The organism is Natrinema sp. H-ect4 (assembly GCF_041894845.1).
Classification (GTDB): domain Archaea; phylum Halobacteriota; class Halobacteria; order Halobacteriales; family Natrialbaceae; genus Natrinema.
The window spans coordinates 1-460,184 of sequence record NZ_JBHDYC010000001.1; the positions used below are offsets into that span (position 1 = coordinate 1).

Below are 460,184 nucleotides of genomic sequence, written 5' to 3' on the forward strand. Positions count from 1 at the left end.
CTCGTGACGGGACCAACGTATTTCACCTCGGAGCGCGTACCACGGTAGCATGAGGTTTGTCATCGTTGGTTACGGTCGGGTCGGTTCGCGGACGGCGACGATCCTCGCGGAGGAGGGTCACGAGGTCCGCATCGTCGACGACGACACGGACCGGATCGAACGCGCCACTACCGACGGGTTCGAGACGGTACACGGCGACGGCGCTGACGAAGACGTCCTCGTCGACGCCGGGATCGAAACCGCGGATGCGATCGGCGCGTTCACGCCCGATCTCAACGCCAACTTCGCCGCGTGTATGGTCGGGACCCACCACGGCTGTCGGACCGTTCTCCGGATCGACGAGGACTACCGCGAGGACATCTACGAGAAGTACGCCGAGGAGGTCGACGAGATTATCTACCCCGAACGGCTCGGTGCTGCGGGCGCGAAGACCGCCCTGCTGGGCGGTGACTTCAATGTTGTCGCCGATCTCGCCGAGAACCTCCAGTTGACCGTCCTCGAGATTCGGGACGGATCGCCGGCGGTCGGCAAACGAATGAGCGAACTCGAGTTGCCAGAATCCGCACGGATCTACGCCCACGGTCGCGCTCGAGAACCGCTGACGATCCCGCTCCCGGGGACCGAACTCGAGGCCGGAGACGAGGTCGCGGTCATCACCGACGCGGATCGCGCCGAGGAGGTTCGGTCGACGTTGTCGCCCGCAAACGCCTAAGCCGGGTCGTCTCCGGGCTCGAGTCGGTCCTCGAACCAGCCGCTGTGACTCGATCAGGCTGGTCGACGCGATAAAAGGGGGAGAGAAACGGGAGCAGGCGCGCAGGCGGATGGGGGAGGGGTGGGGAGGCCGCCTCGCGCCTGTTCCTTCCGTCGCGACGGTGCCCAATAAAACCGCGTCAGACGATCGACTGACGAGGGTCAGACGGACCGCTATCAGCTGGTTTCGGTGCGCCCGAATGACGGTCGCGATCCGCCGGACACCCGGTGCGGAAATCCGTCTCAGACGGCGCTCTCGGCGGGAGCTGTAAACCGGACTCGTCAGGGTCGGCCAACGATCCCGGCTCGCTCACTGCCGGCCGACGATAGCGGCTCAGTCGTCGCTTTCGCCCTCGTCCTCGAGGCGGAAGACGAGGACGTTCTGGTGGACCATCGAGGGGACGAATGAGAACGGATAGCCGTAGACGTGGAGGTCCTTCGTGGGGTCATACCAGATCAGGTTCGCCGCGAGGGTCAGCGGTGCGGTCGACTCGATCGCCCGCGCGAGATCCGCCGAAAGGAACTCGTAGGACTGTTCGCGGTACATGTCGCCGATGAAGACGACGACGTGACCGTCCGGCGCGACGGCGTCGGTGAACTGGTCGAACTTGCCCGCCATATCGTCGAGCCACTCGGCTTTCGTCTGTCGATCGTCGGGATCCGTCTCTGAATCGGCGTCGGCGGTTGCATCGCGACCGTCGGTTTCGGCGTCTGAGGCGTCGGGAGCGCCGGTAGCGCTATCGAACGAGCCCAGTTTGCTCTCGCGCGTTTCGCGTTCGTTGCGCGTCTGCTCGAGTTCGTCCATGTGCCAGTAGGGGACATCAGTCAGCAGGAGGTCAACCGAGTCGTCGGGGACGCCGTCGATCAACTCGGCACAGTCGCCGTGTCGCATGTCCCCTTTGGCCAGCGGCGGCTCGCCGCGTGCGCGACGCTCCTCGTTCTCCCGCTCGAGGACTGTCTCGTAGATCTCGATCCATCGTCTGGTCCGCTCGAAGCCGATCGCTTCCCGAAGGCCGGTGCCCTCGTGTTCGCAGAAACTCGCGCCCAACAGGGTGCCGCCGACGCCCGCGAAGGGATCGAGGACGGTGTCGCCGGCCTTGCTGAACCGGCCGATCAGCTCCGCGCAGAGTCGCGGCGGTTTCTGGCCGCCGTGTTCGCTGCGCAGGTCGTGCTGGACGGCGGGCGGGTAGCCCTCGGGGATCACGGACTTCGTGGCGTACTTCCACTCCTTGCCCGTGAGGTCGTTCACCCGGTTGCGCTCGTCGTAGATCCCTCTGTCTTCGACGTAGCGCTGGTGATCCGCGAGGTCGTCGGTATCGATCACCTCGCCGTCCTCGACCGGGAGGGACTCCTCGCGCGCGCGATCGGCGTCGAACTCGCCGTCGTCGTCCGTGAACAGGCGGCTCTGGCGGTGTCGATCCCCGTCGTCTGCCATACCTCGAGTGCTCACTCGGATCGCTTAAACACCCGTGGCTCCGGTCGAATGGTCGGATCGATCGCCCCGTCCGCTTGCCCGCCGTTTTTCATGCTGCCCTTCGAATGGATCTGTTATCGATGGTACCCGTCGGCGATGTCGTCCTGTTCGGTCTCAGCATTCTCGCCCTGTGGATCGGAGCGCGGCTGCTCGTCACTGGTGCCTCGAGACTCGCCAGCGCGGCCGGCGTCTCCGCGCTCGTCGTCGGCCTCACGGTCGTGGCCTTCGGAACCTCCGCCCCCGAGGTCGTCGTTTCGACCGAGGCCGCACTCGAGGGTCAAGGCAACGTCTCGGTCGGGAACGTCGTCGGCTCGAACGTGTTCAACATCGGCGTGATTCTCGGCCTCGTCGCCGTCATTTCGCCGTTTCGCGTCGCGGAAACGCTGCTCCGCCGCGACGCGCTCGCGATGGCCGCATCGACGATCGTCGCGGCCGCCGTCCTCGCCAACGGCGTCGTTTCGCGGCTCGACGGCGCGATTCTGCTTGCACTGCTGGTCGGCTATCTGGGCGCGCTCGCCGTCGCGGTTCGAGGGGATACAGCTGGCAACGGTGATGAGGCCCGGCCAGAGGTGACCGGTGGAGCGACCGGTTCTCCCGACGGCCGGGACGAACGCGAGGTCCGATTCGGCCTCGAGGCCGGGCGCGTCCTCGCCGGCCTGCTCCTCGTGATTGTCGGCGGACGCGTGCTGGTCGACTCGGCGGTGGGACTCGCTCTCGCCGCCGGTATCTCGGAGTGGGCGATCGGCGCGACGGTCGTCGCGGCCGGGACCTCGATACCGGAACTCGTGACCTCCGTCGTGGCCGCCCGCGGGGACGACGTGAGCATCGCCGCGGGGAACGTCATCGGATCGAACGTCTTCAACGTCGTCGGCGTGCTGGGGATTGCCGCCGTCGTCAGACCGCTGACCGTCGACCCGGCCGTTTTCGTCGCGCTGGCGTGGCTGGCCGCACTGACTGCGTTCGCGACGGTCGTGCTCGCGACCGGGCGATGGCTGACGCGTCTCGAGGGCGTCGCTCTCGTCGTCCTCGGAGCGGGGTACTCGGTCGCGAGTTTGGTGTTCTAAGTCGCCGGCAGGACCGGATATCGGTTGATCGCGTCCCGTCGCGAGATACCGGTAACACGAGGGTTAGCGAGAGTCTTTGTCGTTCCGGGCCCTTCGTTCGCCTATGAACATGCTCGTCGACGGCGAGTGGCGAACCGACGCGTTCGAGTCGACCGACGACGACGGCTCGTTCGAGCGGCAGGAAACGACCTTCCGGAACGAGATTCGCGACGACCCGGACGCTCGATTCCAGCCCGAGGCGGGCCGGTACCACCTCTACGTCTCCTATGCCTGCCCGTGGGCCCACCGGACGCTGGTGACGCGTGCGCTGAAGGGGCTCGAGGACGCGATTTCCGTCTCGGTCGTCGACCCCTACCGCGACGAGGACGGCTGGCAGTTCACTCCCGAGAAGGCGGGCTGTACGCCGGATCACGTCCACGGCGCGGATTTCCTGCGTGAGTTGTACGTGCGCGCGGATCCGGACGCGACCTGTCGCGTGACGGTGCCGGTGCTCTGGGACAAACAGGAGGGCGCCATCGTCAACAACGAGTCCGAAGAGGTCATGCGGATGCTCGACACCGAATTTGACGAAATCGCCTCACGAGACGTGGACCTCTACCCTGAGGGGTATCGTGACGAGGTCGACCGGATTATCGACGAGATTTACGAGCCGATCAACAACGGCGTCTATCGCGCGGGCTTCGCGACGAAACAGGAGCCCTACGACGAGGCGGTCGACGACCTCTTTTCGGCGCTCGATCACTGGGACGAGGTGCTGGCGGATCAGCGCTATCTCGCCGGCGATCGGCTTACAGCGGCCGATATCGCGATGTTCACGACGCTCGTCCGATTCGACAACGTCTACCACACGCACTTCATGTGTAACGTCCAGTACGTCCGGGAGTACGACAACCTCTGGCCGTATCTGCGCGACCTCTATCAGACCGGCGTCGCCGACCGAAGGGAGGGGACGCCGAGTGAACGAACGAGCGTGGCGCAGACGGTGAACATGGACCACATCACGGAGCACTACTACACGACCCACCCCGACGTGAACCCGCACGGCATCGTCGCCCGCGGTCCCGACCTCGAGTTCGAAAAACCCCATGACCGCGACAAGCTTCCGGGCGGGCCGCCGTCCGACCTCGTCGCGGCCGCGAGCACCGACGACTAACGAGGGCTCGTCCTCGAGACGGAAACGGCGGCGTTAGGATTCGGCTGCCGTCTGGTCCGCGTCCGCGTCTGCCGGTTCGTCGTCTTCGGTCTCGGTGTCTTCAGCGGCGGCGTCTTCGGGTTCGGATTCGGCGGCTTCCTCACGGTCGGAACCGGTACGGCCGGATTCCTGTCGCCAGGTCTCGAAGCTGTGTTCGAACTCTTCCTCGGCGACGAACACTTTCCAGAGAATCCACACGGGGACGAGGACGGGGATCAACGGGAGAAGAACGATTAGGAGTACTGCGCCCATAATATAGCCGAACATGGACATCTGGGTGTTCGGCCCGTAGCCCGTCGAATCTGACACCTTAACTGACATGTGCGGTAATACGAACGTGTCGGTATTCGGTCTTTCGAATCCGTGAGTCGCCTCCGGCGACGAACGGCTCGAGGTCTCCCTTGCGACCGCCGGCGGATCAGGTCGTCTCGAGGTCGTCACGGCCGTCCGACTCGTCGCTCAGGACCGCCTCGGCGTCGTCTTGTGGCCGGTACTCGAGGGCTTGCATGGTCTCGGCGAGCGAGAGGAACCGCTCCGCGTTGTCGGAGATTCCGTGGGTGATCAGTGGTGACTCCGGAAGCGTTGCCGTCGCGGCCGCGTCGAGCAGCCGCCGACAGTCGCCGGGGCTGAGCCACATCGCGCGGGCGTAGCGCTCGCCGGCACCGTCGCGTTCGTCGCACACGTGGCGGAGTTCGTCCCGGGTGAGCAACCAGCCGATCCGGAGGTTTACCACCTCGAACCCGTGTCGCTTGGCGTAGTACGACCCCATCGCCTCGCCGAAGACCTTCGTGACGCCGTAGAAGGTGTCCGGATCGGTCGGATCGTCCGGCCGGACGATTTCGGGGCCCCCCACCGTCGACTCCGGCCGGATCGCCGAGACGGTGTTTCGCCTGTTGACCGCGTGGTTCGAACTCGCGAAGACCACCCGCCCGAGGTCGTTCTCGACTGCGGCCTCGAAGGCGTTGGCAAGGCCGTCGATGTTCGGCCCGCGCACCTCGTCCCACGACGCACGCGGCGAGGCGTTGGCCGCGAGGTGGATCAGCACGTCCTGGCCCTCGAGCGCGTCGACAAACGCCGCTCGGTCGGTGATCTCGAGCGGAGTCGTATCCAGATCCTCGGTCTCGCTGTGGGAAAAGAGCGTGAGGTCGTGATCGTGCTCCGAAAACGCGTCGATGGCTTCCCGGCCGACGTTCCCCGCCGCGCCGGTGATCGCGATGTTCGTCATACCCGAGAGACGGCAACGAGGCCAAAATAGGTCGGGCCAGCGCCTTCCGGCTAGTTGGGCGAGTCGGAACGGATTCCACGAGCATGAGGGCGCTGCGAGACGACACCACGCTGAAAGCCCCTTTCATTCCCGCCCGGCGGTGGAACGATCGGGTGGCCGAGACACGTTCGATGGCCAGTTGTTGTCCTACGGTTCGACGACGAGTTTGCCGACGCTCTCGCGATCTTGCATCGCCGCGAAGGCGTCGTCGGTGTCCTCGAGCGCGTACGTCCGATCGATTTCGGGGCGTAGTCGGCCGTCGGCGGCGAGTTCGACGAGCCGTCGGAGATCGTCCTGGGTACCCATCGTGGAGCCGACGATGCGCTTGTGGCCAAGAAAGAGGCTCGCCACGTCGATCGTGGATTCGCCGCCGGCCGTGCGGCCACAGATCGCCATCGTCCCGCCGCGGCGCATGACGGACTGGCCGAGTCCGGTGAACTCGCCGCCGAGGTGGTTGATCACCGCGTCCGGCGCGCCGATCGCCTCGACCTCGTTCCGGATCTCCTCGATATCGGTCGATCGAATTCCGTGATCGAGACCGAGTTCGCGGACCCGCTCGAGTTTCGTTGCCGACGAGGAGGTCCCAATCGTCTCTGCGCCGAAAACGTCTGCAAGCTGGATCGCGGCGACGCCGACGCCGCCCGTCGCGCCGGGGACGAAAACGAGGTCTCCGGGGCCGACCTCGGCCCGCCGGAGCATGTGGAACGCGGTCATGTACGCCGTCGGAATCGCGGCGGCCGTCGTCGCGTCCATCCCTTCGGGCAACGGAACGAGCCGATCAGCCTGCACGCTGGCGGTCTCGGCGAGGCCGCCGTGGAACAAGGAGAACCGCTCGCACATGTTCTCGGGCCCCTCGCGGCAGAATCGACAGGAGCCACAGGTCTCGTTCGGACAGAGAACGACCCTCTCGCCGGGCTCGAGACCGCGAACGCCGTCCCCGACTTCGCTCACGACGCCGGCCACGTCGAGGCCAGTGACGAACGGGAGGTCGTCGGCGTCGACCATCGCAGAATCCCCCTCGAGGATCCAGAGATCGTGACGGTTTATCGCGCAGGCCTCGACGTCCACCAGCGCCTCGTCGGGGCCGGGTTCGGAGTCGTCTCGTTCGATCACGCTCACTCCCTCGGGACCGATCAAGTCGGTGAAGGCTGCGGCTCGCATCGGTTTTCCGATCGGTCTCGAGGGCAAAGGCCCTAGGGAAGGCGGCACCGGGCCTTGCGGTCCGCCGGCCGCAGGCATTTTTCCCGGCCGGCTGTACGCGTTCCCGTGACAGCCCTCACGACGTGGGACATCGAACTTCGCGTGCCCGAAGACGCCGATCTGGACGCCGCCGGCGAATCCCGGACGATCGAGGTCCGCGAGGATCAGGCAATCCTCACGGCAGCCCGCGCTGCGGACATCTGGCTGTCGGCTGACTGCCAGCAGGGCTGGTGTATCACCTGTGGCGCGAAACTACTCTCCGGCGAGGTCGATCACAGCCAGGCCAAACGGTACTACCCGGAGGACGAGGCGGCCGGATTCGTCCTCACCTGCGTCGCGCGCCCCCGCTCGGATTGCGTCATTGAAGTCGAACGCTACGGCGAGTTGCTCAGACACCGCGCCGATCACGACAGACCGCCGGGCCGGTCGAAGCTCGGGTAAGGGGGCTCGAGTTTCGGCGGGCACTCGAGCCGTTGCGGCCGATCGAACCGCGAGTGAGACGGGGGCCGGAAACTGCCCGCCGAACGTTTTCCGCTCTGCCGCCGTAGGCACCCCCATGACGGAGCCGACGACACCGCAGTTCACCGGAATTCTGCTCTACGATGGTGATTGTCCGTTCTGTTCGGCGGCCTCGACCGCGATGCGCCAACTCGAGGCCGTCGGCGTCGTTCCATGGGCGGAGCCGGCCGCACAGGCGTTCCTCGAGAGGCAATTTGGCGAGACGCCGTTCGCACTGTTCTTCGCGGATATCGAGGCCGAGACGGTCTGGGCGGGCCGGGCGGCTGCGACCGAGTTGTGTGAGCGAGCCGGGATGCCGGTGCTCATCCGAGATATCGTCGACGAGAACTACGAGCGGGTCGCGGACGCCGTCCAGTCGGTTTCGGGGACTGACCGAGAGATCGATCCCTACCACGACGCGTATCCGCTGGCCGACGACGCCGCGGCGCTGTTCGATGAGCTCGCGGCCAGCGGCAGTCGAACGCACGTCCCGACGGGTTCGGGCTGAGTCCTCGCGAGCCGATCGTATCGTCGCCGTTCACTCCGACGACGGATTCGGCGCGGGCAGGGACCGAAGCTCCCGTGGCGGAACGAGGTAGTTCGCTCTGTTCGTGACGCTGATGTACTGGAGAATACCGCTGTTGAACATCGGGGTATCGAGATCGGTCCCGGTCATCGCTTTGCGGGTCTTCACGAAATCGTCGATCGAGCGCTGGAGCGAGAGGAAATGGGTGGCCGCCGTGTCGTCGTCAGTCGAGTCGAAGTCGCGCCGGAGGATGATCGGTTCGCCGTCTTCGCGAGCGCGAGCGGCCTTCTGGGCGTGGCCGACAGTTCCAGTGCCGGTCGAAGTCGGGTCGCCGCCGACATCGGTCACGCGACTCGAGTCGCCGAGATTGTGGCCGGCCCCCTCGACGAGATCCGCCGCGTTGTGGTTCGGCGAGAACATCTTGGAGACGCGCTGACCGCGGCTGTCCTGATTGTACCACTGATGCAGGTGCAACTGAATCTTCGAGAGGTGGATCGTCGTCCCGCCGGCGAACGGTCCCTCGTCGATCGTCACGCGGTCCTCGCTCGCCTGATTCTGCCTGAAGCCGGATTTAAACCCCATAAACATCGGCGCGTCGTCCGGAACTGGATCACCGTCGGGGATGCCGTGGACGCCGGACTGATTGTCGGCCGGGAGGCCGCGGCCGATGAACCCGGTTCTGCGGTCGCGCACCGCGAAGATCCCGTCGAACGTTCCCTCGACGTCGATCCCGTTGAGTTCCTCGAGTTCACCTTTGAGAGCCTCCTCGACGCTCAGGGTGACGTGACCGTAGTCGCTGGCTACCTGAAGCAAGGCGTCGTACTCGTCGAGTTCCGGATCGTCGAACGGCGTCAGTGACGTCGGCTCGGGCAGATCGATCCCCGCGAGGTCGGCGTCGAAGCGGTCGAAGTAGGCCGGGCCGTAGGCCATCGTGAACGCCAGTCCCTCGTTGCCGCGCTTGTACGCTTTCTCGAGCGTTCGGAACGCGGCCTCGAGTCGCTCGCGTTCGGCCGTCGCCTCGGCGGGACCGTCGCCGACGTACTCGAGGCCGAGCAGGAGGTGGTGTTCGGGTGGCCGAACGTTCCCGTCGTCGTCCGTCCCGAGGAACTCGTTCCATGCGTGCTGGCGATCCGGGAGCGCATCGGGGGCGAGCGTGGCCTGGGGCACGTCCTCGGTCTCCTCGCGCTGGAGGCAGGCGGACAGCGCGCTCGCACCGCCGATGGCGACGGCGCTGCGCACGAACGCGCGACGCGAGAGTCCGCGATCCGAACCGTTCATACACGACTCTCAGGGGTTGGCGACTAAGGATATTGCGGTCACACCGATTAGCCGGACGACGGACAGCCGACCGGTGGTTGTCGGGAGAGACCGACTGTCGACGCTACGTGGGTCGGTACGGCAGTCGCAAGCAAAGATTGATGCGTCGAGTTATGGGAGTCGATCGGTGGGATGTCCGACGAAAAACCACACGCGGCAGGGAACGTCGATGCGGGGGACACGAGCGAGCGCGTCGGAATGGCCGTGCTCCGCGAACGCGGGCTCGAGCCTGAGGAACTGCGCGAGAAATTGCTGGACGCGATCGGTGCCGAGTTCACGACGTACTACTACTACACGAACCTCCGAATGCACCTCGCTGGACACGAGGACTACAAGGAGATCACCGAGGACGCCCGCCTCGAGGACCGGGCGCACTTCGAACTCGTCGCGCCGCGAGTGTACGAACTCGGCGGCGCGCTGCCCAACGATATCAGGGAGTTCGCGGATCGCGCGTCCTGCCCGGACGCTGATATGCCGGTGGCGTACGAAACCGGGGAGTTCGACCTCGAGAACCTGACCGCCGAGAGCATCCTCGAAGTGTTGCTCGAAGCAGAGCGCTGTGCCATTCGAACGTGGTCGGAGATCTGCGACATGACCCACGGCGTCGACCCGCGGACCTACGACATGGCCCAGCGCATCCTGCAAGAAGAGATCGAACACGAGGCGTGGTTCGTCGAACTCCTTTCGATGGAGCGCGACGGCGAAATCAACCCGGCCGGCCATTTCGTCCGAGGGGAACCCGGCGACGCGCCGCTCTCGACGAACCGGCGGTTCAACGACAGCGCATAACCGCGCCGGTCGATCGGCTCGTCGAACGCCTGCGATGCGAGAGCCGATCGCGGCCGACGCGCCCATTATCGCCGTCGATATGCGTTTCCACCCTCCATCACGGAGCCGTCAGCAGGGCGACCGACGGACGGGTGACCGGTACAGCCATCCCCATGTGTGTACTACGGTATCTATGAACGTTGTCGAAGTGTTCGTCGAGATCAACGCGCCGCCCGACGTCGTCTGGGAGGCGCTGCTCGAGTTCGAATACTATCCGGAGTGGAACCCGGTCAGTCGAACCGTCGAGCGAATCGCGATCGACGGGACGGAGCGACGGGGTGAGTACCAGCCCGTCGATTCCCGTCGGTCCCTCGACGGGCCGATGATCGTCACCGTCGAGCCGTACAGACGGCTCGCCTGGCTCGAGCGGTTCGTTCTCCCGTTCGCGTTCGATCGCTACCACGAGTTTCACCTCGTGCCGATTGATGACGGGCGGCGGACGCGATTGCTACAGCGAGAGACGGTCAGAGGTGCGCTCGTCCCGCTGCTGTTCGACGAGGGGCGGGTCGAACGCGCGTTCGTCGCGATGAACGAGTCGATCGCGGCCCGTGCCGAACGACGGGCGAGTGCACCGGCGTAGCCGAGATGGGGTCTCCCGTCGGGACGGTTCATTCACGTTTTCGAGCGGCGGAGAGGAGAAAATACTTATATTCCGGTTGACAATCCGGGATCGATCCGACTGCTCCGTATGACTGGCGACCGATCGACACTCACGACTGCCGACGGCGAGTCGACGACGCTTGCGTCGCTTCGCGCGTTCGGTCGGTCGCGACTCGGGATCGATCCCCGCGCACTGGCTGCGTTCCGGATCGGACTGGGGCTCGTCGTCCTCTGTGATCTCCTCTTCCTCCGCGTTCCGGGGCTGGTACCCTTCTACACCGACGAGGGCGTCCTCCCCCGGTCCGCCCTCGCGGAGGCATCTCCGACGCTCGCGACGTGGTCCCTGCACGCCCTCTCTGGCTCGGTGTGGCTACAGGCCTTGCTGGTCGCGATCGCGGGTGGTGCCGCCGCGTGCCTTCTGGTCGGCTACCGGCACCGACTCGCGGCGGTCGTCTCGGCACTCCTCCTCGCGTCGCTGTTCGCCCGCAATCCGTATCTCGTTAACGGCGGCGATACGATCCTCCTCTCCCTGCTCGTCCTCGCAGCGACGCTCCCGCTCGAGCGGCGCTGGTCGCTTCGCCCGCGTCGCTTCGCGAACAAACGTTCAGATCCCATCGACTCGCGAGACGACCCGCGCGTCGTTTCGGCGGCGACTGCGACCGTTCTCCTCCACGTCGCGGTGATCTACCTGCTCAACGCCGTCCTCAAGTTCCGAAGCGACGCCTGGATGAGCGCCACGGCGGTCAGGCGTATCTTCCATCTTCAGGATTTCGTCTTCCTGCTCGGCCCGACCGCCGCGGAGTATCCGGCGTTGCTCACTGCGGTCAACTGGCTCTGGATCGCCGTTCTGTCGATGTCGCCGCTGCTCGTGCTCGCGACCGGCCGGCTCCGGATCGCGACCGTCGGCGCGTTCGTCGGCGCACACCTCGGGATGGCGGCGACGATGCGCTTGGGTGCCTTTCCGTTCGTAATGATCGCCGCCCTGCTGTTGTTCCTCCCCCCGCAGCTCTGGGATCCCATCGACGAGTTCGTGTCGCGGACCGCGTCGGGCCGCCGTCTCGAGGCGCTCGCAACGTCACGGGACGAAGGCGGAACTGGTCCGCGTGATTTCCTGGGCGCGCCCCGGGTCCGGCGCGGGATTCGACTCGGGACGACGGTACTGTTCGCCTGCGTTCTCCTCTCCGTGGTGAGCTGGCAGGTGACCGCGGCCGGCCTCGTCGATACCGGGCCGACCCCGGGCGGTGAGAAACTGGGTAGTGCGAGCTGGGCCTTTTTCGCACCCGATCCGCCGGACGAGTACAGCTGGTACGTCGTCGAGGCCGAGCGCGAATCGGGCGCCCCGATCGATCTCGTCGACGGCGGGACGGTCGATTTCGACCGCCCGCCGGACGCCATGGATCGGTATCCGTCGGCGCTCTGGAAGCGCTACGGAACGAAGTTGCGCGGCGGCAGTGGAGACGCCCACCTCGATCCCGCGGCGGCGTACTTCTGTGACCGCGCCCCCGACGACATCGAGTCGGTAACCATCTACCGCGTCGATCAGTCGGTCGACGCGGACGGCCCGGTCGGTGAACCGGTTCCCAACGAGCGGATCTCGGCGTCCTGCTGAGGTGTCCTGGAACGGGTCGTCCACCTTCCACAGCCCCGCCGACTGGACCACTGTCCCGACGGACCTCGAGACCGCAGACGTCCGCAGGTTCAAGTACGGACGGGCGGCCAGAGTCGCTGTGACCCGTCACACAGTTCCCCGCTCGAGCCTCGAGCGGACCGACTCGACCACGGCAAACAGGGTGGACGATGGGGCATAGGGCGCTCGTCGCCTACCGCCGACCGGATCGGCTCTACGACCTGCGGTACAGCCACTGGGGCGGCGAGACGCTGTCGCTGGTCGACGAGATCGCGTCCACAACGCCGCTGGCCGACGGCTCGGTTGCGGGGCCCCTGGTGGCGGACTCGATCAGCCGCGATCGAATCCTGACGGATCATCTCGATCCCTGCGTCCACGAGGCGCTGTATCTGGTCAATCCGGCTGCCGACTACGCGGTCGACGCCTATCGGGTCTGCTGGCTCGAGTGGGGCGACGGCCGCGACGTCGGTCGAGGTGCGATCATCGAAGCCGATTCCGAGGACTCGGTCAGGCGCTGGTTTCGAGCGACCAAGACCGCACTGGCCGACGTCATCGAGATGGGGGCGCTCTCGCGGCGAGCCGCGCAGGCCTACCTCGAGGCCCGGGTCTGCGAGGAGTACGACGGAACGCTCTACACCTACGGCGAGCCGATCGATACCGAGTCCGGAACCGGGTACGAGCCCACGCCGGACCGCTGGCTCGAGGACCAAAACTGGTCCGATACCGAAAACTGCCTCGAGGACCGATCCGACCGCGGGGAACGGACGGACGACGGTGACTGGACAGACGACGGGGACCGGAGCGGGCCGTCGTAACTCACTCGCCGGCGGTCCAGCGAGCGTCCGCGAGCGTCCGCTGGACGACCTCGTTGCCGACGGCCTCGGCTAGCGTCTCGAACCCGGAGCGTTCGCCCCGGTCGCTCGCGTTCGCGACGAGCCGCGAGACGATGAACTCCGGCGTCGACCGGCCCACCGTGCCAAAGCGGGGCTGGTAATCGACGAGCAACTCGAGGTCAGGGTTTAGCCCCTCCGCGAAGATGCCGTCGACCCGCGCTTGCGGGGGCAGCGGCTCGAGGTCGTCCGCGAGGTGGGTGACGAAGACGCCAAGCGCCTCGCGGTCGACGGAGAGCGTGACCAGTCCGTGGAGCAGGTCCGCCGCGCTGCCCGGCTCCGTGATCGCCTCGAACTCGTCGACCAGCATGAGGGTGCGACCGCCCGACGAGAGCGGGGGGACGATCGATCGAAGCGTGGACTCGAGGACGCCGGCGTTGAAACTCGCGTGCCGGCGGTGGAAGACCAGCGAGTCGACGGCCGTCACCTCGGCTCGATCCGCGGGGACCGGCAGCCCCATCGTCGCCAGCAGGACGATCTGACACAGCGTCTCGAGCAGGGTCGTCTTCCCGCCGCTGTTCGCGCCCGTCAGGACGGCGACGCGCTGTTCGCCGGGGACCGCGTTCACACCGTCTGGAACGCTCGTGATACCGTGCTCGCCGAGCCCGTAGGTGACTGGCTGGACCGACTCGCCGTCTCGCGCGGCCAGCGTGAGGTTGCGCGCGTTGACGACGGAGACGGCCGCGTCTTCCCCCGTCACGAAAATGGGGCGAGTGCAATCGTACTCGAGCGCGAAGCGAGCCAGCGAGAGGTGAAGCGCTATGTCGTCGACCGCTTCGACCGCCTGATCGACGGCATCGCGGGCGTCCGCGAGCGTTTCCCGGAACTCGCTCGCGACGGTTTCCTCCCGCTCGTCGACCGCCGCCGTGAGATCGGTCCGCAACGTGCGCAACGTGTCCCCGACGAAATCGGTCGCATCCGCCGCGTCGGTCGGCATCGCGTCCCGAACCCGATCGATCGTCACGTCGGTCTCGCTCAACAGGCGGTCCTCGAAGGCCTGGCGGAAGGCCTCGACGTCGTGGACGCCTTCCGAACGAAGGTCCTCGATCAGCGCGAGGGCGTCGGCGTCCATGTCTTCGACCGCACCCAGCGCGTCCCGGAGACGGTCGAGTTCCTCGTCGGCATCCTCGCGGACTCGGCCGCCGTCTAACGCCGCCAGCGCGTCGGCGGCCGCCCCGAGCCGGTCGCGCTCGAGGTCGGCGATCGCGGCGAACGGCCCCGAATCGACGCCGGCTGCGAGCAACGCGAGCGCGGCCTCGACGGCCGCGTGCTCGCTCCCGGCACGCTCGTCGTAGCGTTCGTAGGCCGCGAGGACGGCCTTACGGTCGTCGTCGGCGAGGCCAGCCCAGGCGTCCCGGGCTGCAAGCACGTCGTCGAGGCGGTCGTCCATCGCCGCCCGGCTATCGAGGGGTGTCAGCACCCGAATTCGGTCCGCCGCGCGCTGCGTGACGGCGTGGTCGACCGCGAGGTCCAGCAGCTCCTTGTAGGCCGACCGCGCGTCGCTGGTCGCCAGAACGTCCATTCCCGCACCACCGGTCGCTCGGCGCAAGATCCGCGTCGCTCGCCCGCGGGCGAGCCCGGCGTCGGCGAGCGCCCGTACGTCCCCGCTTTCGATCGCCTGGATCGCCCGCTCGTGACCCAGCTCCTCGATCAACGTCTCCCGCGTCTTCGGGCCGACCCCCCAGTACTCCTCGAGTCGCATACGCTGTGAACTCGAGGCAACGCTCTTGAACGCTGTGTCTCGAGCGCCGCGATACTCGAGAACGGTCGACTTCACCGCCGTCAGGTCCCGATCACGAAACCTGTATTCAGAAAACCGATTGCTGGCATGTCTCTCCAAGCGCGGTGGCGAACGTTGCTCGCACCGACTATAGCAGTCACTGAAAGTCAGTTCATACCTGAATCACGTGACGGCAGTACGATCAGCGTGTGAGTCGTTTCAGCGACTACTATAACTGGCGCGATCGAACCTCTCCGAAAAATATCACCGCTGGAGTCACCGAGCGGTCACTCGTAGATTTTCCAGTCGCCGTCTTCCGTTCTGAGCTCGATCGTCATCTCGTTGGTCGTCGATTCGCCGTCCTGTTCCATCGTTATCTCGGCCCGGACCTCGGCAATGCTGTCCGTTTCATCGACGACTTCAGTCTCCTCGACCGTCATCTCCGTGTCCTCGAGATTGGACATCTCCTCTTCCGAAATCTCGCCGGATGGTGAGTCGGAGTGAAGAAGATCGTTGACAGTCGCTCTGTCCCCGTCGTTCGCTGCCTGATAGAACTTCTCGACCACTTCGTCTGGGCTATCGTTGAGAACGCCCATACAGCCGGCGAGTCCGGCCGTTGCCACAGCGGTCGCCCCCAGGAACTGTCGTCGTTGCATCGGTCTATATCAGAAACCATGATTGTTTATCTGTTTCGGCCAACTGTATCGATCTCGCTAAAATAGATGCCCCTCACTACTGGAGTTGTGTTTTGTTCGCGCTGAGAATGGGCGAACGAACGCTCGGCGGACTGAGCTGGTGCGATCCCGTCAGTTCCGTCTCGAGACGCCGATAGCAACGATTCATCGAGCGCCGTCGGACAGAAAGACTACTGTCACGCAATTTCTCGATCAATATGCACGATTGTGGATACAATTCACATTTAGAGGGAGTCGAAGAAGCACAAACACGGGGATTTTTATCGGCTCGATGCCCTACTGACTCCTATGACTGATGGGCGGGGCGAAACTCCCCGGCGAACAGGAATGACCGAAAAGTGCGGCGTCGTCGGCGTCTCACTTGACGGTCGGGACGCGGCGCGACCGTTGTACTACGCGCTCTACGCACTCCAGCATCGCGGGCAAGAGTCCGCAGGAATCGTTACCCACGACGGCTTTCAGCAGCACAGCCATGTCGAGATGGGGCTCGTGGGCGACGCGTTCGGCGAGGACGATCTCGATGCGCTCAACGGATCGGCAGGAATCGGGCACGTTCGGTATCCGACTGCCGGCTCGGTCGACTCCTCCTGTGCACAGCCGTTCTCTGTCTCGTTCAAGAGCGGTTCGCTCGGCCTTTCGCACAACGGCAACCTCGTCAACGCCGACGAGATCCGCGACGAACTCGCCGCCGCGGGCCACGCGTTCACCAGCGACGGCGACACCGAGGTCATCGCCCACGACCTCGCGCGCAACCTCCTCGAGGAGGACCTTGTCCGCGCCGTCAAGCGGACGATGGGGCGGATCCACGGCTCGTACTCGCTGACGATCACCCACGACGACACCGTTCTCGGCGTCCGCGATCCGCAGGGGAACCGCCCGCTGTGTATCGGGAAACTCGAGGACGGCTACATTCTCGCGTCGGAGTCGGCGGCGATCGACACGTTAGACGGTGAACTCGTCCGGGATGTCCGTCCGGGTGAACTCGTCGTCCTGCAGGAAGACGGCGACGGCTTCGACTCCTACCAGCTCGTCGAACAGGAGAACACCGCCCACTGCTTTTTCGAACACGTCTACTTCGCGCGCCCCGACAGCGTCATCGACGACACGCTCGTCTACGAGGCCCGCCGCAATCTCGGCCGGAAGCTCTGGTCGGAAAGCGGCGTCGAGACCGACGTCGTGATGCCCGTCCCCGACTCCGGGCGGGCCTTTGCCTCGGGCTACGCCGACGCCGCGAGCGAGACGACCGCCGACGGCGAGCCGCGAGCCGCGGAAGACGACGGCGTCGAGTTCGCCGAGGGGCTGATGAAAAATCGATACGTCGGTCGGACGTTCATCATGCCGACCCAGGACGAGCGCGAGCGCGCGGTGCGGCTCAAGCTCAACCCGATCAAATCCACGATCGAGGGCAAGACCGTCACCGTCATTGACGACAGCATCGTCCGCGGGACCACCTCGACACAGCTCGTCCAGCTGCTCAAGGACTGCGGGGCCGAGGAAGTCCACGTCCGCATCGGCGCGCCGGCCATCGTCGCCCCCTGCTACATGGGCATCGACATGGCCACCCGCGAGGAGCTCATCGCAGCCGACAAATCGACCGCCGAAATCCGCGACGAGATCGACGCCGACAGTCTCGCCTACCTCTCGACCGACGCCGTCGCCGACGTGCTCGAGAAGGATCGACTCGACCTCTGTCTGGGCTGCGTGACCGGCGAGTACCCCTACGATATCGAGGGCGAGGAGACCGACCGCGACGTGAGCCGGCCCGATGTGGGCGGGACGCAGTTGCCCGCGGACGACTAACGAAATTTTACTCTGTCGTTCGAGAGAGCGAAGCTCTCTCGTGATGACGAAAGACGCAAAGGCGTCTTTCGAACCACGGTCTATCGGGCTGGCAGCTTTGCCGCACAGCGCGATGTCCCTCGGTAAAATTTCGATCAAAAGCACTCCTCTCTCCCCTCCATTCACTTCGTTCATTCCGGGTCGGTCGTCGGCCCGCTCGCTCACCCTTCGGGTTCACTCGCGGATGCAACTGGTGTCCGCGTTCCGCCAATCACACTGATTACCCCTGGAACGCTTCGGCGAACTCCGTCGGGAGCGTTCCGATCTCGATCCCCCAGGCAATCGGCAGCCAGCCCACCGCGACCAGGGTGATCAGGACGATCCCGATGACGTTGAGCCCGACGCCGATCTTGGCCATCTGCGGCAGCGTGATGTAGCCGCTGCCGAAAACGATCGCATTGGGTGGGGTCGCGACTGGGAGCATGAACGCGAAGGAGGCCGCGGTCGCGCCGGCGATCATGAGTCCGAATGGGTGGACGCCGATTCCGACCGCGACGCCGGCGAGAATGGGCATCAACATCGCCGTCGTCGCCGTGTTCGAGGTGACCTCCGTCAGGAAGATGGTCATCACGACCACGGCGAACAGGACGGCGATCATCGGGACGCCGCCGAGCAACTCGAGGCGCTCGCCGATCCAGGCCGCGAGCCCGGTGTCACCGAAGCCGCTGGCGATCGCGAGGCCGCCGCCGAAAAGGAGGATAACGCCCCACGGGGTGTCGACGGCGGTCGTCCAGTCGAGCAGGAAGGTGTGGTCGCCGTATTCGGTCTCCGTCGGCAGGGTGAACAGGACCATCGCGCCGCCGATGGCCACGATCGTATCGGCGTCCTCCGGCGAGTACGCTTTCCCGTCAGTCCCGACGCAACGGTCCGAACCGGGACGCCGCGAGACCGCCCTCGTCGACGAGCTACCGCAGACAGGCCGCCACGACCTCGAGCATCGCCTCGCCGCGGACCTCGTCGGCGAACAGCGGGACGCGCCGAACCTCGGTACCGCGGAAGAGATCCTGCGCCTCCGACAGGGCGTTCTGCTGGACGTCCCAGCGCCGCTGGCAAAACGCGCAGTCGTCGAGGTTCGGCTGCAGGAACTCGCCGTCGACGTCGTCGGTGACGTTCGACAGCGGCTCCATCACTCGGTTGACGACGACGGTGCCCACGGGGATCTCGAACTCCCGGAGTTGCTGGCGCAGGCGCTTCGACTCGAAGACGCTCATCTCCTCGGGGACCATAACGATCCGGAAGTCCGTCCGCGCGGGATCGCGCAGGGCCGCCCGCAGGCGCTCGATGCGTTCGCGTAACACGTCCAGATCCTCGAGGTCGCCCTCGTCAGCGTTCTCGCCCCCGCCGAACATCCCCTTGACGCCGTCGATCATCCCGCCGATTTGCTGGCGGAATTTGACGAGTCGGCCCATCATCGTGTCCATGATCTCGGGCAACTGGAGCAGTCGGAGGGTATGGCCCGTCGGTGCCGTGTCGACGATCACGCGCTCGAACCGGTCGTCGTCCATGTACTCGAGCAGGAGCTGCATCGCGGCGGCCTCGTCGGCCCCCGGCATCGCGCCGCCGAAGAGGGCGTCCATCGGCGACTCGCCGCCGAGCATCTCGCCGAGGCCGCCGAGCGGACCGCCATCGCCGCCAGCGCCACCGGGGAACGGGGAGCCGCCGGCGTCATCGCCGCCAAAGGGCGATCCCTCGTCGGATCCAGGCCCGGGTCCCGAATTCGCGTCCGTACTCGCGCTCGAGCCCCCGAAGGGAGTCTCGCCCTCCTCGATCGCGGCCTCGGGATCGATCTCGGCCGCGTAGAGGGGGATATCGTCGCGGATCCGTTCGGGGTCGGCCGGGATGTCGGTCTCGAAGGTGTCCGAGAGCGAGTGCGCCGGGTCGGTCGAGACGACCAGCGTCCGGGTGCCGCCGCGGGCGCTGTCGAGCGCCGTCGCGGCTGCCATCGTCGTCTTCCCGACGCCGCCTTTGCCGCCGTAGAGGACGTACTCGGGGCCGTCGATCGGCTCGTCCGACGGCTCGACGTCGATCGTCTCGCGTTCGTCCAGTTCCGCGTCGTCGACTGACTCCGTCGGCGTCACCTCGATGGTGTGTGCGTCATCGTCACTGTCCTGTCCCGTCGCCTCGGCTTCCTCGTCGACCGGTTCGACGTCGATGCCACTCATACGGCTCGTTTCCCCGTCCCAACACGAGTATTCGTCGGTCTCGACTCCCGATCGGTGGCGAGACCACCGCGCTCACTCCGTCGGCGTCCCCGAAACCGACGACTCGTCGCCGGTAACGGCGTCGCGGAGCGCCAGCGCGAGCGGCACGGCCCACAGCGTGGCGTATAGCGCTTGCGTAAACGGGTTCGAGAGCAACGAGTAGCGAAGCCTCGCCCAGTGGCTCTCGAAGGGCACGGCCTGCCAGGCCGCGCGAGAGGACCGGACGCTGTAGTACGCCCAGACGACGGCGTTGCAGGCGACGAGAGCCACAAGGAGCGGGGAAAGGGAGAGCCATCCGGCCACGGTCGCCAGTGCAACCACCAGCCCGACCGGGATTCCGACGACGTTCGTGACCGCGAGCAGGTGCGTCAGACCGGTTCCGGTCACGAACCGGAGTCGATCGAACGCTGACCAGTTCGGCGCTCGAAGGCGTCGATACGGCTCTGCAACCTGCCGTCGTTTCTCACCGACCCACTCGTGGATACTCGACGGACAGCGCTTCTGGACGTACCGATTCAGGACACCAAGCGAATACCCTCGCCGGAACGCCGCCGCGTCGAGCGCCATCGATCCGGTCGCGCCGTCGCGTCGCCAGTCCTCGAGGTCGGCCAGCACGTCGGCCGGCAGGAAGTATCCCTCGCCGAGCAATCGGTACGGTCCGGTGCTCGAGTTCGCGAACAGCAGGTCCGAGTGAATCGCGCTACCCGCGGACTCGAGCAGCGGAAGGAGCCCGTCGTCGACGTTCCCGGCGGTTCGTTTCGCCTGAACGATATCGTACTCCTCGAGGCCGGCGACGGCGAGTTCGAACGTGTCGACGGGGAGCTGCGTGCCCGAGTTGACGACGGTGACGATATCGTCGTCATCGACCGAGAGCGTCGCGACCGTCTCGGCTATCGTGGCTGCGACGACTCGAGTGCCGCCGCAGTCGGTCCGCGTCCGGTCGCCCGTCGTCTGATCGGCCGCACGCACTGCGTCGTCGGGCTCGACGAGCTCGACTGTCAGACCGTTCGCCCGGCCCGACTCGAGGGCGTCGGTCAGCTCGGCCACAGCGGGTTCGCCGGGCCCGGTGATGACGGAGAGAAAAACGCGGCCAGCGGGATAGCTCTGTTCCGCGATCGACGCGAGCGTCTCCTCGAGCGCTTCGTTTCGGTTACCGGAGACGGGCACGAGGACGTGAATTCGCCGCTGCGTGGTCGCTGGCAGCCGACACTGGGGCCCGGGACCGGGGTCATGGGCGGGGTCGACAGTCGACATCGGCACCGCTGCGAGACGCTGATCGCCGTTAGCCCGAGATCGCTGGGGACGGGGCGCGGAGTCGCCCCTTGATTCCGCGAGCACGCGTCCGAGCGTCCGTTCGTCGACCGCGTTGAGCGGCCGACGGGCGAACAGCCCCACGAGCCCACAACTGACGACGAAATAGCCGATCTGGCTCGCGACGAACGCGGCGACGACGGCCTCGAGCAACATGACTCACCGGCTGGACGGCCTAGCCGCGTATTTGTATTGTGGCCGGACTGCGCGTTACTCGAAGTACGCCGCCAGCCGCTCGGCCGCCTCCTCGACGCGCGGCGTGACGAGTGCGAATCGAAGCCACTCCGTCCGCGACTCGCCGAAGGCCTCGCCGGGCATGCCGGCCACGCCGGCCTCGTCGATCAGTCGCTCGACGTTCGCGACCGTCCCCGGATACCCCTCGAAGCGAGCCATCACGTAGAACGATCCCCTCGGCGTGGTGTACGCCGCGCCCGCAGCCTCGAGCGCGTCGGTGAACGTCTCGACGCGCTCGCGGAGCCGCTCTCGGTTGCGCTCGTAGTAAGCCGGTTCCGTCTCGCGCAGCGCCTGCAGGACAGCGAACTGGCCGGGACGGGTGGTGGCGACGTTGACCAGCATGTGTCGGCTCTTCGCGTTCGCGACGAGTTCCGGCGGGAAGATCGCGTAGCCGACCCGGGCTCCGGTGATCGCCATCGACTTCGAAAACGCGTTGGTGACGATCCGGTGGGCCGAATCGGTCTCGAGCGCGCTGGCGAACGCCCCCGAGAGGTCGTAGTGGTCGTACACCTCGTCGCTGATCAGGACGGCGTCGTCCGTCTCGGCGATGGCGACGAGTTCCCGCATCGTCTCCGCGGGGTAGACAGCACCAGTCGGGTTGTTCGGCGTATTGACAACGATCGCGGCCGTCTCCTCGCTCGCGGCCGCGCGGACATCATCAGGATCCAGTTGCCCCTCCTCGTCCGTCGCGACGAAGCGCTGCGTTCCGCCCAGCATCGTCGTCTTTCCCGGGTAGTAGGGGTAGACGGGGTCAGTCAGCAGGATCTCGCTCCCGCGCTCGCGCTCGAGGGCCCGCGCCATCGCGAGGTAGTTCGCCTCGCCCGCGCCGTTGGTGACGACGATCTGATCGGCATCGACGCCGCGGCGTGCTGCGATCTCCTCGCGCAACTCCAGTAGCCCCTCGCTGGGCGGGTACTGAAACCGGTCTGGCTCGAGGTCGGCGTACTCTCGAAGCCCCTCCCGGAGCGCCTCGGGGGGCTCCCAGTCGGGGTTCCCGCTCACCATGTCGATGACGTCGCGCTCCGCGGCGTCCGCGTACTCCATCACGCGGAAGAACAGCGGCGTCTCGTAGTTCATGTGCGACGGTATAGCGTCGGCTGCAGTCAGTGTGGCGATTCATCTGCCCGATCCGTATCGTCGCCTTCAGAGACAATCCGAGAGCCGCTCGATCGCGGCGGGTGCATCGATACGGCCGGCACCGAGTCCGTCGGTGTTGTCTCCCGAGAGTTCAACTGCACCCTGCGTAATCGCCTGTCGGACGCGCCGCGGGTGCAGGTCGGGCGCGAGTTCGCGGAGCAAGCAAGCGAGTCCGGCGACCTGCGGTGCCGCCATCGACGTGCCGGGTTTGTACAGATACCGCTTGCCGTAAATCGATTCCGGGACCGTCGAGAGGACGTAGTTCGTTGGATACGGATACGCGACCGCGTCGGGATCGGTCGTCCGTGTTTTCGCTTGCGTCTCGTAGCCGCCGCCGGGCGCAGCGACGTCGACCGCCCCGTTGCCGTAGTTCGAGTAGATGCTGCGTTTGTCGGTCGGGCCGGTCGACGCGACGGTGACTGTTCCGGGAGTCTCGGCGGGGAGCACGTAGTCGGATTCACGGTCGACGTTGACCCCTCTGTTGCCAGCGGCGGCCACGACCACGACCCCCTGTTGCATCGCGTGTTGCACGACGCGGCGCACCGCGGCGAACGCGCGGCTGTTGTTGGGTCGGATCCCGCGAATGCTCGCGTTGACCACGTCGACGCCGAGGTCAACGGCGTAGTCGATCGCGATGAGGATGTCCGCAAGCGTCCCGATAAGCTGGCTGTACGTGGTCTCACCGTACGAGTATACGGGGTCGAAAAACATCGTGCGAAGCGAGACGATCGACGTATCGGGAGCCATTCCGACGATCCCGGAGCTGTTGCGCGGTGCGGCGGCGATGCCGGCGACGTGGGAGCCGTGTCCATCGACGTCGTCGGCGACAGGCTGTGTGATCCGTTCGGTCGGCTTCAAGACGGGTCCGGAGTTCGTCGCCGTCCGCACCTCGCCGGTTCCGGCGTGGACGTGTGCGTTTCGAACGAGTCGGCTCCGGTCGGCGTCGACCCGCGATGCGAGATCCGGGTGGTTGAAACTGACTCCCGAGTCGATAATCGCGATCGTCGTTCCATCGCCGGTCGCCCGGTCGTGGGCCGCGTCCGCGCGGATGAGTCGCTTATCCCACTGTTTGTCGGACAACGGCTCGTCCCTGCGAACCACCTCGCCCTCACTTTGTTCGATATCGTCGAAAACGTACGTTTCGTTCGTGACGGTGTCAGTAACGGCCGCCATCGACCGAAGCTCGTCGCGCTTCGCTTTCGGCCCTTGGACGATGAAAACCGCTCCGTCGGCCAGTTCGTGTCGTACTTCGAACCCGGCCCTCGAGAGTCGGGAGCGGAGCCCGCTCCCCCCACCGAGGACGATATAGACCTTGCGGTCGTCCGCCACAGTCCGGTCGCTCCCGCTAGCGGTTCCGACCGCACCGATGATGCCACTTCCACCGATCCCTTTGATCAGCGACCGCCTCGAAACGCTTCTACACTCTTTCATGAATGTCCTATCGAATATTATTTCTACAAAATTAAAATAATTACGGGAGTATATGGTTTTATTTTTTGCGGGTAGATCGGATCGCTGCCCCCGACGACTTGACAAGCCGTCGGCTTGTTACTCAAACCGTGAACGACGACATCGACCGCGACCTGCCGATGGATGTCGCCGACGCGCTCCGCGATCGCGAGGAGACGCTGGCGGTCGCCGAATCCTGCACCGGTGGACTGATCGGCGCTGCGATCACCGCCGTTCCGGGCGCGAGCGACTATTTCGACGCCGGCCTGACGACCTACGCCTATGGTGCCAAACGCCGCCATCTCGGGGTGAATCGCGAGGCGCTGGACGAACACGGTGCCGTCTCCGAACCCGTCGCCCGCGAGATGGCACAGGGGGTTCGGGATGTCGCGGACGTAACGTGGGGTCTCTCGACGACCGGTGTCGCCGGCCCGACCGGGGGCAGCGCCGACACGCCGGTCGGCACCGTCTACATCGGGGTCTCCTACGCGGGACCGTGGGGCAGCGAGGAGTCGTACGCGACCGTCTCGAGATACGAGTTCGACGGCGACCGCGCTGACGTTCGCGCCGAGACCGTCGACCGGGCGCTCGCGGACCTGCTTTCGGAACTCGAGGCGCGGGAGATGAGTCGCTGACCGTCACTGGACGCCCGGTCGAACGACGGCCGTCCGATCGGTGTGAAAATCTTTCGATCGGTTCGATCGGGAGCGCACGAGCGACCGATTCGACTCGGTGAGACATTCGTCTGCACCTCGAATCAGTACCGAATCCGACACATGTCTGACTTGATGACAATTCCGAAAGAAAAACTATTCCTTCCACGACTTCCCAGATGCGGATAGATGAACAAGAAGGGCCACGTGCTGAACGCCGTTCTGCTGAGCATCGGGTTGGGCTATCTACTCGAGCCGGCGGGGGATATGGAGACGTTCAGAACGATCGTGATGATCGGCGTGCCTGTGACGCTCGGAGCGCTCTTTCCGGACGTCGACACCGCCTTCGGCAAACACCGGAAGACGCTGCACAACCTGCCGATTCTGATCGGCTTCGTGGCCTTCCCGTTCGTGTTCGGCAACCTCGAGTACGTCTGGATCGGCGTGTTGACCCATTACGTTCTCGATATCGCCGGGAGCAAGCGCGGGATCGCGCTGTTTTACCCGCTCTGGAAGGAAGAGTTCGGACTCCCGATCGGCGTCGCGGTCAGCAGTAAACGCGCGGATCTCATGATGGTACTCGTCACCGTCGGCGAACTGGCCCTCGCCGCCGCGCTCGTGTTCGAAGTTCCCCGGTGGGGCTTCGAGATGGGGCGACAGCTACTCGGTCTGTAGTCGACTGCCGGTTCTAGCGAGAAGTGTCCTGGTACCGACTCGTCATCCCATTCGTCATCCCATTACTTACCCGTCCGGCGGTCCGTCGAATACACGAATGCCAGCAGCAGATCGCCAGCGTCCACGGTCGGATTTCACCGATGGCCAGCCGCCCATTCGCTGTGACGAGTGCCGGTCTGCCCTTCGATCAGATCGGCAGCAGGCCGTTTCGTTTCTCCTCCTGGACCAGCTCACGATCCCCGTTCTCAGCTGTGACGACCACCTCGAGCGGTTCACCTCGATCTGTGGGCTCACCACCGAAGCGACGGCCGATCTCTTGCACCACCGACCGGCCGGTGGTATCACCTGTCCCGGCTGTCGCCTCGCACCGTCTAGTTCGACCCAACACATGATACCGGTCCAGGAGGGGATACTCGTCCCCATGGCATGTCCGGAACACCAGTCGAAAATCGTTCAGCGATTCCAGACGGGACTCCAGACGAAACAACAGCTGTCAGTCAGCCTCGGCACCACTACGAACGGCTCATTGTGAGCTACCCGTTTGTGATCACGGACGGGCACGCGTACAGCGGTAGTACAGCTGAGAAGAATGACAGCCGAGAAAACCGAGCACTGCTCTCGTTCTGAACCGCTTTCGCCTTCCGATTACTGTCGGTTCGGCGTCCACTCCTCGCAGGCGTCCATGTCGTCCATCGCCGTTTCGTGGCGGGCGCAGTAGGGGACCATCCCATCCGAGGAACGGACGTACTCGAAGTGCGTGCAGTTCCCACAGTAGCGATCCGTCGGTTCGTTCGGCTGCTCGGTCGGCGACTCGACGATCTCCGCGTCGGTGCCGTCGCCCGACTCGAGCGGCGAGGAGATGTCCGAGGCAGCGGACCCGCCGTCGCTGGTCGCAGCGCCGACGGATCGGCGGGTAGGTGAGCCGGTTCCCCTTCCGCCGGACGTCCCCGTTCGACCCGTCGACTGTCGCGACGCGGTCGTCCGCTCCGCTTGCCCGTCGGAGACCGTCGTCCGGCTCTGGTCGGCGTCGGCGTTGGTCTGCGTCTCCACGTCTCCGTCCGGCGTGCCGCCGAGGAATCCGATGCCCCCGAGACCGCCCGAGTCGCTCCCGTCGGACTCGATGACCGTCTTGTTGTGTCGGGTGACGTTCATCTGGAGGGCGCCGCCGGGATCGTTGCGCCGCTTGAACGTCGCGACGGCGGTGAACAGACACCAGACCGCGGTCAGGAGCCCGAGCAGGTAGACGACGCTCACCTCGAGCGTGAGCTGGTCACCGCCGTAGCGCCAGTGTGCCGGGTAGGCGTGCCAGAAGAGCGCGACGCCGAGCAGGCAGAGGCTCGCGCTGATCGCGGCGGCGGCCTGGACGCGCCGGCCGGCCGGTAAGACGACGAAGACGCCGACGAGGATGATCGGAACGCTGAGTCCGGCCAGAACGCCCGCGGCGCGGACGGTCGCAAACTGGGCGGCCATCTCGCCCGAGAGCTCGACCGCGTAGCCGCCGACGAAGTCGGTCGTCGCCACGAGGACCGCAACGACGGCCAGCGCCGCGCCGAGCACCACGAACGCCGTTCCCGCGTACAGCCGGCGGCTCGTCACCTCCGGTGCCGTCCCGTCGTAGACCTCCGTCAGGCTTGTCATACGCGGCCGTTGGGCTCCCCACCACAAAACGATACGTCAGACACATGTCCGACTTTCGAGGCGAACCGTGTCGGAGCCGGCTCGAGCCGACCCGCGGAAGCGAAAGCTTGAATCGCTGTCCTCGCAAACGACCGCCCATGAGTGACGAGGACGAGGAGGCGGAGCCGGCAGTCTCACTCGGAGAGTCGACCCCCGTCGAGGGTGCGCCGCTCGCCCGCGTGAGTTCGCGACTGACCTGGCCGAAAGAGAAGAGCGAAGTCGACCGACTCGAGGGCGAGAGCGTGATCCGAACCCCCGACGGACCCCGCGAACTGTCCGCCGTGCTCGAGGACATCGATGAAACGTACTTCCAGCGCCACCAGGAATTCGAAGCGAACGTCCGGGACGTGATCGGTACCGGACCGATTCCGACCGCGGACGAGTAATACCGTGGCGTCCGAGCCGGATCGCTTCGGTGGCCGCTGGCTCCGGGGTCGATTGGATCTCTCTTGGGTTCAGAAGTCGGTCGTGGTCGGAGCCGTGCTCACGCTGTTGTGGATGCGACTGGTTCCCAGCGAGTTGGATCAGCGGATCGTCGTCGACGGCGTCCTCCTGATCGGCGGCCCGCTCGCGCTCGGGCTATCCCACGGGAACCGTATCGGATGGCGCGTCGACCACGTCGCCGTCCGAAATACGGCGTTGCTCGCGCTGTTCGTCCTCCCCTTCTACGTCGTCGGCTCGACGCTACCGACGATCCGGGCGTACTATCCGATCTGGGAGACGACCGCAGCGCCGGCCGTCTTCATCCCGCACGCGATGAAACTGTTCCTCCTCGCGCTGGCCGCCGAGACCTATTACCGCGGCCTCCTCTGCGTCGGTGTCAAGGAAATCGGCATCAGCGCGGTGTTCATCAGCCCCGTCGTCTACATGCTTCACCACACCTCGAAGCCGCCAATCGAGTTCCTGTTGTCGGGGCCCACGGACGTCCTGTTCGGGGCCGTTGACTACAAATCCGACTCCATCCTCCCATCGGTCGTCGCCCACGGCGGCGGGTTGGTCCTCCTCGACTGGCTCGTCATCCACGACCCGTTGTTCGATCCGAATCGATTGATCAGATTCCTCGAGTGGGCCCCGATTCCGCTCTGAGGGCGTCTCGAGGCCGATCCGGGAACTGCCCCGCTCGGTTCGCGTGGGGCCCGAGTATGCGGATTGCTGTACCGGGTTCCCAGTGCAACTACGACCGTCCTGCGTTGTGCCGAAAACGACCGACAGTGCTGCTCGGGACCGCCCCCGACAACGAGAACTGGCAGACGATCGTCGACGAGACCAGCAAGTTGATCGACGACGCCTACGCGAACCTGTAGGCGGCCGGCTCCAGTTCGGATCGCCGGGCGGTGTTGGAGTCGGAATGCCGTTTCGTTACTGTGGTGGACAGTATGGAATATCAACATTTATGCGTCCGATCGGAGTGGCTGAACTATGGACGCTCGGACCTCGTTTCTCGCTCTCTCGGTCTGTGTCCTCGGCACGCTCGCCGCACTGATCGTGCTCCCGCTGGTGGAGTACGTACTGGCGGCCTGTTTGCTCGCGGTCGTCCTCCGACCGCTGTACGAGCGACTCGCACCGCGAGTCGGCGAGCGCACCGCCGGACTCACAGCCACCGGCCTCGCCGTGGTCGGCGGTGTCATCCCGCTGGTGCTCGTCTCGCTGGTCGTTCTCCGTACCGCCGCGTCGGTTCGCGAGACGACGTCGATCGACCACATTGCGGCGAACACGGGAGAGTTCGCGCGAGCCGAACTCAGACTGGCCGACGGGACGGTCGCGGCCCTCGAGTCGTCGGTAACGACCGAACTCGAGGGAATGATCGCGGGTGCGGCCGACGTGACCCTGGCCCGGACTGTCGGGCTCGTGACCACCGCCGCCGACATCGTTGCGGGGACTATCGTCCTCGTGTTCGTGCTGTACTATCTGCTCGTGGACGGCCCGGCAGCGGTCGACTGGATCCGACGGCACGTCCCGCTCGAGCGCCGGGTCCTCGACGACCTGTTCGAGGAGATTCACGTCGTCGTCTGGGCGGTCCTCCGCAGTCACGTGCTCGTCGCGGTCATCCAGGGGATACTCGGCGGACTGGGCCTCGCCCTCCTCGGGGTACCGTACGCGCCAGTATTGGCAGTCGTGCTGGTTCTCGTGTCCTTCCTCCCGACGATCGGGGTCTGGCTCGTCTGGGGACCGGTGACGGTCGCCCACGCGGCCTCGAGCGGCCCCCTCCGCGGCGTACTCCTGTTGGGCTACGGGATCGCGGTGCTCGCCGTCGTCGACAACTACTTCCGGGCGATCCTCGTCGACCGGCGGGCCGAACTCCATCCGGCGATCGTCCTGGTGGGCGCCATCGGTGGCGTCTTCCTGTTCGGGATCGTCGGGGTGTTCGTCGGTCCCGTCGTTCTCGCGACGTTCAAAGTCTGCGTGGCGGCCGTCGATCGGATCGACCGAACCGCACCGGACGCCGACGCTGACGCCGAGAGCGAGCGCGAGGAAGAACCACTGCTCGCGGACACGAAGCAGTAGCTATAGTAGCCACTGAAAGTCAATGCGCACCTGATCGCATGACTGCGTTGCGATCAGTGTGTAAATCGTTTCAGTGGCTACTATAGTCCGCTCGAGACGGGTAACGTCCTCAATCGGCGCTCTGGGCCCGCTCGGTGCGGCCGGTCGTCGGGACGCCGCGACCCGTCAGCGCCATCGCGAACAGCACGAGCGGCGAGAGGAACCCGAACAGGTAGAACGGCGCGTACTCGAGGGTGGGAACGCCGGTCGCCGAAGCCATGAAGACGCCGCCGGCGTGCCATGGGATGAGCGCGCCGGTAGGGGTACCGGCGGCCTCGACGGCCCGGGAGAGTTCCTCGCTGTCGAGGCCGAACTCCTCGTAGAGGTTTCGGAGCGTCAGCCCGGGGAGGACGATACTCATGTACTGCTGGGCGGTGAGCGCGTTGACGAGGATTGCGGACGCGCCGGTGCCGGCGATCAGCCCGCCGGAACTACGTACGCCCTGCGAGAGGCGGTTCGCGAGCACCGCCAGCACGCCGGTGTGCTCGAGGAGGCCGCCGAGCGAGAGTGCGGCGACGACGACGGTGATCGTCCAGGCGGAGCCGGTGAGGCCGCCGGTCACGAGGAGTTCGTTCACGAGGGCGACCCCGGTCTGGGGCTCGGTGCCGCCCATGAACACCTCCCAGGCGGCGACGAAGCCGGTGCCCTGAACCAGAATCGAGGTGAAGACACCGGCGAAGCCGCCGGCCACGAGCGTCGGAAGCGCGGGATAGCCGTAGAGGGCGAGTCCGAAAGTAACGACGAGGGGCAGGAAGACGAGTACGGAGAGATCGTACGTGCCCGCGAGCGCGGTCTGAATCTCGGCGACGCGGCCGACCGGAATCTCGCCACCTGCCTGAAGGCCGAGCGCGGCGAATCCGGTCACTGCAAGGCCGAACGCGATAGCCGTACCCGTTCGCATACGGCGGATATGGTCGTACAGCGGCGTGTTCGTCACGCCGGCCGCGAGATTGGTCGTATCGGAGAGAGGCGACTGCTTGTCACCCGCGTACGCCCCGGAGATGACCGCACCGACAGTTATGGGCCCGGAGACGCCGAGTCCGGCCCCGATTCCGACGAACGCGACCCCCAGCGTCCCGACAGTCGTCCACGAGGACCCGATGGAGAACGCGACGACGGCTGCCAGAATCGCTGTGACGGGCAGGAACACCGTCGGGGTCAGCAACTCGAGGCCGTAGTACATCATTGCCGGAATCGTTCCCGCGTCGACCCAGGTGGCGATCAGGGCATAGATCGTAAAGATGATCAGCAGCGCCTGTAACCCCATCAGGAGGCCGTTGGAGATTCCGTCCGAGAGCTCGGTCCACCGGTAGCCCAGATAGCGACCGAACGCGCCGACGAAGACGATACTCCAGAGCAACGGAATGTGAGGTGCCAGCCCGAGCAGGGCCGATCCGATACCGAGAAAGACGACGACCGCGAGTACCGGAACGAGTGCGAGGCCGACCGACGGCCGTCGGTCGGGATCGAGATCGTCGATCGTCGTCGGTGTAAAGTCGAAGGTCATTGGCCGGCTTATGCATTTAGGGCATAAAAGAAAAGTGTTTTATTACTATTAAACATGCTCTACGGTATCAGTGGTCATATTCCGGTTCGATAATCAATCTGCCCCCCAACCGTCCGAGTAGAGATGCCTCGAGACGATCTCCGAGAGGGTAGTGATTCTCGAAGCCGGGTCAAACGTACTGCTTGCCACCCGCTTTCGGGCGGGAAAGAGACTGCTTGCTCCCGGTTTCCGACGGGAAAGGAACCGCTTGCCACTGGTTTCCGGATTGGGATACGGAAACACGCGCTCGCGGATCAGTCCACACTCGAGAAGGCGCTCAGATTCGACTGCAACCCGGCTGCGAGTTCTGACTTGCGACGCAATCGCGCGTCGGAAACCGGCAACCGGGTGGCGACCTCCGACACAGCCTCGTGGAAGGTCTCGGCCTCGCCGTACTGCCCCTCGAAGGCGTTGCGGACGCTCTCGCGGACCTGCCAGACGCCGACCGGGGCCCAGTAGTCGTCGGACACTTCGCGGAGAACGAGACACTTCGCCTGCCGGCCGATCGACTCGAGGTACTCGAGAACGCCCAGTCGGGCGGCGTAATAAGCACCCGCGGTCTCCTCAACGTAGCTCGAGCGGCCTTCGTAGCCCTCGCTGGCGCTTGCGAGCCAGATGTTGTCGCCGGGATCGGGATTCCAGATGCTGCCCGGGGCCTTCATCTCGACGAGTTCGAACTCCCAGTTGCCGGGCGCGAGCACGACCCAGTAGCGGTTGCCGACGTACTCGTTGGCCCAGACCTGCACCTCGTCGATGCTGGGCGCGTTCCGGATTCGACCGCGCAGGTACTTTCCAACGGTGTCATCGACGGCCGTGATCGACCACCGCGTCGGGACGAGTCGGCGCTGCTTGGTCTGGCCGAGCGCGCCCGCCGAGAGGATCGAATTGATGTCGTAGACGTCGAAGCCGCGCCGGTAGAGGTAGGTCATCGCCCCCTCGGCCTGCCAGTCGTCGTCCTCGAGCGTCTTCTTGACCGGTCGGGGAACGTAGGGGTTTTCCTGCAGTTCCGCGTTTCGAGCGTTGGCGCGGGGGCCCCGCGGCGTCGCCACGTCAGTTCCCGTATCCAGTCCGAGATCTGGTTTGTCGTCTAATCCGATCTCGAGGTCGACTGGCCGGTCGGCGATGGCGACCTCGCGTTGGACGCCGACGAAGCCGTCCCAGACGTCGTCCACGTTCGGCGTCATCCGGCTCGCGATCGAGGGCGAGTCGACGTTCGCGCGCTTGCTTGAGTTCAAGAGCCCGGTCCGGCGCTGGAGCACGTCGTCGATAGCGTACCCCTGCTGATACCAGTCGCCGTCGGTGACGTACTCCTCGGCATCGTCCTCGTCACCGACCGGTGAGAGCAATCCGATGGGGATATCAGGATAGTTGGACCGCCCGACGAAAATCGACGGCGAGGTCGAGCCGACGAGAGTGTCGCCGCTCAGAGCGTTGTCGAACTTCCGCTCGAAGTCCTCGAGGTGGTCCGTGATCGCATAGGACTTCTCCGTGGCGAGGCGGCGGCGCTCGGCCTCCGCGTCGGGCTCGAGATCCTCGATGTAGTCGTCGAGGCGCATTCACTCGAAGGAGGTGCGGCACGGTGTTGAATGTTGAGTTTCCGGAGCGCAGTCACTGTCAGCGTGGGACCAGCAGAGATGTCAGAGGCAGAGGTTCGGCGTCCGTGTCGGGCAACCGAACCTCACTCACGACTCCGTGCCGGATCGATAAGTACCCCGCAGGGCGTTTTCAGAGTCGGAAAACGCTACGTAACGAGGGGAGCGATCGATCGCCAACCATCAATAGACCGTCGCCGGTGCGATGCTCGGATCGACGGCGGCTCGGATTCACGACGGACTCGAGAAAGACAATCGTTAAAAACGGCGGGCGGGAAAGGAGGAGTATGAGTACGACCGACGAGAGAGAGACGCGTTCCTGTGTCTCCTGCGGACTCAACATCGCAGGCACGAACGCGGCCGCGTTCAAGTGTCCCGACTGCGGCCAGCAGATCTACCGCTGTGCCAAGTGTCGCAAGCAGAGCAACCTCTACGAGTGCCCCGACTGCGGATTCACCGGCCCATAAGATCTCCCATGGGAAAAGTTGCTGCCAAAATCAAGGTCATGCCGGACAGCCCTGAAAACGATCTCGACGCGCTCCAAGAGCGCCTCGAGAGCGCCCTCCCCGAGGGTGCGAAGATCAACGGCGTCGAGCGCGAGGAAGTCGCGTTCGGTCTCGTCGCTCTCTACCCGACCGTGATCGTCCCCGACGGTGCAGGCGGGACGGAAACCGTCGAGGAGAACTTCAGCGAAGTCGACGGCGTCGAAAGCGTCGGCGTCGAGAACGTCGGTCGGATATAAACGGCCCTCGCCGATCGGTTTTCGGCCATTTCGCTATTTCTCGCGAGCCACTGGTATGCGACTCACGTACGCGTCTCTACGGCTACATCGCTCGAGTGATCCGGGAGAAACGACGTTCAGTGGCTGTAAGAGAGTCTGGTACTTACTGTTGGTCTTCCCTGTTCGCGCCGAGGTTGGCCTGCGAGACGATCTCCGCGCCGATCGAGGAGAGATCAACGGTCACGTCCTCGGTGACGGCCTTGCTGATCTCGTCTAAGTTCCCCGCGAGAACGGTCAGCACGTCGTCGGGGTTAGTGTAGACCAGCATGTTTCCGTCCTGGCCTTCCGCGACGAGTTGCGTGTCGTTCAGGACGACCTGATCGTTCTGAATCGTCGCCGAGACGACCGGTAGCGCCGCCGGCTTCCCCTGTTCGTCGTCCCTGACTTTGCGGATGTGGACCGCCTCGAGGTCGATTACCTCCTTGTGCGTCTTGATCTGTTCGGCGCAGTCGACCATGTCGTTGAGGAGGGCGGTCCGGCGCTCGTTGCCGTGATCGCCGTCGAGACAGTGCTGACAGACGCGGAGTTCGATTCGCATTAACCGTAATTCGTGTTCGATACCGATGAGAATTCCGCTTCAGTACCATGCGGGCTCGGGACGATCTGAGACGAGAACCCGTTACGGATGGACACGGTAAGACTGAGACTGCAGTCCCCGCTGGCGACCAGTCGCTGTCGCCCGCCAGTTCGGCTTCAGCCGATGACGGACGGAACGGAGCCGCGGTGTTCACTCTCGCAACTGCTCGTGGATCTCCCGGATCCGATCGCTCCCCTGATGGACGTAGCCTCCGTGATAACACAGCGTGTGTTCGACCTCGAGGGCTGCCAGGGCCCCGACGGACTCGATCGCACGATCCATATCCGGTGTGAAGTGTGGTTTCGGGCCGGCGAGCGGTTCGTCACCGTCGGTTCCCTCACCACCGTCCGCGACGAGCGCGTCGCCGGCCACGAGCAGGTTCCCCGTCGGGAAGTAAAGCGAGACGTGGCCGGGCGCGTGACCGGGCGTCGCGACGACCTCCATCGGCCCCGCGAGCGTCGGGATGCGGACCTCGTCGACCAGTTCGATATCGACGTCGACGGGCGGATAGCGGTTGCCGTCACCCTTGATCGGGTCGCGCTCGCCCGACACGTACGGCGCTTCTTCGCGGTGGGTCGCGACGACCGCATCGACGTGCTCGAGGAGTTCCGCCAGTCCACCGACGTGATCTCCGTCGTGGTGGGTGAGGACGACGAGCCAGACGTCCGCGAGTTCGTAGTCCAGCGATCGCAAGTGGGTCCTGAGACCGTCGACGGCACCGTCGGGACCGACATCGCACAACACGAGTCCGCGTTCGGTCTCGACGACCGTCGGAGTCACCGTAATCTCTCTGCCTCCGTACTCGACCGCGATCGGGAGCGCGTGAACGCCAGCGTCCTCCTGCATACGAGGGACATTGCAGTGCCACCACGATAGGTGTCGGTGGTTCGGTCGCCGTCGACGACGCCGAACGGGAGGAGATCGTCGCTCGTCACCGTGGTGTGGTTTTCAGTCGTCACTCACCGATCACCATGAATGATTTTATTACTATATAGTTGGAAATCTAATTGATGGCAGATACGGATCAACGTTTCGCCGCTGATATCGACCACGATGCCCTTACGACCGTTCGCGAACAGGACCTTCCCGAGTCGGTACTCCCGCTTCTCGACGTGTACGACGACGTCATCGGGGACAGAGACCGGTTTCTCTGGCAGTGGCTCTATCACCTCTTTCCGACGTTCAGCCTCTCGTGTCTCGACGATGCCCGCGCTCGCGAGGTGTGCAACGCGAAACTGACCGCGTCGATATTCGTCACCGTCGCGGACGACGTCGCCGAACGACACGGTGACCGAGCCACGTTCGACGAACTGACATCGATTCCGTTCGACCACCGCCGGCCGGATCCGGAGCGCTGTGACGTCGACGGCGAAGTCGTTCGATTCCTGATGGATGTCTGGGACGAGTTTTCGGCGCTGTACGATGCGAGCCCCCGTTCGAGGGAGTTCGCGGAGCTGTTGCAGTTCGATCTGCAACAGACGTTTCAGGCGATCGAATACTCGTCCCTCGCAAACCGGTATCCCGGTCTCGTCTCGGAACGCGAACTGTGGCGGTACGACGTCCACAACATGCTGGTCTTTCCCCTCGCCGGGATCGATCTCTCGAACGCACCGTCGTTCGACTCGAGCGAACTCTCGACCCTCCGGCAGGTTCTCGACCGGACCCAGCGGATGGCCCGCATCGGCAACTGGATCTCGACGTGGAAGCGCGAACTCGCCGAGGGCGACTGTAGCTCCGGCGTCGTCGTCCACGCGCTGGAAAACGACATCATCTCGCCCCAACAGGTGCAGGCGGTCCGACGGAACCCGACGGACGCGACGGTCGAGCCGGTCGTTGAAGCGATTACCGACGCGGGTGTCGAGAACTACTTTCTGGACCGGTGGGACACCGAGTACGAGACAGTTGGTCGCTACGAGTCCGAGATCGAGAGCGTCGATATCGGCGCGTACCTCGAGGGGTTCGAGACGGTGCTGAGCTATCACGTCGCGAGCGAGGGCGAGAAGTGACCGGAAGGGCCAGACAGGGCGTCGGGTGACGATCGGGACCGACGACTGCGAATTGTCAGATGACGATCGGGATCGACGACTGCGAGTCGCCGGGCTACGACGAGAGCGCCGTCTCGAACGCGTGCTCGAGGTCGCCGATCAGGTCGTCGACGTGCTCGATCCCGACGCTGACACGGATCAGGCTGTCCGAGAGTCCGGCCGCGAGGCGCTCCTCGCGGGGAATCGCGGCGTGGGTCATCGGTGCGGGCTGCTCGATCAGGCTCTCGACGCCGCCGAGGCTCTCCGCGAGCGTGAACACCTCGGTGTTCGAGACGACTGCACTGGCTTCCTCGAGGCTCGCGTCGAGTTCGAAGCTCAGCATGCCGCCGAAGTCGTCCATCTGCTCGCTGGCGATCTCGTGACCGGGGTGGGACTCGAGGCCGGGGTAGTACACCCGGTCGACGTCGGGGTGGTCGTCGAGCCACGCCGCGATGGCGCGGGCGTTCTCGCAGTGGCGGTCCATACGGACGGGCAGCGTCTTGGTGCCCCGGAGGACGAGGAACGAGTCGAAGGGGCCCGGCGTCGCGCCGACCGAGTTCTGGTAGAAGCCCAATCGCTCGTCCAGTTCCTCGTCGTCGGTCAGCAACGCGCCGCCGACGACGTCTGAGTGACCGCCGAGGTACTTCGTGAGCGAGTGCGAGACGATATCCGCGCCGAGATCCAGCGGCCGCTGGAGGTACGGCGTCGCGAACGTGTTGTCGATCGCACAGAGCGCGTCGTGCGCGTGGGCGATCTCGGCCGCCCCCTCGATATCGACGATCGACATGAGCGGGTTCGTCGGCGTCTCGAGCCACAGCAGTTCCGTCTCGTCCCGAAACGCCGCTTCGATCTCGTCGAGATCGGTCATATCGACGAACGAGAACTCGAGGTCGTAGTCCTCGTACACCTGCGTGAAGATGCGGTGCGTGCCACCGTAGACGTCGTTGCCGGTCACGACGTGGTCGCCGGCCTCGAGCAGGTTCAGGACGGTGTTGATCGAGGCCATCCCGCTGGCAAAGGCGCGGCCGTAGTCGGCACCCTCGAGGCTCGCGAGGTTCGCCTCGAGGTCGGTTCGGGTCGGGTTCCCGGTACGGGAGTACTCGTAGCCGCGATGCTCCCCGGGCGCGTCCTGCTCGTACGTCGAGTTGGCGTGGATCGGCGTCATCAGCGCGCCGGTTTCCGCGTCTGACTCCTGGCCGGCGTGGATCGAACGGGTCTCGATCTGAAACTGCTCGCTGTCGGCGCGGTCGTTTGCATCGTCGTCCATACCGACACAACGGGATCGAGCGGGGTTATTCTGCCGACTATCATTGTCGTCGTCATTCGTCGGCGCAGCACCTGCGAATCGGACGAAGACCCCACGAGTCGTCTCGACTGTTAGTCTCCGCTGACAGTCAGTTCTCGCATCGTGTAATTCTCGGAAGGATATATGTGCTCGGTTGACATGCCGTTCCGTATGCGCGTCCGACACATCAAGTCATCAACGATTCTCGTCGAGTCCGGTGACGTCTCGGTCCTCTGTGACCCCTGGATCCTCGACGGCGCGTTCTACGGTGCCTGGGCGCACTACCCGCCAGTCGAGTTCGAACCCGACGATTTCGACGAGATCGACTACATTTACGTCTCGCACATCCATCCGGATCACTGTCATCGCGAAACGCTCGAGCGGCTCGATTCGGATATCCCAGTCCTGATCCACGATTACAACTGGGACTTCCTCAGACACAACGTCGAGGCCGCCGGGTTCGAGGTCCGCGAACTCCCTCACGGCGAGCGGATCCACCTCGGCGGCGACCTGCACATGAACGTGCTCGCGTCCGACGACTGCGATCCCGCGGTCTGTGGCAACCACTTCGCCTGCCCGTGGATGGCCGAAGACGCCAGCAGCCAGGGAGTCGACGGCTCGACGCAGATCGACTCGATGGCCGTCTTCGACGACGGCGAGCGCACCGTCCTCAACCTGAACGACTGTCGGTGGCCGATGTCTCAACGCGCTGCTGGCCGCGTGAAACGGCAGTACGGCGAGATCGATCTGGCGATGCTCCAGTACACCTTCGCCGGCGGCTATCCGCAGGGCCGGATCGATTACTCCCACGAAACGTTGCTCGAAGAGCGCGAGGCCCGCCGGCTCCAGTCGCTCGACAACGCCGTCGGCTTCCTCGAGTTGCTCGAGCCGGACTACTACATGCCCTTTGCCGGCAACTACACGCTCGCGGGTGATCTCGCGGAGTTGAACGAGTACGTGGCGCGGTCGACGCGGGCGCAGGCGCGCGACTACTTCGAGAGCGAAGAGCGAATCGACGACGGCTCCGAGTGCGTCCTCCTCAACAGCGGCGAGTGGTTCGACGTCGCCGCCGGCGAGCAGTCATCCCCCTACACGCCGATCGATCCCGAGGAGCGCCAAGCGTACATCGAGACCGAACTCGCGGACCGAGAGTTTACGTACGAGTCGGATCCGATGCCGACCCTCGAGGAGTTCGGGGAGTACGTCCCGGCGGCCTACGAGAACTTCGACGCCAAGCGCCGCGGAATCGGGTTCGAATCGGAGACGGAAGTCGTCCTCTCGCTGGTCGACGACCACTACCTGCGGTTTACCGCGGACGGGAGCGGCCACGAAATCGTCGACGGAGTACCGGCGCGAACCGACCGGCGACGGGTCCGAATGGAGATGGATCCCCGACTGACGCTACGGATCCTGAAGGGGCCGCGGTACGCTCACTTCAACAACGCCTACATCGGCTCGCATCTCGGCTTTTCGATCGAGCCGGACGTCTACGAGCGCTCGCTGTTTTACTCGATGAGTTTCCTGCACGCGTGAGCGATTTGCTGGCCGAGAGCCGATATTCTCGGGGTTCCCCGCCCAAAGATGCGCCGAAAGGTGGGAAACGCTGATCCACCACGACGACAGACTGTGAGGAGTCATACCGCGCGAGCGGAGCGAGCGCGGCCTTTTTTGGTCCAGATTTTTTCGAGCGGTTCGACCGAACGCAGTGAGGGAGGACTCGAAGAAAAAAGGTGGGTGAAATACGTGTGTTTTATAACCGTCACCGGACAAAGCGCTCGTACGACTATGCCGAAATCTAATGGCCCTCGTCAGGGAACCCGGAAGAAGCTCGCGAACAGTCCTCGAGACCGCGGTACGTCGCCGCCACAGCGCGCGATTCAGGAGTACGAAGAGGGGGAGAAAGTCCACCTGAAGATCGACCCGAGCGTTGCGGACGGTCGCTACCACCCGCGCTTCGACGGTCGAACCGGTGAGGTCATCGGCAAACAGGGCAGCGCCTTCAAGGTCCAGATCGTCGACGGCAGCAAGGAGAAGACGCTGCTCGTCACCGCAGCCCACATGCGCGCACAGAACCAGGAAAAGAACCGGATCTGATCAGGAATGACGATCTTCAAAGAGATCGTCGACGAGGAGTTCCTGACGGTCTCGGAGACGAAGGAGCTGCTCGCCGACATCGAAGCCGAACGCGCGATGGACGAGGATCGTGAGCTTCGCTACGAGCTCGCGCGAGCGATCGAACACGCCAACCGGTTTGCCGTCCTCGAGACCGAGGAGGCCCAGACGCTCGTCGACGACCTGCGGGCGCTCGAGAAGGTCGACGAGGCGACGGCCTACAAGATCGCTAATCTCCTGCCCCACGACCGGGACGAACTCCGGTCGGTGTACGCACAGCAGCGCTACTCGCTGTCGGGGGACGAACTCGACGAGATTCTCAACGTCGTTGCGAAGTACGCCTGAGACGGACAGTTGTACGGCAGTTCCGGAGCTACCCCAGGACGGTTCGCGGTTGCTCCGGTACGTTGATACACCAACCCGTACGAGTCGATCGAACGCGTTCGACGATCGGTTCGTCGAACACCCGGTCGCTGACGGCCGTCCGGTAGCGAGCCGACTCTTTAAGTACGCCGTCGCCGTATCGGAACCTAATGAGCGAAGCCGATGGCGACGAGACGGACGTTCGGCGCGCGGTCGTGTTGGATTACCTCGCACACGGGCTCTCTGACGACGGCCGACCGCAGTACGCGAAGTCACCGGCAGGCTATGCCGTCAGGATCGACGATTTTCAGCTCTATCAGGTCGCGTTCGACGAGGAGGAGCGACTGACCATCGGAAGCGAGGTCGTCATCGAACCGCCCGCCGAGCGCGACGTCGTCACAGAGGCCCACCGCGTCGAGTACGAGGACCTCTCCTCGGGCGCGCAGTCGGAACTCGAGTACGTCGTCGCCGACCTCGTCGAGGAGAACGAAGAGCGGTTCGTCAATTTCTACAACGACGCTCAGCCGATCACGCTGCGGCTCCACCAGCTGAATCTGCTGCCGGGGATCGGGAAGAAACTGCGGAACGGTATCCTCGACGAGCGAAAGCGCAAGCCCTTCGAGAGCTTCGAAGAGCTGTCCGAGCGCGTCTCCGGGCTCCACGATCCGGACGAAATTCTCGTCGACCGGATCCTTGAGGAACTGCGCGACGACGATCTCAAATACCAGACGTTCGTCGGTCGGCGCGAACAGGAACAGAACCAGTAAGCTGACGGGGGTATGTAGTACTGCGAACCAGTGAATTCCTCGAGCCGTGCGAGCGGGCCTTTGGCCCGCGAGCAGAGAGCGGCTCCTCGCTTCGCGAGGAATCCCGAGGCGGAAAAAGGTACGTGTGAGACGGTGCGTTTACACGCACCCCAGCCGAAGCGCCGGCAATGAGAGATCCAGACGGACTGATCGCCCGGGCGGGCGTCCGTGGCGATCCGGACCGCGACCAGCACTTCCTCGTCGACGATCGAGTGCTGGATCGGCTGCCGAACTATCTAACCGAGATCGACGCCGATACGAGCCACCTGCTCGAGATCGGTGGCGGAACGGGCGCGCTGACCGACCGGTTGCTCACGGTCGGTGACGAAGTGACGGTCGTCGAGCGGGACCGCGAACTCGCCCAATTCTTGCGCGAGGAGTTCGCCGCGGAGATCGACGCCGGCGAACTGACCGTCATCGAGGGCGATGCCCTCGAGGTCGACCTCCCCGAGTTTACTGCATCGGTGTCGAACCTCCCCTACGGCGTCTCGAGCCAGATCGCCTTCCGACTGTTTCCGGAGAAGAAGCCGCTGGTCTTGATGTTCCAACAGGAGTTCGCCGAGCGGATGGTCGCCGAACCCGACACGTCGGAGTACGGCCGGCTTTCGGTCTCGAGCCAGCATTACGCGGATATCGAACTCGTCGAGTCGATCCCGAAAGAGGCGTTTTCACCGCCGCCGGCGGTCCAGAGCGCGGTGGTTCGAGCGATCCCGCGAGAGCCCGACTACGCGGTCGAGGACGAGGAGTTCTTCCTGCGATTCGTCAAGGCTCTGTTCACCCAGCGTCGGAAGACGATCCGGAACGCGATTCGGAACACGGGTCACATCTCCGGACTCTCGGAGCCGGAGGCGGTCGTCGACGCGGCGGACGAGGGCGTGCTTCGGAAGCGGGCCGGCGCGATGGAACCGGCTGAATTCGCCGCGCTGGCCCAGCTCGCGCGGGACGTCGGCGAACCCACCGACAACTAATCTCGGTCGGCGAGCGCTCGAGCGGCGAGATAGCCTCGACTCGCGTCGAACTACCGAACGGAGCGACCCAACCAACGGATACTCAAAGCTGCGCGGACGACAGGACGGCGAGACGAACGCATGTTCGAACTACTGACGGAGCTCGACTGGCTGTCGGAGGCGGTTCCGACAACCGAGCTCAAACTCGCGGTGTCTCTCGCGGCGGTCGGGAGCGTGGTCGCCGTGCTCTTCTCCTACCGACGGCTCCATATGTGGCTCTCCGAGCGGGCAAGGCCGCTGTACGCGGACATCGTCTCGATGTCACTGCTCATCGTCACTTGCTTGGGGAGCATCGCCGTCACGACTGGAGTCTGGGGCCGCACGAACAAGATTCAGCAGCTCTATTCCAATCTCGGTCTCGGAAGCGACGCCGTGGCGCGCGCGCTCTTTTCGTTTCTCTTGCTCGTCATAACGGTCATCGTCACCCGGTTCGTCGCCCGGCTGATCGAGGAGGTCTTCAACTCGTCGACGGCAGTGACGGCCCACCAGCGCAAGGTGACACACCGGCTCTCGCAGGTGATCATCTGGTCCGTCTCGATCGTGGTCGTCCTGGGTATCTGGATCGAGGACCTCGGCAGCCTGCTCGTCGGGGCCGGCTTCCTCGGGATCGTCCTCGGGATGGCCGCCCGCCAGACCCTCGGGACGGTGCTCTCGGGGTTCGTCCTGATGTTCGCCCGCCCCTTCGAGATCGGCGACTGGGTCGAAGTCGAGGACGACGAGGGGATCGTCACCGACATCTCGATCGTCAACACCCAGCTCCGGTCGTTCGACGGCGAGTACATCATGATCCCGAACGACGTTATCGCCTCGAGTACGGTGACGAACCGCTCGAAGCGAGGTCGCCTGCGACTCGAGGTCGAGGTCGGGGTCGACTACGGGACCGATGTCGAACGCGCCGCCGATCTCGCGGAACAGGCGATCGACGAGGTCGACGAGGCGATCGCCGCACCGTCGCCCCAGGTCGTCGGGAAGTCCTTCGGGGACTCGGCAGTCGTGCTTGGCGTCCGGTTCTGGATCGACAAGCCGAGCGCCAGACGCCACTGGAAGGCCCGGACCGCCGCGATCAACGCCATCAAGCGGGCGTTCGAGGCCGAAGACATCAAGATCCCGTACCCGCAGCGCGAACTCTCGGGGCGCGCCGAAACCGGCGGCTTCCGGATCGCCGACGAGAGCGAGGCGACGCCCGCCGCGGAGAACGCGACTGCTGACGACAACGCGCGCGGACAGCAGATGACGACACCGGAGGAGACATAGATGGGACTCGAGGACAAACGCGAGCAAGAACCGGACGTCTACCAGCCCGCCGAGGACTCGAACCTGCTGGCCGAGGCGGCCTGCGAGCGACTCGAGGCGAGCGATCTCGTGCTCGAGGTGGGAACCGGTTCGGGCTACGTTGCCCAACAGATCGCCGACGAAACTGGGGCTCGCGTGATCGCGTCGGACCTGAATCCCCACGCCGTTCGTCAGGCCCGGTCGGCGGGCGTCGAGACGGTACAGGCGGACCTCGTCTCGCCGTTTCGGGACGGTGCGTTCGACGCGGTCGTCTTCAACCCGCCGTATCTGCCGACCGATCCCGAAAACGAGTGGGACGACTGGATGGAACGCGCGCTGTCGGGCGGGGAGGACGGTCGGGCCGTCATCGACCCGTTCCTCGCGGACGTCGGTCGAGTGCTCGCGCCCGATGGTAGCGTCTCCCTGCTGGTCAGTAGTTTGACGGGGGTCGACGAGGTGGTCGAAGAAGCTGGCAAGCACGGCTTTAGCGCCGTCGCCGTCGCCGACGAGTCGTTCCCCTTCGAGACGCTGACCGTCCTCGAACTGGTCCGGTAACCCGCGGGACCCTCTCGATTCCTCGAGCCTGTCGGCTCCCGAATCAGTTCTCCCTCCGTCTGCGCTTCACGCCCTGTGTCGCCCGTTCACAATGGCCTCGAATCGAACGACGGTACCGGTGGAAATCCGGAGAAATTACTGTAGCGTATTAGATCGTATGGAAAATATTAAGCGTCGGTATACCGTAGCCGGGCGTACGATGACTGAGTACGTTTCGACCACGCCGGGGCTGTATCCGCTCCCGGACTGGGCGAAAGACGACCTTTCGAGCCTTAAAGGGCACCAAAAACACGACCTCATCAGCGGCGACGAGGGTGAAGAAATCACCGCGGTCTACGAGGAAGTCCGCGAAGAAGTGATCAAGGTCCAGCAAGAGGCCGGACTCGACCGAATCGTTGAAGGCCAACTGCGCTGGGACGACATGCTTGCCCACCCGCTGGCGGTCGCGGACGCAGTCGAGACCCGCGGGATCGTCCGCTACTACGACAACAACAACTTCTACCGAGAGCCGGTCGTGCAGGACGACCTCGAGCCCACCGGCGACATCGCAGCCGAACTCGAAGCGACCGCGGAACTAATCGACGGTGACGACCTGCAGGCCGTCCTCCCCGGCCCGTACTCGCTGGCCGACCTCGCAACCGACGAACAGTACGGCGACGATGCGGAGTTCCTCGGCGCCATTGCAGAGTTCCTCGAGGGAGAGGTCAATGCCTTCCCTGACCACGAGACGCTGTTCCTGCTCGAGCCCTCGCTCGTCGAGAACGCACCGGCGGACGGCCAGGACGAGCGTGCGAGCGAGGCGATCGATCGTGTCGCGAGCGCAACCGACGCCGACGTCGTCGTCCAGCCCTACTGGGGCGCACTCGAGGAGAAGGTCTACGCGCACCTGCTCGATGCCGATATCGATGCGGTCGGCTTCGACTTCGTCGCGAATCAGGACGACAACCTCTACAACATTCAGGAGTACGGCGCGCCCGACGACATCGCGCTCGGTCTCGCGGACGGCCAGAACACTCTCGTCGAGGACCCCGAGGCGATCCGCGAGCGGACCGAGTGGGTCGAGGGGCAACTCGGCGTCACCGAGTTCGAGACGGTCTACCTGACGACGAACACCGAGACGTTCTACCTGCCCTACGGCAAGTACGTAGAGAAACTCGAAGCCCTCGCCGAAGCCGCGGACCTCGCGGAGGTGAAAGCAGCATGACGAACGAAAACAAAGATCAGTTCCGACAGCCCGATCACGAACACGACCACTTCCTGCTGACGACCGTCGTCGGCAGCTATCCCAAGCCCAAGTGGCTCAACCGCTCGAAGGAGCTCTACGAGGACGACGACGCCGACTTCGACGAGGAGAACTGGCAGGAGGCGAAAGACGACGCCGCACGGATCATCACCGACGAGCACGAACGTGCCGGCCTCGACGTCGTCGTCGACGGCGAGATGCGGCGCACCGAGATGGTCGAGTTCTTCGCCCACCGCATCGAGGGCTACGAGTTCAACGGCCCCGTCAAGGTCTGGGGGCACAACTACTTCGACAAGCCAAGCGTCGTCAGCGAGGTCGAGTACGACGAGTCCTGGCTCGTCGACGAGTACGAGTTCACCGCGGCCGCCAGCGACCGACCGGTCAAGGTCCCGATCACTGGCCCCTACACCCTCGCGAACTGGTCGTTCAACGAGGCCTACGATGACGACGACGAGCTCACCCTCGAGCTCGCCGACCTCGTCAACGAGGAGATCGAGAAACTCGTCGACGCCGGCGCGCGCTACATCCAGATCGACGAGCCCGCGCTCGCGACGACGCCCGACGACCACGCCATCGTCGGCGAGGCCTTAGAACACATCGTCGCCGACATTCCCGAGGAGGTCCGCATCGGCCTCCACGTCTGTTACGGCGACTACTCCCGTATCTACCCCGAAATCCTCGAGTTCCCGGTCGACGAGTTCGACCTCGAGCTCGCGAACGGCGACTACGAGCAACTCGACGTGTTCAAGGACCCCGAGTTCTCCAAGGATCTCGCGCTCGGCGTCTGCGACGCTCACGTCGCCGAGGTCGAGTCCGTCGAGCAGATCGAGGCGAACATCAAGAAGGGCCTCGAGGTCGTCCCGCCGGAACAGCTGGTCGTCTCGCCGGACTGCGGCGTGAAGCTGCTACCCCGCGAGGTCGCCTACGGGAAGATGGCGAACATGGTCGAGGCGGCCCGAAACGTCGAGGCGGACCTCGACGAGGGCAATGTCGACATCGATCTCGGTGCGGCCACACCGGCCGACGACTGATTCGGTTCGATCCCGACTCCTTCCGTTCAAGCCGGTCGTCCGATTGGGTCCAGATCGTCTGATTCGGTCCCGACTGTCCGATTCGATCCTTTTTCCTTCGGTGCGCTACGCTTTCTGCCCGCGCCGAGCGAACGAGACCGATCGTGTGGCAGCCACAGTCCGGATCGGATTCGATCGCAACCGTCAGGGACGATCGATACTTGAGCGGGTTCCGTTACTTCCGATGACGATCATCCCGTCGCGGCGAACGACGATGCCATAGCCGAACAGCGCGAGTTCGAAGATCACGTCGTCGTCCGACCCGCCGTCGCTTCTGACCGACTCCCCGACTGCGAACGTCACCGACTCGATCCCGGAGGTGTCGTCCGCGATGGCCTCGAGCGTCGCCGTCGGCACGTCTCGAATCACGCCCTCGACGGTAAACGCGATCACGTCGGGCGGCGATTTGGCCGATCCGAATCCGTTATCTTCCGAGCGAAGCGCGTCGAGACTGGGAGGAACGTCGTTCGAATCCGGAGTCGCGATGCCGACGTCGGCGTTCTCGAGGCGGAGCGTCGCGGGTCCCGTCAGGTCGATTTCGACGGGGTCCGAGTCGTCGGTCGACACCGCGATACGGACGGGATCCAGGGTCGAACCCTCGAACTCGGCGAGCAGCGCCTCGGTCACGGTGAGACGTCCCTCGATGGCGAATTCGAGCCGGTCGGGCGGCCGTCTCTCGAAGGCATCAGTTAGGTGGATACTCTCGGCTTCGTCGAGATCGATCGTAACGGTCATCGGTGTTCCCGGTACGTCATCGGAGGAGCCACAGGCGTGAAACGCTATCGTATACCACGGAAGTGATCGATCCGATCGCGACCTCGCGACGACCACGCCAAAGCGCTAACTACCGGGCCGATGAACGACGGTCTATGACCCTCGAGGTCGGTGTGCTCGGCTATCGATTCATGGGTAAAGCGCACGCGAACGCGATGGCGCGGCTGCCGATGTTCTTCCCGGACGCGCCCGAGATCGAACGGCGCGTCCTCGTCGGCCGCGACGAGTCGGCGCTGTCGGACGCCGCCGAACGGCTCGGCTTCGACTCGATATCGACGGACTGGAGAGACGTTGTCGACCAGGTGGATGTCTTCTACAACCTCGGGCCGAACCACGTCCATCGCGAACCGTCGGTCGCCGCTCTCGAGGCCGGCACGCCGGTCTTCTGCGAGAAACCGCTCGCGCCGACGCTCGAGGACGCGGACGTGATGGCCGAGACGGCGCGCGAAGCGGGCGACGACGTGCCCGCGGGCTGTGCGTTCAACTACCGGTTCGTCCCCGCGATTCGGTATGCAAAGGAGTTGCTCGAGGCGGGCGAACTCGGGGAGATCCACCATGTTCGCGGGCGCTACCTGCAGGACTGGCTGGTCGATCCCGACGCGCCGTGGTCGTGGCGCAACGACAAGGAGCGTGCGGGCTCGGGTGCGCTGGGTGATCTCGGCGCACACACGGTCGATCTGCTTCGGTTCCTGGTCGGTGACGACGACCTCGCGGGCGATATCGAACGGCTCAGCGGTCACCTGAAGACGTTCGTCGACGAGCGACCGGTAGCGGGCGAATCTGGTGAGATGAGACCGGTTACGGTCGACGACGCCTACTCCGCGCAACTCGAGTTCGAAAACGGTGCTATGGGCACGATCGAAGCCTCCCGATTCGCGACGGGGCACAAGAACGACCACACGATCGAGATCCACGGCTCGAAGGGGAGTCTCCGATTCTCGCTCGAGCGGCTGAACGAACTCGAGGTGTTACGGAACGACCAGAACCGCGGCTACGAGACGATCCTGGTCACCGACGAGGACGACCCGTACGTCGATCACTGGTGGCCGCCGGGGCACGTGCTGGGCTGGGAGCACACCTTCGTCCACGAGAACTACGAGTTCCTCAGCGCCGTTGCGAGCGGGGCGTCGGAGACGCCCCGGAACGGAGGCGGTGAAACCGCCGACGGCCGCGAGTTCGAACCGAACTTCGAGGATGGACTCGCCGCCCAGCAGGTACTCGACGCGATCGAACGGAGCGATGAGCAGGGTGAGTGGGTCCGTCTCGAGTGAGTCCCGTATCCTGGTACTCAGTATAGGTGAGCTACGTATCGCTCCAGCCGACGTAGCCGACGCGCGGTGGCGCGCGCTTGCGGCCGACCGAACGGGAGTGAGGGCGGCCGCCGATGCCGTGCGAGGGATGAGTGAGGGAGCGTAGCGACCGAACGAATCGGCTGGGGAGGGCGTGGCGATTCCCTGTTGCCACGATAGCAGGACGCTTCTTTCGCTACTTCCCCGGTAGAATCGGCTGTTCCATTCATTGTCTCTATCGAACGACCGACTGAAACGGGATTAGATACCTCGAAGTGTCCTGCTACCGTGACACAGGGAGGAGCCACGTCCTCCCCAGCCGACTCGCTCGCTCCGTACGTCGCTCGCTCGCCCTCGCACGACTTCGTGGTGCGGTTCGTCAGCGACTCACCGCACCACGGCGCGCGCCACCGCGTGCCGGATGATCGGCTCGGAGTGAGACGCCGCTCAGCCGTCGGTCGCCCCATCGCCTCGATGGAGGTCGAGCACCCGAATCCGCAACGTATTCGGGGTGACTCCACCTTGAGCTAGCCATGGCGGCCTACGAGACGACGATCGACGTCAGGACCGACGACCTCGGGCGGGGCGGACACGTCAACAACTCGAAATTCGTCGCGTACACCGACCTCGCGCGGGACCGCTACTTCGCAAGTCACGGCTACGGGCCCGACGGCGGCAAGCATCTGGTCGTCACGCTCGAGGTCGAGTACGAGCGGGCGCTCGCAACGCTGGCACCGATCACCATCGCCGTCGACGTGACCGACATCGGTGAAACGAGCGTCACCCTCGAATACGAGCTCCGGGACGACGACGGCGCGGTCGCCACCGTCACGACGGTGGTCGTCACGGTCGACGAGGACGGCCCGACTGCAATCCCGGCGTCGCTGCGCGACGGACTGAAGGCGGACCTCGAGTCGTCGACGGCGTGACCGTCGTCTAACGCCGACGAGCGGATCGCGGACTGTCGAAAGCGCCGGATATTCCCGACGGGCGACCGAAGTCCGAACCGCCATGTCTTCGGAGATGACCGCCTACGTTATCGAGGAGTACGGCGACCCGGACGTCTTCACCGAGACGACCCTCGAGGTCCCCGAACCCGGACCCGACGAGATCCGCGTCGAAGTCGAAGCGTCCAGTCTCAACCCGGTCGATTACAAGATCCGACAGGGTGCGCTGCCCGACTTCGCCCCCGAACTCCCGGCGACGCTCCACTGTGACGTGTCGGGCGTCGTCGACGCTGTCGGCGAGGACGTCGGGGCCTTCGAGGAGGGCGACGAGGTGTACGGCATGCCCGGCGGCGCGGGCCGACAGGGCTCGCTCGCCGACTACGTCGTCGGCCACGCCGGAACCTTCGCGCACGCACCGGAGTCGATCCCGCTCGAGGAGGCCGCCGCCCTCCCGGTCGTCGCGCTCACCGCGTGGGAATTGCTCACCGACAAGGCGAGCGTGGATGGCGGCGAGGACGTGCTCGTCTACGGCGGCAGCGGTGGCGTCGGGCACATCGCCGTCCAACTGGCCGATGCGTTCGGCGCGACCGTGACCGCGACGGGCTCGAGCGAGGAAAAGCGCGAGTTCGCCGCGGAGCTCGGTGCCGACGCGACCGTCGACTACACGACGACCGACGTCGAGACGTACGTCGACGAGCACGCCGGGGGAGCCGGCTTCGACGTCGTCGTCGATCCGGTCGGGGACGAGCACCTCGAGACGGCGTTCGAGGCGGTCCGGCCTTACGGCAGCGTCGTGACGACCGAATCGAGCGCGGCCCAGAACCTCGACCTCGGGCCCATGCACGCCAACTCCCTCGAACTCGGCGTCGTGCTGGTTATCCTGCCGGTCCTCCTCGGTGATCGACAGGAGCGCATCGGCGAGGAACTCGCGGATATCGCGGCGCTGGTCGACGACGGCGCGGTCGCACCGCATATCGACGAGCGCTTCGCCTTCGGCGAGGCCGCCGACGCACACCGACGCGGCGAGAACGGAGACTTCCGCGGAAAGCTCTTGCTCGTCAACGAGTGAGCGTCGCGGCTCGGTCTGCCCGCTATCGCGGCCGATCGGAACCGACTCGAGACCGCTCGGTCGACGTCACCGAGACGAACCGCCGGTCGGCTACTCCGACTCGATTTTCGCGACCGACTGAATCTCCTCGTATCGGGCGCTGCCCTCGCCGAGCGGTTGGTCGTCGATCTCGAGATAGTCGGGTTCGAAGCCCGTTACCTCGCCGGTGGTGTCCATCTGGTGATCTTCCGTTCGTTCCGCGTCGCGAACCTCGACGACATCGCCGATCTCGAAGTGCTCCCGAACGAGTGCTCTGGCCTGCGCCGCGTCGGCGTCCTGGGGAATGGTCAGATCAGTCATCGTGCCTGAGACGATAGCGGGGCCACACCGGTAGTAGTTCAGCAGGTATTCGCAACTCGACCCCCCTCGTCGGACGATCGTTTTTGTACGAACCGGCCCAATGGCGACCAATGAAGGTAATCAAGGACAGCGTCCACGACCACATCCAGGTCGACGGAGTCGCTCGCGACCTGCTCGATACGCCCGCGGTACAGCGCCTCCGGAATATCAGTCAGCTCGGAACCGTCTCGCTTGTCTATCCCTCGGCCAACCACACCCGCTTCGAACACAGTCTCGGCGTCTACCACCTCGCTTGCGAAGCGCTCGAGCATCTCAACGTCGACGGGAAGCGAGCCGCGCGGGTCCACGCTGCGGCCCTGCTCCACGACGTGGGCCACGGCCCCTTCAGTCACAACCTCGAGTCGCTGACCTACCGGCGAACCGGCCGATACCACGACGACGTTCACGAACTGCTCGCGGATGGGACAGTCGGCGAGGTGTTACGGGAACACGGCCTCGAGCCGGCTACGGTGGCGGATCTGGTCGCCGGCGAGGGGCGGTTCGGCCAGGTAGTTTCGGGCGAACTCGACGTCGATCGGATGGATTACCTGGTGCGAGACGCCCACCACACGGGGGTCCCCTATGGGACGATCGATCACGGCCGTCTCGTTCGGGAGCTGACGTTTGCCGACGGCGAACTCGTCCTCGACGAGGGGAACGTCCAGACCGCCGAGAGCCTGCTGGTCGCCCGGGCGCTCATGAATCCGACCGTCTACAGTCACAGCGTCGCCCGGATCAGCAAGGCGATGTTGCGGCGGGCCGGCGAACGGCTGCTGGATACGCCCGCGGCTGACGTCGACGCCGAGAGGCTTCAGCGGATGGACGACCACGACCTGATCGCCGCGCTGCGATCGTGCGAGGCGACCGGCGAGTTCTCCCGTCGACTGGATCAACGCGACCTGTTCAAGCGGGCAGTGTGGGCCGAGATCGACGACGTTCCGGGAGGCATCATCGAAGCCGACCACGAGACGATCCGAGGGTTCGAACGCGAGGCCGCCGATCGGGCAGATATCGATCCGGCTCACGTCATCCTCGACGTGCCGAGTCGGCCCTCGATGACGGAGTCGACGACGCGCGTGATGGTCAATGGCGAGATCCGACGGCTGGGACAGCAGTCGCCGCTGGTCGAAGCCCTGCGGGCGGCGCAGTACTCCCAGTGGCGACTCGGAGTCTATTCGCCGCCCGAACTGCGCGACCGAGTCGGTCGGGCCGCCGTCGACGTGCTCGGGCTGGATATCGACGGCGCGCTGGTCAGCGAGGTCCGGGACGGCATGGACGCGACGCTGGACCAGTTCGTCGACTGATAGGGAGTCCTATCAGTCAGTTACGACGCACCCGCAACCCGCCGTGCGGGCGCGCCGGGACACGGCGACAGCAGACCGTCCGATCCTCGAGCTACCCACCCCGAACCGTTGCCGTTGAAGGCACTGGCCTCGAACTGGTCCGTATGGAACGAACGGGTACGATTCTCCGCGGCCGCGAGTTCGACCCCGTCGAGGGACGGGTGGTCATCGATGACGACGGCCGCATCGAGGCCATCGAGGAAACGTCGGTCGAGAGCGACGACATCGTCCTCCCGGCGTTCGTCAACGCCCATACCCACATCGGCGATTCGATCGCCAAGGAGGCCGGCGGCGGCCTCTCGCTCGAGGAACTCGTCGCCCCGCCGGACGGGCTGAAGCACCGGCTACTCCGGGCGGCCTCCCGCGACGACCTCGTGAACGCGATGGAGCGATCGCTGGGGTTCATGCAACGGGCCGGCACGGCGGCCTGTCTGGACTTTCGCGAGGGCGGCGTCGAGGGTGTTCGGATGCTCGAGGCGGCCGCGGACGGCCGCGAGATCGACGCGCTCTCGTTCGCGCGCGGCTCCGTCGATGCGATGCGCGCGGGGGACGGCTTCGGCGCGAGCGGGGCGAACGACGCGTCGTTCGAGACGGAACGAACCGCGACTCGGGAGGCGGGCAAACCCTTCGGCATCCACGCTGGCGAGGTCGACGAGAGCGATATCAACCCGGCGCTGGACCTCGATCCGGACTTTTTGGTCCACATGGTCCACCCGAAGCCGGTCCATCTGGACCGGATCGCGGACAGCGAGATTCCGATCGTCGTCTGCCCGCGCTCGAACCTCGTCACCGACGTGGGGCTGTCTCCCTACGAGGACCTGAACGAGCGGACGACGCTCGCACTCGGGACGGACAACGTGATGCTCAACTCGCCATCGATGTTCCGCGAGATGGAGTTCCTCGCAAAGCTCTCCGACCTGCCGGCCGCCGAGATCCTCCGGATGTCGACGATCAACGGCGCCGAGATCGCGGACCTCGAGTACGGCCTGCTCGAGCCCGGCCGAGAGGCTCGCCTGCTGGTACTCGACGGGGACTCGGACAACCTCGCTGGCGCGCGGGATCCGGTCCGGGCCGTGGTTCGGCGCGCCGGCGTCGACGACGTTCGGGAAGTCGTTTCCGGATCGAACGCTGACGGTGAGGCCGCCATAGAGTAGTAATCGACCGTCACTGAACGTCGATGAACGCCTGGACCCGCAACGATTGTGCGATTGGCTGTGACTCGTTTTCGGTGTCCCGGCGGGCCGTTAGTCGAGACGGTGGGACGTTTCCGCGTGTTCTTTCGAGAGTTCGACGTATCGGTCGGCAGTCGCCTCGAGTCCCGGATCGTCGATCTCGGTTTTCGGTTCCGCGGGCGCACCGGCGACCAGCGTCGACGACGGGATTTCGGTGTCCTCCGTGACGACGCTGCCGGCGGCGACGACCGCCCCCTCGCCGACGTGGGCGCCGTCGAGGACGACCGCGTTCATCCCGACTAGCGCTCGTTCGGCGACGGTCGCGTCGTGAACGATGGCGCTGTGCCCGACGGTCGAATAGGGCTCGAGTTCGGCCGTCTCGTGGAGGACGGCGTTATCCTGGACGTTGGCTCCCTCTCCCACGACGATCGTCCCGTGATCGCCGCGGAGGGTAGTGTTCGGCCAGACGCTGGCCTCGTCCTCGATAACGACGTCGCCGATGACGACCGCGGTCTCGTCGACGTACGCCGAGTCAGCGACCTGTGGTTCCGTCCCGTTGAACGATCGGAGCATGTCCGTTCCTGTCTCGAGAAGCGTCTTGAAGGTACCCATCGGGTCCGACAGCCGTGGTGGGATGAGCGATCGTCGAGCGACCGTGGAGTGGGCGAGAGTGCAGTACGCGATTGGGAGGCAGTCAGCCGTTCGGGGGATGATCGCGAGTGGGACGGCCGTGTGATCGTGCCAACTCACCGGCAGCGACATCTCAGATCGCTCGATTTGAATGGCAGTCCTATTCCAGAACACACATTTTGGCGAATTACCAATACACATTGGCATCACGGCTAATACGCAGCCCGTAAAATCGGATACGTGGCGTCACGGTACTATCCGTTTGGATTGCATCGTGGCGCCGAGTCATCCCCCCGAACCACCCACAGTTCGGTATCCCCTTTCGATTCCTCACGCTCGTTCCCCACGCCCGTTCCCCGTCGCCTTCACTCCTCGTCAGATAACCGCTCGGAGAGCCGATCGAATCGCTCCCGTGTCGATTCTTGTCGATCCCGTTCGACTCCCTCGCGGTACGTCGCCTCGAGCAGTTCCCCCGCGTCACGGTCTACAGTCGCGTCGAAGACCGCTCCCTCGTGCCGGCCGTCGTCGGGCAGTTCCTCGACGGCGATCGCGAGTTCGTCGACGACGATCTCGTCGTCCTCGAGCAGGAGCACTGCCGTCGTCCCGTCGACGATGCGGTCGAGGACCGCAGTGTGGGTTTCACGCATGTCGTCTCACCCGTCGTTGGTGCGCCAGCGTCATGAACCGATTGCCGGCGAGCCTCGAGCGGGAGGGTGTCGTCCGGGACGATTTCATAGCGTTGGCGCCCCAGTCCTCGCTCGTCTCGAGAGATAGCAGCCGTCGCAGGCTGCGATCGTCGGGACGCGTCCTGCGAGTGCTGCGGATCGCGGGATTCGCGGCCGATCTCAGAACGCGTTCCCCTCGAAACTCGTGTCGGCGTGCAGACTCTCCTTGAGCGCGTCGTGGACCTTGCAGAGTTCGAAGGCGCGCTCGATGATCTCCTCGCCGGTGTCGTCATCGACGTCGGCCTCGACGCTGATGTCGAACTGAATAGACTCGAGTTTGTCGTCGTCGTTGAGTTCGCCACTGGTCTCGATTTCGATCCGTCCGAGATCGTCGGCCCCGCGCTGTTGGCCGCCGACGCGCAGCGCCGGCACGTAACAGGAGCCATAGGCAGCAAGTACTGCCTCGAGCGTGTCGGGAGCGTCCTCGCCGTTGGCGTCGATCGTGGTCTCGAAGTCGCGAATCTCGTTCGTCGCACTGTACCCTTCCTCGGAGACGGTGGTGACCTGTTTCGCCATGGCACTCGAGTCGTCCACGGGCGGCGCTGTAAATATTGTTCTCGCGGGCGCGACGATCCGGCTGGCTGACGAGATCGGCGGCAATTGGTCGACGGAATCGAAGGCGAACGGTCGACGGCAAACGCGGTGGTCGGCTCGGAGAAACGGTGACCGGGTGCTGAAAAACGGGAGACGATGAACGAAAAGCGCGAGCGGTCGACCCTGGGTTCCCCGCCCGACGATCGGACCGGTCGTCGCCGCCGGCTCAGGGCTCGAGTTCGAACGGTTCGTCGGCCTCGAGGGCGTGGACTTCGGCGTCGCTGCCGGTCGCTTTGACTTCGCTAGCGAAGTCCTCCGGGTCCTGCTCGATCGGCGGGAAGGTGTCGTAGTGTTGCGGGAAGGCGTGATCGACGTCGAGCCAGTCGACGGCGACGGCTGCCTGCCAGGGTCCCATGGTGAAGTGGTCGCCGACCGGCACCGCAGCGGCGTCGGGCTCGAGGTACGGGCCGACGACCTCGCGCATCTCGGTCATGAGGCTGGTGTCGCCGGCGTGGTAGAAGGCCGTCGACTCTTCGTCGCTGACCTGCGTGGGCTTCGTATCCGAAACGACGAAGCCGGCGGGCATCCCGCCGCTCGCATCGTTTTCGGTCATGATCCCGTTCGTGTGGTCGGCGCGAACCATCGTGACGTAGGCGTCGCCACATTCGACGGTGCCGCCGAGGTTCATGCCCATCCCGCCGACCGCGTCCTCGAAGCCGAACTCCTCCTCGCAGTAAGAGACCAGTTCCGGCGTCGCGACCAGCGTCGCATCCGAAAACTCGCCGGCGTGGGCGATGTGATCCGCGTGGCCGTGCGTCAACAGCACGTAATCCGGTGTCTCCACGTCGGCCGGCTCGAGGTCCGTCTTCGGGTTATCGAAGAACGGATCGATCAGTAGCGTCGTTTCCCCAACGGTGACGTGCCACGTCGAGTGGCCGTGCCAGGTGAGTTCCATACCACTCGAGTCGTTGGTCCGATGGCGACTTAAAAGTGAGCGAGGCGGACGCTGCGTACTCCGTCGGGGCTCAATCTGCGATCGGTCGATCGATTCCCGTCCCGGAGGCCGATTCTCGGTTCGGGGAGACGACAGTCAATGACTTGTTGACCGCCCGTTACAAGGGTATACGATCACCAATGTTTATACGTCCGTTTCCGGAACGATAAAAAGCCGCACGCGAACTGACACACCACGCATGCGGTCTGGGATCGCGTTCCAACCGATCGTCTTCCACCGCGGTCGACGGTTTTGCTGCGATTTCCAGGCGATCCGCGACGATCAGCGGCCAGACCACTGTGGACGCTGCGGCAACGGTCCGGCAGCACTCCACTGCGGCAATGCCGTGTCGTTTTTTACCCTCGGCCCGTACCCCGACCATGCTCGCACTCACGCTCGAGGAGTTCATGGTAGAGCTGAACGACGGCGCGATCAAGAACGTCGGTCCGAACAACAAGGCGGCGACGGTCAAGTTGTTCGATGTCGACGACGCCGAGGCCAGGGAGTTCGGCGACAAGCGCGTCAAACTCGTCTTCGAGGACGAGGACGACAACGAGATCCAGATCTCGCTGTTTCCGGAAGACGTTCGGAAGATCGTCGACGATATCGAGGCGCTCGAGGATGAATCACCGGTTTTCGACTGACGGCGGCCCGATATCGCGGTCGCGATCGCAACTTCTGTCACGAACGCATTCCGACAACCGTTTTAGGGCGAAACTGCTTGGTTCGAGTAGATGGGTAACTGTATCATCTGCGGCACACCCGTTGACGGCGAGATCTGTCAGAGCCACGAGGAGGATGCTGTTTTCGAATTTCGCGGCACGACCGCCTCACAGCTCACCCCCGATCGCTACTATCGGGGAACCGTCGACGGCTACGCCGACTTCGGTGTCTTCGTCGACATCGGAGACCACGTCACCGGCCTGTTGCATAGAAGCGAACTCGACCAACGACTCGAAAGTCTCGACTGGGAGCCAGGGGACGACGTCTTCGTCCAGGTGCTCGACGTTCGAGACAACGGCAACGTCGACCTCGGCTGGTCGATCCGCCAGCGTGAACGCGAGTTCCGCGGCAAGTTGATCGAAACTGCTGACGACGAATACCGTCCCGAGGAGTTCGAGGACGATACCGATGCCGATGAGTCGTCCGCTGAGACGACGACCGAACCGACCGACGAGTCGTCCACCGAGACGCCTGACGAATCACCCGCCGCGACGAGCGACGAGAGCGACCAGGAGCTCACCGACGACCGAGCGGCCACGGCAGGCGAGTTGCAGGCGTCCCCCGAGGATACCGAGTCCGAATCGGAACCGGAGACGGAATCCGTCGACGACGGGCAACCCGCGGCCGCGGAAGCGGCCGGTGCCGTGGCGAGCAGCGGTTCCGTCGCAACCGAGTCCGCCGCCGCATCGACGCCGGCGACCGACGACGCCGTCGACACCGAACCCGAGTCCGAGTCGGAACCCGCGCTCACGCGAACGACCATCGAGTCCATCGAAAACAAGGTCGGCAGCGTCGTCCGCCTCGAGGGCGAGATCACCGGCGTTCGTCAGACCAGCGGTCCGACGGTCTTCGAACTGCGCGACGAGACCGGGACCGTCGAGTGTGCGGCGTTCGAGGAGGCCGGCGTTCGCGCCTACCCCGCCGTCGAACTCGAGGACGTCGTCGCACTGGAGGGCGAAGTCGAACGTCACCACGGCGACCTGCAGGTCGAGACCGAATCCCTCGAGATTCTCGAGGACGAAGCGCGCGAGACGATCGTCGACCGCCTCGAGAGCGCGATCGAGCGCGAAGCGCGACCGGCCGACGTCGCGCCGCTGGCCGACCACGAAGCGGTGGCGGCCGTCGAGGACGAGATTGCCGACGCGGCGACCGCGATCCGCCGCGCCGTCATGGAAGCGCGCCCGGTTATCGTTCGCCACGGCGCGACCGCCGACGGCTACGTCGCCGGTGCCGCCATCGAGCGGGCCGTCCTCCCGCTGATCCGCGAGAAGCACACCCGCGAGGACGCGGAGTACCACTACTTCGAGCGTCGTCCGCTTGACGGCCGTGTCTACGACATGGACGCGGCGACCAGCGACGTTACCTCGATGCTTCAGGCTCGAGACCGTCACGGCGAGCAATTCCCGCTCGTCGTCCTGGTCGACGCCGGCTCGACGATCGAGTCCACCGACGGCTACGAACTGCTTTCGCTGTACGACGCTGACTCGGTCGTCATCGACGACAGTCGAGCGGACGACGAGGTCGGCGAAGCCGTCGATATCGCCGTCGCGCCGTCGCTCGCCGGTGCCGACGTCACCGACGTGACCTCGACTGCGCTGGCAACCAACGTCGCCGCACACGTCAACGACGACGTTCGCGACGACCTCGAGCATCTCCCCGCGGTCAGCTACTGGGAGGACACGCCCGAGGAGTACCTCGAACTGGCGACCGAAGCCGGCTACGACGAAACCGGCGTCTCGGAACGGCGCGAAGCAGTCGCACTCGAGGCCTACTACCAGTCCTACAAGGACAAGCGCGAACTCGTGATCGACCTGCTGTTTGGCGACGATGACGAGTCGGACCGGCCTCGAAACGGCGATCTGGCCGCCCACGTCTCCGAGCAGTTCCGCGACAAGCTCGAGACCGAACTCGAGACGGCCCGCGAGAACCTCTCGGTTCGGGGCGTCAACGGCGTAACCGTCTCCGTGCTCGACACGGACGCGTTCACGCACCGGTATAACTTCCCGACGACGATCCTGCTGCTGGATGCGCTCCACCGCAGCGAGCGCGATCGAGTCGATCCGCCGTACGTCACGCTCGGCGTCGGCGACGACGAACTGCACGTCCGCGCGACCGACGCCGTGAACGTGCGCGATCTCGGCGAGGCAATCGCCGAGGCGGTTCCCAACGGCGGCGTCAGCGCCGTCGGCGGCCGCGACGGTCACGTCGAGTTCCTGCCCGGCGCACGCGATGCAGTGCGCGAGGCCGCCCTCGAGGCGCTCGGCGAGACGCTCGCGTAAACTCGTTCCTTCCCGTCGTCCACCGAATCGGATAGCTGCGCCGCTGTGTCGAAATCGATTCGACGATATTTCGGACCGATAACGTATTTCCCGTATCGGCGCGAAGAATGCGTATGGATGCGATCGAGGGGAGCGATCGCGAGCGCTCTGGGGACGGTCCGTGGAGCCGGATTCGGGAGAACGCGACCGGGATCGCGTCGCTGCTCGTGACGGGAATCTGGCTCGGTGGACTGCTGACGAATCAGTCGTGGTGGCTTCCCGTGTTAATCGTTGGGTACGCTGCCGTGATCCCGCTCGTCGCGATACTGTTCGGCGACGAGGAAGACCAGCGCGAGTGGGCCGACGACTACGTGGGCACAGACGAATCGGAGACGGTTTCGGAATCCGAGACGACGGCTACCGACTCCGAGACAAGCACACATGACGCCCTCGAGACCCTTCGCGAACGGTACGCCGCCGGCGAACTGACCGACGAGCAGTTCGAGCGCAAACTCGAGCGGCTACTGGATACGGAGACGCTCGAGGACGCCGAGGAGTGGACTCGAGAGCGGTCCCGAAATCGGGATCGGGACGGCGACCGAGAGCAGGACGAAAATCGAGACTTCGAGTACGAACGCTGACGGAAATTTCAGTCGTCGGTCGGTTCGGTCTCGTCCGATCGCTCGGTGCGGTCGGGCCGATCGACACGCTCGGATTCCTCGGATCGCTCCGGCCGTTCGACCGCGTTCGGGTCGGGCCAGGTGACACTCCCGAGGAACGGGATGCCGATCCGCTCGGCGGCGCGAGCGATCATGTGCGAGCCGGTCGGGACGGTCAGGAAGAGGAAACCGATCCCGATCAGCGCGGTCAGCCCCTCTCCCCCGGGGCCGAAGTGGACGAAGCCGGCCAGAAAGATCGCGGCGGTTCCGAGCGTCGTGGGCTTGCTCGTGGCGTGCATCCGGTTGTAGACGTTCGGCAGGCGGAGCAGGCCGATCGTCCCGACGGTCAGGAAGAAGACCCCGACGACGATCAGCGCGACGACGACGGCGGTGTGGATCACTCGATCACCTCGCCGTCGGTGACGAACTTGGCGACGGCGACGGTCGCGATGAAGCCGATAATCGCGAGCACGAGGCTCACGGTGATGAACAGGCCCCGGTCGGTCAGCAGTGCGAACAGGACAGCGATCGCGACGACGTTCGTCGCGATGGCGTCGAGCGCGACGACGCGGTCCGGGTTCGTCGGTCCTCGAATGACGCGATACCCACAGAGGACACAGAGCCCGCTAACGAGGATCAGCGCGCCGTTGATGGCGGTCTCGAGGACGGCCGGGGTCGCCTCAGTCATCGTCGACACCTCCGCTTTGGGTGTCCGCGGTACTGTCTCTTTCCCCGCCGGAGACGACGATGTCCGGCGGCGGATCGGACGGCGACGCGTCTTCGTCGAACAGCTCGAGGGCGTAGTCCTCCCAGGTTCGGATCGGTTCGGCGATTGCTTCGGGATCGCGGCCGTTGACGCCGTGAACGTAGAGCGAATTCGTCTCGTCGTCGTAGTCAAGCGTCACCGTTCCGGGCGTGATCGTGATACTGTTGGCGATGACGGTGATCGCGATATCGGACTCGACCCGGAGTGGCACCAGGATCACCTCGGGTTCGATCGGCATGCCGGGCGAGAGCACCCGGTAGGCGACGTCGAGGTTCGCCCGCAGGAGTTCCCAGGTAAACGCGCCGAGATAGAGCCCGGCGTAGGGAAGCACCCGGATGCCGTGTCCGAGGTCGACGTACTTCCCGTACAGTCGTCTGAAGACGAACGCAACGGGAAGTCCGACGATCAGTCCCGCGAGAAACCCTCGGAGGAGCGAGACGGGCGTGAGTGCCTGTCCGACGACGAACACCCACAGAATCGCGAAGACGACGCCAGCCGCCGGCCAGGTTCGGACTCGCATCAGTGGTCACCTCCGCCGCCGCCGCTCGAGTCGGTCAGTTCGCTCGCGTCCTGGGGATCGACGGCATCGACGTATCCCTCGGTGTCGAGCGCGGCCTCCGCGGCGGCTTCCGCGAACTCGTAGACCGGCTCGAAGCCGACGCCGACCGCGACGATGGTCGCCGCGAGTACCACGAGAACGGCCACCTGGACGGAATCGATCGTCGCCGCTTCCACGGCCGGCGTCTGCGCGCCCCAGAAGCTCTGATTCCACATTCGGGTGGCGTAGGCGATAGTCAGTAGCGACCCGACGAGCAGGAGGACGATCACGGGGCCGGCCCTCGCTCGAGCCGCGGCGTCGAAGACGAGGAACTTGCCAAAGAAGCCCGAGAGCGGCGGAATGCCGACGAGGGCGAGCGAGCCGACGAACACCGAGATCGCCAGCGGCGGCGAGCGACTCGCCAACCCGCCGAGGTCGGCGAACCGACTCGTTCTCGTCGCCGACTTGACCGTCCCGACGGCGAGGAAGAGGAGCCCCTTCGCCAGCGTGTGATTCAGCGCGTACACCAGCGCGGCGATGATGGCGAACTTCCGCAGGCCCGGAGCCGTCGTCGTCGCCGCGATCGCGACGGGGATCGCGATGAAGCCGACCTGTCCGATGCTCGAGTAGGCGAAGACACCCTCCAGCGAGTCACGGCCCACGGCTCCGATGCCGCCGAGGAGGATGCTCGCGCTGGCCATGAGGAACAGGGCCGCGCCGACGAACGGCAGCGGCGAGTCGCCCGCAATGGCGACGTCCACCAGTGGGAGCGGGAGGTTGACGGCGACCTCCGCGCCGGCGAACACGGTAAAGGAGAGGCGGATGATGGCGTAGATCCCGACCTTTTTGGTCGCGCCGGCCAGCAGCGCGGTGATCTGGGGCGGCGCGGCCCGGTAGGCTGTCGGGATCCAGAACTGGAAGGGGACGAGGCCGGCCTTGATCGCGAACACGGACAGGAGCAAGCCGAGCAGGCCGACGACCGGCACGGGCTCGAGGCCGTAGGCCGCCGGATCCGCGAGTCGCTGGGCGAGATCGGCCATGTTGAGCGTTCCCGTCGTCGCGTAGATGCCACCGACACCCAGCAGAAAGATCGCGCTGGCCAGCAGATTGAGCGAGACGTACCAGAACGCGGCGCGGGTGTGCTGGGGGCCGCCGCTGTAGGCGACGAAGACGTAACTGGCCATCAGCATGACCTCGAACCAGACGAAGAGGTTGAACAGGTCGCCGGTAAGGAAGGCCCCGGTGACGCCCAGCGCGAGGAAGTGAAAGAGCGGGAAGTAGTAGCTTCGTTCCTCGCCGCCGGGCAGGTGCCGGGTCGAGAAGACCAGCGATGCGACGCCGAGAATCGCAACCATCGTCAGCATGAACGCCGAGAGGCCGTCGGCGACGAGCGTGATGCCAAACGGTGCCGGCCAGTCGCCGACCTGATAGGTCGCGATCCCCGGCGCGTCCGGCGCGAGGATGATATACCAGTCGATCGCCGCGACTGCGATCGCGTAGCCCGCCCCGCCGGCGAGGCTGACGGCTGTTCGAGCCCGCGGGTGTCGGCCAAGTAACAGCGTCCCGACGGCCGCGACGAGGACGGCTATCATCGGCGCGATCACGAGTGTCGATTCCGTGCCGACGGGCGTCGCCGTCATCGGCGATCACCCGTCGCTGCCGTCAGCGTCCGTTTTCGATCAGTCATTATCACCGTCGTCGGCATCGTCGTCGCCATCGCCGTCGCCATCGCTGTCTCGATCGCTGTCATTCGCGATCACCGAGTTCCGTCACGTCCAGCGTGCCGTGTTCCTCGTACACCCGATACGACAGGACGAGCGCGAACGCGGTCATCCCGAACCCGATAACGATGGCGGTCAACACGAGCGCCTGGACCAGCGGATCGGCCGTCTGCGGGACGTGTTCGCCGTGGCCGGCGAGGATCGGCACCGAGTCGGCGGTCGCCGGCGCGATCCCACCCATCGACAGCAGGTAGACGTTCGCGGCCTGGCTGATGATCGCCAGTCCCCAGACGATTCTGATCAGATCCCGCCGCAAGAGCAGGAAGGTCCCGATGGCGAACAGCGCGCCGACCGTGGCTGCGAGGACGACCGCCGTCATTCCGCACCCACCACCGAGAGGATCGTGAGCAGTCCACCGACGACCACGCAGTAGACGCCGAAGTCGAAGGCGAGCGCGCTCGCGACCTCGAGGTGATCGTAGATCGGGACCCCCTCGAGCATGACGAACGTCTGCGTGAGGAACGATCGACCGAACAGCAGCGGCGCGAGGCCGCTGGCGACTGCGATCGCGAACCCGTAGGCGAACAGGCGGCGATAGGCCACGACGACGCGGTCTCGAGAGGGGCCCTTGCCGGGATCGACATCGCGGCCGAGGACTCCCCGCTCGAGGAAGTCCAGCCCGAAGGCCATGTAGACGATCGCGAAGGCCGTCACGGTGAGGACGCCGCCGATGAACCCGCCGCCGGGGAGGTTGTGCCCCTCGAAGAACAGCGAGATCGCGACGACCAGGATGATCGGCACGATCGCTCGAGCGGTCGTCCGCATGATGACCGTCGTCATTCGTCTGCACCTCCGGACGTTCCGCCGTCGCTGCGGGTTCCGGTCCGTTCATCATCCGTCAGTTCGTCGTCGGACAATTCGCCGTCGGCCGGCATATCAGTGAGTTCGTCATCGTCCCCGCGGCCGCGCATGACGATCAGCGTCAGGATCGAAATCGCGGCGAGCGCGACCACGGCGAGCTCGCCGAGGGTGTCGAAGCCGCGGAAGTCGACGAGGGTCACGTTGACGATGTTGCTGCCGCCGCCTTCGGGAACAGCCTGTTCGGCGTAATAGCGGGCGATGTCGCTCGAGCCGTCCGGACGCACACCGGTCGAGACGAGGACCGTGACAAACGCGGTCACGCCAACGGCGACCGAGAGGACGGCGTCACGGACGACGACCCCGACGTTTCCGATTCCGATCACGTCGGATTCGGGAATCTCCTCGATCACGAGCAGGAAGATCACGAGCACGAGCGTTTCGACGACGAGCTGGGTCAGCGCGAGGTCCGGCGCGCTCGCGAGGATGTAGAAGATGGCGACCATGAACCCGAGAATCGAGAGGGTGAGGACGCCCGCGATGTGCGAGTCGGAGCGCGCGACCGCGACCGCGCCGATCACCGCGACGAGCAACACGAGCGCGATGGGGACGGTGGCCTCGAGGCCGAACTCGGCCGGTGCGATGGCCCCGGCCGCGACGAATCCGGTAAGTGCGAGCGCGCAGGTCGCACCCAGCGTCCACGACGCGTAGGTTCGGAGGTGGCCGTCGTGGACGTACTCGGCGAACGACCGGCCCTCGTCGGAGAGTCCCTCGACGATCACGTCATACCACCAGTTCGGGCGGATCGGCGGTGTCGAACCCACGACTCCGCGAACGCCATCGTGGATACGTCCGTAGAACGGGTATGCGACGAGGCCGACGCCGATCGTGACGGCGCTCATCCCCACCGGGGTCGAGTACGATGTCGGGAGTCCGACGTGCATCTCCTGGGGATCGACCGCCGTCGCCTCGAGCCCGGATTGAACGATCGCGTCCACCGCGATCTGGGGGTCGACGCTGACGACCGCGGCGAGCAGTGCCAACACGGCGGGTGGAACGAGCAGGGTGACGGGCGGTCGGTGAACGTGGCCCAGCGCCTCGGGGCGGTCACCGAAGAACAGCGAGAGGAATCGCAGCGAGTAGAGCACGGTGAAGATGCTGCCGAAGACGGCGACGGCCGGATAGAGCACGCCCAGTAGCCCGATATCGTGGTGGTGGCTCGCCTCGACGGCGGCCTCGAAGAGCAGTTCCTTCGAGTAGAAGCCGTTGAACGGCGGGATGCCGGCCATGCTGAGCGCGACGACCGTGGTGATCACCGCCGTTACCGGGAGATCGTGGCGAAGCCCGCCGAGCTTATCGATCTCTCGAGTCCCAGCCTCGTGGGCGACGATACCAGCGACGAGGAAGAGTGCGGCCTTGAACAGCGCGTGATTGAATAGATGGAAGACACCGGTTTCAGCGCCGTAGACCGACGTGAAGCCGAAGCCGGCAACCATTAGCCCGAGATGGCTCGCCGTCGAGTAGGCGAGCAGTTCCTTGATGTCCGTCGACGCGACGGCCATGATCGCACAGACGGTCATCGTCGTCAGGCCGAGCGTCGCGAACAGGAAGAGCCACTCGGGGCCGACGAGCATCGGACGGACACGGCCGATGAAGTAGACGCCGACCTTGACCATCGTCGCGGAGTGGAGGAAGGCCGAGACGGGCGTGGGTGCCGCCATCGCGTTAGGCAACCAGAAGTGCAGCGGGACCTGCGCGGACTTGGTCCCCGCGCCGATCGCGAGCAATCCCAACACCGGCAGGAACAGCCCGCGTTCTCTGAGAGCTGCCGCCATCGCGTCGGGCTCCTCGAGCATTGCGGCGAGATTGAACGCGGCACCGGGACCGAGCACGTCGCCGGCGACGATCGAGAGCAAGAGGAGCCCGACGAGCAAGAAGAGGCCGCCGCCGACGGTGATGAACATGGCCATCCGGGCAGCGTACTGCGAGGAGTCGTCGGCGGTGTAGTAGCCGATCAGGACGAACGACGCGAGGCTGGTGAGTTCCCAGAAGAGGAAGATTGCGACCAGGTCGGCGGCGAGCGCGACGCCGACGATCGATCCCATGAAGGCGAGCAGGGCGGCGTAGTATCTGACGAGGCCGGACTCTCCGTGCATGTACGCCGGCGAGTAGGTAAAGATGAGCGCGCCGATCCCACACGCCAAGAGCGCGAACAGCAGCGCCCAGCCGTCAACGTAGAACCGGAGCGCGATATTGAGAGACGGGATCCACTCGAGGGAGACGCTGCCCTCGCTCCCGTACTGTGTGGCCAGCAGGCCGAACGATGACAGTGCAACGACTGTCCCCGCGAACCCGGTTCCCTCACCGAGAACGCGAAAGAACACCGGCGTCAGTGCTGCGGCGACGAACGGCAGTGCGACCGCGGCGACGACCACCGCCAGGTCGGGAGACATTCAGTACGCCGGGGATAGGGTGAGACCGCCCTTAAACGGTTACCTTTCGGTCGGCGGAACTGTTGTGGGAATCGCTGTGGGGCAGTGGGCGACGCTCACTCAGGCTCCGACCCGGCCGTTTCCGATCGGCGAGTCCGACACGCTTATTCGCGAACGGCGACGAATCACGTGTAGTGAGTACCGAGACGCCAGAACCGACCGAAACCGAAGCGTTCGAGCGGGTCTGTAAGACGCTCGTCGAGCGGATTCTCGCCGGCGAGATCGAGCGCGACGAGGTCGAGAAGGCCAAACTCGAGGCCTGTTCGGAGCACTCGGCACCCAAGGTGCCCAAAAACTCCGAACTGCTGGACTACGCGCCCGAGGAGCACCGCGAGGACCTAGAACCCGTGCTCCAGCGCAAGCCGGTCCGGACGGCGTCGGGCGTCTCGCCGGTCGCGATCATGACGTCGCCCGAGCGGTGTCCCCACGGCAAGTGTCTCTACTGCCCCGGCGGCCCCGACTCCGAGTTCTCTTCGTCACAGAGCTACACGGGCGAGGAGCCCGCCGCCGCCCGCGGGGTGCAAAACGAGTACGACCCCTACGGGCAGGTGACGCTGCGACTCGAGCAACTGCGCCAGATCGGCCACCCCGTCGACAAGGTCGAACTAATCTTGATGGGCGGGACGATGACCGCCCGCAGCCACGACTATCAGGAGTGGTTCGTCAAGCGTGCGCTCGAGGCGATGAACGATTACGACGTCGACAAGGAGCCCGAGCCGGCACAAGGGGTTAGCTTCGCCGAGGATCCCGACGAACACGAGTGGCAGTACCTCGAGGACGTCATCGCGGAAAACGAGACCGCGGACATCCGCAACATCGGGACGACGTTCGAGACGAAGCCCGACTGGTGCGATCCCGAGCAGATCGATCGAATGCTCGATCTCGGCGGAACGAAAGTCGAGGTCGGCGTCCAGACGACTTACGAGCGGATCAACAGGGATATGCACCGCGGCCACGGCGCACAGGCGTCGATCGACGCCAACCGGCGGCTGCGGGACTCGGCGTTCAAGGTCGGCTTCCATATGATGCCGGGCCAGCCCGGGATGTCGAAAGAGATGTGTCTCGAGGACTTCCGGCGGCTCTTCGAACAGGAGCAGTGGAAGCCCGATTACCTGAAGATCTATCCGACCCTCGTGGTGCGGGGCACCGCGACCTACGACTGGTGGCATAAAGACGAGTACGAGCCCCTGGGGAACGACGAGGCCGCGGATCTGATCGCGGAGATCAAGGACATGATCCCCCGATACACCCGGCTCCAGCGCGTTCAGCGCGATATTCCGGCGGACTTCATCGACGCCGGCGTCTGGAAGTCCAACCTTCGACAGCTCGCTCGCAAGCGGATGGATGAACACGGCTGGGAGTGTGAGTGTATCCGCTGTCGCGAGGCCGGAATGCACGACGACGAGCCGGACGACATCGAACTCGACGTGATGAGCTACGAGGCCTGTGGCGGCACCGAGCACTTCATTTCCTTCGAGGACTTCGAGAAGGACCTCCTCGTCGGCTTCTGTCGGCTCCGGTTCCCGAATACGCCGGTCCGGCCCGAACTCGAGAACACGGCGCTGATCCGGGAACTTCACGTCTACGGCTCGGAAGTGACGATGGGAAGCGAGAGCGAGACGGACCAGCACCAGCATCGGGGCTACGGCCGCCGTCTGATGGACCGCGCCGAGGAACTCGCCGCCGACGCCGGCTACGACAAGCTGAGCGTCATCTCCGGTATCGGCGCTCGAGAGTACTATCGGAACAAGCTCGGCTACCATCAGGACGGACCGTACGTCAGCAAACGCATCTGATTCGCGCCTCCATATTATTCCCTTCCGCACCAGGAAAATTTATGGTGGGTTAGGGTGTAGTATCGGCTGCCGACACCTGTCGGCACCGTTGTCAACTCCCCACTCCGACAGCGGCACACCGCAATTGCCTCTCGCTCGAGCGCGCCGATCCCCACCACGTCGCTCGATTCCCCTGGAGCGACCGCAGCGGCGCGCTCGTCGCCCGTCCCGTTCGTCGCGTTCGATCGGTTCGAACGCGATTCTCTCATCCGGAGCCGTCGCTCGAGAAACCGCGGTCAGTGTCTCGGGTGGCGTCAGCGATCGACTGATCGACTCCGGTATCCGTAGAACTCGTACGCGAGGAGTCCAACGATTAGGACGAAGAGGATCGCCCCGACGACCGTTCGCTCGCGGCCGGACCCAGTGATAGCGATCGGCCCGAGCAGAACGAGACTGAGCAGTACGCTCACGCGGATCCGGGTTTCGGGCGCGACCCCGTCGTCGCCGGTGGCGGCGAGATAGAGCTGCGGCCCGAGGATCGGAATCGCGACGAGGACCAGTGCACCGAAAATCGGCCCCTCGAGACCGAGGGCTGCGCCGCCAACGATGGCAGTGACGAAGCCGACGAACGCGGCGGCGATGACCTTGTTCTCTCGAGTGACCTACCCGAAGCTGGATAAATCAATCCAAAACCATTTCGGAACGGTGACGATGGGACGATACCGATCGCGCCGGTGGACAGGGAACTGTCGATTCAGACGGCGAGGACGGTATCTACCACCAGCATGATCGAGAACCCGAGCACGAAGGCCCCCGTTGCGGTGTCGGCATAGCCGTGGCCGTGACTCGAGGGGATGAGTTCTCGGAAGACGACAGCGATCATCGCGCCCGCGGCGAAGCCGGCGGCGATGGGGAAGAGGCCGGAGACGACCGCGACCAGCGAGAAACCGATGGCCGCGGCGATCGGTTCCGGCACGCCGCCCGAGATCGTCGTGTAGAGAAGCGTTCGCGGTGCCGAGACCCCGGCTCTGACCGCGGGGACGGCCATCGCGAACCCGTCGGGGACGTTCTGGACGGCGATCGCCGTCGCAATGGCGACCCCGAGTGCCGTTTCACCGCTGGCGAACGCGATCCCGACTGCCAGCCCTTCGGGAACGTTATGAATGGTGACGGCCCCGCCGACCAGCGCGGCCCGACGCAGGTCGTCGCCGCCCCCATCGCGGACGGGGGCATCGTCGGATTGGGCCTCGTCCGACGGCAGTTCGCCCGCAGGATCGCGCATCGCCGACCTGCCTTCGACCTGCTCACCGCGGAACAGGAGATGCAGGTGCGGGACGATAGCGTTGACCGCGAGCAAGAACCCGCCGCCCGCCAGGATTCCGGCGACGACCTCGAGTGGCGAGCCGAGTTCGAGGCCGGGGAGAACGAGTGCGAAGACGGCAGCGCCGACCATGATGCCGGCGGCGAGGCCGAGCGAGCCGTCGTAGACGCGGTGACTGATCCGGTCGGTGAGTAAGAGCGGAAGCGCACCGATCCCGGTCGTACAGCCCGCGATCGTGGCGACGAGGACTACCTCACCGAGCGGTGACATACGGGTTCGGTTCGCCGCCTCCTCGAAAACGTTTGCGATCGGGGGACACACTGCCGCTTGTGACTGGGACGCGGTCGGGCACTTCGCGGTCCCCGATTGCCGTGTACGGTCGGTTGTGGCGGTCGTAGGTCGTCAGTCGATCGTGACCTCGAGTTCGAGCAGGCCGAGGTGGGAGGGGGCGCCGCCGCCGTTCGTGCGGAAGTCCTCGGGCGTCGAGTTGACGACGTCGTAGAAATCGGACTGGCTGGTCGGCACGAGGGTGCTGCCGTCGTCCCGCTGGAGGAACGCCGGCGCGTCCGTGCCTTCGATCAACTCGCGTTGTTCCTCCCACTCCTCGTCGGCGTAGATGAACGTCCCGAAGGAGAACCGGCCCGCGGCGAGCGCGTCGTGTTTCGACATGAACAGCCCCGCTTCCTCGGCGTTGAACTCCTCGTCGCTCACCCAGGCGATGGCCGCGATGTCGTCCGCCTGGAGGAGGTAGAAATCCCAGGAGCGCGTCGCGTCGAATACCGCCCAGACGCTCCGTGGGCCGATAGTGTGGACCTCGACGCTGAACGCCGGGAGGACCCGCGACCCCTCGGGTTCCGGGACGAAGGTGGCGTCGTAGCCCGGCGCGCGGATGCCTCGGTCGTGGTAGGCCATCCCGTCCATGTCGATGTCGGCGTCGATCCGATCGATAATCCCCTGGACGGTGGCCCCGCCCTCCGCCTCGAGGTGCTCGAGGAAGTCGGGAAACCGGGAGACATCCGTCCACGGGACCTCGTTGCCCGCGCTCATGCGTGTCGACCTCCGCAAGGCTCGGCTGCTCGGTATCGGTGTTTGCGACGCGGAGCCGTCCCGGCCGAGTCGTGCGTGGTATCGCCGACAGCGTCGTGCATATCTCGTGATGGGGGACGACGAGGATTAGGCGTTCCGACCTCCGGCAGCGACTGCATACCGAGTCGGTACTGATGGAGTCAATTGGTCCGATATAGAGATCTGCTCTGGACGACTATCGCGGTGGAATCAGTGTACACTATGCGTGCGCAAGTACCTTTTTGCTGCGGGTCCTCGTTCGCTTCGCTCACTCGAACCGCTTGCAAAAATCTACGCTAAAAAGGCCGCCTCCACGGGCTTTGCCCGTTTCGGCGGTGAACCACTCGCTACGCTCGCGGATGCTGCTGTGGTAACGCCTTCGCCTGTACTGAACGGCAACTACAGTTTCGAATGGAACGCTGCGGAGAGGACCGAGCATCCGCGAGCGAAGCGAGCGGTTCACCGCCGGAGCGGGGTGAAACCCCGCGACGGCGGCTTTTTGGCATCATCAGAACCGCAAAGCGGTTCTGATTAGCAGTCAGAACGCGTTGCGTTCTGACAGCATCAACGGGTTTTGCCGGGGGTTGAGGCTGGCGTCGCAGACGCCAGCCGATTCCCCCGGTAAAAGAGGTTGCTGTACTTACCGATGGGGGCACGGCCACCACACTATGCGGTCGGACTGGGATCAGGCGCTGGCGTCGGAGCGACACGTCTTTTTGACCGGGACGGGCAGTGTGAGGTATGGATCCAAAGCGGGAACTCACCAGCGTCGACCTCGCCGCCCTCGTCGGGGAACTCGGGGCCTACGAGGGGGCGAAGCTGGACAAGGCCTATCTCTACGGCGACGACCTCGTCCGGCTCAAGATGCGGGACTTCGACCGCGGCCGTACGGAACTGATCATCGAGGTTGGCGAAACCAAGCGAGCCCACACGGTCGCCCCCGAGCGCGTTCCCGACGCCCCCGGCCGCCCGCCCCAGTTCGCGATGATGCTCCGCAACCGCCTCTCCGGCGCCGACTTCGCCGGCGTCGAGCAGTACGAGTTCGACCGCATCCTCGAGTTCGTCTTCGAACGCGACGACGGCACGACCCGGATCATCGTCGAACTGTTCGGGCAGGGCAACGTCGCCGTCACCGACGGCGAGTACGAAGTGATCGACTGCCTCGAGACCGTCCGGCTCAAATCCCGCACCGTCGTCCCGGGGTCGCGCTACGAGTTCCCCGACTCCCGGACGAACCCGCTGACGATTTCCCGCGAGGCGTTCGATCACGAGATGAACGACTCCGATACGGACGTCGTCCGGACGCTGGCGACGCAACTCAACTTCGGTGGCTTCTACGCCGAGGAGCTGTGTACCCGCGCCGGCGTCGAGAAGGGACTGGACATTCCGGACGCAGACGAGGACGTCTACGATCGGCTCTACGAAGCGATCGAGCGGCTCGCGCTCGACATCCGGAACGGCAACTTCGACCCGCGACTTTACCTCGAGGGCGGTGACGAAGACGACGAGGACGCCGAGAACGGACCGGACGGCAACGTCGACGACGCCGCGACCGGTGACGCCGATGCCACCGACGCACACGTCGTCGACGTGACCCCGTTCCCGCTCGAGGAGCGTTCGGGACTCGCCGCGGAACCGTATGATTCGTTCCTGAGCGCGCTGGACGACTACTTCTTCCGGCTCGAGCTGGACGACGAGGAGGAGCCGGACCCGACCGACCAACGGCCGGATTTCGGGTCGGAGATCGCCAAACACGAGCGGATCATCGAGCAACAGCAAGGGGCGATCGAGGGATTCGAGCAGGAGGCCGACTCACTGCGCGAGCAGGCCGAATTGCTCTACGCCGAGTACGGACTGGTCGACGAGATCCTCTCGACGATCCAGAACGCCCGGCAGCAGGATCGCCCGTGGGACGAGATCAGGGAGCGATTCGAGGAGGGAGCCGACCGCGGTATCGAGGCCGCCGAGGCGGTCGTTGACGTCGACGGCAGCGAGGGGACGGTCACCGTCGATATCGACGGCGAGCGTATCAGTCTCGTCACGCAGCAGGGCGTCGAACAGAACGCCGACCGGCTCTACACCGAGGCCAAGCGCGTCGAGGAGAAAAAGGAGGGCGCGCTGGCGGCTATCGAGAACACCCGCGATGACCTCGAGGACGCCAAGCGCCGCCGTGACGAGTGGGAAGCCGACGACGGCGAGAGCGCGGACGAAGACGAGTCCGACGAGGAGGGCGAGGACACCCAACGCGACTGGCTCGCGGAGCCGTCGGTCCCGATCCGCGAGAACGAACCGTGGTTCGATCGCTTCCGCTGGTTCAAGACGAGCGACGATTTCCTCGTGATCGGCGGGCGCAACGCCGACCAGAACGAGGAACTCGTCAAGAAGTATCTCGAGCCGGGCGACACAGTCTTGCACACGCAGGCCCACGGCGCCCCCGTCACCGTGTTGAAGGCGACCGATCCCAGCGAGGCCTCCTCGAGCGATATCGATCTCCCCGAGTCGAGCATCGAGGAGGCCGCCCGGTTCGCCGTCTCTTATTCGTCGGTCTGGAAGGACGGCCGCTACGCTGGCGACGTCTACGCCGTCGACTCCGATCAGGTCACGAAAACTCCCGAGAGCGGTGAGTACCTCGAGAAGGGCGGGTTCGCGATCCGCGGCGACCGGACGTACTACCGCGATACGCCGGTCGACGTGGCCGTCGGCATTCAGTGTGAGCCGTACACGCGAGTGATTGGTGGGCCGTCGTCGGCCATCGAGGACCGGGCGGTGACGACGATCGAACTCGAGCCCGGCCGGTACGCACAGGCCGACACGGCAAAGCGGCTCTACCGCACGTTCCGGGAGCGGTTCGAGGACGAGACGTTCGTCCGCAAAATCGCGAGCCCTGACCGGATCCAGCACTTCATGCCGCCGGGCGGCAGTCGGATCAGCGAGGAGTGAGTCACATCCGCGGCGATCCGCTCGGATCGACGATGGCTGCGTGACTCTCATGCCGCGTCGCTCGGGATCGGGGCGCGACCCCGACATAGACGGCTCAACACTGATTGGTGGTCCCGAACTAGCGCAGTCGATGATACCACTATTCGAGACACCCGTCCCCGCAGTGCTTGGCGGACTCGATGGGCCGGTCGTCATCGGGTGGGTTATCCTCGCCGCGATGGTAGTTGCGATCGGATTCGTGGTGTTCCTGGCGCTCGGTCCCGGCACCCAACCGTATCAGGCGGAGCAGGCCGAACCGACGCCGACGGACGACAGCGGTGTCCGCGACACGAACGCGGAGGAGCAATCGAACTCCTCGACCGAGTCTGGATCCCATTGATCGTGTAGACGCAAGTCGCTGCGACGGTTCGTGTTTCAAGCGTTTGAATGCAGGCTGCATCTGCCGGGTCCACGACTACACGACCGACCGTGAATGCACCGCCCATGGTTGACATTGATACCGACACCGACACGGAGCCGGAGCTCGGCACCGCGACGATCGTTTACGAGACGCCGGGCGAAGATGTCGAGCGAGTCACCGTCGACAACGACCGAATCGCCTACTTTCAGGATCACTGGCTGTTCGCGTACGGGACCGACGACGACGGCAACGATGTCGTCCGCCGAGTCCCCAAGGAGAGCGTCCACTACGTCGAACGCTCCGTCGAGGAGATCGAGGAGACGTTCGAATCCGGTCTCGAGAAAGCAAAGGGGAAACTCGAGGAGCTCAGGGACTGACCGTCTGTGATCCCTGCGTACTCGAGCGTGAGCGGCCGTGAGCCGTTGGATTATCGGCGATCGGACGCCGGTTCGTCCACGTGGGCCTCTCGAACCGAAATTCGGACGGTGGACCCGTCGTCGGACTCGGTTGGCTGGTGGGTTGCTTGACCCACCCCGCCACGGTTGCGTTCGCGTTCGGCGGTACGGGTCGCCCGACGCTCGGATTCGTCGAACGCCGAGCCCATTGCGATCAGGAACCCGACCATCGCAGTTACGAGCGCGACAGCACCGATCGCGACGGCACCGATCGACGCTACCGCGCCGGAGAGGACCTCTCCGGAGACCAACAGTGAGACTGCCGTCACGCCTGCAATCAACGTGAGGAGTCGGGCCAGTCGGCCGGTATCGAGCCCGCGAAAGGTTTTTTCGCCGGTGGAGTCGAGCAGTACCGCTATGATCCCGTTGTACGAATCGTCGGTCCGTGCGTTCCCGAGGGAGTGAATCGATTGTGCGATCCACACGCCGGCCGTGAAGTTGAGAAACGCGACGAACGAGACGAGCCCGAGTTGTCCGTCGATGAACAGCCCCGTCACGACCGCACCCGCAAACGTCATCGCCATGATCGCGTGGGTCAGGAGCGAACGAACGCCGAAGTCTTCTAACCGAGCCGTGTATCGCAGGTTCATACCCGAACGGAAGTCTGCAGCGAGGATAGCGTCAGTCCCTACCTATGTCAATTTATAATAACTTTCGTGAATCTCGGCTGCTGTGACTGGATTTTACACGGACACGTTAGCCCAAGAAGAGTGACGTATTCAGTTCGTTGTCGGCGACACAGTTCAATCGGTATCCGATATACTAGTATCACAAACATGTCTAGTACCCTCGAACGAGCGACGGCTCAGAGCAGGTGTTCTTCGGCCATCGAGCCGAGGAACGGAAGGCTCGTCCGCTTTCCCTGAAAGGCCGTGACCAGGAGGTAGAGCCAGACGAGCAGGAGGGCGAATCCGAGTCCCATCTGTGACAGGAACGATAGCACCGTGATCAGGAAGCCGAGGAGATCGCCGACGAGCATCGCCATGACGGTCGTCGCGACGTTGAGCACGGCGTATACCAGTATCGAGGCGACCCCGAAGACGATGCTCTGGGCGGCGTGGAAGCGCGCGAACTCGTTGTCGTCCTCGAGGAGGTAGACGAGGATGCCTGTCAGGGGCGCGAACAGGTATGATATCGCACCGAGCACGTTCTCGTCGGGACCGAGACTGGTCGCTGTCGGTTCGACGGGTTCCGTTCCGGCCACCGGATTGTTTGTCGTTGACATTAGTAACCCGCCATAGAGACGCTGACAGAGTATTTTACTGTATCGTTTATATTTCATATGAGTGGGTCAATTTACTATATGAAATAAACAGTGGGCGAATCGAGACTTCCCTCGTGCACCGGAGGAACCGACGACCAACCCGCGGCGTCGGCCACGACAGCCACACACGCGGATCGCAGGGCACTTACCGACATCCCGAGAACGAACGGCCATGCAGATCAAAGACCGGGAGCAGGTCGAGGGTGGCCGCGAGCGGGTCACCGTCGTGCCGGAGAGCGTGGACGATCTCTGGCACCTGCAGTACGTCCTCGAGCCCGGCGATCGCGTCGCGGGCGACACAACCCGGCGCATTCAGCGCAACGACGACCAGATGCGGGATACGGGCGGCGAGCGCGAGCACATGTGGGTCGCCATCGCCGTCGAGACCGTCGAGTTTCACAAGTTCGCCAACCGGTTGCGGGTCGGCGGGGAGATCGTCGCCTGCTCGCGCGAGGATCAACTCGGCTTTCACCACACGCTCAACGTCGAGGCGCGCGACGAGCTCTCGATCGAGAAGCGGTTCAAACCGGATCAGAAGGCCCGCCTCGAGGAGGCCGAGGAAGCGACGGAAAACCCCGACGTCGCCATCGCCACTGTCGAGGAGGGTCAGGCCCACGTCCACTCGGTCGCCCAGTACGGCACCGAAGAGCGAGCGACGATCACCGGGACGACCGGCAAGGGCGAGTACGCCCGCGGCCGCTCGGAGCTGTTCGAAGAGCTCGCGACGGTCCTTAAGCGCCTCGAGGTCGACGCGATCATCCTCGCCGGTCCGGGCTTCACGAAGCAAGACGCGTACAAGTACCTCGAGGAGAACGAGCCCGAGGTAGCCGAGCTGATCACGATGGTCGACACGGCGGCCGTCGGCGACCGGGGTGTCCACGAGGTGCTCAAACGCGGGGCCGTCGCGGACGTTCAGGAGGAGACCCGTATCGAGAGCGAGGCGGAGTACATCGACGAACTCACTCGGCGGATGGCCGAGGGCGCGAAGGCGGCGTACGGCCCCGAGCAGGTCCAGCAGGCCGCCGAGTTCGGCGCGATCGAACGGCTGCTCGTCCTCGACGATCGATTACAGAAAGAACGCGGTCCCGACGGCGAGTGGGCGATCAGCGTCGACGACATCGTCCGGACGACTGAACAGAAAGGCGGCGACGTAACGGTCTTCTCGAGCGAGTTCCCGCCCGGTCAGCAGCTCTCCAATCTCGGCGGGATCGCGGCATTGCTTCGGTACCGCCTCGAGTAGCGTGCGACGACGGGGCGTCTCCGTTATTCTACGTGCACTTCGTCGCTGGCCTCGATCAGCTGGATCAGTACGGAGGCGAACAGCGAGCCCGAACTCCAGAACGCGGTCTCGTTGCTGTCGCCGATCACGCTCAGGAGGATGCTATCGTCGTCGACGATAACGATTCGTCCCGACCGCTCGTCGTCCGATCGGTGTGGTGGCGGACGTTCCACGACGACGTTTTCGATGTCGGCGAAGCGGTCATGAACCGCTTTCGTTCGACTGACGACGAGTACCGCGACACCGGCCGCCGCGCGCTCCGCGATGGCCCGTTCGATCGAGTCGGTGACGAGTTCCGGGAGACGGGTCCCGAAGACGATCCGACCTTCCGCCTGCGAGAGGATATCTGCGGTTCGATCGTCGACCCGGTTGCGACCGCGAACCGTCCAGATATCCTCTTGGGTCTCCTCGCCAGTCGGCTCGTTCTTGACGGTTTCGACGTACTCGAAGGCCCGGTCCCGTTCGCGCTCGAACTGGGTCCGGAGGGTGTCCCGCGCCTCGTCGACGCTGACCGGCCGGTACCGGATCGGGTTCGACTGCTGGACCTCGAGCAGGCCCCTATTCTCTAGGCTCTCCGCGACGCTGTAGACCTGCGAGCGCGGGACGTCCGTGATCTCGGCGACGTCTCTCGCCGTCCCCGCGCCGAGCCGGTGGAGCGCGATGAACACTTTGGCCTCGTAGCTGGTAAGCCCCAACTGTTCGAAGGCGTCGACGGCCTCGTTCTGATCGCCGCTCACTCGCTGTCACCCTGCTCCGAGACTGTCCCGCCATCGCTCGCAGCCGCCGTTTCCGACTGCACACCCGACGTGTCGAACGAGACGTCCGGTCCGAAGTATCGCGTCCACACCACCAGCAGCGTCGGGAGAACGACGACGCTGGCCAGGAACGCGTAGGTGATCGTCAGCCCAGTGATGATCCCGAACTGCCGGAGCGCGGGGAGGATCGCGAAGGCGAGCGTCCCGAAGCCGCCGACGGTGGTCGCGGCACTGCCGAGCAGCGCCCCGCCGGTGCCGGTGACGGTCGTTTGTAGTGCCGACCAGACGTTCCCCTGCCGCTCGAGTTCGAGCCTGTAGCGTTCGCTGATGTGGATGCTGTAGGCGACCCCGAGCCCGACGGTGAGGCTCGTGATCATCCCCGTCAACACGTTGAAGGGCATTCCGATGAGGTACATCGTTCCCAGGATCCAGCTGACGGAGAACGCGACCGGAAGCAGGGTGATGGCACCCAGCGAGGCGCTGGCACCGGTCAGCCAGTAGGCCGCGGTGAGGAACAGGAACACCGCGACGAGCGTGATCACGAGACTCTCGAGGACGGTATCTAACAGGTCCTGTTCGACGATGTAGCTCACGATCGGATCGCCGGTGGCGATCGCACTCCAGCGACCGTCGCTTCCGTCTTCGAACTCGTCGGCCATCGTCCGCATCTCGGCGGTCGTTTCGCTGGCAGTTGCGTCCCCCTCGACACCGACGATCATCCGAGCCGATTGGTACTCCCCGCCGTCGGTCCGGTGGAGTACCTGACTCGCGGCTTCTTCATCGATCTCGTAGAGCTGGTCGTACAGCGCCGAGATGTTCTCGTCGGGGACTCCGTCGTCGTCGGTGTCGGCCGCGGTGAACGACTCGTTGAACGATTCGTTCTGTCTGGCGGTCCGTTCCATCGTCGAGAGCGGGTCCTGGATGTCGGCTTCGCCGGTCGCTAACGTGTACGCGATACCGTCGTCGTCCGCGGCGTCGGTCCGCGTCTCGTTGACCCTCGTGAGGAACTCGTCGTCGTCGACACCACCCTCGACGAGTAGCTGTGCCTGGCTGCCCTCGCGCTGGAAGTGCTGGTTGACGAACTCGAGGTCGTCCTTGGCGTGGTACTCGCCGGGGGCCATTCCGCCGGGTAGGGTTTCGGTCCACGCCGGGGGGCTCTCCGCGAGGAAGTCTTCTTGCTGGAAACTGGTGTCGACCTGCGTCGCCCCGTACGCGCCGCCCGCGGTGAGCAGGACGACGACGAGGAGGACGGCGAGGGGAATCCGACGAGCGGCGGTCGAGCCGACTGTCAGAACGTCACTGAAACGGCCGCCACCGGTCCCGAATGCCCGCTTTCGGCGGTCGAAACCGCGGGACTCGAGGAACTCGTCGATCTCGACCTTGGCGGCCGGAATCAGCGCGCCGAAGACGATCAGCGCGGCGACGATGCCGACGGAGCTGACGACTCCGAACTCGCGGATGGGGCCGATCGGACTCACGAGATTCGAGAGGAAGCCGATGACAGTCGTGGCCGTCACCCAGACGAGGGCGGCACCCACGCCGCCCAGCGCGATCGTCATCGAGCCGCGAACGGTCCCGCCGGAGCCGTCCGCTTCACGCTGCTCACGGGTCGCTTCGCTCCCCGTTTGCTGGTCCGAGACCCGCTGCGTCTCGCGTTGTTCCCGATGGCGCATGAACACGTGAATCGCGTAGTCGATCGACAGGCCGATCAGGAGGACCGGCACCGCGACGAACATCTGGTTGAACGCGATGTCCGCCCAGCCCATGAAGCCGAACGTCCAGACGAGGACGGCGACGATGCCGGCGACCCCGAGGACGATGTCCAGCGGGTCGCGGTACGCGACCAACAGCGCGACGACGACGAACAACATTGCGAGCGGGCCGACGATGGCCAGACTGTCACCCATCGATCGGTTGATCTCGTCGGTGATGACGCCGCCGCCGAAGACGAGGTAGTCCTGTTCGTGCGTCTCGGCCAACTCGCGAATCTCGAGTTGACTGTCGATGATCTCGTCGCTGATCGCGCCGCCACCCATGCCGTTTGCACCGTCGCCGGCGGTCGACTGGGTGATCGACGTCATTCGGGTGTCGGCCTGCGTACTACCCGGCTCGTAGGACGATGGCATGAACGCGATTGCGACGTTGTCATCCGCACTCTCTCCCGATAGTGTCCGATCGAGAAGTCGCTCGTACTCCTCGTCGTCCATGTTCTCGAGGGTCTCGATCTGCTCTCCGAGCGGCGGGCTCTCCTCGCTTTGCAGCGCAGCGTACTCCGCCTCGAGGACGCCGGCCGTTCCGTTTTGGTACGCCTCGTTACGCTCGGCAGTGAGCCGCTGGTACTCCGGGTCTTCGTTCGGGTTTTCGGATTGGGAGCGGATCTCGTACTGTTCCGACTCGATCTCTCGAACGCGCTCGACGCTGGCTTCGTACTGTGCGGTCTGGGTTTCGGTGAGGTTGGCTGTGGCGTTCTCGACGACTGCGTCGAACTGGCCTTCGAGTTCGGCCGACCGCGCTTGATATGTAGACTGGTTGATCGAGTCGTTCTCGTAGGACTCGTTTAACGCCTCGTACTGGCGCTGAATCCCGACCGTCTGATTGAGACCGTCCTGGAGCTGTGAACGCGTTTCGTTCAGCTCAGCGGACTGCTCGCCCCTGATCGCGCTGATCGCGACGATGTTCTCGACGCCGGTAATCGACTGGTTCTCGACGAGCGTCGAGTTGATCGACTCGTCGGCTCGTATCTCCTGTTGGAACTCGAGCGACGAAATCAGGGAGTCCTTCTCGAGAACGTTGTCGCCGCGGACGATCAACTGGACGCTGGTCGTGTTCTCTCGCTGTTCGCTCGTGAAGTTCTCGTTGATCCGCTCGAGGGCCTTTGCCTCGTCGGATTCGCTCTCGAACTGGGAGAGCGAGGAGTCGTCGTCGACCATCGGCATCCCGGCTCCGACGAGCGCCGTCAGGAGCAGGAGGACCACGAGAACGATCCGCGTGTGCCCGGTGATGGCGTCCGCGAGCCGTTCGGGAACGCTCATTCGAGTACCTCGCTGTTCGTGTGAGCGAATTGGGTGGGGACCATGCTGTTGTTACGATCCTACAAACTCGACTGTATATACGTGTTTGGAAGTTACGTCAACAGCTCTGGATATCCGGCTGACTCACGACAGGCTCGAAGAACGAGGGTGTTCCGGAGCGAAAAACTGAGTCGTCGGCGCGGTCGTAACTGCGACGATTGCTCGACAACGATTACGTGATCGAGATCGTCTGGAGGTCCTCGGCGAACCGAACGTCGCCGTCGTAGTGGCTGCCGATCGACTCGAGCATCTCGTCGTGGCGGCCCTCGGTGTGGGGATAGAGATGGGTCAGATAGACTCGGCCGATCTCCCGGCCGGCCAGTTCCCGACCGAGCGCGTCGGGCGTCGGGTGGTTCGAGACGTCGACGTCGTCGGGGAAAGAACAATCGTGGGCAAGGATCCCCGAGCCCTCGGCGAAGTTCGTCAGTCCCGCGAAGGCCTCGCTGTCGCCGCTGAACGTGAAGAGATCGCCAAAGCGGTAGGCCAGACACGGCAGCGAGTGTCGAGTCTCGTAGGCGGAGACGTCGAATCCGGCGACGGAAAATTCGCCGGCGACGACCTCGCGAACCTGTATCTCGAGTTTGTCCTGCATGTACTCGTAGACGTCGAGCAGGTCGTCGACCAGCGCCTTGGTCCCCTGCGGGCCGACGACCTCGAGGTGCTCCTCACCGGCGAGCCAGCGGGCTTTCATCAGCGGGAGCAGGTCGGCCACGTGATCGAGGTGGTGGTGCGTCAAGAGAACGGTCGAGACGTTCTCGTAGCCGACGCCGGACTGCTGGAGCCGCTGGAGCGAGCCGGCACCGCAGTCGATCAGCAGCGTCTGGCCGGCTTCCTGCACGAGAATCCCCGCCTGAAACCGATCCCCCGTAGGCATGGCGCTTCCAGTACCGAGAAAGGTGACACGCATACGAGGGTGTGGAACGCCCGAGCCGATAAGGGTACCTTTCGTCGTCCTCGTGGTACCGCTCGTCCGCCAGAGAGCGAAGCGGGAGCGTGCTACCATTTCAGATCGGATCGGAAGGATGATCGCATCCGAGCGGCGGGGCCTGAACCGGTGGAAACCGGGGTCGTAACGGTATCGCGAGCGCGCTCGAGTCGCCCGAACGGCACAAAGATTCAAGCGATTTGACTCCCCAACGTGGAGTATCGTTCGATGTATCCGATTTCGACGCGTCGCAGCCGCCAGCGCTCGAGCAGTGAGCGTCCCGCCGCTGCCGACGATATCGCCCACGCCACCGACCGGCGAGTGAGACGATGATCGGCTACCTCGATGACTCGTTCCCGCCGGCGGTCACGAAGACGACGCTGTACCGAATCGTCGGCTGGATCCTGCGGGTGTACGTCGCCAGCCTGCTGATCGTCGGCGTCTACAGCCTCCTGTGGATCCTCGAGGTCGCCGGCATGCTTCCCGGGCGCTGGCTGTCGACGGTGTGGCTCGGCGTCGCCGCGACCGGCGTCATCTTCCTCATCCTTCTCGTTCCCCTCTATTACGTGGCTCGAGCGACCGATCGCTGACCCCGAATCGGTCGTCGACCGCGTCGTCTGTGCTCGGCCGCCCGGCCGGACCGAGCTTTCGGCGGATTTATCGCCGCGTCGATCCGACCGACGAGTACGAATACCTCCATGACAGTCGTTCTCGCCGGCGTCGGCGCCGACAGCACGAACGTCGGCGCGTTGGCCCCCCTCTACGACGACGGCCGCTTCGAGTACGTTCCGATCCCGGAGAAAACTCCCGACACGGCGGAGTCGGAAACCCTCAGCTCGTGGGATCTCCGTGCCGGTGACGGGACCGCAGCGGATCTGACGACCCGTATCACGCCCCAGCCGGTCCACGACGGGACCGAATCCGTCACTGGCGACGCGCTCGCGGACTGGCCGCTCCATCGCGATCCGAACTTCGAGGCGCTGACCTACGGTGAACACCGGACCAGCGGCTACGTCTCGCGGCTCCGCGCGCTCGAGCCGGGAGATGTCGTCGGCTTCTACGCCGGACTGCGTCGACCGGGCGGGGAGCGCGCCCATCGGTACTTGATCGGGTATTTCACCGTTGAGGAGGTGGCCGTCGTCGGCCCCGAAATGTCTCCCGACGAGCGCGAGGCAATCCTCGACGCACATCCGGAGAACGCGCACGCGAAACGCGCCCAGGGCAGCGATCTCTACCTCGAGAAGCCGGTCGTCATCGTCGACGGCCGCACGCCCGGCGGCCTCTTCGAGCGGGAACCGATCCGGCTCAGCGACTACTACGTCGCGGCGGGCAACGAACGGCCGCAGTACTACCTGCGCGACGAAATCGCGTCCGAGTGGAACGTCCGCGCCGGCGGGTCGAACATGATGTTCAAGCCGGCCTATCGCTGTGCCCTCTCGGGGTCGGCGTTTCGGGAGATGGTGGGGATTCCGGGAGCTGGTCGGCATTCCGGGAGCACGAGCGATGATGACTCCAATCGTGAGTAAGGGCAGCGGCAGACGCGCATTGTCGCTCTCGGCCGACCGGGGGCAAGCGCCGAGTTTCACTCCCACTCGCCACCGTCACGGTCAGTCGAGAACCGAGACGAGCTCGTCGAAGTTTTCTCCCGGCGTTACCGCCGTTGCAGGACCACGGTAATCGACGACATCGTGCGCCTCGAGTTTCGGGAGGTGATTATGGACCAGTGCGACGGTGATCGTTCGTCGAGCGGCCAGTCCGGAACCGTCACGTTCGAAACCGCGATCAGATGTGACGATGCAGCGGGCCAGTTCTCGGGGTGTCACCTGATCGCTCGTCCGAAGTACGTCGAGAACGGACCGGCGCGTCGGGTGCGAACAGAGCGTCCGGACCGTCTCCGCCTCGAGGGTCTGCGGGTGAGACTGGGACAGACAGTATCCATTCTCGCGAACCGGCACAGCGATATCCCCTACCCAGTTAGGCACGGTTCGTCGATTCGATTCCGGTTCCGCATCGATCGGTTTCATGTAGCGATACGTCAAAGGACGGGGCAGTGACGACTTCCGACGACACGACGCGGCGACACGAGCGCGTCGAGCGCCACCCGACGCCCGGACCGCGCAACTCGCTGGCCCACTGGACCACCGCCCGCGGCCCCCTTCGAGTCGCGATCAACTACATCGTCGTCTGGCTCGTGCGGATCTCGCCCAGCCTCCGGCTCAAACGCTGGCTACTGCGGCGTATCGGCGTCACGGTCGGCGAGGGGGTCTCGTGGGGCCTCGAGGCCACGCCCGACGTCTTCTGGCCGGAGTTGATCACCGTCGAAGCGGATGCGATCGTCGGCTACGATGCGACGATCCTCTGTCACGAGTTCCTCCAGGACGAGTACCGGACCGGCGAGGTCGTCGTCGGTGAACGAGCGATGATCGGGGCCGGCGCGATAATCTTGCCCGGGGTCGAGATCGGCGAGGGAGCCCGGATCGCGGCGAACTCGCTCGTGACCCGCGACGTACCGCCCGAGACGACGGTGGCGGGTGTTCCGGCCGAGTCGATGGGCGAACCGAGTTCCGGCGGGCGGGATTGACGTTCGGTCTCGAGCGAGCGAACACGGGTCGCGCGCGAGTGGCTACTGGCGCGCGAGTATCGATCCTCAGATCGGCGATTCACTGGTCACTGGTGGGTGTGACGAAGCGGAAAAACTGGCCCAAAACTCAACCGTGGCCCCAGAACCGGGGCCTACAGCGACGACCAGGACTTGCGGGCGACGTTCCAGGAGGTGATGTCCGCGATCCAGCGGGCGGCGATCATCTTCTTCAGGTTCTTCGCCGGGTAGCCGCCGAAGGTGTCGACGGGCAGCGAGATGCCGAAGGCGGGCTTGACGCCGTGGGCGACGGCCTTCTCGCCGACGGAGATGACGGTTCCCTTGTCCTCGTGTTCCCAGGTCTTCAGTGGGCGGTTCTCGATTGCGCGGGCGATGTTCTCGCCGGCGACGTCCGCGGCCTGCCAGGCAGCCTGTGCCGTCGGCGGCGCGGGCTGGTCGCCCTGATCGATGATCGCCGAGTCGCCGATGGCGAACACGCGCTCGTCGGAGGTCTGGAAGTTCGCCCCGGTGGTCACTCGGTTGTGTTCGTTCTCGAGGTCGACATCGTCCATCGCGTCGCGACCCGTGATCCCGCCGGTCCAGACGAGCACGTCGTGATCGAGTGGTTCGCCCTCGTCGAACTCGATGTGGTCCGCGGTGGCCTCGGTGATCGGGTCGTCCGTGTGGATCTGGACGCCGGCCTGCTCGAGCAGGTCGCGCAGCGCCTGCTGGACTTCCGGATCGTTGCCGGGGAAGATCTCCTCGAGCGCTTCGACGAGGTGGATCTCGATCGGCGCGCGGTGATTGTCGCGGAACTCCGCGATTTCGCCGGCGGTCTGGATGCCCGAGAGGCCCGCACCGCCGATGACGACCTGTGCGGGATCGCCGCGCGTCGCCTCCTGGCTCGCTTCGGTGACGGTCTCGTTGATCTCGAGGGCGTCGTCGAGGCTCTTCAGCGTCAGGGAGTGCTCCTCGAGGCCGGGGATGCCGTAGTAGGCGGTCTGGCTGCCGAGACCGACAAGAACGTAGTCGTAGTCAACGTCGTCGCCGTCGGCGAGTTCGACGGTCTGTTCGTCGACATCGAGACCGGTAACTTCGTCCTGAATGAACCGGGTCGACGGATCCGCGATCCGGTTGACCGGGAACGTGATGTCCGAGCGGACGTCCGGATCCCGGATCACGCGGTGAGATTCGTGCAGAACGAGGTGATAGTCGACATCAGCGATCCATGTCAGCCGAGCGTTGCCTTCGAGCTCCGATTGGAGCTTGTTGACCGTACCGGTACCGGCGTAGCCAGCACCGAGCACGACGACGTTCTCAGTCATATGCAACACTGCGAAACACTATGATACAAAGGTGTTGAAACGGGAATCAGTGTGTCTTCGGTTCTCATGGCGGAGCGTCGCTCGTGGAGCCGGTTCGAACCCTCTCACCGAAGCCGATCAAAGAATTCGTTTTCCGAACGTGCTCGCGGTCAGTTCGGCAGCGAGTGTTGCCGTCTCGTTTGCCTCGTCTAAAATCGGGTTGACCTCGACGACGTCCATCGATCTGAGTATCCCGTCGGTCTCGTCGCGTCGCGAGATCGCCTCGAGCGCGGCGTGGGCTTCCCGGTAGGTGACGCCGCCGCGGACGGGGGTGCCGACGCCGGGGGCCGCCCTGGGGTCGAGCCAGTCGAGGTCGAGGCTGACGTGGACGCCGTCGGTCCCGTCGGTCGCGACCGCGAGCGCGTCTTCGACGACCGCGGAGACCCCCCGCTGATCGATGTCGGACATGGTGAAGGCCGTCATCTCACTCTCTTGAATCAGTTCACGCTCGCGCTCATCGATGCTCCGAAGGCCGACGTAGGCGATCGACGACTCCCGAAGTCGGGCCGCGGGCGCCCACTCGGTTTCCCCGAACGCGCCGCGGCCGAGGGCAGCGGCCAGTGGCATCCCGTGGACGTTCCCGCTGGGTGACGTTTCGGGCGTATTGAGGTCCGCGTGGGCGTCGAACCAGATCGCGCCGAGATCGGTATCCCGCGCCGAGCCGTTGAGCGACCCGATCGCGACCGAGTGGTCGCCACCCAGAACGAGGGGGAACGCGCCGTCCGCGAGCGTCGCCGCGACTCGATCGCCCACGCGCGAACAGACGTCCTCGATTTCCCGGAGGAATTTCGCGTTTCCCCGAGTGGGTTGGCCGGCGTCCGGATCGCGTTCCTCCGCGCGCGGCATCGAAATATCGCCGTCGTCGATCGCTTTGACGCCCGCTCGCTCGAGGCCCTCGGCCAGGTCCGCGTATCGAATCGCCGAGGGCCCCATATCGACACCGCGGCGGTTCGCCCCGTAGTCCATCGGTGCGCCGATGATTCTGACGGTTCGTCCCATACGTACGCTACGCCGTCGACCGGTTTGGTCGTGGCGGTGTCGACGGTGACTGTCGTGACGATCCAGTCGATGCGTTTCGCGGTGATTCGCCGGGAGCGACGATCCGGTCCGACGCTGGCGATAGCTTTAGGGTTAGACGCGTCTAATCCCGGGACAGCATGATGCTGAGCGACGTGATGGAAGACTACCTCAAAGCGATCTATCAGCTCCAGCGCGAGACGGACGATCGGATCAAGACCTCCGAAATCGCGTCCGAGCTGGACGTCACGTCGCCGACGGTCACGAGTATGCTCGACAAACTCGAGGCGCGCGAACTCGTCGACCGCGAGAAGTACCGCGGGGTGACCCTGACCGACGAGGGTGAAACCGTCGCCCTGGAGGTCGTCCGCCACCACCGGCTGCTCGAGGCCTACCTCACGGAACACCTCGATTACGACTGGTCGGAAGTCCACGCGGAAGCCGATCGGCTCGAACATCACATCAGCGAGAACTTCGAGGCCCGCGTCGCCGACGCCCTTGGCGAGCCGACGGTCGACCCTCACGGATCGCCGATCCCCGGCGCGGACCTCGAGCCGCCGGAACGACCCGACGGCGAGGCCATCACCGAGTTCGAGGCGGGGGCCGTCGTGACCGTCGCCGAAGTCGCCGACCAGGATCCCGACGTGTTGTCGTATCTCTCCGATCACGGCGTTCAACCGGGTGTCGAACTCGAGATTCTCGAAATCGCTCCGTTCGGGATGGTGACGGCTCGGTCGAGCGACGCGGACGAGCCGGTCTCGCTCCCCGAGTCCGTCGCCCATCACGTTCGCGTTGCGACGCCCGCGGAGCCCACACCGTCGTCGTAGGTGACGGGAATCACTCGAGCGGTTCGGTCAGTGTGAGCTGGTTCCAATCGAACGGATGCCAATTGCTGTGGAGCGAACGAACCGAAACTTCTTCGCAGCGCCGGCTCAACCGTCACAATACTGCCAAAGCGCTCGGCTCACCCGCCGGGTTTAAGGAATCCAAATACGAATATATCACTATGTCATCCATCGAACTCACCCCCAGCCAGAAGAAAATCCTCCGCGCGCTGACGAACCTCCACAAGGAGACCGAAGACGCCATCAAAGGGGAGGATATCGCCGAACAGGTCGACCGCAATCCGGGGACGATCCGTAACCAGATGCAGAGTCTCAAAGCGCTGCAACTTGTAGAGGGCGTACCGGGGCCGAAAGGCGGCTACAAACCAACGGCCGCCGCCTACGAGGCACTCGAGATCCAGCAGATGGACGAGCCCGCAGCGGTCCCAATGCAACACGAGGGCGAACCCGTCGATGACACCATCATCGAGGAGATCGATCTCTCGAGCGTCCACCATCCGGAACTTTGCCGCGCGGAGATTCACATCCAGGGTACCCTCAGCGACATTCACGAGAACGATGCCGTCACGGTCGGCCCGACGCCGCTTTCGAAACTGGTTATCGAAGGCACCGTCGACGGGAAAGACGATACGAACAACATTCTCATCCTGCGCATCGACGACATGGTCGCGCCCGCCGAAGAACCGGCACACTGAACGGGCGGTCGGCCGCGTTCACCACGCTTCTCCGCCGAGCGCCTGTGCTGGCGTTCGACAGTTGCGACGCGAAAACGATCGGGAGTGGGTCGGTATCGCGACGGGACCGCGAGCGGTCAGTTCTGGTCGTCCGCGTCGTCCGAGTTGTCGACTGCGTCGTCCGAGTCGGCGACCGCTGACGCCGGAATCACGTCGACGCTCGCGACCGCGTCGCCGTCCTCGACTTCCATCACGATCACGCCCATCGTGTTCCGACCGACGGTCGAGATTTCATCGACTCGCGTCCGGACGATCTGGCCGCGCTCGCTCATCATCACGAGTTGATCGTCCGTGTCGACCGCCTTCACGGCCGTGACGGGCCCGTTGCGTTCGCCCGTCTTGATGTCGATTAACCCCTTGCCGTACCGTGACTGGGTGCGGTACTCGGAGAGCAGCGTTCGTTTGCCGTAGCCGTTCTCCGTGACCGTCAGCAACGCCTGTCCGTCGTTCTCGTCCGTGGCGACCAGTCCCGCCACGGCGTCGCCGTCCTGGAGCTTGATGCCGTTGACGCCGCGGGCGTTCCGCCCCATCGCGCGGACCTCGTTCTCGTCGAAACGGATCGTCATGCCGCCCTCGGTTGCGATGACGAGGTCCCGGGAGCCGTCCGTCACGTCGACGTCGACCAGTTCGTCGCCCTCCTCGAGGTCGGCCGCGATGATCCCCGTCGAGAGGATATTGTCGAACTCCTCGCCGGCGGTGCGCTTGACGTAGCCGTGTCGGGTGACCATCGTCACGAACTCGTCGTCGTCGAAGGCGTCGGTGTCGACGATAGCCGTGATATCCTCGCCGGGATCGAGATCGAGGATGTTGATCGCCGATTTCCCGCGCGCGGTCCGGCCCATCTCCGGAATCTCGTAGGTCTTGAGCCGGTAGACTTCGCCCTGATTCGTAAAGCAAAGCAGGTAGTCGTGGGTGTTGGCCCGGAAGACCGTCGTAACCCGGTCGTCCTCCTTGACGTCGGCGCCGATGATCCCTTTGCCGCCCCGACCCTGGGGGTCGAAGCCGTCGATCGGCATCCGCTTGACGTAGTCGTCTTCCGTCATCACGACGAAGACCTCCTCCTCGGGGATGAGGTCCTCGTGGGTGACCGTCCCCTGATCCTCGACGATCGAGGTTCGGCGGTCGTCGGCGTACTCGTCTTTGATCTCGCGGAGCTCGTCTTTGATGACGGCGAGCAGTTCGGACTCGCTCTCGAGGATCGCAGTCAGGCGCTCGATTTCGACCTGCACGTCCTCGTACTCGGATTCGATCTCGGCGGCCTCCATCGAGGTGAGACTGCCGAGTTGCATCCGGACGATGTGGGTGGCCTGCTCCTCGGAGAAGTCGTAGGCCTCCCGCAGCGCCGCTTTCGCGGCCGACCGGTCTTCGCTGTTCCGGATCAGTTCGACGACGTCCTCGGCGTTTTCGACGGCCGTCATCCGGCCCTCGAGGATGTGCGCTCGGTCTTCGGCTTCCTCGAGGTCGTACTCGCTGCGCCGCCGGACGACCTCGCGTCGGTGGGAGATGTACTCCGCTAAGGTCTCCTTGAGCGAGAGTACGCGGGGCTGGCCGTCGACCAGCGCGAGGTTGATGACGCCGAAGGTCCGCTCTAAGTGGTTCTCGAGCAGTTTGTTCTCGACGACCTCTGCGTTCGCGCCGCGTTTGAGTTCGACGACGACGCGGACGCCGTTGCGGTCGGACTCGTCGCGCAGGTCGGAGATGCCCTCGATCTCGCCCTCGTTGACGTCCTCGGCGATGCGCTCGACGAGGCGGGCCTTGTTGGCCTGGAAGGGGAGTTCGGTGATGACGATCCGCTCGCGGCCCGACTTCCACTCCTCGACTTCGAACTCGGCGCGGACCCGGAGTCGCCCGCGGCCGGTCTTGTAGGCCGAGTAGATGGCGTCCCGGCCGACGATGTTCGCCCCCGTCGGGAAGTCCGGCGCCTTTACGTGGTTCATCAGGTCGTCGACGGTCGCGTCGGGGGTGTCGATCAACTCGATCGTCGCGTCGATAACCTCTCCCAGATTGTGCGGCGGGATGTTCGTCGACATCCCGACCGCGATCCCCGAGGAGCCGTTCACGAGGAGGTTGGGGAACGCCGCGGGCAACACGTCGGGTTCTTGCAGGCGGTCGTCGTAGTTCGACGAGAAGTCGACCGTGTCCTTGTCGATGTCCTCGAGCAATTCCTCGGCGAGCGGAGCCATCCGCGCCTCAGTGTATCGCGGCGCGGCGGCGGGGTCGCCGTCCATCGAGCCGAAGTTCCCCTGGCCGTCGACCAGCGGATAGCGCATCGAGAAGTCCTGGGCCAACCGGACCAGGGTGTCGTAGATCGCGCTGTCTCCGTGGGGGTGGTAGTCACCCATCGTCTCCCCAACGATCGAGGAGGACTTGCGGTGGCTGCTCCCGGAGGAGACGCCCATCTCGTGCATCGCATAGAGGATGCGCCGGTGGACGGGCTTGAGCCCGTCGCGGACGTCGGGGAGGGCGCGACCGGCGATGACGCTCATCGCGTAATCGATGTAACTCTGCTCCATCTCGTTTTCGATACGGACGTTTTCGACTGACCGTGCCTCTACGTCCGTCGGATCGGGTACGTCTGAACTCATGTGGTTACGTCAAATCGTCTCTCTCAGATGTCGATCCACTCTGCTTCCGGCGCGTGATCCTTGATGAACTGCTTGCGGGGTTCGACGGCGTCGCCCATTAGGACGGAGAACATCTTGTCCGCCGCGGCCGCGTCCTCGATCGTGATCTGTTTGAGGATGCGGTTATCGGGGTTCATCGTCGTGTCCCAGAGCTGTTCGGGGTTCATCTCGCCGAGGCCCTTGAACCGCTGGACCTGCGACGCGTTCCCGTTGCACTTCTCCTCGATGATCTCGTCGCGTTCCGCTTCAGTCATTGCATCGTAGGTTTCGCCGCGATACCGGATGCGGTACAGCGGCGGCTGGGTCGCGTAGACGTAGCCGCCCTCGAGCAGCGGGCGCATGTGCCGGTAGAAGAACGTCAACAGCAGCGTCCGGATGTGCGCGCCGTCGACGTCGGCGTCCGTTGCCATGATGATCTTCTTGTAGCGGACGTCCTCGACGTCGAACTCGTCGCCGATCCCCGCGCCGATCGCAGTGATCATATTTCGGATCTCGTCGTTCTCGAGGATCCGGTCCAGACGGTGTTTCTCGACGTTGAGAATCTTCCCCTTGATGGGGAGGATAGCCTGAAAATCTGGATTTCGGGCCTGCTTTGCGCTGCCGCCCGCGGAGTCCCCCTCCGCGATGAACAGTTCCGCTTCGTCCGGATCTTTGGTCTGGCAGTCGGCCAGTTTGCCGGGGAGGGAGGTCGAATCGAGTGCCGACTTCCGGCGCGTCAGTTCCTCGGCCTTCTGGGCGGCCATCCGGGCCTTGGCCGCCTCGACGGCCTTCATGACGATCGCCTGGGCGGTGTCGGGATGTTCCTCGAAGTAGGTGCCAAGTCCCTCGTGCATGGCGCTCTCGACGATCCCGCGGACTTCGCTGTTGCCGAGTTTCGTCTTCGTCTGGCCCTCGAACTGGGGATCGGGGTGTTTGATCGAAATAACCGCGGTGAGTCCCTCCCGGATGTCCTCGCCAGTGAGGTTATCCTCGAGATCAGAGAGCAAACCGTTCTCGTTGGCGTAGTCGTTGACCGTCCGGGTCAGCGCGGTTTTGAACCCGGTAAGGTGGGTTCCGCCCTCGCGGGTGTTGATGTTGTTCGCGAAGGCGTGGATCGACCCCTGTAGTTCCTGGGTTGCCTGCATCGCCACTTCGACCTGGACGTTCTGGTCTTCGTCCTCGAAGTAGATGATGTCGTCGTGCATCGCCGAGCGCGTCTCGTTCAGATACTCGACGAACTCGCGGATGCCACCGTCGTACTCGTAGGTCTCGGAAACGGGTTCGCCCTGGTCGTCGTCCTCGCGCTCGTCGCGGAGCGTGATGCGGACCCCCGAGTTGAGGAAGGCCAGTTCCCGCAGCCGGTTCGAGAGCGTCGAGAACGAGATATCACCCGTCTCGAAGATGCCCGTGTCGGGCCAGAACTGGATCTGCGTGCCCGTCTCCTCATCGGGCTCCATGTCGCGGACGCGCTCCATGTCGCCGACGGGTTCGCCGCCTTCGAAGGCGTGGCGGAAGACGCCGCCGTCGCGCTTGACCTCGGCCTCGAGGCGTTGGGAGAGGGCGTTGACGACGCTCACGCCGACCCCGTGGAGGCCGCCGGAGACCTGATAGGACTTGTTGTCGAACTTGCCGCCGGCGTGGAGGACGGTCAGAATGACCTCGAGTGCGGGGCGGTCGTACTCCTCGTGTGTGTCGACGGGGATGCCGCGGCCGTCGTCGGCGACGCTCACCGAGCCGTCCTCGTGGATGGAGACGGTGATGTCGTCGCAGTGGCCGGCCAGTGCCTCGTCGATCGAGTTGTCCACCACTTCGTAGACGAGATGGTGGAGGCCTCGAGAATCGGTAGAGCCGATGTACATCGCCGGTCGCTTTCGCACAGCCTCCAGGCCCTCGAGGACCTGAATCTGTCCGGCGCCGTACTCGCTTTCCTGGGACATGTAAAACCTGCTTTCGGGTAGCGCCCCTGCCCTAATAAAAGTCACGTGTACGCGCGCGAGCGCGAGCAGTCGAGCGACCGAGAGGGCGATCCAATACCTACCGAAACGGTCTAGATGACCGCGTCGAAGTCGTTGTGGCCCTGGATGTCGACGCCCTCGTCCGTGACCTCGGCGAGGAAGACGCCGTTGCCGGAGCCGGTGTCGCGCTCGACGGCGCTCTTGATGGCTCGAGCGGCGACCGTCCCTGCTTCCTCGAGCGAGAGGTCCTCGGCGTACTCGTTCTCGAGGAGGCCGTAGGCCAGTTGCATCCCGCTACCGGTGACCGTGTAGTCGTCGGCCATCACGCCGCCTGCGGGGTCGATGCTGTAGACGTGGCTGCCCTCGCTATCGACGCCGCCGAGGATGGGATTGATCGCTCGGAACGGGCCGCCGCGGGCGAAGTTGCCCGCGAGCGTCGCCAGTGCCTCGATCGGCATCGGCTCGCCGCGGCGGGATTCGTAGAGGTTGACCTCGGCGCGCAGCGTTCGGATGAACGACTGTGCGCCGCCGACCGAGCCGACCAGCGTCAGCGCGCCGGTGGGGTGGATCTGCTCGACCTTCTGGACGTCCTTGTTCGAGACGAACCGCCCGCCGAGGCTGGCGCGCATGTCCGTCGCGATGACGACGCCGTCGTCAGTCGTGATGCCAATCGTCGTCGTCCCCGTGGAGTTGACGTTCTCGCCGTAGTCGTCTCCCTGACTGCCGTCGGGGAGCGAGCCCAGTTCGGGTTCGTACGGCGACGGGTCGTCGTTGCCCTGCGGCGTCGACGGCTGGGTCCAGTTATTCATCGGACTCCTCCTCCGTCTCGTCGATCTCTGCCAGGATCGACTCGAGGTGGTCGGTGTCGACCGAGTGGAACGACTCGTCCTCGGTCGTGATCGTCGCGACGTCGACATCTTCGGCGTTGACGACCCCGTCTTCGGGTTCGCTGAGCGCGCTCACGGCGAGTTCGATGCCGCCGTCGACGTCGAGATCCTCGCGGTAGTGCTCCTCGAGGTAGCCCTGAATGGTGTCGCGGTCGCCGCCGATGGCCGCCGCCTTCCACTCGTAGTCCGTTCCCGAGGGGTCGGTCTCGAATAGTTTCGGCTCGCCGGCGTCGATTCCGCCGACGAGGAGCGCGACGCCGAACGGGCGGGCACCGCCGGTCTGCGTATACTCCTGAATGTGGTCGGTGACGGCTCGCGTCAGCGTCTCGACGCCGATCTGCTGGCCGTAGCGGAGCTGTTCGCCCTGTGCGCGGCGACGGGCGAGATCGACGAGTTGGCGCGCGTCGGCGACGTGGCCGGCGCTCGCGACGCCGACGTGATCGTCGGCTTTGTGGATCTTTTCGACGCTCTCGCGCTCCATGAGCGGAGAGCTGATCTGTCGATTCGCGGCGAGGACCACGCCGTCGGGCGTGCGGAGACCGACGCTCGCGGTTCCGCGTTTGACGGCCTCGCGGGCGTACTCGACCTGGTAGAGACGTCCGTCCGGGGAGAAGATGGTGATCCCCCGATCGTACGCCTGCTGATTGGATTGTCCTTGCATAGTCTTCACCTCGGGTAAGGGATAGACATATATAGGCCTTCTTCTGAAGGCAACTTCATCGGCTCGTCGTTCGGCACGGACCCCGAAGAAAAGGGTGCCGAGCACGCTTCCGGCGCGTGGAAGCGCGCGGCGCGAGAGAGCGAGATTTCGTGGTCGACAGTGAACCGACATCCAGAGAGGGGAGCGCTCGACGGTTACCGACGGTCCAACTCGATAGTGCTCTCGGTCTTCCGTCGTCCATCTCCCGATACGCGGGTTTACGCTCGTGATTCGCGTCTCCCACTCGCGTAACTACCGCACTACTCAAACCGGCGATATGAACGGTCGACTGCTATCTCAAGCTTTCCACTCAAACGGATCACCGCCATTGGTTTCGATACAGCATTCCGCACTCCAGTACACCGGTGACGGCGGACCGGTCGAGTCACCCCGAGAACGCAGCCCTGCGTGGGCTCGAGGTGTCGGCAGCCCTCTCGGATTTATGAAACCAGATACACATGTATACACACAGCACCGGAGTCGGCGTTCCCGTCGAAACGAGAATAGATCCCATTCACCGATGCGGACTCGCGCTCTCTCGTCTCCCGAACGGTTCCAGAGCCGAGTCCGCCTTCAGTCCGCCCGTATCGAGTACCGACCTCGGGTTGCGAACCGAGTGGACTCCGAGTCCCGACGCGAACGACCCCCGATTCGCCCCTCGAGGTGAGCGAACGTGAGCGAACAGTCGGCGTCGACACCCACGTCGACATCGACGGTCGTCGACGTCGTTCCCGGCGGGGAAGCGATCCACGGGGCGCTCTACAGGTACGGGTTAGGCGTGCTGTTCGCTGCGAACGTATTCGGCGCGGGATCGGTCTACATCCTCGCCGACACGGGTGCGAACTTCGCGTTCTCCCTGCTGTGGGTGTTACCGCTCGCGTTCCTCGTCGACATCGCGCTGCACGACATGAGCGCGCGACTCGCGACCGAGGACGAACCGCTCGCCGACTACATCGTCGACGTGCTCCCGATCGGGGGAACGACGCTCCTCGTCGGCATCTCGCTGATGTCCGGGCTGTGGGCCGTCTCGAACTACGCGGTCGCCGGTGCGGCACTGGCCTGGCTCGTTCCCGGCCTCGACAACGTCCTCGTCGGGATCGTTCTGGCGGCCGGGACCGGCATCGCCATCGTACAAATGAAGGTCTACGACCGAATCGAAGCGGCGATCGCCGCGATGGTGTTCGCCGTCTTCAGTTCGTACGGCCTGTTGCTGCTGGGCCTCGACGTGCCGTGGCAATCGGTCGCCGCCGGCCTGCAGCCGATACTCCAGACCGAGATCGGGTATCTCACCGCGATTATCGCACTGCTCGGGACGACGGTCTACTGGCCGAACTTCTTCATCCAGTCGAGCATCCAGCCGACCAAGGAGTGGACCGACATCTGGGAGTACCGTCGGGACAACGCTGCCGGAATCGCGACGACGCTCGTCATCGGTAGCTTCGTCATGATCGTCTCGGCGGTCACCCTCTCTGGGGGAGACATGACGCTGACAGGCCCCGGAGAACCGCTCGCGGCGATTCTCGGCGATTACGCGCTCGTCGTGTTCATCCTCGCGGCGTTTCTCGCCTCGATCTCCTCGGCCACTGGGACGCTGTTCGGTGCCGGGTTCATGGTCCCACAGGCGCTCGGTCGGGACACGGTCTTCGGCGACGCCGCGTTCCGTCGAACCGTCATCGCACTGATCGTCCTCTCGGCGATCACCGCGCTTCCGCTGCTCGCCTACACGGGCTTTGGCCCCGTCGAACTGGCGATCGTCATGCCGGCCGTCAACGGTGCGATCGGTCTGCCGGTCACCGTCTTCGCGCTCATCGGTGCCGTCAACAAATTCCACGACATCGACTGGTACGAAAACGTCGCGTTCATCGCCGCGGGCCTCGTGTTGCTCGTCGGCAGCCTCCTGACCGTCCAGTCGCTGTACGAAACCATCGTGAACATTCTCTGAGGGCTCGAGCGGGAACGGAGAGCGGAGCAGAGACAGGGGTGATACCGGAAGCGAACACCTCCCGCGAGCAGGCGGGAAGCAGAAGGTAGGAGTAGCGCGGGAACCGACCAAGGTGTATCGATACGCGATATGCTCGCGCTCCCCTTCGACCTCCCCCTGGTCCTGTTGCTCGTCTCGATCGCCTTCTTCTCGGGGATCGGCATCACCACCATCGGCCCGGGCGGAATCTTCGTGACGATCGCGCTCTACTCCCTGACGTCGCTCCCCTCGAGCCAAGTCGCCGGCACCGCCCACGCCACGTTCGTCGTCACCGGACTCGTCGGGAGCGCCGCCTACCTCCACTCCGGGGAGATGAACACCGGTGAGAGCCGCGCGATCGCGATCGTCCTCAGCGGCGCGAGTATCCTCGGCGCGCTCGTCGGTGCGTACATCAACACTTTTGTTCCGCGCTCCGTGTTCGGATTCTTGCTCGGCGGAGTCGCGACGGCCGTCGGCGGGATCATCCTGTATCGCGAGCGCCGCGGGTTCAGCCCGATCTACGATCTCGAGCCCCTGACTCGAGGCGGCCGGATCGTCCTGGCGGGACTCGGATTCGCCCTCGGCGTCTGCAGCGGCCTGCTGGGGATCGGCGGGCCGGTGCTGGCCGTGCCGGCGCTGGTACTGATCGGCGTTCCGATGTTGCTCGCGGTCGCGGTCGCACAGGTCCAGTCGATCTTCATCGCGACGTTCGCGGCGTCGGGCTATTTCCTGCAGGGAAATGTCCTCGTTCCGCTCGCGGTCGTCATCGGCGTGCCGCTCCTGTTCGGCGTCGTCGTCGGGTGGCGAGTCGCCCACGCCATCGATCCCGAGCGGCTGAAGGTCGCGCTGGGTGTCGTCCTGCTGGGCGTCGGCCCCTATCTCGCCCTGTGAGCGTCGGCCCGTCACGTCGCAGTGAACCAGACTGAAGGCGACGCGCGTGGACGTCGACACATCCCCATGTCACCGCGGATCCTCGTCCCGTTCGACGACTCCGAGCCCGCTCGCGACGCCCTCGAGTACGCGTTCGATCTGTTTCCCGACGGCGAGTTCGTCGCGCTGGCCGTCGTCGACACCACCTCGTTGCCGTACATTCCGAACGTCGCGGACGATGCCGAGATGAGCGACGACGCGCGAGTGCTATTAGACGACGCCGCCGACCAGTTGGCCGCGGCAGAGGCCATCGCCGACGAGCGCGGCGTCGCCGTCGAAACGGGGACGCGAATGGGAACACCGGCCCAGGAGATCCTCGAGTACGCCGAACGCGACCCCGTCGATCACGTCGTTATCGGCAGCCACGGCCGATCCGGCGTCGCACGGATCCTGCTGGGCAGCGTCACCGAGGTGGTCGTCAGACACTCGCCAGTGCCGGTGACGGTCGCTCGATGACGTCGCTGTCGTGCCGTGACGACTCCGACGCATCGTCCGCCTCGAGACCCTGCACACACGGGCCACGGACTCTTTGCGACGAGTGACCGATATCGGCTCGAGAGAACCATGAGCGAGTACGACGGCACGGAAAACCCCGAGACGCCCTGGCGGGACGACGGCGCGTCCGAAGACGACGGCCGCGGCGACGACGAACTGACCGGGAGCGACCGAACGCCGTTCGGACCGAACCCGGGCGAACGCGGGACGTGGCTCGCGGCGGCCGCGGGTCTGCTCGGGCTCGCGGTACTCGTTCAGGCCCGCGTCCTCGAGCTCGCTGCGAGCCAGTTCTGGAACGATGTCTTCGTCGGTGCGACGCTGTTCCTCGCCGGTGCGTACAACTACTACCGCCGATCGAACGAGGAGTTCGGGAGCATCGGCGTCGCGTCCCTCGTCGCACTCCTCGGCCTGTGGCTCGTCGCATCGCCGTTCCTGCTGGGGGCCGGGTCGGGCATCGCCGAGACCGCGAGCGAACTCGGCTTCTGGACCGACGTCATCGTCGGGGTACTCGCGTTCGGGATCGGATCGTACAGCGCCTACGCGATCCGCGATCGGCGTCGCCGCGTGGACGTGCGGAGAACGGCGACGTGATCTCTCGCGACCCGACGCCACGGTCGCGTCGCCGTCGGTTTCGGTGACTGTGGCACATTCCGGCAAAATCCACTTATCCCCCGTTCTGGTACGGTGATCCGATGCTTCCGCTCGTCGCGATAGCACTCGCTGTCATCGGTGGCGTGGTTGTACTCGAGGTCGTGTCGTACCGAGCGCTCGAACGGATCCCCTCGGTGGCCACCGAGGAATTCCCCGAGATCGATCGAGAGTTACTGGGGAAGTTCAGCAGTTTCGACCCCGAACTTGGATGGGTCCCACAGCCAAACCGGGAGAAACAGAAGGACACGGGGGATCACCTCCCGGGCGAGGAGCTCCGCAGCGTCGTGACGTACTCGACCGACGAGTACGCGAGTCGGGTGTGCCCCGCGAAAGAGCGCGACCCCGACGCCGACCGCACGGTCTCGACCTACGGCGACTCCTACTGTTTCTGCCGGGAGGTAGACAACGACGAGACCTTTCAGAACTATCTCGCACAGGAACTCGACACCCACGTCGCCAACTACGGCGGGGGAAACTACGGGATCGATCAGGCGCTCATGCGGCTCAAACGCCAGTATCCCGACGACCCGACCGACCACGTCTTCATGGTCGTCACCGCCTCATCGATCGCCCGCATCCTCAGCGTCTGGAAACACTATCAGGAGTTCGGCAACATTCTCGCGGTCAAACCCCGATACGTCCTCGAGGACGGCGACCTCGAGCGCGTCGAGAGTCCCGTCGACGAGAAGGAGGAGCTGCTCGACCTCGAGTCGAAGGCCGACTTCCTCCGGGAGTACGACTTCCACTATAAGCACTGGTTCCGACCGCACTTCGCGACGCGACCGTACACCGCGGACTTCCTCGAGAAGAACGAGCACCTCCGGTACGCCGGCTACACGGCCGGGAAGGAACTCGAGCGCCGCCTCGGCCGGTCGGTTCCGGGTATCGACTTCGACCTGGCCCAGACCCAGTCGGCGCTGCGGTTGGAGCGGCCTCGGGTGCGGTATCACGAGCGACTGTTCGACACCCACGAGGACCTGTTCGACGCGCTCATCGAGGAGTTCGTCGACTACGCGGACGAGCAGGAGTTCGAGCCGACCTTCGTGATGGTTCAGCAGCTCCGGTACGCGAAATACGAGTCCGAACACGGCCCGATCTACGGCGACTTGATGGATCGACTCGATGAGAAGTACGATGAACTGACGACGATCGACATGGCCACGCACCTCTCGCCCGACGACGGCGACGTCGAGTCGCTGTACGTCGAACGCGGGGAGGGCGGCCACTACAGTCCCGAAACGAACGCCGAAATCGCACAGGTGCTGGCAGCGGTCGTTGAGGAGCGTGCAGTCGTGAAATGAATCCCGTCTTCCTCGTCGCTGGCATCGTCATCCTCGTCGGTGCGATCGTGGACATCCTGTGGACGACCCTCTGGGTCGACGGGGGCTCCGGTCCGATCTCCGGCCGACTGACGACGGTTATCTGGCGCGGTCTCCGGATCGTAACGCGGGATCACAACAGAGCCCTCAGCCTTGCCGGACCGATAATCCTCACTTTTACGCTCGCGATGTGGATCGGGCTCATCTGGATCGGCTGGACGCTCATCTTCGCGAGCGAGTCGATCGCCGTGGTGAACTCTCGCACCGGCGGCCCCGCCGACTGGTGGGGGCGGTTCTACTACGTCGCCTATACGATGTTCACCGACGGTAATGGCGACTACACCCCGGTGTACGGCGGTAACGTCTGGGAGGTTGCCAGCGCGTTTACGACGGCTTCCGGCATGGCATTCGTCACGCTCGGCGTTTCGTACGTACTTACCGTCCTTGGGGCCGTCTCCGACAAACGTTCCTTCGCCAGCACCGTCACAGGACTGGGAGACCGAAGCGAAGCGCTCGTTCGAACGGGCTGGACCGGCGAGGACTTCCAGGGCCTCGAGCTGACCGTCGAGTCCCTCGCGTCGGAGCTGAGCCTGCTCGCCGAACAGCACAAATCCTATCCGATCCTCCACTACTATCACAGCGAAGACGGCGAGCAAGCCGCCGCCGTCGCCGTTCCCATCCTCGATGAAGCGCTCATGCTCTTTCAGTACGGGATTCCGGACGAGCAAAGCCTCGATCCGGCGATCATCGCAACCGGTCGCTCGAGCGCACAGAGTTACCTCGAGACGCTCGACGAATCGTTTATCGAACCCGAGCCGGCTGTCCCACGCGCGCCGGATCTCGGTCGGCTCCAGGAGGACGACATTCCGACCGTCTCGGACGAGGAGTTCGCCGAGGCCCTCGCGGAGGTGACCGATCGCCGCCGTCGCCTGCTTGCCGTGGTCGAAGCCGACGCGTGGGAGTGGCCGCCGCTCGAGGAGTGAGACGGGCTGCCGTAACTGCGTCCCGGCGCACCCGCGACCCACCGTGCGGGTGCGCCGGGACTGACTGCCAGTCGTGCATCTGAGCAGGGCCGAGATTCATTGTGTTCGGCGACCACTCACCCGGTATGGAGGAGTACGACTTTCTCGTCATCGGCTCCGGCTCCGGCCTCGACGTGGCGAACGCCGCAGCGAACCAGGGACAGTCGGTCGCGGTCGTCGAGAAGGGGCGACTCGGCGGCACCTGCCTCAATCGCGGCTGTATCCCGTCGAAGATGCTGCTGTACCACGCCAACGTCATGGAGACGATCGAGCACGCAGACGAGTTCAAGATCGACGCCACGGTAACCGATGTCCAGTTTGCCGACATCGTCCGCGAAGTCAACGAGGACGTTCACGGCAGTTCGGACTCGATCCAGCGTGGTCTCAGTTCGTCCGACCGCCACGAGCTGTACGAAGCGGAGGGTCAGTTCGTCGACGACCGAACGCTCGAGCTCTCGGGCGGAGATCACGACGGCGAACGCATTCGCGCGGACACCGTCCTCGTGGCGGCGGGTACGCGCCCAGCGATTCCACCGATCGACGGCATCGAGACCGTCGACTCCCTCACCAGTACCGAGGCACTCCAGTTGGAAACGCCGCCGGAGCACCTCGTCATCGTCGGTGGCGGCTACATCGCCGCGGAACTGGCCCAGTTCTTCGGCACGTTCGGGAGCGACGTGTCGATCGTTGGCCGTCGGCCGAACCTGCTTCCGGATGCCGACGAAGAAGTGGCCACAGCATTCACCGAACGCTACGCCGACCGGTTCGACGTGTACACCGGCTACGAGGCCACCGACGTCTCGGAGGCGGACGGTTCGATCACCGTCGAGGCACGCCCCTACACGTACGGCGATGGCGGCGATGCGAACTCGGAGGAGCCGGTCTCAGTCACCGGCGACGAACTGCTCGTCGCGGCCGGTCGGGTTCCGAACACCGATACGCTGAACCCCGAAGCCGCCGGTATCGAAACAGACGAGGCTGGGTTCGTCGAGACCGACGAGTACCTGCGGACGACCGCCGACGGCGTCTGGGCGCTTGGCGACATCGTCGGCGAGTACCTGCTGAAACACAACGCGAATCACGAGGCGCGGGCAGTCGCGCGCAATCTGTTCGGCGACGAACTCGAGCCGGTCGATTACTCCGCCATGCCCTTCGCCGTCTTCGCCTCGCCCGAGGTCGCCGGCGTCGGATTGACCGAACAGGAACTTCGTGTGAGCGATCAGGAGTACGCGAAGCGAACCTACCGGTACGAGGAGACGGCTCGCGGGAGCGCGATGAAAGCGGAGGGCTTCGTCAAGCCGATCATCGACCTCGAGGGAGAGATTCTCGGCTGTCACATCATCGGTCCCGAGGCTTCGAACCTGATCCAGGAGGTCGTCGTGGCAATGACGGCTGGCTCCGGAACGATACAGGACATCAGGGAGTCGGTACACATTCACCCCGCGCTCTCCGAGGTCGTTCAGCGCGCGTTCTCCGGGCAATTCACTCGGGGTGGTGGGCACGAACACGGCCACGGCTACGGTCACGACCACGATCACGGTCAGAGTCAGTAAACTACCCACCCTACTTCGCTTACCCCATAGGGGGTTCGCTCGTTGAGGGGAGGGCTTTGATGTGGACTCCCGGCAATCAGTCTCCGGCAATAGGCCGGTGACTCTCGCCGTTCAACATCCCACCATTCACACGCACGTCTACTGGTGCGTCTCCGCTCCCCGACGTGGGCGAGGAACGGAGTCTGTGTTTCCGCTTCCGGGCGTACCGAAGCCCGATATTCTTCGCTGCGTTGTAGTCCGCATTCACCTCGTAGCCGCACTTCTGGCACTCGAAGTGTTCGCCGTCACGGTTCGCTTCGTGCGTGAACCCACAGTCTGTCCGAGAACAGCGTTGGGACGTGTGGTTCGGCGCAACCTGCTTCGCCGCGACGCCGCGTTCGGCGGCCTTGTACTCGACATACTCGAACAGGCGACGGAACGCCCATAAGTGGTGCCACTTCGCCTGTGGAAGCCGCTCGCGGATGTCCGTTAAGTCCTCGAGCACGATCACGTCGCACCCGTTCTCGACGGCTTCGGTGACGATTTCGTTGGCGACCGTGTGGATGTACTGCTTTCGCCACGCGTCTTCGCGCTTGCCGAGGCGAACAAGCGCGTTGTGCGCAGCTTGCGTCCCACGCTGTTGCAGATCACCGCGTCGCTTCTCGAACTCACGGCACCAATGGTCGTAGTCGTCTCCCTGCCAGAAGCGCCCGGTCGAAGCGACTGCAAGGCTGTTGACGCCGAGGTCGATACCAAGGACTGTTTGGTGCTCAGTATCTTCCGAAACCTCGGACTCGCCATCGTCCGAATCGTGCTTCCGAGTCGTGATGTGGAAGTAGAACTCGTCAGTTGTCTTATCGTACTGCAGTGTGCTCGCCCGGAACTCAAACTCCTCGGACAGCACGTACCGTTCGTATGGTGTGGGGCTGTCCGAGGGAAGTTCAAAGTCACACTCGACGCGCCCGTTGACGGTTGAGAGGGACACGCGGTCGCGGTAAAAGGTCGCGCTCCGCTTGTCAAAGAGGATACTCCATGACGTGAACTCCGGCTGGCTCACTCGTTTCCCGTCCTTCCACCGTTCGACGCATCCCTTGACGGCTTGGACGGCGCGTCGAATGGCTTCCTGAACGAGGTTCGCGGTGAGATCGGTTTCCTCGCGGAGTTCGTCGTAGAGCGCGTCCCGTGCGGTTGTGTTGGCCGTGATGCACTCTGTGTAAGAGACGTTGGACCAACAAAACTCGGCGGCGCGGTTCGCACAGTGGAGGAACTGACGGGCGGATTCGTGGAGGTCGTTGCGGCGCTCATCGGGAACAATGAGTTTGACCGGCGCGGTTCGACGAACCTCCATATTTCAGATTACTGTCTGACGGTACTTATATGCTTGGGGGTCGGGTGGCTACCGTCGTGCGGTTGCGTCGTCCATTGTCGGTTTCCTCTCCGACCTACTCGCTCGCTTCACTCGCTCATTGAGGTCGGAGGCTCCACCTCGAATTATGCTGAACACAGCCCTCAGCGGATCGAGACCCGATCGATGGTTCCGATCCACGCGGCCGTTCGTTCGACTGTGATTTCATAGCCGGCGGATTTGCGTTCGTTGCACACGACCGCATTCCCCTTTTGTGAACCCGAGACCGAGTACTGCCTGTCATGACGAACGCAGCGGTTATCATTCTGGCAGGTACCGAATCTCACAGCGACCTCGGCCGTCTCGTCAATGGACTCGAGGCAGCGAAGGAGTTCTCCGAGAACCCCGACGACGACCTCGAACTCATCTTCGATGGTGCCGGGACGCAGTGGATCCCGGAACTGGAAGACGAGGACCACGACTACCACGATCTCTATCAATCCGTCAGCGACGAGGCCGCAGCCTGCGACTACTGTTCCGGCGCGTTCGGTGTCGCCGAAGCGGTCGACGACGCCGGCGTCGTTACCATCGACGACAATGACGGTCACCCGAGCATCCGCTCGCTGGTCGACGACGACTACGAGATCATCACGTTCTGATCAGGGGTAGACGGTTGGCGGACCGGCGTACGCGGGTTTACCTGACATTGAACGCGGGGGCGGGTTCACTTTCACTCCGGTAGCACACACCTTTTAGCCTCCCCGTTAGTAAGGGAAGACGATGACGTCGTTACAGTCGACACTCGGTGACGAGGCGGGGATCGCCGAGGAGCTGGCTGAAAGCCAGCAGTCGATCTCCATCGCCGAGTTCTTCGAGAAGAACAAGCACATGCTCGGCTTCGACAGCGGTGCTCGAGGCCTCGTCACGGCCGTCAAGGAGGCCGTCGACAACGCCTTAGACGCCGCCGAAGAGTCGGGCATTCTCCCGGATATCTACGTCGAGATTCAGGAAGCCGGTGACTACTACCGCCTGATCGTCGAGGACAACGGACCGGGACTCACGAAAGAAACGCTCCCGAAGGTTTTCGGGAAGCTCCTCTATGGCTCTCGCTTTCACGCACGCGAACAGTCCCGCGGTCAGCAGGGGATCGGAATCTCTGCCGCCGTTCTCTACGCCCAGCTGACGAGCGGGAAGCCCGCGAAGATCACCAGCCGAACCCAGGGCTCGAGCGAGGCCGAGTACTTCGAGCTCATCATCGATACCGACGAGAACGAGCCCGAAATCAGCGTTGAGGGGACGACCACCTGGGATCGGCCCCACGGAACGCGCATCGAACTCGAGATGGAGGCGAACATGCGCGCCCGCCAGCAGCTCCACGACTACATCAAGCACACGGCGGTCGTCAATCCCCACGCCCGCCTCGAGCTGCGCGAACCACAGGAACACTTCAAGTTCGAGCGGGCGACCGACCAGCTTCCCGAGGAGACCGAGGAGATCCGCCCGCACCCCCACGGGGTTGAGCTCGGCACCGTGATGAAGATGCTGACGGCGACGGACTCCCAGACGGTCTCGGGATTCCTCCAGGAGGAGTTCACCCGCGTCGGGAAGAAGACCGCGGAGTCGGTCATCGACGAGTTCCGGGATCGCCACTACGGCCGCGAGATGCGCTGGCGACCGCCGGCGAGCCACGAACCCATCGACCTCCGCACCGCGGTCGAGGACGCGACCGCGAACAAGGGCCACGACGCGACGGTTTCGTTCGCCGAGACGATCGTCGATGCAGTCTCCGATTCCGAGCGGATCGCTCACTACGAACTGGTCGCGGCCGTCGAATCGGCCGCCGACGCGGTCGAGGACGATCACGGAACGACGTTCGGCGACACCGTCCGCGAGAACGCCGTCGAGGCCGTCTGGCTCGAGCTGATCGACGCCGTCGAAGCGGACGGTGAGACGCAAGCAGACGGCGAGGACGGGACCGGACCTGACGGCGAGTCGCGGCTGGTTGCCGATCTGTACGACCTCGCGGACGAGGCGACGAGCACCCGCAAGGACGACGAGGTGATCCACGCCTTCGCCGACCGACTCGCGGCCAAGTTCGAGGACGAACACGCGGAGGAGAACGCCCACCACCGGCTCACTCACAAGCGACTCCGAGCGCACATCGATCGAGCCGCGGATCTCACCGAGGAGTACGACGATGTCTCCTTCGGCGAGACGGCGCGCGAGAACGTCATCGATGCCATCTGGAGCGTCATGGCGACCGTCCCGGACGATCCGCCGCTGGTTCGCGAACTCAACGGCGACCGCGACGCCACCAGCAACCTCGTCGATGCGATGCGCGCGACCGACATCATGGCGCCGCCGACGCGGTGTCTCGCGCCCATCTCAGAGGATCTCATCACCGCCGGCCTCGAGAAGGAGTTCGACGCCGAGTTTTATTCGTCCGCGACGCGCGACGCCGGCGTCTCCGGCGGGGATCCGTTCATCGTCGAAGCGGGGATCGCTTACGGCGGCGAACTCCCGGCCGAAGGGACCGGTCAAGTCATGCGCTTTGCAAACCGGGTCCCGCTGGTCTATCAGCGCGGTGCCTGTGCGATGACGGATGTCGTCAAATCGATCGGTTGGCGCAACTACGGGCTCGACCAGCCCGGCGGCTCCGGCCTGCCCAACGGGCCGGTCGTGATCATGGTCCACGTCGCCTCGACGAACGTCCCCTTCACCAGCGAATCGAAAGACGCCGTCGCGAACGTTCCCGAAATCGAGGACGAGATCGAACTCGCCATTCGGGAAGCGGCCCGGGATCTCAAGAGCTTCCTCAACAAGCGCCGCTCGATGGAAAAGCGTCGGAAGAAACAGAACGTCCTCGGAAAGATCCTCCCGGAGATGGCCGAGAAGGTCGCCGAAGTCACCGAGCGCGACCCGCCCGATATCGACGACGCGATCGCTCGCATCATGAACAACGTCCTCGTCGAGCGCAAGGTCGAAGAAAACGGTGACGGAACGGCCGTCTCCGTCGTCGTCGAGAACAACTCGAGCACGAACGAGTCGCTGGAGGTCACCGACATCGTCTCGGTCGAGCCGACGAACCTCTCCGACGGTGCAACCGTCGTCGAGATGGACGGCGAGTGGTTCGTCAAGTGGGAACCCGAGGTCTCGAGCGACGACGAAGCGGCACTCGAGTATGAGGTGCCCGAGGACGCGACGTTCGATCTGGACGTCAAAGGCGTCGAGAGCGAGAAACTGACGGTGTCATCATGAGCGTGCGAATGATGGCTCGTACTGAGCGAAGCGAAATCACGGTGAAATCATGAGCACGAACGACAACGAGCAGGCACGAGAGCAGTTGATCGATCTCGCGGCGCAGTTCTACGACCAGTTCGAACTGGGCGAGATCCCCCATATGTCCGTGCCGACGCGGACGAAGAACAACATCGAGTACGACGAGGAGATGTCGGTCTGGGTCTACGGCGACCGCGAATCGACCCGGTCTGCGAACTCCGTCCGCGGCGCTCGCAAACTCCTGAAGGCGATCTACACCATCGAGTTCCTCTCGGATCAACTCGAGCAGGATCGCTCGTCGACCCTGCGTGAACTCTACTACCTCTCGGAGAGCTGGGACAACGACGAGGCCCAGTTCACGAGTCAGGATGAGTCGAACGGCATGATCGAGGACTTAGAGATCGTCTCGGGAGTCACCCGGGAGGACTTCCACATGCGCCCCGAGGAGTCGGGAGCGAAGGTGATGGGGCCGCTCCACATCCGGGAGCAAACGAACCGCGGCGACCGCGATATCCACTGTCAACTCGACGTGGGGCAAGGCGGGTACCAGATCCCGAACAACCCCGACACGATCGAGTTCCTCGACCACGATGCCGATTTCGTCCTCTGCGTGGAGACCGGTGGCATGCGCGACCGACTCGTCGAGAACGGCTTCGACGAGGAGTACGATGCCATCGTCGTCCACCTCGGGGGCCAGCCTGCGCGCGCTACGCGTCGACTGACGAAGCGCTTCCACGACGAACTCGGCCTCCCCGTCGTGGTGTTCACTGACGGCGACCCCTGGTCGTACCGCATCTACGGCTCCGTCGCCTACGGCTCGATCAAGTCCGCTCACCTCTCGGAGTACCTCGCGACCCCCGAGGCTGACTTCATCGGCATCCAGCCCAGCGACATCGTCGAATACGAACTGCCGACCGACCCACTTTCGGATTCGGACATCAACGCTCTCGAGAGCGAACTCGAGGACCCGCGCTTCCAGACCGATTACTGGACGGAACAGATCGAACTGCAACTCGATATCGGGAAGAAGTCCGAACAGCAATCGCTGGCGTCTCACGGGCTAGACTTCGTGACGGATACGTATCTGCCCGAGCGGTTGGGCGATATGGGCGTCCTCTAGGGCGCTTCGAACCGCCGTGTCTCGGAGTTCGGCTCGCGACATCGTTTGACGTTGCTTTTCGACGGTTTCTGAAACGGAATTTCGGTGACGGCCTGTGTCTGCAGGTGCAACCGGTTCCCGTCCGCACGGCCTGTCACCGTCTAGAATCAGTGATATGGCGGACGACAAAGACAGCGAACGGCCGATGCACAGCGATCCGGACGAGGAGGCGATAGACGAGCCGACGACCTCCGGTGCGCAGGAGGCCGACGAGACCGCGTGGATGATGAAAGAGGGGGTCACGATCGGTCTGATTTCGATCATGGCCGTCCTCGTCCTGGCACTGGGGCTCCTCCAGGGAACCGGCCTCGTCGACGTCTTCGCACCGATCGCCGACACCAATTTCGGGCAGTGGATCGCGTTCGGCGTGCTGGTACTCGTCGTCATCGCGGTGTTCGCCTGGTCACGCGTCGGCGTCTAAGCGCCAGCGCCGAGCCACTCCCCTCACTCGTCGAGGACGACCGGAACGCCGCGGTGTGCGACATCGACGACGAAGGCGTCTGCGTCGATTTCGATCGCCGCGAAGGTATCGTAGTGAACCGGGAGCACGAGGTCCGGCTCGAGTCGGTCGGCCAGCGCCGCCGCCTCGCGTCGATCCATCGTGAACGTGCCGCCGATCGGCGGAAGCAGGAGATCGACCGGAACGTCCTCGTGAACCGGAAGGACATCGGTATCGCCTGGCCAGAACGCGGTGACGCCGTCGACGGTGACGCCGAAGCCACAGCCCTGCCCTTCGGGATGGTACGGCGTCCCGTTTTCGTCGGTGTGCGGACCGTCCGGATCGTTGTACGCCGGCGTCGTGAACAGGTCAAGTGGCCCGAGAACGAACGACTCGTCGGCGGCGACGCGTTCGACCTCGAACGGGAGCGCTTCCGGTTGCTCGTCGATACGATCGATCTCGCTCGCGTCGATCGACTCGTGAACGACGACGAGCGCGTCATCGCTGGCGACGCGCCGAATCGAGTCGGGATCGTAGTGGTGGTCGTGGGAGACGAGAATCAGGTCGCCGTCGCGAGGCTCGAGATCGTCCAGCACGTCGTACTCCTCCGGACCGGGATCGAGATAGACGACGGCACCGGTTTGGCCCTCGAGTCGGACGGTCGCGAGGCCGAACCAGTCGACGGTCACCGCGTCGAATCGGACGGTCATACGGGACCGTTTCTCGAGCGGGCCGAAAAGCGTTCCATTCCGGCCGACTCGGACCGGGTCGAGAAGCGGATCGACAACGGGTCGAGAACGGCGCGCCGATCAGGGAATGCGGACCGAGTGCTCGAGCGTGCCGACGCCCTCGACTTCGATCTCGATCTCGTCGCCGTCGGAGAGCGGGCCGACGCCCTCGGGCGTGCCGGTCGCGATCACGTCGCCGGGCTCGAGGGTGAGATAGGTCGTTATCTCGGCGATCAGTTCGGGGATCGAAAAGATGAGTTGCTCGCGGGAGCCGTCCTGCTTTGTTTCGCCGTTGACGCGAGTTCGGACGGCGGCGTCCGCGGGAACGTCGTCGGGGGTCGCGAGCACGGGCCCCATCGGCGCGGCACCGTCGAAGGCCTTGCCGCGGATCCAGTTCTGTTCCTGTCGCTGGTCGTCGCGGTTCGAGAGGTCGTTGACGCAGGTGAAGCCCTCGACGACGTCCATCGCGTCGGCTTCGGGGACGTGGCGACACTGCTCGCCGATCACGACGCCGAGTTCCGCCTCGTGGTCGATTCGCTCCTTGCCCGCGGGCAGGGTGACGGTGTCACCGTGAGCCGCGAGCGCGTTCGGCGGCTTCAAGAAGAGCATCGGTCGGTCGGGCACCTCGGAGTCGAGTTCCGCCGCGTGGTCGGCATAGTTCTTCCCGATACAGACGACCTTCGAGGGTTCCGACGGCGGCAGGACATCGATCTCGTCGCTCTCGAGCGCGTAGCTCTCGTTCGCGAAGTGAACGGTTCCGTTCTCGTACTCGCCGTGGCGAACCGCGCCGGCCGGGTCGCGGAATCGGACGTATTTCATAGTCGGTGGATGGTCGCAAGGGATAAAAAGGATTGAGAAGGCGGCTCGTTCGGGGGTGTTCGATCTCGTGGGTGGGCCCGACAGGTGGGGACGCTATAGTATAGTAGCCACTGAAAGTCATTGCACACCTGATCGCACGACAGCTGTGCGATCAGTGTGTAATTCGTTTCAGTGGCTACTATACACGTACTCCTCGAGCGCCTCGAACGCCTCCCGCGCCGCGCGGTCGGGTTCGTCGGGATAGGTGTACAGCTCGAGCGTGGCGAACCCGTCGTAGCCGATGTCCTCGAGAGCGTCGAATATCGCCTGAAAGTCGAGGTTTCCCTCGCCGGGGATTCGATGATAGTGCTTTCCGCGGCGGCCGCCGACGATGTCCTCGAGGTGGACGCCCGTGATGGAGCCGGCGCTGGCGCGGATGCTTTCGGCCACGTCCTCGCCGTAGACGGCCGCGTGGCCGACATCGAGGTTGACACCCAGCGAGTCCCGACCTACCTCGTCGATCACCTCGAATACCTCGTCGGTGTTCTCGATCAGCAGTTCGGGTTCGAACTCGATGCCGACCTCGATATCGCGGGCCTCGGCGTAGTCGAGGATTTCGTGGAGCGACTCGCGGAGGTAGTCGCGAGCTTCCCCAGGTGTCGTTCCCGGCAGCGGGCGACCTGTCGCCAGACAGACCGCCGGCGAGCCGACTGTTTCGGCGAGATCGATCGCTCGTTTCGTGTACTCGACGCGCCACTCGCGGGCCTCGTCGTCCGCACGGATCACGCTCGGCTCAAAAAAGGCCGACGGCGGCGCGTCGTCGTAGTAGCCCATCGCCGTGTTCGCGTTGATATTCGAGACGGCGAGGTCGGTGTTCGAGAGGGCCTCGAGCAGGGCGTCTCGATCGGCGTCCTCGAAATTGGGGAAGTAGGCGTGGGGGTCGTCGCCGAGCAGTTCGACGCCGGCGTAGCCGTGGTCGGCGATCCGGCGGACGGCTTCAGGGAGCGAGTGACGCGTGTACGCGTTCGTCGAGAAAGCGAGTTCGACCATCGATCTGGGGCTCGTACACCGGAGAGGCACTAATTCGTTGGCCCGTCACACTCGAACGACGGATACTATCTGCCCGTGCGTTCTGGTGAGTACACGTGAGTCATCGATGAATCGATCGGAGGTACGCACCTCACACTCGAACAGCCGATCGGATAGGTGTGATCGTCCGACTGAGGGAAATGATCAGTTTCCCATAACTATCTCACGAACCGAGGAGACCATGCTAACCCGCGCAGTCAGTTCGTCTGGTATCAGATTTATGTGCGTCAGAACTCTAATTCCAACGCACTATCAATTTTCTAGTCGGGTTGGTAAAGGTATATCCGCAAAGAGAACGCAGCCGAATGTTGATGGCTCTTATAGGGAGAGCAGAAGTGGGTCCCCCGCCGGGACAAGACGCTCTGGAACGCGTTCCTGCTATGGAGCTTCTTTTTGAAGATATCCGTTCGACACGCGGTGGGTTGTGGAAAATAATCGTATGGGCGACGGGCGACGACTTCGAAAAATACGAACGCGGACTCGCCGAAGATCCGACGATTGACAGCTACGCTTGTCTGACGAAACTGCCAGAGAAACGGTTGTATCAGCTGACGTTGTCAGACGATGGCCGACACCAAACGGTCCATTCGGTTTCCGTCGAACACGATATAACGATTATCCGTCTTACCGCGACGGCTGAAACCGAGGAACTCGTAGCTCGATTTCCGTCGCGCGACGCGGTCGTTCGTTTGCGAGAGGCCTGTCTGGAACGGAATCGGCGGTTCGAACTACTCAACCTCTACGAAGAGAAACCGGTGACGAACGACGGCGGCTTCGAAAGCCGATACGGTATTACGACCGGGCAACGGAAGGCCCTTCTTACGGCCCTTGAAATGGGCTATTTCAACGTGCCGCGAGAGACGACGATGGCTGAGGTCGCCGAGGAAATCGGCATCTCGACATCCGCTCTGTCGACTCGTTTTCGGCGTGGACAGCAAGCGCTGCTTCTCCACACGGTCGCTCGCGGGGGGACTATATAAACTCCGAAGAGGGTGAAGCCGGTGAGATACGGATAGCAACGTCCAACTAGCAGGTGATGAAAGCGATCCTGGCTGAGAACAGCATCAAAACACCGACGAACGCGGTAATCGAAGCCGTGGCAGAAGCGACCGACAGTGACCCGCTGGACCTCCCGCCGCTGTACGAAGCGGTGGATCCGGACGCATTGAATACGCTGTTCGATAGCTCCGAAACGAGTGGCCAAGTCTCATTCCCGTACGCGGGTTTCGAGGTGACAGTACGAGGGAGTGAGGTGGAGGTGGAACCACTGCACGGAGAGTGCTGATTCGGCAGCTTCGACTTCCGCACCGAAACGGAGCCGTTTGCCGAGCGATTCGGACGGTCGCGCGTTCTCCGTCATCCACCGGAAGGAGCGACGCGCTTTCCGAACCGTTCGTATACTTCGTCTGTTCGCGGCCGCTCACGCCGACGACCCGTTCACGGGTCACTTCGTTTCCCGTTCCCCTCGCGGTCCCCGCTCACAGTACCGAGGCCGTCACTTCGTTCGGGCCCCGCAGTTCGCCGCACCCACCGCCCGGCGTAGCGTTCCAGCGCGAGCTACTAGACGCGGGTAGTCACGTCACGTCACGTCGAAGACGTGCGAGAGCCCCGCCGCCGGAACGAGAAAGACGCCGGCAGCGAGTCCCCAGCGAACCCCGGCCGCAGCGGCGAAGGCCGCGTCGAGTAACACGAGTCCGAGGACGCACGCGCCGACCGCCGGGCCGACAGTACTCGGTACCGGATCGGCGGAGGCGGCTCGCAGGGGACGCCCGACCCACCAGCAGAAGGCGGCGGCGAACGCGGTCGCGACTACCGCCTCGAGCGCGGTCGGACTCCGACTCACGAGGAACCAGCCGACGGCGAGCACCGCTGCAACGGCACCCACAGCGGCGACCGCGACGGCACCCCGATTGGCGCCCTCGGTCTCTCGAGTCGCCATGAACGTGACGGCGGCGATGTAACCGGTGACCACCGCGGGAACGGCGAGCAGTCGGAGGTGGGACTCGAGCACCGCGCTCCCGGCCGCGGTCGTACCCAGCACGACGTTCAGCCCGCGCGTCGCACCCATCGCGAGGAAGCCGGCGGCGGATCCCTTCAGGAGGCCGTCGTAGGCGACGACCGCGACGGCGACCAGTCCGGCGACGACGGCAGCGGGGCCGCCGGCGACGACGAACGCGATTCCGACGGCGACAAGCAGCAGCGCGATTCCGAGTCCGAACGCGACGCGTCGGGACACGCGACCCGAAGGAATCGGGCGTTCGGGTCGGTCCTGCGCGTCAACGGGCGCGTCGAACGCGTCGTTGAGCGTCGTTCCCCCGGCGTAGAGGCAGACGGAACCGATCGCGAGTCCGGCGACAGTGGCTGGGAGGAAATCGGAGCCGGCAACGCCCACCAGTGCGGCCCCGAGGATCACGTCCGGCGGCGCGGTGAAGAGGTTCGGCACGCGGACCAGTTCACCCACCGCGCCGAGGGTCGTCCGGAGGCTGCGTTCGGGTTCGGTTTCGCTCTCACCGTCGATTGTGTCCGACTCCGTGTCTGCGTCCGACCCCGCGTCTGCGTTCGACTCCGCCTCCGCGTCCAACCCCGTGTTCTCGTTTCGATCCGACGACACACCGCCGGCCACCCTACGCCCACCCGCGTTCCTCGAGGGAGGCCATCGCCTCCCGCGCGGTCTCGATCGGCGTCTCCTCGTAGGGGTAGAGCTCGACGGTGACGAAGCCGTCGTAGCCCCGGTCCTCGAGTTTGCCGAGGAAGGTGTCGATGTCCATCGCGCCGTCGCCGAGCTGGGTGTGTTCGTGGGTCCGATCGGCCGGGATGTCCTCGAGGTGGTAGTGTCTCGTGTGCTCCCAGAGCGGTTCGACGAGTTCGGCCGGATCCTCCTCGACGCAGTAGAAATGGCCCGCATCGAAGTTGCACTTCACGCGCTCGGAGTCGACCCGCTCGAGGAGCGCGAGGAACTCGTCGGCGGTCTCGATCAGGAGGTCCGGTTCGGGCTCGACGAGGAGGTCGACGCCGACTGCCTCGGCTTTCGGGATGACTTCCTCGAGGCTCTCGACGAAGGTGTCCATCGCCCACTCGCGCGATTTGCCGTCTGGGATCGGCCCGCCGGGTTCGATCGAGATGTAGGGAAGGCCGAGGTCGGCCGCGGTCTCGAGCGCCGCGAGGGTGTAGTCGATTCGCCGCTGACGATATTCCTCGTCGGGTTCGACGTAGGAGGGGTGGTGAAAACCCTCGATCGCGGTCAACATGAACGCGTTACCGTTGCTGACGGCGATTCCGTGCGTCTCGAGGGCGTCCTCGACGCGCTTGCGCTCCTCGTCGGTGCAGTCGGGCGGATACAGGTGGGGCTCGTCGAGCAGCAGTTCGACGCCGTCGTAGCCCGCGTCGGCGATGGCCTCGATCGCGTCCTCGAGTTGGTACTCGCGGAAGGCGTTGGTGGAGAAGCCAAACTGCATGAGTCAGGCCTCGTAGTCGAAGTTCGGCGACTGGTTGAAGAACTCGTAGGGGTTCTCGAAGACGACCGTCCGAACGTCCTCGCGGTCCCAGCCCCGGTCGAGCATCCGGTCGCGAGCCTTCGGCACCGCGAGCGGATCCGAGGGATCCCAGTCGGCGGCGCTGTTGAAGATCATGTTGTCGGTGCCGTACTCCTCGAGCAGATCGATCGCCGACCCGGTCTCGATCTTGCCCGGATAGAGCGTGAAGCCGATCCAGCAGTCCGTCTGCGTCGAGATATCGATCGTATTCTCCGTGTTGTGATCGATGATGATCCGTTCCTGCGTGACGCCCATCTCCTCGATGATTTCGACGATCCGCTCGGTTCCCGACGGCTTGTCCGTGTGGGGCGTGTGGACGATGACGGGGAGTTCGCGCTCTTCTGCAATCTCGAGCTGGCGACGGAACGCCCATTCTTCGTCGTCGGTCACCTGATCGAAACCGATCTCGCCGACGCCGACGACGGGGTCGCGCTCGAGGTACTCCGGAATCCGGTCGACGACCTCCTCGGCCATCTCGCGGTAGTTCGCTTCCTTCGGCTCGAGGCCGATCGTCACGTAGTGGTCCATCCCGGCGGCCCGCTCGGCGCGGTCGGTCTCGTGCTCGATGATCTGCTCGAAGTAGTCGAAAAAGGCACCCGCGTGGTGTTTGTCCTGGCCGCTCCAGAACGCGGGCTCGATACAGCACTCGATACCCGCCCGCCGCGCTCGTCGATAGTCGTCGGCCGAGCGCGAAACCATGTGCATGTGAGGATCGATAATCCGCATACGGGCAGTCCAACGACGAAACGGTTTGGTGCTACTGGTCGTTCGATCGCCAAACCCGAGGTTGATGACGGCGAATCGATAGCTCTGGCCGGCGGAATACGGTGTTATGAGCTGGCAAAACCGTATTACTCCCGCTACGCGAGTCATAACGAAACCCGTTCGGCCCCCACGTTTGTGGGAATGACGATGATCGAGCGAGCGACGGCAGTGACGAACCCGCTGCAGATCGATCCCGGGAACAGGATGGGTGATCGCGCGTCGACAATCCGGATCGAGCGGCCACCGGGAGGGAATGAGACCCGATGAGTCACGGGGAGGATCCAGCGGTCGACGACGGGGACCGAACGGGCGTCTGGCTCGTCGGGGCACGCGGGAACGTCGCGACGATGTCGATCGTCGGCGCTCGCGCCATCGCCAGGGGAGCGACCGACACCACCGGGATGGTAACCGAGCGCGATCCGGTCTCGAGCCTCGAGCTCCCGCCCGTCGAGGGATTCGTCTTCGGAGGCCACGACATCGAACCGGAGTCGCTCGTCGCGCAGGCCGAGCGCCAGCGCGATCGAAACGGCGTCCCGGACGCCGACACGCTCGAGACGGTTCGAGACGATCTGGCCGCGATCGACGAGCGGATCGAGGTCGGTACGGCGGTCAACTGCGGTGCCGCCGTTTCCGAGGGCAGCGAACAGCTAGACGAGACCCTGCCGATCCGCGACGTCGTCGACCAGATCCGAGACGACTACGAGACGTTCCGCGATAGCCACGCCCTCGAGCGACTCGTCGTCGTCAACGTCGCCTCGACGGAACCCGAACTGGCGGAGCCGAAGCGATACGACACGCGCGACGCGCTCGAGCAAGCGATCGACGAGGACGACCGCGACCTCCCTGCCAGCGTCCTCTACGCCTACGCCGCGATATCCAGCGGGCATCCGTTCGTCAACTTCACGCCGAGTGCGGCCAACGCGCTCGGGGGAGTCCGCGAACTCGCGGCCGAAAACGAGGTTCCGCACGTGGGACGCGACGCAAAGACCGGCGAGACGCTCGTCAAGTCCGCGCTCGCGCCCATGTTCGCCGGCCGCAATCTGCGAGTCATGAGCTGGGAGGGCCACAACATCCTCGGCAACACGGACGGCCTCGTCCTCGAGGACGAGGAAAACGCCGCCGGAAAGCTCGCGAGCAAGGGTGACGTGCTCGACTCGATCCTCCCCGATATCGGTCACAACCGGGTCCGGATCGACTACACGCCCTCGCTGGCCGACTGGAAGACGGCCTGGGATTACATCCACTTCGAGGGCTTCCTCGAGACGGAGATGAAAATGCAGTTCACCTGGGAGGGGTCGGACTCCGCGCTGGCCGCGCCGCTCGTGCTCGATCTGGTACGGCTGATCTCTCACGCCGACGACCACGGTGACGGCGGGCTTCAGCCCCAGCTCGCGTCGTTCTTCAAGGCCCCGCTCGGCGTCGACGAGCACGACTTCTCCCGGCAGTTGGATCGACTGTACGACTACGCCGAGGAGCATCGCTGATACGCAATACTCCCCGCTGACCGACGTTCCAGCCCGACACGTTCCCGAGACCCATGACCGAACTCACGATTCCCGAAACGACCGAGACGGCCGGCCGAACGATCGTCCTCGACGTCGTCGGCCTCCAGCCCCAGCATATCGACGCCGACCGAACGCCGACCCTCGAGTCACAGTTCCCGAGCGAACGCGTGACCGACCTCAGACCACCGTTTCCCGCCGTCACGGTTCCAGCGCAGACCACCCTCGCGACGGGGCGCGGCCCCGGCGAGCACGGCGACGTCTCGAGCGGCGAGTACGACCGCGAGCGAGAAACCGCCGCGTTCTGGGAGCGCGACCGCGACGGTCGGGACCGAATCTGGGAGACCGCGAGCGACGAGGCTGGGCTGACCACCGGCGCGCTGAATTTCCAGCACCTGATCGACACCAGCGCCGACGTGGCGGTCACGCCATCGCCGATCGAGGACGAGAACAACGACATCCTCGAGATGAACTGCTGGACGAACCCCGACGGCTTCTACGACGACCTCCGCGAGGAACTGGGCCACTTCCCCTTGCACAACTACTGGGGCCCCGGTGCGAACGAGGAGGGGAGCCGCTGGATCCTCGCGGCCGCGAGTGAGGCGATCGACCGGTTCGATCCCGACCTGCTGTGGATCTACGTCCCCCACCTGGATTACACCGGCCAGAGCGACGGCCCCAGCAGCGACGCCTTCGTCACGGCACTCGAGACCGTCGACGACCTCCTCGAGACGTTCCTCGCAGACCTCTCGGAAACGGACCGCTGGGACGAGACGGTCCTCACCCTCGTCAGCGAGTACGGGTTTCACGAGGTGGATCGGCCGATATTCCCCAACCGCGCGCTCCGGGAGGCCGGGTTGCTCGAGACGGACGCGGAGGGCGACGCCGATATAGCTGACTCGGACGCGTTCGCGATGGTCGACCACCAGATCGCGCACGTCTACGCCGACGAGGGAGCGGTCGACGCCGCTCGAGACGCGCTCGCGGGGCTCGAGGGAATCGACACGGTACTCGACGGCTCGGGGAAGGCCGAGCGCGGGATCGACCACCCGAATGCGGGCGACCTCGTCCTCGTGGCCGAGCCGGACGCCTGGTTCCAATATTACTGGTGGAACGACCGCGCGAACGCGCCGCCCTATGCGACCGAGATGGACATCCACGCCAAACCCGGCTTCGACCCCTGCGAGCTGTTCTTTGGCGACGAGGGACTCGTCTCGCTGGACGCCTCGCAAGTGAGCGGCTCCCACGGCCGCGTCGACGAATCCGCCTACGGCTGTTTCGGCCTCGGCGGTCCGGCAGCGCCCGAACTCGAGGGTGACGGGCCGGTCGACGCGACGGACGTGACGCCGACCATCGTGGATTTACTCGGGCTCGAGGGGGAGCTCTCGATGCCGCTCGAGGGGTCGTCGCTTCGACGGCCCTGACCGGAACTGGTCTCGTGCGTGATAGCGTGTCATCCCCAGCCCGGAACGGAACCCTTTTTACTAGCCCCCGGCAACGACCAGTTGCACACAGCGCGTGTGGTAGATGGCTCCGTTGCTGAGACGGACGAAGTCCGTCGATGCTCGGAGCAGAGATCGAAGCGATATGCTCCGTTGGTGTAGTCCGGCCAATCATTTCGGCCTTTCGAGCCGATGACCTGGGTTCAAATCCCAGACGGAGCACTACAGCGAGCGAACGTTTGTGAGCGAGCGAAGCGCGCACGGATGGGATTTGAACTACGGAAGTCGCAACCACGAACGAAGTGAGTGGTCCGTCTTCAGGTGGTTCAAATCCCAGACGGAGCATACGACGGCTTTGCCGTCATGCGATTTTCACTTTCTCCTCACTTGGAATAGACATGAGTCCCTAAGATGATGAAGTGGGTTGGATTTTCTAACCCGATGCCGTATGGCGATTCTCTAATTTGTCAGGACGAAATAACAATTCAGCGCCTCACCCCATCGATGATTTGAAATACGCTTATAGATCACTCCTTAACTCATTGGCAGAAAATCGGATGGGGATATCATACCACTCCATGGCTAACGCAATCAAGTATACAGAAAAGAATGTAGTAAGTAAGAACCAAGCTTCGATTCCCTGTTGAGTCGCTGACTGAGCTGATGTGAAAATGATGATAGCTGTGCGGAATAGAGTCACAAATTGGGAAGTCTCCTTATAGCCCTGTCTACGCCACCAATTGATGCAGAACAGCATTACGGTAGCGGAGATGAGGAGTGAACTCAATAAGGAATATCAAATACACCAAGGAATGAAGAAAGAACAACCGACTCGATGAAGTAATACCTCCGTGGATCGGCGCATACGAGCGCATCTTTGGTAAGACCGCCTGCGGATTTTTCAGTTGAGGGTCAGGATTTCACCAGTTGATCTCGGAGCGAATCCACCGATAAGTAGATGTGCCTACGTACCTTTTTCCGCCTCGGGTTCGCTCGCGGTGCTCGCTCACCTCTCGGCGCAAAAATCTACGCTAAAAAGGCCGCCTCCACGGGCTTTGCCCGTTTCGGCGGTGAACCGCTCGCTTCGCTCGCGGACGCTGACAGCGGTAAGTCCTTCAGCTGTACTTACCGAAGATACTCACCACATCGAGGCGGGTTCTCCACCTACTTTCTAAAGATCGCAAGAGCAACCTACGGTATCCGTCGCTGGCTCGATGAAGGCGTCCAGAAAGTGTTCAATCACCGACTCGAAAGAAGGGACTCAGCCGGTCAATCGGGGGAGGGTAACAGGGATTGGATGAATGAAACTACTGGTATAGCGTTCCTTCAAATGTACTATGAGGAGTCGTGGTACCTCGACCCTCGGAACGGTTATCCCTCACCCACCCCTACATTAGTTTGTAATGGCAAACGGTAACGTTGATTTCTTCAACGACACAGGCGGCTACGGTTTCATTTCGACTGACGACGGCGACCTCGACGACGACGAAGACGTCTTCTTCCACATGGAGGATGTCGGCGGCGAAGACCTCACGGAAGGTACTGAGGTCGAGTTCGACATCGAGTCCTCACCGAAGGGGCCTCGCGCGGCGAACGTGGTCCGGCAGTAATCCCGAGACAGATCCGTCGCTCACAACGACGAACAACGACCTTGATTTTTTAGACAGTTACACGGCCGAGCGGATGCTATCTGTACACTCTGTACTGAACGCGAATTTCGCACCAAGGGCTTCTCTGTTCCAGAATAGAACACTGTCGGCTTCTTCTGTCTTCGAACGAGCCTTACGATAGATACTGATGAGCAAATCGTGTTATGATCCAATACGATCCGCTGAGCCGTATTCGTCTACAAAACGATGATCTGGGTGTTTTATATCACTTTATTCCGATCAATCTGATGGAAGGTGGAGAGACAATATGCAGAACCCGTCCCAAAAAGTCAGGAAACTTGATCAAGACGGTCAATCCTGGTATCTTGAAACGGAGTTTTGCTCCATGGGAACGGGGTTCCCGAAATTCAGTGAATGGCTGCGTAATTCATTCACACAGGAGATTTAGCGACTACTGCGTTGGCGCTCCCACTCGGTAGTCCCTTGCCAAATTTCGACCTTTCGAGCCGATGACCTGGGATTTGAATCAGTCGAGTCGCAGCACCGAGCGTAGCGAGGTGATCGTCTCGGCGTGGTTCAAATCCCAGACGGAGCGATACGGTTTGAGAGAAGTGCTCGGTTCCCGTCTCTGGGAGTGCAGTCCTCTCTCGAGTCACGAGTGCATCTCTCCCCGAACGAGTCCCAAACGACAGATTTACGACGGCCGAATTCTCGAGTCGTCAACGTTACACACGAGAATCCGACTCGAGAAAGGACGAGCGATAGCGGCGGTTTCAATCGGTCCGTCGGGTAGTGACGTTCGTTCGGTTGGCGGATACACATGACACCGAAGCAGCGATGACGATTCGTCTATTTGCACCAATCCACGCCCATACGAGGCTCGTCCGTTTATCTCACAACATCGGCTCAGTAGCCACGGATAGAACTGGATATTCGTAAACTCCTAGTAGATGGAGCACTTCGTACCAGCTAATGACCTACGAACACTTGGACTCAGATCTGGTAAACAAACTGCTCGACGATGGCCGTGCGAGCCTTCGCAGCCTCGCCGAAGAACTTGATGTCTCCGTCACGACGGTCTCGAACCACCTCTCCGACCTCGAGGAGGAAGGCGTCATCGAGGGCTACACGCCGAAAGTCGACTACGACGCGGTGGGGTACGATGTCACTGCCATCATGCAACTGAAAGCCGAAGGGAGCGCGCTTCCCGAAATCACGCAGACGCTGAAGGACCACCGCCAGATGATCTCCGTCTACGAGGTCACGGGGGACTACGACGTGATCGCCATCGGGAAGTTCAAAGATACGGACGACATGAACGACGAGATCAAGTCCCTGATCACCGATCCCGACATCAACCAGTCGAATACGAGCATCGTGCTCAACGCTGTCTCCGAAAACGAACAGTTCGAACTCGACACGGAGTAACCACGTTTCGGTCCTCGAGCTATTGAGCGAACTCGACAGCAACTGCGGACGCCCCGTCTCCGCGCGTTCGGTAACGACGGCTCGAGCGTGACTACCCGATCGGAGTCCCGAATTACTCCGTCTTCGAGGACAGAAACAGCCGATTGTCCGTCGGGGTGATATACTAACGGTCGGTTGCTGGGTGATACTAGCTACCGATGTCTAACGAGACAAATACAGCGAATCGACGCTCCTGAAGAAATATATTCCATATTAGAAACTGTGGAAGCTTCTATTGAGTCGGGCGGTCTCTCTCAAGAAGTACCATGGCATATGGCACCAATCCTGAAGAGAGGTACAGCTATGGGGAGGTGAGCGACGCGGATCGTCGCGACTTTCTCAAAGCCCTCGGCGTCATCGCCGGCGGCAGTATCGCCGGTGCGACGCTGCGCGATCTCCGCGCGGAGGTCTCGAGCGGTGCCGCGGAGGGGCTCGCAGAGATGGGCGAGGCCGTTCGCGGTGGACTGACGGGAACGCTTGACCCGGCGTTGTTGAACGAGCAACTGGCGGGGCTCGAGGCGAGCTTCGAACTGTTGCCCGAACTGGAGTCGATGGGGGTTCCCGAGCAGGGTGCGTCGGCGTACCAGGAGCTGACGACGGCGGCGTGGGTGATCAACGATCACCTCGCGGAGGTCGGCTTCTTCGCGAGCGCGGAGGAGAACCTGCCGGCGTTCGAGCCCGATCACATCGAGGCAACGACACGGCAGTTGCTGCACATGGACACGCTGCCGGCGACGCTTTCCGAGATCGGGTTCTCGGAGCAAGAACAGACGGCGCTGGTGACCAATATCGTGAACACGCGCGAGCAGCTATCGTGGTGGCTGGCGACACCTGACTATCCGCCGGCGGACGCCGTCGAAGACGGTGTCGTCCACGAGTACGTCGCACCGCTTCATCAGCGGGCCGCAGAAGGCTCGCTACTGTGGATCGACGGGCTCGATCACTTCCTCTGGCAGCGAGAGCCGCTCATTACCGGGGAGATGATCGATCGCGGCCTCTGGGACATCAAGTCGATGCTCGGCGGGTACTACCTGATGAGTTCGGCTGTACGTGACCTTGCGAACGGGGAAATCGCCGACGAGGAGCTTTCGACGCTGATCACGGCGGGATCGGCGATCGAGATCATCGGCCAGGAGTTCCTGCTCACCGACACCGTCCGAATTACAGATGAGAAGCGCGCACCGAAGGGGGTGATCGACCAATGACGTACGAATCACATCTTGCAGACCTGCCAGAGGATGCACCGTGGGACGAAAAACCGGGTGAATCGGTCATCGAACAGCACGATACCGACGCGATCCCGGAGGTAGACGTCACGGAGGAAGACATCGCGGCGTCGGGCGAAGACGAGACGAACTGGCTCATCTTCGGGAACAACTACCAGGGGCACCGACACACCACTGCGGACGTGATCACGCCGGAGAACGTCGGTGACCTCGAGGTCGAGTACGTTCTCGAACTCGGCGAACCCCCAAACGACTTCCAGGGGTCACCGATCGTCGTGGGCGGCGATCCGCCAATCATTTACCAGACGATCGGGCCGGATATGCTGTACGCGATACACGGGCGTACCGGTGACATCCTGTGGACGCACTTCTACGAAAACGCCGACGGTGCGTCCGACGAGACGCCGCCTGCCGAGCGCGGTCCTGCGGTTCTCGGGGACACAGTCTACAAGAGCACGCTCGATCTGGGCGTGCTCGCGATCGATCGGTACACCGGCGAGGAACAGTGGTACTACAACGGTGCTGCCGCCTATCGAGGCGAAGTCGCGGAGGACGTGCGACACGAAGAACTCCAGTGGGAACGGTCCCGCGGCACGACCTCGTCGCATCCGCCGATGATCTACGACGGAATGCTGATGAAGGGCAGTTTCGGCGGCGAATTCGGCGTCAGCGGATTCTACGACGCGATCGACCTCGAAGGGAACCCGCAGTGGCGGGTGAACATGACGCCCGAACACGAGTGGGTCGGCGATTCGTGGCAACACGGCGGCGGGACCGCGTGGGCCGCGTCGTGTATCGAACCCGACAGCGGGACGGTCGTCATTCCGTCCGCGAACCCAGGTCCGTGGTACGGCACCGTTCGTCCAGGCTGGAACCCCTATACCTGCGGTAAAGTCGGTGTCGACATTGAAACCGGCGAATACCAGTGGCACCATCAGGACGCGCCCCACGACTGGTGGGACTATGACTCACCGAGTCCGCCACTCGTCTTCGAAGAGGAGGTCGACGGTGAGACCAGAAAGTTCGCGACTTGGCCCGGCAAGACCGGTTGGGTGTACACTGTCGACATGGAAACCGGCCAGCTCCACCAGCGCAGCGAGGAGTTCGTCCAGCACTACAACATGTGGTCGCTACCGCCGTTCGACGACATCGAGAACGCGCAGTGGATCATGCCGGACCTCAGGGGTGGCACGAATCCCCAGACGAGTTCCTTCGATCCCCAGAGCAGGACGCTAATCGTCAAAGGGCTCAACCAGCCGATGCGACTCTCCTGGTTCGAGACGGAGTACGAACCCGGTGAGACGTACATCGGGATGGATATCGAGCATGCTCCGGTGCCGGCTACACAGGAGCAAGAGGAAGAGGAGGAAGACGAAACTGCCGACGATGGAGAAGAGGCCGAAGAGGAGAAAGAAGAAACTGCCGACGATGGAGAAGAGGCCGAAGAGGAGAAAGAAGAAACTGCCGACGAAGAAGCGGACAACGGAGACGGATCGGAAGAAGAGTGGCGAGAAGCGTGGAACGGCTACGTCGGCGTGCTCGCCGGGATCGATCCGATCAGCGGTGAAGTGAAATGGCGGAACTGGTACGAGGAGACGCCGCCGTGGGGCGGTTCGTTGACGACGCCGACCGGCGTTACCTTCGCGGGAGACGGTGACGACCTGTTCACCGCGTTCGAAACCGAGACGGGCCAGCCGTTGGCCTCGTGGGACCTCGGCACCGCCGCGTCCGGTGCGCCGGTCAGCTGGTACGATCCGGGTGAAGGAAAACAGTACGTCGCAGCCCCCGCTGGCGGGGAGCGTGAGAACTACACCGAATCGGGCAACCGGTTCGTCGTCTTCTCGCTCTCCGAGTAGGCCTCGACGCAGTCTTTTTTGCCCGCATTTCGACGCCGACCGATCGCCGGAGCGGTTCCCCTCGGTACGATAGTCAGTGACGACTGGATCGCGACCGGCAGCCGACGAACGCTCTCAGGCTTTCGGTCGAAAAACGAATTGGTGACCGATCCCTTACCGGTCCGTCAATTGTGCTCGCCGCGTCGCTCCTGTTCGTCCGTCGAGACGAGCCGGTGGACTGCACCCTCTCCCTCCACCGTCGACGTGGTGGTGGTGAGGATGTACAGTTCGCCGTCGGCCCCCCGACCGAAGCCGTAGACGAATCCCGTCGGTCGCCCGTCTTCGGCGGCATCGCCCTCGAGCTGAATCCGTTCGATCGGCCACAGTCCGTCCCGAGTGGTCCCCTCGCTGGGTTCGGTCTCCTCGTCGTCTCCCGTCGGCGGTTCGAGGAACGTGTCCTCGGCGCCGCCACCGACATCGACCTCGTCGAGCCATTCCTCGGGCGGTCGGGCGAGGAACACCGTTCCCGGGTCCTCGCCGTTCCGACTCCAGTCGCCGAAGACGTACGTGTTCTCCAGTTCGTCGATCTCGCCGCCAGCGTAGAGGTAGCCGCCGGTGATGGAGACGCCGACCGGTTCGCCGTCGCTCCCGGTCTCGTTACCGTTCTCGGCGTCTTCGCCGTCCTCGTTCTCGGCCCCAGCGGACTCGAGGAGTCCGAGGTCGTGTGGGTATTCGATCACCGGATCGAGCAACTCTTCGCCGCCTCTGACGTCCTCGGGCGTGCTTTCGGGACAGTCTTCGGCCGGTTCGGAGGGCGTTTCGGTACTGAAGCAGTGGGTACCCTCCTTGACGTTCCAGCTGTAATTGCCGCCGCGCTGGACGTGATTGACGCTCTCGAAGCGGTTCTGTCCGACGTCGGCCATCAGGAACTCCCCGTCGCCGGTGAACGACATTCCGCCCCAGGGATTGCGCATTCCCCAGGCGTAGTACTCGTCGCGGTGACCGTCCATGTCGACCAGCGGGTTATCGTCCGGGATGCCGTACGCGCGCTCGTCGCCCTCGGCGTCGCCGCCGTCTTCGGACGTCTCCGACGTCTCGCCGTCCACGTCAACGTCGAGTCGCAGGATTCCGCCGAGGAGATTCTCCGCCGTGTCCTGCCCGTTGCCGCCCTCGTTCTCGTCGTACCAGTCCTCGACGTGGCCCGTTCCCGTGTCGTTCGCACCGCCACCGTCGCCGGTCGCTACGTAGAGATAGCCGTCGGGACCGAACGCGATCGGACCCGAATTGTGGTTGAACTGGGGCTCAGGGATCTCGAGAAGCGTCCGCTCGGAATCGGGATCGGCCGTCGAGTGCTCCTCGTCTGCGGTCCGGAACTCCGAGAGGACGAACGTGTGATCGTACTCCTCGGGGGTGCCCTCCCGCGGTGGCGAACTGTACCGGACGAAAAAGCGGCCGTTGTCCTCGAACTCGGGGTGGAACGCGAGTCCGAGCAGACCGCGTTCGTCGAAGTCTTGGAATTCGACGAGTTGGTCCGAGACGTCGAGGAACGGCTCCTCCTGGAGGCCGTCGTCGTCGTGGACGTAGATGTACCCCGTCTGGTCGACGATGAATCGGCGGTCGGCGTCTTCGTCCGCTACCTGGAGCGTAACGGGGGCGGTCAACCCCTCTGCTACCGTCTCGAGGCCGACGATCGGCCCCTCACCGATGAGTTGCGTGGGTTCGGCGGCTTCCTCGCCGTCAGCCGTCTCACCGACGAATTCGATATCGCCACGCATCGACTGGGGATGTGGTCCACAGTAGTACTCGGCCATCCCTTCCTCGGCGGTGAACTCGACGGTCTGCGTTTCGCCCGACTCGGAGAAGAGATCCGTACTGACGAGGTCATTGCCGTCTTCGTCTTCGATGTTGAAGTTGTGCTGTGCCCCGTCGAGGTTCTCCCAGGTGAGCGTATACTCCTGGCCTGCTTCCAGTCGAAGCGTCGGATTCCGTTCGTCCGCGATTTCGTCGGGTGACTGGCCGATCCAGCCGCTCGTTCTGCCACCGAGTTCGATCTCGCTGGGGAACGCCTCCTGAGCGCCTACTGTCGGCACGAGCCCTGCAGCGGTGAGCGCTGCGGATGATTTGAGAACAGTCCGTCTCGACAGCCGATTTTCGCCGTTCTGTCTCGTCATTGTGTCGAATACGGAAAGGTCGTGAAGAGCTACCGCCTCTGTTAGCCTTTCACAGACCACATAGCGTGGTTTCTAACTCGGCTAATAAAGCGCCCCGACTGTTGCGAAACCAAGAAGAAATTATGCGGAAACTGAATAAATAATAGCCAGTTATCTCCGATATCGGTCGTCTCCGGTGGCCGAGACGCGCGCCCCGAGTGACGTTCGTCACGGATCATCGAGACGATAGTCGGCGGACGAACCCACTGCACGAACCGATCGCTCGCACTCGAGCGGTATCTCGATCGAAAAGACGAACGGCGGGTCGATTGTCGGCGCGATTCGCGATTACTCGTCGTCTCCGGTCTCGTTTCCGGTTTCCGACTCCGTCTCGTTGCCCGACTCGTCCGCCTCCTCTTCTTCCATTTCCTCGGCTTCCTCGCCGCCTTCTTCCGCCTGATCGTCTTCCTCGTCTTCCTCGTCTTCCGATTCGCCCTCTTCGGCCGCTTGGTCTTCAGTCCCGACCGCGTCCTCGTGTTCTTCGATTTCCTCGCCTTCGCCTTCGGGAACGATCCGGTACACTTCGCCGGTCTCGCCCTCAGTGTAGCGAGCGGTCGTCAGCACGTAGAGTTCGTCGTCGTGGTCCCGCCCGAACGCGAGGACGAAGCGGTTGAGATCTCCGTTCTCGGAGCCGCCGACGGAGAGCTCCTGGATCTCCCAGAGGTCGTCTTCCGACCGGTCGTTGGTCGGTTCGTACTCGTTGACCGGCGATGCGAACAGTCTTCCGTCGGGCGTTTCGAACGCCCTGCTCCAGTCGCCGTAGACGTACATGTCCTCGAGCTCGGAGACCGTGTCACCCTCGTAGACGTAGCCGCCGGTGATCGAGATCCCGACCGTTTCGTCGCCGACCTGGTGGGGATATTCGATAACGGGATCGAGGAGATCCTCGCCGCCACGGACGTCGTCCGGCGTCGCGTTCGGACAGTCCTCTCCCGGTTCGTTGGGGTTCTCGGTGCTGAAACAATGCGTCGCCTCCGTGACGTTCCAGCCGTAGTTGCCGCCGTTCTCGACGATGTTGACCTCCTCGAACAGGTTCTGTCCGACGTCGGCGACGAAGAACTGCCCCTCGCTGTCGAAGGACGCTCGCCAGGGGTTGCGCAGCCCCCACGCGTAGTACTCATCGAGGCCTTCGTCGCTGTCGACGAACGGGTTGTCGTCGGGAATCCCGTATGACTCACCGTTTTCGCCCTCGCTGTCGACGTCGAGCCGGAGGATGCTCCCGAGGAAGTTTTCCGTCGTGTTCTGTGCGTTGCCACCTTCGTTGTCGTCGTACCAGTCCTCGACGTGACCCAGTCCGGTGTCGTCGGCGTCGCCGCCGTCGCCGAGAGGCACGTAGAGGTAGTCGTCCGGCCCGAAGAGAACCGTGCCGGCGTTGTGGTTGAACTGCGGCTCCGGCACCTCGAGCAGGACCGTCTCGGAGTCGGGATCGGCCGTCTCGTGGTCGTCTCCTTCGGTCGTGAACTCCGAGAGGACGGCGGTGTGGTCGTAGTCCTCGGGCGTGTCGTCGGTCGGGGGTGCGCTGTACCGGACGAAGAAGCGGCCGTTCTCTTCGAACTCGGGGTGGAAGGCGAGTCCGAGGAGGCCGCGCTCGTCGAAGCCGGCGTCGGTCGCCTCGCCGACCTCGACCATTCGATCGGTGAGGTCGAGGAACGGCTCCGCTCGTAGCCCGGCGGTTCCGTTCCCGGCTCCCATGCCGTCCTCGCTGTCGGTTTCAGCCTCGGTATCGGCTTCGGTCTCGTTTCCGGCCTCAGTATCGGCTTCGGTCTCGTTTCCGGCTTCGGTCTCGTTTCCGGCTTCGGTCTCGTTTCCGGCCTCAGTATCGGCTTCGGTCTCGTTTCCGGCATCCATCCCGTTCTCATCCACCATGCCGTTTTCGCCACCGCCGTCGGCTCCCGTCTCGAGAACGTGGATCTGTCCGGGCTGGTCGACGACGTAGTACCGGTCTTCCTGTCCCGGTGCGACCTCGAAGCCGACCGGGGAGGTGAGGCCGCCTGCGACCCGCTCGAGGCCGATCGTCGGCCCTTCCGTCACGACATCCTCTTGGGTTTCCTCAGCGTCCCCGTCTCCTCCCTCGGCCCCGGCCAACTGGATGTCGCCCCGCATCGAGTTCGGATGGATCGAGCAATAATACTCCGCCATCTCGGCGGTCGCCTCGAACTCGAGGGTCAGCGTCTCCCCCTCGTCGCCCATGGTCTCGGTGCCTTCGAGTTCCTCTCCCTCCGAGTCGAGGAGAACGAAATTGTGCTGGAGTCCGTCGAGGTTCTCCCACGTGACGACGTACGTTTGTCCCTCCTCGAGTTCCAGCGTCGGATTCGTCTCGCCTTCGATATCGGAGGGCGCCTGGCCGACCCAGCCGGCCGTTTCGCCGCCCAGTTCGATCTCCTCGGCCTCCTGTCCGGCCGCGATACCGCCGAGTCCCGCTACGACGCCGGTCGCCGCAGCGCTCTTCAGGAACAGCCGTCGTGACGAGTCAAGATCCGCTTCGAGTCCCGCTTTGTCTCTGGATACCATTGGTTGTGGATCCTCTTCCCCATCCTCGCTCGAACTGTCTATAAATCGGAGATACCGTTGCACCGGAAACACAATACTTTCCGGTGAAAGCGGCGGCGGTCAGGCCGGCTGGTGTCGAAATCCGCGCGTTTCGCGTCGCTCGTCGATTTGTTCCACTTAACACGATCATTCCGGTGGTAATATCAGTTAGTGTTAGAACTCATTGAACTCACCGGATCGATGCAGTTCCGGTCGACAGGATATGTAGCGTCCTGATCGGCCGATCCACTGCGCCGGACGCGGATTCCGTCACTGTTCGAACAGATTCCTCCTAGAGTAGTTATGTACCTCGAATACCTATCAGCCAAGCGGTACGTACGGTCCGAAGCAGCGAGATCGGACGTGTCGGCCTGGCGTATCGTCGGCGGACGATCGGTGAATCCACTGCCACTCGTTCTCCTCGACTCGGTTCGAGACGAGCCGCCCCCCGGTGACTACGCATAGTTCGCGATCCAGTAGGCGACGTAGAGCGCGAACAGGGCGATGCCACCGATGCGGGTGACGCGACCGCGTGCAAGCATGGCGGTGACGACGAGCAGGCTGCCCGCGAGAAACGGCCAGTGGACCGTCAGCACGTCGCCGCCGGTGCCGACGGGGTGGAGCATGGCGATGATGCCGATGTTTGCCGTCAGATAGAAGACGGTGCTACCGACCACGTTCCCAACGGCCAGTTCCGGGCGGTTCTGTCGAACGGGTTCGACGGTAAGCGCCAATTCTTCGATCGAGGCGATGAAGCTCAACACCGTCGCCCCGAACGCCAGGCCCGAGATGCCGAAGGCGACGAAAATCCCCTCGGCGCTGACCACCGTGATCCCGGAGCCGATGGTCATCCCCACGACCGCAAGGACGGCCACGCCGAGGTTGAACAGGCCGCTCCGGTGCTCAAAGGAGGGGACGAACTCGTCGAGGTCGAGATCCAACTCCGGATCCGACTCCCCGGCCGGTTGTACTCTCGACTCGTCGCCCCCGTTCGACATTCCTGTTTCCGTCTCCGCTCCCGTCTGCACCGCCGCTTCGCTCTCCGCGTCGGCCTCGAGGTCGACCACTTCCTGGAGTTCCGCCGAGAGCAGATACGTCGTTTCGGAGCGGCGCTCGTGCCAGAAGATGTAGGCGAGCAGCGGGACGAACAGCCCGAGGAGGGCCGCTCCCTCGAGCGGGCCGATCGTCCCGCCGATCGACAGCGCGAATGCGGGGACGGGAACGAGAACGAGCATTACGAGATATGCTCTGGGAACGTCCATTCGAAACGGCACGAGGATCCCCGCGAGTCCGACGGCGACGGCGAGGACAAACAGTGATTCCCCGAACACCGTCCCGAGCGCGAGCCCGGGAAGGTCGACGAACGCCGCGGTGATCCCGAGGACGGCGTTCTCGAGGTCGACGCCGGCCAGGACGACCGCAAGAAAGAAGCCGGAAACGCCGAGCGAAACAGCGCTCTGGGCGACGGCCTCGATGAAGATCTCGACGCACCAGATCACCAGCACGACGCCGACGAGAAACAGGCCGATGAGGGCCACCGTCGAGCTCGGAACGACCATGTCCGTGAGCCTACACCACGCTCGTACTTAGTTGCCGATTGCGGTCACGACGAAACGCGACGGAGCGGTTGGAGGCGGTCTCGATGGGACGATCGCCATCGCCGGTGCCCACGACCTCACTGGTGCCCGCGATCCGGTCGTCACGGTCGTGACAGCGCTGCCGACGAGACCAGTTCCGCGAACTCACCGAGGCTCAGCCACTGATCGGAACGCCACCGAAGACGACGATCGCGATCAGCCAGTAGGCGACGTAGAGCCCGCCGAGGAGGAAACCGTGCCACCGTTTCAGCTTCCCCTTGTAGAGGAAGTACGCGGCGAGGGCGGTCACGACGATCACCGTCGGGAGATGGAAGGTGAGCACGGATCGGGAGATCTCGAGGTCGCTGAGGAGCATGATGACGCCGACGTTTCCCGTCACCGAGAAGAGGACGCTCCCGATGACGTTTCCGACGCCGATCTCGGGGACCCCGCGTCGAACCGGCTCGATCGTGAGCATGATGTCTTCGAAGGTGAGGATCACCGTCAGGACGGTCGCCCCGAAGACGGTTTCCTCGAGGCCGAACCCGTCGATAACGACCTCCGACCCGGCCTCGAGCAACATCGACGCGAACACGATGCCGATCAGTGCGAGGACGGAGAAAAAGAGCCAGAGCCACCCGGACGCGGAGCGACCGCCGACGAGTCGATCCTCGGAGATCTCCGAGAACTCCGCCGGCAACGCGACGCCGCCGTCGGCCTGTATCTCCTCGCCGAGTTCGGTGGTCCGGAAGACCGGCGTGTCGCGCTGGTACTCTCGAGCGATGATATACCCGAACGTGAGAACGAACGCGCCGAGGAGCAGGAGTCCGTGGACGAACGTCAGCGTTCCGAGGAGCACGAACGGAATTAACAGTAGCGGTGCCAGTGCGAAGAGGGCGATATAATCGGACGGGAGATCGACCGGGAAGGGCCTGATGATCGCGGCGAGCGCGAGCGTCACGCCAATGATCGCCAGTCCGGTCCCGAGCGCCGTCCCGAGGGCGGCACCCTCGAGGTCGCCGGCCGACAGAACGAGCGCGAGGATCGTGTCGTCGAACTCGAATCCGGTAAAGAGTATCGCGAGCGCGAACAGCGATATCTTCAATTTCAGCGCCGCTCGAGTGAGATAACTGATCAGCTTCTCGACGCAGACCGTCAAGAGGACGCCACCGACGACCAGGACGAGCACCGCACCGAGCAGTCCCTGCGCCTCGACGAATCCCTCGATCGCCCCCTCGAGGCCGCCTTCGTTCTCCGCCGCGTCGCCGTCTTCACCCGCACTTCCGTCGTCGCCCTGGGCGAGAACCGGCGCGACCGGAACTGCGACGAGCGTCGCGGTCACCAGGAGAGCGGCGATGATCCGTCGGACCGATCGACGAGAGGGGCGGCGTCTCGTACCGATCGAGCGCACCGCATTCGCGACTCTCGGTCGCTGCGACGCGATGGCGCTCTCGACGAGGACCTCGAGCATGTGGGTTCCGCATGCGAACCAGTGCCATATAGCTAGCAGGCCGGAGGGAGCAGTTCCATGGAAATCTCTACACGGAATCCGTGGGAGATTTCTACACGGGCCAGTTGGACACCACTTTCACTACACCACTATCACTGTCCGACCCGTGCACGGACACGAGGAGAATCTCACGACGGCTCCGATTCCGACTCGCTCTCGTCGTCGAGCGGATCGGCCTGCAGGACGAACGCGCGCTCCGGCGGCGGGGCGATGCGCAACTCGATGCGCCGAGCGAGTTCGTAGTACTTCCGATTCCCGCGCCTGTAGTGTTCGACCAGCCCGGCGTCCTCGAGCGTCGAGAGGTGGTGGACGGCGGTTTTCCCATCCATTCCGATCTCCGCTGCGAGTTCCGAGACGTACATCGGTTCCCGCGAGAGCTCCCTGAGAATCGCCAGCCGCGTTCCGTTTCCCAGGGCGTCGATCAGTGTCACGCACGTCCGTACGACATCCCGCATCAAGAAAGGTGTCGACGATTCTCACTGTGCTCGCGGTCGAAGCCTGGGGAAGTATGCCATCGATCCGATCTGTCGAAACGCGTGGATGCAGCTTTATCGGCGTCGTCGTGGGACGACCACTATGAGCGACCGCGTCGACTTCCCCGACGACAGAACCGGCGACCGACGGACGATCACGAGCGGCTTCTTCGAACAGGAGGTGTACCTCTCCAGCGAGGAGACGGCCGCGTTCCTCCACGACCTCGCGGATCAACTCGAGGACGGACCGTCGTTTACCATCTCCGCGTCGGAGTGGGAGATTCCCTTCGACTACAGCGATCCCGTCGAGGTCGAGATCGAGTTTTCCGCCCAACGAGAGCGGGAACTCGAGATCGAACTCGAGTTCACGGAGCCGTCGGGGGGTGACGAGCTGTCAGTTCGGTAAGTGAGTGCTCGGGAGCAGTCGGTTCGGCCGAGCGGAGCCGGCAGCGATCGGTTCGGAAAGCGGATACCGGCAGCGATCGGTTCGGAAAGCGGAGCCGGCAGCGATCGGTTCGGAAAGCGGAGCCGGCAGCGATCGGTTCGGAAAGCGGATACCGGCAGCGGTTGGTTCGGCGGAGGGGTACTGCCATCCGCTGACTCGAGAGACCGTCGGGAGCCGTGTGCACGACATTGCCGTCAGCGCGGACCGACTCACATCCCGCTCGGCCGCTATAATGGGTCATGGATGCGGACAAACACGAATTTTCGCCCGTGTAACTCGCAATAACCGGTCGATTTGTCGGGAAACGGTGTGTGCGATTTACACGATTTCGGCTGGTCGGTCCCGCCGTTGCAGTCATGACTATTGACAACACGATCGAGCCGACGACCGGTATCGACTCCCGAGCGAGTGTTTCCCGACGATTTATCCTGGGGAGCGTCGCCGCGACGAGCGCGCTCGCGAGTCTCCCCACGAGCGCGTTCGGACGACAAGACGACACGGTGGGCGACCTCGAGACGGTCGCCGAGTTCGAACCGCCCGCACTGCCGGAGAATCTCGCGATCGACGAGCGGGGAACCGTCTACCTGAGTATGGGGCCGTCGGGCGAGATCCGCGCTGTCGACTCCGAGGGAAGTCAGTCGTCGGTCGCAACGCTCGAGACCGGCGATCAGGGACTCCTACTCGGTATTACCGTCCTCGACGGTGTGCTCTACGCCGCGAACGGGTCGGGCCAGCAGGAGACGCACGGCGTCTGGCGCGTCGATCCGGAAGACGGCGAGCCAGAACGGATCGCGTCGCTGTCACCCGACGAATCGATGCCGAACGGGATCATGCCTGATCCCACGACGTCTGACGCGCTGCTCGTCTCCGATCATCTCGGCGGCGCAATCTGGCGCGTGACGACCGAGGGAGGGGCCGAGCCGTGGGTTTCGGATTCGCTACTCGAGCCGGATATGGACGCCCAGACGCCGGTTGGCGCGAACGGGCTGGCCGTCCATCCGGACGGCGATGTCTACGTCGACAATCTCAACGCGGGATCGGTCATGCGAGTCCCGGTCGCGGATGACGGGAGCGCCGGAGAGGTAGAACAGGTCGTCCAGGACGAGGGTCTGGTCGGTGCGGACGGCATGACGATCGATGAGGACGGAACCCTCTACGTCGCGGTGAACGCGGCGAACGAGGTCGTCCGCGTGACGGACGATCAGGAAATCGAGACGCTCGCCGGCGGCGACCCCCTCGATTTCCCCGCGGACGTCCACTTCGGGACCACCGAGGAAACCGCGACGTCGCTGTACATCGCGAACTTCGCCTACGGGACCTTCCTCGAGGACGAGACGGCCGCCGAACCAAGCCTCGCGAGAGTCGATGTCGGAACAGCCGGTTACTTCCCGGAGACCGCCGGCGAAACGCCCGATACGGACGAGAGGGACGACAGCGCTGACGACGATCAGTCCGGAGACGACGCAAACGAGACGGACGACGACGAGTGACTCTGCGAACGCGCTCGGTCAGTGGTCGATCGAAAGCGCGATCCCCCGGCGGCTGACGGGGTGTCATCATGGCGACTGACAGAGCGGCGTTTCGATGGCCGCTCCGAACTCGAGCGACCAGTAGCCGGCAGTTGCGACTGGAAATAACTGCAATGAATCAACGCTTCGAAAGTTATTAATGGAGTGGTGTGGCGGTAGATCTCAATGGAACAATCCCTCGCGTTCGACACCGACGAGGTACACGACCGGATCGTTACTGGGGTAGCTGCACTCGAGGGGACCGATCCCATGGAATTACCGCCGCTCTTTGACGCGGTCGATCCCGATGCGCTCGGCGCGGTGTTCGCAGCCACGGAGTCCGGCGAACAGCGGTCGGGACACGTCGGATTTCCGTACGCCGGTCATCAGGTGCGAGTGGAGTTCGACGAGACCGGGACCCCCGTCGTGACGATCGATTGATTCGGAACACGTTGTCGTCCATCGACGAGTTCGTTCTCGCGATTCGATCACACGGAACGATTCCTGACCCGGCAGCGACCCGTCATCGGTCACGTCGTCGCGCTCTCGTCGCCACTGACAGTCTGTCGGCACCGATCGGATGACGGGCTGTTCGAGCAGCGCATACCACGGTTCGGTCGCTAGTATAATGGATCACCGGCCGGTACGGTTTCCCAATGGCACGACTCGAGGGGCTGCGGGTGTATCCGGTGAAGGGACTCGACAGCATTGACCTCGAGGCGGCCGAGATCCTCGAGGGTGGGACCGTCGCCCACGACCGAGAGTTCGCGCTGTTCGACACTGACGGCGACGTACTCAACGGGAAGCGGACCGATCGAGTACACGACCTCGAGACGGATTTCGATCCCGAAACGCGTGAGCTTTCGATTAGGACGCTCGACGGCGAACGCCAGCGATTCGACCTCGAGTCCGATCGCGAGACCGCAGCGGCCTGGTTGAGCGAGTTCTTCGACGTGGAGCTATCGCTCGAGAGAGATCGATCGCTGGGGTTTGTGGACCGACGCGAGATGGGGCCGTCGGTGATCAGCACGGCGACGCTGCGCACCGTTGCCGACTGGTTCGACGAACTGACCGTCGAGGGCGTTCGGCGACGGCTCCGGGCGAACGTCGAGGTGGGTGGCGTGGAGCCGTTCTGGGAAGACCGGTTCGTCGGCGCGGACGCGCCGGCGTTCGAAGTCGGCGGCGTCCGGTTCGAGGGAGTGACGCCCTGTGGCAGATGCGTCGTTCCCCAGCGCGATCCCGATACCGGCGATCCGACTCCGGGATTTCGAGAGCAGTTCGTTCGCCGCCGCGAGGAGACCTTCCCCGACTGGGCGGACGCGGACGCGTTCGACCACTACTATTCGCTGATGCTCATCGCGCGCGTCCCCGAACGTGATCGCGGTGAGACTCTCCGGGTAGCCGATCCGGTTACAGTAGTCGACGACTGACGAGAGATGGATACCGCCGACCGGCTCAGTGATCGATCCCGGGCCGCGGGAACGTCGTTTCCGCCCCAGTTTGTTCGCCGTCGGATTTCTCCAGCGCCCGTTCGAGTTCCGGCGCGGCAAGCAGCTCGTTTCGGTCGGGCTCCTCCGGCCGCCGGAAGTAGTACGTCTCCGCACAGCCGGCGACTAACTCCGAAAGTGGTCGGTCTTCGTCGTGGACGATCGAGACGAGATCACCCGTCACTGCGACGAGCACTGCGTCGTCCGGTTTGTACAGGGCATCCCGGAGTTCGTAGACGGTACAGTCGGCCGGTAACTCGAGGGTGACGCCGTCGACGAGCGCCCATCGCGTCTCCATAGCCGAACGTTCGGGAAAGAGCATCTATACGGTTGTGCCCGCAGACACATGCCGACCGAGAGCCCCACCGCCACCGTTCGGACCCTGCGGCTACCGACCAGTCGACCGTCCTCAGCGACGAGACCGCGCCGGCCTCGAGCGGACGGTCGGCCGGCGACCGCGTCAGGAAACGCTTAGGGTGTCTCGTCCGAAAATCTGAGTGTGAGTGAGAATCGCGTCGTTCAGGGGCGAATGGTGACGGCAAAGAAACTCGCCGAGATCGTCGAGGGCGACTCCGTCATGGAGGTCGACTCGATCGAGGAGGCCGACGAGGAGTGTCCGGCGTGTGGCGGCTCCGTCCTGGCGGTGACCTACATGCCGTCGGTGACCGAACTCGTCACCGGTCGGAAGTGCCAGGACTGCGACTGGAGCGAGACGGATCGGGACTGATCGGAATCAAAAGCGCCGTCCACGTCCGTCTCGAGTCTGTACTGTCCGTCTCGAGTTACAAGGGCACTGGTGGCAGCGTCACTTCGTCGATCCAGAACGCTTCGACGGCACGGCCGAGTTCGGCGAACTCAGCCGGATCGCTCGGCTTGGTGAGATAGGCGTTCGCGCACAGTTCGTAACTCCTGACGATGTCTTCGGTCGCCTCCGAACTCGTGAGGACGATGACCGGCAGCGACGTGAGATCCGGCTCGTTCTTGAGCGTCTCGAGTACCTCGAATCCGTTCGTTCTGGGAAGATTGAGATCGAGCAACATGAGATCTACGTCGACATCGCCCGCACACAGCACCTGCTCATGCAGGAAGTCGAGGGCGGATCCACCGTCCGCGAACGTATGAAAGACCGTCTCGAATCCCGCCGTTTTGAACGCCTCCTCTATCAGGCGAACGTCGCCGGGATTGTCTTCGACGAGGAGGATGGAAACGGGGTCGGGAGAGGACTGGTTAGACACTGCGTATCTATCGAGACGGGTGACGGGGGCTTAAGAGTGATCGCAAAGCACGTTGGATCTGTGTCGCAGTTTCTGAAAACCGGCCACCGTTGCCGGACCACACTGCCTTCGCCGTCCCCGATATCGTCCGCAACCGTTCGCGGCCCGGCCGTTTGACGTCCGGTCTCGGCCGTTCGACGCCCGGTCTCGGCCGTTCGACGCCCGGTCTCGGTCGTTACCGTTCGACGAGCGTCCCCCCGGCCAGCCCCTCCCACTCGACGCGATAGCCGAGTCGCGAGAGAATCGCGCTCGAGTCGGTGAGATCGACCGCCTCGAGGATCGCTTCGGCGTCCGCGAGCGCCATCCCTGGCTCGATTTCGTCCGCCACCGACTCGAGAACGGCGGGGCGAACCAGCGTCCGACCGACTCGTTCGTGTTCGGGAAACACCTTGTCCGCGAGCGCGTCCGGGCTCGCGCCGTGGCGATCAGCCAGCGCGTCAACCGTGACGGCGTCGTCCGCCGGCCGCAACGCGTCGGGAAGGCGGGCCGCACTCTTGGCGACCAGCTGGCGTTCGTACTCCCGGAGGACGTCGGCGACGTCTTTGACCCGTACCGTTCCCGAGTAGGGGATCGCTCGATGATCGCGGGCGGCGATCTCCTCGCCGACGCCCAGCGATTCGTCGACGGCGACCAGCATGGCCACGTCCTCGAGACCGGCGAGCTGCGCGAGCTTCTTCTCGACGTATTCGGGCGTCCAGAACCCCATAATCTCGAAGTAGACGCGGAAATCACCGTCCGCGCTGTCGGACTCGTTCGATGCGTCCCCGCGGCCCGTCCCTGCGGGAGCGTACTCGAACGCGAAATCGGGGATCATCACCCGCGTTCCCGTCGCGAGGGGCTCCGGTTCGCGGACGAGGTCCCAGTCCAGATTCAGGTTCGTAAAGCGGGCCGCGAAATCGGCCTCGACACCGCTGTCGAAAGACACCTCTGCGATCGGCTCCGCGTCCGGTACCCGGACGGGATCCTCGTGGGATAGTTCGAGGGTCCGTTCGGTGCCGCGGTCGTCGATCGTCGCCTCGAGGTGCCACCGGTCAGCCTTCGCGACGCTTCGAAGGAGCCGTGCGAAGCGCGTCCCGTACCGCCGAGTGGCGCGAAAGAGGTGGGTCGGGCCCGTCACGATAACTTCGCGTTCGGAGAGTCCCGCATCGTCGTCTACAGATTCGTCGTCAGTCCGGTGGATCTCGTACATCAGCCGCAGCCGCTTGATCGCCGAAATCAACGCCTTCGGATCGCTCGAGCGCACCCGCACCCCGGTCGCGTCAAAGAGCGCCGTCTGCGCCAGCGAGAGGTTATACTGGGCGATCAGCCCGTCCGGATCCCAGCGAGATTCGACCGCGGTCACGACCTGTCGCTCCTCGAGATCGGCGTACAGCGCGGCCTCGAGGTCGTCCGCCGACACGTCGACCGATTCGCTCGCGCGGATGAACGCCATCGCGCGCTCGTCCTCGGTGACGACGCCGACGGCCTCGGCCGCCTCGAACACGGCCCTCCGGGCCCGTTCGGGCTCGATCGCCGTCTCCGCCTCCGCGACGGTCTCGCGTTCGACCAGCGCCGCGAGGCCGCGTACGAGTTTGAAGTCCTCGGCCTCGCGCTCGAGTGCAGTCAGTGCGTTCTCGAGGTCCGCCCGCTGTTCGCCGACGTGGCCCTGATACGTGCCGATGACGCGGGCGGCGAGCGGCCGGTGTTCGCGGTCGGCGAACTGGGGGTGGTAGCCGCCGCCGGCCCGCGAGACGCGAAGCAGGTCCTTCGTCAGCATCTGTCTCGAATCGGCGCGGCATCGTCAAAAGTCACCCGGACGGTGGCGGGGTTCGGAAACGCCGACCACGGCAGATGGAGGACTCCGGTCGAGCGCGTCACGTCGCCGACCGATACCGTTCGCCGTCCCGGTATCGGTCGCCGAGGGAGACGAGTGAGACGATCCAGAGCCCGACGATGAATCCGTAGATACCGACTCGGGGCGCGCTCTCCAACGCGTGGAATTCCGTCGCCAGATAGACGAGCGCATACCCGGCGACCGGAACGCCAACGCACACTCTCAGACCTGGGAACCGGTCCGTTCCTTCGGGTTGGGGAGCGGTCGCCTCGATGAACAACGCGACGAACGCGACGACCGAAAGCGGAGCCAGAACGAACAGTCCCAGCACAGAGACGAGGAGTCCCACGCCGCCGTCGGGTAGCAGCCAAAAGACGCAGAGCAACACGATCGGAGTCAGGAGTGAGTACGCAGGGATGGCTAACCGCAGGGATCCAGCGGTTCGGCGGTCAGCCTCCTGCGGGTCCGGTTCGCTCCCCGCTCGAGCGACTCGCGTCGTCACCCAGTCGGTGATCATTGCAGCGACCGTCGTTATCACCACGGTGAAACCGACGCCGACGGCGACGAAGACCGGCGTTAGGGCGACGGCGAGGACGGTCATTCGAGAGGACATGGACTCGAGCGTGGTGATCGTGTTCGCCGTGAAGACAATCACCGTCGCAATCGAGCCGACGAGACCGGTCCAAAACCCGGCACGACGGCTTTCAGTGGCTCGTTCGCTGTATCGGTAGCCGACCACCACTCCGGCCAGAAGCAACGGCTCCCCCGACACGGAGCCGCCGATCGTGATCCCCTCCTCGGCCAGGGGATTCCACGAGAGGGCGAGGGTGAAGGGGATCGACGCGAGACCGACGAGGACCGCGAACCGCAGCGATTCGTCGGTCAGGGATGCACGAAACTCTTGGAGCGACATTATTGCTTCCGACCATATCATGTCTCTCCAGATTCATTAATCAGTCGGCTCGTCTCTCGAGGGACTCAGTCTCGCCTTCGACCAGTGGGACGGACAGTACGCCGACGACGCTGTCGATCGCCGCCCCGTTACTCCTGTCCGGGTGCCTCCCCGTTCTCGCAGTCCGTAATGTATCCCCGGGCCTGTGGATGGTCGGCATCGAGCTCCAGGACGGTTTCCATCTTTGCCGTCCCCGTCTCGCAGTCGCCGCGCCAGTAGGCCTCGGATCGTCAGTCGCGACGACGACCTGCGATCCGTTCCTCGCCGGTATTTTCGGAGATAACCTCATAGAGGGTCGCCCGTCCGCCATCGGATTTCGGGCGAAGGATCCGTCCGAGTCGCTGGACGAACTCCCGCTCGCTGCCGCTGCCCGAGAGCACGACTGCCACGTTCGCGTCGGGAACGTCGACCCCCTCGTCCAACACGTTCGAGGTCGCGACCCGGGTGTAGGTCCCCTCGCGGAACCGCTCGAGGATCTCCCGTCGCTCCGTCGTGCCGGTCTGGTGGGTGATCGTCGGGACCAGAAACCGTTCGCTGACGTCGTAGGCGAGGTCGTTGTGCGCCGTGAAGACGATGATCCGCTCGTCGCAGTGGTCGTCGAGAACGTCCGCAAGTGCCTCGAGTTTCGCTTCGCTCCCAAACATGAGTTCGCGCGCTCGCTGGCGTGCGAGTAGCGCTTTGCGCGCGTCGGGATCGCTGCCCGATCGCTTGACGAGTTCCTGATAGTCAGAGCCGCTGCGCATCTCGATGTTCGAGCGCGCGAGGTAGTCCGTGAACACGTCCTGATTCCGCTCGTATTCCTCGCGCTCGTCGGCGGTGAGCGATACCTCGAGTCGCTTGACGTCGTAGTTCGCGAGATGGTCGCCGGCGAGTTCGTCCACGTCGACGCGGTGGAGCAGCGGACCGACGATTTCCTCGAGTACCTCGTGTGCGCCGTCGGGCCGCTCGAAGGTCGCAGTCAGCCCCAGCCGCGCGGGTGCGGCCAGCAGCCGTGCGATCTCGCGGTAGCCCTCGCCGCCGAGGTGGTGGACCTCGTCGAAGACCACGAGACCGAACCGGTCGCCCACCGAATCAGCTTTCAGGTACGCCGAGTCGTAGGTCGAAACGGTGATCGCCTCGAGTCGCTGTTCGCCGCCGCCGAAGCGGCCGATCGGCCGATCGAATTCGCGCTCGAGTTCGCGCTGCCACTGCTCGAGCAGGTCGATCGTCGGCACGACGACGAGCGTCGGGACCGAGAGCCGTTCGATCGCCGCCAGCGCGATGACGGTCTTGCCGCTGCCCGTCGGGAGTTCGAGGACGCCGGCGGGCGCTCGCCCGATGGACTCGGCCGGGCCGCCGGCCCAGCGATCGGTCTCGAGCCATGTCTCGAGCGCCGTCGTCTGATAGCCGCGCAGTTCGTACGCAGATTCGAGAGCGGACACGGACTCGAGGTCGAGGACGCGATCGTCGACTGCGGCGTCCGTTTCCGCCAGCGCCGCTCGGAGGGCGGCGTACTGAAACGCCGGAACGCGGAAGCCGTCAGTCCGCTGGTCGGTCTCGAGGTCGGGGGTGGCCGTCCGAAGCGACGACGGCGAGATCGATGACTCCTCGAGACCGTCGATCCGGATCGTCCCGTCCTCATACCGGAGTTCGATCGCGGACGATTCGTCGGCCGGTGTCGGCGTCACGGGACACAATCGGGGGCAGACCCACATATACGGTCGGGTATTTCGCGACCTCGAGATCGATATCTATCGCTCGCTGATGTGCACTCAGTACAGGCGGAGGAGTTTCCGCGGCGGTCGAGTCACAAGGAGTGTACCCGCGAGCGACAATCGGGAGCGAGCGGCCTTTGTAGTGGCCCCCACGTATACTGGCGGCGCAGTGAGCCCGCACGGGCGGACAGAGGCGGCGACGTATCGCGGGCGTCCCGATCGACCGCTCAGATCCGACCACCAACCCGAGGACCGCACTCGACTCGCGGCGATGAATCCAGCCGGCGACGAAGGCGATCCGGGGCCGCCGCGCCAGACAACGGGTTCGGCCTTCGACCGGATTACGGCAGCCGAGTTCAAACGGATCAAGACGGCAGCGACGGGCGGCGATGGATTGCGGGCGTCGGCGGCGGTCTCGAGTCCGAGCCGGGAGATACCGCTGGCGGCGGTCGCAGTGCTATCCCGAACACGATCAAAAGGGCTAAGCGGAGCGCGGCGATCGAAAACGACGACTCCACGTGGGGTCTCTCCGCTGGCGACACTGAGAGTGGTGTGGCTAACGAATATGATGGCCATCTGGCAAATGAGTGCTGATATATGGAATGAGAGATAATCTCTCGCATGGCTCGCTATATCCTCGTTCCAGTCGACAATTCGGACGAGTCGACGAAAGCGCTCGAATACGCCGTTGAAGCGTACCCTGACGAACGGATCACTGCGCTACACGTCGTTCAGTTCGATCGAACCTCGCTGTACGGGGACGAGGGATTTCTCTACAGTGACGAGTATCGCGAGCAGGTTCGCAAGCGAGGTGCAGACATCCTCGAGAGAGCGAGCGAGACCGCCGCTGAACAGGGTGTCGAGACCGACACTGCGCTCGAAATGGGGAAGCCAGCGCGCACGATTACCGCATATATTGCGGAGCATGACGTTGATCACGTCGTTCTCGGAAGTCACGGCCGCACCGGGCCAGCGCGCGTTCTTCTTGGCAGTGTTGCTGAGACGGTAACGAGGCGCTCGCCGGTTCCGGTGACGGTCGTCCGATGACTCGTCTCTGTGCAGTCTCGAGAGCCAGTAGTAGGCGGTTCCCGTCGTGAGCGAGACTCAGACGCCGGTCACACGACGTGTTTGGCTGGGCCGCGCCCTCGCATAGTCGATACGTGGTGCGATCACGCTCGCGCTGTCGCACGTAGTGGGGCCGCCAGCCCGGTACGAGCAGGGGCGGCTACCGCCCGACGACGCCCAGACAGGCGTCGCGACGCGCGTCGAGGCAGTGGTCCCTGGCGGCCGCCGTGCCGACGTGGACCTGCTCGTCGCCGCGGACCTCCTATACATGGGGCTACACCGTCCGAAAGCCCGGTTGGGGCGTGGTGTGTGGCTCGCTGTCAACCGCTGGCGGCGAACCCCGCCGTCGACCGGGGGACGGACACCTACTCCGCACCGACCCTCTCGCAGGCATCGCCTTTTGACCCGGCGATCGGGGGCACTCAGAGCAAGTAAGCTATATTAGAAGCCCTACTCCACTTTTTCGAGGATAGCAGGGGGTTCGTCACATCGCAAACCGGATGGTTTACGCCATTTGTTATCAATTTACACGATATGCCACGGTATTACGAGGATTTGGAGATCGGTGAGACCTACGAGACTGGCGGATACACGGTTACTAAGGAGGAGATAATCGAGTTCGCCGAGCAGTTCGACCCGCAGCCGTTCCATCTCGACGAGGAGGCCGCTCAGGATTCGATATTCGGTGAATTGGTCGCCAGCGGCCTCCATACGCTCTGTTTGTCCGTCCGGTTGTTCGTCACGGAGATCGTCAACGGCGAGGTCGATATCGCGAACATGGGCGGCCTCGGGATGGACGATCTGCGCTGGCACGAGCCGGTCCGCCCTGGTGAGACGCTCCGCGTCCGGGTCGAGGTCGTCGGCAAGACGCCCTCGACGAGCCGATCGGATCGCGGCTACGTCGATTTCCGTCGCAGCGTCGTCAACGATGCCGATGAAGACGTGATGTCGATCCTCTCGCACAATATCGTCCGCCGAGCAAACGCGCCAGACTAGCGTCACGCGCTCGCGTTCTAGCGCTGCCACAACGGTTATCATTGACTGGCCATCCCGAGTGAGAGCGTCTCCGTTCCTCGTTTGGGATCGCTGCTCCGTCGCTGAGAGGCGCCCAACGGTATATGTGGGTGGCTCGGAATGACTGTGGTATGGGAACGTATGACTGCCTCGAGTACGCTGCAGAGGAGGGCGTGGCCCGAATCGCACTGGATCGTCCCGAGGCTCTCAACGCGTTGAATCCGCCGTTACTGCGCGAACTCGAGGACGCGATCGAACGCGCTGAGGGCGCCGATGAGGTTCGAGTCGTCGTCCTGAGCGGCAACGGCCGCGCCTTCTCCTCGGGCTACGACATCAGCGAGGCCGAGACCGAGCAATCGACCGACGACCGCATCCTCGACCAGCGGACTCACCTCGAGGCGATCTTTTCGTCGCGGCTCCCGGTCGTCGCGGCGGTCGACGGGGCTGCAATCGCCGGCGGGTGTAACCTCGCGATCTGCTGTGATCTCACCTTCGCGACGGCGCCCTCCGAGTTCGGCTATCCCGACATGCACTTCGGCGAACCCCCGCCGAAGTTCGTGCTGCCATTCGTAACGAACTCCCTGAAAGACGCCCGGGAACTGCTCTATTCGGGGAAGACCGTCGACGCGGCCACCGCCGCCGAGATGGGACTGGTCAATCGGGTCGTCCCAGAAGGCGAACTGGACGCGACCGTCGAGACCGAAGTGGCTGCGATCAAGAAGACCCCGAGTACGGCCGTTGCTATCGCGAAAGACATGCTCAACGATGTACAGGAAACCCAGGGGTTCAGACGGTACGGCCGCGTCGACGAGTACGTTGGCGCTCTCACCATGGAATCCTCGTCTGCGGAGCGATTTCGCGAAATCCGGGACGAGGAGGGGCTGCAGGCCGCCCTCGAGTGGATGCACGAAACCGACAAAGCCTGAGTGAAAGGAGCGGGACGACCGCCCGTGTCCGTCAGTCGAATACCGAGCAGCAGGTGCTCGGCGTGGCGGCCGGCCGTCGGCGGTCCTGACCTATAAAGTTAGCAGTTCAGGTCTGAAGCGGCACTAGTTCACGCTTTTGGACAGCTCAGCACCCGCTTTGAATTTGACCACGTTCTTCGCCGCGATCTCAATTTCCTTCCCCGTCTGCGGGTTACGCCCAGTTCGGGCAGACCGCTTCGAGATACTGAACGAGCCGAACCCGATCAGTGACGCGGTTTCGCCACTCTTCAGCGCTTTTGTAGTTGCGTTGATGAACCCGTCGAGTGCCTTCTTTGCGTCAGCCTTTGAGAGGCCGCTGTCTGTACCGCGTTGTGTGTCGGTTGCGATGTGGTCTGCATCGATGACGACGTCGGCAGAGCGGCATTTGGATCCAGCTCTGTTTCGGCGCTGATCACCGTGTCCAGGGTTGAGATTGAGTGCGGCGGCGAACTCCGGACATGCATCGAAATCGACTGCCGATTCATCTTTCGAGTTGTTCCCGTTGCCGTTCCGTACGCCGTTGGAGACAGTAAACAGTCCGAATTCGAGGAGTGCGACGCGGTCACCGTTCGCCAGTGCTTTTGTGGTGGCGTTGATGAACCCGTCGAGCGTTTTCCTTGCGTCAGCGTTGCTGATGCGGGCTTCGCTTGCGACCGCATCGATGAGTTCAGTTTTGGTCGCTGCTGTGGCTGATCCGGGGATCGTGGCCATGCCGAGTCCGAAGAGAATTGATATCGCGCCGCCTTTGTGGAAAATGTCTCGGCGTGAGTAGGTTGGTTGGTGCTGGCTAACGGATTTCATGGATAATCAGGTATTCAAACGGCAGGTAGAAGCTTAAGCAATCCGTACTTATTTCCTACATTATACTATATTTGGACTGATGTTACTGTCTCTAAACACCGGACGCCTCGGTGGGTGTGGCCCATCGTCTCACTGTGTACTTGGGAGGGATCCCAGCGGTCAGTTCGCATCTGTCGTGATCGATTCACGGTTTCGTGTCATCCGGTGCGAGACGCCGTACCTCAACCCTTTTATTACCGCTGTTCGTTGACTGGCACATGAGCGAAGACGAGGGCACGAACACGTCCGCCCAGGGTGTCCCGTCCGAGGAGGAATCCAACGACGGCGAAACGGCCGACGTGGATCCTGCGGCGTCGACGGATGGGGAATCGAAACCGGCTCCTGACTCGGACGACGCTGAATCGGAAGGGACGGCTGCGGACGCCGATTCGAGCGCGGACGCGGTCGACGGAACAGCGGCAGCGGGGACCGAGACGGCCGGGGGCGACGATGTGTCCGAGACAACAGCAACTGGAACGACCACGGAGGACGTCGGCGAAGACGGGGATGCACCCGAAACGAGCGAAGACGTTCAGCGCATGCTCGATCGGGTCACCGAGTACGACGACGAACTCGCCCACAAGGTCAACTCGATCGTCGAGGAGGCCCGCGACCTCAACGGGACCGTCAAACACCAGCGCGAGGAACTCGAGGATCTCTCCGAGCGCATCGAGTCACAGGCCGAGACCATCGGCGAACTCCAGACCGAACTCGACGAGTACGAGGCAGCCTTGAACGAGCGCGACGAGCAAATTGCGGCGTACGAAGAGGAGATAGAAGACCTGAAGAGTCGACTCAAGCGAAAACAGGCAGACTTTCAGAACTACAAGAAACGCGCCAAGAAGCGCCAACAGCAGATCAAGGACCGCGCCGCCGAGGACCTCGTCGAACGTCTCATCGGCGTCCGGGACAACCTCAAACGCGCGCTCGAGGAGGAAAGCGGCGACGTCGAAACGCTCCGGGACGGCGTCGATATGACGCTTCGCGAGTTCGATCGCATCCTCGAGGACGAGAACGTTTCGGAGATCGATCCCGACCCGGGTACCGAGGCCGATCCACAGCGCCACGAGGTCATGATGCAGGTCGACAGCGACCAGCCCGAGGGGGCCATCGCCGACGTCTACACGCCCGGCTACGAGATGGGGGAGAAGGTCATCCAGAACGCCCAGGTGACCGTCTCGAACGGTGAATTCGCGGATACTGATTCGGACGACGGCGACGGCACAGACGAGAGCGAGGAGGAGAGTGCAGCCGATCAATCGGACGAGCAACTCGACGTGACCGACGAGACCGACGCTGATGAGGCGGCCGACGAGTCCGATGCAGATGCCGACACGACTGCGGACGACGAAGCGGCCGAGGCCGACGAGTCGTCGGCGAACGACGCCGATGACGACGAGGCGATCGAACTCGGCGGCGAAGTCGCCGAGGACGACCGCGAAGACGCGTCGACGGACGCCGCGGCAGACGAACCGAACGAATAAGGGAGCGGAGTCGCTCGAGCCGCCGGTGGTTCGCGTCTCGATCCGATGCGGATCCGTCTCTCGAGCCGACGCGGATCGAGTGAGGCCGAATGTGACGCTCGTTTTTACTGGACCCCAACTGTCTCGAGCGAGGCTGAGAGCCGCGGTATCCGGATTTTATTCGGTTCCTCCGTCTGCCTAGTAACCTTTAAAACAAAGTGCGCACAATACCCGTCCACTATGGCAAGCAACAAGATTCTCGGAATCGACCTCGGGACGACGAACAGCGCGTTCGCGGTGATGGAAGGCGGCGATCCGGAGATTATCGTCAACGGCGAAGGTGAACGAACGACGCCCTCCGTCGTCGCCTTTACCGACGACGACGAGCGGCTCGTCGGCAAACCCGCGAAGAATCAGGCGATTCAGAACCCTGAAAAGACGATCGCCTCGATCAAGCGCCACATCGGCGAGGACGACTATACCGTCGAGATCGAGGGCGAGGAGTATACGCCCGAAGAGATCTCGGCGATGATCCTCCAGAAGATCAAACGCGACGCCGAAGACTATCTGGGCGACGACGTAGAGAAAGCCGTCATCACGGTCCCCGCATACTTCTCCGACCGACAGCGCCAGGCGACCAAAGACGCCGGCGAGATCGCCGGCTTCGAGGTCGAGCGCATCATCAACGAGCCGACGGCCGCGTCGATGGCCTACGGCCTCGACGACGACTCCGACCAGACCGTTCTCGTCTACGACCTCGGTGGCGGTACCTTCGACGTCTCTATTCTCGATCTCGGCGGCGGCGTCTACGAGGTCGTCGCGACCAACGGTGACAACGACCTCGGTGGGGACGACTGGGACGAGGCCATCATCGACTGGCTCGCCGACGAGTTCGAGGACGAACACGGCATCGACCTCCGCGACGACCGACAGGCCCTCCAGCGGCTCAAGGACGCCGCCGAGGAGGCCAAGATCGAACTCAGTAGTCGGAAGGAGACCGAGATCAACCTGCCCTTCATTACAGCGACCGACGACGGCCCGATCCACCTCGAGGAGTCCATGACTCGAGCCAAGTTCGAGTCCCTGACGCAGGATCTGATCGATCGCACCGTCGAGCCGACCGAGCAGGCGCTCGAGGACGCAGGCTACGACGCGGACGACATCGACGAAGTCCTCCTGGTCGGCGGTTCGACCCGGATGCCCCAGGTCGCCGAGAAGGTCGAAGAGTTGACCGGTAAGGCGCCCCAGAAGAACGTCAACCCCGATGAGGCCGTCGCGCTGGGCGCGGCGATTCAGGGCGGCGTGCTCGGCGGCGAGGTCGACGACATCGTCCTGCTGGACGTGACGCCGCTCTCGCTCGGTATCGAGGTCAAGGGCGGCCTCTTCGAGCGACTCATCGAGAAGAATACGACGATTCCGACCGAGGAGTCGAAGATCTTCACCACTGCGGCGGACAACCAGACGACGGTGCAGGTCCGGGTCTTCCAGGGCGAGCGCGAACTGGCCGCGGAGAACGAGATGCTCGGCGAGTTCCACCTGACCGGCATCCCGCCGGCCCCCGCGGGGACCCCGCAGATCGAGGTCACGTTCTCGATCGACGAGAACGGCATCGTCAACGTGAGTGCGGAGGACAAGGGCAGCGGCACCACCGAGGAGATCACCATCGAGGGCGGTGCGGGACTCTCCGACTCCGAGATCGAGAAAATGCAGCGCGAAGCCGAGAAACACGCCGAAGAGGACCAGCAAAAGCGCCAGCGCATCGAGGCCCGCAACACCGCCGAGGCCACGATCCAGCGCGCCGAGACGCTGCTCGAGGAGAACGACGAGCAGGTCGACGACGACCTCCGTGCGGACATCGAGGATGCGATCGAGGACCTTGAGGAGACGATCGACGACGACGAAGCCGACGCCGACGACATCGAGACGGCGACCGAGACCCTGAGCGAGGAGCTTCAGGAGATCGGCAAGCAGATCTACCAGGAAGCCGGTGCCGCGGACGCCGGTGCGGCCGGCGGCGCAGCGGGTGCCGGAGCGGCAGGCGCTGGCGGTGCTGCGGGCGCAGGCCCCGGCGGGATGGGCGGCGGTCCGAACCCCGGACCCGACGCGGGCGCTGCCGGTGACGAGGACGAGGAGTTCGTTGACGCCGACTTCGAGGACGTCGACTTTGACGAGGACGAGGCCGAAGACGACGAGTAACGAGTCTTCGTCACTCCGTCAGACCTAGTCTGACGACATCACTGAGGACTGAACGGACGAGTCGGTATCTGCCTGCGAATTTTCTACCGAACCGTAGACGACTGGGATGAGCCGTGTGCGCTCGAGTCGCTGGTTCAGCGAGTTACCGCTGCGGTGAAGGCGCAAGCACTGCACCTGCGAACGAGCGCAGTGAGTGAGCGGCCTTTTTAGCGTAGATTTTTGCGCCCAACGAGGGACGCCGTCCCTCGAGCCGTGCGAGCGGGCCTTCGGCCCGCGAGCAGAGAGTGGTGAGCGAGCGGTGCGCGGTTCGGAGCGAACGGAGTGAGCGAGAACCGCGACAATGCGAACGGCGAAGCCGTGAGCGAAGCGAGCGAACCCGAGGCGCAAAAAGGTACGTCCGGAACGTTCGTTTCAAGTGTCTCAACCGACTATCGGGTGAACAACGAATGAGCGAGGACTTCTACGACGTTCTCGGCGTGAGCTCCGACGCGTCTACCGAGGATATCAAACAGGCGTATCGGTCGAAGGCCACCGAGTACCATCCGGACGTCAGCGACGACCCCGATGCCGAAGAGAAGTTCAAGAAGATCCAGAAGGCCAAACAGGTGTTGACCGACGAGGAGAAGCGCGAGGCCTACGATCAGATGGGGCACGACCGCTACGAACAGGCCGAGAAACACGGCTTCGACGCCGGCGACGCGGGCGGTGCCGGGGGAATGGGCGGCGGCCCGTTCGGCGGGATGGGTGGCGGCGGTGGCATGGGTGGTGGCGGTCTCGGTGACATCTTCGAACAGGTCTTCGGCGGCGGTGGTGGCGGTGGACGCGGCCGCCGTCGACCCCGAAAAGGCCGGGATCTGCGAACCGAACTCGAGATCGACCTCGAGGAGGCCTATGAGGGGGCACAAAAGCAGTTCACCGTCGAGCGGCCCGAGGAGTGCGACGTCTGCGAGGGCGAGGGGCACCCGCCGGAGGCCGACGCAGAGACCTGTCCGCAGTGTCAGGGGCGGGGGCAGGTGACCCAGGTCCAGCAGACGCCGCTGGGCCGGGTTCAGCAGACGACGGCCTGTCCCCGCTGTGAGGGTGAGGGGACGCTGTACTCCGAGACGTGCGGGGAGTGTCGCGGCGAGGGCTATGTCCGAAACGAGGCGACGCTGACCGTCGAGGTCCCGGCCGGCATTCAGGAGGGCCAGACCCTTCGGATGGAAGGCGAAGGGGCACCGAGCCCGGAGGGCGGTCCCCACGGGGATCTGCTGATCGACGTCTCGATTCGCGAGCACGAGGAGTTCGAACGCGAGGGCGACGACCTCCAGTACCGGCTGCCGATCTCGTTCCCACAGGCCACCTTCGGCGACACCGTCGAAGTGCCGACGCTCGAGGGCGGTGCCGAATTCGAGATCCCGAAGGGGACCCAGAGCGGCGAGACCTTCCGCCTCGAGGGGAAGGGCATGCCCCGGCTTCGCGGTCGCGGACAGGGTGACCTCTTCGTGAAGGTGCAGGTCGTCACCCCCGAGAGCCTGAACGAGGAGCAACGCGACGCGCTCGAGGAGTTCGCGGAAGCCGGCGGCGACGAAATCGAGGTGAAAGAGGGCTTCTTCGAGAAGATAAAGCGGGCGTTCTAGCGAGCGGGATAGTTTCTCACAGCGGGCACGGCCGTTATTTCAGCCGTACATATGGGGCACGCCCCGTCAGTCGTCGGTGATGAACATCGCTCGAACGTACCGCTCTGCGAATCAGGTGCGCAAGCCACTCCGGACGGAACGACGGACCGGTTCGTCGTTCGACCTCCCGGCCCGTCGCCGACTTCGGCTCTACCGGCGCGGCTTTCTGAGCAAGTCCGGCGTGATCTATGACTTCGAGTCGAACGCCCCGCCGCGAACCTTACCGACTAGCAGCGCTTCGTCGGGACGAAGCGGATCAACGGCCACTGGAACGCGTTGATCGACAACAAACTCGCCTTTCATCGTGTCCTCGGGGAGTTCCCAGCCCACTGTCCGACCGTCTACGGGCTGCTCGACGACGGGCGCTTTCACACGTTCGATCCCGCCGAAGAGTCGGCGCTGACCGACGGCGGCATCGAACTCGAGCACTCGCCCGGGTCGGCGACGACGCAGCCGACCGAGGAACCGATCGACTGGTTCGACGACGCCCTCTCGGAGACCGATTCGCAATTGCACTCGTGCAGATGCCCTCGAGCAGCTCCCCTCGAGCTACCGCCGGAGCGGTTTGGCCACTGCGATGTGTGTCACGGTATCCCACAGCATAGACTATGGCCGTTGCAACCGAACGATTAGACGGGGACACCCATGTCAGCACAACAGATACTGCTCCTCGCCGGAGACTACGTCGAGGACTACGAGATAATGGTGCCGTTTCAGGCGCTCCAGATGGTCGGCCACGAGGTTCACGCCGTCTGTCCGGAGAAAGAAGCCGGGGACACCTGTCCGACGGCCATCCACGATTTCGAGGGCGACCAGACCTACACCGAGAAACCGGGCCACAACTTCGAACTGAATCACGACTTCGACGCCGTCGATCCCACCGACTACGACGCGCTCGTCGTTCCGGGCGGCCGCGCACCCGAATACCTCCGGACCTACGACGAGGTCCTCGAGATAACCCGCCACTTCTTCGAGGCAGACAAACCGGTCGCGTCGCTGTGTCACGGCGTCCAGATCCTCGCCGCGGCGGACGTGCTCGAGGGGCGGACCTGTACCGGCTATCCGGCGCTCGAAGCGGATGTTCGAATCGCCGGCGGCGAGTGGGAAGACGGCGTCACGCGCGACGGCAATCTCGTGACGGGCCAGGCGTGGCCGGACCACCCCGAGTGGCTCGCGCAGTTCCTCGAGTGTCTCGGGACGGACATCGACCACGCCGAGCCGGCGGCCGCGGACGACTGATACGGTCTGCTGTAACGATGTACCGTCGCGACCGCAGGTCGGATCGCGGTCGCGCCGAAAATGACTTACAGCAGTCCGTATGGACTCACCCGCCGTACGGCGGGCCGCGACGGCGACGCCGGCGACGCGAGTCGGCGTCCTTTTTCCGCCCCGGTTCCCACTCTCGAGTATGAACGCTGGGACGGTCGACGAGCTGTTCACCCGGGAGCTTCGCGACGACCGGATCGGGCTCGTCGACGCGACGGGCCGGGAGTACGACTACCACTGGCTGTGTACCTCCTCGTGGCAGGCCGGAAACTTCCTGCGCCACGCGGGCGTTCGCGAGGACGTCACCGTCGGCGTCGTCGGCGATGGCCCGCTCGCACTGCTCGCCTTCTTCGGGACGACGCTACTCGAGGGAACCACCCGTTTCGAGCCGCCGACCGACCTCGCGGACGCGGACGATTTTCGGGCCCTCGTTGCGCCCGTCTCGGCTCTCGAGGAGTACGACCTCCCGCGTGGCGCACAGCGCGTCGGCTACGGCTCGAAACCCGACGCGCCGGACGTCCACCACTTCGACGCCGGCATCTGGACCGAAAACCCGTCGTTTCCGCCGCTGGCTATCGGTCCCGAGACGGCGATCCTGAGCGACGGCGAGCGAACCGTTACGCACGGAGACTTGCTCGAGGCCGCACGCGCGGTGCTCGAGGAGACCGGGCTCGAGACGGACGACCGCGTCGTCGTTCGAGCACCACTGTCTGATCCGCGAGCCGTCGCGGCCGGCGTGATCGCACCGTTGCTCGTCCGGGGCGTGATCGTGCTTCCGGACGACGAAGGCGGGGCCGCGGCCGAACGGGGAACGTACGCCGTCTCGAGCGAGTCGGTCGAGTCGATTCCCGAAGCGAAGCGCATCGATCTCGATGCGGTTTCCCTCCGGTAACACCGCTCAATTTTCGCAGTTTTGATTACAGCTCTCGGTACAACAGGCCCTCGACCGCAGGGCCCGACAGCACCTCGCCCTCGTGAGTGAACCGCGAGCCGTGACAGGGGCAGTCCCAGGTTTCCTCGGCGTCGTTCCACCGGACGAGACAGCCCATGTGCGGACAGGTCGCCGACACGGCGTGGGTCGTACCGTCCGCCTCGCGGTAGAGGCCGACGGGCTGGCTCGCGCGTCGAACGACGCGGGCGTCGCCGGGCGGAATGTCGGTCGCACCGTCGGCCCCGAGCGACGCGAGCAGCGATTTGATCCGATCGCCGATGAAACTGCCGCCGACTGTGGCGTTCTCCTCGAGGAAACTCTTGGCCGACGCTTTCGGCGTGAACCGCTGGGGATCGAACGCGTCGGCCCAGGGGTTCGATCCCTCGACGATCAGATCGGCGAGGATCAGCCCCGCGGCGGTCCCGCCGGTCATCCCCCAGCCGCCGAATCCGGTGCCGACGTAGACGTGCTTCGACAGCGGATCGATCCGTCCGATGAAGGGAACGTCGTCCACCGTCGAGTAGTCCATCGTGGACCAGCGGTACTCGATCGATTCGACGTCGAAGTGTTCGCGGGCGAACGCCTCGCAGCGCCGATACCGTTCGGAGGTCGGCGGGCCATCGATTCCGGGCGTGTGACTCTGCCCACCGACGAGGAGGAGTTCGCCGTCGTCGGAATCGCTGCCATCGGAACCGCCGTTGGCCGCCGCACTCGGTGAATACGTTCGCATCGTCGCTGGCGGTGAATCAGTGCTGTAGAACATCCCCTCGAGAGGCGTTGCTGCGACCCGAACGGCGAGCAGATACGCGCGGTGGGGATGCATCCGCGCGAAGTAGCCGGCGCGGTCGAGGACGGGAAAGTGCGTTGCGACCACCACGTCGTCGGCAACGGCCTCGCCGTGCTCGGTTTCGACGCGACACGGCGAGCCGGGATCGACCTCGAGCGCGCGGGTCTCCTCGAAGACGTGGCTCCCGTCGCCGTGAACCTGCTCCGCGATCGACAACAAGTATTTCCGTGGGTGAAACTCGGCCTGCTCGTCGAAACGGACCGCGCCGGCGGTGTCGAACGGCAGCGGCGTCTCATCGACGAGGGAGGCGGGGAGACCGACTTGCTGAGCGGCCGAGACCTCGTCTCGGATCGCACCCAGGTTGTCCGGCGATACAGCGTACGTGTACGCTTCCGTCCGCCGAAAGTCACAGTCGATGTCCGCTTCCTCGATTCGTTGCTCTACGTGATCGATCGCGGCCTCGTTCGCGTCGGCGTACTGCCGCGCCTCCTGCTCGCCGAACTGAGAAACGAGCGTGTCGTAGATCAGTCCGTGCTGGGAGGTGAGTTTAGCCGTCGTGTGACCGGTCGTGCTCTCGACGATCCGATCGGCCTCGACGACCGCGACGGATCGTCCCGCTTCCTTCAGTTCGATCGCCGCGGTCAGCCCGGTGATACCGCCGCCGATGACCGCGACGTCGACTTCGAGTCCGTCCTCGAGAGGGCCATACTCGGTCGTTGGCGTCGTGGCCAGCCACAGCGATTGCTCGCGCGGTGACTCGGGTGGGTTGTCGTTCGTCATCGGAATCTGCCAATCGTGCTATCCACGCTCGGAGAAAAAGGGCCGGGGGTGACAGTGTTCGCTCGAGTTCCCTCAGAATGACGATCCGGTGAACCGGTGTGTCCCGAGCGCAGCGGCTGTGATGCCGGCGACGGCAGCGGCGGCGACGAATACGCCGTCGACGCCCGCGATTGGAACTATCGCTCCGAACAGGACCGGCGAGAGGAACTGTCCCGTGTAACCGAAGGAGGCGATGTAGGAACTGAACTGCCCCTGTCGGTCAGACGGTGCGAACGCTTCGACCCACGCGAACGTCGACGGGAAGACCAGCCCGATACCGAGGCCGAACAGGAGTACCGGCAGCACCGCACCGATAGCGGTTCCGACCGCCGTCGCGATCCCGAATCCCGCGGTCCAGAGGATGAACGCCGTGAACACGAGCGTCGATCGACTGGCGTACCGCAGCAGCCGATCGTATGCGATCGCCGAGAGACCGCCCGCAGCGCCGTTCGCCGCCAGATAGAGGCTGATATCGAAGGACGAAGTCACCCCAATACCGGCGAGAAACTGCGGATAAAAGACCACGATCACGTACAGGAGCGCGTTCGCACCGAAGTACAGCAGGTACACGAGCGGAAGCGTCGGCCGATCGCGAAACACGGCGAGAGCCACAACGACACCGCCGGGGCCCTCGTCGGCTCTCTCGCGTCCGTCCGCGGTCGCGTCGTCGGCCTCGCTCGAGGAACGCGTTTCGGGGATCGTCGCCGCAGCGAGGATACCTAGGGGTAGCGCGACGAGATAGACTCCAAACGGGGCGTTCCACGCGAGGGCACCGGCAGCGCCGCCGATCAGCGGCCACACTGCGGCTCCGGCGCTGTTCGCGCTGCTCCGATACCCCAGCGCGCGCTCCATCGCCTGCCCCTCGTAGAGCTCGTATATGAGCACGGTAACCGACGTGTAAACCGCGGCAGTACCGAGCCCGAGGACGACTCGAGAGGCCAGCAGCGGGTAAAACGAGTCGACGACGAGTCCCGCGCCGCCGCCGAGGGCGTAGACGAGCAGGCCGCCGACGAAGGGGCGACGTGGGCCGATCCGATCGACGAGCGATCCCACGAGCGGACTCGCCAGGACGATCACCCCGCCATGGGTGGTGATGATCAGGCCGGCCGCGGAGCCGGAGACGCCGAGTTCGCGCTGGATCTGCGGAACGATCGGTCCGAGGATCGCGCCCGCCATGACGGTCAGCGTCGCCGCTGCGACCAGTACCCAGAGCGACCGTCGAAGCTGCGTCGCGGCTGCCACTGGGTTCGCTTCGGGCGACGCTCCTCAACAGGATTACGGTCGCGGCGGATCGGTCCGTCTTCGCACGGTCCTCGCTCGAGATCGCGTCCGGTCCGAGACCGCGGCGGCGATAGGCGCGGCGGCGCTGGACATCCGCAGCAAGGAGAAGGGCGAACGCCTCTACGGTTTCGACGTTCCTGACGACATCGCGTGACCGAACCGGTAGCGATCGAGGGCCGCTCGTCGTTCGGGACCCCCTCGAGACTCTCGACGAACCCTCGTGTACAAGGACTCTCCCATCGAATGGCCCACCGTGCAACTCGAGTGCGTCTTCTTCGGCCCCTTCCGCGACGCGGTCGGCGAGAAGACAGTTTTCTACGAGACTGACGCCGAAACGGTTGGCGAACTCCTGGTCGAACTCGAGGCCGCGTACCCGCTCGAGGGAGAACTCGTGGCCGACGACGGCGAGGGGCTTGCGGGAGACACGGTCGTCACCAGGGACACGAAGAACGTCGTCCACATTGACGGCCTCGAGACGGAACTGGCGGCCGATTCCGTGATTCGACTGGTTCCGTCAGTGTACGGCGGGTGATACGGTCGGTTTCGATCCCGCCTCGCTCTCCCCCGCCCTTAGTCCGCCGACGGCGCGACCGTCTCGAGCGCCGCGTCCGGAACCGTTCCGTCGCTGGTCCAGCCCCGCGCCGCGTAGTACTCGTCGATCGCCCCCTCGAGGTCGGGAATCTCGTACGGTAATCCGTCGTCAGCGCGGTCGAAGCCGCGCTGATTATTGAAGTGACGCTCGAGGCGAACGGTTCGGGCCCCGATTTCCATGAGCTCCTCGTAGTCGGCGTCGAACAGCGTCTCGAGTCGGTCGTCGGTAACGTAGTCGCTGCCGAACGCACAGACGATTCCCGTATCACGGAACGCCGCCGCGTTTTCCTCCTGGACGAGTCGCTCGGCTTTTCCGAGGGTGCCCTCCGGATCGAGTTCGCCGCTGTACTCGAGGGTCAACATGCCAGCGTACATGTGGTCTGCGCCCCGATTCGCGAGGGCATAAGAGAGCCCCTGCCCGTGGAGGACGCGCCCGTCGTGGGCGGCGAACTCCATTCCCTTGACGGTGTAGTTGTCGACGCCGAGTTCGTCGTGACAGCGATCGACTCCCTCGGCGAGGATATCGCCGATCCCCTCGCGGTACGCGATCCGTTCGGTGACTTCCCGTGCGAGTTCCGCGTTTCCGAACTCGTCTTCGCTCGCGAGGTAGGCCGCGACGGTGACGCCGGCGGAAATCGTGTCCATCCCGAGGGAGTCACACAGTTCGTTCGCCCGCATCACGTCGACGATGTCGCCGACGCCCTGGCTCGAGCCGAACGCGTAGACGGTTTCGAACTCCGGCCCTTCGGTTTCGACGCCCGCCTCCTCGTCCCGCGTCGGCAGCTTGCAGGCGTAGGCGCAGGCCGAGCACGCGCCCTTCTTGTACTTCTTTTCCTCGACGGCGTTGCCGCCGATCCGATCCGCGTGCTCGAACTCGTACTCGCTAAAGTACCGGGTGGGAAGCGCGAAATTGTCGTTGATGAACTCGGTGCTGCCCGTTGTCCCCTGTCGCCGCATCAGGTCGTCCGACTGGGCGGCCTCCCGGTGGACGTCCATCTCGGGCGGATCGGGAATCTCGACGGGCGGCGCGGCGTCGCCCTCGAAGGTGACGCACTTGACGTTCTTCGATCCCAGGACCGCACCCAGTCCGCCGCGACCGAACGCTCGCGAGTCGAACGTCATCACCGAGGCGAACCGAACCCGATTCTCGCCGGCCGGCCCGATTGCGATGCAGTTGTCCGGACCGAGGTCGTGGCGTTCGGTCATGTATTCGGAGGTTTCCGGCACCGTCGCCCCCTCGAGTTCCGGGACCGCTTCGAACTCGACGCCCTGATCCGTCACGTGAACGGCCAGTAGCTCGTCGCTCTGTCCGACGACCTCGAGTACGCTGATTCCCGTTCCGACGAAGTTCCGCGAGAGGTAGCCCCCCGCGTTGGTCGAGACCAACCCGTCGGTCAGCGGCGAGAGCCCGGTCATGTTCATTCGACCGGTAAAGGACATACCGGACTGCTGGAGGGGTCCCGTGGCGAGATACGCGCGATTCTCGGACCCGAACGGATCCGCATCGAACGGGATTCGTTCGTGGGCCAGCGCGGTCGCGACTGCCCGTCCACCGACGTTCGTCTCGAGAACGTCGTCGATGGCCGTTTCGGATGCCGCTCGCTCGCCGACATCGACGGTGAGCAGCGGCCCTTCTGTGTGGAGCATGCGACGGAATAGCACCCGGGGGCTCTTAGCTCTGGGTCCCCGTTTGACGGCAACCAGCGAACTGGCAGTGCGAGCGGACCCGATCAACAAGCGTATGATCCTCGAGAAAATACGCCCGCTGCATGGTGTACGATGCGGTCCTGTTCGATTTCGACGGGGTCGTGGTGGAGACCCCCTCGTCACAGCGGCTGTCCGACGCTCTCGGTCGAACGTACGAGACGCTCGAGTGTCCCGGGCCGGCGACCGAGACCGTCCGGGCGATCGTGGCTGGCGACTTCGAGTCGATCGCCCGGCGGTGTCACAGCCTCGGCATCGAAACGGAGACGTTCTGTGCGCGGGCCGCACGGGAGATGGTCCGCACCCAGCGCGAAGCGGTCGAACGCGGGCTGCGATCGGTCTACGACGATATCACTGCGGTTCGGTCGCTCGAACAGTCTCTCGGAATCGTTAGCGACAACCACCCGACCGTCATCTCGACGCTGCTCGATCGGTTCGGGCTCCGACCTGCCTTCGAGACCGTCTACGGCTGTCCGCTGACGCCCGACGGGCTCTCCCGTCGCAAGCCCGACCCGACGAACATCGAGGCCGCGATCGCGGATCTCGAGGCGGAATCGGCACTCTACGTCGGAGACAGGGCGGTCGACGTTCGGGCGGCCGATAACGCGGGCCTCGAGTCGGCGCTGCTCTCGCGCTCCGAGGACGACGACCCGACCGAGACGGACGCCGAGCCGACCTACCACCTCTCGTCGCTCTCCCAGCTCCCGGCGATTCTCCGATAGACGCCGACGCAGCTGGAACCCGAACCGTCGATCATCGCCTCGTGAGCGATTGACACCCGTCCCGAAGCGTCGAGACGAGACGGATGGCAGATTCGTGGCCGCGCTTTTTCTGCCCGCTCACCGTAGGCTGCGTATGGAACCCGACGACACCTGGACGGCCCTCAGGAAACAGTGCGAGGCCCTCGAGCCGGGTGCGGAACTAATCACGCCGGTCTCCGAACGGCCGTTCGGAATCGAGCGGACCGCCGAGGATCGGATCGTGGTCCGGTTCGGCGACAGCGGCGAGCGGCGGTCGCTCTGGCGCGAGCAGTTCGTCGTTTTCCTCGAGCGACTCGACGAGGGTTCGGTCGCCATCGAGCAACTGCAGCCGGGCGTCGAGCCGTACGCCAGCGTCGTGACGCTGGCCGACACGTACGCGACCGACGACGAGACGATCAGGTACGACGCCGACGCCGCCGGCGGGGAGACGCCGTTTCTCGTTCCAGCGACGGACGCGCGGGACCCGCCCCAGCGCGTTCACGACGATGCGATGCTGCTCGCGGCGCTGCTCGAGGAGATCGATGCCGACGACCCCTCGGCGCTCGACACCGACTCGCTGACGGATCTCTACGTGCTCGCGTCGGACGTCCAGCACGGCTCTGACAGGTTGCGCCGATCGGCCCGCGAGCCGCTGCTCGAGCGAATCGGGGCCGATCAGCGGCTTCACGGACGGTACGGCACGGTGAGACGGACGACGCGGGAACGCCGCCGGCCGAAGGACGTCGAAACCGTGTTCGCCGCCCTCGACGAGCGCGGCATCCCCCGCGAGTGGGTTACCGGCATCGATCGGGAGAAGATGGACGTGGTCCTCGCGGTGACCGATCTCGAGGAGAACGAGGTCTATGACGTCGACGAGGACGTGTACGTACAGAAGACCGGCGTCGACGAGGACGAGAAGTACTCGCGACTGCAGGGGATCGCCGACCGGATCGACGACCTCGAGGACGCCGAGGGCGAGGCCCTGCGCGAGGAACTGGACGACATCGAAGACCGGCTCGAGGCGGCGTTATCGGCCGGATGAACTAATCGAGACAGTCGGGACGGTTCGACGGTCGAGACGGTTGTCGTCCGATTCGCAGTTCGGGTGACGGGCCGCAACTGCGGGCTACCGTGCGCTGGTCCAGCCACAATCGACGCACGCGAACGAACCCGAATCGGTGACCGTGGTTCCCGAACAGATCGGGCAAGCGGCTCGGGTTCCGCCGTCGGCGACGAGTTTCTCGGTCGATCGATCGGGACGGGCCGAATCCGAAACGAACGGATGACAGCTCGCACAGACGTCCCGCGTTCGACGGTGGGTCATGCTTTCGCTTCGAATTCGATGCGTGAACAGCTTGCTGACGTCGTCACCGCAGGTTTCGCAGACGACCATGATGTGCGAACCATTGACACCGAGGGATAAAAATTTTGCCCATATGTTCTCCTCTCTCGATATAATAGGCTAGCCTGTGAAATAGAATCGTATATTGTGCTATGTCTTAGTTCTATTTGGCCGGATAAGTGGCTATTCGATTGGGTTTGGAATGCGGAGAGCGGGCAAGATTGCGAAGAACGGCGCGATGCGCTGGGGCCAGGCGGCCGCAGTCTTGAAATACTGGCAACTCACAAACGCTTTTGGCGACACGCCGCCTACGTCGATTCATGTACGTCCGGGACGCGAAAAACAGGGAAGAGGTCTGGTTGCTGGACCACATCGAGTCGATGGGCCTCGACGAGACGGCGTTCCGATCGCGCGATTACGTCGTCGCGGTCGACGAGGAATCCGGCGAGAAGGCCGGGTTCGGTCGTATCCGCGTCCACAAGCCCGACGAGAGCGAGGACGTCTGCGAACTGACCAGTATCGGCGTCCTCGAGGACTGGCGCGGGCAGGGCGTCGGAGCCCACGTCGTCGAACGGCTCGTGGAGTACGCGAGCGACGAGGGGTTCGACACCGTCTATACCCTGACCGGCGAGGGAGGATATCTCGCTCAGTTCGGCTTCCAACGGATCGACGAATCCGACCTGCCGTCCGTTCTACAGGACCGACTCGCGGCCAAACGCGACGGCGTCGATCCGGACGCAGTGGCGCTTTCGATCGATGTCGCCGAGTTTCGACTGCCCGACCGGCTCCGGGACGCGTTCAAGAACGCTCCGGACGGTCGCGACGACGCGGACGACGAGGAGTCACCGGAAGACTTCGGCATCGACCCCGAATCGGCGACGTATAAGTACGATACGGGCCGCTAACCGTGAGGTCATCCTCACTGCGGTCACCGGTTTGGGCCCGCTCCGGCCGATCGCTCCGGGAAGCCGTGGCGGAACGCGATCCAGCCGATCCCGGAGAGAAACACCATCGGGGGCAGGACGGCAAAGGCCCACAGCGGATCCAGTCCCCAGCGGAGCAAGAGACCGAGATTTACCAGTCCGAGCGCGAGAAACGGCGCGACGTAGCGGGCGGCGCGGCGACGATCGGCCGCGTCGTTGGACCCACCCGTCGATTCCGTTGCCATGACCGAGACAATGACGGCTCGAGACATAAGCGGTTGTTGCGATCGAAGTGATATTTATGAATTCGAACCAATCAGATTCGACTGCTGCGCGGATTGATTCCGATGACAGCGACGACGGCGACGGCGAAAGCGACGAGGTCCGCGTCTGGCTCGTCGAGCGAACGTACGGCGACGACGAGCTCAACCTCATCATCCTCGTCTACGCGACCGAAAACGGTCGACGGTACCACCGTCGCGAGCGGGCCCTGACGAGCTTTACTGGGCCCGCTCGAGAGACGAAAGCCGGACTTCTCGTCTCGTCCGATGGGCTCGGGAGCGTCGACGATCCGGAGACGCGAGAGCGATATGCCGACGAAGCATCGCGGATGGCGGCGCAACACGATCCGACCGACAGCGTTTGAACCGATCGGAACGCGGGCCTGCTGGACGGACGCGCAAACGCGACGCGTTCATCAAAGTTCAAGCCCCGGCCGGTCCACAGTGACCATAATGTTCGATCCCGACGAACTCGAGGAGATCCGTGCCAGCAAAGCGGAGTGGCACGAGGAGGAAGTCGAACCCGTCCTCGAGCGGTTCGGCGAGCGCAAGGAATCGTTTACCACTGACACGGGCGGTCAGGAGGTCGATCGACTTTACACGCCGGCGGATGTCGACGATCTCGATTACGAGACGGATCTGGGGAATCCCGGCGAGCCGCCGTATACGCGCGGTATCTACTCGACCGGCTACCGCGGTCGGCTGTGGACGATGCGCCAGTACGCCGGGTTCTCGACGCCCGAGGACACCAACGAGCGCTATCACTATCTGCTCGACGAAGGCCAGACCGGACTCTCGATGGCCTTCGACCTGCCCACGCAGATGGGGTACGATTCGGACGCGTCGATGGCCGCCGGCGAGGTCGGCAAGGCCGGGGTCGCGATCGACTCGCTCGACGACATGGAGACCGTCTTCGACGGCATCCCGCTCGACGAGGTCTCGACCTCGATGACGATCAACGCGCCGGCGTCGGTGCTGCTGGCGATGTACATCGCGGTGGGCGACCAGCAGGGCGTCGACCGCGAGGAGCTTCGCGGGACGATCCAGAACGATATCTTGAAGGAGTATATCGCACGCAATACGTACATCTATCCGCCGGAGTCGTCGATGCGGATCATCACGGACATCTTCGATTTCTGTGCCTCCGAGACGCCGAAGTTCAACACCATCTCGATCTCGGGCTATCACATCCGCGAGGCCGGCTCGACGGCCGCCCAGGAACTCGCCTTCACGCTGGGAGACGGCATCGAGTACGTCGAGACGGCGATCGAGGCCGGACTCGACGTCGATGACTTCGCACCGCAGCTCTCCTTTTTCTTCAACGGCCACAACAACATCTTCGAGGAGGTTGCCAAGTTCCGTGCGGCCCGCCGAATGTGGCACGACATCATCGACGAGCGTTTCGACGCGGACGATCCGAAGTCCAAACAGCTCAAGTTCCACACCCAGACTGCGGGCTCGATGCTGACCGCCCAGCAGATCGAGAACAACGTCGTCCGCGTCGCCTACCAGGCGCTCGCAGCGGTTCTCGGCGGCACCCAGAGTCTCCACACCAACGGCAAGGACGAGGCGCTCGCGCTGCCGACCGAGGAGTCCGTCCGGACGGCGCTGCGTACCCAACAGATCCTCGGCCACGAGTCCGGCGCGGCCGACACCATCGACCCGCTCGCTGGCAGTTACTACGTCGAATCCCTGACCGACGAGGTCGAGGAAGAGGCCTACGAGATCTTAGAGGAGGTCGACGACCGCGGCGGCATGCGCGATGCCGTCGAACAGCAGTGGGTCCAGCGCCAGATCCAGGACACGGCCTTCGATCGCCAGCGGGAGATCGAGGAGAAGGAGCGAATCATCGTCGGCGTCAACGAGTTCGAGGTCGACGAGGAGCCTCAGATGGACGTCGAAGAGGTCACCGCGGAGGACCAACAGCGCCAGGTCGATAGCCTCGAGTCGGTCCGCGCAGAGCGCGACGACGAGGCGGTCGATGCGACTCTCGAGGCGCTGCGCGACGCGGCACAGAGCGACCAGAATCTGATGCCCTACATCATCGACGCGGTCAAAGCATACGCGACGGTCGGCGAGATCTGTAACGTCATGCGCGACGAGTTCGGGGAGTACCAGCCCGGCGGCGCGATGTGAACGATTGAATATCGAATTCGGTTCGCGTAATATCGCCCATCCGACTCGAGTAATACCCGTTTACAGCCCCTCCCGTCGGGCGATTCGAAGACAACACTCTATTGAGCGGGGAATTCGAAGGAACGGTCGGATCTGTTTATCCTTGTCTCGGGTAACCGCCTGTCGTGAGCGCACTATGAGCGACCACCCCGACGAGCGATCGACCCCGGTATCGGAGTCGTCCGACAACTATCCATCGGCGTCCCGTCGTCGCGTGCTGCAGGCGGCCGCAGCCGCGGGCGGTGTCGTCGGTCTGAGCGGGATCGGTGCCGCCCAGTTCGATACCCAGACGATCGAACTCGGCGCCGAAACGAGCGGCTGGCAGGGCGTCTCGCCCGACGCCATCGCGGACGAGACGAACCCGACACTTGAACTCGAGGAGGGGACCACGTACGAAGTCACGTGGGAGAACCTCGACGGTGCCGCACACAACTTCGTCATCGTCGACAGCGAGGGTGAGGAGCTCGAGCGGACGGAACTCATGAGCGAGCAGGGCGAGACCCAGACGCTCGAGTTCGAGGCGACGAGCGAGATGGCGGAGTACTACTGTGAACCCCACCGGGCCACGATGCGCGGAGAGATTTCGCTCGGCGGCGGAGACGAGGCCGGTGAGGAATCGGGAGACGGTCAGAGCCAGGCCTTCTTCCAGTCGGGGACGGAAATCGGCGTCCGGACCATCGCGGAGGGAATGACCGCGCCGACGGATATGGCGGTCGCCGACGAGGAGCAAAACCGCTACTTCGTCGCCGACCAGACCGGCGAGCTCTGGGTCGTCACCGACGACGGGCTCCAGGACGAGCCGTTCCTCGACGTGAGCGATCGGATGGTCGAACTCGGGACGTTCGAGGGCGACTACGCGGATCCGAACCAGGACTACGACGAACGCGGGCTGCTCGGAATCGAGTTCCACCCCGAGTTCTCGGAGAACGGTCGCTTTTACGTCCATTACAGCGCGCCGTCGAACGACGAGATGCCCGACGGCTGGAGTCACGTCGAGGTCGTCTCCGAGTTCCAGGCCAACGAGGATATGAGTCAGGGTGATCCCGAGTCCGAACGAGTCCTGATGGAGTTCCAGAAGCCCCAGTACAACCACGACGCGGGGCCGATGGCGTTCGGGCCCGACGGCTACCTCTACGTCCCGATGGGCGACGGCGGCGGGGCGAACGACAACATGGAAGGGCACGTCGACGACTGGTACGACGGCAACGAAGGCGGGAACGGACAGGACGTCAGCGAGAACCTGCTCGGAAGCGTCCTTCGCGTCGACGTCGATCAGGAGGGCGAGGACCGACCGTACGGTATTCCCGAGGACAACCCGCTGGTCGATTCCGACGAGGGTCTCGACGAACACTATGCGTGGGGCTTCCGAAACCCGTTCGGCATCTCGTTCGACAGCGACGGTCGGCTGTTCGTCGCCGACGCCGGGCAGGACCTGTTCGAAGAAGCGAACATCGTCGAGTCCGGCGGGAACTACGGCTGGAACATCAAGGAAGGGACCCACTGCTTCAGCACGGACAGCCCGAGCCAGCCGCCGGAGGACTGTCCTGACTCGGCTCCCGACGAGCCGCCGTACGACGGCCAGGAGTTCCAGGACCCGATCGTCGAGTACCCCCACGTCTATCAGGAGGAGATGGTCGGCATCGTGATCGTCGGCGGTCACGTCTACGAAGCCGGGCAAGTCGGGGGACTCGACGGGAAGTATATCTTCGGAGACTGGACGTCCGATCCGTCCCGCGAAGAGCCGGCGGGCCGACTTCTCGCCGCCTCGGATTCCGACGGTGGCGGAGCCGAACCGATGGATGGTGATGCAAGCGGGAACGAGACGGCTGCGATGAACGAGTCGGCTGGTGGGAATGAAACGGCTGCGATGAACGAGTCGGCCGGTGGGAATGAAACGGCTGCGATGAACGAGTCGGCCGGTGGGAATGAAACGGCTGCGATGAACGAGTCGGCCGGTGGGAATGAAACGGCTGCCGGAAACGAAACCGCGACCGACGCGGCCGGAGGTGGCGAGGAACAGGTAGTCCCGCGAGACGAACTCTGGGAGATGGAAGAACTGCAGGTCGCTGGCACCGAAGACGGATCTTTCCCCTACTTCGTCCGCATGTTCGGCCAGGACGACGACGGGAACGTGTACGTGCTCGCGAATCAAGAGGGTACCCCGACGGGCGACACGGGCGCAGTCATGCAGATCGTTCCACCGGGCGAAGGCGATTTACTCTCGATGCCAGAGGAGGGTGAGGCCGGCGCTGAAGAACAGGAAACCGACGAGAACGCGACAGAAGACACGCCGGACGAGGGCAACGAGACCGTGGGCAACGAGACCGCGGACAACGAAACCGGGATGAACGACACCGCAACCGACGAGAACGCGACGGACGACGCGTAACGGCTCGAGTCGTCGCCCTCGAGCGGAACGCGATCCGCTCGTGTCAGTGGCTGTTGTGTCGATTTTCATCTGGCAGAGCGGTTACTTCGGATTCCGAGGTCACCGGTTCAGAACCCCCTCGAGGAGTCGAACGTGATGTCCGAACTCGACAGCGGATCCGCTGATCAGCTGTCCGAGCAGCGGAATCTGAACTGCCAGGTGCCGTGACACTGCCCCCGTTCCTCGAGTGCGACTCGAACGCCACAAAAAAACATAACAATAACACGGCCCCACCGTGCAGTACAATCCGATGCATTTCGACCATGCCGGAATCGCGATCGACGACGCACAGGCCCTCGCAGCGCTGTACGACGACCTCTTCGGTCTCGAGGCGGTTCACGAGGAGGTGTTCGACGGGATGCGCGTCGTCTTCCTCGACTGCGGTGACGGCTACTTCGAGTTGCTCGAACCCATCGAGGACGGAACGATTTCGCAGTATCTCGAGGACAACGGTGCTGGAATTCACCATCTCGCGCTCGCGACCGAGGACATCGAGGGAGCCCTCGAGACGGTCCGTGACCACGACGTGACGCTGATCGACGAGGAGCCGCGACCGGGTGCGTGGGGTCACTCGGTTGCGTTCTTGCATCCAAAGGACACCGGTGGCATCCTGATCGAACTCGTCGAACACTGATCGTCTCGGCTCTCGTTTTACGTGGGCGGCGAATAGTCATACTCGGCCGCAATGATCCGCCGGCGCTCGTCGTCGGTCTCGTGGTGAACGTCGACGCGCTCCGGATACCGCCCCTCGAGATCGATTCGGGCCGCGTAGTCGGCGGTGCCGAGACAGTCGATACAGGTGTCGCCCTCCTGTTCGCCGACGCCGACGGTGATCGCGAGGACATCCCGTCGATCGTCGTACTCCGTCTCGGCCAGCGAGAGGCTGTGACACGGCGTCGGAATCGTGATATCGCCGTCGACGATCACCGTTTCGTCCGCGAACTCGACGGTCGCACCGTCCTCGTCCGTTCCGCTCGCACACTCTCGCTCGCCGACCTCGAGGGACGCGTCTGCAACCACTGGGGTCGGACAGGATATCGAGGTCGAGGTCGACTCCGTCTGCGTGCCGGTTTCGCTTAGTGTCAGGGTCGTTCGAGAGCGGGTGCAGTCGAAGGGGCTGCGGTCGATCCCGTCGGTGACGGTCGCCTCGCTCGTGCCGTCGTCGCTGCTCGTCGTGACGGTGATCGCGTACGACCGCGGTTCGACGAGGACGAGCGTGATCGCATCGCCCGCCGCGAGATCGAAATCGCGATCGAGCAGCACGTCGCGATCGCTCCTGTGGGCGTTGTCTCCGTCGTCTTCCCCATCGTCGTTTCCCTCGGCCGTGATCGACGCGGAGATCGTTCGAGCCGCCTCGCCCTCGTTTCGTAGCTCGAACTCGTGTGGCGGATGCGCATCGAGGAACGGAACCTCATCCGGATCTCCGACCTCGATTGTCTCGTCCGATCTCGATTCGCTCTCGGTCCGATCGGTGTCGGCGCTCGAGTCGGTCGCGGACTCGTCACCGCCGGTACCGGGACGGTCCGACCGGAGCCGGTCGAACGTCGAACCTATGCAGCCGGCCAGTCCGCAGACCGCGCCGGTCGTGCCGGCGAGGAGGTCTCGTCGCCGCATACGCGTTTCCACCACGATGTGGAATAAACACCTTTGTCACGCGCTCTAACCTGTCCGCTGGAGCGAGCGTCACTCCTCCCGAAACAGGCAAATGTCACGGTCGGACTGAAACCCGTCGCGCGTATACCCGAGCGTATGAGTAGTCTCCTGCAGCGTGAGACGCGGCCCGATAGCACCAGCGGGACGCGCCGACAGTCGGAGACGGACGCTAGTTCGATACCCGAAAGCGCGCTGTTTCGGATCGCACGCGTCCTGTTCGGTGTCGTTCTTGCGTTCATGGCTTCGGACAACCTTCAGAACCTCGAGGACCGAGTCCAGTACGCCGAGATGAAAAACGCGCCGGTCCCGTCGTTTTCGGTTCCGGCGATAAGCGGCGGCCTCCTGTTCGGCGGTATCGGGATCGCGCTGTGGCGGGTGCCGGCCGCCTCCGCCGCCGCGGTAGCCGGGTTCTTCGCCACCGCCACGCCGCTGATGCACGATTTCTGGAACATCGACGACCCGGAAGAGAAACAACAACAGATCAACGACTTCTCGAAGAATACCGCCCTGCTTGGAGCGGCGCTCGCATTCGTGCAACTGGGGCGATCCACGGAATCCGACGCGTGATGGGACGGTCCACGGAACCCGACGCGTGATGGGGCGGTCCACAGAACCCGACGCGTGAGTTCGCCCGGCCGGCACCTCGAGGCCGGCCACGCGGTCCGGAAGCGAGTGACGCCGATCGTCAGCCGAAGTTTTCGATCAACGCTTCGTCCGGGTCGCCGCCGGCGTCGTCGATCGCCTCGGCGACGAACGTGACGAAATCTTCGAAGCCGAACGCGTACAGCTGGCCGTCCTCGCGGTGCGTGGCGATCGCATCCGCCAGGTCGTCGTCATCGTCCTCGTCGACGTACCGAATCGTTGCACCGGCACTCTCGAGCGCCTCGAGGCGGTCGGTGTGGGCGGGTTCGTCCGCTCGGTAGATTACGACGGCGTCGTGTCCCGCGTCGTGGGCCGCTTCGGCGACTGCCACCGAGGGACCGATTCCCGGCCCGCCGGCGACCGCGACGACGTCGTCCGCACCGTCGTACGTAATCCTGCCGAACGGCCCCTCGATGTGGACGGTTTCACCCGCCTCGAGGTCGGCGAGCCACGGCGAGAGGTCGCCGTCGGGATCGATGCCGACCGTGAGTTCGAACGTCGCTCCGACGTCCGGCGACGAGAGCGTGTAGTGACGCGAAAGCACCTCGTCGTCGGGGCTGGCCCGGAGCAAGACGAACTGGCCCGGCAGAGCGTCGAACCCGTCTGGCGTTTCGAGCTCGAGTGCGACGGTGTCCGGACCGACTTCGGTGACCGATGCGACGGTGACTGGCGTCCCTTCCATGTCGACTCCGTTGGGGGGCGGGTCGAAAAGTCGTTCCGTTCCATCGCCGCCGCCGGTTCGACTCGATTCCGGTCGTGAGCCTGGATCGTGTTACGGGCACGGACGGTGAAACTGACCATGTGCTTCAATATCACATTCGCCGCGTTACCCGTTTCTTTCCGTTGGTAACCGTCACCGGCGCAATTTGTAACGATTAATGAAAACTGTCCCTGCCTATCGAACATATCACCCACTGTTGCGGTTGTCCAGTTGGGGTTTCAGAAGCCTTTTCATTTATGGGGGGCAAGGCTCAGCATAACATGGCTGAGGATCTTAACTGGGCGGTCGGGGGCGAGGCCGGCGACGGTATCGACTCCACGGGTAAAATCTTCGCTCAGGCCCTTTCCCGAGCCGGACGGCACGTATTCACGTCGAAAGACTTCGCGTCCCGGATCCGCGGCGGGTACACTGCCTACAAGATTCGGACGTCGGTCGAGTCAGTCCAGAGTGTCGTCGACCGACTGGACATCCTCGTCGCGCTCACACAGCGGACGATCGACGAGAACCTCGACGAACTACACGAGGGCAGCGCCATCATCTACGACGGCGAGCGCTCGTGGGAGGCCGAGATTCCCGACGAGATGACCGCAGTCGACGTCCCGCTGAAGACGCTGGCCGAGGAGGCTGGCGGCGCAATCATGCGCAACATCGTCGCGCTCGGTGCCGCGTGCGAAATCACCGGCTTTGACGTCGAGTACCTGGATGAAGCCCTCGAGAAACGCTTCGGCGGGAAGGGGTCGAAGATCGTCGAGAACAACAAGGCGGCCGCCCGGGCGGGTCAGGAGTACGTCCAGGAGAACTACGACCTAGAACACCTCGGCTACAACATCGACACGACCGACAACGACTACGTCTTACTCAACGGCAACGAGGCGATCGGCATGGGTGCAATCGCTGCCGGCTGCCGGTTCTACGCCGGCTATCCGATCACGCCCGCGACGTCGATCATGGAGTATCTGACGGAACGCATCGAAGACTACGGCGGTCACGTCGTTCAGGCGGAAGACGAACTGTCGGCGATCAACATGGCGCTCGGTGGCGCACGGGCGGGCGCTCGAGCCATGACCGCCACGTCGGGGGCCGGCATCGATCTCATGACCGAGACCTTCGGCCTGGTCGCGACCAGCGAGACGCCGCTGGTCATCGCCGACGTGCAGCGGTCCGGTCCCTCGACGGGGATGCCGACCAAACAGGAACAGGGCGACCTCGACATGGCGCTGTACGCCGGCCACGGTGAAGTCCCGCGGTTCGTCGTCGCTCCCACGTCGATCACCGAGTGTTTCTGGAAGACCGTCGAGGCGTTCAATCTCGCAGAGAAGTACCAGACCCCGGTCTTCCTGGTCTCCGATCTGGCGATGTCGGTCACCGAACAGACGTTCCCGCCGGAGGCCTTCGACATGGACGACGTCGAGATCGATCGCGGCAAGCTCGTCGACGAAGACGAGGTCGACGAATGGCTCGACGCACAGGGTCACTTCCGCGCTCACGCCGTCACCGAAGACGGCGTCAGTCCGCGCGCCATCCCCGGGACGACCGACGCCGCACACATGTCCACCGGCCTCGAGCACGACGAACTCGGCCGCCGGACGGAGGAAGAAGACGAGCGTGTCCACCAGGTCGACAAGCGATATCGGAAGGTCGAGACCGCACGGAATGAAGAGGACTGGGACTACCGCGAGTTTGGAGACTCTGACGCCGACAACCTCGTCATCTCGTGGGGGTCCAACGAGGGTGCGCTCATCGAAGCACTCGACTATCTCAAGGCGGACGGGATCGACGTCCGCGTCATCTCGGTGCCCTACATCTTCCCGCGGCCGGACCTGACCGAGGAGATCGAGGCCGCAGACGAGACGATCGTCGTCGAGTGTAACGCGACCGGCCAGTTCGCGGACGTGATCGAACACGACGTGCTTACCCGCGTGAAACGCATCAACAAGTACACGGGCGTTCGATTCAAGGCGGACGAACTCGCGGACGATATCACCGAGAAACTCACTGAGGAGGTACCAGCATAATGAGCTCCGACGTACGATTCACCGACTTCAAATCCGACAAGCAGCCGACGTGGTGTCCCGGATGCGGCGACTTCGGGACGATGAACGGCATGATGAAAGCCCTCGCGAACACCGGCAACGATCCCGACAACACCTTCGTGGTGGCGGGGATCGGTTGTTCCGGCAAGATCGGGACCTACATGCACAGCTACGCCCTTCATGGGGTCCACGGCCGTGCGCTCCCGGTCGGTACCGGCGTCAAGATGGCCCGTCCCGACATCGAGGTCATGGTCGCCGGTGGCGACGGAGACGGCTACTCGATCGGTGCCGGCCACTTCGTTCACGCCGTCCGCCGGAACGTCGACATGACCTACGTGGTCATGGACAACCGGATCTACGGGCTGACGAAGGGGCAGGCCTCGCCGACCTCGCGGTCTGACTTCGAGACCAGTACGACCCCCGAAGGGCCAAAACAGCCGCCGGTCAACCCGCTCGCCCTGGCGATGGCCTCCGGCGCGAGCTTCATCGCGCAGTCGTTCAGTTCGGACGCATTGCGCCACGCCGAAATCATCGAGCAGGCCATCGAACACGACGGTTTCGGCTTCGTCAACGTCTTCAGTCCGTGCGTCACGTTCAACGACGTCGACACCTACGACTACTTCCGCGACAGTCTCGTCGACCTGCAGGAAGACGAGGATCACGATCCGAACGACTACGAGGCCGCCAAAAAGGTCATCCTCGACAGCGACAAGGAGTACCAAGGAGTCATGTACCAGAACGAAAACTCCGTGCCGTACCACGAACAACACGGCGTCACCGAGGACATGTCCGAGATTCCCGACGGTGCGCCCGAGGACGCGATGGATCTCGTCCGCGAGTTCTACTGACGCCGCCGTTCGTCGGTCACTTTCCGTTCTGTACGCGAATCGGTCTCTCTTCGCTACGCGGATCGCACTCTATTCTGCACACTGATCGCTCCGTGTGCTGGTTACTCCGTGCACTGGTCGTCCGTCGTCCGGGAAGATCGAAAACACGATTGTCTGCGGGTCGGCCGAGTTTCGTCCGATTACTCCGATAACTGGCCCCACGTCGCCGTAACTCAAGATGGCGAGCCGGGCGAGCCGAACCCTACCCCTCGAACGGGTGTTCGACGGACTCCATCAGCTCCTCGACGTTCGCGGCTTCGGCAGTGAGCAGTTTCGGGTAGGTCCCGAGTAACACGAGCAGGTCGCCCTCGTGTTCGAACGACGTGATCTTGATCTCGATATCGATCGTCTCGCCCTCGAGGTCGCTCTGGCCGACGAACAGGTCGACCTCGCGGCCGTCGCCGAGGATATCGAGGCCGAACGAATCCTCGCGCTGGATGTCCGAGATATCCCCGTGATCGCTGGGAACCTCGCTCAGAAACCGCTCGAGGAGTTCCCCGTTCGACATGTCGTCGAGCGGGTTGAGCGATCGGCCGGCGACCTTCATGCCGGGGATCGAGACGCCCGCGAAGGCGGCACCCTCGCGCGTCTCGCCCAGATAGTCGACCTCCTTCGTGTAGACCGAGCGCCAGACGCCGGCCCGGACGTCGCGTTCGATGCCGCCCGGGAGATCGACCGTTCGCTCGATCGCGTCGTTATTGACGCCGCTTTCCTCGTAACCGGCCTCCTCGAGCGCTCCCTCGGTCGGAGCGACGCGGTCGGAGTCAAACTCGAGGGGCCCGTTACCGAGAACGACATCGAGACAGCCTGCCGTCAGTGCGAGGGTTCCGGTCGCGCCCGCGGCGAGCACCGATCGGCGAGTGAGAGTCATTGAAAGAGAGATTCGCTACGAGCGGCATATCCCTTGTGGCTACTTCAGGACCGCTGACAGGACCGTTTACGGGTCGAGAGGGTTGGAGTTCGGGACCGTTCGGGCGACGAACCCGGGCCGACGAACTCATGAAGAGTTATCGGGGTTGACCACCCCCATATAGCCATGACCGACTTCGCAGCGCGAGTCGAGCAGGTGTCAATCAGCGGGATTCGCGAGGTCTTCGAGGCCGCCGGCGACGACGCGATCAACCTCGGCCTCGGCCAACCGGACTTCCCGACGCCCGCCCACGCCCGTCGCGGGGCGATCGAAGCGATCGAGGCCGGGCGGGCCGACGCCTACACCTCGAACAAGGGCACCCCACAGCTTCGAGAGGCGATTTCGGCGAAGTACGACCGGGACTACGACCTCGAGATCGACCCCGAAGACGTGATCGCTACCTCCGGCGGCAGCGAGGCGCTGCACCTCGCGCTCGAGGCCCACGTCGATCCCGGCGAAGAAGTGATTTTCCCGGATCCCGGCTTCGTCTCCTACGACGCGCTGACGCACATCGCGAGCGGCACGCCGAAGCCCGTTGGGTTGCGAGATGATTTAACCCTCGATCCCGCGACGGTCGAGGACGCCATCACGCCGGAGACGGCGGCGTTCGTCGTCAACAGCCCCGCGAACCCGACGGGAGCCGTCCAGAGCGAGGCCGACATGCGCGAGTTCGCCCGCATCGCGGACGAGCACGACGTGCTCTGTATCTCCGACGAGGTCTACGAGCACATCGTCTTCGAAGGCGACCACCATTCGCCCCTCGAGTTCGCCGAGTCGGACAACGTCCTCGCCATCAGCGCCTGCTCGAAGACCTACTCGATGACCGGCTGGCGGCTGGGCTGGGTCGTTGCATCAAACCGGCGCATCGAGCGCATGCTTCGCGTCCACCAGTACGGACAGGCCTGCGCCTCCGCGCCCGCACAGTACGCCGCCGAGGCAGCCCTGACAGGGCCCCAGGATCGGGTCCAGGAGATGGTCGACACCTTCGAGCAGCGGCGGGACCTCGTGCTGGACGGGCTCACCGACGCCGGCCTCGAGGTGCCGACCCCCGAAGGTGCCTTCTACGCGATGCCGAAGGTCCCCGACGGCTGGTGTGAGGAAGTGCTCGAGCGCGGTGTCGTCGTCGTCCCCGGGGACGCCTTCGGCGCGAACGGCGAGGGCTACGCGCGGCTCTCGTACGCCACTGGAACGGAGGAACTGAAAGAAGCGCTCGAGATTATGGACGACGCGACTCGAGCCGTTCGATAGGATTCGCTCTAGCTGAGGAGACGATCTGTCTTCTCACTTCGGACTGGAAAACCGGCGTGCGGTGGCGCGCGCTGTCGGCCGAGCGAGCGTCGCGAGGCGCGAACACAGTGAGTGGCTCAGAAAGCGAGCGGTGACCGCAGGGAACCGTGAGCACAGCGAGAGCGGGCGACGATATTGTGCGAGGTCTTCACGTGAGTAGCGAGTGAAGGCTTGGAAAACGCGAGCGTCTTCCAGTGGATGAGGACCGCAGCGACCAGCGGGAGCGAGGACCGCAATCGGCTGGGGAGGGCGAGGCAACTCCGTGCCGCCGCGATGAGCAGGACGCTACGTGTTATTCTCGTTTTTCCTCCGTCGATCGATCAGTTCCATAACTATCAGTAGATAGTAGTACAATTTCTTTATTCAGAGCCGTGCTTGAAACTGAGTCAGGATTCGGCAACTACGCATGCAAATCGTGCAGTTAGTTCAACCACTATTGGCTGAAACCAATATCATACGAGTAGTCATGTGAGAGCCCCGGTGAAATGAACGCTATCGGTCGGGACAACTCGGATTTCTTTCGGCGGTGGCGGCACGGTTCTGAATCACTGAATCGCCGTCAAATCTCATCGAGTCATTCGAGAGAGTCAATGCGCGGTACGTCTGCACCGGTTGGTTTGAATTGCACAGAGTCGCCGACCTGTACGCTGTTGAACACCGGTCGGTCAGTCCGGTAGGCCAGCGATTCACCCGCCGGTATGCTCTGCTTTTTGTTTGCTGTCTCGTGGTGGACGTGAAGGTTGTAGTAGACCGTCTCGTAGTCGTTCTCAAACCGGCGGGCAAGAGCATCATCAACTGTTACATTCTGCCAGTCTGAGAAGGCGTCGCGGTACTCCACGTCGTCCACATTCAGTGTCCCCTCGTGTGCTAAGACCGTATGACTCTCGTCACCGCCACGACCTGTAATTGACTTGGCTTCAACCGTTCCCCCCACCGGTGATGACGTTGCGAAGGCGGTATCGATGCTGACTGCGACAACTCCGATACTACCAACTGCACCAAGCGACTTGATGAGCGTGCGTCGGTTCACATCAGGACGTTGTTTGGAAATTCAGATAAGTGTCCCGCAGACACAAACAACTGTTTTAGCCAACGATCCACAAACCGAGCGTATCGTTCACTTTTCACCTGTACGTATCGCGAGTTTTACTAACCACTCTAAATAAAGAATGTGTATTACCAACTACTGATATGGGACGGTATTCTTGAAGGCGGTCGGGTGGAAAAATGCCTCCTGCTATCGTGGCAACAGGGAATCGCCACGCCCTCCCCAGCCGATTTCTACTCACGGGCCGAAGGCCCGTCTGCTCACGGCGGCTCCGCCGCCGTTCGCATGGTATGCGAGACCTCTGGTCTCGCACTATTCGTATGGTTCGCGGGACCTCTGGTCCCGCGCTAACGCTCGTTCACGCTGTTCACTTGCTCATCCCTCGCACAATGTCGTCGGTCACCCTCACCTTCGTTCGGCCGACCGACAGCGCGCGCCACCGCACGTCGGCTGATCAGTCCGAACGATACAGAGACCATCGACGCTGAGCGTTCCTGTTTTCGCAGTAGCCACGTGTCCGATCCGAAACGGTGGAGAAAAGTCCGGGAGTTTTCAATGCTGTGCTGACGCGAATTCGTCGACGATCGTCTCGCAGAACGCCTCGAGGTCGTTGTTCACCGTCTGCGCCTCCCCCGTCTCGCTGCCGAGGACATCGACGGTGGCTCCGGCGTCGGTGACCGTCTCCTTCGGTTCGATGAACTCGACCGCTTCGGTGCCTTCCGGTGCGAGGAAGATTCCGACGGTCGTCTCCTCGAGCGGCTAGCTGTCGAATTCGCTCATACCGAGAACGAGGTCGCTCGTGCGGTCAAGTGGCTGTCTTGCTGGTGCAAAACGGCCGGGCAGCGCTCTGATCGGCGCGGCCCGCTCGAGTACCAGAGAGACTGCTCCGAGAACGCCGTCTCCCCTGCCGTCACGTGTACCATTTTACGGCCCCGCTCCGTGGTCTCGAACGATATGCGCGCTGTACGCCTCCACGAACACGGCGATGCGGACGTACTACAGGTAGACGAGACCGATCGACCGGAGCCGGCCGCGGACGAACTCTTGATCGAGGTGGCCGCCGCGGGCGTCAACCCCGTCGATACCTACTTCCGGGACGGCTCGTACACGCCGGTCGACGTGCCGTTTACGCCCGGCGTCGATTTCTCGGGCGTCGTCGCCGAGGTGGGTGAGTCAGCCGACGGCTTCGAAGAGGGCGACCGCGTCTACGGTACCGGAATCGGGGGTGCCGCCGCACAGGGAGCCTACGCGGAGTTCGCGACGGTCCCCACCGATCGCGTCGTGCACCTCCCCGAGGGCGCGGATCTGACCGAGGCCGGTGGCGCAGGCGTCGCCGCTGTCACCGCCTGGCGCGCGCTGATCGATCACGCCGACCTCGAGCCCGCCGAACACTGTTTAATCCACGGCGGATCGGGTGGCGTCGGTCATGCGGCCGTCCAAATCGCTGCCGCCGTGAGCGCGCGGGTGATCACCACCGCCGCGGAGGAGTACCACGACGCGCTCGCCGACTACGGAGCCGAGACGGTGCTGGACTACGGCCGCGACGATCTGGCCGACGCCGTGCTCGAGGCCTCCGAGGGCGGCGTCGACGCCGTGCTCGATCACCGCCTCGACGACTACCTGCAGTTCGACGCGGACGTGGCCGCACAGGGTGCTCGAGTCGTCGGCATCGGCGAGAACAGTCCCGATCCGGGCTTTACGAACGACGGCGCGGCCCGATCGAAGGACGTCTCCTACCAGTTTATGAGCATGTTCAACACGCCGGACCTGCGCGTGCCGCTGCGAGGCGTCGCTCACCTCATGAACAGCGAGGCCCTCTCGATCGACGTGGCGCGGACGTACAACCTCGAGGAGGCCGCCGACGCCCAGCGAGCAGTCATGTCGGATAGCTTCCTCGGGAAACTCGTCATCGAGCCGTAGCGTCAATCGAACACCGAGCCGCGATCCAGCCGTGTGCCGAGCAGGACCGCCCGGCAGTCGACCAGCAGGATCCGACTCCTATCTCAATCCCTGTGGAGCGCCGTCAACGGCTTCTTGTCGGGAGAGCAGCGCCCGTCCGCGATCGCGGAGCGCAACCGTTTCCGTCGCGGTATCGTAGTCGATGGCCTCCGTGGCCGCCAATTTTGGGATATGTGTGTGGTGAAGCGAGATCCGAACGGCCCGTTGCTCTCTCGCCGAGACGGTACCGTGATCCGAAATCGCGTTGGGATCGGAGCCGGTCTCCTGTGCGGCGATCTCCACCGCGAGCTCCGTTAGCGTCGCGGAACCGTCGTTCGCCTCGAGATACTGTAAAACTGCGCGTCGGCGTCGATTCGTCAACAGATCCATCACCGTATCTACGGCGTCCGCACGCGAATCGCCGAACGCAGTGAGACTCTCGGGCGAATTTAGTAGTGGTATCATAGCCCCAATAGGAGATAGACGGTATATATGCAGCGTGTGAGTCCGATCGAAACACTACCCCCGTATTCGAGGAAGTGTCTAGACGAGGTCGGCGACCGCTTCCATCGTCGTCCGCTTGTCGTCCTCGGACATTCCGTTGACGAACCCGAGCCGAACGGCATCGACGCCGTCGATCTCGCTGTATGCCTCGACCCACTCGCGGACTTCCTCGGGTGTACCCGCGGGAGCCAACTCGTCGAGTACGTCTTCGGGTAGCGCCTGAGCCATCGCGTCGGTATCTCTCTCCTCCCAGGCGGCCCGAATCTCCTCGACGACGTCGGAATAGCCCTGTTCGGCGACCGAGTTCCCGTAGTAGGGGCCATACGCCCCGAGCAGGAAGGCGACGGTGCTGCGGGCCTTCTCACGTGCGGCCTCGCGATCTGCCATCGCGATTCCGCGGACGATCGGAGCCACCCGCAGGTCCGAGAGCCCCTTGCCCCCTAACTCGGCACCGCGTTCCAGATCTTCGAGGCGCTCGCGAAGCCCGTCTTTCGTGAATAGCTGGGGGGCCCATCCGTCGCCGAAGCGACCGGCCATCTCGGTGGCCTTGGGGCCGAGGGTCCCCACGTCGATCGGCGGCGGGTTCTCGTGGGGGCCGCGCTCGTATCCCAATCCGGGAATGTCGAATATTTCGCCGTCGTAGGCGGGGTTGCCCTCCTCGTAGACGTTTCGCATCACGTCGATCACTTCGCGGGTTCGGCGCAGCGGTCGGTCAAACTCCTGACCGTGCCAGCGCTCGGTGATCGCGGGCGAACTCGGGCCGATTCCGAATCGGAACCGGCCGTCCGCCACGTCCTGCATCGTGAGCGCCGTCTGGGCGAGCATCGACGGCGTTCGCCCGTACGGCGAGATCACGTCGTTGGAGATGCCGAGTTCCTCGGTCCGCTCGGCTGCCAGCGTCAGCGGCGGCACGATGTTCCAGCCGGTCGTCTCGCCGACCGTGATCCGGTCGAAGCCCAATTCCTCGGCCTGAACGGCCCGCTCGGCGACGCCCTGGGGCCGATCGTAGTCGCCGAGTCGAACTAGCAAGTCCAGTTCAGCGTTCATAGTGCTCCCCTCCGCGTCTGCCGTCGGATCGCTCGTCGTACTGCCATCACCACACACCGCGTCACCCATTCACATAAATTTGTAGCGTTTCCATCCAGTCTCCCGGGACGAACGGTCGCCGCTGTCACCGATCGAGGGTCTCGGCACACAGCTACCGGGCTGCCTCGAGGTCTTGCTGGCTCGCGCGCCTCGTCGCGGACTGGGTTGTCGTCTTCCGCGAGGTGGTGTCGGACGCGTTTGACCCGTTCGACTTCCGCTCCCTTCGAAACGGTGGGAAACGTTGATACCGATAGTGACTAACGTGGGCGTATGACACATAACTGTTCGTTCCTCGAGGCGCTCGACCTCGCGGACGATCAGCTCTCGTTTGCGGACGGACGACGCGAATCGCACGCTACGGACTTCGGGACGGAGCAAAACGACGGTGGCGGCGTTCTCCCGGACGCCGTCGTCTGGCCCGAGTGCACGGACGACGTCTCGGCCGTGCTCGCCGCTGCGACCGACCGCGGCGTCCCCGTGACCCCCTACGCCGCTGGGACGGGACTCGAGGGCAACGCCGTCCCGGCTCACGGCGGCATCAGCCTCGATCTCACGCGGATGGACGCAGTCGCCGACTACCGGCCCGACGACTTCCAGATCGACGTCGGGCCGGGGATCATCGGCTCCGATGTCGGCGAGTACATCTCCGGTGATGGCCTGTTCTTCCCACCGTTACCCTCCTCCGGCGACATCTCGACGGTCGGCGGAATGATCGCGACCGACGCCAGCGGCATGCAGACCGTCCGGTACGGCGAGGTTGCCGATTGGGTACTCGGCCTCGAGGCCGTTCTCGCCGACGGCACGGTCGTCCGGACGGGCTCGCGAGCCAGCAAGACCTCGAGCGGCTACAACCTGACCGACCTCATCGTCGGCAGCGAGGGGACGCTGGCCGTCGTCACCGAGGCGACCCTCGAGCTCGCGGGCCGCCCCGAACAGATCCGCGGCGGCCGAGCGATCTTCGAGACGCTCGACGACGCGACCGAAGCAGTGTTCGACGCGGTCCGGACAGACGTCGGCGTCGCCCGAATCGAACTCGTCGACGGACTGAGCGCGACGATGGCCAACGAATATCTCGGGAGCGATCTCCCCGACGCGCCGATGGTCTTCCTCGAGTTTCACGCCAATCACGGCGTCGAAGAAGAGATCGACCTCTGCCGGACGATCTTCGAAGACCACGGCGTCGCCCGTTTCGAGATGAGCGACGACGATGACGAGATGGACGCCCTCTGGCGGGCACGTAGGGAACTGGCCTACGCCGTCAGGAGTTACGATCCCGTCCTCGAGCCGCTTCACCCCGGCGACGTGACGGTACCGATCAGTTCCTATCCGACGGTGGTCCGGGAGGCGAAACGGCTGGCCGACGAGTACGACCTCCTGGTTCCCTGTTTCGGTCACGCGGGCGACGGCAACCTCCACTACAGCGTTCTCGTCGACCCCGACAGCCCCGAGCAGGTCGAACGCGGCGAGGAGTGTTACCGAGAGATCGTGGAGCTCGCGATCGAACTGGGCGGAACGGCCACGGGAGAACACGGTATCGGACAGGGCAAACGGGAATACCTCGAGCCCGAACACGGGGGCGGCGCGGTCGAGGCCATGCGGACGATCAAGCGAGCGCTCGATCCGACCGACACGCTCAATCCGGGAAAGATATTCCCCGAAACGGCCGCCGGCGAACGGATCAACGGTCGGGATCGATAGCGCAACCGCCTCGCTCGGTGGTGACCTCGCAGTCGACCGGAATCACGACATCCGGTCGTCGGCGTCACCGTTGCTGTCGGCCGGAAGGACGATATGACTGGTCTGTCTTTTCTCTCGAACGGTATTGGATTCAATTATGACTCCGATGGACCACCGGCGGCCCGCGCTTGACCGCCGCCGATTTCTCACGTGTGCGTGTGCCGCAGTCGCCGGGACGGCCGTCGCATCGGGAACCGGCTCGGCGACCGTCGGTGACGGCGATCTGACGATCGAAGTCGTCCGCCACGACTCCGTCGAGCCGACCGACGACGCGCTCGAGTCCGTCCTCGAGGGCGTCGAACTGTTCGCCGAGACGTGGACGGACGCGACCCCGGGGACGGCCGAGGTGACGACGGACGAACCCTCGGTCGCGACGTTCGGAGTGTCGCCGTCCCACGGTGAAACGCTCGACGCGATCGAAACCGACGACGTACTCAGAGCCGATCGGACGCCGGAAACGGTGACGCTGTTCGTCGTCGAAGACGGAACGACGACCGCGGGTGCAATGCGTTCGTACGCGGGACACGACGGGAGCGAATACGCAGCGCCCGGAGCGTACGGCTACGTCAATACCGAACTCGTCGATCTGCTCGGCTGGCGGTTCGGGACGCCGCGGGAACTCGTTCGGAACTTCGCGGCCCACGAGTGCGGGCACGCTGTCATCGGCTGGGCCGACTTTCCGTACTATCCGGCCGACGAGCCCGACCGCTCGCCGGTGGTTCGCGCACACAGCTGTGGCGCTCAGGACCATCCCGCAGCCAGCGGCTGGTTCGTCCGACACGGGATCACGCCGATGGCCACGGGCTACTCGGCGATGGAAAGTCGGAACACGCCGCGAAATCACCGGTTTGCGACCGAAGCCGATGCGATCGACGTTTACGCGGATCCCGCCGACGAGGCCTGGTCGTACTTCAACATGGACTACATCGCCGCGTTCTCGGAAACGTCTCGAGCGGCAATGGGCGAACACCACCGGCAGTTCTTTTCGTGACGCCCGTGGACTCCCCCGTTTCTCGGCCGAGGCGGTCTCGAGACACAGTTTTTATTGCTGTACATCGAATCTGTCGGAGGTAGTTACGTTCGGTCGAGCGAGAAGCGCGTCTCGCTTCCGCCAGATTGGTATTTAGAATGAGAGGAAGGATTCACGTTGATGTCCGATCCAGTTTGAGTCTCCTCGGCACGGTGCTGAAGTATCTCTCGCTTTCCCTGCTGGTTCCGACGGCCGTCGCACTGTTCTACCGGGAGAGTCCGCTTCCGTTTCTCGTCGCGCTCGTCGTCGCCGTCGCCGTCGGGACGGGTCTCGAGCGCCTCGAGCCCGATCCGGACCTCGAGCACCGTGAAGCGTTCTTGCTCGTCGCACTGACGTGGTTAGTGCTTCCGCTCGTCGGGATGATCCCGTATCTCGTCGCCGGGACGGGGACGATCGCACATCCCGTCAACGCGCTGTTCGAAAGCATGAGCGGGTTCACGACGACCGGCGCGACGGTCATGGGCGAGATTTCCGTCGAGACCCACTCGCGGTCGATCATGCTGTGGCGACAGCTCACCCAGTGGCTCGGCGGGATGGGAATCATCGTGCTCATGGTCGCGATCCTCTCTGAGCTTTCCGTCGGTGGCACACAGCTCATTCGAGAGGAATCACCGGGGCTACAGGTCGAGAAGCTAACGCCGCGAATCAGGCAAACGGCGCGGGCGCTCTGGCTGATCTACGCCTGGTTCACGCTCGCAGCGGTGGCCGTCTACTACGGGCTCCATCTCGCCGGGCTAGCTCCGAACATGACGTTTTACAACGCCGTCTCCCACGCGCTCACGTCGCTGCCGACCGGCGGGTTCTCGCCGGAGGGGCGCAGCGTCGAGGCGTTCGAACCGATCGTCCAGTGGGCGGTCATGGTCTTCATGATCGTCGCCGGGGCGAACTTCGCGCTCTACTGGTACGCCTGGCGCGGCCACCCCGAACGTCTGACGAGCAACGCCGAGTTCCGATCGTATATTCTGTCGATGGGTGTCATCGGCGGTCTCCTCTCCCTGCTCCTCTTCCTCGGGGTTGGCCTCGAGACGGTGCCGGAGAGCGTCGCCGCGATTCCGGGGAGTCTCGAGCGCTCGCTGCGCCACGGCCTCTTCCAGACGCTCGCGATCGTGACGACCACCGGCTACGCCAGCATGGACTTCAACACGTGGAGCGAGTCGACGCAGGTGATTCTCCTGTTCGCGATGTTCCTCGGTGGCTCGGCGGGCTCTGCGGCCGGTTCGATCAAGATCATCCGCTGGTACGTCGTCGGAAAGTCGATTCAGAGAGAGTTGTTCACGACCGTCCATCCGCAGGCAATCCGGCCGGTTCGGATGGGTGACACGGGCGACGTTATCGACGAGGAAGCGATCCACGGCATTTTCGTCTTCGTTCTTCTCTTCCTGACGCTGTTCGTCGTCTCGACCGTCCTGCTCCTTCTCGATGCGCACCGAACACCCGACCTCTCGCTGTCGGGACTCGAGGCGATCAGCGCGACGATCGCGACGCTCGGGAATGTCGGCCCGGGCGTCGGCGTCGTCGGGCCGATGAACAGCTACGAACCCTTCTCGAACGCTGCGAAGCTGTACATGACCTTCCTGATGTGGATCGGCCGACTCGAGATCCTCTCCGTGCTGGTAATCCTGACGCCGGCGTACTGGCGCTCCTGACGACCCTCGTCCCCTGCCGGCGACCCAACCGTTAAGACGCGGGTGGTGTCACCGTCCCTCATGGTAGACGATACCATCTCCGAGGCGATCGAGGCGGCGGCGACGACCTACGGACTCACCCTCTCCGAGGCCGAGCGAGAGGGCTACACGGCCGAAGCGGAGGCGACCGCCGCCCTGCTCGGAGACCTCGAGCCGACGACGACCCAGTCCGATCCCGCGGCGAACGTCGGGGAAGACGACGACGAGTACAACGCCTTCCTGTATCGGTGCGAGCTGTCCGGCGCCGAGTCGGGCCCGCTCGCGGGGACCGAAATCGCGGTCAAGGACAACATCGCCGTCGCGGGCGTCCCGATGACCTGTGGCTCGGACGCGCTCGCCTTCGAGCCCGAGTACCACGCGGCTGTCACCGAGCGGTTGCTCGACGCGGGCGCGGACCTCGTCGGGACGACGAACATGGACGAGTTCGCCTACTTCACCACGAGCGAGACCTGCGCGCACGGGCCCGTCGAGAACCCGAGTGCCGAGGGCGTGCCGGGGGGCTCCTCGAGCGGGAGCGGGGCGGCCGTCGCCGCCGGGCTGGTCGACGCGGCGCTGGGCACCGACACCGGCGGCTCGGTTCGCATCCCCGCCTCCTTCTGCGGCGTGGTCGGGTTCAAACCGACGTTCCGGACCGTGCCGCGGTTCGGCTTCGCGGACCTGGCGACCTCGCTCGACCATATCGGCCCGCTCGCGCCCGACGTGGAGACTGCGGCCACCGTCCTCGAGGCGATCAACGGTCCCGACCGCCGCGATCCGTCGACGGTCGGGACGCGCGAACCGACCCCGACCGACGGGCTGGATCGAGACATCGACGGGCTGACGGTCGGCCTCGTGACCGAGGCACAGGACGGCGCCGACGACGATGTCGCTGCGGCCGTCGAGCGAGCGGCCGACCGACTGGCGGCGGCGGGCGCGACCGTCGAACCGGCGTCGCTCCCCGGCTTCGAGACCCAGTCGCTGGTTAACGCCGCCGTCACCGCCACGGAGTTCACGACGCTAGTCGCGCAGGCGGGGCAAGACTACGGCGTCGGAACCGGCTACAGCGAGCCCTGGCGTGAGGCGGTGGCGTCGATGGACGCGGACGAACTGGGCGAGAACGTGCGCGCTCGACTCGTCCTCGGGCGGGCGCTAACCGCGGTCGACGACGGTGAGGGGTACGTGGCTGCGCAGAACGTTCGCCGGGAGTTCGAGGGCGTCATCGACGACCGACTCACGGACTGCGACGCGCTGTTGTTGCCGACGACGCCGATGAGCGCGCCCGATTACGGCGAGATCAGCGAGGACGCGGACCTCCTGCGAACGATCGCCAACACCGGCCCGTTCAACCTCACCGGGCATCCGGCGCTCTCGGTTCCGGTCGCGACGGAGAGAGGGGACGGTGATCCGGTCGGCTGTCAGCTCGTGACCGACTGGTACGACGAGGCGACGGCCGTCGCGCTCGGTCGGGCGCTCGAGGCCGCTGAGTGAGGGGTCCCGCGGTCGCCGACAGCGTCGTCCCGGGCACCGGTTCTCCGGTGCCATCTGGACCGTCAGTCCTGAACCAGCACGTCCAAGACGTCCGGCCCCTCGCGTTCGAGCGCGTCCTCGAGTGCGCCCTCGATCCCGTCCGGCGTCTCGATACGTTCGGCGCGCGCGCCGTGACTCTCGGCGTTCTTGACGAGATCGACCGCCGGCTCGAAGTCCATCCCGACGAACTCGTAGTCGTCTTCTTCTCCACCCATGAGGTGGAGCGTATTGTCCTTCAGGATCCGGTAGTTGCGGTTGTCCGAGATGACGACCGTCAGGTCCAGATCGTACCGGGCGGCGCTGTATATCGAGTGCGGGTAGTACTGGTAGGAGCCGTCGCCGATGAAGCCGACCACGTCGCGGGGCTCCTCGAGTTGTTCTTCGGCGACGGCCGCGCCGACCGCGGCCGGCAGCCCGTAGCCGAGGCCGCCGCCCTTGTTCGACATGTACTGTTCGGGGCCGAGGTCCCACCGGGTCAGCATGGCGTACTTCGAGGTGACACCCTCGTCGACGATGGCCGCGTCGCCGGCCACGCGCTCCATCGCGTCGACCAGTTCGGCCTTCGACGACCGCGGATCGTCCCCGTCGGCCTCGCCGTAGCCGGCCATCTGGGACTCGACGGTCTCCTTGACCTCCGCGACTTCCGCGAGCCGGTCGGCCACGACGTCATCGGAGAGTTTCCCGCGAACGCGCTCGGTGAGATCCTGCATACCGAGCCCCGGGTCGCCGATCACTGCCGCGTCGGCGGGTTGATTCTTGCCGACCTGCCAGGCGTCGTCGCTCAGGTGGATGCAGGTCGTGTCGGGATCGACCAGCGCCTCCTCGTGGCGGGTCAGCGTCGTGTTCGTCGAACAGCCGGCGAACAAGATCGTATCGGTGTCCATCAACATCGCGGCCAGACTCTCGCTGGTCGGCAGGTAGGAGACCCACTGCTCGTGGTCGGTGGGGAAGTCCACTTCGCAGGAGAGGATCTCCCCGTGGACGCGGGCACCCGTCGCCTCCGCGAGTTCGACCGCCGCGGCAACGGCGTCGGCACCGGAGCGGGCGACGTGGTCCCCGACGACCATCACCGGATCGTCTGCGTCGACCAGCAGGTCGGCAGCGCGCTCGAGTTGTGCCGGATCGCCGCTGCCCGCGTTCGGAATCGGACCAAGTCGTTCGGGCTCGGCGTCGGTTTCCTCGAGCATCACGTCGAGGGGCAGTCCGAGGAAGACAGGGCCGGTCGGGGGCGTCATCGCGACCCGGAACGCCCGGCGGAGCATCGTCGGCAGTGCCGAGACGTCCAGTACCTCGTCGGACCACTTGCAGAACTGGTCGGCCATGTCGACCAGATCGCCCGAGAGAATCGGCTCCTCGTGGCGGAAGTCCGTGCTGTGATTCCCCGCCGTCACGACCAACGGCGCGCCGGCGATCTTGGCCGCGTAGAGGTTCCCCAGTCCGTGGGCCAATCCCGGCGCGATGTGGAGATTCGCCACGCCGACCGGGGTGATCGAGTCGTCGTGGTGGGCGTGATATCGCCTGCGCTGAGCGTAGCCACCGGCCATTCCCACTGCGATGTCCTCGTGGAGCCCGAGTCGGTACTCGAGGTCGCTCCGGCCGATCGCGTCCATGATCGGCAGTTCGGTCGTTCCCGGATTGCCGAAGACGTAGTCGACGCCGTACGACTCGAGGGCGTCGGTGAAGAGATCCGCACCCGTATAGCTATCTGCCATGCTCCCTCGTGGCACGTCATCTCACATCAAATTGTGTGTTCCGGCGGGCCGGTTCCAGCTCGTGCGGCCCCGGCCCGGGTATTATACTTCAGTTCGTTGTCGCCCGCATATGGCCCTCGCCAGGGACACCGCCGGAGTCGACACGACCGCTCGAGCGCTCTGGTCGCAGGTTCATCCCGTCTTCATGACGCCGCCGCTCGCGGCCTCGCTGTTCGGCGCGATCCTCGCTGGAACCGTCGACCCGCTGACCGCGGCGGTTCACGTCGTCGCGATGTTCGCCGCGGTCTACACGGCACACGTAAAAGACGGCTACGTCGATTTCCACGTCCGCGGCGAGGACGACGACCATCCGTTGACCGAACGCGGCTGTCGGATCGCACTCGGACTGTCGACGGCGGTGTTCGCGCTGTGTTGTGTGGTCCTGGGACTTCTCGTCGGTCCGGTCGCGGTCGTACTGGTCGTTCCGACGTGGCTGATCGCCTACCACCACGCGCCGCAACTCGACATGAACCCGGTGACGGCGACGACTGGCTACCCCCTGGGTATCGCCCTGTCCATGCTCGGGGGGTTCTACGTGCAAGCAGGGACGATCGGGGTTGTTCCGCTCGGTTTCGCCGTCGTCTTCCTCACGCTCCTCTCCGGGATCAAGGTGATCGACGACACGCAGGACTACGCGTACGATCGCTCGATCGAGAAACGGACCGTCGCGGTCGTCGTCGGCCCCGACCGTGCGTACAGCGTCGCTTACGGACTGATGACTGTCGCACTACTGGTCGTGGTCGCTTTCGCCATCGCTCGTCTCTTCCCCCTTACGTCCCTCCTCGCGGTTCTCGCGTTCGTCGCGGTCGCCGGGGTCGCGCGACGGGCGGATCCCGAACTCGCGACGATGCTCCTCATCCGCGGCTCGTACGTCTTCCTCGCCGTCCTCGTGGCCGCGGTTCGGTTCGATCCGCTCGGCCGCCTGGTGTGAGCGCCCTCGGTCCGACTTTCGGGTACTCGAGGCGGCCTACACCGATCGCCGGTAGCCACATCTCGGACAGTACATCGTGCCGTCTTTGATGAGCGTGTGACTCTCATCGCAGTGCCCACATACACAGCCGACGGAGACGCCGACTTCCCGGGCAAGCCCGGCCAGCGTGTTCTGCAGGTGCTGCTGGCGCTGCTCCGTCGCCTTGAGGCGATCGGCGAGGACGGCCAACTGTGCCGTCGTTCGTTCGCGACGGGGGTCGGAAACGCGGGTTGAACGAGGCGTCATAGTCGGTGTAGGTCGCCAGTGAGCAAATACTCATCTCTACCCGACAGCCGTCGTGAGACTCCTGTTGGCAGGCTATCGGCCCTCAGTTACGATTCCCGCTCACGATCTCAGGTAGCGCGACTGAACTCACACGTTGTCGGACAGTGAAGCGCCGCTACGGGCGCAACAGCAGTCGCTCACAAGTATTAGAGAGACGGGGTAGGTCAGTCAACGGTGGCCGCACGTGGAAACCACGCGGGCTGAAAGGTGCTGCCTGACCGTGCCGCCTACCACCTTCTCTTTGCTATCGCTACAAAAGGCCTCCGGAATCCGGGTCGACGAGAACCGTAATCAGTTGGTGCTCACGATCTTGATTACCATTTCTGAGTACACACAGTGTACACAACATATAGGCTGTAGTGAATCGGCAGACGTAGCTTGATTTCACTGTTTCAGAGATCGCTTGATGTTGTGAACCGCACACATCAAGACGAGTTCACGAAATTCACCGTACCAAGTTCGCGGACGCACGGCGTTGCCGAGCGTGCGCTTGACCGTCGAAAAGACGGTCTCACACATCGCTCGTTGGCGGTATCGAGGCCCAGCGATCCGCGCATTGTGCGCGTGATCGATGGGCCGGAACTCACGGTGTTTGATCAGTGGTCTCACACCGTCTTCGCGGAGTGTTTCGCGTAAATAACAGTGCAGCGACACCACCGCATACTCGGCGAAGTCGCCGCTCACCAACAGCATTTTTAGCTAACTGAACGACTTAGCTCGTGAATCAGGAGATCTTCGACATAGAGCATCGACGGTTTCCCGCTTCATACTCCTAGTTCTAACGGTCGAAACCGATGCCGTCCAGCGGTTCACCAGAGCCCCTTGTTCTGAAGGTAGCGCTCGAACATCTCGTCGAGAGTGTTTTCAGAACGGGCAGAGCTGTCATCGATCATCGGGTCTCACATAGGGTCTGCGTCAGCGAAATTCGTCGGCTGAGATCATCTCGAGATACTCGACGCTGACGTACCGGTACTCGAGCCGGTCGCTGAAGCCGTGCTGTGGCAGGAGCGTTTCGGCCGCCCGCCCCGCAGGTTTGTCGGTTGTCAAGAGAATAACGTGGTCGGCCTGATCGGTCTCGAGTAATTGAGCAGCAAGCCCGACAAGCGCTGTATCTGCTTTCTCAGTGATATCCACGTTCCGATCGGTCTCGTTGGCAATGAAGCGGCGAGCGTCGTCCATTATCGTCGAAACGAGCGAATTGGTATAGTCCAACTCGTCGGCGACGACGATCCATCCTTCCTCGAACCCATCGGGATAGGGAATGTTCCCCGAGGGATACTCGTCTGCAGCTGGGTCGCCCCCGAGTTCTTCGTAGACGTGTTGGGGGATGCGTAGGGAGACACCGGCCTGTCGAACTGCCCGGCGAAGCCGTTGAAACTTGTCATTGTCCGGACCACCACACCGCACGAAGACGCCGGTATCGGCGACGTATGCAGTCGTCATGCAGCCGCGTCGGCGTACTCGGTAGCGACTGGTTCGAGCGCTTGAAGAATAATCTCGGCCTCAAGCGGCGAGATTTCGAGTTCGCGGGCTGCGATGCGATGGTTGACCGTTCCATCGACATACTCGTAGGTGTACTCCAGCGCGACCGCTAGGCCGTCAAGCCCGTGGCGTTCGATGTAGACATCGATGTCCTCGTCCTCGTCGCGGCGGGCAACCGCTGCGATAAGTGCCGGCGTGATCGTTTGGGTCTCTCCGTCCGTCGAGAGCGTGAGTGAAATCGACTCGGCGTCATATTCGTATGGGCGTTGGTCACGGGTTTTCTCCACTAAGCCAGCTGTTTCGAGGTTCTGAACGTAGTCGTAGGCGGTCCCCTGTGGGATGTCATGCACATCGACGATCTCGGAAACTGTGGCCGGGCCGTGTTGTAAGATATGGGCGTACATCCGAGCAAGTGCCGGCGTCTCGAGGAGGTCTACGACCGTTTGAAGCTGCTGAATAGGTGGCCGACCTGACCTAGGGGGTGATTGCGCCATCTCGATTACGAATTATGGATAATTCACAATAAGGGTTCCGGCGATGGAGCAGAACTTACAACCGATAAACTTCATTTTGATCTGCTTCGATCTTCGCGATCACTGCAGATGCGAACTGAGTAGTAGCGTTTCGTTCATCTGCAATGGAGGAGAGAGTTACTGTCGAAGATAATTCCATAGATACAGCCCAATAACAGCGAATATGACTGTAGTAAGCCACACTGCCTCAAGTTCCGAAGCAAACGATTCGATGAGATGGACGGTGAATAGATACCCAAATGCCCCTCCAAGAGCACTCGCAAGAATGACTATCGAAACTGCATTATTTACGTCGATTTTCTCTTCGCACTGGTTAGCACTCATACCCTTATGTTAGATTTAATTGATAAATACCTTACCTAATACGGCTCGCTTTGAGACGGAGACTGCAAACTCTTTGTTCTGTACTGGTCGCAACACCTGCCTAAAACACAGTATTCAGTTTATTATAGTGTTGTCAGTTAGTGCTCACGATCTTGATCACGTCGCCCTCCTCGAGTTCGTACTCCTCGCTGATCTCGCGATTCGACTTCGCGTTCACCGCGTGTAGGTAGCCGTCGCCGATGTCGGAGTGGACGGTGTAGGCGAGGTCAACGGGCGTCGATCCCTCAGGTAACAGGAAGGCGTCCGGCAGGACGTTGCCGCTCCCGTCGGACCACTTCGAAGCGTCCTCGACCGGGTAGGCGGTGAGGTGGTCGAGCAGATCGTAGACCGCGTAATCGAGCGCCGCCTGAACGCCGGTGCCGCCCCACTCGGCCATGGTGTCCGCGATCCCCTCGAGTGCCTCGCGCTGGGCGTCGTTGACGTCATCACCGATCGCGATCGTTTCGTCGCCGGGATCGTACTCGATCAGCCCGTTTTCTGCGGCCCGGCGGAGCGCGAGTTCGCCCTCCGCTGTCGTGGGAATCACCGGTTTGTCCAACTCGAGCAGGCGTTCGACGTTCTCCTCGGGCGCGATGTCGATCTTGTTCGCCGCGACGACGATCGGTTTGGTCCGCTGGCGGACGTCACGTGCGAGCGCCTCGCGGTGCTCGTCCTCCCACTGAATCGGGTCGTCGGGATACTCGAGGTCGCGGAGGACGATGGCGATCTGCTTTGGCGACGCGCCGAAGCCAGAGAGCATGTCCGCCAGCACGTCGTCGATATCGAAGTCAGGCGAGCGGGACTTGCGCTCGACGGACTCCCAGTTGTTCTCGACGATGCCAGCCAGCCAGAGATCCATCTCCTCCTCGATGAAGTCAATGTCCTCGAGCGGGTCGTGGTCGCCGATGTCGACGGGTTCGCCCTTCTCGTTGGTCCCGCCGGAGGCGTCGACGACGTTGATGATCACGTCCGCGTTCGTGAGCTCGTCGAGGAACTGGTTTCCTAGCCCCTTTCCCTCGTGAGCGCCCGGGACGAGCCCCGCCACGTCCAGGAGTTCGATCGGGACGTAGCGCTTGCCGTCCTTGCAGTTATCGGCGGTACAGCGCTCGTCGCGCTCGAGGCAGGGACACTCGGTCCGGACGTAGCTCACCCCGCGGTTGGCGTCGATCGTGGTGAACGGATAGTTGGCGACGTCGACCTCTGCCATCGTCGCCGCGGTATAGAACGTAGACTTGCCGGCGTTTGGCTTTCCGGCAAGCGCGATCGAAAGCATGACTCAGCGTAGCAGGGTCCGGGAAAACTACCTTTCGATTCCGTTACTACGCACGGGTGGGACCGATTCGGCCGTCTCCGCTTCGGGCACCGCGGTGATCGGCGTTCGCTGCGGGGGGCTGGATTTTTGGATCCCAGTTCCGGAATCCCGCGTCGCCACCCGAACAGCGGGCGGCCCCGGCTATCTGGTTCCCGGTTCGAACGCCTCGAGGAGGACCGACGCCTCGCGAACCCCCTCTTCGAAGACGGCATGGTCGGATTCCGAGACGAGATCCGTGTGGGGGTCCCAGTCGATCGCTCGAATCGCCGCCAGTTTCGGGAGGGTAGTGTGTCGGAGCCCGGCTGCAATGGCGTCAGCGGAGTCGTCCGTGTGCGAAGCGACCGCGCGAGCGAGGTCGTCGGCCGACCGGGTCTCGCCGTTCCACTCGTGGTAGAGCACGGCAAGTGCGACTCGAGCGCGCTCGTTCTGGAGTACGTCGAGGACCGTCTCCGCCGTCGACGGAACGGCTGCGACGGTGTCGATGCCCGGATCCCGCGCTGGCAGCGGCGGTGCGTCGGGCTCTTCGGACTTCGGGTCCCCGGCCGAATCGATAAGATGTGTCGGGTCGCCGGGACCAGCGGCGATGTCAGCGTCCGGGGACACACCAGCGCGTGACGTCGCCTCCGTTGTTGTCGATGCCGAGGCAGTGGTGGCTGCCGACGCAGTGGCGGCTGTCGAAGCATCGGTGGCTGCCGATGCAGTGGTGGCTGCCGACGCACGAGGAGTCGCTGTCTCGTCAGTCGTATCCATCGCGTCCGAAATCCGCTCGTCGGTCGGTGCCGTCGTTTCGGTCGTACCCGCTGTCGATTCTCCAGTCGTTGATTTCGTATCGGCGGCGGCCGCGGTTGGCGACGGCGCCGCCGCTGTGTCTCCGTTGACCGCACAGTTATCCATCGAACTGGACTCGTTTCGTAGCGGTTCCCGAACGACACTGGCGAAGCCGGTCACACCGCCGACTGCCGCGAGGACCGTCACCAGCGATAGCGGATCGCGGATCGCTCCGCCCTCGAGCGTGACGTAGCCGATGAGCCAGACGGCGAGCGCACACGCGACGACGATTCCGATCGAGACCCTGGTCGCGGCTCGCCAGCGAACGTCCGGCGAGATGTCCTGACTGGCCAGCCAATAGCCGCCGGTGGCCAGCCCGGTCGGCACGAGCAGCGAGACGAACAGTTCGAACGCGACGACCGGCTGTGAAACCGGCGTCTCGAGCGTCTGAACGATTCCGGCGACCGCGAGCGCGAGCCCCATTGCGACGATTACGGCGGTCGATTCCCCCCATCCCTCCCACTCGGACTGCGCGGGGGTGGCAAGACGCATACCTCTCGGTTCCAGAGACGGTCATATAAAATGGATTGGTTAGAAAGCGACACGTTTTCCGAATCGAACGTGACTGGGGCTACAGATCGACGGCCATCATCACCTCGTCGACGTAGTGGCCGTTGAGTTTGTAGTGATCCTCGCGGACCGCTTCGGTCTCCCAGTCGTGCATCTCGAGGAACGAGATCGCCTCCTCGTTGGTCGACGGCACGCTCTGGTAGACCCTTTCGTAGCCGTTGGAGCCGGCCCACTCGAGGCCGCGCGAGAGGAGATGCGAGCCGATGCCGTGGTCGCGGTACTCCTCGAGGACGCCGACGGTGAGTTCGGCGGTGTGACTCAGCTTCTCTAACTCCGGTGCGTGAAGGTGGACCCAGCCGACGACATCGCCGTCGACCGTGGCGACGAAAAACATCCGGGACTGGAGTTCGTTGTGTCGGAGCAACGCGTTCTCGTGGTCGATCTCGTCGGCGACGCTTTCCGCCTCGATGTACGTTTTCTCCTCGGCGACCTGCCGGATCGCGCCGACGATCCCCGTCAGGTCCTCCTGGCGCGCCGGCCTGATGTGAAACTCGAGCGCTTCGGAGACGTACTCCTCTTCCGCCCCCGCGTTGATCGTGACTCTGAGCGTGCCGTCTTCCTCCTCGATTCGGCCGTCTCGCTTGAGGATCGCGATGTGGTGGCGGAAGCCACCTGGATCGAGACCCAGCTGGTCTCGAGTTTCTTCGGGATCGACCGCTCCGCGGCGCTCGACGTACTCGTATATCTCTTTGCGATCCGCGTGGCCAAACTCGAGCGTGTTAGTAGTCGTCATGATGATTGTTACCACAAACCGCTACTTAACCTTTGGCCGGCCGATCGGGAGCGACTCGATTCATCACTGGTATCACGTACAGCCGCGAGCGGTCGCGAAACGGTCTGTTTCGGTCCGGCCATATGAGTGCCTTCATATTTGAGTATAATTCATCTAGTAAAAATATATATTTACTGTGCGATAATTGTGTCCAGCCAGGATCCATGAACCACTCACGGCGGCAGTACCTGAAAACGGCGGCGGCATCGGCGATGATCGGCGCGGGATCGATGCGTTCGCTCGTCGGGTCGGCGGTGGCGCAGTCCGGCGCCGCACAGTACGGACTCAACGACGGGTTCGCGGACACCTCGTGGCTCGAGAACGAGAACGTACAGGTAATTCGGGTTACGGAGCCGACCCGGAGCGCGGTCGCGGACGCGTTCCAGATGAGCGGCCCGCGCCTCGTCGTCTTCGAGACCAGCGGGACGATCGATCTCGGAAACAGCAATCTGGCGATCACGGAAGACAAGTGCTGGGTGGCCGGCCAGACGGCACCCTCACCCGGGATCACGTTTATCAAAGGTGCCGTCCAGATCGGGGCTAACGACTGCGTCGTCCAGCACATCCGGTCTCGGATCGGCCCCGGCAATGGCTCGATCCAGGGCAACGACGCGTTCAACACCCAGGACGGCACGCAGAACAACGTCGTCGACCACGTGACGGCCTCGTGGGGTGTCGACGAGTGTCTCTCCGTCGGCTACGATACACAGAATACCACGGTCATCAACTCGCTGATCTACGAGGGGCTGTGGAACCCCTACGGCAACGAGGGCGACCACAACTACGGCACGCTCGTCGGCGACGGCGCGTCGAACGTGACGCTGGCGGGCAACGTCTGGGCGAAGTGTCGCGGCCGCCTCCCGCGGCTCAAGGCCGACACGAGCTCGGTCGTCGTCAACAATCTCACCTACTTCTTCGACGAGTCGGCAAACGCCGATAGCTCCGCCACCACGAGCTTCGTCGGCAACGTCTACACCGGGCTGACTGATACCGGCGACCCGATTCTCGAGGGAACGCCCACGGCCTACCACCGGGACAACGTGACGGCCGATCCGGCGCTCGACGGCCAGTCGTTCGCGGAGGTCCCGAGCACGGGTTCGCCGCCGCTGTGGCCCAGCGGCCTCTCCGAGTTGCCCGCGGGCGATGTCGAACGTCACAACCTCGCGAACGCGGGCGCACGGCCGGCCGACCGGACCGGCAACGACCAGCGGATCATCCAGGAGATCCGCGACCGCGCGGGCAACGATCGACTCGACTCGCCGTACGACTACTGGGTCGGTCACCACGACGAGGTCGGCGGCTATCCGTTCCTTCCGGTGAACACGCACTCGCTCTCGGTGCCCGACAGCGGCCTGCGCGACTGGCTCGCGGAGTGGGCGAGCGCCGTCGAAGGCGGCGGCTCGCCCCCCGGTGACGGCGGTGGCGACGATGGCGAAGACGGCAGCGCGAGCGGTCCGATTTCGACGGGTACCTACGAGATCGTCAGCGTCCACAGCGGCCAGCTACTCGAGGTGGCGAACGCCTCGACGGCCGACGGCGCGAACGTCCAGCAGTGGCCCGCCAACGGCCATCCAACGCAGCAGTGGTCCGTCGAGGATCTGGGCAACGGCGAGTACCACATCCGAAACGAGAATAGCGGCAAGTTCCTCGAGGTGGCGAACGCGGACACGAGCGACGGGGCGAACGTCCAGCAGTACGCCGCGATCGGCTGTGACTGCCAGCGCTGGCGTATCGTCGACGACGGCGGCCAGTACGCACTCGAGGCCGTCCACAGCGGCACGGTCGCCGACGTCGAGGACTGGTCGACCGCGAACGGCGCGAACGTCATGCAGTGGCCCGACACCGGCGGTGCCAACCAGCGCTGGACGTTCCGATCAGTCTGAGACTCCTCGCCCTTAAGGCGGCAACTGGTACAGCCGGAGGGCCTTCCACCGGAAGCTCCTCGACTCGGACGCGTGAGACGCCTCCGCTATGGAGGCACCAGCCATGGTATGCATCTCACGCATCCTATGATCGGCACAAACGTGGTGGTTGCTGGCTGTGCGCTCGCCCTCGCGGTCGCGATCGGTCTGGTGGCCCACGAGTGGGCACACGCGACGGTCCTTCGACTCGCTCGCGTCGAGTACTCCGTCTCCTATTTCCCCGGCCGCCCCGACGGGATCGTCGCGCTGGTAACGACCCGTCCGTGGGCCGCCGTCTATCCTCGGCCGACCGGGAACGAATCGCCCTGGGCGCTGCGCCTCGCTGCACTCGCACCCGCCCTCCTCGCGATTCCGGCTTTCGGACTGGCCGCCGCCGGCTACGTGACGAGCGACACGCCGATCGTCGCCGCCGCGACCATCGGCTGGCTCGCCTGCGCGCTTCCCAGCCCGCAGGACTTTTCGGTCGCGTTCCACGTCCACCGGCTCCTCGAGCGGTCCCGTGAAACGAACGCGATTGCACCGTCCCGCGTCGATTGACGGTCGTCGCTCGACTATCGCGCTCGGAGAACACCGGAGCGGTATCGTCGGAACGTCCCCGCCGAGACGGTATCGGCGGAACGTCCCCGCCGAGGCGTTATCGGCGGAACACACCGGTCGACCACGCGTGTATTCCCGTCACGGTGGCAAACGCGACGAGAACGAGTCCCGCACCGACGAGTCCGGAAACCGGAACGATCCCCGCCGCGATCATCCCGAGAAGCAGCCCACAGAGGGCGATTGTCGCCGCGTACCGTCGCGGCCACAGTTCGGATGACGGGGCCTGATGCGGGGGCTCGAGATAGGGACGCAGCCGTGCCACGAGTGGCGTTGGCTCGACCCAACCGCGGTCTTTGTCGTACGTGACGATTCCGTGATTGTCGAGTTTCGGCAGGTGAGATTGATACAGCGAAATGTAGACCCGCTGGCGCTCGTTGGAACTCAGGTTTTCGATCGCTGTCTCTTGCTCCCAGGCGGCGACCTGTTCAGAGAGGTCTCGCAACCGGACCCGTCCGCCCTCTTCGTGGAGGTACCGGAGCACGTCCCGACGGCGCTTCGTCTGCAGAAGGTGATAAATATCGTCGAGTGAGAGATCAGCTGGACCGTCGACGGCATCGGATGCGTGCGGTGATTTACTGACGGCATCCGTCTGGCTGCGTTCGACCACTCGAATTCACGACTGACAGTATTATCGTTCAACAGATAAAACTATTCACTCGTTGACCTGCAGGATCGGTCGTTCGGCGACGGAAACAGTGTGTGGGTCGTGAGACGACCCGTCACGGATCCGGTACCAGCGCGGTCACACAGCCACGAATGACCGCGCGTCGTAATTGAGCACGGGTGATCTACCTTGAGCACGGGTGATCTACCGGCGTCACAGCGCTTCTCGGTGTTTCGGCCGGTCGGCATCACGCCGACATCCTAGTATCTTACTGTCCAATATTAAAGCTACCTATTGGGACAAATACGCCGATAAGTAACTCAGAATGAAACCATCACGAGAAATAAGGTCAGGATTTGGATACAGCAACAATACTGTCGGTACGGGATGATGCATTCACCGCAGTCGTATACTCGAGCAACGGACGGACCAATTAGGGATCTATCTCCATCGGTGCAGTTCGCTCGGACAGTTCCGCGCTGACGAGAGCGGCGTGACTCCGCCGGAGTCGTTCCGAGAGCGCCTGATGTGAGACGTCGAGCTCCGCGGCCAACTCCTTGAGCGTCACCCCCCTCGGGATGTCGAAGTAGCCGAGTTCGTGCGCCTTGCAGATCGTCTCGTACTGCGTTTCGGTCAGGGGTGTTTGCGCGCTCGCGAGATCGTCGATACCGCTAATTCGGGTGACGACGGCCTGGTACTCGTATTGCTCAAACAACTCGTGACACGTCGACACCGATTCCCGATCGTCGAACAGTAACTTCAGCATCCACCGCCCGTTCGCTCCTCGAGCCGTCAGGATCGCGCCGTCGGTCTCGGTGACGATCTGTTCGAGCAGTTTCACGCCGTCTCCGAACTCAAGTCGGAACAACCAGCGATCGTTCTGGCCGGGCGTCACTCCGTCGTCCGCCGCGGACTCATCAGCGTCGTCGGCGATGCTCGCGATCACGTCGACCGACGGATCTGCCTCGAGCGCCTGCTCGACCGTCTCGCGGTCCGGGCCGTTCGTCCAGACGAGCGGCGACGACCCACCGATCATCCCGCCGACCTGAAACTCGAACGTCGACACTCGATCGAACGTCCGGGCGAAGCCGAGTCGCGCAGCCGGAATCTCGAGTTCGACGACTGTGGTCATCACCGAAGTCCACCACGAAGACGTATAGACGGGTTTGGTTTCCGGTAGCCTTTCCCGCCACCCAATTCCGATGACTATCGCTTCCGTCGGACTCTCCAATCCGCTAATTAGTTGCTGTTGTGGGGGATCCGCGTGTAATCAGTCGATTTTACGATCGTCACGCCCGATTCGCGAGACGAGGACCACCGCCTCAGTGCCGAATTTTCGGGCCGATGAAACGGCCGAACGGAATCGAGGCGGATTCCGAGAGCGTTCTCAGTTCCTGTAATTCTCGAGTAGCTACAAGTATGAGGGAATCGTCGTTCCACCCGGCCAACGGGAAACTCTGGCCGACAGGGAATGCAGGCCGTTCGGCGTTATTCTTCACGTGAGGCGCGTTCTACCGCCGAAGCCGTGCGATAGGAGTGTCTCCGTCGCAATCGAACTCGACCAGTCCGTCCGCCTCGAGATCGGTTACTATCCCCTCGAGCCACTCCCGTCCGTACTCGCCGTCGGGGGTGTAGTCGACGCGAATGCGGTGACCGAGGGTATCCACGTCGAGTTCGTCGTACTCTCGGAGAGTGGCGATCACGCGGCCGCGAAACTGCCGGCGGCTCCCCTCGAAACTCGGCTGCGTGGGCACGTCGGGCGCGGTAAAGTCACCGGTCGCGTAGGCCCCACACCACTCGCGCCACGGACAGCCCGCCTCGTCACAGCGGGGTGTCTGCTCGCAGGCGACGCCGCCGAGTTCCATGATCGCGTTGTTCCAGACTCGAGATTTGTCGTCGGGCATGAGTTCGCTCGCGGCTTCCTCGAAGACTGCGTCGTCGTCCGGCACGTCGAAGGCGCGGTAGAGGACGCGCTTGACGTTCGTGTCGACGACGGCGTCGCCGTCGTTAAAGGCGAAGCTCGCGACCGCGTTGGCGGTGTACGGACCGACGCCCATCAGTTCCTGCAGTTCCTCGGGCGTTTCGGGGAAGCCGCCGTCGTACTCCTCCTGAACCTGACCGGCGGCCTCGTGGAGATACTTCGCCCGGTTGTTGTACCCGAGACTGTGGTCCGTCCAGAAGCCCACGACATCGGCGCGATCGGCGTCCGCCAGTTCGGCGGTCGTCGGCCAGCGCTCGAGAAATTCCTCCCAGGCCTCGACGACGCGGCCCAGTTGGGTCTGCTGGCTCATCACCTCGCTGACGAGGATTTCGTAGGGATCGTTGGTTCGCCGCCACGGGAAATCGCGGTGGTCGTCCTCGTACCACCCGATCAGCGCCTCGCGAACGGCCGCCGGGTCGTCGGGCAACGCCCACTCGTTGGTCGATGCCTCAGCATCACTCATCGGTTCCGCTAGCGACTGCGACACCTTACTGGTGGCGGTCCGGACCGACTCGACTGTGTCCGCAAAACAGGTCCCACCAGACCGACCACGAAAGGTCTATCCGACGCGCTCGAGTCCTCTCCCCTATGAGCCTCGATGATCTCACCGACGAAGTGACGGACTCCTACACCGGTATCGGCGACGACCTCACCGTCTCGCTGGATCGCGAAACGCGCAACGAACTCGCACTGCTCGAGACAGCCCTCGAACCCGAGGAGACGGACGAACTGGTTCGCCGGGCGATCCACATGCTCTTTCAGTCGACCGTCGACACCGGGAAACTCGACTTCCAGCTGCGGTCGGCCTACGACGTGACCTACGACGAGTATCTCTCCGGAATGACGTTCGAGGAGATGACTGGTGCGGATCAGTATCCGTCAATGGACGACGAGCGACGCTACCAGTTCTGACGGCCGTATCCCGCTTGCGACCGATCTCCGCTCTGCGATACCGGTTCGAGGTGTATTACTATGCGTTCTAGTCCCATTGTATTATTCAACCGTCATAATAGGCGAGCTTATACACGTCCAGTTCTTCGATTTATGTATGGCAATAAGTCAACGTTCGCTCGAAACTGAATATCAATGCCCGGACTGTTCGGGGACACTTGCGACTCGCTACGACTCGCTCGCTTGTGACGATTGCGGCTACACGCCGCGTCACGGCGCTGACTAAAGCGATCACTGCTGTCGAGAGAATCGAACCGAAAACCGACCGCCGACTGCTTTTCCCGTGTCGCTTCGTTGCTCAAGCGTCGCCGCGTCCCGATCGTTGTACCGGGTTCCCGGCGCAACGGCGACCGTCCGACGATTGCACCGTCACCGACTGACAGCAGTCCGTCTCAGTCGTCGATGGGAGCCGCGCTCGAGAGCGCTTCGTCGATGTCGGCCTCGGCCATCTTCTCGACTAAGGCGTCGATCACTTCCTCGCGCTTGCCGGTGACGAACTTGATCGAGCCGACGACGAGGTGGCCGCCGCCGGAGACGCCGCCGCCCGCGATTTCGGCCTCGAGTTCCGAGACCATGTTCGGAATGTCCAGTCGAACGCCATCGGAGCGCAGGACGGCGAAGTCCGGGCCGTAGCCGACCGTAATGACCGGGTCGCCGGTCTCCTCGATCTTGCGGTCGTGGATCTCGCCGGTGGTCTTCCCCGGCGCGGGGTAGGTAAAGCGGTGGGCGTAGTTCTCGACATCGATCCGGTAGAGGTGGGCACCGTTTGCGAGCGTCTCGTGCTCGAGATGGGGCATCGCGGCGTCGAGTTGCTCGTCGACTTCCTCGCGACCGCGATCGGCGAAGAAATCGACGAGGTCGCGGTGGCGCTGTTCATCGTCGCTGTCGACCTGCAGTAGGTCCTGAATCAGTTGGTCGCCGGAGTTATAGCGCAGCCAGAAGGCGGCGTAATCCAGCGCCTCGCTGACGTTCTGGAGACGGTCCTCGTCGTACCCCTCCTCGGCGGCGAGATCGATGTAGTCGTCCATCGCGTCGGCCTTTGATCGATCCGAGAGTCCGGCGACGGCAGGGACGTGGCGGAGTTCGTCGCCCAGATCGGGGTAGATCATCCGCGCGAGTTCGACGCAGAGCATCCCCGTCGTGATTCGGTAGTCCTCGTCGTGGAGGTACGGATTGACGTGGGCGTCGAGCAGGTCCTCGACCGCGTCCGGATCGGGGTGGTGGTGGTCGACCGTGACGATCGGGATGTCGTAGTGGGCCAGCGTCTCGTAGGCTGGCACGTCCTCGGCCGTCGAGCCGTTGTCCAGCATGAGGAGGAGCGGCAGTTGCTGGCCGTGTTTCTCGCGGTCCTCGAGCGCGAAGTTCAGGTCTCGGGTGGCGTCTTCCATCTCGTAGAAGGGAGCCTTCGCGGGGAGGCGCTTGATGAGGTGGCGCGGCGCGTTCGCGTCCTCGTGAACCTCGGCGATGAACCGCTGGAGCGCGATCTGGACGGGGACGGCGGCGCACATGCCGTCGCCGTCAGCGTGGTGGCGCACGCGGATCGGACGCCCCTCGAGCACCGTCCGGCGGAGCAGTTGGGCGACTTCCTCGAGGTCGGGCCGAAGTTTCTCGAACGCCGGCCAGTCGATCAGCGGGTCAACATCGTGGGGTTCGGCGCGGGCTTCGAGGGCGACCTCAAGGCGGTCGCGAGCCTCGGCGGCGTCCTCGTCCTCGAGTTTCGAGAGGCCGTCGACCTCGATCTGGACCGAGCCTTCGCGGTGTTCCGGCGTTCCCGTCACGCGGACGACGTCGCCGACTTCGATAGTGGGGTAGGCGCGGACGCCGGCCTCCTCGAAGGCGGCGCAGGGAACGACGCCGTTCTCGTCGGCGACGTGGAAAATCGTCGGCCCGCCGGTCTGTTTGACCTGCGTCACGACGCCCTCGAGGTGGATCTGTTCGCCCACGGTCGCCTCGAGACGGTCGGTTCCGGTCAGGGAGTAGTCGTGAGAGACCGTCTCGAGCGCGTAGTCGTCGATGTCGACCGGCTCGAAGGCGAGGTCACCGTTCTCGCGGATGCTTTCGAGTGTGACGACGAGTTCGTCGCCGACGCCGTAGGTGCCCTCGAGAACAGATTCGTGGACGAGTCCGGAGACTGAGTCGGAGAGATCGACGAAGACGCCGTAGTCGACGATGCCGTTGATCTCGGCGAGATAGGAGCGACCGGTCTCAACGTCGTCAGCGGTACAATCGGGAGCGAGATCGTAAACGACGGAATCCCCGTCGTCTGCGCCGGGTTCCCCGGCGGAGTCACGCGTCATCTTGAGTTGCAGTTTGGGGGTGGTCGCGTATAACCCTTGTCAAGAGGGGATGTCGACTCGAGTCGGTAGCCGAGCGCGACGGCCTCGTTCCGAAAGATGGGATTCCGGTCGACGAATAGGAGTATACTGGAGGGTCGAGGCGAACGGGCGCATCGGAACGTTTAGCAACCGCAAGGCCGCAGGTGGGTGTATGGGGCTGTTCGACGCGCTGTTCCGCTCGAGCGAGATCCTCGGTATCGCCGAGGAGACCCTCGAGTTCGCCCTCGAGTCCTCGGAGGCGACCCACCCGAACGAGTACATGGGGTTTCTCCGGGGGACTGAGGCCGAGCACCTGGACCTGGATCGGGAGGGCCTTGTCATCACGGATATCCTCGTGGTGCCCGGCACCGAGTCCAACAGCGTCAGCGCGACTGTCAAGACGAACCAGATTCCCAACGACGTGAAGGCATTGGGGAGCATTCACTCCCATCCCAACGGCGTGATCCGCCCGAGCAACGCGGATCTGGACACGTTCGGTCGCGGGAGTGTTCACGTCATCATCGGTGCGCCCTATCGCCAAACGGACTGGAAGGCGTTCGATTCGCAGGGCGAGCCGACCCAACTCACCGTGATCGACGTCGACCTCCCCGAGACCGAGGACTTCTTCGATTTCACGCAGGCGGATATCGACGAGGAACTTCGACGATGAGACCCGCTATACTCGAGACGATGCTATCAGTGACTACTGCACCGATTACGACGGGATCGACACGGAAGGCGCCCGCCGCCGAACGGGGGGCGATGGGGCGATGACGCGGACAGTCATCGCCCAGGGAACGTTCGACATCCTCCATCCCGGCCACGTCCACTACCTCGAGGCGGCCGCCGCAATGGGCGATGAACTGTACGTCATCGTCGCCCGCAAGGCGAACGTCGACCACAAGGAGGCGCCGATCTGCCCCGCGACGCAACGGCGGGACGTCGTCGGCGCGCTCGAGGCCGTCGACGAAGCGATACTCGGCCACGAGGAGGACATCTTCGTCCCGATCGAAGAGATCGATCCCGACGTGATCGCGCTCGGCCACGACCAGCACCACGACGACGAGGCCATCGCGGCCGAACTCGAGCGCCGCGGGATCGGCTGTTCGGTCCGCCGGGCGAGCGCGCTGGAATCGACCGACGACGAGCAACTGCTCTCGACTCGACTGATCATCGATCGGATCCTCGAACGACGCGCGTAAGCGGTCGCTCGAGCGGAATCGGTCGTCCGATCGAACGGAGACGGCCGTCTCGAGTCGCGGCCGGTGTGCTGGTCCCGTTCAGTTTTCGAGGATGACCGGCGGCGGGAGCCGGAGCGAATCGACCGTGTGTCCCGTCTCCACGAAGTGTTCGATCGCCTTTTCCGAGACCTCCGCTTCAGTGTAGCCGTCGTCGGTGCTGATCTGCCAGTCACACTCGAGGCAGTACTTCCTCATCGGTCGGTCTAGCTGGTAGTCGATCACAAAGGCGGGAAAGACTCGTGCAGGAAAGCGAAGGGAGTGGCGAAACCGTCACCCGGGCGGGTGAACCGATGCGACCGGCCGGGCACGTCCCCCGATCAGTCCTCTTTGACGCCGGGGTTGGTCACGGCACCGTTGGCGGCCGACCCGAAGTCACGACCGAACTTCGCCAGGACGCCGGTCTCGTAGTTGGGTTCGGGCCGGTCCCACTCCTCGCGGCGCGCCTCGAGTTCCTCGTCGCTGACGTCGACCGCAAGGGTTCGGTCGGCGATGTCGATGGTGATCACGTCGCCGTCCTCGATGAGACCGATGGGGCCGCCGGCGAACGCTTCGGGGGCGACATGGCCAATCGAGAATCCGCGCGTCGCGCCGGAGAAGCGCCCGTCGGTGATGAGCGCGACGTCCTCGGCGTGGCCCTGACCGGCGACCGCGCTCGTGACGCCCAGCATCTCACGCATGCCGGGCCCGCCCTGTGGCCCCTCGTTGCGGATGACGATCACGTCGCCGCTCTCGACGCGTCCCTCTTGGACGTACGCCATGGCGTTTTCCTCGTCCTCGAAGACGCGGACGGGTCCTTCGTGGTGGAGCTCGTCGTCGCCCGTGACCTTGAGGACCGAGCCGCCGGGCGCGAGGTTCCCCGTCAGGATCCGAATGGCACCCTGCTCGTCCTTCGGCTCGTCGACGGTGTAGAGGAAGTCGGCGTCGATGTCTCCGATCGCCGGCGGGTCGAGCGCCTCGAGTTCCTCGCCGATCGTGTTCCCCGTGACCGTGAGCGCGTCGCCGTGGAGCAGGTCTGCCTCGTAGAGAGCGTTCAGAACAACTGGGACGCCGCCGACCTCGTGGAGGTCCTGCATGACCCGCGTGCCGCCGGGCTGCAGGTTTGCGATCTTCGGCGTCCGCCGGCTGATCTCGTCGAACTCCTCGATGGAGAGGTCGACGCCGGCTTCGGCGGCCATCGCCAGCAGGTGGAGGACGGCGTTGGTCGAGCCGCCGATGGCGACCTGCAACGCGATGGCGTTTTCGAACGAGTCCTTGCTGAGGAAGTCGGAGGGTTTGCGCTGTTCCTCGACGACCTCGACGGCGAGTTCGCCGGCCTCGCGGGCGACCTCGTAGCGCGCTTCGTCCTCGGCGAGCGGACCGGCACTGCCCAAAGGTGCGAACCCGAGCGCCTCGGAGATCGAGGCCATCGTGTTGGCGGTGAACATCCCACCACAGGAGCCAGCGCCGGGACAGGCGTTGCGCTCCATCTCGTCGAGTTCATCGCTTTCCATCTCGCCGTCGGCGACGGCGCCGACGCCCTCGAAGAGGTTCTGGACGGTGATCTCTCGGCCCTCGTGCTCGCCGGGCATGATGGAGCCGCCGTATAGGAAGACGGAGGGAAGGTCCGTTCGGATCGAGGCCATCATCATTCCGGGCATGTTCTTGTCACAGCCGCCGATGGTGACCAGTCCGTCCATGCGCTCGCCGAAGGAGACGAGTTCGACGGAGTCGGCGATGAGTTCCCGGGAGATCAGCGAGGCCTTCATCCCCTCGGTCCCCATCGAGATGGCGTCGGAGATGGTGATCGTCCCGAACTCGATGGGCATCCCGCCGGCCTCGTCGACGCCCTCGAGCGCCGCGTCGGCGACGTCGTCCAGGTGGACGTTACACGGCGTGATGTCGGCCGCCGGATTCGGGACGCCAATCATCGGCGCGCCGAAGTCCTCGTCGTCAAACCCCATGGCGCGGAACATCGCGCGGTGTGGGGCCTTGTCCGGTCCCTCCGTCACTTCGCGGCTCCGTAGCCGCTCGTCCTTTCCGTAGTCGAACTCGTCGTCGCTGCTCATGGTCGGATCTTGCGTCGAAGGGGCATAAGTTGTCCTTTCTCGGTCAATCGTTCGTGGTGATTCGGTTCCACCGAATCGATTCGGTTCGTTGGTGGGGGTCATCGTTCGGATTGCTCGGACCGGCCGAATCAGTCGCATCGGTGCCCGCGTTCCGACCGACTCCCGCGTCAGTAACGGTCGCCGCAGAGGCTAAAAGTACTCTCGAGTCGGCGACAGACCGGGCAGTGCGTACTCGAGGTAGCCGACGAGATACGTCCAGCAGAGCCGTCCGTAGCCGACCCGCTCTTGCCGTCGAGTCGACGTATCGACGGGACAGGTATGGTCGTACGCGACGGTCCCCTCGCGGCGCAGTCGCAACGAGAGGTCGGTGTCCTCGAGGTATCCCAGGGAGTCGTCGAAGCCGCCGATCGCCTCGAACGTCGTCCGTCGCACGCTGCAGTTACATCCCGGCTGCTGGACGAAGCCGACCGGCCAACACGCGCGATACCACCAGTCCGAGAGCACGCGAAAGCACGCCCGGTGACGGAGTCCGTTCTCGAGGGGCCGGAGCGGTCCGCCGACGCCGACGACCTCGGGGGTGGCGTAGTGGCGGTAATGGCGGCGAACCCACGACGGCGGGACGACAGTATCGGCGTCCGTGAACAGGAGGACATCCCCGCTGGCGCCCGCTACACCGCGATTTCTGGCCGCCCCGGGCCCCTCCCTGCGGTCGTCGGCGAGCACCCGATCGACGGCCGGATGTGCTCGAGCGACACGAAGCGTCTCCGCACCGCTCGCGACGGTGATCACCTCGAGACTCCCGTTGAACCGCTGGGCGGCCAGCGAGTCCAGCGTTCGCTCGATTCGTGCACCCTCGTCACGGGCGGGAACGACGACGGACGCGTCGACTGTCCGCATCGTCGGTGACTGTCGGCGGCAACGACATAACCGCTGTGTCCCGTCGACTCGACCGCGTGGGCAGCGGTGACACTGTCGCGACGGTCCCAGTCGTTGCCACCGTCGAAACCCCCTTCCCGAGGGCTTTCGTAGCGGTGGATATCATCATGGCGACCGCGACCGTCAGCGCGGGTGCGCGACTCCACGTCGGCTTTCAGAACCTCTCGCTCGCTCGCGAGCGGCTCTACGGCGGTATCGGCGTCGGCCTTGCGGAGCCCCGGGTGACCGTCACGGCCGAGCCGGTCCCGACCGTCCAGGCCGACGATCCGCTCGTCCGGACGTACGCGAGCCGCGCTGTCGACATCCTCGACGTCACCGGCGTCGCGATCGACGCCGAGGAGTCCCTACCGCGCCACGTCGGCCTCGGTAGCGGGACACAGATCGCGCTGGCCGTCCTCGCGGCGACCGCGCGGGCCCACGGCCTCGAGCCTCGAGTTCGGGCCCGCGCGCCGGCGATGGGGCGGGGCGGTCGCAGCGGGGTCGGCGTTGCGACCTTCGAGAGCGGCGGGTTCGCCGTCGACGCCGGTCACCCGACGAACCGCTTTACGACCGAGCCGCCGGCGGAAGGCGACTGGACGGTGCCGCCGGTCGTCGCCCGCCACGACCTGCCCGCTGACTGGCGATTCCTCGTCGTCATCCCCGACGCGGATCCCGGCCGCAGCGGCGACGACGAGGACGCGAGCATGCGTGCGGTCGTCGAGCGAGCCGATCCAGCGATCGCCGACGAGATCGCCGGCGTCGTCACCCGAAAACTGCTGCCGGCCGCAGCCGCGGGTCGACTCGAGCCGTTCGGCGAGGCCGTCGCCGAAATCGGCCGGAAAAACGGTGCCTGGTACGCCGACGCGCAGGGCGGCGTCTTTCGGCCGCCCGCGGGCGAACTCGTCGAAGCGCTCGAGGAGTGTCAGGTCCTCTCCGGCGTCGGCCAGTCGTCGTGGGGACCGGTCGTCTACGGCGTGACCGATACCGGACACGCCGACGAGGCCGAAGCCGCGGCTGAGGACGCACTCGCCGACCACGGGCTCGAGGGCCGGGTTATTCTCGCGGAGCCAGCGGAGGGCGGGGCTCGGTACGGATTCGACGATTAACGGAGCAGGCGTTCCGAGATATCAACGGATCCCCGGTTTGAACGTGAGTGCACTCAGGACAGTTCCGGACGGGTGGAAACCGAAATATCGAGCACGTTGTGCGGGTTCGGAATCGTTACCGACAGGTGATCCAGCAGCGACGTCAGCGAAACCAGATCGCGGTCTCGATCCCACTCGAGCAGGCCCGCATCGCGAAGCACTGGTAGGTGTGCGTGCCGGAGGAGGAGATCGATATCCTGTCGTTGTTCCGGCCGAACGTCGGTCGTCGGTATTCGGTACTCGACCGCCGCGAGTTCGGTCGTCAGTCGGTAGACGGACACCGGGCCGCTGTGCGTCGTCAGGTACCGGAGCGCGTTCCGCCGCGTCGAATCGGCCAACAGCGCGTGTATCGTGTCGAGGAATTCGGGTGAGTCTACCTGCTCGAGCCGGAGTCGTTCTACCATGCTCGATCAGTGGTTTGGGACCACGATAGCCTGCCGGCCGGGCTACTCATGACCTTTATCTCAGTAGTAATGGCGTCTCTGACTATCGCGTTACGAATTTCGCGAATCCGGGCGGAGGAAAACGGCCTGAAGCACTTTGTCCACCCCGCGACGCACCCGTTCCGAGAACGCCTGCACCGAGACTCCCAGTTCGTCGGCGAGTTCCTCGTACTCCACCTCGCGTGGGACTTTGAAATAGCCCCGCTCGACGGCCAGCGAGACCGCTTCGTACTGGGCCTCCGTGAGCCCGTAGTCGTCTCCGTTAGCGTCGATGTCGGCCAGCGACGAGACGCGATTGAGCCGGTACGCGATATCGTGCTCGGTACAGTACTGATTGAAACGCGCGAGCCCCGCGTGTTCCTCGAAGCGGATCCGAAAGAGCCACTCCTCGTCGCTGTGTGCCTCGAGGATCGTCGCGTCCGTCTGCGCGATGCCGGTAATCAGCTGTTCGGCCGGATCCTCCCACTCGATCTTGTACAGCGCCCGGTCGTCGTACTCATCGAGGGCGGTGATCGATCTGACGTTCGGGCTCTCGCTCATGGCGATTTCGAACGATTGCAGATCCGATCCGTACCCCCAGATGTACGGCATGACCCGCTTGGCCGCGGGGACGACGCGTTCAATCTCGACGGAGAGGCCGGGGTACTCGGCGATAATCTGGCCGAGGAGAAACTCGTCGGCCTCGATCGATATTTCGGCGATGATAGCCATACGACCGGTACGCGCCCTACTGGCTTTGCTGATGGGGGCCGGTCGGCTCGATCCGCTCTCCGCCCGAAACTGCCACAACAGGTAACTCGGTCCGTCCGAACGGACTCGTATGGAGCGGATGCCGCTCGGAATCTCACGGCTCGACCGAACGATCGGCGGCGGTGCACCGACCGGGAGCGTCGTCCTCCTGGCCGGCGAATCCGGTGCCGGGGCGCGAGAGTTCTGTTACACGAGCGCCGCGATGAACGGGCTCGTCGACGCCGATCCCGAACTGTTCGACCTCTACTACGGCGACCTCGAGCCGGAGACGACGGTCCCCGAGGCCGTCCACTACGTCTCGTTTACGGACGAACGAAGCGCCATCGTCAGCGAGATGGAGTTCGTCATGGACGAGGAACTCGTCCGGGCGGGGACGGACGACGTCTCGTTCGTCGAACTCGCCGAGGAGTACTTCCAGCTGACGCCGGTTCCGACCGCCTGGTATGCCGAGGGGATGGCCGACATCACCGAACTCGGCTCGCACAACGAACGAACCGACGTCCTCGAAGCGCTGGGCGAGTACCTGACCGAGCACGCGACGGGCAACCTCGTCGTGATCGACTCGCTGACCGACCTCATCGCGGTGGCCGACGACCGGCTCGGGCTGTCGGACCTGACCGTCCTGCTGAAGGGGCTCAAACGAGCCTCACATCGCTGGGGCGGCGTGATTTTGTTGCTCATCAACTCGGATCTCCTCGAGCCCACGGAGCTCGGCCGAATCAAGGAAGCCACCGACGGCACGCTGCTATTCGAGTGGGAGAGCGGCGGCTCGGAGCGAGCGCGCACGCTCGTCGTCGAGCAGTTCCGCGGCGTGCTCTCCCGGCTCGAGGACGAGGACATCGTCAGGTTCGAGACCGAGATCCACGACGGCGGGTTCGATATCAGCAACGTCAGGAAAATTCGGTAGCGGTCGGCCGACTCAGCAACTGAGTTCGGACCAACGCTTATCCGACCGATCGCCCTACTAGGAGCTGATGTCGAGCCAGGACCACGACGAGGGCGATATCTCGTTTCCGTTGCCCGCCGACGTCGACGACTGGCTGACTACTGAGGCGGCTCGACGCGACGAGAGCCGAGACGAGGTCTGTCGCCGGCTGCTGACGGCAGCGCACACCGCCGCGACGGACGACGACCTGGCGGTTGCTGACCCAGACGAGCTGTCGGCCGTCCGGCGCCGGCTCGAGACCCAGCGCGAGGAGTTCACGGACCTCCTCGAGGACGTCCGCTCCCGTGTGATTCAGGTCAAACGGGAGACCGACGGAAAGGCACCGATCGATCACGACCACCCCACCGCCGCGACTGCTGACGATCTCGCGGCGGTTCGCGACGATCTCGCCGCGCTCGAGGAAACCGTCGATCGCGGGTTCGATAACTACGAGACGATTCTCGAGGGACTCCTCGAAGACACCGACGAACTCGAGGATAGATCGACGCTGCTCGCGCGGGCGGTGATCGAACTTCGAGAGCAGCGGGATGCGATCGCGGACGAACGGCGGCAGCGAGCGGCGACCGAGCGACTCCAGCGTGTGGCGAACCAACTAGGCGTTCGAACGGCGACCTGTGCCGACTGTGGCTCGAGCGTCGACCTCGCGCTGTTGACCGCCCCCGCGTGTCCTCACTGCAAAAGTCGGTTTTCGGACGTCGTGAAACGCTCGTCGATCTTCGGCTCCCACCGGCTCGAGACCGATGAGCCGCCGGCACTCGAAGGCCACATCGAGGATCCGGCAGGCTCGACGACCGACGCGGTCTTCGAGGCGATCGAGTCGGAGGCGGAATCCGAAATGAGGAACCGTGACGACGGAGACGGGACCGATATGACCGAGACCGACTCCGGAGCGACCGACCGATGACCGACGACGCGAGACGTGACGAGGGTGACGGCGACGACGCGACCGGAACGGAATTCATCCACGACGAGACTGAGAGTCCGATGATCGACGCCGATGACGACGGGTCTCAAACGGTCGATGGCGGCAAAGAGGGTAACCAGCCGGACGACGACGGCGAGGACGCGAACGGCCGATCGGATCCGCTCGAGGATCTCGCCGCGACGGTCTCCGACGACGGCCGCGAGCGCTCGAGGACGCCCGATTTCGACGACCTGTTCGATCGACACGACGCCGCCGATATCGACGGCGACCGGCTCTGGGAGCGACTCGAGGCCGATCGTATGGAAGAGTCAAGCGGTGCGGGCGAATCGGCTGCTGGAGACGGATCGAGCGGGAAAGACGGGTCGGTCGGGGAAGACGGGTCGAGCGGGAAAGACGGGTCGAGCGGGACAAATGACACGACCGAGACAGCCGACTCGAGCGGGACGGGCGAGTCGTCCGACTCGGCCGAGCCGGGTGGTGCGATCCGGCTGGCTGAGCGGGAAATACGGGAGGTCGAGAAGCGCTCGTACTGCCAGGGCTGCGAGCACTTCACCGAGCCACCCGATGTCGACTGTACTCGCGACGGAACCGATATCCTCGCCGTCACGACGATGCAGACGTTCCGGGTTGCGGACTGTCCGTTCGTCCTCGAGGACGAAGCGCTCGAAAACCGGCACTGACGACGCGGCTCGAGTGAAGTGGTGTCTTTTTGCGTGCCCAGTTCGTAGCCATCCATCATGCAGTTTTGCGACGACTGCGGTTCGATGATGAAAGCCCGCGGCGACCGCATGGTCTGTACGAACGACGACTGCGGGGCCTCGAGCGAACGTGACCGCGAGCAGGAAGACGCGTTTGTCACGACGGAGTCACAGACCGACGGCGAGGTGATCGAATCCAGCGAGGAGGCCAACTTCGAGGGGAAACCGAAGGCGACGGACATCATCTGCGACGAGTGCGGTGCCGAGGAGGCGTGGTACACGCTCAAGCAGACCGCCTCGGCCGATGAGCCGCCGACGCGCTTTTTCAAGTGTACCGAGTGTGGATACCGCTGGCGGGAGTACAACTGATTCCGTGACTCGAGCACTAATTCCGCAATTCGTCTGGTAACGCGCCCGCAGGAGGGGCGACCGGTGCCAGAGTTCTACTTCGAGCCGACGGGACGCTTCGTCGAGACCGGAGACGTCGTGCGATTCAATCTCGCGACGCCGGATCACACCGTCACCGCGTACCATCCAGGGCTCGGTCGCCAGCGTCGCGTTCCGGAGGGCATCCCGCCGTTTTCCTCGCCGGTACTTGGAACGGACGCGTTCTGGCTGTACCGCTTCGACGAACCGGGCGTCTACGACGTGCTCTGTGCGCCCCACGAGATCTTCGGCATGGTGATGCGGATCGTCGTCGGGGAACCGACCGCGGAGTTCGGCCCGGAGGGGACCGTCGAGACCGAAGGCGGTGAGATAGAGCTTCGCCCCCCGGCGCTTACCGCAGCACTGGTATACGACGATCCGATGCTGAAGCCCGCGACGATCGCGGAGCAGGGATCCATCAGCTGGGACGATCTCATGCCCGAGAGCAAACGGCTCTTGGTGGAGTTCCCCGAACCGCCGGCGGAATAGTCGGTCGAGACGCGGTTTTGCGGCTGGATCGTCGGTGGTTCGTACCGAGGCCAACTGTGACCGGCCCGATTTGAATGTGATGGGTTGCCAATGAACAAGGAATAAGCGAGAGTGGCCCGTACTGTCCGTATGGACGCGAGAGAACAGCCGGCGTTCGCCTCCGATGCCAGCAGGCGCATTTACGAGTACGTCGAACGGCACGGGACCGCCGAACGACGCAAACTACCGGACATTGTCTCCCTCCCGTCCGAAGAGTTTCGAACGTGTCTCGAGCAACTGAAATCGGACGGCTACCTCGAAGAGGAGAACGGAACGCTCCGGATCGCACTCGAGTTCGGTGCCATCGAAAAGCACGAATTGGACGAGTTTACCGTCACCGTTCGCCCCGGTCGTCAGCGGGACTTCGATGGTCTCATCGAGACGATCCGAGACGTTACGGCCGAAGAGACCTACGTCGTCGCCGAGACGATCGCCGAGCAACTCCTGTATGAAACCGCCGTTACCAGACACAACGCGGTGCAGTCCCGGCGGTTCTTCGTCGCGACTGTCGACGGGGATGTCATCGGGTGGACCCACCTCGATCTTCAGCAGGTCGATCCGGTTCGTGAAGTCGCCCGACAGACAGTTGGCGTTCGCGACACCTATCGGGGGCACGGGATCGGCAGCACGCTCCTCCAGCGAGGGGTCGAATGGGCCGAAGCGAACGGGTATCGGAAACTCTACAACAGCATCCCCGTCATCAACGAGACCGCACTCGAGTTCCTCACGGCTCACGGCTGGAATACGGAGGCGATCCGGAAGGACCACTACACGATCGACGGCGAGTACGTCGACGAAGTGATGATGGCCTACGAACTGTAACGTTGCTACCGTGACCGAGCACGGCCTGTCCCCCGGCCCTCGAATCGGGACGCAACGTTCACATCGGTCCGGACGAATCCACCGGTAGACGTATGTCTGATGGGCCGCGGCTCCCGGGCGTCGACGGCGAGGACGACGAGGATCGTATCGTCTGCCACGTCGACGCCGACTGCTTCTACGCCTCCTGCGAGCGACTGCGCGAGCCCGACCTCCGTGGCGAACCCCTCGTCGTCGGAATGGGTTACGAGGAGGGAGACACCATCGGTGCGGTCGCCACCGCAAGCTACGAGGCCCGCGAGTTCGGCGTCGAGAGCGCCCAGGCCATCTCGACAGCCCTCGAGCGCCTCCCCAGACGCACGGCGTACGAGGCCGGCGAAACGGACGACGACGTCGAGCGGGAGGAGACCGGCTACTACCGGTCCGTCGACATGGACTACTACGAGTCGGTCGCAAGTGAGGTCCGGGAGATCCTCCACGAGTGCGCCGACACGGTCCGCGAGGTCAGTATCGACGAGGCGTACCTCGACGTGACCGAACGCACCGCCTGGGAGGTTGCGGACGGCTTCGCCCGCCACATTAGGGACCGCATCCGCCGGGAGATCGGCGTCACCGTCAGCGTCGGCGTCGCTCCGACGATGAGCACAGCCAAGATCGCCAGCGATTTCGACAAACCCGACGGGCTCACAGTCGTCGAACCCGGCGAAATCCGGGAGTTTCTCGCGCCGCTCGAGGTCGACCTGCTCCATGGCGTCGGCCCCGTGACCGCCCGCGAGCTTCGGGAGATGGGCCTCGAGACGGCGGGTGACGTCGCCGCGACCGATCCCGAGCCGCTGGTCGAACGATTCGGCGAGCGCGGTCGGGAACTGTACGATCGTGCCCGCGGGGAGGACGATCGCCGAGTCGAGCCGAAAGGCGACCCCAAGAGCTTCTCTCGGGAATCCGCGTTCGCCGAGCCCGTCGAAGCGCCCGATCCGAAGTACGAACTGATCGACACCCTCGCGGCTGCCGTCGCGGATCGCGCACAGCGGGAAGGGGCGCTGTACCGGACCATCGGCGTCAAAGCCGTTACGCCGCCATATGACATCAACACGCGCGAACGATCCCTCTCCGGGCCGGTCGACGACCCGGAGCTCGTCGACCGCATCGCTCGAGACCTGTTCACCGAGTTCGAGTCCGATCCCGTGCGCAAACTCGGCGTTCGGGTGGCCAACCTCGAGTTCGTCGCCGCCGATCAGGCCAGCCTCGAGAGCTGGGAGCGGAGCGGGGACGGGTTCGAGACCGACGCGGGCGACGGGTTATCCGATGAGGAACCGGAATCGGACCCGGAACCAGCCGGCGACGACCCGTCAGCCGGGCAGTCGTCGCTCGCGGATTTCTCGTAAGCCGGCGCTCGTGGCAACGGCCGAAATACCCACGGTACTCGAGTGAGGATGATTCGGACGGAAACCGGAAAGAACACTGAAATTATAACCCCTCCCCCACAATCCCACTCACAGACGATACCATCTCCACGCTCACATGACAGATGATTTTTACGACCTTCTCGAGATCTCCTCCGATGCCTCCCAGGACGAGATCAAGGACGCGTACCGCGAACAGGTCCGGGTCTATCACCCCGACCTGAATGACGACGACCGCGCGCAGGCCCAGTTCACCGCGGTCAAGACGGCCTACGATATTCTCGGCGATCCGGTCGAGCGCCAGGCCTACGATCGGCTCGGTCACAGGGACTACGTCGCGAAACGGACTAGCGGCCTCCCCTCGCCCGACGTCTGGCAGAGCGACGAGGACGAGGAGACGGCAGACGGGACGGAGCTGAGCTATTCGGAATCGGAGACGGAATCCGCCTCCGCGTCGACCGCGTCGTCGGCGACGGCCGGCTCCGAGACGGCCGGGTCGAGCGGAACGAGCTCGAGTCGGTCGTCGACAACAGCGGGTGCTACCGGGGCGACATCGGCGGCCGGCGCGGCCTCGGCCGGGACCGCCGGAAGCACCTCAAGCGCGACCGGGGCCAGCAGTGCGACGGGAACCGGGGCCGGAACGGGGACGGGAACTCCCGGTGAGGGCGCCTCGGGGACGACGGGTCGAGCCGGTGGAACGGCTCACGGAACCGGCCAGTCGAGCGGAACTGGAACTGCGTCCGGCTCTCGATCGGAACCGACGACTCCCAATCCGCTCGTTCGCTGGTGGCGGCGACAGAACTTCTCGCTGCCGTTGATCTGGCTGTCCGTAATCGTCTACACCGTTGGTCTCGGACACTTCGCGCTCGAGAACGCCGATCCACTCGAATCACTCTGGGCCGATGTCCGCGCGACGGGCGCGGATCCATCGGAGATCTGGTCGCTGCTTTCGGAGGGGCGTCACGGAATCGAGACGGTGACGACGTTCGTCGGGGGCGTCGAGTTCGTGACACCGCCGCTCGAGCAGACGCTGTGGTACGGCGCACTGGCCGGTGTCGTCGCGCTCTCGCTGAGTGCCCTGCTCGTGACCCGCGCCGTCCGCCGGGAGGAGACATGGGGGGCAGTGACGATCAACGAGACGATCGTCGTCGCCCTCGCGGTGGCGGCCACGACGACGCTGATCGGCGGTCCCCTGCTCGCGGGGGCGGTGCTCATGCCGCTCCTGTTCGCCGTGATCATCCGCCACACGAAGCGCTTGCCCGGCTGGGCACCGTCGTATGTGTACGTGGTTCCCGTGCTCGCGCCGGCCGCCGGCTTCGGCGCTGCGGCGGCCGGTGGCGCCACGCTTCCCGTCGATCTCGCCGCGTTCGTGATCCTGCCGCTGCTCGGCGGACTGGCGCTGCCCCTGCGGACGACCGTCCGGAAACACTTCGGCCGTTGAGTTCCGGTCCCGAACGAATTCCTTCGAACAAATCCCCTCGAGTGACTGCTGTCGAGCCGGTACCCTCTGCCATCCCCCGTACCGAACGGTTAAAATGCGCCAGTAGCCAATGTGTCGCATGGCCAAATACTCGACCGGTTCGTCCGGCGGCGGTGGCGGGACGAACTGCGAACTCTGCGGTGCCGAGAGCAACTCGCTCAGGCTCGCGACGGTCGCCGGAGCCGAACTCGAGGTCTGTCCGGACTGCGCGCCACACGACGATTCGCAGACTCACGGCCGGGATCGGAACCGGGGCGGCGGCAACTCGAGCGGGAGCGGCTCGAGCGGCGGGAGCTCGAGCGACGGACCCAGCCGCACGCAGAAGGCGGCCCAGAACGTCGCGAAGGCGAACCCGGTCTGGGACGGCGACTCCGAACACTGGGAGAGCGAGGGAACCAACTACGACGACGATCAGCTCCCGTATCTCGTCTCGGACTACGGCGAGACGCTCGTCGAGGCCCGACGGGACGCCGGTCTCCAACGCGAGGAACTCGCCGACGAACTCGGCGCACCGGAGAAAGACCTCCTCGCCGTCGAACAGGGACGCGCGACGCAGGCCGGCGTCGGCGGCGGCCTGATCGAGGCCCTCGAGGAGCGACTGGACGTGACGCTCGCCGAGTAATCGATCACGTATCCGAATTCGCTGACGCGCTCGGCGAGCAGACTTTTAGTGGCGGACGACAGATTCCAACCGATGACCGGGCAACGGGCGGCGGCGGAGCCGTACGCCACGCGGTTCGAGACCGAAGTGATGTCGATCGACGGGCGGCGGGTCTGGCTCGAGCGGAGTCACTTCTACGGGGCGAGCGGCGGCCAGCCGTCCGATCGCGGGACTATCGGAGATATCGCCGTGACCGACGTCGAACTGGTTGACGGCGAGCAGGTTCACATGCTGGCCGAGGAGCCATCGTTTCGACCGGGCCACCGCGTGCTGTGTTCGGTCGACTGGTCGTTCCGAATGTACTGCATGCGAGCTCACACCGCCAGCCACATCCTCGCGGGGGCCGCGCGGCGGCTGCTCGAGGACGGCTCGTATGCCGGCCTGGATATCGGCCCGGAGACGGTCCGGGTCGACCTCGAAACGAACGCGACCGTCGACGACGAGACGCTGATCGAACTGGACGAAACGGTCAACCGCGTCATCTGGGAGTCGCGGCCGGTATCGTGGGACGACGCCCCGGTCTCGGAGGCGCGCGAGCGCGATATGCTCGCGTTCGACGCCGAGGCCGACGCGGGTGCCGTCGAGAAGGGCCGGGTCCGAGTGGTCACGATCGAGGACGAAACCGACAACCGAAGCGGGAATCGGCTCTCCGGGATGACCGGCTCGACGGATCCGTGGGACGTGACGGCCTGCGGCGGCACTCACGTCCGGAACACCCGCGAGGTCGGCCCCGTCACCGTGTTGGGCCACTCGAGTCCGTCGGCGGGAGTCTGCCGGATCGAGTTCGCCGTCGGTCCGCAGGCGATCAACCGCCGAACGGCCGAGAAACGGGCCGCCTTCGCTGCGACCGCGGCGCTAGACGTCGACCTCGAGGACGTGAGCGACGAACTCGAGCGGGCGTGAGGTGACGGCGGTCAGCGATTCTCGCTCGAGTGGACGAGATTCCCCTCGCAAGCAGTGGGTTCATTTTCGTCGATACCCAATCACGGGCTACGCGCGTCCCGGACCTTGCTTACGGAAGGTAGAAACTATTACTACCTTAGGAGTGAAAATCTGTCTTATGGGAGTCGATTACTCACAGCTGCACGATCCGAACGCCGAGTACACGATGCGGGATCTCTCGAGCGAGACGATGGGAGTCACCCGTGAACGCGGCGGCGGCCGTGACATCGAGATCACCGACATCCAGACGACGATGGTCGACGGGAATTTCCCGTGGACCCTCGTCCGGATCTACACGGATGCGGGAATCGTCGGCACCGGTGAAGCCTACTGGGGAGCCGGCGCGCCGGAACTGATCGAGCGGATGACGCCCTTCCTGCAGGGCGAAAACCCGCTGGATATCGACCGGCTGACCGAGCACCTCGTCCAGAAGATGTCTGGGGAGGGCTCGATCGGCGGCGTCACGGTTACCGCGATCTCGGGGATCGAGGTCGCGCTGCACGATCTGGCCGGAAAGATCCTCGATGTCCCGGCCTATCAGCTGCTGGGCGGCAAGTACCGCGACGAGGTCCGCGTCTACTGCGACTGTCACACCGAGGAGGAAGCCGACCCGATCGCCTGCGCCGACGAGGCCGAGCGCGTCGTCGAGGAACTGGGGTACGACGCCCTGAAATTCGACCTCGACGTGCCCAGCGGTCACGAGAAAGACCGTGCGAACCGTCACCTCCGCGGCCCCGAAATCGAGCACAAGGCCTCGATCGTGGAAGCGATCACCGAGCGCGTCGGCTCCCGGGCCGACGTCGCCTTCGACTGCCACTGGAGCTTCTCGGGTGGCAGTGCGAAACGACTCACGAAGCGTCTCGAGGAGTACGATATCTGGTGGCTCGAGGACCCTGTCCCGCCGGAGAACCACGACGTCCAGCGGGAGATCACCCAGTCGACGACGACGCCGATCACGGTCGGCGAGAACGTCTACCGAAAACACGGCCAGCGCCGGCTGCTCGAGGAACAGGCCGTCGACATTATCGCGCCGGACATGCCCAAGGTCGGCGGCATGCGCGAGACGCAGAAGATCGCCGATCTCGCGGACATGTACTACGTCCCGGTCGCGATGCACAACGTCGCCTCACCGGTCGCGACCGTCGCCAGCGCACACGTCGGCGCGGCCATCCCGAACTCGCTCGCAGTGGAGTACCACTCCTATGAACTCGGGTGGTGGTCGGACCTCGTCGAGGAGGACGTCATCGAGGACGGCTACATCGAGATCCCGGAGGAACCCGGCCTGGGCGTCACGCTGGACATGGATGCCGTCGAGGCGCACATGGTCGAGGGCGAGGAGTTGTTCGACGCGGCGTAGATCGACGAGGTAGCATTCCAGTGCGTCCGACAGCAAACACGATCGCGACACCGGCGCGTTCCTCGAGGACTACGAGGCGGAGTCCGTCACGATTCGCCCGCTCGAGGAGTGAGCGATGCCGAGATCCAGATTGTTTCGACTATGAGTAAATTTATCCCGTCAAGGAAAAACTCTCGTTTATGATGGATCGTCTCAGCAGCGGCGGAGTCGCGACGGGGGATCGAACGGCGGCTGCGGGAGGGTTGCAGGGATGACCGAAAAACGGGTCGTCAGGGAACGGATCGTCGACAGTGGTGTCATCGCGGTCCTTCGCGGTATCGATGAAAACCAAATCGTCCCGGTCGCTCGCGCGATTCATGACGCCGGGGTCGACGCGCTCGAGATCACGGCCGATGGGACGCGCGCGGCCGAGCAGATCGCGGCCGTCGACCGGGAACTCGCGGACACTGACGCGGTCGTCGGCGCGGGGACGGTCCTCGACGCGCCGACTGCACAGTCGATGATCGACGCGGGTGCGTCGTTCGTCGTCTCGCCCCACACCGACGCGGACGTGGTCCGAACCTGCAACCGACACGGTGTCCCCGTCGCACCCGGCGTGATGACGCCCACCGAGGCCGTGACGGCGATAGAAGCCGGCGCGGATCTCCTCAAGATGTTCCCCGCGTCGACGGTCGGCCCGGGCCACATCGGTACGCTCGCGGGGCCACTCGGCGACGTCGACATCGTTCCGACGGGCGGTGTCTCGCGCGACAACGTCGCGGACTTCTTCGACGCCGGCGCCGTGGCCGTCGGTGCCGGCGGCGCGATCGTGGACGACGCAGCTATCGCCGACGGCGACATGGATCGGGTTCGAGCGACGGCGGCGTCGTTCGTCGACGCGGTCGAGGCGGCGCGCAGCGAGTAGTCGAACGGCGGCACTCCCGGCAGATTCTCTCTCTCTCGCGGACGGCCGCAGTACGACCGTCTGAGTGTGCTGGTTACCGTTTTATGTCACTTGTCGGGGTCGCTATGGGCGTGACTCCAGATCAGCGCACGCGCAGACGAGTGCTTCGAACGGTCGGGGCCACTGTAGCGATCGGCGGCCTCGGGGTCGGCTCGAGTGCTGCGCAGAACGGACAGGAAGGGGAGGACGGACAGGAAGGACAGAACGGGGACGGTGTCGACAGTCCGTATACGGCGACGTATCGCGACACTATCGGGTCCGTCGTGCTGGTCACCGTCTCCGGCCCTCGCGGCCGCGGCGGACTGGGATCGGGGTTCGTCATCGACGATCAGCACGTCGTAACCAACAACCACGTCGTCCAGAGCGCGGCCGAGGGCGGCGTCGAACTGCAGTTCAGCAACGAGGAGTGGCGGACCGCGTCGATCGTCGGCACCGACCCCTACAGCGATCTCGCCGTCCTTCGCGTCGAGGAGCTGCCGGACGTTGCGTCCGGACTGTCGATCGTCGATCGGGAGCCCGTAATCGGTCAGGAGGTTCTCGTCCTCGGCAATCCGCTCGGACTCGATGCCTCGATCTCACAGGGGATCGTCAGCGGCGTCGATCGGGTGCTGCCTAGCCCGGCCGGCTTCTCGATTCCGGCCGCGATCCAGACCGATGCATCGGTCAACCCCGGCAACAGCGGCGGCCCGCTGGTGAACCTCGAGGGAGAGGTGTTCGGCATCGTCTTCGCCGGAGCCGACCAGACGATCGGGTTCGCGATTTCCCCGCGCCTCGCGAATCGGGTCATCCCTGCGCTCATCGAGGACGGCACGTACGAACACCCGTTCATGGGCGTCGCCGTCCAACCCGTCGGACCCGACATCGCGGACACGATCGGACTGGAGGAGGCCACCGGCGTCCTCGTCACGGAAGTCGTCCCGAATGCGCCCGCCGACGGCGTTCTCCAGCCGGCGGTTCCCACTCAGCCCGGTAGCGGCGACGTGATCGTCGCCATCGACGGCGAGGAAATCCAGAACCAGTCGCAGCTACTCTCGTATCTCGCGCTCGAGACGTCGCCCGGCGACACGATCGAGCTCACGGTCGTCCGGGACGGCGAACGGGGATCGGTCGAAGTGATGCTCGAGACGCGGCCGGAACCCCGGCTACCACGGACACCGATTCCGGGGACACCGGGCGAACGACCGCCGACAGGCCCGTGACAGATACCGGGTGCAGACGGTTGGTTTCAGGACGGTTCGGTCGGCTTCGTCGAATATGCGGAAACCCAGTTCACTCGCCGTTCTGACGGCCGCCGCCGTTAGCGTTCGTCGGTCGCTTCTGCTTGCCCCTCGAGGTCCTTGAGATTGGCCGCCTCCTCGCGGGGCGCGTTCTGGGTCCCCAGGTCGGTCGCTGCTGACTCCGATCGAGCGTCATTTTGAGCCCGAGATGGCCGCGATTCGTCTGCGGACACGAAAGACAGATAAAAGACCCCGCGCTGTGAACAGACATACATGGACGTTCCGTACGACCTCACCTCGTACGTTCGGGTGTTGAAAATGGCGACGACACCCACTACTGAGGAGTTCCTCCAGGTGTCGAAAATTGCCGGTGCAGGAGTCTTGCTGATCGGTCTCGTTGGATTCCTCATCGGTACGATCATGGTATTCCTGACCAGCGGTGGTGGCCTCTAATGGGCATCTTCGCTGTCAAAACGACGGCGAGCCAGGAGCGAACCGTCGCGGATATGATTATCAACCGCGAGGAGCCGGATATTCACGCCGCGCTCGCTCCTGACTCGCTGACCTCCTACGTGATGGTCGAGGCCGAAGGCGACGCGGTCCTCAACCGGGTCCTCGAGGACATTCCACACGCACGGAGCATCGTTCCGGGCGAGTCAGACATCTCTGAGGTCGAACACTTCCTCTCGCCGAAGCCGGACGTCGAGGGGATCGCCGAGGGCGACATCGTCGAACTCATCGCCGGTCCGTTCAAGGGCGAGAAGGCCCAGGTCCAGCGAATCGACGAGGGGAAGGATCAGGTGACGGTCGAACTCTACGAGGCGACGGTTCCGATTCCGGTGACAGTGCGTGGCGACCAGATTCGCGTGCTGGATTCCGACGAGCGGTAGCGAGTCGGTTCGCTCGGCGCGAGCGGAGCGAGGCGCGAGCGCTGCGAGGGCCTCGGAAAGCGAACGGGGAGGAACGACCCGTGAGCAGTGAGCGCCGAGGAAGTTTTATACTAAATTTTGCGAAGAGTGGGAGCCGATGCGAAGCGAGGCTACCCGACGATGTAAAATTTAGGAGTGCGACGGTTCCGATTCCGGTGACAGTGCGTGGCGACCAGATTCGCGTGCTGGATTCCGACGAGCGCTAACGCGCTTCTCAGCTACTGCTACGATCACCTACTCGCGTACGGACCGTATCGCCCGGCTCGAGACGGTCCGGTCGATCGTGGCTGGTGATTCTCCGGGCGTATCACGCCGGCCAGCGATGTATATCTCGACGTGGTCCCTCACTGTCGATCGCTATCGCCATGAGAAGAGTACTGTTGGTTCGACGCTGAGAACGGGGTCCGATGCTGGTCGGCATCGATACTCGCTGATGCCGACATCACTACTGAGGGTACAAAGGATACTGTCGCCGTTCGTTATCGTTTCAGTTCCGTGGCGATCGTTTGCATGTCCGCGACGGACTCGATCTCCTCGAGCAACTCCTCGCGCTCCCGAACTGCTTCGGAACTGGCACCGTAGGCGCGGACGTATTCGGCCCGGCTGTGTTCGGTGAAGGCGTGACGAATCGCGAGATAGCCGTCCGGAATGATGGTCCCACAGACTTTGCACTCGCGGCGCTGGTGATCCGTCGCCTGATGGACGACGGCAGACTCGACGTCTTCGAACACCGACCCGCAGCCGTCGATCCCGCATTTCCAGGCCATTCGATACGATCACTCGGACGGCCGCCCTAATCATCCTTTCGCAGCGGATGTCATCGGCCAGAAACATGTGCCCGACAGACCTTCGGCCGTCGAGTCCCTCCGCTCGAGGTATGCCGGCGACTAATAGGTCGGAGCTGGCGGCGTTCGATGCCGATCGCGTCCGTCAGGCCGTCCAGGAGACGGTCTCCGGACCGTTGTACGCGTTCTGTGAGTACGACACGGAGTCGTTTCGGCCGCTCTACCTCAGCGACGAGACGGTCTCGATGTACGAGAGTCGAGACGCGATGCTCGAGCACTTCGAGACGATCCACACGAACGTTCACATGGACTTCATGCAGAGTAAGCTCTTCCGAAACACGTTGTTTCCGGACGCCGAACGCGTGGAGTACATCACGACGTCGATGGACTTCCTGAAGATCCTCCGCGTCTACGTCGGCGACGACGGTCTCTTCATCTCGGTCGATCCGGCGGAACCGGTCGTCCCGATCGTCGACACGATCAAGGCCACCGTCGAGTGGCCGGAAAATCAGAATTCATAACTCGGCGCTGACGAAAGTGAGCGACGTGACCGACGGATGACGTTCCGAGTCGACTGCCACGTGAAGGTGCTCAACGACCGCGTGGTCGAGCGGGCGAAGCGAGCGGGACTCGACGCGCTTGTCTACGCACCTCACTTCACCCGCCTCCCGGAGATCCGCGAGCGCGCGGCGAACTACGCCGACGACGAGCTACTGGTGATCCCCGCCCGCGAGGTGTTCACCGGGTCGTGGCGACAGCGCAGACACGTCCTCGCCATCGGTCTCGAGGATCCCGTTCCGGATTACATCCCGCTCGAGACGGCGATGGCCGAGTTCGATCGACAGGGCGCGGCGGTGCTCGTCCCGCATCCGACCTTTGCGAACGTGAGCTTCGAGGAAGCCGATCTAAAAGCGCACGCGGAGACGATCGACGCGATCGAGATATTCAACCCGAAGCACTTTCGATTGCACAATCGCCGCGCACGCACCCTCGCCGAGTCGCTCTCACTCCCGCCGTTTACCTCCTCGTACGCCCATCTCCCGCGAACGGTCGGCGTCGGCCACACCGCCTTCGAGGCGGCTATCGAACGCAAGGAGGAGCTCGTGACCGCGCTCAGGGACGGGATCGCACGCCGGGTCGTTTACAACAATGGCCTCGATCGGGTGACGACGACGGCGTCGGAACTCGCCCACCTCGTCTACGAGAACACCTGGAAGAAGGTCGATCGACTCTTCCTGTCGGGAACCGAGCCGACCCATCCCACCCACATCGCGTACGACGGTCGATTCGACGACGTGTCCGTCTATTAGGCACGCTCCGGCTGCGTGTTATCCCACCTACCGAGCGATAGCTACACGTGCCAACGCATACCACTACGAGTACCGATGCGCTCGAACTGTCCGTCCCCGAACCCGTTCGATCGAAGAGTAGCCGCCGCGGTCTCCGGAGTTGATCGCCGATGAGGGACTTTTCGAATCACGCGTCCGATCGACCCGCGGGCCACGACGTCGAAATCACCGGGATCGAAGCGGCGGTCGTCGAGGGGAACTTCGAATGGAATCTCGTGACGGTCCACACGGATGCGGGCGTGACGGGAATCGGGGAAGCCTACCGTGGCGGTGGCGTTCCCGAACTGGTCGAGTACGCGAATCGATTTCTCGTCGGCGAGAATCCGCTCGATGTCGAGCGGCTGTTCCGGCGCCTCGTTCAGGAGATGTCGGGCCACGGCGGCACGACGGGGAAGGTTGTCACCGCCGCCTCCGGGATCGAAATCGCGCTGTGGGACGCTGCCGGCAAAATTCTGGATCTGCCGGTCTACCAACTGCTCGGATCGCGCTACCGCGACCGGGTCCGGATCTATTGCGACTGTCACGCCGGCGAGGCGTACGCAGTCGACGACGGCGGAGCCACGGAGTACGCCGACGCGGACGCGTATACGCCCGAGGCGTACGCCGCCGAGGCTGAGCGCGTCGTTGACATGGGATTTGACGCGATCAAGTTCGACCTCGACACGCCGCGGGATACCGATCCGGATCCGTACAACGGTCGCCTGACCAACGCCGCCGTGAACCACAAGGTCGCGGTCGTCGACGCCGTCCGGGATGCCGTCGGCGACGAGATCGATCTCGCCTTCGACTGCCACTGGGACTACACGGTCGAGAGCGCAAGCCGCCTGGCGCGCAAACTCGAGCCGTACGATCTCATGTGGCTCGAGGATGTCGTCCCGCCGGAGGAGACGGACGCTCAGCGCGAAGTCGCCCGGCGGACGGCGACGCCGCTCGCGACCGGCGAGAACCGGTTCCGAATTCACGAACTGAGCGACCTGATCGACGACTATGCGGTCGACGTGATCACGCCCGATCCGACAACCTGCGGCGGGCTCGCCGAGTCCAAGCGGATCGCCGAACGCGCCGAGGAACGCTATATTCCGTTCTCACCGCACAACGTCTGTAGCCCCGTTGGGACGATGGCCTGCGTCCATCTCTGTGCGGCCGTCCCCAACGCCGACGTGCTCGAGTACCACGCGCTCGCGGTCGACTGGTGGGACGACCTGCTCGTGCGCGACGAGCCGCTCATCGCGGACGGTTTCATCGACGTGCCGACCGCGCCGGGCCTTGGCATCGAACTGGACGAAGCGGTCGTCGAGGAACACGTACTGCCCGGGACCGATGGTTTCGACTGAGACACACGCAGCCTCGGCTTCTGTCAGTCGTTGGTGATACGATTTCTTCGTTCGAAGTGTGGCGTGAAACTCGTGTTCAGTACAGGTCAAACACATACCGTTCAACATAGATAGCAAAATATTGTTTCGATATATGTTGAAACATACAGAAGTACTTCTTACTAGTTATCGACTTGCCATGGGCAGGGTGCAGGGTCACCAAATTGCCGCCGTGTTACATCTATAGAAATGTCTGAACTCTCTTCTTGTATATATAGAACATCGGGTGTGAGAGTATTATGACCACCGCCGATTTCAAAAGTCTCTGCGAAATCCCCTCTGTTTTCGGTAGTGATATCTAACGTATATTCTCCATATCTGCGTCCAATTGGAATCTTTGGAGGACTGTCTGTATAGTCATCTTCCTCTTTAATACTCATATTCTGTTCCTTATGTACAAACTCATTCTCATATTCAACTGTGATTGTCATATTTAGTGTGTCAGCTATAGACTGGTATATCAAAAGACTCACTGGCTCATCATACTTCGGAGTTGTTTTCTCAAATTGGAGAGTCCTCTCCTTGAGTGGGAAAATACCGTTTGTATCTACTATAGGCGCATAATAGTCCTCTTCTTTTTGAATCGCCTGTAGCTCTGGACCGTCAATCTTTTTCCACAGAAATTCTCCTCTTGTCGCGTATTGTCCTTCATCAAATGCTATATCAACCTCATCCCTGACGCCTTCTGGAAGTTGTAAATACGATATCACTGGCACATTACATGGCTCGTAATTTTCTCCACTACCATTATTTCGTCCACCTATACATCCTGAGGTAGTAACTATACCCGTGGTAGCTGCAGTAAGAAGTGTCCGCCTATTCATGAATATAGATTGTAATACACTCGGTAAGTGCTTTCGGGAATATAGCCACTCAGTTCGCCCGCGTAGTTACCGAACTGCTTCACTCAGTTTCGACCCGTGCTGAGCACAGAACGTGTACTACGGTTCTTCGGCTGATTTGCGGACTCGAGACAGGGTCTCCGCGACCCGGTCCCAGTGACTTCCGCGCCAGAAGTGCTGACCACAATCCCGACAGATCCACACCTCGCAGTCGTCCGGATCGGGCGCGTACTCTGGCGTCGACGCCGTCGAACCGACGGGCTCGAGCGGGCCGTTACACCGCCCGCAGAACCGGGGCTCGTCCGCGAGCGTCAGGTCGATCCCGGCCGTCTCGAGTTCGGCGAGCTGGGCCTCAACATCGCGGGACTCGAGGAGGATCGACTCGTCGGCCCGCCCGGCGAGTTCGACGTCTCGAGTGACGACCGTCCGCTCTTCGTCCCGAGCGACGGCGAGGAGGGCATCGTCGGCCTCGAGTCCACGGTCACCGGCGTACGCGGTGTCGTGATTGCACATTCGCAGATAGGAGACGATGCCGCCACACATGACGTCGACGAGCAAGCGCATGGGAGAGGAAACCGGTGGCATTTGTCAGTGGAAGAACTCGCGGAGGGCCGCACGCTCCCACGTATTGATCACGTCGGCCGGTTCAGCCCAGCCGCGGCGCGCGGTGTGGACTCCCCAGCGCATGTACTCGAGCGTCGACGGTCGATGGGAGTCCGTGTTGATCGCGATTGGTGCGCCCTCCTCGAGAGCAGCCTGGACGGCACTGCCCCAGAGATCCAGCCGGCGGGGATTGCTGTTGACCTCGAGGGCGGTATCGTGTTCGGCAGCGGCCCGCCCGAGCGCGGTCGCGTCGAACTCGAGGCCGGAGCGCTCGTTGAGCAGTCGACCGCTGGGGTGGCCGAGCACGTCGATCGCCGGATTCTTGAGAGCGCGGACGAGTCGGTCCGTGGCGGTTTCGGCGTCCTGCCCGAGTGCGCTGTGCGTCGAGGCGACGATCACGTCCAGGGCCTCGATCACCGCCTCGGAGAGGTCGATTTCGCCGTGAGCGTCGACGTTCGCCTCGATTCCCGCGAAGACCTCGATATCGGCCTCGTCGCCCACCGCGCGGATCTCCTCGACCTGCTCGAGGATATCGGTATCGGAGAGTCCCATGCCGCCGACGATTCCGGGACCCTCTGCGTGGTCAGCGATTCCGAAGTAGTCGTACCCTCGCTCGGCGGCGGCCTCGACCATCGCTGAGATGGGCGTGGCACCGTCGGACCACTCGGTGTGGGTGTGCAGGTCGCCGCGGATGTCGTCACGTGTGATGAGGTCCGGCAACTCCCCGTTTTCCGCGGCGGCGATCTCGCCCCGGTCCGTCCTGAGTTCCGGCGGAATCCACGGCAGTCCGAGCGCTTTGTACATCCCAGCTTCGGTTTCGCCGGCGACGCGGTCGCCGACTCGCTGCCCGTCTTCTGCGTCCGGGACCTCGCTCACGTCGAAGGCACCGTACTCGTTTAATTTCATCTCGCGGTCGATCGCGTAGTTTCGGAGGCTGACGTTGTGGTCCTTGCTCCCGGTGAAGTACTGGAGCGCGGAGCCGAACTCCGCGGGGACGACGACGCGCAAATCCACGCGGATTTCCCCGACGCGGATGCTGGCTTTCTCCGGACCGGATTCGATCTCGTCGTCGGCCGACTCCCACTCGACGAAGCGCTCGATCACGGCCTCGTTCGCCTCGGTCGCCGCGAGAACGTCCACGTCGCCGATCGTCTCTCGCCACCGGCGGATCGAGCCCGCCACTTCGCAGCGCTCGACCGCGTCGATCGACTCGAGGAAGGCGAGCACGTCGTCGGCGAGCGGTCGCGCCTCGCCGAGCAGCTGGCGCTGACCGATGGTGCGTGCGAATTCGACGTTCTCGAGGATGTTCTGCTCTGTTTTCGGCCCGAACCCTTTGACCGACTGTACCTCGCCGGCTTCGGCCGCGGCCTCGAGATCGTCTAACGTCTGCACGCCGAGTTCGCGATAGAGCGTCCCTGCGGTTTTGGGACCGACCCCTTCGATGCGGGTGATATCGGCGATGTCGATCGGCAGTTCCTCCCGGAGCGCCTCGAGTTCGTCGATCCCACCGGTTTCGACGTACTCGATGATCTTCGAGGAGATCGCGTCGCCGACGCCCTCGATGTTCTCGACGGCCTCGTGGTCGCCGGACTCGACTCGATCGGCGATCGGCGACGGATGGGCGCGAATGTTCTCGGCCGCCCGGCGGTAGGCGCGGGGTTTGTACTCGACATCGTCGGCCTCGAGCAGGTCCGCGAACTCCTCGAAGCGAGCGGCGAGTTCGGCGTTGGTCGTCATCGGCCCCTCCGAGCGCTGGCATCGTCCTCCTGTCCCAGCGCCTTCTTCAGGAACGACATCCAGCGTTTGCGGTCCTGGGCTTGCTGGACCTGCTGTTCGCGCTCGAGATCCGTCGGCCCCAGGCTCTCGAGGGCGTTCAGCGCCCGGTCGATCCCGATGATGCTGCCGGCGAGCTCTTCGCCCTCGGCCCACGTGATATCGCCCTCCTCGATCCGCTCGAGTCGCTCGAGCCGCTCGCGTCGCAGGTTCTTCTTGGCCTGCTCCACGCGGTCGCGTTCGCCCGAGGGCACCGTCTCACGGCGCTTGATCTCGAAGACGAACGTCCGGAGGTCGATTGCCTCCCCCTGAATCTCGATCGTCTCCGGAATGTCCGCGCCAACGGTCGCGCCCTCGCGCTCGACTCGCTCGAGCAGTTGCTTACGCTCGTACTCTTGCACAGTCGGATATGGGGGCGGGGAGCCAAAAGTGTACAGTCCACGGTGGTCAGTGCGGAACCTGACTGCCGTCGATTTGGGACCGATCGAAAATAGCAAGTGTAACTCCACACAGCAATACGCTGTTAATAGCCGCTGTGTGGGCTTCCAGCCGGTCGGTAGCGAGAGCGAAACGAACCGTACACCGCGCCTACTGATCGGGTCGGCCGCGGCGAAATAATCCGGCGAAAACCCCAAATCCCTTAGCGACTCCGCACATATCCCCGGTCAATGGCCAAGTGCGACGTGTGTGGGAAGGACGAAAACATGCCGTACAACTGTCGGCACTGCGGTGGCACGTACTGTGGCGACCATCGGCTCCCCGAGAACCACAACTGCACGGGACTCGAGAACTGGAACGACCCGAAGGGCGTCTTCGACAGCGGCTTCGACGACAACGTCAATTCGGGCGGGAGCTCATCCCGTGCCTCGAGTCTCACGGACAAACTCCCGATCGATACGGGACCGGGTGGGCCGCTTGCGTACTTCCGCGGGAACGCGACCTACACGGTCCTCGCGCTGATGTGGATCACATTCCTCGCACAACTGGTCGTTGGATCGTTCGGCGGCCCAGTTCTTTACGAGTCACTCTTCATGCTGACGTCGTGGAACGTCGAGTACGTCTGGACGTGGTTCACGTCGATTTTCGCTCACAGTACGGGCAACTTCATGCACATCGTCGGGAACAGCATCGTGATTTTCTTCTTCGGACCCCTCGTCGAGCGGTACGTCGGCTCGAGGAAGTTCGCGATCCTGTTCCTCGTCAGCGGCGCGCTCGCCGGACTCGGACAGGTCGCAATTTCGATCGCGCAGGGAGCCCCGACCGCCGTCCTCGGCGCTAGCGGTGCTGCACTCGCCATCATGGGCGTTCTGACGGTCCTCAACCCCGGTCTCAAGGTGTACCTCTACTTCATCATTCCCGTTCCGATCTGGCTTCTTACCGCCGGCTACGCCTTCATCAGCGTCTTCTTCCTCGCCGGTGCCGGCGGCGGGCTCGGGGGCGGTATCGCACACATGGCCCATCTGGTCGGCCTCGTGATCGGCCTCGCGTACGGCCAGTACCTCAAGCAAAATCGGAACGTCAGCGCCCCGAACCGCCTCGAGTTCGGCGGTGGCGGCCCCGGTGGACCCGGCGGCCCGGGCGGTCCCGGCGGCCCCGGACGCGGTCGGTTCTGATCGCATCGCCGACGGGCTTTCACAAACCCCGTAACTGATTTTCGCTCGCCGTCTATCACTGCGACACCGATGAGCAATCCCCGCCCCGATCTCGCACCCGGCTCCGGTCTCTCGCGCGAAGAGATGGAGGACCTCCAGCGCGAAATCGCGTCCGTCGCCGTCTTCGACGACGAGTTCGCGTTCGATCCCGACGCGCTCTCGAACCCACTCGCGACGACCGCCAGCACCGGCGATCCGCCGGTCGTCGTCGGCGTCGATCAGTCCTTTCTCACCAACGAGGACGGCGACCAGGACCGTGCACTGAGCGCCGTCGTCGCGATGTGCGGCGGCGAGGTTGTCGAGCGCGTCCACGCGGTGACGCCCCTCGAGATTCCCTACATCCCCGGCCTTCTCTCCTTTCGCGAGGGCGGACCGATCCTCGCGGCGCTCGAGGAGCTGTCAGTCGACCCCGACCTCCTCCTCTTCGACGGCAGCGGTCGGATTCACTTCCGACAGGCCGGTATCGCGACGCACATGGGCGTGGTCCGGGACGTGCCGAGCATCGGGGTCGCGAAGAGCCTGCTCTGTGGAACCCCGCGAGCGGACACCGACGACCTTCCTGAGGGGTCGATGATCCCCATCGAATCGAACTCGAGAGTCGACGCGCCCGACGGCACCCTGATCGGCTACGCCGTCCAAACGCGCCAGTACGACTCGCCGAACCAGTACATCAATCCGCTGTACGTCAGCTCCGGCCACCGCGTCGGGCCCGAAACGGCGGCCGAAATCGTCCTCGAGCTCGCCTCGTCGTACAAACTCCCGGAGCCGGTCCGGTTGGCGGACAAGTACGCGGACGAAGCGAAGAAATCGATCCTCGAATAGACCCCGTTGTTGTCCACCGGCTACAGCTGGCCGTTCAACCGCCAGCGGCGGGTGGGACTGAAAGGGGCCGGACGGGTCGAGGAACCCGGACGAAGCAAGCACTGCACCGAACGGAGTGAGGGAAGCGCGCAGCGAGTCCCGGGACTCGAGCAGTCCGGGGGCTTTCGGGCTGTCTGCTGTCTTGGAACGATCGGTCGAATCAGTCAGATATCACCCGCACCTGAAAATTACGATGAGCGCGACAAACCGTCGATACTTAGGTATCGTCTCTCGAACCGGTCACGTATGGCTACCGCTGAGGACGTCGACGGGACAGACGACGACGGGCCGGACGGAACCGTCGTCGAGGACGACCGGGGTCGCGAGACCGCGGCGACCGACGAGGACCGCTATACGCGCAAGAAATCGGTCCTCATCACCGGCTGCTCCTCGGGTATCGGTCGGGCGACCGCTCGAGCCTTCCTCGCCGAGGACTGGCAGGTCTTCGCGACGGCGCGCAACGTCGACGACATCGACGACCTCGAGGAAGCGGTCTGTGAGACCCTCGCGCTCGACGTCACCGATCCGGAGCAGGTCGCATCCGTCGTCGAGGAGACCGTCGATATCGCGGGATCGATCGACTGCGTCGTCAACAACGCCGGCTACGCCCAGATGGGCCCCCTCGAGGATGTCGCCACGGTCGACCTCCACCGGCAGTTCGACGTCAACGTCTACGGCCCCCACCGGCTCACTCGCGCCGCCCTGCCGCACATGCGCGCCCAGGGAGAGGGGTGTATCGTCAACGTCTCGAGCGTCATCGGCCGGATCTCGATGCCCGGTGCGGGTGCCTACGCCGGCTCGAAACACGCGCTCGAGGCGATGAGCGACGCCCTGCGCGGGGAGGCCGACGAGTTCGGGATCGACGTCGTCGTGATTGAACCCGGGCCGGTCGAGACGAACTTCTCCGATCGGGTCGACGACGAACTCCCGGAAGACGAGCGGACGCCGGCCTACGAGTCGCTGTACGAACTGTACGACGACGCGCAGTTGATCGGCGGCGGGAGCGGCGGCCCCTTCGCCTCCGATCCCGAGGACATCGCCGAAGCGATCCTCGAGTCGGCGACCAGCCCCGATCCACCGGCACGGTATCCGGTCGGGCCGCTGGCGCAGTACGGCCTCTACGCTCGCTATCTGCCCGACCGGCTTCGTGACGCCGTGTACGGCATTCTTCGAAAACTGGCCTGAGTTCCGTTCCGGCGCGCCGCGAACGTCATCGCTCGTCGTCGTAGCGCTCCGCCGCCGACTCGAACCCCAGTTCCGACTGCTCGCGACTCCGGCGTTCCTCGAGCGCCGCGATCGCCGCCGGATCGAGCCCGGCGTCGTCCGTGATCCGTGCCCACGAGTTGTGGACTTTGGCGTGACACCACCGACAGAGGTAGATCGTGATCTCGTGGGAGAGGGTCTCGCCGTTGCGTTCGTACGAGAGATGGTGTTCCTCGAGCAGCGGCCGCTCGTCGTCGTGTGCGATTCGCTTTTCTTCGAGCCCGCAGCGAACGCACTCGCGGTCGCGGTTGCGCGAGCGAAAGTGCGGGCAGTCGGCCCACGACCAGTCCGATTCGGGGTCGACGACAGGACACTCGTACTCCTCATCCGCGCGCTCGCGAGCGAACTCGGGGTCGTGCTCGTAGTAGTCGAAGGCGTACCGGCACTTCCCCTCGCCGGTGAGGTGGTCGCAGACGCCCGCGAACTCGTAGGGGTCGTCGACGCCGACCGAGGTTCCTTGCGGGGTTTTCTCCATGTGCGCGTACAGGCGGGTTACGCGCGAGCCGATGTGAATGCTCTGGCGCGCGTGCTCGAGACGACGGACCGACCGGGCGGTACCGACTCGACGATGAGCCGCGGCGAGAACACTTTTTGTGTGGGGCTTCGCACTCGAGGGCGTGCGACTCGTCCACGATCCGGCTGCCGATAGTCCGTCCGGCGACGGGACCAACCGCGAGACCCTGGCGACGACGGTCGATCTCGCGGATTCGATCGTCAGCCAGACGCGCGGACTCATGTTTCGCCGATCGACCCCGGACGACTACGCGCTGGCCTTTCAGTTCGGTTCGACCAAAACCCGTGACCTCCACATGCTGTTCGTCTTCTTCCCGATCGATGCCGTCTGGATCGTCGACGGCGTCGTCCGGCGCGTCGAGACCCTGCGGCCGTGGCGGGGATTCGCTCGCGAAGAAGCAAATCTGATCGTCGAACTCCCAGCCGGCACCGCAACCGATGTCGAACCCGGCGATCGGCTGGTACTCGAGGCCGAGTAGAACCGAGAGCGACCGGTCGAGCCGCGACCGGCGGATTTAAGTCGGCATGATACGTTAGCCCACAGTACAATGGCACGAGATTCCGTCTCAACGCCGCATTCCGAGGATAGAGGAAGTCGGGGCGACCCGGCTGGATGCGAAATTCTCCGACGAACGTAACCGCAGTACCCGAAACTTACCACTCTTGCCCGTACCTCACTCCCCCGAACAGACGATAGAATCGGACCGTACAGTGCGCCTTCTCGACACGACGCTTCGCGACGGCGAGCAAGCCCCGGGCGTCTCGCTTTCGCCCGACGAGAAAGTTGAGATCGCTCGCTCCCTCGAGCGCGCCGGCGTCTCCGTCATCGAAGCCGGCAGCGCCTGTACCGGTGCGGGTGAGCGTCAGGCAATCTCGCGGGTGACCGACCTCGATCTGGACGCCCGCGTCACGAGCTTCTGTCGCGGGATCACGAACGACGTCGACCTCGCGCTCGAGTGCGACGTCGACGGCGTCCACATCGTCGTCCCCGCAAGCGACCGCCACGTCGAGGGCAAGGTCGGTACTTCTCGCGCGGACAACCTCGAGAAGACCGCCGAACTCGTCGCCTACGCGAAAGACCACGGCCTCTGGGTCGAGGTCATCGGCGAGGACGGCTCCCGGGCCGATCTCGACTACCTCGAGGAACTGGCGGAGGCATCCCTCGAGGCGGGCGCGGATCGCTTTTGCTTCGCAGATACCGTCGGCCACACCGGGCCGGAACATACCCACGAGGCCGTCTCTCGGCTCGCCGAACTCGGGCCCGTCAGCGCTCACACGCACGACGACCTCGGCCTGGGTGTGACCAACGCGCTCGCGGCCGTTTCGGCCGGTGCCGACCTCGTTCACTGCACCGTCAACGGACTGGGCGAGCGCGCCGGCAACGTCGCCCTCGAGGAGGTCGCGATCGCGCTCTCGCACGTGTACGATCTCGAGACGCTCGAACTCGAGGAGCTGTACGACCTCGCACAGATCGTCTCACGGGCGACGGGCGTTCAGCTCCCGCCGAACAAGGCCGTCATCGGCGAGAACGCCTTCACGCACGAAAGCGGCATCCATACCGACGGCACGCTCAAAGACGACAAGATGTACGAGCCCTACGCGCCCGAGACCGTCGGCCGGGAGCGCCGACTCGCACTCGGCAAGCATACCGGTCGCGCAGGTGTCGCGGCGACGCTCGAGGAACACGGCGTCGAGGCCGACGACGACGAGGTCGCCGAAATCGCGACCCGCGTGACAGAACTCGGTGATCGCGGTCGTCGAGTGACGGACGCCGACCTGCTGGCCATCGCCGAGGACGTCACCGGCGAGGACCGCGAGCGCGTCGTCGACCTGCTCGATCTCACCGCCACCAGCGGCGGAGCGGTCCCGACCGCCAGTATCCGACTCGACGTCGACGGTGAGGAGCGCGTCGCCAGCGGCACCGGTTCCGGGCCCGTCGACGCCGCCGTCTCCGCCGTCCGCGAGGCGCTGGGCTCGATGGCCGACGCCGAACTCGAGTCCTATCACGTCGACGCGGTCACGGGCGGCACCGATGCCGTCGTTACCGTCGAGGTGACGATGGCGCGCAACGACCGTTCGGTGACGGTCGCTCGAAGCGAAGCCGACATCACCCGTGCGAGCGTGAAAGCGATGGTTGATGCGCTGGATCGACTGCTTGCGGCCGACCAGCAGCCGCTCGCACTGGCCGACGACTGACCGGGAGCGAGTCGACTGGCGATTGAGCAACTCGTTTTTCACGATTCGGACGGGCAGTTGGAGCGGCGCCGCTTGGCCGATCGCGGTCAGCCTGCCGGAAGGGATCGCTGACGACGTTCCACGAATCGAACAGTGAGACGCCCGCGAGAAATGGGGCAAGGGCGACGACGAACAGGTGAGCGACCTCGGTCGCTGAGGACGGCACACCGAGATTGAGCGTCGTCGCCAGTACGGCCGCGACCCCGATCCAGAGCCGTCCGACGATCAGTCGCTTTCGACGGTCCCTGGTCGATAATTCGGCTCGCATCGCTCAAAATACAGTTGGTTTCGTATATTTTCATGCGGGAACGTACTTCGTACGCTCGGGCCGTCTAAATAGTGGGTGGCTATAACCGTCGGTTTCTCACCGACGGCGATGGGGTAGGTGACTTTTCAGATGGGACTACCTACCGACTGCCTCGGCGACCGTTGCAGGGAGGAAACGGACCGATCGATGTTCGCTGGTGTACAAGTATCAGTAGAATAGTCATAACAAATCCGGGAATTCGTGACGGTATGCTCGTGATGAAGGAAGACAATCAGGAAGATCGATCGGGAAGCGCTATCGGTGAGACGTCGCGTCGTTCGTACGTACGAATGCTCGGTGCCCTGGGTCTCGGTGGCGCTCTTAGCGGTGTCGCCGCGACGAATTCACGGAACACCGGTATCGCCGCGGCCCAGAGTCAGGAGGCCGCGTCGATAGCCGTGAGCGACTCGGGAACGACGGTCGACGACGACGTGTCGCACCTCGATTTCGGAGCGTCGATTTCGGTGACCGGCACCGATACGGACACCGTCACCGTTCGCGGCGAGACAAACCCGAACGTCGTCGACGTCCGCGACGATCTCGGCGTCGAACCCGAGGCGGACGACCTGTGGGGCGCGATCGAAGATCACTACTACTCGTTCGAGCCAACGGAACGAAACCACTGTTACAAGATTCCCGCGGGGACGTGGTACGTCGACACCGACAACGTCCACTTCGACGCCCACGAGTTTCTGGGGATCGTCGGCGAACCGTTCGCCGTCCTCGAAGTGACCGATCAGGATGTCGACCGTCTGATGACCGTTGGAACCATCGACACGTCGCTTCCGAACGCCCAGCGAACGATCCTTCGGAACGTTCAGATCGACATCCGCGGCGAGTACGACACCGGCATCTGTCGCTGGTTCACCTACAGGTACGGCCTCATCGAGAACGTCTCCATGCGCGGGCAGCGCAACAAGCGGGAGCCGACCTACGGTGGCGACCTCCACACGATCATGGTCGACGGGAGGCTACCGACAACGACGAACGTCATCAGAAACTGTCACCTCGTCAACGGTGATACGTACTACGATCGGGACTCCCACTTCGGGTTCGCGATCCCCTTCGCTTCGGAGACCTACAACAGGGGGACGAACCACTGGGAGAGCTGCAAGGCGGCGGGGTACATCTCTCACGGGTTCTACCTCTCGCACGATTCCGGTCGAAACGTTCTCTCCGACTGCCACACGCACAACTGTGCCGCCGCGCACATCCGGCTCGGAACGAACGATTCGGCACGGAACTGCCGGATCTCGATGACCGAACACCCCGGGGTTCCGTGGACTGGCCTCTGGCTTGATGACGGCGGGAACCAACGGATCGACGGACTGAACGTGGCGAACGAGGTCAGGAAGGATACCGAATTGGTTCGGTTGACGCAGGACGGTCCAGCCCGCTTGACGAACGTGTCCCTCACCGACGAGGGAACCGACGGCCGCGCCATTCGTATCGACGACAGCGGCGATGCACAGGCGGTCTTCGATTGCTGTTCGCTGACGGATCGGACGAGCCCGTCGATTTCCGATTACGCGGTCTCCGTCCGATCGTCGCGGGTGACGTTCACCGACTGCGAGTTCGACGTTTCGTCGCAGTCGTCTACCGATCGCCACGGTCTCTTCGTCACCGACGGTGACGGCAGCATCAATCGGATCAGGATCGACGGCTGTTCGATCGATTCCGACGACGCGAGCCTCCGGTTCGCCGAGAGCGGGGCCGATCACTCGGTCGAGAGCTCGTTCTTCGACGGGCTCGTCATGAGCGATCCCGATACGGAACTCTCGAACGTGCTGTGGACGGGGAACCGCCACTACGGCGAAACCGACTTCCGCGGCCAACAGGTGCAGTGGCAGGGCGACTTCAATTTCGGGTACGAGCTCTAGTCCCGCGCTCGCCGACCGTCGGGCATCGCCGCCGACGCGCCGCCCGCGTCCGCTCGGACCTGTCGATCGGTAATCGGGAGGGCACTGCGAGGGAATCGACCCGCTTTTGCGACGCCCCGTCGCACCGACCAGTACGGTCGAATCACCGTGAGAGATCCGCTCGACGGATTTAACTGGAGGATAATAATCCCCCTCGAGTGGCTCCACTCCGGTATGCCTGGAATTACGGTTCTCGGAGAGCCGACTCCCAACGACGTCGTCGACGATGTTCTCGATTCCGTTCGGTTTACCGACGCGTATCAGCGCCACGACGTCCGGACCGATGACTCCATCGTCGCGTACACGAAGTACGACGAGTATCCGGTATCCGTGTTCGAAACGGAGGCGTCGACGGTCGTGCTGGAAGGGTATCTCTACGGTACCGCAGACGTCGACGCGGCGGTCTCGGAAGCCGCGACACTGGTACGGGAAGGCGACACCGAGGCGCTCTCGGAGTGGGTGGCCGCCAGAGACGGCGACTTCCTGCTCCTCGTTATCGACGACGCGGACGGAACGATGTGGGCCGTCAACGACGCGTTCGGACGACTGCCGACCTATCGCGCGACGATCGACGGGACGACGGTCGTCACGCGCGAGCTCAAGGTCGTTCGGGAACTGGGGCGGGCACTCGGCGACGAACTCGAGCCCGACCCGATCGCCCTCGGGCAGTTGCTGCTCCTCGGCTATCCGCTCGGGACGCGAACGCTGTACGCGGGCGTCGAACGGCTTCCGCCGGGATCGCTGTTCGAGGTCGGCGCGGAGTCGGTGACGTCGACACACGAGTTCGAGTTCAACGTCCACGCGAACGGGAATCGAAGCGTCAAGGCGAACGCCCGACGGCTCCGGGACCAATTCGTCGAAGCGTGTGAAAACCGCGCCAGCGTCTCCGAGGAAACACTCATCTCCCTCAGCGGTGGCCTCGACTCGCGGGCGGCGATCGCCGGGTACACTCGCGTCGATGGGACACTGACGGCCGCGACATCGATGCGAGCCGACGGCGCGAACACCGCCGAAGTCAACGTTGCACGACAGGTGGCGAACGCGCTCGACGTTCCCTGGGAGTCGTACGTCGTCGACAGGACCGATCACCACCGCGAAGCGCTGCTCGACATGACGCAGGGAATGAACAACTTGAGCATGTCCCTGGGTCTCAACTTCGCCGAACAGGTGTCGGTGGACCATCCCCGCGCCACGTTCATCACTGGTGACGGCGGCGACAAGGCGTTTCCCGACCTGACACCGTCGAAAGACGTCGATTCGATCGACGAACTCGTGGACGCGGTTCTCGACTATCAGCAGGTGTACTCGCTCGAGGACGTGGCTTCCCTCATCGACGCCGATCCGGATACGCTCCGCGCGTCGATCCGGGACAGACTCGTCTCGTATCCCGAATCCGACCACGACGGGAAGTTCGTTCACTTCCTCGTTCGCGAGCGCGGGTTCAACTACCTCAACACCGGCGAAGACCGGACGCGATACTACATGTGGTCGACGACGCCGTTTTACTCCCTCCCGTTTTTCACCGAGGCGATGGCGTGTCCGCCCGAACAGAAGCGGCGGACGAACCTCTACCGGGAGTTCCTCGCCGCGCTCGATCCGAACACCCTCGACGTCGAGTACGTCGATTACGGCGCGCCAATCAATTCCCTCGAGTACCGCGTCAAACACGCCGGCTACGAGTGGCTGTCCGAGCACCCCGAACTCAAGAAACGGGTCTTCCAGATGCTGGGGCGAGGCGGCGGCTCGTCCGGACAACCACCGACTGCCCTCGTCGACGCGACGAGCAAACCCGACGAGTTGGCCAGCCCGTTCTCGAGCGAGGCGGTCCGGCGAATCACCTGGTCGCAGGGCGGCTACAACACCCACCAGCAGTATCTCCTGCTGACGCTCGTCGCGGCCCTCTCTCAGGACGCTGCCAAGCCCGAGTCAGCAGTCGCCGATCGCGAGTGGTCCAGTCCCGCGACGATCAACCAGTCGTAACGCCACCTGCCTCCCGTCTGCCGGCGAGGCTCGATAGCTGTACGATCGACGCCGACGGCGCGAGCCTCCGGTTCGCCGAGAGCGGTGCGGACCACTCCGTCGAAAGCTCGTTCTTCGGGGGTGTCGTGATGAGCGACCTCGAGACGACGCTCTCGTCGGTGCTGTGGGTCGGCAATCGGCACTACGGTGAAACCGACTTCGGCGGCCGGCGGGAGGGATGGCAAGGCGACTTCACCGTCGGATTTGACGTGTGAACAACTCGTTCGACTTGCTTCCGGTACGCGTCGTTCGCTCCGTGAGGATGGGGGCCTGCCCACGGCGTTAGTGTGACGAATTCGACTCTTCTCCTACGCCCAAGTCCACGTCTCGGTCGACGATGCTGACGGTTTCGTCGTCGAGGGCCTTCTGTCGCACGTTGAGCATGTCGACTTCCTCGTAGGACGTCGGCCCGGGAACCTGATGGGCGTTCGGTCCTGGCTGTTTTCCGAGGTAGGTGACGTTCGGATTCGTCCCGATGTCCGCGAGGAGTTCGAACTCCTCCTCGGGGGCGTCGATGTAGTCCTCGAACCGTTCCTGCGCGACGTCCTCATTGGTGGAGACCTCGACGTCTTCGGACGGCCCCTCGAACTGATCGACCGTGAGACCGAGTCTGCGAAGGGTCTCCTCGCTGGTGAGATCGAGCCCGTGATCCTGAAGGATCCCCACGACGTCGAGGATCGTTTGCTCTTGCTCCGGGAGGGTATCGCCCGGCGGTGCCTCCTCCTCGTACTCCACGTTCGTAAGCTGGACCGCGACTGCGAGGGCGATCGATTCCTCGGTGAGGCCGTCGACGGCCTCGGTGACCGCGTCTAGGTTCGAGTCCACTCCCTCGAGCATCCCCGGGAGTTCGTCGGGCGACGGAAGCCCCGTACTCACCCGGATTAGCGTTCGCGCTCTGGCGGGATTGTCCTGGTAGCGCTCCGGATCGCTATTCGGATTGTTCTTGTCGCCAAACTGGATAACGCTCGGTGGGCAGGCCGACTCGCACGCGGTCGTCCCGACCAGTTCCTCGCCCTGATTGCCGTCCTGCCGAGCCGGATCAAAGACGCACTTCGACATGACGCCGCGGGGAGCGCGCCGGCTGACGGGCCGGTCGCGGTAATCGTAGATACCTTCCTCGCTGAGTTCCTCCCGTTCCACGTCAGGTTCCCCCCACTGGAAGTAGTTGACGCCGTACGGACAGGCGACCTGACAGTACCGACAGCCGATGCAGACCTCGTAGTCGGTCAGTACCAGCCCGCCCCTATCGCGGGTGTGACGGGCCGTCGTCGGACACACCTTCTCGCAGGGTGCGTCGGTACAGTGTTGACACGGCCGGACAAGGAAGTTGAAATCGTGGACGCTCTCGTAATTGTCGGGTTCGGGCGACTCGACGTTACCGTCCTCGAAGGCGAGGACGTACATCCAGTTCGCCCCCTCGTCCCACTGGTGCTCCGCGTTACAGGCGGTCACGCAGGAGAGACAGCCGTCGCAGTGCTCGAGGTCGATCGTCATCCCCCACTGCGTCGCGTCCTCGTCAGGATGTACTTCCCCCGGATCTTCGACGGCCGGTTCCTCCGGCTCTTGCTGGTCGACCGCACCCCACCCGAGAGTGGCGAACCCTGCACCGGCAGCCCCCTTCTTGAGTACCTCGCGACGGGACTCGTCGCCGGTAAGCGACGAAAGCAGCGATCCCGTCTCTCCGTCGTCGACGTCGTCCGGGCTGGCGATCGGTCGCCCGTCTTCGCCGAACTCCTCCATCACGTCGTCGTGATAGCGCTCGTGGAACTCCTCCTCCGAGAGTTCCCCTTTCGTAACCCGCATGGCGTCCTTCCCCATCTCCATCCCGAGTTCCGTGTCGTACTCGGTGTCGTCGAGCACGTCCTCGAGGTCGTCCTGCCACGCCTCGCCGAGCGGATGAAACGTCTCGTCGCTCGTGGCTGTCTCATCGGTCGGTTCGTCGGAACTCATCGCACCCACCTCGTCGGAACGGCCTGCACTATAGTTACGTACATTGGTGGCTTGTGACACGGAATATACGACCAGAATTTGCATAGTGGACCCCCTTGCGAATGATGGGGTTTCGGTCGGTTTGACGTGTCAGGAAGCCATCGAGCGACTGCAACAGACCCAATTACAGCTCGCACGTCTCGGTTCCGACCACCAGTGCATCGAACCCGACTGGTTGCTCATGCTCCTCGAGGCGGTATCGCTCGAGGATGACCGGACTCGTATACGCATCGCTCACAGTCATACGCCGCTACGCGGCGCTCATCAGTTTGTTGCTGCAAAAGCGCCGAGAGGGAGATTTGAACCACGCCAAGACGTTCTTGCTTGCTCCCGTTGGTCGCTGCGCGAGCTGCGACTTGTCTCGTTCAAATCTCCGTGTGGGTTTCACGACGACGGACGAGCCGCTCCGCTCACCGTCTGACGTCGCGGAAAAGCGCCGAGAGGGAGATTCGAACCACGGTCGTTCCGCGTTGCTTCACTCCCTGATTCAAATCTCCGTGTAGGTTTCACGACGATGGACGGTTCGCTCCGCTCACCGTCGTTGTCGTCGTGAAAACGCCGAGAGGGAGATTTGAACCACGGTCGTTCCGCGTTGCTTCACTCCCTGATTCAAATCTCCCGTTTACCACTTTGCAGCAACGGAAGTTAATTCGCGCCGCTACGCGGCGCTCATCGGTTTGTTGCTGCAAAAGCGCCGAGAGGGAGATTTGAACTCCCGAGTCCGTGAGGACAGTAGATTTCGAATCTACCGCCTTGGCCGGGCTAGGCTATCTCGGCTCACTACTTCCTACTCGAGAGACGTTTTTACCCGTTTCGATCCGTGACGCCCCCTGTGATTGATTCACGTCCGAGAAATGAGCTGGAACCGATCGGCTCGATCAGCCGGTGTTCTTCATTCCGGCCGCGATCCCTTTGACCGTCAGCCGCAACGTCCGTTCCTCGATGTCCGTTCGATGGGTTCGGTCGAGCAAGTAGATCTGTAGCATGTTCAGCGGATCCACGTAGGGATTTCGGCGCTCGAGGTTCTCCCCGAGCCAGTCGCGGGTGTGTAGCTGATCGCGCCGCCCGATTTCCGTGATGTAGTCGGCGGCCCGCTCGTACTCGTCGGTCACGCGCGGGAAGAACCGATCGCGAAGCGTCGGCTCAGCCATCTCAGCGTAGCGCTCGGCGATCTCGAGTTCGGTTCGGGACAGCGAGAGCGCCGCGTTGTCGAGCGTCGTTCGGAAGAACGGCCACTCCTCGTACATCGTCTGGAGGGTTTCCATCGACCCGCCGTCGTCGAGATAGGCCTCGACGCCGCTCGCGATCGCGTACCAGCCCGGCAGGATACACCGCGACTGCGTCCACGAGAACACCCACGGGATCGCGCGCAGGTCCTCGACAGTGCGCTCGCCCGATCGGGAGGCCGGACGGGAACCCAAATCGAGATCCTCGATGACCGTGATCGGCGTCGCCTGTTCGAAGTACCGGACAAAGCCCTCGCTCTCGAGGAGATCACGGTACTCCCGTCGAGCGGCGTCTGCCATCGTCTCCATCGCCTCGACCCACTCGTCACGAACTTCCTCCTCCGGTTGATCCAGCGCCCCCTTGCGCGCCCGGAGCTGGGCATTGAGCATCTGTTCGATGTTTCGCTCGGCGATACGCGGGTTGGCGTACTTCTCGGCGATGGCCTCGCCCTGTTCGGTAAACTTGACCTGTCCGGTCACGGTCGAGTTCGGCAGCGCGAGCAGCGCCTCGTTCATCGGGCCGCCGCCCCGGGAAATCGAGCCGCCACGGCCGTGGAACAGCCGCATCGTCACGTCGTGATCGTCACAGATCTCGCCGAGCCGGCGTTGGTTCTTGTACAGCGACCAGTTCGCCGCCAGAAATCCGTTCTCCTTGTTCGAGTCCGAGTAGCCGAGCATGATCTCCTGCGTGTGGCCCCGCGCCTCGAGGACCTGCGAATACGCGTCGTTCTCGAACAGCGAGCCCATGATCCGCCGGGCACCCGAGAGGGCGTACTCGGTCTCGAGTAACGGTACGATGTCGATCCCGGCGTGTTCGGGCAGGGCGATGACGTCGGCCTGATCGGCCAGGAAGAGCACCTCGAGGACGTGGCTGGGTTCCTCGGTCATCGAGATGGCGTAGGTGTCGATGGCGTGGCTGCCGTACTCGGTCTGCCAGTCGGCGAGGCTGTCGAACAGCTCGAGGACGCGCACCGAGTCGTCCGAGAGTTCCGCGGTGTCGCCGAGGTCGATCACCGACTCGTCCTGCAAAACGGCGTCGGTCAGGAACTCGACGCGGTCGGCTTCCGAGAGCTCGTGGTAGTCGATCCCCTCGGTCTCGAGCGCCTCGGCGATGGCGTCAGTGTGTTTTTGTTGGTGTTCTCTGAGGTCGAGACTCGCGAGCGAGAAGCCGAAGGTGGCGACCTGCCGGCGGATCGGGTCGACGTGCGCGTCGACGACGCTCTCGGCCCCGTTGTTGCGAAGGCTCTTCGAGATGACCTCGAGGTCCGCGAGGAGGTCGTCGACCTCGTCGTAGCCCCCCGGCCGAACGTCGCCGACGCGGCGGAGTCGCTCGCGCATGAGCTTGAGCTTCTGGCGGTAGGGTTCGCCGGGATAGCGCTCCTCGGCGGTACGGGCGCTGCCGGGGAGGCGCTCGCGATCGCGCTCGAGGGTGGCCTGGAACTCCGAGCCGGCGTCGATCCGACTGCCGTCCTGACTCAGGACGCCCGAGAGCCGTTTGAGCTGCTCGCGATACTGCTCGAGAACGACCGATCGCTGGCGCTCTAAGGTGTTCGCGGTCACCTCGGGAGTCACGTACGGGTTGCCGTCGCGGTCGCTGCCCGCCCACGAGCGGAACTCAAAGAGCTTCGGGATCTCGAGGTTCCCGGGGACCTCCTCGTCGATCGCGTCGTCGAGTTCGTCGTACACCTCGCCGACCACGTCGAACAGCGTGTTCTCGAGATACCACTGGACGTTGCGCGCCTCGTCCTCGGGTTCGGGCTGGCGATTGCGCACCTGCGGGGTCTGCCAGAGGCTCGTCACCTCGGCGTCTACATCCCGCCAGAGCTGTCCCGTTTCCTTGTCGGTCAACAGTCGTTCGTCCAGCGTCTCGAGGGACGTCGAGATCTCTCGCAGTTTGGACTTGACGGTCTTGCGCCGGGCTTCGGTCGGATGAGCGGTGAACGTCGGCTCGATCAACACGTCGTCCAAGATCTGCTTGACGGTCTCGACGTCCGCCTCGCCGAGTTCTTCGGCCGCGGTCTCGAGGCTGTCGTCGAGGGTTCCCTCCTGAGAGGCCGTGCGGATCGTTCGGACCCGCTCGCGCTCCTCGGCGAGGTTGATCAACTCGAAGTAGGTCGTGAACGCGCGGGCGACGATCCGTTGCTGGTGTGGCGACAAGTTCTCGAGTTCCGTCACGAGCGGCTCGCGGGACTCGAGCTCTCCCGCCCGGTAATCGATAGCCGCCCGCCGACACGACTCGACCGTTTCGAACGACCTGCGAGACGTCTGGTCCTCGAGAACGTCTCCGAGTAGCGCGCCGAGTTCGCGGACGTCTTGTCTGACGTCCCTGTTGTGAAGTCGCATATCGTGTGGATGTGCGTGACGTGGTAAAAACCCCTTGCAGGTACGCTGGTCCGCTCATACATCGTTTTCCGTGATAGTTACTGGGGCCGGTATTCGACCGTTGGATACCCGCTGTCGATCTGTCCGCACAGCGGTCTGTTGGCTAACAGTATCGCCACCACTGGGATAAAATTCACTATAGTTGTAAACAATTCTCGCCACAGTCAGACTGCGGAGAGAATATACTCACGGGAGTGGCATTCAATTTCGAACGCAGTCGAGTTGCGAATAGCGATTATATCACCGAGAACACGGCCGCACGGAAGTCGATAGTACCCGGTGATTTCGAGACCAGTCCGATCCGAATTCGAATTCGAACGATAGTAGCACTGAAACGATTCACACACTGATCGGACAGCTGTCGGTCGAGCAGGCGTGCAATGACGTGCAGTGGCTACTATAGCGCAATCAGCCCAGCCATCGTCTGTTCGCAATGCAACAGTACATCTACGGCGCTTCCCACCGCCTTCGTTCCTCGGACTCCGATTCGAGAAATCGCCGCGATCCGATCCGTGAGAGTCGACGCAGAATCGCGCTACTGGTCCGTGTACTGTGCACAGACGCGCCGAATACCCTCCTCGAAGTCGATCTGTGGTTCCCAGCCAGTCTCCGCTCGGATCTTCGACGAATCGGCGCAGGTGTCGTGGACGTAGACCGAATCTGGAATCGGGTTCTCGACGTACTCCGCTTCCACGTCGGTACCAAGTTCGTCGTTGATCATCTGGACGACGGTCTCGAAATCGTACGCCTCTCCGGTCCCCAGATTGTAGATTCCGTCGAGTTCGTGGACTGCGGCCAGCTCGAGGCCGCGAACGATATCGGAGACGTGCGTGAAGTCCCGCGTCTGGCTGCCGTCGCCGTAGAGAACGGGTGATTCGCCGTCGGCGATGTCGTCGGCGAACTGGGCGATCACGTTGGCGTACTCGCCCTTGTGTTCCTCCGCGCCGCCGTAGCCCTGATACACCGAGAAAAAGCGCATGCCGGCCGCGGACATATCGTAGTGATTCGAGAAGTATTCGCCGTAGCGTTCCCGCGCAAGCTTCGAGGCCTCGTAGCCGGTGTTGACGCTCACTGGCATGTCCTCGGGCGACGGCTCCGTCCGACTGCCATAGATCGACGACGTCGAGGCGTAGACCACCGTCTCGCAGCCGTCCTGCCTGGCCTGTTCGACCACGTTGACGAAGCCTTCGACGTTGACCCTGGCACCCGTCGTGGGGTCCTCTTCGTGCATCGCGTACGACGATAGCGCCGCGAGGTGGAACACGATGTCGACATCCGTCGGCAGTTCGTCATCGAGGACGCTCGCGTCGACGAATTCGACGGCATCGGAGAGGTTTTCTGGCGTTCCCAGATAACAGTCGTCGACGACGGTCACGTCGTTCGACTCCGCGAGGTGATTCGCCAGGTTCGATCCGATAAATCCTGCACCGCCGGTGACGAGGACGGTTTGCTCCTCGAGGTTCATACCGAAACAGCCCATTCGGTGACGCAAAGGTGTTTGGAAGTTTTCGTACCGTTGGTGGCAGGTATTCTCGGCGTCGCTTCCGTCCTCGGCGGAGTCCCCGTCGGTGGCTTAATGTGACCACATCACAAACTCAAGCTGGTGAAACCGCTCTCGAATCCGTACTACCGTCGATGGCTCGGCTGGTGCGTGCTCGTCTCGGGGTTCTTTCTCGTCAGTCTCCATCGATCGTCGACCGCGGTCCTTTCGGAACAGCTGATGCGCTCGTTCGAGACGACGGGGACGAGTCTCGGCTTGCTCCACTCGTCGTTTTTCTACCTCTACGCGGCGTTTCAGATCCCGGCCGGCCTGCTGACGGACCGGTACGGCGTGCGCGCGATTGCCACGGCGGGAACCGCAGCGATGAGCCTCGGGGCGCTCGCGTTCGGTCTCGCGCCCACGTATGCGCTGGCGTTCCTCGGCCGACTGCTGGTCGGGCTCGGGGCGAGCGTTCTGTTCGTCGCGGCGTTGCGGTTCTGTGCGAACTGGTTCCGGCCCGACGAGTTCGGGACCATGACGGGCGTGACCTTCAGCGTCGGCATTCTCGGCGGGCTGGCGGCGACGACGCCCCTGGCGATCGCCGCCTCGAGCGTCGGATGGCGCGGCTCAATGCTCGGACTGGGGGCGTTCGGAATCGCGGTCGCGGTCGGTATCGGCCTCTTCTCCCACGACTCGCCGTCCAACGCCGGTCTCCCGCCGATCGACGACGTTCCCGACAGACCGGACGTGACCTCGGCCGCAGCGCTGAAGCGATACGTTTCCGATGCGGTCCGAGAGCCCGAAACCTGGCTGTTGGGCGTCATGCTCTTTTTCATGACCGGCATCGGGATCACGATCTTCGGCCTGTGGGGGATTCCCTATCTCGTTCAGACCCACGACATTTCCGTGACGGAAGCGTCGGTCTACCTCCTCGTCGGAAACATCGGGGGGATGATCGGCCCGACGCTGTTCGGCTGGCTCTCGGACCGGTCGGGGAATCGGACCGGGCTCATCGTCCTCTCGACCGTCGTTTTCGGGCTGACCTGGGGCGTGTTCGCCGCCTTCGGTACCATTCCGCTGTTGCTCGTCGGCGCGATCTTCCTCTTCTCCCGAATCCTGCGTGGCGGGATCCCGCTCGCGTTTACCGTCATCAAGGAACGCCACCCCGAGGAGGCAAGCGGGACCGTGATCGGCCTGATCAACACGATGGGATGGATCGGAGCAGCCGTCTTCCCGGTCGTCCTTGGTGCCGCACTCGACGCGTACTGGACCGGCGAGACCGTCAACGGCGCTCGCGTCTACACGGAATCCGGCTATCGCGTGGCGTTCGCCATCGCCGCGGCTGCCGGCCTGCTCTCCGCGGCCTGTGCCGTCGTGCTGTCCCTCCGGACGCGAGACGAGCGCTCCCTCGAGTCAGACGCTGACGTAGAACGGTCGACGGGGTAAGCCGTTACAAGCATGGGGAACAACCGTTCGAGTTCGGCCTCACACGTTCGATCGATCCCTGCTCGCCGTCCACACTGCCTCGTCCCACAGGTTCTTGCCGATACATAGCACACGACAGGACAATGCGTTACTACGAGGACATCGAGATCGGCGACACCGAAGAGTTCGGCGAGTATCACGTCACGAAAGACGAGATCCTTGAGTTCGCCGAGCAGTACGACCCCCAGCCGTTCCACACCGACGAGGACGCCGCGGAGGACTCGGCCTTCGGCGAACTGGTCGCCTCCGGATGGCACACCGCGGCGATCTGTATGCGAATGCTCGTCGACGGGCCGATACAGGACCGCGCCAGCATGGGCGCTCGTGGGGTGGACGAACTTCGGTGGAAGCAGCCCGTCAGGCCCGGCGATACACTCTCGATCCGGACCGAAATCGTGGACAAGCGCGTCTCGGAGAGCGCTCCCGAACGAGGCTACGTCGATAGTCTCCTCAAGGGGGTCAATCAGGACGGCGATGTCGTCATCTCTTGGATCGGACTCGGCATGATCGCGCGTCGGAATCCGGGGGACGACTGAGTCGCCATGGCTCGCGTCCCGCTCCTCGAGGCTGCGGACCTGCCCGAGGAGTACCGGTACCTGTTCACAGAGAACGACGTGGGCGACGCCCACATCTTTCGGGCGATGGCGAATGCGCCCGAACTCATGCAGTGGTATATGCGCTACTCGACGCGCCTCTGGGACGTGCTTCCCGAGCGGGAGCGAGAGATCGTCATCCTCGCGACCGCTCGCGCCCTCGAGCACCCCTACGAGTGGCACCAGCACGTTCGACTCGGCCGGGCGGCGGGCGTCACCGATGCGGAGATCACCGCCATTACCGACGGCGATCTCGCGGCCCTCGACGACCGGGATGGCGCACTCGTCGCCTACGCCCGCGGCGTCGCACTGGGTGATCCCCGCGATGCGGATCACGACCGGCTTCGGGCGCACTACGACGTCGGGACCGTCGTCGGCATCGCCATGCTCGTCAGCCACTACGTCGCCACGGCGCGAACGCTGGACGCCGTCGACGTCGAACCCGAAACGGCGTTCGTCGGCTGGACGCCGTAGGCCGCGTTCGCCTCGCCCCTCGAGGTGGCCCGGATATCGTCGGTCATCGGCTCGAGGGCGGCGAAGCCGACTCCCGCTCCGTTCGTGTCGGGGAGCGACGGTGGATGAACCACAAAGCGTATTTCACTGCTCCCGAACCCCCGAGCAACGGTGACTCGAATGGAACTCGGTTCCGACGAATCGGACCACAACGTCGCTGAATCCGGCCGGGACGATCGGCCGCTCCTCGAGTCACGACGACGCCGATTGATCGCCTACTGCCGGCACAACGGAGAACGGATCTGTCGCGATACGGCTGTACTCGTCGCCTGGGCGCTGGTGATGACGACCTGGATACAGGGGTTCGGCCTGCCGCGCTGGCTGTGTTACGTCGTTACCTTCGTGGGTGTCGTCGGCTACACGCAGGCGACGACCTCGTGGACGCGTCCGTACGTGAGCCCCGACGATTTCGGGGGGCGATCCGCGGACGCGCGACCGCTACAGAAATCGGAGCAACGGCACGAGTAGCGTGACGCCCCAGAGGAGCGCCCCCATTCGCACGAAGCCGTGATCCTCCGGGTCGATTCGTTCCGCGTGCGACGCGCCGACGGCGATGAAGCCGAGCGCGATCGCCGTCGAGAACCGGTGGACGAAGACGGTGACCGGCAATCGAGTCACACCCAGGGCGGTGTAATCGAGCAGGATCGCCGTCGCGAAGCCGACCGACCCGGCGGCGAATGCCGTCGGCCGATCGAGCGGGCGGGCGAAGTAGTACGTACAGACCGGTAATCCGACGACGAGCAGCGGGTAGAACGCGCCCGCGACGAATCGCGGATCGAGATCACCGAGCCGTGCCTCGACGGCGATCGCACCGAACCGGACAAAGAGGTAGAGCCCGATCAGCGCACCGGCCAGCACGAACGCGTGTCGAACGCGCGGAGAAACCAGCGCTCGAGGTTCGGTCCGCGACGTTACATGGCCAATGAGCATCACTCCCGGAAGGAGTCCGAGCATCGCGAGGTGAACCGGCGGGCCACCGTCGTCGCGGTCATCGCCGTCGTCGCCGTTCAGATCGATGATCGTCACCCAGCCGTCGGAATCGAAGCCGCGGTCGTTTCCCAGATGGTCGCGCGAGACGCTCGAGACGTATCGGCGATCCATGAACTCGCGTTCGACGTATCGCTGGGAGTCCTCAGCGCTGGTGACCGTGTGGCTGAGCCGAAACCAGTCCCAGTGTTCCCGGTGGGCCTGCATCGCCGTCCACTGGTCGTCGCTGTCAGGGGACGCGTAGGCTCGAATGTGGTGGCGCGAGCCGAGGTACTCGCCGTCGTGTAACTGGTAGCTCTCGTCGAGCCACGTCCCGCCGGTCGGATCATCGCCCATGGCGACGTAGGCGTACCGAGTCGAGCCGTCGGCGCTCCCCCAGGCCGTTTCCGTCCCGACGACATCCTCGGCCGCCGTAGCGCTGACGTCTTCCTGTTCGGGTGCGGTTTCGTTCCAGCCGCCGCGGCTTCGCTCCTCGAGATGTCGACGCGTCTCCGCCGGATCGCCAGCGACCACCACGTTGATCGCGAGCGTCCGCTCCTCGAACGTCGTCGCACTGCTCGTGTACGGCCACAGCGACGAATCCTCGTCCACTGTCACCAACTGCTCCTGTCGATCGACCGCGGTGTCGCTCGAGGACGATGTCGCGGCCGATCCGAGGACAAGCACGACGAGTACGAGGGCCAACGCCCCCAGCGCGATCAGCGTCCGTCGATCGATGGTCGGTCACCTCCGTCGGTACGTGTTCGAGTTGACATCGTAGCGAGCGACGGGGCCGGTCCCGTCCGTTGCGTTACGTGCCACCCTGTCCGTTTCGCATATAGGTCTTCTCGTCCCTTCCGTCAGTGCCCCTATCGGTGAAATTCACGGTTTCCGACCGATCGGAAGAACCGAACGAACTGGCTGAAACCGAACTGGAATCGACCGCGTCAGCTCCGGTCTTCCTCGGAGAACCGCCACGGACTCTCGACATCCGCCGCGGCCTCGTCCTTCGAGAGCGGGACGTTGTGGTAGAGCTGCTCGAGGTGATCCATCGTGTACTCAACCGCGTAGCGTTCGACGCCCGCTCTGGTCTCGCGATCGGTCGCCAGACAGGTCTCGATGGCGTCGACCATCGACTCGAGATCGCCGTATTCGAACCGTTCGCCGTTATCGGACCCGATCGTGTGATCGAACGGCGGAACGTCGGCGGCGGCGACGGGCGTGCCACAGGCGTTGGCCTCGAGCGTCGAGAGGCCAAGCGTGTCCGCGGTCGAAGCGGTCACGAAGGTATCGATCGAGGAGTAGAAGGCAGGCAACTCCTCCCGGGGGAGGAACGATCGGATCTCGACGTTCTCCGGCGCGTCTCGCTCGAGACAGTCGCGGTAGGGACCCTCACCGACGATGACGAAGTCGTATTCCGGTAGTTCCTCGGCGGCACGCAGGATCTCGCTGACGTTTTTCTCCATGCTGAGCCGACCGCTGTAGCCGATCACCGTTCGGTCAGAGTACCACTCGCCTGCGGTCGGCTGGAAGAAGTCCATGTCGATACCCACGGGGAGCTGGACGTGTTCGACGTTTCGATCGATCCGTTCGGTCGAAGCGGTCACCACGTCGAAGCTCTCGAGGAACGCGTTCTCGACGGGAACGTACAGTTTCGAGAGCAATCCTGCCACCGACTCGAGTTTGACGTTCTGGTGGAAGTACTCCTCGAGCGGGGTGTGGTGCGTGTAGATCGTCGGGAGGTCGTGTTTCCAGGCGTAGTACCGTCCGAGGGCGCCGATCGGTGCGGGGCCGTGGCAGTGAACGACATCGAGTTCGGGGAGCGTCGACGGCCGTCGGGTGAGAGGGATCCGATAGCCGGCGTAAAACGGGTTCGGCAGTGATTTGACCGGGACCTCGCGATCGCCGGGCTCGTAGTCGCCGTCGGGGTAGACGACGTACACCTCGTGGCCCTTTTGTTCTAACTCCTCGCGCCAGAGCTTGATCGTGTACGTTACGCCATCGATCTCGGGGAAATAACTGTCCGTGAAGAATCCGATTTTCATTCAGGCCACCTCCTGGTACAGCGACTGGTATTGCTTCGCGACCGTCTCGAGCGAGAACTCCTCGCTCCGTCTGGCCGCGTTCGATCCAAGCCGGTCCCGGAGTTCGGCGTCTGTGAGCCGCTCGAGAGTAGCCTCGAAGCCGTCGACGCCCGCCCCCGAGACCTTCAGGCTGTCCTCACCATCCGCGAGCCACGAGAACGTCTCGATGTCGCGGACGAGCACCGGTTTCCCGGCGGCCATCGCCTCGAGCAACGCGATTCCCTCGTTTTCTTCGTGAGTGGGAAAACAAAAAATGTCGCCCGCCGCGAACGCGCCGCGGATGTCGTCGATGTAGCCGGTGAACGTACAGTTCGCCGGGGACTCCTCGATCAACCGCGTCGTCTCCCGGCCCTTCAGGGAGAGGTCCAGCGGGCCGAACCACGCGAAATCCAGTTCGGGCAGCCGGCGGGCCAGTTCGACAAACGTCTCGAGGCCCTTGCGCTTGATGACGTGGCCGACGAGGAAAACGGTCGGCGACTCAAGGTCGTAGCGCTCGCGGTACTCGGCCTCGAGCGATTCGAACCCCGCGAGTTTCTCGCGGTCGACGCCGTTCGAGATGACCGTCGTCGGCACGTCGGTGTACGTCTCGAGCAGCCGCCGGTTGTACTCCGACGGACAGACGAGCGCGTCGGCCAGTCCGTAGGCCCACCGGAGGTACGGTTTGAGCGGCTTGGCAAGCGCGTTCGTGAACCGAAAGCTCTCCCCGAAGTCCTCGGCGGTCACGTGCGTGTGCGCGATGACGGGAATATTTCGTCGCCGCGCTCGCGTCGCATACCAGACCGAGCGCGGTCCCATGAGGTTACAGTGAAAGACATCGGCCTCGAGTGTCGGCTCGGTCGTGTACGTGAGGTCCAGTCGGTCCAACATTTTCCGCTGGTGGACGACGGACTCGTGAATGCCGCCGGTGACGTGCGCTTCGAGTTCGAAGTAGTGGCTGATCTTCATACCGGACTCCCCCTGATCGGTGCGGGTACAGTTACCCCCTCAAGACCGTCGCCGCGAACCGGCGAGCGGTGTCCTCGTCGCCGTCCGAGCTCGGCGTTACTCGACTTCGATCCACGGCACCTCCATGAGCGCCGGGATGTGCGTCTCGATGTGGTGTTCCCAGACTCCCTCCTCGCCGAACGCCTCCCCGTGGTCCGCGGTCACGACAACGGTGCCATCCAACTCCGAGGCCACGTCGGCGACGGACTCGAGGGCGATCCGCAGGTTCTCCTCGTAGAGTTCCATAGCCGCCTCTCGAGTGCCGTTCTTGACGAGGTCGGCGGGGTCGAGTTCGAGCCAGAGGCCCGCCTTCTGGGCGAGTTCGCTGCCCTCGAGTGTGTTCTCCACCTTCGGGCGGATCGTATCGCCGAGCGAGGAGAGAGTCCCGCCACCGCCGTCAGTTTCCTTCTCGGCTTCTTCCTGTTTCCGGATCCCCTTCTGGATCTGTTTGAGTTTCTGGCCCTTGCCGCGGGAGAGGTAGGGCGCGTGTGGCTGCATGTAGTGGAGTACCGTCCGATCCGCCGTCTCGACCGCGTCCTGATTGTCGTGGAACGCCTCCGCCAGACTGTCCGGGGGGACCGTCCCGAGGTCGTCGTCCCAACCGGACTTCCACACGTCGAAGACGTCGCTGATGTGCTCCGAGGCGGTCCACTCGTAGTCGCAACTGGCTCCCCACTTCAGTTCGTTCAGCGGAATCCCCAGGTCGTTAATAAATGGATTCCCCGAGAAGTACGCGATATCGTGTTCGTCGGTAAATGTCCGATAGGCCCACTCCGGAGTCGACGAACCGGTGCTCCAGCGCTTTTCTAACGTCCCGTCGAGGTACTCATCATATACGTCGCTGAATACGTCGTACCGGCACGCATCCAGCACCAGACAGTAATCCCAGTCCGACTCGAGGAAGTGCTGGTCCTGCATTAGTTGCCGCTACCTTTCGAGTCGACCTACGTATTCTTATTGGTTCCCGGAAAGTCACCAAAACCGGCCCTATTCCCCGGTACCTCTCCGATATCGCCCTGCCGTGTCAGTCCGCTCGCTCGTCGAGCCGACATCTCATACGGTCTGCTGTAAGTAATTTCCGGCACAACCGCGATTCGGCCTCCGGCCGTGCCGGTAAATCGTTACAGCAAACCGTATCACTCGAGATAGCCCAGCTCCCGCAGCCGATCGCGGGTCTCCTCGTCGGCTTCTTCGAGGGCGTCCGCCGCGTCGTCGGTCTCCGTCGGGTCGTCCCACGCGCCGCCGACCCCTTCCTCGAAGCGAGCCAGCGCCCGTTCGGTCGCAGCGACGATATCGTCGTCGGCCGGATCGACCGATGTTCGCTCCACGGGGTCCTCGTCGAGCCGGTACCCCTCGTCGGGGATGCGGTCCGCGCGGACGTACTTCGCATCCGTGCTCCGGGCGGCGCGCAGCCGCGAGTAGGCGCGGTGATCGTCCGGGAGATGGATGCCGGCCTCGCTCGCTTTCTCCTCTAAGTGATGCAGTTCGATGACCGGCTGGGCGTACTCGACGAACGCGTAGTCGTCCCCCTCTCCCTCGATGACGGCGCGCTGGCCGGCGTCGGGATCCGAAGCCCCTTCGAACGCGCGATACTCGCTCGAGAGCAACGAGCGCGTCGCGTCGCGGGCGACAACGCGGTCGGAATGACCGTCGCCATCCGTCCGGCCGACTGCATCGGGATCGACATCCAGCACGTCGAGCACCGTGTGATAGCAATCGAGCAACTCGACGAGGTCGTCGCGCCGGTCTGCCTCGAGGTCGGGATGTTTGACCAGCAGCGGGACGTTGATGAGCTGGTCGTAGAGGGCGAACTCGTGGCCGTAGAGGTCGTGTTCGCCGTGGAGTTCGCCGTGGTCGGCCGCAACGACGACGGTCGTCTCCTCCCACTGGCCAGTCTCGCGGAGCCAGTCGAACAGGCGGCCGAGTTCGGCGTCCATGTGGGCAATTTCGGCGTCGTAGAGGCCGCGAATGTCCTCCCACTCGTCGTCGTCGATATCGCGCGCCCCCGAATTGAACTCTTTGGAGTTCTGGCAGACGTCGTCGGGATCGACGCCGGGGGCGAACTCCTCGCGGTACTTCTCGGGCGGGTAGTATGGCAGGTGGGCGTCCATCAGATTGACGAAGGCGAACCAGCCATCGTCGCTCTCGCTGTCGTCGATGAAGGACCTGGTCCGATCGATTACCGACGGCGTCTTCGAGTCTGCCCCCTCGCCGCTGGCGAGTTTGGAGTGGGCCATCGCGCCGAGGTGGACGAGCTTCGACGCCAAATCGCGGAGGTAGTCGTTGTCGTTGACGGTCTGCCACGCGCTGGCCAGCGGCCCCGAGAGCACGTCGCCGGGGAGAACCTCGAAGAACGAGTCCTGGTGGCCGAACCCGTCGGTGAGGCCGGTGTAGGGGGTTATCCAGGCGTTAGAAGAGTAGCAGGCCGTGTCGTAGCCGGCCGCCGACAGGGTCGACGCGAGGGTCGTCTCGTCGTCGAGATACGGACTCCCCTGATCGGCTCCGTGCTGACTCGGATACCGGCCGGTAAACAGCGAGGCGTGAACCGGAAGCGTCCACGGCGCGGGCGCGACCGCCGATTCGAAGACGGTCGCCTCCTCGGCGAACCGCGACAGCTCGGGCGTCGTCTCCCGCTCGTACCCGTAGGGCTCGAGCCGATCCTTCCGGACCGTATCCAGAACGACGAAGAGGACGTTCGATTGCGGTGTCCTGTCCATTACTGGCCTCACTTTTCTCCACGCCAATAAATCGATTGAAGGGGAGGGCAGCCACCCGTCACGGCCGCACTCCCCGCTCGGCGATGATCAGATGTTTCAAGGGAACTGACGATTCATACCAGCCATGGACGAGCGAAATCGTCGGGCGTTCATCGTCGGAGCCGTCGGGACGATCGCGGTCTTTGCCGTCCTTTTTTTCGTCGTCGGCGCGCGCGACATCCTCGACTCGTTGCTGTCGGCGGAGCCGTCGCTGGTCGCCGCGACGTTCGCGCTCGCGCTCTGCTGGCTGGCCGCCTGGAGCCTGATGCTCCGGACCGTCCTCGCCGCACTCGGCATCGATATCCCGGTCGGCAAGTCGTTTTTCATCTACGCCGGTGCCGTCTTCGCGAACAACGTCACCCCGTTCGGGCAAGCCGGCGGCGAACCGGTCGCGGCGCTGCTCATCTCGAAGACCTCCGATGCCCGCTACGAGACCAGCCTCGTCGGCATCGCGAGCGTCGACGTCCTCAACGTCGTTCCCTCGATCTCGCTCATCCTCGTCGGCGTCGGCTACTACGCGACCACCGCCGCGCTCGGCGATCACCTCGTGACGGCGGTCGGTTCGGCGGTCGTGCTGATCGCGGGAATCGTCATCGCCTTAGGGCTCGTCTGGCGGTACCACCAGGCGATCGTCGACCGGCTTCCCGGAATCGTCGCCCCCCGACTCGGCCGGCTCGGGCTCGAGCGCTTCGAGTCCGAGACGCTCGAGGAGGACATCGCCGACCGACTGGGACGATTCTTCGAGAACATCGAACGTGTGGCGACGGATCGGTGGCGACTGTCCGCCGTCGTCGGGCTGTCGCTGTGTGGCTGGCTCTTTCAGGTCGCCGCGCTCATGGCAGCGTTTGCCGCGCTTGGGACCCCCGTTCCGCCGTACGTCCTGCTGTTCGTGATCCCGCTGGCGAACCTCGCGGGCGCTGCGCCGCTACCGGGTGGACTCGGCGGGATCGAGGCCGCGTTCGTCACGCTGCTCGTTCCGACGACCGGAATCCAGGCGTCGGTCATCACCGCGGCCGTCCTCATCTTCCGCGGTGCGATCTACTGGATGCCGATCCTGATCGGCGGCCTGGCCGTGTCGGCGTTCGGCGTCCGGGCGGTGCGGTGACTCCGATCGGCGGACGATCGATCGGACAGTGAGTGACTGACTGCCAGCGAAGACGACCGAGCGCTCCAGTCACCTCCCATCGAGACGACCGAGCGGTTAATTTCCGTTCGGCCCCGATAATTGATCGACCGGCATGTACCGAGATGGTCACTCCGGATTCAACGCCCTGCTGTATGCCCCATTCCTGCCGCTGGTGAGCAGTATCTGGTCGCTCGAGCTGGCACTGGTCGGGGCGCTCGTGGCCGTCGGCGTGGCCAACCTCCCGGATCTCGATGAGCCGCTGCCGTGGCTCCAACACCGCGGGCCGACGCACACCGTCTGGTTCGCCGTCCTCGTCGGGCTGATCGCCGGCGTCGGAACCGCCCTCGCGGTCCCCTCGAGTCCGGACGCGTTCGCGTTCGGGCTCGTCGTCGGCACCGGCGGGATCCTCGCCCACCTCGCCGGTGACATCGTCACACCGATGGGAATCAGCCCGTTCGCCCCCGTCTGGCGGGCCCACGTCACGCTCGACTGGTTCAAATCCAAGAACGGCCGGATCAATCGCGCGTTCCTGCTCGCCGGTTCGGCCGCCCTGTTCGCGTCACTGCTTCTCACGGTGTGGCTGCCGACAGCGGCGGTTCCGACGGGGTAACCGACCACACAGGTCCTGCGGTCACGGCTGCCGTGAATCGCGTCTCCGGCTCGAGGCTTTAGCGAATCGACGGGAGTTCGTCCGCGCCCCACGCGAGGATGCCGATCGATGCGGCCCAGAGCACTACTGTCGCGGCCGGACTGTGAACCGCCAGCCCGGGGCTCCAGCTCGTCCGGAGGGGGAACAGCCAGTCGATCCCCTTCGGCGAGAGCGAGTCGATCGCAAGATGCGAGCCGATCGCGAGCCCGACGGCGACTGCGACACCCCGGCCACGCCAGTCCTCTCGATTCAGCCGTCGGCCGACCGCGTAGCCGCCGATGACGATTGCGAGGGCGAACAGGGGCGTGTGGGTTATGCCGCGGTGAACGAACGGCCATTCCAATCCCGCGGGAAAGAGGAAGTCCGCGTCAGGGAGGAGGCCGAAGACGAGACCGATCCGCGGGTCTTCGTCGGTGAGTCCGCGGACGAGGGCGTAGCCGACGAACGCGTGGGTCGCGAACGCGCCCGCGAGGAACAATCCGCGTTCGAGTTCCATCGCGTACTGGTTCGATCGATCCCATTACGTAACTTATGATTCTCGGACGCCGGATCGACGCGTACGAACGCGGTCGACGCTGCCGTCGAACCAACAGTGCTTACATTCGGGACCGACTACGAACCGGGCATGGATCCGTTGCAAACCGAGGGACTACCGCCCTGGCTCGAGTCGATGTTCACGTCGGAACTCGCGTTAGCGGTGTTCTTCGGTATCTGCGTTCTCGAGGGGGCGATGCTCCTGCGGTTCATGCCGAGCGAACTCGTCGTCCCGGCCGCGCTGGCGCTGATCGGCTCGTCGATCCCAGAGGTGATCGCGATCGTCGCCATCGCGGTCGTCGGAACGACGGTCGGCCAGTTCTGTCTCTTCTGTCTCGTCCGTCGCGCCGGTCGGGAGTACGTCCTGCAAAAGCGCTGGTTTCCCATCACCGAGTCGCGACTCGAGCGATTCGACGGCTGGTTCGATCGCTGGGGCGGCCTGGCCGTTCCCGTGAGCAATACGATGCTGTTCGTTCGCGGACTGCTGACCGTCCCCGCCGGGCTCTCGGAGATGGACGGCCGCTCGTTCGTCGCGCTGTCGGCGATCGGCTCGCTGTCCTTCCAGACGATCCTCGCGTCCCTCTACCTCGCCGGCGGCCATCTGTTGGCGTGACCGAGCGGCGGATCCGGCCCTCGTCAACGCCTGCTTTGCAGTACCGCTTCGCGTTTCTGATTCACCGAACTACAAAATCGAAAACTGCTCTCGTCTCGTCTCAGTTCCCGCCCTGTCGGTAGACGGGCAGCCGGAATCGGACGCCTCTGTCGCGGAGCTGCCACCTGATCTCGGTGCCGACCCACGTCAGGCCCGTCAGGAGCGCGACGCCGATGGCGGCGAACTCCGAGGATCCCATCCAGACCGGGCTGACGAAGAGGAGGGCGTTGTAGATCCGGTGTGGAAGGAGCGACTCGATGAGATCACCGAGGAATCCGAGGGGATTAAAGCCGAAGCCGTCTCCGCCACCGCCGCCGCCACCGCTGCTCTCGGCTTCAGTTCGGTTCTCGAGGCCGAGTGACTGGGCGCTCTGGCCGCTCTCGCTTTCGTCACCGGTCTCGAGGCGCTCGGATTCGTAGGGGAGGCTGGAGCCGACCTCCCAGACGATCTCGCCGGACTGATTGACCTCAATGACCCGGTTGCCGTGGGTGTCGGAGATCAGCGTGTTCCCGTTCGGAAGTCGGTCTGCGTCCCGGGGCCACTGGATCTGATCGTCTTCCCAGAGCCAGGTCTGGGTCCATTCGCCGTCCTCGCGCTGGAACTCCTTGATCTGTGCGTTCTCGGAGTCGGCGACGAGGATGGCCGGGCCGCCCTGACTCTCGGGGATGAAATCAGGGTTGTGCTGTTCGTGGAGGACGTCGTGCTCGTTTTCGCTCCCGAGCGTCCAGTCCTCGAGCAGGCCCTCCTCCCGATCGAGGAAGACGACCTGGTCTTGATTGCGCAGACTGGCCATGATCCGGCCTTCCATCTGGCCCTCCTCGATGTACTCGACGTCGTTAATGTGTGCCCAGTCGCGGGGCCAGGAGTGGCCGCCCTCGAGCGGGAAGTCGCTCTGGGCGTCCCAGAGCCAGTTGACGACCTCCGTCTCGGTGTTGACGATGAACACCTGGTCGGCGACCATGTCGGCGACGACGAAGTGGGTCTCGTTGATGCGATCGATGTCGTGCCACTCGCCGGCGTACTCCTTGTAGTCGTAGCGCTCGTAGATGACCTCGACCTCGCCGGTCTCGAGGTCGGCCCGCTCGATGACGTTGCGGGTACACGGCGGCGCGCCGCAGTTAGCGCCTTCCGTGTGAATCGTGTCCGTCGCGGCGTACTCGACGGTCAGCGGGTCGCCCTCGACGGGGTCCGCGTCGAAGTACTTGGTCCGCGAGTTGTTGTAGTAGAGGACCTCGCCGTTGGGCTGGTAGGCCGTAATCGTCCCCGCACGGCCCGATTCGGTGACGACGGTGTGATTATCCGTCTCCGGTGCGTCCGGAACGTCTTCTTTCGACGCCGTCGAAACCCCACCGCCCGCCGCGCTGACGACGACGGCGGCCGTAATGAGGATGAGTACCGCGAACGCGATCCGGAGCCTGTTTCTCGTAATCTCCGATCGGACGCGCTCGAGCGAGGGGAGCGATCGATCGATCACGGTTCAGTCACCATCTCGTTTCGGAGCGCCGGTTGGGGAACCATCGTCCTTCGTTTCCGAATCGAGGTACTAGTACTTTTTCTAACCGGACCGCGATGCAAGGGTCTAATCAAACGGTCGGGCTAAGCGAGGGAAACGCCGGACTGACGAGACGGGCCGAGAGCCAGTTCGGACGACCGATTCGGCTCACTGGTGTGTGGGTCACGCGTCATCGTGGGCCTGCGTGGTGAGGACGGGAACCGGCGAGGTACGGATCACGCGCTCGGTGAAGCTCCCGAGCAGGTGCCGGTCGAGGCCGGTGTGGCCATGCGTTCCCATCACGATGAGATTGACCCCTTCCTCGTCGGCGTAGGCCGTGACCTCCCGGGACACCGACCCCGCGGCGATGGTGGTCGTGACATCCGTGACGCCCGCTCGCGTGGCGGTCGTCGCCGCGTCGTCCAGAACCGCCTGGACGTTTTCCTCGAGTTGCTCGGGAAGGTCCGCCGATCCCGCGTCGATGACCTCCGGGAGTTCGTCGACGACGGACAGCAAGTGGAGCTTGGCGCCGTGTCGCTCGGCGACCGTCGACGCCAGTTCGAGCGCCGCCGTCGCGTGGTCGCTCCCGTCGGTCGGAACGAGGATGTCCGTGTAGGGAAACGTTGGCGACACCTCGTCGGCGGCGCGGACGGTCAACACCGGAACGGCGCTTCTGTTCACGACGTGATCCGTGACGCTCCCGAGGACGTACTCCCCCAGTCCGCGCCGTCCGTGGGCCCCCATCGCGACGAGATCGAACTCGTCGGCGGTGGCGTGCTCGGCGATCACTTCTCGCGGATCGCCCTGAACAACGGTCGTCACCACGGATACGCCACGGTCCTCGGCCATCGCCGCGGCGTCGGAAACGATGTCGTTTCCCTCTCCCTCGAGTACGTCGACGATGTCGTCGCCGAGGCGCGTGAGGCTCGGTTGGTTCGTGTCGGCAACGTTGAGCAGGTGAACGGTCGCCTCCCGATCGTCGGCGACGTCGAGTACGTGCTTGAGGGCGGCCGTCGCGGAATCGCTCCCGTCGGTTGGGACGAGGATACGAGTGGACATGGCGGAGCGTTTGGGATGGATCCGCTTATCAGTTGTTGGTAGTATGGTTTTTTATTCAGAGTTGGCCGTGAAACTCGCGCTCAGTATAGGCGAAGGCGTTACCACAGCAGCATCCGCGAGCGTAGCGAGTGGTTCACCGCCGAAACGGGCAAAGCCCGTGGAGGCGGCCTTTTTAGCGTAGATTTTTGCAAGCGGTTCGAGTGAGCGAAGCGAACGAGGACCCGCAGCAAAAAGGTACTTGCGCATCTGCAGTTATCGTTCAGTACAGGCGACGGAACAATTGTTTTTAAACGTTTTTGAGTTGCTTCATCCAACTTCTACATGTCTATGTCTTCGAGAACAGTCCTGTCATTGCTCATGATACGTAGTTCGCCATTTCTACATGAGCAAGTTGGCCCCCTTCTAGTCCAAATCAGCCGTATTTCGCCGTCAGGGTCGAAATGTACTGCAAGAGCAGTTCCACAGTTATCACACACTGCTTCTGCCTTCTGTATTTCATTATTACTAGCCATCTCTACTGAAGTGTAGGAGACAACGGCCCTTATTCCCCTGATATTTTCACTAACCCACTATGTTTTGATTAACTGGGAGAATCGATCTACGTTCAGTTTGCATCTGTGGTTGCCGAGACTCCGAATCCAATTTCAGGGGTAATTCTGAATAAAGAACGCGTGCTACTGTTATAGTAGCCACTGAAACGGTTTACACAGTGATCGCAAAGCAGTCATGCGATCAGGTGTACAGTGACGTTCAGTGATTACTGTATACTGTCGGCTCTCAGTCGCTGTCGTGGCGTTGTCGAACAGTCTCGGCACCGCTCACGTCACCACCGAGGTATCCGTGGCGGAGTCAGAGCGGCGAGCGAGGCGCTCGCACTCGATCTCGGTAGTCGTAGAATGAACGCGGGATCACGCCGATCCCCGGCCCCAGATCGAGCGGCTAGCTGGAGTCGATGCGAATCTCGCCGTCACCGGTGACGGTCACCAGGCAATCGCTGTACTCGAACGTTACCGATCCGCCGGAACGGAGTCCGTCCGCACGGGGTTCGAACAGCCGCTCGAGCGCGTCGGCGTTGATCGAGTAATGGAGTGGTTCGAGTTCGGTCACATCTTCGTTCTTGAATGTTGCGACGGCGTCCGCGACGGCAACGCTGAGCGGTTCGTCGTCGAGTCTATCATATTGCACGGAATAGTGATCCCCAATCGCGGTCGACGGTGATCGTGAACTCATCTCGGTCATGGATTAATACGTACCCCCAGTACGCAGGTGGGAAGTCGTCCCTTGGTTCACGAGTCGTTGCAAAGAGCCTGATCGTTAACTGTGTAACGCCTCCGCCAGTCGATGGTTAATCAATTAACCTCCGGAGCGGCCGCCCCCTCGAACAGGGCCGCGAACAGCTTTCGTTCGGCGGATCGAACGTGCTTGTGAAAGGCGGGCGAGGAGATATCCAGCGAGCCGGCGATCTCCTCACCGTTCGCACGGCGGGGCCACTCGAAGAAGCCGCCGTGATAGGCCGTCTGGACTACCTCTCGTTGGCGGTCGGTGAACGTCTCGAGAAGCGCGCTCCGCGCTGGCGCGCTGACCGTCGATCGATCGTCGGTCGCCCCCTCGCGTCGGGCCACCATCGACACCGAGGGTCCGCTTCGGCTGATACCGGACAACACGTCGCGAATTTCGACGGCGTCCGGCACGTTGACGATCGCGCGGCCGCCCGACGCGTCGGCCACGAACTCACACAACCGTGCGCCGTGGGTATCGGTGATCGAACCCAGAAAGGAATCGGTGACCCGGAGCTGGAGCAACGTCTCGTCCTCGTGATCGGCGATCGTAGTGATCTCGCTGATCCCCTCGATAGCAGTGTATTCGGCAGCCGCGAGCGAGTCGTCAACCGGCTCCTCGACGGCCGCGAACACGAACTGGGCGCCGTCGGCTCGCGCCGTCGCACCCTCGTACGTCACGGGCTCGCCGAGGAACTCGGCCAGCCGACACAGCGTCGCGTCCGCCGCGACCTCGAGTTCCACTTCGGTGTGCCCGTCGCCGAACAGCGCGTTCTTCCGTTTGACGGCGTCGATCGCGTACGCGATCGTCTCGCCGAGTTCCGCGAGCGTCGACCGCAGCGTCTCGTCGAACGCGCCCCGTTGCTCCCCGTATATCGAGAGGACACCGTAGCAAAACCCGTCGTAGACCAGCGGGACCGCGTACGCGGACTGGAAGTTTCGCGAGAGCGCCTCACCCCGCCACTCGCCATCGTGAACCGACACGGCGACGTTTTCGACGTGGACCGGGCTCCGCGTTCGAGCCGCCCGACCAGCCGGTTCGGCGGCCGATTCGTTCACCGTCGTTATCGTAACCGCGTCGAGATACCCCCGTTCGAACCCGGCGTGGTATCGCGGCTCGAGGCTGTTCCCGCTCGGGTCGGGTTCGCCGAACCAGGCCAGCGAACACGACTCGAGTTCGGCCAGACACTCGGGGACCCCGCGTTCGATCTCGCTCCGGGAGTCTGCCATCAAAAGGAGCTGTTCGACCTCTTGACGCACCTCGTTGGCGGCATTGAGCCGCTCGAGGTGACGGTTCTGTTTCTTGAGTTCGCGTTCGCGTTCGCGGAGCCGGCGGCTCCGCCCGATCCGGTCGAGGGCGGCTTCCGCCGTCGTCGCGAACAGCTCGGCGAGTTCGACGGTCTCGTCAGTGTATGCGTCGGGTTCGGTCGACAGTGCGACGAGAACCCCGTGTTCGCCGAGCGGAACGGAGAGACCGCTTCGAACGTCCGGCGCCTCATCGCGGACGATCCGGGCCGCTCCGTCGTCGTGGACCGTCGGTTCGCCGGCGACGAACGCCTGCCACGGATCGCCGGCGTCGGGCTGGAGCGGGTGTGGCGAACCGAACGTCGACTCGATGGCTGGCGAGTACGCTGCCGGTAGCAGTTCGTTCGTTTCCTCGTCGAAACGGTAGACGACGGTTTCGAGGTCGAGCACGTCGGTCGCGATGTCGACGATGTACTCGCACGCCTCCCCCTTCGAGTCGACCGTCAACAGGTGACTGGTCGCCTCGTGGAGCGCGTTGAGCGCCTCCTGATACTGGACCCGTTCGGTGATATCGTTAGCGACGCCGATGACGCGATCGACGGTACCGTCGTCCGCGATCGGTCGGAGGGACGTCTCGAAAATACGGTCTCCGATCCGTCTCCGCGTGTTGACTGCCACCCCATCGAGTGCGTCCCTCACGTCGGCGCGAACCTCGGGATAGTCCTCGAGCAGGTCGAAGAACGATCGGCCGATGACCTCCTCGGATTCGAAGCCGAGGTTCGCGAGCCCCTGGCCTTCCGAGAGCGTGAAGGTCCCGTCGTCGTCGAGGACGAATAACACGACGGGCACGTTCTCGACCAGCGCCTGCAATCGCTCCGTCCGCTCGGAGAGATCCCGTTTGCGCTCGACGCGCTCGCTCACGTCCCGCCAGTAGACGGAGATTCCGGACGGGGAGGGATAGATCCGGGCCTCGATCCACGCGTCGTAGGACCCCAGGTGGGCTTCGACCGTCCGCGACTCCTGTGTTTCCATCGCCTCGAGGGCGGCGGACTGGAACGGGGTCCCTTTCATTTTCGGGAAGACATCGAGGATACGTCGACCGACCAGCTCAGATCGCTCCATCTCGAGCACCTCGAGCGCACGATCGTTGACGTAGGTAAACCGCCAGTCCGCGTCGAGGGCGTAGAACGAGTCGGTGACCCGTTTGAACGACTCGCTCAACTCCCGTTCGATACGGTGGAACTTCGTGATGTCCCGTATCGACGCGATGATGCCGTCGACGGTGTCGTCCTCGAGTCGGTTCGTGAGAACGGCCTCGTGGACGTACCAGCGACCGTCCGCATGTTTGCAGGTGTACTCGACGGTTCGCCTGGTCCCGAGCTCGCCCTCGCAAACCGTGTCGAACTCGTCTCGGACCCGCTGCGTATCGTCGGGGTGGGTGTAGTCGAGCATGTTCGTCCCGGACATTTCGTCCGCGGTGAACCCTCCGACGCGTTCGACCGCCGGACTCACGTCGGTGACCACTCCCTCCTCGTCGAGGACGATCAACAGATCCGACGACTGATCGAGCAACGTCCGATACAACTCTACTCGGTGGTCGGCCGATCGCTCCATCGCTGTGAACTCCACCGTCCGCCGGAGTCGATGGGTCAGCAACGGCGGCTCCTGGATGGTCGTCTTGGCGACGATTTCGGTCGCACCCTCGTCCCGCAGGCGGTCGATCGACTCGTTCGCGGCCGGATCGACCGCGTAGACGACCGGACACGAGCCGTCAACGGCCGCGAGGACATCTCGGTCGTCGGTCAGGACGCAATCGACCGTCTCGAGCCGGTCGTCCGAGAGGTCGGACGCGTTCGGAACGGATTCCGCGAGTGCCACCGCTTCGTCCGCGAGCCCCGCCGTCGCCGTCCGGATCCACTCGGACGAGCCGACGGAAAGGGCGCGGATGGGCGTCATCTCGGGCTCCTCGAGACTTCGAACCATACCCCTGCTGAGGGCGGAGAAGGGAAAAAGCTCGCGTCGGTTCAGGCGTCGATCGGCGGCTCACTCGAAGACGAGCGGATCGTGCTCGACCAGGTAGCCGTCGTCGCGGTTCTCGATAGCGCGCGCTTCTCGGAGTCGAATACCACGTTCCATATCAGTCATAACCGGCGTTTCGTAGTGGTCCGCCTCGTACTCGAACGCGTGACCGTCCTCGCGGCGACGCTCGACGAACGCCCGGTGACGCTCGAGACGCGTGCGGCCGACCGACCGCGACAGCGCCGGCACGTCGTCGATCCGGTCGTCGAACACCTCGAGGAAAGCGTCCTCGAGTTCGAACCCGATCGAGTTTCGGCCGGCACACATCGCTGCGAGCGTGGTCGTGCCGGTGCCCCAGAAGGGGTCGAGCACGGTGTCGCCGTAGGCGGAATACATACAGATCAGCCGGTAGGGAATCTCCAGCGGGTAGGCCGCCGACCGCTCTCGGAGTTCGTCGTCGGCCTCCTCGAGGGACTGCAACTCCCCCGTGACCTCGGTCCAGACGTCCGAGAACCAGCGGTTGCGCTCCTCCCAGAAGAACGCGGCCTCGTAGCGCCGGTCGGCTCCGGGCTCGAACGCGCGGCGCTGGTCTCCCTTTCGGAAAACCAGGATGTACTCGTGTTCCAGCGTCACGTAGGCGTTCGGCGGGATCATCCCGCTGCCCATGAACTTGGCCGCGCTGTTCGCCGGCTTGCGCCAGAGCACGTCCGGTAACGGATCGAATCCTCGCTCCTCGAACGCCGCGAGCACGCGAGCGTGGTTCGGATAGACCCGAAAGCTCCCGTCGACCGATCGGGTCGCATCGCCCACGTTGATGCAGGCGATCCCGCCGTCGACGAGCACCCGCTCGAGTTCGTCCCAGACGGCCCCGAGTTGGTCGTGCATCCCGTCGAAGGCGGCCCGGCCGTCGCCGTCGTCCAGCGCGTCGCCGATCGCGGGATCGAGCCCGGTAAAGAGGTCGTCCCACATCTCGATCATCGGATACGGCGGCGACGTGACGACGAGTTCGACCGACTCGTCGGCCACGTGCGAGAGATCGCGAGAATCACCGGCGAAAACGCGGTGGGTCGTCTCCATTGACCGTATACTGTCTGCGTCGGTCCCTTAGCTCCTTCGTCAGGGCGACGACAGAGATTCGAAAAAATTCGTCCGAGCCACCGGTCGGCTCGGCAGAGCACCGGCCGACTCGGAGGGACGTCGTTCGACTCGGAGAGACGCTGTTTGGATCGGAGAGCGGCGGTTCGAATCCACGAACTCGGTTGCGAAAGGGGGTTGCGGCGCCTCGTTTGTTTCGCTTTCCTTGCCCTACTCCTCGCTTTCCTCGCCGGCCTCCTCGGCGTCGGCCTCTTCCATCTGCTCCGACTCGGTCTCCGCTTCCGCATCGCCGCTCGTCGCCGGCTCGAACTCCTCGATCGGCTCCCACTCCTCTTCTTCGCTCGAGGCGAGGCGACGACGGAGGAACGCGGCCCCGGCGAGTACGCCCACCGCGAGCAGGAGTCGCGGGAGTCGCGATGTCGAACTGGCGTCCGATTCCTCGCTTACCTCGGCCGTCGTCTCGTCGGTTGCTTCGGTCGACTCCATGACGTCCTCGATGATCTCAGGCTCCTCGAGGTCATCGATCGGTGACTCCTCGAGTTCCGGTGACTGACGACCCACGAGAAAGCCCACGGCCGCGCCAAGGCCGAACAGGGCCCCCGCGAGCGGTAGCCGTCCGCCCGATCGCGATCCTTCAGACTCTTCGACAGCTTCGAGAATCGATTCCCGCATCGGCGAGTCCATTCCTCTGTTGATTGCTTCCTTGACGATGAGCTCGGACAACGTTTTGTCTTGTTGTTCCATCTCGGGCATAATTCGCTTCGACCACACCACCGTACATAGTTCTGTTCACCGTTTCCGTCGTCGGACCCACCGGCCCCGCTCGTTTCAGGGACCGGTTTCGAAAGACAAACTGTTTAATTACTTGTTTACCGACGTGGCGATCGACTGTTCACCGACCATCGGGGTCGATCGCTGTCGACTCGTACTTCGCTTACGGTGGACTGAACTGGCCGGAGATCCGATATCTGCGGGGTTTCGGTGGGGAAATCGGTTCCTACGTCCGCTTCCGGTGGGCCTCGAGTGCGTGTCGGTCGTGCGTACGCGGACGGCTGCCGAGTGGGCCTTCGATCGACGGGCGACGCGAGGTCTCCGCCCACCGATCGGATCGCGTCGTCGAGCGATAAACTGACTGCTTCCCGTGCTATAAGGTACCATCGGCACGATGAGGGCGAAGAGAGGTGTGGAACGCCTTCCATAACGAAAGGGGTTCGCTTGAAACAGATCGGGGTATGAGCGTTTTCCGCCAGCCCGGGGTTCTCGGTCGATCGACGCGGCGACGCGTGGTGGGCGTCACTGCGGCGCTCTCGGCCGCGGCCGTCGAAATGCTCGCGGTCGGGAGCTGGTTCGTCCTCGTCGTCGACTCGCGAACCACGTCGACCGCACTCGCGGGGCTCGGGGTGCTCTTCTGCGGGTCGCTGCTCAGGGCGGGCGTCTTCGGCGCGACGGTCAGCGATATCGGCGACCTCCTGCAACCGCGGCGACTTGGCGTGACGGTCCTGCTCACGACCGGGTGGCTCGTCTGGCTGCTCGTGGCCGAACTGATCGGTGCCGTCCCCGGCGTCGTCGTCGCAACCGTCGTCCTCGCTGGGATCCTCACCGCGCAGTTCCTCCTCGAGCAACGCGTTTTCAGGCGATACGCGTCCACGCGCGTGCCGTTCACGCCGGTGGTCCCGGGACTCCTGCTGGCCGTCGGGGCGTCGACGCTACTCGCGACCGGCTGGTTTACCAACTGGAGCCTCACCTCGCCACCGGTTTCGCTCGGCGTCACGACGGTCGTTCTCGAGATCGAGGCGCTTCACATCGGCGTGCTCGTCTTCGGACTCTTCGCGTTTCTCGCCCACCAGTACCGATTCCAGCGGGTTCTCGACCCCTGAGACGGTCTGTCGTGACTGTGTCCCGGCCACCGCATGGCGGGCCGCGGGTGCGCCGGAACTGACTGACAGGAGTCCGTGTGACGCGTGTGGCTCACGCGGGGATCCCGCTCACTTCCCCTGTGCACCCACGTTCTGATCGCTCTCGAAGGAGTCGGGATCCGGCTCGATCGCCGCATACTGCACCGCTCGCCGACCCAGCGTCGTCACTCGCTTCTCGAGTTTCGGATCGACGAACTCGCCGTCCTCGAAGGCGGCACTCGCGTTCGGAATCGCCGCTTCGTGGGGGATCACCCACGCGTTCAGCGCCCGGCAGACCGACCGCATGTGCTCTAAGGCTGTCACGGGAAACGCGCCACCTGAGACGGCGAGAAGTCCGACGGTCTTGTCCGCGAACTCGTCGAACCCGCAGTAGTCGATCGCGGTCTTCAGCGGCGAGGCGTACGATCCGTGATACATCGGCGAGCCAAGGATAATCGTATCGGCGTCGCGAACCCGGGCCGCCAGCGCCTCGGCATCGCCTGCATCCTCGCGGTCCCGGTCAGCGTCGAAGATCGGAAGGTCGTACTCCTGGAGATCGAGTAACTCGGTCGTCGCGCCGGCCCGTTTGGCGGCCAAGAGGGTGGCTTCGAGCGCGGTCCGAGTGTGACTTTCGTCGCGGAGACTGCCACAGAGCGCTGCCACGTGGACGTCGCTGTCGGTCATGGCTATCCGGACGACCGGAAGCGGGAAAAGCCGCCCGAATGTGACTAATTCTGACACGATCCGTTCGGAATGACGCCCATCGTGTGACGGCTATCGTAGCCACTGGACCGATGTATACGCTGATTGCATCGCTCTCATGCGATCAGGTGTGCAGTACCTTTCATGGCCACGATAGCCGACGGAGAATCGGCCGTTGCAGAAATTCGGGACGGTATCGTGCAGTCGCGTCTCCTCGCGACGCTCGAGAATATCCTCCGTCGCGCTCGAGTGCACTCACCGGAGCGCTCGATACTGTGCTTTCGGTTTGATACCGTGCTTTCGGTTCGATACCGTGCTTTCGGTTCGATGCCGTATACTCGTACTCCGTTGGGTGAAAGACCACGCTGATCCGCTCGCGGCTGGCAGCTTCGTTGTCACTCGTGCGTGGTGGAACGGACAGCCGCGAAAAATGGTACCCTCGAGTCAGGCGGTCGTCGCGGTCGTCTCCGACGTTCGAACGCTTCCGTACACACTAACGAGCGAGAGAATCGCGATGATTGCGCCACCGAGACTGTTGATTCCGACCGCCAGTTCTTGCTCGGTTCCGAAAACGAACGGCGACGCGGCGATCCAGATTCCGAGCACCACGAGGACCGCGGCGAGGGCGATGCTCTGGGTTCGGCTTTCGCCGGTTCGGTACGCGTGTACCGAGGCGACAAGTGCGGTCAGCGCACCCACGAGGACGTTGTGGATCCCCATGTTGCCCGTGATCGTGAAGACGACCGTCGATGCCATGATGAACACACCGAGTACCGCCGTCAATCCGGCCGTTCGTTCGACCAGCACTGACGAGTCGTCCGCGGATCGCGTTTGACTCATATACACTGCAACGTGAGCTTCGTATTTGAGAGCACCGACAATATACAGTATCTGATAAGTAACCTAATCTGATGAGTAACCCCGTCGAACGAGCGGGGCATCGACAGTCAGTCCGGACCCGGTCGGACGACGACCGTGGAATCGGTCTCTCCCCGTTCAGCTGATATTCCGTCGACGTGTCGTCCCGCCGGAATCCGACGGCGTTCGGCGATCGACCGCCGACGACTGAATCTCTCCGAGGCAGTTCACGGTTCAGTCACTGCCGGAAGCGTCAACGAGAACGTCGTTCCCTCGTCGGACTCGGCGTCGACCCAGATCGCCCCGCCGTGGCGTTCGACGATCCGTCGACACAGCGCCAGCCCGATTCCAGTCCCCTCGTATTCTTCGTGGGTGTGGAGTCGATCGAAGACCGTGAACACGCGATCCTGCTCGTCGGGATCGATGCCGATCCCTTCGTCACGAACCGAAATCTCCCACGCTCCGCCACTCCGTTCGGCGGTGACAGCCACCCGTGGCGGACCGTCCGCGTAATACGTCAGCGCGTTATCGAGGAGGTTCTGGAAGACCTGCCGCAACTGACTCGCGTCACCTTCGACAACGGGTAGCTCGTCGCTCGTTACCTCGGCGTCGGTCTCGTCGATCTGTAACTGGAGATCGTCGATCACGTCCTCGAGCACGGCATCGAGATCGACCGGTTCGAGCGGATCGCCCCGCGTCTCGACGCGGGAGTATTCGAGCAGGCCGTCGATCATCTCGTGCATGCGTTCGGCACCGTCGACCGCGAACGCGAGGAACTCCTGCCCGTCCTCGTCGAAGGCGTCACCGTACCGGGTGTCGAGCAACTGGAGATAGCTCGTGACCATGCGGAGGGGCTCCTGGAGGTCGTGCGAGGCGGCGTAGGCGAACTGCTCGAGTCGTTCGTTCGACTTCTCGAGCTTCTCGACCGTCTCCTCGAGTTTTCGCTGTGACTCGCGCCGTTCGGTGATATCCGTGAGCGTGACGAGGGCGCGACTGACGTTCCCGTCCTCGTCCCGGACTGGCATCCCGTGTTCCATGATGATTCGCCGGTCGTCGTCAAACGTCTCGATCTCGTAGACGTTCGGCTCCGCGACTTCCTCGCCCTGCAGTACCTGCGCCATCGTCCAGTCCTCGGGCCCGACCGGATCGCCGCTCTCCGCCCACACTGCCGAATATTTCTCGTAGTCCGCGACCGACTCCGCGTCGAAGACGTCGCCGCCCCAGATCTCCTTTGCCGTCTCGTTCGCTCTGAGCAGCGATCCGTCCGCGTTCGCCACGACCGCACCGACGGGTAACACCTGAAAGAGCGTCTCGAGTTCCGTTCGCTGCCGTTCAACCTCGAGTTCGGCGCGCTTTCGGTCCGTGATGTCCGTGAGCGCGCCGGGGAACGTGACGGGATCGCCGTCCTCGTCGCTCTCGACGTGGCCGCGGGCGACGACCCACCGGAGTTCGTCGTCCGCGTTCCAGACGCGATACTCCGACTCGTACTCGCTGCAGGATTCGACGGCGGCCTCGATTTGCGCTTCGACGCGGTCGCGATCGTCCTCGTGGATCGCCGCAGTGTACCGCTCGAGCGGAACGCCCTCGCGAGCGTCCTCCGGGTCGAGACCGAACGTTTTGGCGAACGACGGCCCGACGGTCATCCGATTTTCGGGGATCCGCCACTCCCACGTCCCGACCGCACCGGCTTCGGTCGCGGCCTCGAGCTGTGTCTTCGCGTCGCGAAGGTACCGTTCGTGCTCTTTTCGTTCGGTGACATCTCGATCTGAGACGATGATCGACACGACGTCGCCCCCGTCGTTCGTGACGGGTCTGAAGACGCCGCTCACCGTGAATTGCTGCGCGTCCCGTCCGACGATATCGGTCTCGAACTCGACGTACTCGCCGGCCGCCGCCCGTTCGGTCCACTCTTTCACATCGGACTGCACGCCGTCTCCGTCCCCCCACCACGGCGTCTCCCAGAAGGGCTCGTCACTCACGTCCGCGAGGTCGGCGTCGATGTAGTCCATCGCCGTCCGGTTGATATCCAGCACTGTCCCGTCCGGGTCGAGCAGGCCAACGAGGATGTTCGGGTCGTCGAAAACCGCCTCGAACCGCCGCTCCGTCCGTTCGTTCTTGATGGCCATCGCGAGGATGTTCGCCACGCTCCGGACGAAATTCGCGTCGTGTTCCGCGAACTCCCGCCGTTCGGTCGGGTGGGCTGCCAGGACGCCCCACGGCTCCTCGCCCGAGCCGATACCGACGCTGATCCCGCTGACGATGCCGTGATCGGTGAGGAGGTCGGGATCGGAAAACCGCTCGTCGGTTCGCAGATCGTCGACGACGACCGGCCCGTCGGCGCGCAGCGCGCGGCCGGCCTGCGAGTCGGGAGTCGCCGACACCGTCGCGGTCCCGACGCAACGGTCGCGCCAGCCCACGCCCTGCCAAAGGACGCACTCGTCGGTCACCGGGAGCGACTGGAGCACCGCCGCGAACTCGGTCCCGAGCGTCTCGGCGATCGTCGCCGTCGCCTCGCGGAGCAAACTCGTGAGATCGTCGGTCTCGAGCGCGCGTTCTCCGAGTTCGGCGACGGCCTCCTGTTGACGGATACGGGCGCGTGTCGAGGGATCGCTCTCCGCTCGAGGAGATGAGGTCATTCGTCGTACATTCCGCGGGCTGGAGGATAAGGGCTTTCCCGGATGACCGACAGTGGATCCGTCGGCACTGCGGTCGAACGCTCGCGTCCTCGCGGAGGGGCGCGAGGGGAACGTTCCGAGAAGTCACAGTATGCTCGGCGGCCCGTCCGGCGTCCTCGAGCGTTCCTGACTATCCGCGAGCGCTCTGGGGACCGTGACGTCTTGAGGGCCCGTGACGTTCGAGCTATCAGTTCGATGCGGAACACTAATGCCCGACGGTGACCCATCATCTCGCGCATAGGTGGCATTTCGATGATAACAAACGTCCGAATTCGGGCGTCGCTGCTCTGGCGAATGGGCGTCGCCCTGGCCGTGCTGACGATCGTCTCGATACTCATCGCCGCGACGGCGATCGTCGTCGGGGGATCGCTCGCGTGGCTCGTGATCCTCGTCGTCTACGTGCTCGAGACGCTGCTCCTGCCGTTTTTCGGGGACTACTTCGATTGTTGCAGTGGACGCTCACGCATCCCCTTCGCGTCGCGATCGCGAGTGGAATTCCCCTGCTCCCGATCCTCTACTACTGGCCGGTCCGGGACGAAATCCGGGAGTTTCAGGCCGAACTCGGGAAAGCGGGCGCGCCGGCGTCCGAAACGCATCCCGAACTGGCGGCGGTGGTCCGTCGGCTCGCCCAGCAGGGAGCCGTTCCGGAGCCGGACATCTACGTTTCCGATCGCCGACGGCCGGAGTCGTACGCCATCGGCGGCCGCTCGAGCGGGACCGTCATCGTCACCACGGGGCTCATCAATCGGCTCTCGGCGACGGAGCGGGAAGCGGTGCTCGCACACGAGATAAGTCACCTCGTGAACGGCGACAGCCGCATCATGAACCTCGTGCTCGTTCCGATGCTGGTCGCCGAACACGTGGGGTCGGACGATCCGCCGTCTCGAAAACTGCTGGTCTCCCAGCCGCTCGCCTATCTCGCCCGGCTCGTCCTGTGGGCGCTCCTGACGGTCGTCACGACGGGACAGCGACTGTGCTGTCAGTTCGGGATCGCCGTCCTCTCGCGCGGTCGGGGGTTCGCGGCCGACCGGGGAGCCGCGGAGCTGACGGGCGCGCGGAGCGACCTCGCCAGCGCGCTCGAGACGCTCTCTGACGACCGCTCACGGCCCAGCGAGGACAAGCGCACCTGGGCGAAGTCGGCGAGCGCGCTGGATATTCTGCCACGCGAGGCGGCGATCGCGTCGCCGGGCCCGTTTCGGACACATCCGAGCACCGAGCAGCGAATCGAGCGCCTCGAGCAGTTGGTCGTCGAGCGGATGAGGGGTGCCGCCGGCCGCGAGTAGCGGTTCCGCGTTCCCGCGGTCGGCGACGGGCGGCCTGCCCGCCGAACAAGGGATGCAGCGCTGAGGGACGCTGAAACGACTACTTGGCAGTACTAGGGCCAGAGAGTTGCAGTTTTATCCGTGCGGTCCCATACCTATGTATGGCTTCGGCAGACGAGACTAACGAAACTGATCTGGGGGAGGTGGTCGACATTTTATTAGTCGAGCCGAATCACGGCGACGTGCGGCTCTTCGAGGAGAACTTCGAGGATGGGAAAATCGCGAACGCCGTTCACACGGTCTCCGACGGCGAGGCGGCGCTCGATTTCGTTCATCAACGCGGCGACTACGGGGATGTCCCGCAGCCGGATCTCATCCTGCTCGAGCCCCAGCTCCCCGGCAAGAGCGGGATGGAGGTCCTCGCGGAACTGAAGGATGAACCGGTACTGAACGAGATTCCCGTCGTCGTCCTCACGAGTTCGAAGATGGGCGAAGACATCGTGCGATCGCACGGCCTCGAGGCGGACGAGTACATCCGAAAACCGGTGGAAACCGACGAGTTCGTCGAGTTCGTCCAGTCGATCGAGGACTTCTGGTTCGCGATCATCAAAACCGACGGCGACGACTGATTCGGCGCTCTCCTTCGAAAGTCAGGCCGCAATCGCGATATCGGCCGGTTCGATTACTGCAGATATAGTAGCCACTGCACGTCATTGCACACCTGCTCGACCGACAGCTGTCCGATCAGTGTGTATCGTTTCAGTGGCGACTATAGCTTCTCCATCGATACGCCCCCGCACGCGCCGTGAGTCCGATTCGAGATGTCCCGGGAACCGATATTCCGGGAACGGGACCGGACTCGGACGGCTCGGTCGCGGCTATTGGCTCCAGTGAATGCTCGTTTCCGCACTCGCGTATCCGTTCGACCACTCGCCGAGCAACTCGAGATCGGCTGGGGCTGTCGAACTCGGGACATCGAATCGGAGAACGCCGGCTATCGTTTCCCCTGCGCCGATGGTCCCGTACGTGCCGTACTCCCCGCCCTCTATGGGATCGACGTAGCTCGCGCTGATACCCACGTCGAGGGACGCGGTATCGTACACCGATCCGTTGGCGGAGAGATCCAGGTCCGACGACCGAGGGGCGGACAACCGGTTGCGACTGGTGTTTTGCACTTCGAATTCGAAAAACACGAACGACCCGTCCGCCTGAACGGTCTCGGTGCCGTAGTACGAATCGGCCTCGAACGAATCCGTAACGATGGGGTCGCTGATCGTGATCTGTGGCAACCCGTCGACGGCTACCGTCTCACCGAACGCGGCCGTCAGGGGAGTCACTTCCACTGACTTCGAGACGCTGTATTCTCCGAGGGTGACGGTGAACGATCCCGTCATCAGCGGAGTGAATGCGTGTTGTGCGCTCGCGGTGTCTTCGGCGGGGACGGTGACCTCGAACGACTCGGTGTCGGTCGATCCGCCGGGACGTTCGGCTTCGAGGGCGGTTTCGACCGTGTATTCGGTGCCACCGGCGTTCTCCAGGACGACTTCGGCCGCGATTTCGTCACCGATGGCGACCGTCTCCGGGAGGTTCAACTCGAGGAATCCGACATCGGGCAGCTCCGCGGGGTCCAGCGAGAGGTCCCACGACGCTTCGTCCCTGGCTACCTCGTCTTCATCGGCTTCGGAGTCGCCGGCTCCCGCCCACGACAGCGTCGCGGACTCGGTCGCATCCGGGATCGAAAACGCGAGCCATCCGCCCGCGGAGACGTCCTGTCGAGCGTCGGTGGGAGCGTCGTACCCCTCGCCCGAAACGGGGGCCGCGAGACTCGAGGGGACGGCGCTGTCATACTGTTCGCCTCCGGTAACGAGTTTGAAATTCTCGGCGCGAGGGAGATCTTGCGTTTCCTCGCTCCTGTTCGCGACTTTGACGTTCGCGAGCACCCACATTTCGCCCTCGTTCGACTCATGGCGCTCGCCGTCGTCGGTCTCGAGTTCGAGCGCGAGTTCCACGTCGGCGAGCGTCAGTTCGACACCGCCGGTTTCGATCGTCAGCCCGACGTCGCCCTGTGACTCCGCGTCGTTCTCCCCGTTTCCGTCCGCGTCATCGGTGTCGGAACTCGAGGTGCACCCGGCCACGAGGGCCAGCGGAACGGTCGTCGTCGCCTGCAGGAGCGTTCGTCTGTTCATAGAACGACACTCTCCGGATTACGTTAATATCTACTGGCAGATCACCCGCCGGCGGTGGTGTTCGAGAGCATGATAGCGCGTCAGTTCGGGCCGATCGGCGGGTTCCGCCGGTCGGTCCTCGAGCGGACCCGGTGTCGTCTCCGGAGCGATACCGTCCCCGGAGCGGGCGTGGCGATCACGATATTCGCTCGCCGTCCTCGCCGACCGCGATCGCGCAGTCGTCACAGAGCCACCAGCCCACCAGCGGGTCGCGTTCGGGGAGCGCCGCGTCGCAGTTCGGACACCGCACGGACGGCTCGGCTCGAGTCCCGGTCATCCGTTCTCACCCGTCCCTCGAGCGCTCGAGTCGACCGCGTCGGAATCGGTCGCGCCGATCTCGCAGGCGACCGCGAGGCGTTCGGCGCGCTGGATGAGGAGGGCGCGCCCGTCGTCAGTGAGGGGGTACACGTACCGATGGGCCTCGAGTCGCCGCTTTTCGAGGAGGCCGTGGCCCACGAGCACGTGCAGGTTCGGATCGAGTCTGGTGCGGGTCACGTTGGGATACGCGCGCTCGAGTTCGTCGATGATCGCGGGTTCGCGAGCGGGGATGTGGGTTCGCTCGAGGCGGGTGACGGCCTCGAGACAGTCGCGCTGGAAGGCGGTGAGTTCGATCCACACGGTGCGGCCGTCGGGTGCTGGGTAGTTTTGGGGTGGTTCGGTCGCTCGAGCGGGGTGGTCGCGGTTTCGCGGATTTTTCTCGGGCATGGGCTTCGGAGGGTGGTTTCGGGAGGTTGTGGTGGACCCGGTGTCGGGCCGGATTTTCAATCTGGACTCAACGGATAGTGAGTCGCTGCGTTGCTCGTATTTGCTTACTCCCGCGTCTATCACAATAAAAACTTCTACGATATCGTAGAATTTCATCTACAGTATCGTCTAACCTCTCGAGCGTTTCGAACGATGTAAGAAGCCGGTCAGAAACGCGTAACTGATGAGGAAACCCGGTGATTGGATGCAGAATCCGACAGACGAGCGGATTCTGGAAGTGCTGAACACCGGGTTAGAGCTTGGTCCGACGACGATCGGGAGAAACATCGATCGTGATCGGACCGGCGTGAGCCGACGGCTCTCCGTGTTGGTTGAGTACGGTCTCGTGGCTCGAGTCGATGAGGGATACTACGTCATCACTGCTCTCGGAGAGCAGTATCTCGATGCGGAGCTTGATGCAGACGAGCTCGAGCCAGACAATAGCTGACTGCAGCGAGCGAACCACTTCGGGACAGCTGTCGAGAAACGGATGGCCGAGAAGTGGCGCTTCGATCTCTCGAGCGGGCCAGCTGGCATGATGCGAGAATCGGGAACGGTACGCCCGTCGAGATCAAATCGATGATGCACGAACATTTCGACGGCCAGCGCGGGGACATCGGTTCTGATTCGCATACTCGTACACACGACCACCGAAATCCTCGTTTTCTCGGCTCACTGGACAATCCATTTCGGCCCAGAATCAGTGGAACGTGTCGGTCATCCAGAGGAGAACGAAATCTCAAACGACCGAGCAACTCGAGATATGCACACGAAAATTAACGTCTCGTGTGCATATTCAGGGAACGGGTTTTGTCGACGTGCAACTCTAGAGGGTTGCATTGAAGCTTGGCTTCTCAGCGTTCTATTCAGAGAGAACTTTTGTGGGCATTACGGTAACTACAGAAACGGCACTGAATGCGTTAGCCAATTCTATTTCAAAAGAGCCGGTTCGAAACCGGCTGCAGATACTCCTATTCCTCAGCGGGTTGGAGGAGCGGTTGTTTGTTTTCGTCAGCGATCTCGCTCCATGCGACTGTCTCTGCGTCGACGATAGCCTCGGCCTCGAGCGCAGAGTCACCGAGTACAGTGCCGGCCGTATACTCCGGTGGTCGGGACTGTTCGTTACCAGGTGCGTCACCGACCGGATTTGCACCGGGACCGCTCGCCGATCCGACGACGATTCGACCGACCATGCCAAATAGCTCGTGAGGTGCGCACATGATATCATGCACGCCCTCCTGTTCGAACGTATAGTACCATGCGTCACCAGCTGATAGGATCGGTGACGAGTAGGCAGGTGTTTCGTCAGGTACTCGCTGGTTGTAACCGAATGCAGGGTGATAGGCGTTCACGTTGTGGTGTGGCGTCGTCATGTTGAACTTGACCGTATCACCAGTCTCGACATACAGGCCCGTCGGTTCGAAATAGAACTCCGGTATCGGAATATTCTCTCGCTCTTGAATGAGAAGTTCCACAGTGTGGTCGGCATCGATCGATGCTGATTCGTCGGCGGTTACAGTTCTTCCAAAGCGAGTGTCAATAGTCATTGCTGAATCTTCCCCATTTCCGTTACCGTTGCCATTCCCCTCTTCATCGTCGCCATTTCCTCCCGACCCGGCACAGCCAGCTGTTGCCGCCAAGCCGCCGACGCCGAGTGCAGCAAGGAATCGGCGACGATTCGCATTATGTGTCGATTGTAGGTCGCTTCCCCCAGTTCCGTCTGCCAATGGTTGTTCATCCACCACAGTTGTGTCTGATACTATCGCCCCAAAAATGATTTTCCAAACGAATCTACTAGCTCATTATATATTCAAATCAGGTCTGGCTAAAGTAGTCGACTAGGTAGTATAAAAAAACCAACTCTACTACATATACACCTATTGTCAGCGATTGACTTGGGAGCAACCTCTGTTTCATGTGCTTCAACTGGAGGTCTACTATGCGGAGGTGGGATGGGAGCGTTGTAATTTTTTGGCGCAGTCCCCTTGGGGACACCCGCCAAGGGGGCTTTCGCGCGAAGCGCGAACCGACCCCGCAGGCGTTGCGGTGCGATCGCGGTGCCGACCCCGCCCTCGAGCCGGTGGCTCCAACCAGATTTGTCTAAGCAGGGCTGTTATTCAAGAATACTTGTTAAAACAACGAAAACAAGAGCGTTGACACTATGGAGGCCGGTTCAGCGATCGGCGACAGCGCCAACGAACCCGGTTTCAGTGCCACCGGCCGGAGTCTTCCAGGTGAACTCGACGCCACGGAGTACGGTCGGATCGTTCCCCGATCGCGACCACTTCTCGAGGGCCTCCCTCGCGAGCGTCTGGCCGGTCTCGAACTGGTCTGCCTTCAGCCGAGAGAGAATTCGATCCGCATCCCTCGAGGCTCGTCTTGGTCGTCGACCTCGAGAATAGCAGCCGATAGTACCGTGAGTTCGGCAGTTGGAGCACTCGCGAACCTCGAGACGAGTACGGGCAGCGTCGGTATCACGCTACTGGGTCTGACGGGAGGTTACTCGTACAGAACCGCTTTCGCAGCGTCTGCACCATCTACATCTGGGTGATTTGACCACTCGGTCATCTTTTCGGCACAACAGTCTAGACAAAACAGATGATACGTATTCGGGTTTTGCCAGTTTTCGCGCTCCAACCAGTATCCCTCAGTTTCATCGCCGTCGATACGTGTCTCACACTCGAGGCATGCCTTCGGCTTGCAAGGCGGGTTCGGCTCGGGCCAATAACACCTCATTGTACCGTCTATACAGATGACAGCCTAATAATTGTATTCTAACAACATCTAAATTACCAGTTATGATTAGAACTGGTGGTGGATTCTCAGAAAAAGACACCTGATCAATACGCCCATGTACCGACCGAAGCGGGTGTTTCAGTTTCCCACGCCGGTCGGAATATAGTTCCAACTGAAACGGTTCACACATCGATCGCACAGCCGTCGTGCGATCGAGTGTGCAGTGACTTTCAGTGGCTACTATACCGAACTCGGATCTCCGACTACCGAGAGACTGCACACGAGTTCGGTATCAGAAGAACGCACAGTCGAATCAAAGAGAGATTTGAACCACGGTCGCAGCGAAGCTGCTCCCTGATTCAAATCCCTCCTCTTGCATACCTGCCGCTCGCGAGTTTGCGAGCGGCGAGGAATGGGGTCGGAGGGATTTGAACCCCAATATCTCTGACACTTCACTGCGCTCCGTGTCAGCTTCGCACCGCAAGAACTGATACGAATGGTGCGCCCCGCAACGGAACTCGGCAATGGTCATCTATCGGGCAAACAACCATGACCGAAATCAGTCTCAAACCAGAAGAAGCAGTGGACGACTTTCTCAAAGAGAAGAAAGCAGAGGTCGCAACATCATCGTGGCGAAACTACAAGTATCCGCTCGGCTACCTTGTTGAGTTCTGTGACGAACAGGACATCACCCACATCGGGGACATCACAGGATACGACCTGAAGAAATTCAAGACTCAACGGCGTAGCGATGGCATCAACAACGTCACGCTCTACAACAATCTCTCTGTCATCCGAGTTTTCCTTCAATGGTGTGAGGAAGCTGAACTCCTCAAGCAGGACTTCCATAAGCTCGTTCAACTACCGCCGATTGACGACGGCCAGATCGTGAGTGACGATAAGCTCGAACTTGATGAGGTCGAGCATATCCTCGACTACCTCTACAAGTTCGAGTACGCGACTCGGCGTCACGCAGTCTTCCAATTGATGTGGCACACCTGTATTCGGATGGGGACTGTGATAGCACTGGATCTGGGTGATTATCTCCCGAAAAAGCAGCAACTCCGCGTTCGCCACCGACCTGAGTCAGACACGCCATTAAAGAACAAGTCTGACGCAGAGCGGAAGGTGAACCTTGGTGACGATGTGTGCGAAGTGCTGGACGACTATATCGACGTTCATCGCGTCGAGCTGACTGACGATCACGGTAGAAAGCCGCTGTTCACGACACCGACGCGCCGACTCTACGACACTATCCTCCGCAAGGATATGTACGCGATAACCCGGCCCTGCTTCGTGGGTCAAGAGTGTCCCCACGACCGCGACCTCGCCGAGTGCGAAGCCACCAATAAGAAGCAGGCGTCCAAGTGTCCGTCCTCGATAAGCCCGCATCCACTCCGCCGATCAGCAATTACGTATCATCTGAACCGGAACGCTCCGAAGGAGAAGGTGAGTGAACGAGCCGATGTCAGCGTGAGCGTTCTCGAAAAACACTACGACGCTCGGACTGAAGACGAACGAGCAGCAAGCCGAAAACAAATTCTCGACAAGCTATGAGCCGATAGAGGCTGAAATGCCATAATCGACCGGAATCCAACTTCCCAATATGGGCCACCGATAAGGCCGGTGGCGACAAACTACGACTACTACGTATAGGTTACATAAATATCGGAGTATCTTTCGATCCCTATGGGATTTGTCAAAAGAGGATTGGATCCAGATGTTATAGACTTATGGATTTTGAATCAAATTTACCATTATGATCTCCACTGAAATCACGGTAGGTGATAAGACTGTCATCGATAGCGGATTTGTTACTGCATTTCAAGATGAGCAGGTCAAAATCAAACTCTCCCCTGAGGACTTACAAACATTTCACGATGAGGAAGGAATTGATGATGAATCTCTTACGTTCGTTTTTGAATTTATCGAAAGCAAAGAAAAAGAGGTGGGTATCGAGGTAGAACCTATAGATGATAACGCTGTCAGATACGAAATAATCAATCACCACAATGGAGGCATGAGGATGGGCGGCGTTTCTCCTCGAATGGGCCCCACTGAACCCGTAGAAGTAGGTGAAATGGTTGGCAGGAGGTTGATATTGAACTACCAAGTATCTACCAGAGAAGCGGGAGAAGGAGACACTCAAGCAATCGACTTCTTTTATTCCTTCTATCTGGGGGGTGAGGTCAGTGAGTGATGATAGTATCGAATCCAGTATCCGACAAGATATCGGTAAGGATAGCGTTGAATCCCGTATCCGACAAGAGGTCGGTAATGATGTAGATATACATGATACTAAAGATCCGGATGAAATATATGTCACGAACCCGTCGAAAATGAAACTGGTGTTACAAGATTTTGAGAAAGCAATTCAGGCAAAAAGTAGAATAATAAATCCAATTGTTTTGGGTGTAACCACGCTATCCGTCTTATTCGTGTCTGATTTCAACTCTATGTTTGGGCTATCTCCAGAAGTATGGGAGTCATTTTTTGTGATCACCACTTTTGGGTGTATAATATGGATATTGATCTCTGCCTATAGAATTTATAAATATCGGGGAAAAACCGATCCGGAGTACGTGGTCGAGGAGTTGAAATCATCAGAATAACGCCCAGATTGTATCTACTTATCTGATATATGTGGTTGATACAACATCTCTGGCTGATTAGTGACCTGTATTTAGCATGGAAAACGAACTTTCCTCAAATATGACAGAAAGTTCGCTGGGCAGTAAGTAAACCTATTGAGTGGATGTTTCATCATCAAGTTTCACCTCGATAAGGGCGGGCCACAACCACAGTTGGAAGTTAGCATTTACGTCGGCTGCCCCACCGTCAGTAGTTCTTTAAAGAGGCATATCATATATCTCATCGCCTGATAGCGACGACCATCGTCCGATGGTCGGTTGAGTTTAAAACCGAAAACTCAGAGTTATGTAAAAGAAACCCGGCGCTGTACGGGGATTATTGGCCGTAAGTTGAAGGAGTGGGGTCGGAGGGATTTGAACCCCCGATCTACTGATATCTCCGGTGCGCCTCGGAACTCCAGAGGGTCATCACACGGACACTGATCAGGTGTCCGATCAGTATATCAGTCTGGAGTGTCGTCCCGGGCGCGGTGCCTCTGGAGTCAGCCGCCATGCCTGGCTTGGCCACGACCCCTCGAGTCTTCGTTGGGCGATCCACCCTAAAGTGGTTTCGATTCGGTACTGAAACCGCACTACAGCCACGGGGCCCGTCCCGCGGTGTCCGTCCCGTCGTCGCCCGGATACGCGTTCGACTCCTCTTCCTCGCTTTCGGCGGCCGGCGGCTCGCTCGAGTCCTCGACGTCCCCGCCGTCGGCCACCGCGCCCATCTGCGCGGCCGCCGACCCCGCGTCGGTACCCGAACTCGAGTCCGCGTCGGAGCCGCCCCACGGACTGTCGACGGCGAACAGGGCGGCGACGAGCAGCGCGGCCAGCGGGGCCTGTCCGAAGGCCATCCCGAGCAGGGATAGCGGCAGCAATCCGAGCGCGACCGCGCTCCCGAAGCGGAACCGGTCGATGTCCATGTACTCCCGCAGGTACGGTCCGGTGAGGGCGATGGTCAGCGCGAACGCCACGCCGACGGCCGCCGCCAGCGTCGCGTGGACGACGAGGACGGGATCGGTCATCACGACGAACGTCGCCCCCGAGGGATCGATACTCGCGACCAGTCCCAGCCCGATGACGACGACGGGGTTGGGGAGGTAGTCGCCGATGGTCGCGCTGGCGGTCTTGGCCGCGATAGCGGCGATCACCAGCGCCGCGAACCGCTCGAAGATGACGATATCGAGCACGCTCTCGATCGCCGGCGCGAGTGCGGCCTGGACCGCCGCGAGCAGTATCAGCGGGATCCCGACGAGCAAGACGACGGTCGCTTGCTCTCGAGGCGTGCCGTTCATCTCCGCCAGGATCACGGCGACGGTGGCGCTCCCGCCGAAGATCAACAGACCGACCTGCAACGCGCCCAGCGGCTCGTCGAGCGCGCCGGCCAGGATCAACGCGGGGAAGACGCCGTCGACTAACGGCAGCATCATCACCAGCGCAAGGAGCCTCGCGTCACCCCCGACGATGCGCTCCATCTGGAGCGCGACCGGGTGTTGTGACGTACTCATCGGTCAGGGCCGATGGCCATGACCCGAGGCCTGTGGGCGATATGACGGGCGATCCCGTACCGACCGGTCCGCACACCAGTCGATCGCATTGGAAGTAGGGCCTCGTGCTGTGAGTTTCTGTGTACCATTCCCGAAGGCGAAGGCGGCGACGAAGTCGGAACTCGTCCGGCCATCGGTTCGGGCGGCGGCTGCACTCACAGCGTACATACCCGAACGCACGAGCGGACTGTCAATAAACGTTGTGTGGGACTGCATTTCACGATTTGGCAGTGTTTCAACAGTAGCAGCCAGATCCGTACGGAAACGCACAGATCTGGCTTGGATGTCGGCACTCGTCGCTGGAATCGCCGCGATTTGTGACACCGACTATGATTCTCGCACCGCCGAAACGTTTGGACGAGACCCCGACGACTCGAGGACGAGCGCAGACGGCTCGAGCGGAGAGCGAGCGGAGCCTGACGACGTCTGACCGGCCGGCCGATTCGCCCACTGAGGCCTCCGTCAACCGTTCGCACCCGGATATATCTCGCAACCCTTTTTGCTCGGGGGTTCGGACGGTTTACATGGCGAACGACGTTCCAGAGCAAGAGCCCTATTCTTCGAAACTGCAGGTACCGGAAGCGCTAACGTTCGACGACGTCCTTCTCCGTCCGAAGGAGAGCCGCGTCGAACCCGACGACGCCGACCTCACGTCGAACGTCTCGAAAAACGTCGAGGTCTCCGTTCCCATCCTCTCGGCGGCGATGGACACCGTCACCGAGAGCGGCATGGCGATCGCGATGGCCCGCCACGGCGGCCTCGGCGTCCTCCACCGCAACATGAACATCGACGAGATGGTCGAGGAAATCGGGCGCGTCAAGAGCGCCGACGAACTCATCATCCCCCTCGACTCGGTGGTGACCGCCGATCCCGAGATGTCCGTGCGCGAGGTCGACGAGCGAATGGCCCGTCAGGGCGTCGGCGGCGCGCCCGTCGTCAACACCAACGGCGAAGTCCTGGGGATCATCTCGAGTACGGACATCCGGCCCCACCTCGAGGTCAACGAGGACGACCCGGTCACCGAGGCGATGACCGACGAGGTCATCACGGCCCCCGAGGACATCGACTCCCGCGATGCCTTCGAGATGATGTACGATCACAAGATCGAGCGCGTCCCGGTCGTCGACGACGAGAATCTCCTCGTCGGTCTCGTGACGATGCAGGGCATCCTCCAGCGCCGCGAGTACAAGGAGGCCGTCCGCGACGAGGACGGTCGCCTCCGCTGTGGCGTCGCCGTTAGCCCGTTCGAGCACGACCGTGCGACGGCCGCCGACGAGGCCGATGCCGATGTCCTCTTCATCGACACCGCGCACGCGCACAACCTGAACGTCGTCGAGGGCGCTCGAGACATCAAGGAGTCCGTCGACGCGGACGTCGTCGTCGGCAACATCGGCACCCGCGAGGCGGCCGAGGATCTCGTCGACTTCGCGGACGGCCTCAAGGTCGGTATCGGCCCGGGGTCGATCTGTACCACCCGCATCGTCTCGGGGTCGGGGATGCCACAGATCACGGCCGTCGCACAGGTCGCGGACGTCGCGAGCGAACACGACGTGCCGGTGATCGCCGACGGCGGCATCCGGTACTCCGGCGACGCGATCAAGGCGGTCGCCGCCGGCGCAGACGCGGTCATGCTCGGCTCCTACTTCGCCGGCACGGAGGAAGCACCCGGTCGCGTCGTCACGATGAACGGCAAGAAGTACAAGCAGTACCGCGGCATGGGATCGGTCGGTGCGATGAAGTCCGGCGACAGCGACCGATACCTCAAGGACGAACCCGACGAGGACGACGAGTACGTTCCGGAGGGCGTCGAGGCCGCGACGCCGTACAAGGGCACGCTCAAGTCCGAACTCCACCAGCTCGCCGGCGGCATGCAGTCGGGCATGGGCTACGTCGGCGCGGAAACCGTCCCCGCATTCAAGGAGCGCTCGGAGTTCGTCCGCGTCTCCGCGGCCGGCCAGGCCGAGAGCCACGCCCACGACGTCGTCATCACCGACGAAGCGCCGAACTACTCCCCCGACAGCAAGTAACGGACGCGGTCCGTTTCGACCGGCCGCGACCGCCGTCACCGTGACGCGGTCGCGGTCGGTGCTCGAGGCCCCGTCGAATCCCCCCTCGAGCTGATTTCAGGGATCGAGTTCGGGAGTCGTGAACGCACCCTCGTCCATCTCAGGATCGTACTCCTCGATGGCCGTTCGGACGAGCGAGAACACGCCGTGCTTGCTCCAGCGGGCGGTATTGATATGGAGGTCGTAGAACGTCTGATTGCCGATATCGATCTCGTAGTAGGACTGATAGCGGCCGGCTTCGCTCACCTCGCGGACGAGCATCTCGGCGTCGGTTTCGCCGCGGTCGTCGATCCGGTCGAGGCGGACGTCTTCGGGCGCGTCGAGCCAGATCCGCAGGTCGGCGCGCTCGCCGGCTAGCCAGCCCGCGAGCCGGGACTCGAGAATGAACGGCTTGTTGGCCATCCCCCACTTCTCGGCGATCTGCTGGAGGCGTTGGTCGAGCGCGCGGTCGATGTCGGCGGAGCCGTCGGCCTCCGCGGTGAGCTGGTTGAGACTCATATCGCGGTCGTCGGCGAGTTCGCGGAAGATGTCGCCGCCGGAGACGTAGGGACAGCCCATCGCGTCGGCGAGGCGTTGACAGAGCGTCGTCGCCCCGCAGCCCGGCGGCCCGGAAACGGTGATGAACAGTCTCGTGTCGATCTCCGCGTTCGAACCGTCTGCTGTGGCCATACGTTGATCCACTCGGTCCCCCCTGAAAAGGTTCCGGCCGCGATCGAATCCGATCGTCGCTCGCGAGCGCGATATCTCGGCGGCGGACACGGGTCACGGTCGCGACTCCTCGAGGCCGTCCCCCGATATCAGGGCGTAAACGAGTTGCCACATTCGGTACACGTCAGCCGGAAAGCACCGTCATCCGTCAGTTCGAGGCCGTGGCCGACCTCGTCCTCGCAGTCCTGACAGTAGAGTATCGACTCGATCTGGTCCCAGTCGTGTTTCGACTTGGGCGCACCGAAGGCGAAGCCGACGACCCGCTCGTCTGTATCGTTGTAGCCGTGCTGGAAGTCACCGGGTGCGAACCGAATCACCTCGTCCTCGTCGACCGCCACCTCCCCTTCTTCTGTGTCGAACGTCGCGGTCCCCTCTTGGACGTAGAAGACCTCCTCCTGATCGTGATGGGTGTGCAGGCCGCCCGAAAAGGACTCTCCCGGCTCGAGTTCGAAGTAGTTCATCGCAAAGTCCGAAAATCCGAGCGCGTCCGAAACCGGCCGTCTGATCGAGTGAACGTCCATCGGGTTGGTTTCGATGTCAACGTCGTCGATAGCGACTTTCTCCATGCCTTGTCGTTCGGGTCGGGATGCAAAAATCCCATGGATGAGGATATCTACCGAGATCGGTCCCTTGGCCCGACCGATTGGCCGCCGAGTCAGCGGTGGACATCGGGGCGACCGGAAGAGTAACGCATACAGTCGTTCGACACTGACGAGTACACGTGAACCGTCGGACGGTACTTCGAACCGCGGGGGTGGCCGCGACGATCGGGCTCTCAGGCTGTGCCGATGCGCTCCAAGAGCACTACGAGGGCACGTTCCAGGGCCTGGTCCCGATCGAGATCCACAGTGAAGCCGAGAGTCACTACGATGTCACGCTCGAGGCGTACAAGCCGGGGACGAACCGCCAGACCTACGACGAGAGTTATACGATCACGGCCAACCAGTCGGCCACGCCGCCCCATCTCGAGGCGACCGAGCAACATCTCCGCGTGACCAAGTACGAACGGCAAAGCGAAGAACAGACCACCGAGGAGGCGACGATCACGCCGAACACCAAGTCGGTGATCATCAGGATCACTGACGACGATCTGACAATAGAACTCAGCAGCGACGACGGCGAATCGTCCGGGCCGGCCGCTGAACCGGGAGCAGAGGGTTCCGGGACGGACGGACCCGGGACGACAGATCCCGAACCGAACGACTCCGAGCAGACCGACGGCGGAACGAACGAGACTGATTCTACAGCGGATACCGGCGCATAACGCGAATCCGATACCTGCCCCCGACGGGCGAACCGCTTCGGGTTCAGGGATACGGATGAAACGCCCGCTTGAGGCGCGGTTCGAAGCCGAGGTCGTCCGGTACCGTCCGCGCGCGTTCGCCGAAGAACGACTCGTCGGTGAACAGCGGCTGGGCACCGGGGACGACGACTCGGACCGCCTCGAAGCCGATCGACTCGACATCGCGCGTCGTCAGGCGCGCCGCAAACGGCGTCAGCCCTGCGTCGGCCGTCCGCGAACACAGCGCCTCGAGACGGTCGAGACCGGTCGGGACGGAGTCGGGACCGACGCTCGCTGCGGGAACCGTCCGGTCGGCGTCGACGAACGCTCGCGCGCGCTCGGGGAACGACGCGTACTCGCCAATCGCGCCACCGGCGTCGGCCGCATCGTCGGGGCCGAGACTGCGCAGTTCCATCCAGTTTTGGAGCGCCTCCTCGAGCGCCGCGGTCGCGGCCGCCGCGGCGTCGAGGCCGGCCGCCGAGCCGACCGCGAAGGCCGGCCACGCGTCGTCGGTCGCCGAAATCGGCTCGTCGCCCTCGAGCGCGTCCGGCTCGCGATGGACGGCCACGGCGACGACGGGCACGTCGATATCCTGCGTGACGAGCAACGGCGTCACCGAGAGTCCCTCGCTCCGGGCGCGGCGCTCGAGCGTCGCGAAAGCGTCCGTCTCGACCGACAGCCCGAGCGGCTCAAATGTCGAGTACCAGGCGAGCATCGTCGCGTCGCGCTCGATCACCTCGGTCAACCCGGACACGAGCGCGTCGACCGTCGAGGAGCCAAGTCCCAGCCCGGTCGTGATCGCCGGGACCAGCGACGCGCCCGGCTGGGGGAACTGGACCGCCGCGGCGGGCAGGTGTGTCGGTTCTCCGGTCTCGAGGGCCTCGCCCGGCACCCAGCGGTGTTCCTCGCCGGAGTCGTACGCCGGTGTGTCGTCCGGCCGCACGAGGTCCGCCGGCGCGACAGCGTTCTCGAGGTCGTCTTCGCTCGCGCGGACGAACTCCGCATCGCGATAGACGCCCGCGCAGTAGCGCTCGAGCCCCTCGCCGACCGCTTTCATCAGGGCGGCGTTCCAGTCGTCGGCGACGCCGGCGGCCTGTCGGGGCGCGCTCGCGTCGCTGAAGGCGGTCGTCTCCGCCACGGTCGCCAGGTAGTAGGGGGCCGGGAACGACTCCACCTCGGCGATACTCGAGACGGGGCCGACGCGGTCGTCGATCGCCCGCTCGGCGCGTTCGACCGCTGCATCGAGGCCGAGCGTTTCGGCATCGCGCTCGAGCGATCGATCCCGACTTTCCTCGGCGCACGCACAGCCCGGAACGGGCAGGAACTCCCGGCGGGCGTGTGGCACTTCGCGTACCTGCCCGATGATCGAGCGCTCGTCGCCCGAGAGGACGCGAACGCACTCCCGACCGGCGATCGCACCGGCGAGTCGTGCTCCGGCGCGATCGGCCTGCGGGGCGTCGGCTCGCTCCTCGAGATTCGACGCGACCCGCGCACGGAGACAGTCGAAGCAGCCGGTGGCGGGCGCGAATCCCGAGATAGCGGCGTCGACAGCCGAAAGCGGGTGGCCGCCGATCCCGCCGATCTCGACGGCGATCCAGGGCGTTCCGCCCGAACGGGCGGCCTCGTTCGCCTGATCGAACGTCGCCGAGCCGGCGACGTCGCTGACGACGGCGAAGCGGGCATCGGAGAGGGACGACGGCTCGGCGTCACGGACGCCGATATCGACGTCATCGAGCGCGGCGACGACCGCCTCGCGGACGGGATCGTCACCCACGACGTGGACTTGCATACCCCTACCTGCTGGCGCGGGCGGCAAAAACGCCCCGCTCGAGCGTGGCCGGGACGGCGACCGGTTCGACGAGTGGCGATGAGCCGCGACCGGTGCTCAGTCCTCGATCGGGGTCGCCGAATCGACGGAGACGAGTTCGTCCGCCGACTCGAGCAGGCCCACGCCCCAGGTGACGGTCACGGGGACGAGCGCGGTCGTAAAGACCGCGATGAAGACGAGGATCGAGAACAGTTCCGCGTCGATAACGCCGGCCTCGTAGGCGACCTGTGCGATGATGATCTCGACGGTCCCGCGACCGTTCATGCCGAAGCCGACGACCAACCCCTCGAGCGAGGTGAGCGACGTCGGGAGCGAGAACAGCCAGGAGCCGATGATCTTGCCGAGGAACGCGATGGCGACCAGGACGGCGAGCACGACGAACGAGTCGAAGAAGACGTCGAACGTGATCTGGAAGCCGACCGTGACGAAGAAGACCGGTGCGAACAACCCCATCGCGAGGTCGTACATGACCGTGTGCATGTGCTCGTAGAGCCCGGGTTCCACGTCGGACTGCCGGAGGAACATTCCCGCCATGAAGCCGCCGATGATCATGTGCAGGTCCGCGAGCGTCGCGAGCTGTGCGAACAGCAGGGAGACGAGCAGCGCGAACGTGAACGCGGTTGTCCGATCGACGAACCCGTAATGCTCGCGCTGACGCTCAATATACCGCCACGCGATCGGCAGGAACCGATAGCCGATCAGTAACGTCACCGCGAAGAAGCCAAACGCCTGTAGGAGGATCACGCCGATCTCGTTCGGATCGAGTCTGCCGGCGGTGACGTAGCTATCGACGCCCGCGAACGCGATGAGCACGCCCACGTCGGAGGCGAGCGCGCCGCCGAGCAACACGTTCGCGATCCGAGTGTCCAGTAGCTCGAGGTCGGCGAGGATCCGGGACTTCGTCGCGAGCGACGTGGCGGCCATGGCGAGTCCGAGAAAGAGCGCCGCGCCGACTGAGATGCCAAGCCAGATGCCGGCCGCGTAGCCGAGTCCGAACGGGATGACGAACGCGCCGAAGGCGATCAGTAGTGACTGAGGACCGAGCTCGAACAGTTCGCGGAGGTCGACCTCCATGCCGACGTAGACCATGAGGAGGAAGACGCCGAGTTCCGAGAGGACCGACAGCAGTTCCGAGGGATGCAAGAGCCCGAGCAGCGCGGGTCCGAAGGCGATGCCGGCGAACAGCTCCCCCATCATCGTCGGGTAGCCGAGGCGCTCGGCGAACGCGCCGAACACCCACGCGACCGAGAGGACGAGCAGCAGACTCAGGATGTCGATACTAACTGTTTCGACCATCGAGTATCACCGTGTAGCGCGGTTCGAACGGCACCCTCGCTGTTCTCGTTCGTCGACCCGCCAGCGTGAATCGTCGAAGGGGTATTCCATCGTGATTCGGACTCGAGTGAGTTCGTCACCTCACGAGCACTTTACTGAATGGGGTGGTCCGTCAGTCGTTGGTACTCGCGTCCGTCTCACCGACCTCGAGGTCATCGCCGAGACCGGGAGCCGGCGGCCCGTCGGTCACGTCGGCGTCGCGCCAGGTCCCTCTGCGGTACCAGCCGTAGGCGAGGCCGGCACCGACGGCGTTCGAGGCGGCGAACGCAAGCCAGATTCCGCGGTACTCCATCGTCGTTTGCGAGAGGACGTAGGCGATCGGGAGTCGGATGACCGCGTAGGTCACGAGAACGATCGCCGCGGCGGTAAGTGTCTTCCCGGTGCCGCGGAAGCTTCCGTTGTAGGCTCGCATCACGCCGATGAAGCCGAACGAGGGCGCGACGTACCGGAGGAATGTGACGCCGACCTCGATGACCTCGGGATCGTCGGTGAACACGGCGGTGATGGGCCGTGCGCCGAGCCACGCCACGACGCCGAGCGCGCCGAGGATAACGAACATGGTTTTGGCGGCGAAGGTGGCGGCCGCTTCCGCGCGTTCCGGTTTGTCGGCACCGACGTTCTGTCCGGTCATCGTCTCGACGCCGCGGGCGACCGCGATCGCCGGCAGGAAGATGACCGAGAACACGCGGGTACCGATGCCGTAGGCCGCGACGACGTAGGTTGGGAACAGGCCGACGATCACCAGCAGGAGGTTGATCGACAGGGCTCTTCCCATGCCCTCGATCGACGCCGGAAACCCGATTCGAACGAGTTTCGTGGCGAACGAGAGGTCCGGACGCATCTGGCGGAGCCGAATCCGGACGCCTCGCGTCCCGCGGAACATGATCACCAGCCCGACGACGAGTGCGAGGGCGCGGGAGAAGACCGTGGCGATCGCCGCCCCCTCGATGCCGAGTTCGGGGAACAGCCCCCAGCCGAAGATCAGGAACGGGTCGAGGATGACGTTGAGGAGTACGGAGCCGAGCATCACCAGCATCGGCGTGATCGTGTCGCCATAGCCCCGCATCAGCGCGATGAAGACGAAGAACCCGAACATGAAGGGCATCCCGAGCGAGATGACCTCCATGTAGTCGGTCGCCAGCGGCAACACGTCCGGCGACGCGCCGAGGAGTCCGAGTAGTCCGTCGACAAAGACGTAGCCGAACAGGCCCAGGATCACCGCACCGAGCAACGACAGGGCGACGGTCTGCGAGGCGGCGTACTCCGCCTCGCTCTCCTCATCTGCGCCGATGTGCTGGGCGACGAGCACGCTCCCGGCGACGGACAGCCCCATGCCGACCGAGATAAGCAGGAAGACCATCGGGAACGCGAAGCTAATGGCCGCGAGCGCTTCGGTGCTGTACTGACCGAGCCAGAACGTGTCGATGAGGTTGTAGGCCGTCTGCAACAGATTCGTCACGATGATCGGCAGCGAGAGGTAGAACAGCGGACCAGCGATATCGCCAGAGGTCAGATCGAACTCGTCGCGGCCCTTGAACAGTCCGGAGAGTCGATCGAGACGGCGCGAGAGCCAGCCCACGAGGCGATCGATGAGGCTCATTCGCCGGCCTCCCCGTCCACGTCAGTTGTCACCGTGTCTCGCTCGGTCGCCTCGTCCGGCCGCAGGGTCTCGTCGATATACTCGTGGACGTACTGGCGCGTCCGTTCGGGCGGCCGATCGACCGCGGCCGCTCGCGTCTGTGCGCCGTGAAACAGCGTGACGAGGAAGTCGGCCGTCTCGTCCGGATCGATATCCGCACGGAACTCCCCCGCCTCGAGGCCGTCCGCGACGAGGGTCGCGATGCGCGCTTGAAGCGCGCGGTCGAACGCACTCAGTTTCTCCCGGAAAACCTCGTTGTACGGCGCTTGCGCCTTGATCTCGAGGATCGCCGTCCGGAACTCCTCGGCGGAGCCCTCGTCCGCCGGCGTCAACAGTTCCTCGAGAAATTCGTGGAGCCGTTCGGCCGGCGTCTCGCCCGGAATCGTCTCGGTTCGCTCCTCGAACCGGTTCAGGAGAAACGCCAGAAACGACTCGAGGAGGTCCTGCTTGCCCTCGAAGTGATAGTGGAGCGTCCCCTTGCTTTTGGTCGATTCCGCGGCGATATCCTGCATCGTCAGATCCGCGTAGCCGTGCGTACAGAGCGCTCGATACGTCGCCTCCATAATATCGTCGATCGTCTCGTCCGTCATTCAATGCGTATCTGAACTAACTGACTGGCCAGTCAAAAGCCCTTCGTACCCGGCGGATCACGTTCGGTCAGATCGATGAGTCGTGCCCGGCGAATCGAGTTCGGTCGGATCGGCGCGTTCCGCTGGCGGCCGAGAGCAACGGGACGCGGCAGGCCGGCTGCCGCCGCTGAACGGTCGCAACCGGCCGAAAACAGCGTCCGTTACTGAGAGCGCAGCGACCGACAGCGAGGGGGGTTACTCCTGCTCGCGCAGCCGCTCGAGGACTTCCTCGGCGTTTTCGACGGCCTGTTCCTTCTTCGCCGGGTAGGCCTCGACCTTTCCGCGGAAGGTAATGCCCTCTCCGAGGCGGACATCGCCCGCGAAGGCCGCTTGCTTGTCGAGTCGGAGAAACAGTTCGGTGTTCTCGGTGACCCGCTCGTCGAGTTCGTCGATCAACTCGTCAAAGGACTCGAGGTCGGCCAGCCGCGAAAGGACATGGCGGACGTCGTCTGCCTTCTCCACGCGTGCCGAGAGGACGAGGATGCGGTCGCCGTAGTGGCCCTCGCTCTCGGCACGTTCGATCTCGAACGGCTCGTCGTCGTCGGGGAGGAACGTTCGGAGGGCCTCTTCGACGCGTTTTTCATCCTCGGTAGCGTAACAAAACGTCCGTAAATCGACGTAGTGAAGCGGGATTTGTGGCATCTGCGATTCGAAGTGTGGTGTGGTTTGCGGGCGCGGTGTCGTCGGTCCGGTTCGGTCGGCGAGTAGACTCGAGGGGCGAACCGACTCGCGAGCGGTAGTTATTCTTCGTCTGCGTCTGTCTCCTCGTCGGCGTCGTCGGCCGCCTCGAGGTCGTCTTCGGGGACGCCAGCCTCCTGGCCGTCGTCGAAGCTGATGGTATAGGTGACGTCGCCGAACATCGACTCCATCGTCTGGGAGATGGTGCCGGTTTCGCCGTCGAACTCGCTGTGCTCGTCGTGGAGGACCACGCGGTCGTCTTCCTCGAAGCTCATGGGAGGTGATTCCCCGTCTGCGTGTAAAAAGGGACTGATTCGTTGCAACACGAACCGTCACGATCGATCGTCCATCGGTCGCAGTCGAGCAATCGTCCTTACAGTCGCTCGCTCGAGTCGCCACCCCTCCGATCGCACCACCACTCGTAACCGAAGCCGGCGACGACGGCGATGCCGGCGGTACCGCCGAGGAACGGCACCCAATAGACCCAGAAATCGAGGCGCGGCGAGATGGCGTTGCCGATCGCAGTCCCGATGGTGAAAATCAGGTAGCCCGGCAACGCGAGCGGCGAGAAAAGCCGCGTCTCGAGCCAGCCCAGTCCGAACGGGACGACCAGGAGCGCGAACGTGGCGAGCGTCGCCGGACTCGTCGCGATCCGACGAAGGGACACGGGTAGTCGACCGTCGCGATCACCGTCGCTGCCCGCGCGTCGGCTGCTACCAGTCATGCGCCACCTCCGACCTCGAGCAAGCCGTGCAACTCGAGGACGTGTGCGGCCGCCAGTCGCGACAGTTCAACCATCGTGGAGTGATCGAGCAGGAACTCGGTGGTCTCGAAGAGGTAGGCGCTCGCCCCGAGTTCGCGCGCGGCGTGCTGGAAGAGCAACGGCCCGGTGAGGGAAGTCTCTCCGGCCGTGAATTTGTGGAACGGCAAATACCACGGGACGGCATCCTCGTTGAGGCGGTCGGCGAGCCGTTCGCCGCGGGCGTCGGGCGAGTGAAAGATCGCCTGCCCGACGAACTCCCGATGAAGGCTGTAGATTCCGAGCGACCGATGGAGGTCGAGCACCACGTCCGGCTCGTGGGCCTCGACGGCGTCCCAGATGCCCGCTGCGAGTTCGCTCTGGGGCTCACGGTCGGCCGGAAACTGTCGATTCAGGTCGCCGTCGACGCCGCGGCGCTCGTTGTTTTCGACGGCCACGCGATTGGTCTCGGGAACGACGACGAGCGTCCCCGCGTCGGGACGCCAGTCGGAGATTTCTCGAGTGGCCTCGATCCCGCCCCGTTCGTCGCCGTGGACGCCGCCGAAAACCATCGCGGTCGGCCCGTCGTTCGGCGCGTCGATCTCGTAGAGCGATGTCTCGTGGTCGGTTCCCGAAAGGATCGTCTTCGTGTTCGAACTCCCTTCGCCGGCATCGGGAGATTCGCGAGCCGCCTCGAGCAGGCGCTCGTTGCTCGGCGGTCGACTCACAAAGCCAGACACGGCAATCCCCGCGAGCACGCTCGCGCCGCCGGCCAGATACGTCCGACGTCTCATTGGGCGGGAGAAGAACGGATGTCCTAAAGCCCCTTCTCATTCGTGACGCGAACAGTGTCAATTCGGACCCAGGTCAACACAGGGTGATCGTCGCTTACCGCGCGTTTTCGAGCGCGACGGCGGCATCCGACATGAGCCACGCGTCCTCGCTGTCGACGCGTTCGATACTGAGCGCGAAAAACGACTCCCGTCCGTTGTCGACGGTGATGCGGTAGCCGCGACTCCGTACCGGCCCGGTCTGTGCAGCGGTGTTCGATTCAGCAGGAACCACAGGTACCCCTGGGATGGCGCGCGTATAACGGACTCGGATCGAGCGGGCCGACGAATCCGATCAGACGTCCAGTTCCTCGAGCAGTGTCTCGGCCGCGGCGCTCGAGGAGCCGGGGCCGCGGGCGGTGACGAGGTCGCCATCGACGGTGACGCTGGTGTCGGAATCGAGTTCGGCGTCCCAGTTGCCGCCCGCTTCTTTCACTTCGTCCTCGACCCAGTAGGGGAGCTTGCGGCCGTCGGGCATGCGATCGGCCTCGTCGACGATGCCCTCCTCCCACTCGTTGGGGAAGCCGGTTACGTCCCGGCCGTTGACGATAAACGCGCCGTGGCTGTCCCGGGCGAAGCCGAGCATGCCGACGGCGTGGCAGACGACGAGCGCCTTGCCGTCTCCCTCGACGATGTCGCGGAAGAGTGCACGGGCGTGTTTGTCCTGATTGATGTCCCACTCGGTGCCGTGGCCGCCGGGGAAGACGACGGCGTCGTACCCCTCGGCGTCGGCCTGTGCGACCGGGATCGGATCGTTCAGTCGCTCGTCGGTCTCGGCGACCTCACGGACGTGTTCGGCGGTCTCCTCGCCGACCTGTTCCGGATCGAGCGATCGTTCGTCGACGACCGGCGGATCGCCCGACGGCGTCGCGACCGTGATCTCGACACCCGCCTCGGTGAGCGTCTCGAGGGGCTCGACGCATTCCTCTCCCCAGTACCCTTCTTCGCTGACGACGAATAGTGCGTCCGTCATATCCGTCTCTAGGACGAGCAGCGTAAAAACGACCAGCCCACCCCTCGGTTCTGCCGCAATCCCCGAAAACACGTTCGTCGAGGAGACAGTCACTCCGACCGAGGGTGGCCTTTTTCGCCGTCGATCGTCTACGTTCGGTAGGTGATACCATGGCAGATCGACCGCGTCCGTTCGACGGTATCGACGACCTGCTCGACCGACTCAATCGCCAGATCGAGACGGCGGCCCGGTCGTGGGAAACGCAGGTGGACAACCGAAGCCGACTCGATCTCTCGACCGGCGGCTCGACGACGAGTCTGGACCTCGCCGACGAGGGCGACGAGTTCGTCGTCACCGTTGACGTCCCCGGCTACGAGAGCGACGACCTCGAGTTGCGCCTCTCCGGCGAGTCGCTGGCCGTTTCCGGGCAGCGAGAACACAGTCAGGAAATGGGCGGCGACGAAGAGAATTATATCCGTCGGGAACGGAAGACTGAGTCGTTCAGCCGGCAGATTCAGCTTCCCGAACCGGTCGACGTCGACGCGGTTCAGGCAAGCGTCAACAACGGTATCCTGACCGTGCGGCTGCCAAAGCGCGAGGCGGACGAGGAGGCGCACTCGATCGACATCGACTGAGACGGACTACTGTCAGTCAGTTCCCGCGCACCCGCAGGACGGTTCGCGGGTGCGCCGGGACATCGGTACAACAGACCGTATGAGTGCTCCGCATCGGTCGAACAGCCGGCACGATAGTACGTCGGTCGAACGGCCATTGACGAGTCGTGTGTCGATCGAACGCCGAGTCGATGAGTCGGGCCGTTCGTCGGTTTCGACATCAGTCGTCGAGGTTCAGCGCATCGAAGAACCGACGGGTGAGCCGCCTGCCGACGAACTCGAGGAGTGCGCCGTCGTCGTCGTCGTCGTCGTCGTCCGCGAAGAGCCCCAGTTCGATCCGGCCGCCGGCCATGTCGTGGTGGCCGCCGACCGCACCGAGTTCGTCGAACCCCTCCGCTAGTGTCTCGCCCATATGAACTCGCGGATCGATCGAGCGGCCGCTCAACCGAATCGCGTCGCTGACGACGCCGTAGACCAACACGGTGTCCACTCCCTCGAGGTTGATCAGGTAGTCCGCCGCCTGCGGAAGCGCGTCGCTCTCGCCGGTCTTGCCGACGCTCGCGACGAGGGACGAACCCCGACGCTCTCGACTGGCGATCGCTCGGCCGATCGCATCGAGCGTCCCCGGAGAGAACGCGCTGCCGTACAGCTGCTCGAGGATTTCGAGGTCGGCGTCGGGATAGACGGCGAGCGCGGCCTCGTACTCGCGCCGCGTGGGTTCGCGGACGAAATCCAGCCGCTCGCGGTGGAGCGCGAAGAGGAGCGCGGAGGCGAGCCGCGTCGTCATGTCGACCTCGAGTTCCTGCAGATACTCGATGAAGATGGTCGCGGTCGCACCGTATTCGTCGCGAACATCCTCGAACGCGGCGTCGGCCGACTCGCCGGGGTGGTGATCGACGACGATGTCGGGAGTGACGTCCGCCGGCACTTCGGTGTTCGCCCCCGGTCTGGTGTGGTCGACGAAGCTCACGCTGTCGTACTCCTCGATCGCGGTCCTCGAAAGCGTCTGGAGACTGATCTCGAGGAGGTTGACGAACGCGCGGTTTTGCTGGTGGGAGATCTCGCCGCCATAGGCGATCGTCACCTCCTCGACATCGTGGTCTCGCGCGATCGCTTCGAGCGCGAGCGCGCTGGCGAGACAGTCCGGATCCGGATTGTCGTGGCAGACGATCGCCAGCGAGTCCGTGGTCTCGAGGACGGACACGAGCTCGGCCGCGCGTGACATACCGGAGATATGGTGACGAGACGCTTGAATCCCGTGTCGAGTCTCATGGAGTACGACTGGCTCGCCGGCTCGAGGAGCGGACGGACGTTCGTGATCATCGATCGTCACAAAGCGTACAGTTATTTCACACCGGACGACCGAAGAACGAGTATGCGAGACGCGTACCTCGTCGGTGCGGGGCAGTCGGATTATGGGGCTTTCCCGTCGGAGAGCTACCGGTCACTGTTCCGGACGGCGTTCGATGCGGCGACGGACAGCGTACCGAAGGAACTCGAGGCCGACGACGTCGACGAGGCGTTCGTCGGTAACCTCGGCGTCGGCGGCCGCCAACTCGGCCTCTCCGGACCTGCGGTAACCGAACACGTCGGCCTCGACGGCGTCCCCTGCACCCGGGTCGAGAACGCCTGCGCGGCCAGCGGCTTTGCGGTGCGACAGGCTGTGCAGGCCGTCAAATCGGGAATGGCGGACGTCGTCCTCGCGGGGGGCTTCGAGATCATGTCGGATATGAGTTCGGACGCGACGAAGTACTGGCTCGGCGTCTCGGGTGAGACCGAGTGGGAACGCCTCTCCGGAACCACGTTCTCCGGCGTCTACGCCCAGATGGCCAGCGTCCACATGGAACAGTACGGGACCACGCGCGAACAACTCTCCCGAGTTGCCGTCAAGAACCACTCGAACGGCGCGAAGAATCCCCACGCCCAGTTAGGATTCGAGTGCTCGCTCGAGGACGCCCAGTCCGCCCCGGTCGTCGCGGACCCGCTCAATCTCTATCACTGCTGTCCGACTTCGGACGGCGCGGCGTGTGCGCTGATCGTCAGCGAGGACGTCGTCGACGAGTACACGGACGACCCGATCCGGGTCGCCGGCGTCGGTGCCGGCAGCGACACCGTCGGTCTCTTCCAGCGCGATACCTACACCGGCGTCCCGGCGAGCCAGCGGGCGGCCGAGTCGGCCTACGAGATGGCCGACGTCGAACCCGATGAGCTCGACTTCGCGGAGGTCCACGACTGCTTTGCGATTGCAGAACTGCTGGCCTACGAGGATCTCGGATTCTGTGAGAAAGGCGAGGCCGGACAGCTCATCGAGTCCGGCGCGACCGAACTCGGCGGCGAGTTGCCGGTCAACACGTCGGGTGGCCTCAAGTCGAAGGGCCATCCCATCGGTGCGACCGGTGCCGGCCAGGTCGTCGAGGCCTACAAGCAACTCTCCGGCGCGGCCGGTGAGCGACAGGTCGAAAACCCCACACGCGGGCTGACGCACAACGTCGGCGGCAGCGGCGGTGCGTCCGTGATTCACATTTTCGAGAAAGAACGCGAGGTGAGCGCGTGATGGCGGCCGCAATCACCGGCGTCGGCGCGTATGCGCCGCGGTTCCGCATCAGCAGCGAGGCCTTCGAGGAGGCCTGGGGGCAGTTCCACGCCGCCGGCGTGACCGAGAAGGCCGTTCCCTCGGCCGACGAGGACGCCCTGACGATGGCCTACGAGGCCGCGACGCGAGCGCTCGAGGCAGCGGCGACCGACCCCGACGACATCGACTGGCTGGCCGTCGCGTCCTCGCGACCGCCGGCGGCCGAGGAGGACCTGACTGTCCGGCTCGGGGCGATGCTTTCCCTCTCCGAGTCGGCGACCGGACAGCTCTTCAGCGGCAGTACCCGTTCCGGTACCCGCGCGCTCTGGGCTGGTATGGACGCGCTCGAGGCAGACACAACGACCGCGCTCGTCGTCGCAGCCGACGCGCCGCGGGGCGACCCCGACGACGGGATGGATCACGCCGCCGGGGCCGGCAGTGCTGCGTTCGTCCTCGAGCGCGACGGGCCGGCCGAGATCACCGATCGCGCCGAGTACTCCGCGCCGTATCCGGGAACGCGGTTCCGCAACAGCGGTGAGGACGAGACGCAGGGACTGGGTATCACCCAGTACGACCGGCAGGCGTTCACCGAGACGATCGGCGGCGCTGTCGACGGCCTCGAGGTCGAGCCAGAAGCCGAGGCAGCCGCGATCCAGGCACCGGACGGCAAACTCCCCTACCGCGCGGCCGGCGCGGCCGGCGTCAGCACGGACGTGATCCAGGCCGCCGCGACGGTCCACGAACTGGGCGACCTCGGTGCCGCAAGCGTCCCACTGTCGCTCGCGCGGGCACTCGAGGACGGCTACGAATCGGTCCTGGCGGTCTCCCACGGCAGCGGCGCGGGCGCGGACGCGTTCACCGTCGAGGCTGAGGGTGACGTGCCGGCCGTGACCGCACTCGAGGGCGACGATCCGCTCACGTACGCCGAGTACCTCCGCCAGCGCGGCATCGTAACCACGGGGCCGCCGTCGGGCGGCGGCGCGTACGTCAGCATCCCCTCCTGGCGGCGCTCGCTTCCCCAGCGTTACCGACTCGAGGCCGGTCGCTGTTCGGAATGCGGTGCCCTTTCCTTCCCGCCGGAAGGCTCGTGTGACGACTGCGGCGCGCTCGCCGAATACGAACCGGTCGAACTGGCCGGCGAGGGAACGATCGAGGCCGTGACGACCATCTCGCAGGGTGGCGCGCCGCCGGAGTTCGCCGAACAGCAGGCTCGCTCGGGCGACTACGCGGCCGCGATCGTCGCGCTAGAAACCGATAGCGGCGACGAGACCGTCAGCGCCCCGGCGATGGGGACCGACGCCGATCCCGCCGACTTCTCGGTCGGCGACCGAATCGAGACGACGATCCGCCGGATCTACACGCAGGAAGGCGTCACCCGGTACGGATTCAAAATTCGGCCCGCGAGCGAGTAGCGGGCTCGAGCCCCCGTCGGGACTGGTTTTCGACGCTGTTGAACCGGCTTTGTTGCCATATTTCGGTATAGATGTCCGTTCACTACAGCTTCGAATAGCCCGTGAGGTGGAGTGTGAGTAAACAGTCGCGTTCGCTGAGCCGCATCGCCGAGTCGGTACAACTCTCGCACAACCGTTCTTCCGAACGTGGGAACTGCTCACACGCAGACATACTATTTATATCTGGATTGCTAACGTAGGAGTATGCCACACGATCAAGACGTCGAAGGGGACACCTCCGAAATTTCGTCCGAGTACGAATGTCTCCAATGCGGGAGGATAGTCAGGGCCGAGACGAACCCCGGCGAATGTGAGAAGTGCGGCGGCGATTTCCAGAACCGAGCGAAATCGGTCGAATAACCACTCGAACGGCGTCGTACAGTAACGGACCTGTCACTCTCGAGCGCCTACTCCCCCGTCAGCGCCTCGCTCGCCGGCGCGAACTCGATCGTCTGTCCGCGGCCCTCGCGCTCGGCGCGCTCGTAGAGCATGTACGCCGCGGCGACGGTCTCGATACCCGTCCCACCGCTGTCGAAGAGCGTGATCTCGTCGTCGCTCGTCCGCCCGGGTGCCTCGCCCGCGACGACCTCGCCCAGTTCCGCGTGGATGTCGTCTTCGGTCACGCGTCCCTCCTGAACGGCCAGCAGGAACTCGCCGGAGTCGAACGTCGCGCGCTCTCGCAGGTCCGGAACGTAGGTCGCCCGTTCGAGCGTCCTCGTGTCCACCTCACGCTTGTCCGGCGAGTACTGGCCCATCGCGGTGACGTACGTGCCCGGCTCGAGGGTGTCACCGTCGAAGACCGGGTCGCTGGCCTGCGTCGCCGTGATGACCACGTCCGCGCCGGTGATGGCGGCCTCGCTCGAGTCGACCGCATCGACCGAGGCCTCGAGGTTGTCATCGAAATCGGCCGCGAAGGCCTCGCGGTTTTCGGGCGTCGGCGAATAGACGCGGACCTCGTCGAAGTCGCGAACCGTGGCGGTCGCGCGGAGCTGTCCGCGTGCCTGGGCACCGCTGCCGATGACCGCGAGCGTCTTGGCGTCCGCGCGGGCGAGTTCGTCGACGGCGACGGCACCGGCCGCACCGGTTTTGAACGGGTTCATGCTGGCACCGTCGAGCAGAGCGAGGGGCGCACCGCTGTCGGCGTCGAACAGCGGCGTCATGAACCAGGCGTCGGTGGCACCGAACCCCGCGCTGTACATGTACCCGCCCATCGCTCCCGTCTCCGGAAGGATGGCAGCATAACTCGTGAACATCCCGTCTGGATCGCCGCGGAAGAACTTCGATCGCGGCTGTGCCGGTGCGCCGTTTCCGCGCTGTCGATAGCCGTCGCGAACGGCGTCGACATAGTCGGTCGGTGTCGCGAGGTCTGCGACGGCATCGCTGGTCAGAAACCGGGTCGCTGTCATGACCGAGACGAGGGACCGAAGCGACGAAACGGAACCGGAAGCGGGTATAGCGGGAAAACGAGTGAGAGAGAAGATGACCGGAATTCCTTAGTCCGCGTGCGGGGGACGCGCAGACCGGGGCTCGTCGGCGGCCTCGGCCGGCGTGTTGACAAACATTGCGTGTCCGATAATCGCCATCGCCACAAGCGAACCGATCGGCACCGCCGCAGTCAACGAGATCCCCACGACGGTCAGGGCTGCGGTGATACCGAGCAGTGCGACTGGGATGAGGCCGAGAACAATGTCGTAATATCCAGTCATAATGTATTCTGTAGTATGGGAAATACCCATATAAGTGTTTCCCATAATCGGCTCGTGGTAGACCCATCCCTAATTGATATCCATAGGGTTGTATTCTCATAACTTATAGATTGATTATAAACTTTGTATTTTCCCTCGAGTGCGTCGTTCCCCAATTATTGTACGATATGTGTTCTATCGGAACTCGCCACATACGCTGTCAGACCGGGAATAGAAGTCGATATAGGTATTTATTATGAATATTCGAACGCTTACCGCCGGCCCGTTTCGACGAAGCCAGTGAGAACGATCGTGACTTATCGCGATCGTGAGCGAAACAGGGCGTATCCGAGCCGCCAACCGAGCAAGGCGACGAGCACGATACCGGTAATGACGACCGGAAACGGCCAGGTCGTGCCGCCCTCGAACAGCGGCGATCCACGAAGCATGAGCCCGACGTTCGCCGCCGCGATCCATGCGGTCGCCGTCAGACGAAGGCCATCGGTCCCGATGAGAGTAGCGCGCGTGTACACGCCTGCGAGCGCTGCGACGGCGATCCACCCGATCACGAACGGGGCAACCGTCTCGAGCGAGGCGAGCGGTTCGGCAATCGGGTTGCCACCGTGTTCGACGTTCCCGAGGAGAACGAGGCCGACGACGATACCCAGGTCGACGACGCCGATACCGACCCGTTCGCGGTCGATCGATCCGTCCCGGGAGCCGGTCTGAACTGCCGTGTCCATACCGGTACTCGGCATCGGAGTCATATCGGTTTCCCGATTCTGATCGGCGCGAACGAACCTGACAGGAGAGGAGGAACCCGGCGACGGCGAGCCGCCGAGTACCATCCAACGGACGGAGCGTCTCCGTGCGAGGGGGGCCTCGCACACTCTAGCGGTCGGCGGACGGCCACTTTGTTATCGATTCCGTTCAGGCTCGGTCGTCGGATGGCCCGAGGGGTGTTCCGCGAGTAATTAGTTGCTACACGGACCGATTCCGACGGGTGTCGGGTTGAGACGACACCCCGAACTGATGCCAATCATGACTGTCAGCAGAAGAACTAATAAAGGACGAATACGAACCGATGGCGTGATGGCTGCCGTCGGCGACGAACCGACCGGCTGTGATGGCTGTGGTCGAACGGCTCCGCTCGAGGAACTGACGACAGTGACGATGCCGGACGGCGAACAGGTCGTCTGCTGTCAGCACTGTGAGCCACACGCCAGAGCGGCCGCCGAAAGAGGCGGTTCGCTCGATCAGCGTCGGGACACGTGCGACGGCTGTACCGGCACGTTCCGCCTGGCCGAACTCGAGGACGTGGTGCTCGACGACGGAACCGTGGTGACCTGCTGTCCGTCGTGTGTCGCTCAGGCCCCGAATCGTGACGATGACGGCGGATCCGATACTGACGGCACTGACGAGGATATCACAGAGGGACCCACAGCCGCGACCGACTCCGAGCGTTCCACCGAAGCAGGTCCGGACGAGGACCGACGCCGCTGTAGTCAGTGTCGCGAGCAGGTCTCCGAAGAGCTCTTTCGCGTTACCACAATCGACGAGCGCACGGAACGGTTGTGTGCCGACTGCAAGTCCGACGCCGAGGAGCGCGGTATCGTCACCGATGTCGAGATGCGAAAGACGAGGGCTCGCGAGGTTCTCGGCGTGGACGCCGGCGCGAGCGACGAGACGCTCCGCAAAGCGTATCACGAGCAGGTCAAACGCGCCCATCCCGACCGCTCGAGCGGTAGTCGGTCCGCCTTCGGGCTCGTCACGGACGCTTACGAACGGCTTCGGGACGGCGATTGACGATCGATTCCGTCTTTGCGGCCCAAAAATCCGATCGTCGCCGGGTTGAAGTAGTACGTCGACTCACAGACCGCACACGACGTCGTCAGGTGTTTCCCGTGGCTGTGGAGTTTCCAGAGTTTCGTCTGTCCGTGCTCGAGTTCGAGCGTGACCGGGTGGCCGCAGTCGGGGATCGTACACGGGAATCGGATGTACCAGTTCGGTACCGAGAGCGCCCCCAGCGGTGAGAGTTCACTCCGGAGTCGGGAGAGCAGGTTGAAAATCGTCACCGAGAGGTCCCCCCGATCGATCGTCAGTCCGTCGACGTCGCCGACGTATCCGCGACGGCTGACTCCCTCGTCGCGAAGCGGCACGACGGGAATCCCTTTGGCCACCGCGTAGCCGATCTCCTGATCGATCCACGTGTTATCGGCCGCGTCCTCGGTCAGCACCGCGACGACCACGTCGCTGTTGGCGAGACGCCCCTCGAGTCGCTTTCGTGATCGCCCGGACTCGATCTCCTCGAGCGCGAGGTGGACGCCGAACGGGAAGTTTTTGACCGTCGAGAACAGGTCCTGGGCGAGCTCGAGGTCACCTGGCGCGTGTGAAACGTACACCTGTTCTCCGGTCATTGAATCGTCTACGACAAGAAGGCGCGTGAAACGTTATTAATCTATCTCCGCGACGTATTTACCGGCCGTCGTGTTCGCTTCGGTAATTTTTTATGGATTTTAACACGCGCTGGGAAAACTCGAGTTGCGAGAGGTCCGAACCGAGGCGCTCGAACCACTCGCGTTCGGCGTACCACCAGCCGCGGGTCTCTCCGTCGGTCGTCAGCGATGTTGCTTCGAGGCGTCCCGGCGTCCACTCCCGTTCGTCGCCGATCGTCAGCAGCGCCCGCACCACCGCGCCGACTTCGTCTCTCGTGATCGCGGGCGATTCGGATACGGTCTCGTACTCGAGTTCGATCCCGGTCCCGTCGTCGGCGGGGGGTTCGGTTGGTTCCATCCACGTGAACGACGTTACATAGATCCCATGGCTCATCAATCGATTCTCGAGCGCGACGGCCACGGGTCGCTCCCCGGCCGCCGGATCAGCCACGGACTCGGGCCCGTCGTCGGTCATACCTCCTCTACGACGGACGGGGAGAAAAGTCGGTCGGCGACGTGCGCTCGTCGATCGGTCTACGTTCGCGAGTCAGTTCAGAGCGGCGCGACGAGGTCCTCCAGAGCCGCTTTCGGATCGTCGGCCTTCGCGACGCCGCTTGCGAGGAGGACGCCCCCGGCACCGAGATCGCCAGCAGCAACGACGTCATCACCCGTACTAATGCCCGCGCCACAGAGGACCGAGACCTCGGAGTCGACGTTCGCGGCGGCGTCGACGGCGTCCTCGACGACGTCTGGATCGGCCTGGCTAACCGGTGTGCCGGTTCCGATGAGTGCCGGTGGTTCGACGGCGACCGCGTCCGGCCCTACCGCGGCGGCAGCGCCGATCTGGGCCGGGTTGTTCGCGCAGACGATCGTCTCGAGGTTCGCTCGCTCGGCCGCCCGGACGGCACCGTCGATATCGGCCAGTTTCAGTCGCCGTTCGGAGTGGTTGAGCAGCGTGCCGACCGCGCCTGCGTCGGCGACGCTCTCGGCGAGCGATTGCCCGGTGTTGCTCCCGTGCTCGATCGAATCGACGTGCTGGGCCCACGTCTCCGCGCCCGTTTGTGCAACCCGCTCGAGGTGGGTCGCCTGTGGCGCGACGGCGAGCCGGGCGTCAGTGGTCTCGTCGACGTCACGGACGGCTTCTGCGACGGCGATCGGATCGCACGGATATGTCTTCAGGTTAACGAGGACGAACATATCGGCAACCCCACCCGCCCGAAAGAAATAGCTTGCGAGTCAGCGACGCTAACGAGAGCGGAAGCGAAGACCCGCTTCAGTCCTTTCGCTTGACGACGTCGCCCAGCGTATAACTCCCCGTCGAGGAGCCGCCGGACCACTCCGAGTCCTCACCGGAACTCCCCTCGGCGTTCAGATCGATCTCGAGGAAGTTCTCGAGTTTCGTCTGGACGCGATCGCTCGGGAGGGTGTCGCCGCGCTCGATCTTGCGAATCAGGCTGGCCTTCTCGTTGAGTTCGTTCGCGAGATCGGACTGGCTTAGTCCGTTGTTTTCACGAGCGTTACGGACTCGCTCATCATAGTCGGTCGCCAGTTCGTCCATGTCGTCGAACATGTCCGACCGGCGCTGACTCGAGCCGCCCGAACTCGAGGAACTCGCGCTGGAACCGGTGGACTGGCCACCGCTCGACGAGGACGAACTCGAGTCGGTCGAGTACTTCGTCGACGAACCCGAACTCGAGGTCTGTTTGACTTCAGTGCCGAAGTCCGTGCAGTCCGAACACACGTCTAGCTTCGCGCCCTCGACTTTGATGGTTTTTGGGGACGACGTCTCGGCCCCACACATCTCGCACTGAACCATGTCCGTTCCTATATCGCGGTAAGGGATAAAGGATGCGACGCGACTCCATCCAGTCAGACGCCCCGTTCAGCGGGGTGAAATGGCTATCGCTCGAGGGCGATCCACGAGTAGTAAAACCGCTGCAGCGCGGTCAGATGGCCGACGACCGCGAGGAAGACCAGCAGCAAGCCGACGAGGGTGAAATCGCCGACGATCGGCCCCGAGAGCGGATAGGCGAGGAAGCCGGCGACGCCGATGATCGCCAGCCGGTCGGCCCGACCCACGAGTCCGCCGTAGACCCGGTCGAGGCCGACTGCCTGGGCCTGCGTCCCGAGGTAGGAGGTCATCACGACTCCCGTGACGGCGGCGAAACCGAGCAGGTAGTCCTCGAGCCCCGCGGCCAATCCGGCGATGACGACGATATCCGCGTACCGGTCGAGGACGTGATCAAGCAGGTCCCCCCCGGCGGAAGCGACCTCCTGTTCGCGCGCGAGCGCGCCATCGACGATGTCGAGCCAGCCGTTCAAAAAGACCAGCGTCGCCGCGACGGCGTACCAGATCGGATCCTCGAGCCCGCCGAGTGCGAACGCCACCGCAGCCAGAATCGCCATGCCGAACGCGACAACGCTCACGCCGTTGGGCGTCATTCCGACGCGGTCGAACCCCTTGACGAACGGGTCGAGGAATCGCGACACGTACGGGCGGAACTTGTCGAGCGTCACGTCAGGTACCCCATGTAGTCGACCTCGCCGGCACTCGGCTCGCGGTTACCGCCCGCGACCGCCGCGAGTTCGTCCGCGACGCCGGCCGGGTCGCGCTCGGTCGTATCGATTTCGTAGACCGACTCGAGGCCGTGTTTCTCGACGGCTTCGGATAGAATGACGTCAAGGGCCTCGCTCTCGGCATTCTCACGCGCTTTTGCCTCGGTTTCGCCCCGTTCGAGCAATCGCTCCTCGAGCGCCTCCGGCCGACACCGCAGTACTGCGACCCGATCAGCATCGAAGTGATGCGCGAGATGGGATTCGATCACGATGTCGTCGCGCCCGTCGAGCCAGTCGCTCAGCGCGTCGAGGTCGGCGACCTTGCTTTCGCGGTCGGCGTCGACCTCGGTGTAGAGTTCTTCGTCCTCGAGCACCCGGTTGAGGTGGATCACCTCGAGATCCGGGATCGACGCGTCGTCCGCTGTGGCATCGGAATCGGCCAGCCGAGACTCGAGCAACTCGGTCGCGGTCGTCTTCCCGGTCCCGGGAGTGCCGGTGACGGCGATTCTCATTGGTCGGCCACCTCCGCATCCGGGTCATGGGCCTCGTCCGTCGGGTCCGTCTCGAGTCCGAGATCAGTGAGGACGTCGTTGAGCGTCGCGACCGCTCGCTCGGTCTCCTCCTCGGTGCCGCAGGTGATGCGGAGACAGCCCGGGAGGCCGAAACTCGAGCAGTCGCGAACGATAACGCCGCGCTCTTGCATTTCCGCGGCGACCGCCGAGGCGTCGCCGACGTCGACGAGCGCAAAGTTGCCTTCACTCTCCCAGACGTGGGTTTCGATCGTGTCTCGCATGTACGCGCGCGACTCGCGGGCCGTCTCGACGGTTCGCTTGACGTGTTCTTCGTCGTCGACGGCGGCGAGACCGGCTCGGCAGGCGAGTTCGCTCGCCGCAAAGGGGGTGTTCACGCGGGCGTAGGCGTCGGCCCACTCGTCGGGGACGACGGCGTAGCCGAGTCTGACCCCGGCCAGCCCGTAGGCCTTTGAGAACGTCCGCAGGACGGCGACATCGTCGCGGGCGTCGAACCCGTCGCGGCCCTCGAGCAGGGCGACGGCGCTGTCCCGGTCGGCGAACTCGCCGTAGGCCTCGTCGACCACGACCAGCGTCTCGTCGTCGGTTTCGTCGGCGAGACGCTCGATTTCTTCGAGCGGCATCGTCGAGCCGGTTGGGTTGTGCGGGCTCGTGAGCCAGACGATCCGCTCGTTGTCGTAGGCCTCGAGGACGACGTCGGCGTCCTGATCGAAGCCGTCGGCTCTTGAGAGTTCATACTCGGTGACATCGCCGTGATGGAACCGGGAACTCATGCCGTAATACGCAAATCCCGGTCTCGGGACGAGGACATCCTCTCCTGGCTCGAGGGTCGCCCGGTGGAGGTAATCGATGGCTCCGTCGCCGCCGTTAGCCAGCCAGACTTGCTCGTCGGTGACGTCCCAGCGGTCGGCGACGGCGCTCGTGAGGTCGGCGTGGGCGGCCTTCGGGTAGGAACTCACGCTCGAGGCCGTCTCGCGGATGGCCACGGCAGCGGCCGGCGAGGGGCCGTGTGGGTTCTCGTTCGAGGCGAGTTTGACGAATTCCGAGGGGTCCCGGTCGAGTTCGCGGGCGACCTCCTCGATGCCTCGACCCGCCTCGTATGCGACGTGATCGGACAGGTCGCGCGGTTGCATACGGGAATCCTGTTTCCCGTGGCTCTTAAGGGTGCTTACATATGGTGAGTCGCCTCTTCCTGACTCTCCACACTGCTGTGGCGCGTGCTGGGCCCTGGATCGATTACGTGCGAGCGAATCGGCTGGAGAAGATGTGGCAATCCGTTGTCAGCGTGACATTGGTCCTACCGAAGCCGCCAGAGCAACGACCGCAATTTGTATCCCAGGGTGCCGTTCCGATAGCCGGTCCATCCGCTCATACCGCCCGCAAGCGTCGCTGCGTCGTATCCCTCGTCGACCAGCAGGCTCGTCGCCCGCTTGGCAACCATTCCCATCTTGCACACCACGACCACGTCCTCGTCGGTCGGAATCTCCTCAATCCTGTCGCGTAACGCCGCATCGTCACCGCGTCGCAACTCCTGATAGACCGGAACGTTGTGGCTGTTCTCGATCGCGTTCGACCGGAAGGCCGATTTCGGGCGGATGTCGAGCAGAAACGGACCGTCACCCGACTCGAGGCGCTCGTCCAGTTCGTCCGGGCGGATGCTACTCATTGGTGAAGTATTGGGTTCAGTATACAAAACTGTGGTGTCTCGGACTGGGCGGCGACGAGTAAATCACGGACTCGGTCGCCGAGAGAGATGTGACCGGTCGCTTACTGCCGCCGAAGGCGTTCGAGTCGCTCGAGCGAATCCACATCCCCCGGGCTCTTGTCGGAGCGAACACCCACGAACCGCGGAAATCGAAGCGCGTACCCCGACGAGTAGGTCGGCGAGGACTGTATCTCCTCGTAGCCGACCTCGAAGACGACCGCTGGCTCGAGGTCCACCGCCTGGCCCGCTTCGGCCGCGATGTGGGGCTCGAGCAGTTCCGTCAGCTCCGCCAATTTCTCGTCGGTGATCCCGGTCGCGACCTTGCCGACGGTCTCGAGGGTATCACCCGTCTGTACTGAGAGTTCGAACGTTCCGAGGAACGTGGCCCGCCGGCCCTCACCCCACTCCGCACCGGTCACCACGCAGTCGAGCGTCTCCACGTCCGGTTTGCGCTTGCGCCAGTGCTTTCCGCGCCGGCCGGGCGAGTACGTGGAGTCGGGATTTTTGAGCATGATCCCCTCGTGGCCCGTCTCGAGGGCGTCGGCGTCGATCGACTCGATCTCGTCGGGATCGTCGGTGCGCCAGAGCAGGGAGAGGCCCTCGATGTCTGCGTCGTCTACGCGGTCGGCGTCGGAATCGGAACCGGCGTCCACCAGTACCGATCGAAGCCTGTCGTGGCGCGTTGTCAACGGCTCTGCGAGCAGGTCCTCCCCCGCCGCGTGCAGACAGTCGAAGAAGACCGGCCGGACCGTCACGTCCTCGCGGGCCTTCGCCACGTCGTGTTTCCGTCGGAACCGCTTGAGCACCTCCTGGAAGGGCAGTGGAGAGCCGTCGTCGTCGATTGCAACGACTTCGCCATCGAGGATCGCGGGCACCTCGAGGTGTGACTCAGCGAATTCGACCACTTCCGGAAGTGCGTTCGTCACCTCCTCCATGTTCCGCGAGAAGACCCGAGTCTCCGCATCGGCACGAGGGTCGTAATGCAACTGGACCCGCGCCCCGTCGTATTTCCACTCGACCCCGGCCTCCTCCCACTCCTCGAGCGCGTCGGTCACCGTCCCCGCCTGGGCGAGCATCGCCTGGACCGGCCGTCCAACCGCGAGGTCCAGGGCGTCGAGGCCGTCAACTCCCTCGTCGCGGGCGATCCGGGCGACCTGCCCGTAATCGTTCGAGACCTGCAGCGCGCGCTCGACTCGATCCTCGGGAACGCTGAAGGCCTCCGAGATCGCGTCTCGAACCGCCCCTTCGCCGACGCCGATGCGCATCTCCGAGAGCACGATCCGGGCGAGGTAGCGCGCCTCTTCGCTCGAGCAGCGATTAAAGAGCCCGAAGAGCAGATCGACCTTGCGGTCCTGACTGCCCGAGCCTTCGGCAGCGGCGAGTTCCTCGAGAGTCTCGTAGACCTCGCGAACGGTGAGGCCGCCGCCGGTCTCGCTCCCGCCGCCACCGCTATCAGCACCGCCACCGCTGCCGCCGGTGAACGCACCCAACCCCTGCTGGCCGCCGAACTCGTAACTCGCCGCCACGTCGCCGATCTCGCCGATCTCCGCGAGCCGATCCTCGACGTCGTCGCTGCTCACGTTCGTTCCCGCTGCGCGAGCGATCGCCTCGTAACACGCGCTCGGTCCGATATCGAGCGTCGTCGAGTCCCAGGCCGGAAACACTCGTCCCTGTGCGAAACGCGCGACGATCTCGAGGGTCTGTGGGTCCACCGCAGCGCCCGCGGAACGTCGTTTCTCGCGTTCGTCTCCCGCCTCGGCGAGCAGCTCCCGAACGTGAACCACGATCTCGAGGTCGGCGGGTTCGGCGTCGATCGTCCCGGCGCGGTCGGCGAACGTCGCGAACTCCATCGCCGGAGTGTATCGGCGCGGAGAGTAAAACGGTTCTGAGAGCGGGCAGGGATCGCGACTCGAGAAACGTGCTTTCAAGGCGTTTGCGCGCAGAGCCCGAGGTATGCCAGAGGAGGAACTCGCCGCACGGGTCGCGGACGTCCTGAGTGTCGACCCGGACGACTTCCGGGAGCGGGCGGAGGCGGACGCCGAGGTGATCAAAGACGCCGTCGAGGAGGGGGTGTTCGATAACCCGCAGGCGATCGTCGGCCTCGAGTACGAGTTCTACGCCGTCAAAGCCGACGACTGTACGCTGCGGCGAGTCCCGCGCCGACTGCTCGAGCTGATCGGCTTCGAGAAAGAGCTCGGACTCCACAACGCCGAGATGACGACGAGTCCACAGCCGTTGAACGCCCACGGACTGACGGCCCAGGAGTCGGAGGTAAAGTCCAGATTACGGACGGCGCTGAACGTGACCCAGTCCGAACGGATGCGGCTGGTGAGCGACGCGCTCTGGACGATTCCACCGGAAGGAGAGGCGGCGAGCACCTATCTCACCGACAGCGTCGAGCGGACTGCGACTGCGCCGGACGGGACGGAACGGACCGTCCGCATCGCGACGAACATGAGCGATTCGGCCCGCTATCACGCGATGGCCAACACGGCCCAGGCTGACTCCGCGGGGATGTGTATCGACGCGCCACACGTCTCGCTGCAGGACGATACCGTCATGCCCGAGAGCCTCATCACGTCGATCCAGCCCCATTACCAGGTTTCACACGCTCCCGACCTCCCCGAGTACTTCAACTACGCCCTCCGAGTCGCGGGCCCGCTGCTCGCACTCGGCGTCAACTCCCCATTTTTCCCCGCCGATCTGTACGATGAGGACGCGACCGCCGACGAAATCCTTCGAGACGGCTGGATGGAACACCGCATCAGCGTCTTCGAGACCGTCCTCAATGACCCGACCACGGGGGAAGGAAAGGTCCGCTTCCCGCGCGACCTCGCGGACGTCGACGAAGCGATCGACCGGATCGCCACCGACGATACGATCGTCCCCATGCCGGTCGAGTCGGGTGAACGCTTCGACGACCAGTTCCCCCATTTCAGCCGCAAACATGGCACCTACTGGCGGTGGGTCCGGCCGGTTTTCGGCGGGCCGACGCGCTCGGCTGCCAACGCCCGCATCGAGTTCCGGCCGATCCCAGCCCAGCCCACGGTCCGCGATTCCGTCTCCTTCCTCGCCGCCTTCGCCGGCCTGATGGAGAGCCTGACCCGCCTCGAGCACCCCGTCGTCGAACTCGACTGGCAGCTCGCCCGGGAGAACTTCTACGCCGCGATGGTCGATGGCCTCTCGGCCGACCTGAACTGGATCACCAACGACGGCAAGGAGACCACCGACTGCCTCGCGCTCTACGAGGACCTGCTGGCCCACGCCGAGGACGGACTGACCAACCGCGGGCTGAGCGAGGAGGAGGCCGCGAAGTACCTCTACCCGCTCCGACGGCGCGTCCGCCAGCGGGTGACGCCGGCCAGCTGGAAGCGCGAGCAGGTGCAAGCGGCGCTCGAGGACGGTGACGACCTCGCCGGAGCCATCGAGGAAATGCAACAGCGGTACGTCGCTCGGCAGTCGGAGACGTTGCTCGAGGGAAGTTTCGCGGACTGGATCGGCGACTAACGCGTCAAAAACGGTGTGGCGCGCAAACGAAAAATTGTCAGACCGGTTCGACGTTCTGATTCATTCGGAACAGGTTCTCCGGATCGTACGCGGCCTTGATCTCGGCCAGTCGGTCCTGATTCTCTCCGTATGCGAGGTCCTCCTCGCCCTCGTCCTCGCTGATGAAGTTCACGTAGACGCCGCCGGTCGCGTACGGGGCCATCGCATCGAAGAACTCACGGGACCAAGCGATGCACTCGTCGTCCATCGCGGGGTCCTCCCAGCGCGTGTGGACGTTCATCGCGTATTCAGCGTCCCGGTGTGGGTACGCCGTCGCGTCCGACGGCACGCGCGCCATCGCGCCGCCGATCTGTCCGAAGAAGATCTCGGACGGTGGAGACGGGAGTTCTGCTGCGTATTCGACTGCGGTATCGATGGCGTCGTCTGAGAGTTTGCTGAAGTTGTGCGACTTCCAGTAGTTCCGTGCACCCTCGGTGAGCAGCGGGTCGAACGCCTGCTGGAATTCGGCGTACTGGTGTGGGCCGACGGCATCGGCAATCGGGTCGCCGTACTCCCGGAGTGGGGCCAGAACTTCCTCACCGTCGGCCATGGCACCGGCGTAGAACGTGACGACGATGACGACGCCGACGCCGTGGACGTCCTCGGGAAGGAACGGAAGGGGTGGTGCCTTCCGGAGGACGACCCAGACGGCGGACTCGTCCGGTGCGTCCTCGTTGAAGTCCCGGACGTGTCGGAGAACGTCCCGTGCATCTTCACCCGCGTAGACGATCGGCCCCGAGAGTATCTCAGGACCGACCTCGTGGAGGTCGAACTCGAACGACGTGACGACGCCGAAGTTCCCGCTTCCGCCCCGAATCCCCCAGAAGAGATCCGAGTTTTCCGTTTCGCTCGCGTGACGCAGTTCGCCGTCTGCGGTGACGACGTCGACCGAGCACAGGTTATCCACGGTCATGCCGAATTTGCGGGTGAGCCAGCCGAATCCACCGCCGAGTGTGAGCCCCGCGACGCCGGTCGTCGAGTTGATCCCGAGCGGCGTCGCCAGCCCGAACGCCTGCGCCTCGTGGTCGAAGTCCGCGAGGGTCGCCCCCGGCTCGACGCGAGCCGTCTTTCCCTCCGGATCAACGTGAACCGACCGCATTGCCGAGAGATCGAGCATCAGCCCGTCGTCGCAGACCGCGTTCCCCGCAATGTTGTGCCCACCGCCGCGAACCGCGAGCGGCAGGTCCTGCTCGCGGGCGAAGGTCACCGCCGCGATCACGTCCGACACGCCCATCGATCGAACGATGAGTGCCGGTCGCTTGTCGATCATTCCGTTCCAGATCGCTCGAGTCTCGTCGTAGTTCGGATCCTCGGGACGGAGCAACTCGCCGTGAAGCCCCTCGCTGAATCCGTCTATTTCGCCGCCGTCTACGGGTGTGGTTGTCACTGCCATTGTTCCTCAGTATTCGTACGCCTCGCTCGGATATATAGTTATACATAATTAATAGTTAAGATAGGTTTGCCGGCATGAGAGACTCGAGAACTGGCGTGTGGACGAGATTCGAGGCCGCGATCGTGGTTTTCCGCACGGCTATCCTCTCGATTGGTGCCCGCGCTCTAAGCGAATCTACGTATACGTGAGAAAGTCAGCCTCGCATTACTCCGCGTTCGACCACCACCTGTCTGTCGCGGATCACGGCCCCGAATCGGCCGAAAGCGATTAAGTAGCCTCGCTCGAGAGTTGTGCGTATGGTAACCTTCCTCTCCGGGGGCACCGGAACGCCGAAGCTGTTGGACGGCGCCGCTGCCGCGTTCTCGCCGGAGGAGACCACGGTCGTCGCCAACACGGGCGACGACATCGAGCTCGGTGGGCTCTTCGTCTCGCCGGACGTCGATACGCTGCTGTTTCAGGGTGGTGGGATCCTCGACCGCGAGACGTGGTGGGGAATCGAGGGCGACACGCATCGGACGAACTCGGCGCTGCTGGATATCGCGTCGGCCGCCGGACTGCCGGAGGGACCGCAGTACCTCCCCGAGGAGAAACAGACCGACGGCCGACGGCTCGCGAACTGGCGGCGCTTTTCGGGGGTCGCGGAGTTCATGACCATCGGTGACCGCGACCGAGCAGTCCACATCACGCGGACGAGTCTCCTCGACGAGGGGAAGACGTTGAGCGAGGCGACCGAGCGGCTCGCGAGCGCGTTCGGACTCACGATCGATCTCTTTCCGATGAGCGACGATCCGGTCGCCAGCCTCGTTCACACCGACGATGGGCTCATGCACTTCCAGGAGTACTGGGTCGCCCACCGCGGCGAGCCGACCGTCGACACCGTCGAGTTTCGGGGCTCCTCGAAGGCCGAGCCCGCGCCGGGCGTGCTCGAGGCGCTGTCCGATACCGTCGTCATCGGCCCGTCGAACCCGGTCACCAGTATCGGACCGATGCTCGCGCTTCCCGGCGTTGCGGACGCGCTCGCCCAGACGACGGTCATCGCCGTCTCGCCGTTCCTCGGCGACGACGCCTTCTCCGGGCCCGCGGGCGACCTCATGGCGGCCGTCAACGCAGAGCCCAGCACCGAGGGACTCGCGACCGCCTACCCGTTCGCGGACGCATTCGTAATCGACGCCGAGGACGACGCTGACTTCGACCGGCCGACGATCCAAACCGATATCAAAATCGACTCCCGCGAGGACGCCGCGCGCGTGATCCGCGCGGTCGACGACGCGATCGATCGCGTGAGCTGAGATGACCGGACACACCTCGTTCGCGCCGCCACTCGCGCTCGCGAGCCTCAGCGGTGAAGCCGATGCCGACTGGGCGCGGGCCGGTGCGGCGTACGCGGGTGGCGCGTTCCTCGGCGGGATCGCCCTCGATGCGGACTCGAGAGCGGCCGCACGCGATCTCGTCGAACGGGATCGGAGCGAGTTCCTGCCGGACGATCCGCTCGCGTTCATCGACCGCGAACTCGAGGCGCTCGCCGACGTGCCGATCCAGCCGGCGTTCAACGTCCGGAGCGCGACCGCCGAACCGATCGCGGAGGCCGCCCGCATCTGCCGGGACCGAGACGCCTTCCTCGAGATCAACGCTCACTGCCGACAGGAGGAACTCTGTGCCGTCGGCTGCGGCGAGACGCTCCTGCGAGACAGCGACCGGCTCGCGGAATACGTCGACCGAGCGGCCGAGACCGGCGTGACCGTCGGCGTGAAAGTCCGCGCCGAGGTTCCCGGCGTCGACCTGCCGGCACTGGCTCGAGAACTCGAGCGCGCGGGAGCCGACTTCGTCCACGTCGACGCGATGGACAGCGAGTCGGTCATCGCCGACGTGGTCGACGCGACCGACCTGTTCGTGATCGCCAACAACGGCGTCCGTGACGACGAGACCGTCCGCGAGTACGTCGAGTACGGTGCCGACGCGGTCAGCGTCGGCCGGCCCAGCGATAATCCGGGAGTGCTCGAGCGCGTTCGTGCGGCCGTGGATCGGCAGTTCAGGATCGAGACGGTTCAATAGCCGAGTTTATCGAAACTGCTACGCGTCGGTCAGCTCCGGCCGGAGTTCGAGAACCAGCCCGACGGCGCCGACGACCAACGCGAAGACCATGATCGCACCACCGGTTCCGTCAACGCTGAGTTCGAGAAAACCCCTATCAGCATCACCAGTATCGCGAACCGCTGGAGCGCAGCGCCGATCATGACCGGTATGAAACGGTGAGCCGATCAAATACCTTGTAATTCCAACGTGTCCGATCGAACGGTCCAGTCAAAGGGCGCGAGCGAGCAACTCGACGGGATGTGCGGGCCGGTCGTACCCCTCGAAGTCGCCGATCTGTGTCCGACAGGAGGTACCGGGTGCTACGACAGATGTCCCGTCGCGCTCGCCCGTTTCCGCCCCAGCGCGCATGGAGTTGGTCCGGCTCTCCTCGAGTTGGTCCCGTAACAACGAGCCGATCGCTTTCGAGAGGTCGTAGTGTTCGGCTTCGTAGCCAAAACTGCCGGCCATGCCACAGCAGCCCGAGTCGACGGGATCGACGGCGTAGCCCGCGCGCCGAAGGACGCCGACCGCGTGGTGGTCCGCGCCGCGAGCCTTCTGGTGGCAGTGGCCGTGGAACGCCACCTGCGCCGCTGCGGTCTCGGTCTGGTCGAACGATAGCTCCTCGTCCCGCCGGTTCCGATCGAGGTACTCGCAGACGCCGAAGGCGTTCGCCGCGAGCGTGTCGACCCGTTCGTCGTCGAGCAGCGAGCGATACTCGTCGACGACCATCGCGGCGTCGGAGGGCTCGACGAACAGGACCGACCAGTTGCGCTCGAGGTACGGCTCGAGGTCCTCGAGTAACGCTTCACCTTGTTCCGCGGCGACCTCGAGCATCCCCGTGGAGTACGCCGCCCGGCCAGTCGGCCCGAGATCGGGAATCGCGACGCGGATGTTCGCAGCCTCGAGCACCTCGACGGCGGCCTTCCCGACCGCCGGATTGGCGTAGTTGGTGTCCGTGTCGGGGAAGAGGACGACGCCCGCAGTGGCCGACTCGGGATCGACACGAGGGTCTCGCTTCGCGAACCAGTCGACCAGCGACTCCCGCCGAAACGTCGGCAGCGTCCGATCGGCCGCGATCCCGGCCGTCTTCTCGAGAGTCGTCCGCGCACCCGGCAGTTTCGTGGCGCGGTTCGCCAGCGGCGCGAACGTACTCCCCAGCGCCGCCAGCCGGTCGATGTCCGCGAACAGTCGCTCCCGGTTGCTCGTCCCCTCGCGGTCGTGGTACTGGTGTTTGACTTCGGCCTTGAGCTTCGCGAGGTCGACCCCCGTGGGACAGTCACTCTGACAACCCTTGCAGCCGATACAGAGATCGAGCACCTCCTCCTGGAACCGCTCGCCGTAGAGTTCCTCGGGCTCGATCTCGCCGCTGATAGCCGCCCGGAGCAGGTTGGCCCGCCCGCGCGTCGTCGCGACCTCCTCTTCGGTCGCCCGATACGTGGGACACATCACGTCGCCGTCGGTCTGCCGGCAGGTGCCACAGCCGTTACAGAGCTCGACGAGGTGTGAGAAGCCGCCCTCGTCGTCGAAATCCAGCGTCGTCCGCGGCTCGAGCGAGGCGTACTCCGGGCCGTATCGCAGGTGTTCGCGGATGTCCGTGGGATCGTCTTCCCGGTAGACTACCTTGCCGGGATTCATTCGCCAGTCCGGGTCGAACGCCGTTTTGAGGTCCTGAAAGGCGGTCCAGAGCTCGGAGCCATACAGCTTGGGGTTGAACTCCGTCCGCGCGAGGCCGTCGCCGTGCTCTCCGGAAAAGGAGCCGTTGTGCTCGGAGACGAGGTCGGTGACGTCGTCCGCGATCGCACGCATCTTCTCGACGTCGCCACCCTCCTTGAGGTTCAGGACCGGCCGGATGTGGAGCGTGCCGACCCCCGCGTGTGCGAAGTACGCCGCCGTGGTGTCGTGTTTCTCGAGGATTTCCTGAAAGCCCGCGACGTACTCGGCGAGTTCCTCGGGCGGGACGGACGCGTCCTCGACGAAGGGGTACGGCTTCGGGTCGCCCTCCATGCTCATCAACAGCGGGATCGCGGCCTTCCGGAGCTTCCAGAGCCGGTCTTGCTCCGCGGGGGCAAACGCCTCAAGCGAGTCGAACGCCGCTCCGTCGTCCACGAGCCGGGTCGTCGCCCCAGCGATCACATCCGGGAGGTCGTCGACGACTTCGGAATCGAACTCGAGCATCAGCGCTGCCTCGGTCCCCTCGGGGATCGGTTCGGCGTATTCTGCGTACTCCGCCGACTCGGCGGCCAGACGGAACACCTCTCGGTCCATCAGTTCGACCGCGCTGGCCCGACGTTCGAGGGCCTCGGGAACGGCAGCTAGCGCCTCGAGCAGCTCGTCGTAACAGCAGACGACCAGCGCGGTCTCGTCGGGTCGGGTCACGAGCGAGAGCGTGGCTTCGACGACGACGCCGAGGGTCCCTTCGGCACCGACGACCAGTTTCGAGAGATTCACGATTCGATTTCCGTCGGCATCCGTCCGAATCACCTTCTGCAGATTGTAGCCGCTGACGCTGCGCTTGAGTTTCGGATACCGCTCCTCGATTTCCGCGGCGTTATCCTCGACCAGTCGCCGAACCGTTCGATAGATCGCGGCCTCGCGGTCGTCTTTCAAGACGATTCGCTCCCATTCCGGTCCGTCGAGGACGACATCTCGAGTCCGGATCCTCGATCCGTCGGCGAGGACGACTTCGCATTCCTCGACGTAGGCGTCCGTGATGCCGTAGCGCACCGAGTGTGCACCCGTCGAGTTGTTTCCGATCCCGCCGCCGATCGTGGCCCGGTTTGAGGAGGCGGGATCCGGTGGGAATTTGAGGCCGTGGGGCTCGAGTGCGGCGTCGAGATCGTCCTGGACGACGCCGGGCTGGACGACGGCGGTCCGTTCGTCGGGGTCGATACTTCGGATATCGTCCATGTGTCGCGACAGATCGAGGACGACACAGTTCGGGCCGACGGCCTGCCCGGCGAGCGATGAGCCCGCTCCGCGCGGCAGGACCGGCGCGTCGTAGTCGGCCGCAACGCGCACGGCTGCGCGAACGTCGGCAGTGTCCCGCGGGATGACGACGCCTGCGGGCTGTGCGCCGTAGATGCTGCCGTCCGTCGCGTAGAGGACGCGGGCGTACTCGTCGAATCGCACGTCACCGTCGCAGGCGGCCCGAAGGTCGGCCGCCAGTGCCTCATTGCTGAGTTCTCGTTCCGTCTCGAGCGCTGATCCCCGTCGCGTTCGGTCTCGATCCTCAACCATCGTACCGATGCTGCTATCCTCGGCGACCATGTGGGAGGTGTGATCGTCTCGCACGCAGTTAAACGATGGTACTCACTTACAGTTCTGACGCAGATGGTCGGCCTCAATAGAGTTCGCTCTGTAACCGAATGGGCCGCTCAACGAAGGAGGCGTGATTCGATGACTGATGCTGCCACCGTTCACGGAACGATTCCTATACTACTTTACAAATCACACTTCGATATATGATTCTGGGGGCAGGGATTTTTGTCCGTGATTCGAGTCGGTCGAATCGCTGCGCAATAGCCACTGAAACGGTTATACACTACTCACACCGCCATCGTGTGATCAGGTGGTCGGTGGCCTTCGGTGGCTACCATAGAATCAGTGATACGATCGGTTCTGACAGCGGTAGTAGCAAATCGAACCACTCACGTTTTCGCTTCTGCTGGTCGGAGCTATAGTAGGAGTTAGAATTAATTACTCACCTTTGGTATAGAGAGTTGATCAAGAGCGGTATCAATCGCTGTTGTGAGTTCAGAAAGTGAATCAAAGAACTGGTTGCTTAGTGCTGATTGAAGTTGTCTCCAGCACTCTTCGACCGGATTGACCTCTGGCGAATACGCCGGCAATCTCACGAAGGAGAGGTCGTCACGGGCCGCTAGGTCCGTGACGGCCAACGCCCGAAAATACGGTGCTTCGTCCAGCACAATAGTCAGATTATCTCCGAACTAGTTACACACTGTAAGAATGAAATATTTCGCGTGTTCGGCAGTCACGTACTCTTGGAATCGAGAGAAAAAGCGATCATCGTCTTCGGTGATCGCGTCCATGACGGCGCTTTGATCCCAACTTCCGCAGGAGATTTGTGGACAGTTTCTTCGAATATCTTTTACTCATATTCTGAGAGCTTTCGTTTTCTCCCAGTTTAGTTATCATTAGTCATAGCCTGTTCAAGCGACTCGTCAGTCTCAAGTCGCTTGAGCCAACTGTAGATTGTCCGTCACTGAGCGCCGTACCACTCGGCTAGTTCCGTATGTGTAAGACCATTTTTGTACGCTATTGCCGCCCATAGCCGTTGTGTCGGCTTCTTTCCCTCAGCGTTGTCGAAAGTATCTGCAATTCCTCGACAGAAATTTCGTCAAGGGTATCTATTACATAGAGCTGCAGTTACTGAGTAGAAAGTTCTAACGGATACTATAGTACGCAGGTTTATAAGCTTTAAATACATATTTTTGAACGTCTTATGGCTGACCCGAAGGAATCCATCAACATCGAAAACGTGGTGGCGTCGACCGGCATCGGGCAGGAACTCGATCTCCAGAGTGTCGCAATGGACCTCGAGGGGGCCGACTACGACCCCGAACAGTTCCCCGGTCTCGTCTACCGCACCCAGAATCCCAAGTCCGCCGCACTGATCTTCCGTTCAGGGAAGATCGTCTGTACAGGCGCGAAAAGCACTGACGCCGTCCACGAGAGTCTCAACATCGTCTTCGACGAACTTCGCGAACTCCAGATCCAGGTCGAAGAGGACCCCGAGATCATCGTCCAGAACATCGTCAGCAGCGCTGATCTCGGCCGCAACCTCAATCTGAACGCAATCGCCATCGGTCTCGGTCTCGAGAATATCGAATACGAACCGGAGCAGTTCCCCGGACTCGTGTATCGCCTCGATGAACCGAAAGTCGTTGCCCTCCTCTTTGGCTCCGGGAAACTGGTTATCACCGGCGGGAAGAAGGTGGAAGACGCCAGTCAGGCCGTCGATGTGATCGTTACCCGCCTCGAGGAGCTCGGCCTGCTCGAGTAACGCGTCTTCGTCCGTCGCTGAACCGATTTGCTTGTACTGGTGCCCCCTTCAGGGGCCCGGGTAACTACTGAAACGAGTCACACCGACCGCACGTCCGCGGTTCTCGTCACCGTGATTGCTCCCGGCTCGCTTTGCTCGCCGTTCGCGTTCCCGCGGTTTTCGCTCACTGCGTTCGCTCCGAACCGCGCTCGCCCCCAACCGCGTTCGCTCCGGACCGCGCTACTATCGTGCGAGCGGGTGTCCATTGGCTTTCAGCTGCTATCGGGCCAGAATCCGTTGTAATACGTACAGACGACGGCGTTATCGCGAGCACCTGCAAACGTAGTGAGCACTCCACGAGTCATCGACCAGCAGAATACCGGATGCGCTACGATCCCGTTTCGATGAGTTCCGCTTCTCCGTGCGTCTCGTCGACGGTGGTAACTCGAACCGTGGCCTCGATCGCTGCAATGTCTTCCTCGAGAAAGAGGACGAATCCGCTCTCGGTTTTGCAGACGAGCGTTCCGTCGGATTTCTCATCGACGATATCGACGGTGACCTCCTCTCCGGGCTCGGGTTTTCCGCCGAGGGGCTCCCCGCACCGCCAGCAGTCAGTTTCGTATTCTGCGGACCCTTCTGGGGCATTGTTTGCCCCACATCGAGGCGTATCACACTTGATGAATGAGTCGTGTTTCCCTGGATGGTAGCGTCCCACGTCGCAACCGATGCCGGTAGTCCGTAAAAATATGCCGCTGATCACCCGGGGCGCTGTTCAGAGTAGAGTGTGACGGAGTGAGGCGGTGGAATTCGTTGTGCTCTGCCAGAATTCGACCGTCTCGACGGATCTAGCATCGGGATCGAGCTAGATTTTGTGGAGCGCGAGCAGACACCGCGCGAGTTCATCGAACTCAGTATCCAGCACCAGTTGTGACAATTACCATTTTTAGAGACTATCTCTGTCTTAGAGTATTTCGGTGTCGAACGGGCGCGCTCGACTGTTCACAATTGGGGGCTTTGTTGAATCGCTGTAAGGCGGTGGATTTCACTGTTTGACAGCGCGTTTGATGTTGTAGACGACACACATCAGAGCGATTTCACGGAACTCTCGATACCAGGTTCGCGCTCGCACGGCGTAGCCGAGCGAGCGCTTGACGGCGGAGTTGACGGTTTCGGTCATTGACCGCTGAGCGTACCGATCTTCGTCAATGCGGGCGTTGTGTGCGTGATCGTACGGCGCGAAGATCCGGTGTTTGATCAGTGGTCGAATGTCGAGGTCACGGAGTCGGTCGCGGAGTTGTTGCTTGTCATAGCCCTTATCAGCGGCTAGAGACCGCAGATCGCCCGCGTTCCGGCGGGCGATCTGCTCACAGAGATCCGCGTCGCTACCTTCTAGCGTCGTCGAGCAGTGAAGATCGAGCACAGCTTGCGTTGCTGTATCGACGAGTTTTGTCACTTTGAGCGTCTGTACGCGATAATTCGTTCGCTGGCAGTAATGACGGCTAGCACGATCTCGTTCATAGAACGTTGCATCGATCGCAGCGTGCTCAGAGAGATCGTGCAGCTGCGCCGACTGGCGCAGCAGCACTCGGCAGACACTCATTTCGATCCGATCAAACGCCTTACACAGCGTGGATGGTGCGGGGAGATTGGCCGCCCTGAGGCCGATCTTCCCTGTTATTTGCGGCATTTCCTTCAACAAATCGATCGTCATTCGATAGGAGGTATCGAGGTAAATCCGGAGACAATGCAGCGAAACAAGGGCATAGTCGGCGAATCCGCCGCCACCCTGCGGGGCGGCGGATTCGCCTCGTTCACCCGTAACTCTTTGAGCAATCGAGACACAACGCTCAGTGAAGCGGGAGATTTGCGTCATGGACAACCAAATTTCCCCGCTTCAACTCCTTCGATTTACTGACCTTCCCCGACGCCGTCTAGTGGTTCAACACAGCCCAATTGGGTCAAAAGAATGACAGACAGCCGACAGACGGTGCCCAGCCGGATCATATCGCACTCGACGAGACCGTGATCCATCTCGACGATCAGCGCTACTGACTGTACGGTGCTGTCGATCCCGAAACGAACAAATTTCTCCACTTCAGGCTGTTTCCGACGCGGAACGAGGGTGTTACCTCGATCTTTCTCTCTGAACTCACCGAGAAACACGATGTCGACGACGCCGTGTTTCTCGTCGATTCTGGACCGTGGCTGAAAGCTGCACGTAACCGACACGGCCTCCGATTTCGTCACGAGACACACGGAAATCGGAACGCCGTCGAACATCTCTTTCAGGAAGTAAAACGACGAACCTACCAGTTCGAAAATTGTATCAGAAACGCCGAACCGAATACCACCGAAACGTGGCTCCAGCGCTACGCGTACGTATGCAATCAACTAATCTGAACACGGCCGGTTCGAAAGTATACACCCTGGTTCTCGAACCTGCGCTTCGGTACGACATCCGAACGGAACTCGATCGGGATATTCGTTCCCGACAGATCCGTTCTCACTATCGTCTACAGCCCCCGCTGTCGACCTGAATTCCATTTGGTTTCGTTCGTCCGAAATCGCGTAATTAATCCAGTAGAGTATCAAACCGACGTTCTTATTTGTTTTGGGGGAGTATTAAGTCCAATGAGCGAGTATGGATGTAAAGTTTGTCGAGTATTAGATGAATACGATATGGAGCGATACGAGGAACAATTACTCGAACAGTGGCAAGCGGATTCGTCCCAGCGAAAGGGATATCGGAAACTTTCCGAATGGTTTAATACACTTATGCTGCGCCGCGAAATGGACCGTGCGGGGCTCTCGACTCTCGGAGACGAAGCCGAGTCGAAATACGAGCGATTGCAATCCGACGAGGCGATCGCAGCGGAGGTCGCGACGGAGTTAGCGAACACGGGCGTTCCAATCGAGCAGTTACGGGACGATTTCGTCTCGTACGGCGTGATCCGGACACACCTGAAGGAGTGTCTGGAGTCTGATGTAGATCTCTCGAGTGGGGAGTGGGAACGGGACGCAATCGATATTTCACGGAACCACGCCGAAACGAAAATAACGGAGGCAGTTCGATCGTTACGGAATAAAGAGCAGTTGACTGCCGGCGGTGACGTCACCGTTTCCGTCACCGTAGAACTGGAATGCGAGAACTGTCACGCTCGCGTCCCCGCTGATCGTTCGATTCGGCGTGGATACGTCTGTCGTTGTAACAACTAACTATGGCTGAAAAAACACTTCACCTCGAGCTGGAAAATATCGGCGGTATCAAACGAAAAGAAATAACCCTCACAGGAGAACCGACGTTCATCCAGGGGCCGAACGCCGCGAACAAGAGTTCGCTACTCAGGGGACTCCTCTTCGCGCTCGGATCCAGTACGGTTCCGATCCGAAGCGGAGCGGACGAGGCTCGCGCAGTGCTGTCATCGGACGAGACGCAAATCGAGAGGATCGCCCGCCGAACCGACAACGGTGTCGAAACGAGCGGCGAAGCGTGGATCCAAGACCCAGATGACGTCACTCTCCTCGAGCGATTCGCGGCGTTACTGGAGACGAATTCGCTTCGAAGTGCCGTGGCGCGCAACGAAGACATCGAGCCGCTACTGAAAGGGCCGATGAATATCGAGTCACTTGAGGAGGAGCGGGCGACGAAAATGCGCCGGAAACGAGAGCTCACTACGGAAATCGAGTCTGTCGGTGATGTCGACGACAAGCTCGAGGACCGACAGCGCGAACTCGAAACCAAACGGGAGCGACTCGATGAACTCGAGTCGAAACTCGAGGAATTGTACGACGAGCAAGACGATACCGACAGCGACGACGGTCTTCAGGAGCTACGCGAGAAGCGGGCCGATCTGCGCTCCGATGAGGCCGAGAGCGAGGCCCAGATCGAACAACTCGAAACCGCAATCGACCGACTCGAGGACCGGAAACACGAGATCAGCGCGGAACTCGAGGAGGCGCGCGAAGCCGTTGAAGAGACCGATATTGAATCGCTCAAACAGAAGCGAAAATCGGTTCGGTCTGAACTCGACGATGTAACGAAGCGTCTCGACGTTCTGCAGTCGGTCTTGACCGCAAATCGGGAAATGCTCAACTCCGAGTTCACGGGCGCTCTCGGTCGCGATAGCGGGTTGATGGGAGAGGAAGTGACCTGCTGGACCTGTGGTCAATCAGCCTCGATCGACGAGTTAGATGAGACGGTTGAAGAACTGACGACGCTGGTCAAAGCGGACAAACGGCGCAAACGGGAACACGAACCAAAGATCGATGAAATATCGGAACAGATCGAGCAGGTTCGACGGTCGGAGACAAATATTCAGGAACTCGAGGCAGAAGAACAGGATATCGAGCAGAAGCTGGCGAGCCGTCGCGACTCTCTCGACGAACGCCAAGAGCAGTGTCAGAACGTTCGTGAACGTCTTACCGAACTGGACGAAGAAATCGCTGACCGAAACGCCGACCAGCGCTCCGAGCAGTCGGAACTCACTGGCGAAATCGAGGAAACGCGCGTCGAGATCCGGACGATCCGCCGAGACATCGAGCGACTGGAGGAGGCGTCTGAATCCCTCCGCGAAACGCGTGCCGACGTGGAGCGCAAACGTGACGAGGTGGCACAATTGTCCGAGGAGATCACGACGTTAACGGATCAGATCGAAAATCTCGAGAGCGAACTTCGGGCTGTATTCAACGAGACGATGGACGAACTGTTGGATGCTCTCGAGTTCGAACGGATCGAACGTGTCTGGCTCGACGGCGAATTCGAGCTGGTAATCGCTCGGGAAGTCGACGGTCGAACCCAGTCGGATTCGATCGAACACCTAGCCGAAAGTGAGCGCGAGATGATCGGACTCGTCCTCGCGCTCGCCGGATTCGTCACGTACGACGTTGACGACGTGACGCCGGTACTCGCCCTCGACTCACTTGGTGCGTTCGACGCTGAACGCACTCGCCGACTTGTCGATTACTTCGCCAACAAAACCGACTTCCTGGTTGCAACGGTTCATCCGGAGTCCACTGTCGACACCGCATTCGACACGATACTGTTTGAACCGGCCGTTCAGAACTGATCCTGTGCTGTAATCCGATTCACTGATCAGTCGAGTGAAACAGGGGTGGTGACCCGAACGATAGATTCGCGAATCTTGCGTTTTCAGTGAGTGATTAATAAACTAGAAGATAGTTTCTGATGTTTACGGCTCGGTCCGTCTCGATAAAGTGGTCGGTCTCGTTCACCTAGTTCAATAGAACCACATCAAACAACACCATGGTTTGGGAATTCGCATCCGTAACAGGTGTGGCAAGTCGATGATAACAAACTAAGTGTGTTATTGAATGGGGAACGGTCGCGTACGAAATGACCAGATACTGGTTATAAAACAGTTCGAGGTGGTGTTCGATAGTCTCGGTGTGTCGGCTCTCGTCGTCCTATAGCAGTTGGCGATGTCGAACGACCGCACAAATACGGGTACGATTGGGGGCGGCGACCGATCTACCGCCGTCAACTGACGTGTGCGACGCCGTCGACGCGTATACGGCTTATATCCGGTCGTCTTCAATGAGGTCCAGCATGTCTTCTATCAGCCCCGGAACGATGTACTGGAACCACGCGTCCCGAACGTCGTCGCTATCGTCAGCGTGGAATCGCCGAGCGCCGCCCACTCCGCCGTTCATCATCCGGAACGCGCTGAATACGCGCCAGTAGCGAAGCCGCTCGCGGTCGACAGTTCGACCGGTTCGCGCCTCGTATTCGTCGTAGTACCATTCGCGCTCGAGCAGCGAGCCGGCGAGTTCGGGTCTCTCGGTCGGCTCGACGAGCTTGCCGGCGAAGTACTGTAGCGACGAATACGCGAGGTCGAACATCGGATCGCCAATCTGTGAGAGCTCCCAGTCCAGCACGGCCGAAATGGAGTCGTCGTGGAACAACATGTTCCCGACTCGGAAATCACCGTGAACCAGCGTCGTTTCCGGAACGTGGGGCTTGTTTTCGTGAAGCCAGTTGAGGATCTCGTTTACTGCCGGTTCGTCGACGAGTTTCAGTTCCTCGTAGTTGAACTCCTGTTGTTCGAGGTTCGCAGCGATCACCTCGTCGGGGCTTCGCGACTCGAGACAGGGGACATCATCGCTATCGAGTTCGTGGATGTTCGCGATGATGTCGACGAACTGGTTGGGTAACGGTTTGCCGTCGCGATCCCATGACTCGTATAGCGACTGCCGATCTCGGGGGTTCCACGTGACCGGTGCGGACCCCGGACAGTGTCCGACGAGGAAGAACGATCCACCGAGGACCGATGTGTCGGATTCGAACCAGTACGGTTCGGGAACGGGAACGTCGACATCGGCCTCGTGGACGCTTTCAATCGTTTCGAACTCCGTACTGATATCGTTCCGGTAGTCGAGCGGTCGGTCGTCCCCTTGATCGGGATCGACGCGGGCGACGAGTCGGTCCGAACGATCCGTGCCCGATTCGGCCCAACTGGCGGTAAACGACATAGTTTGCCGCGACCAGCCTTCGGTGTGCCGTTCGAGGTCCGTTACCGAAACGTCTCCATTACTCAACCGTCCGGAGAGATACGACTCTAACTGACCTGAAATATCGTCAATATCGAGTGTCATTGGAACGTTGTGTACTCAGTCCGATCGTTCGCCGAGAAACTTCTCCCTGTGCGCGGCGGATGGCTCGCGCGTTCGTTACTATCGTGTGCCGCCGTCTCCCTGACGCAGGCGTTCGCATTCGCCGAGATCACCGTATCTCACCCACCGATAGTTCGACTGCCATTCGGTAGCATCATTGATACGGAACGGCAAAGGTGTTTCGTTCGCTCCCGAAACGGCAGTTCGACGGCGGTTCCGTCGCTCTACTGGTCTTCCGAGGACTGATTCATTTCTCGAAGCAGTGTGGAAGTTCCACACGGTCGGCGGCAGTACTGCGATCCGCATGACCCCCGTCCCCGTCCCCGTCCCCGTCCCCGTCCCCGTCCGAGGGGTTCCGCACTTCCGTCCAGTATCTATAGTAGTCACTGAAACGAATTACACACTGATCGCAACGCCGTCGTACGATCAGGTGTACAGTGACTTTCAGTGGCTACTATTTCACTCCGATTTCGTACTTGCGGACGAAACCCGGACCCGGCCGGTGACATCGGGGCGTTTCAATCGATAGTTTCACAATAGGCCGTGTCAAACGTCGACACTACGCATGGAACGAGAAGACTTCTACGGGAGCGGCACCGAAAACGTCGGAGCACTTCACGACATCACGGTCGAGGAATACGGAGATACGCCGGCAATTACGATGGGCGACCGCACCATGACACACGCGGAATTGCGCGATCGTTCGGCGGCGTTTGCGGGCGGACTCGCGGAGCGGGGGATCGAGCCGGACGATAGAGTACTGGTATACGTCCCTAACTGTCCGGAGTTCGTCATCACGCTGTTCGGCGCACTGAAGGCGGGAGCGCCGTTTTCGCCTGCGAACCCGCAGTACCAGTCACGCGAGTTGGCTCACCAGCTCACGGACTCCGGCGCGGAGGCGATCGTCACCCACGAGTCCCTTCGAGACACCGTCGCAGACACGCTCGAGGAGACCGGGCTCGATCCCCTCGTGATTACGGTCGGTGGTGGATACGAGGACGACGTTCCGTTCGAAGCGGTCGACGGCGAACCGCTCTGTGTCGAACGGGACACCGATGACGTCGCTACCCAGTTATACACGAGCGGAACGACCGGCAAGCCGAAGGGAGTTCTCTCGACACACGGCAACCTACGCGCGCAGGCGTTTGCCGGTCTCGATACAGGCGTCGAAGACCCTGATGACCAGCGGACGCTAGTATTCCTGCCGCTGTATCATACGACGGGGGTCTATCACTGCACCTGGCAACCGCTGTTGAAAGGCGGCCACATGTTCCTTCGAAACCCCAACAATTGGGACCCCGCTGAAGCGATGGCCGCGATGGAAGAGCACGAAATAACGTCGTTCAACGGGGTCACCGCGATGTACGTCGATATGGTGAATCACGAGTCGTTCGGCGAGTACGACCTCTCGAGCCTGGAATCAGTCGGCGAAGGCGGGGCCAAGATGTCCGTGACCGTCCAGGAGGAGTTTGAATCGGTTGCCGGGGTCAATATGTACGAGGGGTACGGTCTGACCGAGACCAGCGGTGCGACGCATGCCGGCCACGAATCCACGTTCGGGCCGCGACTGGGGTCCATCGGGCAACCTTTCCGAATGACCGACTGCAAAATCGTCGACGACGAGGGCAACGAGGTCAAGACCGGCGAAGAGGGCGAGTTGCTGATTCGGGGCCCACACGTGATGAAAGCGTATCACAACCTGCCCGAAAAGACCGAGCAGGCCTTCGACGAACTGGGATATTTCCGGACCGGCGATCTGGCTCGACGGGACGAGGATAACTACTACGAAATCGTCGATCGGGCCAAGGACGTTGTCGTTACGTCGGGGTACAATATCTATCCGAGCGAGGTGGAAGACCTGCTACGTGAACACGAGGCAGTGACGGACGTTGCCGTGGTCGGCGTGCCGGACGAGCGACGAAACGAAGTACCCAAAGCGTTCGTCGTAACAGCAGCGGACATCGTTCCCGGGACCGACGTGACCGAAGACAAGATCAAAGAGTTCGCCCTCGATAACCTCGCGGCGTACAAGCACCCCAGGGAAGTCGAGTTTATCGACGAACTGCCACGGACTGCAAGCGGAAAGGTCCGGAAAATAGAGCTCGAATAGCGACGATCCGTTCGGTCGGATTTCGGCACGAAGCGGTCACTGTAACGGCCGTCGACCGGCCCTCGATGCTGTACGCGGTTTGCCCTTCCGTTTTTGAAACACTTCGACAGGAGGTGCGTACGGCGTAACAGTGATGGTGCTACTGTCGCGTTCATGATGTGGCTTTCATTCCGGTACGGGTATACGATACCGGCTCGTGTACGACCTCCCAAACGACGTTGACGAGGTTCCCGTCCTTACTGCCCTTCGAACTCGGGCGATCGATTGTTCAGGAACGCCTGTACGCCTTCCTCGTGATCGTCGGTTTCGAAGATAATCCCCTGGGCGACCGCCTCGTCGATCATTGCCTGGTCGAGCGACTTGTTGCTCCCCTCGTCGATGAGACGCTTTGCGTGCTTCAACGCGACCGTCGGGCCCGACGCGATCGAGTCGATGATTTCGTCGGCTTTCTCGTCGAACTCCGCCGCGGGAAACACGTGATTGAATAGACCGAGGTCTGCTGCTTCTTCTGCGCCGACTATCCGGCCGGTGAAGACGAGTTCCTTGGCGACGTTTTCACCGACGAGTCGCGGTAAGCGATACGACGTTCCCGTATCGACCCCGAGGCCGACCTGGCGAAAGACGAAGCCGATCGCCGCGCGGTCGCTCGCGATCTGTATGTCACACAGTATCGCCATGTTTCCGCCCGCTCCGACGGCTGGCCCATCGACTTTCGCGATCGTCGGGAGCGAAAACTCGCCCAGTTGCCGCATCACGTCGTTTGTCGACTCCAGTAGTCCGTCGACGCGGTCGTCGATCGGGATGTCGTTCTCTATCGCTTCGACCATGCTACTGATGTCGCCGCCCGCGGAGAAGGCTTCGCCCGCTCCCTCGATGACGAGACACCGGGCATCGCTTCGTTCCACCTCCTCGAGGGCTCCTCGTAATCCGTTCGCGAGCTCTTCCGATAGTGCGTTTCTCCGGTCGGGATCGTTAAGCGTCGCAGTCGCGACGCCGTCTTCGATACGAAGCTTGACTATGTCCTCGCTCATCGCGGCTGCATGTTCCTCGTCAACAGTTGTAATAGTTTCTATGACGGAGTATATAGGTGAGGTTACAAATACCACGTGTGTCTCTGGCATGGAATAATTTATATGATCCGATGTCTTCTACACGAGAAGGAGGCCAATCGACGGAAATCATGGACTTCAGTTACACTGACGCCCAGGAATCGTTCCGAGACGAACTACGGGTATGGTTAGAGGAGAATTTACCGGACGGATGGCTCGACGGCGAGCGTGAACTCCCGTCGGACGACGACGAACGGCTTGCCTTCCTGAGAGACTGGCAACGGACGCTGGCGGACGGCGACTGGGCGGGCATTCACTGGCCCGAAGCGTACGGCGGTCGCGGGGCATCGCTAGTGGAGCAGACGATTTATCGGGAGGAAATGGCGCGTGTCAACGCACCGCCGCAAGTCAACGTTATCGGCATCAACCTCGTCGGTCCGACGCTGATCGAAGCCGGAACGGAAGAACAGAAAAGTCGATTCGTGCCGAATATCCTCAGCGGTGAGGAGATCTGGTGTCAGGGGTACTCCGAGCCCGAAGCCGGCTCCGACGTGGCGAGCCTGACGACTCGTGCGGAACGAAACGGCGACGAATGGGTCATCAACGGCCAGAAAATCTGGACGAGTTATGCGCATAACGCCGACTGGTGTCTCCTGGTAACCCGAACCGACTCTTCGGGCGAAAAACACGAGGGGCTGACTGTCCTCCTCGTCGACATGAGCCAGGAGGGGGTGGAAACCGACCCCATTCACCAGGCGAACGACGATCGAAGTTTCAACCAGGTGTATCTCAACGATGCAACCACCACCAGCGACTTGGTGCTCGGCGAGGTCGATGAGGGATGGGACATCGTCATGACGCTCTCGGCGTACGAACACGCCATGACTTCGATCTACACGATCGAACAGCGATACCTCGACCTGCTCGAGTATTGCAAAACCGAGACGCGCGGCGGGACGCCGTTGATCGAGAAACCGGAGATACGCCAACAGCTGGCCGACTTCGATGCGCGGATTCAGGCCGCGAAGGTGAGCCACTATCGTAACGTGAGCAAGCAGATCGAAACGGGTCGACCCGGCCCCGAAGGGTCGATGGACCTCGTTGTCAGCGACGAACTCAGAATCGATCTCCTGAACTTCGCCGTCGACGTGCAGGGACCTGCCACCTCGTTGTGGGAGAACGGTGACGCCGCCTTCGACGAGACGACCGGCTACCTTCGTTCGTACGGGTCGTGGATTGCAGCCGGAACCGGCGACATCCAGCGAAACATCATCGGTGAGCGAGTGCTCGGGCTCCCGAAAGACAAAAAGAGCAAAATGAGCCACAGGAGTGAGTGACTATGGATGCGAGATTGACCGAGGAACACCAACGAGTACAGGAAACCGCACGCGATTTCATCGAATCGGAAGGCGGCATGGAACTCGCCAGGCGACAGCTGAACGGCGAGGACGTCGTCGACCACCTGTGGGATGAGCTCGCGGAACTCGATTACACTGCGATCACGGTCCCACTCGAGCACGGCGGGTTCGGAGAAGGTATGGTGTACCTTTCGGCGCTGCTCGAAGCCGCGGGGCGGTACGCGCTTCCCGGACCGCTTCCGGAGACGGCCGCGTTCGCGGCCCCGCTTATTTCCGATCTTGGGAACGAAGAACAGAAATCAGCCTATTTGCCCGCGATCGCCGACGGGAACTGCAAGGTAAGCGTCGCGGTCTACGACGACGAAACGGAACCGCTCCCCGAGAGCGTCCAACTTCGCGCGGCCCCGGTTGAGACGGACGACGGAACCGGCTACCGACTCGACGGAACGAAAACGCTCGTTCCATACGGCGGCGACGCCGACACGGTAATCGTCGCGGCCAGAACCCGTGACAGCCAGGGATACGACGGAATTTCGTTGTTCCTCGTCGATACCGCCCACGACGCCGTCGACGCCAGGCAGTTAGACAGCCTCGACTGGGCACGGCCGATGTACGAGCTGACGTTCGATAACCTCACGGTCGGTCCCGATGCCCTACTCGGCCCGCTGCACGGCGGCGGCGGCCCCCTCGTCGACGCGGTCGATAGATACTCGGTCGCGGCGATAGCGATGCTCACGGGTGCCGCCGATCGCGCGGTCGAACTCTCTTCGGAATACGGGAACGAACGGGAACAGTACGGGCAGCCGATCGGTATGTTCCAGGCCGTCAAGCATCGGGCGGCGGACATGTGGATCGACATGCAGAGCGCCCGATCGCTGGTCTACTACGCTTCGTGGGCCCTCGATACCGACGAACCCGATGCTGGCCGAGCCGTTGCGGCGACAAAATCGTACGCGGCCGACCGCCTTCACCGGGTGTTCGCCGACGATATGAAAAACCACGGCGGAATGGGCTTTACGTGGGATCACGATGCACACATTTACCTCAAACAGGCCAAGAGCTGGCGGAACTTCCTTGGCTCACCCGAGGCATACCGCGATCGACTCATCGAGTCGCGACTCGCCGAGTCGGAGTAGACCGACTCCGAAGCGGAACCAGCGGACGGTATCCGTAATCCGGACGGCATCCGTAATCTGTCCTTTTTGTTCGATTAGGTAGCCACCGTGTACAGCTGATCGCTATGATGTGTTTCGGAACGACCCCTGTGTGTTTCCCGCTTTTACGCCTGTGCTCGGCGTCCTGACTGGGCCGGATCCTGGAGTACTGTTTGTCGGTGGTACCGAGCCGTCTCAGGGAATCGGCCGATTTTATAGGTAGTGCAGGGGATACGAGGAAGCGTGACCCCGAGACAGTTGCCGTGTATGGATCCTACGATCGCCGGTGGCCAGTTAACGCGGCGGACGATCCGTTCGCCTCCAGTACCACTCATCTTTATGTGATTGTGTGATGTCAACTCACAACATGGATTTCAGTGAACCCGAGGAAGCGACGCAACTCAAGGACGAACTCTCGACGTTCATCGAAGACGAAATCGAGCCGCTCGAGGAAGAGCACGCACGGTTTCTCGGTCCTGACGCGGAACGACATATCTTCGATGATTCGTTCGAGCAGGTTCCCGAGTATCTCGAGTTGAAGGAAACGATCCGGAAGCGGGCGGCCGAAGCCGGTTTCTGGGGAATGAACATGCCGGAGGAAGTCGGTGGACGGGGGATCGACACGCTTACCGACGCGATCATCGCCGAGTTTCTCGAGAACCGTCCCCCGGGTCTGCACACGTACGCCGTTCGGGGCGCCGGCGGCGGCCCGACGCCGATCCTGCTGGCCTGCGACGAACGACAGCGTGACCGGTATCTCGATCCCCTGATGGCCGGCGAGAAAACGACGTGTTTCGCGCTCACGGAGCCAAACCACGGAAGTGATCCGAACCTGCTCGAAACGACCGCGGAGACGGACGGTGACGAGTGGGTCATCAACGGACGGAAGTCGTGGATCAGCAACGGCCCGTACGCCGATTTCGCCATGGTCTTTGCACGGACGAGCGGTCAGCCCGGCCGGATCAACGGGATTTCGTGTTTCCTCGTCGACGCCGATACGCCGGGGTTCGAGGTTGGCGACATTCACCGACCGATGGGGCACGCATGGGTCGCTCCGTCGGAACTCGAACTCGACGACTGCCGGGTCGGCGAGGATGCGCTCCTCGGTGAGGAGGGGAAGGGGTTCTACCAAGCGATGGACTGGATCGGTAACGCGCGGTTGGGCGTCGCCGCCGGGTGTGTCGGCTCGGCCCAATTCCTCATCGAGAAGGCCGTCGACTATGCCGAAGAGCGTGAGACGTTCGGCGAGCCCTTGATCGACCGGCAGGGAATTTCGTTTCCGCTAGCGGAGGTTGCGGCCGACATCGAGCGAACGCGGCAACTCTATCGCTATGCGGCGTGGAAGGCCGATACCGGCCGCGATGCACGCAAGGAGACCGCGATGGCGAAACTCTCAGCGGCGAACCTCGAGAACGACGCTGCAGACGTCTCGATGCAAGTCCATGGCGGGAAGGGCTATTCGCGGCGTGAGCCCATCGAGGAGCGATATCGGTCCTCTCGCGGGAAACGACTTACCGAAGGCACCGACGAAATGCAAAAGCGAACCATCGTCCGAGAGCTTCGAGACTAATCGCATTTTGTCCGTGTAACTGCCATGGGCGGCCTATCGAAATCGGTACGCGACGCACGGTCATGGGGTGTACCTGCTCGATCGAGCATCTGATGCAAACCGAGCGAAACGTCGTCCGTGATATCATCCGCCACCGCTTCACTGTGGCCGTCTCTACAGTAGCCACGGAAAGTCACTGCACACCAGATCGCACGACTGCATTGCGATCAGTGTGTGAATCGTTTCAGTGGCTACTATAGCGATTCGTCGCGAGAACTGACGGAATTATGATCGAAACGATCGTAACGCGATACGGCGTCGGTACGTGTACAGTTGGCCTCGAGTGGCGGCCGTCTGTGAACCCGCTGTAACGAACGGCTCGGCGGTTCGGAGCGGACTACGATTCCCACCCAACCATGACACCGTCTTCGTCGGCCAGGGAACTTTTCAAGACTTTTCCAGTCGGGTTTCGCGGGAGCGATTTCAGGAAGATGAACTCCCTGGGCTTTTTGTAGTCAGCCAGGCGCTCACCGACGTAGTCCTGGAGTTCCTCCGCCGAGGGTTCCTCGTCGTCGACGGGAACGACCGCAGCTTTGATTCGTTCGCCCCATTTCTCGTCCGGCGCGCCGATGATAGCGACCTCGTCGATGGCCGGATGCTCGTGCAGTATCTCCTCGATCTCGGCCGGGTAGACGTTTTCGCCTCCCGAAATGATCATATTGTCGGATCGCCCGACGAACTCGATGAACCCCTCTTCGTCCTGCCGGATCAGATCGCCGGAAATGAAGAAGCCATCGTCGTCGAACGCCTCTTCGGTTCGTTCGGGCATCTGGTAGTAACCCGAAAACATCGTGGGCCCTCTATAGCAGGCCTGACCGATTTCGCCCGGTTCGACCTCCTCGTGAGTGTCCGGATCGATGATTTTAAACATGACGTTCATGACCGGCCGACCGACGCTGTCGGGATGATCGAGGGCCTGACTCGGCTGGAGCAGCGACACGACCGGTGACATCTCGGTCTGACCGAACGCCTCCTGTAACTCGGCATCGAACGCTTTCGATATCGTCTGTTTGAGCTCCTTTCCGGACGGTGCAGCACCGATTCCGAACTCCTCGAACGCGGAGAGATCGTATTCCTCGAAGTCGTCGACAGCGAGCAGCGCACGGGCCATCATCGGCACGAAGAAGCCGTTCGTCACCGATTCGGACTCGAGGACCTCCATCACCCGGTCAGGATCGAACCCGTTCATGAGAACGGTCGTTGCCGAGGCGTAGTAGTTGTTGATGAACATGCCGAAGGCGGAGATGTGGAACAGCGGCGTCACGATGATTCCGCGGCCGTCGACGTGGACATTTCGGCCTTCGAACGCCTTTTCCACGATCCCGTTGACGGTCATCTGGATGATGTTGTCGTGTGTGAGAATACAGCCCTTCGGCTTGCCGGTCGTCCCCGACGTGTACATGAGCATCGCCTGGTCTGTGCGCGACGAAACGATCTCGACGGACTCGTCTGATGCCCCGTCTCGGAACTCGCCGTAGTCGGCCGCGTATTTGGGGGTCGAGTCCCCCGAGAAAAGTATCTCGTCCGGCATTACCTGATCGTCGTGGATCTGATCAACGATTTCAGTCGCTTGATCGTCGAAGAGGAGGAGTTCGGCCCCGGAGTCCTCGAGGACGTACTTGACCTCATCCGCCTTGAATCGGTGGTTGACCGGCACGGGGATCGCACCGATTCGCATTGCGCCCAGGAACATTTCGAGCATCGGAATCGAGTTCGCGGTGTAGACGGCCACTTTGTCGTGGCGTTCGATACCGCGCTCCCTGAGCGCGTTCCCGACCCGATCGATTCGCTCGTTGAAAGTGGCGTTCGTAACCGCCGTCCGTCCACCCTCCACTGGCGTCATCACTATCGCTTCTTTTTCGGGGAATTTGTACGCGTTACGCTCTGCCAGCCAGCTAATGGTCATCCCATTCATACCACTCGTATTTATTCCAACCCATATAAATCATGTTGTTGTATTGTTGATTTGACTGTGAGACGGTCGACGGCGTTTGCTCGCGACGGTTCACCTCGGTCCCGGCAGGGATTGACTGAATACGAGGGTATTTATATTGGTCCGAGAGAAAGGCGAGGTATGTCAAACGCCAAAACGGAAGTACACGATTTGATCAGGGATTCCGTCCGTGACCTGGCCGCAGACTACGATGCGGACTACTGGCGCGAGCACATCGACGAGAAGCGGTTCCCGGAATCATACTGGCAGGACCTCGCGGACAACGGGTGGCTCGGTGTGGCCATCGACGAGGAATACGGCGGTGAAGGCATGGGAATGGAGGAGATGGCGATCGTCATCGAAGAACTGTCACGCGCCGGTGGCCAGGGCGGGATCATTTTCATTCTGACGCCTGTGTTCGGCGGGATCAGCATTCAGCGTCACGGGACCCTCGAACAGAAACAGGAGTACCTCCCGCGTATCGTCAACGGCGACCTTCGCTTCTGTATGGGCCTGACCGAACCCAACGCGGGGACAAACACGCTCGCCATCGATACGACCGCCCGGCGTGACGGCGACGAATTCGTGATCGACGGCGAGAAGACCTTTATCAGCAGTGTCGAGAACGCGGACAAGATGTTGCTCGTCGCCCGGACGTCGCCGTTCGACCCCGAGGACCCGTCGCACGGGGGGACACTCTTTCTCGTCTCCGACCCGTCGTCCCGCGATGGAATCACCCTCTCGAAACTCGATACGGCGGTCCCCTGGTTCGAACATCAGTACCAGGTCAACATCGACGGGTTACGCGTTCACGAGGACGACATTCTCGGCGCTGAGGACCAGGGGTTCAGGCTCATGTTCGACACGCTCAACACCGAACGAATCGCCGGTGCAGCCAGCGCGCTCGGCGATGGCCTCAGAGCAGTCGACCTCGCTGTCGACTACGCGAACGACCGTAACGTGTTCGGGCAACCGATCGGATCACATCAGGCGATCCAGCACCCGCTGGCGGAGAGCTACGCGAAATTACTCGCTGCCCGCGAGATCACGTACAGTGCTGCATCCAAGTGGGATGACGGCCAGGACTGCAGTATGGAAACGAACGCGGCGAAACTCCTCACGAGCACGTTTAGTACCGAAGCGGCGTCGCGAGCGATCCAGACCCACGGCGGAAACGGGTTCACCGAGGAGTACGAGGTGTTCGAACTCTGGCAGAACGCGCGCGTAACCGAGACGGTTCCCGTTTCCAACGAAATGGCGAAGAACTACATCGCCGAACACCATCTCGGCCTCCCCCGTTCGTACTGACTGACCGCTCTCAGTCTCCCGGTTTGGCGAATCGGAGACGCCAGTTCGTTAACTACGACCCGAGGAATAATATAGTATAATTGTGTAAGAGCCAATATATGACATACGAGAGTGTGTACGATGCGGTGTTCGACCAGTACGAGAAAGAACAGAGTTGGAACGAAAATGCCCATGTCGGAGATAAATCGTCGCTCAATATCGCGGACGAGGCGCTGGGTCGCCACGCCGATTCGGACGAAACCGGGCTGCGAATTCGAGACTTCGACACCGGCGAGACCGAACGCTACACCTTCGCCGAACTCGACGCCGCGGCGAACCGAGTGAGCAACTACCTCGAGTCACAGACGGATCGCGGCGATCGGATCGGCGCGATGCTCCCGACGCAGTTCGAACTGTATGCCGTCGTCTTCGGGACGATCAAAGCCGGCCGGATTTACCTCCCGCTTGCGCCCATGTTCGGTCCGGACGCGCTCAACTACCGCCTCAAGGACTCCGGAGCTGCGGTCCTGTTTACGACGACCGACGGCTGCGAGGATCTCGACGGAACGATCTCGACGCTCGAGCGAGTCGTCACCGTCGACGGCGGGGGCGACGATGCGGTCGACGGCGAAACGACGGTGGACGGATACGACGCAGTCACCGACCACTCTGACGCGTTCGACAGCGTCGACACCCACCCCAACGACCCGTACACGTTGACGTACACGTCCGGCACGACCGGTGCACCGAAAGGCGTGTTGAGTAGCCACCGAGGGGTGGTCGAACTCCACGCGTACGCGGAGTACGTGGCCGACGTTCGCCCCGACGACGTCTATCTGGTCGCTGCCTCTCCGTCCTGGTCGTACGGGCTCAATATGGGGACGGTCATGTCCGGCGTTCGCGGAACGGCGATCGGGTGCTATCGCGGTCAGTTCGATCCGCACACCTTCTTCGAGACGCTCGAGGAGTGGGACGTCGACAACGCGATGATTCCGCCGACCGCCCTTCGTCAGGCCCGTGCAGGCGGTATCGATCTCGAATCGTACGACATCGATCTCCGCGTGTTGATCTCCGCGGGCGAGTCGCTCGACCAGGAGACGGTCGCCTGGTGTGAAAACGGACTCGGCGCACCGCCTCAGGACGCGTATGGCCTGACCGAAGGCGGGATGATCGTTTGCAATTACGCCTTCGAGGACTGGGAGGTGAAGCCGGGGAGCATGGGGAAACCCCTCCCCGGAACGGAGGTTGCGCTGCTGGACGACGACGGCAACGAGGTCGACCAGGGCGAGGTCGGTGAGGTCGCGGTCAAACGCGACGAAAACGCCCAGGGGTCCTACTGGGGTCGACCCGAGGCAACGCTTGATACTTTCACCGGACCGTGGCTTCGGACGGGCGATCTAGCCAGGGAGGACGAGGACGGCTACTACTGGTACGTTAGCCGAGCGGACAACGTCATCATCTCGGCCGGATACCGTATCGGACCTGGCGAGGTCGAAGACACGTTGCTCAACCATCCCGCAGTCGAGGAGGCGGCCGTCGTTGGCGCGGATCACGATACCCGTGGCAACATCGTCAAAGCGTACGTGACGCTGGTCGACGAGTACAGCCCCGACGACGAACTCGGCGAGGAAATTCAGGAGTTCGCTCGTTCCGAACTGTCGAAACACGAGTATCCCCGTGAAGTAGCGTTTCTCGAAGCGTTACCGAAGACGGCGAGTGGGAAAATAAAGCGGTCCGCCCTCGAAGACTGATGTCGTGGGCACTCCGGCCTAGTGCCGGCACAGGGGCGACCCCGCTGACAGTAACGTGATTTGTGCAGTCGGTGACGGATGAACCGGGACCCTTCTACGATGCCGTGAGGACCTCGCCGTCTCGCTATTCTCCGTGGTCCCGCACCGCGGAAACCAGTACCCCCGCTGAGGCCTCGAGTTCGAGGAGTCGATTGCGCCTTTTGGGCGGTCGCGCTGTTCTCATTTCGGAGACCGATCGATGGAACGGGTATCAGACCACTCTCACCTTCAGGAGTCGGATACATTCCTCGTACTCCGGCTCTGGGAGCAGGCGTGTCATATAGTAGCCACTGCAAGTCACTGCACACCTGATCGCACGACGGCTATGCGATCAGTGTGTAAATCGTTGCAGTTGTTACTATAGGAGGATCGAACGCAATCGAGGGGCAACACGTTTCATTCCGTCCGTGACGGACCGGTGTTGTGCTACACGAATGCCATTGGTTGTTAATCTGTACCACTACCTGTTACCAGCGCCTATTATAACGAACTTAGTGTGTTATACAATGTCCAGTATTCTCGTTCCCGTCCAGATCCGTTCACGGTATGGCTCCGACGATTACTGCCCACTGTCGTGACGGCAGTTCACGCGTGGGTCCCGTCCATCGATTCGAGAGCTACTATAGCATCCCCCCTTTCGGTTGCGATTCCGCTATCGTCGTGGCGCTATCCGACTGGTATCGTGTGTCAACGGTCAAACTGAATTCCTTCGGGGGAAGTTATTTGGGTTGGAACTGTGACTATCTACCATGGACACTCGTCCACCCGAAGAAGTAGCTGACTTGCTCGACGAACTCGATGAGTTTATCGAAACGGAAATCAAACCCCTCGAAGAAGAGCACATCCAGTATTTCGACAAGCGTCGGGAATACGCCCGGACGAACTGGGAGGAAGACGGCGTGCCGGAAGCGGAGTGGGAGGCGCTGCTCGAGGAAATGCGAGCTCGAGCCGACGAGGCGGGATACTATCGCTACGCGCTTCCCGAGCGGATGGGTGGAATGGACGGATCGAACCTCGGCATGGCGATTATTCGCGAACACCTCGCGCACAAGGGTCCGGGGCTCTACAACGTTCTTCAAACCGAAGCTTCCGTCGTCGGCAATCACCAGTTCCCGCAGATTCTCGATCGGTTCGGGACCGACGAACAGCAGGAGATGATCGAGGACGTAATTACCGGTGAAACGAGGGTCGCGTTCGGTCTCACCGAACCCGACCACGGATCCGATGCGACCTGGATGGACACGACGGCCGAGAAAGACGGCGATGAGTGGGTGATCAACGGTACAAAGCGCTGGAACAGCGGGATGCACACGGCGGATTACGATCTCGTATTCGCCCGGACCAGCGGTGAGGATGGCGATGGCGACGGCATTACGGCGTTTCTGACCCCGACGGACGCGGACGGGTTCGAGGTCGACTACTACTGGTGGACGTTCAACATGCCGACGGACCACGCGGAAGTGTCGATCGACGGCGTTCGCGTCCCGGATTCGGCTATCATCGGCGAGGAAGGGAAAGGCCTCCACGTGGCTCAGCGCTTCGTTCACGAGAGCCGTATCCGACAGGCGGCTGCCAGTCTCGGCGCGGCGCAGTTCTGTATCGACGAGGCAGTCGAGTACGCCAAAGAGCGGAAGACGTGGGGAGAACCCCTGGCGAACCGCCAGGCGATCCAGTTCCCGCTCGCCGAGTTGCACACCGAGGCGGAAATGTTGCGAAACACGGTTCGAAAAACGGCAGCGGCGCTCGACGAGGAAGGCGAGATGATTACCGAATCCGGTTCCTCGATCAGCCAGTTGGTCGCTATGTGTAACTACACGGCGAATAATCTCGTTTGCCGGGCAGCCGATCAGGCGATGCAAGTCCACGGCGGTGTCGGATACAGCCGACACAAACCGTTCGAACACATCTATCGCCACCACCGCCGGTACCGCATAACGGAAGGTGCAGAAGAGATCCAGAAGCGTCGGGTCGCCGGCCACCTCTTCGATATCATATAGATCGGTCGGCGCGTTCGACTCGCTGCTTTTCTCCGTCGTCGTTCGACACGTCTCGAGGGGACGCTGCGGCCGAAGCCAGTAGAGTCGTTCTGATGAACGGTAGATATATGCTCCCAGCGTTCAAGCAAACAGTCATGCGCACTGCAGCGATCACTGGATTCGGTGGTCCGGAACGCGTAACGATCGAGTCGGCACCCAATCCGGAACCGGGCCCCGCCGAGGCCGTCATCGAGGTCGAGGCGTGTTCAATAAATCACCACGACCTATGGGTCCTCCAGGGAGACCACTGGGTCGGTGAGGATGACTTGCCGTACGTTGCGGGAATCGACGTCGCGGGCACCGTGTCTTCGGTCGGTAGTCAGGTCGAGGCCGTCGCGCCCGGGGACCGCGTTCTCCTCTGTCCCAACCAGACCTGTGGCTCCTGTCGGTACTGTCGTGATGGACCTGAAAGTTACTGCGAAGAGTTTCGTCTCTCTCATGGCGGTCTCGCGGAGTACGCTGCAGTGCAGGCCGATCGACTGATACCGCTGCCGGAGACGGTCGAGACGACGGCGGCCGCAGCGCTCCCCACCGCATACATGACGTCGTTCCGAATGCTCACGGAGGCAAACGTCGAGCCGGGTGATACGGTCTTCGTCCCCGGAGCGACCGGCGGTGTCGGCGTCGCATCGATCCAACTCGCGGACATACTGGGCGCTCGTACGATCGCGACGTCGACGTCGCGGGAGAAACTCGATCGGGTGGGCGCGCTTGGCGCCGACCGACTCATCGAGTCCGGCGATCCGGATGCGATTCGGGAAGCGGTGCTCGACACGGGCCGGGTCGACGTAACGGTCAATCATCTCGGTGGCCCGTATTCGGCGGTCGGTCTCAACGTCTTGTGCCGCGGCGGTCGAATGGCAATCTGCGGCCAAACGGCAGGTCCCACGTCGACGTTCGAGTTAGGGGATCTGTTTCTCAATCAGAAGCGGATCATCGGGAGCACTATGGGAACCCAGACGGATCTCGAACGGCTCGTCACCCTCGTTGCCGACGGCCGACTCGAACCGGAAATTTACCAGCACTACCCGCTCGAGGACACCGATCAGGCGTTCGCCGACATGGTCGATCGGGATGCCGTCGGCAAACTCGTCGTCGACCCGTCCACGTGAGCGCCCTGTCTTGTCCCGTCCGTCCTACATTTGTTCTGCCACGTCACCCGTAGGACGTCTCTCATCGTGGCGAGGACCGATACGGTAGGTCGGGACGCCGTTTCGTGTTCGCTCGGCGGTCCGCCGGTTACGGCAGAAATAGCGATGATCGAGGAACCGGAAATGTGGCGGGAGAGGGGTTTGGCGGAATCTGGAGTCACCCTAATCGATTGCCGATGACGCTGACGATGATCATCACGGCGACGAGCGTCGTCGCGAGGGCACTGACCTCGGGACTGAGTCCCGTCTGAATCTGATTGAAGATAATGATTGGGACCGTCGTCGTCTGTGGTGTGATGAGAAACTGCGTCGCGGTGAACTCCCCGAACGAGATGACGAATCCCATCAGCATGCCGGCTAACAGCGCGGGACCGATGATGGGGATGGTGACGTTGACCGTCGTCTCCCATTTATTGGCTCCTAGAGCCATCGATGCATCTTCGAGCCGTTCGTCGAACGTAAGCAAGCGGGACCGAACGATGAGGAAAACGAACGGGAGCGCGAGAACCGAATGCGCGATCACGATCCGCGGAAGCCCTCGAGGGATCGAGAGGTGGCTGCTGAATCGCAGGAACGCAACTCCAGTGATTACCGGCGAAATCATGAGCGGAAGTAGCATGATCGTTGCGAGCGTCTCTTTGGCTCGGATATCGCTTCGGACGAAGCCAAACGCCGTGATCGTTCCGATAATACCAGAGAGGATCGCCGTCGCCGTCGCGACGATCACGCTGACTACCATCGCGTTTCGGAGTCGGAAGTTCTGGAAGAGGGTGTTGTACCACTCCAGCGTGACGCCGTTAGTCGGCAGCGTGGGGGACGACTGCACGGTAAACGAGGTCGCGATGACGACGACCACCGGCACTAACAATATCGCGTAGACGACCAGTAAGACCGGATAGAACGACAGCCGTCTCAGTCGGTTCATCATAGGTCACTTAGCACCTCCGAGATATTGGCGTAATGGTTGAACAGGCCGATCAGAATGAGAAGCGTCACTGTGAACACCACCGACATCGTCGCAGCGAGGTCGAGGTCGTACGTGAACGATTGCTCGATCACGTTCGCCATCATGAAGTCGGCCGGCCCTCCGAGCAGTGCCGGCGCCAAATACGAGCCGGCCGCGAGAATGTACACGAACAAGGCGGCGGCGACGACACCGGAGAGACTGAGCGGGATGATGACCGTCCGCAGCGTGTACAACGGCGTCGCACCGAGAACTTCCGACGCGTAAATCAATTCATCGTCGATCGACTGTATCGAATTGTACATCGGAAGGATCGCGAAGGGTAGTAATGCGCTAACTAGGCCGATGACGACACCTCGTGTAGTAAATAATACACCGAAATCAGTCCCGAATAGCTGCTGTACTGGGCCCGTTGGGAGGAAAAACAGTGAGACGCCGAAATATCGAATAATAATCGCAATCCACAGCGGCAACAGCACTAACGCAAGCATGGCGAACTGACGCTTAGCTTTGAACGCGATAAAGTACGCTATCGTATAGCCGAGGACCAGACACACGACCGTCGTGATCAGCGCGTAGTAGAGTGTTCGGCCGAGCGTTTCTAAATAGACGCCGCTCAGAGCGTCTCTGTAGTTGGCGAAGAGATCGCCGCCCCCAAAGTTGAGGCTCTCGACGAATAGCACGATCACCGGTGCGATAAAGAACAGCGTGAGCCAGCCGAGCCCGAGTCCGACGAGGAGTTTCGGGGACGATCGACCGCGCACCCACTCGGGGACGGAGACGTCCGGAAGTGTGACAGCTCCGAACTTCATACGATGGTCACCCCCTCCGGATCGAACTGGACCGCGATCTCGTCACCAACTGCGTACTTTTCCGTCGCGTTGCCGAAGGCGGTGACGGTCGTTTCGTCGTCCAGCGTCACCTCGAGTTCGGCCCGATGACCGAGGTATTCGACGTGGGAGACTGTTCCCACGAACGTATTGCTTGTTCCGTTTGCCTTCTCGGCCGTACTGATATTGATTTTTTCCGGCCGTACGTACAGTGACAGCGAATCGCCGTCCAGCCTGTCCGTGTCAATGTCGGAGGCGAGTTGGATTTCCTGATTCGAAGCACGGACCATGGGCGGGTCGTTCGCGGCGACTTTCCCCTCGAATTTCGTCGACTGACCGAGGAATTCGGCGACGAACTGAGTTTCCGGCTCTTCGTACAACTCCTGGGGAGCGCCGGCCTGCTCTTTCCGTCCCTCGTTCATCACGATAACCTTGTCCGACATCGACAGCGCTTCGGACTGATCGTGCGTGACCGAGAGGGTCGTGACGTCGACCTCTTGTTGAATCTCTCGGATTTCGTTTCGCATCTCCTCGCGAAGGACTCGATCGAGGCCTGTAAGCGGTTCGTCAAGCAACAGGATATCCGGTTCGTACACGAGCGCTCGTGCAAACGATATCCGGCGCTGTTGCCCTCCGCTGAGTTCGCCCGGCTTGTGATCCGCGTGGTCCGTCATCTGTACCATCTCGAGGTACTTGGCGATCTGATCGTCGTGATCGCCGTCGAACTCCTGCATCTTGAGCCCGTATCGGAGGTTTTCCTTGACGGTCATGTGGGGGAACAGCGCCGAATGCTGAAACACGAGCCCGATGTTTCGGTTGTACGGTTCCGTATCCGAGACATCGCTCCCGCGTAGGTGTACCGTGCCCGAGGTAGCTTCGACAAGTCCCGCGATCATGTGGAGTGTCGTACTCTTCCCACAGCCGCTTGGTCCAAGCAGCGTGGCAAATTCTCCCTCTTCGATTCGGAAGGATACGTCATCAACTGCAAGCAGATCGTCGTAGTACTTTGTTAGGTTTTTTACTTCTAGCATGGGTCTTGGAGTACGCGTACGCTTTCTACGTCGGTCGTCGTTGCCGCTTCTTTCGTCGTCTCTGTCCAGCTAACCGCGCCCAACGTCTGGCTGTCCCTACCCCTCCTTTCTTTGGAAGGTCTTGTCGTGGTTATCATCCACACGGCCCCCTATAGTTCACCACGTCTATTAATCATTGTGTATGTTATTCTACCTGAGTTCCGGATCACGCGACTCGATATTCGGCTTGGCGGAATCTACAGGTCTCGCGCGGGTATCGTCTCTCGAAGGGGACCACCCACCGGCTGGCGATCTGTCGATCGCGCTCGGCGCTCACGAGAGAGATTCGTGTATTTCCTGCCTGTCCGGACGTTCGATCCGGCTCACTGCCCCTCGAACGATGGTTCGCGTTTTTCCTTAAACGCCGTTACCCCTTCGACGTAATCAGCCGTCTTTGACGCGTTTGCGATTTGTTCCGTTTCTTCGGCCAGTTGATCGGGTAACTGGCGTGCATACGATTCCTCCAGCATTCGAGATATCTTACCGAGTGCTTTCGTCGGACCGGCCGCGATCGTTTCGCCGAGTTCCGTGAGTCTCTCTTCGAATTCGTCGTCGGTTGCGACCTCCGTGACGAGACCGATGTCCGCTGCTTCCGCTGGAGAGATCTTCTGGTTGAGTAACGCGATGCGCTTTGCCTCCTGCAGACCGACGTGGTGTGGGAGGTAGAACGTCGCGGACCCGTCGCCGGTCAGGCCGATTCTGGAATAGCCGAACTGTAAGTACGCGTCCTCGTGCATCAACGTGATATCGCCCAGTAGCGCAATACTGAATCCGGCTCCGACAGCTGGTCCGTCAATTCCGGTGACCAACGGTGTTTCACCGCGTTTCAACTGGACTGCGACATCGTTTATCATTGAGGCACCGCGTCGAAGTCTCCCGGCAGCGCTCGAGTCCTCTTCGAACGACGAAATGTTTCCGCCGGCGCAGAAGACACCGTCGGATCCCCGAAGGACGATACACCGAATCGATTCGTCTTCGTCGAGTTCAGTCGCGAGCCACAGTAGCTCTTCAGTCATCCCGTCGCTCAGGGAGTTCATCGCTGCTTGGCTATCGATCGCGAGTCTAGCGATTCCGTCATCCGTTACGGTAACGTTGAAATTGTCGAAATCCCTCATAGGTGCATGTTGCCATTATCCATGAATTACCTTATCACTTCGCATCCGTAGACACTACAGCGATGGGGCGCTTCCGTCGGGCGTCTCCGAGAGCAACTGGTGGTATCCACGCGGTCTCTCACTGACGGGTCGACGGGCCCGAGCGGGTCAGGTGACTCCGGTCGTGGCCCCGCTATAGTAGCCACTGAAACGATTCACACACTGAGAAGACAGCTGTCGTTCGATCAGTCATTGCATACCGTAACCTGCCCTCAAGCAGCGTAGCGATCTGTGATAAATCGTTTCAGTGGGAACTGTACCCCCGTCAGTGTCGCAGTCGTCGGTTACGACTCGTCGAGCGCATCGATCCGACGATCCTCGTCGAACTGAAGCACGTTCTCCATCTCTTCCGTTTTGATATCGTCGAACGCGACGCGGGCGATGGACCGTCGATGTACCTCGTCCGGACCGTCGACGATACGGAACGGTCGAACGTTCTCGTAGAAGTGTGCCAGCGGTAGATCCTTGCCGATTCCGTTCCCGCCACAACACTGAACGGCGAGGTCGATTATGTCGTTCGTCACGTTCGCCGTGAAGTTCTTTGCCATCGCGACTTCCGTCCGCGCTTCGCTCCGGTCGAGTTCCCGAGCCGCGTGTCGAACCATCGTTCTCGCGGCGTGAAGCCGCGTCTCGGCGTCCGCGATTCGATGGCGGAGCGACTGCTTCTCCGAGAGGTCGGATCCGAACGCTTCCCGCTCACTAATGTAGGCCTTTGCGATGTCCAGGGACCGCTCGGCCATTCCGGAGTATCGCATGCAGTGTGTGAGCCGTCCGCCACCGAGACGCATCTGCGCTATTGTGAACCCCTCTCCCTCGTTTCCGACCGTGTTTTCGACCGGAACGCGGACGTTTTCGTACTTGACCTCCGCGTGTCCGCCCGCCAGTTCGGTTATCCCGTGTCCGCCAAGGTGGCCGACGTTCCGGACGATGTTGACGCCATCTACGTCCGTGGGAACCAGAATAATCGATGCCCCCTCGTACGGATGCGCGTCCAGGTCCGTCCGCGCCATCACGAGCAAGAAGTCAGCGTCAACCCCGTCCGATGTCCACCATTTGTGCCCGTTTATCACCCACTCGTCGCCGTCTTTTTGCGCGGTCGTCTGGAGCATCTTCGGGTCTGATCCCCCTCCTTGCATGGGTTCGGTCATCGAAAACGCCGACGAGATCTCCCCCTGTACCAGCGGTCGAAGCCATTCCTCTTTCTGTTCCTCGGTCCCGACCATCTCCAGGGTGTGCATGTTCCCCTCGTGTGGTGCGTTCGCCCGAATCGAGCGTGCACCGATGAGCGATCGGCCGACCTGCTCGAACGACGGCAGCATGTTCTGGAAGTCCAATCCTTGCCCGCCGTATTTTTCCGGCATCTGCGGGGCGAACAGGTCCCGCTCCTTCGCCATCACCCATAGCTCCTCAATCTCGTCTCTCGTGATGTCTTCGCTGGTCCGTAGCGCTTCCCGTTCGCGGGGAATAACGACTTCGTCCATGAATGATTCGACCCGATCGGCTACTTCCGTCGCTGTTTCGGAGTCGTGATACTCCATATCTATGGATCCGTGCATGTCAATGTAAAACTATGGCTCGTCCTCTCTCTTCGGTGTCGCCCCCTTCGAGACGAGCGTCCGGAATCCGCCGACGGTTCGAACCCGTCCTGTTTCTCCGTCCCTCGCTCGACGTCGCACGCGGGACGCGACCGTCGTATCCCGAGCAACCCGTTCCCCCTTCGAGAGGGGACGACCGGTCCGAATCAGTGAAACGCGCGTCTCACGTTCTCGAGGTCGCGGTACCGCTTCCCCTCGACGGGAGCCAAGGCTCGGTCGCGATGCCGGTTTCCCCTCGCTCGCCGCAAAACCCTATTTTAAAGTGCTGGTACATACATCTCGTACTATGCGACTCAATGGCGTCCGAATACTTGATTTGACTCGACTGCTTCCCGGCCCGTATGCGACGCAACTACTCGCGGACTCCGGTGCCGAAGTAATCAAAGTCGAAGATACCGGTGCTGGCGACTACGCTCGGCACAGCGAACCGCGTTCGGAACGGGATGTCGGTGCCATTTTCGAGATGGTCAACCGGGGCAAGAAGAGTGTCTCGCTCGATCTCAAGTCGGACGAGGGAACCGAGGCCTTCTATCAACTGGTCGAAACCGCCGATGTCGTGTTCGAACAGTTCAGGCCCGGTGTGGTCGAGCGGCTCGGGATCGACTACGATACGCTTCGGTCGTACAACGACGAGCTGATCTACTGTTCGCTGACGGGATACGGACAGGAGGGCCCCTGGGCCGATCGCGCGGGTCACGACCTCAACTACGTCGCACTAGCTGGGTTGCTCGACATGACCCGCGAGTCGCCATCCGACAAGCCACAGATGCCCGGCTACCCGATCGGCGACATGAGCGGTGGGCTGTTTTCCGCGTTCGCGATCACCGAAGCGCTGTTATCGCGAGAACTCGGGAACACCGGTGGTGAGTACATCGATGTCGCGATGAGCGACGTCGTCGCGTCGTTCTCCCAGTCGGTCGCCTATCAAGCGCTGACCGGCGACCCCGAAGAACCACGGCCGGGAAACACCCATCTGTCGGGCCAGTTCCCGTGGTACGATAGCTACGAAACGGCAGACGGCGAATGGGTCACCATCGCAGCGCTCGAGCCGAAGTTCTGGCGAGCGTTCTGTGAGGCGGTCGACAAGGAGCACCTCATCGACGCACACGACGAACACGACCCCGACTCGTTTGCGATGGTCAGGGCCGAGCTGGAGGCGCTGTTCGCGGAACGGACGCGTGCCGAATGGGAGGACGCGCTCGGGGACGTGGACGCGGCAGTTGGCGGCGTTTACAGTCCTGCGGAGATGGTCGACCACCCGCAACTCGACGCGCGCGATATGATCGAACGCTCCGACGACGCCCCGCCGCGAATCGGCTTCCCCGCTCGCTCGACCGAGATGGCGTCGGGAGCGGGCGAAGCCCTTGCGGACCAGGGGGAACACACGGAATCCCTGCTATCAGCCGTCGGGTACACCGCTGCGGAACTCGAGGAACTGCGACAAGCGGGGGTCGTTCGATACTAACGCCCCCACCCCCATACAGGTACCGCGTATTCGTTCCGTCTCTGGGCCGGTAAGTTTCGATGCGTCTCCCGGTCTCAGGCGGAAAACTCCACTTGATTCGTGCTGCGCCGAAAGAAGTCGCTCCGACGCCCCTACTCTTCGAGGCGGGGCGCTCCCTTTATTGTGACCGTTTCACCGATAATGTAGGACGACGCCGAACTCGCCAAGAACTGCGCGAGGTCGGCGACTTCCTCCGGTCGACCGATCGACCGGTCCACCGACTCGCGGTCGATGGCGTTTGCGTCGCCGTCGATCCCCATCTGGGATCGGACGCCTGCCGTCGCGACCAGCCCGGGAGCGATACAGTTGACCCGGATATCGTCTTGACACCAGTCCGCGGCGACGGACGTGGTGTAGTTGATGACGGCCGCTTTGGCTGCGCCGTAGTGACTCATTCGCCTCGAGCCGCGCTGGCCAGCGACGCTCGCGATGTTGATAATGCGACCGCCGTCGTCCTGCATGTGTTCGTAGGCGGCCTGCGAGCAGTGGAACGTTCCGTGCAGGTTAATGTCGACGATCGTTTTCCATCCGTTTTCGCTGATGTCCGCCGGATCGGCCTGAAAACTCGCGCCGGCGTTGTTGACGAGGACGTCGAGGCCACCGAATTCGTCTACCGTCGTTTCCACGAGCGCCTCGACCGAAGCGCGGTCTCGAACATCGCACTCCACTGCGAGCGCTCGGCCGTCCGAATCGCTCTCGTTGATCTCGTCCGCGACCGGCTCGACGTTATCTAACTCCCGGGACGTAACGACCACGTTCGCCCCGTCATCCGCGAACCGTTCGACGATCGCTTTCCCGATTCCGCTCGAGGATCCGGTTACGATCGCCGTACTATTGTCGACGCTGAACTGCGACGTCGTCATTTCGGTCGCTCCGTACGGTTCCATCCGTTTCTCTCTGTGTGAATTACAGGCACACCGGGTGGTTATCTCCCGGATCTAATAAAATTATTCCTTAGTATTACTTCCTTCTCGCCATACCGCTTCCATCGAACGGGGTCCGGTTGCTGGTTCAGTGCTGCCGAATACTATGACTGTGCGCGTTGTCCGTCTGGCCCGGAAACCGGCCGTATTCGATCGGTCGCACTCGCAGTTGTGCGGAAAATTGCGTTTCATATCGTTTCAAGAACGAAATTCGAACCAGTGACATTCCACTCAAAGGAGTTGCGGATCGCGATGTCCCCTCGAAATCTACTAGGTGACCGAAAATAATATGCATGGGAGTCTCTATTAGGTTGGTATGCGAGAGCATGATAGACATTCACCAACACGTCGCCGTGTACTTCAAACCGGTATTGTCGCTACGGGACTCGGAATTGCCGGCTGTCTGGGGGGCAGTGGCGATACCCTACAGTACCTGGGACGAGGCGGCGTAACGCAGGAGGCGTTCAGAAACGTTATCAGTGACTGGGAGGACGAAAACGACGTCACGGTCCAACACACGTCCGTCGCGGACGATACGGAGATGGTAAACGTCGTGTCGGAGAATCCGGGCGGGATCGACCTCTGTAACCCCTCGTCGGGCGGGTTCATCCGATTCCGGGGACAGGACGAAAAATTACTCGCCGACCTGGACTACGGAGAAATTCCGAACTACGATAACCTGCCCGAAGCGTGGCACAACGTTCCGTTCCTCGAGGGGAACGAGGACGGTCTGTTCCGATACATCTCGTCTCAGGGGTTGGCATACAACACTGAACTAGTAGACGAGTTCAGTTCGTGGGACGAGATCGAGCAAAGCGAATACGGGGACTTGATTTCGCTACACGCGACCCCATCGGTGCGGTTCGCGAACGCCGCTGCAGCTGCGGGCGAAGATATCAACCAGATTGGAGACGATGCTGTCTTCAATGCGATCGCCGACAAAGTCGAGGCCCAACACCAGAACGTGTTCCAGTACTGGACATCGGGTGACCAGCAGATGCAGTTCCTCCGCGAAGAACAGGCGCACATCTCTTCGGCATGGGGTGGCCGCGTCGCCTCATTGCAGGCCGATGACGTTCCGATCGAGTACTTCATTCCGGAGGAAGGGGCTGTCACCCACAGCGAGGGATACGCCATTCCTGAGGCCAGCGAGAACAAAGAGACGGTGTACGATCTGCTGGATTGGGTGTACCAGCGGGAAAACCTCGTCGACCTCTCGGTCCAGATTGATTATCCGGTCCCGATATCGGATCCGCCCGAAGAGATCACGTCCTTGCCCGATTACACTGATCACCCTGACAACCTCGTCTGGATCAATTGGTCAGAGGTCCTGCCTCACAACGATAAGATATCAGAATCATTCAACGAGATCCGTGGATCGTAAATCGTATCGAGCACGTGCGGTACGACGGTGAAAGTCGTCACGCCACCCTTCATACGGGGCGTCCATCCGTCCTTGAGACCACGGTTACGCTATCCGAACGAGCAGAAATCGGGGTGGGCCGGTAAGTCGATCGAGCCCGGACGTTATCTGCCGGTGAATTCGGGTTCGTAGTCGTCCTCGGCGAACGCTTTGGCGCCTTCCTTGTGGTCTTCCGTTTCGAGCAACGGCTCGAACAGGCGACGGTCGTACTGTCGGCCTTCGCGAAGCCCCATCTGGGTGGCCACGGAGGCGGACTCCTTGATCGCCTGGATCGCCAGCGGCGGCTTGGATGCTATTTTCTCGGCGAAGTCCTGCGTCTCGGCATCGATGTCGTCGGGGACTCGATTCACGATGCCCAGTTCCGCCGCTCGAGCGGCACTGATGTGGTCCCCGGTCATGGCGATCTCCTTCGCCGCGGCGGGGTTCGCCAGTTCGCTGATGAACTGGACGCCACCGGCGCCGGGGATGATGCCGAGATCGACTTCTGGGAGGCCGAGCTTGGCGTCTTCTGCGGCGAACCGGAAGTCACACGACATCGCGGTTTCGAGGCCGCCGCCGAGGCAGTAGCCAGTGATCTTGGCGATCACCGGTGCCGGAAAGTCCATGATGAAGTTGTAATGGGCGCGTTCGGAACTGTCACCGGGGCTGGATTCGCTGAATTCGCTGATGTCCGCGCCGGCACAGAAGTTGCCACCCGCTCCTTCGATGACGACCGCTCGAAGCGCGATTTCGCCCCGTTTTTCGTTTTCAGCTTCGAGTACGCGCAGTCCCTCGACGATGTCTTCCTGGAGTTGGCCGCTGAGCGCGTTGAGCGCGTCCGGCCGATTCAGCGTCAGATGTCCGATACCGGTTTCTTCGTTGAACGTGACTTCCACCGTGTCAAACGTTTCGTCCATACACCCAACGATTCAGGGTCGACTCAAATAGTTTTTCCGATAAGTAACCGTCCCTCGATTAGGGCGGATCGCAAGCGCATCGTAACCGGTTCGAACCCGTTCGCGTGTAACTGTCCGCTCCGGGGCACGACCGTCGCTGATCGACTGAAACGATGTTCGGTAACGTGTCTCAAGAAACCAGTGTTGTGTCTTTTCACACTATTATCGATCTACGAAAAGCAAATAACGAACTTAGGTTGTTATAGAACGGGGCAGGAGACTGAATTGACCCGGGAGGACTGGTAGATATACGCGCGTCTCGGATCCGTCAAGTACGCGATGGATCGACAGCTTTCCCCGTCCGGAGACAACCGTCGGTCAGCGACGCTGAGCCGATCGCGTTTCGTTACGGATGGTGTCACTGGTACCCACATATTTATTGTAAAATCGACCGTATCATGATGCGTAATACCATGGGAGAATCAACTGGAGCTGATACCAATGGTCGCTATTGATGCCGCAGCGGGGTACGTACCGTTGTATCGGATCGCCCGAAGCGAAATAGCGGCCCAACACGATGGTAGCGGACGGGGTGAAAGCGCTGTTCCATCTCGCGACGAAAACCACATTACGATGGCCAGCGAGGCAACGACGGCCGCCCTCGAGCGTTCGGCCGTCGATGCCGACGATATCGGGGCCGTTTTCGCTGCGAGCATCAGCGATTACTTCGCGGAACATGGCGTCGCCGCGCAACTCGCATACAGGCTCGGTGCTCCGACCGACAGCAGAACCGGGGACTTCCGGGGAACCGCGCGTGCGGCTGCAGACGCGCTCGAGACGGCGAGACAGTACGTGCGTGCTACCGAGAAGCCGGTGGTCGTCGCCGCCGCAGACATCATGCCGGTCGAACCCGGGGGCGACGACGAGGAGACAATGGGAGCCGGCGCCGGGGCGCTCGTCCTTCGGCCACGTAGCGACGATCCAGCCGCGACGATCGATTCGGTGGGACAGGCAACGACTGGCTTTCTCGAGCGGCACCGCGAACACGGCCAGTCCGCCGAACAGGGGGATCCCCGGTTCGAGCGTCGACACGGCGTCCAACCGGCCGTAACGACGGCGCTCGAACGAACCGAAACCGACGCAGATCCCGAGTATGCAGTCGCCAGTGCACCGGGGTATCGGTTCGTTCAAACGGCGCTTCAGTCCATCGACGCGGAACGACTCTCGACGTTCAACGACGTAGGGTACGCCGGCACGGCGACGTTGTTGCTGGACATCGCACACGCGCTGGAATCGACCGATCCGGGGGACTCTCTCGTCGCTATCGCGTACGGACAGGGCGGTGCGGACGCGTTTCGTCTCACTGTCACTGATGCGACCGATGAACGGCCCGGGCTTTCGGTTTCGGACCAGATCGAAACGAAGGAGTATGTGCCATACATGAAACACGTGAACTCACGGGAACGATACGAGTATCAGGGGGTGCCGAATACATGAGCGGACCGCGCTACCACCGGACGAGACGGCAGGATCAACGACTGGTCGGCTTCGAGTGTCAGGCTTGTGGTTTCGTTTCGTTCCCGGACGAGAAACGAATCTGTAAGCGGTGTGGTGACGCACCAGCGGAGTTTCGGGACGTGGATCTCGCATCGTCCGGGACGATCAAGACGTTCGTGATACAGGAGTACCTTCCGGACGATATCGAAGTTCCGCAACCGCTTGCGATCATCGACGTCCCACAGGCTGACGGATCCGGCGAACCGACTCGCGTGTACGGCCTGTTGACCGAAACCGAACTCGACGAAATTTCGGTCGGCTGTACGGTCGACGTTCGGTTTCGAGAACTCTTCGACGAGGGCGCTCGACCGATTAATTCCTTTAAATTCTCGGTTCCGAGGGAGGACAAACGATGACTGATGCACACGTCGTCGGTGCCGGTATCATCGACTTCGGGGAGAAGTACGACTGGTCGTTCGAGGACTTGCTCGAGGGCGCGTACCTCGATCTCGTCGAGAGCGTTGATTACGGGATTGATCCGACGAACGATATCGATGGCGTCTGGTACGGCACGCTGGACATCGCAAACGAGGGGTCGTCCGGTGCCGCGGTCGCACACGCGACGGGGCTTTTCGAAACGCCCGCAACACACATTGTCAACGCCTGTGCCACCGGGAGCGATGCGTTTCGAAACGCCGTCCAGGCGATCAAGGCCGAGGACATCGATGTCGCGCTCGTGATCGGGGCCGAAAAGATGCTGGACTCGACGGAAGGCCTCATCGGCGGGGCGGCACTCGAACGGCTCTGGCGGGGACGCGGCGTGACAATGCCGGCGTTCTTCGGTATGCGTGCGACCCGTCACATGGATCAGTACGACACGACCCGCGAACAGATCGCGGCGGTGTCGGTGAAAAATCACGAGAACGGAACGAAATATCCACATGCCCACCAGCAGTTCGAGTGCTCCGTCGACGACGTCAAGGAGTCACCGACTGTGTCGTATCCGCTGAACCTGTATGATTGCTGCCCGGTAACTGATGGGGCCTGTGCCGTCCTCGTCGCTAGCGATGACCGCGCCCGCGAGTTCACCGACGCACCGGTCCGAGTCGCGGGCTACGGACTCTCTACCGATTCGTTCCAGCGTGGTGATGACCTCGCGCTGACGAATTTCCCCGCCTCCAGACACGCCTCCAGTACGGCCTACGAACGCTCCGGGTACGGTCCCGACGACATCGACGTCGCCGAGGTTCACGACTGCTTCTCGATTACGGAACTCATCACTTACGAGGACCTTGGATTCTGTGAACAGGGAGAAGGCGGGTCTCATATCGACGAGGGCATCCCCCACTTGGACGGAGAACAGCCGATCAATCCCTCCGGCGGCTTGTTGTCGAAAGGGCATCCGATCGGCGCGACTGGCGTCGCACAGATCGCCGAAATATTCGAGCAGCTCCGCGGAGAAGCAGGCGATGTGCAGGTTCCCGACGCTGAAGTCGGCATGCAACACAATATCGGCATCGGCCGCAACGCCACCGGTGCCGTCTCCTGTGTGAACATCCTCGAGCGATAGTCACTGCGACCTATTTTTATCCGGCGGCAACAGAGGGCCTCGCGGGTACCGTTCCTGACGCACCGTTCGAGACGTAACACCGAGACGTCTTCCTTACTCTCCTTTCAGTTCCGCGAACGCCTGCTCGAGATCAGGCATTGCCGGGATGATACTTTCCCAGTCGAGCCAGATCACGTCGTCGGCAGATTCGGTGTAATCGTATCGGTTCGTGATCTCCTCCGGCGGGTCTTTGAGCTGAACGGGATATCCGTGCCCCAGCGTCAGTTCGACTGCGTTCTCGCGTTCATACATGTAATTGAAGAGGTCGTACACGTCGTCTTTGTTCTCGCTTTCATCGATCATGGTCCACCCCGTCGAATAGGTGAGACACCCCTCCTCGGGGATGACGTAGTCCATCGGGAGCCCGTCATCGACCAGATTTTCCGTCCGGCCGCCCCAGCCTTCGACGGCGTGTGCTTGCTCTTCCCGCAACAGACGGGGGAACTCGTCGCCTGCGGTCCAGTATTTAAAAATATTGTCGTGGAAATTTCGCTGTTCGTCCCAGACACTCTGGAACGTTTCGTCGTCGCTAAGCGCTTCCGACGGGGAAATTCCCATCATCGCGCAATTGTTGCAGAACCTCGTCGTGGCGTTATTGTGCATCGAGAGAACGTCGTTGTACTCCGATCCTTGCAGGTCTTCCCACGACGTCGGCTCCACGTGTTCCGTATTGTATGCGATTCCCTGTGAATTGTTGTAGTAGAAGAGTCCGTAGTCGTGTCCCTCGAGGAACGGCGCATTTTTCCATGACTCTTTCATATTATCGTAGTTCGGAACTTCTCCGTAATCCAACTCGGTGAACAACTCCTCGTCGTAGACGAGCGAGTGCTGTGCGAACGCGGACGGAACCAGGTTAGTGAAATCGAACGCCCCGGGATTGTTCGATATCAGTTCCATTATCTCGGTATCGTCAGCGGCCGACTGGTGGGTGATCTGCTTTCCATTCTCTTCGGCCCACTGATCCATCACTTGTCGTTCGGCTTCCTGAGTGACCCCGCCACGACTGATGTACGTAAGCGTGTTTTCACCGCCGCCGCCGCCGAGGCAACCCGTGACTGCCATCCCACTGATGACTGCACCCGATTGAAGTACTCGCCGCCGTGACACTGGTTGTCGCTGGTTAGCGTTTGCCATCGACATCTACTTTTCAGGGCCGGATATAAAGGTTGTGGAACATATCAACAAATCACTAGAGACGTGGCCGACGCTGTCAGTGAGTAGCACGCGAGCGATTTCGCAGGAGTGTAATGGCGGACCAGCGGGCCGGATTCCTCCGTTCCGGTGGTGTCCGTATGGACGATAGGTGACTTACTCTACCGAGTCACGACTTCAGTTCCATGAGAACCTCGTTCCAGTACTCGCTCCCGTCAAAGGCCAACTGGATTCGGTCCGCGATCCCGCCGTACTTGTCGAGGATCTCGTCCGCGAGCTCGTCCGGTGGGGCCTCGATCGCGAACGCATCGACCATGTCAGCAGTAACGAGTTCAGTCATTTCCTCCCACTGACCGTCTTTCGAGAGTTCGTGGAGTTCCATTCCGATGTCTTTCCAGCCGTGGATCTCGAGGACGTCATGGTACGTCCTGGTCGACCCGTAAAACGCGATTCGTTGTTTCGCCTCCTGTCTCATCGCTTCACGTTCGTCTTCGGTTTCGCCGGTAATCAGGAAGGGGCTGGCGGACAGCGTTACGTTATTGGGGTCGCGGTCGCCGATTTCGGCGCCCGTCTCGATCAACGGCTTGATGACTTCCTCGGTGTACTTCGGCGTGTTGAAGGCGTGCATGCAGAGCCCGTCGGCGACATCGCCCGCCATCTTGAGCATGTACTCGTTTACTCCCGCCACCCAAATCTTCGGTGGCCCCGACTCGAGCGGGCCGGGATTGAATTCCTCGGTCATCAGTGAGAACTGATAGAAGTCGCCGTCAAAATCGAGCTCTTCCTCGTTACCCTGAAAGACGTCGAAGATGTGACGCAGTGCGAGGACTTCTTCACGGAGCCGCGGCCCCGGTTTTTCCCAGTCGAAATCGACCGAAAACCGCCGTTCGTTGTGTCCTTTCACCTGAGTTCCGAGGCCGAGTATCATTTGCCCGTCGGAGAATCGCTGTAGGTCCCAGGCCATGTACGCCATCACCATCGGTGATCGCGTGAATGCGGTCGCGATCCGCGTTCCGATATTTATATCCTCAGTTCTTTCGGCTATGAGTGGCAGCGGCAGGAAGGGATCTTCGTCGGTTTCGGGTGTAAAGACGCCGTCGAAGCCGAAATCTTCGGCTTGGCTGGCCAACTCCGCTGATTCCGACGATAGCCCCTTGACACTGGTGTCAATCTTGATGTCAGTCATTGCCAATTGATTCCACTACCGACATACAGTTAATAGTACCGCTGTCAGCGACTGAGCCCGCTTCCAGACGCGAAGCAGCCGGACGATAGTCGGTCCGAGAAGCCGACGGATCGTCTCAGCGATCGGACGGCGCAACGGCCTCCATGGTCGCGTCGATCGCATCGTCTTCCGCAGGACCGAGCCAGCCGATTCGAACGGCATCGCACCCATCGACAGCGGTGAAATCATCGATGACTGCATTCACCTCTTCAGGCGTCCCGCAGGCGACGAGCCCGTCGAGGACCTCCGCATTGATGGCCTCCATAGCTGCCTCGCGATCCCCATCGAACCAGCGACTCCGTACCTCTTCGACCATCTCCTTGTATCCCTGCTCTGCGATCGACCGGCGATAGAACGGCCCGTAGACGGATATCATGAACGCGACGTGTTGTCGACCGAGGGCCCTAGCCCGGTCGCCGTCCTCGAGCGCACACGCTCGGAGTAGAATCGAGGTACGCAGCGATTCGGGATCCCGGTTGGCCATCTCGGCGCCTCGACGGAGGTCCTCCATCCGCCGTTCGAGTCCCTCCGGCGTAAACAGCTGCGGGACCCACCCGTCTGCGAACCGCCCTGCGAGTTCCACGCCTTTCGGGCCGAGCGCGGCGACGTCGATCGGCATCTCTATCGGTGTGGGTAGCTCGAGGGACATGCCGTCGAGTTCGAATATCTCGCCGTCGTAGTCGACGCTCTCGCCGGCAGTCGCCATGTCGACGATCTCGATCGTTTCCCGTAGCCTCCGTAACGGCCGGTCGAAATCGAGCCCGTGCCACCCCTCGACGATAGCTGGCGAGCTGGTTCCGAGCCCTAGCCGAAAGCGGCCGTCTGCGTGCGTCTGTATCGATCCTGCGGCCTGTGCGATCTGGCTCGGCGATCTGGAGTACGGTCCGATCACCTCGTCGGAAATGCGGATGTCGTCGGTTCGGTCGGCGAGTATCGTAAGTAGGGCGATGCTATCCCATCCCGTTACCTCCCCGAAACTCAGAGTTTCGAAGCCGAGCGTTTCGGCCCGCTGGGCGACGGCGGCCAATTCGTCCAGCGTGTCGTGGCGCCCAGGCGACAGTGTCAGGTCGATTTCGACGCTGTTTGACATGGTTGCTGTAACGAGACAGTCCCAATTAAATATTTGTGCCGGCGATGTGTTTGGACGCCCGAACCGTTGGTCGTCGCGTGGGGATTCTCAGTCGTCGTCGTTGATCACGTGGAGTGCTCGCTCGGCGAGTTCGGGAACGCGTTGCTCCATTATCGGATAGTGCTCGTCGTCGGCGTTCCCCTCTATGTGGCGCCGGAAGAACATCTCACCGATCGCACCAAGTTTGTAGTACGCGAGCGCGCGATAGAAGCGGTCGTTCTCGAAACTGAATCCGGTCGCCGACTCGTACCGTTCGACGAGCGTCTCTCGGGTCCGATATCCGTCCTGAAGGAGATAGGCGGCATCGCCGGCGGTGCCGACAGTGGTCGTTTCGTCACCCTGGTCTGGCCAGTACGAGAGTAACCAGCCGAGATCCGTAAACGGATCACCGAGCGTCGACATCTCCCAGTCCAAAACTGCCGTGATTGTCGGGGGCAGTTCCGGACCGAACATCACGTTATCCAGTTTATAGTCGCCGTGTACGAGCGTCTGCGGTGGATTCGACGGAACGTGGTCCTGAAGCCACTCGGTCACTTCGCGTACTTCGGGAATGGAGCGCTCCTCGGTGGTGGCCTCGAACGCCCACTCGTACTGTTGCTGCCATCGGTCGACTTGCCGCTGCGTAAAGCCGTCGGGATGACCGAATTCGTCGAGACCGATGGCTTCGTAATCGACGGTGTGGATGGACGCCAGCGTATCGATCATCTCCTCTCCCACTCGCCGCCGATACTCCGGTTGCCCGAATCGATCGGGTTCGTCGTCCCGAATTACGGTCCCTTCCATCCGCTCCATCACGTAGAACTCGGAGCCGATAACGTCCTCGTTCTCGCTGGCTACCACCGTCGTCGGAACCGGCACGTCCGTCCCCTGGAGCGCCTCGAGTACCGTGTACTCGCGAATTACGTCGTGTGCGGTGTCGGCGGTTTCGCCCGGCGGCGGACGCCGAATTACGAGGTCTCGATCACCCCACGTAACGAACAACGTTTCGTTGGAATGCCCTCCTGGGTGTCGATCAACGTCGAACCGGTCCGACGGACCGATGTGCTCTTCGAAAAACGCTTCGAGCGCGTCGAGATCGACGAGTCGGTCGAAGTACGTCTGGTCGTTTTCACTCATGTATTGTGTACTCCCATTCGTCCGTGATATTGGTATTCATGCCCTTAAATGTGTAGTCGTCCGCACACGGTGTCTCGAGTCAATAGTAGCCACTGAAACGATTCACACACTGATCGGATGTCGTTCGATCAGGCGTGCAATGACTTGCAGTGACTACTATAGTAGCGTTCTGCCACCTCTACTGGGTCGACTGCGGGGTACGGAACGATCAGTCCCGGGGTTTTGGACGGATCGAAACCTCATCGAGGAGATCGGACGCCTGCTCTCGTAACTGCCCGCTCGAGAGGTCACTTGAGCTTCCCTTTCAGCACTTTTCCCGTCGGATTTCGCGGAAGCGCCGTTCGGAACTCGACCTCGCGCGGTTTCTTGTAGCTCGCAATCCGCTCTTCGACGTACGAGACGATCTCCTCCTCGTCGAGATTGGACGTCTCCTCGCGTGGAACGATGGCAGCTTTGACGCGTTCACCCCACGTTTCGTCTGGAACGCCGACGATTGCCACTTCGTCTACCGCCGGGTGTTCGTGCAATACCTCTTCGATTTCCGTCGGGTGAATGTTTTCGCCGCCGGAAACGATCATATCGTCCGCACGGCCGACGAAGTACACGAACCCCTCTTCGTCCCGCCGGATGAGGTCGTCCGAAATGAACCAGCCGTCCTCGTCGAAGACCTCGGCCGTCTTCTCGGGCATACCGTGATAGCCCGCGAACACTGACGGACCCTTGTATCCCGCGCGCCCGATCTCACCGCGCGGGACGCGGCTCCCGTCCGAATCGACGACTTTCATTTCGAGGTTGAGGGCGGGTCGCCCCACGCTCTCCGCCTTGTCAATCGTCCGATCCGGCGGAAGGCGCGTCGACAGGGCTTCCGTCTGTCCGAAGCTCTCGACGAGATCCGTCTCGAACGTCTCGATGATCTCGCGTTTGAGCTCCGGGCCCGACGGCGCCGCTCCGGTTCCATAGCTCTCGAAACTCGAGAAGTCGTACTCTTCGAGACCGTCGACAGCGAGCAGTTGCCGACTCTGTGTCGGGACGAAGTACGACGAATTGATCGACTCCGCTTCGATGTAATCGAGAACTTGCTCTGGGTCGAATCCATCGACGACGATCGTCGTTCCGCCAGCGTAGAAATTCGTGATAAACGGCACGAACGCGCCGACGTGAAACAGCGGGGTTATGATCATGTGACGGTTCCCCTGCTCAATGTGGTCCCCCTCGTAGACGCCGTCGGCCGCAAGCGTGATCAGATTGTCGTGCGTGAAGATGCACCCTTTCGGCTTTCCGGTCGTTCCGCTCGTGTACATCAAGGCTGCGTCGTCGTTCCGTCCGGGAACGATATCGACCGGCGCATCCGACGCGTTCGTCACGACCGTCTCGTAATCGACGGCGAACGACGGCGCTTCCTCGCCAACGTACAGGAACGTCTCGACGGGAACGTCGGGATGATCGTGAATATCGGCGATCGTGTCGGCTCCAAACTCGTCCACGATTGCCGTTTGAGGATTGCTGTCCTCGAGCACGTATATCACCTCCTCGCCTTTGAATCGGTGGTTAATCGGAACCGGAAGCGCGCCGAGTTTCATCACGGCGAGGAAGACCTCGAGCGTCTCGACGTTGTTCTTCATATACAGCGCGACGGTGTCCCCCTCGTCGACGCCGCGTTCCCGCAAGCCGTTCGCGATTCGGTTCGTTCGGTCGTCGAATTCCGCGAACGTGTATTCCGTTACGCGTCCGGTTTCCGTTCGGTGAATCGCCGCTTCTCGATCGGGGTACTTCCGCGCGTTTCGTTCGGCCAGATAGCCGACCGTAAGCCCATTCATGCGTTCATACACCACACATACCGGGATAATAGTTACGCGTATCCCGTTCCGGTTGCACTGCCGTTACACATGCTCGGTTCGAGGGCGATCGGAGTTTTACGGCGCATGACGGCCGCAAAGCGGTTTCTGGACCGTTTCACACCGCTTTTCGACGGGTCAGACGATGAGTCGGGACAACTAAGTAGCCACTGCAAGTCACTGCACACCTGATCGCACGGCAGCTGTGCGATCAGTGTGTAACTAGTTGCAGTTGTTACTATACTGCGAGTTTCGCTTCGGAAATCCCTCCTCCAGTCGAAGCAGCGATCCGGACGCTTGCGGGAATCCAATCTGCGTACGCCCGTTGCGGTGTGAGATAACGAGGAAATCGATGTTTTCGTTCGCTATGGCTGGATCGCTGTTCTAACAGTGTATTACGTTCGGACGATTCTACTGAATCCACCGACGACGTCGGGAAAGTCGTCAGAATGATTGAATAGAAGCCGAAGAGGAAGCGTTGTACAAAAGACTCATTCGGTACACGCGCATAGAGAGACACCCTGTCGCGGTCATACCGAACGATAGTATCCCGTACTGGTCGTTTCCGGCGACGCCACTCGCGCTGTGTTCTTCTTCGCGAGTATCACGCCACTCACTGTCGCAACGACTGGATTCAATGGCCGCAACAGAATCTCGCTGCCACATCGCGCGGACTGCCTGGTGCTCTCGGCGGCCGGAATGTGGGGTCCGACGCTGCTTCAGGCTGCCGTGGTCGTTGCTATCCGTGGATTGTTGGCGTATGAGAACCAGGACTTCGGACTCATCCGGCCGAAGTCGAAACCGGGCGATTGATTCGCCTCGCCAGGTTATTTATCTCGGATGGTCACCGAGATGTTCTTCCGTTCAGGTTCGTCTGTAGTACCGAATGCCGTCCTCGACGGCGCTCTGTACTTGGCCGTGGTGTTCGAGATATCCGACGAGGCCGACGGTTTCCGCGAAGATTCGGCTGATCTCCCGTTTCGTTCCCGCTCTCTCTGCGGCGATTTGAAAGGCCGTGGTTCGGCTGGATTCGATCCGTTCGAGGCATTGCTCGCATTTGTTCTCGAGGTCCGTTATCGATCGGTCGAGACACTCCTGATACTGATCGTGTACCGGCCCATGTCCGGGGTATACCTGATCGAAGTCGTAGGTTTTGAGTCGGTCTAGCGAGGAACGGAACTGCCGCACGCTATCCCTTACGCCGTCGTCGAAGTTAACGAGCAGTGATGGTGCGCGAAACGGTCGTATCGCCATGTCGCCGGAGAAAATCACTCGGTCGCCGTCGAGCGTCGTCCCGAAACAGACGTGACTGATGTGATGGCCCGGGGCATAGATCGGTTCCAATTCGCGTCCGCCAACAGTGAGAGGCTCGTCGTCGACCCATACGTCGACTGCTTCTTCGGGAAGGGATTCGCGAACGACCCGATGGGCGACGAGCAATCGTTCGCTGGCGGACTCCAGGCGACGAGGTTCGAGGCCGTTCTCGAGGAGGTTCGCCCGCGTTCGGTCGGTGACCGTTTCCATGTCCCGTTCGTATCGTTCTCGCATTCGTTTCGGCGCGTAGATCACCGGCGATCCCGCCTCATGGAGCGTCCGCGTCTGGCCGACGTGATCCGTATGGCCGTGCGTGAGCACGACGTGCTCGATGTCGGCCGGTACGTATCCGTGGTCGGCTAGTTCCGCACGCAATTCCTCCGAGCCGCGTTCGCCTGGCGTCCCCGCATCGATGAGAATCGGCTCGTCGTCGGCTATCAAATACGCCGCCGCGTGGCCGGGTCGCCAGTCGACAGAAAACTCTAGCCGGTGTATCTCCGCATCGCAGTCCGAAACAACAGTTTGATCAGCGTCGTTCATACGTCCAGTATGGAAACCCCAGTAGATAAATTTCTATTGGAGGCAAATATGACTGGTGGAAAATGTCTAGGAAAACTAACCAGTAAGATGACGGAAGTAGCGCATTGACCGGTTGTTAGCAGTTATCGATTCCGAGGCGGTTTGCCGACGAGCTGGTACTAACCGAGTTCGAATCCGCGATATAGCCCTCCCATACGAATGTTACTCCACATTCACCAACAAATCTAATAACATACTCAGGGTGTTATTCGGGTGCCAGTGCGCATTGAGTAGTGTGTGAAAAAAAGGCGGACACCTTCTTGTGGCTCGTTCCCATACAGAGAACATCCTCGTTGTTACGGAAAATTCGAGGCGAAAGCCTCGCTCTTTAGGGCGGGGATGAAGCCGACCAACAGTATGCAACCGCCGTCGATGGCATAGACGGGGTCCACCGAGTCTTTAAGCTGTCCGACTGTGATAGTATATATAGATGGTAAAGAGTACCCGTCACGCGAAATACGAACTCTATTACTAGACACTGTCTAGTTCTGCACCTCCTCGACTGGCACGCTTCCGTCGAGAGTTTGATGCGGTCGTTGGTGGTTGTAGTAATGCACGAACTGTTCAAGCCACTCTCGGACGCTCGCCCGACTGCCCACCCACGAGTTATGGAAGCGGTTAATCCGCATCTCGAGAGTATGAAACCACTTTTCGATGCGGTTTCGGTCATCCCGACCGGCGAAATGCCCTTTCGAAAGAACTCGCCGACGGGTTAGAACGCGTACTCGAGGAGGTAGAACGAAGCGATGTACGTTGTCTGGTCATTCGAGGGGCAGGGGACGCGTTCTCTGCCGGCGGTGACATCAGCAGCATGGTCGAATCGATAGAAAACGACGTGCCGATCGACGATCGCGTCCAGAGACTCCTGCAGTCGACGAACCGAGTGATGAAGCGACTCGGCGAATTTTCGCTTCCGACGATCGCCAAAATCGACGGCCCAGCAGTCGGAACCGGTGCGAACATTGCGATTTTATGCGATTTACAACTCGCGAGTGATCGCGCATCGATCGACTTCGTCTCTCGCCAAGTCGGCCTCGGCGTTGACACTGGGACATCACATCGGTTACCGCGCTTGGCCGGTGAGAACCTCGCCAAGGAACTCGTCTTTACCGGAAAGATCGTAGACGCACAGGAGGCGTCCGAGATCGGACTGTTCAACCACGTTTTCTCGGGAGACGAATTCGACGAACGTGCGGACGAGATTATCGAATCGATCGCGACCGGACCGACGGTCGCGTTGAAACACGCGAAACGACTTCTCAGTGAGAGATGCAATAAATCACTCGGCGAAGCGATGACCGACGAGGCGGTTGCACAGGGAGTTATCTTCGGGACCGAGGATCACGAGGAGGGGTTTCAAGCATTCTTGAACGGTCGGTCGCCCGAGTTCGACGGTCGGTGAGAAGGATCCTCTGAAACGGTCTTTCTGTAGGGATCGCCATTACGTGGACGTTTGTCCAGAAGAGAACAATGGCGAGTATCACTGAGTAGCGCAGACAGTGTCCGAGTACGTTCGTGCGTTCGTTTCGGTTCCTTACTTTGCTTCTGCACGGGAGAGTCCGTCTCGGCTTCGTCACTGTAATAGGTCCGCAGGTAGCAACCGATCCCCAGCGGTTCAGGTGTAGTCGAGGACGTCCGTCTGAGGGCATTCGCTCCCGATTTGTACAATCAGACTAAAAATTACGAGAAGGGGATCCAAGCCTTCGTAAACGAACTGCCGTTCGGGTTTGAGGGCCCGTGAGACGCACTCAAGGGAGCCTTCTCCTGCTGAGAATGTCGACAGTTTTTAAGGTAATTCCCAAATAACTCACTATCATGTGGGAAGATAGCAATGGACAATCTGGATCGCGGAGTCCTCGATCGACGACCCGTCGGCGCGTCCTACAGACGGGCGCAGTAACAACAGGGATCGCTATCGCGGGATGTCTCAACGGCAGTGGCGATTCGCTCACGTTTATCAGTCGTGGTGGAACGACGCAAGAAGCTGAACGAGAGAAATTCGAAGAATGGAGTGAAGAGAGCGGAATAGAAGTCACGCATCAGGAGGCAGCGGGTGACACCGAAATTCTCAACCTCATCGCGGAGAACCCGGATGCGTTCGACTTCACGAATCCGTCGTCGTCCGGACTCACGTTGCACCGAAGCCAATACGACGGCGAACTGTTCGCGGATATCGACTACGATCGTCTCCCAAATTATCGGGAAAATATCCAGGAGGAGTGGCAGAATTCTCCGGCAATCGACGGTCACGACGACGGAATCTTCTACTATATTTCCACACAGGGTATCGGATACAATCGGGACCAGGTCGACGAAATCACGACGTGGGAAGACATCAAGGATAACGGACTCGAGGGGACTGTCGCTCTTATCGACAACGCACAGGTCAGGTTCGGAAACGCATGCGCGGCGCTCGAATATGACACCGGTGAAGCGGCCACCGATGACGCGATGTTCGAGGACGTGATCGCGGAAATGGAAGAGCAACATACGAACGTATTCGGTTACTGGACTGCCGGCAACGAGTTTATGCAATTGATGCGTGAAGACCAGGCGTACGTGGCCTCAGCGTGGGGTGGACGCGTTCAGGTGATGAACGAGGACGGCTATAACGTCGAATATGTCATTCCGGACGAGGGTTGCGTCGCTCACACCAATTACTTTTCTATTGTCGAAAACAGCGGTAAAAAGGAGGACGTCTACGACCTCCTCGACTGGCTTTACGACACGGAGAACGCCATCGAACTAAGTACTCGGCATAATTATCCGATACCGATCACGGATCCGCCGGAGGAACTCACCTCCCTCTTCGAATATGTCGACCACCCGGATGACCTGACGTGGATCGACTGGCCCGCAGTACTCTCTGAACGCGAAAGGATTATCGAACGGTTCAACGAAATCAAATCGCTTTGAGTCGGTTACTGCATCGGTATCTCTGAGCTACCGATCGGCCGCGGAGCGGTGACGACCGGCGGTCCGAGGCACCGCGTGGTGCGATCATCAGCGGAGAAGGTCATACACTGGTTGCACAGCACGTCGTTCACGGCCAATTATGCGTTCGGCAGAACATGACGAATTTGCACCGGCGATACACTGGTGAGCGGTCTACGTGAGGCGGGTCCTGTTATTCGAGTTCGACTTTCGAACTTTTCCGCTCGTCGTCCGCGGGAGTTCGTCGATAAACTCGATCTCGCGAGGGTGTTTGTACGCTGCGAGGTTATCGAGGGGGAATTCCTCGATCGCTTTCTTGGTCACGTCACTTCCGGGAATCGCGTCTGCCGTCGTGACAACGAAAGCCTTGGGCACTTCGTTTCGCCTCTCGTCCGGCACACCGACGACGGCCACGTCGGCTATCGCTTCGTGTTCTCGCAGGAGGTCCTCGACCTCGCTCGGATAGACGTTGTACCCTGACGTGACGATGACGTCCTTCGCTCGATCGACGATTTCGTAGTAATTGTCCTCGTCGCGACGGGCGAGGTCTCCGGTTCGGAAATAGCCGTTCTCGTCGAAGGCGTTCTCGGTCTTCTCCGGTAGCTCGTGATACCGCGCCATCACGTGCGGCCCCCGAATCAGTAACTCGCCTTCCTCACCGGTCGTGACCTCGTTGCCCTCATCATCCACGATTTTGCAATCGGTCATTCGGAACGGCTGTCCGATGGTTCCGAGCCGCGGACCGAACGTCGAGTTGTGGCCGGCGTGAGTCGCGCCGCTCGTCTCCGTCAGGCCGTATCCCTCGTACATCTCGACGTTAGCGACCGACTCGAATTTCTCTTGAACGGTCACGGACATTTTCGCACCGCCCTCCCCGACCGATCCAGACTCGAGAGGTCGTACTGACCGAACGATTCGTCGTTGATCATATCGACGTACATCGCGGTGACCCCGTTGAACGACGTTATCTCGTTCTCCTCAATCACGGCCATCGCGTCGGCTGGATCCTAGTTGGCAGGATCTCGAAGATAGAGACGACCTCCCTTGATCAGCGGTTGCCACGTACAGTGATAGACACCCGTTGTGTGATACAGTGGTAAGAGTACTAACTTCCGTTCGTCATCGGGATCATCGACCCCCGTATCGAGGCCGGCGAACGCCTGCGCGCGCAGATTCCCGTGCGTCGAGAGAACGCCCCTCGGTTTCCCGGTCGTTCCGCTCGTATAGAGCTGGGTAACAACGTCGTCCTTCTGGCGGTCGACGCAGAGCGGATTACCGTCCACTTCTTCGAACGGAACGTCCCCTTCGCGGCCGTCTCTGACGGTAATCACGAGGGACCGAGACCGGTCTTCTCGAGCGTTTCGTCGACGGTATCTCGGAGCGATTCGTGGGTAACGATCGCCTTTGCGCCGGAATCGGTGAGCTGATGCGCCAGTTCGCGCGCCTGGTACTGTGGATTAGCGGGCGAAAATGGAATCCCCGTCTTGAGAGCACCGAAGAACGCGATTAGAAACTCGGGACAGTTCGGAACGTATACCAGCACCCGATCATCGGGTTCGAGCCCTCGCTCGGCGAGCCCACCGGCAAACGTCGCCGAGCGATCGCGCAATTCGGTATGTGAAACCGTTCGATCGCCCATCGTAATCGCAGGGACATCGCCGTAACGTGTAACTATCCATCACTAATACCCAGACTGTTTAACCTTCCAGAGAGACAATAGACAATTGACTGATGGAACGGCCGACTCGTCAGAAAGAGCGTGATGATGTGACAGAGCGCGACCCAACTGAACAGGAGGACGTTCAGACTTGTCCTGGATATGACTCAAGTACACTCATTAGAAGTCCAGATGAGAGCGAAGTGAGCTGCGAGGACTGTGGGTTGATTCTTGAAGAAGAGGCTATCGATCACGGTCCGGAATGGCGCGCATTCAACAACTCGGAGCGGGAGAGCAAATCTCGCGTTGGAGCACCGATGACCCAGACGATGCACGATAAGGGGCTAACCACCACGATCGACTGGAAAAATAAAGACGCCTATGGACGGTCCCTCTCTGCAGAAAAGAAGAGTCAGATGAACCGGCTGCGGAAATGGCAAACACGGATCCGAACGAAGGATGCTGGCGAACGAAACCTTCAATTTGCGCTTTCTGAAACGGACCGGATGGCCTCTTCTTTAGGGGTCCCCCGATCTGTTCGGGAGGTCGCTAGCGTCCTCTATCGACGCGCCCTTGACGAGGATCTCATTCGCGGACGCTCAATTGAGGGTGTTGCCACGAGTACACTGTATGCGGCTTGTCGTATGGAGGGGATTCCGCAATCGCTGGATGAAGTCGCGGCTGTATCACGCGTTGAACGCATGGAGATTGGTCGCACGTATCGGTATCTCTCCAAGGAACTCAGTCTTGAGATGGAGCCTGTTGACCCGAGGAAGTACGTGCCTCGGTTCTGTTCTGAGCTTGATCTATCCGAAAAAGTACAGGCAAAGGCAAATGAAATCATTGATACGACAGCTGAAAAAGGGATGTTGTCAGGAAAGTCATCAACTGGATATGCCGCGGCTGCGATCTACGCGAGCGCACTCCTTCGTAATGAGAAAAAGACACAAAGGGAAGTTTCCAATGTTGCTCAAGTAACCGAGGTCACCCTTCGAAACCGGTACCAAGAACAAATCGATGCTATGGGACTTGGTAATTAGGAGAGTGTTAGAGGACGGTCCGAAACACCTATCACGGAATGTGTTGGTTCATCCCAATGTACATGGAGTTACACGACCCGAACCAGATAGCACAGTACGAGGAGGCGGGCGTCTGGGAAGACGAGACGCTACTCGATCGGTTCGCGGACACCGTCGCTCGAGATCCCGAGCGGATGGCCGTCGTTGATCCACCGAACACATCGAAACTGGTCGATCGAGAGCCCGAGCGACTGACGTACGCAGAGCTTTCCGAAGCCGTCGACGCCGTCGCAACCTCACTCCGCGAGCGCGGTATCGGTAAGGACGACTTCGTCGTCGTACAATTACCGAACACGTGGGAACTGGCCATGCTGTACTTGGCGGTTGCCCGGGCGGGGGCTATCATATCACCGATGCCGATCCAGTGGCGGCGACACGAGCTCGAACATGTGGTCGACATAACGGAGGCCGTCGCATACGTCGGGCCGCGGGACTTCGACGGGTTCGATCACGTCGAGATGGCAACGGAGTTCGCCGCCACATCGGAGACCCTCGAGCGCGCGATCTCGTTCTCAGATGTTCGGGACTTTACGACTACCGATGCGGACACCTCGGCGATCGATGACATCGAAATCGGTGCGAACGAGGTGTTCAATATTCAGTGGACATCCGGTACAACTGCGGATCCCAAAGCGTGCCCGATGACGCACAACAACTGGCAGTCAAATCCGCTCCCACTGTTGTGTGACACGAACGACGGCGACATCGTCCTCTGTGCGGCGCCGTTGGTCAACATGACTGCGCTCGGTGTCAACTACGTCCCGTGGCTGCTCAATCGCGGAACACTCGTGCTCCATCACCCCATCGATCTCGATCTGATGGTCGAGCAGATACAAGACGAGGGCGTTACGTTTACTATCCTGGTTCCGACCATGCTGAATCAGTTGCTCAAACACCCCGACGTCGACGACTTCGACCTGAGTGACATCGAAACGATCACGACTGGTTCAGCTGCTCCCTCGGAGTGGGCGATACAAGAGTTCGACAAGCGGTGGGGGATCGAAATCATCAATATTTGGGGACAGAACGAGGGGACATCCACTATTAGTGGCCCGAAAACGACTCCGTTGGAGCGCCGTACAACGGACTTTCCGCGGTTCGCCGAGGATATCGACTGGGGTATCGACGATCCGCGGATCGACACCGTCGACATCCGTATCGTCGACCCGGAGAGCGGCGACGAGGTAACCGAACCGGGCGAAGTCGGCGAGGTCGCGTTCCGAGGACCGGGACTCATGGCTGGCTATTACAACCAACCCGAGGTCACCGCGAACGCGTTCGACGAAGACGGGTACTTCTTCACTGGCGATCTGTTCCGAGTCGAAGAGGACGGTTTCATGAGTTTCTTCGATCGGAAGAAAGACGTCATCATTCGGGGCGGGTTCACCATCAGTGCGAAGGAGGTCGAGAACATCGTTATCGAACATTCGAAGATCGCGGACGCGGCCGTCGTCGGCGAACCGCACGAAGACCTCGGCGAGCGCGTCGCGGTCTTCGCAGTTCCACAGTCAGGAGAGGAACTTTCGCTCGAGGATATAACGGAGTACATGGGTGACAACGTCGCCATCTACAAGCGACCCGAACGGCTGGAAGTCGTCGAGGAAATCCCCCGAAACCCGGTCGGGAAAGTCGTCAAGACGGACCTCCGAGACCGATTACGGTCCGGCGATCCGGCCGGCTGACGGACGTTCGCTCGCCTCAACGGTACAGCACCGGTCCGACGGAAGACAAAGGAACGTCTCAAAGCCATTTTTGCGGAAATCTGTGAGGACAAGGGCCTCGAACTGGCCGAGTGCGAGGTCATGCCTGACCACGTACACCTGTTCATCGGGAGCCCGCCCAAGAACGCCCCGTCACTCATCGTCAACTGGGTGAAAGGAATCTCGGCGCGGAAATACAATCAGCGGTACGACGACCGTGTGAAGTGGACTCGTTCGTACTACGTCGGAACAGCGGGAAGTACCTCGAAGGGCGCTATCAAACAGTACATCGCTGAACAGCAAGGTGATGACAAATGAAGCGCGCCAATACCTTCGAGGTGGTTCCATAGACCGAAGACGACAGAGAGTGCCTCCGACGGCTACTCGATGCCTCCGCATCGCTGTGGAACGAATTGACCTACGAACGTCGCCAGAACTACTTCGGTGACGGCGACGTGTGGGACACCTCTGAGTACCGAGGATGCTACAACGGTGTCGTCGGTAGCGCAACCGTTCAACAGGTCACGCGCAAAAACAGCGAAGCGTGGCGGTCGTTCTTCGCCCTCACGGAGAACGGTGAGAACGCCACCCCACCGTCGTACTGGGGCAACGAGGAAGATGGACGAGAGCTCCGTACCTACATCCGCAACGACCAGTACACGATTCAGTGGGACAAGCGGAGCCGTCTCGAAATTCCCGTCGGAGAGGAACTGAAAGACGAATACGGACTCGGCTACCACGAACGACTCCGCCTCGAAGTCCGGGGCAACCCGAAGTGGGACGGCAAACAGGGTCGTCTGGAACTGGAGTACGACGAAGTGAGCGACACGTTCAGGGCTTTCCAACCAGTCACTGTCCCTGATTCTCGACTGGATTCACCACTGGCTTCTCACGAAGCCGCCCTTGACGTTGGCGCAAACAATCTCGTCGCCTGTTCCACGACGGCTGGAAGCCAGTACATCTACGCCAGTCGGGAGCTGTTCGGACGGTTCCGCGAGACGACCGACGAGATCGCCCACCTCCAGTCGAAGCTCCGTGGGGGGGAGGGCGCTACAGTTCCAAACGGATTCGGAAGCTGTACAGACAGCGAACGAAACGTCGCGACCACGCACAGAACGCGCTGGTGCGCGATCTCGTTGAGCGGTTGTACGACGAGGACGTGGCGACGGTGTACGTGGGCGACTTAACCGACGTACTGGACGCTCACTGGTCGGTCAGAGTGAACGAGAAGACGCACAACTTCTGGGCATTCAAGAAGTTCATCACCCGTCTCGCGTGCCTCTGTGAGGAGTACGGCATCAGTCTTGAAGTCGAGTCAGAAGCATGGACAAGTCAGACGGCCCCGAGTGTGGCGACCGCGAGGAAACAACGCGCCACAGAGATACGCTGACGTGTCCATGCGAGTTTGAGGGACACGCCGACCTCACGGCGTCAGAGACGTTCCTTCGAGAAAACAGCGAAATGGAAGTCAGGCCGATGGCACGGCCCGTGTGATTCGAGTGGACGACCACGATTGGTCGGGGAAACCACACCCTCACGAAAGTTCCAAAGAAGTGCGCACAAACCCGCAAGTTGCTTCCGTGGGTCGGTAGATGAACCCCCCAACGGAGGAATCCTCGTGCTTCAGCGCGGGAAGGATGTCAATCCCGATCTTCATCCCTGGCCGCTTCCGAAAAGGGGAATCATTATTATGGACGACAAACTCTAACAAATTGCGATGGATTTAGGTATCAACGACAGAACCGCCGTCGTTACTGGCGGTGCCGGACGAATCGGAAGCGCAGATTGTCGAACGCTCGCGGAAGAGGGCGCAGACGTCGTCGTCCTCGACGTCGACGAAGACGGTGCCTCCGAAGTCGCCGAAGAGGTAAACGAAACGGCAGGCGGAGGAGACGCCATCCCGCTGCTTTGTGATTTGACCGACAGGGACGACGTACAGGAATCGATGGACGCCGTTCGAGACGAGTTCGGCGGCGTCGACATTCTCATCAACAACGCCGCGATGGTGGACGCGCGCAACCGCATCGCCGACTTCGACGATGAGACCTGGGATCGGGACGTCGAGATTAACCTGACCGGAACGTACAACATCAGCAAAGAGGTCTTCCCGAAGATGTGTGACCGCGGTTGGGGTCGCGTCATCAACATGTCGTCGATGGCCGGCTGGTACGGCGGGTTCGGCCAGTTCTCGTACTCGGCGACGAAAGCGGCGATGCTCGGTGTCGGAAAGACGATGGCGCTCGAAGGCGCACAGTCCGGGGTCACGTCGAACGTCATCGCTCCGAACATCGTCGTCGATCAGTGGTCCGATATGACGCCAGACGAACTCCGCGAAAACGTCGACGAGTACTTCGCCCGAATCGCGGAGGCAACACCGATGCGACGCCTCGGTAGTGAGGACGACGTTGCGAACATGATTGCCTATCTCAGTTCGGAGCAGGCGTCGTACGTGACTGGACAGGTCATCGGCGTGACCGGCGGCATCGACCTCTTCTCGTTCTAACAGGGTCTCGTTTCCTTTTTGGTTTCTTCCCGGAGCACGGAGCCGACGAAACGGGAAAGGCGAGTCCGCTTGGAACGATCACAGCGAGCCGGCAATTCGGCACTACACGATGTCTCCCACCCGTATCGAACGGGCAGCTACTCGGACGTTCTCGGAGCCGAATACGGGGGATAATTTCGCTGCGTTACCGTCCTTCGAACTCGGGTTCGCGATCCTCGAGGCGCGCCGTGAACCCTTCTGTGTAGTCGTGTGTGTCGTCGAGTTGTTTCCCGAGGGCGTTTTCGTAAGCGAGTCCCTCGTCGAGTGGGGTTTCCAAGGCAGCGTTGAGCGCTTTGCGGGCCCGCTCCATGCCAAGTGGCGCGTTCTCGGCGAGATTGTCCGCGAGCTCACGAGCACGGTCGTCGACGGCTTCCGCATCGCATACCTCGTTTACTAGCCCGATTTGCTTAGCTTCTTCAGGGTCGATGAACTCCCCGCTGAGGACCAGTTCTTTCGCTTTTGCCAGTCCGATCATACGAGGGAGCCGCTGTGTCGCGCCACCGTGCGGGAACGTACCGAGTTTCACCTCGATAACGCCGTACTGTGCATCTTCCGAGATGATCCGGAAGTCCGCGGGGAGGGACAGTTCGAACGCGCCGGCGGGCGCGGCTCGTTTGATCCCAACGACGGTTGGGACGCGAGCTGTTTCGATTGCGTCGACGACATCCCCGAGTAGATCACCCTGGGAGCCAGTACTGCGTGATTCCCGTTTCTGGGCTTGCTCTCCCCGGTCACGCATCATTTCAAGGTCCATCCCGGCACAGAACACCGGACCCTCACCGAGCAACGTGATCGCGCGAACGCTCTCGTCCGAATCCACTTCGGTAATCGCCTGCTTCAGGTCGGTCAGCAGGGCCTCGTTCATCGCGTTGCGCTTCTCTGGTCGATTTAGAACGATATCGGCACGGTGTTCGTCGATCTCCACGAGTACGTTGCCGCTTCCTATCTCGCGCATGATCGCTAATCAACATCCGTCCCCTTAGTTCCTATCAAAGTGGTAGTCCGTTCGTCGCGGTTCGATGTCTTCGACTGACCGTTCGAAAGTGATAGACACCTAATTTGATCGCTGCCGTAGACAAAGCTATTAATAGCTCGATGATAATGTGACACATGCCAATGAAAAACGCTGTCATTGTTGATGCAGTGCGAACCCCGTTCGGGAAACGAGATGGATCGTTCCGCGATACTCATCCACAGGACCTCGCTGCGGAGCCGCTTAAAGCGCTCCGAGAACGGAACGGATTCGACCCGGAGACGATCGAAGACGTCATCTACGGGTGCGTGAGTCCGGTCGACGAACAGGGACTGAACGTCGGTCGGCTCGCACCGATGGTCGCTGGCTGGGGCGATATCGTTCCGGGCGTCCAGCTCAACCGAATGTGTGGTTCCGGTCAGCAAGCGACTAACTTTGCGGCTGCAAACGTCATGGCCGACCAACACGACGTCCTCATCGCGGGCGGCGTCGAGCACATGACTCGCGTTCCGATGGGATCCGACGCGAACTCGGACAGCCTCACGGACACGTACTTCGAGCATTTCGACGAACGGACGAATCAGGGCGAGGGTGCCGAACGCATCGCCGAAGAGTGGGACCTCTCCCGAACGGAACTCGACGAAATTGCCGTCGATTCCCAGCAGCGCTGGAAGCGGGCCTGGGACGAGGGACGCTATGACGATCAGGTGATCCCTGTCGAGACCGAACTCGACGGGGATGACGTCGTCGTGGAGCAAGACGAACATCCCCGACCGGGAACCGATCTCGAGACGCTTTCGAACCTGCCGCTGTCGTTCCGTGAGGAAGGGGACGGGTTCCACCATCCCGGGAACTCCTCCGGAATCGTCGATGGATCGTCCGCCTTGCTCATTGCGAGCGAGGAAGCCGCTGCGGAACACGGCTGGGACCCGATGGCCCGTATTCGGCAGACGGAGGTCGTCGGCGTTGATCCGGTGACGATGCTCAAGGGCCCGATTCCGGCAACCGAACAGGTCCTCGAGAAGGCGGATATGACTGTCGGCGACATCGATCTCTTCGAGGTCAACGAGGCGTTCGCGTCGGTCGTCGGCGCGTGGCTCGAGGAGTCGGGCGCGTCCTGGGAGGACGTCAACGTCAACGGCGGGGCGATCGCCCACGGTCACCCGCTGGGCGCGACCGGCGCGATGTTGCTGACCAAACTCGCCCACGAACTCGAGCGAACGGGGCAGGACACCGCGCTGTCGACGATGTGTATCGGATTCGGCCAGGGTGTCGCAACTATCATCGAACGGGTCTGAACCGCGTTCGGACGGCGCCGTCGCTTTCCAACTCACTTTTCCGTAACCGGCGGTACTCACTCTGGCTCCGCCATCCGTACGCCAGTTACGGGAGGCGGTGTCTCGAGAACGTCACGTTATTCGGCTCGTCTGGACCCGTTCAGTCTCCGCTTCAGACGGCCGCGACCGTCACACGAATCGAAGTGACGAGGAGAACGCGGCTCAGTCGGTCAGACCCGTAGCAGTCGAGCGAAGCGCATCGGCTCCCTGCAGATGCGAGAGCAGCGTCTCGTGCAGTGGACCGTTCGATCCGAGCAGTTCGTTTCGCGTGTCGAGGCCGACGTTTGGCTCGTACTGAGAGCCGTCGGCCGTTGTTACGGTCGCCCCCGCCGTGCAAGCGATGACCAGCCCCGCGTTGACATCCCAGGGATAGGTATCATACTCCCAGACGGCGTCCGCGCTGCCGGCTGCGAGATAACAGAGGTTCAGTGCAGCAGAGCCGAGCCGACGAACGCCTCGGGCTTCGTGGTAACTGTGGGACAGGAACGTTCCGTCCGGATCGTATCCGGAGAGCAGCATACACTCGTCGAGGGACGTTCGCTCGGTCGTGGTAAGGGGCGTACCGTTGAGCATCGCCTCCTCGCCGCTGATCGCGCTGAACATCTCGTCGGTTTCGGGCGCGTACACGACCCCCACGACGGGGGTTTCGTTTTCGAGCAGCGCGATCGAGATGGAGTAGTTTGGGTTCCCGTGCGCGAAATTACCGGTACCGTCGAGGGGATCGACCGACCACGTGTACTCGCTCGAGCCGTCCCGTTGGACATCCTCTTCGGATCGGATTCCGTGATCGGGGAATTCGCTCTCGAGGACCGTTGTGATGATGTTCTCGGACTTGTAGTCGGCCTCGGTGACGATGTCCGACTTGTCCGACTTAAATTCGATCGATTCGGTCTGTCCATGGAGTTCCCGAAGTGCGGGCCCCGCTGCCCGGGCAGCGTCCATCGCCGCTTGCTTCGCTCGCTCCAAGAACGGTTGCTCGTCGTGAGTTCCGTCGGTTCGAGTTCCCACGTCACTGGAACCGGTGTCGTCCCGGTCTTCGCGGACGCTCCACCCCAGCTTTTCGGAAACCGAGGTAAAGAAGTCGTCGTCGTAGCTCGTATTGACGACGTGGGCTGCCGTTCCTGCCCCCTCTATCGTGACGACATCCGCTTCCCCGAGCCTCGTCTGGGCACGACCACCGTCGACGAGTAGGTTCGCTGGCCCTTCGGAGACGACTCGAAGGGTCGTCTCCGCATCGACGATGAGGGGCCGCACGCCGAGTCGATGGGTGTGAAGCGGGACGACCTGCAGCGACGTGTTGTTCTTCGGATAGTGGATGGGGCCGCCGGCCGATAGCGAGACGCCAGTCGAACCCGTCGGCGTCGATATTGCGAGCCCGTTTCCTTCGTATTCACCGATGAACTCGTCGTCAGCGTACACTTCCAGCCGCGTGATCTTTCGGTCGACCGGGTTCTCGGGCGGGACGTGTTCGATCATCACGTCGTTGATACCCGTACAGTCGACGCCGTCCGCAGTGACCTGCAGTTGCTGTCGCTGATCGATCGTCGCCTTCCCGGCGACTGCTTCCGTGAGGGCGGCGGTGAGATCGGTCGGCGAGATGCTCGCGAGGAACGCGAGACTGCCGGCGTTGACCCCGAGAATCGGTATCTCTTTGGGACTGAACTGCCGAACTCCCTCGAGGTACGTCCCGTCGCCGCCGAGCGTGACGCCGAGATATTCGGTGCCTGGCTCGTAGATCGAGTCGATATCGTTGCCGACGTCGACCGCGTTGACAGAAATGCTTCGCGTTCGTCCCCACTCTTCGATAGTCGCGAGTTCCTCGTCGCTGTCGGGACTGACGAGGACGATGAGCTCTTCCGTGGTGGCGAGTCGTCTTCCAATCATGGTTATTTCACGCTATCTACCGTCGGGAAACAACGCGTCATGCGCTGTTCCATGTGGGTAGATAGCAGTAATCATTCAAAGCGCAGTATATCTTATAAACGTTTGGAAAAACCGCAAGATAGACTTAGAAATTGCCTCTTTGTGTGAAATCCACGGGATAATTACGAAATAGCAACGTCCCTCCGGTTATGAATCACCCCTCGCAACGATCGAACGGTGAGCGGATTGATCTGATCGCCGGTCGTAATACGAACAGCGATGGTCGTTTTCGCTTCCGACTCCCGGAACACCGTCCGATTAGTCATACAACTACTTCGGGAAGAGACCGATATTCGATAGTCTCACGAGGATGGCTACTGAACTCTCTCACCACTCGAATCCGAGGTGTGAAGCTTAGCGAAAGACGGATTATTACCACTCGTAGCGTGTTCCTCACAGAACCGATCCGGTTGATCTACCGCTGAGAGACGGTCGTCGTTTCCGATGGCGTTCAGTCGGTATTCAGTTCGTCTCCGATCAGACCTCTCAGTATTCTCAACTCTTCTTCTTCGGAGATTTGATCCGAGTGCATGCAGGCGTGAACAACCTTGTGAACGAGAACGGGATCTCCGAAGACGGGGCGTGATTGCGATTGCTCTTCTAGACGTTCTTCGATCTGTTGGACCCGTTTACGAATTTCAGTAGTGTTACTCCTCGCTCCGACATCGAATGTCTCATCTGCCATTTCCTCGCTCTCCGTCGGTTTTTCGGTTCCGAATATTCGTTCGACGAATTCGTGACGATTATTCCACTCGAACTCCTCCACGTCGTTTATTCGTCGACAGATCGTCGCGCTACTCACACCGAACTGTTCAGCGATCTCCTTCTGGGTTTTTTCCGGTTTCTCGTAAATTGTCCGGAGGATTTCTCGTTGCTTTTCAGGTATCCGTTCGGGATCGATTGCCGGTTTCTCCTGTAATTCTCTCTCCTGTGTCGCTAAATCATTGTCTGTCAATTCTTGCTCCATTTTACCGTTTGAGTCGTCCCCTGTCTCTCTCGGTGGCTCTTCTGCCGGATCTCCCCCGTCTTTCTCGGAGACCTGTGCCGGATCGCCATACTCCTCTAGAACGTGTTCTACCAGCTCCGCCGATGCCCCGTTGACTATTTCTGCGAGTTCCGTGATGGTCGTATTGGGTCGTTCTTCCGCAAGATCAAGGATTTTCTTGTGTATAATCGCCCGTGGCGTAGCCGATGATCCAGTCGCTTCTCCCCTTTGCGATGGCCGTGTTGACTCACTCATATCTCTCTGTTGCCAGTGAATGGCATTCGTGCTAAATCAAAGCAGAGAACACTATTATAGATACCTATAATACTCCTATTCAGTTCCGATTAATATATCCAGATCAGAGAAAATCTGTATGTTGTGATTCTATCGGTTCACTCGAGAGTCAGTGCGAGTGATGAACAGGCGACCGAGCGGCCAGCTCACAGCTGCTGGTCCCCGTCGATAACCGCGAGCGTCTGTTCGGCGAGACGCGGCACGCCATCTTCCATCGCGGGGTACAGCGGATCGGCTGAGTTCCCCTCAAGATACCGCCGGAAGAACATCTCGCCGAGTCCGGCCATCTTGTACGCCGCCAGCACCTGGTAGAAGCGGCGATTCTCGAACGACACACCCGTTTGCCGTTCGTATCTGTCGACGAGTTCGTCGCGAGTCGGATACCCGTCACGAGCCATGAACGTGCTCATCAACTCGGGCATCGCGGGCCCGGGATCCGACGGATCGTGCCAGAAGAGCAGCATCCATCCGAGATCGGTCAGCGGATCGCCGAGCGTCGACAGCTCCCAGTCGAAGATTGCGCCCAGCCGCGGCGGCACGCCCGGTTCGAAGAGCACGTTGTCGAGTTTGTAATCCCCGTGAACTAAGGCGTGTGCGTGATCGGACGGGACGTTTTCCCGCAGCCAGTCGCCCACGGTCTCGAGCTCCGGAACGGCGCGCTCCGATTCCGTCACTTCGAACGCCCACTCGAGTTGCCGGTGCCACCGGTCGACCTGCCGTTCCGTGAACCCGGCGGGGCGACCGAAATCACCGAGTCCGACGGCCTCGTAATCGATCGCGTGGATTCGGGCGAGCGCATCGACCAGTTCTGTGCCGATGTCGGTCCGGTGCTCAGGCGTCGCGAACCGCTCGATCTCGTCGTTCCGAAGGACATCTCCGTCCTCACGGACCATGACGTAGAATTCGCTCCCGATGACCGAGTCGTCGGTACATGCCAGGACAGTTTTGGGAACCGGGACGGCAGTCTCCTGGAGCGCGTCGATCGTCCGGTATTCGCGGAGCACGTCGTGAGCGGTATCCGCGGTGTCCCCGGCCGGTGGCCGGCGTATCACGAACTCGCGGTCGTCCCACTCGACGAACAGCGTTTCGTTCGAGTGGCCCTCGTCGTGGCGCAGTACCGAGAAGTGGGCTGGTTCACCGAGGCTTCCTTCGAGGTAGCGTCGCAACGCTTCCTCATCGACGAGTCGCTCTAGATACCGGTCGTTATCTCCCATAGCGATCATCGAACCTCCGTTCTACTGTCATCGTCGATAGTACGGAAAATGTGGCTAAGTAAGTTCTGGGTCGGTGAACCGCGCGTCGAGAAACTCTGTGAGGCAAACGGCGTGACGGTGCGGGAGGGAACGGCACGTTTTACGGCCGACCACACCGCCGAGATCGACCCGGGGGACGGCGCGACTGTGGGCCTCGAGTTCGAAAACGCGATCGTCACGACCGGGAGCCGCCCGATGGAGATCCCCGGATTCCCGTTCGATGCCACGCCGATCCTGAACTCCCGGCAAGCGCTGGCGCTCGAGACACCGACGGGGTGGCGGCCCGGGCCGTTCTAGCGCGCCGGTTTGGTCGCGATACCGTAACGTGACTCGAGCGGATGGCGTTCGTGCCGACGTTCGCCGGAACAGATAGCGGTCGCTCTAATGAAACCCGTGACGGTCGGCCGGTCACGGACGAAAGAGCTAACACACTGATCCCGGAAAGAGTGGGGTATGAGTTATCTTCCCACGCTACCGGAGACGCTGTCGCGGACGACGCGGAAGTACCCGGATCGGGAAGCGATTGTCTACCCCCGAAAGGACATCCGTCTGACCTACACCGAACTCGACGAGAGAGCGACTCGGTTCGCGAACGCGCTCCGGGAACGCGGCGTCGAACCCGGCGAGCGCGTCTCGCTGTTGCTTCACAACTCCGCGGAGTTCGCTATCGCGCTGTTCGGCCTCCTGCGGGCCGGCGCCGTCTTCAATCCCGTGAACTATCGCCTCGCGCCCAGCGAGGTCGGCTACATCCTCGACGACTCTGAGTCGACGGTACTGATCTTCGAGGAGGCGACACGAGACACGGTCGAGCGCGGCCACGACGAGTTCGGGACGATCGAGGAGTACGTTTACGTTGACGACGACGTCGAACGTACGCCCGAGTACGCTGCCGGGTTCCACGACCTGCTCGAGGAAGCGTCGGCCGCACCGCCGGCTGTCGACGTGGTGTCGACGGACCAGTACGCGATCATGTATACCAGCGGGACGACGGGCCGGCCGAAGGGGGTCGTCCACTCCCACCGGGATGCGACCTATCACAACATGCTCTATGCTGGTCGGATGGGGCTCGACTACACGGATATCGGGATCTCCGCGATGCCGCTGTATCACAACGCCGAACTCAACTGCGGGCTGCTCACCCGGGTCAACCTCGGCGCGACATCGGTCATCCTCCACGACTTCGGCCCGCGACGCGCCCTCGAGGTCGTCGACGAGGAGCGCGCGACCCACCTCTTCGTCGCCTCGCGGATCTGGGGACAGCTGCTCGAGGAATCGACGAAGATGTCGTCGTTCGACGGCTCGTCACTCGAACTCGGCGTCTACGGCGCCGCGCCGATGCCGCCGTCGCTGCTCGAGGAGTGCATCGAGAGGTTCACCGAGGACTACGCGACTGCCTACGGGATGACGGAGATGGGCCCGTGCGCGACGTTCATCCTCCCCTTCGAGGTGCGGGAACACCTTGAGAGCGTTGGGCGGGCCGCGCCGAACCACGAGGTCCGGATCGTCGAACCGACCGAGAACGAGAATCCGAACGATCCTGTCACGCCGGAGGACACCGTCGATACCGGGGAGACTGGTGAGATCATCCTGCAGGGGCCACCGATGATGAAGGAGTACTGGAACCGGCCGGAGAAGACCGCGGACGTGATTCGCGACGGCTGGTTCTTTACGGGCGACGCGGGCTATCTCAACGAGGACGGCTACCTCTTCCTGGTCGACAGGATCGATGACATGATCATCAGCGGCGGCGAGAACATCTATCCGACCGAAGTCGAAAACGTCCTCTACGAGCATGACGACGTCGCCGAAGTCGCCGTGATCGGAGAGGAAGACGAGGAGTGGGGCGAACGGGTCGTCGCACACGTCGTTCCGGACGGCGACCTGACCGTGGACGAACTCGATGCGTTCTGTCGGGAGAGCGACGACCTCGCGGCGTTCAAGCGGCCGCGGCGGTACGAGTTCCGCGACGGCCTCCCCAAGAACCCGAGCGGGAAGATCCAGAAGTACAAGCTCCGCGACGAGGCTGAAGCGTAGTCGGCGGTGCGACGTACGCGGTCACCGGACCGGCCGGTGACTGCGCCCGTCAGTCCGGCGGTCTCGAGCCCTTGTCGCGTTCGTTCCTGTACTCGAGCGCCGGGTCGAACCTCTCGGTCGCCGCGGTGCGATAGTCCCCCTTGCCGTGCTCCGTATGGCGGCCGAACGTGTCGAACAGTTCTCCGAACTCGGACACGGTTCGGTCCTGCATCTCCGCGGTGCCGTCGAGTACCCGCGTGCGGATTCGGACGTCGCTGCCCGGCACTTGTCAGCTCTCCGCGACCGCGGCCGTGAGTCGCGACCGCGGAACGACGCGATTGACCGCTCTTGCTCCGCCGCTCGCTGCGCGTCGACGGTCTTACGAGAGCAGCAGTTCCTTCGCCTCGTGGCGGTTCGTCGCCCGTAAGCGAGGGACGAACCGCCGCCTCCCGTCGAGATGCCGCAACGATACGCGAATATATTAACTAATTATATATAATATATCTTTAATTATCTCCTTATACGGCGGTGTTGAGCGCTACGCGTATGGCGTATTTGTGTAACGTTGACATAGGCGGGACACACACCGATGCTGTCGTCATCGATCAGCGCGGCTCCGTTACGGAGGCGAAGGTGTCGTCGACGCCGGACAACTTCTCGCGGGGATTCTTCAACGCGCTCGAGCAAGGGGCCGCGAAACGGAATCTCGCGCTCGACGAACTGCTCGAACGGACCGAGGTCGTCTCACACGGGACGACGGTCGGAACGAACGCGATCATCGAAGGGGAAGGCGTCGACGCGGCGCTCGTGACGACCCGCGGAGCCGAGGACGTCATGTTCGTCATGCGCGGCGGTGCCGCGGTGAGTAAAGGACAGAGCATCGAAGACGTGTTGAGCTTCCGTGACGCGAGCAAGCCCGACCCGATCGTAGAGCGAAAACGGGTGTACGGCGTGGACGAACGCGTCGACTGCATGGGTGACGTGGTCGTCGACCTCAACGAGGAGCGCGTCCGAAACGTGGCTCGGGAACTCGCTCGGAACGAGGTCGATGCGGTCGCCGTCAACTTGCTCTGGTCGTTCCTGAACGATAGTCACGAGGTCCGGATCGAGGAGATCCTCGAGGAGGAACTCCCGGACGGGACGTTCCTGACACGGGCGAGCGATCTCATCCCCAAGTGGGGCGAATACGAGCGCACGACGGCGACGGCGATAAACGCCTACATCGGTCCCTCGACGTCGGAGTACATCGACCGGATCAACGACGGCCTCGGCGAGCGCGGCTACGACGGGACGTTGCTGGTCATGCAGTCCGGCGGCGGAGTGATGTCCGCCGAGGACGCGGTTCGCGAACCGGTCAAGACGATCGATTCGGGGCCGGCGGCCGGGATCATCGGCTGTCGCTACCTCTCCGAACGACTCGAACACGAGAACATCATCGCCGCGGACATGGGCGGGACGAGTTTCGATATCGGACTCCTCACCGACGGGGAACCGATTACGCAGCCGAACAACGTCATCAACCAGTACGAGTACATGATCCGAAACGTCGACGTCGATTCCATCGGGAGCGGCGGCGGCTCTATCGCCCAAGTCGACGCGGACACGGGCCGACTGCAAGTCGGCCCGGAGAGCGCCGGTGCGGATCCCGGCCCGGCCTGTTATGGTCGGGGCGGCACCGATCCGACTGTGACGGACGCGGACCTGCTGCTTGGGTTTCTCGACCCCGATCACTTCCTCGGCGGTCGACAGCACCTCGACGAATCGAAGGCGCGTGACGCCATGTCGGCAATCGGGGACGAACTCGGTATGTCGCCCGAGGAGGTTGCGAGCGGCGTCTTCGAGATCGTGACCGCGAAGATGGCCGACTCGATTCGACAGCGAACGATCAACCGTGGCCACGATCCGCGGAAGTTCGTCCTCTATGCGTACGGCGGGGCCGGTCCGCTTCACGTTCCCGCGATCGCTCCCCAACTCGACGTCGACACCGTCGTCGTGCCGAGCGGCGATACGTCGTCGGTCTGGTCGGCACTGGGCGTCTCGTCGTCCGACTTCCTGTACCGACAGGAGGTATCGAACATCACGACGGCACCGTTCGATCCCGCGGCAGTGACCGACTCGTTCCGGGCCATCGAAGACGACCTCACCGAGCGGCTCCGTGCCGAAGGGTTCGAACCCGACGAGATCGACGTCGAGCGATACGCCGATCTCCGCTACCAGGCCCAGGTCCATCAGGTGAGCGTTCCGGTCCCGAACGGGCGGCTAGACGAGTCGGACATGGACACCGTCGTCAATCGGTTCGAACGGAAGTACGAGGACCTCTACGGCGAGGGTGCAGGGTACACCGAATCCGGCTTCGAGATGGTTACGATTCGATGTGACGTCTCCGGCCGGACGACGAAGCCGAACCTCGAGCGGGAGTCGTCCGAGGGTGAGGCGATTCCGAAGACCGAAACGGACGTGCTCTGGCCCAGTGAGGGCCGCCGGCTCGCGACCGAGGTCTACGAGGGAACCGAGCTCGGGCCGGGGATGACCGTCGACGGACCAGCGATCGTCAGGATGAACCACACCACAGTCGCGATTCCGCCGGAAGACGACTGCGAGATCGACCAGTACGATAATTACGTCATCGACATCGGAGGTGAATGAGCATGCCGATCGAAAACCGCGGACGAGAGGAGATCGACACGAGCACGGAACACACGGGTTCGAACGTCTGGGAGGACTTCGTTCAGGGGTACATCCCGGAAGATCCGATCGATATCCACCCCCAGCTGTCGTTACACACCGCCTACGAGACGGACGTCGATCCGGTCACCTACGAAGTGCTCCGACACAGGCTGTACAGCATCAACGAGGAACACGGGGCGACCCTGGAGAACGTCTCGGGGTCGCCGGTCGCGTACTTCGCGCAGGACTTCAACCCGACGATCCTGACCGCGACCGGCGAGGTCGTGTTTCAGGGCCCGTACATCCAGTTCTTCTCCCCGATCGCCGAACTCCAGGCCAAGTGGATTCTGGAAAACCGAAGCGAGAACCCGGGTATCGAACCGGGCGACGTCTTCATTTCGAACGACACCTGGGTCGGAAGTACGCACCAGCCGGACGTGTTCTTCCTCGCGCCGGTGTTCCGCGAGGGGGAACTATTCTGTTGGGTCGTCAACACGCTCCATCAGTACGATATCGGTGGCAGCAACGCCGGAAGCTTCTGTCCCGGCGCCAGCAACGTCTTCGAGGAACCGGTTCCCATCCCGCCGATCAAAGTCGTCGAGGGCGGCGAGGTCCGCGAAGACCTCCGGCAGATGTACCTCCGCCACTCCCGCCTGCCCCAGATGGTGGGACTGGACTTCAACGCCCAAGTCGCCGGCGTCAACGTCGCACGCGAACGGATCAACGACACCATCGACGAGTACGGCACCGAGACGGTAAAGGGGGTCATGCACGAGGTTCTCGACGACGCCGAGCAGAAATTCGTCCGGAAACTCGAGCAGATCCCCGACGGAACCTATCGGGGTCGCGCGTACATGGACGGATCGAAGACTGGTGATACGGGTATCTACCGCGGGGAGGTACAGATACATAAGGAGGGAGATACGCTCACGTTCACGAACGAGAACACGGCACCGGACAAGGACGCGATCAACTGTACCTACGCCGGCTTCCGGACCGCGATCATGAGCGTCCTCAACCCGTTCATGATGTCCGACGCTATGTGGGTTTCCGGCGGACCGCTTCGCCACATCGAGATCGAGACGACGCCAGGGACGATGACCCACGCTCAATGGCCCTCGGGAACGAGCAACGGTGGGACGGTCTCGGTACCGTTCGTCATCCACCTCGTCAATAACGCGGTCAATCGCATGCTGGCGGCCTCGGAGAACCTGAAACGAAATATTATCACGGGCCAAAACGCCGGGGGCGGCGCCGTCGCTCAGGCGGGGATCGATCAGTGGGGAGAGGAGTTCGGAACGATGAACCTCGACTGCATGTCCGGCGGTATCGGTGCGGCGCCACATCGCGACGGCGTCGATACGGGCGGCCAGTACTGGGCGCCGAAAGCCCCGATCCCGAACATGGAGCACAACGAACAGGATTACCCGATCCTGTATCTCTACCGGAGCGAGGTTCCGGACACGGGCGGTCCCGGTGAACGCCGTGGCGGGGCCGGGATGGATTACTGCTGGAAACCCCACAAGACGGAACAGATCGAGAACGTCTTCGCAGCGTCCGGCGTTCTCGCTCCGCTCTCGAAGGGCATCTCGGGCTACCCCGGCGGCAACGGACGATTCGACGTCGTACACGATTCCGACGTCGAGGAACGGTTCGCCGAGCGAGAGGTCACGCAGGACCTCACCGAGCTCGAGGGCGACTTCGAACGGTTACACTCGAAGGCACACGACGTGCAGCGCCCCGACGACGTGAGCGTCATCCGTAACGGGGGGACGCCCGGGTACGGCGATCCGATCGAACGCGATCCGGAGCGGGTCGCTGACGACATCGAACGGGGACTCGTCACCGAAGCGGCGGCAAACGACATCTACGGTGTCGTCGTCGAACGCGACGGCGACGAGGTCGCCGTCCTCGACGACGCGACCGAGGCCCGACGCTCTGAGATACGCGACCGACGGCTCGCCGAAAGCACCATCGGAGGTGAGCAGTAATGACGACCGAAATCCACGAATACCTCGAACTTGACCCGGATGCGCGAACGATCGCCTGTCGCAAGTGCGGCGAAGAGATCTGTGACGCAGACGCCAACTACAAGGAACATGCGGCGATACGAACCGGTCCGATCACCGACGCCGGACCCGTCTTTACGCCGCCCGAAAAGATCTACGACCGCGATCCGGACATCGAGTTCCGCCAGTTTTTCTGCCCCGGCTGTGCCGTCCTGCTCGACTACGAGGTCGTCCCCGCGGACGAGCCGATCCTCCACGACCTCGAGATCGACGTCGAGTCGCTGAGGGGGTGACGGGCGGAATCCGGAACTCCGCGACCGGTTTCCGCGTTACGGAAGTACGGGCGACCGCCCACGGCGGTAGCCGTGGGACGAAGCCGTCATACGGCGAGGGGCTCTAGCACGTTCTCCTCGAACCGGACGAGTTCCGCCCGTTGCTCCTCGACCGGCGAGCCGATCAATAGCTCGTCGATACCGAGACCGGCGAGTCGTTCGAGTCGACGTCGACACTCCGCGGGCGTCCCGGCCACAGCAAACCGGTCGCCGAGGTATTCGCGCACCGCGGGCGAGATCTCCGCTGTCGGTTCGGCGTCGGCCCGCCCGTGTTCGCGCATATCGTGCCGGTCAACGAGTTCTCGAAGTTCGTCTCGCAATTCCGCCGGGGCATCGTCGACGGAGAAGCTGAAGTTATGATACGCGATGGGCTCCAGGATATCCAGCAGTTTCTCGACGGCAGCCGACCGCGATTCGTCGACGCACGACGGGGCGAGGAGCGTGATCGTGACGTCGTCGAGCGAACGTCCGGCGCGTTCCGCACCCCGCTCGACGTGCTTGAGGCCCCGTTCGACGAGATCCGGTTCCGTTCCCGCGCCGAAGATGACACCGTCTGCCACCTCGCCGGCCATCCGGAGCGTCTTCGGGCCCTCGGCGGCGATGTCGACGCGGACAGCGTCGTTGCGCTGTGCCAACTGGAACGGTTCCCCGTCGAAGTCGATCGTTTCCCCGTCGAGGAGCCGCTCGATCGTGACCGCCGTCTCCCGCAGCTCTTCGACGGTCGCGGGCGTCCGCCCGATCGAGTAAACGGCGCTGTCGCCGGCGCCGATTCCGAGGGTCGCGGACCCGCCGGCGATCCGGCTCACGGAACTGATCGCGTTCGCCGTTACCGTCGGATGCCGAGTCACCGGGTTCGTTACGCCCGTTCCCAGCTCGAGGTCCTGCGTCGCCCGGGCACAGCAGGCCAGCGCGACGTACGTGTCCACGTAGAGCTGGTGGGAATCCGTCATCCAGAGTTTCTCGTACCCCGTCTCGGTTTCCAGGAACTCGGCGAACGCCACGGCGTGGTCGACCGACTGTGGAAACAGTCCAGTTCCTACCTTCATATCGACAATAGATACCACACACCACTATTTATGCATACTGGGAAACGGAGGCGATCGCACGCCCGTCGGCCGTGAGAAGCCGGTTACCAGCCGCTCCCAGCGAACTTCGCGGACCAGGTATGGGCCCGCGTAGCCACGGGCGGACTCCGCGCCGAGACATCCTGGCGACTTTCTGTGCTGCCGTCGACGTGTTCGGTCAGTCGAAACACCTTTTTGTTTGCCCAAAGTCATTGGGTGATAATGCCACACCTGAATCCGGAACGCGTACTGGAGCGTTTTTCAACGTTCCTGCAGGAGGATGTCCGGGCGGAGATTGACGACGAATTCATCGACGGACAAGTCGGTTCGATGTCGAGCACGCTATCCTATCTCGCCGGGGAACTCCGTCTCAAGCGCGAGATGACGGTCCGACAGCGGCAGGCACTCGTCGACGGTCTGGAAACGGTCACCCGGAACTGCGATGACGAGGCCGTCAGCGAAGCGGCCGAACGAGGGCGGGAACGGATCGCCGAGGCACAGACCGGCGATACCACCGAGCTCGAATCGGTGCTCATCGAGACGTGCAACGATGTCCTCGAGACGATCAACGAGGAGCTCGCCGGGAGTGACGCGCGCGACGCGCGAGCACCGATCTACGAGTTCCTCCGCGTTCGGGTCGACAGCCAGCTAGCGATGCTCGGCCGCGACAGCGACTGATCCACGGATTCGCGGGGAGCACGGAGCGGCCGGGGATGTCCCCGGCCGATGGCACCGTTTCGGTGACCGACGCGTCCGGCAGCCGACGCGACCCGGATGCGGCCGATAGCGTCTTGTCTGGATAGCCAGTGGGAACGCTTGACATATCGTAACGTATATAAAATCGGGTGTGTATTCCGGAGGTGTACGGCATATGTACACACTTGGCATGGATATTGGCGGTACCTTCACGGACTTCACGCTGGTCGATCGGGAGTCCGGGAACGTCACCGTCGACAAAGAGCCGACGACGCCGGCCAATCCGGCAGAAGGAGCGTTGACGGGTGCCCGTCGAATCCTCGAGGAGAACGGCGTCGCATTCGACGACCTCGACACCGTCATCCACGGGACGACGCTGGTCTCGAACACGCTCATCGAAGGCACCGGCGCGACAACGGGGCTGCTAACGACCGAGGGAATCCGCGATACGCTCGAGTTGCGGCGCGGCTCGCGGTATGACATGTTCGACTGGGAGATGGAGTACCCCGACCCGCTGGTGCCCCGCCAGCGCCGCCTCGAGTTGAACGAACGCCTGACCGACGCGGGCGAGGTCGTCGAACCGCTCGACCGCGAGGAGATCCGCGAACGGACCCGGACGCTGGTCGAGGATCACAACGTCGACTCCGTCGCCGTCTCGCTGCTGCACTCCTACGAGTCGGACGAACACGAGCAGATGGTTGCGGGTGTCATCGAGGACGAGTACCCCGACCTGAACGTCTCGCTGTCGTCGTCGGTCGTTCCCGTCATCAGGGAATACGAGCGGACGTCGACCACCGTTATCAACGCCTACGTCGCGCCCGTGGTGGCCGACTACCTCGAGTTCCTCCGCTCGGAGCTGGAATCGGAGGGGTTCGCGGGCGAGGTCTACATGATGACCTCGTCGGGCGGGATCGTCGACGTCCGGACGGCGAAGGCGGAGCCGGTCCGGCTCGTTGAGTCCGGACCGGCGGCGGGCGTCCTCGCCTCGCGCATCTTCGGCCAGAACCACGGCAACGACGACGTGTTCTCCTTCGACATGGGCGGCACCACTGCGAAGGGGTCGGTCGTCGAGGACGGCGATGTCCGGATGAAGTACACCGCCGACGTTGCTCGCGTCCACCGGTTCAAGGAGGGGAGCGGCTACGACCTCGTCTCGCCGCTCATTGACCTTACCGAGATCGGTGCCGGCGGAGGGTCGATCGCCTCCGTGAACGACGTCGGCCTCGTGGAGGTTGGTCCCGAGTCGGCCGGCTCCGACCCCGGGCCGATCTGCTACAATCAGGGCGGTGAGGAGCCGACGGTGACCGACGCCTCGCTCCTGCTCGGCTACCTCAACCCCGAGAACTTCTACGGCGGACGGATGGAGCTGGCGGCCGAGCGGACCGAGTCGATCTTCGACGCGGAACTCGCCGCTCCGCTCGAGGTCTCGGTGACCGAGGCCGCATGGCGCGTGTTCGAGGTCGTCAACGAGAACATGGCCACGGCGTTTCGCCGGTACGGCGCCTCCCGCGGGATCGACACCCGCGGGCTCTCGATGACAGCGCTCGGCGGCGCGGGCCCCTCGCACGCGTTCCGCGTCGCCCGCAAGCTCGACATCGATGAGGTGGTCTGCCCGTACGGCGCAGGGGTCGGATCCTCGATCGGGCTCACCGAAGCGCCGCGCATGTACGAGGCCAGTTCGACCAGTCAGGCTGTCCTCGAGACGCTAACCCCCGGGGACTTCCGCCGGCAGTTCGACGCGCTCCGCGAGGAGGCCGCGGCGGTCCTCGAGCGGGCCGGCATCGACCCGGCCGAGACCGAGGCGTCGCTCAGCCTCGACATGCGCCACGTCGACCAGGGCCACGAGATCAAGGTCCCCCTTGAGGACCGCGCCGTCGACGAGGTGACGCCCGACGTCGCCCGCGAGGCGTTCGAGCGGACCTACCGCGAGACGTTCAATCGCGAGACCCTGGAGTTCCCCGTCGAGGTGCTCACCTACCGGCTCGAACTCGGCGAATCCGATCCCGCTGCCGAGACTGCACAGCTCGCCGTTCCCGAGGGCGGGAGCGACGAACCGGATAGCCGCGACGTCTACTACGGTCCCGACGACGGGACAATCGCGACCGACGTCTACCGCTGGGACGGCCTCGAAGCGGGGCAAACGATCGACGGCCCCGTGGTCGTCGAGGCCGACCAGACGACGGTGGTCGCCGACCCCGCCTCGAGCGTCAGCGTGGCTGACAACTACGACATCACCATCGAACTATGAGCGAGACCGACGACACCGCGACGACCGATTCGGCCGGGCTAGAGACGCAGGTGCTGTGGAACAGACTCCAAGCGACCGCCGACGAGATGTACGACGCCGCCGAGCGGTTGGCGTACTCCTTCTCTATCCGAGAGGGTGCCGACGCCTCCACGGCGGTCATGACGGCCGACGGCGATGCGATCGGCCTCTCCGACCAGTCCGTTCCCGTCCTTTCGGGGGCGCTGTCCCGTACGACGCGGCTCATCCTCGAGGACCACTTCCCGCCGGAGACGCTGGAACCGGGCGATACGATCGTCACGAACGATCCCTGGATCGGCGGCGGCCACCTGTCGGACGTGGTCGTCCTGAATCCGGTCTTTCACAACGGGGACCTCGTCAGCATCGTCGGCAGTCTCGGACACACGGACGACGTGGGGGGCAACCGCGGCGGCTGGTCGACTGATGCCGAACAGGTCTACGAAGAGGGGCTGTTGCTCCCGCCGACGAAGCTCTACGCGGCTGGCGAGCGAAACGATGCGGTCGACGCCATCATCCGGAGCAACGTCCGTATCCCCCATCAGGCCCTCGGCGACCTCGAGGCGTTGCGGTCGGGGAACACGGTCGGGGAAGAACGGATTCGCGAAATCGTCGACGAACGGGGTCCCGAGACGTTCAACCGCGTCGCCGCCGAAGTCATCGATCGGACCGAGCGCGCGCTGCGCGAGCGGCTCGCGGACCTCCCTGACGGAACCTACGAGGACGCGATCGAGTTCACCGTCGCCGACCACGACCTCGAGATCCGCGTCGCCGTGACGATCGACGGCGACGCTCTCGAAGTCGACTTCGACGGGACGTCGCCGCAGGTCGAGGGCGGGATCAACTGTCCGTTCGGGAACATCGTCACGATCACCGAATACATCGTGAAGTGCATGCTCGTCCCCGATCTGCCGAACGCAGAGGGGTTCTTCCGACCGATCGAGGTGACCGCGCCCGAGGGATCGATCCTCAACTGTGACCGGCCGACGGCGACGATGGGGCGACACCTCATCTACTCGCGGGCGGAGGACGCGCTCATCCGTGCGCTGGGGCAGGTCGTCCCCGAATCGGCGCTCTCCGAGATGGCGGGGATTCAGCTCGCGCCGTTTTCGGGCGCCGATGAGAACGGCGACGAGTTCATCGCCGTCGGCGGGACGGCCGGCGGCCTTCCGCCCAGCACCGACAAGGACGGTATCCCCGGCGTCTACTTCCCATACAACGGACAGAACACGCCGATCGAGATGTTCGAACGGTACAGTCCCCTCCGCTGGGAGGAGACGTCGCTCGTCCCCGACAGCGAGGGCGCGGGGGAACACCGGTCCGGTCCGGCGATGCGGACATCGTACTACAATCCGACGGACGGACCGGTCTACTTCGCGCTCACCTCCGGGCGTGCCGACGACGACCCGGCGGGCTTCCGCGGTGGCCGCCCCGGTAAGCGAGCGACCACTGCCTCCTCGAAGGACGGCAAAGCGGTCCCGCCGAACGGGCCCGGAGTGCTCGAGGCCGGCGAGACGCTCACCCTCGTCTCCGCGACCCCGGGCGGCTTCGGTGACCCCGAGGACCGCGACCGGGAGGCCATTGAAGTCGACGTCGAGCGGGGGCTGATCACCGAAGAACGCGCCCGCGATGTCTACGGCTACGAGCCCGACGAGTCATGAACTTCGGCGGGTTCGTCGCGACCGATTCGGTCACCGACGCCACCGAGTACGCTCGCGCGCTCGAGCGCTGGGGCTGGGACACCCTCTGGGCGATCGACTCCCAGCAGCTCTACACCGACCTCTACGTCACGCTCACGGCGTGTGCGAGGGCGACCGACGACTTGACGCTCGCACCCGGTATCACCAACCCGAAGAGCCGGCATCCCTCCGTGACGGCGAACGCGATCGCCTCGCTCGATCAGGTTGCCGACGGCCGAACAGTTCTCGGAATCGGTGCCGGCGACAGCGCCGTCTATTCGATCGGCCGACGGCCGGCTTCCGTCGACGAGCTGGCTGAGAGCGCCGAGAAGCTCCGACAACTGCTCCGCGGCGAGGCGGTCACGTTCGGCGGCGAACCGTTCCGCCTCGAGTCGTGCCGGCGAGACGTGCAGGTCTACGTCGCCGCCGAGGGCCCGCAGACGCTTCGGATGGCCGGCGAGGTGGCCGACGGCGTCATTTTCGGCGGCGGTCCGAAGCCCGAGACGGTCGAGGAACTCGGGCTGGCGAACGTCCGCCGCGGGGCGGAACGCGCCGGGCGGTCCCTCGAGGACATCGATATCGTGGCTCTCACTCCGACCTGCGTCGCGGAAACGCGAGCGGAAGCGGTCGAGAAACTCAAGCCGGTGATCGAACCGATCGCCTACCACAACTTCACGTTCTCCGTCGAGGAAGCGCCCGACGAGGTGCAGGCCGACCTCCGCTCGCTCGTCGACGCCCACGACATGCAGGAACACGGCGACGAGGAGGCCGACGCGCTCTCGGACATCAACGACGAGGTGTGGGAGTACCTCGGGGACCGCTTCGCGGTCGCGGGCCCGCCCGCGGCGTGTCGGGAACGCCTGCGGGCCCTCGAAAAACTGGGCGTCGATCACGTCATGTGTCTGTTCCCCCCGGACCGGATCGCGGAGACCGAGCGGTTCCACGAGGCCGTCCTCGAGGACTCCGAGCGCTGCCCCTAAGGCGCCGCCTTGGTCACGCGTTCCCGCGACTGCGTGCTACACGGCGTCGAACGCCCGGCCGGGGTACTCGAGGTATTCTGCGAGGCAATCGAGGAACGCGCCCGAATCCGCGCCATCAAGAACGCGGTGATCGATCGTGAGGCTGAACGTCATCCCCCGCTCGAACCTGTATAATCGTCAGGTAGAGGGTGTGAGACGAATTCTATGACACGCTGAGACGAGACTGCAGTCATTACGGGCAACGTATCGGGTCTCGGACGCGCGACGGCAGACCGGTTCGCCGAGGCGGGCGTCGACGTCGCCGTTACCGATATCGACGCTGACGGGGGCGAGGAGACCGTCGAGCGGATCGAGGCGAATAACGGCGGCGGACGGGACGGCCGAGTTCCGCCCGCTCGACATCAGCGACAACGATCGGTTCGAGGAGTGTTTGCTCGCCGTTGCGGAGACTTGCGGCGGGATGGACGCTCTGTTCAGCAACGCCGGCATCGGCGAGGCACGGTCCGTCCAGGCGTAGTCGACACGGTGATAACCGACAAGTGGTACACCGAATCGGAGCAAGCGGTCGTGCGTCGACAGACGGCGTTCGGCCGCTGTGCCGACCCAGTCGATGTCGCGTCCTGCGTCGCGTTCCTGGCCAGCTAGGACGCCTCGTACGTGACCGGTCGCGCGATGAAGGTCGACGCCGGATACATCCGACGACGATCGATCGTCAACCCCGTTTCGGCCCGGATGTCGGTGATGGCGACGCGGACTGACCCTAAATGAAACGATCTCTACACTGAGAATAGTATGCGTTCCAACGATAACATACAACACACTTATGATGATCGCTCTCGTGTTCTTACGATGCAGGGAAAGTTGAGGCTTTACAGCTACCAAACCACTGTCAAAGCCCCTGCACACGACATCCCGTGTCAGGCCGGGCTATCCCGGCCGCTCTTGTCCTTAAGACCGATATAGGAGAGGCCACACGACCCGTTTCTCGTCCGTTCCTCGCTCGGGATTCCAAACGCGGAGACCGCTCTGGACGGGACGGACGGTCCCGCCCTGCGCCCGTTAATCGTCGGCGCTGACGTCTTCAGTAGGGTCGTCGAAGTACGCCGCTTCGCGGGCAGCTTTTCGTTCCCGACGCCGTTTCCGTGCCTCCTCGGTCATCATCCCCGTGTGCCAGTCGACTCCCTCGTCGGTCTCGAGTGTGACAGATATCACCCCGTCGATGGAACCGACCCGCTCGTCGACCTCCTCGACGAAGTAGGGCAGTTGCATGCAGAAGGGCGAGGTGAGTCGCATCGAGACGGTAACGTGACCCTCATCGACGTCGATCCCGTCGAGGAGTCCCATCTCGATAATACTGAGATCTGTTCCGTTGGCCGCGCTACACGGATCGACGACCTCGTCCAGTCGCTCGCGGATCCGGCGCTCAAGGGCAGTCATCAGGCCACCTCGGCGTCCGTCGTCGAGTACGGTTCTGCGAGTTCCCCGTTCGACCGCGCGCTGCTGAACTCGTCGTCCGCGATACGAGCGCGGGCCTCGTCGACGTCGAGACCGATCAGGTCCGCGTAGTTCTCCCCGAGGATCTTCCGCTTGTGATCGTCGGTAATCTGGGGGAGTTTGCCCATCATACTGGTGTTCTTGCGGACCGCTTCGGAGAACTCGAAGTCGCGAAATGCCTCGAGCTGCGGCCGCGGGTGGACGGACATCGCTCCCGAACTCCAGAACAGTCGGTCGAAGCCGTCCTCGCCGAGGAAGCTGATCAGTTCGGCGAGCAACTCGCCGAACCGCCGTTCGTTACCGAGCAGGATCGCCGGCAGCCCCTCGAGGTTCACGTAGACGTTCGGGAAGCGAGCGAGCTGCCAGGCCGTCTCCTCGGTGAACGAGTAGCCACCGTGGACGATACTGAACGTGAGGTCCGGGAAGCTCGCTGCCGCCTCGTCGACATCCCCGGGGTGATACGGGCTCCGCGGAACGGGCCCGAATGGGATGGCCTTGTGGATGGCGACGGTTTCGATGCCGAGGTCGTGTGCCTTCTCGAAGACTGGGAACGCGACCTCCGGGTCGCCCATACTCCAGCCCTCGTGGTGGTCCTCGCTCCAGTGGGATGGGTACAGTTTGACGCCGATCGGATCGAAGTCCTCGACCTGGGCCTCGAGTTCATCTTCCCACCCGTCTCGAAGCGGGTCCACGCAGGCGAACGATCGGAACCGGTCGGGCCACCGGTCCACGACCGCGCCCGCCTTGTCGTTGGCGACCAGTCCGTCGTGGAAGGCGTACATCGGCACCGGATGGAACGTCGCCATGTCCGTGTAGCTCTCTTCGAACAGCATAGTCGCCGTCTCCTCGACACCCCAGTCCCGTACGAACCCCTCGGGGGTGAGGGTGTACTCGTCGGCGACGACGCCCGACACGTTTCCGTAGAGCATCTCGGTGATCCCCTCGGCGTGCTGTTCGTTGCGGTAGTTCGACGGGGCCATGTTGTACGAATGCGTCACCGCGTCGTACACGAACGTCTCCTCGAGGTCTAGCATGGCGCGTGTCCCCCTTCGAGTGCGCCGCCAATTGTCGGTTCAACCGTTGCTGTGTCACGTGACACCATACCTGTGTATTGTCACCGTAACACCAGTAATAACTTCGGCCGAGACTCAGAAAGCGAACTGGGGAACGTCGCGTCTATCGGCTCGACCTCGCGGCAACGCGGCCCCACTTCCGACGGCGATTCCCGATATACATTATTAATTATGCTGGTTTTGGAGACGAATACTAACAGTCTCGTTTGACTGAACACGACCTGATATCGACTCGGGTGGAGGATAACAAACTTAGTCCGTTATTGAACAGGCCCCGACATCGGCCGCTACCGCCATCTCTGTTGTGGAAAATCAGTACCTATAGCACAGTAGCTCTCGCGGAGGGGTTCCTCCCGGTAACGGGACCGCCTTCTCCGAGTTCAGTCGGCCACGGATGGCGGCCGAGCGCCACCGGCGCTAACGTCGGAGCAGCCCCTGAATCGGCGGCGGTCGGCGTTTCGAACTGCAGCGATTCGCAGAATCCATGATCTCGAGGTGATCGAAGTGGTCCGACGGAAGTCCGTCGACGCGGGCCTCTACGCGATGAACATGCCCGAAGACGTCGGCGGATCCGATGTCTCGTTCGTCACCTGGTACCGTGCGATCACACACGTCTTCTCGAAGGGACGTGGGCTGAACCAGCAGGTGCTGGCGGGTCTCGAAGGCCCGAAACCGCTTCTATTGCTCGCCGTCGACGAACAGCGCGAAAAGTACGTGGAGTCCGTCGTAGAGGGACGGAAGTCGACGGCGTTCGCGCAAACCGAACCGACCGTGGGATCGGACTCAGCCGCGATGCAAATGACGGCGGAGAAAGACGGCGACGAGTGGGAACTCAACGGCACCAAACAGTGGATCACGAACGCCGACTTCGCGCAGGTGTTCGCCCGGACGACGCCGCAGGAGGAGGCCGGCCGGTACGACGGCATCACGTGTTTCATCGTCGTGGAGGATGAGTGGAAGTTCGAATCGATCAACAACACCCCGGCAGAGGCCGGGCAACAGACGGAGTTGCTGTTCGACGACGTCCGACTCCCGGCCGGTCGCATCCTCGGGAGCGTCGACAACGCGTTCTACGACGCGATGGGCTTTCTGTCAGTTGGAATGCTGGAACTCGGAGCACAGGTCGTCGGGCTCGCGGAGCACGTGCTGGATCGGGCACAACCGGTCGTCGAGGACAGCTCTATTTTCAACTGGTTTTCGACCCAGACCTATTGGGCCGCCGCCGATGCAGTCGTCCAGATTCACGGTGGGAACGGCCTCAGCGAGGACTACGGGCTCATGGATCACCTGAACTACGTGCGTCTCCTTCGAATCGTCGAGGGGACCGACGAACTGCAACTGAACACCATCGCGAAACAGAACGGGTTACTGGACTGAGAATCCGGGTCTCGACGGTGACTCCGACGGTCACCGCGGCGTTCACGCCGTGGATCCGCAAGCGCCGGCCGGTTACCGTGTGCCGCTGCACTCATCGCTGATCCGTTCCGCAAGACCGACATGACTCCGACTGCGGTTCCCGACGGCGAATACGTTGACTCACTATCGGTGCGGCCGGCCTAAAACTCAGCTTTATTACCGATGAACGCACTATGCCCATGCATGACAGACAGGGACGTGTTTCTCCCGGTCGGAGCACAGCCGACGCTCAATGACCTCGTCGAACAGGCAGTTCACGCCGAAGAACTGGGGTACGACCGCGTGTGGTTTCCGGAAACGTGGGGGCGAGACGCCGTCACAGCGATGGCAATCACCGCGGAACGAACCGACTCGATCGGTATCGGAACGAGTATCGCCAACATCTATTCCAGATCGCCGGCACTACTCGGTCAGACCGCGGCCACCCTGCAAGAAGTCAGCGGCGGTCGGTTCCGGCTCGGGGTCGGCCCCAGCGGTCCGATCGTCATCGAGAACTGGCACGGAGAGGAGTTCGGCAATCCGCTCCGACGAACACGCGAAACGATCGAAATCGCCCGGCAAGTCGTCTCCGGGGAGGTCGTCTCCTACGACGGCGAATACTTTTCCCTCGACGGTTTCCGACTGCGCTGTGACGCTCCCGACCCCGAACCCCCCATCGATGCGGCGGGACTCGGCCCGAAGGCCGTCGAACTCGCCGGCCGGTTCGCCGACGGCTGGCACGCGGTCAACTACACTCGAGACGGACTCGCGGAGCGTCTCGAGGACCTTCGTCGCGGCGCCGAATTGGGCGACAAAACGCTCGATGACGTTCGCGTCACCCTGTCCGTCGGCTGTTGTGCCCTCGAGGACGGGGAGCGAGCTCGGGATCTCGTCGCCCAGCACATCGCTTTCTACATCGGTGGCATGGGGACGTTCTACCGGGACAACCTCGCTCGACAGGGGTACGAAGACGTCGCCCACGAGATCTACGAGACGTGGCAAGAGGGTGAGAAAGGGCAGGCGACGGCCATCGTGAAAGAGCAGTTGCGCGATCAAATGGGCGCCGCGGGAACGCCCGAGGAAGCGCGAGACCAGTTCGAACAGTTCCTCGATATGGACGGTGTCGATGCGATTAACGTCTCGTTCCCACGGGGTGCCGGTCCCGAAGAGGTACGCGAGACGATGACCACGCTCGCGCCGTAACCGCGGGCCCAGTCGGACGGGAGCCGTCCCCGTCACATACGGACAGTAACGCAGACCCGTCGATCCCGGTGGCCCTGTGGAACAGTTGGCTGCGGCGATCAGGGGTCGGGACGGTCACCGAGTCGATTAGCCACCTTCGTAGCACCGAACGCCGTCCGCAAGAACACGCCGGCCGCCCCCGTTGTCCTCGAGGTATTCGACGAGTTCGGTGTCCGTAGAGAGAGGACTGCGCCGCCGTTCCGTACCTTCTTCCGCCGTTCTGTACCCGCTCCGTCCTTCGTGATCCGAACGGCCGTCGGTCGATCCGATCCGATTCGATCGAGTGTGACTTCCAACCCGGTGACGGACCGTCCGAGACACGCCCCGTACCGATCGTGTACCGGTCCGTGGCCTGGAACACCAGTTCGAACCGGTATCATCTCGAGGCGCGCTAACGTATCTCAGAATCGACGGACGCCGTCCGCGACGCCGTCGCCGACAAGCAACACCGGCACGCGGTGACGCTATTCCGCTCGCAGTCGGTAGCCGTGAAACGGACTGATGTGCTCGAGCGCTCGGTCCGGTCTACGTTTCCACGCCGTACTGCTTCGCGATGGTATTGAGTTGGATCTCGTCGGTTCCCTCGACGATTCGCTGGATGCGGGCGCGATGGAGACGATCCATGAAGGGGTTCTCCTCGGAGAGACCGTTGGCGCCGTGAATCTGGACGACATCGTCAGCAATCTCCCAGAAGGCGTTGGTCGCGAACCACTTGAGAATCGACGACTCGGCGATCGCGGTCTCTCCCTGATCGAGCAGCCAGGCGCACTTGAGGCCGACGGTGTCGGCAGCCATCGCATTCGCTCGGCCCCGTGCGATCTTGTGCGAGACCGCCTGATACCGGCCAATGTGCTCGCCGAACGCCTCGCGTTCGTTCGCGTACTCGGTGGCTGTATCGAGTAGCCACTCCGCGTGGCCGACCGCTGTCGCACCGATCTCGATGCGACCGAGTCCGAGGAACGACATCGCATCGTAGAACGCGTTGTCGACGCTCCCGAGGACGCGATCCGCCGGCAGTCGGACGTCGTCGAAGTGGACTTCGGCCTGAATGCCGGTCGCACCGACGGCGTTGTTCAGGGATCCGATCTCGTACTCGTCCTCCTCGACGATGAAACACGTGATGCCGTCGTACCGGCCGGCCTCCTCCTGCGGCGTCGTCCGGGCGAACACCTGGATGAAGTCGGCGTACGGGGCGTTCGTGATCCACTGTTTCTGTCCGTTAAGCACCCACTCGTCGCCGTCCTTCTCTGCTCGCGTCTCCATGTTCGGCGAATCCGATCCTACCCCCGGCTCCGTCTGGCCGAACGCGGTCGTCTTCTCCGCGCGCATCGTCGGCTCGAGGTAGCGTTCGATCTGTGATCCTTCCGCCTGCGCGAGCAGCGGCTTCGGTCCGCCAGGACCGGCTAGAACATCCGACGCCAGCGGCACCGATTTGGTTGCGATGTGTTTGTTCGCCCGATACCACGTGACAGCCGAGACATCTTCGCCCCCGACCTCCTCGGGCATGTTCATCGCGTAGAAGCCGGCTTCCGCGCTCTTTCGTCGCACTTTGGCTTTCGCCTCGAGCACCTCATCGGTCAGTCGGCCGTCCGGTTCGTGTCCGAGCCGGGGATTGGTGAGTGTCTCGCCGAGATCGTCCGCGATCGGCTTTACTTCTTGTTCGACGAACTCGTCGAGACTCTGGAGGATGAGTTCCGTCTCTTCGTCGGTCCCGAACGAAACGCCGGAACCAGTCTTCGCTGATTGTGCCATGCGTACACAGCTCATTAGTCCGAATACACATATAAATATCGCCATTGGCATGGGAAAGCTGTCATGAAGTGGCAGCCCTTGGACCGGACCGCGGACCTGCCCGCCGCTTCGGCAGCGGTCGAATGGTCCCGCCACCGAGCGGACAACGGTGCCACTGCGGTCTCGCGTCCCGCTTCGGTTCCCTTCCCGGCGGGAATCGTACCGAAGAGCTCTAGTTCGATTCGACGCACTGTGGCATCTTCTCGCTGTGAGTCCCCGTTTCAGCAGGCAAACATGCCGCCGGTCGGTGCAGTCACCGGCGTGCGACTAGATTCGGGCTCGGTATCGCCCTCCGACGGACTCCTGATCAGCGACGACCCGATTTGAGTACAGCTATAGTAGCCACTGCAAGTCACTGCACATCTAATCGCATGACTACGTTGCGATCAGAGTGTAAATCGTTTCAGTGGCTACTATAGACCTCCCTCTCACAGAGGAGCAAGCAACGGGAATATTGATATCTGAAAAATGAGCGCACGATCACGCGGAGCACGTCCCGTCAAACGATCGCGTTCGAACCGTCATAGCTCCCTAGTAGTCACTTATGGGAGGAAAAATTCAAACGCGTGGAGGAGTCACCATGGAATGGATACTCATGACAGTGAAGGCCGTCACCCTCACGCCTGTCGATCGAATTCCGTGCGACTCGCGCATCCACCACTACGACGAACTCTGCGAGTCCGCGAAAAATCACCTGCCCCGTTTGCTCAGGACCGACGAGATGACTGTTCTAGTCCCCGATACGGTAGGTGCTGCGCTCGAACCATACGACATCGTAAAATTCACGGGATACTATCGAATTACGGTTGACGAAGAACCGTCGTCGGTGCGCGTTTCTAGCTAATCTCATCGTGGTATCATCCGCATACTACTCGCGAACGCTGCGTTCGAGCAACCGCTGTCATCCCACTCCAGTTCCATGGTACTTCAGTTCATCAATGTCACTTTGTCACAAACAGGAAGTCGGTTTGTCTGGACACGGAACGTGGGCTGCCTTCCAAATATATAACGACCTAAGTGCGTTATCAGCGGCCCGCAATGTCACAATATAACTGCCAACACTCGTGCTGGCTAGCTATTCAATACCGGAGCAGTGCCAGCGTCGGATCGATCGGCTGATCCCGGCTCGGTCGACAGAACGGGTTCATGGACAGCAGATCAGTGAAAAACACTATAACGCTACTCGCAAGAGGAAACGACCATGAACGGGTTAACCCTCGGTAACGTGACAGAGATGAATGCACGGAAGTATTCGAACGACAACTGTCTCGTGTCGCTCACCGGCGGGACGCGAGACGAGATTACGTTCCGGGAATTCGACAATCGGGTGAACCAGATCGGGCGAGCGCTCGCGGACCGCGGCCTCTCGAAGGGGGACCGCATCGCGGTCTACATGCAGAACCACCCCGAAACGATCCAGACGTACTACGCAGCAATGAAACTCGGCGCACTGCCGGTACCGATTAACCACCGATTCAAGGACGAAGAAGTCGGGTACGTCCTCCGGGATAGCAGTGCATCGTTCTGTCTCTTCGATGAGGAGGCGCGAGAAACAATCTCCGCGGTCGCTACGCGGGACGAGACGGAAATCGACGAGTATCTGTACCTCGGCTCGGACGTTCCCGACTTCGCTGACGGCTTCGACGCCATCCTCGAGGACACTTCTACCGACCGAATCGACATCGTCCCGGACCGACTCGACGACGCGGCCCTCATGTACACGAGCGGAACGACGGGGAAACCGAAGGGGTGCGTGCTCACGCATGACAATATCTTGCAGAACTCCGTGAACACGGTGTATAGCTGTAACTTCGAGGAGAACGAGGACCGCTTTCTCGTAGTGACGCCGCTGTTTCACATCGCGGCGTTCGCGTTGTTCAACAACACGTTCTACTGCGGATCGACGACGTATCTGATGAACGATTTCAATCCGGATCGCGTGATGGAGGTCATCGACGCCGAGGACATCACCGGATCGTTCTTCGTGCCCATGATGAGCCGTGCACTGCTCGACGCTGACGGGTTCGACGACTACGATATCGACTCGTTCGAGCACTACATGACCGGCGCTGCACCCTCCGGAAAGGAACTCAAAGAAGAAATCATCGACGCGTTCGACGCGAACCTCTATGAGGTGTTTGGACAGACGGAGATGGCCCCAGTCACCTGTCTGCTCGATCCCGAAAACGCACTCGAGAAGCCGGACAGCATCGGAAAGCCGATCACCAATGTGACGGCCAAAGTCGTCGATGCGGACGGAGAGGAAGTGGAACCCGGCGAGGTCGGTCGAATCGCGTATCGCGGTCCGACCGCGTTCAGGGAGTACCTCGGGATGCCGGAGAAGACTGACGAGGTCTTCGACGACGAGGGATACTTCGTTTCCTCGGATCTCGTCCGCCGGGACGAGGACGGATTCCTCTACTTCGTCGGCCGGTACGACGACATGATCGTCTCGGGCGGTGAGAATATCTATCCCGCGGAGATCGAGGAAATACTTCACGAACACGAGAGCATCTCGGAGGCGGCCGTCGTCGGCGTTCCGGACGAGGAGTGGACGGAACGCGTGAAGGCTGCGGTGGTCCTCCGCGACGGCGAATCGATGACTTCCGAGGTAGTCATGGACTACGTTGGGAGTCGCATCGCCGATTTCAAGAAGCCTCGTGAGGTGGAATTCTACGAGGAATTGCCGCGCAATCCGACCGGTAAAATCCTCAAAGAGAATCTCTCGTGAGGATCGGGAACGATCGACGAGCCGTCCCGCTCGTCGATGTCGCAGTTCCCCGTGTTCGGCAAGGAGTAAACAATCTCGAAGTTTAGATTCGAGCGGTCCTCGGCTGCCCCGATATTGACGGACGGGATCCGTCGGATCTTCGGACCGGGACCGGTGGTAACCGTTGGCAGTTATCGGTGTTATACCGGCCTCAGGGCGGATCGACACTGCATAGTGCTTCGCCGCATAGATTCGGTTTCGGTGCTACTGCCCAGCAACAATATAAAGAGATTTTAATAGTTAGTAGATGCAGTACCAGCATATGCCAGGCCACGACAAAGACGATGTTCTCGAGATAGACGAGATCGATAGACAGATTCTGGAAATACTGGCGAACGATCCGCGAAGCCCGTACGCCGATATCGCGGACGAATTGTCGAACTACGACATCGATATGAGCAGCGAAGGGGTCCGCCGACGCGTCACGTCGCTGCTCGAGAATATGACGAGCTTCTTTCTTCCGCGTCCGGAACGCAATAGCTGGGAGATCGTTCTGATCACGATCGAGACCATCGACAAGGCGAACTCGAAACAGGAAGTCTTCGAGGCGATGGCGAACATGGACTTCTGGTTCGTTGCCGACGGATTCGGAACCATCGATCTGTACGGAATCGCCACCGCAGAGTCGAACGCGAAAATCGACGACCTGCTCACTCAGGTGCGGGCGCTCGATTCGGTGGCTGAGCTCGACTATTTCATCGAAACCGATCGCAACGTAAACATCAAAAACTATCTCCCGGTTTATTAGGCCCCCTTCAACTCTGAGCGACCGGTTGGAATGTGTCCGTGTAGAACGACGTACACCAGCGGATTCCGGATGGACCATCGCGACCGGATAGACCGTTTCGTCGGCGAAGTAACCGACGAGGTGGCGAGTCCCTTCCGCGTCGAAGGCATCCAATGAGTCGAGGACGAGTACCGGCGTTACCTCGTCAACGTCGTACGTGACGAATCTCACCTGTGCGAGGACGACCCAATCATTTCTCTCTCACTTTCCGCTAGGTGCTCGATCGGGTCTGTCCGTCGGTTTTGTCCCGTCAAACCTCGAACCGGTCGATCGCGGCCTCGAGGGTCTCGATCTCCATCGGCTTTTTCAGGAGTGAGTCGACGCCCTCGCTCCGGGCCATGGCGCTCCTGAGCGAGTTCGTCTCCACTAGTCCCGCGAACTACTCGAGAAGCGTGATGTCGTCGGGATCCGATACTCACGCCTCGTCGGTCGTCTCGACGCCGGAATCGGTTCGTCGCGCGATACGTTCGACGCGCTCGATACCACCGATGGTTTCCAGTTCGAGATCCAGCGTCTGGTCAGTCATGTTCAGTCGTCGTAACGGCAGACGTATTCGCGTCGGATCGCCCGGTCGACGAGAACACGGGCGTGGCAGTTCTCACATTCAATTCGGCGATCACGGAAACACTCATGTCGCCGCCGACACTGAGTCGTCCCTTGTTGCGGAGCGACCGGACCGCCTCCTCAATTTTTGTAGTCGCGTTATCCGTCGAAATCTCGAGTCGGTTGCACGATCCGGGAGTAATCTCCTCAGACGGACGGTCTCGACTGCACCCTGAAGCAAAGTCAGAGACCAAAACGAACGTATTCGAACACTGTCTGGGCAAATCGGTGATGCTCGAGCAGAGGTCCCGTTCTGTGAATTCGACGGACTGTTCGTGATCAGTGCATAATGTTTACTATACTCACGACAAACACCAACACATGACGTCAGAAGCAACATCGATGGCATTCGGAGAAGGCCCGGAGTACGAACTGATTCGAGAAACCGCGCGCGAGATCGCTGAGCGATACGACGACGATTACTGGCAACGAGTTAACCACGAACAAGTCGATCCCTCCGAGTTCTGGCAAGATTGCGCTACTGCTGGCTTTTTGGGAACTGCAGTCCCCGAGGAGTATGGCGGCGAGGGGATGGGAATTCAAGCGATGACGACAATCGTTCAGACGCTCGCCGAACACGGCTGCATGGGTGTCGGGATGCTCTTCGTTGTTACTCCCGTTTTCGGTTCGATCACCCTTTCACGGAACGGGACTGCGGAACAGAAAGAAGCGTATCTCCCGAAACTTGTTGACGGCGAGATGAAGTTCTGCATGGCCCTTACCGAACCGAAAGCAGGTCACAATACGCCGAACTTAGACACCTTCGCCGAGGAGACCGACAATGGGTTCGTCGTGAACGGGACGAAGCAGTGGATATCAGGCGTCGAACGCGCCGACAAGATGCTCCTCGTCGCACGTACAAAACCCGTAGCCGACGTTGACCGACGTACCGACGGAATCACCCTTTTCTTGGCCGATCCAAGCGATGATGGAATCGATTATCAGCCGCTCGACACCGGTATCCCTGCACCGGAGAATCAGTACGAGATCAACTTTGACGATTACCATCTCGATTCAACCGCTGTCATCGGCGAACGGGATAACGGTCTCTATCAGTTGTTCGAGACCGTCAATCCCGAACGCCTCGTCGGTGCAGCAAACGCCATCGGTTCGGGTAAGTGTGCGCTCAAACGCGCGATAGAGTACGCGAAAACGAGAGAGGTGTTCGGTTCCCCTATCGGGTCTCACCAGGCGATTCAGCATCCGATCGCTGACAAGTGGTCGAAACTGGAGGCCGCCGAAATGCTCGTAAAAAAGGGAGCCTGGACAGTCGACAACGGCGGAGACGCAGGCGCCGCGGCTAACATGGCGAAGCTCCGCGCGAGCGAGTCTGGTTACGAAGCATGCGACTTCGCTGTTCAGACGCACGGCGGCAACGGGGTCAGCACGGAATACTTCGTCGTCGATCTCTGGAAAGCCGCCCGGCTGGGACGAATCGCGCCCGGTTCCAGCCAGATGATGCGCAACTATATTGGTGAAAGCGTACTGGGAATGCCGCGATCGTACTAGGAGCTAGCCTCCGAGAGACTCCTCCCTCGGTGTTCTCTCGAAAGTGAATGTCTGAGAGCAGTCAGCGGGTTCCGAATACGATCGGTGATTTGCTGCTGGCGCGGAGCGAGGAGGGTATTACACGCCTCCACCGAATAGCGAGCAACCTATTCGTGAAATCGATCGTATTCGTCCTCGATGTGTTGGCGGAGGAGCATCGCTGCGAACGTCTTCCCCTGTCGATCGGTGCGAAGTGACTCGCTGGCGCCGCCGTCCAATGAATCGTGAAGGACGAAATTTAATGCACCAATCCCGGAGAGCGTGTATCGATCGACACTCTCAACGCCCGGTTTTTCAAGGAACGCTTCGAACACGTCTGCAACGTATGCCTCCGTAAGGAGATCACGGAGGAATGGGTAGTCGTCTCGGTCGGTGGCGATAATGCCAACGTTAGCCTTGTCACCCTTGTCGCCCGATCGCCCGTGTGCAATATCGTGAAGCTTCATCGGTCGGTCACCTCTACGTTCGGATCGAAGGCAGATTTCGGGACGAGAACGGGATGATACGCGAATTTCGGCGTCGGTGATGGGCGTCCCGGTGAAAACATCGTAACCGCAGGCGGTCCCCCGAGACCGAGGTTGGCGAACAGGGTCGCAAACTCGTAGCCGTCGCTTTCGTTCGGCGTCTCGATAGCGATTCGGGCCGCGACCTCCTCGGGCTCACCCGCAGCGGTGCCGTCATGAAGCGCGTTCGCCCCAAATACCTCGGTTCGGAACCGGTCGTACTCGATCCCGCGCTCGTCCGCCTGATTTCGAACGAATTCGAAGGCACGCTCCGCTTTCTCCACCGCATTCGGATTCGAGTATACCACACTGTTTCGAACAGTCCACCCGTCACGGTAGTGAAGACTGGCTTTGTAGGTATCCGTCGGGGACGTTCCTTCGACGCCGCTTAACTCGACGCGATCGTTACCGATCGTCTCGAGTTCGACATGCTTGAAATTCGCTATTACGTCCGGCCCGTAGTAATTAGCTGGGTCGGCCACCTCGTAGAGGAGCTGGGCGCTTACTGTGTCGGGCGTGACCATCCCACCCGTTCCGGGCGGTTTAGTAATGACCGTCGAACCGTCAGCTTCGACTTCCGCGATCGGAAATCCAATGTGCTCGAAATCGATGTCCTCCCAGTCACCGAGGAAGTTTCCTCCCGTCGCCTGTGCGCCACATTCGATGACGTGACCCGCTATCAGTGAGCGGGCCAACCGATCGTAGTCGTCGCGATTCCAGTCATATTCGTGGATCAGCGGACCCATGATGAGAGCAGCATCGATAACCCGTCCCGTAATGACCACGTCGGCCCCCTGATCCAGCGCTTCGGCGACAGGGAATCCTCCGAAGTACGCATTCGCCGAGACGACATCTGCGTCGTCGGGAAGCGGCTCGTCGCTGTACGCGTGTTGGAGGTGGGTATCGACGAACTCGTCCGTTCGATCCCGGAAATCGTCGCCCGAGACGGTCGCAACTGTGGCATCGAGCTGCTGTTCAGCTGCTACTGACAGCACCGCGTCTCGACAGGCCGCCGGGTTGACTCCGCCAGCGTTGGCCAGAATGGTAATTTCTCGATCCATCGTCTCGGAGAGGATATCGCCGACGAGTGACGGAAAGTCAGTTGCGTACCCGCGATCGGGATCGCTCTCTTGCTGGCGCACGAGCACCGCCATGGTCACTTCCGCAAGATAATCGAGCGTCACATAATCGAGGTTCCGAGCGTTCTCGAGCATACGACGGGGTGCGCGATCGTCGTCACCCCAAAAGCCTGCGGCGTTAGCGATGCGAACGGTCATAGCAATTCCTCCGCGATGATATTCTTCTGAATCTCACTGGTGCCTTCCCCAATCTGGTAAATTTTCGCATGTCGGTACTGCCGCTCAACCGGATAGTCACGCGTGTATCCGTTACCGCCGTGGATCTGAATCGCGTCGCTGGCAACTTCTTCCGCGATTTCACTGGCGTAAAGTTTCGCCATGCTAGCGAGTTTCGTCGGATTCTCCCCGTCATCGAGGCGCGAACTGGCATCGAGGGTGAGCCGACGGGCATTTTCGACTTTCACCGCCATCTCGGCGATCTTGTGTTGAATGGCCTGTAATTCGGCGATCGGTTGACCGAACTGCTTTCGGTCGGTTGCATAGTCGATCGCCTGTTCGAGGCAACCGCGAGCGATTCCGAGCGACGCAGCGGCGATCCCGACTCGCTCCGCTTCGAAAAATTCCATCAGTTGATAGAATCCCTCGTCCTCCTCGCCAACGAGGTTTTCCTCGGGTACGTGAACGTTATCGTATCGCAACTGAGCCGTCTCGGAGGCATTCCACCCCATCTTGTCGATTTCGGACTCGACTACTATCCCGTCTCGGTCCGTTTCGACGAGAAGCGCAGAAATACCGCCGTGTCCGGATTCACCCGTTCGGCAGAGCGTCAGTACCACGTCGGCTATCGTCCCGTGAGTGACGAAGGTCTTGACCCCGTCGATGACGTATTCGTTGCCCGTTTTACGGGCCTCGGTCTCGATACGACTGGCATCGCTTCCGTGGTCCGGTTCAGTGTTCGCCATCGCCGTGATCAGATCGCCGGTAGCCACCCCATTCAGGATCCACTCCTTTTGGGCTTCCGTCCCGAAGGCGTCGATCATCCGCGTTCCAAATGCTGTTCCGATTGCCGTCGCGACCCCGGCATCGATCCGGGCAAACTCCTCCGAAACGAGTGTACTTTCGACGGCACCCATCCCTGATCCGTCGTACTCCTCCGGTATTTCGACCCCGACGAACCCCGCGTCAACGGCTTGTTCCCAGACCTCGCTAGGCCAAACTTCGGTCTCTTCTGCTTCCCGGGCGATGGGTTCGATCTCGTTCTCGGCGAACTCCCGGGCCGTCTCTCGGACGGCACGCTGTCGTTCAGTAAGTGAAAAATCCACCATGACCACTATTGACATACATATTGTCGGTAATATAGCTACCGCCCGGTAATTCCCATCGTGTTCAGATAAGCTGATTCCATGCGAAGGCGAACGATCTGAGCCACTGATCAGCAGTGTCTGCGTGAGCGTTACTAAAGCAGTTTGAGAAGGATGAGGTTCGGCGTTTTATCTCACGAAAGACACGTTCGATACTGTTCCGATTTCCATGTCGTTCGTATCTGAAATCGAGGCCATGTCGTTGACAAGCGTAGTTCAGCGATTTATCGCCATCGACGAGAAACACGGCGTCATCGACGTCGTGTTTCTCACGTAATTCCGTGAAGAACGTACTGGCTATGACCTTGGTTCTAGTCGGTTCAAGCTTTGTATGCAGTAATTCGTTTGACTCTGGATCGACAGCGGCGTACAGCCAATACTGTTCATCGCCGAGCCGGATCACCGTCTCGTCAACCGCAACGTGATCCGGACTTCGACAGGGATCGGGCTGTAAATCTGCCTTGTGAACCCAATTATGAACCGTCGATCGAGCCCGTTCAACACCAAATATCTCGAGAACTCGAACAGTATTCGAAAGCGAGAGTCCAGCAAGATGGAGTTGAATACTGAGCTTCATCAACAGCCGCGGTGTTGCTTCTCGCTCCACAAAATCCAAGTCGAACTGGCCGATACTAGAACTGAGGCGTGCGTTTTCGGGCATGAATCACTTTGAAAACGCCACGCCTCACTCCTTCAGCCTTATCTGAACAGCACCGTAATTCCCAGCGATCACTCGGTCCGGGCGTGTACTAGCCTCGAGCCATCGATAGTGCTATCGGTCCAGCATCGGACGGGTGAGGTGGAACTGCACACTATCTCCCGGCTCAGTGAATCTGCCGATCCATTGCCCAACATTCGTTCTCTCACGGGAGGTCGACGTTTGCTCTCCGTCGGGGGTGAACACTCGTCCCACCGCGTATATCGCTGGCGGCGGTCTGAGGTCGACTCGGTAGACGGATCAACGATAGAATTTTTGCGTTTCGCAATGATTGTTATCATATGGCAGACCAAGAGATGCCACACAACTCGGATAGTGGATATCCCGTCGGGAAGATTACCCGGACCACGGCGGGCGATATCGTTCGCCGAGCAGGTAATCGCCGTCCCGAGAAAGATGCATTTATCGTTCCGTCGACTGGCGAGCAAATAACGTTTGGAGCGTTCGATAAGCGCTCGAACCGCGCGGGCCATGCGTTTATCGACGCCGGAGTCGAAACGGGTGACAGGATCGCGTTCATTGCGTCGAACTCCCTTCAGTATCTGGAAGCGTACTTCGGCGCACTCAAGGCTGGAATCGTCGCCGTCCCCATCAATCCTGAAATCACGTCTGACGATATCGCCTACGAACTCGATCACGCGGCGGTCGACGCGATTCTCGTCGAGGATACGTTCTATCCGAAGATCGAATCCGTCCTCGAGGATCGCGAAATCGAGTTGCTCGCGAGTATCGACTGGCAGGACGACCACGATTCGGTATCGACACCCTCCTTTCGGGCGTTTATCGATGGCCACAGTGATGCCGAACTGGCTGTCGATGTCGAAGCGACGGATCTCGCGCAGATAATGTACACGTCGGGAACGACCTCACGCCCGAAAGGCGTACGCTTGCCTCACCGAGCGTTACACGCCGGCTCGATCAATAACGTCGTCGGCGGTGAGATGACGCGAAACGACATCAAGGGCGGGCTACTGCCGATGTTCCACTGTGCGATGCTCTCCCAGGTAAAGGCGGTACTCCACGTTTCCGCACGGATGATCATCATGCGCGGATTCGAACCGGATCGATTGCTCGATCACGTCGAAACGTACGGCATCACGGACATCACGCTCTTGCCGTCGATGTACACGGAGTTGCTCTCCAGAGACGACATCAGGGATCGCGATCTCTCCTCGCTGCGACGGTGTACGTACGCGATGACACCAATCGGAAACGAGACGCTGAAAGAGTGTATCGACGTTTTCGATGCTGACTTTAGTCTCGGTTCGGGACAAACGGAGGCGTATCCACCGACCTGTACTTTTCACCCCGAGTGGCAACTAGAGAAGGAAGGAAACTACTGGGGGACGGGATTACCGAATACGGATATTGCGATCATGGATGAGAAGGGAAACCGTCTCCCTGATGGTGAAGTGGGGGAGATAGTCTACCGCGGACCGAACGTTATGGACGGCTACCTCAATGACGAAGAACAGACGCGGGAGGCGTTCGCTCACGGGTGGTTCCACTCGGGAGATATGGGCTTTTTCGACGAGGACGGACTACTGAAATTCGTCGATCGGAAGAAAGACATCATCAAATCCGGCGGTGAGAACGTCTCCACTCAGAAGGTCGAATCGGTGTTACTCGATCATCCGCACGTCGACGAGGTCGCGGTCATTGGACTCCCCCACGAGCGCTGGGGAGAGGCGGTAACCGTGTTCGCCGTCGCTCCTGCGGGTATCGATCCCAACTCGGACGACGTTCGCCAGTATGCTCGTGACCGCCTCGCCGGATTCGAATCGCCGAAAGCCGTCGATTTCGTCGACGAACTTCCCAAGACGGCGACGAACAAGGTGCAAAAGCACAAATTATCCAACGATAAACGGGACTACTACCGATGAGTGCCCGGGCGTTTTGCGGTGAGCGAGATCGGCTCGACCGTGCGCCGAAGGTGTCCGCTCGAGTACCCGCTTCGAAACGACCGATCAATGAACGATACACTTTTAGAACGACATCAAATTGGATCACATGGTAGCTCCTAGTGGCTCATGCTATCAAGGATCAAACTATGAAAATTCAGATCGATGGCGATTACGACGATGACACGGTTCGTGCGATAGTCACGGCTCTTTCCCAACACCTCGGAAGATCGGTCGAGATCGTCGACGGTGAGAGCGCTGAAGACTATGCGGATGAGGGCGTGATTCTCACCGAGCGTGAGGAACGCCTCCGGGAAGAAATCGAGGATATCGCCTCCGGCGGTTCCGAGAAAGGACACGCGAAAATCGAAGAGTTGGGAAAAGCGTTCGTTCGGGACCGGATCGATATGGTCTTCGACGAGGTTCAATACGAGGACGGGTCCTTCGCCGGCTATGCGAACGACGAACGGACACCTGCAGACGGGATGATAACGGGAATCGGTGATATCAACGGGAGAGATATCTTCTTTTCGGCGAACGATTATACCGTTATGGCCGGTTCGCTCGGTCAGCAGGGTATCGAGAAAGAAATTCGTCTCGCCGAACGTGCCGTAACTGCTCGATCACCTATCGTTCGACTCATCGACTCGACGGGTGCTCGCCTGTCTCCCGATGAACGTGACGAATCGTCCAGTCATGCCGGTCGATACACCGGCGGGAAGTCGTTTTTTAACCAGTGTATACACTCTGGCCAGGTCCCACAGATCGGCGTTCTCTATGGACCGAATATTGCGGGATCCGCTTATACGCCGGTCTTCTGTGACTTTCTGATCATGGTCGAAGAGATTTCGGGAATGGCGATCGCGTCCCCTCGTATCGTCGAAGAAATGACCGGCGAGAGTATCAGCATGCAAGATCTCGGAGGACCTGATGTCCACGCGACACATTCCGGAAGCGCCGATCTCGTCGTATCGGACGAAGAAACCGCCGCGAAGAAAGTTCGAGAACTCCTCTCGTATCTCCCGCAGGACTATCGCTCGCCGCTCCCCGAACGGTCGACAAGCGCGCCGGCCCGTAATCCGAAGGGGTTGGACGCGGTCATCCCAGACGAACCGAACAAATCTTACGATGTCCACGATGTCATTGATCGAGTCGTCGACGGGGGCTCTTTCTTCGAACTCAAGCCTCGCTTCGCTCCCGAAATAGTCACGGGGTTTGCGCGCATCGATGGCCGGCCGGTGGGCATCGTCGCTAATCAGCCCGAACATATCTCGGGCGCGATATTTCCAGATTCGGCGGAGAAGGCCGCGGACTTCATCTGGAAATGTGACGCCTTCGGTATCCCGCTCGTCTATCTCTGTGATACACCGGGATTCATGGTCGGCTCCCAGGTCGAAAAACAGGGAATCCTCCAGAAAGGGCGGAAATTCATTTACGCGACCTCGAACGCACAGGTCCCGAAGTTCTGCGTGATTACTCGAAAGGCGTATGGGGCTGGTATCTACGCGATGTGCGGTCCATCGTTCGAACCTGACGCCACGCTTGCACTTCCTTCAGCCGAACTCGCGGTGATGGGTCCCGACGCAGCGGTACGCGCGATGTTTTCACAACAGATCGATGCCATAGACGAGCCTCAAGAGCGGAAGGAGTTTATCGAGGAGAAAAAAGAGATGTATCGGAAAGACATCCGCAAACAGGCTTCCAGTATGCAAGTCGACGAACTGATTCCGGCAGGTGATTTACGCGTGCAACTCGAGAGTCGCATCGATGCGTACCGCGACAAACGCCGTATCGAGCGCGACCGGCACCACGGAACGGTGTTATTTTGAGATCCGTCTCGGAGTAGACTCTGGGGAAGGCGACAGGAGTTCAACGAAAAATGGACGGCATTACCTGGTCCGGAGTTACTCGAGTTATCGCTCCGCGTTCGCGACGAGCTGTCCGCCGTCAACGGTAAAGTAGCCACCGGTCACGTACGCGGCCGCGTTGCTGGCGAGAAACAGCGTGAGAGGAACGCAATCGTCGGGTGTTCCGAGGCGATCGACGGAGATGTCACGGCTGATTTTCTCACGGTCGCGTCCTGCCTCGTCCCAAACGCTAGACAGTGCGTCCGTCTCGATTATACCCGGAGCAACGGTGTTGGCACGGATTCCGTATTCGGCCCACTCGGCTGCCACGGTCTGCATGAGATTTTTTATTCCCGCTTTCCCCGCACCGGAATGTGCGTGATACGGTGCTCCGCGTTCGCTGTTGGTGGCACCCATAGTGATGATTGAACCGCCGCCGTTCTCGATCATGTGTTCGCCAACCGCAAAGGTACAGTACGCAGTGCCGTCGAGAATCGTCCCGACGACGGCCCGCCAGCCATTCTCGCTCAGGTCCTCGGCGGGGCTCAGGAAATTCGCTCCCGCATTATTCACGAGTATCGTAATTTCGCCGAGTTCATCCAGCACCGTATCGACCATCGCATCGACCTGGTCGCGGTCGCGAATATTGACCGACGTGGCGATCGCACGTTGGCCTTTGTCTTCGATTTGCTCGACGACAGGCTCGAGGTGGTCCATATCGCGTGATGCGATAGCGACGTCTGCACCGTGGTCAGCGAAGGCGAGCGCGATGTGTTTCCCGATGCCGGTACCGCCGCCGGTCACGAGAGCGGTCTCGTCTTCGAGAAGATCGGCGACGAAGAGATCGGTGCTCGGCGGAGTGGGGCCGACACCTCCCATTAGCGCTTCCCCCATTCGGGTTGTCGATCTTCGACGAAGGCGTTGACTCCCTCTTTGTGATCTTCGCTCTCCATCAGCAGGGCTAACATCTCCTTGAGATACGAGTACGATTGTTCGAACGTCATATCTCGTTGCGTGTAGTAGGCTTCTTTTCCCATCGAGATCATGACGGGACTGTTTCTTGCCAGTTGATCAACGTAGTCGTCAAGTTCGGCATCGAATTCGGACGCGTCGAGAACATCGGTGACGAGTCCGATGTCCTCAGCGACTGTTGCGTCGATATGTTCTCCGGTGAACATCATTTTGAGCCCCTTCTTTTCTCCAACGGTTGGCATGATGGCGGCCATCGCTTGCATCGGAAACATTCCTACGTTGACCTCTGGTGTCCCGAACTCGGCTTCGTCGGCCGCGAGAACGAAATCGCATCCTGCTGCCAAGCCACAGCCGCCCGCCAGACAGTAGCCTTGAACCGCGGCAACAGTGAGCGCATCTGCATCGATTAGATGGTCAAAGAGATCGGCGAGACTTGACGAGCCGTTCCGTCGCTGGTCCATCGATCTCGATTTGGCTTCGTCCATTCCCTGCAGATCTCCTCCGGAGCAGAATGTTCCGTCCGCACCTCGGATGACGACGACTCGAATATCACTGCCCTGAGTGGCGTTCAACACGTCCACGAGTCCTGTGAGGACGGTATCGCTCAACGCGTTGTGAACAGCAGGTCGATCAATTATCGCTCGTGCAACCAGGCCATCATCACTGACGGTCACGTCGAGATCTTCGTTTCCGAGACGATCGTTATGTGTCACCATGGCGTGAAAGAGGTTGTTCGATATCACATAAAAACTTGTGTCCCGAATGACGACGGAACGGCTACCTCAGTTTCGCGCGGGATCGATGATCGACGGCAGTCGGTCGGTGTTCGAGAGGAACGCGACGAGGATGATTAGCGCTCCAGCAGTAATCTGAACGGGTAACGGGCCGAACAGGGCACCGAACGTAAGAATCATGTAGAACGCACGATGTCCGTAGCCGAGCGCATTGACGCCATCGTATCCAATGGTCGAGATAACCAGCGACGTAATACCGAATAACACGAGCGGAAGTGCGATTACCGTCTCCGGGAACGACCAATAGATGAGACTGTCATTCGCGATAAATGTGAAGGGGATTAAAAACCCGGACGCGCCGATTCGGAAGGCCTGAACACAGGATTTTGTAAAATCAGATTCCGCGATGCTCGAGCCGATGGCGACGGCGACCGCTACCGGCGGCGTGATTGCGGACAGCATCGCGAAATAGAATACAAACATGTGGGCCGTGAGATCCGGAACCCCCATCCGGGTCACACTCGGAACGACGAGCATTACCACCAAGATATACGCAGCTGGGGTCGGCATTCCCAGTCCGAACAGGATGCTCATGATCATCGCAATGATCAGTAACAGGAGCAATATACCGCCAGCCAGCGCGACCATCTGCAGACTAATTTTCTGTGCAAGTCCAGTCTGCGTGATAAATACGAGGGCGACGCCGAGAGAGCCCAGTATACCGACCAGCGGGGCCATCTCGACGGCGCCCTGTTTCAACCCATCGATGGTGTCGATGGTCGTGTCAACGACGGTGTCGACGGAAACCCCATCTACGTACAGGTTTCGGAGGTAGATCACCGGAATCATCGTGAATATCGTATACATCCCGGCTGCAAGTGGCGTGAATCGGAGGATAATCAACGTATAAAGCAACACTGCAAGCGGGATCGCAAAATGAAGTCCTGTGAGGAACACGGTCCAGTCGAACGAAGTCGTTTCTTCGGTCGTCCACCCGAACTTGAGGACGAGGAGATAGACTGCGACGCTGACACTGAAATAAAACAGCAACGCCGGGATGAGACCTGCCCGAATGACACTGACGTATGGTACGCCGACGATGTCTGCCATCAGGAACGCCGCGACGCCCATGACCGGCGGAAGAATCTGACCACCGCTCGATGCCACCGCCTCGATCGCCGCCGCAAAGTCAGCGCGGATGCCCTGTTCTTTGATCATCGGGATCGTGAAGCTGCCTGTCGTTGCAGTATTCGCCGCGGCGCTGCCGGTAATCGATCCCATGATCATGCTAGCGATCACCGCGATTTGGACGACGCCGGTGTGCAGGCTCGTTCCCATTTCGCGGCCGATGTTGAGAACGTAGTCGAGTGCACCGAACGCCTTGGCCATCCCGGCAAACATGATGAAAATTGCGACCCACGTCGAACCGACGCCGAGGATGAACCCGTAGGTGCCGGTGAGACCGATTGCACCGTGGCGCGCGACTTGCTCCCAGTTCATTCCGGTATGCTGAAAGATTCCGGGTAGCCACGGACCGACGAACGCGTAGATCACGGACAACACCACTACAGACGTGATCATGTTCCCGAACGCCCGTCGAGTAGCATCGGCCACGAGCACGATGATGACGAGTCCGACGATGTGGTCTACCATCGTATAGCCATACAACGCGGCATCATATTGCAAATTTGCGTAATTGTATTCGATATAGCCAGTCGCAGCTGCCGATGCGATAGCGAAACTGAACGCGATGACCGGATCGATCCGAGCGTACTTGGATTTAATTCGTTGAGTAATCCCAGCGATAGCAGCGAACGCGCTCGCTCGCCCTGTAATCGAGCGTAACCCTATTTGCTCCGATTGTTGTGTTCGTTCACTCGTTTCGTCGTTGCCGAAGTGCTTTTGAACTTCTAATAAGTAAAATAGTGTTAGACCGACGCCAAGAAATAGATTGGAATAACGAAGCCGTTCCATCGGATGTGCGTACGCGTAGTAGATAGTGAACAGCGTAAGCGACACTCCGATTATATATATAATACTGTTAAGTAATGATTCACCGTTGCGGGGCAGTATCGATATTCTTTCTTTGAGTTCGCTCATTGTCAGATATTCAATTTAGCAAATGACGATCCTATTCGTTGACCTCGCCGCGTTCGAATTCGTCCCTCCAGAGGCCTTGTTCCTCGTAGAAGTCTGCGGCAGCGGGATGGAACGGAACACCGTCGTACATCCGTGTCACCCACCACTCGTCCTCGAGGAGGTACTCTTCGTAGACGTGCGTATCGGCCATCGCCTCGCGGTTTTCCCACATCACATTGAGCATCTCGTATACCGGGTCGTATGGAACCCCGTCGTGAGTGCAGTAATTGTATGGAATATTGATCGCGACGGTCGGATCTGGAACGTATGCGTATCCCTCGGCGAGGTCCTCCGATAGATCGAACTCTTCGGCCGGCACGAGGGAATCGTCTCCTATTTCTTGAACCGCATCGTTTGGCCAGCCAAGAATCCGCGTGTCAACGGTTTGTTTCATCTCTTGGATCCAGGAGGACTCGAAGTCAAAATTCGAGATTGCAATCGTTGCGACGTCGAGTTCGCCTTCCTGCATGGCACTGGACTGTGCGCCGAACCCATAGCTCACTCTTTCGTAGTCGTCGACGGCGTAATTGAGGGCCTGCTCGAGCACCGGTGCCGATCCGGAACCACTCGGCGTTGGGGAAACCTTACTATTGGATTCAATGTCTGTTACTGACTCCCACCCGCTATTCGATGTTACAAATAACCACGCGAGGTCCGAGTGGTGAAACAATTGCAGTGGCGTGAAATCGATCGCGTCGTAAGGTTCCTTCCCCTCCATGATGAGCTGGGCGCTGTTGTGCTGGAAGTATCCGATGTCTGCCTCGCCTCTATTCATCATTCCAACATTATCGTCGGTCCCACCGCTCGGTCGGGCATCGATAAATACATCTTCCGTGTTCTGATTCACCGTTCCAGCGATACCTTGACTCGAGGCATACGTCCCGGTTTCCTCCCCAGAAGAGACCATCACGAGTTCGTTGTCTCCTCCAGCAGTATCTGCATTGAGACACCCACCCAGGAATCCGACTCCTGCGACACCGGTCGTACCAATAAATTCTCGTCTATTGACTGTACGGTATCGTACCATGACATTAGCCACCATTACCCAATCATATATAGTCTTTCGGGGTATTCGTAGAACTCAGTGGACGTACGTTCCGACCACCTCGGTTCCCACTTATATTATGAGGGAGTCATAGAACGGTTACCATACGAAAGAGCAGGGTGAACGCTGAGGTGGCATGTACTCAGCGACCCTGCAAGATGATCCTTCGGTAGAATCGTTCTTCAATGTCGTGGAGAGGGAGACGGTCGCGTTGTTTGAGCATCTCTCCTTCGAGTTTCTCGACGAGTTCGACGTGTTCGCCCCGGCGGAGACGGGGCGAACAGGAGAGCACGAACCACCCGAAATGATGCATGGTTTCCTCCATTGCTACTACCACGACATCTACGGGATTCGCCCCGTTGAACGAGAACTTCAGAACACGGTCGTCTGGCTGAGCTATGGCTTCGATCGACCACCGTCGAGGGACGCGGTCGATCGCTTTCTCACTGCCCTCGAACACGTCGTTGATGAAGTCTTTGGTCGGCTCGTCGAGCAGGCCGCCCGCCGCGGCCTGCTCGACTTGACATACTGCATCGATTCAACCGATGTGAGGGCGATGCCCGCCGATCAAGACGCCTCGAAATGCTACGATCCAACCGCTGAGGAGTACTACCACGGTTACGGCTGCACGATCGTCTCTACCGGGCAAAAAATCCCGATTGCAGCCGAGTTCACCGAAAGCAAACAAGCACCAGAGGAGACGGCGATGCGCGTCACGCGTGACGCGCTCGCCGTCGACAAGCCGATCTGGATGGTCGGTGACAGCGCCTACGACACGCTCGATTGGCACGACCACCTGCTGGCCGCAGGGGTCGTGCCAGTCGCACCGTACAACGCGCGAAACACCGACGATCCGAAAGACATCGAGTACAGGGTCGAAGACCGTATCGAGGAACACAGCGAGGACGTTCAGCTCAAGCAATCCATCTTGGACGAGACGTACAACCGCCGCACGGGGGTTGAACGAACCAACGAATCAGTCAAGGACTGCGGCCTCGGGCGTGCGTTCACCCGAGGCCGCGTCCACGCACGAGCGCAAGTGTTCCTCGCACTTTGTCTGCGCCTCGTGGTCGCAATCACCAACTACGAACGCGGAGACAATCCGGGGAGTACCGTGATCACGGTGTGAGAATTCTTCTATGACACCCTCACTTATATTATAGTAACCATTACTTCGAGGATGACAAGAACCGCGCTGATACCCGCCATCGTTCTTTTCTAGATAAACGCCCACGTAATGGTGATCCCGACAGAAAGATTGCTTCAGGTGAGCTTTCTCACTGACCGTCCAACTCGGGCGATCGTTTGTTCAAGAAAGCCTTAACCTCTCCTCGTGATCCTCGGTCCCGAAGATAACTCCCTGTGAAACCACCTCGTCGGTCATCGCTTGGCTGAGTGATTTATTGCTCCCCTCACTGAGAAGTCATTTCGCGTGTTTCAACGCAACCGTCGGTCCGATCGCGATCGAAGCGATAATCACGTCTGCTCGTTCGTCAAACTCGTCTCCCGAGAAAACGTGATTGAACAATCCAATATCGGTCGCCTCCTGTGCGTCTACGATCTTTTCGGTAAAGACGAGTTCCTTGGCGAGGTTCTCACCGACCAAGCGCGGTAACCGATGTGATGTCCCAGTATCGACGCCGAGGCCGACCTGGCGAAAGACGAAGCCGATCAATGCGCGATCACTCGCGAGTTGCAGATCGCACAATATCGGGAGATTTGCACCGGCTCCGACGGCTTGGCCATCGGTTTTGGCGATTGTTGAAAGAGAAAATTCACCGAGTTGTTTCATCACTCGGTTCGTCGACTGCATGAGACCCTGGATGTGATCATCGATCGCACGTCGTTTTCTATCGATTCCACCATACTGCTGATGTCGCCGCGAGCAGAGAAAGCGTCCCCTGCCCCTTGAATGACAAGACAACGGGCGTCGCTTTGTCCTCGAGTACGCGTTGTAACGCGTCGGCGAGTTCTTTCGAGAGGGCATTTCGCCGGTCGGGACCATTTAGCGTCGCAGTTGCGATACCGGTATCGATATCTAGTCGTACTGTATTCTCAGTCAACTATTACCTCTTCTCGCCAATTTATGTAATAGTTACTACGGTGGAAGTCGACTGACGCTCACTCAGTTCGTCTCATAGATGTATCGACACGAGTTGCAGTGGTATCTCTCAAGAGAACGCTTTCATCTCGCGCCACTCTATAACTTCCTAAGGGCATTATCATAGGGGGCAAGTAAATGGGAATGAAAGGTTCACGATAGATATTATCATCCGATGGGTCGAAGCCAGAGGAAATATACATCGGATCGTCTCGTCTCGGACAGCCTCCCGTAGTTCGAAGATCGTAATTCACCCAGGTTCCAAACAGGACATCGCTAGCCCTGTCCAACCGTCACGATTATATACGTGAACGCGATCGACAGGTTCGCCGTTACGGGTTGTGCGATGTTGACCGGAGGGGCTGACCGGGCAGTCGAACTCTCTGCGGAACACGGAAATGAACGGAAACAGTACGGTCATCCGATCGGTCGGTTTCAGGCGATCAAACACCGAAACGCCGATATGTGGATCGACATGCAAAGCACTCGATCGCTGGTCTATTACGCCACATGGGCGCTCGATAACGACGAACCGGACGCAGGGCATGCCGTCGCTGCGACGAAGTCCTTCGCGGCAGATCGCCTCCACCGGGTCTTCGGCGACGATATGAAAAACCACGCGGGATGGGATTCACCTGGGATCACGATGCGCACATCTACCTCAAACAAGCTAAGAGCTGGCACAATTTCCTTGGCTCCCCGAATCGTATCGTGATCGACTCATCGAGTTGCGACTCGCGGCGCGTTCGGAGTAGACGCGCCAGCGGAAGTCCCTTTCCCTGGAGTCGTTCTCGTTTTATCGACCAGACCGGTGAGTGCGACTGGCAACGGATAGCGATCAGTATAGTACGCCAACTGGCAGGAACGTCAACTGGTAGTTGACCGACGGTCAGCTGCCGTAACACCGCGGTTTCACCGCTGGGAATCGACTTCGGGATCATCCCTAGCCCTATAAGGTCATTTGTCTACAGAGTAGTATAGACGTTGTCACCCATGACGAACCCGAACTACTTCGACCGGCTGATCGATGAACCTGCACTGCAACGGTACCTCGAAACGACACTAGGTTCTGCAGACGAGTTTGACATCGACTATCATCGCGAGGGAAAATCCAACGAGACGCTCTTTCTCGACTGGGGTGACTACGATCTCGTCCTCCGTCGACCACCCGCTGGAGCAACGGCTGAATCCGCACACGACGTGCACAGGGAATACCGAATCCTGGACGCACTTCAGGAGACCGACATTCCGGTCCCTCAAACAGTGGCGAGTTGTGACGATCACTCCGTTATCGGCGCGGACTTCTACCTGATGGAGCGGTGTCAGGGTACCGTCCTCAGAGATGAACCCGAACGGTTCGCGACACCCCAGTACCGCCGGGCCCTGTCGGAGCGGTTCATCGAAACGATCGCTGCGATCCATACCGTCGATACGGCAGCGGTCGGTCTCGATGATCTGGGCCATCCGGATGGGTACACCGAACGACAGGTCGATCGGTGGACTTCGCAATTAGAGTGGGCGTTCGAACGCACGGAAACGGAACGATCGATTCCGTTACTTTGGGACGTCGCCGATTGGCTTGCCGCGAACGTCCCGGACGAATACGATCATACGCTCGTTCATGGTGACTACAAGCCCGATAACGTCATGTTCGGCCCGGAAACGCCACCGGAACTCACCGCCGTCTTCGACTGGGAACTCTGTACTCGAGGGGATCCGGCAATGGACCTGGGCTGGCTGCTGGTCTATTGGCCCGACGAAGGTGACCCAGAATACGGGAGTTCGGCCCTCCCGCAGTTCCTCACTCGCGACGGGTATCCGACGCGACGGGAACTCGTCGAACGCTACGAAACTGCCACCGGGAGGGAGTTCGAACAACAGCGGTTCTATCGGACGTTCGGTGTTTTCAAGATGGCCAGCGCCTGTGAGATGATGTACCGCCGCTATCTCGAGGGGAACGCCGACGACGAGTCGTACTCCAAGATGAAAAACCGAGTGCCGGATCTCGCTGAACGAGCGTACCAGATCCTCGATGGGAACGAACCGCTGTGATAGCGCTGTGGGGACAACGACGACTCAGCGGTATCCGCGAGCGATTATCGAGTCGAGTTTGACATGCTCGGTACGGTTCGACATGTTCTCGACTGTACGCCCTCTATTGTGGAACTGGTCCGTTCGATCGCTCGCACCGACACCTCATCGAGACGTTCGGAGGACCAGTGAATCACCCATCCAATTTATATATATCCGCGTACCATACAAGCGCAGACCATGGCACAAACAGTGTCCAACCCAAAGTATCGGGAGATCAAGGACGGGTTCTACTGGACTCAGGAGTGCCTGCCGCTGGGCACCCTGAGTGAACTCGACCGGTTCGACATGTCGAAGTGGATCGGCGCCGACGAGGAAGTTCACGGCTGCCAGAATGCTTATCTGCTTGACGGCGAGCAGAGCCTGCTGTTCGACACATTAACCCAGCCGAACGGTGACCAGGTAGTCGATTTGCTTGACGACTTGCTCGACGGCGATGACCTCGACTACCTCGTCATCTCCCATCCGGAGGCCAACCACGCGGGCAACACGTTCACCATTCTCGAGGCGTACCCGGAGGCGACACTGCTCGTTCCCGGCGAAGCGGCGGGACACGGCACCGGCCACGGAACTGAGCACGAGTTGTACCACATTGCGACTGACACTCCGGAGGATGTCTCCGAACTGGCGAACGAGATCCGATACATCGGTGACGGCGACACCGTCGATCTCGGCGGGTATACCGTCGAGTTTCACAGGCCCGTCGTGGCCGACCACTCGTTCACGCTATGGATGACCGAGCACACCACGAACACGCTGTTCACCGTCGATTGGATGGGCTTTCTCCACCAGAGTTCGAACTGCGTGTCATACGTGCACGAACTCGACCGCGAGGTCACGGTTGAACAGGTATTCCGGTTTCACGCGCTCGCATTTCCCTGGCTCCGCTTCTCGGACGTCGAGGCGATCGAGAGGGGCGTCGCAGACGTGAGGGAACGGTTCGATCCCGACATCGTTGCGCCGGCCCACGGGATGGTAACGACCGAGAATCCCGGCCAGTACATGGATCTGTTCACCGAGGCGGCGGCATACCTCTCCGAGGAGGGTGAGCACGAGAACATGCAGAGCAAACTCGAGTACATTCTGCGGCCGCCGACGGAGGCGTAACGATGGCGAGAGAACTCGTCGATGACGTTCACTGGATCAGGAACTGTCATCCGGACGATGGCCGCCACCTTCACATGTCTGAGTATCTGCTCCGGGATGGAACGGACACGATCCTCGTCGACTCGGGGTCGAGTCACTACCGTGAGGAGATCATCAGCGAGGTGAACCGTCTCACCGACGGTGGCGGGCCCGACGTGGTATTGCTCACCCACTCGACGCTTCCCCACACTGAGAACGTCCCCGCGTTCGAGGACGAGTGGGGAGAAACCGAGACCATCGCCGCTACGGGGCGATTTCCCGAGGTCGTCGGCCTGCCGGATGCCGAGGTCCGCCAGTTGAACCAGCCGGTCGAATTCGCCGGCCGGCCGTTCACCTGTATCCATCCGTTGCTCACCGACGTAACGGTTTCTCAGTGGGCTTACGACCACGAGTCGGGCGTCCTGTTCACGGCGGAGGCGTTCGGACACTACCACGACGCCGAGAATTGCGGGCAAACGTCCGCCGAGATGGAGGGCGGCATCCCCATGGAGCACATCGACGATTTCTACATGGACAAGCTACCGTTCGTCGATTTCCTCGACCGTGAAAAGCTCGGAGACGCCTTCGAGATGCTGTTCGACATCCTCGACGTGACGTACGTCGCCCCCATTCACGGCACCCCCGTAGCAGCTGAGGATATCGACGACTACGTCGACGACGTGATGCAGGCGCTCGACCCCCAGTCGGTCGATTCGTAATATCCGAGCGAACCGTCCGCAGGGAAATTTCCGGGACTACGGCGTGAGACAGGAACTTACTCGCGCTCTTGTGTGTCAACTTCGTACCGTTTAACACCATCTCTTTCGCTGATTACAACGCGATTCTCGTCCTCCAGAAGGTCGAAGTGGCCGATCACCTCCGACATGCCGGAGAACATTTCAGTCGCCGGAAGATTCGGAAACATCTCCGTCATAATCCGATACGCTGTCGTCGGCTCACGGTCGGCTATGAGATCGAAGATCCGTTCTTTCCGATCTTGATGGTGGGCGATCGTCTCTCTCGCCCGGTCCTGAAGAGCGAGGATCGGTTCGCCGTGGCCACCGTACCCCACCGCACCCTCCCGCTCGAGTATCTTCCGGAGCGACTCGAGATAGGTCGGCAAACTCCGTGTTCGCTCGTCGTCAGAGCCGGGGACGAGCGTGAGTAGCGGGTTCGGCGTGATATCGGGAAGGACGTGATCGCCGGTGAACATGATATCTTCGGACGCCGCGAGGTAACAGATCGAACCGGGGGTGTGGCCCGGGGTAGAAATGCACTCCAGATCGATCCCGACGTCGATAACGTCTCCGTCAGCTATTTCGTGGGTGACCGTGACCGGATCCTGGTAATCGGTGTACGGTTCCGGCAGTTCGAGTACTGTCTCGACCGTGTCCGTCGGCATCCCCATCGACAGCAAGAAAGGTCGGAAATATGCCCGTTCCGTTTCGAAGTGTCCAATGGGATCCGACAAGCGCCCGACGGCATCCTCATGAGCGAATACGGATGCGCCCGACTCCTCGACGAGTTGGTCGACGAGCCCGAAGTGATCCATATGTGGATGGGTGATAAGTATCCGATCGATGTCATCGATGCTGCGGTCGATACCGGCGAGCGAACGGTTTAGTTCCTCGTAGGCTTCGGTGGTCGCCGGTCCGGGGTCTATGACAGTCAGGCCGTTTTTGAGGATGAGGTAACAGTTCACCGGGCCGACGCCGAACGGTGTCGAGATCGGAACGCGTTCTATCGCATCCATAATAGTGATAGTCAACCTGATGGCTTATAATGCCTCCCGTCACGAGCGGTCCAGCTGTTGCAGTTCCGCATGGACTGACCGAGATACACGATTTCTCCGACGGTGAGTCTCTTGTCGATGGCTATGGATCTCTGAGTGCCATCGCTCGAGGAGGAGGAGCAATCTTCACCACCTGTAGTGGCCGTTAGAATTTTCTACTCGTTTGCCGTCGTTGACTGTAGTGATCATCTCGTCGAGATTCCTGTCGATAAATTACAAGACGCTCTCGACAGCCTGGAAGGAAAGAAGCCGACACAGCGGTTATTCACAGCAATAGCATTCAAAATCGGTCGTGCACAGACAAGACTAGCCGAGCGGTACGACGTTCAGCGACGACCGATCTCTCGTCGACTCGAACGACTCATCAGTCTCGAGTCGCCCGAGTCGGCCGTTACTAATATTCCCTCTATTCAGAAGAGATAAATAAGAAATAGTAATAAATATCCGAAAAGCTGCCCATAAATTACTCGGAAAGTCGGGATACTGGTTACGTGCCGTGCAGAAACTACATGTTTGTCCGCAAAACTCTCTGGAACGGCGACGGGACGTGTCTCTCGGCCACGATTACCGAGGACAAGGATCGATACCTCTCTCTCTCTCTCTCTCAATTTTGATATGATTCTGAAGAGGACTCAACCGTGGTTCTGGACGGTGTACCGTACTTTCAAGCGTCGGCTGTCACAGATTCGCGGCTCATGACAATCTCGCATTTGTCACGTTACCGGCGCGTTCACCCGCACCACATCCGGTCGAGGAATACCGTGGACAGCTCCACTCAGCGCTTTGCAATCGATTCTGTGATACACAATCTGAATTCACAACAGCGATCGATACTGCTCTTACTCACCCACTTTATACCAAGGGTGAGCAATTATTTCTACTGCCTACTATTGCTGTTGTCGACTAGACTCCCGGTCATCCTTCGGCGAAGACAACGTCCTGTTCGAACAGGTTCACGATTTCACGCTCGGTGTACGAGAGCGTCTCGAGGATGTCGACCGTGTGCTCTCCTTTTTTCGGCGGTCGAGAGGAGAACGTTCCGTCGTGGATCGCCGAACGAAACCTGAATGGCAACGCGGGCGTAACGACCTCCTCGTCGGCTTCCGGATTGTACGAATCGACGAGCATCGAGCGGTCGGCGACGTGGGGATCCGTGTCCACGATGTCGCCGACCGTCCGTACTGCGCCGGTCGGGACGCCGGCGTCCATGAGCCCCTTTTCGAGTTCGATCTGGTCGTACGGCTCGAACTCGGTTGTGAACTCGTCCTTGAGGACGTCGCGGTGCTCGAGCCTGTCATCGATCGTCTCGAAGCGCTCGTCCTCGAGCAGGTCTTCACGGCCGAGGAAGTGACAGAGGCGCTCGTACATCGCTTCCGAGAGCGTTGCAAGGTAGACGTACCCGTCTCCGGTTTCGAAGACGCCATTGGGCGCGCTGCCGATCCCCTGTCCGCCTGCGCGTTCGGGCAGCTCTCCGGTCCGGTCGTACCGCGAGATCCAATAGGACATCCACGACACGGCGACGTCGAACAGCGAAATGTCGATTTCGGTGCCCGATCCGCCCCGATCCCGCTGGCGAACGGCAGCTAGAATCGCGTACGCAGCATTCGCTCCCGTTCCGCAATCGATCAGACTCGCACGGATCCGGACCGGGGGCCGGTCGAGATAGCCCGTGGTTGCCATTAGGCCCGAGATCGCCTGGACGCACGGGTCGTATCCGGGATACGAGCTATAGGGCCCGGTTCGGCCGAACCCCGAGAGCGAACAGTAGATGACGTCTTCGTTTCGCTCGCGCACCGACTCGTAGTCGAGATCGTACTTTTCGAGGACCCTTGGACGGAAACTCTCCACGACGATATCGGCTTCGCCGACCAGTTCTGTGACAATCGCGTGTCCCTCGTCGGTTTTCATATCGACGCAAACGCTTTCCTTGCCGTGATTGAACGGGGTAAACATGCTTCCCCCCATCAGATTCCGGAAATTGTCGCCCGACGGCGGTTCGATCTTGATCACGTTCGCACCCATCTCCCCGAGTAACTGCGTACAGACCGGGCCGGCTATCGACTGAGTGAGGTCTACGATGGTAAGATCATCTAACGGTTGCATACGAGTGGCGATCACACCGGATTGAGAAAGACTTTTTGGGAACTGTCCGCACCCGCTGATGATCGTCCGACGACTATCGTTTCGCACTCGCAGTACGTTCGAGACGGTTCGTACGAGCAGTACAGCGTATCAGCGCCGGAGGGAGGCGGTCATCCGTAATCAGGAGTACGTGAGATTCAACTCGATTTCGTTAACGGCGCTTAGCATGACGTCCGGAATCTCGTCTTCGAACCGCTCGCTGTGCATTCGATGGCTCGGTCCGGCGACGGCGAACGCCCCGAGAACGTCGCCCTCCGGCCCTCGCAGGGGAACTCCAACGGCGTGGAGTCCGTCCGTACTTTCGGCTTTATTGAACGCGTACCCTCGACCGCGGATCGTCTCGAGTTCCTCGAAGAGTTCGGATTCGGTTGTGATCGTCGACTCCGTTGCGGCCGGCAGTCCGTGTCGGGCGATTATGGCTTGCACACGTTGTTTCGACAGGTTGGCGAGGATCGCTTTTCCGCCCGAGACCTGGTGCATATAGAACCGCGTTCCGAGTCGGGCGCGGCTAGAGACGCCCTTCTGTCCTGACTCTCGGGTTAGTACGACGGTGCGACCGTGTTGCTCGGTCGAAAATTGAACCGTTTCACCGGTTCGGTCTGCAAGTTCTCTCACCTTGGACGTGATCTGTTTGATGCCGTCGAACTGGCAGAGCGCATATCCACCGATATCCAGGAAATGAAAGCCAATTCGATAGCTGCCGTCGTCATTCACGACGTAATCGTGCTCACGTAACGTGGCCAGATGTTTGTGGACCGTCCCCTTTGACACGTCAACTGTCGAGGCCAGTTCCGAGACGGTCGCTCCATTTTGCCGTTTTAATTCGGCAATTATCTCAAGGGTAGTTTCGACGCTCTTGATCCGCGTAGTCGACGAACCGCTTCCGTCTGGGGACATTATCCAATAAATGGTTGACAATGGGAAAAAGTTTACCCATTCGAAATTGATGCGGACTCTCTTTCGTTTGTCTGACCACTACGACGAAGCACTCGAGAGAACACGGCCGCCGTTCCCGAGTGGAACGTCAGAGTGTAGCGCCGCAGTCGAGAACGACGATATCACGATGATTTACGTTTCACAGGCTCGAGAGTAGGTCATGCTGTTACTACTTCGCGGTTCGCTCTTTTACAGTCGATTTCTCGTCGGTACTCGTTTCGTAATACGAAATAGTTGCCGTGCTCCGAACACTTCTCTCGTAGCTGGTGAAGAGGAGCACGCTGTACGAATGATACGCCGAAGTGGCGGCTAAATTATTCCTCCTTCTTTCGTTGCAATACTACGCACACTCGGGGGGACAGTTCTGCGTCCCTGTACCGTACTCAGAGATATTTAGATCTGCTTTACAATGGTACGGCAGTAAACACAGTCCGCATTGTGACCGGATCGATGTTGTGAGCGGATCGGGGTTATACGACCGTAGTGTTGTAAAATGAGGCGCATCTATATCGCTTACCGGCCGTAGTTATAAATTGACTGTAAAATCACGATTCGTGTACCTAACACTTTGGAGGGGGCTTCGAATTACGAAACGCCGCTTCAGATAACTTCCCTTCTCTCCGTTTTGTATCCTCGGTTCCATTCCTCACTGGATATTCCTGATCTGATGGACAATTTCAATATAGTAGCAAAAAATCCCGTATATACTCCCATTTTCAGCGCACGAGTGCGACTTCACAATGGTGTTTTATAGACTTGCGATGGCTGGTGCACGAAACTTCGGCTCCCATTGAACGGCTACTCGTCGAGTCGAAGTCGTCCGTTCTCCAGTTACTCGGATGCGGACAACGGTGTACTTATTTCGTGCCGATTGGTACTGATATGCGTATGCCAGACGCCTACTTAGTCGGTGCAGGACAATCAGACTACGGAACATTTCCCGATGAGAGCTACCGCTCATTGTTTCGAACGGCGTTCGACGCCGCAGTAGAAAACGTCCCAAAGGGGTTCGAGACGGCCGATGTCGATGAAGCGTTCATCGGCACACTCGGCGTCGGTGGCCGTCAGCTCGGTCTCTCCGGGCCGGCGGTGACCGAACACGTTGGCCTCGACGGCGTCCCCTGTACCCGCGTCGAGAACGCCTGCGCGGCGAGCGGCTTCGCGACCCGCCAGGCCGTCCAGGCGGTCAAATCCGGCATGGCAGACGTCGCCCTCGCGGGCGGCTTCGAGATTATGACGGACATGAGCTCGGATGCAACGAAGTACTGGCTCGGCGTCTCCGGCGAAACCGAGTGGGAGCGCCTCTCCGGGACGACGTTCTCGGGCGTCTACGCCCAGATGGCTAGCGCACATATGGAAAAACACGGGACCACGCGCGAACAGCTCTCGCGCGTCGCCGTCAAGAACCACTCGAACGGAGCGAAGAACCCGCATGCTCAGCTCGGGTTCGAGTGCTCGCTCGATGACGCCCAGTCCGCCCCGGTCGTCGCGGACCCGCTCAACCTCTATCACTGCTGTCCGACTTCCGACGGAGCTGCTTGTGCGCTGATCGTCAGCGAGGACGTCGTCGACGAGTACACGGACGTCCCGATCCGGGTCGCCGGCGTCGGTGCCGGGAGCGACACCGTCGGGCTCTTCCAGCGCGATTCGTACACCGGCATTCCAGCTAGCCAACGCGCCGCCGAAACCGCCTACGAGATGGCCGATGTCAGCCCCGCCGACCTCGATTTCGCGGAGGTTCACGACTGCTTCGCGATCGCCGAACTGCTCGCCTACGAGGATCTGGGCTTTTGCCAGAAAGGGGAGGCCGGCCAGTTCATCGAGTCCGGTGCGACTGAACTCGACGGTGACCTCCCCGTAAATACGTCGGGCGGGCTCAAATCGAAGGGCCACCCGATCGGTGCAACCGGCGCGGGCCAGGTCGTCGAAGCGTTCAAGCAGCTCTCTGGAACAGCCGGCGAGCGACAGGTCGAGAACCCGACACGCGGTCTCACGCACAACGTCGGTGGAAGCGGCGGCGCCTCGGTGATCCATATCTTCGAGCGCGAGGAGCAACGCTCCTCGAGTTCCTCGAGCGGACATCGTCCGCGAGAGAAGGAAACGGAGGTGAGCGCGTAATGGCCGCCATTACCGCCGTCGGCGCCTACGCGCCCCGTTTCCGCATCACCGCTGAAGAGTTCGCAGAGGCCTGGGGTCACTTCCAGGCGTCCGGTATCTCCAAGAAGGCCGTTCCCAGCGCCGACGAGGACGCCCTGACGATGGCCTACGAGGCCGCAACCCGCGCGATCGAAGCCAGCGGTTTCGATGCCGCGGAGGTGGACTGGCTCGGGTTCGCGTCCTCGAGACCGCCAGCGGCCGAAGAGGACCTCACCGCCCGACTGGGTGCGATGCTCGGTCTTTCCTCGACTACGGCGAGACAGACCTTCACGGGCAGTACACGCGCCGGGACGCGAGCTCTCTGGGCCGGGATGGACGCGGTCGAGACTGCGGCCGGCACGGCCGTCATCGTTGCCGCCGACGCCCCGCACGGTGATCCGGACGACGAGATCGATCACGCTGCTGGCGCCGGAGCCGCGGCGTTCGTTCTCGAGGCGAATGGACCCGCTGAGCTCGTTGACCGTGCGGAGTACGCCGCGCCGTATCCGGGCACGCGATTCCGCAACACTGGCGAGGACGAGACGCAGGGACTCGGCGTCACGCAGTACGACCGGCAGGCGTTCACCGAAACGATCGGCGGCGCCGTCTCCGGGCTCGAAGTCGAGTCCGGACCGGAGGCAGCAGCCATCCAGGCACCGAACGGGAAACTGCCCTATCGCGCCGCGGGCGCGGCTGGGGTCGGCACCGACGAGATTCAGGCCGCCGCGACGGTCCACGAGCTGGGCGACCTCGGTGCCGCGAGCGTTCCCGTCTCGCTCGCCGGCGCGCTCACGGGCGGCTACGAATCGATCTTGGCCGTTTCCCACGGCAGTGGCGCCGGCGCGGACGCCCTCCTCGTCACCGTCAGCGGCGACGTTCCCGCGAAGATTGCTATCGAGAGCGACGATGCCATCTCGTACGCCGACTACCTGCGCCAGCGGGGCATCGTTACGTCGGGACCGCCGTCGGGCGGTGGCGCGTACGTCAGCGTCCCATCCTGGCGGCGCTCGCTCCCGCAACGGTATCGGCTCGAGGCGGGTCGCTGTCCCGAGTGTGGTGCGCTCGCGTTCCCGCCGGAGGGTTCGTGTGACGACTGCGGCGCGCTCGCCGAGTACGATCCCATAGAACTCCCTGGCGAGGGAGTTATTGAAGCCGTCACGACGATCTCACAGGGTGGTGCGCCGCCGGAGTTCGCTGCCCAACAGTCGCAGTCGGGCGACTACGCAGCCGCGATCGTCGCCCTGGAGGCCGAAACCGATAGAGAGACCGTCAGCATTCCAGCGATGGGCACCGATGCGGATCCGTCCGCGTTCGCCGTCGGCGACCGAGTTGAGACGACGATCCGCCGAATCTACACGCAGGAAGGCGTTACGCGATACGGGTTCAAGATTCGCCCGTCGGATGACGAGTAACGACGGGAAAAATACGGCGTCCTATCGAGCGGCCGTCCCGACTTGAAACCACGTTCACCGTTTCGAATGCGAATATTTGTCGACACTGTCGTGTCGAGATCGCCCCCTCGAGACTCGGCGTCGGGACGGACTCGAGACTCGGCGTCGGGACGGACTCGAGACTCGGCGTCGGGACGGACTCGAGACTCGGCGTCGGGACGGACTCGAGACTCGGCGTCGGGACGGACTCGAGACGAGACGGAGGGTCGAAGAAGGCGACGCCAGCCCAACGGATATCGACGAGACGATGACGATCGGATACCGCAGTCTGATGGGGCCGGTCGAGGGAATACGAGAGGGTATTCGTCATACTGATTCGACTCGAAACTACTTTCACCCCCGTCTAACGAGTACCTGTATGGCATTCAGTCTGTCCGACGAGCACGAAGCCATCCGTGCTGCCGTTCGTGAGTTCGGTGAAAACGAGATCCAGCCGGTCGCGGAAGAACACGACCGAGAGGGAAAATATCCCGAAGAGTTACGACGAACAGCCGCGGAGTACGATTTCGTCGCACCCAGTATACCAGTCGAGTACGGCGGCGCTGGCATGGACAAGCTCTCGAAGACGATCGTTACCGAGGAGCTGTGGCGAGCCGATCCCGGAATCGGATCCGCGGTCGGCAGCGCGGGATTCGGGACCAACATGATCGTCGAATTCGGCGACGATTGGATGAAAGAGGAGTGGCTGCCGAAGATCGCAAGCGGCGAAGTCGCCTCCTGTTCCTGTATTTCTGAGCCCGCTCATGGATCGAACGTTTCGGGTATCGAGACCGTTGCCGAAAAAGACGGCGACGAGTACATCCTGAACGGAAACAAGATGTGGATCACCAATGGCACGGTCGCTGACATCGGTGTCGTCATGGCGAAGACGAGTCCGGGAGAGCGCCACCGCGGTATCACCGCCTTCCTTCTGCCGATGGACACCGACGGCATCTCCACCGAGAAGATCGACAACAAGCTCGGTATCCGCGCCTCCGACCTCGCAGAGGTCGTCATCGACGACGTTCGGATTCCCGAGGAGAACGTTATCGGCGAGGTCGACGAGGGGTTCTACCAGCTCATGGAATTCTTCGCTTCGGGCCGAACCAACGTCGCTGCACAGGCCGTGGGCGCTGCGACGGGCGCGCTCGACGCTGCGGTCGAGTACGCTAATCAGCGCGAACAGTTCGACCAGAAGATCTCCGAGTTCCAGGCCATCCAGCACAAAATCGCCGAGATGGCCACCAAGGTCGAGGCGGCTCGCTCACTGACCTACCGCGCCGCAACCGAGGTCGAGCGGAACAACCAGAACGTCGCCGCGCAGTTCTCGAGCATGGCGAAGTTGTTCGCCAGCGAGATCGCGGTCGAGGTCGCGGACGAGGGAATTCAGGTCCACGGCGGTTCGGGCTATGTGACGGACTACCCCGCCGAACGCTACTACCGCGACGCCCGCATCACGAAGATCTACGAGGGAACGAGCGAGATTCAGAAGAACATCATCGCCGATCAACTCCTGTAACCGTCCGCTGTGAACGCCCGTTGTCGGTGCACGCTCGAGGTGGAACAGTATCCTGTCCCGTTTCATCTCGCTGTGTTGTCTCAGTAAGGCGGATGCAGTAACGAGACGCTCAAACTGAAACCGAAAGCGGGTACTGCTGTAGGGGTCTCTGAAATGATTTACACACTAATCGCAACGCAATCATGCGATTAGGTGTGCAGTGACTTTCAGTGGTTACTATAGACGTGAGCGTCCGATCCGACTGGACCGTTCTCGACTGATTTCCCCGAGCGGCGTGAAGAAAGGATAGAGACACGACAACTATATCGGTGCTGAAGGCCTCCACCGTTTCCAAAGATTTAATTGGGAAGAATACACCGAGTAGTGTGTATGACTTCCACGAGAAGACGGGATATTTTGAAAGTAGCAAGTGGTGTCGGTGCCGCAGCGCTGGCCGGCTGTCTCGGCGGCAGTGGTGGAATGGCATCGTTGAGCGTTGGCATTCCGGGTGCGAGCTCGACGACCGGTGCGGCGAGCAACTCTTTCCAGCGCGTCGTCAAGGACCAGTCCGGCGACACCGATCCGGCCGGCGAGATTCGCTGGCAGAACCAGGATACCGGCGGCGACCCGCCGAGTCTTCGTCAGTTCTCACAGGGGAACCTGCAGGCGCTGACCGCGGGGAACTTCATCGTCGCCTCCGCTCAGGAGGACAAGGAACCGTTCGCAGAACGGTCGGTGGAGACGCTCCCGCAACAGATGTTCTCCATCACCTCGCTCCACATGCACGTGGTTTCCGTCAAGGGGTCAGGTATCCAGACGACCGACGACCTTGCCGGGAGCAACTTCTGGCCGCTGCCGCCATCGTGGGGACTGCGTCAGCTGGCCGAGACCGTCTTCTCGAATGCCGGTCTCTGGAGCGAACTCCAGAACTCCGACTCGATCGTCAACGCGGACACGGGCGACGTCGCCGGCCTCATCGAGGAAGGTAACATCGATGCTCTGGTGGCCTACGGCGCTGGTTTCCAGAACCTCGCCGGCTGGGCGACCGAGGTCGACGCGCGTGCCGACCTCCAACTCGTCGAGTTCACTGACAGTTTCGCCGAGGCCGCGAACGGCACCCGTGGGACGAGCCACAGCGAACTCGACGTCTACGGCTGGCAGCAACAGAGCTTCGACACCGACAAAATGGACGTCTACGGTGCGGACTTCCAGTTCTGGCTCGGTAACGACACCTCCCGCGACGTCGGCTACGAACTCGCGCGGATCAGCAACGAGCACACCAAAGCGATTCAGGAGGGCCAGCCGGCGTACCTCGATCACAGCGACGCCGAGACAATGGCCTCGCTGTATCTCGAGGACCTCCCAGTCCACCCCGGTCCGTACGACTACCTCGAGGAGCAGGGTGTCGATATGAGCGCATACACCCGCGGCGAAACCAGCGAATAGAGCGCCCATGAGCGAGACCAAGAGCGAACCGCCCGTCTGGTCGCCATTTGATCTCCGACGGGAGCATCTGCTGAACAACCTCATCACCGTCGTAGCCCTGCTTTTCTGGGCGCGGGTGCTGTTGTACGGGCTCACTCAGGAGGTGCCGCGGGCAAAGTACGGCGCCGCCTTCCTCGCCGGTGGCGTCCTCATCTACACTCTCGACGAACTCCGCAATCTCGACGGATCCGACCGACTCGAGCGCCTCGGGCTGTGGATCTGTGCGCTCGTCGGCGTCGCCGTGCCGGCCTACGTGTGGCTGCATTACGAGGTACTCGAGACCCAGCGAATCGGCTACGCCCTGGGCTACGAATACGCCATCGGCGGCCTGTTCGGGCTCGTCGTCCTCTATCTGACCTATCGGGCGTTCGGGGCCGCCTTCGCGGGCGTCGTGATCGCTTCCGTCCTCTACGCCTACTTCGGCAACCTCATCACCGGACTGTTGGGTCACGGGGGGGTCGCTTTCGAACAAATCATCAACGTTCTGTCGATGGAGTTCGACGGCTTCTTCGGCTCGATCACGCAGGTCGTCGCCGTCAAGGTCGCGCTGTTCCTGCTCTACGCGGGGCTGATGCGCGGCTACGGTGCGTTCGATCTGATCATGCGCCTCTCGTTCCGGACGGCAAAGTACCTCCGGTCGGGGGTCGCCCAGTCGGCGGTTATCTCGAGTCTGATCGTCGGCTCGATCAACGGGGCGCAGACGGCAAACGCCGCGATGACCGGCTCCTTTACCATCCCATTGATGAAAGAAAGCGGGATGAAATCCGACTCGGCCGGCGGGATCGAGGCCGTCGCCTCCGCCGGCGGGCAGATCATGCCGCCGGTAATGGGTGCGGCTGCGTTCGTCATGGCCTCGCTCATTCCGGGACTCGGCTACGTCGACGTGCTCATCGCGGGCATCATTCCGGCGGTGGTGTTCTACATCTCCGTCGCAATCGGCGTCCACTACATGGCGGTCAAACAGCTCCCCGAGGGCGGCATTAATATCGAAGGTCGACTCGAGGATCTGGACGATGGATATCACCCGCTCATCGAGGCGATCCGCTTCGGTGTTCCCTTCGCCGTGTTGCTGTACACGCTCGGGATCGCTCAGTGGACGGTCATTAGTTCCGCGCTGTACACCTGTGGGGCGATGGTGCTGACGGGCACGGGGATCCCCCTTCTGCTCAGCGTCGCCGACGGCGACGCGGACCCGATCGAAACGGTCCGCGACGCCGCGAACAACACGGTCTCCGGATTCAAGTTCGGAGCCGTCGCCATCGCGCCGATCGCAATCATCATCGCGGCAGTCAACGGGATCGTCGACTTGCTGAACGCGACCGGTCTTCCGGGCAAACTCTCGCTCGCGATCGTCGGCGTTGCCGGCGGCGTCCTGCTATTCACGACTATCCTCTCGATGGTCGTCTGTCTCATCCTGGGACTGGGGATGCCGACCGTGGCGGCGTACACCATCGTCGCGCTGTTGATCGCGCCGACGTTGACCGGCGAATTCGCCATCGACCCGGTCGCTGCTCACTTCTTCGTGCTCTACGCGGCGATCCTTTCGGGGATCACGCCGCCGATCGCTATCGCAGTTGTGGTTACGACCGGCATCGCCAACTCGAACTTCTGGAAGACTGCGGTTGAGGCACTGAAACTCGGGTTTCCGCTTTTCATTCTCCCGTTCTCGTTCATCTACAACCCCGAAATCGTGACCGGTGGACTCACCCTTGCGACCGTCAGTTCGGGACTGATCCTTCTGCTGGGTGCGGTCGCGATCATCCACGGTCTCAACTGTGCGCCTCGCCCCTTCGATATCTCGGCGCCACTGAGCTACGGCATACGCGCAGTGTACGTTGTACTCGGCGTCGTCGCGATGGTGTGGCCGTCGCTGACGCCCCGTATCGGTGCCGCAGCGGCCGCGATACTATTCATCGTGGTCCAGTCGAGGATAGCTGAGACGCCCAACGTCGGTTACGTTGCCGAAGGCGATTAACCAGCTCGCGGTACTGTTTTCCGATCGACCCGACCGATCGTGGTAGACCCCATCGGAATCGCACTCTTCGCGGAGTACCCACAATTTCTCCACAGTCGACTCTCGTGTTCGCCCCACGTCGTCATTGACCAGTTGCAAGAACTGGTACTCGAAGCCTGGGACAGGGCTATGGCCGACGGCAACTTCGACGATATAACCGAGATTCCGTGGCGGTCGCCACACGAGAAAGTGGTCGGTGAGGAGAACCAGATTCAACACATCGTTCTCGCTCACAGCGGCCGGTCGGGCGTCGCTCCAAACACGATCAAGGCAAAAACGTCGCCGTTGCCGACGAAATCGCGGTCGATGGGATCTTCTGGGGATCCCTTTATCGACTCATGGAGTGACCGTTCCGATCGAGCCGATTCCGATTCCCGGTTCGTTTCTCGAGTGCGATGGCTTTCTCAGTGCACAATTTATAATTAGATGTGTCGACACCACATAATGTATGCGACCCACTGCCATCGAAGCTGTTTCGGGTCGCTATCAACGGCATTATTCTCGAAAGCAATACCCACCAGTATTGTATATATCATGCAATAAATATCGGTACTAAGTGAATGTTTTATTTTATGGTATTCAGTGATATAATTTCCACTCGATAGCTGCGTTACGCCGCTGAATCCGCACAGAACACGATCTACCGGCTGATGAGTTTCTCGTGATCGACTCGATTATCAGACTGCTTGTTCGCGGAGGACGAAGCGATCAGAACAACGATACCGGTCGAAATCGAGCCGAAAAGCGGTTTATCCACTCGAGATGCGTATCGATCGCTTCCGGAACTCGTGAGTGGGCGGTCGGGCGAATATTCGTATGTGAATTGGGATATTCAAACAGTACTATGTTAGTCGAGACCGTGTTGAGCTTTCGGTGGAAACGTGCCAGCCGAGGAGGGACAAAACGAACCAGTGACCGATTCGACACAGAATTAATAACTATACTTTCATATATGAAACGTGTTATTACCGGTTGAAGAATACAACTCGAGTCCGCATCGAAACGGATTGTTCCGGTGAGCCGACAGATAGCACCGACGTAGTCCGTGAAACCGGCGCGTTGAAGCGGGAACCCTCGCTCTCTGCAACGCGAGCGACCGTCTCTGCTATCAAGCGTACTGTCGACCACTGAAACTACGATCCGTCTAGCGATTCACCACGGTCAGTCATATGGAATACCGGATCAGCGGAGCATACTTGCGAGCAACTCGATGTATTCTATGAACGAGGGGGTTGGAGTTCCGGGCATGTAGATCGGGAGATCAGGCTGCTCGAGGCGGACGTTGGTAATCGGATCTCTGTATTCGGTTCGTTTCATAGACTAGATTCGAGTTGGAGCTATTTATACTTTCACAGACGTAGCTTCTGTATAATACACCAACAATCGTTATTGACCACTCTATTCACGGTACCAGATGGCACGATGTCTCAGTCCCCCGCCCGAGAAATAGTAGACAGTAGAAATAATTACTCACTCTTGGAACAGAAAGTTGAGCAAGTGCGGTATCGACCGCCGTTGGTAACTCGCTAATTGAGTCGAAGAACCGATTGCTGAGAGCCGTTTGTAACTGTCTCCAGCACCTTCGACTGGATTGTGTTCCGGCGAATACGCCGGTAGCGTGACGAAGGAGAGGTCGTCACGGGCCGCCAGGTCCGTGACGGCCGACGCCTGAAAGTACGGTGCTCCATCTAACACAATGATCAAGTCATCTTCAAACTCTTGGCATGATACAAGAATGAAATGTTTTGCGTGATTGGCGGTAACGTACTCTTCGAACCGAGAGAAAAAGCGATCACTGTCCTCAGTGATCGCGCCCAAAAGACACGTCCACTCACGTTGTCCAAATAATTCGACAGACGGCCGCGTGCCGCGCGGAAACCACGCGGCACGCGGTTCGACTTGGACAGATTTCCTGGTTTGATCGATACAGACTACCGTGGCGTCCATCTCCCGCCGCTTTGTTTGAGATTCTCACGGAACGCTTCTTGCCCATCAGCATCAGATTCGGCGGCTGTACGGCGAGGTTTTTGATAACGCAATCCCGCTTCCTTGAGCAGTCGCCGACAGCTCGGGATTGAGTACTCGACATCGTAGGTCTCGTCGAGATATTGCTGGACGAGCGCCGGCGTCCACGCCGGCGCGTCAACGCCAGCTTCTTCGGGAGATTCATGGACGATCTCTTCGAACTCTTTTTGCTCTTGTTCTGAAAGCTTTCGTTTTCTCCCAGATCGATGAGCATCAGTAACAGCCTGCTCAATCGACTCATCGGTGTCGAGTCGCTTGAGCCAGCTATAGATCGTCCGGCGCTGAACGCCGTACCACTCAGCTAGTTCAGTTTGCGTAAGACCGTTTTTGTACGCAATTGCTGCTAAGAGCCGTTGTGTCGGCTTCTTTCCTTCCACATTGTCGAGGGCTGTTTGTAGTTCCTCGACAGAGATCTCGTCGAGATGCTCCACTACACTCAACAACAATATCTGAGTAAAAAGCTCTAACGGTTACTATAGTGGAACGGGTCATGCGTTTTAGCGGTAGCGGTGAGGCTGTCAGTGCCCACGGAGCCACCGAAGGCGGCGAGTAGGCCGGGGTAGTTCAGAGCATGAAGCACGTCGAAACGCAACGCCGTACTTTTTCAACTGTCTCTGAACGCCGCTACGAGACGGTCCCGTGATAGAGCGTCGTAGCGATCCAAAACTTATAGTCTCCCAAGCTAATACTTCACATGGGTATGGAGTACACTGTTGTCGATAGCGAGGATGTACCGCTCACTGACCTCTCTGAAGTCGACGAAATGCCGCCGGATCTGGACATTCGGGCCGTTGACGAGGAGCTCGACTGTCAGAATACTGCGGTGAAGATCTGGTACTTCGACGAGGGCGAAGAGATCGGATATCACGCGCACACGGAGCAGGAGGAACTCTTCTACGTCCTCGAGGGGACGTTCTCGTTGAAACTCGGCCGCTCGGGCGAGGAAGAGTTCGTCGAGGCAGACGAGGGGACCTTCTGGGTCGCCGCGCCGAAGATCGGCCACGGCCATCGCTGTATCAGTGATGATGGCGGCGCTGTCCTTGCGTTCGGCGCGCCACCAGTCGACGACCCTGGCCGTGATCCGCACTCGATTTCTGACGAAGAGATAGACGGCTGACGGCCCGTGAAACCGGCTGTACCGCCGCTGAATCTCACTCAAATTTTCGGACCTAACGGGGCCGTGTTCAGTTTCGTTGATTCCATACGTACGCGTAGCGCTGGAGCCAAGTTTCGGCAATATTCGGTTCGGCGTATCTGAAGCAATTTCCGAGCTGGTAGGTTCGCTGTTTTACTTCTTGAAAGAGATGTTCGACGGCGTTCCGATTTTCGTGCGTCTCGTGACGAAATCGGAGGCCGTGTCGGTTGCGTGCAGCTTTCAGCCACGATCCAGAATCGACGAGAAACACGGCGTCGTCGACGTCGTGTTTCTCGATGAGTTCAGAGAGAAAGATCGAGGTAACACCCTCTTTTCCCGTCGGAAACAGCCTGAAATGGAGAAAATCGATTGTTTCGGGATCGACAGCAACGTACAGCCAGTAGCGCTGATCGTCGAGATGGATCACGGTTCTCGTCGAGCACGATCTGATCCGGCTGGGCACCGTCTGTCGGCTGTACGTCGGCCTTTTGGACCCAATTGTGAACAGTCGAGCACGCCCGTTCGACACCAAGTACTCTAAGATAGAGACAGTATCCAAAAGTGATGATTCACACAACAGGAGCTGGATACTGAGTTCCATGAGTTCGAGCGGTGTCTGCTCGCGCTCCACAAAATCCAACTCGATCACGATGCTAGATCCGTCGAGGCGGTCGAATTCTGGCATAGCACAACGAATTCCACCGCCTCACTCCGTCACACTCTACTCTGAACAGCGCCCTGGAACGGTGCTGTGGGATAGTAGTATTAGCTGAGTAACCGGAAGGGGCGGGACGATTCCAGTCAGACGGTGTTGCCGTGGCTCCCGTTCTTCGAGTCGTCGTTCCGATTCACCCACGATCAGTTACGTGTCGTGATTGTGGGTATGGTCGTGGTCGTGCCCATGCTGGTGTCCGTGTCCCGCGTCCGGCGTTTCGAGAACGTCCTCGCACTCGACATTCGTATACCCGGAATGGAACAGTTCGACTGAGTCACCGTCGGCGTCGAACGCGTGCCGTTCGATACAGCCGACGTCCGCGCCGAGCAGGTGGACGCTGACGCTGGGTTCGTTCGACGTCGTCTCGACGGAGTGGATGTCGTTGTTCGGCGGGATCAGTTCGTAGTAGTCACCGCGTTCCATGCGCTCGGTCCGGATCCGCTCGAGTTCCGCCTCGCCTTCGTCGTTCGTTGCGTCATCGACCCGGCGGTAGAAGTCTTCGCGTTGCGTTCCACCGTAGATTCCGACGAGTCCCCAGGCGAGATGATCGTGGACCGGTGTCGAGGCGCCCGGCGGGAGGACGAGCGTGAACACCGACAGTTTGTTTCCCTCCCGGTACAGCAGCCACTGGGCGATGTCCTCTCCCATATTGCCCTTGTCGTCCACGTCATCCATGGCGAGTTCTTGATACCGTTCAGCAAGCCAGTCGTCGTCCGCGAGGAGTTCCTCGAACGGGTCCGCCAGCGACTCGAGCAGCGGTGGCACCTCCTCGTGTTCGTCAGCGGTCGCTTTCACCGTCTCGACGAATTCACGCAGTCGATCGTTATCGTCGATGAACTCCGGTTCGGGGTCCGATTCGGGTGACGCCATCGTACTGTGGTGAATGTCATCAGTGACCATAAACGCTCGCCCGTCGTCCCACAGCGGATCGGCAGGATCGGTCCTGTTGCCTCGCGAAGACCGGACGGAAGCAGGAGCATCTCGAGACGAACGCCGTCGCGATCCGATGCCGTCTCTCACGATGACGAACAGAATACTTATCATTGCGACACGGTAACGACCCGTCGTGAGAAATAGCTCTTTCAGGCCCCTCTCCGCGTTCAGGAACGGCGTGCTCGAACTATGGAGTGGCGGACGCGGAAAGGTACTCACCGCGGTCGCCGGCGGCTGGTTTCTCTCCGTCGGCGTGCGGATGATCTATCCGGTCATGCTCCCGTCACTACGGTCGGCCTACGGACTCAACCTGACGACCGCCGGACTCCTGCTGACGGTGTTGTTCCTCGCCTACGCGTTCGGCCAATTTCCGGGCGGTGTCCTCGCGGATCGTTTCGGAGAGCGATTCACGCTCACGGCCAGCGCGGTGATCTCCGCCGGAACGCTGACCCTCGTCATCACCGCCAGATCCGCGATCGTCCTCTTCGTCGCGACGGCGCTGTTCGGGTTCGGAACGGCACTGTACGCAGTCGGTCGATACACCGTCCTCTCCCGGCTCTACTCGGAGCGACTCGGCGCTGCGAACGGTGTGACGGCCGCTTCACAGGACGCCGGCCAGTCGATCCTTCCCCCGATCGCCAGCGTGCTCGCGGCGACGTTCCTCTGGACGTACGGATTCGGTTTCGTGATTCCGCTGTTCATACTCGCGGCCGTCGCCCTCTGGCTCGTCATTCCGATTCGTTCCACGAGTACGTCGAACGGCGACTCGGGCTTCAGTCGGGACGACCTCACGGAGCTCAGATCGGCGTTGAGACGGCCGACGATCGTCTCCGCGACGGCGGCGTTGATCCTCGGCCTCGTCGTCTGGCAGGCCTTTACAAGCTTCTACCCGACGTATCTGATCGAGGAGAAAGGGCTTTCGGCGACCGTCGCCAGTCTCCTTTTTGGGACGTTCTTCGCGCTCGGCATCTGCATCAAGCCGCTCTCCGGGGTGGCGTACGATCGATTCGGCATCCGGCGGTCGCTCGTGATCGTCGCGAGCGGTCCGACGATCGCCCTCGTCATGTTGCCGTTCGTCGACGGACTCTGGGGTCTCGTCGCGGTTACGGCGCTCGTGAGCACCCTGCTCGGCTTCGCGACGGTCCTCGAGCCGTCGTTGCTTCGCTCCCTCCCTGCGGATATCCGCGGCACGGGGTTCGGAATTCTCCGATCCATCGGGTTCACGATCGGCGCGATTAGCCCCGTGCTGTTCGGAGCGGCGGCAGAACGCGGCTTCTTCGACGAGGGGTTCACGATACTGGCCGTCTTCGCGGCCGGAATGCTCCTCCTAGCGTTTCGAATTCCCGAGAATTAATGCTCGTTGCCACGACTGGTACTCGGTAACCGTCCGCCGCATGGGACACGGTAATCGCTCGCCGCACCCGAGTCGGAGAACTGCACACAGAGAGCGGGTCCCTCGTATCGGCCGGAGACGCCGAAACACTTCCCAAGACATCACGATTGACTCCGGCTTCACCGTGTGCTGATCGATGGCGTCGCCTCGAGGGATCACAATATAGTAGCCACTGAAACGATTCACACACTGATCGGACAGCTGTCAGTCGATCAGGCGTGCAATGACGTGCAGTGGCTACTATAGGGCAGCGGCCGATCGGCCGTTCTTGGACAAAAACGGGAACCTGATCGTCGATTGGCGACACAACGTTCGTTCCGAGCGCTTCGCATCACAGATCGACACCGCTGACTCAGCTCGACGACGAGGACATAATACTTTTACCCCGTTCCACCGATATGAGACTGATGGCCCAACTCCTCAGCGACGCTGTCACGCTGACCGAAAGTCAGCAGTTGGTACAGACCAGCGTCCGCGACGTTTGTTCGAATTTCGACCACCAGTACTGGCGTAACCAGGCCGAAGCGGGCGATTATCCCCGAGAGTTCGTTGATACGCTTGTCGACCACGGATGGATGGGTGTCCTCATTCCCGAAGCGTACGGCGGTGCCGGAATGGGGACCCAGGAAACCGTCGTCATGATGGAGGAAATTGCCGCGAACGGCGGCGGATTCAGTGCCGCGCAGGCGGTCCACGGCGGCGTGTACAACTCCGTCCCCATCGTCGAGTACGCCAGTGAAGAACTGAAACGTGACCTGCTTCCCCGGGTCGCGGACGGCGAGGCGTCGATTCAGGCGTTCGGCCTGACCGAGCCGAACGCGGGCTCGAACTCGACGGCGATCGAAACGCGCGCGGAAAGCGACGGGGACGAGTACGTCATCAACGGCCAAAAGATCTGGACCTCCCGCGTCGACGTCTCCGACTATATCGTCCTCGTCGCGCGAACGACGCCGCTCGAGGACGTCGACAAGCGAACGCGCGGAATTTCGATGTTCCTCGTCGACATCGATGACGCCATCGAGCAGGGGGCACTCGAGATGGAGGCGATCCCCAAGTCCGCCAGCGACTTCGTTCACTCGTTCGAACTCTGGTTCGACGACCTTCGCGTCCCCGCCGAGAACCTGATCGGCGTCGAGGGCGAGGGGTTCTATCAGGTGCTGGACGGCCTCAACGAGGAACGGCTCGTCATTGCCGCCGAGTGCATCGGGCTGGGTCGGCTGGCGCTCGAGCGGGCGGTTGACTACGCCAACGAGCGAGAGGTGTTCGACCGCCCGATCGGCTCGAATCAGGCGATCCAGCACCCGCTCGCGGAGGCATACGCGCGGTTGCAGGCGGCCAAGCAGCTGACGTACAACGCGGCCGACCGAGCGGCCTCGGACGAGGACATCGATCTCGGCGCGTACGCGAACGCGGCGAAGTTCCTCGCGGCTGACGCGGCCTACGAGGCGGCCGACGCCGCGGTCCAGACCCACGGCGGATTCGGCATCGCGACGGAGTACGACGTCGAGCGTTACTTCCGCGAAGCCAGACTGACCCGGCTCGTGCCGATCACCCAGCAACTCGCCCTGAACTACCTCGGCGAGAACGTGCTCGGCCTGCCGCGCTCGTACTAATTGAAACACGACTCACGATAGAACCCCATGACGGACCACAGCGAGACAGCGGACGACAGCGAGGAAGCGACAGACAAACGACTCGTCGAGGGCTGGCACGGCCGATACTACGAGGATTTCACGGTCGGTGATGTCTACAAGCATCCCTTCGGCCGGACCGTCACCGAGACGGACAACGTCTGGATGACGAATGTGACGATGAACCTCAACCCGATGCACTTCAACGAGGCTTACGCCGCCGAGACCGAGTTCGGCGAGCGGCTCGTCAACGGTCTCGTCGTCATCTCGACGGCCGTCGGAATGAGCGTCGTCGACGTTTCGGTTAACGCCACTGCGAATCTCGGCTACGACAATATTCGTCACCACAGCCCCGTCTTCCACGGCGACACCCTCTTCGCCGAGAGCGAGGTCCTGAGCAAGCGAGAACTCGAATCCCGCGACCACGTCGGCATCGTGGAAACCGAACTCCGGGCGTACAACCAGCACGACGACCTCGTCCTCAGCCTCGAACGCACGCCGATGGTGTTGAAACGGGCACACGCCGACCCCTCTGCCGCGGAGCCGCCGGGCTGGCCGGAGGGGATCGGAACCCAGCCGGAGGACCTCTGAGCATGTTCGCACTCGACGACATCACGGTTCTCAGCCTCGAGAACGGGATCAGCGCGCCGCTGTGCACCCGGATGCTGGGTGACTTCGGTGCCGAGGTGATCAAAGTCGAACGACCGGACGTGGGGGACGTAAACCGCCACTGGGATTCTGTCGTGTACGGTGATTCGTCCGCCCACGCCTGGGTCGATCGGAACAAACTGAGCGTCGAACTGAATCTCAAGAACGAGTCGGGGACCGCTATCTTCCACGAACTGGCCGAAGAGGCCGACATCGTCGTCCAGAACTCGTCGCCCGGCGTGGTCGAACGACTCGGCGTCGGATACGACGACATTAGGCAGACTACCGAGGATGTAATCTATCTGAACATCTCCGGCTACGGCCGGGACGGCCCCTACAGCGACCGGAAAGCCTACGATATGGTTATGCAGGGCGAGACCGGGCTGATTCCGATGAACGGCTCGCCGGACGCGCCGGCGAAGATTCCCCTGAGTGTCTGCGACATCAACGCCGCGACCTACGGAACGATCTCGGCGCTCCTCGCGCTCTTCCACCGCGAACGCACCGGCGAGGGCCAGGAACTTGACGTCACGATGTTCGGCGGGATGCTCTCGTGGCTCGGCTACTTCCCGCACAAGTACTGGCACAACGACGAACTGCCCGAGCGGATCGGAATGCGCCACCACCTGCTGACCCCCTACGGACCGCACGAGACGGCCGACGAGCAGTACGTCAACTACGCCATCCTCAGCGAGGCGCACTGGGAACTGCTCTGCGAGGGCGTCCTCGAGCGTCCCGACCTGCTCGAAGACGAGCGGTTCGCAGACAACGAACGCCGGGTCGAGAACCGCGACGTTCTCGAACCGATGATCGAGTCCCTCATCGCGGAGGAGTCCCGCGATTACTGGGCCGAACGGTTGGCCGAGGCGGGTATTCCGTGGGGTGACGTGAACCAGCTCGACGAGGTGCTCGACCATCCGCAGACCGAGCATCTCGAACTGGTCAAGGAACTCGAAACGGAGGACGGCCCGGTGCCGTACATCGACAATCCGATCGCCTCCGACTCACTCGAGTTTGCGGCCGAACCGATGCCCGATCTGGGCGAGGACACTGACGACGTGCTCGGGGCGCTGGGGTACTCGGACAAGGAGATCGAGCTGCTGCGTACGGAGAACGTAATTTAGGCGGAGGGACGTGCTCCAATCGGAGAGACCCCCTGCACGTTCGCTCGCGCCGCGGAAGGTGCGATCGACTGTACTCACGATTGGACGGCTCCGCAACCGATCCGGCAGATTCGACCGTTTGGCGTTTCTTTCTGCTGCTCGTCGTCGAAGCGGGCCTCTGTTCAGCCGAGTCAGCCTCGACGACCTCGAGTTGCGGAGCGTCGACGACCTCGATCAGCGAGGGAAAGCGGTCGGGTACGAACTCCAACCGGAAGCGATGCGACCGAACATCTGGGTGTTTGAAGAAGGGGATACTGGCAACCGCCATCACCACCGCGAGCAGGAGGAGCTGTACCTCGTCCTCGACAGCCGGGTCCGACTGGAAATCGGCGACGAAACGATCGAACTCGAGGCCGAAGACGTCGTGGTCGTCTCGCCGGAGAAGTGGCGGCAGGTGACGGCGCTCGAGGACGGAACGCTGTTCGTCGTCGGTGCACCACCGTCGCGGACGATGGCGTTTGCGAGGACGACTGAGACGGTCGCGCAATCGGGAAGAGGCGGTAGAACTGCCTCGAGACGGCACCTCCCGCATTCATCGAAAGCGATCCCACATTCGAGCTCAGTACCCCAGATCGAAAACGGAGTTGCAGACGACGGCTCCGAACGCGAGTGCGCAGAGTCCCGCCAGGACGCTGTACGATACGCCCCACCCGAACAGATCGGCGAGGAGGCCGACACCGAACGATCCGGTTGAGCCGAAGACCACGTACACTGTCCGGACGAGTCCGAACCCCGCGCCCCGCTCGTCGTCACCCAGTACGTCCATGAATCGCGGTTCCAGCGAGGCGAAAAAGCTCGAGCCGATGCCGAACAACAGGACGCCGAGCGCGACCGCGACGAGACCGGGACCGGCGACGAACAGCGCGAGCCCGCCCGCCCCGGCGATCAGGCAGGTCGCGACAGCGAAGTCTCGGCCGACTCGATCTGAGAGGACGCCGACGCCGATCTGAGCGCCGCCCCTGACGACGAAGTACGCGGAGAAAACGAGACCCGCCAGCGCCGGTGACTGCGCGCGGTGTTCGACGAGAAACGTCGGCAGAAACGTGACTATTCCGTTGACCGCGAACGTCGCGATGATCGCGATGAGAAGGGTGAAGGCAATCTGCGGTCTCGAGAGGTACTCCAGAAGCGGCGCGATGGCGAACTGCTCCCGCATCGATCGCTCGGGGTGGCGCGGCTCGGTCGGCCGGATCCGCCACGTGAAGAGAACGAAGATCGGAACTGCGACCAGGACGGCCAGCGCAACGGCGGGCCGCCACCCGTACCGAATACCCACCCAGGAGGCCATGACCGGGGCGAGCAGGCCGGCCAGGGGCGCTCCGAAGGAGTGGAGGCCGAGCGCGGTCCCGATATCGTCGTAGGTCCGAGAGAGCAGCGTCGTCGCGACGCTGTAGTGAAGGCCGGCAACGCCACCGAGGAGGACGACGCACGCGGCGAACACCACGAACAGGGGCGCGATAGCGGCCAGGAGACTAGTAACTGCCGTCCCGCCCACCGCGACCGCGATAATGCGCTTCTCACCGAAGCGTTCCGCGAAGACGCCGCTCGGGAACTGCGTCAGCCCGTAGGCGATCCACATGCCGGAAAGCGAGATCCCGATCTGCGTGTTCGAAACGTTGAAATCCTCGATGATGAACGGAACGACCGGGCTGACGAGTAGACGGGCGAAGTACGTCACGAAAAACGCGAACATACAGAGGACGAGGACCGTGTGACGATATTTCCAGTCCATTCTCGAGTTCATCTGCTATCGGCATTCAGTCGAAGCTATATGGATGTGATGGATCCGCTTCGAGTCCGACCGATCGGCCGTTAGTTGGCGTGACCGCGATCGAGATCGCTCCGCTCGAGACCCCGGACGAGGTGGGTAACGAGTTCGTTGACCGGTACGTCAATGTGCTCTTCGCGGCCAATTTCGACCAGCGCACCGTTCTACTCCGTCGATTTCGATTCTCCGCTCTGCGCGGACGTCCTGGAGCACACTGGACCGGTGAGTCGACTCGAGTCGACTGATCGTCCCAGTTCGGGTCATCGCGTCGACGGCCGACTGGCGGTGGCGGAGCAACCACACGTCGTGTCCGACGGCCCGTAGTGTACCACCGAAAAGACAACCGAGCGCACCGGTTCGGATGACTGTGATCCCTACGACTAGCCCCCTCGATTGCCAGCGGTTTACTCGCCATAGTCTGCTCGCTCCCTAGAGAACGAATACGTTGAGCGCCGCGGGCAGAACTGTGATTGGCGTGAATGGACACTACCGAGCGTTCTGCATTACGGAACGAGATTGCCGTTCGCGTATTTTATTCCTATACTATGTGTAGTGAAAAGTATCTCTATTCGAGCCGTGGGACGGGTCGGAGAGCATCGATACTATAAATTACAGATATACGATTGTAAATGTCTGGCGCGTTCGATGATCGGAGTGTGATACCACCACCTATCGCGTTCTGTATCGAGGAACGCTGGCGTAACGGGATTACATCGCAGGAACCCGATCGATGAGACGGTATCTGGAGACGTACGAAGAGAACGCAGGGAGACTCCGGTTCCGTATTGCGGAACTACGGTGGGAACCCGGAGCGGAGACCGGCGATAGCGCCGCTCGAGAGCGCCAACGCAGAACCGTCGTAGGTACTGAGAAACGGAGAAGCGCGGGCGCGAAAAGCGGGCCCACCGGTTTCCAACTGCCGGGACGGTCAGTAGAACGTGTCGCCGTTCTTCGCCTTCTCGACGAGCAGGTCACACGGGAGCGTTTCGGCGAGTTTGTTCGTGTCCTCGTGTCGGCTGGCGACTTCGGTCAGTTTCTCGACGACGACGTCGAGGCCGACCTGATCCGCCTTTTCGAGCGGTCCGACCGGCCAGTTACCGCCGAGTCGAGCGCCGGTGTCGATATCGTCGACGCTCGCGACGTCGTTTTGGACCATCTTGGCCGCTTCGTTGACGATCGGGGCCCAGACGAGCAGCGTATCGAAGCCTTGGCCCGCGTCGACCGGGATCTGCGGTTCGTCACGTTCGTCGTAGTCGTAGTAGCCCGCGTCGGCCTTGCGTCCGTATCGCCCTTTTTCGTACAGCTGATGCAGAATGGGGCAGACCTCCGTATCGTAGGACATCGGTCGATCGTCCTCGAGGTGGTCCTGTTCCCCTTCGATTCGAACCTGTATCCCGCCCGTGAAGTCGGCGAGTTCGAACGGCCCCATCGGGAATCCCTCTTTGAACTTCATCGCGGAGTCGATCTCCTCGATCGCGTATTCGCCGCGGTAGACCATCCACGCGGGGCCTTCACCGTAGGGACGCATCAGTCGATTGACGATGAACGAGGGAATGTCGATCTTACACCGGATCGGCGTTTTGTCGAACGACTCGATGAGCGCTTCCGCGGTGTCGCCGACGGAATCGGGCGTGTGTTCGGTCATAATGACCTCGACCAGGTCCATCAGCATCGGGGGATTGAACCAGTGCGTTCCGACGACCTGTGACGGGCGATCGGTCACTTCGGCGAGCCGGGTGATGTTGAGCCCCGACGTGTTCGTCGCGAGGAGGGCCTCCGGCGGTGCGACGTCATCGAGGTCCTCGAAGATTTCCTCTTTCACCGACTGCTGCTCGACCGCCGCCTCGGTGACGAAGTCCGCGTCGCCGACTGCCTCCTCGAGATCGGTCGTGAACTCGAGTCGGTCGATCGCACCGTCGACTTCCGCCTGGGTCGCGTTCCCGCTTTCGACGGTCTTCTCGTACGACCATTCGATCTCCTCTCTGGCCTCCGCGAGTTGTTCTTCGTCGATGTCGTTGACTGTGGTCTCGTAGCCGGATAACGCGGCGACGGCAGCGATTCCGCGTCCCATTTGACCGCTTCCGATCACTGCGACAGTCTCGATGGTGTCACTATCTACTACCATGTGCAGTCGGTTCCCAACGCGGATAAAAAAGTGTACCGTTCAGAGAAGACGGACGACGAATTCCCGACTCTATAGTAGTCACAGAAACGAATTACACACTATCACGGAAAGGCGATGGATGACGCTCGATTCCCTGAACGGGTATGGGACGTTCTGCGTGGTCGTCGACGGGGAATACTCGCCGGAACACTACTCAGCCGAGACATTGTGCGATCGTCTGCGACGAACGTGAGGGGCTGCTCCGGGAACGTTCACGTGAGGGGTGGAAGTCTTTCTCGGAGATGAGATGGTGTTTGCGAACCGCTATAGACCGTTCGACCGCCGGTTCGGGTGTGAGTGAATCCTGTCCGAACGAGGTGGACGGATTACCTCTCGTCGAACGGTGGCATCGTACCGAACAGTATCCAACGGGGATTCAGAAATCGTTCTGTGTCGTCTCGAACCAGTAACGCGGTCGGAAATACCTCCCCGTTAATTTCCCAGCTTAGAGCCCATTCGGGCGATTTCAACGCGCTTATTTTCGAACGCGAGGAGGCAAATGATACCAACTACTGCAGCGCCCTGAATCACCAATGGACCCCACATTCCGACCCCGGAAAGGGCCAGGTAGAGTCCCCGATGCGGGAGGGAGATCGTGCGTTGTCCATTGAATCCGGTCGTTGCGACCGTGAGAGACGCTATACTCACGAAAACGAGGCAGGCAGCGACGATCGTTTTGGGGAACGACCAGTAGAGGAGGCTGTCGTTCGTCACGAACGCAAACGGAATGACGAATCCGGGTGCACCGATCCGGAGCGCCTGTTTGCTCGAGGTGAGGAAAGACGCATCGGCGATCTTCGATCCGATCGCAACTGCGATTGCCACGGGGGGTGTGATCGCCGAAAGCATCGCGAAGTAAAAGACGAACATATGCGCCGTGATTTCTCTCACGCCGAAGCCGACCATCGCTGGCGCGACGAGAATGACGACCAGAATATAGGCGGCCGGTGTCGGCATTCCCAGCCCGAACATGATGCTGGTAATCGCAGCGATGAGCAGAAGGAACACGAAGATGCCACCAGCGAGACCGACCATCTGGGCGCTGATCTTCTGCGTGAGCCCCGTCTGGGTTACCATGCTGAGCACGATTCCGAGAGATGCCAACACGCCGACTAACGGGGCTACGTCGACGCCCCCCTGTCTGAAACCGTGTATCGTTTGTTTCGTCGTTTCAGCAGCGACGGATAGCGATAGCCCGTCAGTGATGAAGTTTCTCACATAGACGGTTCCGATTAATGCGATCGTAGAGTATAGCCCGGCTCCGAGCGGCGTGAGACGCATGACGGCGAGCGTATACGCGAGCACAGTCAGCGGAACCAGAAAGTGAATACCGGACAGGAGGACACTCTTGTCGAATTTTCCGGTGTTGGGGACCGTCCATCCGTATTTGAGTAACACTAGATGGACAGCGATGAAGACGCTGAAGTAGAACAACGCTGCAGGGAGAATTCCAGCCTGAATCACGCGAACGTATGATATGCCGAGCATGTCCGCCATGAGAAACGCTGCGACTCCCATCACTGGCGGAAGCATCTGTCCACCGGTCGATGCGACGCTCTCGATCGCGGCAGCGAAGTCTTTCCTGATCCCCTGGTCTTTCATCATCGGGATGGTAAAGCTGCCCGTCGTCGCAGTGTTGGCCGCGGCACTACCCGTGATCGACCCCATCACCATGCTCCCCACGACAGCGATATGGACAACTCCACTTTTGAGTGATTTCTGAGTTTCCTGTGAGGCGTCGATAATGAAATCCATCAGTCCGTACACCTTTGCGATCCCGGCGAACATAATGAAAATCGCGACCCACGTCGATCCGACGGTGAGGATAAACCCATAGACACCGGATAATCCAATCGCACCGTTACGGCTGATCTGCTCCCATCCAAGGCCGCTGTGACCGAATACTCCTGGAAGAAGGGGCCCAATCATCGTTGTCGCGTACAATAACGATCCCGCAACGACGGCTGCGATCGCCTTTCCGTACGCGCGATACGTTGCATCTACCGCGAGAAGGATAATAACGACTCCGATAAGGAGGTCCGTCTGTGACCAGCCCATGATCGGTGCGTCGCTCAACAATCGATCGAAGTTGTGTTCGACGTAGGCGGTCGCACCCACTGCAACAATCGCGAGCAGGAGACAAACAACTGGGTTGGCTCGAGTAATTACGGGACGAACGTTTTTTCTCCAGATCGTACTACTCCGGTCAAACCATCGCTGCAGTCGGCTACTGACTACGTCGATTTCATCGGTCAAAACGCGTTTTCCCCCCTTCCCAGCAGGATCGGCTACAGTTTTCCCGCTATCGTCGATCGCCTCCTCGATCTCTCGCATGTAGAAGAGGAATAGACCCATCCCGAGGAACAGATTCGAGAACCGAAGTCGACTCATCGGTAACGCGTATGCGAAGTAGAGTGTGGCTACCGTTAGTGCGACTCCGGATGCAAATATTACGCCCCGGAGGAGCGACAGTGCATGTGCTGATCGGCTGGATACGGACATATGTGATTAGTGTGTAATCGCTTCGCTCAGTTATTCGTCGGCTCGACCGCCTTTTGCGAGGTCCCACATGTCGTTCTCCTCGTAGAAATCGGCGGCCGCCGGATGGAACGGGACGGTTTCATAGGAGTTCTCTACCCAATGGGTTGGGTCCTCGTGGAAGGAGAGTATATTATGGTAATCACTCAGTGATTCCCGGTTCTCGTACATAATACTGAGTGTTTCGTAAATAGCGTCGTACCCCACATCGTTACGAGTAACGAAGTTGAAATTTGCAGTTGGCACCATCAGTTGATCCTCTGGGACATTAGCATAGCCCTCAAACTGAGTCATATCCACTTCGACCATCGAAATGAGCGGATCCGATTCCATCTCAGAGACGGCGTTATCCGGCCACTTCAACACACTGAGGTCGACCGTGCTCTTCTGTTCTTCGACGTACGAACCCTCGATCGCGCCATTCATCAGCGGAACGATACCCACATCGAGCGTCCCTTCCTGGAAGGGGCCGGCCTGCTGAGTGAATCGCACGCTCGTTGCATCGTAGTCGTCGACGACGTATCCCAGTGCCTTTTCCAACATGTCTCTCGTCCCGGCACCCTCTTCAGCGGGAGAGACACGACTATCCGATCCGATATCACTGATCGAATCCCAGTCGTGTGGCGTCACGAAAAGGAACGGGGAAGACATCCAGTGGATGACCTCGTTCAACTCGAAATTCAGGTTATCATACGGTTCCATCCCCTCCGTTACTCGAACAGCGTCAAAGCTCTGCGTGTACGCGACGTGAGCTTCGTCTCGCTGAAGACGACCGATGTTTGCACCAGTTCCTTTGCTGGGCTTTGCCTCCATTTGCACCTCGTCCGACTCCTCATTGACGAGTGACGCAATGCCCTGAACGGACGCATACGACGAACTCTCCGACGCCATCGTCGTCCAGATCGTGTTCCCTTCCCCTGTACTCTCGCTACCTAAACAACCGGTGACTCCAAGAACCCCTGCTGCGGCTGCCGTTTGTAGGAACGATCGACGTGCTAACTTATCACTCATATTCGGCATACGATAGAACGATAGTACTAGGTGATAAACGTACCGGTTACGTGAGGAACGGCTCGAGGGAGCGATCAGGGGAAAATCGCGATCGTGATAGCGAGGTATTTTGCGGGTACCATCGTCTTTTCACGACTATCACTTGGTAGTATTTCACGGAGCTTTCGGCGGGAATATCGACCTGTTATACTCAACTACTGGCCTGATAATACACGCGAATCTCACAGGATATCGAACAAAATAACGAGGTAAGGTTGTTATTCTCACTGCGGCGTGCTATTGAAATACTCGCAAAGGGTAGTCAGCAGTTCCACGACAGCCTCCGTCGACAGTCGGATCTGCGCGGAATACTATAGAGGGACGATTCCCTCGTCTGACGGGAGAGAAACGGGTTTATATGCAAGCGAAACGGATCGTACGCACATGACACAGAAATCGGCTGCGAGCACAGGTGTGTCCTTCAATCTCGACGAGGAGACAGAGCTTATTCTCCAGAGCCTCGATGAGTTCGTCGAACGGGAGGTCGAGCCGATCGCAAACGAACTCGAGACGGAGCTTACGAACCCGCGATTGGGTCACGAAGCGAACGGGAAAATCGTCGACGACGTACTCGAGGCGATCGATCAGATCAGGACGCAAAGTGCGGAGGCCGGGTTTTACGCGATGAACATGCCCGCCGACGCCGGTGGCGACGACGTTTCGGCGGTGACGTGGTATCTGGCGAACAAGCAACTCTCAGCGACGGGCGTCCCCCTCGCCGAGCACGTACTCGCCGGCCCGTCGGGTCCCAAACCGCTGCTCGCGCAAGCGGACGGCGAACAGCGGGAGAAATACCTCGAGCCGGCCATGCGTGCGGAGAAAACGACCGCCTTCGGCCAAACCGAACCCGGTGTCGGATCCGACTCGCCGAACATGGCCACTCGCGCCGAGAAGGACGGTGATGAGTGGGTGCTCAATGGCACCAAACAATGGATCACGAACGCGCCGTACGCGGATTTCATCCAGGTGTTTGCACGGACCACGTCGCAGGAGGAAGCCGGCCGCTACGGCGGCATCACCTGCTTCATCGTCGAGGAGGACGAGTACGAGATCGGTTCGTTCAACAACGCCGTCGGGCGCGAAGGGATGCAAGCAGAGGTCCACTTCAACGACGTCCGCCTCTCGGAGGACCGAATCCTCGGGGAGGTCGACAACGCGTTCTACGATGCGATGTCGTTCCTCGGACTGGGGCGGGTCGAAATCGGAGCGCGAGCGGTCGGTAACGCCGAATGGTTACTCGATCGTGCGACCGAATACGCGAACGATCGGGAGGCGTTCGGGAACTCGATCGGCCAGTTTCAGTCGATCGCCCACAAGATCGCACGCGGTCGAGCGAACGCGTTCGCGGCCGATACGGTCGGCCTTCGATGCGCGTGGTCGCTCGATCAGGGCGACGACGTTATCGCCGAATCGTCGATTCTCAAGTGGTTCGCGACGAACACGTTCTGGGAGATCGCCGACGACGTCGTCCAGATCCACGGTGCGAACGGCCTTTCCGAGGAGAACGAATTCATGGACCGCTTGCACTACGCACGGACACAGCGCATCGTCGAAGGAACCGACGAGATTCAGCTCAACACGATTGCGAAACAGTACGGCGTTGATATGTAACTCCAGTACGATCCGAATCGTCGAGTCGCTATTCCGTAACGGACGGTGCAGTTTCAGAGTGCAGGTTCCATTCTTCCACCGAGTCGTCACCCATCGCCGAGCACACGACGAAGTCAGCACCGGTCGAGTACCGTGTCCTACACGCGTTCGACGATCGTCGCGACGGCCTGGCCGAACCCGATGCACATCGTCGATAGCGCAGTGTCTTGGCCGGTTCGCTCGAGTTCGTGGACGAGTTTCGTAACGAGCGCGCTGCCCGTCGCCCCGAGCGGATGACCGTGAGCGATCGCTCCACCGTTCACGTTGGTGTCCTCCCACGAGATCCCCGTTTCGTCGAGCCACGCGGCGACGACCGACGCGAACGCTTCGTTGACCTCGAACAGATCGATATCACCGGGCTCCATGTCCGCCTTCTCGAGAACTTGCTCGGTCGCGGGGATGGGGCCCGTCAGCATCAGTACCGGATCGACGCCGACGACTTCGGTCTGAACGACGCGAGCCATCGGCTCCCACCCGTGTTCGTCGGCGGCCTCCTCGCTCGCTACGAGAAGCGCACTCGCACCGTCGACGATTCCGGAGGAATTCCCCGCGTGGATGACGCCGTCGCCCTCGTCGCGAAACGCCGACGGCAGATTCGCGAGCGTCTCGAGATCCGTGTCTGGCCGAGGGTGTTCGTCCTCCTCGACGACGATACCCTCGCCGTCGACTTCGGTCTCGACGGGGACGAGCTGACTGTCGAACCGTCCCTCGTCGTTCGCTCGCTTCCAGCGGCGGTGTGAATCGACGGCGATTTCGTCTAACTCCCGCCGATCGAAATCCCACTTCTCAGCGACTCGTTCCGCGCTTTCGCCCTGATGGACCAGCTCGTCGTAGTGATCGAAGTAGGTATCAGTCATGTCGGGCTCGGCCGTCTTTCCGCTCCGGTTACTGGACATCGGGACCCGCGTCATGTGTTCGATACCACCGGCGACGACGACGTCGTGAAAGTCGGCGCGGACGTTCGCTGCGGCCAGATTGAGCGCCTGTTGTCCGGAACCGCACATTCGATCCAGTTGGAAGCCCGGAACGGTATCGCCCCACCCGGCGACCATGGGTGCGATACGTCCGATGTTCGATCCCTGTTCGAACACTGGCTTGACGCAGCCGTACATGACGTCCTCTATCGTCGTTGGATCGAAGCCGTTACGCTCTTGCAGCGCTTTCAGTGGAGCTGCCGCGAGGTCCTGCGGGTGCGTGTCCCGAAACGATCCGTCACGTTTTCCAAACGGTGTCCTGACGGCGTCGACAATCACGGCTTCAGTCATGGTCGTTTGTAGTGATAGCACATACCGTAATAGGGATTACGGTGTGACTGATGGATCGACTCGTTTGTCGGCCGTCGCACGGTTATTCGCTCACAATCTCGTAGTAACTCGTGTATTTCACGCAGTCGTAATTGCGAAGTCCGTCTGCGATACGGATCTCCACGGTGCTGCTACCGGGTTCAAGAAGGGACGGGAACGCCTCTTTCGCTCGCTCGCCGAGTTCGTCGTAATGACACACCCGAGAATCCGACGGAACGTCGTCGATTC

407 protein-coding genes, 3 tRNA genes and 18 pseudogenes (1 of these 428 running past the window's edge) are annotated in these 460,184 nt (G+C 62.4%); 216 read left to right on the plus strand and 212 right to left on the minus strand.

The genetic code is table 11. The features are described 5' to 3' along the window. The first annotated feature begins 49 nt into the window (after positions 1-49). Positions 50-712, plus strand: coding sequence for a TrkA family potassium uptake protein (locus ACEWFR_RS00005; protein WP_374059121.1), 663 nt, complete (start codon positions 50-52; stop codon positions 710-712). Between the two features lie 372 nt (positions 713-1,084). Here ACEWFR_RS00005 and ACEWFR_RS00010 read toward each other — a convergent pair whose 3' ends face one another. Continuing rightward, on the minus strand, positions 1,085-2,185 hold the full coding sequence (locus ACEWFR_RS00010; RefSeq protein WP_374059122.1) for a DNA methyltransferase: 1,101 nt from the start codon (positions 2,183-2,185) through the stop codon (positions 1,085-1,087). Positions 2,186-2,304: 119 nt separating this feature from the next. Between ACEWFR_RS00010 and ACEWFR_RS00015 the strand changes: the two genes are divergently transcribed. Continuing rightward, positions 2,305-3,288 (plus strand): calcium/sodium antiporter, encoded by a 984-nt coding sequence (locus ACEWFR_RS00015; protein ID WP_374059123.1) that lies wholly within the window; start codon positions 2,305-2,307, stop codon positions 3,286-3,288. A gap of 103 nt (positions 3,289-3,391) precedes the next feature. Further along, complete coding sequence (locus ACEWFR_RS00020) at positions 3,392-4,441, plus strand: glutathione S-transferase family protein (RefSeq protein WP_374059124.1); 1,050 nt, start codon at positions 3,392-3,394, stop codon at positions 4,439-4,441. Positions 4,442-4,474: 33 nt separating this feature from the next. Here the strand turns inward: ACEWFR_RS00020 and ACEWFR_RS00025 are convergent, their stop codons facing one another. From ACEWFR_RS00025 to ACEWFR_RS00035, 3 genes are all read right to left on the minus strand, one after another. Further along, positions 4,475-4,801 carry a hypothetical protein gene (locus ACEWFR_RS00025; RefSeq protein WP_374059125.1) on the minus strand — a complete coding sequence of 109 codons (327 nt, stop codon included), beginning with the start codon at positions 4,799-4,801 and terminating at the stop codon, positions 4,475-4,477. Between the two features lie 97 nt (positions 4,802-4,898). After that, the gene (locus ACEWFR_RS00030) at positions 4,899-5,705 is read right to left on the minus strand and encodes an NAD-dependent epimerase/dehydratase family protein (protein WP_374059126.1); all 807 of its coding nucleotides are present in this window, start codon (positions 5,703-5,705) and stop codon (positions 4,899-4,901) included. A gap of 186 nt (positions 5,706-5,891) precedes the next feature. After that, positions 5,892-6,905: an alcohol dehydrogenase catalytic domain-containing protein gene (locus ACEWFR_RS00035; RefSeq protein ID WP_374059127.1), complete on the minus strand. Its 1,014-nt coding sequence runs from the start codon at positions 6,903-6,905 to the stop codon at positions 5,892-5,894. A gap of 105 nt (positions 6,906-7,010) precedes the next feature. Between ACEWFR_RS00035 and ACEWFR_RS00040 the strand changes: the two genes are divergently transcribed. Together ACEWFR_RS00040 and ACEWFR_RS00045 are read left to right on the plus strand one after the other, a co-directional pair. Then, positions 7,011-7,385, plus strand: a complete 375-nt coding sequence (locus ACEWFR_RS00040; protein WP_374059128.1) for a 2Fe-2S iron-sulfur cluster-binding protein — start codon at positions 7,011-7,013, stop codon at positions 7,383-7,385. A 115-nt stretch (positions 7,386-7,500) separates the two neighbouring features. Then, on the plus strand, positions 7,501-7,950 hold the full coding sequence (locus ACEWFR_RS00045) for a DUF393 domain-containing protein (RefSeq protein WP_374059129.1): 450 nt from the start codon (positions 7,501-7,503) through the stop codon (positions 7,948-7,950). Positions 7,951-7,980: 30 nt separating this feature from the next. On the opposite strand, the gene ACEWFR_RS00050 is transcribed toward ACEWFR_RS00045, so the two are convergent. Then, a complete protein-coding gene (locus ACEWFR_RS00050; protein WP_374059130.1) occupies positions 7,981-9,246 on the minus strand; it encodes a Tat pathway signal protein in 1,266 nt (421 codons plus the stop codon). A 171-nt stretch (positions 9,247-9,417) separates the two neighbouring features. Between ACEWFR_RS00050 and dps the strand changes: the two genes are divergently transcribed. The 4 genes from dps to ACEWFR_RS00070 all read left to right on the plus strand — a co-directional run bounded on the left by dps (position 9,418) and on the right by ACEWFR_RS00070 (position 13,155). Then, entirely contained in the window at positions 9,418-10,074 is a 657-nt protein-coding gene (dps, locus tag ACEWFR_RS00055; protein WP_374059131.1) for a DNA protection during starvation protein, read from the plus strand. A gap of 172 nt (positions 10,075-10,246) precedes the next feature. After that, positions 10,247-10,693, plus strand: coding sequence for an SRPBCC family protein (locus ACEWFR_RS00060; RefSeq protein ID WP_374059132.1), 447 nt, complete (start codon positions 10,247-10,249; stop codon positions 10,691-10,693). A 108-nt stretch (positions 10,694-10,801) separates the two neighbouring features. Further along, positions 10,802-12,322, plus strand: coding sequence for an HTTM domain-containing protein (locus tag ACEWFR_RS00065; protein WP_374059133.1), 1,521 nt, complete (start codon positions 10,802-10,804; stop codon positions 12,320-12,322). Positions 12,323-12,510: 188 nt separating this feature from the next. Further along, entirely contained in the window at positions 12,511-13,155 is a 645-nt protein-coding gene (locus ACEWFR_RS00070) for a DUF6735 family protein (RefSeq protein WP_374059134.1), read from the plus strand. A 1-nt stretch (position 13,156) separates the two neighbouring features. Here the strand turns inward: ACEWFR_RS00070 and ACEWFR_RS00075 are convergent, their stop codons facing one another. Then, positions 13,157-14,932: a DNA mismatch repair protein gene (locus tag ACEWFR_RS00075; protein WP_374059135.1), complete on the minus strand. Its 1,776-nt coding sequence runs from the start codon at positions 14,930-14,932 to the stop codon at positions 13,157-13,159. A gap of 305 nt (positions 14,933-15,237) precedes the next feature. Beyond that, on the minus strand, positions 15,238-15,606 hold the full coding sequence (locus ACEWFR_RS00080) for an NTF2-like N-terminal transpeptidase domain-containing protein (RefSeq protein ID WP_374059136.1): 369 nt from the start codon (positions 15,604-15,606) through the stop codon (positions 15,238-15,240). 366 nt (positions 15,607-15,972) lie between these two features. On the opposite strand from ACEWFR_RS00080, the gene purF reads away from it, so the two are divergent. Then, positions 15,973-17,445 (plus strand): amidophosphoribosyltransferase, encoded by a 1,473-nt coding sequence (gene purF, locus ACEWFR_RS00085; protein ID WP_374059602.1) that lies wholly within the window; start codon positions 15,973-15,975, stop codon positions 17,443-17,445. Positions 17,446-17,704: 259 nt separating this feature from the next. On the opposite strand, the pseudogene ACEWFR_RS00090 reads toward purF, so the two are convergent. From ACEWFR_RS00090 to ACEWFR_RS00110, 5 genes and pseudogenes are all read right to left on the minus strand, one after another. Beyond that, positions 17,705-18,316: pseudogene (locus ACEWFR_RS00090) on the minus strand (SLC13 family permease); the annotation flags it as partial. Between the two features lie 73 nt (positions 18,317-18,389). Next, positions 18,390-19,646 (minus strand): ArsA family ATPase, encoded by a 1,257-nt coding sequence (locus ACEWFR_RS00095; protein ID WP_374059137.1) that lies wholly within the window; start codon positions 19,644-19,646, stop codon positions 18,390-18,392. 72 nt (positions 19,647-19,718) lie between these two features. Continuing rightward, positions 19,719-21,152 (minus strand): glycosyltransferase family 2 protein, encoded by a 1,434-nt coding sequence (locus ACEWFR_RS00100; RefSeq protein ID WP_374059138.1) that lies wholly within the window; start codon positions 21,150-21,152, stop codon positions 19,719-19,721. 54 nt (positions 21,153-21,206) lie between these two features. Further along, the gene (locus ACEWFR_RS00105; RefSeq protein WP_374059139.1) at positions 21,207-22,307 is read right to left on the minus strand and encodes a pyridoxal phosphate-dependent aminotransferase; all 1,101 of its coding nucleotides are present in this window, start codon (positions 22,305-22,307) and stop codon (positions 21,207-21,209) included. A gap of 66 nt (positions 22,308-22,373) precedes the next feature. Next, on the minus strand, positions 22,374-23,798 hold the full coding sequence (locus ACEWFR_RS00110; RefSeq protein WP_374059140.1) for a S8 family serine peptidase: 1,425 nt from the start codon (positions 23,796-23,798) through the stop codon (positions 22,374-22,376). 128 nt (positions 23,799-23,926) lie between these two features. Here ACEWFR_RS00110 and ACEWFR_RS00115 point away from each other — a divergent pair, with 128 nt between their 5' ends. The 3 genes from ACEWFR_RS00115 (at position 23,927) to ACEWFR_RS00125 (ending at position 25,676) form a co-directional block, all read left to right on the plus strand. Continuing rightward, positions 23,927-24,451 carry a CinA family protein gene (locus ACEWFR_RS00115; RefSeq protein WP_374059141.1) on the plus strand — a complete coding sequence of 175 codons (525 nt, stop codon included), beginning with the start codon at positions 23,927-23,929 and terminating at the stop codon, positions 24,449-24,451. A 207-nt stretch (positions 24,452-24,658) separates the two neighbouring features. Then, positions 24,659-25,144: a metal-dependent hydrolase gene (locus ACEWFR_RS00120; protein ID WP_374059142.1), complete on the plus strand. Its 486-nt coding sequence runs from the start codon at positions 24,659-24,661 to the stop codon at positions 25,142-25,144. A gap of 97 nt (positions 25,145-25,241) precedes the next feature. Beyond that, positions 25,242-25,676, plus strand: a complete 435-nt coding sequence (locus tag ACEWFR_RS00125; RefSeq protein WP_374059143.1) for a hypothetical protein — start codon at positions 25,242-25,244, stop codon at positions 25,674-25,676. Between the two features lie 113 nt (positions 25,677-25,789). On the opposite strand, the gene ACEWFR_RS00130 is transcribed toward ACEWFR_RS00125, so the two are convergent. Next, on the minus strand, positions 25,790-26,782 hold the full coding sequence (locus ACEWFR_RS00130) for a hypothetical protein (protein WP_374059144.1): 993 nt from the start codon (positions 26,780-26,782) through the stop codon (positions 25,790-25,792). A gap of 137 nt (positions 26,783-26,919) precedes the next feature. Here ACEWFR_RS00130 and ACEWFR_RS00135 point away from each other — a divergent pair, with 137 nt between their 5' ends. The 3 genes from ACEWFR_RS00135 to ACEWFR_RS00145 all read left to right on the plus strand — a co-directional run bounded on the left by ACEWFR_RS00135 (position 26,920) and on the right by ACEWFR_RS00145 (position 29,326). Then, positions 26,920-27,207, plus strand: a complete 288-nt coding sequence (locus ACEWFR_RS00135) for a DUF5789 family protein (protein WP_374059145.1) — start codon at positions 26,920-26,922, stop codon at positions 27,205-27,207. Between the two features lie 4 nt (positions 27,208-27,211). Then, entirely contained in the window at positions 27,212-27,907 is a 696-nt protein-coding gene (locus ACEWFR_RS00140; protein WP_374059146.1) for a type II CAAX prenyl endopeptidase Rce1 family protein, read from the plus strand. A gap of 333 nt (positions 27,908-28,240) precedes the next feature. Continuing rightward, positions 28,241-29,326: an AI-2E family transporter gene (locus tag ACEWFR_RS00145; protein WP_374059147.1), complete on the plus strand. Its 1,086-nt coding sequence runs from the start codon at positions 28,241-28,243 to the stop codon at positions 29,324-29,326. Positions 29,327-29,435: 109 nt separating this feature from the next. On the opposite strand, the gene nhaC is transcribed toward ACEWFR_RS00145, so the two are convergent. Continuing rightward, positions 29,436-30,872 carry a Na+/H+ antiporter NhaC gene (gene nhaC, locus ACEWFR_RS00150; protein WP_374059148.1) on the minus strand — a complete coding sequence of 479 codons (1,437 nt, stop codon included), beginning with the start codon at positions 30,870-30,872 and terminating at the stop codon, positions 29,436-29,438. A gap of 293 nt (positions 30,873-31,165) precedes the next feature. Continuing rightward, positions 31,166-32,467, minus strand: coding sequence for a DNA repair protein NreA (gene nreA, locus ACEWFR_RS00155; RefSeq protein ID WP_374059149.1), 1,302 nt, complete (start codon positions 32,465-32,467; stop codon positions 31,166-31,168). Between the two features lie 323 nt (positions 32,468-32,790). Here nreA and ACEWFR_RS00160 point away from each other — a divergent pair, with 323 nt between their 5' ends. Beyond that, a complete protein-coding gene (locus ACEWFR_RS00160) occupies positions 32,791-32,970 on the plus strand; it encodes an HVO_2753 family zinc finger protein (RefSeq protein ID WP_098726470.1) in 180 nt (59 codons plus the stop codon). An 8-nt stretch (positions 32,971-32,978) separates the two neighbouring features. Beyond that, a complete protein-coding gene (locus tag ACEWFR_RS00165; RefSeq protein ID WP_098726471.1) occupies positions 32,979-33,245 on the plus strand; it encodes an elongation factor 1-beta in 267 nt (88 codons plus the stop codon). 142 nt (positions 33,246-33,387) lie between these two features. Here ACEWFR_RS00165 and ACEWFR_RS00170 read toward each other — a convergent pair whose 3' ends face one another. Both ACEWFR_RS00170 and ACEWFR_RS00175 read right to left on the minus strand, forming a co-directional pair. Then, on the minus strand, positions 33,388-33,822 hold the full coding sequence (locus tag ACEWFR_RS00170) for a hypothetical protein (protein ID WP_098726472.1): 435 nt from the start codon (positions 33,820-33,822) through the stop codon (positions 33,388-33,390). 189 nt (positions 33,823-34,011) lie between these two features. Beyond that, positions 34,012-34,707: an MBL fold metallo-hydrolase gene (locus ACEWFR_RS00175; RefSeq protein ID WP_374059150.1), complete on the minus strand. Its 696-nt coding sequence runs from the start codon at positions 34,705-34,707 to the stop codon at positions 34,012-34,014. 164 nt (positions 34,708-34,871) lie between these two features. Here ACEWFR_RS00175 and ACEWFR_RS00180 point away from each other — a divergent pair, with 164 nt between their 5' ends. Next, positions 34,872-35,867: a hypothetical protein gene (locus ACEWFR_RS00180; protein ID WP_374059151.1), complete on the plus strand. Its 996-nt coding sequence runs from the start codon at positions 34,872-34,874 to the stop codon at positions 35,865-35,867. Positions 35,868-35,961: 94 nt separating this feature from the next. On the opposite strand, the gene ACEWFR_RS00185 is transcribed toward ACEWFR_RS00180, so the two are convergent. Then, positions 35,962-37,152, minus strand: a complete 1,191-nt coding sequence (locus ACEWFR_RS00185; RefSeq protein WP_374059152.1) for a cystathionine gamma-synthase — start codon at positions 37,150-37,152, stop codon at positions 35,962-35,964. 189 nt (positions 37,153-37,341) lie between these two features. Between ACEWFR_RS00185 and ACEWFR_RS00190 the strand changes: the two genes are divergently transcribed. The 9 genes from ACEWFR_RS00190 (at position 37,342) to ACEWFR_RS00230 (ending at position 45,559) form a co-directional block, all read left to right on the plus strand. Then, positions 37,342-38,703, plus strand: coding sequence for an MBL fold metallo-hydrolase (locus tag ACEWFR_RS00190; RefSeq protein WP_374059153.1), 1,362 nt, complete (start codon positions 37,342-37,344; stop codon positions 38,701-38,703). Between the two features lie 252 nt (positions 38,704-38,955). Then, on the plus strand, positions 38,956-39,264 hold the full coding sequence (locus ACEWFR_RS00195) for a 50S ribosomal protein L21e (RefSeq protein ID WP_098726476.1): 309 nt from the start codon (positions 38,956-38,958) through the stop codon (positions 39,262-39,264). A 6-nt stretch (positions 39,265-39,270) separates the two neighbouring features. Next, positions 39,271-39,627, plus strand: a complete 357-nt coding sequence (locus tag ACEWFR_RS00200) for an RNA polymerase Rpb4 family protein (protein WP_374059154.1) — start codon at positions 39,271-39,273, stop codon at positions 39,625-39,627. A gap of 188 nt (positions 39,628-39,815) precedes the next feature. After that, on the plus strand, positions 39,816-40,412 hold the full coding sequence (locus ACEWFR_RS00205) for a DUF655 domain-containing protein (RefSeq protein WP_374059155.1): 597 nt from the start codon (positions 39,816-39,818) through the stop codon (positions 40,410-40,412). 167 nt (positions 40,413-40,579) lie between these two features. Beyond that, positions 40,580-41,419 (plus strand): 16S ribosomal RNA methyltransferase A, encoded by an 840-nt coding sequence (locus tag ACEWFR_RS00210; RefSeq protein ID WP_374059156.1) that lies wholly within the window; start codon positions 40,580-40,582, stop codon positions 41,417-41,419. Positions 41,420-41,539: 120 nt separating this feature from the next. Next, positions 41,540-42,712: a mechanosensitive ion channel family protein gene (locus tag ACEWFR_RS00215; protein ID WP_374059157.1), complete on the plus strand. Its 1,173-nt coding sequence runs from the start codon at positions 41,540-41,542 to the stop codon at positions 42,710-42,712. Then, positions 42,713-43,285: a HemK2/MTQ2 family protein methyltransferase gene (locus tag ACEWFR_RS00220; RefSeq protein ID WP_374059158.1), complete on the plus strand. Its 573-nt coding sequence runs from the start codon at positions 42,713-42,715 to the stop codon at positions 43,283-43,285. A 199-nt stretch (positions 43,286-43,484) separates the two neighbouring features. Further along, complete coding sequence (locus ACEWFR_RS00225; RefSeq protein WP_374059159.1) at positions 43,485-44,489, plus strand: 5-methyltetrahydropteroyltriglutamate--homocysteine methyltransferase; 1,005 nt, start codon at positions 43,485-43,487, stop codon at positions 44,487-44,489. Beyond that, a complete protein-coding gene (locus ACEWFR_RS00230) occupies positions 44,486-45,559 on the plus strand; it encodes a methionine synthase (protein ID WP_374059160.1) in 1,074 nt (357 codons plus the stop codon). The genes ACEWFR_RS00225 and ACEWFR_RS00230 overlap by 4 nt, the downstream gene beginning before the upstream one ends. A gap of 183 nt (positions 45,560-45,742) precedes the next feature. Here ACEWFR_RS00230 and ACEWFR_RS00235 read toward each other — a convergent pair whose 3' ends face one another. Further along, a complete protein-coding gene (locus tag ACEWFR_RS00235) occupies positions 45,743-46,333 on the minus strand; it encodes a hypothetical protein (RefSeq protein WP_374059161.1) in 591 nt (196 codons plus the stop codon). 134 nt (positions 46,334-46,467) lie between these two features. Here ACEWFR_RS00235 and ACEWFR_RS00240 point away from each other — a divergent pair, with 134 nt between their 5' ends. The 3 genes from ACEWFR_RS00240 (at position 46,468) to ACEWFR_RS00250 (ending at position 49,677) form a co-directional block, all read left to right on the plus strand. Continuing rightward, entirely contained in the window at positions 46,468-47,643 is a 1,176-nt protein-coding gene (locus ACEWFR_RS00240; RefSeq protein WP_374059162.1) for a Gfo/Idh/MocA family protein, read from the plus strand. A 551-nt stretch (positions 47,644-48,194) separates the two neighbouring features. Next, positions 48,195-48,590 (plus strand): acyl-CoA thioesterase, encoded by a 396-nt coding sequence (locus ACEWFR_RS00245; RefSeq protein WP_374059163.1) that lies wholly within the window; start codon positions 48,195-48,197, stop codon positions 48,588-48,590. An 82-nt stretch (positions 48,591-48,672) separates the two neighbouring features. Further along, positions 48,673-49,677 (plus strand): zinc-binding dehydrogenase, encoded by a 1,005-nt coding sequence (locus ACEWFR_RS00250; protein ID WP_374059164.1) that lies wholly within the window; start codon positions 48,673-48,675, stop codon positions 49,675-49,677. 90 nt (positions 49,678-49,767) lie between these two features. Here the strand turns inward: ACEWFR_RS00250 and ACEWFR_RS00255 are convergent, their stop codons facing one another. Continuing rightward, positions 49,768-50,016: a hypothetical protein gene (locus tag ACEWFR_RS00255; RefSeq protein WP_374059165.1), complete on the minus strand. Its 249-nt coding sequence runs from the start codon at positions 50,014-50,016 to the stop codon at positions 49,768-49,770. 110 nt (positions 50,017-50,126) lie between these two features. Between ACEWFR_RS00255 and ACEWFR_RS00260 the strand changes: the two genes are divergently transcribed. Further along, on the plus strand, positions 50,127-51,359 hold the full coding sequence (locus ACEWFR_RS00260; RefSeq protein WP_374059166.1) for an HD domain-containing protein: 1,233 nt from the start codon (positions 50,127-50,129) through the stop codon (positions 51,357-51,359). A gap of 143 nt (positions 51,360-51,502) precedes the next feature. Further along, positions 51,503-52,552 carry an amidohydrolase family protein gene (locus ACEWFR_RS00265; protein WP_374059167.1) on the plus strand — a complete coding sequence of 350 codons (1,050 nt, stop codon included), beginning with the start codon at positions 51,503-51,505 and terminating at the stop codon, positions 52,550-52,552. 90 nt (positions 52,553-52,642) lie between these two features. Here ACEWFR_RS00265 and ACEWFR_RS00270 read toward each other — a convergent pair whose 3' ends face one another. From ACEWFR_RS00270 to ACEWFR_RS00285, 4 genes are all read right to left on the minus strand, one after another. Beyond that, positions 52,643-53,182 (minus strand): gamma carbonic anhydrase family protein, encoded by a 540-nt coding sequence (locus tag ACEWFR_RS00270; RefSeq protein WP_374059603.1) that lies wholly within the window; start codon positions 53,180-53,182, stop codon positions 52,643-52,645. Positions 53,183-53,565: 383 nt separating this feature from the next. Next, complete coding sequence (locus ACEWFR_RS00275; RefSeq protein ID WP_374059168.1) at positions 53,566-53,847, minus strand: DUF3006 family protein; 282 nt, start codon at positions 53,845-53,847, stop codon at positions 53,566-53,568. A 198-nt stretch (positions 53,848-54,045) separates the two neighbouring features. Then, the gene (locus ACEWFR_RS00280; RefSeq protein ID WP_374059169.1) at positions 54,046-54,441 is read right to left on the minus strand and encodes an OsmC family protein; all 396 of its coding nucleotides are present in this window, start codon (positions 54,439-54,441) and stop codon (positions 54,046-54,048) included. 244 nt (positions 54,442-54,685) lie between these two features. Beyond that, positions 54,686-55,414 (minus strand): metal-dependent hydrolase, encoded by a 729-nt coding sequence (locus ACEWFR_RS00285; protein WP_374059170.1) that lies wholly within the window; start codon positions 55,412-55,414, stop codon positions 54,686-54,688. A 419-nt stretch (positions 55,415-55,833) separates the two neighbouring features. On the opposite strand from ACEWFR_RS00285, the gene ACEWFR_RS00290 reads away from it, so the two are divergent. The 3 genes from ACEWFR_RS00290 to ACEWFR_RS00300 all read left to right on the plus strand — a co-directional run bounded on the left by ACEWFR_RS00290 (position 55,834) and on the right by ACEWFR_RS00300 (position 59,075). Further along, entirely contained in the window at positions 55,834-56,097 is a 264-nt protein-coding gene (locus ACEWFR_RS00290) for a hypothetical protein (protein WP_226042210.1), read from the plus strand. 90 nt (positions 56,098-56,187) lie between these two features. After that, positions 56,188-58,455, plus strand: a complete 2,268-nt coding sequence (locus ACEWFR_RS00295; RefSeq protein WP_374059171.1) for a DHH family phosphoesterase — start codon at positions 56,188-56,190, stop codon at positions 58,453-58,455. A gap of 113 nt (positions 58,456-58,568) precedes the next feature. After that, entirely contained in the window at positions 58,569-59,075 is a 507-nt protein-coding gene (locus ACEWFR_RS00300) for an SHOCT domain-containing protein (protein ID WP_374059172.1), read from the plus strand. Between the two features lie 8 nt (positions 59,076-59,083). Here the strand turns inward: ACEWFR_RS00300 and mnhG are convergent, their stop codons facing one another. The 7 genes from mnhG to mbhE form a co-directional block, all read right to left on the minus strand. Beyond that, positions 59,084-59,494, minus strand: a complete 411-nt coding sequence (mnhG, locus tag ACEWFR_RS00305) for a monovalent cation/H(+) antiporter subunit G (RefSeq protein ID WP_098726497.1) — start codon at positions 59,492-59,494, stop codon at positions 59,084-59,086. After that, positions 59,491-59,781 carry a monovalent cation/H+ antiporter complex subunit F gene (locus ACEWFR_RS00310; protein ID WP_374059173.1) on the minus strand — a complete coding sequence of 97 codons (291 nt, stop codon included), beginning with the start codon at positions 59,779-59,781 and terminating at the stop codon, positions 59,491-59,493. Before ACEWFR_RS00310 ends, mnhG begins: the two co-directional genes overlap by 4 nt. Then, positions 59,774-60,379 (minus strand): Na+/H+ antiporter subunit E, encoded by a 606-nt coding sequence (locus ACEWFR_RS00315; RefSeq protein ID WP_374059174.1) that lies wholly within the window; start codon positions 60,377-60,379, stop codon positions 59,774-59,776. Before ACEWFR_RS00315 ends, ACEWFR_RS00310 begins: the two co-directional genes overlap by 8 nt. Next, a complete protein-coding gene (locus tag ACEWFR_RS00320) occupies positions 60,379-62,037 on the minus strand; it encodes a complex I subunit 5 family protein (protein WP_374059175.1) in 1,659 nt (552 codons plus the stop codon). The genes ACEWFR_RS00315 and ACEWFR_RS00320 overlap by 1 nt, the downstream gene beginning before the upstream one ends. A gap of 106 nt (positions 62,038-62,143) precedes the next feature. Continuing rightward, complete coding sequence (locus tag ACEWFR_RS00325) at positions 62,144-62,497, minus strand: sodium:proton antiporter (protein WP_374059176.1); 354 nt, start codon at positions 62,495-62,497, stop codon at positions 62,144-62,146. Next, positions 62,494-62,958, minus strand: a complete 465-nt coding sequence (locus ACEWFR_RS00330) for an MnhB domain-containing protein (RefSeq protein ID WP_374059177.1) — start codon at positions 62,956-62,958, stop codon at positions 62,494-62,496. Before ACEWFR_RS00330 ends, ACEWFR_RS00325 begins: the two co-directional genes overlap by 4 nt. Continuing rightward, entirely contained in the window at positions 62,955-65,429 is a 2,475-nt protein-coding gene (gene mbhE, locus ACEWFR_RS00335; protein WP_374059178.1) for a hydrogen gas-evolving membrane-bound hydrogenase subunit E, read from the minus strand. Before mbhE ends, ACEWFR_RS00330 begins: the two co-directional genes overlap by 4 nt. 173 nt (positions 65,430-65,602) lie before the next feature. Between mbhE and ACEWFR_RS00340 the strand changes: the two genes are divergently transcribed. Continuing rightward, positions 65,603-67,264, plus strand: coding sequence for a tRNA uridine(34) 5-carboxymethylaminomethyl modification radical SAM/GNAT enzyme Elp3 (locus tag ACEWFR_RS00340; RefSeq protein ID WP_374059179.1), 1,662 nt, complete (start codon positions 65,603-65,605; stop codon positions 67,262-67,264). Positions 67,265-67,997: 733 nt separating this feature from the next. Here ACEWFR_RS00340 and ACEWFR_RS00345 read toward each other — a convergent pair. Together ACEWFR_RS00345 and ACEWFR_RS00350 are read right to left on the minus strand one after the other, a co-directional pair. Further along, positions 67,998-68,834, minus strand: coding sequence for a ZIP family metal transporter (locus ACEWFR_RS00345; protein WP_374059180.1), 837 nt, complete (start codon positions 68,832-68,834; stop codon positions 67,998-68,000). A gap of 132 nt (positions 68,835-68,966) precedes the next feature. Then, positions 68,967-69,611 carry a hypothetical protein gene (locus ACEWFR_RS00350; protein ID WP_374059181.1) on the minus strand — a complete coding sequence of 215 codons (645 nt, stop codon included), beginning with the start codon at positions 69,609-69,611 and terminating at the stop codon, positions 68,967-68,969. A 759-nt stretch (positions 69,612-70,370) separates the two neighbouring features. On the opposite strand from ACEWFR_RS00350, the gene rqcH reads away from it, so the two are divergent. From rqcH to ACEWFR_RS00365, 3 genes are all read left to right on the plus strand, one after another. Continuing rightward, positions 70,371-72,569 (plus strand): ribosome rescue protein RqcH, encoded by a 2,199-nt coding sequence (gene rqcH, locus ACEWFR_RS00355; protein WP_374059182.1) that lies wholly within the window; start codon positions 70,371-70,373, stop codon positions 72,567-72,569. 130 nt (positions 72,570-72,699) lie between these two features. After that, the gene (locus ACEWFR_RS00360; RefSeq protein WP_374059183.1) at positions 72,700-72,948 is read left to right on the plus strand and encodes a hypothetical protein; all 249 of its coding nucleotides are present in this window, start codon (positions 72,700-72,702) and stop codon (positions 72,946-72,948) included. Between the two features lie 104 nt (positions 72,949-73,052). After that, complete coding sequence (locus ACEWFR_RS00365; RefSeq protein ID WP_374059184.1) at positions 73,053-73,346, plus strand: hypothetical protein; 294 nt, start codon at positions 73,053-73,055, stop codon at positions 73,344-73,346. Positions 73,347-73,396: 50 nt separating this feature from the next. Here ACEWFR_RS00365 and ACEWFR_RS00370 read toward each other — a convergent pair whose 3' ends face one another. Both ACEWFR_RS00370 and ACEWFR_RS00375 read right to left on the minus strand, forming a co-directional pair. Further along, positions 73,397-74,014, minus strand: coding sequence for a hypothetical protein (locus tag ACEWFR_RS00370; protein ID WP_374059185.1), 618 nt, complete (start codon positions 74,012-74,014; stop codon positions 73,397-73,399). Between the two features lie 215 nt (positions 74,015-74,229). Next, complete coding sequence (locus tag ACEWFR_RS00375; protein WP_374059186.1) at positions 74,230-74,649, minus strand: DUF4870 domain-containing protein; 420 nt, start codon at positions 74,647-74,649, stop codon at positions 74,230-74,232. 211 nt (positions 74,650-74,860) lie between these two features. Between ACEWFR_RS00375 and ACEWFR_RS00380 the strand changes: the two genes are divergently transcribed. Further along, on the plus strand, positions 74,861-75,928 hold the full coding sequence (locus ACEWFR_RS00380) for an mRNA surveillance protein pelota (RefSeq protein ID WP_273742179.1): 1,068 nt from the start codon (positions 74,861-74,863) through the stop codon (positions 75,926-75,928). Positions 75,929-75,951: 23 nt separating this feature from the next. Here ACEWFR_RS00380 and ACEWFR_RS00385 read toward each other — a convergent pair whose 3' ends face one another. The 3 genes from ACEWFR_RS00385 to ACEWFR_RS00395 all read right to left on the minus strand — a co-directional run bounded on the left by ACEWFR_RS00385 (position 75,952) and on the right by ACEWFR_RS00395 (position 80,700). Then, the gene (locus ACEWFR_RS00385) at positions 75,952-76,704 is read right to left on the minus strand and encodes a TrmB family transcriptional regulator (protein ID WP_374059187.1); all 753 of its coding nucleotides are present in this window, start codon (positions 76,702-76,704) and stop codon (positions 75,952-75,954) included. Beyond that, positions 76,701-79,754: an MMPL family transporter gene (locus ACEWFR_RS00390; RefSeq protein WP_374059188.1), complete on the minus strand. Its 3,054-nt coding sequence runs from the start codon at positions 79,752-79,754 to the stop codon at positions 76,701-76,703. The genes ACEWFR_RS00385 and ACEWFR_RS00390 overlap by 4 nt, the downstream gene beginning before the upstream one ends. Positions 79,755-79,965: 211 nt before the next feature. Beyond that, on the minus strand, positions 79,966-80,700 hold the full coding sequence (locus tag ACEWFR_RS00395) for an MBL fold metallo-hydrolase (protein WP_374059189.1): 735 nt from the start codon (positions 80,698-80,700) through the stop codon (positions 79,966-79,968). A 347-nt stretch (positions 80,701-81,047) separates the two neighbouring features. Between ACEWFR_RS00395 and ACEWFR_RS00400 the strand changes: the two genes are divergently transcribed. Together ACEWFR_RS00400 and ACEWFR_RS00405 are read left to right on the plus strand one after the other, a co-directional pair. Continuing rightward, entirely contained in the window at positions 81,048-81,308 is a 261-nt protein-coding gene (locus ACEWFR_RS00400) for a hypothetical protein (protein ID WP_374059190.1), read from the plus strand. A gap of 108 nt (positions 81,309-81,416) precedes the next feature. Continuing rightward, positions 81,417-82,244, plus strand: a complete 828-nt coding sequence (locus tag ACEWFR_RS00405) for a hypothetical protein (RefSeq protein ID WP_374059191.1) — start codon at positions 81,417-81,419, stop codon at positions 82,242-82,244. Between the two features lie 81 nt (positions 82,245-82,325). Here the strand turns inward: ACEWFR_RS00405 and ACEWFR_RS00410 are convergent, their stop codons facing one another. Continuing rightward, positions 82,326-82,700, minus strand: a complete 375-nt coding sequence (locus ACEWFR_RS00410; RefSeq protein WP_374059192.1) for a hypothetical protein — start codon at positions 82,698-82,700, stop codon at positions 82,326-82,328. Between the two features lie 68 nt (positions 82,701-82,768). Between ACEWFR_RS00410 and ACEWFR_RS00415 the strand changes: the two genes are divergently transcribed. Further along, positions 82,769-83,299, plus strand: a complete 531-nt coding sequence (locus ACEWFR_RS00415) for a DapH/DapD/GlmU-related protein (RefSeq protein ID WP_374059193.1) — start codon at positions 82,769-82,771, stop codon at positions 83,297-83,299. A 152-nt stretch (positions 83,300-83,451) separates the two neighbouring features. On the opposite strand, the gene ACEWFR_RS00420 is transcribed toward ACEWFR_RS00415, so the two are convergent. Next, positions 83,452-84,621, minus strand: a complete 1,170-nt coding sequence (locus tag ACEWFR_RS00420) for an NAD(P)/FAD-dependent oxidoreductase (protein WP_374059194.1) — start codon at positions 84,619-84,621, stop codon at positions 83,452-83,454. A gap of 117 nt (positions 84,622-84,738) precedes the next feature. Beyond that, positions 84,739-85,659, minus strand: a complete 921-nt coding sequence (gene rocF / locus ACEWFR_RS00425; RefSeq protein ID WP_374059195.1) for an arginase — start codon at positions 85,657-85,659, stop codon at positions 84,739-84,741. Positions 85,660-85,817: 158 nt separating this feature from the next. On the opposite strand from rocF, the gene ACEWFR_RS00430 reads away from it, so the two are divergent. Both ACEWFR_RS00430 and ACEWFR_RS00435 read left to right on the plus strand, forming a co-directional pair. Continuing rightward, positions 85,818-86,504, plus strand: a complete 687-nt coding sequence (locus ACEWFR_RS00430) for a metal-dependent transcriptional regulator (RefSeq protein WP_374059196.1) — start codon at positions 85,818-85,820, stop codon at positions 86,502-86,504. 179 nt (positions 86,505-86,683) lie between these two features. Continuing rightward, positions 86,684-87,217, plus strand: a complete 534-nt coding sequence (locus ACEWFR_RS00435) for an Rrf2 family transcriptional regulator (protein ID WP_098726536.1) — start codon at positions 86,684-86,686, stop codon at positions 87,215-87,217. A gap of 116 nt (positions 87,218-87,333) precedes the next feature. Here the strand turns inward: ACEWFR_RS00435 and gyrA are convergent, their stop codons facing one another. From gyrA to psmA, 4 genes are all read right to left on the minus strand, one after another. Then, on the minus strand, positions 87,334-89,841 hold the full coding sequence (gene gyrA / locus ACEWFR_RS00440) for a DNA gyrase subunit A (RefSeq protein ID WP_374059197.1): 2,508 nt from the start codon (positions 89,839-89,841) through the stop codon (positions 87,334-87,336). Positions 89,842-89,864: 23 nt separating this feature from the next. Next, on the minus strand, positions 89,865-91,796 hold the full coding sequence (gene gyrB / locus ACEWFR_RS00445; RefSeq protein WP_374059198.1) for a DNA topoisomerase (ATP-hydrolyzing) subunit B: 1,932 nt from the start codon (positions 91,794-91,796) through the stop codon (positions 89,865-89,867). A gap of 110 nt (positions 91,797-91,906) precedes the next feature. Further along, complete coding sequence (psmB, locus tag ACEWFR_RS00450; protein ID WP_374059199.1) at positions 91,907-92,623, minus strand: archaeal proteasome endopeptidase complex subunit beta; 717 nt, start codon at positions 92,621-92,623, stop codon at positions 91,907-91,909. Then, on the minus strand, positions 92,616-93,362 hold the full coding sequence (psmA, locus tag ACEWFR_RS00455) for an archaeal proteasome endopeptidase complex subunit alpha (protein ID WP_374059200.1): 747 nt from the start codon (positions 93,360-93,362) through the stop codon (positions 92,616-92,618). The genes psmB and psmA overlap by 8 nt, the downstream gene beginning before the upstream one ends. Before the next feature lie 712 nt (positions 93,363-94,074). Between psmA and ACEWFR_RS00460 the strand changes: the two genes are divergently transcribed. From ACEWFR_RS00460 to ACEWFR_RS00490, 7 genes are all read left to right on the plus strand, one after another. Then, entirely contained in the window at positions 94,075-95,343 is a 1,269-nt protein-coding gene (locus ACEWFR_RS00460; RefSeq protein ID WP_374059201.1) for an NRAMP family divalent metal transporter, read from the plus strand. A gap of 129 nt (positions 95,344-95,472) precedes the next feature. Continuing rightward, a complete protein-coding gene (locus tag ACEWFR_RS00465) occupies positions 95,473-96,252 on the plus strand; it encodes a sulfite exporter TauE/SafE family protein (protein WP_374059202.1) in 780 nt (259 codons plus the stop codon). A 66-nt stretch (positions 96,253-96,318) separates the two neighbouring features. Further along, the gene (locus ACEWFR_RS00470; protein ID WP_374059203.1) at positions 96,319-96,747 is read left to right on the plus strand and encodes a universal stress protein; all 429 of its coding nucleotides are present in this window, start codon (positions 96,319-96,321) and stop codon (positions 96,745-96,747) included. A gap of 108 nt (positions 96,748-96,855) precedes the next feature. Further along, on the plus strand, positions 96,856-97,377 hold the full coding sequence (locus ACEWFR_RS00475; protein ID WP_374059204.1) for a hypothetical protein: 522 nt from the start codon (positions 96,856-96,858) through the stop codon (positions 97,375-97,377). 101 nt (positions 97,378-97,478) lie between these two features. Beyond that, positions 97,479-98,738, plus strand: a complete 1,260-nt coding sequence (locus tag ACEWFR_RS00480; protein ID WP_374059205.1) for a hypothetical protein — start codon at positions 97,479-97,481, stop codon at positions 98,736-98,738. Next, on the plus strand, positions 98,735-99,739 hold the full coding sequence (locus tag ACEWFR_RS00485; protein WP_374059206.1) for a two pore domain potassium channel family protein: 1,005 nt from the start codon (positions 98,735-98,737) through the stop codon (positions 99,737-99,739). Before ACEWFR_RS00480 ends, ACEWFR_RS00485 begins: the two co-directional genes overlap by 4 nt. A gap of 125 nt (positions 99,740-99,864) precedes the next feature. Next, on the plus strand, positions 99,865-101,331 hold the full coding sequence (locus ACEWFR_RS00490) for a dihydrolipoyl dehydrogenase (RefSeq protein ID WP_374059207.1): 1,467 nt from the start codon (positions 99,865-99,867) through the stop codon (positions 101,329-101,331). Positions 101,332-101,407: 76 nt separating this feature from the next. Here ACEWFR_RS00490 and ACEWFR_RS00495 read toward each other — a convergent pair whose 3' ends face one another. Then, a complete protein-coding gene (locus tag ACEWFR_RS00495) occupies positions 101,408-102,658 on the minus strand; it encodes an RNA-guided endonuclease InsQ/TnpB family protein (RefSeq protein ID WP_374059208.1) in 1,251 nt (416 codons plus the stop codon). Positions 102,659-102,957: 299 nt separating this feature from the next. Here ACEWFR_RS00495 and ACEWFR_RS00500 point away from each other — a divergent pair, with 299 nt between their 5' ends. The 4 genes from ACEWFR_RS00500 to ACEWFR_RS00515 all read left to right on the plus strand — a co-directional run bounded on the left by ACEWFR_RS00500 (position 102,958) and on the right by ACEWFR_RS00515 (position 107,514). Further along, positions 102,958-103,314 (plus strand): hypothetical protein, encoded by a 357-nt coding sequence (locus ACEWFR_RS00500; RefSeq protein WP_374059209.1) that lies wholly within the window; start codon positions 102,958-102,960, stop codon positions 103,312-103,314. A 121-nt stretch (positions 103,315-103,435) separates the two neighbouring features. After that, a complete protein-coding gene (locus ACEWFR_RS00505) occupies positions 103,436-105,913 on the plus strand; it encodes a DNA topoisomerase VI subunit B (RefSeq protein WP_374059210.1) in 2,478 nt (825 codons plus the stop codon). A gap of 49 nt (positions 105,914-105,962) precedes the next feature. Continuing rightward, positions 105,963-107,054: a DNA topoisomerase IV subunit A gene (locus tag ACEWFR_RS00510; protein ID WP_374059211.1), complete on the plus strand. Its 1,092-nt coding sequence runs from the start codon at positions 105,963-105,965 to the stop codon at positions 107,052-107,054. A 154-nt stretch (positions 107,055-107,208) separates the two neighbouring features. Continuing rightward, positions 107,209-107,514 (plus strand): hypothetical protein, encoded by a 306-nt coding sequence (locus ACEWFR_RS00515; protein ID WP_374059212.1) that lies wholly within the window; start codon positions 107,209-107,211, stop codon positions 107,512-107,514. 23 nt (positions 107,515-107,537) lie between these two features. Here the strand turns inward: ACEWFR_RS00515 and ACEWFR_RS00520 are convergent, their stop codons facing one another. The 3 genes from ACEWFR_RS00520 to ACEWFR_RS00530 all read right to left on the minus strand — a co-directional run bounded on the left by ACEWFR_RS00520 (position 107,538) and on the right by ACEWFR_RS00530 (position 110,108). Further along, positions 107,538-108,242 carry an MBL fold metallo-hydrolase gene (locus ACEWFR_RS00520; protein ID WP_374059213.1) on the minus strand — a complete coding sequence of 235 codons (705 nt, stop codon included), beginning with the start codon at positions 108,240-108,242 and terminating at the stop codon, positions 107,538-107,540. Between the two features lie 99 nt (positions 108,243-108,341). Then, complete coding sequence (locus tag ACEWFR_RS00525) at positions 108,342-109,079, minus strand: fumarylacetoacetate hydrolase family protein (RefSeq protein ID WP_374059214.1); 738 nt, start codon at positions 109,077-109,079, stop codon at positions 108,342-108,344. 168 nt (positions 109,080-109,247) lie between these two features. After that, complete coding sequence (locus tag ACEWFR_RS00530; RefSeq protein WP_374059215.1) at positions 109,248-110,108, minus strand: sugar phosphate isomerase/epimerase family protein; 861 nt, start codon at positions 110,106-110,108, stop codon at positions 109,248-109,250. Positions 110,109-110,458: 350 nt separating this feature from the next. Between ACEWFR_RS00530 and ACEWFR_RS00535 the strand changes: the two genes are divergently transcribed. Together ACEWFR_RS00535 and ACEWFR_RS00540 are read left to right on the plus strand one after the other, a co-directional pair. Then, a complete protein-coding gene (locus ACEWFR_RS00535; RefSeq protein WP_374059216.1) occupies positions 110,459-111,127 on the plus strand; it encodes a helix-turn-helix domain-containing protein in 669 nt (222 codons plus the stop codon). Positions 111,128-111,183: 56 nt separating this feature from the next. Then, positions 111,184-111,432, plus strand: coding sequence for a HalOD1 output domain-containing protein (locus ACEWFR_RS00540; protein WP_374059217.1), 249 nt, complete (start codon positions 111,184-111,186; stop codon positions 111,430-111,432). 294 nt (positions 111,433-111,726) lie between these two features. Here ACEWFR_RS00540 and ACEWFR_RS00545 read toward each other — a convergent pair whose 3' ends face one another. The 3 genes from ACEWFR_RS00545 to ACEWFR_RS00555 all read right to left on the minus strand — a co-directional run bounded on the left by ACEWFR_RS00545 (position 111,727) and on the right by ACEWFR_RS00555 (position 114,406). Then, positions 111,727-112,665 (minus strand): UbiA family prenyltransferase, encoded by a 939-nt coding sequence (locus ACEWFR_RS00545; protein ID WP_374059604.1) that lies wholly within the window; start codon positions 112,663-112,665, stop codon positions 111,727-111,729. 106 nt (positions 112,666-112,771) lie between these two features. Next, complete coding sequence (locus ACEWFR_RS00550) at positions 112,772-113,602, minus strand: sugar phosphate isomerase/epimerase family protein (RefSeq protein ID WP_374059218.1); 831 nt, start codon at positions 113,600-113,602, stop codon at positions 112,772-112,774. A 3-nt stretch (positions 113,603-113,605) separates the two neighbouring features. After that, positions 113,606-114,406, minus strand: coding sequence for a TatD family hydrolase (locus ACEWFR_RS00555; protein WP_374059219.1), 801 nt, complete (start codon positions 114,404-114,406; stop codon positions 113,606-113,608). Positions 114,407-114,708: 302 nt separating this feature from the next. On the opposite strand from ACEWFR_RS00555, the gene ACEWFR_RS00560 reads away from it, so the two are divergent. From ACEWFR_RS00560 to ACEWFR_RS00590, 7 genes are all read left to right on the plus strand, one after another. Continuing rightward, on the plus strand, positions 114,709-115,929 hold the full coding sequence (locus ACEWFR_RS00560) for an inositol-3-phosphate synthase (protein WP_374059220.1): 1,221 nt from the start codon (positions 114,709-114,711) through the stop codon (positions 115,927-115,929). 53 nt (positions 115,930-115,982) lie between these two features. Then, positions 115,983-117,371 (plus strand): alkaline phosphatase family protein, encoded by a 1,389-nt coding sequence (locus tag ACEWFR_RS00565; protein WP_374059221.1) that lies wholly within the window; start codon positions 115,983-115,985, stop codon positions 117,369-117,371. Positions 117,372-117,536: 165 nt separating this feature from the next. Continuing rightward, a tRNA-Glu gene (locus ACEWFR_RS00570) sits at positions 117,537-117,611 on the plus strand. Between the two features lie 1,181 nt (positions 117,612-118,792). Beyond that, a complete protein-coding gene (locus ACEWFR_RS00575; RefSeq protein WP_226480055.1) occupies positions 118,793-118,999 on the plus strand; it encodes a cold-shock protein in 207 nt (68 codons plus the stop codon). Between the two features lie 972 nt (positions 119,000-119,971). Next, entirely contained in the window at positions 119,972-120,427 is a 456-nt protein-coding gene (gene lrp / locus ACEWFR_RS00580) for an HTH-type transcriptional regulator Lrp (protein ID WP_098726560.1), read from the plus strand. A 305-nt stretch (positions 120,428-120,732) separates the two neighbouring features. Next, positions 120,733-121,671 (plus strand): hypothetical protein, encoded by a 939-nt coding sequence (locus ACEWFR_RS00585; protein ID WP_374059222.1) that lies wholly within the window; start codon positions 120,733-120,735, stop codon positions 121,669-121,671. Further along, a complete protein-coding gene (locus ACEWFR_RS00590; RefSeq protein WP_374059223.1) occupies positions 121,668-123,548 on the plus strand; it encodes a pyrroloquinoline quinone-dependent dehydrogenase in 1,881 nt (626 codons plus the stop codon). The genes ACEWFR_RS00585 and ACEWFR_RS00590 overlap by 4 nt, the downstream gene beginning before the upstream one ends. A gap of 164 nt (positions 123,549-123,712) precedes the next feature. On the opposite strand, the gene ACEWFR_RS00595 is transcribed toward ACEWFR_RS00590, so the two are convergent. The 5 genes from ACEWFR_RS00595 to ACEWFR_RS00615 all read right to left on the minus strand — a co-directional run bounded on the left by ACEWFR_RS00595 (position 123,713) and on the right by ACEWFR_RS00615 (position 131,784). Beyond that, on the minus strand, positions 123,713-125,698 hold the full coding sequence (locus ACEWFR_RS00595; protein WP_374059224.1) for a PQQ-dependent sugar dehydrogenase: 1,986 nt from the start codon (positions 125,696-125,698) through the stop codon (positions 123,713-123,715). Between the two features lie 327 nt (positions 125,699-126,025). Continuing rightward, positions 126,026-128,248 carry a PQQ-dependent sugar dehydrogenase gene (locus ACEWFR_RS00600; RefSeq protein ID WP_374059225.1) on the minus strand — a complete coding sequence of 741 codons (2,223 nt, stop codon included), beginning with the start codon at positions 128,246-128,248 and terminating at the stop codon, positions 126,026-126,028. Between the two features lie 473 nt (positions 128,249-128,721). After that, complete coding sequence (locus ACEWFR_RS00605) at positions 128,722-129,825, minus strand: sodium:calcium antiporter (RefSeq protein WP_374059226.1); 1,104 nt, start codon at positions 129,823-129,825, stop codon at positions 128,722-128,724. Positions 129,826-130,018: 193 nt separating this feature from the next. Next, positions 130,019-131,314 carry a sodium:calcium antiporter gene (locus tag ACEWFR_RS00610; RefSeq protein WP_374059227.1) on the minus strand — a complete coding sequence of 432 codons (1,296 nt, stop codon included), beginning with the start codon at positions 131,312-131,314 and terminating at the stop codon, positions 130,019-130,021. Positions 131,315-131,481: 167 nt separating this feature from the next. Next, positions 131,482-131,784: a winged helix-turn-helix domain-containing protein gene (locus ACEWFR_RS00615; protein ID WP_098727439.1), complete on the minus strand. Its 303-nt coding sequence runs from the start codon at positions 131,782-131,784 to the stop codon at positions 131,482-131,484. A gap of 145 nt (positions 131,785-131,929) precedes the next feature. On the opposite strand from ACEWFR_RS00615, the gene ACEWFR_RS00620 reads away from it, so the two are divergent. From ACEWFR_RS00620 to ACEWFR_RS00635, 4 genes are all read left to right on the plus strand, one after another. After that, positions 131,930-132,232, plus strand: a complete 303-nt coding sequence (locus tag ACEWFR_RS00620) for an amphi-Trp domain-containing protein (RefSeq protein WP_374059228.1) — start codon at positions 131,930-131,932, stop codon at positions 132,230-132,232. Positions 132,233-132,627: 395 nt separating this feature from the next. Further along, positions 132,628-133,761 carry an SMP-30/gluconolactonase/LRE family protein gene (locus tag ACEWFR_RS00625; RefSeq protein ID WP_374059229.1) on the plus strand — a complete coding sequence of 378 codons (1,134 nt, stop codon included), beginning with the start codon at positions 132,628-132,630 and terminating at the stop codon, positions 133,759-133,761. 204 nt (positions 133,762-133,965) lie between these two features. Continuing rightward, positions 133,966-134,220 carry a HalOD1 output domain-containing protein gene (locus tag ACEWFR_RS00630; protein ID WP_374059230.1) on the plus strand — a complete coding sequence of 85 codons (255 nt, stop codon included), beginning with the start codon at positions 133,966-133,968 and terminating at the stop codon, positions 134,218-134,220. A gap of 215 nt (positions 134,221-134,435) precedes the next feature. Then, a complete protein-coding gene (locus tag ACEWFR_RS00635; protein ID WP_374059231.1) occupies positions 134,436-135,209 on the plus strand; it encodes an MOSC domain-containing protein in 774 nt (257 codons plus the stop codon). Between the two features lie 25 nt (positions 135,210-135,234). Here ACEWFR_RS00635 and ACEWFR_RS00640 read toward each other — a convergent pair whose 3' ends face one another. Beyond that, positions 135,235-135,564 carry a hypothetical protein gene (locus ACEWFR_RS00640; protein WP_374059232.1) on the minus strand — a complete coding sequence of 110 codons (330 nt, stop codon included), beginning with the start codon at positions 135,562-135,564 and terminating at the stop codon, positions 135,235-135,237. 201 nt (positions 135,565-135,765) lie between these two features. Here ACEWFR_RS00640 and ACEWFR_RS00645 point away from each other — a divergent pair, with 201 nt between their 5' ends. Continuing rightward, positions 135,766-135,993, plus strand: a complete 228-nt coding sequence (locus ACEWFR_RS00645; protein WP_098726569.1) for a DUF5795 family protein — start codon at positions 135,766-135,768, stop codon at positions 135,991-135,993. Between the two features lie 55 nt (positions 135,994-136,048). Here the strand turns inward: ACEWFR_RS00645 and ACEWFR_RS00650 are convergent, their stop codons facing one another. The 4 genes from ACEWFR_RS00650 to ACEWFR_RS00665 form a co-directional block, all read right to left on the minus strand. Then, entirely contained in the window at positions 136,049-136,501 is a 453-nt protein-coding gene (locus ACEWFR_RS00650) for a response regulator (RefSeq protein WP_374059233.1), read from the minus strand. A 214-nt stretch (positions 136,502-136,715) separates the two neighbouring features. Then, positions 136,716-138,296 (minus strand): DUF790 family protein, encoded by a 1,581-nt coding sequence (locus tag ACEWFR_RS00655; protein ID WP_374059234.1) that lies wholly within the window; start codon positions 138,294-138,296, stop codon positions 136,716-136,718. Between the two features lie 97 nt (positions 138,297-138,393). After that, a complete protein-coding gene (locus ACEWFR_RS00660) occupies positions 138,394-139,266 on the minus strand; it encodes a DUF5518 domain-containing protein (protein ID WP_374059235.1) in 873 nt (290 codons plus the stop codon). 269 nt (positions 139,267-139,535) lie between these two features. Further along, the gene (locus ACEWFR_RS00665; RefSeq protein ID WP_374059236.1) at positions 139,536-140,999 is read right to left on the minus strand and encodes a DEAD/DEAH box helicase; all 1,464 of its coding nucleotides are present in this window, start codon (positions 140,997-140,999) and stop codon (positions 139,536-139,538) included. Between the two features lie 621 nt (positions 141,000-141,620). Between ACEWFR_RS00665 and ACEWFR_RS00670 the strand changes: the two genes are divergently transcribed. The 3 genes from ACEWFR_RS00670 to ACEWFR_RS00680 all read left to right on the plus strand — a co-directional run bounded on the left by ACEWFR_RS00670 (position 141,621) and on the right by ACEWFR_RS00680 (position 144,004). Beyond that, entirely contained in the window at positions 141,621-142,046 is a 426-nt protein-coding gene (locus tag ACEWFR_RS00670; RefSeq protein WP_374059237.1) for a universal stress protein, read from the plus strand. A 552-nt stretch (positions 142,047-142,598) separates the two neighbouring features. After that, positions 142,599-143,060 carry a MaoC family dehydratase gene (locus tag ACEWFR_RS00675; protein WP_374059238.1) on the plus strand — a complete coding sequence of 154 codons (462 nt, stop codon included), beginning with the start codon at positions 142,599-142,601 and terminating at the stop codon, positions 143,058-143,060. A gap of 149 nt (positions 143,061-143,209) precedes the next feature. Continuing rightward, positions 143,210-144,004, plus strand: a complete 795-nt coding sequence (locus tag ACEWFR_RS00680) for an enoyl-CoA hydratase/isomerase family protein (protein ID WP_374059239.1) — start codon at positions 143,210-143,212, stop codon at positions 144,002-144,004. Between the two features lie 123 nt (positions 144,005-144,127). On the opposite strand, the gene ACEWFR_RS00685 is transcribed toward ACEWFR_RS00680, so the two are convergent. Together ACEWFR_RS00685 and ACEWFR_RS00690 are read right to left on the minus strand one after the other, a co-directional pair. Then, positions 144,128-144,391, minus strand: a complete 264-nt coding sequence (locus ACEWFR_RS00685; RefSeq protein WP_374059605.1) for an HU family DNA-binding protein — start codon at positions 144,389-144,391, stop codon at positions 144,128-144,130. Positions 144,392-144,568: 177 nt separating this feature from the next. Further along, positions 144,569-144,844, minus strand: a pseudogene (locus tag ACEWFR_RS00690) (HU family DNA-binding protein); the annotation flags it as partial. 257 nt (positions 144,845-145,101) lie between these two features. On the opposite strand from ACEWFR_RS00690, the gene grpE reads away from it, so the two are divergent. The 3 genes from grpE to dnaJ all read left to right on the plus strand — a co-directional run bounded on the left by grpE (position 145,102) and on the right by dnaJ (position 150,161). Next, entirely contained in the window at positions 145,102-146,367 is a 1,266-nt protein-coding gene (grpE, locus tag ACEWFR_RS00695) for a nucleotide exchange factor GrpE (protein ID WP_374059240.1), read from the plus strand. Between the two features lie 219 nt (positions 146,368-146,586). After that, positions 146,587-148,542, plus strand: a complete 1,956-nt coding sequence (dnaK, locus tag ACEWFR_RS00700) for a molecular chaperone DnaK (protein ID WP_374059241.1) — start codon at positions 146,587-146,589, stop codon at positions 148,540-148,542. 446 nt (positions 148,543-148,988) lie between these two features. Then, entirely contained in the window at positions 148,989-150,161 is a 1,173-nt protein-coding gene (gene dnaJ / locus ACEWFR_RS00705; protein WP_374059242.1) for a molecular chaperone DnaJ, read from the plus strand. 225 nt (positions 150,162-150,386) lie between these two features. On the opposite strand, the gene ACEWFR_RS00710 is transcribed toward dnaJ, so the two are convergent. Beyond that, a complete protein-coding gene (locus ACEWFR_RS00710; RefSeq protein WP_374059243.1) occupies positions 150,387-150,716 on the minus strand; it encodes a hypothetical protein in 330 nt (109 codons plus the stop codon). A 129-nt stretch (positions 150,717-150,845) separates the two neighbouring features. On the opposite strand from ACEWFR_RS00710, the gene ACEWFR_RS00715 reads away from it, so the two are divergent. Together ACEWFR_RS00715 and ACEWFR_RS00720 are read left to right on the plus strand one after the other, a co-directional pair. Beyond that, entirely contained in the window at positions 150,846-151,439 is a 594-nt protein-coding gene (locus ACEWFR_RS00715) for a DJ-1/PfpI family protein (protein WP_374059244.1), read from the plus strand. Between the two features lie 169 nt (positions 151,440-151,608). Beyond that, positions 151,609-152,358 carry a hypothetical protein gene (locus ACEWFR_RS00720; RefSeq protein WP_374059245.1) on the plus strand — a complete coding sequence of 250 codons (750 nt, stop codon included), beginning with the start codon at positions 151,609-151,611 and terminating at the stop codon, positions 152,356-152,358. 25 nt (positions 152,359-152,383) lie between these two features. Here the strand turns inward: ACEWFR_RS00720 and ACEWFR_RS00725 are convergent, their stop codons facing one another. Further along, entirely contained in the window at positions 152,384-153,964 is a 1,581-nt protein-coding gene (locus ACEWFR_RS00725; protein ID WP_374059246.1) for an FAD-dependent oxidoreductase, read from the minus strand. Positions 153,965-154,036: 72 nt separating this feature from the next. Further along, the gene (locus ACEWFR_RS00730) at positions 154,037-155,245 is read right to left on the minus strand and encodes an MFS transporter (protein WP_374059247.1); all 1,209 of its coding nucleotides are present in this window, start codon (positions 155,243-155,245) and stop codon (positions 154,037-154,039) included. Between the two features lie 259 nt (positions 155,246-155,504). Between ACEWFR_RS00730 and ACEWFR_RS00735 the strand changes: the two genes are divergently transcribed. Further along, positions 155,505-155,816: a MoaD/ThiS family protein gene (locus ACEWFR_RS00735; protein ID WP_374059248.1), complete on the plus strand. Its 312-nt coding sequence runs from the start codon at positions 155,505-155,507 to the stop codon at positions 155,814-155,816. 38 nt (positions 155,817-155,854) lie between these two features. Here ACEWFR_RS00735 and ACEWFR_RS00740 read toward each other — a convergent pair whose 3' ends face one another. Then, positions 155,855-157,522, minus strand: coding sequence for an aldehyde ferredoxin oxidoreductase C-terminal domain-containing protein (locus tag ACEWFR_RS00740; RefSeq protein ID WP_374059249.1), 1,668 nt, complete (start codon positions 157,520-157,522; stop codon positions 155,855-155,857). 122 nt (positions 157,523-157,644) lie between these two features. On the opposite strand from ACEWFR_RS00740, the gene ACEWFR_RS00745 reads away from it, so the two are divergent. Together ACEWFR_RS00745 and ACEWFR_RS00750 are read left to right on the plus strand one after the other, a co-directional pair. Next, on the plus strand, positions 157,645-158,301 hold the full coding sequence (locus tag ACEWFR_RS00745) for an HAD family hydrolase (protein ID WP_374059250.1): 657 nt from the start codon (positions 157,645-157,647) through the stop codon (positions 158,299-158,301). A gap of 133 nt (positions 158,302-158,434) precedes the next feature. Then, positions 158,435-159,361, plus strand: coding sequence for a hypothetical protein (locus ACEWFR_RS00750; protein WP_374059251.1), 927 nt, complete (start codon positions 158,435-158,437; stop codon positions 159,359-159,361). Positions 159,362-159,445: 84 nt separating this feature from the next. On the opposite strand, the gene ACEWFR_RS00755 is transcribed toward ACEWFR_RS00750, so the two are convergent. Continuing rightward, a complete protein-coding gene (locus tag ACEWFR_RS00755; RefSeq protein ID WP_374059252.1) occupies positions 159,446-159,712 on the minus strand; it encodes a hypothetical protein in 267 nt (88 codons plus the stop codon). A gap of 269 nt (positions 159,713-159,981) precedes the next feature. Here ACEWFR_RS00755 and ACEWFR_RS00760 point away from each other — a divergent pair, with 269 nt between their 5' ends. Continuing rightward, positions 159,982-160,566, plus strand: a complete 585-nt coding sequence (locus ACEWFR_RS00760) for a GNAT family N-acetyltransferase (protein WP_374059253.1) — start codon at positions 159,982-159,984, stop codon at positions 160,564-160,566. Between the two features lie 23 nt (positions 160,567-160,589). Here ACEWFR_RS00760 and ACEWFR_RS00765 read toward each other — a convergent pair whose 3' ends face one another. Beyond that, positions 160,590-160,829, minus strand: coding sequence for a hypothetical protein (locus ACEWFR_RS00765; RefSeq protein WP_374059254.1), 240 nt, complete (start codon positions 160,827-160,829; stop codon positions 160,590-160,592). Positions 160,830-160,885: 56 nt separating this feature from the next. Between ACEWFR_RS00765 and ACEWFR_RS00770 the strand changes: the two genes are divergently transcribed. The 4 genes from ACEWFR_RS00770 to mce all read left to right on the plus strand — a co-directional run bounded on the left by ACEWFR_RS00770 (position 160,886) and on the right by mce (position 166,102). After that, positions 160,886-161,230 (plus strand): hypothetical protein, encoded by a 345-nt coding sequence (locus ACEWFR_RS00770; protein WP_374059255.1) that lies wholly within the window; start codon positions 160,886-160,888, stop codon positions 161,228-161,230. Positions 161,231-161,318: 88 nt separating this feature from the next. Then, positions 161,319-163,001, plus strand: a complete 1,683-nt coding sequence (locus tag ACEWFR_RS00775) for a methylmalonyl-CoA mutase (protein ID WP_374059256.1) — start codon at positions 161,319-161,321, stop codon at positions 162,999-163,001. A 175-nt stretch (positions 163,002-163,176) separates the two neighbouring features. Further along, positions 163,177-165,429, plus strand: a complete 2,253-nt coding sequence (locus ACEWFR_RS00780) for a PQQ-dependent sugar dehydrogenase (protein WP_374059257.1) — start codon at positions 163,177-163,179, stop codon at positions 165,427-165,429. 289 nt (positions 165,430-165,718) lie between these two features. Then, positions 165,719-166,102, plus strand: coding sequence for a methylmalonyl-CoA epimerase (mce, locus tag ACEWFR_RS00785; RefSeq protein ID WP_374059258.1), 384 nt, complete (start codon positions 165,719-165,721; stop codon positions 166,100-166,102). A gap of 17 nt (positions 166,103-166,119) precedes the next feature. Here mce and ACEWFR_RS00790 read toward each other — a convergent pair whose 3' ends face one another. Further along, the gene (locus ACEWFR_RS00790; RefSeq protein WP_374059259.1) at positions 166,120-167,082 is read right to left on the minus strand and encodes a hypothetical protein; all 963 of its coding nucleotides are present in this window, start codon (positions 167,080-167,082) and stop codon (positions 166,120-166,122) included. Positions 167,083-167,217: 135 nt separating this feature from the next. Here ACEWFR_RS00790 and ACEWFR_RS00795 point away from each other — a divergent pair, with 135 nt between their 5' ends. Beyond that, positions 167,218-167,688, plus strand: coding sequence for a DoxX family membrane protein (locus ACEWFR_RS00795; RefSeq protein WP_374059260.1), 471 nt, complete (start codon positions 167,218-167,220; stop codon positions 167,686-167,688). A 118-nt stretch (positions 167,689-167,806) separates the two neighbouring features. Here the strand turns inward: ACEWFR_RS00795 and ACEWFR_RS00800 are convergent, their stop codons facing one another. Continuing rightward, positions 167,807-168,445 (minus strand): ferredoxin--NADP reductase, encoded by a 639-nt coding sequence (locus tag ACEWFR_RS00800; RefSeq protein WP_374059261.1) that lies wholly within the window; start codon positions 168,443-168,445, stop codon positions 167,807-167,809. A 299-nt stretch (positions 168,446-168,744) separates the two neighbouring features. On the opposite strand from ACEWFR_RS00800, the gene ACEWFR_RS00805 reads away from it, so the two are divergent. Beyond that, positions 168,745-170,499, plus strand: coding sequence for a 2-oxoacid:acceptor oxidoreductase subunit alpha (locus ACEWFR_RS00805; RefSeq protein WP_374059262.1), 1,755 nt, complete (start codon positions 168,745-168,747; stop codon positions 170,497-170,499). Further along, positions 170,499-171,365 carry a 2-oxoacid:ferredoxin oxidoreductase subunit beta gene (locus tag ACEWFR_RS00810; protein WP_374059263.1) on the plus strand — a complete coding sequence of 289 codons (867 nt, stop codon included), beginning with the start codon at positions 170,499-170,501 and terminating at the stop codon, positions 171,363-171,365. Before ACEWFR_RS00805 ends, ACEWFR_RS00810 begins: the two co-directional genes overlap by 1 nt. A gap of 241 nt (positions 171,366-171,606) precedes the next feature. Here ACEWFR_RS00810 and ACEWFR_RS00815 read toward each other — a convergent pair whose 3' ends face one another. Beyond that, entirely contained in the window at positions 171,607-172,275 is a 669-nt protein-coding gene (locus ACEWFR_RS00815; protein WP_374059264.1) for a DUF6517 family protein, read from the minus strand. 165 nt (positions 172,276-172,440) lie between these two features. Here ACEWFR_RS00815 and ACEWFR_RS00820 point away from each other — a divergent pair, with 165 nt between their 5' ends. Further along, the gene (locus tag ACEWFR_RS00820; RefSeq protein WP_374059265.1) at positions 172,441-173,562 is read left to right on the plus strand and encodes a pyridoxal phosphate-dependent aminotransferase; all 1,122 of its coding nucleotides are present in this window, start codon (positions 172,441-172,443) and stop codon (positions 173,560-173,562) included. Positions 173,563-174,175: 613 nt separating this feature from the next. Here ACEWFR_RS00820 and ACEWFR_RS00825 read toward each other — a convergent pair. Together ACEWFR_RS00825 and ACEWFR_RS00830 are read right to left on the minus strand one after the other, a co-directional pair. After that, positions 174,176-174,631: a hypothetical protein gene (locus ACEWFR_RS00825; protein WP_374059266.1), complete on the minus strand. Its 456-nt coding sequence runs from the start codon at positions 174,629-174,631 to the stop codon at positions 174,176-174,178. Between the two features lie 618 nt (positions 174,632-175,249). Continuing rightward, positions 175,250-175,384 (minus strand): annotated as a pseudogene (locus ACEWFR_RS00830) (protease); the annotation flags it as partial. 219 nt (positions 175,385-175,603) lie between these two features. On the opposite strand from ACEWFR_RS00830, the gene ACEWFR_RS00835 reads away from it, so the two are divergent. Continuing rightward, complete coding sequence (locus tag ACEWFR_RS00835; protein ID WP_374059267.1) at positions 175,604-176,569, plus strand: NADPH:quinone reductase; 966 nt, start codon at positions 175,604-175,606, stop codon at positions 176,567-176,569. A gap of 78 nt (positions 176,570-176,647) precedes the next feature. On the opposite strand, the gene ACEWFR_RS00840 is transcribed toward ACEWFR_RS00835, so the two are convergent. Next, positions 176,648-177,052, minus strand: coding sequence for a hypothetical protein (locus ACEWFR_RS00840; RefSeq protein ID WP_374059268.1), 405 nt, complete (start codon positions 177,050-177,052; stop codon positions 176,648-176,650). A gap of 78 nt (positions 177,053-177,130) precedes the next feature. Beyond that, a complete protein-coding gene (locus ACEWFR_RS00845) occupies positions 177,131-178,138 on the minus strand; it encodes a TIGR04024 family LLM class F420-dependent oxidoreductase (protein WP_374059269.1) in 1,008 nt (335 codons plus the stop codon). Between the two features lie 309 nt (positions 178,139-178,447). Between ACEWFR_RS00845 and ACEWFR_RS00850 the strand changes: the two genes are divergently transcribed. From ACEWFR_RS00850 to ACEWFR_RS00865, 4 genes are all read left to right on the plus strand, one after another. Then, complete coding sequence (locus ACEWFR_RS00850) at positions 178,448-179,875, plus strand: FAD-binding oxidoreductase (RefSeq protein ID WP_374059270.1); 1,428 nt, start codon at positions 178,448-178,450, stop codon at positions 179,873-179,875. 136 nt (positions 179,876-180,011) lie between these two features. Further along, positions 180,012-180,905 (plus strand): hypothetical protein, encoded by an 894-nt coding sequence (locus ACEWFR_RS00855; protein WP_374059271.1) that lies wholly within the window; start codon positions 180,012-180,014, stop codon positions 180,903-180,905. A gap of 137 nt (positions 180,906-181,042) precedes the next feature. Next, positions 181,043-182,590, plus strand: a complete 1,548-nt coding sequence (locus ACEWFR_RS00860; RefSeq protein WP_374059272.1) for a TrkH family potassium uptake protein — start codon at positions 181,043-181,045, stop codon at positions 182,588-182,590. A gap of 60 nt (positions 182,591-182,650) precedes the next feature. After that, positions 182,651-184,096 carry an amidase gene (locus ACEWFR_RS00865; RefSeq protein ID WP_374059273.1) on the plus strand — a complete coding sequence of 482 codons (1,446 nt, stop codon included), beginning with the start codon at positions 182,651-182,653 and terminating at the stop codon, positions 184,094-184,096. 62 nt (positions 184,097-184,158) lie between these two features. Here ACEWFR_RS00865 and ACEWFR_RS00870 read toward each other — a convergent pair whose 3' ends face one another. Continuing rightward, complete coding sequence (locus ACEWFR_RS00870; RefSeq protein WP_374059274.1) at positions 184,159-185,847, minus strand: thiamine pyrophosphate-binding protein; 1,689 nt, start codon at positions 185,845-185,847, stop codon at positions 184,159-184,161. A gap of 109 nt (positions 185,848-185,956) precedes the next feature. Here ACEWFR_RS00870 and ACEWFR_RS00875 point away from each other — a divergent pair, with 109 nt between their 5' ends. Then, the gene (locus ACEWFR_RS00875; RefSeq protein ID WP_374059275.1) at positions 185,957-186,817 is read left to right on the plus strand and encodes a UbiA family prenyltransferase; all 861 of its coding nucleotides are present in this window, start codon (positions 185,957-185,959) and stop codon (positions 186,815-186,817) included. A 36-nt stretch (positions 186,818-186,853) separates the two neighbouring features. Here ACEWFR_RS00875 and ACEWFR_RS00880 read toward each other — a convergent pair whose 3' ends face one another. From ACEWFR_RS00880 to ACEWFR_RS00915, 8 genes and pseudogenes are all read right to left on the minus strand, one after another. Further along, positions 186,854-187,102 (minus strand): hypothetical protein, encoded by a 249-nt coding sequence (locus ACEWFR_RS00880; RefSeq protein WP_374059276.1) that lies wholly within the window; start codon positions 187,100-187,102, stop codon positions 186,854-186,856. Between the two features lie 423 nt (positions 187,103-187,525). Further along, positions 187,526-187,777 (minus strand): annotated as a pseudogene (locus ACEWFR_RS00885) (transposase); the annotation flags it as partial. 279 nt (positions 187,778-188,056) lie between these two features. Continuing rightward, on the minus strand, positions 188,057-188,584 hold the full coding sequence (locus ACEWFR_RS00890) for a hypothetical protein (protein ID WP_374059277.1): 528 nt from the start codon (positions 188,582-188,584) through the stop codon (positions 188,057-188,059). Then, complete coding sequence (locus tag ACEWFR_RS00895; RefSeq protein ID WP_374059278.1) at positions 188,581-189,117, minus strand: helix-turn-helix domain-containing protein; 537 nt, start codon at positions 189,115-189,117, stop codon at positions 188,581-188,583. The genes ACEWFR_RS00890 and ACEWFR_RS00895 overlap by 4 nt, the downstream gene beginning before the upstream one ends. 156 nt (positions 189,118-189,273) lie before the next feature. Beyond that, complete coding sequence (locus ACEWFR_RS00900; protein ID WP_374059279.1) at positions 189,274-189,480, minus strand: hypothetical protein; 207 nt, start codon at positions 189,478-189,480, stop codon at positions 189,274-189,276. A 133-nt stretch (positions 189,481-189,613) separates the two neighbouring features. Next, positions 189,614-190,792, minus strand: a complete 1,179-nt coding sequence (locus ACEWFR_RS00905) for a redox-regulated ATPase YchF (RefSeq protein WP_374059280.1) — start codon at positions 190,790-190,792, stop codon at positions 189,614-189,616. A 180-nt stretch (positions 190,793-190,972) separates the two neighbouring features. After that, entirely contained in the window at positions 190,973-192,151 is a 1,179-nt protein-coding gene (locus tag ACEWFR_RS00910) for a hypothetical protein (protein WP_374059281.1), read from the minus strand. Positions 192,152-192,230: 79 nt separating this feature from the next. After that, on the minus strand, positions 192,231-192,962 hold the full coding sequence (locus tag ACEWFR_RS00915; RefSeq protein WP_374059282.1) for a GNAT family N-acetyltransferase: 732 nt from the start codon (positions 192,960-192,962) through the stop codon (positions 192,231-192,233). A gap of 203 nt (positions 192,963-193,165) precedes the next feature. Here ACEWFR_RS00915 and ACEWFR_RS00920 point away from each other — a divergent pair, with 203 nt between their 5' ends. Further along, positions 193,166-194,884: an RICIN domain-containing protein gene (locus tag ACEWFR_RS00920; RefSeq protein ID WP_374059283.1), complete on the plus strand. Its 1,719-nt coding sequence runs from the start codon at positions 193,166-193,168 to the stop codon at positions 194,882-194,884. Positions 194,885-195,010: 126 nt separating this feature from the next. Further along, a complete protein-coding gene (locus ACEWFR_RS00925) occupies positions 195,011-195,460 on the plus strand; it encodes a hypothetical protein (protein WP_374059606.1) in 450 nt (149 codons plus the stop codon). A 97-nt stretch (positions 195,461-195,557) separates the two neighbouring features. On the opposite strand, the gene ACEWFR_RS00930 is transcribed toward ACEWFR_RS00925, so the two are convergent. From ACEWFR_RS00930 to ACEWFR_RS00940, 3 genes are all read right to left on the minus strand, one after another. After that, complete coding sequence (locus ACEWFR_RS00930) at positions 195,558-196,127, minus strand: hypothetical protein (RefSeq protein ID WP_374059284.1); 570 nt, start codon at positions 196,125-196,127, stop codon at positions 195,558-195,560. Between the two features lie 430 nt (positions 196,128-196,557). Beyond that, positions 196,558-197,256, minus strand: coding sequence for a helix-turn-helix domain-containing protein (locus ACEWFR_RS00935; RefSeq protein ID WP_374059285.1), 699 nt, complete (start codon positions 197,254-197,256; stop codon positions 196,558-196,560). A gap of 379 nt (positions 197,257-197,635) precedes the next feature. Further along, the gene (locus ACEWFR_RS00940; RefSeq protein WP_374059286.1) at positions 197,636-198,568 is read right to left on the minus strand and encodes an A/G-specific adenine glycosylase; all 933 of its coding nucleotides are present in this window, start codon (positions 198,566-198,568) and stop codon (positions 197,636-197,638) included. Between the two features lie 125 nt (positions 198,569-198,693). Between ACEWFR_RS00940 and ACEWFR_RS00945 the strand changes: the two genes are divergently transcribed. Continuing rightward, a complete protein-coding gene (locus ACEWFR_RS00945) occupies positions 198,694-199,017 on the plus strand; it encodes a hypothetical protein (RefSeq protein ID WP_180841645.1) in 324 nt (107 codons plus the stop codon). A 431-nt stretch (positions 199,018-199,448) separates the two neighbouring features. On the opposite strand, the gene ACEWFR_RS00950 is transcribed toward ACEWFR_RS00945, so the two are convergent. Next, positions 199,449-201,353: a DHH family phosphoesterase gene (locus tag ACEWFR_RS00950; RefSeq protein ID WP_374059287.1), complete on the minus strand. Its 1,905-nt coding sequence runs from the start codon at positions 201,351-201,353 to the stop codon at positions 199,449-199,451. A gap of 190 nt (positions 201,354-201,543) precedes the next feature. On the opposite strand from ACEWFR_RS00950, the gene ACEWFR_RS00955 reads away from it, so the two are divergent. Then, positions 201,544-202,041 (plus strand): Mov34/MPN/PAD-1 family protein, encoded by a 498-nt coding sequence (locus ACEWFR_RS00955; RefSeq protein ID WP_374059288.1) that lies wholly within the window; start codon positions 201,544-201,546, stop codon positions 202,039-202,041. Between the two features lie 100 nt (positions 202,042-202,141). Further along, positions 202,142-202,573 (plus strand): adenylyltransferase/cytidyltransferase family protein, encoded by a 432-nt coding sequence (locus tag ACEWFR_RS00960; protein ID WP_374059289.1) that lies wholly within the window; start codon positions 202,142-202,144, stop codon positions 202,571-202,573. 78 nt (positions 202,574-202,651) lie between these two features. Here ACEWFR_RS00960 and ACEWFR_RS00965 read toward each other — a convergent pair whose 3' ends face one another. The 3 genes from ACEWFR_RS00965 to ACEWFR_RS00975 all read right to left on the minus strand — a co-directional run bounded on the left by ACEWFR_RS00965 (position 202,652) and on the right by ACEWFR_RS00975 (position 205,554). Continuing rightward, positions 202,652-202,807 (minus strand): hypothetical protein, encoded by a 156-nt coding sequence (locus ACEWFR_RS00965; RefSeq protein ID WP_374059290.1) that lies wholly within the window; start codon positions 202,805-202,807, stop codon positions 202,652-202,654. 122 nt (positions 202,808-202,929) lie between these two features. Further along, positions 202,930-204,657 (minus strand): dihydroxy-acid dehydratase, encoded by a 1,728-nt coding sequence (gene ilvD / locus ACEWFR_RS00970; RefSeq protein ID WP_374059291.1) that lies wholly within the window; start codon positions 204,655-204,657, stop codon positions 202,930-202,932. A 189-nt stretch (positions 204,658-204,846) separates the two neighbouring features. Beyond that, the gene (locus tag ACEWFR_RS00975) at positions 204,847-205,554 is read right to left on the minus strand and encodes a glycosyltransferase family 2 protein (RefSeq protein ID WP_374059292.1); all 708 of its coding nucleotides are present in this window, start codon (positions 205,552-205,554) and stop codon (positions 204,847-204,849) included. Between the two features lie 146 nt (positions 205,555-205,700). Between ACEWFR_RS00975 and ACEWFR_RS00980 the strand changes: the two genes are divergently transcribed. After that, entirely contained in the window at positions 205,701-206,678 is a 978-nt protein-coding gene (locus ACEWFR_RS00980) for a beta-ribofuranosylaminobenzene 5'-phosphate synthase family protein (RefSeq protein ID WP_374059293.1), read from the plus strand. Positions 206,679-206,731: 53 nt separating this feature from the next. On the opposite strand, the gene ACEWFR_RS00985 is transcribed toward ACEWFR_RS00980, so the two are convergent. Next, positions 206,732-207,121: a hypothetical protein gene (locus ACEWFR_RS00985; protein ID WP_374059294.1), complete on the minus strand. Its 390-nt coding sequence runs from the start codon at positions 207,119-207,121 to the stop codon at positions 206,732-206,734. A 90-nt stretch (positions 207,122-207,211) separates the two neighbouring features. Further along, complete coding sequence (locus ACEWFR_RS00990) at positions 207,212-207,871, minus strand: helix-turn-helix domain-containing protein (RefSeq protein ID WP_374059295.1); 660 nt, start codon at positions 207,869-207,871, stop codon at positions 207,212-207,214. 109 nt (positions 207,872-207,980) lie between these two features. On the opposite strand from ACEWFR_RS00990, the gene ACEWFR_RS00995 reads away from it, so the two are divergent. From ACEWFR_RS00995 to ACEWFR_RS01055, 13 genes are all read left to right on the plus strand, one after another. Further along, positions 207,981-208,817 carry an RAD55 family ATPase gene (locus tag ACEWFR_RS00995; protein WP_374059296.1) on the plus strand — a complete coding sequence of 279 codons (837 nt, stop codon included), beginning with the start codon at positions 207,981-207,983 and terminating at the stop codon, positions 208,815-208,817. 67 nt (positions 208,818-208,884) lie between these two features. Next, complete coding sequence (locus tag ACEWFR_RS01000; RefSeq protein ID WP_374059297.1) at positions 208,885-209,760, plus strand: hypothetical protein; 876 nt, start codon at positions 208,885-208,887, stop codon at positions 209,758-209,760. Continuing rightward, the gene (locus ACEWFR_RS01005; protein WP_374059298.1) at positions 209,757-210,461 is read left to right on the plus strand and encodes a hypothetical protein; all 705 of its coding nucleotides are present in this window, start codon (positions 209,757-209,759) and stop codon (positions 210,459-210,461) included. The genes ACEWFR_RS01000 and ACEWFR_RS01005 overlap by 4 nt, the downstream gene beginning before the upstream one ends. Before the next feature lie 57 nt (positions 210,462-210,518). Beyond that, a complete protein-coding gene (locus tag ACEWFR_RS01010; RefSeq protein ID WP_098726624.1) occupies positions 210,519-210,848 on the plus strand; it encodes a transcription factor S in 330 nt (109 codons plus the stop codon). Positions 210,849-210,911: 63 nt separating this feature from the next. Continuing rightward, the gene (locus ACEWFR_RS01015) at positions 210,912-211,394 is read left to right on the plus strand and encodes a plastocyanin/azurin family copper-binding protein (protein ID WP_374059299.1); all 483 of its coding nucleotides are present in this window, start codon (positions 210,912-210,914) and stop codon (positions 211,392-211,394) included. 129 nt (positions 211,395-211,523) lie between these two features. Further along, complete coding sequence (locus ACEWFR_RS01020) at positions 211,524-212,255, plus strand: N-acetyltransferase family protein (protein WP_374059300.1); 732 nt, start codon at positions 211,524-211,526, stop codon at positions 212,253-212,255. 92 nt (positions 212,256-212,347) lie between these two features. Further along, complete coding sequence (dinB, locus tag ACEWFR_RS01025; RefSeq protein WP_374059301.1) at positions 212,348-213,637, plus strand: DNA polymerase IV; 1,290 nt, start codon at positions 212,348-212,350, stop codon at positions 213,635-213,637. 136 nt (positions 213,638-213,773) lie between these two features. Then, on the plus strand, positions 213,774-215,096 hold the full coding sequence (locus ACEWFR_RS01030) for a J domain-containing protein (RefSeq protein WP_374059302.1): 1,323 nt from the start codon (positions 213,774-213,776) through the stop codon (positions 215,094-215,096). 118 nt (positions 215,097-215,214) lie between these two features. Continuing rightward, a complete protein-coding gene (locus tag ACEWFR_RS01035; protein ID WP_374059303.1) occupies positions 215,215-215,757 on the plus strand; it encodes a multiprotein-bridging factor 1 family protein in 543 nt (180 codons plus the stop codon). A gap of 72 nt (positions 215,758-215,829) precedes the next feature. Then, on the plus strand, positions 215,830-216,699 hold the full coding sequence (locus tag ACEWFR_RS01040; RefSeq protein ID WP_374059304.1) for an alanyl-tRNA editing protein: 870 nt from the start codon (positions 215,830-215,832) through the stop codon (positions 216,697-216,699). A gap of 157 nt (positions 216,700-216,856) precedes the next feature. Continuing rightward, positions 216,857-218,095 (plus strand): mandelate racemase/muconate lactonizing enzyme family protein, encoded by a 1,239-nt coding sequence (locus ACEWFR_RS01045; protein WP_374059305.1) that lies wholly within the window; start codon positions 216,857-216,859, stop codon positions 218,093-218,095. A gap of 250 nt (positions 218,096-218,345) precedes the next feature. After that, a complete protein-coding gene (locus tag ACEWFR_RS01050) occupies positions 218,346-218,999 on the plus strand; it encodes a bifunctional 4-hydroxy-2-oxoglutarate aldolase/2-dehydro-3-deoxy-phosphogluconate aldolase (protein WP_374059306.1) in 654 nt (217 codons plus the stop codon). A 104-nt stretch (positions 219,000-219,103) separates the two neighbouring features. Continuing rightward, positions 219,104-220,237: a S1C family serine protease gene (locus ACEWFR_RS01055; protein ID WP_374059607.1), complete on the plus strand. Its 1,134-nt coding sequence runs from the start codon at positions 219,104-219,106 to the stop codon at positions 220,235-220,237. Positions 220,238-220,335: 98 nt separating this feature from the next. Here ACEWFR_RS01055 and ACEWFR_RS01060 read toward each other — a convergent pair whose 3' ends face one another. Further along, positions 220,336-220,488 (minus strand): hypothetical protein, encoded by a 153-nt coding sequence (locus ACEWFR_RS01060; protein WP_374059307.1) that lies wholly within the window; start codon positions 220,486-220,488, stop codon positions 220,336-220,338. A 40-nt stretch (positions 220,489-220,528) separates the two neighbouring features. On the opposite strand from ACEWFR_RS01060, the gene ACEWFR_RS01065 reads away from it, so the two are divergent. From ACEWFR_RS01065 to ACEWFR_RS01075, 3 genes and pseudogenes are all read left to right on the plus strand, one after another. Beyond that, entirely contained in the window at positions 220,529-220,708 is a 180-nt protein-coding gene (locus tag ACEWFR_RS01065; RefSeq protein WP_098726634.1) for a protein translocase SEC61 complex subunit gamma, read from the plus strand. Continuing rightward, positions 220,708-221,145, plus strand: coding sequence for a transcription elongation factor Spt5 (locus ACEWFR_RS01070; RefSeq protein WP_098726635.1), 438 nt, complete (start codon positions 220,708-220,710; stop codon positions 221,143-221,145). Before ACEWFR_RS01065 ends, ACEWFR_RS01070 begins: the two co-directional genes overlap by 1 nt. Before the next feature lie 176 nt (positions 221,146-221,321). Further along, a pseudogene (locus ACEWFR_RS01075) lies at positions 221,322-221,390 on the plus strand (transcription elongation factor Spt5); the annotation flags it as partial. 273 nt (positions 221,391-221,663) lie between these two features. Here ACEWFR_RS01075 and ACEWFR_RS01080 read toward each other — a convergent pair. Continuing rightward, complete coding sequence (locus tag ACEWFR_RS01080) at positions 221,664-221,951, minus strand: hypothetical protein (protein WP_098726636.1); 288 nt, start codon at positions 221,949-221,951, stop codon at positions 221,664-221,666. 110 nt (positions 221,952-222,061) lie between these two features. On the opposite strand from ACEWFR_RS01080, the gene ACEWFR_RS01085 reads away from it, so the two are divergent. The 3 genes from ACEWFR_RS01085 (at position 222,062) to ACEWFR_RS01095 (ending at position 224,652) form a co-directional block, all read left to right on the plus strand. Further along, the gene (locus ACEWFR_RS01085) at positions 222,062-222,490 is read left to right on the plus strand and encodes a hypothetical protein (protein WP_374059308.1); all 429 of its coding nucleotides are present in this window, start codon (positions 222,062-222,064) and stop codon (positions 222,488-222,490) included. Positions 222,491-222,526: 36 nt separating this feature from the next. Further along, positions 222,527-223,279 (plus strand): PHP domain-containing protein, encoded by a 753-nt coding sequence (locus ACEWFR_RS01090; RefSeq protein WP_374059309.1) that lies wholly within the window; start codon positions 222,527-222,529, stop codon positions 223,277-223,279. Between the two features lie 149 nt (positions 223,280-223,428). Then, a complete protein-coding gene (locus tag ACEWFR_RS01095) occupies positions 223,429-224,652 on the plus strand; it encodes a mandelate racemase/muconate lactonizing enzyme family protein (RefSeq protein ID WP_374059310.1) in 1,224 nt (407 codons plus the stop codon). A gap of 161 nt (positions 224,653-224,813) precedes the next feature. On the opposite strand, the gene ACEWFR_RS01100 is transcribed toward ACEWFR_RS01095, so the two are convergent. The 4 genes from ACEWFR_RS01100 to ACEWFR_RS01115 form a co-directional block, all read right to left on the minus strand. Further along, complete coding sequence (locus ACEWFR_RS01100; protein ID WP_374059311.1) at positions 224,814-225,515, minus strand: hypothetical protein; 702 nt, start codon at positions 225,513-225,515, stop codon at positions 224,814-224,816. A gap of 117 nt (positions 225,516-225,632) precedes the next feature. After that, entirely contained in the window at positions 225,633-226,097 is a 465-nt protein-coding gene (locus ACEWFR_RS01105; protein ID WP_374059312.1) for a Mut7-C RNAse domain-containing protein, read from the minus strand. Positions 226,098-226,121: 24 nt separating this feature from the next. Then, positions 226,122-227,873 carry a DNA polymerase/3'-5' exonuclease PolX gene (gene polX, locus ACEWFR_RS01110; protein WP_374059313.1) on the minus strand — a complete coding sequence of 584 codons (1,752 nt, stop codon included), beginning with the start codon at positions 227,871-227,873 and terminating at the stop codon, positions 226,122-226,124. Then, positions 227,870-228,310: a DUF5788 family protein gene (locus ACEWFR_RS01115; RefSeq protein ID WP_374059314.1), complete on the minus strand. Its 441-nt coding sequence runs from the start codon at positions 228,308-228,310 to the stop codon at positions 227,870-227,872. The genes polX and ACEWFR_RS01115 overlap by 4 nt, the downstream gene beginning before the upstream one ends. Positions 228,311-228,577: 267 nt before the next feature. Here ACEWFR_RS01115 and ACEWFR_RS01120 point away from each other — a divergent pair, with 267 nt between their 5' ends. From ACEWFR_RS01120 to ACEWFR_RS01130, 3 genes are all read left to right on the plus strand, one after another. Next, positions 228,578-229,522, plus strand: coding sequence for a rhomboid family intramembrane serine protease (locus ACEWFR_RS01120; protein ID WP_374059315.1), 945 nt, complete (start codon positions 228,578-228,580; stop codon positions 229,520-229,522). 69 nt (positions 229,523-229,591) lie between these two features. Next, positions 229,592-230,383 (plus strand): endonuclease V, encoded by a 792-nt coding sequence (locus ACEWFR_RS01125; protein WP_374059316.1) that lies wholly within the window; start codon positions 229,592-229,594, stop codon positions 230,381-230,383. 285 nt (positions 230,384-230,668) lie between these two features. Beyond that, a complete protein-coding gene (locus ACEWFR_RS01130; RefSeq protein WP_374059317.1) occupies positions 230,669-231,607 on the plus strand; it encodes an SDR family oxidoreductase in 939 nt (312 codons plus the stop codon). Between the two features lie 25 nt (positions 231,608-231,632). On the opposite strand, the gene ACEWFR_RS01135 is transcribed toward ACEWFR_RS01130, so the two are convergent. Then, positions 231,633-232,160, minus strand: a complete 528-nt coding sequence (locus ACEWFR_RS01135) for a hypothetical protein (protein ID WP_374059318.1) — start codon at positions 232,158-232,160, stop codon at positions 231,633-231,635. Positions 232,161-232,302: 142 nt separating this feature from the next. Here ACEWFR_RS01135 and ACEWFR_RS01140 point away from each other — a divergent pair, with 142 nt between their 5' ends. The 5 genes from ACEWFR_RS01140 to ACEWFR_RS01160 all read left to right on the plus strand — a co-directional run bounded on the left by ACEWFR_RS01140 (position 232,303) and on the right by ACEWFR_RS01160 (position 238,893). Further along, on the plus strand, positions 232,303-232,677 hold the full coding sequence (locus ACEWFR_RS01140) for a DUF192 domain-containing protein (RefSeq protein WP_374059608.1): 375 nt from the start codon (positions 232,303-232,305) through the stop codon (positions 232,675-232,677). A 184-nt stretch (positions 232,678-232,861) separates the two neighbouring features. Beyond that, positions 232,862-234,394, plus strand: coding sequence for a (R)-citramalate synthase (locus tag ACEWFR_RS01145; protein ID WP_374059319.1), 1,533 nt, complete (start codon positions 232,862-232,864; stop codon positions 234,392-234,394). 555 nt (positions 234,395-234,949) lie between these two features. Next, on the plus strand, positions 234,950-236,620 hold the full coding sequence (locus ACEWFR_RS01150) for a hypothetical protein (protein WP_374059320.1): 1,671 nt from the start codon (positions 234,950-234,952) through the stop codon (positions 236,618-236,620). 213 nt (positions 236,621-236,833) lie between these two features. Further along, positions 236,834-238,639, plus strand: coding sequence for an asparagine synthase-related protein (locus tag ACEWFR_RS01155; protein ID WP_374059321.1), 1,806 nt, complete (start codon positions 236,834-236,836; stop codon positions 238,637-238,639). 128 nt (positions 238,640-238,767) lie between these two features. Next, entirely contained in the window at positions 238,768-238,893 is a 126-nt protein-coding gene (locus tag ACEWFR_RS01160; RefSeq protein ID WP_374059322.1) for a hypothetical protein, read from the plus strand. A gap of 67 nt (positions 238,894-238,960) precedes the next feature. Here ACEWFR_RS01160 and ACEWFR_RS01165 read toward each other — a convergent pair whose 3' ends face one another. The 4 genes from ACEWFR_RS01165 to ACEWFR_RS01180 all read right to left on the minus strand — a co-directional run bounded on the left by ACEWFR_RS01165 (position 238,961) and on the right by ACEWFR_RS01180 (position 245,740). Next, a complete protein-coding gene (locus ACEWFR_RS01165; protein WP_374059323.1) occupies positions 238,961-240,628 on the minus strand; it encodes a 4Fe-4S ferredoxin N-terminal domain-containing protein in 1,668 nt (555 codons plus the stop codon). A gap of 731 nt (positions 240,629-241,359) precedes the next feature. Next, positions 241,360-241,444, minus strand: a tRNA-Ser gene (locus tag ACEWFR_RS01170). A 101-nt stretch (positions 241,445-241,545) separates the two neighbouring features. Then, the gene (gene ppc, locus ACEWFR_RS01175) at positions 241,546-244,236 is read right to left on the minus strand and encodes a phosphoenolpyruvate carboxylase (protein ID WP_374059324.1); all 2,691 of its coding nucleotides are present in this window, start codon (positions 244,234-244,236) and stop codon (positions 241,546-241,548) included. Between the two features lie 574 nt (positions 244,237-244,810). Beyond that, entirely contained in the window at positions 244,811-245,740 is a 930-nt protein-coding gene (locus ACEWFR_RS01180; RefSeq protein WP_374059325.1) for an NAD-dependent epimerase/dehydratase family protein, read from the minus strand. A 138-nt stretch (positions 245,741-245,878) separates the two neighbouring features. Between ACEWFR_RS01180 and ACEWFR_RS01185 the strand changes: the two genes are divergently transcribed. From ACEWFR_RS01185 to ACEWFR_RS01200, 4 genes are all read left to right on the plus strand, one after another. Beyond that, complete coding sequence (locus ACEWFR_RS01185; RefSeq protein ID WP_374059326.1) at positions 245,879-247,201, plus strand: MFS transporter; 1,323 nt, start codon at positions 245,879-245,881, stop codon at positions 247,199-247,201. 122 nt (positions 247,202-247,323) lie between these two features. After that, entirely contained in the window at positions 247,324-247,776 is a 453-nt protein-coding gene (locus ACEWFR_RS01190) for a MaoC family dehydratase (RefSeq protein WP_374059327.1), read from the plus strand. Between the two features lie 6 nt (positions 247,777-247,782). Beyond that, the gene (locus tag ACEWFR_RS01195) at positions 247,783-248,307 is read left to right on the plus strand and encodes a carboxymuconolactone decarboxylase family protein (protein WP_374059328.1); all 525 of its coding nucleotides are present in this window, start codon (positions 247,783-247,785) and stop codon (positions 248,305-248,307) included. 159 nt (positions 248,308-248,466) lie between these two features. Next, positions 248,467-248,814, plus strand: a complete 348-nt coding sequence (locus ACEWFR_RS01200) for a hypothetical protein (protein WP_374059329.1) — start codon at positions 248,467-248,469, stop codon at positions 248,812-248,814. On the opposite strand, the gene ACEWFR_RS01205 is transcribed toward ACEWFR_RS01200, so the two are convergent. The 5 genes from ACEWFR_RS01205 to ACEWFR_RS01225 form a co-directional block, all read right to left on the minus strand. Further along, positions 248,785-250,017 (minus strand): hypothetical protein, encoded by a 1,233-nt coding sequence (locus ACEWFR_RS01205; protein WP_374059330.1) that lies wholly within the window; start codon positions 250,015-250,017, stop codon positions 248,785-248,787. The two genes, ACEWFR_RS01200 and ACEWFR_RS01205, sit on opposite strands and share 30 nt — an antisense overlap. A 242-nt stretch (positions 250,018-250,259) precedes the next feature. After that, positions 250,260-251,357 carry a glycosyltransferase gene (locus ACEWFR_RS01210; RefSeq protein ID WP_374059331.1) on the minus strand — a complete coding sequence of 366 codons (1,098 nt, stop codon included), beginning with the start codon at positions 251,355-251,357 and terminating at the stop codon, positions 250,260-250,262. Then, the gene (locus tag ACEWFR_RS01215; protein ID WP_374059332.1) at positions 251,358-252,341 is read right to left on the minus strand and encodes a glycosyltransferase family 4 protein; all 984 of its coding nucleotides are present in this window, start codon (positions 252,339-252,341) and stop codon (positions 251,358-251,360) included. Positions 252,342-252,437: 96 nt separating this feature from the next. Then, positions 252,438-253,298, minus strand: coding sequence for a hypothetical protein (locus ACEWFR_RS01220; RefSeq protein WP_374059333.1), 861 nt, complete (start codon positions 253,296-253,298; stop codon positions 252,438-252,440). 218 nt (positions 253,299-253,516) lie between these two features. Then, positions 253,517-255,097, minus strand: coding sequence for a sulfatase (locus tag ACEWFR_RS01225; protein WP_374059334.1), 1,581 nt, complete (start codon positions 255,095-255,097; stop codon positions 253,517-253,519). Between the two features lie 124 nt (positions 255,098-255,221). Between ACEWFR_RS01225 and ACEWFR_RS01230 the strand changes: the two genes are divergently transcribed. Then, positions 255,222-256,241 (plus strand): YbhN family protein, encoded by a 1,020-nt coding sequence (locus ACEWFR_RS01230; RefSeq protein ID WP_374059335.1) that lies wholly within the window; start codon positions 255,222-255,224, stop codon positions 256,239-256,241. A gap of 133 nt (positions 256,242-256,374) precedes the next feature. Continuing rightward, positions 256,375-256,872 carry a metal-dependent hydrolase gene (locus tag ACEWFR_RS01235; protein ID WP_374059336.1) on the plus strand — a complete coding sequence of 166 codons (498 nt, stop codon included), beginning with the start codon at positions 256,375-256,377 and terminating at the stop codon, positions 256,870-256,872. A gap of 58 nt (positions 256,873-256,930) precedes the next feature. On the opposite strand, the gene ACEWFR_RS01240 is transcribed toward ACEWFR_RS01235, so the two are convergent. Beyond that, positions 256,931-257,407, minus strand: a complete 477-nt coding sequence (locus tag ACEWFR_RS01240; protein WP_098726663.1) for a metal-dependent hydrolase — start codon at positions 257,405-257,407, stop codon at positions 256,931-256,933. 129 nt (positions 257,408-257,536) lie between these two features. On the opposite strand from ACEWFR_RS01240, the gene ACEWFR_RS01245 reads away from it, so the two are divergent. Then, positions 257,537-258,058 carry a DedA family protein gene (locus ACEWFR_RS01245; protein WP_374059337.1) on the plus strand — a complete coding sequence of 174 codons (522 nt, stop codon included), beginning with the start codon at positions 257,537-257,539 and terminating at the stop codon, positions 258,056-258,058. A 100-nt stretch (positions 258,059-258,158) separates the two neighbouring features. Here ACEWFR_RS01245 and ACEWFR_RS01250 read toward each other — a convergent pair whose 3' ends face one another. The 6 genes from ACEWFR_RS01250 to ACEWFR_RS01275 all read right to left on the minus strand — a co-directional run bounded on the left by ACEWFR_RS01250 (position 258,159) and on the right by ACEWFR_RS01275 (position 267,037). After that, complete coding sequence (locus ACEWFR_RS01250; RefSeq protein WP_374059338.1) at positions 258,159-259,571, minus strand: aryl-sulfate sulfotransferase; 1,413 nt, start codon at positions 259,569-259,571, stop codon at positions 258,159-258,161. A 201-nt stretch (positions 259,572-259,772) separates the two neighbouring features. Continuing rightward, on the minus strand, positions 259,773-260,648 hold the full coding sequence (locus ACEWFR_RS01255; protein ID WP_374059339.1) for a universal stress protein: 876 nt from the start codon (positions 260,646-260,648) through the stop codon (positions 259,773-259,775). 939 nt (positions 260,649-261,587) lie between these two features. Next, positions 261,588-261,887, minus strand: coding sequence for a HalOD1 output domain-containing protein (locus ACEWFR_RS01260; RefSeq protein ID WP_098726666.1), 300 nt, complete (start codon positions 261,885-261,887; stop codon positions 261,588-261,590). A gap of 110 nt (positions 261,888-261,997) precedes the next feature. Next, positions 261,998-265,153 (minus strand): PAS domain S-box protein, encoded by a 3,156-nt coding sequence (locus tag ACEWFR_RS01265; RefSeq protein ID WP_374059340.1) that lies wholly within the window; start codon positions 265,151-265,153, stop codon positions 261,998-262,000. A 60-nt stretch (positions 265,154-265,213) separates the two neighbouring features. Continuing rightward, positions 265,214-266,266 (minus strand): site-specific DNA-methyltransferase, encoded by a 1,053-nt coding sequence (locus tag ACEWFR_RS01270; protein WP_374059341.1) that lies wholly within the window; start codon positions 266,264-266,266, stop codon positions 265,214-265,216. Positions 266,267-266,494: 228 nt separating this feature from the next. Next, complete coding sequence (locus ACEWFR_RS01275) at positions 266,495-267,037, minus strand: hypothetical protein (protein WP_374059342.1); 543 nt, start codon at positions 267,035-267,037, stop codon at positions 266,495-266,497. A 479-nt stretch (positions 267,038-267,516) separates the two neighbouring features. Between ACEWFR_RS01275 and ACEWFR_RS01280 the strand changes: the two genes are divergently transcribed. Next, positions 267,517-268,161, plus strand: a complete 645-nt coding sequence (locus tag ACEWFR_RS01280) for a hypothetical protein (protein ID WP_374059343.1) — start codon at positions 267,517-267,519, stop codon at positions 268,159-268,161. Between the two features lie 108 nt (positions 268,162-268,269). Here ACEWFR_RS01280 and ACEWFR_RS01285 read toward each other — a convergent pair whose 3' ends face one another. The 3 genes from ACEWFR_RS01285 to ACEWFR_RS01295 all read right to left on the minus strand — a co-directional run bounded on the left by ACEWFR_RS01285 (position 268,270) and on the right by ACEWFR_RS01295 (position 272,375). After that, entirely contained in the window at positions 268,270-268,863 is a 594-nt protein-coding gene (locus ACEWFR_RS01285) for an NADPH-dependent FMN reductase (protein ID WP_374059344.1), read from the minus strand. Between the two features lie 462 nt (positions 268,864-269,325). Beyond that, positions 269,326-269,721, minus strand: coding sequence for a hypothetical protein (locus tag ACEWFR_RS01290; RefSeq protein WP_374059345.1), 396 nt, complete (start codon positions 269,719-269,721; stop codon positions 269,326-269,328). A gap of 245 nt (positions 269,722-269,966) precedes the next feature. Next, positions 269,967-272,375 (minus strand): ATP-binding protein, encoded by a 2,409-nt coding sequence (locus ACEWFR_RS01295; RefSeq protein ID WP_374059346.1) that lies wholly within the window; start codon positions 272,373-272,375, stop codon positions 269,967-269,969. 485 nt (positions 272,376-272,860) lie between these two features. Between ACEWFR_RS01295 and ACEWFR_RS01300 the strand changes: the two genes are divergently transcribed. Both ACEWFR_RS01300 and ACEWFR_RS01305 read left to right on the plus strand, forming a co-directional pair. Continuing rightward, on the plus strand, positions 272,861-273,697 hold the full coding sequence (locus ACEWFR_RS01300) for a M48 family metallopeptidase (RefSeq protein WP_374059347.1): 837 nt from the start codon (positions 272,861-272,863) through the stop codon (positions 273,695-273,697). Between the two features lie 140 nt (positions 273,698-273,837). Continuing rightward, a complete protein-coding gene (locus ACEWFR_RS01305; RefSeq protein WP_374059348.1) occupies positions 273,838-274,305 on the plus strand; it encodes a response regulator in 468 nt (155 codons plus the stop codon). Positions 274,306-274,554: 249 nt separating this feature from the next. On the opposite strand, the gene ACEWFR_RS01310 is transcribed toward ACEWFR_RS01305, so the two are convergent. The 3 genes from ACEWFR_RS01310 to ACEWFR_RS01320 form a co-directional block, all read right to left on the minus strand. Then, on the minus strand, positions 274,555-275,862 hold the full coding sequence (locus ACEWFR_RS01310) for a DUF4352 domain-containing protein (RefSeq protein WP_374059349.1): 1,308 nt from the start codon (positions 275,860-275,862) through the stop codon (positions 274,555-274,557). A 175-nt stretch (positions 275,863-276,037) separates the two neighbouring features. Continuing rightward, the gene (locus ACEWFR_RS01315; RefSeq protein ID WP_374059350.1) at positions 276,038-276,178 is read right to left on the minus strand and encodes a hypothetical protein; all 141 of its coding nucleotides are present in this window, start codon (positions 276,176-276,178) and stop codon (positions 276,038-276,040) included. Then, on the minus strand, positions 276,175-276,606 hold the full coding sequence (locus ACEWFR_RS01320) for a PadR family transcriptional regulator (RefSeq protein ID WP_374059351.1): 432 nt from the start codon (positions 276,604-276,606) through the stop codon (positions 276,175-276,177). Before ACEWFR_RS01320 ends, ACEWFR_RS01315 begins: the two co-directional genes overlap by 4 nt. Positions 276,607-276,829: 223 nt before the next feature. Here ACEWFR_RS01320 and ACEWFR_RS01325 point away from each other — a divergent pair, with 223 nt between their 5' ends. Beyond that, positions 276,830-277,093: an ArsR family transcriptional regulator gene (locus tag ACEWFR_RS01325; RefSeq protein WP_374059352.1), complete on the plus strand. Its 264-nt coding sequence runs from the start codon at positions 276,830-276,832 to the stop codon at positions 277,091-277,093. A 523-nt stretch (positions 277,094-277,616) separates the two neighbouring features. Here the strand turns inward: ACEWFR_RS01325 and ACEWFR_RS01330 are convergent. Continuing rightward, positions 277,617-278,390, minus strand: a complete 774-nt coding sequence (locus tag ACEWFR_RS01330; RefSeq protein WP_374059353.1) for a plastocyanin/azurin family copper-binding protein — start codon at positions 278,388-278,390, stop codon at positions 277,617-277,619. A 1,540-nt stretch (positions 278,391-279,930) separates the two neighbouring features. Here ACEWFR_RS01330 and ACEWFR_RS01335 point away from each other — a divergent pair. From ACEWFR_RS01335 to ACEWFR_RS01345, 3 genes are all read left to right on the plus strand, one after another. Beyond that, complete coding sequence (locus ACEWFR_RS01335) at positions 279,931-280,938, plus strand: tyrosine-type recombinase/integrase (RefSeq protein ID WP_374059354.1); 1,008 nt, start codon at positions 279,931-279,933, stop codon at positions 280,936-280,938. Between the two features lie 202 nt (positions 280,939-281,140). Then, a complete protein-coding gene (locus tag ACEWFR_RS01340) occupies positions 281,141-281,581 on the plus strand; it encodes a DUF6864 domain-containing function (protein ID WP_374059355.1) in 441 nt (146 codons plus the stop codon). After that, positions 281,574-281,993, plus strand: a complete 420-nt coding sequence (locus ACEWFR_RS01345) for a hypothetical protein (RefSeq protein ID WP_374059356.1) — start codon at positions 281,574-281,576, stop codon at positions 281,991-281,993. Before ACEWFR_RS01340 ends, ACEWFR_RS01345 begins: the two co-directional genes overlap by 8 nt. A 378-nt stretch (positions 281,994-282,371) precedes the next feature. On the opposite strand, the gene ACEWFR_RS01350 is transcribed toward ACEWFR_RS01345, so the two are convergent. Further along, positions 282,372-282,546 (minus strand) — tRNA-Trp (locus ACEWFR_RS01350). A 58-nt stretch (positions 282,547-282,604) separates the two neighbouring features. Further along, positions 282,605-283,519 (minus strand): DUF5794 domain-containing protein, encoded by a 915-nt coding sequence (locus tag ACEWFR_RS01355; protein WP_374059357.1) that lies wholly within the window; start codon positions 283,517-283,519, stop codon positions 282,605-282,607. A gap of 563 nt (positions 283,520-284,082) precedes the next feature. Between ACEWFR_RS01355 and guaB the strand changes: the two genes are divergently transcribed. Then, positions 284,083-285,585 carry an IMP dehydrogenase gene (guaB, locus tag ACEWFR_RS01360; RefSeq protein WP_374059358.1) on the plus strand — a complete coding sequence of 501 codons (1,503 nt, stop codon included), beginning with the start codon at positions 284,083-284,085 and terminating at the stop codon, positions 285,583-285,585. Between the two features lie 96 nt (positions 285,586-285,681). On the opposite strand, the gene cmk is transcribed toward guaB, so the two are convergent. Next, a complete protein-coding gene (gene cmk, locus ACEWFR_RS01365; RefSeq protein WP_374059359.1) occupies positions 285,682-286,293 on the minus strand; it encodes a (d)CMP kinase in 612 nt (203 codons plus the stop codon). 128 nt (positions 286,294-286,421) lie between these two features. Next, positions 286,422-286,898 carry a cupin domain-containing protein gene (locus tag ACEWFR_RS01370; RefSeq protein ID WP_374059360.1) on the minus strand — a complete coding sequence of 159 codons (477 nt, stop codon included), beginning with the start codon at positions 286,896-286,898 and terminating at the stop codon, positions 286,422-286,424. 155 nt (positions 286,899-287,053) lie between these two features. Between ACEWFR_RS01370 and ACEWFR_RS01375 the strand changes: the two genes are divergently transcribed. Further along, positions 287,054-287,596, plus strand: a complete 543-nt coding sequence (locus tag ACEWFR_RS01375; protein ID WP_374059361.1) for a hypothetical protein — start codon at positions 287,054-287,056, stop codon at positions 287,594-287,596. 43 nt (positions 287,597-287,639) lie between these two features. On the opposite strand, the gene ACEWFR_RS01380 is transcribed toward ACEWFR_RS01375, so the two are convergent. From ACEWFR_RS01380 to ACEWFR_RS01425, 10 genes are all read right to left on the minus strand, one after another. Next, a complete protein-coding gene (locus ACEWFR_RS01380; protein ID WP_374059362.1) occupies positions 287,640-289,403 on the minus strand; it encodes a YcaO-like family protein in 1,764 nt (587 codons plus the stop codon). Between the two features lie 96 nt (positions 289,404-289,499). Then, positions 289,500-290,738 (minus strand): cation:proton antiporter, encoded by a 1,239-nt coding sequence (locus ACEWFR_RS01385; RefSeq protein WP_374059363.1) that lies wholly within the window; start codon positions 290,736-290,738, stop codon positions 289,500-289,502. Positions 290,739-290,889: 151 nt separating this feature from the next. Next, positions 290,890-292,377 carry an MATE family efflux transporter gene (locus ACEWFR_RS01390; protein WP_374059364.1) on the minus strand — a complete coding sequence of 496 codons (1,488 nt, stop codon included), beginning with the start codon at positions 292,375-292,377 and terminating at the stop codon, positions 290,890-290,892. Further along, the gene (locus tag ACEWFR_RS01395) at positions 292,374-293,006 is read right to left on the minus strand and encodes a TetR/AcrR family transcriptional regulator (protein ID WP_374059365.1); all 633 of its coding nucleotides are present in this window, start codon (positions 293,004-293,006) and stop codon (positions 292,374-292,376) included. The genes ACEWFR_RS01390 and ACEWFR_RS01395 overlap by 4 nt, the downstream gene beginning before the upstream one ends. 234 nt (positions 293,007-293,240) lie before the next feature. Next, on the minus strand, positions 293,241-293,687 hold the full coding sequence (locus tag ACEWFR_RS01400) for an RNA-binding protein (RefSeq protein ID WP_374059366.1): 447 nt from the start codon (positions 293,685-293,687) through the stop codon (positions 293,241-293,243). A 98-nt stretch (positions 293,688-293,785) separates the two neighbouring features. Further along, positions 293,786-293,998: a DUF1918 domain-containing protein gene (locus ACEWFR_RS01405; RefSeq protein ID WP_374059367.1), complete on the minus strand. Its 213-nt coding sequence runs from the start codon at positions 293,996-293,998 to the stop codon at positions 293,786-293,788. A 98-nt stretch (positions 293,999-294,096) separates the two neighbouring features. Next, positions 294,097-294,447 carry a hypothetical protein gene (locus ACEWFR_RS01410; RefSeq protein WP_374059368.1) on the minus strand — a complete coding sequence of 117 codons (351 nt, stop codon included), beginning with the start codon at positions 294,445-294,447 and terminating at the stop codon, positions 294,097-294,099. Continuing rightward, on the minus strand, positions 294,444-295,256 hold the full coding sequence (locus tag ACEWFR_RS01415) for a succinylglutamate desuccinylase/aspartoacylase family protein (RefSeq protein ID WP_374059369.1): 813 nt from the start codon (positions 295,254-295,256) through the stop codon (positions 294,444-294,446). The genes ACEWFR_RS01410 and ACEWFR_RS01415 overlap by 4 nt, the downstream gene beginning before the upstream one ends. A gap of 94 nt (positions 295,257-295,350) precedes the next feature. Continuing rightward, positions 295,351-295,527: a hypothetical protein gene (locus ACEWFR_RS01420; protein ID WP_374059370.1), complete on the minus strand. Its 177-nt coding sequence runs from the start codon at positions 295,525-295,527 to the stop codon at positions 295,351-295,353. A gap of 60 nt (positions 295,528-295,587) precedes the next feature. Beyond that, positions 295,588-296,265, minus strand: a complete 678-nt coding sequence (locus ACEWFR_RS01425) for a type 1 glutamine amidotransferase domain-containing protein (RefSeq protein WP_374059371.1) — start codon at positions 296,263-296,265, stop codon at positions 295,588-295,590. Positions 296,266-296,414: 149 nt separating this feature from the next. Here ACEWFR_RS01425 and ACEWFR_RS01430 point away from each other — a divergent pair, with 149 nt between their 5' ends. Next, on the plus strand, positions 296,415-296,879 hold the full coding sequence (locus ACEWFR_RS01430; protein WP_374059372.1) for an Hsp20/alpha crystallin family protein: 465 nt from the start codon (positions 296,415-296,417) through the stop codon (positions 296,877-296,879). Positions 296,880-297,078: 199 nt separating this feature from the next. Here the strand turns inward: ACEWFR_RS01430 and ACEWFR_RS01435 are convergent, their stop codons facing one another. Further along, entirely contained in the window at positions 297,079-298,083 is a 1,005-nt protein-coding gene (locus tag ACEWFR_RS01435) for a bifunctional oligoribonuclease/PAP phosphatase NrnA (protein ID WP_374059373.1), read from the minus strand. A gap of 150 nt (positions 298,084-298,233) precedes the next feature. On the opposite strand from ACEWFR_RS01435, the gene ACEWFR_RS01440 reads away from it, so the two are divergent. From ACEWFR_RS01440 to ACEWFR_RS01450, 3 genes are all read left to right on the plus strand, one after another. Beyond that, positions 298,234-299,412 carry a thiolase domain-containing protein gene (locus ACEWFR_RS01440; RefSeq protein ID WP_374059374.1) on the plus strand — a complete coding sequence of 393 codons (1,179 nt, stop codon included), beginning with the start codon at positions 298,234-298,236 and terminating at the stop codon, positions 299,410-299,412. Further along, complete coding sequence (locus ACEWFR_RS01445) at positions 299,412-300,842, plus strand: zinc ribbon domain-containing protein (protein ID WP_374059375.1); 1,431 nt, start codon at positions 299,412-299,414, stop codon at positions 300,840-300,842. The genes ACEWFR_RS01440 and ACEWFR_RS01445 overlap by 1 nt, the downstream gene beginning before the upstream one ends. A 243-nt stretch (positions 300,843-301,085) precedes the next feature. Then, a complete protein-coding gene (locus tag ACEWFR_RS01450) occupies positions 301,086-301,241 on the plus strand; it encodes a rubrerythrin-like domain-containing protein (RefSeq protein ID WP_374059376.1) in 156 nt (51 codons plus the stop codon). A 47-nt stretch (positions 301,242-301,288) separates the two neighbouring features. On the opposite strand, the gene ACEWFR_RS01455 is transcribed toward ACEWFR_RS01450, so the two are convergent. The 3 genes from ACEWFR_RS01455 to ACEWFR_RS01465 all read right to left on the minus strand — a co-directional run bounded on the left by ACEWFR_RS01455 (position 301,289) and on the right by ACEWFR_RS01465 (position 303,309). Continuing rightward, positions 301,289-302,287, minus strand: coding sequence for an ornithine cyclodeaminase family protein (locus tag ACEWFR_RS01455; protein ID WP_374059377.1), 999 nt, complete (start codon positions 302,285-302,287; stop codon positions 301,289-301,291). 87 nt (positions 302,288-302,374) lie between these two features. Then, complete coding sequence (locus ACEWFR_RS01460; protein WP_374059378.1) at positions 302,375-302,587, minus strand: hypothetical protein; 213 nt, start codon at positions 302,585-302,587, stop codon at positions 302,375-302,377. 296 nt (positions 302,588-302,883) lie between these two features. Further along, positions 302,884-303,309 carry a DUF3054 domain-containing protein gene (locus ACEWFR_RS01465; RefSeq protein ID WP_374059379.1) on the minus strand — a complete coding sequence of 142 codons (426 nt, stop codon included), beginning with the start codon at positions 303,307-303,309 and terminating at the stop codon, positions 302,884-302,886. 349 nt (positions 303,310-303,658) lie between these two features. On the opposite strand from ACEWFR_RS01465, the gene ACEWFR_RS01470 reads away from it, so the two are divergent. Next, the gene (locus tag ACEWFR_RS01470) at positions 303,659-304,372 is read left to right on the plus strand and encodes a J domain-containing protein (protein WP_374059380.1); all 714 of its coding nucleotides are present in this window, start codon (positions 303,659-303,661) and stop codon (positions 304,370-304,372) included. Here the strand turns inward: ACEWFR_RS01470 and ACEWFR_RS01475 are convergent. From ACEWFR_RS01475 to ligA, 9 genes are all read right to left on the minus strand, one after another. Beyond that, positions 304,345-304,983 carry a toll/interleukin-1 receptor domain-containing protein gene (locus ACEWFR_RS01475; RefSeq protein WP_098726695.1) on the minus strand — a complete coding sequence of 213 codons (639 nt, stop codon included), beginning with the start codon at positions 304,981-304,983 and terminating at the stop codon, positions 304,345-304,347. The genes ACEWFR_RS01470 and ACEWFR_RS01475 overlap by 28 nt on opposite strands. 58 nt (positions 304,984-305,041) lie before the next feature. Then, positions 305,042-305,476: a hypothetical protein gene (locus tag ACEWFR_RS01480; RefSeq protein ID WP_374059381.1), complete on the minus strand. Its 435-nt coding sequence runs from the start codon at positions 305,474-305,476 to the stop codon at positions 305,042-305,044. Between the two features lie 77 nt (positions 305,477-305,553). After that, a complete protein-coding gene (tpiA, locus tag ACEWFR_RS01485) occupies positions 305,554-306,198 on the minus strand; it encodes a triose-phosphate isomerase (RefSeq protein WP_374059382.1) in 645 nt (214 codons plus the stop codon). Positions 306,199-306,274: 76 nt separating this feature from the next. Next, a complete protein-coding gene (locus ACEWFR_RS01490; RefSeq protein ID WP_098726698.1) occupies positions 306,275-306,817 on the minus strand; it encodes a multiprotein bridging factor aMBF1 in 543 nt (180 codons plus the stop codon). Positions 306,818-306,900: 83 nt separating this feature from the next. Then, a complete protein-coding gene (locus tag ACEWFR_RS01495) occupies positions 306,901-307,518 on the minus strand; it encodes a CDP-alcohol phosphatidyltransferase family protein (protein WP_098726699.1) in 618 nt (205 codons plus the stop codon). Next, positions 307,515-308,069: an adenylate kinase family protein gene (locus tag ACEWFR_RS01500; RefSeq protein ID WP_374059383.1), complete on the minus strand. Its 555-nt coding sequence runs from the start codon at positions 308,067-308,069 to the stop codon at positions 307,515-307,517. Before ACEWFR_RS01500 ends, ACEWFR_RS01495 begins: the two co-directional genes overlap by 4 nt. Beyond that, a complete protein-coding gene (gene hisC / locus ACEWFR_RS01505; protein WP_374059384.1) occupies positions 308,066-309,220 on the minus strand; it encodes a histidinol-phosphate transaminase in 1,155 nt (384 codons plus the stop codon). Before hisC ends, ACEWFR_RS01500 begins: the two co-directional genes overlap by 4 nt. A gap of 164 nt (positions 309,221-309,384) precedes the next feature. After that, a complete protein-coding gene (locus tag ACEWFR_RS01510; protein WP_374059385.1) occupies positions 309,385-309,753 on the minus strand; it encodes a rhodanese-like domain-containing protein in 369 nt (122 codons plus the stop codon). Positions 309,754-309,854: 101 nt separating this feature from the next. Continuing rightward, positions 309,855-311,642, minus strand: coding sequence for an ATP-dependent DNA ligase LigA (ligA, locus tag ACEWFR_RS01515; RefSeq protein WP_374059386.1), 1,788 nt, complete (start codon positions 311,640-311,642; stop codon positions 309,855-309,857). Positions 311,643-311,745: 103 nt separating this feature from the next. Here ligA and ACEWFR_RS01520 point away from each other — a divergent pair, with 103 nt between their 5' ends. Further along, positions 311,746-313,299 (plus strand): hypothetical protein, encoded by a 1,554-nt coding sequence (locus ACEWFR_RS01520; RefSeq protein ID WP_374059387.1) that lies wholly within the window; start codon positions 311,746-311,748, stop codon positions 313,297-313,299. 37 nt (positions 313,300-313,336) lie between these two features. Here the strand turns inward: ACEWFR_RS01520 and ACEWFR_RS01525 are convergent, their stop codons facing one another. Further along, entirely contained in the window at positions 313,337-314,731 is a 1,395-nt protein-coding gene (locus ACEWFR_RS01525) for an FAD-binding oxidoreductase (RefSeq protein ID WP_374059388.1), read from the minus strand. 296 nt (positions 314,732-315,027) lie between these two features. Between ACEWFR_RS01525 and cofD the strand changes: the two genes are divergently transcribed. Next, entirely contained in the window at positions 315,028-316,020 is a 993-nt protein-coding gene (gene cofD / locus ACEWFR_RS01530; RefSeq protein ID WP_374059389.1) for a 2-phospho-L-lactate transferase, read from the plus strand. A gap of 1 nt (position 316,021) precedes the next feature. Then, positions 316,022-316,783: a tRNA-dihydrouridine synthase gene (locus ACEWFR_RS01535; protein ID WP_374059390.1), complete on the plus strand. Its 762-nt coding sequence runs from the start codon at positions 316,022-316,024 to the stop codon at positions 316,781-316,783. Positions 316,784-317,032: 249 nt separating this feature from the next. Here the strand turns inward: ACEWFR_RS01535 and ACEWFR_RS01540 are convergent, their stop codons facing one another. Continuing rightward, the gene (locus tag ACEWFR_RS01540) at positions 317,033-320,071 is read right to left on the minus strand and encodes an FAD-binding and (Fe-S)-binding domain-containing protein (protein ID WP_374059391.1); all 3,039 of its coding nucleotides are present in this window, start codon (positions 320,069-320,071) and stop codon (positions 317,033-317,035) included. A 425-nt stretch (positions 320,072-320,496) separates the two neighbouring features. Further along, positions 320,497-321,175, minus strand: a pseudogene (locus ACEWFR_RS01545) (transposase). A gap of 91 nt (positions 321,176-321,266) precedes the next feature. On the opposite strand from ACEWFR_RS01545, the gene ACEWFR_RS01550 reads away from it, so the two are divergent. After that, complete coding sequence (locus ACEWFR_RS01550) at positions 321,267-321,827, plus strand: TATA-box-binding protein (RefSeq protein WP_374059392.1); 561 nt, start codon at positions 321,267-321,269, stop codon at positions 321,825-321,827. A gap of 77 nt (positions 321,828-321,904) precedes the next feature. Here the strand turns inward: ACEWFR_RS01550 and ACEWFR_RS01555 are convergent, their stop codons facing one another. Then, positions 321,905-322,072: a hypothetical protein gene (locus tag ACEWFR_RS01555; protein WP_374059393.1), complete on the minus strand. Its 168-nt coding sequence runs from the start codon at positions 322,070-322,072 to the stop codon at positions 321,905-321,907. A 122-nt stretch (positions 322,073-322,194) separates the two neighbouring features. Next, positions 322,195-322,521, minus strand: a complete 327-nt coding sequence (locus ACEWFR_RS01560) for a TRAM domain-containing protein (RefSeq protein ID WP_374059394.1) — start codon at positions 322,519-322,521, stop codon at positions 322,195-322,197. 102 nt (positions 322,522-322,623) lie between these two features. Here ACEWFR_RS01560 and ACEWFR_RS01565 point away from each other — a divergent pair. After that, positions 322,624-322,815: pseudogene (locus ACEWFR_RS01565) on the plus strand (IS6 family transposase); the annotation flags it as partial. Between the two features lie 33 nt (positions 322,816-322,848). On the opposite strand, the gene ACEWFR_RS01570 reads toward ACEWFR_RS01565, so the two are convergent. Then, on the minus strand, positions 322,849-323,679 hold the full coding sequence (locus ACEWFR_RS01570; RefSeq protein ID WP_374059395.1) for an IS5 family transposase: 831 nt from the start codon (positions 323,677-323,679) through the stop codon (positions 322,849-322,851). A gap of 86 nt (positions 323,680-323,765) precedes the next feature. Here ACEWFR_RS01570 and ACEWFR_RS01575 point away from each other — a divergent pair. The 3 genes and pseudogenes from ACEWFR_RS01575 to ACEWFR_RS01585 form a co-directional block, all read left to right on the plus strand. After that, positions 323,766-324,206, plus strand: a pseudogene (locus ACEWFR_RS01575) (IS6 family transposase); the annotation flags it as partial. Between the two features lie 231 nt (positions 324,207-324,437). After that, a complete protein-coding gene (gene rdfA / locus ACEWFR_RS01580) occupies positions 324,438-325,022 on the plus strand; it encodes a rod-determining factor RdfA (RefSeq protein WP_374059396.1) in 585 nt (194 codons plus the stop codon). 2 nt (positions 325,023-325,024) lie between these two features. Beyond that, the gene (locus ACEWFR_RS01585; protein WP_374059397.1) at positions 325,025-326,872 is read left to right on the plus strand and encodes an archaea-specific SMC-related protein; all 1,848 of its coding nucleotides are present in this window, start codon (positions 325,025-325,027) and stop codon (positions 326,870-326,872) included. A 469-nt stretch (positions 326,873-327,341) separates the two neighbouring features. Here ACEWFR_RS01585 and ACEWFR_RS01590 read toward each other — a convergent pair whose 3' ends face one another. Beyond that, positions 327,342-328,418 carry a phosphotransferase family protein gene (locus tag ACEWFR_RS01590; protein WP_098726714.1) on the minus strand — a complete coding sequence of 359 codons (1,077 nt, stop codon included), beginning with the start codon at positions 328,416-328,418 and terminating at the stop codon, positions 327,342-327,344. Positions 328,419-329,001: 583 nt separating this feature from the next. Between ACEWFR_RS01590 and ACEWFR_RS01595 the strand changes: the two genes are divergently transcribed. Continuing rightward, complete coding sequence (locus tag ACEWFR_RS01595; RefSeq protein WP_374059398.1) at positions 329,002-330,546, plus strand: class I adenylate-forming enzyme family protein; 1,545 nt, start codon at positions 329,002-329,004, stop codon at positions 330,544-330,546. A gap of 236 nt (positions 330,547-330,782) precedes the next feature. On the opposite strand, the gene ACEWFR_RS01600 is transcribed toward ACEWFR_RS01595, so the two are convergent. Beyond that, complete coding sequence (locus ACEWFR_RS01600) at positions 330,783-331,577, minus strand: enoyl-CoA hydratase/isomerase family protein (protein WP_374059399.1); 795 nt, start codon at positions 331,575-331,577, stop codon at positions 330,783-330,785. A gap of 110 nt (positions 331,578-331,687) precedes the next feature. Here ACEWFR_RS01600 and ACEWFR_RS01605 point away from each other — a divergent pair, with 110 nt between their 5' ends. The 3 genes from ACEWFR_RS01605 to ACEWFR_RS01615 all read left to right on the plus strand — a co-directional run bounded on the left by ACEWFR_RS01605 (position 331,688) and on the right by ACEWFR_RS01615 (position 335,677). Beyond that, positions 331,688-332,932, plus strand: a complete 1,245-nt coding sequence (locus ACEWFR_RS01605) for an acyl-CoA dehydrogenase family protein (RefSeq protein WP_374059400.1) — start codon at positions 331,688-331,690, stop codon at positions 332,930-332,932. Between the two features lie 2 nt (positions 332,933-332,934). After that, entirely contained in the window at positions 332,935-334,089 is a 1,155-nt protein-coding gene (locus ACEWFR_RS01610; RefSeq protein WP_374059401.1) for an acyl-CoA dehydrogenase family protein, read from the plus strand. Positions 334,090-334,474: 385 nt separating this feature from the next. Beyond that, on the plus strand, positions 334,475-335,677 hold the full coding sequence (locus ACEWFR_RS01615) for an acyl-CoA dehydrogenase family protein (RefSeq protein ID WP_374059402.1): 1,203 nt from the start codon (positions 334,475-334,477) through the stop codon (positions 335,675-335,677). Between the two features lie 376 nt (positions 335,678-336,053). Here ACEWFR_RS01615 and ACEWFR_RS01620 read toward each other — a convergent pair whose 3' ends face one another. Further along, complete coding sequence (locus tag ACEWFR_RS01620) at positions 336,054-337,631, minus strand: class I adenylate-forming enzyme family protein (RefSeq protein WP_374059403.1); 1,578 nt, start codon at positions 337,629-337,631, stop codon at positions 336,054-336,056. A 159-nt stretch (positions 337,632-337,790) separates the two neighbouring features. Here ACEWFR_RS01620 and ACEWFR_RS01625 point away from each other — a divergent pair, with 159 nt between their 5' ends. The 4 genes from ACEWFR_RS01625 (at position 337,791) to ACEWFR_RS01640 (ending at position 343,874) form a co-directional block, all read left to right on the plus strand. Continuing rightward, positions 337,791-338,957 (plus strand): acyl-CoA dehydrogenase family protein, encoded by a 1,167-nt coding sequence (locus ACEWFR_RS01625; protein ID WP_374059404.1) that lies wholly within the window; start codon positions 337,791-337,793, stop codon positions 338,955-338,957. A gap of 98 nt (positions 338,958-339,055) precedes the next feature. Next, positions 339,056-340,687, plus strand: coding sequence for an acyl-CoA synthetase (locus tag ACEWFR_RS01630; protein WP_374059405.1), 1,632 nt, complete (start codon positions 339,056-339,058; stop codon positions 340,685-340,687). Between the two features lie 788 nt (positions 340,688-341,475). Continuing rightward, on the plus strand, positions 341,476-342,723 hold the full coding sequence (locus ACEWFR_RS01635; protein ID WP_374059406.1) for an acyl-CoA dehydrogenase family protein: 1,248 nt from the start codon (positions 341,476-341,478) through the stop codon (positions 342,721-342,723). A 134-nt stretch (positions 342,724-342,857) separates the two neighbouring features. Further along, positions 342,858-343,874: an alcohol dehydrogenase catalytic domain-containing protein gene (locus ACEWFR_RS01640; RefSeq protein WP_374059407.1), complete on the plus strand. Its 1,017-nt coding sequence runs from the start codon at positions 342,858-342,860 to the stop codon at positions 343,872-343,874. Positions 343,875-344,070: 196 nt separating this feature from the next. Here the strand turns inward: ACEWFR_RS01640 and ACEWFR_RS01645 are convergent, their stop codons facing one another. From ACEWFR_RS01645 to ACEWFR_RS01665, 5 genes are all read right to left on the minus strand, one after another. Next, on the minus strand, positions 344,071-344,841 hold the full coding sequence (locus ACEWFR_RS01645) for an ABC transporter permease (protein ID WP_374059408.1): 771 nt from the start codon (positions 344,839-344,841) through the stop codon (positions 344,071-344,073). After that, a complete protein-coding gene (locus ACEWFR_RS01650; RefSeq protein ID WP_255291495.1) occupies positions 344,838-345,560 on the minus strand; it encodes an ABC transporter permease in 723 nt (240 codons plus the stop codon). Before ACEWFR_RS01650 ends, ACEWFR_RS01645 begins: the two co-directional genes overlap by 4 nt. A 125-nt stretch (positions 345,561-345,685) precedes the next feature. Continuing rightward, positions 345,686-346,738: an ABC transporter ATP-binding protein gene (locus ACEWFR_RS01655; RefSeq protein ID WP_374059409.1), complete on the minus strand. Its 1,053-nt coding sequence runs from the start codon at positions 346,736-346,738 to the stop codon at positions 345,686-345,688. A gap of 362 nt (positions 346,739-347,100) precedes the next feature. Beyond that, the gene (locus tag ACEWFR_RS01660) at positions 347,101-347,892 is read right to left on the minus strand and encodes an enoyl-CoA hydratase/isomerase family protein (RefSeq protein ID WP_098726727.1); all 792 of its coding nucleotides are present in this window, start codon (positions 347,890-347,892) and stop codon (positions 347,101-347,103) included. A 323-nt stretch (positions 347,893-348,215) separates the two neighbouring features. Next, a complete protein-coding gene (locus tag ACEWFR_RS01665; protein WP_374059410.1) occupies positions 348,216-349,469 on the minus strand; it encodes an acyl-CoA dehydrogenase family protein in 1,254 nt (417 codons plus the stop codon). Positions 349,470-349,812: 343 nt separating this feature from the next. Between ACEWFR_RS01665 and ACEWFR_RS01670 the strand changes: the two genes are divergently transcribed. Then, positions 349,813-350,991, plus strand: a complete 1,179-nt coding sequence (locus tag ACEWFR_RS01670) for a CaiB/BaiF CoA transferase family protein (RefSeq protein WP_374059411.1) — start codon at positions 349,813-349,815, stop codon at positions 350,989-350,991. Positions 350,992-351,122: 131 nt separating this feature from the next. Here ACEWFR_RS01670 and ACEWFR_RS01675 read toward each other — a convergent pair whose 3' ends face one another. Then, complete coding sequence (locus ACEWFR_RS01675; protein WP_374059412.1) at positions 351,123-351,893, minus strand: SDR family NAD(P)-dependent oxidoreductase; 771 nt, start codon at positions 351,891-351,893, stop codon at positions 351,123-351,125. Between the two features lie 493 nt (positions 351,894-352,386). On the opposite strand from ACEWFR_RS01675, the gene ACEWFR_RS01680 reads away from it, so the two are divergent. Continuing rightward, positions 352,387-353,337 (plus strand): PotD/PotF family extracellular solute-binding protein, encoded by a 951-nt coding sequence (locus ACEWFR_RS01680; protein ID WP_374059609.1) that lies wholly within the window; start codon positions 352,387-352,389, stop codon positions 353,335-353,337. Between the two features lie 143 nt (positions 353,338-353,480). Here ACEWFR_RS01680 and ACEWFR_RS01685 read toward each other — a convergent pair whose 3' ends face one another. Beyond that, complete coding sequence (locus ACEWFR_RS01685) at positions 353,481-354,272, minus strand: enoyl-CoA hydratase/isomerase family protein (protein ID WP_374059413.1); 792 nt, start codon at positions 354,270-354,272, stop codon at positions 353,481-353,483. Positions 354,273-354,884: 612 nt separating this feature from the next. On the opposite strand from ACEWFR_RS01685, the gene ACEWFR_RS01690 reads away from it, so the two are divergent. The 3 genes from ACEWFR_RS01690 (at position 354,885) to ACEWFR_RS01700 (ending at position 357,318) form a co-directional block, all read left to right on the plus strand. Next, complete coding sequence (locus ACEWFR_RS01690; protein WP_374059414.1) at positions 354,885-355,748, plus strand: hypothetical protein; 864 nt, start codon at positions 354,885-354,887, stop codon at positions 355,746-355,748. Between the two features lie 140 nt (positions 355,749-355,888). Further along, a complete protein-coding gene (locus ACEWFR_RS01695; RefSeq protein ID WP_374059415.1) occupies positions 355,889-356,164 on the plus strand; it encodes a hypothetical protein in 276 nt (91 codons plus the stop codon). Next, positions 356,161-357,318 (plus strand): thiolase family protein, encoded by a 1,158-nt coding sequence (locus tag ACEWFR_RS01700; protein ID WP_374059416.1) that lies wholly within the window; start codon positions 356,161-356,163, stop codon positions 357,316-357,318. Before ACEWFR_RS01695 ends, ACEWFR_RS01700 begins: the two co-directional genes overlap by 4 nt. Positions 357,319-357,411: 93 nt before the next feature. Here the strand turns inward: ACEWFR_RS01700 and ACEWFR_RS01705 are convergent, their stop codons facing one another. The 7 genes and pseudogenes from ACEWFR_RS01705 to ACEWFR_RS01735 all read right to left on the minus strand — a co-directional run. Beyond that, a complete protein-coding gene (locus ACEWFR_RS01705) occupies positions 357,412-358,491 on the minus strand; it encodes a PotD/PotF family extracellular solute-binding protein (RefSeq protein ID WP_374059417.1) in 1,080 nt (359 codons plus the stop codon). A 187-nt stretch (positions 358,492-358,678) separates the two neighbouring features. Then, a complete protein-coding gene (locus ACEWFR_RS01710) occupies positions 358,679-359,695 on the minus strand; it encodes a TIGR03617 family F420-dependent LLM class oxidoreductase (RefSeq protein WP_374059418.1) in 1,017 nt (338 codons plus the stop codon). 115 nt (positions 359,696-359,810) lie between these two features. Continuing rightward, positions 359,811-360,824, minus strand: a complete 1,014-nt coding sequence (locus tag ACEWFR_RS01715) for a TIGR04024 family LLM class F420-dependent oxidoreductase (RefSeq protein ID WP_374059419.1) — start codon at positions 360,822-360,824, stop codon at positions 359,811-359,813. 87 nt (positions 360,825-360,911) lie between these two features. Then, the gene (locus ACEWFR_RS01720) at positions 360,912-361,979 is read right to left on the minus strand and encodes a phosphotransferase family protein (RefSeq protein ID WP_374059420.1); all 1,068 of its coding nucleotides are present in this window, start codon (positions 361,977-361,979) and stop codon (positions 360,912-360,914) included. Between the two features lie 287 nt (positions 361,980-362,266). After that, positions 362,267-363,796 (minus strand): class I adenylate-forming enzyme family protein, encoded by a 1,530-nt coding sequence (locus tag ACEWFR_RS01725; RefSeq protein WP_374059421.1) that lies wholly within the window; start codon positions 363,794-363,796, stop codon positions 362,267-362,269. An 882-nt stretch (positions 363,797-364,678) separates the two neighbouring features. After that, the gene (locus tag ACEWFR_RS01730; RefSeq protein ID WP_374059422.1) at positions 364,679-365,668 is read right to left on the minus strand and encodes an MBL fold metallo-hydrolase; all 990 of its coding nucleotides are present in this window, start codon (positions 365,666-365,668) and stop codon (positions 364,679-364,681) included. Positions 365,669-366,189: 521 nt separating this feature from the next. Continuing rightward, positions 366,190-366,375 (minus strand): annotated as a pseudogene (locus ACEWFR_RS01735) (integrase core domain-containing protein); the annotation flags it as partial. A 53-nt stretch (positions 366,376-366,428) separates the two neighbouring features. On the opposite strand from ACEWFR_RS01735, the pseudogene ACEWFR_RS01740 reads away from it, so the two are divergent. After that, positions 366,429-367,109 (plus strand): annotated as a pseudogene (locus ACEWFR_RS01740) (enoyl-CoA hydratase/isomerase family protein); the annotation flags it as partial. 413 nt (positions 367,110-367,522) lie between these two features. Then, positions 367,523-368,623 carry a PotD/PotF family extracellular solute-binding protein gene (locus ACEWFR_RS01745; RefSeq protein WP_374059423.1) on the plus strand — a complete coding sequence of 367 codons (1,101 nt, stop codon included), beginning with the start codon at positions 367,523-367,525 and terminating at the stop codon, positions 368,621-368,623. A 192-nt stretch (positions 368,624-368,815) separates the two neighbouring features. Here the strand turns inward: ACEWFR_RS01745 and ACEWFR_RS01750 are convergent, their stop codons facing one another. The 4 genes from ACEWFR_RS01750 to ACEWFR_RS01765 are packed head-to-tail and all read right to left on the minus strand — an operon-like array spanning position 368,816 to position 370,280. Continuing rightward, positions 368,816-369,493, minus strand: a complete 678-nt coding sequence (locus ACEWFR_RS01750) for a class I adenylate-forming enzyme family protein (protein WP_374059424.1) — start codon at positions 369,491-369,493, stop codon at positions 368,816-368,818. Beyond that, positions 369,490-369,627, minus strand: coding sequence for a hypothetical protein (locus ACEWFR_RS01755; RefSeq protein ID WP_374059425.1), 138 nt, complete (start codon positions 369,625-369,627; stop codon positions 369,490-369,492). Before ACEWFR_RS01755 ends, ACEWFR_RS01750 begins: the two co-directional genes overlap by 4 nt. Before the next feature lie 21 nt (positions 369,628-369,648). Further along, positions 369,649-369,972 carry an AMP-binding protein gene (locus tag ACEWFR_RS01760; RefSeq protein WP_374059426.1) on the minus strand — a complete coding sequence of 108 codons (324 nt, stop codon included), beginning with the start codon at positions 369,970-369,972 and terminating at the stop codon, positions 369,649-369,651. Beyond that, a complete protein-coding gene (locus ACEWFR_RS01765; protein WP_374059427.1) occupies positions 369,969-370,280 on the minus strand; it encodes an AMP-binding protein in 312 nt (103 codons plus the stop codon). Before ACEWFR_RS01765 ends, ACEWFR_RS01760 begins: the two co-directional genes overlap by 4 nt. 92 nt (positions 370,281-370,372) lie before the next feature. Here ACEWFR_RS01765 and ACEWFR_RS01770 point away from each other — a divergent pair, with 92 nt between their 5' ends. From ACEWFR_RS01770 to ACEWFR_RS01790, 5 genes and pseudogenes are all read left to right on the plus strand, one after another. Beyond that, positions 370,373-371,338, plus strand: coding sequence for a transcription initiation factor IIB family protein (locus ACEWFR_RS01770; RefSeq protein WP_374059428.1), 966 nt, complete (start codon positions 370,373-370,375; stop codon positions 371,336-371,338). A gap of 62 nt (positions 371,339-371,400) precedes the next feature. Beyond that, a complete protein-coding gene (locus tag ACEWFR_RS01775; protein WP_374059429.1) occupies positions 371,401-373,059 on the plus strand; it encodes a class I adenylate-forming enzyme family protein in 1,659 nt (552 codons plus the stop codon). A 42-nt stretch (positions 373,060-373,101) separates the two neighbouring features. Then, a pseudogene (gene tnpA / locus ACEWFR_RS01780) lies at positions 373,102-373,395 on the plus strand (IS200/IS605 family transposase); the annotation flags it as partial. Between the two features lie 83 nt (positions 373,396-373,478). Continuing rightward, a pseudogene (locus ACEWFR_RS01785) lies at positions 373,479-374,669 on the plus strand (RNA-guided endonuclease InsQ/TnpB family protein). Between the two features lie 125 nt (positions 374,670-374,794). Beyond that, positions 374,795-375,580, plus strand: coding sequence for an SDR family NAD(P)-dependent oxidoreductase (locus tag ACEWFR_RS01790; protein WP_374059430.1), 786 nt, complete (start codon positions 374,795-374,797; stop codon positions 375,578-375,580). 184 nt (positions 375,581-375,764) lie between these two features. On the opposite strand, the gene ACEWFR_RS01795 is transcribed toward ACEWFR_RS01790, so the two are convergent. Continuing rightward, positions 375,765-376,574 carry an enoyl-CoA hydratase/isomerase family protein gene (locus ACEWFR_RS01795; protein ID WP_374059431.1) on the minus strand — a complete coding sequence of 270 codons (810 nt, stop codon included), beginning with the start codon at positions 376,572-376,574 and terminating at the stop codon, positions 375,765-375,767. Positions 376,575-376,735: 161 nt separating this feature from the next. Between ACEWFR_RS01795 and ACEWFR_RS01800 the strand changes: the two genes are divergently transcribed. Next, positions 376,736-377,890 carry an acetyl-CoA C-acyltransferase gene (locus ACEWFR_RS01800; RefSeq protein ID WP_374059610.1) on the plus strand — a complete coding sequence of 385 codons (1,155 nt, stop codon included), beginning with the start codon at positions 376,736-376,738 and terminating at the stop codon, positions 377,888-377,890. A 201-nt stretch (positions 377,891-378,091) separates the two neighbouring features. On the opposite strand, the gene ACEWFR_RS01805 is transcribed toward ACEWFR_RS01800, so the two are convergent. The 3 genes from ACEWFR_RS01805 to ACEWFR_RS01815 all read right to left on the minus strand — a co-directional run bounded on the left by ACEWFR_RS01805 (position 378,092) and on the right by ACEWFR_RS01815 (position 382,345). Further along, a complete protein-coding gene (locus tag ACEWFR_RS01805; RefSeq protein WP_374059432.1) occupies positions 378,092-379,813 on the minus strand; it encodes an inositol monophosphatase family protein in 1,722 nt (573 codons plus the stop codon). A gap of 490 nt (positions 379,814-380,303) precedes the next feature. Continuing rightward, positions 380,304-381,092, minus strand: a complete 789-nt coding sequence (locus ACEWFR_RS01810) for a winged helix-turn-helix transcriptional regulator (RefSeq protein ID WP_374059433.1) — start codon at positions 381,090-381,092, stop codon at positions 380,304-380,306. A gap of 185 nt (positions 381,093-381,277) precedes the next feature. Further along, positions 381,278-382,345: a phosphotransferase family protein gene (locus ACEWFR_RS01815; protein WP_374059434.1), complete on the minus strand. Its 1,068-nt coding sequence runs from the start codon at positions 382,343-382,345 to the stop codon at positions 381,278-381,280. 48 nt (positions 382,346-382,393) lie between these two features. On the opposite strand from ACEWFR_RS01815, the gene ACEWFR_RS01820 reads away from it, so the two are divergent. Both ACEWFR_RS01820 and ACEWFR_RS01825 read left to right on the plus strand, forming a co-directional pair. After that, positions 382,394-382,681: a hypothetical protein gene (locus ACEWFR_RS01820; RefSeq protein ID WP_374059435.1), complete on the plus strand. Its 288-nt coding sequence runs from the start codon at positions 382,394-382,396 to the stop codon at positions 382,679-382,681. Positions 382,682-382,837: 156 nt separating this feature from the next. After that, entirely contained in the window at positions 382,838-384,418 is a 1,581-nt protein-coding gene (locus ACEWFR_RS01825; protein ID WP_374059436.1) for a long-chain-fatty-acid--CoA ligase, read from the plus strand. Positions 384,419-384,467: 49 nt separating this feature from the next. On the opposite strand, the gene ACEWFR_RS01830 is transcribed toward ACEWFR_RS01825, so the two are convergent. Next, the gene (locus ACEWFR_RS01830; protein WP_374059437.1) at positions 384,468-384,683 is read right to left on the minus strand and encodes a hypothetical protein; all 216 of its coding nucleotides are present in this window, start codon (positions 384,681-384,683) and stop codon (positions 384,468-384,470) included. Positions 384,684-384,943: 260 nt separating this feature from the next. Here ACEWFR_RS01830 and ACEWFR_RS01835 point away from each other — a divergent pair, with 260 nt between their 5' ends. Genes ACEWFR_RS01835 through ACEWFR_RS01845 form a run of 3 tightly spaced genes read left to right on the plus strand, consistent with a single transcriptional unit; the run spans position 384,944 to position 389,366 of the window. Beyond that, entirely contained in the window at positions 384,944-387,043 is a 2,100-nt protein-coding gene (locus tag ACEWFR_RS01835) for a hydantoinase/oxoprolinase family protein (RefSeq protein WP_374059438.1), read from the plus strand. Between the two features lie 2 nt (positions 387,044-387,045). Further along, the gene (locus tag ACEWFR_RS01840; RefSeq protein ID WP_374059439.1) at positions 387,046-389,055 is read left to right on the plus strand and encodes a hydantoinase B/oxoprolinase family protein; all 2,010 of its coding nucleotides are present in this window, start codon (positions 387,046-387,048) and stop codon (positions 389,053-389,055) included. After that, the gene (locus ACEWFR_RS01845; RefSeq protein ID WP_374059440.1) at positions 389,055-389,366 is read left to right on the plus strand and encodes an acetone carboxylase subunit gamma; all 312 of its coding nucleotides are present in this window, start codon (positions 389,055-389,057) and stop codon (positions 389,364-389,366) included. The genes ACEWFR_RS01840 and ACEWFR_RS01845 overlap by 1 nt, the downstream gene beginning before the upstream one ends. A gap of 86 nt (positions 389,367-389,452) precedes the next feature. On the opposite strand, the gene ACEWFR_RS01850 is transcribed toward ACEWFR_RS01845, so the two are convergent. Further along, entirely contained in the window at positions 389,453-390,451 is a 999-nt protein-coding gene (locus tag ACEWFR_RS01850; protein WP_374059441.1) for an LLM class flavin-dependent oxidoreductase, read from the minus strand. A gap of 240 nt (positions 390,452-390,691) precedes the next feature. On the opposite strand from ACEWFR_RS01850, the gene ACEWFR_RS01855 reads away from it, so the two are divergent. The 4 genes from ACEWFR_RS01855 (at position 390,692) to ACEWFR_RS01870 (ending at position 396,087) form a co-directional block, all read left to right on the plus strand. Then, positions 390,692-391,147 carry a hypothetical protein gene (locus ACEWFR_RS01855; RefSeq protein ID WP_374059442.1) on the plus strand — a complete coding sequence of 152 codons (456 nt, stop codon included), beginning with the start codon at positions 390,692-390,694 and terminating at the stop codon, positions 391,145-391,147. Between the two features lie 193 nt (positions 391,148-391,340). Further along, positions 391,341-393,413, plus strand: coding sequence for a hydantoinase/oxoprolinase family protein (locus ACEWFR_RS01860; protein WP_374059443.1), 2,073 nt, complete (start codon positions 391,341-391,343; stop codon positions 393,411-393,413). Beyond that, on the plus strand, positions 393,410-395,089 hold the full coding sequence (locus ACEWFR_RS01865; protein WP_098726755.1) for a hydantoinase B/oxoprolinase family protein: 1,680 nt from the start codon (positions 393,410-393,412) through the stop codon (positions 395,087-395,089). Before ACEWFR_RS01860 ends, ACEWFR_RS01865 begins: the two co-directional genes overlap by 4 nt. Continuing rightward, positions 395,086-396,087: an LLM class flavin-dependent oxidoreductase gene (locus ACEWFR_RS01870; RefSeq protein ID WP_374059444.1), complete on the plus strand. Its 1,002-nt coding sequence runs from the start codon at positions 395,086-395,088 to the stop codon at positions 396,085-396,087. Before ACEWFR_RS01865 ends, ACEWFR_RS01870 begins: the two co-directional genes overlap by 4 nt. A 36-nt stretch (positions 396,088-396,123) precedes the next feature. Here ACEWFR_RS01870 and ACEWFR_RS01875 read toward each other — a convergent pair whose 3' ends face one another. After that, positions 396,124-396,240: a 2-oxo acid dehydrogenase subunit E2 gene (locus tag ACEWFR_RS01875; protein WP_374059445.1), complete on the minus strand. Its 117-nt coding sequence runs from the start codon at positions 396,238-396,240 to the stop codon at positions 396,124-396,126. 78 nt (positions 396,241-396,318) lie between these two features. On the opposite strand from ACEWFR_RS01875, the gene ACEWFR_RS01880 reads away from it, so the two are divergent. Then, positions 396,319-396,732 (plus strand): SDR family NAD(P)-dependent oxidoreductase, encoded by a 414-nt coding sequence (locus ACEWFR_RS01880; RefSeq protein ID WP_374059611.1) that lies wholly within the window; start codon positions 396,319-396,321, stop codon positions 396,730-396,732. Between the two features lie 414 nt (positions 396,733-397,146). Here the strand turns inward: ACEWFR_RS01880 and ACEWFR_RS01885 are convergent, their stop codons facing one another. Further along, positions 397,147-397,524: a metal-sulfur cluster assembly factor gene (locus ACEWFR_RS01885; protein ID WP_374059446.1), complete on the minus strand. Its 378-nt coding sequence runs from the start codon at positions 397,522-397,524 to the stop codon at positions 397,147-397,149. Then, complete coding sequence (locus ACEWFR_RS01890; RefSeq protein WP_374059447.1) at positions 397,524-398,615, minus strand: amidohydrolase family protein; 1,092 nt, start codon at positions 398,613-398,615, stop codon at positions 397,524-397,526. The genes ACEWFR_RS01885 and ACEWFR_RS01890 overlap by 1 nt, the downstream gene beginning before the upstream one ends. 528 nt (positions 398,616-399,143) lie before the next feature. Between ACEWFR_RS01890 and ACEWFR_RS01895 the strand changes: the two are divergent. Next, positions 399,144-400,031 (plus strand): annotated as a pseudogene (locus ACEWFR_RS01895) (acyl-CoA dehydrogenase family protein); the annotation flags it as partial. A 222-nt stretch (positions 400,032-400,253) separates the two neighbouring features. Further along, complete coding sequence (locus ACEWFR_RS01900; RefSeq protein ID WP_374059448.1) at positions 400,254-401,252, plus strand: TIGR04024 family LLM class F420-dependent oxidoreductase; 999 nt, start codon at positions 400,254-400,256, stop codon at positions 401,250-401,252. A gap of 564 nt (positions 401,253-401,816) precedes the next feature. On the opposite strand, the gene ACEWFR_RS01905 is transcribed toward ACEWFR_RS01900, so the two are convergent. After that, a complete protein-coding gene (locus ACEWFR_RS01905; RefSeq protein WP_374059449.1) occupies positions 401,817-403,043 on the minus strand; it encodes an acyl-CoA dehydrogenase family protein in 1,227 nt (408 codons plus the stop codon). A 619-nt stretch (positions 403,044-403,662) separates the two neighbouring features. Between ACEWFR_RS01905 and ACEWFR_RS01910 the strand changes: the two genes are divergently transcribed. The 4 genes from ACEWFR_RS01910 (at position 403,663) to ACEWFR_RS01925 (ending at position 408,751) form a co-directional block, all read left to right on the plus strand. Beyond that, positions 403,663-403,926, plus strand: coding sequence for a hypothetical protein (locus ACEWFR_RS01910; protein ID WP_374059450.1), 264 nt, complete (start codon positions 403,663-403,665; stop codon positions 403,924-403,926). Positions 403,927-404,283: 357 nt separating this feature from the next. Next, positions 404,284-405,813 carry an AMP-binding protein gene (locus ACEWFR_RS01915; protein ID WP_374059451.1) on the plus strand — a complete coding sequence of 510 codons (1,530 nt, stop codon included), beginning with the start codon at positions 404,284-404,286 and terminating at the stop codon, positions 405,811-405,813. Positions 405,814-406,114: 301 nt separating this feature from the next. Beyond that, complete coding sequence (locus ACEWFR_RS01920) at positions 406,115-406,600, plus strand: Lrp/AsnC family transcriptional regulator (RefSeq protein WP_374059452.1); 486 nt, start codon at positions 406,115-406,117, stop codon at positions 406,598-406,600. A gap of 963 nt (positions 406,601-407,563) precedes the next feature. Next, positions 407,564-408,751: an acyl-CoA dehydrogenase family protein gene (locus tag ACEWFR_RS01925; protein ID WP_374059453.1), complete on the plus strand. Its 1,188-nt coding sequence runs from the start codon at positions 407,564-407,566 to the stop codon at positions 408,749-408,751. Positions 408,752-408,897: 146 nt separating this feature from the next. Here the strand turns inward: ACEWFR_RS01925 and ACEWFR_RS01930 are convergent, their stop codons facing one another. From ACEWFR_RS01930 to ACEWFR_RS01945, 4 genes are all read right to left on the minus strand, one after another. Continuing rightward, positions 408,898-409,236 (minus strand): hypothetical protein, encoded by a 339-nt coding sequence (locus ACEWFR_RS01930; RefSeq protein ID WP_374059454.1) that lies wholly within the window; start codon positions 409,234-409,236, stop codon positions 408,898-408,900. Next, entirely contained in the window at positions 409,233-410,570 is a 1,338-nt protein-coding gene (locus tag ACEWFR_RS01935; RefSeq protein ID WP_374059455.1) for an acyclic terpene utilization AtuA family protein, read from the minus strand. Before ACEWFR_RS01935 ends, ACEWFR_RS01930 begins: the two co-directional genes overlap by 4 nt. Next, a complete protein-coding gene (locus tag ACEWFR_RS01940) occupies positions 410,567-411,694 on the minus strand; it encodes an acyl-CoA dehydrogenase family protein (RefSeq protein WP_374059612.1) in 1,128 nt (375 codons plus the stop codon). The genes ACEWFR_RS01935 and ACEWFR_RS01940 overlap by 4 nt, the downstream gene beginning before the upstream one ends. Positions 411,695-411,758: 64 nt before the next feature. Then, positions 411,759-412,394: an IS6 family transposase gene (locus tag ACEWFR_RS01945; protein ID WP_374059456.1), complete on the minus strand. Its 636-nt coding sequence runs from the start codon at positions 412,392-412,394 to the stop codon at positions 411,759-411,761. A 338-nt stretch (positions 412,395-412,732) separates the two neighbouring features. Here ACEWFR_RS01945 and ACEWFR_RS01950 point away from each other — a divergent pair, with 338 nt between their 5' ends. Further along, complete coding sequence (locus tag ACEWFR_RS01950) at positions 412,733-414,334, plus strand: class I adenylate-forming enzyme family protein (RefSeq protein ID WP_374059457.1); 1,602 nt, start codon at positions 412,733-412,735, stop codon at positions 414,332-414,334. A 167-nt stretch (positions 414,335-414,501) separates the two neighbouring features. Continuing rightward, the gene (locus tag ACEWFR_RS01955) at positions 414,502-416,181 is read left to right on the plus strand and encodes an acyl-CoA carboxylase subunit beta (protein ID WP_374059458.1); all 1,680 of its coding nucleotides are present in this window, start codon (positions 414,502-414,504) and stop codon (positions 416,179-416,181) included. Positions 416,182-416,265: 84 nt separating this feature from the next. On the opposite strand, the gene ACEWFR_RS01960 is transcribed toward ACEWFR_RS01955, so the two are convergent. From ACEWFR_RS01960 to ACEWFR_RS01975, 4 genes are all read right to left on the minus strand, one after another. Beyond that, complete coding sequence (locus ACEWFR_RS01960; RefSeq protein WP_374059459.1) at positions 416,266-417,093, minus strand: SDR family oxidoreductase; 828 nt, start codon at positions 417,091-417,093, stop codon at positions 416,266-416,268. Then, positions 417,078-417,887, minus strand: a complete 810-nt coding sequence (locus ACEWFR_RS01965) for an enoyl-CoA hydratase/isomerase family protein (RefSeq protein WP_374059460.1) — start codon at positions 417,885-417,887, stop codon at positions 417,078-417,080. The genes ACEWFR_RS01960 and ACEWFR_RS01965 overlap by 16 nt, the downstream gene beginning before the upstream one ends. A 66-nt stretch (positions 417,888-417,953) precedes the next feature. Further along, positions 417,954-420,005 (minus strand): TRAP transporter permease, encoded by a 2,052-nt coding sequence (locus tag ACEWFR_RS01970; protein ID WP_374059461.1) that lies wholly within the window; start codon positions 420,003-420,005, stop codon positions 417,954-417,956. Between the two features lie 31 nt (positions 420,006-420,036). Next, positions 420,037-421,086 (minus strand): TAXI family TRAP transporter solute-binding subunit, encoded by a 1,050-nt coding sequence (locus ACEWFR_RS01975; RefSeq protein ID WP_374059462.1) that lies wholly within the window; start codon positions 421,084-421,086, stop codon positions 420,037-420,039. Positions 421,087-421,225: 139 nt separating this feature from the next. On the opposite strand from ACEWFR_RS01975, the gene ACEWFR_RS01980 reads away from it, so the two are divergent. Then, complete coding sequence (locus ACEWFR_RS01980; RefSeq protein ID WP_374059463.1) at positions 421,226-422,218, plus strand: transposase; 993 nt, start codon at positions 421,226-421,228, stop codon at positions 422,216-422,218. A 148-nt stretch (positions 422,219-422,366) separates the two neighbouring features. On the opposite strand, the pseudogene ACEWFR_RS01985 reads toward ACEWFR_RS01980, so the two are convergent. Then, a pseudogene (locus ACEWFR_RS01985) lies at positions 422,367-423,152 on the minus strand (enoyl-CoA hydratase/isomerase family protein). Positions 423,153-423,497: 345 nt separating this feature from the next. Between ACEWFR_RS01985 and ACEWFR_RS01990 the strand changes: the two are divergent. The 4 genes from ACEWFR_RS01990 to ACEWFR_RS02005 all read left to right on the plus strand — a co-directional run bounded on the left by ACEWFR_RS01990 (position 423,498) and on the right by ACEWFR_RS02005 (position 427,125). Continuing rightward, positions 423,498-423,905 carry an acyl-CoA dehydrogenase family protein gene (locus ACEWFR_RS01990; protein WP_374059464.1) on the plus strand — a complete coding sequence of 136 codons (408 nt, stop codon included), beginning with the start codon at positions 423,498-423,500 and terminating at the stop codon, positions 423,903-423,905. Positions 423,906-424,183: 278 nt separating this feature from the next. Next, entirely contained in the window at positions 424,184-425,242 is a 1,059-nt protein-coding gene (locus tag ACEWFR_RS01995; protein ID WP_374059465.1) for a phosphotransferase family protein, read from the plus strand. A gap of 219 nt (positions 425,243-425,461) precedes the next feature. Further along, on the plus strand, positions 425,462-426,388 hold the full coding sequence (locus tag ACEWFR_RS02000; RefSeq protein ID WP_374059466.1) for an MBL fold metallo-hydrolase: 927 nt from the start codon (positions 425,462-425,464) through the stop codon (positions 426,386-426,388). A gap of 2 nt (positions 426,389-426,390) precedes the next feature. Further along, entirely contained in the window at positions 426,391-427,125 is a 735-nt protein-coding gene (locus ACEWFR_RS02005) for an MBL fold metallo-hydrolase (RefSeq protein WP_374059467.1), read from the plus strand. A 56-nt stretch (positions 427,126-427,181) separates the two neighbouring features. Here ACEWFR_RS02005 and ACEWFR_RS02010 read toward each other — a convergent pair whose 3' ends face one another. Next, a complete protein-coding gene (locus ACEWFR_RS02010) occupies positions 427,182-428,159 on the minus strand; it encodes an MBL fold metallo-hydrolase (RefSeq protein WP_374059468.1) in 978 nt (325 codons plus the stop codon). Positions 428,160-428,821: 662 nt separating this feature from the next. On the opposite strand from ACEWFR_RS02010, the pseudogene ACEWFR_RS02015 reads away from it, so the two are divergent. Then, a pseudogene (locus ACEWFR_RS02015) lies at positions 428,822-429,076 on the plus strand (IS630 family transposase); the annotation flags it as partial. Positions 429,077-429,113: 37 nt separating this feature from the next. On the opposite strand, the gene ACEWFR_RS02020 reads toward ACEWFR_RS02015, so the two are convergent. Further along, entirely contained in the window at positions 429,114-430,301 is a 1,188-nt protein-coding gene (locus ACEWFR_RS02020; RefSeq protein WP_374059469.1) for a CaiB/BaiF CoA transferase family protein, read from the minus strand. Positions 430,302-430,460: 159 nt separating this feature from the next. Continuing rightward, on the minus strand, positions 430,461-431,237 hold the full coding sequence (locus tag ACEWFR_RS02025; protein ID WP_374059470.1) for an IclR family transcriptional regulator: 777 nt from the start codon (positions 431,235-431,237) through the stop codon (positions 430,461-430,463). Positions 431,238-432,164: 927 nt separating this feature from the next. Here ACEWFR_RS02025 and ACEWFR_RS02030 point away from each other — a divergent pair. The 5 genes from ACEWFR_RS02030 (at position 432,165) to ACEWFR_RS02050 (ending at position 439,800) form a co-directional block, all read left to right on the plus strand. Then, positions 432,165-433,394 (plus strand): thiolase domain-containing protein, encoded by a 1,230-nt coding sequence (locus ACEWFR_RS02030; RefSeq protein WP_374059471.1) that lies wholly within the window; start codon positions 432,165-432,167, stop codon positions 433,392-433,394. Next, on the plus strand, positions 433,394-434,824 hold the full coding sequence (locus ACEWFR_RS02035) for a zinc ribbon domain-containing protein (protein ID WP_374059472.1): 1,431 nt from the start codon (positions 433,394-433,396) through the stop codon (positions 434,822-434,824). Before ACEWFR_RS02030 ends, ACEWFR_RS02035 begins: the two co-directional genes overlap by 1 nt. A gap of 397 nt (positions 434,825-435,221) precedes the next feature. After that, entirely contained in the window at positions 435,222-436,361 is a 1,140-nt protein-coding gene (locus ACEWFR_RS02040; RefSeq protein ID WP_374059473.1) for an acyl-CoA dehydrogenase family protein, read from the plus strand. A gap of 369 nt (positions 436,362-436,730) precedes the next feature. Beyond that, positions 436,731-437,786: a TAXI family TRAP transporter solute-binding subunit gene (locus tag ACEWFR_RS02045; RefSeq protein WP_374059474.1), complete on the plus strand. Its 1,056-nt coding sequence runs from the start codon at positions 436,731-436,733 to the stop codon at positions 437,784-437,786. Between the two features lie 7 nt (positions 437,787-437,793). Beyond that, entirely contained in the window at positions 437,794-439,800 is a 2,007-nt protein-coding gene (locus tag ACEWFR_RS02050) for a TRAP transporter permease (RefSeq protein ID WP_374059475.1), read from the plus strand. A gap of 1,221 nt (positions 439,801-441,021) precedes the next feature. Here ACEWFR_RS02050 and ACEWFR_RS02055 read toward each other — a convergent pair. Further along, positions 441,022-441,156 carry a hypothetical protein gene (locus tag ACEWFR_RS02055; protein ID WP_374059476.1) on the minus strand — a complete coding sequence of 45 codons (135 nt, stop codon included), beginning with the start codon at positions 441,154-441,156 and terminating at the stop codon, positions 441,022-441,024. Between the two features lie 85 nt (positions 441,157-441,241). Then, positions 441,242-442,295 (minus strand): annotated as a pseudogene (locus ACEWFR_RS02060) (IS630 family transposase). 269 nt (positions 442,296-442,564) lie between these two features. On the opposite strand from ACEWFR_RS02060, the gene ACEWFR_RS02065 reads away from it, so the two are divergent. Next, on the plus strand, positions 442,565-442,981 hold the full coding sequence (locus ACEWFR_RS02065) for a cupin domain-containing protein (RefSeq protein WP_374059477.1): 417 nt from the start codon (positions 442,565-442,567) through the stop codon (positions 442,979-442,981). A 67-nt stretch (positions 442,982-443,048) separates the two neighbouring features. Here ACEWFR_RS02065 and ACEWFR_RS02070 read toward each other — a convergent pair. Both ACEWFR_RS02070 and ACEWFR_RS02075 read right to left on the minus strand, forming a co-directional pair. Next, positions 443,049-443,684: pseudogene (locus ACEWFR_RS02070) on the minus strand (IS6 family transposase). A 177-nt stretch (positions 443,685-443,861) separates the two neighbouring features. Next, positions 443,862-444,584, minus strand: coding sequence for a hypothetical protein (locus ACEWFR_RS02075; RefSeq protein ID WP_374059478.1), 723 nt, complete (start codon positions 444,582-444,584; stop codon positions 443,862-443,864). A 241-nt stretch (positions 444,585-444,825) separates the two neighbouring features. Here ACEWFR_RS02075 and ACEWFR_RS02080 point away from each other — a divergent pair, with 241 nt between their 5' ends. From ACEWFR_RS02080 to ACEWFR_RS02100, 5 genes and pseudogenes are all read left to right on the plus strand, one after another. After that, complete coding sequence (locus tag ACEWFR_RS02080) at positions 444,826-446,001, plus strand: nitrate/nitrite transporter (RefSeq protein WP_374059613.1); 1,176 nt, start codon at positions 444,826-444,828, stop codon at positions 445,999-446,001. A 446-nt stretch (positions 446,002-446,447) separates the two neighbouring features. Further along, positions 446,448-447,653, plus strand: a complete 1,206-nt coding sequence (locus tag ACEWFR_RS02085; RefSeq protein ID WP_374059479.1) for an acyl-CoA dehydrogenase family protein — start codon at positions 446,448-446,450, stop codon at positions 447,651-447,653. 27 nt (positions 447,654-447,680) lie between these two features. Continuing rightward, positions 447,681-448,262, plus strand: coding sequence for a MaoC family dehydratase (locus tag ACEWFR_RS02090; protein WP_374059480.1), 582 nt, complete (start codon positions 447,681-447,683; stop codon positions 448,260-448,262). Positions 448,263-448,264: 2 nt separating this feature from the next. After that, on the plus strand, positions 448,265-449,443 hold the full coding sequence (locus tag ACEWFR_RS02095) for a CaiB/BaiF CoA transferase family protein (RefSeq protein ID WP_374059481.1): 1,179 nt from the start codon (positions 448,265-448,267) through the stop codon (positions 449,441-449,443). A gap of 256 nt (positions 449,444-449,699) precedes the next feature. Further along, positions 449,700-449,891 (plus strand): annotated as a pseudogene (locus ACEWFR_RS02100) (cupin domain-containing protein); the annotation flags it as partial. Positions 449,892-450,041: 150 nt separating this feature from the next. Here the strand turns inward: ACEWFR_RS02100 and ACEWFR_RS02105 are convergent. From ACEWFR_RS02105 to ACEWFR_RS02125, 5 genes are all read right to left on the minus strand, one after another. Continuing rightward, complete coding sequence (locus ACEWFR_RS02105) at positions 450,042-451,214, minus strand: MFS transporter (protein ID WP_374059614.1); 1,173 nt, start codon at positions 451,212-451,214, stop codon at positions 450,042-450,044. Between the two features lie 159 nt (positions 451,215-451,373). Continuing rightward, complete coding sequence (locus tag ACEWFR_RS02110; protein ID WP_374059615.1) at positions 451,374-451,622, minus strand: 2-dehydropantoate 2-reductase N-terminal domain-containing protein; 249 nt, start codon at positions 451,620-451,622, stop codon at positions 451,374-451,376. Between the two features lie 556 nt (positions 451,623-452,178). Continuing rightward, complete coding sequence (locus tag ACEWFR_RS02115; RefSeq protein WP_374059482.1) at positions 452,179-453,375, minus strand: 3-hydroxyacyl-CoA dehydrogenase NAD-binding domain-containing protein; 1,197 nt, start codon at positions 453,373-453,375, stop codon at positions 452,179-452,181. Between the two features lie 471 nt (positions 453,376-453,846). Then, positions 453,847-455,748 (minus strand): TRAP transporter permease, encoded by a 1,902-nt coding sequence (locus ACEWFR_RS02120; protein ID WP_374059483.1) that lies wholly within the window; start codon positions 455,746-455,748, stop codon positions 453,847-453,849. 198 nt (positions 455,749-455,946) lie between these two features. After that, positions 455,947-456,972 carry a TAXI family TRAP transporter solute-binding subunit gene (locus tag ACEWFR_RS02125; protein WP_374059484.1) on the minus strand — a complete coding sequence of 342 codons (1,026 nt, stop codon included), beginning with the start codon at positions 456,970-456,972 and terminating at the stop codon, positions 455,947-455,949. Positions 456,973-457,386: 414 nt separating this feature from the next. On the opposite strand from ACEWFR_RS02125, the gene ACEWFR_RS02130 reads away from it, so the two are divergent. Beyond that, positions 457,387-458,613 carry an acyl-CoA dehydrogenase family protein gene (locus ACEWFR_RS02130; protein WP_374059485.1) on the plus strand — a complete coding sequence of 409 codons (1,227 nt, stop codon included), beginning with the start codon at positions 457,387-457,389 and terminating at the stop codon, positions 458,611-458,613. Between the two features lie 137 nt (positions 458,614-458,750). On the opposite strand, the gene ACEWFR_RS02135 is transcribed toward ACEWFR_RS02130, so the two are convergent. Further along, positions 458,751-459,917 (minus strand): acetyl-CoA C-acyltransferase, encoded by a 1,167-nt coding sequence (locus ACEWFR_RS02135; RefSeq protein ID WP_374059486.1) that lies wholly within the window; start codon positions 459,915-459,917, stop codon positions 458,751-458,753. A gap of 82 nt (positions 459,918-459,999) precedes the next feature. Continuing rightward, a protein-coding gene (locus tag ACEWFR_RS02140) for a hypothetical protein (protein WP_374059487.1) crosses the window boundary here: on the minus strand, positions 460,000-460,184 show its 3' portion. Its footprint extends 25 nt past the window's final position; only the last 185 of its 210 coding nucleotides appear in the window; its start codon lies beyond the right edge, outside the window; its stop codon occupies positions 460,000-460,002.

Coding starts and splice junctions, on each gene's coding strand:
- ACEWFR_RS00375 (WP_374059186.1), bottom strand. CDS start 74,649: ATGTCAACGACAAACAATCCGGTGGCCGGAACGGAACCCGTCGAACCG.
- ACEWFR_RS00535 (WP_374059216.1), top strand. CDS start 110,459: ATGGCTCTTATAGGGAGAGCAGAAGTGGGTCCCCCGCCGGGACAAGAC.
- ACEWFR_RS01210 (WP_374059331.1), bottom strand. CDS start 251,357: ATGAAAATCGGATTCTTCACGGACAGTTATTTCCCCGAGATCGATGGC.
- ACEWFR_RS02005 (WP_374059467.1), top strand. CDS start 426,391: ATGGCGAGAGAACTCGTCGATGACGTTCACTGGATCAGGAACTGTCAT.
- ACEWFR_RS00480 (WP_374059205.1), top strand. CDS start 97,479: ATGCTTCCGCTCGTCGCGATAGCACTCGCTGTCATCGGTGGCGTGGTT.
- ACEWFR_RS00360 (WP_374059183.1), top strand. CDS start 72,700: ATGATACCACTATTCGAGACACCCGTCCCCGCAGTGCTTGGCGGACTC.
- ACEWFR_RS00295 (WP_374059171.1), top strand. CDS start 56,188: ATGGGTAACTGTATCATCTGCGGCACACCCGTTGACGGCGAGATCTGT.
- ACEWFR_RS01245 (WP_374059337.1), top strand. CDS start 257,537: ATGGATCCGTTGCAAACCGAGGGACTACCGCCCTGGCTCGAGTCGATG.
- guaB (WP_374059358.1), top strand. CDS start 284,083: ATGGCGAACGACGTTCCAGAGCAAGAGCCCTATTCTTCGAAACTGCAG.
- ACEWFR_RS01385 (WP_374059363.1), bottom strand. CDS start 290,738: ATGGTCGAAACAGTTAGTATCGACATCCTGAGTCTGCTGCTCGTCCTC.
- ACEWFR_RS01160 (WP_374059322.1), top strand. CDS start 238,768: ATGAGCGACCTCGAGACGACGCTCTCGTCGGTGCTGTGGGTCGGCAAT.
- ACEWFR_RS00260 (WP_374059166.1), top strand. CDS start 50,127: ATGAAGGTAATCAAGGACAGCGTCCACGACCACATCCAGGTCGACGGA.
- ACEWFR_RS02065 (WP_374059477.1), top strand. CDS start 442,565: ATGGAGTACACTGTTGTCGATAGCGAGGATGTACCGCTCACTGACCTC.
- ACEWFR_RS00560 (WP_374059220.1), top strand. CDS start 114,709: ATGAGTCACGGGGAGGATCCAGCGGTCGACGACGGGGACCGAACGGGC.
- ACEWFR_RS01285 (WP_374059344.1), bottom strand. CDS start 268,863: ATGACCGACAGCGACGTCCACGTGGCAGCGCTCTGTGGCAGTCTCCGC.
- ACEWFR_RS01815 (WP_374059434.1), bottom strand. CDS start 382,345: ATGGGAGATAACGACCGGTATCTAGAGCGACTCGTCGATGAGGAAGCG.
- ACEWFR_RS01130 (WP_374059317.1), top strand. CDS start 230,669: ATGGCTACCGCTGAGGACGTCGACGGGACAGACGACGACGGGCCGGAC.
- ACEWFR_RS01870 (WP_374059444.1), top strand. CDS start 395,086: ATGAACTTCGGCGGGTTCGTCGCGACCGATTCGGTCACCGACGCCACC.
- ACEWFR_RS00620 (WP_374059228.1), top strand. CDS start 131,930: ATGAGCGACCGCGTCGACTTCCCCGACGACAGAACCGGCGACCGACGG.
- ACEWFR_RS01490 (WP_098726698.1), bottom strand. CDS start 306,817: ATGGTTCAGTGCGAGATGTGTGGGGCCGAGACGTCGTCCCCAAAAACC.
- ACEWFR_RS00230 (WP_374059160.1), top strand. CDS start 44,486: ATGACGAACGAAAACAAAGATCAGTTCCGACAGCCCGATCACGAACAC.
- cmk (WP_374059359.1), bottom strand. CDS start 286,293: ATGGCCACAGCAGACGGTTCGAACGCGGAGATCGACACGAGACTGTTC.
- ligA (WP_374059386.1), bottom strand. CDS start 311,642: ATGGAGTTCGCGACGTTCGCCGACCGCGCCGGGACGATCGACGCCGAA.
- ACEWFR_RS01390 (WP_374059364.1), bottom strand. CDS start 292,377: ATGAGCCTCATCGATCGCCTCGTGGGCTGGCTCTCGCGCCGTCTCGAT.
- ACEWFR_RS00370 (WP_374059185.1), bottom strand. CDS start 74,014: ATGAACCTGCGATACACGGCTCGGTTAGAAGACTTCGGCGTTCGTTCG.
- ACEWFR_RS01805 (WP_374059432.1), bottom strand. CDS start 379,813: ATGATTGGAAGACGACTCGCCACCACGGAAGAGCTCATCGTCCTCGTC.
- ACEWFR_RS00390 (WP_374059188.1), bottom strand. CDS start 79,754: ATGAGCGTTCCCGAACGGCTCGCGGACGCCATCACCGGGCACACGCGG.
- dnaK (WP_374059241.1), top strand. CDS start 146,587: ATGGCAAGCAACAAGATTCTCGGAATCGACCTCGGGACGACGAACAGC.
- ACEWFR_RS00755 (WP_374059252.1), bottom strand. CDS start 159,712: ATGGTCGTCTGCGAAACCTGCGGTGACGACGTCAGCAAGCTGTTCACG.
- ACEWFR_RS01980 (WP_374059463.1), top strand. CDS start 421,226: ATGTACTCAGCGACCCTGCAAGATGATCCTTCGGTAGAATCGTTCTTC.
- ppc (WP_374059324.1), bottom strand. CDS start 244,236: ATGCGACTTCACAACAGGGACGTCAGACAAGACGTCCGCGAACTCGGC.
- ACEWFR_RS00105 (WP_374059139.1), bottom strand. CDS start 22,307: ATGAACTACGAGACGCCGCTGTTCTTCCGCGTGATGGAGTACGCGGAC.
- ACEWFR_RS02030 (WP_374059471.1), top strand. CDS start 432,165: ATGCCAGACGCCTACTTAGTCGGTGCAGGACAATCAGACTACGGAACA.
- ACEWFR_RS00255 (WP_374059165.1), bottom strand. CDS start 50,016: ATGACTGATCTGACCATTCCCCAGGACGCCGACGCGGCGCAGGCCAGA.
- ACEWFR_RS00565 (WP_374059221.1), top strand. CDS start 115,983: ATGACCGAACTCACGATTCCCGAAACGACCGAGACGGCCGGCCGAACG.
- ACEWFR_RS00190 (WP_374059153.1), top strand. CDS start 37,342: ATGCGCGTCCGACACATCAAGTCATCAACGATTCTCGTCGAGTCCGGT.
- ACEWFR_RS01525 (WP_374059388.1), bottom strand. CDS start 314,731: ATGGCAGTGACAACCACACCCGTAGACGGCGGCGAAATAGACGGATTC.
- ACEWFR_RS00240 (WP_374059162.1), top strand. CDS start 46,468: ATGACCCTCGAGGTCGGTGTGCTCGGCTATCGATTCATGGGTAAAGCG.
- ACEWFR_RS01790 (WP_374059430.1), top strand. CDS start 374,795: ATGGATTTAGGTATCAACGACAGAACCGCCGTCGTTACTGGCGGTGCC.
- ACEWFR_RS01255 (WP_374059339.1), bottom strand. CDS start 260,648: ATGTCCACTCGTATCCTCGTCCCAACCGACGGGAGCGATTCCGCGACG.
- ACEWFR_RS00915 (WP_374059282.1), bottom strand. CDS start 192,962: ATGACGACTACTAACACGCTCGAGTTTGGCCACGCGGATCGCAAAGAG.
- ACEWFR_RS00280 (WP_374059169.1), bottom strand. CDS start 54,441: ATGGCGAAACAGGTCACCACCGTCTCCGAGGAAGGGTACAGTGCGACG.
- ACEWFR_RS00625 (WP_374059229.1), top strand. CDS start 132,628: ATGACTATTGACAACACGATCGAGCCGACGACCGGTATCGACTCCCGA.
- ACEWFR_RS02120 (WP_374059483.1), bottom strand. CDS start 455,748: ATGCGAGAGATCGAGGAGGCGATCGACGATAGCGGGAAAACTGTAGCC.
- ACEWFR_RS01305 (WP_374059348.1), top strand. CDS start 273,838: ATGGCTTCGGCAGACGAGACTAACGAAACTGATCTGGGGGAGGTGGTC.
- ACEWFR_RS00965 (WP_374059290.1), bottom strand. CDS start 202,807: ATGAGGAAGTACTGCCTCGAGTGTGACTGGCAGATCAGCACCGACGAC.
- ACEWFR_RS01890 (WP_374059447.1), bottom strand. CDS start 398,615: ATGCTAGACCTCGAGGAGACGTTCGTGTACGACGCGGTGACGCATTCG.
- ACEWFR_RS01180 (WP_374059325.1), bottom strand. CDS start 245,740: ATGAACCTCGAGGAGCAAACCGTCCTCGTCACCGGCGGTGCAGGATTT.
- ACEWFR_RS00945 (WP_180841645.1), top strand. CDS start 198,694: ATGAGCCTCGATGATCTCACCGACGAAGTGACGGACTCCTACACCGGT.
- ACEWFR_RS01645 (WP_374059408.1), bottom strand. CDS start 344,841: ATGATGAACCGACTGAGACGGCTGTCGTTCTATCCGGTCTTACTGGTC.
- ACEWFR_RS01445 (WP_374059375.1), top strand. CDS start 299,412: ATGGCGGCCGCAATCACCGGCGTCGGCGCGTATGCGCCGCGGTTCCGC.
- ACEWFR_RS00120 (WP_374059142.1), top strand. CDS start 24,659: ATGAACAAGAAGGGCCACGTGCTGAACGCCGTTCTGCTGAGCATCGGG.
- ACEWFR_RS01590 (WP_098726714.1), bottom strand. CDS start 328,418: ATGACACTCGATATTGACGATATTTCAGGTCAGTTAGAGTCGTATCTC.
- ACEWFR_RS01475 (WP_098726695.1), bottom strand. CDS start 304,983: ATGACCGGAGAACAGGTGTACGTTTCACACGCGCCAGGTGACCTCGAG.
- ACEWFR_RS00315 (WP_374059174.1), bottom strand. CDS start 60,379: ATGCGAGTCCGAACCTGGCCGGCGGCTGGCGTCGTCTTCGCGATTCTG.
- ACEWFR_RS00420 (WP_374059194.1), bottom strand. CDS start 84,621: ATGACTGAGAACGTCGTCGTGCTCGGTGCTGGCTACGCCGGTACCGGT.
- ACEWFR_RS01465 (WP_374059379.1), bottom strand. CDS start 303,309: ATGGACACGGCAGTTCAGACCGGCTCCCGGGACGGATCGATCGACCGC.
- ACEWFR_RS00290 (WP_226042210.1), top strand. CDS start 55,834: ATGCTCGCACTCACGCTCGAGGAGTTCATGGTAGAGCTGAACGACGGC.
- ACEWFR_RS01675 (WP_374059412.1), bottom strand. CDS start 351,893: ATGACGACGTCGCAGTTCAGCGTCGACAATAGTACGGCGATCGTAACC.
- ACEWFR_RS00020 (WP_374059124.1), top strand. CDS start 3,392: ATGAACATGCTCGTCGACGGCGAGTGGCGAACCGACGCGTTCGAGTCG.
- ACEWFR_RS01615 (WP_374059402.1), top strand. CDS start 334,475: ATGGATTTCAGTGAACCCGAGGAAGCGACGCAACTCAAGGACGAACTC.
- ACEWFR_RS01795 (WP_374059431.1), bottom strand. CDS start 376,574: ATGCGCGAGATAGGAAGCGGCAACGTACTCGTGGAGATCGACGAACAC.
- ACEWFR_RS01690 (WP_374059414.1), top strand. CDS start 354,885: ATGGCCAGCGAGGCAACGACGGCCGCCCTCGAGCGTTCGGCCGTCGAT.
- ACEWFR_RS01665 (WP_374059410.1), bottom strand. CDS start 349,469: ATGGAGTATCACGACTCCGAAACAGCGACGGAAGTAGCCGATCGGGTC.
- ACEWFR_RS00605 (WP_374059226.1), bottom strand. CDS start 129,825: ATGGTCGTTCCGAGCTCGACGGTGGCCCTCATCGGCCTGTTTCTCGTC.
- ACEWFR_RS01855 (WP_374059442.1), top strand. CDS start 390,692: ATGCCACACCTGAATCCGGAACGCGTACTGGAGCGTTTTTCAACGTTC.
- ACEWFR_RS00740 (WP_374059249.1), bottom strand. CDS start 157,522: ATGCTCCACACAGAAGGGCCGCTGCTCACCGTCGATGTCGGCGAGCGA.
- ACEWFR_RS00275 (WP_374059168.1), bottom strand. CDS start 53,847: ATGCGTGAAACCCACACTGCGGTCCTCGACCGCATCGTCGACGGGACG.
- ACEWFR_RS00160 (WP_098726470.1), top strand. CDS start 32,791: ATGAGTACGACCGACGAGAGAGAGACGCGTTCCTGTGTCTCCTGCGGA.
- ACEWFR_RS00005 (WP_374059121.1), top strand. CDS start 50: ATGAGGTTTGTCATCGTTGGTTACGGTCGGGTCGGTTCGCGGACGGCG.
- ACEWFR_RS00350 (WP_374059181.1), bottom strand. CDS start 69,611: ATGAGCGCGGGCAACGAGGTCCCGTGGACGGATGTCTCCCGGTTTCCC.
- ACEWFR_RS02135 (WP_374059486.1), bottom strand. CDS start 459,917: ATGACTGAAGCCGTGATTGTCGACGCCGTCAGGACACCGTTTGGAAAA.
- ACEWFR_RS01410 (WP_374059368.1), bottom strand. CDS start 294,447: ATGACTGGTAGCAGCCGACGCGCGGGCAGCGACGGTGATCGCGACGGT.
- ACEWFR_RS00770 (WP_374059255.1), top strand. CDS start 160,886: ATGAATTCGAACCAATCAGATTCGACTGCTGCGCGGATTGATTCCGAT.
- ACEWFR_RS01455 (WP_374059377.1), bottom strand. CDS start 302,287: ATGACAGCGACCCGGTTTCTGACCAGCGATGCCGTCGCAGACCTCGCG.
- ACEWFR_RS00900 (WP_374059279.1), bottom strand. CDS start 189,480: ATGAGTGCTAACCAGTGCGAAGAGAAAATCGACGTAAATAATGCAGTT.
- ACEWFR_RS01570 (WP_374059395.1), bottom strand. CDS start 323,679: ATGACGCAAATCTCCCGCTTCACTGAGCGTTGTGTCTCGATTGCTCAA.
- ACEWFR_RS01000 (WP_374059297.1), top strand. CDS start 208,885: ATGTCGAGCCAGGACCACGACGAGGGCGATATCTCGTTTCCGTTGCCC.
- ACEWFR_RS01670 (WP_374059411.1), top strand. CDS start 349,813: ATGCGACTCAATGGCGTCCGAATACTTGATTTGACTCGACTGCTTCCC.
- ACEWFR_RS01405 (WP_374059367.1), bottom strand. CDS start 293,998: ATGAGCTTCGAGGAAGACGACCGCGTGGTCCTCCACGACGAGCACAGC.
- lrp (WP_098726560.1), top strand. CDS start 119,972: ATGACCTACGAACACTTGGACTCAGATCTGGTAAACAAACTGCTCGAC.
- ACEWFR_RS00880 (WP_374059276.1), bottom strand. CDS start 187,102: ATGACGCCTCGTTCAACCCGCGTTTCCGACCCCCGTCGCGAACGAACG.
- ACEWFR_RS01730 (WP_374059422.1), bottom strand. CDS start 365,668: ATGAACGACGCTGATCAAACTGTTGTTTCGGACTGCGATGCGGAGATA.
- ACEWFR_RS02025 (WP_374059470.1), bottom strand. CDS start 431,237: ATGTCCCCAGACGGAAGCGGTTCGTCGACTACGCGGATCAAGAGCGTC.
- ACEWFR_RS01720 (WP_374059420.1), bottom strand. CDS start 361,979: ATGAGTGAAAACGACCAGACGTACTTCGACCGACTCGTCGATCTCGAC.
- tpiA (WP_374059382.1), bottom strand. CDS start 306,198: ATGTTCGTCCTCGTTAACCTGAAGACATATCCGTGCGATCCGATCGCC.
- ACEWFR_RS02105 (WP_374059614.1), bottom strand. CDS start 451,214: ATGGACTGGAAATATCGTCACACGGTCCTCGTCCTCTGTATGTTCGCG.
- ACEWFR_RS01395 (WP_374059365.1), bottom strand. CDS start 293,006: ATGACGGACGAGACGATCGACGATATTATGGAGGCGACGTATCGAGCG.
- ACEWFR_RS00325 (WP_374059176.1), bottom strand. CDS start 62,497: ATGACGGCGGTCGTCCTCGCAGCCACGGTCGGCGCGCTGTTCGCCATC.
- ACEWFR_RS00235 (WP_374059161.1), bottom strand. CDS start 46,333: ATGACCGTTACGATCGATCTCGACGAAGCCGAGAGTATCCACCTAACT.
- ACEWFR_RS00515 (WP_374059212.1), top strand. CDS start 107,209: ATGGCGGACGACAAAGACAGCGAACGGCCGATGCACAGCGATCCGGAC.
- ACEWFR_RS00320 (WP_374059175.1), bottom strand. CDS start 62,037: ATGACGGCGACGCCCGTCGGCACGGAATCGACACTCGTGATCGCGCCG.
- ACEWFR_RS01770 (WP_374059428.1), top strand. CDS start 370,373: ATGGAACGGCCGACTCGTCAGAAAGAGCGTGATGATGTGACAGAGCGC.
- ACEWFR_RS00265 (WP_374059167.1), top strand. CDS start 51,503: ATGGAACGAACGGGTACGATTCTCCGCGGCCGCGAGTTCGACCCCGTC.
- ACEWFR_RS01710 (WP_374059418.1), bottom strand. CDS start 359,695: ATGACTGACATCAAGATTGACACCAGTGTCAAGGGGCTATCGTCGGAA.
- ACEWFR_RS00030 (WP_374059126.1), bottom strand. CDS start 5,705: ATGACGAACATCGCGATCACCGGCGCGGCGGGGAACGTCGGCCGGGAA.
- ACEWFR_RS01435 (WP_374059373.1), bottom strand. CDS start 298,083: ATGTCACGCGCGGCCGAGCTCGTGTCCGTCCTCGAGACCACGGACTCG.
- ACEWFR_RS00795 (WP_374059260.1), top strand. CDS start 167,218: ATGAGTAGTCTCCTGCAGCGTGAGACGCGGCCCGATAGCACCAGCGGG.
- ACEWFR_RS00935 (WP_374059285.1), bottom strand. CDS start 197,256: ATGACCACAGTCGTCGAACTCGAGATTCCGGCTGCGCGACTCGGCTTC.
- psmA (WP_374059200.1), bottom strand. CDS start 93,362: ATGCAAGGACAATCCAATCAGCAGGCGTACGATCGGGGGATCACCATC.
- ACEWFR_RS01260 (WP_098726666.1), bottom strand. CDS start 261,887: ATGACCGAGATGAGTTCACGATCACCGTCGACCGCGATTGGGGATCAC.
- ACEWFR_RS01540 (WP_374059391.1), bottom strand. CDS start 320,071: ATGGTCGCCGAGGATAGCAGCATCGGTACGATGGTTGAGGATCGAGAC.
- rqcH (WP_374059182.1), top strand. CDS start 70,371: ATGGATCCAAAGCGGGAACTCACCAGCGTCGACCTCGCCGCCCTCGTC.
- mce (WP_374059258.1), top strand. CDS start 165,719: ATGCATTTCGACCATGCCGGAATCGCGATCGACGACGCACAGGCCCTC.
- ACEWFR_RS01065 (WP_098726634.1), top strand. CDS start 220,529: ATGGACGTTCCGTACGACCTCACCTCGTACGTTCGGGTGTTGAAAATG.
- ACEWFR_RS01150 (WP_374059320.1), top strand. CDS start 234,950: ATGCTCGTGATGAAGGAAGACAATCAGGAAGATCGATCGGGAAGCGCT.
- ACEWFR_RS00185 (WP_374059152.1), bottom strand. CDS start 37,152: ATGGACGACGATGCAAACGACCGCGCCGACAGCGAGCAGTTTCAGATC.
- ACEWFR_RS01215 (WP_374059332.1), bottom strand. CDS start 252,341: ATGAAGATCAGCCACTACTTCGAACTCGAAGCGCACGTCACCGGCGGC.
- psmB (WP_374059199.1), bottom strand. CDS start 92,623: ATGAATAACTGGACCCAGCCGTCGACGCCGCAGGGCAACGACGACCCG.
- ACEWFR_RS00510 (WP_374059211.1), top strand. CDS start 105,963: ATGAGCACGAACGACAACGAGCAGGCACGAGAGCAGTTGATCGATCTC.
- ACEWFR_RS01960 (WP_374059459.1), bottom strand. CDS start 417,093: ATGGGGGAAGCGCTAATGGGAGGTGTCGGCCCCACTCCGCCGAGCACC.
- ACEWFR_RS01975 (WP_374059462.1), bottom strand. CDS start 421,086: ATGGTGGCTAATGTCATGGTACGATACCGTACAGTCAATAGACGAGAA.
- ACEWFR_RS01825 (WP_374059436.1), top strand. CDS start 382,838: ATGAGTTATCTTCCCACGCTACCGGAGACGCTGTCGCGGACGACGCGG.
- ACEWFR_RS02075 (WP_374059478.1), bottom strand. CDS start 444,584: ATGGCGTCACCCGAATCGGACCCCGAACCGGAGTTCATCGACGATAAC.
- ACEWFR_RS01155 (WP_374059321.1), top strand. CDS start 236,834: ATGCCTGGAATTACGGTTCTCGGAGAGCCGACTCCCAACGACGTCGTC.
- ACEWFR_RS00955 (WP_374059288.1), top strand. CDS start 201,544: ATGGGGCTGTTCGACGCGCTGTTCCGCTCGAGCGAGATCCTCGGTATC.
- ACEWFR_RS00635 (WP_374059231.1), top strand. CDS start 134,436: ATGGCACGACTCGAGGGGCTGCGGGTGTATCCGGTGAAGGGACTCGAC.
- ACEWFR_RS00475 (WP_374059204.1), top strand. CDS start 96,856: ATGAGCGAGTACGACGGCACGGAAAACCCCGAGACGCCCTGGCGGGAC.
- ACEWFR_RS00270 (WP_374059603.1), bottom strand. CDS start 53,182: ATGGGTACCTTCAAGACGCTTCTCGAGACAGGAACGGACATGCTCCGA.
- ACEWFR_RS02045 (WP_374059474.1), top strand. CDS start 436,731: ATGACTTCCACGAGAAGACGGGATATTTTGAAAGTAGCAAGTGGTGTC.
- ACEWFR_RS00525 (WP_374059214.1), bottom strand. CDS start 109,079: ATGAAATACGTCCGATTCCGCGACCCGGCCGGCGCGGTTCGCCACGGC.
- ACEWFR_RS01125 (WP_374059316.1), top strand. CDS start 229,592: ATGAGCAATCCCCGCCCCGATCTCGCACCCGGCTCCGGTCTCTCGCGC.
- ACEWFR_RS00780 (WP_374059257.1), top strand. CDS start 163,177: ATGAGCGACCACCCCGACGAGCGATCGACCCCGGTATCGGAGTCGTCC.
- ACEWFR_RS00555 (WP_374059219.1), bottom strand. CDS start 114,406: ATGCGGATTATCGATCCTCACATGCACATGGTTTCGCGCTCGGCCGAC.
- ACEWFR_RS00660 (WP_374059235.1), bottom strand. CDS start 139,266: ATGTCGCTCCAAGAGTTTCGTGCATCCCTGACCGACGAATCGCTGCGG.
- ACEWFR_RS01965 (WP_374059460.1), bottom strand. CDS start 417,887: ATGGTGACACATAACGATCGTCTCGGAAACGAAGATCTCGACGTGACC.
- ACEWFR_RS00130 (WP_374059144.1), bottom strand. CDS start 26,782: ATGACAAGCCTGACGGAGGTCTACGACGGGACGGCACCGGAGGTGACG.
- ACEWFR_RS00790 (WP_374059259.1), bottom strand. CDS start 167,082: ATGCGGCGACGAGACCTCCTCGCCGGCACGACCGGCGCGGTCTGCGGA.
- ACEWFR_RS01550 (WP_374059392.1), top strand. CDS start 321,267: ATGGCTGACCCGAAGGAATCCATCAACATCGAAAACGTGGTGGCGTCG.
- ACEWFR_RS00670 (WP_374059237.1), top strand. CDS start 141,621: ATGGCTCGCTATATCCTCGTTCCAGTCGACAATTCGGACGAGTCGACG.
- ACEWFR_RS00250 (WP_374059164.1), top strand. CDS start 48,673: ATGTCTTCGGAGATGACCGCCTACGTTATCGAGGAGTACGGCGACCCG.
- ACEWFR_RS00220 (WP_374059158.1), top strand. CDS start 42,713: ATGGGACTCGAGGACAAACGCGAGCAAGAACCGGACGTCTACCAGCCC.
- ACEWFR_RS00530 (WP_374059215.1), bottom strand. CDS start 110,108: ATGGTCGAACTCGCTTTCTCGACGAACGCGTACACGCGTCACTCGCTC.
- ACEWFR_RS01640 (WP_374059407.1), top strand. CDS start 342,858: ATGCGCACTGCAGCGATCACTGGATTCGGTGGTCCGGAACGCGTAACG.
- ACEWFR_RS00225 (WP_374059159.1), top strand. CDS start 43,485: ATGACTGAGTACGTTTCGACCACGCCGGGGCTGTATCCGCTCCCGGAC.
- ACEWFR_RS00380 (WP_273742179.1), top strand. CDS start 74,861: ATGCAGATCAAAGACCGGGAGCAGGTCGAGGGTGGCCGCGAGCGGGTC.
- ACEWFR_RS00195 (WP_098726476.1), top strand. CDS start 38,956: ATGCCGAAATCTAATGGCCCTCGTCAGGGAACCCGGAAGAAGCTCGCG.
- ACEWFR_RS01595 (WP_374059398.1), top strand. CDS start 329,002: ATGGAACGAGAAGACTTCTACGGGAGCGGCACCGAAAACGTCGGAGCA.
- ACEWFR_RS00870 (WP_374059274.1), bottom strand. CDS start 185,847: ATGGCAGATAGCTATACGGGTGCGGATCTCTTCACCGACGCCCTCGAG.
- rdfA (WP_374059396.1), top strand. CDS start 324,438: ATGAGCGAGTATGGATGTAAAGTTTGTCGAGTATTAGATGAATACGAT.
- ACEWFR_RS01425 (WP_374059371.1), bottom strand. CDS start 296,265: ATGACGGACGCACTATTCGTCGTCAGCGAAGAAGGGTACTGGGGAGAG.
- ACEWFR_RS00675 (WP_374059238.1), top strand. CDS start 142,599: ATGCCACGGTATTACGAGGATTTGGAGATCGGTGAGACCTACGAGACT.
- ACEWFR_RS00655 (WP_374059234.1), bottom strand. CDS start 138,296: ATGCTGACGAAGGACCTGCTTCGCGTCTCGCGGGCCGGCGGCGGCTAC.
- ACEWFR_RS00800 (WP_374059261.1), bottom strand. CDS start 168,445: ATGGAAGGGACGCCAGTCACCGTCGCATCGGTCACCGAAGTCGGTCCG.
- ACEWFR_RS02035 (WP_374059472.1), top strand. CDS start 433,394: ATGGCCGCCATTACCGCCGTCGGCGCCTACGCGCCCCGTTTCCGCATC.
- ACEWFR_RS01085 (WP_374059308.1), top strand. CDS start 222,062: ATGCCGGCGACTAATAGGTCGGAGCTGGCGGCGTTCGATGCCGATCGC.
- ACEWFR_RS00145 (WP_374059147.1), top strand. CDS start 28,241: ATGGACGCTCGGACCTCGTTTCTCGCTCTCTCGGTCTGTGTCCTCGGC.
- ACEWFR_RS00430 (WP_374059196.1), top strand. CDS start 85,818: ATGATGCTGAGCGACGTGATGGAAGACTACCTCAAAGCGATCTATCAG.
- ACEWFR_RS00590 (WP_374059223.1), top strand. CDS start 121,668: ATGACGTACGAATCACATCTTGCAGACCTGCCAGAGGATGCACCGTGG.
- ACEWFR_RS01220 (WP_374059333.1), bottom strand. CDS start 253,298: ATGCAGGACCAGCACTTCCTCGAGTCGGACTGGGATTACTGTCTGGTG.
- ACEWFR_RS01400 (WP_374059366.1), bottom strand. CDS start 293,687: ATGCCACAAATCCCGCTTCACTACGTCGATTTACGGACGTTTTGTTAC.
- ACEWFR_RS00205 (WP_374059155.1), top strand. CDS start 39,816: ATGAGCGAAGCCGATGGCGACGAGACGGACGTTCGGCGCGCGGTCGTG.
- ACEWFR_RS00950 (WP_374059287.1), bottom strand. CDS start 201,353: ATGACGCGTGACTCCGCCGGGGAACCCGGCGCAGACGACGGGGATTCC.
- rocF (WP_374059195.1), bottom strand. CDS start 85,659: ATGGGACGAACCGTCAGAATCATCGGCGCACCGATGGACTACGGGGCG.
- ACEWFR_RS01775 (WP_374059429.1), top strand. CDS start 371,401: ATGGAGTTACACGACCCGAACCAGATAGCACAGTACGAGGAGGCGGGC.
- ACEWFR_RS00745 (WP_374059250.1), top strand. CDS start 157,645: ATGGTGTACGATGCGGTCCTGTTCGATTTCGACGGGGTCGTGGTGGAG.
- ACEWFR_RS00165 (WP_098726471.1), top strand. CDS start 32,979: ATGGGAAAAGTTGCTGCCAAAATCAAGGTCATGCCGGACAGCCCTGAA.
- ACEWFR_RS01310 (WP_374059349.1), bottom strand. CDS start 275,862: ATGAACAGACGAACGCTCCTGCAGGCGACGACGACCGTTCCGCTGGCC.
- ACEWFR_RS00200 (WP_374059154.1), top strand. CDS start 39,271: ATGACGATCTTCAAAGAGATCGTCGACGAGGAGTTCCTGACGGTCTCG.
- ACEWFR_RS00855 (WP_374059271.1), top strand. CDS start 180,012: ATGACTCCGATGGACCACCGGCGGCCCGCGCTTGACCGCCGCCGATTT.
- ACEWFR_RS00680 (WP_374059239.1), top strand. CDS start 143,210: ATGGGAACGTATGACTGCCTCGAGTACGCTGCAGAGGAGGGCGTGGCC.
- ACEWFR_RS01625 (WP_374059404.1), top strand. CDS start 337,791: ATGTCAAACGCCAAAACGGAAGTACACGATTTGATCAGGGATTCCGTC.
- ACEWFR_RS01875 (WP_374059445.1), bottom strand. CDS start 396,240: ATGACGTTCAGCCTCACGATCGATCACCGCGTTCTTGATGGCGCGGAT.
- ACEWFR_RS01355 (WP_374059357.1), bottom strand. CDS start 283,519: ATGAGTACGTCACAACACCCGGTCGCGCTCCAGATGGAGCGCATCGTC.
- ACEWFR_RS01090 (WP_374059309.1), top strand. CDS start 222,527: ATGACGTTCCGAGTCGACTGCCACGTGAAGGTGCTCAACGACCGCGTG.
- ACEWFR_RS01315 (WP_374059350.1), bottom strand. CDS start 276,178: ATGACCGGGACTCGAGCCGAGCCGTCCGTGCGGTGTCCGAACTGCGAC.
- ACEWFR_RS00245 (WP_374059163.1), top strand. CDS start 48,195: ATGGCGGCCTACGAGACGACGATCGACGTCAGGACCGACGACCTCGGG.
- ACEWFR_RS01950 (WP_374059457.1), top strand. CDS start 412,733: ATGGCAGACCAAGAGATGCCACACAACTCGGATAGTGGATATCCCGTC.
- ACEWFR_RS00595 (WP_374059224.1), bottom strand. CDS start 125,698: ATGACGAGACAGAACGGCGAAAATCGGCTGTCGAGACGGACTGTTCTC.
- ACEWFR_RS01860 (WP_374059443.1), top strand. CDS start 391,341: ATGTACACACTTGGCATGGATATTGGCGGTACCTTCACGGACTTCACG.
- nhaC (WP_374059148.1), bottom strand. CDS start 30,872: ATGACCTTCGACTTTACACCGACGACGATCGACGATCTCGATCCCGAC.
- ACEWFR_RS02040 (WP_374059473.1), top strand. CDS start 435,222: ATGGCATTCAGTCTGTCCGACGAGCACGAAGCCATCCGTGCTGCCGTT.
- ACEWFR_RS00300 (WP_374059172.1), top strand. CDS start 58,569: ATGGATGCGATCGAGGGGAGCGATCGCGAGCGCTCTGGGGACGGTCCG.
- ACEWFR_RS00400 (WP_374059190.1), top strand. CDS start 81,048: ATGATCGGCTACCTCGATGACTCGTTCCCGCCGGCGGTCACGAAGACG.
- ACEWFR_RS01705 (WP_374059417.1), bottom strand. CDS start 358,491: ATGGCAAACGCTAACCAGCGACAACCAGTGTCACGGCGGCGAGTACTT.
- ACEWFR_RS01845 (WP_374059440.1), top strand. CDS start 389,055: ATGACGACCGAAATCCACGAATACCTCGAACTTGACCCGGATGCGCGA.
- ACEWFR_RS01945 (WP_374059456.1), bottom strand. CDS start 412,394: ATGCCCGAAAACGCACGCCTCAGTTCTAGTATCGGCCAGTTCGACTTG.
- ACEWFR_RS01800 (WP_374059610.1), top strand. CDS start 376,736: ATGAAAAACGCTGTCATTGTTGATGCAGTGCGAACCCCGTTCGGGAAA.
- ACEWFR_RS00875 (WP_374059275.1), top strand. CDS start 185,957: ATGGCCCTCGCCAGGGACACCGCCGGAGTCGACACGACCGCTCGAGCG.
- ACEWFR_RS01100 (WP_374059311.1), bottom strand. CDS start 225,515: ATGAATAGGCGGACACTTCTTACTGCAGCTACCACGGGTATAGTTACT.
- gyrA (WP_374059197.1), bottom strand. CDS start 89,841: ATGAGTTCAGACGTACCCGATCCGACGGACGTAGAGGCACGGTCAGTC.
- ACEWFR_RS00750 (WP_374059251.1), top strand. CDS start 158,435: ATGGAACCCGACGACACCTGGACGGCCCTCAGGAAACAGTGCGAGGCC.
- ACEWFR_RS00010 (WP_374059122.1), bottom strand. CDS start 2,185: ATGGCAGACGACGGGGATCGACACCGCCAGAGCCGCCTGTTCACGGAC.
- ACEWFR_RS00840 (WP_374059268.1), bottom strand. CDS start 177,052: ATGATACCACTACTAAATTCGCCCGAGAGTCTCACTGCGTTCGGCGAT.
- ACEWFR_RS00585 (WP_374059222.1), top strand. CDS start 120,733: ATGGCATATGGCACCAATCCTGAAGAGAGGTACAGCTATGGGGAGGTG.
- ACEWFR_RS01630 (WP_374059405.1), top strand. CDS start 339,056: ATGACATACGAGAGTGTGTACGATGCGGTGTTCGACCAGTACGAGAAA.
- ACEWFR_RS01685 (WP_374059413.1), bottom strand. CDS start 354,272: ATGGACGAAACGTTTGACACGGTGGAAGTCACGTTCAACGAAGAAACC.
- ACEWFR_RS00175 (WP_374059150.1), bottom strand. CDS start 34,707: ATGCAGGAGGACGCTGGCGTTCACGCGCTCCCGATCGCGGTCGAGTAC.
- ACEWFR_RS01885 (WP_374059446.1), bottom strand. CDS start 397,524: ATGACTGCCCTTGAGCGCCGGATCCGCGAGCGACTGGACGAGGTCGTC.
- ACEWFR_RS00995 (WP_374059296.1), top strand. CDS start 207,981: ATGGAGCGGATGCCGCTCGGAATCTCACGGCTCGACCGAACGATCGGC.
- ACEWFR_RS01600 (WP_374059399.1), bottom strand. CDS start 331,577: ATGAGCGAGGACATAGTCAAGCTTCGTATCGAAGACGGCGTCGCGACT.
- ACEWFR_RS01820 (WP_374059435.1), top strand. CDS start 382,394: ATGTGGCTAAGTAAGTTCTGGGTCGGTGAACCGCGCGTCGAGAAACTC.
- ACEWFR_RS01320 (WP_374059351.1), bottom strand. CDS start 276,606: ATGCCCGAGAAAAATCCGCGAAACCGCGACCACCCCGCTCGAGCGACC.
- ACEWFR_RS01240 (WP_098726663.1), bottom strand. CDS start 257,407: ATGGAACTCGAACGCGGATTGTTCCTCGCGGGCGCGTTCGCGACCCAC.
- ACEWFR_RS00065 (WP_374059133.1), top strand. CDS start 10,802: ATGACTGGCGACCGATCGACACTCACGACTGCCGACGGCGAGTCGACG.
- ACEWFR_RS00500 (WP_374059209.1), top strand. CDS start 102,958: ATGACGAACGCAGCGGTTATCATTCTGGCAGGTACCGAATCTCACAGC.
- ACEWFR_RS01835 (WP_374059438.1), top strand. CDS start 384,944: ATGGCGTATTTGTGTAACGTTGACATAGGCGGGACACACACCGATGCT.
- ACEWFR_RS00720 (WP_374059245.1), top strand. CDS start 151,609: ATGAACGCTGGGACGGTCGACGAGCTGTTCACCCGGGAGCTTCGCGAC.
- ACEWFR_RS01020 (WP_374059300.1), top strand. CDS start 211,524: ATGGACGCGAGAGAACAGCCGGCGTTCGCCTCCGATGCCAGCAGGCGC.
- ACEWFR_RS01995 (WP_374059465.1), top strand. CDS start 424,184: ATGACGAACCCGAACTACTTCGACCGGCTGATCGATGAACCTGCACTG.
- ACEWFR_RS01535 (WP_374059390.1), top strand. CDS start 316,022: ATGACCGGACACACCTCGTTCGCGCCGCCACTCGCGCTCGCGAGCCTC.
- ACEWFR_RS01715 (WP_374059419.1), bottom strand. CDS start 360,824: ATGTCAAACAGCGTCGAAATCGACCTGACACTGTCGCCTGGGCGCCAC.
- ACEWFR_RS00835 (WP_374059267.1), top strand. CDS start 175,604: ATGCGCGCTGTACGCCTCCACGAACACGGCGATGCGGACGTACTACAG.
- ACEWFR_RS01970 (WP_374059461.1), bottom strand. CDS start 420,005: ATGAGCGAACTCAAAGAAAGAATATCGATACTGCCCCGCAACGGTGAA.
- ACEWFR_RS02050 (WP_374059475.1), top strand. CDS start 437,794: ATGAGCGAGACCAAGAGCGAACCGCCCGTCTGGTCGCCATTTGATCTC.
- ACEWFR_RS01660 (WP_098726727.1), bottom strand. CDS start 347,892: ATGAGGGATTTCGACAATTTCAACGTTACCGTAACGGATGACGGAATC.
- ACEWFR_RS00775 (WP_374059256.1), top strand. CDS start 161,319: ATGTTCGATCCCGACGAACTCGAGGAGATCCGTGCCAGCAAAGCGGAG.
- ACEWFR_RS00135 (WP_374059145.1), top strand. CDS start 26,920: ATGAGTGACGAGGACGAGGAGGCGGAGCCGGCAGTCTCACTCGGAGAG.
- ACEWFR_RS01655 (WP_374059409.1), bottom strand. CDS start 346,738: ATGCTAGAAGTAAAAAACCTAACAAAGTACTACGACGATCTGCTTGCA.
- ACEWFR_RS02020 (WP_374059469.1), bottom strand. CDS start 430,301: ATGCAACCGTTAGATGATCTTACCATCGTAGACCTCACTCAGTCGATA.
- ACEWFR_RS00890 (WP_374059277.1), bottom strand. CDS start 188,584: ATGACGACTGCATACGTCGCCGATACCGGCGTCTTCGTGCGGTGTGGT.
- ACEWFR_RS02125 (WP_374059484.1), bottom strand. CDS start 456,972: ATGCCGAATATGAGTGATAAGTTAGCACGTCGATCGTTCCTACAAACG.
- ACEWFR_RS01080 (WP_098726636.1), bottom strand. CDS start 221,951: ATGGCCTGGAAATGCGGGATCGACGGCTGCGGGTCGGTGTTCGAAGAC.
- ACEWFR_RS01135 (WP_374059318.1), bottom strand. CDS start 232,160: ATGGAGAAAACCCCGCAAGGAACCTCGGTCGGCGTCGACGACCCCTAC.
- ACEWFR_RS00125 (WP_374059143.1), top strand. CDS start 25,242: ATGCCAGCAGCAGATCGCCAGCGTCCACGGTCGGATTTCACCGATGGC.
- ACEWFR_RS00640 (WP_374059232.1), bottom strand. CDS start 135,564: ATGGAGACGCGATGGGCGCTCGTCGACGGCGTCACCCTCGAGTTACCG.
- ACEWFR_RS00025 (WP_374059125.1), bottom strand. CDS start 4,801: ATGTCAGTTAAGGTGTCAGATTCGACGGGCTACGGGCCGAACACCCAG.
- ACEWFR_RS01335 (WP_374059354.1), top strand. CDS start 279,931: ATGACCGAAATCAGTCTCAAACCAGAAGAAGCAGTGGACGACTTTCTC.
- ACEWFR_RS01190 (WP_374059327.1), top strand. CDS start 247,324: ATGCGTTACTACGAGGACATCGAGATCGGCGACACCGAAGAGTTCGGC.
- ACEWFR_RS00170 (WP_098726472.1), bottom strand. CDS start 33,822: ATGCGAATCGAACTCCGCGTCTGTCAGCACTGTCTCGACGGCGATCAC.
- ACEWFR_RS01055 (WP_374059607.1), top strand. CDS start 219,104: ATGGGCGTGACTCCAGATCAGCGCACGCGCAGACGAGTGCTTCGAACG.
- ACEWFR_RS00490 (WP_374059207.1), top strand. CDS start 99,865: ATGGAGGAGTACGACTTTCTCGTCATCGGCTCCGGCTCCGGCCTCGAC.
- ACEWFR_RS00215 (WP_374059157.1), top strand. CDS start 41,540: ATGTTCGAACTACTGACGGAGCTCGACTGGCTGTCGGAGGCGGTTCCG.
- ACEWFR_RS01325 (WP_374059352.1), top strand. CDS start 276,830: ATGAGGAAACCCGGTGATTGGATGCAGAATCCGACAGACGAGCGGATT.
- ACEWFR_RS00070 (WP_374059134.1), top strand. CDS start 12,511: ATGGGGCATAGGGCGCTCGTCGCCTACCGCCGACCGGATCGGCTCTAC.
- grpE (WP_374059240.1), top strand. CDS start 145,102: ATGAGCGAAGACGAGGGCACGAACACGTCCGCCCAGGGTGTCCCGTCC.
- ACEWFR_RS00550 (WP_374059218.1), bottom strand. CDS start 113,602: ATGCAGTTTGGCTTCTCCACCAACGCCTTCCGCGAGTACCAACTCGAG.
- cofD (WP_374059389.1), top strand. CDS start 315,028: ATGGTAACCTTCCTCTCCGGGGGCACCGGAACGCCGAAGCTGTTGGAC.
- ACEWFR_RS01045 (WP_374059305.1), top strand. CDS start 216,857: ATGGGAGTCGATTACTCACAGCTGCACGATCCGAACGCCGAGTACACG.
- ACEWFR_RS01105 (WP_374059312.1), bottom strand. CDS start 226,097: ATGCGCTTGCTCGTCGACGTCATGTGTGGCGGCATCGTCTCCTATCTG.
- ACEWFR_RS01470 (WP_374059380.1), top strand. CDS start 303,659: ATGGCTGCCGTCGGCGACGAACCGACCGGCTGTGATGGCTGTGGTCGA.
- hisC (WP_374059384.1), bottom strand. CDS start 309,220: ATGCAACCGCGCGACCTGTCCGATCACGTCGCATACGAGGCGGGTCGA.
- gyrB (WP_374059198.1), bottom strand. CDS start 91,796: ATGTCCCAGGAAAGCGAGTACGGCGCCGGACAGATTCAGGTCCTCGAG.
- ACEWFR_RS00820 (WP_374059265.1), top strand. CDS start 172,441: ATGACCGACTTCGCAGCGCGAGTCGAGCAGGTGTCAATCAGCGGGATT.
- ACEWFR_RS01070 (WP_098726635.1), top strand. CDS start 220,708: ATGGGCATCTTCGCTGTCAAAACGACGGCGAGCCAGGAGCGAACCGTC.
- ACEWFR_RS00485 (WP_374059206.1), top strand. CDS start 98,735: ATGAATCCCGTCTTCCTCGTCGCTGGCATCGTCATCCTCGTCGGTGCG.
- ACEWFR_RS01280 (WP_374059343.1), top strand. CDS start 267,517: ATGAGCGTTTTCCGCCAGCCCGGGGTTCTCGGTCGATCGACGCGGCGA.
- ACEWFR_RS00845 (WP_374059269.1), bottom strand. CDS start 178,138: ATGAACGCTGAACTGGACTTGCTAGTTCGACTCGGCGACTACGATCGG.
- ACEWFR_RS01935 (WP_374059455.1), bottom strand. CDS start 410,570: ATGACCGTTCGCATCGCTAACGCCGCAGGCTTTTGGGGTGACGACGAT.
- ACEWFR_RS00495 (WP_374059208.1), bottom strand. CDS start 102,658: ATGGAGGTTCGTCGAACCGCGCCGGTCAAACTCATTGTTCCCGATGAG.
- dnaJ (WP_374059242.1), top strand. CDS start 148,989: ATGAGCGAGGACTTCTACGACGTTCTCGGCGTGAGCTCCGACGCGTCT.
- ACEWFR_RS01010 (WP_098726624.1), top strand. CDS start 210,519: ATGCAGTTTTGCGACGACTGCGGTTCGATGATGAAAGCCCGCGGCGAC.
- ACEWFR_RS00975 (WP_374059292.1), bottom strand. CDS start 205,554: ATGCGGACAGTCGACGCGTCCGTCGTCGTTCCCGCCCGTGACGAGGGT.
- ACEWFR_RS01930 (WP_374059454.1), bottom strand. CDS start 409,236: ATGAAGCTTCACGATATTGCACACGGGCGATCGGGCGACAAGGGTGAC.
- ACEWFR_RS00395 (WP_374059189.1), bottom strand. CDS start 80,700: ATGCGTGTCACCTTTCTCGGTACTGGAAGCGCCATGCCTACGGGGGAT.
- ACEWFR_RS01905 (WP_374059449.1), bottom strand. CDS start 403,043: ATGGCACAATCAGCGAAGACTGGTTCCGGCGTTTCGTTCGGGACCGAC.
- ACEWFR_RS00095 (WP_374059137.1), bottom strand. CDS start 19,646: ATGAGTGGCATCGACGTCGAACCGGTCGACGAGGAAGCCGAGGCGACG.
- ACEWFR_RS01635 (WP_374059406.1), top strand. CDS start 341,476: ATGGACACTCGTCCACCCGAAGAAGTAGCTGACTTGCTCGACGAACTC.
- ACEWFR_RS00910 (WP_374059281.1), bottom strand. CDS start 192,151: ATGCGTCTTGCCACCCCCGCGCAGTCCGAGTGGGAGGGATGGGGGGAA.
- ACEWFR_RS00940 (WP_374059286.1), bottom strand. CDS start 198,568: ATGAGTGATGCTGAGGCATCGACCAACGAGTGGGCGTTGCCCGACGAC.
- ACEWFR_RS01270 (WP_374059341.1), bottom strand. CDS start 266,266: ATGGAGACGACCCACCGCGTTTTCGCCGGTGATTCTCGCGATCTCTCG.
- ACEWFR_RS01340 (WP_374059355.1), top strand. CDS start 281,141: ATGATCTCCACTGAAATCACGGTAGGTGATAAGACTGTCATCGATAGC.
- ACEWFR_RS01035 (WP_374059303.1), top strand. CDS start 215,215: ATGGCCAAATACTCGACCGGTTCGTCCGGCGGCGGTGGCGGGACGAAC.
- ACEWFR_RS00990 (WP_374059295.1), bottom strand. CDS start 207,871: ATGGCTATCATCGCCGAAATATCGATCGAGGCCGACGAGTTTCTCCTC.
- ACEWFR_RS01955 (WP_374059458.1), top strand. CDS start 414,502: ATGAAAATTCAGATCGATGGCGATTACGACGATGACACGGTTCGTGCG.
- ACEWFR_RS00405 (WP_374059191.1), top strand. CDS start 81,417: ATGACAGTCGTTCTCGCCGGCGTCGGCGCCGACAGCACGAACGTCGGC.
- ACEWFR_RS00180 (WP_374059151.1), top strand. CDS start 34,872: ATGGCAGATACGGATCAACGTTTCGCCGCTGATATCGACCACGATGCC.
- ACEWFR_RS01700 (WP_374059416.1), top strand. CDS start 356,161: ATGACTGATGCACACGTCGTCGGTGCCGGTATCATCGACTTCGGGGAG.
- ACEWFR_RS00100 (WP_374059138.1), bottom strand. CDS start 21,152: ATGTTGCTCGAGGCCGTCGTCGCCGCGTTCGTCGCGAGCCAGATCGGC.
- nreA (WP_374059149.1), bottom strand. CDS start 32,467: ATGCGCCTCGACGACTACATCGAGGATCTCGAGCCCGACGCGGAGGCC.
- ACEWFR_RS01610 (WP_374059401.1), top strand. CDS start 332,935: ATGGATGCGAGATTGACCGAGGAACACCAACGAGTACAGGAAACCGCA.
- ACEWFR_RS01195 (WP_374059328.1), top strand. CDS start 247,783: ATGGCTCGCGTCCCGCTCCTCGAGGCTGCGGACCTGCCCGAGGAGTAC.
- ACEWFR_RS00075 (WP_374059135.1), bottom strand. CDS start 14,932: ATGCGACTCGAGGAGTACTGGGGGGTCGGCCCGAAGACGCGGGAGACG.
- ACEWFR_RS01725 (WP_374059421.1), bottom strand. CDS start 363,796: ATGAATGGGCTTACGGTCGGCTATCTGGCCGAACGAAACGCGCGGAAG.
- ACEWFR_RS00665 (WP_374059236.1), bottom strand. CDS start 140,999: ATGTGGGTCTGCCCCCGATTGTGTCCCGTGACGCCGACACCGGCCGAC.
- ACEWFR_RS00575 (WP_226480055.1), top strand. CDS start 118,793: ATGGCAAACGGTAACGTTGATTTCTTCAACGACACAGGCGGCTACGGT.
- ACEWFR_RS01555 (WP_374059393.1), bottom strand. CDS start 322,072: ATGGACACCCGCTCGCACGATAGTAGCGCGGTCCGGAGCGAACGCGGT.
- ACEWFR_RS00765 (WP_374059254.1), bottom strand. CDS start 160,829: ATGGCAACGGAATCGACGGGTGGGTCCAACGACGCGGCCGATCGTCGC.
- ACEWFR_RS01380 (WP_374059362.1), bottom strand. CDS start 289,403: ATGCAAGTCCACGTCGTGGGTGACGATCCCGTCCGCGAGGCGGTCGTC.
- ACEWFR_RS00960 (WP_374059289.1), top strand. CDS start 202,142: ATGACGCGGACAGTCATCGCCCAGGGAACGTTCGACATCCTCCATCCC.
- ACEWFR_RS00540 (WP_374059217.1), top strand. CDS start 111,184: ATGAAAGCGATCCTGGCTGAGAACAGCATCAAAACACCGACGAACGCG.
- ACEWFR_RS01765 (WP_374059427.1), bottom strand. CDS start 370,280: ATGGGCGATCGAACGGTTTCACATACCGAATTGCGCGATCGCTCGGCG.
- ACEWFR_RS01920 (WP_374059452.1), top strand. CDS start 406,115: ATGCCAGGCCACGACAAAGACGATGTTCTCGAGATAGACGAGATCGAT.
- polX (WP_374059313.1), bottom strand. CDS start 227,873: ATGACGACCAACGCCGAACTCGCCGCTCGCTTCGAGGAGTTCGCGGAC.
- ACEWFR_RS01275 (WP_374059342.1), bottom strand. CDS start 267,037: ATGCCCGAGATGGAACAACAAGACAAAACGTTGTCCGAGCTCATCGTC.
- ACEWFR_RS00465 (WP_374059202.1), top strand. CDS start 95,473: ATGCTCGCGCTCCCCTTCGACCTCCCCCTGGTCCTGTTGCTCGTCTCG.
- ACEWFR_RS00365 (WP_374059184.1), top strand. CDS start 73,053: ATGGTTGACATTGATACCGACACCGACACGGAGCCGGAGCTCGGCACC.
- ACEWFR_RS01290 (WP_374059345.1), bottom strand. CDS start 269,721: ATGAGTCAAACGCGATCCGCGGACGACTCGTCAGTGCTGGTCGAACGA.
- ACEWFR_RS01925 (WP_374059453.1), top strand. CDS start 407,564: ATGACGTCAGAAGCAACATCGATGGCATTCGGAGAAGGCCCGGAGTAC.
- ACEWFR_RS01480 (WP_374059381.1), bottom strand. CDS start 305,476: ATGACCGACGACGGGCCCGAGTCCGTGGCTGATCCGGCGGCCGGGGAG.
- ACEWFR_RS01295 (WP_374059346.1), bottom strand. CDS start 272,375: ATGACCTCATCTCCTCGAGCGGAGAGCGATCCCTCGACACGCGCCCGT.
- ACEWFR_RS02090 (WP_374059480.1), top strand. CDS start 447,681: ATGACGGACCACAGCGAGACAGCGGACGACAGCGAGGAAGCGACAGAC.
- ACEWFR_RS01430 (WP_374059372.1), top strand. CDS start 296,415: ATGGCAGATCGACCGCGTCCGTTCGACGGTATCGACGACCTGCTCGAC.
- ACEWFR_RS01005 (WP_374059298.1), top strand. CDS start 209,757: ATGACCGACGACGCGAGACGTGACGAGGGTGACGGCGACGACGCGACC.
- ACEWFR_RS01450 (WP_374059376.1), top strand. CDS start 301,086: ATGCCACACGATCAAGACGTCGAAGGGGACACCTCCGAAATTTCGTCC.
- ACEWFR_RS00505 (WP_374059210.1), top strand. CDS start 103,436: ATGACGTCGTTACAGTCGACACTCGGTGACGAGGCGGGGATCGCCGAG.
- ACEWFR_RS00035 (WP_374059127.1), bottom strand. CDS start 6,905: ATGCGAGCCGCAGCCTTCACCGACTTGATCGGTCCCGAGGGAGTGAGC.
- dps (WP_374059131.1), top strand. CDS start 9,418: ATGTCCGACGAAAAACCACACGCGGCAGGGAACGTCGATGCGGGGGAC.
- ACEWFR_RS00015 (WP_374059123.1), top strand. CDS start 2,305: ATGGTACCCGTCGGCGATGTCGTCCTGTTCGGTCTCAGCATTCTCGCC.
- ACEWFR_RS01370 (WP_374059360.1), bottom strand. CDS start 286,898: ATGGAGAAAGTCGCTATCGACGACGTTGACATCGAAACCAACCCGATG.
- ACEWFR_RS00210 (WP_374059156.1), top strand. CDS start 40,580: ATGAGAGATCCAGACGGACTGATCGCCCGGGCGGGCGTCCGTGGCGAT.
- ACEWFR_RS01265 (WP_374059340.1), bottom strand. CDS start 265,153: ATGGTTCGAAGTCTCGAGGAGCCCGAGATGACGCCCATCCGCGCCCTT.
- ACEWFR_RS01900 (WP_374059448.1), top strand. CDS start 400,254: ATGACAGACAGGGACGTGTTTCTCCCGGTCGGAGCACAGCCGACGCTC.
- ACEWFR_RS01415 (WP_374059369.1), bottom strand. CDS start 295,256: ATGAGACGTCGGACGTATCTGGCCGGCGGCGCGAGCGTGCTCGCGGGG.
- ilvD (WP_374059291.1), bottom strand. CDS start 204,657: ATGAGCAGCGACGACGAGTTCGACTACGGAAAGGACGAGCGGCTACGG.
- ACEWFR_RS00860 (WP_374059272.1), top strand. CDS start 181,043: ATGAGAGGAAGGATTCACGTTGATGTCCGATCCAGTTTGAGTCTCCTC.
- ACEWFR_RS01165 (WP_374059323.1), bottom strand. CDS start 240,628: ATGAGTTCCGACGAACCGACCGATGAGACAGCCACGAGCGACGAGACG.
- ACEWFR_RS01200 (WP_374059329.1), top strand. CDS start 248,467: ATGGAACTCGGTTCCGACGAATCGGACCACAACGTCGCTGAATCCGGC.
- mbhE (WP_374059178.1), bottom strand. CDS start 65,429: ATGTCTCCCGACCTGGCGGTGGTCGTCGCCGCGGTCGCACTGCCGTTC.
- ACEWFR_RS00630 (WP_374059230.1), top strand. CDS start 133,966: ATGGAACAATCCCTCGCGTTCGACACCGACGAGGTACACGACCGGATC.
- ACEWFR_RS00310 (WP_374059173.1), bottom strand. CDS start 59,781: ATGACTGAGGCGACCCCGGCCGTCCTCGAGACCGCCATCAACGGCGCG.
- ACEWFR_RS00470 (WP_374059203.1), top strand. CDS start 96,319: ATGTCACCGCGGATCCTCGTCCCGTTCGACGACTCCGAGCCCGCTCGC.
- ACEWFR_RS00865 (WP_374059273.1), top strand. CDS start 182,651: ATGGTAGACGATACCATCTCCGAGGCGATCGAGGCGGCGGCGACGACC.
- ACEWFR_RS01460 (WP_374059378.1), bottom strand. CDS start 302,587: ATGACTGGATATTACGACATTGTTCTCGGCCTCATCCCAGTCGCACTG.
- ACEWFR_RS00345 (WP_374059180.1), bottom strand. CDS start 68,834: ATGTCACCGCTCGGTGAGGTAGTCCTCGTCGCCACGATCGCGGGCTGT.
- ACEWFR_RS01230 (WP_374059335.1), top strand. CDS start 255,222: ATGGACGAGCGAAATCGTCGGGCGTTCATCGTCGGAGCCGTCGGGACG.
- ACEWFR_RS01620 (WP_374059403.1), bottom strand. CDS start 337,631: ATGAATGGGATGACCATTAGCTGGCTGGCAGAGCGTAACGCGTACAAA.
- ACEWFR_RS01095 (WP_374059310.1), top strand. CDS start 223,429: ATGAGGGACTTTTCGAATCACGCGTCCGATCGACCCGCGGGCCACGAC.
- ACEWFR_RS00330 (WP_374059177.1), bottom strand. CDS start 62,958: ATGACGACGGTCATCATGCGGACGACCGCTCGAGCGATCGTGCCGATC.
- ACEWFR_RS01840 (WP_374059439.1), top strand. CDS start 387,046: ATGCCGATCGAAAACCGCGGACGAGAGGAGATCGACACGAGCACGGAA.
- ACEWFR_RS01030 (WP_374059302.1), top strand. CDS start 213,774: ATGACAGATGATTTTTACGACCTTCTCGAGATCTCCTCCGATGCCTCC.
- ACEWFR_RS01500 (WP_374059383.1), bottom strand. CDS start 308,069: ATGAGAATCGCCGTCACCGGCACTCCCGGGACCGGGAAGACGACCGCG.
- ACEWFR_RS00080 (WP_374059136.1), bottom strand. CDS start 15,606: ATGCAACGACGACAGTTCCTGGGGGCGACCGCTGTGGCAACGGCCGGA.
- ACEWFR_RS01865 (WP_098726755.1), top strand. CDS start 393,410: ATGAGCGAGACCGACGACACCGCGACGACCGATTCGGCCGGGCTAGAG.
- ACEWFR_RS01810 (WP_374059433.1), bottom strand. CDS start 381,092: ATGAGTGAGTCAACACGGCCATCGCAAAGGGGAGAAGCGACTGGATCA.
- ACEWFR_RS00805 (WP_374059262.1), top strand. CDS start 168,745: ATGGCTGAGGATCTTAACTGGGCGGTCGGGGGCGAGGCCGGCGACGGT.
- ACEWFR_RS00905 (WP_374059280.1), bottom strand. CDS start 190,792: ATGCTTTCGATCGCGCTTGCCGGAAAGCCAAACGCCGGCAAGTCTACG.
- ACEWFR_RS02095 (WP_374059481.1), top strand. CDS start 448,265: ATGTTCGCACTCGACGACATCACGGTTCTCAGCCTCGAGAACGGGATC.
- ACEWFR_RS01605 (WP_374059400.1), top strand. CDS start 331,688: ATGTCTTCTACACGAGAAGGAGGCCAATCGACGGAAATCATGGACTTC.
- ACEWFR_RS00060 (WP_374059132.1), top strand. CDS start 10,247: ATGAACGTTGTCGAAGTGTTCGTCGAGATCAACGCGCCGCCCGACGTC.
- ACEWFR_RS00725 (WP_374059246.1), bottom strand. CDS start 153,964: ATGACGAACGACAACCCACCCGAGTCACCGCGCGAGCAATCGCTGTGG.
- ACEWFR_RS02010 (WP_374059468.1), bottom strand. CDS start 428,159: ATGGATGCGATAGAACGCGTTCCGATCTCGACACCGTTCGGCGTCGGC.
- purF (WP_374059602.1), top strand. CDS start 15,973: ATGACCGAAAAGTGCGGCGTCGTCGGCGTCTCACTTGACGGTCGGGAC.
- ACEWFR_RS00110 (WP_374059140.1), bottom strand. CDS start 23,798: ATGAAAGAGTGTAGAAGCGTTTCGAGGCGGTCGCTGATCAAAGGGATC.
- ACEWFR_RS01910 (WP_374059450.1), top strand. CDS start 403,663: ATGGAATGGATACTCATGACAGTGAAGGCCGTCACCCTCACGCCTGTC.
- ACEWFR_RS01915 (WP_374059451.1), top strand. CDS start 404,284: ATGAACGGGTTAACCCTCGGTAACGTGACAGAGATGAATGCACGGAAG.
- ACEWFR_RS01120 (WP_374059315.1), top strand. CDS start 228,578: ATGGCCAAGTGCGACGTGTGTGGGAAGGACGAAAACATGCCGTACAAC.
- ACEWFR_RS00715 (WP_374059244.1), top strand. CDS start 150,846: ATGTCAGCACAACAGATACTGCTCCTCGCCGGAGACTACGTCGAGGAC.
- ACEWFR_RS00600 (WP_374059225.1), bottom strand. CDS start 128,248: ATGGTATCCAGAGACAAAGCGGGACTCGAAGCGGATCTTGACTCGTCA.
- ACEWFR_RS01850 (WP_374059441.1), bottom strand. CDS start 390,451: ATGAAGGTAGGAACTGGACTGTTTCCACAGTCGGTCGACCACGCCGTG.
- ACEWFR_RS01520 (WP_374059387.1), top strand. CDS start 311,746: ATGCCAGAGGAGGAACTCGCCGCACGGGTCGCGGACGTCCTGAGTGTC.
- ACEWFR_RS01235 (WP_374059336.1), top strand. CDS start 256,375: ATGTACCGAGATGGTCACTCCGGATTCAACGCCCTGCTGTATGCCCCA.
- ACEWFR_RS00985 (WP_374059294.1), bottom strand. CDS start 207,121: ATGGTAGAACGACTCCGGCTCGAGCAGGTAGACTCACCCGAATTCCTC.
- ACEWFR_RS00980 (WP_374059293.1), top strand. CDS start 205,701: ATGGCGACCGCGACCGTCAGCGCGGGTGCGCGACTCCACGTCGGCTTT.
- ACEWFR_RS00045 (WP_374059129.1), top strand. CDS start 7,501: ATGACGGAGCCGACGACACCGCAGTTCACCGGAATTCTGCTCTACGAT.
- ACEWFR_RS02000 (WP_374059466.1), top strand. CDS start 425,462: ATGGCACAAACAGTGTCCAACCCAAAGTATCGGGAGATCAAGGACGGG.
- ACEWFR_RS00050 (WP_374059130.1), bottom strand. CDS start 9,246: ATGAACGGTTCGGATCGCGGACTCTCGCGTCGCGCGTTCGTGCGCAGC.
- ACEWFR_RS01745 (WP_374059423.1), top strand. CDS start 367,523: ATGTGGGAAGATAGCAATGGACAATCTGGATCGCGGAGTCCTCGATCG.
- ACEWFR_RS00850 (WP_374059270.1), top strand. CDS start 178,448: ATGACACATAACTGTTCGTTCCTCGAGGCGCTCGACCTCGCGGACGAT.
- ACEWFR_RS00760 (WP_374059253.1), top strand. CDS start 159,982: ATGTACGTCCGGGACGCGAAAAACAGGGAAGAGGTCTGGTTGCTGGAC.
- ACEWFR_RS00815 (WP_374059264.1), bottom strand. CDS start 172,275: ATGACTCTCACTCGCCGATCGGTGCTCGCCGCGGGCGCGACCGGAACC.
- ACEWFR_RS02085 (WP_374059479.1), top strand. CDS start 446,448: ATGGCCCAACTCCTCAGCGACGCTGTCACGCTGACCGAAAGTCAGCAG.
- ACEWFR_RS01040 (WP_374059304.1), top strand. CDS start 215,830: ATGACCGGGCAACGGGCGGCGGCGGAGCCGTACGCCACGCGGTTCGAG.
- ACEWFR_RS00925 (WP_374059606.1), top strand. CDS start 195,011: ATGATCGGCACAAACGTGGTGGTTGCTGGCTGTGCGCTCGCCCTCGCG.
- ACEWFR_RS00920 (WP_374059283.1), top strand. CDS start 193,166: ATGAACCACTCACGGCGGCAGTACCTGAAAACGGCGGCGGCATCGGCG.
- ACEWFR_RS00610 (WP_374059227.1), bottom strand. CDS start 131,314: ATGCTCGAGGTCCTCGTCGAGAGCGCCATCGCGTCGCAGCGACCGAGA.
- ACEWFR_RS02130 (WP_374059485.1), top strand. CDS start 457,387: ATGACACAGAAATCGGCTGCGAGCACAGGTGTGTCCTTCAATCTCGAC.
- ACEWFR_RS02115 (WP_374059482.1), bottom strand. CDS start 453,375: ATGGTAGTAGATAGTGACACCATCGAGACTGTCGCAGTGATCGGAAGC.
- ACEWFR_RS01585 (WP_374059397.1), top strand. CDS start 325,025: ATGGCTGAAAAAACACTTCACCTCGAGCTGGAAAATATCGGCGGTATC.
- ACEWFR_RS01440 (WP_374059374.1), top strand. CDS start 298,234: ATGCGAGACGCGTACCTCGTCGGTGCGGGGCAGTCGGATTATGGGGCT.
- ACEWFR_RS00895 (WP_374059278.1), bottom strand. CDS start 189,117: ATGGCGCAATCACCCCCTAGGTCAGGTCGGCCACCTATTCAGCAGCTT.
- ACEWFR_RS01225 (WP_374059334.1), bottom strand. CDS start 255,097: ATGGACAGGACACCGCAATCGAACGTCCTCTTCGTCGTTCTGGATACG.
- ACEWFR_RS01050 (WP_374059306.1), top strand. CDS start 218,346: ATGACCGAAAAACGGGTCGTCAGGGAACGGATCGTCGACAGTGGTGTC.
- ACEWFR_RS00520 (WP_374059213.1), bottom strand. CDS start 108,242: ATGACCGTCCGATTCGACGCGGTGACCGTCGACTGGTTCGGCCTCGCG.
- dinB (WP_374059301.1), top strand. CDS start 212,348: ATGTCTGATGGGCCGCGGCTCCCGGGCGTCGACGGCGAGGACGACGAG.
- ACEWFR_RS00810 (WP_374059263.1), top strand. CDS start 170,499: ATGAGCTCCGACGTACGATTCACCGACTTCAAATCCGACAAGCAGCCG.
- ACEWFR_RS02055 (WP_374059476.1), bottom strand. CDS start 441,156: ATGAAACGAACCGAATACAGAGATCCGATTACCAACGTCCGCCTCGAG.
- ACEWFR_RS00435 (WP_098726536.1), top strand. CDS start 86,684: ATGTCATCCATCGAACTCACCCCCAGCCAGAAGAAAATCCTCCGCGCG.
- ACEWFR_RS01510 (WP_374059385.1), bottom strand. CDS start 309,753: ATGAGTAGCATCCGCCCGGACGAACTGGACGAGCGCCTCGAGTCGGGT.
- ACEWFR_RS00285 (WP_374059170.1), bottom strand. CDS start 55,414: ATGGAACTCACCTGGCACGGCCACTCGACGTGGCACGTCACCGTTGGG.